Origin of the sequence: Bacteroides mucinivorans (genome assembly GCF_034654355.2) — a bacterium.
GTDB classification, from domain to species: domain Bacteria; phylum Bacteroidota; class Bacteroidia; order Bacteroidales; family Bacteroidaceae; genus Bacteroides; species Bacteroides nordii.
Map to the genome: position 1 here is coordinate 57,672 of NZ_CP178179.1, position 461,373 is coordinate 519,044.

The 461,373-nt window shown below is 39.9% G+C and carries 285 protein-coding genes, 4 tRNA genes and 5 pseudogenes (2 of these 294 running past the window's edge); 185 read left to right on the forward strand and 109 right to left on the reverse strand.

Annotated features, from left to right (window positions below):
* The 3 genes in view from VCM39_RS00215 to VCM39_RS00225 are tightly spaced (at most 39 nt apart) and all read left to right on the forward strand, a layout consistent with a single transcriptional unit that may run on beyond the window.
* Positions 1-1,473, forward strand: partial view of a glycoside hydrolase family 2 protein gene (locus VCM39_RS00215; RefSeq protein ID WP_322932321.1) — the 3' portion only. Its footprint begins 519 nt before the window's first position; only the last 1,473 of its 1,992 coding nucleotides appear in the window; the start codon falls outside the window, past its left edge; it ends in the stop codon at positions 1,471-1,473.
* 39 nt (positions 1,474-1,512) lie between these two features.
* On the forward strand, positions 1,513-2,715 hold the full coding sequence (locus VCM39_RS00220) for a hypothetical protein (RefSeq protein ID WP_322932322.1): 1,203 nt from the start codon (positions 1,513-1,515) through the stop codon (positions 2,713-2,715).
* A gap of 12 nt (positions 2,716-2,727) precedes the next feature.
* Positions 2,728-4,974, forward strand: a complete 2,247-nt coding sequence (locus tag VCM39_RS00225; protein WP_322932323.1) for a glycoside hydrolase family 3 C-terminal domain-containing protein — start codon at positions 2,728-2,730, stop codon at positions 4,972-4,974.
* Positions 4,975-5,065: 91 nt separating this feature from the next.
* On the opposite strand, the gene VCM39_RS00230 is transcribed toward VCM39_RS00225, so the two are convergent.
* Positions 5,066-5,929, reverse strand: a complete 864-nt coding sequence (locus VCM39_RS00230) for an AraC family transcriptional regulator (protein WP_221649680.1) — start codon at positions 5,927-5,929, stop codon at positions 5,066-5,068.
* Positions 5,930-6,183: 254 nt separating this feature from the next.
* Here VCM39_RS00230 and VCM39_RS00235 point away from each other — a divergent pair, with 254 nt between their 5' ends.
* The 12 genes from VCM39_RS00235 to cysK all read left to right on the forward strand — a co-directional run bounded on the left by VCM39_RS00235 (position 6,184) and on the right by cysK (position 29,808).
* Entirely contained in the window at positions 6,184-7,995 is a 1,812-nt protein-coding gene (locus VCM39_RS00235; RefSeq protein WP_322932324.1) for a hypothetical protein, read from the forward strand.
* A 12-nt stretch (positions 7,996-8,007) separates the two neighbouring features.
* Positions 8,008-9,939: a sialate O-acetylesterase gene (locus VCM39_RS00240; RefSeq protein WP_322932325.1), complete on the forward strand. Its 1,932-nt coding sequence runs from the start codon at positions 8,008-8,010 to the stop codon at positions 9,937-9,939.
* Between the two features lie 369 nt (positions 9,940-10,308).
* Positions 10,309-11,589, forward strand: a complete 1,281-nt coding sequence (locus VCM39_RS00245) for a hypothetical protein (protein ID WP_322932326.1) — start codon at positions 10,309-10,311, stop codon at positions 11,587-11,589.
* 132 nt (positions 11,590-11,721) lie between these two features.
* On the forward strand, positions 11,722-13,146 hold the full coding sequence (locus VCM39_RS00250; protein WP_221649684.1) for a choice-of-anchor Q domain-containing protein: 1,425 nt from the start codon (positions 11,722-11,724) through the stop codon (positions 13,144-13,146).
* Positions 13,147-13,216: 70 nt separating this feature from the next.
* Positions 13,217-15,520 (forward strand): DUF4962 domain-containing protein, encoded by a 2,304-nt coding sequence (locus VCM39_RS00255; RefSeq protein WP_322932327.1) that lies wholly within the window; start codon positions 13,217-13,219, stop codon positions 15,518-15,520.
* A 44-nt stretch (positions 15,521-15,564) separates the two neighbouring features.
* Complete coding sequence (locus tag VCM39_RS00260; protein WP_122201456.1) at positions 15,565-18,705, forward strand: SusC/RagA family TonB-linked outer membrane protein; 3,141 nt, start codon at positions 15,565-15,567, stop codon at positions 18,703-18,705.
* 23 nt (positions 18,706-18,728) lie between these two features.
* Positions 18,729-20,684 (forward strand): RagB/SusD family nutrient uptake outer membrane protein, encoded by a 1,956-nt coding sequence (locus tag VCM39_RS00265; protein ID WP_195348920.1) that lies wholly within the window; start codon positions 18,729-18,731, stop codon positions 20,682-20,684.
* A gap of 168 nt (positions 20,685-20,852) precedes the next feature.
* Positions 20,853-23,588 (forward strand): SusC/RagA family TonB-linked outer membrane protein, encoded by a 2,736-nt coding sequence (locus VCM39_RS00270; RefSeq protein WP_221649687.1) that lies wholly within the window; start codon positions 20,853-20,855, stop codon positions 23,586-23,588.
* A gap of 18 nt (positions 23,589-23,606) precedes the next feature.
* Entirely contained in the window at positions 23,607-25,391 is a 1,785-nt protein-coding gene (locus tag VCM39_RS00275; RefSeq protein ID WP_122201453.1) for a RagB/SusD family nutrient uptake outer membrane protein, read from the forward strand.
* A gap of 87 nt (positions 25,392-25,478) precedes the next feature.
* Positions 25,479-27,413, forward strand: a complete 1,935-nt coding sequence (locus VCM39_RS00280) for a hypothetical protein (protein ID WP_322932328.1) — start codon at positions 25,479-25,481, stop codon at positions 27,411-27,413.
* A 122-nt stretch (positions 27,414-27,535) separates the two neighbouring features.
* Positions 27,536-28,732: a sugar MFS transporter gene (locus tag VCM39_RS00285; protein WP_025866836.1), complete on the forward strand. Its 1,197-nt coding sequence runs from the start codon at positions 27,536-27,538 to the stop codon at positions 28,730-28,732.
* A gap of 128 nt (positions 28,733-28,860) precedes the next feature.
* Positions 28,861-29,808 carry a cysteine synthase A gene (cysK, locus tag VCM39_RS00290; protein ID WP_025866837.1) on the forward strand — a complete coding sequence of 316 codons (948 nt, stop codon included), beginning with the start codon at positions 28,861-28,863 and terminating at the stop codon, positions 29,806-29,808.
* 57 nt (positions 29,809-29,865) lie between these two features.
* On the opposite strand, the gene VCM39_RS00295 is transcribed toward cysK, so the two are convergent.
* The 13 genes from VCM39_RS00295 to rnr all read right to left on the reverse strand — a co-directional run bounded on the left by VCM39_RS00295 (position 29,866) and on the right by rnr (position 54,227).
* On the reverse strand, positions 29,866-32,178 hold the full coding sequence (locus VCM39_RS00295; protein ID WP_195348921.1) for an alpha-L-rhamnosidase C-terminal domain-containing protein: 2,313 nt from the start codon (positions 32,176-32,178) through the stop codon (positions 29,866-29,868).
* A gap of 12 nt (positions 32,179-32,190) precedes the next feature.
* A complete protein-coding gene (locus tag VCM39_RS00300) occupies positions 32,191-34,356 on the reverse strand; it encodes an alpha-galactosidase (protein WP_322932329.1) in 2,166 nt (721 codons plus the stop codon).
* Positions 34,357-34,521: 165 nt separating this feature from the next.
* The gene (locus VCM39_RS00305) at positions 34,522-37,722 is read right to left on the reverse strand and encodes a phosphodiester glycosidase family protein (RefSeq protein WP_195348922.1); all 3,201 of its coding nucleotides are present in this window, start codon (positions 37,720-37,722) and stop codon (positions 34,522-34,524) included.
* 25 nt (positions 37,723-37,747) lie between these two features.
* A complete protein-coding gene (locus VCM39_RS00310; protein ID WP_195348923.1) occupies positions 37,748-40,396 on the reverse strand; it encodes a glycoside hydrolase family 2 TIM barrel-domain containing protein in 2,649 nt (882 codons plus the stop codon).
* A 55-nt stretch (positions 40,397-40,451) separates the two neighbouring features.
* Positions 40,452-41,327 (reverse strand): T9SS type A sorting domain-containing protein, encoded by an 876-nt coding sequence (locus tag VCM39_RS00315; RefSeq protein ID WP_025866841.1) that lies wholly within the window; start codon positions 41,325-41,327, stop codon positions 40,452-40,454.
* A gap of 34 nt (positions 41,328-41,361) precedes the next feature.
* Entirely contained in the window at positions 41,362-42,966 is a 1,605-nt protein-coding gene (locus tag VCM39_RS00320; protein ID WP_289291242.1) for a beta-N-acetylhexosaminidase, read from the reverse strand.
* A gap of 4 nt (positions 42,967-42,970) precedes the next feature.
* Positions 42,971-44,470, reverse strand: coding sequence for a LamG-like jellyroll fold domain-containing protein (locus VCM39_RS00325; protein WP_025866843.1), 1,500 nt, complete (start codon positions 44,468-44,470; stop codon positions 42,971-42,973).
* A gap of 83 nt (positions 44,471-44,553) precedes the next feature.
* Positions 44,554-46,332 (reverse strand): RagB/SusD family nutrient uptake outer membrane protein, encoded by a 1,779-nt coding sequence (locus VCM39_RS00330; protein WP_195348924.1) that lies wholly within the window; start codon positions 46,330-46,332, stop codon positions 44,554-44,556.
* 13 nt (positions 46,333-46,345) lie between these two features.
* Positions 46,346-49,804, reverse strand: coding sequence for a TonB-dependent receptor (locus VCM39_RS00335; protein ID WP_223381608.1), 3,459 nt, complete (start codon positions 49,802-49,804; stop codon positions 46,346-46,348).
* A 137-nt stretch (positions 49,805-49,941) separates the two neighbouring features.
* A complete protein-coding gene (locus tag VCM39_RS00340) occupies positions 49,942-50,865 on the reverse strand; it encodes a FecR family protein (RefSeq protein ID WP_025866845.1) in 924 nt (307 codons plus the stop codon).
* A gap of 62 nt (positions 50,866-50,927) precedes the next feature.
* A complete protein-coding gene (locus VCM39_RS00345; RefSeq protein WP_025866846.1) occupies positions 50,928-51,491 on the reverse strand; it encodes an RNA polymerase sigma-70 factor in 564 nt (187 codons plus the stop codon).
* A gap of 55 nt (positions 51,492-51,546) precedes the next feature.
* Complete coding sequence (locus tag VCM39_RS00350; RefSeq protein WP_025866847.1) at positions 51,547-52,020, reverse strand: pyridoxamine 5'-phosphate oxidase family protein; 474 nt, start codon at positions 52,018-52,020, stop codon at positions 51,547-51,549.
* Positions 52,021-52,085: 65 nt separating this feature from the next.
* Positions 52,086-54,227: a ribonuclease R gene (gene rnr, locus VCM39_RS00355; RefSeq protein WP_025866848.1), complete on the reverse strand. Its 2,142-nt coding sequence runs from the start codon at positions 54,225-54,227 to the stop codon at positions 52,086-52,088.
* A 185-nt stretch (positions 54,228-54,412) separates the two neighbouring features.
* Between rnr and VCM39_RS00360 the strand changes: the two genes are divergently transcribed.
* The 3 genes from VCM39_RS00360 (at position 54,413) to VCM39_RS00370 (ending at position 57,422) form a co-directional block, all read left to right on the forward strand.
* A complete protein-coding gene (locus tag VCM39_RS00360; RefSeq protein ID WP_122201447.1) occupies positions 54,413-55,312 on the forward strand; it encodes a cation diffusion facilitator family transporter in 900 nt (299 codons plus the stop codon).
* Positions 55,313-55,458: 146 nt separating this feature from the next.
* The gene (locus VCM39_RS00365; protein WP_002558410.1) at positions 55,459-56,466 is read left to right on the forward strand and encodes an NAD-dependent epimerase/dehydratase family protein; all 1,008 of its coding nucleotides are present in this window, start codon (positions 55,459-55,461) and stop codon (positions 56,464-56,466) included.
* Complete coding sequence (locus tag VCM39_RS00370; RefSeq protein WP_221649693.1) at positions 56,457-57,422, forward strand: phosphatase PAP2 family protein; 966 nt, start codon at positions 56,457-56,459, stop codon at positions 57,420-57,422. The genes VCM39_RS00365 and VCM39_RS00370 overlap by 10 nt, the downstream gene beginning before the upstream one ends.
* A gap of 205 nt (positions 57,423-57,627) precedes the next feature.
* Here VCM39_RS00370 and VCM39_RS00375 read toward each other — a convergent pair whose 3' ends face one another.
* From VCM39_RS00375 to VCM39_RS00385, 3 genes are read right to left on the reverse strand one after another with little or no spacing between them, the layout of a single operon-like run.
* Positions 57,628-58,782 (reverse strand): MFS transporter, encoded by a 1,155-nt coding sequence (locus VCM39_RS00375; protein ID WP_221649694.1) that lies wholly within the window; start codon positions 58,780-58,782, stop codon positions 57,628-57,630.
* Between the two features lie 7 nt (positions 58,783-58,789).
* The gene (locus VCM39_RS00380) at positions 58,790-59,890 is read right to left on the reverse strand and encodes an ROK family protein (RefSeq protein ID WP_221649695.1); all 1,101 of its coding nucleotides are present in this window, start codon (positions 59,888-59,890) and stop codon (positions 58,790-58,792) included.
* 6 nt (positions 59,891-59,896) lie between these two features.
* Complete coding sequence (locus VCM39_RS00385) at positions 59,897-61,642, reverse strand: class I mannose-6-phosphate isomerase (RefSeq protein ID WP_289291232.1); 1,746 nt, start codon at positions 61,640-61,642, stop codon at positions 59,897-59,899.
* Between the two features lie 96 nt (positions 61,643-61,738).
* Here VCM39_RS00385 and VCM39_RS00390 point away from each other — a divergent pair, with 96 nt between their 5' ends.
* Positions 61,739-62,629 (forward strand): AraC family transcriptional regulator, encoded by an 891-nt coding sequence (locus VCM39_RS00390; protein ID WP_002558405.1) that lies wholly within the window; start codon positions 61,739-61,741, stop codon positions 62,627-62,629.
* 112 nt (positions 62,630-62,741) lie between these two features.
* Here VCM39_RS00390 and VCM39_RS00395 read toward each other — a convergent pair whose 3' ends face one another.
* The 7 genes from VCM39_RS00395 to dusB all read right to left on the reverse strand — a co-directional run bounded on the left by VCM39_RS00395 (position 62,742) and on the right by dusB (position 78,660).
* Positions 62,742-65,519 (reverse strand): GH92 family glycosyl hydrolase, encoded by a 2,778-nt coding sequence (locus VCM39_RS00395; protein WP_289291230.1) that lies wholly within the window; start codon positions 65,517-65,519, stop codon positions 62,742-62,744.
* Positions 65,520-65,783: 264 nt separating this feature from the next.
* The gene (locus tag VCM39_RS00400) at positions 65,784-68,120 is read right to left on the reverse strand and encodes a hypothetical protein (protein WP_322932330.1); all 2,337 of its coding nucleotides are present in this window, start codon (positions 68,118-68,120) and stop codon (positions 65,784-65,786) included.
* 12 nt (positions 68,121-68,132) lie between these two features.
* The gene (locus VCM39_RS00405) at positions 68,133-71,387 is read right to left on the reverse strand and encodes a leucine-rich repeat domain-containing protein (RefSeq protein ID WP_322932331.1); all 3,255 of its coding nucleotides are present in this window, start codon (positions 71,385-71,387) and stop codon (positions 68,133-68,135) included.
* Between the two features lie 12 nt (positions 71,388-71,399).
* On the reverse strand, positions 71,400-74,069 hold the full coding sequence (locus VCM39_RS00410; RefSeq protein WP_322932332.1) for a hypothetical protein: 2,670 nt from the start codon (positions 74,067-74,069) through the stop codon (positions 71,400-71,402).
* Between the two features lie 19 nt (positions 74,070-74,088).
* Positions 74,089-75,471 carry a PEGA domain-containing protein gene (locus tag VCM39_RS00415; RefSeq protein ID WP_322932333.1) on the reverse strand — a complete coding sequence of 461 codons (1,383 nt, stop codon included), beginning with the start codon at positions 75,469-75,471 and terminating at the stop codon, positions 74,089-74,091.
* A gap of 303 nt (positions 75,472-75,774) precedes the next feature.
* On the reverse strand, positions 75,775-77,595 hold the full coding sequence (locus VCM39_RS00420) for an LPP20 family lipoprotein (protein ID WP_322932334.1): 1,821 nt from the start codon (positions 77,593-77,595) through the stop codon (positions 75,775-75,777).
* 84 nt (positions 77,596-77,679) lie between these two features.
* Positions 77,680-78,660 (reverse strand): tRNA dihydrouridine synthase DusB, encoded by a 981-nt coding sequence (dusB, locus tag VCM39_RS00425; protein WP_289291224.1) that lies wholly within the window; start codon positions 78,658-78,660, stop codon positions 77,680-77,682.
* Positions 78,661-78,829: 169 nt separating this feature from the next.
* On the opposite strand from dusB, the gene VCM39_RS00430 reads away from it, so the two are divergent.
* The 7 genes from VCM39_RS00430 (at position 78,830) to VCM39_RS00460 (ending at position 86,693) form a co-directional block, all read left to right on the forward strand.
* Positions 78,830-80,101 (forward strand): peptidase U32 family protein, encoded by a 1,272-nt coding sequence (locus tag VCM39_RS00430; protein WP_221649704.1) that lies wholly within the window; start codon positions 78,830-78,832, stop codon positions 80,099-80,101.
* Positions 80,102-80,147: 46 nt separating this feature from the next.
* Positions 80,148-80,549, forward strand: coding sequence for an acyl-CoA thioesterase (locus tag VCM39_RS00435; RefSeq protein ID WP_221649705.1), 402 nt, complete (start codon positions 80,148-80,150; stop codon positions 80,547-80,549).
* The gene (gene dprA, locus VCM39_RS00440; protein WP_289291222.1) at positions 80,546-81,667 is read left to right on the forward strand and encodes a DNA-processing protein DprA; all 1,122 of its coding nucleotides are present in this window, start codon (positions 80,546-80,548) and stop codon (positions 81,665-81,667) included. Before VCM39_RS00435 ends, dprA begins: the two co-directional genes overlap by 4 nt.
* Positions 81,668-82,470: 803 nt before the next feature.
* Complete coding sequence (locus tag VCM39_RS00445) at positions 82,471-83,718, forward strand: DUF3575 domain-containing protein (protein ID WP_322932335.1); 1,248 nt, start codon at positions 82,471-82,473, stop codon at positions 83,716-83,718.
* Between the two features lie 143 nt (positions 83,719-83,861).
* Positions 83,862-84,770, forward strand: coding sequence for a DUF5119 domain-containing protein (locus VCM39_RS00450; protein WP_221649708.1), 909 nt, complete (start codon positions 83,862-83,864; stop codon positions 84,768-84,770).
* Positions 84,771-84,813: 43 nt separating this feature from the next.
* Entirely contained in the window at positions 84,814-85,740 is a 927-nt protein-coding gene (locus VCM39_RS00455) for a fimbrillin family protein (protein WP_322932336.1), read from the forward strand.
* An 11-nt stretch (positions 85,741-85,751) separates the two neighbouring features.
* Complete coding sequence (locus VCM39_RS00460; protein WP_322932337.1) at positions 85,752-86,693, forward strand: fimbrillin family protein; 942 nt, start codon at positions 85,752-85,754, stop codon at positions 86,691-86,693.
* 23 nt (positions 86,694-86,716) lie between these two features.
* Here VCM39_RS00460 and VCM39_RS00465 read toward each other — a convergent pair whose 3' ends face one another.
* Positions 86,717-87,151, reverse strand: a complete 435-nt coding sequence (locus VCM39_RS00465) for a helix-turn-helix transcriptional regulator (RefSeq protein WP_255585590.1) — start codon at positions 87,149-87,151, stop codon at positions 86,717-86,719.
* Between the two features lie 136 nt (positions 87,152-87,287).
* Here VCM39_RS00465 and VCM39_RS00470 point away from each other — a divergent pair, with 136 nt between their 5' ends.
* Both VCM39_RS00470 and VCM39_RS00475 read left to right on the forward strand, forming a co-directional pair.
* Positions 87,288-87,764, forward strand: a complete 477-nt coding sequence (locus VCM39_RS00470) for a hypothetical protein (RefSeq protein ID WP_322932338.1) — start codon at positions 87,288-87,290, stop codon at positions 87,762-87,764.
* Positions 87,765-87,973: 209 nt separating this feature from the next.
* The gene (locus VCM39_RS00475) at positions 87,974-88,816 is read left to right on the forward strand and encodes a helix-turn-helix transcriptional regulator (protein WP_221649711.1); all 843 of its coding nucleotides are present in this window, start codon (positions 87,974-87,976) and stop codon (positions 88,814-88,816) included.
* A 954-nt stretch (positions 88,817-89,770) separates the two neighbouring features.
* On the opposite strand, the gene VCM39_RS00480 is transcribed toward VCM39_RS00475, so the two are convergent.
* From VCM39_RS00480 to VCM39_RS00495, 4 genes are all read right to left on the reverse strand, one after another.
* Positions 89,771-90,526 (reverse strand): succinate dehydrogenase/fumarate reductase iron-sulfur subunit, encoded by a 756-nt coding sequence (locus VCM39_RS00480; protein WP_025866861.1) that lies wholly within the window; start codon positions 90,524-90,526, stop codon positions 89,771-89,773.
* Between the two features lie 30 nt (positions 90,527-90,556).
* Positions 90,557-92,500, reverse strand: coding sequence for a fumarate reductase/succinate dehydrogenase flavoprotein subunit (locus VCM39_RS00485; RefSeq protein ID WP_007482946.1), 1,944 nt, complete (start codon positions 92,498-92,500; stop codon positions 90,557-90,559).
* 38 nt (positions 92,501-92,538) lie between these two features.
* Positions 92,539-93,231, reverse strand: a complete 693-nt coding sequence (locus tag VCM39_RS00490) for a succinate dehydrogenase/fumarate reductase cytochrome b subunit (RefSeq protein WP_002558382.1) — start codon at positions 93,229-93,231, stop codon at positions 92,539-92,541.
* A gap of 193 nt (positions 93,232-93,424) precedes the next feature.
* On the reverse strand, positions 93,425-94,291 hold the full coding sequence (locus VCM39_RS00495) for a helix-turn-helix transcriptional regulator (protein WP_221649712.1): 867 nt from the start codon (positions 94,289-94,291) through the stop codon (positions 93,425-93,427).
* Positions 94,292-94,399: 108 nt separating this feature from the next.
* On the opposite strand from VCM39_RS00495, the gene VCM39_RS00500 reads away from it, so the two are divergent.
* Positions 94,400-95,026 (forward strand): phosphatase PAP2 family protein, encoded by a 627-nt coding sequence (locus VCM39_RS00500; protein WP_221649713.1) that lies wholly within the window; start codon positions 94,400-94,402, stop codon positions 95,024-95,026.
* Positions 95,027-95,173: 147 nt separating this feature from the next.
* Here VCM39_RS00500 and VCM39_RS00505 read toward each other — a convergent pair whose 3' ends face one another.
* The 4 genes from VCM39_RS00505 to VCM39_RS00520 form a co-directional block, all read right to left on the reverse strand.
* Positions 95,174-96,796: a S41 family peptidase gene (locus VCM39_RS00505; protein WP_289293025.1), complete on the reverse strand. Its 1,623-nt coding sequence runs from the start codon at positions 96,794-96,796 to the stop codon at positions 95,174-95,176.
* A gap of 27 nt (positions 96,797-96,823) precedes the next feature.
* Positions 96,824-97,279: a pantetheine-phosphate adenylyltransferase gene (coaD, locus tag VCM39_RS00510; protein WP_322932341.1), complete on the reverse strand. Its 456-nt coding sequence runs from the start codon at positions 97,277-97,279 to the stop codon at positions 96,824-96,826.
* Between the two features lie 8 nt (positions 97,280-97,287).
* Positions 97,288-99,159, reverse strand: a complete 1,872-nt coding sequence (locus VCM39_RS00515; protein ID WP_322932342.1) for a DNA topoisomerase IV subunit B — start codon at positions 99,157-99,159, stop codon at positions 97,288-97,290.
* 64 nt (positions 99,160-99,223) lie between these two features.
* The gene (locus VCM39_RS00520) at positions 99,224-100,360 is read right to left on the reverse strand and encodes a hypothetical protein (protein WP_322932343.1); all 1,137 of its coding nucleotides are present in this window, start codon (positions 100,358-100,360) and stop codon (positions 99,224-99,226) included.
* Between the two features lie 444 nt (positions 100,361-100,804).
* Here VCM39_RS00520 and VCM39_RS00525 point away from each other — a divergent pair, with 444 nt between their 5' ends.
* The 7 genes from VCM39_RS00525 (at position 100,805) to VCM39_RS00555 (ending at position 119,885) form a co-directional block, all read left to right on the forward strand.
* The gene (locus VCM39_RS00525; RefSeq protein ID WP_322932344.1) at positions 100,805-103,873 is read left to right on the forward strand and encodes a TonB-dependent receptor; all 3,069 of its coding nucleotides are present in this window, start codon (positions 100,805-100,807) and stop codon (positions 103,871-103,873) included.
* Positions 103,874-103,893: 20 nt separating this feature from the next.
* Complete coding sequence (locus tag VCM39_RS00530; protein WP_226812492.1) at positions 103,894-105,705, forward strand: RagB/SusD family nutrient uptake outer membrane protein; 1,812 nt, start codon at positions 103,894-103,896, stop codon at positions 105,703-105,705.
* Between the two features lie 21 nt (positions 105,706-105,726).
* Positions 105,727-106,878, forward strand: coding sequence for a SusE domain-containing protein (locus tag VCM39_RS00535; protein ID WP_322932345.1), 1,152 nt, complete (start codon positions 105,727-105,729; stop codon positions 106,876-106,878).
* A 72-nt stretch (positions 106,879-106,950) separates the two neighbouring features.
* Positions 106,951-108,693: a hypothetical protein gene (locus VCM39_RS00540; protein ID WP_322932346.1), complete on the forward strand. Its 1,743-nt coding sequence runs from the start codon at positions 106,951-106,953 to the stop codon at positions 108,691-108,693.
* 208 nt (positions 108,694-108,901) lie between these two features.
* A complete protein-coding gene (locus tag VCM39_RS00545; protein ID WP_322932347.1) occupies positions 108,902-111,205 on the forward strand; it encodes a glycoside hydrolase family 76 protein in 2,304 nt (767 codons plus the stop codon).
* Between the two features lie 813 nt (positions 111,206-112,018).
* Positions 112,019-116,080 carry a response regulator gene (locus tag VCM39_RS00550; RefSeq protein WP_322932348.1) on the forward strand — a complete coding sequence of 1,354 codons (4,062 nt, stop codon included), beginning with the start codon at positions 112,019-112,021 and terminating at the stop codon, positions 116,078-116,080.
* A 211-nt stretch (positions 116,081-116,291) separates the two neighbouring features.
* Positions 116,292-119,885 carry a glycoside hydrolase family 2 TIM barrel-domain containing protein gene (locus tag VCM39_RS00555; protein ID WP_322932349.1) on the forward strand — a complete coding sequence of 1,198 codons (3,594 nt, stop codon included), beginning with the start codon at positions 116,292-116,294 and terminating at the stop codon, positions 119,883-119,885.
* Positions 119,886-120,026: 141 nt separating this feature from the next.
* Here VCM39_RS00555 and VCM39_RS00560 read toward each other — a convergent pair whose 3' ends face one another.
* The 4 genes from VCM39_RS00560 to VCM39_RS00575 are packed head-to-tail and all read right to left on the reverse strand — an operon-like array spanning position 120,027 to position 123,790.
* A complete protein-coding gene (locus VCM39_RS00560; protein WP_322932350.1) occupies positions 120,027-121,007 on the reverse strand; it encodes a hypothetical protein in 981 nt (326 codons plus the stop codon).
* 30 nt (positions 121,008-121,037) lie between these two features.
* Complete coding sequence (locus VCM39_RS00565) at positions 121,038-121,502, reverse strand: hypothetical protein (protein ID WP_322932351.1); 465 nt, start codon at positions 121,500-121,502, stop codon at positions 121,038-121,040.
* A gap of 5 nt (positions 121,503-121,507) precedes the next feature.
* A complete protein-coding gene (locus tag VCM39_RS00570; protein ID WP_322932352.1) occupies positions 121,508-122,497 on the reverse strand; it encodes an RHS repeat-associated core domain-containing protein in 990 nt (329 codons plus the stop codon).
* 6 nt (positions 122,498-122,503) lie between these two features.
* Positions 122,504-123,790, reverse strand: a complete 1,287-nt coding sequence (locus VCM39_RS00575; RefSeq protein ID WP_413544818.1) for a hypothetical protein — start codon at positions 123,788-123,790, stop codon at positions 122,504-122,506.
* 1,015 nt (positions 123,791-124,805) lie between these two features.
* Between VCM39_RS00575 and VCM39_RS00580 the strand changes: the two genes are divergently transcribed.
* Positions 124,806-125,912 (forward strand): 6-bladed beta-propeller, encoded by a 1,107-nt coding sequence (locus tag VCM39_RS00580; protein ID WP_303071738.1) that lies wholly within the window; start codon positions 124,806-124,808, stop codon positions 125,910-125,912.
* A 1,076-nt stretch (positions 125,913-126,988) separates the two neighbouring features.
* On the opposite strand, the pseudogene VCM39_RS00585 reads toward VCM39_RS00580, so the two are convergent.
* A pseudogene (locus VCM39_RS00585) lies at positions 126,989-127,087 on the reverse strand (hypothetical protein); the annotation flags it as partial.
* Positions 127,088-127,249: 162 nt separating this feature from the next.
* On the opposite strand from VCM39_RS00585, the gene VCM39_RS00590 reads away from it, so the two are divergent.
* From VCM39_RS00590 to VCM39_RS00635, 10 genes are all read left to right on the forward strand, one after another.
* On the forward strand, positions 127,250-127,825 hold the full coding sequence (locus tag VCM39_RS00590; RefSeq protein ID WP_322932353.1) for a hypothetical protein: 576 nt from the start codon (positions 127,250-127,252) through the stop codon (positions 127,823-127,825).
* Positions 127,822-128,151: a hypothetical protein gene (locus VCM39_RS00595; RefSeq protein WP_322932354.1), complete on the forward strand. Its 330-nt coding sequence runs from the start codon at positions 127,822-127,824 to the stop codon at positions 128,149-128,151. Before VCM39_RS00590 ends, VCM39_RS00595 begins: the two co-directional genes overlap by 4 nt.
* A 69-nt stretch (positions 128,152-128,220) precedes the next feature.
* A complete protein-coding gene (locus VCM39_RS00600) occupies positions 128,221-129,321 on the forward strand; it encodes a 6-bladed beta-propeller (RefSeq protein WP_322932355.1) in 1,101 nt (366 codons plus the stop codon).
* A 28-nt stretch (positions 129,322-129,349) separates the two neighbouring features.
* A complete protein-coding gene (locus tag VCM39_RS00605) occupies positions 129,350-131,002 on the forward strand; it encodes an O-antigen ligase family protein (RefSeq protein WP_322932356.1) in 1,653 nt (550 codons plus the stop codon).
* Between the two features lie 344 nt (positions 131,003-131,346).
* On the forward strand, positions 131,347-133,182 hold the full coding sequence (locus VCM39_RS00610) for an O-antigen ligase family protein (RefSeq protein WP_322932357.1): 1,836 nt from the start codon (positions 131,347-131,349) through the stop codon (positions 133,180-133,182).
* A gap of 12 nt (positions 133,183-133,194) precedes the next feature.
* Complete coding sequence (locus VCM39_RS00615; protein ID WP_322932358.1) at positions 133,195-133,623, forward strand: hypothetical protein; 429 nt, start codon at positions 133,195-133,197, stop codon at positions 133,621-133,623.
* Position 133,624: 1 nt separating this feature from the next.
* Positions 133,625-134,797, forward strand: a complete 1,173-nt coding sequence (locus VCM39_RS00620) for a 6-bladed beta-propeller (RefSeq protein ID WP_322932359.1) — start codon at positions 133,625-133,627, stop codon at positions 134,795-134,797.
* Positions 134,794-135,402, forward strand: a complete 609-nt coding sequence (locus VCM39_RS00625; protein ID WP_322932360.1) for a hypothetical protein — start codon at positions 134,794-134,796, stop codon at positions 135,400-135,402. Before VCM39_RS00620 ends, VCM39_RS00625 begins: the two co-directional genes overlap by 4 nt.
* 419 nt (positions 135,403-135,821) lie before the next feature.
* Positions 135,822-136,535, forward strand: a complete 714-nt coding sequence (lepB, locus tag VCM39_RS00630; protein ID WP_322932361.1) for a signal peptidase I — start codon at positions 135,822-135,824, stop codon at positions 136,533-136,535.
* Between the two features lie 14 nt (positions 136,536-136,549).
* The gene (locus tag VCM39_RS00635) at positions 136,550-138,463 is read left to right on the forward strand and encodes a transglutaminase domain-containing protein (RefSeq protein WP_322932362.1); all 1,914 of its coding nucleotides are present in this window, start codon (positions 136,550-136,552) and stop codon (positions 138,461-138,463) included.
* Positions 138,464-138,742: 279 nt separating this feature from the next.
* Here VCM39_RS00635 and VCM39_RS00640 read toward each other — a convergent pair whose 3' ends face one another.
* The 8 genes from VCM39_RS00640 to VCM39_RS00675 all read right to left on the reverse strand — a co-directional run bounded on the left by VCM39_RS00640 (position 138,743) and on the right by VCM39_RS00675 (position 152,334).
* Positions 138,743-140,620, reverse strand: a complete 1,878-nt coding sequence (locus VCM39_RS00640; protein WP_322932363.1) for an FAD-dependent oxidoreductase — start codon at positions 140,618-140,620, stop codon at positions 138,743-138,745.
* Positions 140,621-140,637: 17 nt separating this feature from the next.
* Positions 140,638-142,452, reverse strand: a complete 1,815-nt coding sequence (locus VCM39_RS00645) for a glycoside hydrolase family 2 protein (RefSeq protein ID WP_322932364.1) — start codon at positions 142,450-142,452, stop codon at positions 140,638-140,640.
* A gap of 12 nt (positions 142,453-142,464) precedes the next feature.
* Positions 142,465-144,390 (reverse strand): hypothetical protein, encoded by a 1,926-nt coding sequence (locus VCM39_RS00650; protein WP_322932365.1) that lies wholly within the window; start codon positions 144,388-144,390, stop codon positions 142,465-142,467.
* A 16-nt stretch (positions 144,391-144,406) separates the two neighbouring features.
* Positions 144,407-146,560, reverse strand: coding sequence for an alpha-glucuronidase family glycosyl hydrolase (locus tag VCM39_RS00655; RefSeq protein ID WP_322932366.1), 2,154 nt, complete (start codon positions 146,558-146,560; stop codon positions 144,407-144,409).
* An 11-nt stretch (positions 146,561-146,571) separates the two neighbouring features.
* Complete coding sequence (locus VCM39_RS00660) at positions 146,572-148,518, reverse strand: glycoside hydrolase family 97 protein (protein WP_007482918.1); 1,947 nt, start codon at positions 148,516-148,518, stop codon at positions 146,572-146,574.
* An 18-nt stretch (positions 148,519-148,536) separates the two neighbouring features.
* Positions 148,537-149,679 (reverse strand): glycoside hydrolase family 105 protein, encoded by a 1,143-nt coding sequence (locus tag VCM39_RS00665; protein ID WP_002558358.1) that lies wholly within the window; start codon positions 149,677-149,679, stop codon positions 148,537-148,539.
* A gap of 14 nt (positions 149,680-149,693) precedes the next feature.
* On the reverse strand, positions 149,694-150,887 hold the full coding sequence (locus VCM39_RS00670) for a glycoside hydrolase family 76 protein (RefSeq protein ID WP_322932367.1): 1,194 nt from the start codon (positions 150,885-150,887) through the stop codon (positions 149,694-149,696).
* Positions 150,888-151,377: 490 nt separating this feature from the next.
* Positions 151,378-152,334, reverse strand: coding sequence for a calcium/sodium antiporter (locus tag VCM39_RS00675; RefSeq protein ID WP_321028914.1), 957 nt, complete (start codon positions 152,332-152,334; stop codon positions 151,378-151,380).
* 174 nt (positions 152,335-152,508) lie between these two features.
* Here VCM39_RS00675 and VCM39_RS00680 point away from each other — a divergent pair, with 174 nt between their 5' ends.
* Positions 152,509-154,323, forward strand: coding sequence for a mechanosensitive ion channel family protein (locus VCM39_RS00680; protein ID WP_321028913.1), 1,815 nt, complete (start codon positions 152,509-152,511; stop codon positions 154,321-154,323).
* Positions 154,324-154,687: 364 nt separating this feature from the next.
* Here the strand turns inward: VCM39_RS00680 and VCM39_RS00685 are convergent, their stop codons facing one another.
* The 10 genes from VCM39_RS00685 to VCM39_RS00730 form a co-directional block, all read right to left on the reverse strand.
* On the reverse strand, positions 154,688-155,869 hold the full coding sequence (locus VCM39_RS00685; protein ID WP_321028912.1) for a THUMP-like domain-containing protein: 1,182 nt from the start codon (positions 155,867-155,869) through the stop codon (positions 154,688-154,690).
* A gap of 3 nt (positions 155,870-155,872) precedes the next feature.
* A complete protein-coding gene (locus tag VCM39_RS00690) occupies positions 155,873-156,361 on the reverse strand; it encodes a hypothetical protein (protein ID WP_321028911.1) in 489 nt (162 codons plus the stop codon).
* A gap of 17 nt (positions 156,362-156,378) precedes the next feature.
* On the reverse strand, positions 156,379-157,023 hold the full coding sequence (locus VCM39_RS00695) for an outer membrane beta-barrel protein (protein ID WP_321028910.1): 645 nt from the start codon (positions 157,021-157,023) through the stop codon (positions 156,379-156,381).
* A gap of 11 nt (positions 157,024-157,034) precedes the next feature.
* Complete coding sequence (locus tag VCM39_RS00700) at positions 157,035-157,781, reverse strand: M15 family metallopeptidase (RefSeq protein ID WP_321028909.1); 747 nt, start codon at positions 157,779-157,781, stop codon at positions 157,035-157,037.
* Positions 157,778-158,908, reverse strand: a complete 1,131-nt coding sequence (locus VCM39_RS00705) for a M50 family metallopeptidase (protein ID WP_322932368.1) — start codon at positions 158,906-158,908, stop codon at positions 157,778-157,780. The genes VCM39_RS00700 and VCM39_RS00705 overlap by 4 nt, the downstream gene beginning before the upstream one ends.
* An 81-nt stretch (positions 158,909-158,989) precedes the next feature.
* Positions 158,990-159,063: transfer RNA gene (locus VCM39_RS00710), tRNA-Ile, on the reverse strand.
* Positions 159,064-159,158: 95 nt separating this feature from the next.
* Positions 159,159-159,470 (reverse strand): DUF4491 family protein, encoded by a 312-nt coding sequence (locus VCM39_RS00715; RefSeq protein WP_221650973.1) that lies wholly within the window; start codon positions 159,468-159,470, stop codon positions 159,159-159,161.
* A gap of 4 nt (positions 159,471-159,474) precedes the next feature.
* Positions 159,475-159,939: an Lrp/AsnC family transcriptional regulator gene (locus VCM39_RS00720; protein WP_221650974.1), complete on the reverse strand. Its 465-nt coding sequence runs from the start codon at positions 159,937-159,939 to the stop codon at positions 159,475-159,477.
* A gap of 153 nt (positions 159,940-160,092) precedes the next feature.
* On the reverse strand, positions 160,093-160,959 hold the full coding sequence (locus tag VCM39_RS00725; protein ID WP_002558347.1) for an FKBP-type peptidyl-prolyl cis-trans isomerase: 867 nt from the start codon (positions 160,957-160,959) through the stop codon (positions 160,093-160,095).
* 15 nt (positions 160,960-160,974) lie between these two features.
* Positions 160,975-161,565, reverse strand: coding sequence for an FKBP-type peptidyl-prolyl cis-trans isomerase (locus VCM39_RS00730; protein WP_221650975.1), 591 nt, complete (start codon positions 161,563-161,565; stop codon positions 160,975-160,977).
* A gap of 219 nt (positions 161,566-161,784) precedes the next feature.
* Here VCM39_RS00730 and VCM39_RS00735 point away from each other — a divergent pair, with 219 nt between their 5' ends.
* Entirely contained in the window at positions 161,785-162,483 is a 699-nt protein-coding gene (locus VCM39_RS00735) for an NAD-dependent deacylase (RefSeq protein ID WP_322932369.1), read from the forward strand.
* Positions 162,480-163,541, forward strand: coding sequence for a winged helix DNA-binding domain-containing protein (locus tag VCM39_RS00740; RefSeq protein WP_322932370.1), 1,062 nt, complete (start codon positions 162,480-162,482; stop codon positions 163,539-163,541). The genes VCM39_RS00735 and VCM39_RS00740 overlap by 4 nt, the downstream gene beginning before the upstream one ends.
* Before the next feature lie 38 nt (positions 163,542-163,579).
* On the opposite strand, the gene VCM39_RS00745 is transcribed toward VCM39_RS00740, so the two are convergent.
* Both VCM39_RS00745 and VCM39_RS00750 read right to left on the reverse strand, forming a co-directional pair.
* Positions 163,580-164,326, reverse strand: a complete 747-nt coding sequence (locus VCM39_RS00745) for a glycosyltransferase family 2 protein (RefSeq protein WP_322932371.1) — start codon at positions 164,324-164,326, stop codon at positions 163,580-163,582.
* On the reverse strand, positions 164,319-165,584 hold the full coding sequence (locus VCM39_RS00750) for a glycosyltransferase family 4 protein (RefSeq protein WP_221650979.1): 1,266 nt from the start codon (positions 165,582-165,584) through the stop codon (positions 164,319-164,321). The genes VCM39_RS00745 and VCM39_RS00750 overlap by 8 nt, the downstream gene beginning before the upstream one ends.
* Before the next feature lie 103 nt (positions 165,585-165,687).
* Here VCM39_RS00750 and wecC point away from each other — a divergent pair, with 103 nt between their 5' ends.
* Together wecC and wecB are read left to right on the forward strand one after the other, a co-directional pair.
* Entirely contained in the window at positions 165,688-166,890 is a 1,203-nt protein-coding gene (gene wecC, locus VCM39_RS00755) for a UDP-N-acetyl-D-mannosamine dehydrogenase (protein WP_221650980.1), read from the forward strand.
* Positions 166,890-168,017, forward strand: a complete 1,128-nt coding sequence (wecB, locus tag VCM39_RS00760) for a non-hydrolyzing UDP-N-acetylglucosamine 2-epimerase (protein ID WP_322932372.1) — start codon at positions 166,890-166,892, stop codon at positions 168,015-168,017. Before wecC ends, wecB begins: the two co-directional genes overlap by 1 nt.
* 18 nt (positions 168,018-168,035) lie before the next feature.
* Here wecB and VCM39_RS00765 read toward each other — a convergent pair whose 3' ends face one another.
* Genes VCM39_RS00765 through metG form a run of 6 tightly spaced genes read right to left on the reverse strand, consistent with a single transcriptional unit; the run spans position 168,036 to position 175,585 of the window.
* Positions 168,036-169,235: a glycosyltransferase family 4 protein gene (locus tag VCM39_RS00765; protein WP_322932373.1), complete on the reverse strand. Its 1,200-nt coding sequence runs from the start codon at positions 169,233-169,235 to the stop codon at positions 168,036-168,038.
* Positions 169,232-170,128: a glycosyltransferase family 2 protein gene (locus VCM39_RS00770; RefSeq protein ID WP_322932374.1), complete on the reverse strand. Its 897-nt coding sequence runs from the start codon at positions 170,126-170,128 to the stop codon at positions 169,232-169,234. The genes VCM39_RS00765 and VCM39_RS00770 overlap by 4 nt, the downstream gene beginning before the upstream one ends.
* Positions 170,129-170,158: 30 nt before the next feature.
* Complete coding sequence (locus VCM39_RS00775) at positions 170,159-171,139, reverse strand: glycosyltransferase (protein WP_322932375.1); 981 nt, start codon at positions 171,137-171,139, stop codon at positions 170,159-170,161.
* Entirely contained in the window at positions 171,136-172,074 is a 939-nt protein-coding gene (locus VCM39_RS00780; RefSeq protein WP_322932376.1) for a glycosyltransferase family 2 protein, read from the reverse strand. Before VCM39_RS00780 ends, VCM39_RS00775 begins: the two co-directional genes overlap by 4 nt.
* 12 nt (positions 172,075-172,086) lie before the next feature.
* Positions 172,087-173,523 carry a lipopolysaccharide biosynthesis protein gene (locus VCM39_RS00785; protein ID WP_322932377.1) on the reverse strand — a complete coding sequence of 479 codons (1,437 nt, stop codon included), beginning with the start codon at positions 173,521-173,523 and terminating at the stop codon, positions 172,087-172,089.
* Positions 173,524-173,545: 22 nt separating this feature from the next.
* Positions 173,546-175,585, reverse strand: coding sequence for a methionine--tRNA ligase (metG, locus tag VCM39_RS00790; protein WP_025866873.1), 2,040 nt, complete (start codon positions 175,583-175,585; stop codon positions 173,546-173,548).
* 495 nt (positions 175,586-176,080) lie between these two features.
* Here metG and VCM39_RS00795 point away from each other — a divergent pair, with 495 nt between their 5' ends.
* From VCM39_RS00795 to VCM39_RS00900, 22 genes and pseudogenes are all read left to right on the forward strand, one after another.
* Complete coding sequence (locus tag VCM39_RS00795; RefSeq protein ID WP_322932378.1) at positions 176,081-178,147, forward strand: acetate--CoA ligase family protein; 2,067 nt, start codon at positions 176,081-176,083, stop codon at positions 178,145-178,147.
* A gap of 359 nt (positions 178,148-178,506) precedes the next feature.
* Positions 178,507-179,457, forward strand: coding sequence for a pyocin knob domain-containing protein (locus tag VCM39_RS00800; protein WP_322932379.1), 951 nt, complete (start codon positions 178,507-178,509; stop codon positions 179,455-179,457).
* 42 nt (positions 179,458-179,499) lie between these two features.
* Positions 179,500-179,931, forward strand: a complete 432-nt coding sequence (locus tag VCM39_RS00805) for a T9SS type A sorting domain-containing protein (protein ID WP_195349131.1) — start codon at positions 179,500-179,502, stop codon at positions 179,929-179,931.
* A gap of 12 nt (positions 179,932-179,943) precedes the next feature.
* Positions 179,944-186,108 carry an RHS repeat-associated core domain-containing protein gene (locus VCM39_RS00810; protein WP_322932380.1) on the forward strand — a complete coding sequence of 2,055 codons (6,165 nt, stop codon included), beginning with the start codon at positions 179,944-179,946 and terminating at the stop codon, positions 186,106-186,108.
* Between the two features lie 296 nt (positions 186,109-186,404).
* Positions 186,405-186,987, forward strand: a pseudogene (locus tag VCM39_RS00815) (IS982 family transposase); the annotation flags it as partial.
* A complete protein-coding gene (locus VCM39_RS00820; protein ID WP_322932473.1) occupies positions 186,985-187,161 on the forward strand; it encodes a transposase in 177 nt (58 codons plus the stop codon). The pseudogene VCM39_RS00815 and the gene VCM39_RS00820, both read left to right, overlap by 3 nt.
* Before the next feature lie 655 nt (positions 187,162-187,816).
* A complete protein-coding gene (locus VCM39_RS00825; protein ID WP_322932381.1) occupies positions 187,817-188,188 on the forward strand; it encodes a hypothetical protein in 372 nt (123 codons plus the stop codon).
* Between the two features lie 41 nt (positions 188,189-188,229).
* On the forward strand, positions 188,230-188,532 hold the full coding sequence (locus VCM39_RS00830; protein WP_322932382.1) for a hypothetical protein: 303 nt from the start codon (positions 188,230-188,232) through the stop codon (positions 188,530-188,532).
* A complete protein-coding gene (locus VCM39_RS00835; RefSeq protein WP_322932383.1) occupies positions 188,529-188,750 on the forward strand; it encodes a hypothetical protein in 222 nt (73 codons plus the stop codon). Before VCM39_RS00830 ends, VCM39_RS00835 begins: the two co-directional genes overlap by 4 nt.
* Positions 188,751-188,784: 34 nt before the next feature.
* Positions 188,785-188,988 carry a hypothetical protein gene (locus VCM39_RS00840; protein WP_322932384.1) on the forward strand — a complete coding sequence of 68 codons (204 nt, stop codon included), beginning with the start codon at positions 188,785-188,787 and terminating at the stop codon, positions 188,986-188,988.
* Positions 188,989-188,990: 2 nt separating this feature from the next.
* On the forward strand, positions 188,991-189,416 hold the full coding sequence (locus tag VCM39_RS00845) for a hypothetical protein (protein ID WP_322932385.1): 426 nt from the start codon (positions 188,991-188,993) through the stop codon (positions 189,414-189,416).
* A gap of 36 nt (positions 189,417-189,452) precedes the next feature.
* Entirely contained in the window at positions 189,453-190,274 is an 822-nt protein-coding gene (locus VCM39_RS00850) for a hypothetical protein (protein WP_322932386.1), read from the forward strand.
* A gap of 41 nt (positions 190,275-190,315) precedes the next feature.
* Positions 190,316-190,867 carry a hypothetical protein gene (locus VCM39_RS00855; RefSeq protein ID WP_322932387.1) on the forward strand — a complete coding sequence of 184 codons (552 nt, stop codon included), beginning with the start codon at positions 190,316-190,318 and terminating at the stop codon, positions 190,865-190,867.
* 72 nt (positions 190,868-190,939) lie between these two features.
* Entirely contained in the window at positions 190,940-191,410 is a 471-nt protein-coding gene (locus VCM39_RS00860) for a hypothetical protein (RefSeq protein WP_322932388.1), read from the forward strand.
* Positions 191,411-191,953: 543 nt separating this feature from the next.
* Complete coding sequence (locus VCM39_RS00865) at positions 191,954-192,373, forward strand: hypothetical protein (protein ID WP_223381592.1); 420 nt, start codon at positions 191,954-191,956, stop codon at positions 192,371-192,373.
* 123 nt (positions 192,374-192,496) lie between these two features.
* Positions 192,497-193,033 (forward strand): hypothetical protein, encoded by a 537-nt coding sequence (locus VCM39_RS00870; protein ID WP_322932389.1) that lies wholly within the window; start codon positions 192,497-192,499, stop codon positions 193,031-193,033.
* Between the two features lie 231 nt (positions 193,034-193,264).
* Complete coding sequence (locus tag VCM39_RS00875; protein WP_322932390.1) at positions 193,265-194,002, forward strand: hypothetical protein; 738 nt, start codon at positions 193,265-193,267, stop codon at positions 194,000-194,002.
* 116 nt (positions 194,003-194,118) lie between these two features.
* A complete protein-coding gene (locus VCM39_RS00880) occupies positions 194,119-196,332 on the forward strand; it encodes an RHS repeat-associated core domain-containing protein (RefSeq protein ID WP_322932391.1) in 2,214 nt (737 codons plus the stop codon).
* Positions 196,333-196,334: 2 nt separating this feature from the next.
* Entirely contained in the window at positions 196,335-196,913 is a 579-nt protein-coding gene (locus VCM39_RS00885; RefSeq protein WP_155921499.1) for a hypothetical protein, read from the forward strand.
* A 334-nt stretch (positions 196,914-197,247) separates the two neighbouring features.
* A complete protein-coding gene (locus VCM39_RS00890) occupies positions 197,248-197,799 on the forward strand; it encodes a hypothetical protein (RefSeq protein ID WP_322932392.1) in 552 nt (183 codons plus the stop codon).
* 20 nt (positions 197,800-197,819) lie between these two features.
* On the forward strand, positions 197,820-198,347 hold the full coding sequence (locus VCM39_RS00895; RefSeq protein WP_322932393.1) for a hypothetical protein: 528 nt from the start codon (positions 197,820-197,822) through the stop codon (positions 198,345-198,347).
* Positions 198,348-198,431: 84 nt separating this feature from the next.
* On the forward strand, positions 198,432-199,355 hold the full coding sequence (locus VCM39_RS00900) for a hypothetical protein (protein WP_322932394.1): 924 nt from the start codon (positions 198,432-198,434) through the stop codon (positions 199,353-199,355).
* 128 nt (positions 199,356-199,483) lie between these two features.
* Here VCM39_RS00900 and VCM39_RS00905 read toward each other — a convergent pair whose 3' ends face one another.
* Entirely contained in the window at positions 199,484-201,022 is a 1,539-nt protein-coding gene (locus VCM39_RS00905; RefSeq protein ID WP_322932395.1) for a YifB family Mg chelatase-like AAA ATPase, read from the reverse strand.
* Between the two features lie 117 nt (positions 201,023-201,139).
* Positions 201,140-205,090: a two-component regulator propeller domain-containing protein gene (locus tag VCM39_RS00910; protein WP_322932396.1), complete on the reverse strand. Its 3,951-nt coding sequence runs from the start codon at positions 205,088-205,090 to the stop codon at positions 201,140-201,142.
* A gap of 611 nt (positions 205,091-205,701) precedes the next feature.
* Here VCM39_RS00910 and VCM39_RS00915 point away from each other — a divergent pair.
* The 15 genes and pseudogenes from VCM39_RS00915 to VCM39_RS00985 all read left to right on the forward strand — a co-directional run bounded on the left by VCM39_RS00915 (position 205,702) and on the right by VCM39_RS00985 (position 229,620).
* Complete coding sequence (locus tag VCM39_RS00915; RefSeq protein ID WP_322932397.1) at positions 205,702-208,584, forward strand: cellulase family glycosylhydrolase; 2,883 nt, start codon at positions 205,702-205,704, stop codon at positions 208,582-208,584.
* A 3-nt stretch (positions 208,585-208,587) separates the two neighbouring features.
* Positions 208,588-209,598: a glycoside hydrolase family 5 protein gene (locus VCM39_RS00920; protein ID WP_007482869.1), complete on the forward strand. Its 1,011-nt coding sequence runs from the start codon at positions 208,588-208,590 to the stop codon at positions 209,596-209,598.
* A gap of 30 nt (positions 209,599-209,628) precedes the next feature.
* The gene (locus VCM39_RS00925) at positions 209,629-210,627 is read left to right on the forward strand and encodes a sugar-binding protein (RefSeq protein ID WP_147351260.1); all 999 of its coding nucleotides are present in this window, start codon (positions 209,629-209,631) and stop codon (positions 210,625-210,627) included.
* Positions 210,628-210,643: 16 nt separating this feature from the next.
* Positions 210,644-213,802, forward strand: a complete 3,159-nt coding sequence (locus tag VCM39_RS00930; protein WP_263662589.1) for a SusC/RagA family TonB-linked outer membrane protein — start codon at positions 210,644-210,646, stop codon at positions 213,800-213,802.
* A 10-nt stretch (positions 213,803-213,812) separates the two neighbouring features.
* Positions 213,813-215,684 carry a RagB/SusD family nutrient uptake outer membrane protein gene (locus VCM39_RS00935; RefSeq protein ID WP_322932398.1) on the forward strand — a complete coding sequence of 624 codons (1,872 nt, stop codon included), beginning with the start codon at positions 213,813-213,815 and terminating at the stop codon, positions 215,682-215,684.
* A gap of 50 nt (positions 215,685-215,734) precedes the next feature.
* Positions 215,735-216,127 (forward strand): hypothetical protein, encoded by a 393-nt coding sequence (locus tag VCM39_RS00940; protein WP_195660434.1) that lies wholly within the window; start codon positions 215,735-215,737, stop codon positions 216,125-216,127.
* Position 216,128: 1 nt separating this feature from the next.
* Positions 216,129-217,118, forward strand: a complete 990-nt coding sequence (locus VCM39_RS00945; protein ID WP_223381581.1) for a DUF4466 family protein — start codon at positions 216,129-216,131, stop codon at positions 217,116-217,118.
* A 126-nt stretch (positions 217,119-217,244) separates the two neighbouring features.
* Complete coding sequence (locus VCM39_RS00950; protein WP_322932399.1) at positions 217,245-220,697, forward strand: cellulase family glycosylhydrolase; 3,453 nt, start codon at positions 217,245-217,247, stop codon at positions 220,695-220,697.
* A 13-nt stretch (positions 220,698-220,710) separates the two neighbouring features.
* The gene (locus tag VCM39_RS00955) at positions 220,711-222,357 is read left to right on the forward strand and encodes a heparinase II/III family protein (RefSeq protein WP_322932400.1); all 1,647 of its coding nucleotides are present in this window, start codon (positions 220,711-220,713) and stop codon (positions 222,355-222,357) included.
* Positions 222,354-222,533 (forward strand): hypothetical protein, encoded by a 180-nt coding sequence (locus VCM39_RS00960; RefSeq protein ID WP_322932401.1) that lies wholly within the window; start codon positions 222,354-222,356, stop codon positions 222,531-222,533. The genes VCM39_RS00955 and VCM39_RS00960 overlap by 4 nt, the downstream gene beginning before the upstream one ends.
* A gap of 116 nt (positions 222,534-222,649) precedes the next feature.
* On the forward strand, positions 222,650-223,999 hold the full coding sequence (locus tag VCM39_RS00965; RefSeq protein WP_321028891.1) for a sialate O-acetylesterase: 1,350 nt from the start codon (positions 222,650-222,652) through the stop codon (positions 223,997-223,999).
* A 29-nt stretch (positions 224,000-224,028) separates the two neighbouring features.
* Complete coding sequence (locus VCM39_RS00970) at positions 224,029-224,178, forward strand: hypothetical protein (protein WP_221650129.1); 150 nt, start codon at positions 224,029-224,031, stop codon at positions 224,176-224,178.
* A gap of 54 nt (positions 224,179-224,232) precedes the next feature.
* Positions 224,233-226,089: a sodium:solute symporter family protein gene (locus tag VCM39_RS00975; protein ID WP_221650128.1), complete on the forward strand. Its 1,857-nt coding sequence runs from the start codon at positions 224,233-224,235 to the stop codon at positions 226,087-226,089.
* 24 nt (positions 226,090-226,113) lie between these two features.
* On the forward strand, positions 226,114-228,549 hold the full coding sequence (locus VCM39_RS00980; protein WP_321028890.1) for a GH36-type glycosyl hydrolase domain-containing protein: 2,436 nt from the start codon (positions 226,114-226,116) through the stop codon (positions 228,547-228,549).
* Between the two features lie 237 nt (positions 228,550-228,786).
* Positions 228,787-229,620 (forward strand): annotated as a pseudogene (locus tag VCM39_RS00985) (DUF4886 domain-containing protein).
* Positions 229,621-229,657: 37 nt separating this feature from the next.
* Here VCM39_RS00985 and VCM39_RS00990 read toward each other — a convergent pair.
* From VCM39_RS00990 to xerD, 3 genes are all read right to left on the reverse strand, one after another.
* Positions 229,658-230,689 (reverse strand): TlpA disulfide reductase family protein, encoded by a 1,032-nt coding sequence (locus VCM39_RS00990; RefSeq protein ID WP_322932402.1) that lies wholly within the window; start codon positions 230,687-230,689, stop codon positions 229,658-229,660.
* Positions 230,690-230,797: 108 nt separating this feature from the next.
* Positions 230,798-232,486, reverse strand: a complete 1,689-nt coding sequence (locus VCM39_RS00995; protein ID WP_221650125.1) for a tetratricopeptide repeat protein — start codon at positions 232,484-232,486, stop codon at positions 230,798-230,800.
* Between the two features lie 144 nt (positions 232,487-232,630).
* On the reverse strand, positions 232,631-233,578 hold the full coding sequence (gene xerD, locus VCM39_RS01000; protein WP_221650124.1) for a site-specific tyrosine recombinase XerD: 948 nt from the start codon (positions 233,576-233,578) through the stop codon (positions 232,631-232,633).
* Positions 233,579-233,723: 145 nt separating this feature from the next.
* Here xerD and aroQ point away from each other — a divergent pair, with 145 nt between their 5' ends.
* The 5 genes from aroQ to VCM39_RS01025 all read left to right on the forward strand — a co-directional run bounded on the left by aroQ (position 233,724) and on the right by VCM39_RS01025 (position 238,168).
* Positions 233,724-234,137, forward strand: coding sequence for a type II 3-dehydroquinate dehydratase (gene aroQ / locus VCM39_RS01005; protein ID WP_221650123.1), 414 nt, complete (start codon positions 233,724-233,726; stop codon positions 234,135-234,137).
* Positions 234,138-234,235: 98 nt separating this feature from the next.
* Positions 234,236-235,693 (forward strand): pyruvate kinase, encoded by a 1,458-nt coding sequence (gene pyk, locus VCM39_RS01010; protein WP_221650122.1) that lies wholly within the window; start codon positions 234,236-234,238, stop codon positions 235,691-235,693.
* A 109-nt stretch (positions 235,694-235,802) separates the two neighbouring features.
* Entirely contained in the window at positions 235,803-236,435 is a 633-nt protein-coding gene (locus tag VCM39_RS01015; protein WP_321028886.1) for an O-methyltransferase, read from the forward strand.
* Positions 236,436-236,597: 162 nt separating this feature from the next.
* Positions 236,598-236,930 carry a 30S ribosome-binding factor RbfA gene (gene rbfA / locus VCM39_RS01020; protein WP_002558310.1) on the forward strand — a complete coding sequence of 111 codons (333 nt, stop codon included), beginning with the start codon at positions 236,598-236,600 and terminating at the stop codon, positions 236,928-236,930.
* Positions 236,927-238,168, forward strand: coding sequence for an FtsX-like permease family protein (locus VCM39_RS01025; protein WP_221650120.1), 1,242 nt, complete (start codon positions 236,927-236,929; stop codon positions 238,166-238,168). The genes rbfA and VCM39_RS01025 overlap by 4 nt, the downstream gene beginning before the upstream one ends.
* A 103-nt stretch (positions 238,169-238,271) precedes the next feature.
* Here VCM39_RS01025 and VCM39_RS01030 read toward each other — a convergent pair whose 3' ends face one another.
* The 10 genes from VCM39_RS01030 to VCM39_RS01075 form a co-directional block, all read right to left on the reverse strand.
* Positions 238,272-242,231, reverse strand: a complete 3,960-nt coding sequence (locus tag VCM39_RS01030; protein WP_322932403.1) for a leucine-rich repeat protein — start codon at positions 242,229-242,231, stop codon at positions 238,272-238,274.
* A 99-nt stretch (positions 242,232-242,330) separates the two neighbouring features.
* The gene (locus VCM39_RS01035) at positions 242,331-244,184 is read right to left on the reverse strand and encodes a T9SS-dependent choice-of-anchor J family protein (RefSeq protein ID WP_322932404.1); all 1,854 of its coding nucleotides are present in this window, start codon (positions 244,182-244,184) and stop codon (positions 242,331-242,333) included.
* A gap of 19 nt (positions 244,185-244,203) precedes the next feature.
* Positions 244,204-245,487 carry a DUF4302 domain-containing protein gene (locus tag VCM39_RS01040; protein WP_221650118.1) on the reverse strand — a complete coding sequence of 428 codons (1,284 nt, stop codon included), beginning with the start codon at positions 245,485-245,487 and terminating at the stop codon, positions 244,204-244,206.
* The gene (locus VCM39_RS01045) at positions 245,480-246,379 is read right to left on the reverse strand and encodes a putative zinc-binding metallopeptidase (protein WP_221650117.1); all 900 of its coding nucleotides are present in this window, start codon (positions 246,377-246,379) and stop codon (positions 245,480-245,482) included. The genes VCM39_RS01040 and VCM39_RS01045 overlap by 8 nt, the downstream gene beginning before the upstream one ends.
* 24 nt (positions 246,380-246,403) lie before the next feature.
* Complete coding sequence (locus VCM39_RS01050) at positions 246,404-247,933, reverse strand: RagB/SusD family nutrient uptake outer membrane protein (protein ID WP_255585828.1); 1,530 nt, start codon at positions 247,931-247,933, stop codon at positions 246,404-246,406.
* Positions 247,934-247,949: 16 nt separating this feature from the next.
* Positions 247,950-251,561: a SusC/RagA family TonB-linked outer membrane protein gene (locus VCM39_RS01055; RefSeq protein ID WP_221650115.1), complete on the reverse strand. Its 3,612-nt coding sequence runs from the start codon at positions 251,559-251,561 to the stop codon at positions 247,950-247,952.
* A 23-nt stretch (positions 251,562-251,584) separates the two neighbouring features.
* Entirely contained in the window at positions 251,585-252,691 is a 1,107-nt protein-coding gene (locus VCM39_RS01060; protein WP_221650114.1) for a FecR family protein, read from the reverse strand.
* Between the two features lie 124 nt (positions 252,692-252,815).
* Positions 252,816-253,427: an RNA polymerase sigma-70 factor gene (locus VCM39_RS01065; protein WP_223381569.1), complete on the reverse strand. Its 612-nt coding sequence runs from the start codon at positions 253,425-253,427 to the stop codon at positions 252,816-252,818.
* Between the two features lie 170 nt (positions 253,428-253,597).
* Positions 253,598-254,323, reverse strand: coding sequence for a response regulator transcription factor (locus tag VCM39_RS01070; RefSeq protein ID WP_322932405.1), 726 nt, complete (start codon positions 254,321-254,323; stop codon positions 253,598-253,600).
* Positions 254,320-255,678, reverse strand: coding sequence for a HAMP domain-containing sensor histidine kinase (locus tag VCM39_RS01075; RefSeq protein ID WP_322932406.1), 1,359 nt, complete (start codon positions 255,676-255,678; stop codon positions 254,320-254,322). Before VCM39_RS01075 ends, VCM39_RS01070 begins: the two co-directional genes overlap by 4 nt.
* Before the next feature lie 245 nt (positions 255,679-255,923).
* Between VCM39_RS01075 and VCM39_RS01080 the strand changes: the two genes are divergently transcribed.
* Positions 255,924-256,373, forward strand: a complete 450-nt coding sequence (locus VCM39_RS01080) for a DUF3267 domain-containing protein (RefSeq protein ID WP_289292977.1) — start codon at positions 255,924-255,926, stop codon at positions 256,371-256,373.
* On the opposite strand, the gene VCM39_RS01085 is transcribed toward VCM39_RS01080, so the two are convergent.
* The 3 genes from VCM39_RS01085 to VCM39_RS01095 all read right to left on the reverse strand — a co-directional run bounded on the left by VCM39_RS01085 (position 256,370) and on the right by VCM39_RS01095 (position 263,375).
* Positions 256,370-258,595 carry a HAMP domain-containing sensor histidine kinase gene (locus tag VCM39_RS01085; RefSeq protein ID WP_322932407.1) on the reverse strand — a complete coding sequence of 742 codons (2,226 nt, stop codon included), beginning with the start codon at positions 258,593-258,595 and terminating at the stop codon, positions 256,370-256,372. The two genes, VCM39_RS01080 and VCM39_RS01085, sit on opposite strands and share 4 nt — an antisense overlap.
* A gap of 472 nt (positions 258,596-259,067) precedes the next feature.
* Positions 259,068-261,041 carry a VCBS repeat-containing protein gene (locus VCM39_RS01090; RefSeq protein ID WP_322932408.1) on the reverse strand — a complete coding sequence of 658 codons (1,974 nt, stop codon included), beginning with the start codon at positions 261,039-261,041 and terminating at the stop codon, positions 259,068-259,070.
* A 66-nt stretch (positions 261,042-261,107) separates the two neighbouring features.
* Positions 261,108-263,375 carry a glycoside hydrolase family 97 protein gene (locus tag VCM39_RS01095; RefSeq protein WP_322932409.1) on the reverse strand — a complete coding sequence of 756 codons (2,268 nt, stop codon included), beginning with the start codon at positions 263,373-263,375 and terminating at the stop codon, positions 261,108-261,110.
* A 321-nt stretch (positions 263,376-263,696) separates the two neighbouring features.
* Between VCM39_RS01095 and VCM39_RS01100 the strand changes: the two genes are divergently transcribed.
* The 20 genes from VCM39_RS01100 to VCM39_RS01195 all read left to right on the forward strand — a co-directional run bounded on the left by VCM39_RS01100 (position 263,697) and on the right by VCM39_RS01195 (position 298,460).
* The gene (locus tag VCM39_RS01100; RefSeq protein ID WP_323673957.1) at positions 263,697-266,636 is read left to right on the forward strand and encodes a glycosyl hydrolase 2 galactose-binding domain-containing protein; all 2,940 of its coding nucleotides are present in this window, start codon (positions 263,697-263,699) and stop codon (positions 266,634-266,636) included.
* A gap of 259 nt (positions 266,637-266,895) precedes the next feature.
* Positions 266,896-267,123: a hypothetical protein gene (locus VCM39_RS01105; protein WP_322932411.1), complete on the forward strand. Its 228-nt coding sequence runs from the start codon at positions 266,896-266,898 to the stop codon at positions 267,121-267,123.
* A gap of 121 nt (positions 267,124-267,244) precedes the next feature.
* A complete protein-coding gene (locus VCM39_RS01110; protein WP_322932412.1) occupies positions 267,245-270,637 on the forward strand; it encodes a hypothetical protein in 3,393 nt (1,130 codons plus the stop codon).
* 19 nt (positions 270,638-270,656) lie between these two features.
* A complete protein-coding gene (locus VCM39_RS01115; RefSeq protein WP_322932413.1) occupies positions 270,657-271,841 on the forward strand; it encodes a T9SS type A sorting domain-containing protein in 1,185 nt (394 codons plus the stop codon).
* Position 271,842: 1 nt separating this feature from the next.
* Positions 271,843-275,112 (forward strand): DUF6443 domain-containing protein, encoded by a 3,270-nt coding sequence (locus VCM39_RS01120; RefSeq protein ID WP_322932414.1) that lies wholly within the window; start codon positions 271,843-271,845, stop codon positions 275,110-275,112.
* An 8-nt stretch (positions 275,113-275,120) separates the two neighbouring features.
* Positions 275,121-275,855, forward strand: a complete 735-nt coding sequence (locus VCM39_RS01125) for a hypothetical protein (RefSeq protein WP_321029058.1) — start codon at positions 275,121-275,123, stop codon at positions 275,853-275,855.
* 82 nt (positions 275,856-275,937) lie between these two features.
* Entirely contained in the window at positions 275,938-276,672 is a 735-nt protein-coding gene (locus VCM39_RS01130) for a hypothetical protein (RefSeq protein ID WP_322932415.1), read from the forward strand.
* Between the two features lie 104 nt (positions 276,673-276,776).
* A complete protein-coding gene (locus VCM39_RS01135; RefSeq protein ID WP_221650104.1) occupies positions 276,777-277,211 on the forward strand; it encodes a hypothetical protein in 435 nt (144 codons plus the stop codon).
* A 1-nt stretch (position 277,212) separates the two neighbouring features.
* Entirely contained in the window at positions 277,213-277,893 is a 681-nt protein-coding gene (locus tag VCM39_RS01140; RefSeq protein WP_322932416.1) for a hypothetical protein, read from the forward strand.
* Positions 277,894-278,340: 447 nt separating this feature from the next.
* Positions 278,341-278,748 (forward strand): hypothetical protein, encoded by a 408-nt coding sequence (locus VCM39_RS01145; RefSeq protein ID WP_289293644.1) that lies wholly within the window; start codon positions 278,341-278,343, stop codon positions 278,746-278,748.
* A gap of 218 nt (positions 278,749-278,966) precedes the next feature.
* Positions 278,967-280,742 (forward strand): glycoside hydrolase 43 family protein, encoded by a 1,776-nt coding sequence (locus VCM39_RS01150; RefSeq protein WP_322932417.1) that lies wholly within the window; start codon positions 278,967-278,969, stop codon positions 280,740-280,742.
* A 12-nt stretch (positions 280,743-280,754) separates the two neighbouring features.
* Positions 280,755-282,476, forward strand: a complete 1,722-nt coding sequence (locus tag VCM39_RS01155) for a VCBS repeat-containing protein (protein ID WP_322932418.1) — start codon at positions 280,755-280,757, stop codon at positions 282,474-282,476.
* 49 nt (positions 282,477-282,525) lie between these two features.
* Complete coding sequence (locus VCM39_RS01160) at positions 282,526-285,087, forward strand: glycoside hydrolase family 3 protein (RefSeq protein WP_322932419.1); 2,562 nt, start codon at positions 282,526-282,528, stop codon at positions 285,085-285,087.
* Positions 285,088-285,839: 752 nt separating this feature from the next.
* Entirely contained in the window at positions 285,840-287,084 is a 1,245-nt protein-coding gene (locus VCM39_RS01165) for a GDSL-type esterase/lipase family protein (protein ID WP_321029054.1), read from the forward strand.
* 558 nt (positions 287,085-287,642) lie between these two features.
* The gene (locus tag VCM39_RS01170) at positions 287,643-288,818 is read left to right on the forward strand and encodes a T9SS type A sorting domain-containing protein (RefSeq protein ID WP_322932420.1); all 1,176 of its coding nucleotides are present in this window, start codon (positions 287,643-287,645) and stop codon (positions 288,816-288,818) included.
* 31 nt (positions 288,819-288,849) lie between these two features.
* Positions 288,850-292,248: a DUF6443 domain-containing protein gene (locus VCM39_RS01175; protein WP_322932421.1), complete on the forward strand. Its 3,399-nt coding sequence runs from the start codon at positions 288,850-288,852 to the stop codon at positions 292,246-292,248.
* Position 292,249: 1 nt separating this feature from the next.
* Positions 292,250-292,723 carry a hypothetical protein gene (locus VCM39_RS01180; protein ID WP_221650089.1) on the forward strand — a complete coding sequence of 158 codons (474 nt, stop codon included), beginning with the start codon at positions 292,250-292,252 and terminating at the stop codon, positions 292,721-292,723.
* A gap of 236 nt (positions 292,724-292,959) precedes the next feature.
* Positions 292,960-293,415: a hypothetical protein gene (locus VCM39_RS01185; RefSeq protein WP_322932422.1), complete on the forward strand. Its 456-nt coding sequence runs from the start codon at positions 292,960-292,962 to the stop codon at positions 293,413-293,415.
* 972 nt (positions 293,416-294,387) lie between these two features.
* The gene (locus tag VCM39_RS01190; protein WP_322932424.1) at positions 294,388-294,948 is read left to right on the forward strand and encodes a hypothetical protein; all 561 of its coding nucleotides are present in this window, start codon (positions 294,388-294,390) and stop codon (positions 294,946-294,948) included.
* 89 nt (positions 294,949-295,037) lie between these two features.
* On the forward strand, positions 295,038-298,460 hold the full coding sequence (locus VCM39_RS01195; RefSeq protein ID WP_322932425.1) for a hypothetical protein: 3,423 nt from the start codon (positions 295,038-295,040) through the stop codon (positions 298,458-298,460).
* Between the two features lie 141 nt (positions 298,461-298,601).
* On the opposite strand, the gene VCM39_RS01200 is transcribed toward VCM39_RS01195, so the two are convergent.
* Positions 298,602-299,066, reverse strand: coding sequence for a cupin domain-containing protein (locus VCM39_RS01200; RefSeq protein WP_002558281.1), 465 nt, complete (start codon positions 299,064-299,066; stop codon positions 298,602-298,604).
* A 216-nt stretch (positions 299,067-299,282) separates the two neighbouring features.
* Positions 299,283-300,221, reverse strand: a complete 939-nt coding sequence (locus tag VCM39_RS01205; protein ID WP_322932426.1) for an AraC family transcriptional regulator — start codon at positions 300,219-300,221, stop codon at positions 299,283-299,285.
* Positions 300,222-300,458: 237 nt separating this feature from the next.
* Between VCM39_RS01205 and VCM39_RS01210 the strand changes: the two genes are divergently transcribed.
* From VCM39_RS01210 to VCM39_RS01225, 4 genes are all read left to right on the forward strand, one after another.
* On the forward strand, positions 300,459-304,409 hold the full coding sequence (locus tag VCM39_RS01210) for a two-component regulator propeller domain-containing protein (RefSeq protein WP_322932427.1): 3,951 nt from the start codon (positions 300,459-300,461) through the stop codon (positions 304,407-304,409).
* 90 nt (positions 304,410-304,499) lie between these two features.
* A complete protein-coding gene (locus VCM39_RS01215; RefSeq protein WP_322932428.1) occupies positions 304,500-305,894 on the forward strand; it encodes a sugar porter family MFS transporter in 1,395 nt (464 codons plus the stop codon).
* A gap of 12 nt (positions 305,895-305,906) precedes the next feature.
* Positions 305,907-309,242: a DUF5107 domain-containing protein gene (locus tag VCM39_RS01220; protein WP_221650083.1), complete on the forward strand. Its 3,336-nt coding sequence runs from the start codon at positions 305,907-305,909 to the stop codon at positions 309,240-309,242.
* Between the two features lie 94 nt (positions 309,243-309,336).
* On the forward strand, positions 309,337-310,368 hold the full coding sequence (locus VCM39_RS01225; RefSeq protein WP_221650082.1) for an aldose epimerase family protein: 1,032 nt from the start codon (positions 309,337-309,339) through the stop codon (positions 310,366-310,368).
* On the opposite strand, the gene VCM39_RS01230 is transcribed toward VCM39_RS01225, so the two are convergent.
* Together VCM39_RS01230 and rhuM are read right to left on the reverse strand one after the other, a co-directional pair.
* A complete protein-coding gene (locus tag VCM39_RS01230) occupies positions 310,369-311,259 on the reverse strand; it encodes an AraC family transcriptional regulator (RefSeq protein ID WP_221650081.1) in 891 nt (296 codons plus the stop codon).
* 238 nt (positions 311,260-311,497) lie between these two features.
* Positions 311,498-312,475, reverse strand: a complete 978-nt coding sequence (gene rhuM, locus VCM39_RS01235; protein ID WP_289293629.1) for a virulence protein RhuM/Fic/DOC family protein — start codon at positions 312,473-312,475, stop codon at positions 311,498-311,500.
* An 899-nt stretch (positions 312,476-313,374) separates the two neighbouring features.
* On the opposite strand from rhuM, the gene VCM39_RS01240 reads away from it, so the two are divergent.
* Genes VCM39_RS01240 through VCM39_RS01260 form a run of 5 tightly spaced genes read left to right on the forward strand, consistent with a single transcriptional unit; the run spans position 313,375 to position 323,356 of the window.
* Positions 313,375-316,569 (forward strand): SusC/RagA family TonB-linked outer membrane protein, encoded by a 3,195-nt coding sequence (locus VCM39_RS01240; RefSeq protein WP_221650079.1) that lies wholly within the window; start codon positions 313,375-313,377, stop codon positions 316,567-316,569.
* Positions 316,570-316,588: 19 nt separating this feature from the next.
* A complete protein-coding gene (locus tag VCM39_RS01245; protein WP_289293628.1) occupies positions 316,589-318,565 on the forward strand; it encodes a RagB/SusD family nutrient uptake outer membrane protein in 1,977 nt (658 codons plus the stop codon).
* 31 nt (positions 318,566-318,596) lie between these two features.
* Positions 318,597-319,805: a DUF5000 domain-containing lipoprotein gene (locus VCM39_RS01250; RefSeq protein ID WP_221650077.1), complete on the forward strand. Its 1,209-nt coding sequence runs from the start codon at positions 318,597-318,599 to the stop codon at positions 319,803-319,805.
* Positions 319,806-319,819: 14 nt separating this feature from the next.
* Positions 319,820-321,046 (forward strand): DUF4998 domain-containing protein, encoded by a 1,227-nt coding sequence (locus VCM39_RS01255; protein ID WP_322932429.1) that lies wholly within the window; start codon positions 319,820-319,822, stop codon positions 321,044-321,046.
* A 36-nt stretch (positions 321,047-321,082) separates the two neighbouring features.
* Positions 321,083-323,356, forward strand: a complete 2,274-nt coding sequence (locus VCM39_RS01260) for a glycoside hydrolase family 3 N-terminal domain-containing protein (protein WP_322932430.1) — start codon at positions 321,083-321,085, stop codon at positions 323,354-323,356.
* Positions 323,357-323,505: 149 nt separating this feature from the next.
* Here the strand turns inward: VCM39_RS01260 and VCM39_RS01265 are convergent, their stop codons facing one another.
* Together VCM39_RS01265 and ahcY are read right to left on the reverse strand one after the other, a co-directional pair.
* Positions 323,506-325,995, reverse strand: a complete 2,490-nt coding sequence (locus tag VCM39_RS01265; protein WP_322932431.1) for a YfhO family protein — start codon at positions 325,993-325,995, stop codon at positions 323,506-323,508.
* Between the two features lie 127 nt (positions 325,996-326,122).
* On the reverse strand, positions 326,123-327,541 hold the full coding sequence (gene ahcY / locus VCM39_RS01270) for an adenosylhomocysteinase (protein ID WP_002558259.1): 1,419 nt from the start codon (positions 327,539-327,541) through the stop codon (positions 326,123-326,125).
* 185 nt (positions 327,542-327,726) lie between these two features.
* Here ahcY and VCM39_RS01275 point away from each other — a divergent pair, with 185 nt between their 5' ends.
* From VCM39_RS01275 to VCM39_RS01330, 12 genes are all read left to right on the forward strand, one after another.
* The gene (locus tag VCM39_RS01275; RefSeq protein ID WP_322932432.1) at positions 327,727-329,304 is read left to right on the forward strand and encodes a PAS domain-containing protein; all 1,578 of its coding nucleotides are present in this window, start codon (positions 327,727-327,729) and stop codon (positions 329,302-329,304) included.
* 262 nt (positions 329,305-329,566) lie between these two features.
* The gene (locus VCM39_RS01280) at positions 329,567-331,186 is read left to right on the forward strand and encodes a tetratricopeptide repeat protein (RefSeq protein WP_221649097.1); all 1,620 of its coding nucleotides are present in this window, start codon (positions 329,567-329,569) and stop codon (positions 331,184-331,186) included.
* 204 nt (positions 331,187-331,390) lie between these two features.
* Positions 331,391-334,543: a TonB-dependent receptor gene (locus VCM39_RS01285; RefSeq protein WP_322932433.1), complete on the forward strand. Its 3,153-nt coding sequence runs from the start codon at positions 331,391-331,393 to the stop codon at positions 334,541-334,543.
* A gap of 21 nt (positions 334,544-334,564) precedes the next feature.
* The gene (locus VCM39_RS01290; RefSeq protein WP_322932434.1) at positions 334,565-336,085 is read left to right on the forward strand and encodes a RagB/SusD family nutrient uptake outer membrane protein; all 1,521 of its coding nucleotides are present in this window, start codon (positions 334,565-334,567) and stop codon (positions 336,083-336,085) included.
* Between the two features lie 77 nt (positions 336,086-336,162).
* A complete protein-coding gene (locus VCM39_RS01295) occupies positions 336,163-338,772 on the forward strand; it encodes a zinc-dependent metalloprotease (protein WP_322932435.1) in 2,610 nt (869 codons plus the stop codon).
* Positions 338,773-338,850: 78 nt separating this feature from the next.
* Positions 338,851-339,687, forward strand: coding sequence for a T9SS type A sorting domain-containing protein (locus tag VCM39_RS01300; protein WP_322932436.1), 837 nt, complete (start codon positions 338,851-338,853; stop codon positions 339,685-339,687).
* Positions 339,688-339,842: 155 nt separating this feature from the next.
* On the forward strand, positions 339,843-342,530 hold the full coding sequence (locus tag VCM39_RS01305) for an MGH1-like glycoside hydrolase domain-containing protein (RefSeq protein WP_322932437.1): 2,688 nt from the start codon (positions 339,843-339,845) through the stop codon (positions 342,528-342,530).
* A gap of 22 nt (positions 342,531-342,552) precedes the next feature.
* Positions 342,553-342,837: a LysO family transporter gene (locus VCM39_RS01310; RefSeq protein ID WP_221649223.1), complete on the forward strand. Its 285-nt coding sequence runs from the start codon at positions 342,553-342,555 to the stop codon at positions 342,835-342,837.
* Complete coding sequence (locus VCM39_RS01315; protein WP_289293616.1) at positions 342,834-343,436, forward strand: lysine exporter LysO family protein; 603 nt, start codon at positions 342,834-342,836, stop codon at positions 343,434-343,436. Before VCM39_RS01310 ends, VCM39_RS01315 begins: the two co-directional genes overlap by 4 nt.
* Positions 343,437-343,454: 18 nt before the next feature.
* Positions 343,455-346,595, forward strand: coding sequence for a glycoside hydrolase family 2 TIM barrel-domain containing protein (locus VCM39_RS01320; protein ID WP_322932438.1), 3,141 nt, complete (start codon positions 343,455-343,457; stop codon positions 346,593-346,595).
* A gap of 17 nt (positions 346,596-346,612) precedes the next feature.
* Positions 346,613-348,547, forward strand: a complete 1,935-nt coding sequence (locus VCM39_RS01325; protein WP_322932439.1) for an MGH1-like glycoside hydrolase domain-containing protein — start codon at positions 346,613-346,615, stop codon at positions 348,545-348,547.
* A gap of 47 nt (positions 348,548-348,594) precedes the next feature.
* Complete coding sequence (locus VCM39_RS01330) at positions 348,595-351,486, forward strand: M43 family zinc metalloprotease (RefSeq protein ID WP_322932440.1); 2,892 nt, start codon at positions 348,595-348,597, stop codon at positions 351,484-351,486.
* A 78-nt stretch (positions 351,487-351,564) separates the two neighbouring features.
* Here the strand turns inward: VCM39_RS01330 and VCM39_RS01335 are convergent, their stop codons facing one another.
* From VCM39_RS01335 to rpsO, 3 genes are all read right to left on the reverse strand, one after another.
* Complete coding sequence (locus tag VCM39_RS01335) at positions 351,565-353,214, reverse strand: AMP-binding protein (RefSeq protein WP_221649107.1); 1,650 nt, start codon at positions 353,212-353,214, stop codon at positions 351,565-351,567.
* Between the two features lie 104 nt (positions 353,215-353,318).
* Positions 353,319-353,894: a helix-turn-helix domain-containing protein gene (locus VCM39_RS01340; RefSeq protein ID WP_002558243.1), complete on the reverse strand. Its 576-nt coding sequence runs from the start codon at positions 353,892-353,894 to the stop codon at positions 353,319-353,321.
* A 437-nt stretch (positions 353,895-354,331) separates the two neighbouring features.
* Complete coding sequence (gene rpsO, locus VCM39_RS01345; RefSeq protein ID WP_002558242.1) at positions 354,332-354,601, reverse strand: 30S ribosomal protein S15; 270 nt, start codon at positions 354,599-354,601, stop codon at positions 354,332-354,334.
* 156 nt (positions 354,602-354,757) lie between these two features.
* Between rpsO and typA the strand changes: the two genes are divergently transcribed.
* Both typA and VCM39_RS01355 read left to right on the forward strand, forming a co-directional pair.
* The gene (typA, locus tag VCM39_RS01350; protein ID WP_221649108.1) at positions 354,758-356,557 is read left to right on the forward strand and encodes a translational GTPase TypA; all 1,800 of its coding nucleotides are present in this window, start codon (positions 354,758-354,760) and stop codon (positions 356,555-356,557) included.
* Positions 356,558-356,735: 178 nt separating this feature from the next.
* Positions 356,736-358,208: a chitobiase/beta-hexosaminidase C-terminal domain-containing protein gene (locus tag VCM39_RS01355; RefSeq protein ID WP_322932441.1), complete on the forward strand. Its 1,473-nt coding sequence runs from the start codon at positions 356,736-356,738 to the stop codon at positions 358,206-358,208.
* 404 nt (positions 358,209-358,612) lie between these two features.
* Here the strand turns inward: VCM39_RS01355 and pckA are convergent, their stop codons facing one another.
* Positions 358,613-360,220 carry a phosphoenolpyruvate carboxykinase (ATP) gene (gene pckA / locus VCM39_RS01360; RefSeq protein ID WP_221649110.1) on the reverse strand — a complete coding sequence of 536 codons (1,608 nt, stop codon included), beginning with the start codon at positions 360,218-360,220 and terminating at the stop codon, positions 358,613-358,615.
* Positions 360,221-360,484: 264 nt separating this feature from the next.
* Here pckA and upp point away from each other — a divergent pair, with 264 nt between their 5' ends.
* A complete protein-coding gene (upp, locus tag VCM39_RS01365) occupies positions 360,485-361,138 on the forward strand; it encodes a uracil phosphoribosyltransferase (protein WP_025867053.1) in 654 nt (217 codons plus the stop codon).
* Positions 361,139-361,407: 269 nt separating this feature from the next.
* Here the strand turns inward: upp and VCM39_RS01370 are convergent, their stop codons facing one another.
* Entirely contained in the window at positions 361,408-362,418 is a 1,011-nt protein-coding gene (locus VCM39_RS01370) for a 2-oxoacid:ferredoxin oxidoreductase subunit beta (protein ID WP_025867052.1), read from the reverse strand.
* A 3-nt stretch (positions 362,419-362,421) separates the two neighbouring features.
* Entirely contained in the window at positions 362,422-364,272 is a 1,851-nt protein-coding gene (locus VCM39_RS01375) for a 2-oxoacid:acceptor oxidoreductase subunit alpha (RefSeq protein WP_195350561.1), read from the reverse strand.
* Positions 364,273-364,775: 503 nt separating this feature from the next.
* Here VCM39_RS01375 and VCM39_RS01380 point away from each other — a divergent pair.
* The 18 genes from VCM39_RS01380 (at position 364,776) to VCM39_RS01465 (ending at position 397,795) form a co-directional block, all read left to right on the forward strand.
* A tRNA-Arg gene (locus VCM39_RS01380) sits at positions 364,776-364,847 on the forward strand.
* 223 nt (positions 364,848-365,070) lie between these two features.
* Complete coding sequence (locus tag VCM39_RS01385; RefSeq protein ID WP_221649112.1) at positions 365,071-369,165, forward strand: hybrid sensor histidine kinase/response regulator transcription factor; 4,095 nt, start codon at positions 365,071-365,073, stop codon at positions 369,163-369,165.
* A 130-nt stretch (positions 369,166-369,295) separates the two neighbouring features.
* Entirely contained in the window at positions 369,296-370,183 is an 888-nt protein-coding gene (locus VCM39_RS01390; RefSeq protein ID WP_221649113.1) for an ROK family protein, read from the forward strand.
* Between the two features lie 26 nt (positions 370,184-370,209).
* Positions 370,210-371,979, forward strand: a complete 1,770-nt coding sequence (locus tag VCM39_RS01395; RefSeq protein WP_221649114.1) for a class I mannose-6-phosphate isomerase — start codon at positions 370,210-370,212, stop codon at positions 371,977-371,979.
* A 19-nt stretch (positions 371,980-371,998) separates the two neighbouring features.
* Positions 371,999-373,162 carry an MFS transporter gene (locus tag VCM39_RS01400; protein ID WP_221649115.1) on the forward strand — a complete coding sequence of 388 codons (1,164 nt, stop codon included), beginning with the start codon at positions 371,999-372,001 and terminating at the stop codon, positions 373,160-373,162.
* A 101-nt stretch (positions 373,163-373,263) separates the two neighbouring features.
* The gene (locus tag VCM39_RS01405) at positions 373,264-373,704 is read left to right on the forward strand and encodes a lipocalin family protein (protein ID WP_221649116.1); all 441 of its coding nucleotides are present in this window, start codon (positions 373,264-373,266) and stop codon (positions 373,702-373,704) included.
* A gap of 17 nt (positions 373,705-373,721) precedes the next feature.
* Positions 373,722-374,246: a hypothetical protein gene (locus VCM39_RS01410; RefSeq protein WP_221649117.1), complete on the forward strand. Its 525-nt coding sequence runs from the start codon at positions 373,722-373,724 to the stop codon at positions 374,244-374,246.
* A gap of 11 nt (positions 374,247-374,257) precedes the next feature.
* The gene (locus tag VCM39_RS01415) at positions 374,258-377,302 is read left to right on the forward strand and encodes a TonB-dependent receptor (protein ID WP_322932442.1); all 3,045 of its coding nucleotides are present in this window, start codon (positions 374,258-374,260) and stop codon (positions 377,300-377,302) included.
* 6 nt (positions 377,303-377,308) lie between these two features.
* Positions 377,309-378,967, forward strand: a complete 1,659-nt coding sequence (locus VCM39_RS01420; protein WP_221649119.1) for a RagB/SusD family nutrient uptake outer membrane protein — start codon at positions 377,309-377,311, stop codon at positions 378,965-378,967.
* 49 nt (positions 378,968-379,016) lie between these two features.
* Positions 379,017-381,836, forward strand: a complete 2,820-nt coding sequence (locus VCM39_RS01425; RefSeq protein WP_322932443.1) for a TonB-dependent receptor — start codon at positions 379,017-379,019, stop codon at positions 381,834-381,836.
* Positions 381,837-381,848: 12 nt separating this feature from the next.
* A complete protein-coding gene (locus VCM39_RS01430) occupies positions 381,849-383,486 on the forward strand; it encodes a RagB/SusD family nutrient uptake outer membrane protein (RefSeq protein ID WP_221649121.1) in 1,638 nt (545 codons plus the stop codon).
* 34 nt (positions 383,487-383,520) lie between these two features.
* Positions 383,521-383,970, forward strand: a complete 450-nt coding sequence (locus tag VCM39_RS01435; RefSeq protein WP_221649122.1) for a hypothetical protein — start codon at positions 383,521-383,523, stop codon at positions 383,968-383,970.
* 1 nt (position 383,971) lies between these two features.
* Entirely contained in the window at positions 383,972-386,257 is a 2,286-nt protein-coding gene (locus VCM39_RS01440) for a GH92 family glycosyl hydrolase (RefSeq protein WP_322932444.1), read from the forward strand.
* A 16-nt stretch (positions 386,258-386,273) separates the two neighbouring features.
* Complete coding sequence (locus tag VCM39_RS01445; protein ID WP_322932445.1) at positions 386,274-387,761, forward strand: hypothetical protein; 1,488 nt, start codon at positions 386,274-386,276, stop codon at positions 387,759-387,761.
* A 130-nt stretch (positions 387,762-387,891) separates the two neighbouring features.
* Positions 387,892-391,017 (forward strand): GH92 family glycosyl hydrolase, encoded by a 3,126-nt coding sequence (locus VCM39_RS01450; RefSeq protein ID WP_322932446.1) that lies wholly within the window; start codon positions 387,892-387,894, stop codon positions 391,015-391,017.
* A gap of 84 nt (positions 391,018-391,101) precedes the next feature.
* Positions 391,102-393,075 (forward strand): discoidin domain-containing protein, encoded by a 1,974-nt coding sequence (locus VCM39_RS01455; protein ID WP_255585436.1) that lies wholly within the window; start codon positions 391,102-391,104, stop codon positions 393,073-393,075.
* 115 nt (positions 393,076-393,190) lie between these two features.
* Positions 393,191-394,534 carry a T9SS C-terminal target domain-containing protein gene (locus VCM39_RS01460; RefSeq protein WP_289293588.1) on the forward strand — a complete coding sequence of 448 codons (1,344 nt, stop codon included), beginning with the start codon at positions 393,191-393,193 and terminating at the stop codon, positions 394,532-394,534.
* A 96-nt stretch (positions 394,535-394,630) separates the two neighbouring features.
* Complete coding sequence (locus tag VCM39_RS01465) at positions 394,631-397,795, forward strand: glycoside hydrolase family 2 TIM barrel-domain containing protein (RefSeq protein WP_221649127.1); 3,165 nt, start codon at positions 394,631-394,633, stop codon at positions 397,793-397,795.
* 158 nt (positions 397,796-397,953) lie between these two features.
* On the opposite strand, the gene secDF is transcribed toward VCM39_RS01465, so the two are convergent.
* From secDF to VCM39_RS01490, 5 genes are all read right to left on the reverse strand, one after another.
* Positions 397,954-400,974 (reverse strand): protein translocase subunit SecDF, encoded by a 3,021-nt coding sequence (secDF, locus tag VCM39_RS01470; RefSeq protein ID WP_321029097.1) that lies wholly within the window; start codon positions 400,972-400,974, stop codon positions 397,954-397,956.
* A gap of 266 nt (positions 400,975-401,240) precedes the next feature.
* Positions 401,241-403,328 carry a M3 family metallopeptidase gene (locus VCM39_RS01475; RefSeq protein WP_322932447.1) on the reverse strand — a complete coding sequence of 696 codons (2,088 nt, stop codon included), beginning with the start codon at positions 403,326-403,328 and terminating at the stop codon, positions 401,241-401,243.
* Positions 403,329-403,373: 45 nt separating this feature from the next.
* A complete protein-coding gene (locus tag VCM39_RS01480; RefSeq protein ID WP_122202061.1) occupies positions 403,374-404,468 on the reverse strand; it encodes an endonuclease/exonuclease/phosphatase family protein in 1,095 nt (364 codons plus the stop codon).
* 3 nt (positions 404,469-404,471) lie between these two features.
* Positions 404,472-405,371 (reverse strand): rhomboid family protein, encoded by a 900-nt coding sequence (locus VCM39_RS01485; RefSeq protein WP_122202060.1) that lies wholly within the window; start codon positions 405,369-405,371, stop codon positions 404,472-404,474.
* Positions 405,352-406,026 carry a rhomboid family intramembrane serine protease gene (locus VCM39_RS01490; protein WP_323673958.1) on the reverse strand — a complete coding sequence of 225 codons (675 nt, stop codon included), beginning with the start codon at positions 406,024-406,026 and terminating at the stop codon, positions 405,352-405,354. The genes VCM39_RS01485 and VCM39_RS01490 overlap by 20 nt, the downstream gene beginning before the upstream one ends.
* Positions 406,027-406,252: 226 nt before the next feature.
* Between VCM39_RS01490 and VCM39_RS01495 the strand changes: the two genes are divergently transcribed.
* Positions 406,253-406,525, forward strand: coding sequence for an HU family DNA-binding protein (locus VCM39_RS01495; RefSeq protein ID WP_221649131.1), 273 nt, complete (start codon positions 406,253-406,255; stop codon positions 406,523-406,525).
* Positions 406,526-406,611: 86 nt separating this feature from the next.
* Positions 406,612-408,405: an arginine--tRNA ligase gene (argS, locus tag VCM39_RS01500; RefSeq protein WP_221649132.1), complete on the forward strand. Its 1,794-nt coding sequence runs from the start codon at positions 406,612-406,614 to the stop codon at positions 408,403-408,405.
* Positions 408,406-408,609: 204 nt separating this feature from the next.
* Here the strand turns inward: argS and VCM39_RS01505 are convergent, their stop codons facing one another.
* Both VCM39_RS01505 and topA read right to left on the reverse strand, forming a co-directional pair.
* Positions 408,610-410,568, reverse strand: coding sequence for an LruC domain-containing protein (locus VCM39_RS01505; RefSeq protein WP_289293579.1), 1,959 nt, complete (start codon positions 410,566-410,568; stop codon positions 408,610-408,612).
* A gap of 139 nt (positions 410,569-410,707) precedes the next feature.
* A complete protein-coding gene (gene topA / locus VCM39_RS01510; protein ID WP_221649134.1) occupies positions 410,708-413,053 on the reverse strand; it encodes a type I DNA topoisomerase in 2,346 nt (781 codons plus the stop codon).
* A gap of 422 nt (positions 413,054-413,475) precedes the next feature.
* Here topA and VCM39_RS01515 point away from each other — a divergent pair, with 422 nt between their 5' ends.
* The 12 genes and pseudogenes from VCM39_RS01515 to VCM39_RS01570 all read left to right on the forward strand — a co-directional run bounded on the left by VCM39_RS01515 (position 413,476) and on the right by VCM39_RS01570 (position 436,034).
* Entirely contained in the window at positions 413,476-413,961 is a 486-nt protein-coding gene (locus tag VCM39_RS01515; RefSeq protein WP_221649135.1) for an HU family DNA-binding protein, read from the forward strand.
* 234 nt (positions 413,962-414,195) lie between these two features.
* Positions 414,196-414,891, forward strand: a complete 696-nt coding sequence (locus VCM39_RS01520; protein ID WP_322932449.1) for a hypothetical protein — start codon at positions 414,196-414,198, stop codon at positions 414,889-414,891.
* Positions 414,892-414,914: 23 nt separating this feature from the next.
* The gene (locus VCM39_RS01525; RefSeq protein WP_289293574.1) at positions 414,915-417,980 is read left to right on the forward strand and encodes a SusC/RagA family TonB-linked outer membrane protein; all 3,066 of its coding nucleotides are present in this window, start codon (positions 414,915-414,917) and stop codon (positions 417,978-417,980) included.
* An 11-nt stretch (positions 417,981-417,991) separates the two neighbouring features.
* Positions 417,992-419,452, forward strand: a complete 1,461-nt coding sequence (locus VCM39_RS01530; protein WP_289293572.1) for a RagB/SusD family nutrient uptake outer membrane protein — start codon at positions 417,992-417,994, stop codon at positions 419,450-419,452.
* A gap of 12 nt (positions 419,453-419,464) precedes the next feature.
* A complete protein-coding gene (locus tag VCM39_RS01535) occupies positions 419,465-420,064 on the forward strand; it encodes a fasciclin domain-containing protein (protein ID WP_289293570.1) in 600 nt (199 codons plus the stop codon).
* A 13-nt stretch (positions 420,065-420,077) separates the two neighbouring features.
* The gene (locus tag VCM39_RS01540) at positions 420,078-422,525 is read left to right on the forward strand and encodes a polysaccharide lyase 8 family protein (RefSeq protein WP_322932450.1); all 2,448 of its coding nucleotides are present in this window, start codon (positions 420,078-420,080) and stop codon (positions 422,523-422,525) included.
* Positions 422,526-422,658: 133 nt separating this feature from the next.
* Entirely contained in the window at positions 422,659-423,636 is a 978-nt protein-coding gene (locus VCM39_RS01545) for a DNRLRE domain-containing protein (protein WP_322932451.1), read from the forward strand.
* A gap of 79 nt (positions 423,637-423,715) precedes the next feature.
* Entirely contained in the window at positions 423,716-427,018 is a 3,303-nt protein-coding gene (locus VCM39_RS01550) for a glycoside hydrolase family 2 TIM barrel-domain containing protein (RefSeq protein ID WP_322932452.1), read from the forward strand.
* A 52-nt stretch (positions 427,019-427,070) separates the two neighbouring features.
* Positions 427,071-431,156 carry a two-component regulator propeller domain-containing protein gene (locus tag VCM39_RS01555; protein ID WP_322932453.1) on the forward strand — a complete coding sequence of 1,362 codons (4,086 nt, stop codon included), beginning with the start codon at positions 427,071-427,073 and terminating at the stop codon, positions 431,154-431,156.
* Between the two features lie 131 nt (positions 431,157-431,287).
* Positions 431,288-432,394 (forward strand): annotated as a pseudogene (locus VCM39_RS01560) (glycoside hydrolase family 88/105 protein); the annotation flags it as partial.
* The gene (locus VCM39_RS01565; protein WP_413544848.1) at positions 432,392-434,563 is read left to right on the forward strand and encodes a glycoside hydrolase family 2 protein; all 2,172 of its coding nucleotides are present in this window, start codon (positions 432,392-432,394) and stop codon (positions 434,561-434,563) included. The pseudogene VCM39_RS01560 and the gene VCM39_RS01565, both read left to right, overlap by 3 nt.
* 88 nt (positions 434,564-434,651) lie before the next feature.
* Complete coding sequence (locus VCM39_RS01570; RefSeq protein WP_322932455.1) at positions 434,652-436,034, forward strand: Gfo/Idh/MocA family oxidoreductase; 1,383 nt, start codon at positions 434,652-434,654, stop codon at positions 436,032-436,034.
* Between the two features lie 154 nt (positions 436,035-436,188).
* Here the strand turns inward: VCM39_RS01570 and VCM39_RS01575 are convergent, their stop codons facing one another.
* Both VCM39_RS01575 and VCM39_RS01580 read right to left on the reverse strand, forming a co-directional pair.
* The gene (locus tag VCM39_RS01575) at positions 436,189-437,901 is read right to left on the reverse strand and encodes a TonB-dependent receptor (RefSeq protein WP_322932456.1); all 1,713 of its coding nucleotides are present in this window, start codon (positions 437,899-437,901) and stop codon (positions 436,189-436,191) included.
* 6 nt (positions 437,902-437,907) lie between these two features.
* On the reverse strand, positions 437,908-440,916 hold the full coding sequence (locus tag VCM39_RS01580) for a tetratricopeptide repeat protein (protein WP_322932457.1): 3,009 nt from the start codon (positions 440,914-440,916) through the stop codon (positions 437,908-437,910).
* A 255-nt stretch (positions 440,917-441,171) separates the two neighbouring features.
* Between VCM39_RS01580 and VCM39_RS01585 the strand changes: the two genes are divergently transcribed.
* Positions 441,172-441,540: a thioredoxin family protein gene (locus VCM39_RS01585; protein ID WP_196039921.1), complete on the forward strand. Its 369-nt coding sequence runs from the start codon at positions 441,172-441,174 to the stop codon at positions 441,538-441,540.
* On the opposite strand, the gene VCM39_RS01590 is transcribed toward VCM39_RS01585, so the two are convergent.
* Entirely contained in the window at positions 441,530-442,051 is a 522-nt protein-coding gene (locus VCM39_RS01590) for an NUDIX domain-containing protein (protein WP_322932458.1), read from the reverse strand. The genes VCM39_RS01585 and VCM39_RS01590 overlap by 11 nt on opposite strands.
* A 176-nt stretch (positions 442,052-442,227) precedes the next feature.
* Between VCM39_RS01590 and ahpC the strand changes: the two genes are divergently transcribed.
* The 8 genes from ahpC (at position 442,228) to VCM39_RS01630 (ending at position 454,494) form a co-directional block, all read left to right on the forward strand.
* Positions 442,228-442,794, forward strand: a complete 567-nt coding sequence (gene ahpC, locus VCM39_RS01595) for an alkyl hydroperoxide reductase subunit C (RefSeq protein ID WP_025867048.1) — start codon at positions 442,228-442,230, stop codon at positions 442,792-442,794.
* Between the two features lie 156 nt (positions 442,795-442,950).
* Entirely contained in the window at positions 442,951-444,501 is a 1,551-nt protein-coding gene (gene ahpF / locus VCM39_RS01600) for an alkyl hydroperoxide reductase subunit F (protein ID WP_322932459.1), read from the forward strand.
* A 149-nt stretch (positions 444,502-444,650) separates the two neighbouring features.
* Positions 444,651-447,521: a TonB-dependent receptor gene (locus tag VCM39_RS01605; protein WP_322932460.1), complete on the forward strand. Its 2,871-nt coding sequence runs from the start codon at positions 444,651-444,653 to the stop codon at positions 447,519-447,521.
* A 29-nt stretch (positions 447,522-447,550) separates the two neighbouring features.
* On the forward strand, positions 447,551-448,795 hold the full coding sequence (locus VCM39_RS01610; protein ID WP_221649141.1) for a DUF4876 domain-containing protein: 1,245 nt from the start codon (positions 447,551-447,553) through the stop codon (positions 448,793-448,795).
* A 14-nt stretch (positions 448,796-448,809) separates the two neighbouring features.
* Positions 448,810-450,357: a DUF6850 family outer membrane beta-barrel protein gene (locus VCM39_RS01615; protein ID WP_322932461.1), complete on the forward strand. Its 1,548-nt coding sequence runs from the start codon at positions 448,810-448,812 to the stop codon at positions 450,355-450,357.
* Positions 450,358-450,380: 23 nt separating this feature from the next.
* Complete coding sequence (locus VCM39_RS01620) at positions 450,381-452,567, forward strand: HEAT repeat domain-containing protein (RefSeq protein ID WP_221649143.1); 2,187 nt, start codon at positions 450,381-450,383, stop codon at positions 452,565-452,567.
* Complete coding sequence (locus VCM39_RS01625) at positions 452,564-454,105, forward strand: hypothetical protein (RefSeq protein ID WP_322932462.1); 1,542 nt, start codon at positions 452,564-452,566, stop codon at positions 454,103-454,105. The genes VCM39_RS01620 and VCM39_RS01625 overlap by 4 nt, the downstream gene beginning before the upstream one ends.
* A gap of 23 nt (positions 454,106-454,128) precedes the next feature.
* Positions 454,129-454,494, forward strand: a complete 366-nt coding sequence (locus tag VCM39_RS01630) for an HmuY family protein (protein ID WP_195350595.1) — start codon at positions 454,129-454,131, stop codon at positions 454,492-454,494.
* Positions 454,495-454,637: 143 nt separating this feature from the next.
* Here the strand turns inward: VCM39_RS01630 and VCM39_RS01635 are convergent, their stop codons facing one another.
* Complete coding sequence (locus VCM39_RS01635) at positions 454,638-454,844, reverse strand: hypothetical protein (RefSeq protein WP_221649145.1); 207 nt, start codon at positions 454,842-454,844, stop codon at positions 454,638-454,640.
* Between the two features lie 228 nt (positions 454,845-455,072).
* On the opposite strand from VCM39_RS01635, the gene VCM39_RS01640 reads away from it, so the two are divergent.
* The 3 genes from VCM39_RS01640 to VCM39_RS01650 are packed head-to-tail and all read left to right on the forward strand — an operon-like array spanning position 455,073 to position 458,766.
* Positions 455,073-457,247, forward strand: a complete 2,175-nt coding sequence (locus VCM39_RS01640) for a polysaccharide lyase 8 family protein (RefSeq protein WP_322932463.1) — start codon at positions 455,073-455,075, stop codon at positions 457,245-457,247.
* 11 nt (positions 457,248-457,258) lie between these two features.
* Positions 457,259-458,071 (forward strand): inositol monophosphatase family protein, encoded by an 813-nt coding sequence (locus tag VCM39_RS01645; RefSeq protein WP_221649147.1) that lies wholly within the window; start codon positions 457,259-457,261, stop codon positions 458,069-458,071.
* 5 nt (positions 458,072-458,076) lie between these two features.
* Entirely contained in the window at positions 458,077-458,766 is a 690-nt protein-coding gene (locus tag VCM39_RS01650; protein ID WP_221649148.1) for a ComF family protein, read from the forward strand.
* Positions 458,767-458,771: 5 nt separating this feature from the next.
* On the opposite strand, the gene VCM39_RS01655 is transcribed toward VCM39_RS01650, so the two are convergent.
* The 4 genes and pseudogenes from VCM39_RS01655 to VCM39_RS01670 form a co-directional block, all read right to left on the reverse strand.
* Complete coding sequence (locus tag VCM39_RS01655) at positions 458,772-459,053, reverse strand: putative quinol monooxygenase (RefSeq protein WP_221649149.1); 282 nt, start codon at positions 459,051-459,053, stop codon at positions 458,772-458,774.
* A 74-nt stretch (positions 459,054-459,127) separates the two neighbouring features.
* Positions 459,128-459,226: pseudogene (locus VCM39_RS01660) on the reverse strand (RNA polymerase subunit sigma-24); the annotation flags it as partial.
* A 417-nt stretch (positions 459,227-459,643) separates the two neighbouring features.
* Positions 459,644-459,717: transfer RNA gene (locus tag VCM39_RS01665), tRNA-Asn, on the reverse strand.
* Between the two features lie 29 nt (positions 459,718-459,746).
* Positions 459,747-459,820, reverse strand: a tRNA-Asn gene (locus tag VCM39_RS01670).
* 76 nt (positions 459,821-459,896) lie between these two features.
* Between VCM39_RS01670 and VCM39_RS01675 the strand changes: the two genes are divergently transcribed.
* Positions 459,897-460,883 carry an adenosine kinase gene (locus VCM39_RS01675; RefSeq protein WP_221649150.1) on the forward strand — a complete coding sequence of 329 codons (987 nt, stop codon included), beginning with the start codon at positions 459,897-459,899 and terminating at the stop codon, positions 460,881-460,883.
* Positions 460,884-460,927: 44 nt separating this feature from the next.
* Positions 460,928-461,373, forward strand: the 5' end (the start) of a protein-coding gene (locus VCM39_RS01680; protein ID WP_221649151.1) for a S41 family peptidase. The gene runs 1,231 nt beyond the window's last position; only the first 446 of its 1,677 coding nucleotides appear in the window; the start codon lies at positions 460,928-460,930; its stop codon lies off the right edge, out of view.

The following is a 461,373-nucleotide window of genomic DNA, read 5'->3' on the forward strand; positions in this document are numbered from 1 at the left end:
TGGGATTGGTGTCCCCGCATTGTCCAAACAGGTATCTGGGATGACCTTTTCATTGAAATAACCGATGACTACCTATTACCGGACATTTATACGTATACAGAATTATTACCCGACCTCACAACAGGAGTAATTCACATTAGGATAAGTGGGAAGAATGAACAAAAAGGAGATATCAATATTTGCCTGTCCGAAACAGATGGGCGAATAATTACGGAACTTCGCATCTGTAGCAACGAACTTGTGCCCAATAAAATGAATTGTTTTACCGTTAATATTCCCAATATCAATCGTTGGAATATTAACAACCAAGGTTCCCAAACTTTATATAATCTTCGTTGTACATCCTTCGACCCGGAAAACAATCCACATGACCAATGGCAACGGCCTGTCGGGTTCCGGCGTATAGAATGGAAATCATGTGCCAATGCTTCTCCCGAAGCTACCCCATGGCTTTGTTGTATAAATGGTATTGACACATTTCTACAGGGGGTCAATTGGACTCCTCTTCGTGTACTTTTTGCGGATGTCGACGAATCACTCTACCGGGAACGACTCTTACAATATAAAGAACTGGGGTTTAACATACTACGTGTATGGGGAGGTGCTATCCTCGAAAAAGAGTGTTTTTATAGGCTATGTGATGAATTCGGTTTGCTGGTTTGGCAAGAATTTCCTTTGTCGTCATCGGGTATTAATAATACTCCTCCGGACGACTCCGAGCGAATCGGACGAATGAAAGATATTGTTGACGAATACATACTTCGACGCCACTATCATCCTTCACTTGTCATATGGAGTGGAGGTAACGAATTGTATGACGAAGCCAATGAACATCCACTGAATTTCGAGCATGCCATGCTAAAAGCCATTGCGCGGACAGTAGAAGAAAAAGATCCGTTCCATCGCTTACTACCAGCTTCGCCGTCAGGTCCGGTGATATACAACGATCCAAAGCATTATGGGCGCGGTATTCAATGGGATGTACATGGGCCTTGGACACTACCTGAAGAGCCTATAGATAAATTTATGAGTAACATACGGAGTTATTGGCAAAATTCTGACGCTTTGCTCCATTCTGAGGCCGGAGTGAACGGAGCTTCACCGGTAAGCCTTATAAAGCGTTATTGCGGTAGTTATCAACCTCTGCCGATATCTGTCGATAATCCCATTTGGGCACAGTTTTCATGGTGGATGGAAGAAGATGCTTTTCGAAAAGCACATCAAGGCAATGCTCCTGTCAGTATTGAAGAATATGTGGAGTGGAGTCAGGAAAGGCAATGTTGCGGTTTATCCATTGCATTGACTGAGGCAAAACGCCGTTTCCCTGCATGTGGAGGGTTTTTAATCTGGATGGGACACGACTGCTTTCCCTGTCCTTCCAACACTTCTATTATCGATTACGAGGGAAATTTAAAACCTGCAGCTCAATCTTTTTATGAAATAATGAAATTAAAAACTCAAAACTCCAATTAACTTATGAATCTTATCCTAAAAACTGTAATATACTTGGCGATGAGTAGCTGTATTTGCCTGTCTTGTACTAACGGGAAGAATTTTGATAAAGAAATTAATTCCTACAATTATATTATCGGAACGCAAACCGTCGGAGCAAAATATAAATTTACCGAAGAGACGAATTTGGTAGAAACAGCCGTGGAAATCCGTAAAATGGGTTCCAATTTACTAAAAATGAGTCTGAGTCCACGATATTACTGGGAAAATTATGATATCCCTTACCAACCGGAAATAAAAAGCCTCAAGGATTTAGCCCAAGAAAAGTCAGTAGCCCAAGTGTTCAATATGGATTTTACATATTACCAGATATGGATATATGAATTTTCACAATATACACAAGAACCCAAAGGCGAAAAACGAGATGAATACCAAATTAAATTTATTGATGGACTGAGTGACGAATATGCTGATAAATCATATAGAGAAATCTATGACTTAGCCTGCTATCTATTAAGAAAGTATTCGGGAACGGGAAAAGTTTTCTATCTTGGTAATTGGGAAGGAGACTGGCATCTGCGTTGGGATTACAATCGGGACAAACCTGCAAATCCGCGTACAGTCGAAGGAATGACACGTTGGCTCAATGTCCGCCAAAAAGCCATTGATGATGCCAAACGGGATACTCCACATAGTAATATAGAAATGTATCATTATGTAGAGGTAAACCTTTCGGACCTTGCTGTAAAAGGAGACACTTGCGTCGTTAATACCATTTTGCCACAAATCAATCCCGATTATGTCTCTTTTTCTTCTTATACAGCAACCAATCCTCCTGCAACAGAAGCAGCTATGGATTCAACTCTTACAATACACCTTAACCACATAGCTTCGAAAATGAAGCCAAAGACTGGGATACAAGGAAAGCGTCTTTTCATTGGTGAGTATGGTTGGAGCGAAGCTGCTTATTCGCAGGAAGAAATAGACCAACGTGCCAAATGGGTAATAAAAACAGCAATGAAATGGGGATGTCCTTTTATCCTTTTCTGGGAAATGTACAACAATGAATTAAATGATGACGGTTCCAACCGCGGTTTTTGGCTAATCGACCAAAAAGGAAGTAAAACTCCTCTTTATTATACATATCAGAAATTCTATATTGAAAGCCGTGAGTGGATAATAAACTTCACACAAAAGCAGAATCGGATGCCTTCTCAAGAAGAATTTCTTAAGGCCGCTATCAGTTTTGAAGCACTAAAATAGAACCGGATATTTATGGAAAAACTATTTAAGCAGACATTGGGAATTATTATATTCTGCAGCATCTCCTTCATGGTATCCGCGCAGGGGTTACTGCCTTATCAAAATAAGAGTATCCCTTTGGAAGAACGTCTGCATGACCTCGTATCACGTATGACACTGGAAGAGAAATGTGCTCAATTACTACATGATTCACCTGCAATTCCACGATTGGGAATTGCCGAATATAATTGGTGGAGCGAAGGACTTCATGGGGTAGCCCGATTCGGACGTACCACTGTATTTCCCCAGCCTATTGCACTTGCCGCCACATTCGATACTAAATTGATTTACCGTCTGGCTGTAGCAATATCCGATGAGGCACGTGCTAAATTCAATGCTGCACAAGCAATGGAAAACCGTACCCAATACACCGGGCTGACATTCTGGTCACCTAATATAAATATTTTCCGGGACCCACGCTGGGGAAGAGGAATGGAGACATGGGGTGAAGATCCCTGGCTTACCTCGCAAATGGGAATTGCTTTTGTTAAAGGTATGCAAGGAGACAATCCACACTACCTAAAAACAGCGGCTTGCATGAAACATTTTGCGGTTCATAGTGGACCGGAAGGCGAACGACATAACTTTAATGCCGAACCTCCAATGAAGGATTTATATGAGACCTATCTTCCGGCATTCGAAGCATTGGTCAAAGAAGCCCATGTTGAAGCAACTATGGGGGCTTATTCGGCACTTTACGGACAACCAACCTGTGCCAACGACCTGCTTAATCATTTATTACGCGAAGATTGGGGATTTAAAGGGCATGTCGTATCGGATTGCTGGGCCATACAAGACTTTCATTTAGGGCATAAGGTGACGAAAACTCCCGAAGAATCTGCCGCCCTTGCCATACATAGGGGAATCGATTTGAATTGTGGAGATACTTACCGGGCCTTGCCAAATGCAGTAAAGCAAGGATTGGTAGATGAAAAAGATATTGATCGCGCTGTAACCAATATATATCGTACCCGTTTTAAACTGGGCTTTTTCGATGCGAAAGAAGATTGTCCTTATAATGCGATTCCGTTATCCGCTGTGGGAAACCGGGAACATAAGATGCTGGCACTCGAAGCTGCGCAGAAGTCTATCGTATTATTAAAAAATTCTCTTTCTTCAAAAAACAACATGCCAACCCTTCCACTTTCTCCCCAAATAAAACGTCTCTATCTACTCGGTCCTCATGCTTCAGATGTCGATGTGCTGTTAGGCAATTACAACGGGCAAACAGGAGAAGCACGTACTATTCTGGAAGGAATTACTGCCAAAGTGGACTTAGGAACCCGACTGGAATATCGTAAAGGATTTACATATAATCAGGAAAATAAGAATAGTGAGAACTGGGCATTTACTGACTCGCGTGGCTCGGATGCAGTAATAGCCGTTATCGGGTTAAGTACATTATCTGAAGGGGAAGAGGGGGAAGCCATTGCCTCAGACTTTCATAGTGACCGTAAAGATATCACCCTGCCGGCTACACAACTAAAATATTTACGCGAGTTGCGCGAAACGATCAAAGATACCCCACTGATCGTTGTCGTTACGGGAGGAAGTCCTGTCGATTTACGAGAGGTTTACCAATTATCCGACGCATTATTATTTGTTTGGTATCCGGGTGAGCAAGGAGGCGATGCTCTGGCAAACATATTATTCGGAGAAGTATCTCCTTCAGGTAAGTTGCCCATTACTTTTCCAATGGATGAGAATCAACTTCCGGATTATAAAAGCTATTCTATGGAAGGAAGGACCTATAAATATTCTACCGTTACCCCTATGTTCCCGTTTGGTTTCGGATTGGGTTACAGCACCATTGAATTAAGCAATTTAAAGATCAAAGTACTCCCGGCATACTCTCAGAAACAGAAGTCGGCTTTATACCTTACTCTGACCGATACTCTGGTGGTGTCCTTTTCCGTCCGCAATCCCGGAAGTGTTCTTGCGGAAGAAGTCATACAACTATATCAACAGACTAAAAACGCTAAATTCCGGACTCCGCAATTCGATTTGAAAGATTTTATGCGTATCCGAATTAATCCTGGTAAAGAAAATCAGTACTCTTTCCGTATTCCTGCTGCCCGCTTTTCGGATTTCAATATGGAAGGACATCGCATGCTGGTACCGGGAACACATAAACTTTTTGTTTCCACTTCTTTACCCATTGCCCGGAGTCTAGAATTAGGTACGACTCCTTGGTTGGAAGGAGAAATAACAGTAAAATAGGCCAAGCATAGCAATATTCGCTCACTGAATCGTAAGTATGTTGAAAGATATAATCGTCTCCTTGCCAATCCTAAAAATGAAAAGCTATAATTTAGTAGATGGTCATCTTATTCATATTTCTTTCCCTATAATCCGTCGGTGTTGAACCTTTTTTCTTCTTAAAAATGCGATTAAAATTGGAAATATTATTGAAGCCACAATTATATGAAATCTCTGATATGGTATTTGTCGTTTCCAATAACATACGGGCGGCTTCACCAACACGCAAGTCATTCAGAAAATCAATAAAGCTCTTTTGAGTCCGCTTTTTAAAGAAATGACAAAATCCTGATTCTGTCATATTAATAAGTTTGGCAACTTCTCCGACAGTGATTCTTTTACTATAGTTCTTTTGTAGATACTGATGTATGATTTTAATGCGTCTACTTTTTACCTCATAATGATTCTGAGTAAAATTCGGACTACACAATACCCGTTTATCAGGCGAAATAGCAAGCTCATTCAAAATAATCAGAAAATCGATTACCGAATCAAAGCCCCTTTTGTCCGCCAAAGCAAGCAGACGAGGCAAAATACGTTTTTGTTCCGCTTCTGAAAAGACGATACCACGTGCAGAGAGATCGAGTAACTCCTTTACCGGACGAAAAAGATTTTTGTTGATAAAAGAAGAACCAAACAATTCAGAACTAAACTGTATTGTAATAACATGAGTACGAAACTCTGTATCAGCCTCCCAGGCATGAAAAGTATTTGGACCAATCAGTACCAGATCCGAACCATTGATATTTTCCACTGAGTCGCCTACAATACGTTTTCCTTCAAAATGTTCCACCATATTAAGTTCGAACTCATAATGATAATGAGTAGGAAAATCAAATCCTGCGGTCGGGTGGTTTAATAAGACGAAAAAATCATCGTTATTAATGGGGGTTATTTCCCGAATAATGCGTTTCATTATATCAGTATTTTATAGATTAATATGGTTACAATATTACGTCTTTTTATTTAAATCCCAAATAAAAAGCAAAATAGTATCATGCTTATGCCGTAAAGTATTCATATAGATATAGCTAAAGCCCTAACTTTGCGACTATAATACCATTCATGAAAAAACATACTATATATTATGAGACAGGATACTCTATTAAGAGCAGAAGAAAGCTGCTTGTTTATAGTGGCATTTTCACTTTGTCAAAATCTTATTGAAATATGAATAAAACATTAGGTTGGAAGATTGTTTTTGGAATCACCTTTGGATGGTGGCTCTGTGTCGGAATGATGGCACAGACCACTGATTCCATTGCTTATTGGAACACGCACACACAACTCACCCCTTGGCGTATGCCTATGATAAATGCTCCGGTAGAATATATTGATCTTGATCAGGACGGCGACCCGGACATACTTATTACCCGCATATTTGGTGATATCCCGGTTATGTGGATAGACGATAATGACAATATGGAATATGGAGATACCGAAGGAGATATGATAGATGACTGTCTGCTGATAGATCTCAATCGCGATGGAGTATTCGGTGGCCCTATGGATTTATGTATTGACTGGGTTGATGAGAACAACGATGGGATTGCCGATCTTCAAGTGGTGGTATCTAATGGAAAAGGAGAGAAATTCGGTTATTTCGATTGGGGTGCCGATTTCATGTATATCATAGATTTTAACGAGAAAGATGGAATTCATAATTATATTGATTGGAACCAGATCCGATTAATGTGTTGGGCACACAGTGGGCATTGCAATTTCTTTACCGACTATCACGGTAATACGCTCTTTCTAAAGATGCATGCTTCAACTTTCAATATTGCTGATTTGAGGTATAATTGGGAAAATCCTTTTATCTTTTTCGATCAGGATGGCGATGGATTATCAGAATTCTCGATTCGAATGGTGGATACTCCTTATTTTCGTCCTAAAGAAGGAAATTCGCCACATTTTAAAGATATAGACGAACGTTATGAAATTCAATTTACTCAGAAAATAGATTGGGCTGCCCTGTCATGGGATCTGGACAATGACAACTGTCCCGGTAATGAGTTCGATTTTGATATGAGCCTCCATTTTAGAGGAGAAGGATTCGATTATTCAGATCAGGTACATACTTTCAAAAAACTCCGTGGATTACCCGAAGCGGATAAACTTATTTACGACCCACGCTGGCGACAGCAAACTGAACTAATTTATCCTGACCCGAAAAAAGCACTGGAATTACTTTTTAAACGTGGAAAAGGAAAATACGACCAATGTTGGTTTGTGTTCGATGAAGATGACGATTGTAATCGTTGGGAAAGGGTAGAATTTTATGAGCCCAAAGATTTATATGCCATTGGTCTGCACAAGGGAGGACTGGACAACAATGCCCAATCGGATGCAATAGGTGACCGCGGAGAATGGGATTTGGATAATTCAGGTGAAGGAAGTCTTTATGTGGGAACTTTCGATGGGCGTATACATCTTTATGGGGCAGAATGGGGATGTTGGCGAATTGACCAGACAGCCTACAATTTTCAAGGTTTCGGAGGGTTATACGACAAATGGAATTATTTTCGCATGAATCCCGATCCGGAGAAATTTGGTTTGGTAAAATATACCGATACCGATAATAATGGATTCATTGATCTTATAGAATATGACTTGGATGGTGACCGGCATTTTGAAGAACGCATTTCTTTACTGGAACTGGGTATTGACGACCGGAATACAATTATCGATACTTCCAGACAGTCGTATGATGATATGCATAGACTTTTTAAAACCGTATCAGATAATATGTGGAAACAGGCGGAAGAAGTAGTTGAGATTGCTAAAAAGCAACGCCTTAATGTAGAATGGTATAATTTTTACCGTCATCCACGTTCAGTAAAAGAACGTTATCAATATGGCTATTGGCTTGCATTCTACCTCTATCATGATATGAAACAGGTGGCCTTACAGAAAGGGGATAAAGAACTGGCCCAGAAAATAGATAAAGCATACTATTCAAAAAACTGGAATTCATTTTAAACAGGTACGATCATGAAAAAAGTCAAATTAATATTGTTAGTATTCAAAATTATCATAGTTATACCCAGTTTGGCTTCAAACAATTTATATTTAGCTTTTCCTTTTTCAGACCATGGCGTACTACAACAAGAAAAACCAATCCCTATTTGGGGAAAAGCACTCCCAAATGCTACTGTAGTGGCCGAAATAGGAGATAATCGGGGATATGGTCGTGCAGACAGTAGCGGAAAATGGCTTCTTTATCTACCTGCCTGTTCCGCAGGAGGACCTTATGAACTAATTGTAAAAAGTAATAATGAACAAATAAAAAGAAAAGACATTTATATTGGCGAAGTATGGCTCGCATCAGGACAATCCAATATGGCTTGGAAAATGCAAAACGGAGTAGGTCCGAATACAGATCAAGATATATCCGATGCAAATTATCCACAGATACGTTTTCTTAACGTACCAAACGAAACCCACTCCACTCCCATAGAAAAACTTGCACCCGTTGATTGGGAAGTTTGTACACCGGAACATGTCAAAGGTTTTTCTGCTATCGCGTATTATTTTGCACGGGAACTTTATCAACATCACAACGTACCGATAGGTATTATCTCCGCATCCTGGGGAGCTACTGATATTGAGGCCTGGATGAGTGCTGACGTACTCCGGACCCATAATGCATATACCAAATGGGTTGAAGAATTCGACACGGATAGCCTAAAATGGCAGAATTATGTATGCCAAAGCCAGAAGAATGACCGTATACGTGACAGTATCGCTACACATGCAAATCATGGTATTCGTAAGAAAGTATTCAGCCCCAATTATAAAGATGATGATTGGTTGACGGTGGATACTCCTGTAAATACGAATAAGATGAAACTCAATAATTATTGGGGGGTGACATGGTTACGTACGGACTTTGAAGTTCCAGCCAATCTCTCCAAACAATCTTTATTGCTTGACGGAAGTATCAATGTACAAAACATTGAACTTTGGTTGAATGGAACCAAACTAACTCCACTACCTAGCAAAAAGTTCGAATTTCCCGCACGCCTGTTAAAACGCAAAAACCAGCTTACAGCACGCGTAGTAATCCATTGGGGCAGTGCCTGGCTTGGTACTGACGAGCAGCCTCTCATTCTTACCACGCAAAACGGTATGCAATCATTCAGGTTGGATAATCCATGGAAATTTAATGCTACACTTGAACCAGAATTACCAGGCTGGCAAAACTATTATAATACTCATACCGTAATTTACAATGCAATGATTCACCCGTTAATGCCTTATAGTATGCGCGGAATTTTTTGGTATCAGGGAGAAAATAATGTAGGAAAGGCCAAGCAATATCAAAGTCTGTTACCTAAACTGATAGAAAGTTGGCGGATTGGTTTCAAGCAGGGTAATTTACCATTTATTACTATTCAATTGGCAAATTATATGAAACGAGCATCCGAGCCTTTAGAGTCTAAATGGGCAGAATTGCGTGAGGCCCAAGCCATGTCATTACGCTATCCTAATACGGGATTAGTTACTACAATTGATATTGGTGAAACAAACGATATTCATCCACGTAATAAACTTGATGTAGGGCGGAGACTTTATCAGCAGGCACAGTCACTTGTCTATGATGCTTCGATCATTGGAAGGGGACCCACCTTCCGTAAAATGGAAATTGAAGGAGATAAAATCCGTATTTATTTCGATAATGTTTCCGGCGGATTAAAAACAAAAGATGGAAATCAACCCAAATCGTTTGCAATAGCTGGAAGTGATCAGCAGTTTTATTGGACTGATACGGCATACATAGAAGGAGAAACGATTGTTGTATATTCTGACAAAGTACCCAATCCGGTATCGTTACGTTACGGTTGGGCTGATAATCCCGAAGTAAACTTATATAATTCCGACGATTTACCGGCTGTACCATTTCGTACAGACAATTGGAACTAAAAAAGTATAACTTAAAGGATTTGTATTACTAATATTTCGGACAGATACGTATTCCATATCTTTTATATAATTTACCCCGGATAGGAACATGAATTCTTGATAATAATACTTATCGGTATTCGTCAGTCCATTTTTTATAGTGTATATTTCACTTTTATAGTCTAAAATCACATATACGATTCTTCCATTATGTTTTTATATATGAATGAAAATTTCTGCACTCTTAAATCATAATATTATTCTGCAAAAGTAAATTGGCAAAATAGTATATTGTTTGAGCAAAATATGTCCATATTGACTTTAACTTTTACCGTAATTTTGTATTGTACAAGTTAGTATGCAATACAAAAATTCCTCAAAACTAATATTATGAAAAGAAAAATTGAATCAATCTTATTCCTTTTCTCAATGTTGCTGAATGTATGTTCATGCAATTCGGTTAAAAATGAAATGAAATGCCTGACGGATAAAGAAATTTTATCCATTATCAATGAACACAAACCTACCAATAAATATCCGGTTCCAACAGATATGTATAAACGTCTTGGAGCTACTCACGTCGGTGGCAAATATTACTTCACTAAAGAACCTTATATTATAGAGGGATGCCAAAAAATGCAAGAAATGGGATATGGAGTGGTAAAGCTATGGTTTAATAAAGGAGGAGGGGGATATCCGTATAACTCAAACTGGAGTTTACCCAAAGAATTTACTTTAAAACAATTGGCAGAACACCCATATTACAAGACGTGTTTTGATATGTCTTTTAGTACAATTGCATTGAGTATCCCTGGAGCCGGAGTCAATACGACTGATAAAACAGCTATTCAGGAAGAGGATGAAATTTATGAACTTTCTAAATATCTACTTGAGCAATATAAAAATAAGGAAATTGAATTTATACTACATAATTGGGAGGGTGATTGGATTATGCGCGGAGGAACAGGAGATGAGGCTCGTTGGTCACGTAAAGCCGGTGAACTTATTAAAGCTGTAGATGGAGATCGTTACACAGTTCTTGTTCCTTCGGATTCGATTCAACGTATCAATAGTATGATAAAATGGTTCAATGCCCGCCAAAGAGGCGTAGAAAGGGCACGTTCGGAAATACGGTACTCTAAATGCAAAATATACCATGCGATTGAAGCCAATAAAGTGATGGATAGCATGAATGGTATTCCTGGCATTATCAATTCGGTACTTTCACAAGTTCGGGTAGATATGGTATCGTGGTCATGTTATGATGCTCTTTCTACAACGGGATTGGATGAGGGGATAAACCTTTATAAAGGTATTGAATTTATAAAACAAAATTTTACTCCAAGTGCATATATGAATAAAGAGAAGAAAGTATTTCTTGGAGAAATCGGTATACCTGAACAACGGTATGAAGGTCTGACTACTAAGGAGGTTATAGTAGCTAACTGGGATACTTATATAGCTGTATGCCTATCACTCAACGTACCTTATATAATTCAGTGGGAACTTTACTGTAATGAGCCTAAAAACGAAGAATTAAGAAAACTGAATGATACACGAAAGACCGATGAAATGAGGGGATTCTGGCTTATCCGTCCGGATGGATCTAAAAGTTTTGCGGCTAATTATTTTGATTGCTTGATGCATAATCCAACTTTATTATATAGATAAAAGAACTTGGAGAATAATCAAAGCAAAATAATACAATAGTTGAACTGAATAGTGGAATGTGTCAATATTCTAATCCACTATCTTTGTCATAAAGTAATTTATATTTGTTTAATTTTTAAACTTTTACATTTCATGAAAAAAATTACAAAAGTATTGCTGGTTGCAATTTGTATCTTAACAGTAAATTCTTTTACTGTCGATGCAGAACAAATTATCCGTTATGTGAAGCAAGATGCTACAGGCAACGGAACGTCTTGGGAAAATGCTTCGGGTGACTTACAAGCCATGGTAGATGAAGTAGAGGCTAATGCAGATAAAGGAGAAGTACGGGTAGCTGCCGGTACTTATTACGGAGGTTTCCTTATGAAAGACGGAGTTAATGTATATGGGGCATATTCCGCAGTTGACAATGGAATAAGAGATTTGAAAAATAATAAAACTTATTTGGATGGAGAGAAAAAATCACGTGTCCTTTTTCAAAATCAGGATATATTATTCCAATATACAACAACTTGGGACGGTTTTTATATTCAAAATGGAAATGACTTAGGAGCGGGAGCGTTTATATCTTATCGTTCAGTCCTTTCAAATTGTGTCATTCGTAATAACACTACCGAAGGAAAAGCCTGGCAAAAAGGCGGAGGTGTAGCCATGAAAAAATGTCAGGCAGCAGGTGCTCCTGGTATAGCGGGTTGTCTTTACAACTGTGTTATTATTAATAATCATGCTGGTGACGAAGGTGGAGGTATATTTATTGAAAACGGTTCGGTAGGCGACGTTATAAATTGTGTTATTGCCAATAATACTTCGGATAGTAGTTGTGGAGGTTTATTCTTGGGTGATTGGAATGGCTGGAGCTGTATTCAAAATAATATTATTATTGGTAATGAAGGCGGAGTTTCACAACTTTATCAAAAACAAGGTCCATTACTGGCAACGTTTAATAATCTCATACAAGAAGAAGGTGCAGAAGCTATTAAAGGTTATGACCCAACAGCTAAAGATGACTATCTAACAAATTATTTCAAAGACAATCTGATTTCTGCTAATTATTCTTTAGATGATATTTTCGTGAAACCCACTTCTTTTAGTGGTGTAGAATTACTGGAAGGTGATTGGGATGAAATTTCAAATTCAGACTGGAGCTTGAAAGAAGGTTCAGTTTGCATAAATACCGGAACAGACAGAAACATTCCTATTCGAATTAATGGAGCCAATCCTAATACTCAATCTTATTCCGATGTATTCATTACCGACATATGTGGAAATAAGAGAATAAGTGGAATAGCCCCCGATATGGGAGCTTATGAATACGGTTCTGTTCTAAGTGGATTAAAAGATGTAGTAACGTTGGATATTCAAATATCTTTAGTAAATGATATATTACATCTCGAAGGTATACAGAATACTGATAAAGTGACTATTGTTAATAGCCTTGGGATGATGATTTATAACAAGACAAATGCAGAATACAATATACCCCTTTTAAATGCAGGGCTCTATATAATAAAAGTCGAACGTGGAAACGAATCTGTTGTATGTAAAATTTTAAAATAAATTTATTGTAAAGCAAAGGAGGGTGATCTCCGTGTGAACCACTCTTTTGCTTTTTCTTAAATCTACTGATATGAGAATATTTTATCCCTTCATATTTCTATTTTTTCTTCTTGCATGTAAAGATAACGTTACAGATAATGGGAATGATACTCAAATTCCAACAATAGAGAAGATCTCACCTCTTTCTGGAAGATCAGGCACGCAAGTTACGATTACCGGAAATAATTTTGCTGAAAATTTTGCGTATGAATTAGTTCTACTGGGTGAAAACGAAATCATTCCATCTGGAGGCGATGAAAATACAATCACTTTCGTGATCCCTACCCATATTACATCAGGTAATTATCCTATTAAAATAAAGTTAGGTGGGAAAGAGTTCGAAAGTAATTACTCATTCAATGTAGAGAAAGAGTCGGACGAACCGATTTCCGATAAAATTCCCATCGATAAAAACAGTGTTACAAAAGGTTTCTTAAAAGCAGGAGTAGAAGGTATCCATCCCAGATTATTCTATAACGAAGCACGAATTGCTGAAATTATGAGTGTGGTGAATGGCGACCGAAAATTTGCGGCAAGAACTTATGCAGATATCATAAATCAAGCCAAAAATTTACTCTCAGCACCACTCAAAGTTTGGAAATTGGATGATGCTAATTTAAGAATAAGTACAATCCATGAAATAGGTAATACCGATTTACCGGTTTTATCTTTAGCCTATCTATTCACAAAAGATGTGAAGTATGCAGAACGTTGTTATAGACAAATGCAGTCTATGTGCAGTTGGAAAGATTGGAGGGCCTCACGCCATTTTCTCGATACCGGAATTGGAGCACGCGGATTTGCAATGGCCTATGACGCAATTTATGACTATTTAAATGATAAACAAAGAAGTGAGCTAATTGACGGACTTCGTCGTCTGGCACTGGAACCGGGTAAAATACAAATAGAAACCGGACAAGGACAAGCATGGGCTTGGTATAATAGTAATAACAACTGGAACGGAATATGCAATGGAGGACTTATCTGTGCGGCATTAGCTGTCTATGAATCAGATCCCGACTTCATGAGCCAGCTGATTGCCTTAGCTGCAAATAAAATGATGATATATATGCAATCTTTCGAACCGGATGGGGCCAGTGAAGAAGGACTGATGTATTGGTCCTACGGATTAACCAACGCATTCCTGGCATTGGAAGCTATGCAGCGAAACCTGACAACAACTTATGGATTAACAGATTTAAACGGTATTTCAAAAACAGGTTGGTTTCCATATAATGTATCCGGACCAGTAGGAACAGCAACCTTTGGGGATGATTATTTATACTACGGTAAAACAAATAAATTCCTATCCTATTTTTGGTTTGCTCACTTTTTTAACGATCCCAATCTGGCTAAGAAACATTACGACGAATGTATAAGTCGCCAAGGAATGATGAATGGATACCATGACCTTTTGTTCTATTATCCGGAATTAGTTAACCAGGGAATAGTCAGCGAAATCCCATTACAAGGGTATGTTAAAGGGGCGGATTATATGTATATCAACCAGAATAATTCAGATATTAATTCGTTTTATGTGGGTATGCATGGGGGAGATAACAGTGCCAGTCACGGGCATTTAGATGCCGGTTCATTCTATGTTCAGGCTAATGGAGAATGCATTTTTATCGGTAGTCTGGGTACAACAAATCCTTATCCTGCTGATTACTTTGATGAAACTGCACCTTATTATGAAAGTAATTCCACTACTACAGCCAGTTCTCCCGGGCGATTCTATTATTACAGAGTCCGTACTGAAGGAAAAAGTTGTTTGGTTGTCAATCCAGATGCCCGTCCGGAACAAAATCCGAAGGGGATAGCTCGTCTGACCAATCAAAATTCCGGAAATAATAGTGGTTTCTATATATTAGATATGAGTGATATATACAAACGTGATATGAACAAATATATACGGGGAATTAAGCTAAACAGGGTAACTCAAACTATTACTATTCAAGATGAATTTACTCCTAAAAAAAATGGTTCAACCGTATATTGGCTTGGGCATACTCCACAAACGGGAAGTATGACTCTTTCAAATGATAAAAAAGTGGCAACTTGTCTCAAGAGTGGTAAGAGTACTATTATAAGAATAGTTTCACCCGCAGATGCAGCATTCGAAATTGTAAATAACACAGAAACAGATATCAACTATTTGGACGAAACACGTCCCATTTTTTCATCAATTATGAAACAAAAAAATCAAATAAATAAATGGTATGGCAAATTACAGATTAAACTACAAAATGTAAGTGGTCCAACTACTATTACTGTGGAAATTACAAATAATAGTGCAAGCAATAATCCCTCTGTTCCGATCAATGAATGGAATTGATAAAATTATAGATTAAAAGTATTTTACCATTATAACTTAATAATATGAATCTGAAACATGTATTAAAACGCAAGTATCTTATATTATTTTGTTTAGTTGCACCTTTAATAGACATAAACGCAGAAGGTTCGGCCAAAGACAATAATATGATTGTACAGCAAAAAGAGACAATGACAGTTACAGGTACCGTAAAAGATGCCACAGGTGAGCCTATAATCGGTGTATCTGTACTGATTAAAGGTACTTCTACAGGAGGTATTACAGACTTGGATGGTAATTTTTCAATTGTTACACCTAAAAAAAGAACTATATTAGTATTTACCTATTTAGGATATAAAACTCAAGAAATAATTGTTGAAAAAAATACTCCTATATTTATAGTTATGGAGGAGGACTCCCAACAGCTTGATGAGGTTGTAGTGGTCGGCTATGGTTCTCAAGCTAAAATATCAGTGACAGGAGCATTAGGATCGGTTAAAAACGAAGAAATATTAAAAGCCCCTGTCGCTAATGCGGGAAATGCTTTAGCGGGGCGCACCACAGGTATTACAACAGTTCAACGTTCGGGTGAGCCAGGACGTGACGATGCGGAAATTTATGTCCGGGGTATAGCAACATTTGCTGATGGTAATGCCAAACCATTAATCTTAGTGGATGGTGTAGAACGTTCTTTATCAGGATTAGACCCCAATGAAATTGAGTCTATAAACGTGATGAAAGACGCATCGTCTACTGCAGTGTTTGGTGTTCGCGGAGCTAATGGTGTTATCATTGTCACTACTAAAACAGGACAGGAAGGGCGTCCAAAGATATCATTGACCAGCAATGTTGCCTTACAAAATCCAATACGGATGCCTAAACTATTAAATGCATATGAATGGGCAAGTTTACGCAATGAAGCTGCATACCAGGACAGTACGGATCCTGAACAGGTAAATTATCCATTTTCTGATTACGATCTCGAACGATATAAAAATGGTGATGATCCTATTTTTCATCCAGATATCAACTGGATGGATTATATGCTGAAAAATGTATCAATACAACATCAGCATAATCTTTCGGTACAAGGAGGGAACAAACGGACTAAATATTATGTATCATTGGGATATTATAATCAGCAGGGTATTTATGAAATGGGAAGTTTCTTCAAAGATTTCAGTGCTAATCCCAAATACAATCGCTACAACGTACGTGCTAATTTGGATTTTAACATTACCAATGATTTTACGATTTCCGTTAAGTCCGGGGTACAAATGACAGAATCTAACTACGCTGGCTCAGATGCAAAAACTATTATGGGAACTATTTTTTCAGCAAATCCTGTTATGTCTCCAGTCACTTTTGATGGTAAAATGATACGAAATGTCCAGGGGCTTGAAAAATGGCAAATATCAAATCCTCCTCTTTATGAAATGCTCAGTAAGGGATTTAATGAAAATTTTACAGCCAGAGCAAACATTGATATAGCAGCTCGATATAAGCTTGACAAGCTCATTAAGGGATTAGCTGTACGAGGGAAAGTTGCTTATGACAACTATTACTATCAAAAAGTTTCCCGTAGCAAACAGATTCCAATGTATGATATTAAGTTAGACCCAAATTCCTCTGTAGAAGAACCTGTGGCTATTATTATACCTAATCAATACGAGGGTCCGGTAAAAACTTCATCAGACTATTATGATAAAAATCGTCGCATTTATGGTGAAGTGGCTTTGGAATACAATAACAATTTTGATGGGCATAACGTGAGTGCCCTGTTCCTCGGTACTGCTGAAAGAACTTATAATGGTAAGAATGAATTACCCTACAATTATCTGGGTTTAGTAGCACGTGCAACTTATAACTATAAATATCGGTATATGGCCGAAATTAATGCCGGTTATAACGGTTCCGAAAATTTTGCCAAAGGAAAACAATTTGGTTTTTTCCCATCTTTTTCCGTTGGCTACGCATTTACAGAAGATGTTTACTTTCCAAAAAACGATATTTTAAGTTTCGGTAAGATACGTGCTTCATATGGATTAGTTGGTAATGATCGTATTGGTGGAGAGCGTTTTTTATTTTTGCCTGATGCTTATATACGAGTATCCAGTCCTGGCTACTATTTCGGAACAGGTCAAACAAAATATAGCGGATATAAAGAATCCAAATTAGGTAACCCTTATGTAACATGGGAAAAAGCCAAAAAAACGAATTTGGGATTGGATTTAAGATTTTTCAAAGACCGTTTAAATTTCAGTGCCGACTATTTCATAGAAAAGCGCTCTAATATTCTTTATTCTCTTAATTTACCTCTCTGGTTTGGTGACCCTTCAATTGTACCTCCCTACAATGTAGGAAGAACAGAGAATAAAGGTTACGAATTTGAATTTGGTTATAAAGATGAAATAAATAGTATAGGACTTACTTATTGGGTAAACGGAAATTATTCTTTTGCAAGAAATAAAATCATTTATAAAGACGAAGCTCCTAAAAAATACCCCGGATTGTATGAAACCGGATCCCGTATAGGACAGCCCAAAGGCTTGATTGCCGAAGGCTTTTATAATACGTGGGAAGAAGTCAATGATCCAGACAGGCCCAGATCAAAATGGGAAGGTAACGGATTACGTCCGGGTGATATAAAGTATAAAGATATTACAGGCGACAATTTCATTGATGAAAATGATAAAGTCAATATTGGTTATCCAAATGTCCCGGAAATTGTATATGGTATTTCTCTTGGATTTCAATGGAAAAACTTTTCTATATCCGCACTATTTCAGGGAGCAGGCCATGTATCAACATATTTGTCGGGAACTGCAGCATGGCCCTTCGTAGCAGGAACAAAAGCGGCTTTCGAAACAGCAAAAGAAAGCTGGACACAAGAAAGATATGAACAAGGATTACCAATTTCTCTTCCCAGATTGAGTGAATCACCGGAAGGAACAAAACACAATTACCAATACTCTACCATGTGGCAGGAGGATGCTTCTTATCTGCGTCTGAAAAATGTGGAAGTTGCTTATCTTTTTAAATTTAGAGAAAAATCACCGGTTCAAAATCTGAGATTATATGTCAATGGGCAGAACCTGTGTACTTGGACAAAGATGTCTTATTTTGATCCTGAAATAGCTGATAGTAACGGAAATGCTTATCCGATGATGCGGGTTTTCAATATGGGAATTAATATTCAGTTTTGATGATATATAATTTAAAGATTGGTATGAATAAATCAAAATATAAAGTGATTACGGCTTTTTTAATAGTCGGTTCACTATCATTCAGTTCATGTTCGGATTTTTTGGAACAACCGGAAGGTAGCGTAATCAATAAAGAATACGTCTTTTCTGATCCGGACAGGGCTATGGAAGCCTTATTCAATGTGTATGCCACTTGCATAGTAGATGGATTTATTACAGGAGAAGGGGGTAGCGGATTTTCCGATGCAGGATGTGTAGATGGCTTATTAATAGGAGCCTGTGATGAAGGAGACCAATATGGAGACTCACATCGTTCTCATCAATTCAACGTAGGTACATGGGGACCTCAGAACCAAGAAGAGTTTAACCTTACACGTGCTATTCAGGGTATGCGAAATGCATCTATTTTCATAGATAATGTCGATAATGTGCCATTAGGTGCGAGTGGTTCTTATAATTGGACAATAGAGCTACGTGAGCAAGTCAGAGCAGAGGCCAAAGTGCTACGGGCATTGATGCATTTTGAAGCTTTCAAACGTTTTGGAGGAATTCCTATTATGGACCAAGCCCCAACTGTGAAGATAGAAAGTGTAAACGGAGTTAACAAGGCCATAGTAGTTCCCTCCGGAACCCGTCAAAGTGTGGAGAGAGTAGTCAATTTTATTGTGCGAAGCTGTGAAGAAGCATACCCGTTTTTAAAAGATGATTTCTGGGGAACATCAGAATACGGACGCGTTCATAAAGGAGTGGCATTAGCACTGAAGTCAAAAACCTTATTATATGCTGCCAGTCCATTGTTCAACACGGATAAACCGTACCTATCATACGGTGACGAAAGAGATTCGTTAATCTGTTATAGAAAGAAAGATCCTACATTGTGGGATAAAGCCGCTACAGCCGGCCGACAAGTCTTAGACTGGGCAAAAGCAAACAATTATGAATTACTGGATGATGGAGGACTGGGTAAAATAGAAAGCTATAATTATGCATCATGCAAACCACTTGATCCAAGAAACAAAGAAACTATCTATTTCGATCGCTCTCATTCATATTATTCGCCATATTTCAACGAAAAGTGGTGGAATTTGGTACGTTTTTGTTGTCCAATTTATTACACATGGGGGAATACCTCACATGCCATGCCTATGAATTTTCTTAAACAGTTCAGAGATCTGGAGGGGAATGATGTAGAACTTCCGCAAGAAGGTAGTTTTATCGAATTTAAAGAAATAATGAAAAAAATGGAACCTCGTCTGCAGGCTTCCATTTGGTGGCCCGGATCAAAATATACGGAAACCGGATTGATGGATGCCAGCCGGGGTGCAGATACTGCTTATTTTGTCTATCAAAAAATGGATAGAGCAGGCAACCTTACACCGGGAGTTTCCGGTTCGGGGCCAATCTTAGGTCCTGGTGTACCCAATGGTCTACATTTTAAAAAATTTATAAATCAAGTAAATGGTACCAATGCCACACTTGATATAAACTGGCCCATTTTCCGATTGAGTGAAATGTATCTAAACTATGCCGAAGCATTGAACGAAAGTACCACTGACCGAAATATCACCGAAATGCTAAATGCACTCAATGAAGTAAGAGTACGCGGCGGGCTTCCTAAAATAAAAAATGACTTAGGTTATGAAGATATGAAAAAAGAAATTCGCCGTGAAAGAGCAGTCGAGCTATATGCAGAAGAGCATCGCTTCTTTGACGTTCGACGCTGGTTAATTGCCGGAGAAGAGGGGATTATGAAAGGTGAATTTTATACATTCAGCTTAAAGGAAAAAGCATATAATAAATACAAAGTTCCGCAAGAAAGCTGGACGGCTCAGCAAAAGAAAGATAATGACAGCTGGCTGTACTACGCCATTGAACCTTTTGAAAATAGAATTTGGGAAGATAAAATGTATCTATATCCTTTCCCTCAAGATGAAGTTAACAAAGGAATTATTGTGCAAAATCCCGGTTGGGAGTTATAAATGGATGTTAAATACTAAATTCAAGAATGCTCAATGAAAACTATATGTAACTATATAAATTTTTTATTTGTTCTATGTTTGCCTGTGACTCTATTAGCTCAGAAGGCGGAAAACGTAGATACGATTAAAACACAGTTCGCAGAAAAGAACTTCTTAGAACATAAAGTCATGGAACCCTACCGAGGGGAAATCTCAAGACAACACTCAACACATTCTGCCACATCTGTCAGTGGAGAGGAACTGAAACCAATGTATAGCTCTAATCTAGGATATGCTTTATCAGGAAAATTAGCAGGTCTACATGTCGTTCAGAAAGGAGGTTCACAAGGAAATACCGATGCCCCTGATTTAATGATACGTGGCAGACAAACATTTCAGGATAATGGAATCCTGATACTGGTAGATGGAGTAGAAACAAAGTGGTCGAACTTGCTCGTTGACGAAATAGAATCTGTAACTCTTTTAAAAGATGCAGCATCTCTTGTTTTATATGGTCAAAGAGGTGCTAATGGGGTATTGTTGATCACAACAAAACGAGGAATAAACAATGAAAAAGTAAAAATCAGTTTATCAACCCGTTTCGGATGGCAACAAGCTACTCAACTACCGGAATTATTAGGAAATGGCGATTATGCAGAACTTTATAATGAAGCAATGAAAAGTGATGGAAAAGATATCTCGAACGGATATTTTAAAAACCAACAAATTGTAGATTATTTCAAAAGCCAAAAATATCCTTATTTATATCCGGATGTCAATTGGTATGACGAAGTATTAAAAAAGTCTGCTTTTGTTCATAATTACGCTTTAACGTTTTCGGGAGGAAACAATTTTGCTAAATATTATGCTGCATTAGGTTTCATGGATACACAAGGATTATACGCGCATACAAATGGGACTACAAATTCTAATTATGATTTAAAGCGATATAATATACGGACGAATATCGATTTACAACTAACAAAGTGGCTAAGTTCGGAAGTAAAATTCAGAGGAGTAATTGAAGATAAAATCTTCCCGAATGCTGATGAAAATACAATCTGGAAGACAATGGGGGTATTTCTACCATATGCAGTACATACTCCATCCGGGGCATGGGGCGGTGTTGAAAAATATGCAGAAAATCCAGTAGCTGCCATACAGCAAAAAGGATATAAATCAATCAATGAAAGAACAATTGATACCAGTGTTAAAATGATAGCCAATTTAGAATCTCTTACACCGGGATTATCTATTTATGGACAAATAGGCTTTAGCAATAACTATTATATGACTTTCGATAAAGTACGCGGATTAGCATATGAAGAGTTAACTCCTCGCCCTGATAAAATTATTCCGGGTATAACACCTGAAAATGAGATGCCATATGATGTTACAGCCCGGGGAAGTGAAGGAAGCTTCTCACATTCACAAAATTCAGGAACACAATGGAATCGGACAACAATTATGGCAGGAGCCGACTATAGCCATTATTTTAATAAACATCAAATAGATATTTCGTTAAACTACTTTCAGGAATTATACAAAGCCGCCGGGAATCAAATGCCTTATGCTAAACAGAATATTTTAGGAAGAGCGAACTATAGTTACAATAATCGTTATTTCGGAGGTTTTGCCATATCTTATTCCGGTTCTGAAAACTTCCCTGTCAATCATCGTTTTGGAGTATTCCCCGCTTTTTCCGCTGGTTGGATAATCTCAAATGAAGAATTTATGAGACATAATACCATTTTGACATTCTTTAAATTAAAATCTTCCATAGGACTTGTAGGAAATGACCGTACAGGTTCCGTAGGACGATTTATCTATCAACAGAATTATGTAAGTGGAGGGAATTATCTATTCGGAGAGAATCTGGATCAAAGTCCCGGATTATATAAAGAAGGTATACTTGCCAATCCTTTCGTGACATGGGAAAAAGCACTAAAATATGATGTTGGTACAGAAATGACATTATTTAATCGTTTAAGTCTGTCTGCTGAATATTTTTTCGAAAAAAGAAATGACATTTATGTACAACCTAATAACTATATCTCGGCATTATTAGGGGCTGACATTAATAATATGAATGAAGGGAAAACGCAAAATCAAGGTATAGAAATTGAAGCATTCTGGAATGATAGGGTAGGAGACTTCTCTTATTATCTGGGTGGACGTTTTTCTTATGCAAAAAATAAAATAATAGATATCAAAGAAAATCACCGCCCTGCCAATGAAGAATATTTATATGCCAAAGGAAGGCCTATCAATCAACCATATATTTTAGAAGCTATCGGCTTCTTTAAAGATGAGCAAGATATTGTAGACAGTCCAAAACAAATGTTCGGTAATGTTCAACCAGGTGATATCAAGTACAAAGATCAAAACAATGATGGTTTTATTGATGATAATGACCGTATTCCTGTTGGGCATACATCCTACCCTGAAATATATTATGGATTTGATGCAGGTATTGGTTTCAAAGGTTTCGATTTGGCTATATCTTTTCAAGGAGCAGGTAATCGTTCTGTATCTCTGTTGGATAACAATTTAATAATTCCTTTCCTTAATGGTGGTGTAAAACCAACTCAATGGGTAAAAGACAATTATTGGATTCCCGAAAAAGGAGATGCTGCTCTATTCCCAAGATTAACAACCGAAGAGAATAATAACAATTACCGTCCTTCTACTCTATGGCAAAGATCAGGTTCCTATTTGCGTCTGAAAAATATTGAACTGGGATATACCATACCAGTAAATGCCACCCGACAAATAAAAATAGAGAAAATCAGAGTATTTGTCAGCGTAATAAATCCATTCACTTGGGACAAAATATCCGAACTAAATGTAGATCCGGAAGTACTGGATATGTTTAAATATCCAGTAATGAAAAGTTATAATATGGGATTTTCAGTCCAATTCTAATTTCTAATATTACAAATTATGAAAAGAATAACAAATATATTTTTAGGGATCGTTGCTACTCTCACATTCATGAGTTGTAATGACTTCCTTGACCAAAAAATTAATGATAACTACGATGAAGAAATGTTCCTTCATTCCGGTTTCAATAATTTGAAAGCTTGGGGATTAGGAGCATATAATTATTTACGACCATATAATGGGTTAGATGGAGGTGCCTCCTTAGCCGCAGCCTGTGATGAAGCAGATTTTGCCAAACAATCAAACGTACAAAAATTTAATACCGGTGCCTGGAACCAATTTTCCAATCCTGATGATGTATTTGCACATTACTACAAAGGTATCCGTCACGCTAATTTATTTCTCGAAAAGACAGAGGAATACAAACACATTTTATATGAAGATACTTTAATTGCAAGCAATAAGGATATTTATTTAAAGAACTGTGATGATTTTAAAAAATTGAGAGCGGAAGTCAGATTATTAAGAGCTTATTTTTATTTTGAACTCATCAAACGTTATGGTGGAGTCCCATTGGTAAAGCATTCTCTTACACTTGAAGATGATTTGGATTTACCACGTAACTCTTTTGATGAATGCGTCAATTTTATTGCAGATGAATGTGATGTAGTTTATAAAGACTTAACAAACTATTGGGCAAATTATCAGTGGCAGGATGGTGAAGGAGGCAAAGGTAAAGACAATACCAATTTAGGTCGCCTGGAGAAACCTGTAGCAAAATTCTTAAAACTAAAAGCGTTGCTTTATGCGGCCAGTCCGTTGCATAACCCAACTGAAGATATCGGTAAATGGGAAAAGGCTGCATTAGCAGGTTATGATTTTCTTACGGATAAAAATTGTCAGCATGTCCGTTATTTATATTCTAATTATAACGGACTTTTCCAAGCTCAGGCCAATAATGATGCAATTGTTCCTTTTGCTGGGAAAAATACTGGAATCATAATGACCCGTCCTTTCGAAAAGGCAGGAAGCACGTTCGAAAAGGCTAATTATCCTGTAGGGATGGTCAATGGAGGAGGTGCTTGTATATGTCCTTCACAAAATCTATTAGATGCTTTTGAGTACAGTAACGGTACTGTATTTGATCCTTCCAAATTAAAGAATACAGATAATCCATATGAAGAAAGAGATCCTCGCCTTAATATGATTATTGCTATTAATGGTTCGACTTTAGGAAAAAATATTGATGGCAGTGCACGTCAAGTACAGTCTTATATGGGGGGAGCTGATGGCATTGGAGTAAAGTATGGAGCTACCACTACAGGTTACTATTTGAGAAAACTATTGGTTGAAAATTTCGATTTATCCAAATCAGAATCAAGAGCTAAATCATGGGTATTGATGCGCTATGCAGAAGTACTATTAAATTATGCTGAAGCAGTAAATGAATCGGTCGGACCCGATGTTAAAGTAATCGGTACAACTAACCTAACTTTATCTGCCCGGGAAGCGATTAATTTGGTTCGTGATAGAGTCGGAATGCCACCTATTCAATCTGGTCTTGACAAAGAAAATATGCGTATTAATATTCAACGTGAACGTCAAGTAGAAATGGCTTTTGAAGATCAGCGCTTCTTTGATGTACGCCGTTGGAAAATCGCGAATGTCACAGAAAATAAACCATTAATGGGAATACTGATCTCAACTAACGGAGGTACAACAACATACGAACGTTTTAAAGTAGAAAATAGAATATTCCAAGAGAAAATGTATCTTTATCCTATACCCTATAATGAGATAGCCAAAAGCAAGGGAATACTGATTCAGAATTCTGGATGGGAATAGCTTAGCGTAATATAAAAGAGACTAATTATTTATCGTTGGCCTCTTTTATACTACTATTATTTATGGTTAATAAAAATAAAAAATATTATGAGATATTACTTTCTTATTTTACTTCTCCTAATACCCTATTTACTTCAGGCACAATTAAAATTTTCCACCCAATATGGGAACAAAGAATTGACATTCAAACAAAATACAGCCAATGAAGTGCAAAATAAATTCCGTAAAGAATTACAAGGTGTACATCCAAGACTTTTTTATAATCAACAGACTATTGATCGGATCAAACAATTATATGCACAAAATGATCCATTTGTAGTAATGTATGCGGAAAATGCACATAAAGAAGCTGATCAGATTTTAAAAGAGCCATTATTAGATTATTATTTGGATGATGCAGGACTTCGCATACCTTCTATACATAAATTTGCAACTCAAGCCCCTCATCTAATTTTTATGTATCAAATGACGGGTGAAACCAAATATGCCGATCGATGCTATCAACAACTTGCTATATTCTGTAAATATCCTGACTGGGGAGCCGATCGTCATTTTCTTGATACGGGAATTGGAGCTTTTAATTTTGCATTCGTTTATGACGGACTTTATAATTATATGACTCCTGATCAAAGAAAAATACTAGAAGAAGGGGTACTAAAACACGCATTGAACATTGGGAAATATCAAATTGACGGAGGAAAAAGTGTATGGAAATGGTATTTAGCAAATAATAACTGGAATGGAATTTGTAATAGTGGGCTTATAGTAGCAGCACTGGCTATGTACGAAGAAAATCCTGATTTTTTATCACAGGTCATAGCAGCAGCAATGAACTGTTTGCCCCATTACCTCGTGGAATTTGAGCCCGACGGACAAAGTGAAGAAGGATTGATGTACTGGTCATACGGTTTAATGTATACAAATTTAGGTCTTGAAGCAATGACTAATACATTGGGTACGACAAATGGGTTGGCTGATATTGCGGGATTACGCAAAACCGGTTGGTTCCCATTTTTAATGTCAGGACCTGTAACAAGTCTAAATATTGGAGATGATCCTCTACGCTATTCACGTGATACTTCTTTTTTATGGTTTGCCCGATATTATAACGATCCGGCATTAGCAAAACAACATTTAGAATTATGCATGAAAAATGGCCGTTGTCAATGGCAAGATATTTATTTTTATGATCCTGAACTTGTTACAAAAGCAAAAACTACAACTATTCCGCTTGATAACGCTATTCGGGGCATAGAATTATACTCTATCCGCGAAAATTGGGATTCGTCAGATGCTATGTATATTGCTATACATGGTGGTGCAAATAATGCCAATCACGGACATCTTGATGCGGGTTCTTTTTACATTCAAGCATTAGGAGAAGTGTTTGCTTATGGTAATCTCGGAAGTGATAATTATACTTATCCCGGGTATTTTAGTCAGAAAACTTCTCCAGATTATCTAGATTCTATAAATGAACAAACGGAACCGGGACGTTGGCATTTTTATCGACTACGAACGGAAGGTAAAAATTGTATAGTTGTAAATCCTACTATACGACCGGAACAAAAGGAGAATGGTATTGCGATTATGAAATCGTCAGAAAACAAAAAGGAAAAAAGCTGTTATACATTTGACTTAACCGATTGTTATGAACGGGATTTGATTTCATATAACCGGACAATAGGCATGGACAGGAAGCGAAAATACATGGTTGTAAAAGATTTATTGGAATGTCGTGATCCTAATTCTTCTGTGTGGTGGTTTATGCATACGAAAGCTGATATAGAGTTACAGGAAAGAGGACATATTGCTATTCTTACCATGGCAGATAAAAAGATGAAGGTTGAGATCGTTTCTCCCTTGGATGCTTCTTTCCAAACTCTCCCTGCAACTTATTTACTGAAAGACAGTTTCCCTTTGACAAAGAACTCCGAGAATAAAGGCTTTGGAAAATTGGCTATTGAATTAGAAGGTAAAAGAAGTTTGGCTATTGAAGTGATGTTTACTCCATTAAATTAAGTAATGTATTATCGAGCAAGGTTTGATTTATAAATAATACTAAGTATCCCAAGACAGAGACAAGTGAATAAGATTGATTTTTATTTTTTGTTTATCTTTGCATGTCTATTTAGATTGAAGTTATGCAAAAGCAAAGATATGCATTGGTAAAGAGGGAATATCGTGTTCCCTTCATTCTGGTTACTTCTTTATTCTTCTTATGGGGATTTGCCCATGCCATTCTTGATGTGCTGAACAAACATTTTCAGGATGTACTGGTCATCAGCCGTACCCATTCTGCATGGGTGCAGGTTATGTTCTATTTGGGATATTTTGTTATGGCTATTCCTGCCGGATTATTTATCAATAAGTACGGTTATCGTCGTGGAGTAGTATTAGGGTTACTACTTTATGGATTGGGATCTTTGCTTTTTATTCCCGGAGAGTACTGGATGTCGTTCAATTTCTTTCTGTTCTCATTGTTTGTCATAGCCTGTGGACTGGTGTTTTTGGAAACTGCTGCCAATCCTTATATGACGGAGTTGGGGGATAAAGAGACTGCTGCCAGCCGCTTGAACTTGGCTCAGTCATTCAATGGATTGGGATGTATTTGTGGACCATTGATAGGTGGATTATTGCTTTTCTCTGAAGAAGGGGAGGTTGCAATTTCTTTGCCTTATACGTTAATGGGGATTGTAGTGTTGGCAGTTGCTATGGTTTTTTCAAAGATCAGACTGCCGGAGATTGTTCATGAAGAAGAGGGTGACAGAGAAGGGAAAACGAAAAGCCTGTGGTCGCACAAACTTTTCATTTTTGGTATTGCTGCCCTGTTTTGTTATGAGATAGCGGAGATTTCTATTAATAGCTTCTTTATAAACTACGTGGTTGACGATGGCTGGATGAATGCCCGTGATGCTTCTATAGTACTTTCTTTTGGAGGTTTAGGATTATTCATGTGTGGACGTTTTGCCGGTAGCTGGATTATGCAACGTATCCGTGCAGAGAAAGTGCTGTTATTTTGTGCTGTGTGTACGGTGATTACCTCGTTGCTGATTGTACTGAATGTGGGGATTGTGTCTCTCGTAGCACTTTTTTTAGGATATGCATTTGAGGCTATCATGTTCCCCACTATTTTTGCTCTTTCTTTACGGGGGCTGGGTAAGCATACCAAGCGTGCTTCTTCTTATCTGATGATGTCACCTGTTGGCGGGGCGGTAGGGCCATTGATGATGGGGTATGTGGCAGATCAGACTACCATGTCTCTTTCCTTTATCGTACCTTTGCTTTCCTTTATAGTAGTGATGCTGTACGCCTGGAAGGTGAGTGCGGCAAAGTTGTAACGGGCATTTAGGATATTTATCCCTCATTTATAGTACGAATTTACCACAAGTGTGGTATTTCCGGCGAACCAAAACTCCTCTATCTTTGTCGTATAATAAAAAAACAGATAATTAATACATTAACAGATATGGGAAAGATAGCAAAAAGACTGACCGACCTCGTAGGCAACACCCCGTTGTTGGAGCTGAGTAATTATAATGCAAGTAAAGGACTAAAAGCTCGTGTGGTGGTAAAGTTGGAGTATTTTAATCCGGTAGGCAGTGTGAAAGACCGTATCGCTTTGGCGATGGTGGAAGATGCTGAATCAAAAGGAATCTTGAAATCGGGTACTACGATTATTGAACCGACGAGTGGAAATACAGGGGTAGGACTGGCTTTTGTTTCTGCTTCTAAGGGATATAAGTTGATTTTGACGATGCCGGATACGATGAGCGTAGAGCGGAGGAACTTACTGAAGGCTTTGGGGGCCGAACTGGTACTGACTCCCGGTGCAGACGGAATGAAAGGAGCTATTGCCAAAGCAGAAGAGTTGAAAGTAAATACTCCCGGTGCAGTGATCCTACAGCAATTTGAGAATCCTGCTAATCCTGCTGTCCATGTGCGGACTACCGGACAGGAGATATGGCATGATACAGACGGACGTGTAGAAATATTTGTGGCAGGTGTTGGTACAGGTGGTACAATAAGCGGTGTGGGGAGAGCATTAAAGGATTACAATCCTCAAATAAAGGTAGTAGCTGTAGAGCCTGCTGATTCTCCGGTTCTGTCCGGTGGTAAGCCCGGACCTCATAAGATACAGGGCATCGGAGCCGGATTTATTCCTAGGATCTATGATGCTTCGGTAGTGGATGAGATTGTGCAGGTGCAGAATGATGATGCCATCCGTACCAGCCGTGAGTTGGCAACGAAAGAAGGCTTACTGGTTGGAATCTCTTCAGGAGCTGCCGTATATGCGGCTACAAAGCTGGCAGAACTTCCGGAAAATAAGGGTAAGACAATAGTAGCGTTGCTGCCCGATACGGGAGAGCGCTACCTGTCCACTATCTTGTATGCTTTTGAGGAATATCCTTTATAAGTCAAGAGTCTGTTTTAAATTAAAACAAGCTCTGAAAGCTGAAAGTTATTATATGGTTTACTGTGACATAGTAACTTTCCATACACCAGAAGATACCTTTATTGCTATCTGATTGGTTGATGAATATTCCGGTCTGCAATATTTGTTGGACCGGAATTTTCCGTTTTTATACACACTGCGACCGTTTACTTCGATTCTCTTAATTTCCGGTTTGATGGGAAGCAGCGCTTGCGTATTCTCTGGTACGGTGAGATGCATCTGTATCCGGCCGTCTGTTCTCTCTAATGAGATTGATATCCTACCGTTGACAGTCAGCAGGCTGGTTTCTGCATGAATAAGATTGCCCATTTGGGGAAATACGCTGAACTCTTTGAATCCGGGCTTTACAGGAGAGACGCCACATACATACTGGGATAATAGTGTCAACCCTCCTCCGCTCCAGGCATGGTTATATGTTCCGCCTCCGAACCCCTGAGGTCCGAGTCCCCATCCCTCAAACAGGGTCGTGAGAGTGGGATGATTGACCATAGACTCAAACCGTTTCTTCATTCGTGCGAGTGCCTCTTCGGGCTGGTTCATTACAAATAGTGCTTCCAAGACGTATTTTTCCATATAAGGACTTGCATACTCGTACTTTCGGAACAGATTGCGAATGGCTTCATATTTCGATTCATCTGCCAAACCTGATATTACCGCCAATGCCTGCAAGCGGTCGTCCGGATGGGGAATGGTGCTATTGGCTTTGTAGGCCGCTCCGTTCCAGTAAGCCTGGTTAAAAGCATCTTTGAGCAGACGCATCTCTTCTTTTAGGTTGGTGGCATCTTCTTTTTTATCAAGTACTTCTGCCATTTGTGCTGTACCTTCCAGAGCGAGATAATACCAGGCGTTGAACAGCCCTTCGATATCGATATTCGTTCCCCAGTCTCCCCATGTCCAGTCTCCGCTACGGAACTTTATAGTACCGTCCGGATTATATTGCCATACGTGCAGATACCGTTTTACGGCATCATACAAATCTTCTACGGGAATCCTGTCTCCGGTATTCAGATAATAGTTCCAGAAACCATAACGCCCTATGCTTGCCAACATTTGTCCGGGGAGTTCCGTATGATAATTGGAAGAAGGTATGGGAGAAAAGATAATGCCATTATCCTGCTGCCAGCCCATTAGTTCGTACATCCCTTTTTTCATCAGTAGATGTGATTTGGGACAAAGTGCATAGAAGGATTCTCCCGATTCAATGACTTCGTCTCCCCACCATTGTGCGCGTTCGCGGTCGGGGCAATCCATGTAGGTGTCGCGCATGGTGACTAATAATGTACGCTGTGCCTTTTGCCAAAGTCGGTTGAAGAAGTCGTCGTTACAATTGAAAGTTCCTGCAAATGAGGTATCATAGCTTGTTTCGCGATATTCTGTTTTAAGCACCTCCACGCCTTTAGGTATCAGATAATACACCGAATGTCCGTTTATCCACCCCAGGCTTTCATAAGACTGTTGCCCGCCTTTGGTGATATATTCGCCCCGTAGATTGTATACTCCGCCGCCTTTGTAATCATCCGTATACATGGTTATGACTTTCCCTTCGGGGGCTTCCAGCTCGATGCAAGGGGTGAGTTGCATGTTGTAGGGCAGCCGGCAGATTAGGGTATCGACCTCATTCCCTCGGTGCCATTGGCTGTCCGGATATTCTTTTTTTCCGTAATCTTTCCATAAGGGAATAATTCTTGGGTGGAGTTTATTCCAGGGTGCCGAACCCTCGGTTCCCACCTCTATGGCAGGGGCCCACGGATAGGTGAGATTACCGGTAGGTTGGATAATCCAGTCTTCCGGGAATATACGGGCGTCATAGCCGATATTGGATTCCGATAGTCTGAAGTTGGGCTGTGCTCCTGCCGGTGTATAGTATCCCGGATGCAGGGTAGATAACCATTGCTTGTCTGTGTTTAGGTTGAGGCTGCCGGACAGGCTTTTGACGTACAGCCCCGCTTTGCCGCTGGGTTGGTAGGAGAATCCCTCCTTTCCGAAGTACCACAGCAGAATGGCAATGGAATTATTTCCTTCTTTCAGGAATGAGGATATATCTACTTCGTCATAGTATGTATCCGAAGGATTGGGTCCTCTTTTGACGGAGCCTTCAAAAACAGCGAGACGGCCATTGATCCACATCCAGTATTTACTGTCGGCTGCAATCTTTAAATGGATATCTTCTTGCGGAAGGGAATCTATAAGCATATCCTTACGAAAACAAATCCAGGTATTGGATGCGCTTTGATTTTCGAAGGCTGTAATCCAGTGTGCCTGTTCGTTACTCGCATATGTAAGGACAGTCAGCATTAATCCGGTTATTGCTGCTAAACTTTTTTTTATCATAATCCGAAAGTGTTATTTGGTTTTCTTTAAATGGAAAATCTTACTGTCGTATTCTTTATCGAGCCATACCTCCATTCCCTGGTCTATAAGGAATCCGCCGGTTATTGTTTTTTTAGCCTGTTCTTTCAGGTCTGCCGTGTTGATCTCACAGATTTCGTAAGAGGCCTCCGGAGATAGTCCTTGAAGGGTTAATCTGGGAAATGAGGGGTTGAAGCGGTGTTTTAATTGATAAACAAAGAGTACCGCTTCTTCCTTGTCGGGGGTGACGTACATCAGTGAAGATATATTTTTCTGTGCATAGGGTGAAATCAGCCTGTACAGATCGCCAAACTGAACAACCGGGCGAATCTGCTTATAAGTGGATATGGCCTGTGCGGCAAATTTATATTCATCCGGTGTGAAATCTTTGGGCTGCATCTCCATACCGAGGCGTCCAGACATAGCTACGTCGAACCGGAACTTCAGGGGGATAAGTTTATTGGTCTGATGATTGCGTGCAGCAGATACGTGTGACCCCATGGCTATGGCAGGATAGAATTGCGATACTCCCCATTGCATGTATATCCTCTCTATGGCATCTGTATCGTCACTGGTCCAGAATTCATCGAAATAAGGAAGAATGCCATAACTGATTCTTCCTCCGCCATTGGCACAAGCCTGCATAAGTAAGTCCGGATATTTGGCGCGTATTCTCTGAAGAACTTTCCGAAGTCCTCTGTGATATTCTATGTATAGGTGTGATTGTTTGTTGGCCGGAAGGTAATTGGAGCCGTAGTTGGCAAGGCTCATATTAGCATCCCATTTAATGTAAGCAATCTCCGGATACTGTGTCATTAACTTGTCTACTACTCCGAAAATGAAGTCCTGTACTTTGGGATTGGACAGATCCAGTACAAGCTGATTGCCGCCCCGTCCTTTCTTTAAAGGCCGATTGGGTTGTGAAATAACCCAGTCCGGATGTTGTTCATAGAGTTCGCTGATAGTATTGGTCATTTCAGGTTCTATCCATATACCAAACCTGATAGAGGCGCATTTACAGGAATCAATAAGTGCCTGGAGCCCGTCGGGTAGTTTGCCGGGACTGACTTCCCAGTCTCCCAGTGAAGAACGGTCGGAGTCTCTGGAGTATTTCTTGCCAAACCATCCATCGTCCAGTACGAACATCTCTCCGCCTAAACCGGAAAAGTCGTTTATCATTCTACAAACGTCTTTCATGTTTACGTTGAAATACAGTCCTTCCCAACTGTTAAGAAGTATATCACGCTTTTGTTCTCCATGGGCCAATGCATATTTCCGTGCCCAACGGTGGAATGTCCGGCTGATTTCTCCTTTGCCTTTGTTGCTATAAGACATCACCCAGGCTGGTGTGACAAAGGTTTCTCCTTTGGATAGTTTATATTCGGACTGGAAATTGTCGATACCGGCAATCAGGTGCAGGCGGTGCGAATTATCGAGTGTGCAGTTTATTTTGTAATTACCACTCCATGCCAGTATTCCGGCATATACATCACCTGTGTTCTCTTCCAGACCATCACGGCCCAGCATTACCGAGGGATGATCTGTCAGTGCATTACGTACTCCGTCTCTGTTTACGAGTATTTTGCTGCCATGAGTCAATATTTCTTCTTCCATCTGGTGCTCCGAGGCCCATGAACCATGCAGGTGTTGCATGGTATATTGTCCCGGAGGCAAGGGCATGTAGGCAGAGGCAAACTGCCGTAGTTCTACGAAACCTTTTCCCGAATATTGATAACCAGCCCAACTTTCAATGATATCTTCATCGTGGTATATTCTGTAGTGCAGCGTTACTTCCAAAGGATATACCGTATCTTTCAGGTAGAATTTCCATTCATCGGAATGATTACCTTTGATGTTTTCTGCTTTCTGAAAGCGCAGATCTAATGACAGGTTTCCGTCCGGATACATAACTGCCATTGCAGGTTCCAGGGTACAGTCCAGTCCGAACTGTGGATAGGCTTCGCGGTAAAGCATACCGTTGCCGGAGTTCCAGATGTCGGAGGGATCAAGTACTCTTCTTCCGAAGTAATGCAGGTAGAGCTGTCCGTCCTTTTCTCCCGTCAATAAGAGGGAAGTGCGGGGAGTACTCAGGAGAAACTCTTCGGCATAAACAGAGGATGTAAATAACAGTAATGTTAAAATGATAAATAGATTCTTCATTGATATAATAATGTGTTTTGGTTACGAATATATTTTACCACAGAGCACACGGAGTACATAGAGTTTTAATTATTTCAGAATCAATTACAGAATTACTCTGTACTCTGTGGTGGACTGATTTATTTTTTAATCCGGTACGGGGATTTGTGTAGTTCTGTCTGGTCATCATATAATGAGTTTGAATGAATGATTTTCGCTTGCCATATTCACCCGTAGTATATATATACCGGATGATATGTCGGTGAAGTCCAGGCGGATATTATCTGTAAATTCAGTGACTTCCTGCTTCAGGCAGATGCCGTTAATTGTATATAATGAATAAGCTATCTTACAAAGATCAGTATTTTTCTTGGTGAGGTAAAATACATTTGAATCAGGTGCCCGATAGAATTCGATAGGGGTTGCTGTTTTTATGGTCTGATTTATGCCGGTAGATATACTTAAATTCAGATACCGGGTGACACTTATTCCGTTAAAAGTAGCAGTGACGGTTCCTTTCTTTTCTGGTCCGTTCAGTATTAAAGTACGGTCTTTAATATATCCCAGTCCCGGAGAACAACTGAGTACCGCACCGGTAATGTCCGTGTCTGTGAGAACGCTGTATTGATTGTACCCCATTACTTTCAGAGGAATGGAGCCGGAGGTGATCTGCTCTTTGTTCCAGTAATTAAAATCCATACGAACAATGTTTTTATCTACCGGAGCAGATGTTTGTAGCAACCATCCGTTTGTAACGGCTCTTTCATTACCGTCACTCGGCTTGTTGACCACTGCGTGATTAACCACCATGCCGGTAGATCCTCCGCCATCAAAACCCACTACATTGGCTGCACCCAGGCTGCGAAATAAATCGCACATTTCGTCGGTGTACACTCCTCTGGAATGTTCCTGTCGTCCGTCAATAGCCATCATATACAGCCATTTACCATCTGCAGAGCATCCCACTCCTGTTCTTGGATACAGCACGTTGTTGTAACTGTCGTTGAAGTTGCAATCGGTTAATATTCCGTTTTTCATCAAGAGCGAATTGCCTCCGATCATCTCTTTGATAAAGGGAGTTTCGTTTTGTGGTGTCTTAATTGTCATTTTAATGTTCAGCTTTTGTCCGATAGTGAGTTTGTCGAGAAACGTTTTTGCCTGAGCGATGCCCGATAAAGCCGATTCGCCGGCTTCCAATGCGTTATGTCCTTCCGTATCTTTAATGATTCTCGTAATAATACAAGCTACCGGAGCATTTACTTTCCACTTGTATCCCTCGGCGGGTTTGAAGAAAACTTCTGTTTTAAGTTTATCGCCTATATCTGCATTTTCATCCATTCGCGTGTAGCCACCTGCAAATTCATTATAGAAAGTCAGATCGCAGGAATAGCAATCCGTTCTGGGAAGGTTGACGTCGTAAAACCGGTAGGAAGATATAGGAGCTTTCATACTGGTTACAGAACCTTCAAAGCTCATATTGTCGAGCGTTGGTTTGTTCGTATAGTCAATAGTAGCAAAAGCCCAGTCCATGTTTCTGGGCTCGCGTTGCACTACTCCGTCGGCAATGCACCCTCCCCGCGGGGCTCCGATGGGTAATTCATTGTGCGCTTTTATATTAAAGAAATCCCCGTTAATACCTGCGTAGGCATCGGCTGTTTCAGAAGAGTATCTGTCACATGCGGCAGATACTCTTTCTAATCCTTCTATTGTGTTTTTACCCAGAAAAGTGCGGATCTGCGTATGGGGGTTCTGCAGGTCTATCTTCAGAATATGCGCTTCTATCGGCATATCTTCGATACGAATATGGACATAATCACAGCCGGGGCCGGGTATATAAGTATTCAGGGTATCTACCTGATGCTGTTCTCCCCGTATGATAACCTGATTGGAGGGATTATACGTTTCAATGATTTCTATTAGTTTTTTTCGGAAGCTACTGATCTCTGCCGAACTTCTTGTGTAGTCGGATGGTGATTTGTATACTTGTTCAAGAATCTTTTCTGCAACGTGTCTTCCGGCTTTATCTTCCACCATTTTTAATAACTCATAGTCTTCCTGTCCTTCTTTCCATCGTTCCAGCCGGGCTGAGGCTACGGGTTCTTTGATATTGAATAAATCTCCGGGAAAGACCAATCCTCCATCACCTACGGCATTGAGACTTGTATCGAATGCGAACGGATTGAGACGGTACCTGTTTACCCCCCAATACAGGAATCCTGTTTCCTGTTCCTTCCATACCCTCCACATGATGGCTCTGTTGTGAAAAGGGGTCTGGGCAAACAAGAAGTTAGGCTGAACGCCGGTTGGTCCGCAACAGACATATGTCCACCATTCGGCTCGTGGTTCGACCAGTTTTCTGAATTTCTCCGCGCCGGAATTCTCGCAGTTGTATTGTTCGGCTGCAATCGGGAATATTTTTACATATTTTGTGAGGAAATCGAACGTATAGTCATAGTCCCATTTATGTTCTCCTTCGACAAGAAAGCTGGAGATCGGTACGAGCATTTTAGCGTTTGGCTTGAGAGATAGTATATGGGCAGATTCTTTGGCGATCTGCTCATAGTGTTCGGGCGTTTTGGGCTCATCCCAGATGTAGAAGTAACATCGGTCGAAATATCCTTTTTCCTCCATATCATTACACATTCGCAGGAGTTCGTCATCTTCCAGCATGCAGGGAAGGGCAAACCGGCAGAAACGTTTGTCCTGAAGTAACTTCCGGCTTCTCGGATCGTCCCATGGCCATGGTGAGAAACAGTTGTCCCAACGCCATGTATTCCGGTCTATGAGCTTGCCATAATAGGGGTCAATGCGTCGTGAAAGAAGAAACTCATTCCAGAGTTCTTTCTGCTCATCCGAACCGTTGTCCGGTAGATTATCTATGTCAATACAGAACTCCGAAGGAATAGAGGGAGTCAGGGGGATTTCATAATCGGCTACACGTACTTTGAATTTAAGATTGATGGAGTTTCTCAGTGTCTTAATAGATACCGTGTATTCATATGTACCCGGTTGGCTGTTCCGCGGAGTTTCGAAAGTCAGCCATACAACCGAGGTTGATCCTGTTGCCTGTATGGTGGATACAAACGGTACTAAGGCATCTTTGTATCCATCTATATCCGTAAGCATTCTGTAGTGTACATTGAATGCTTCTGGGATAGATGATGAAATGGTAATCTTTTCTTTAGGTATTGTATTCAGAACCACCTGTAGATGCTCCGTTTCTCCTTTTCCCAGTACAACCTCATTCCATTCTTTTGCCGGAAAATCTTGGTAATTCTCTAATAATTCCGTACAGGGTAATACCCATACATTATCAGAAGCCTCTTTTACTAATTGGCCGGAACCTAACAAGAGCCAGCTGACGACTAAAATAAGATACTTTTTCATGGTGTTTATTGTATTTATTGATTAATTATTTTAAACCTCCTTCACCGAATTCGCTTTGTTGGCGTTCTACATTTTTTAGTTCCCGGTTCAGTCTGTTCCGTTCTTCTGTGTTATCTTTCCGGTTATTATCAGAAATTGAGCCTAGCTGATATACTCCCGTTCGCTCCTCCATATTGTAAATAGCAGGAACAGATGCCGGTAAAACAGTAAATTCCAACTCCCCTTGTATGGGCATTTGTATACCCGGAAAATCAACTTCGGCTCTTACTTTTACTTTACCGGGGCGGAGTGTTGTCCGAAGAAGGATAGGAGCAGTTCCCCACTCAACCGGGCGGGGGTTGGTATGTGTTTCTTCGTTGGCAACCAGTCTCGCTTCTCCTTCAACTGAGAATTTTATATGATAATTATTCAACCGTTTGATATTTCCGTTTTCGTCTGTAACAGAAGCAATCACTGTGATCAGATCGGAACCGTCGGCAATGGGCTGAATATTTTCGTCATCTAAGTGCAGTGTGATTTTACCTGGACGCCGGGCAGGCATTCGTTTATGTTCGGCTACCTTTTTACCGTTTCGGAAACCTTCTGCCAACAGATAGACCTCATCCCAACGCTCCTGTCGTGAGAGCGCTTTATCTTCCATAAAATGATAGGCATCTTTGAAAATGATAATGGGAGAAGGCATCCCCGGCCTGTCCTTTTTTTTGTAGGTATATGTTTTTCCGTGTTTAAAGACAGTAAGCCTTACTTCCTCACAATTGGAATAGACCGTTACATCCGCCGGAGAGAATGGAGTCATTTCATGGGCTATATATATCATAGGTCCGCTTTCTACCTGTATGGCGAGTGAATCGACAGGCCGTTGGGCCATGAACATATAATAAGCGTATTTGGGTTGCCTGAATACATCTGTCAGACCACCATAAAAAGGATCGGGATGATAACCTCTCTGATGATCAAATGAATGCCAGAGGCAACCGCCGATATGCTGTCTGGATGTTTTCCAGAGTCCGTCATAACTTGTGCAAGCATAAGGAGGAGATGCATAATGGTTAGCTTGTGTTAACATAGGGTATTCTCCCCAGGCGCGGTTGGCCCTGCTTGTGGAGTTGTGCGAGTTCCAGTCGTCCACGTTGTCTCCCCACTCCCGGGTGAAGTAAGTTACATTCGGGCTCAGTTCTTTGATCGCTATACCTGTATCTCCGTTGGAAGGATGTGTATAGAGTATTGAGAATTTGGATGAACCGCGTGCTTCAGCGTCCCCCACCACATGGGAGTAGGGATACGGATATTCTTCTGCCACGATTTGCTTAACACTGTCAATAAATGATTCGGGATACCATGTCTCATTGAGTACGGGTTCCCAAAGGAATACGGAAGGGCGGTTCCGGTCTCTGCGTATAATATTTCTGATATCATCGAATACCCGGTTCCGGAATATCGGGTCTTCGTTCCAGTATTGCCAGCCCGGTGTGTTCTCAATGACAAAAAGTCCTAAGGCATCGCAGGCATCCATAAAAGCCGGGTCCTGCGGATAGTGCGCATTGCGGATGATATCGAGCCCCAGACTTTTTAGTTTCTTTGCATCGCGCCAATGCAGATTGTTGGTCATAGCATTGCCGATTACAGCAAAATCCTGGTGACGGTTTACCCCCATTATGGGGTGAGGATAAGGTTTTCCATTGATCCATAAACCATCTTTTCCTTTAAATTCGATGCTTCGAATTCCTATCTTTTTTCTATAGCCGTCTATTACTTTTCCGGTATGATCTTTTATCTCGATTTGCATTTGGTATAAGGAAGGAGAAGAAGGATACCATAGCTGGGGCTTTTTAATGATAACATGTTCTGAATGGCTGACGGCTTTTCCCGAAGGGATAGAAAACGAATATGTGGTTTGTCCTGTTATTTTTCCTGCAGGGTCTCTCAATGTGATGTAGGTTTTACCTTTAAAGTTCTTGGGCATTTCGTTTTTTAATTGCAGTTTAATATGAATGTCGGCCGATTTTGCAGATACGTTGTCGTACGAAACGAATGTCCCGCCACCGGCTACTTCGGATGCATAATTATCGTCAGTGATAAATACTTTATTATGTGCTATAAGCCAGCAGTCACGATAGATACCGCCACAATAGGTAAAGTCGAGAAACTCTTGCGGTTTTCCCGGTGGATAAAGCGGATTGTTTGAATTATCGGTACAGATAGATATTACATTGTTTTGACCGGATTTTACTTTGTCTGTCATATCTATAATAATGGGGAGATATCCTCCGTAATGAGTGGTGCATAATTCATTGTTGATCCAGACTTGTGTTTTACCCATTATAGCCTCAAAATAAAGAAAGAGTTTTTTATTGCTGAGTCTTGAGTCGGGAGTGAAATGTTTTCTATACCAGCAGATACCCTGATAGTTTATACATCCGCTGGCCTCGGTTGGTAAAAGGTCGATGCTGTGCGGAATGGAGACTTGCTCCCAATTGGAATCATCAAAAATGATCTTTTCGGCTCCGGGCACATCCCCTTTATGAAATCTCCATGAGGGATTCATGGAATAGACCTCCCTGCCCGAGCCTTTGACAGGAAAGAATCCGGCAACGGAAAATTCGGGCTGAAAAGGTTGTGTAAAACCTTTCAGACAAAAACAGATAAATAGTAGTAGAATGAGGTTCTTTTTCATATTCGTTTTTAAATGAGGTTGTACTAAAAGGCTTAGTACAACCTCGTTGGGGACACTATCGTCCGATTACAATCTTTATTACCTTATTGATGTTTTTACTACAAACTTTAGCAAAATAGATACCTGCATTCAAGTGATTCAGGTCATATTGATTATTGCCTGCAATGACCTGATAGGATTCTATTGTAACTCCGGCCAGAGAAATGATAGAAACCGATTGGATTAGAGCATCGTCATTGATTACCTGTAAGCAGTTGTTGCTGAAACATACATTCTGTGCTATGCTTTCATTTTGGATGGAACTTGGGTCAAGTTGAATGCTTGCATCCGGATGATCCCAGGCTGTTATTTTGATGGACTTGGCAGTAGTTAAGTCTTTTAGAATGTAAAGAGCACCTGCTTCCAGACTATAGTCATCCGTGCTTAAAGCGGTTCCGTCAACGTTGATTTCTTTTATCAGCATTCTCCAGAGTTCGCTATCCGTAAAGGTAATAGTGGTATACTCGGCCGTACGTTCTTCCAGAGCAAGTACCGGAGATTCGTTTTGAGGAGGGGTATCACCATAGTAACATGGAATATATTCCGAACCCTGCTCGTAGCCATCGTCTATCAGATATACAATCCAATAGTAACCGTCAGCAGCATTACCCATATTACCTCCGGGGATAGTAGCTGTACCCTCCTTGGCTCCCGGATTATCAAAATAGCACCATGTCGTGGAGTAATGACCGGGAATACCGGTAATAGTTTGTCCTAAGGGTGCAATGTTCATATTATCCTTTGGGAATCCGAATCCACCGGTGTAGTGAGTAACAATATCTTCTCCTCTAGTGAAATGAAACTTGTCTAACCAAACTTTTGCATAGTTTTGAGACCATAGCTGTGCGAATGATGCCAGCACACAAATTAATAATACCGTAAACTTTTTCATAATGATTAATTTTTTAGTAAAACAATAGGGATATTTATTTAATGTATCCGGCAGATTTCCATCTTTCCCGGAATGGTTTCAGAGATTTCAGGAACCTATCGAAATTTTTATTTTCTTTTTGAGTCCATCCTGTTTCTGCATACGTTGCTATTTGCGGATAAACCATTTTGTACATGATATCCGGGCGATTTGTCCATTCTCCCCACATGGCACATGATAATCCCAGAATTTGTTCTTTCCATGCTGATACGGATTCGGGAACGGGATTGAAACGGTATGCTTTTTCTAAAGGAATAGGGGTATGCGCATACTCTAATCCGGGCACAATCTTGTCATAGTTGTAGTTCAGATACGTATATTCACAAGAGTTGTTTACTACCTTTAAACCGCGCTCTAGAGCTTTTTCCAGTAAGCTCTGATTGCCTGTCCAGAATTGGACAATTGTATTCTCCGGATTCAATTGGCTTTTTACTTCATTTCCGGTTTGGAAAGCATGAAGTTTATCACCTGTTATGTCATTCCAGCCCATCAGTTTTTTGCCTTTGCTACCCAGATAAGCAGAGAGATGATTGGTGAACCACACTTGTAATTCTGCCGGTGAAGTAATCTGTTCTTTTTTCATGAATAGCAATACTTCTTCAGAATCCAGCCATTCATCGTATTTCACCTCGTCTCCTCCGATATGGATAATATCCGAGGGGAACAGTTCGATAACTTCATCTAAAACATTGTGAATAAACTCCTGCACCTGTGGATTGACAACATTGAAAGCGGTTGTTAATACTCCGTAGCCACAGGGAACGGAGATTTGCTTTTTACTGCAACTCAACCAGGGATATGCTGCAATAGCAGCGGAGGCATGACCCGGAAATTCTATCTCGGGTATGATTTTTATATGCCTGTCTGCTGCATAGGCTATGATTTCACGAATGTCTTTCTGAGAGTAATATCCGCTCACAGGCTTACCATCATAGACTGTACTTTCATACCAGTTCAGTTGAGTGGAATCTCTTCGCCCTCCGATTTCTGTGAGAAGAGGATATTCCTTTATTTCAATTCTCCAACCCTGATCATCTGTTAGATGCCAATGAAATACATTCATTTTGAGCAAGGCCATTTCGTCAAGCAGTTTTTTTACTTCATTCTTTCCCTGAAAGTTACGGGCTTCATCCAGTAGAAAACCTCTCCAGCCAAAGGCTGGTGAATCGGTTATTTCAACATAAGGACACTGCAGGTTTTTCCCGTCTTTTTTAATGAGTTGCCTCAATGTCTGAATAGCATAAAATACTCCTGTAGTAGTTGCTGCCTCAATGTGGATGCCCTGAGCATTTATCAGAATTGAATATCCTTCTCGGGGCAGGTCTTCTTTTATATCTATTTTCAGATTGGCTTTTTCCTTATTAGTGAATTTACAAAGCAGGTCTGATTCCTTTTTCAGAACCGGTATAATTCTCTTTATTTCACTACTAAACAGGTCATTCGAATAGATGTATAACTGTTTTCCGATGTCGAATGTACCCTTTTTCCAACAGATATGATTGGGATAAGGCAGTATGGCAGTTACTTCATTAGCTAATGCAGGTACACCTGTCAGTAATGACATAAAGATAATCAGGTATATTTTATATAATCTCTTCATGGAATTACTTTTTAAATTTGAATGTTGAAATCATAGCTGCATGATCTGACGGAAAGCGTACCGGGTGTTGATCGATCATCTTTGATTCAGTGACCTTCACGTTCTTACCCATATAGTAAATGAAGTCTATCCGATACTGAATATCCAGTTTTGACATGGGTGACCAGGTTAAGCAAGGGTATTTTACCGGATCGGGATATAACTCTCTATAAGAATCTTTAAATCCTTTTTCAAGCATAAGAATGCTGGTCGGCCATTTCACAGCATATCCCTCAAAGAGATGTTTGGCTTTTTCTGTCCAGTCAAGATGAGACCCACTGTTGAAGTCACCTGAAACGAATAAGGGAACATCTTTCTGGTCAAAGAAAGGTTGCATGTCTTTCAAAATTGTTGTCAGTTCTTTATATCGTGTAGGTAATTCTTCTGCTTCGACCTCAGAGGCAGGAATCCGGGCCTTTACTTGATCATCGGTAATAGGGCGATAATCCAGCCATAGATTAACGTAATTGATGGTTTGTGTTTTACTGATTCGTATTGTAGCTGCACATGTGTTGAATGGCTGAAACATGTCCCAGGTTTGTTCGATGGGATATTTGCTCATAATGGATAGATTAGAGCTTCTCAGATAAAAGTGATACCCCAGTGCATCGGCAATTTCCGGTCCTGCACCATATGTCTCGATCATGCCTATGATGTCTGCTCCGGATGCTTTGATAACATCTACGACCCGGTTTACTCCTACCTGTTCGCCAAGTTCATGACCTCCGTGAAAGATATTGAATCCCATAAGATTAATATTCGGAGTAAATTCCGGTAATATCTCTTCTTGCCGGATACCTGTATACCTGAAATATTCCTCTGCTATCTCTGCATCACTTTTTATACGGTCTGCGAATGAAAAATTATCCAGCATTCCATTAAAACTGTGCCATTGTTCGTCTGCTTTATTGCCTAAAAGTAACGGATTGGAAGTGGCCAGATTTACATTACCGTTCGTGCAATAAGTAGCTACATTTTTACCGTCATAGTACATTTTCATTTCCTGTTTTTCTGCAAAGTGGGTAATAGCCAGGAAATGCCATTTCGCATCGTTGATCGGTTGACGTTTTACGGTCGGTTTATAATCCCATTGCCAGTTTTTGCCATCGGTGAAATATGCTGCCCATGAGCCATTTTCTTGAGTAGCAATCATAAATCCCGGATCTTTCATTTCAAGGGATTTTTTGTTGGTGACCAGTGGTTTCAATCCATTGTATGTATCGGCTGATTTCACCCATATCCCAATAGAGAATGAACCTGACATGTCGATAGAATCTATCTGATTTATAGGTAGAGGTGCACGATAATAGGCAGCTGTACTAATGTCCAATGCTTTGCCTTCTATCCCGTTGGAAAATAGATATCCTTCGTAGAAATTTGCCGGATCATTGAAGTCAATGATGACTTCTTTGGCACTTAGTTTTAAGGTAATAATTACGGATAAAACAATTAAAAGATATTTCATTTTAAGCGGCTTTTAGGGGTAATACTCCCCCTTTGCATGCTATTTAATGGCATGCAAAAAGAGAATGTTTACCTGATTATTAGTTATTTATCCCAGAAAATAGTTTGGCGTAAATTGGGGTTATATGTAAATTGGGTCTTTGGAATCGGATAATAGTAATATTTGGGTTCAATGAATTTCTTCGGGTTCGTAATATCATTGGTCAATATGATATAACCATGATCTCCTTCCGAAAGTGAAATACTGGTTTTCTCCCCCTGTTCTTCCAGGTAATAAAGAACTTTCTTTTTATAGATTGGTTTTACAGATTCTTTATTCAGGAAGACACCTACATCGGTTACTCCATCCCCTGTTACATCAAATACGGTATTCAATTCGGCAATGTATACTCCCTGTGGCATTTCGAGCAATTTCCCGACTTTCCAACGGAGTATGTCATCTTTACGGAAACCTTCGCAAGCCAGCTCTACGCGCCTTTCTCTCCTGATTTCGAGGATGGCGTTCTTGAGGTTGCCGTTTACATTCGGATACTGTTGTTCCAGAGTCGGGTCAATGGTTAACTCGGACAATACCATATGTGGCATACCTACACGGTCACGAAGCTGATTGATACTTTTATCTAAGTCTGCTTGTGTCAGTGTGCCTAATTCGGCCTTTGCTTCTGCATAGATAAGTAGTATTTCGCCTAGTCTCATTAATGGCAGGTCGTTGTAAGAACATCCCCATTGGTTTTGCTGAGGGTCTTGCGGTACAAATTTGATTTGCGTATATCCCCCCAGATTCAGGTTTGGTATAAATGGTTTTGCATCACCCGGACGGATATATCCCGGATACATAAATGTCTGGCGGTAACGAGGATCTCTGTCTTCAAATGTCTCCATGAATGTTTTGGTTTTATAGTTGTCTATCGATGAGAATGGTACTGCTTTTCCATCTTTCTTGATCAGATAACTTTCCATTAGAGAACGGCTCAAATCGGTGTTGTAGGAAAATACATTCATGGCTACATCATGCTTAATATTGAGGTCATAACTGAAATCTTTAAATAAAAGTATCTCTTTGCATTTGCTCAGATTATTGCTGATGAACATATTGCCATATGCATCAATGCCTCCATCGGTATAAATCCCGAAATCGGTGGTATTTGCCATAATCTTTTCACAGGCATTTACTGCTTTTTCGAGGAATTGATCGGCAGAACTCTGTAGTTCCAGTTCATCATGATATTTTCTGAATGTACCTTCGTGTAAGGCAATTCGGGCAAGTAGACCATATGCATACCATTTGTTATAGACTGTTCTGTCTTTTATATCTGGCAGTATGTTTTGAACACCGAATTCCAAATCTTCCATTATTTTGTCTACTATGAATGTCCGGGGATCCTGTGTTTTCATCAACAACTCTGTATCGGTATCCTTTAGTACATGCTCATACCAGGGGCCATCGCTATAGCGCTTTACTATTCTCTCATAATACTCCAATCCGCGTAGCATGCGTACGATACCGATATAGTGGTTAATCAGTTCCTGGCTCCCTTGGGCTTTGTCGGCATTATCAAGGAAATAATTTAGTTCACGTATTTGTCCCCAATACCATCCTCCGACTGTTTCTGGTGTGATGTTACCTCGAATAAGGTCTAATATTTCATCTTTCTCGGATGCAACTACATTATCTGTTCCCGGGTCCCAGTATTTAGGAGATTCACTTAGGTAGAGCTTATTGACGAATAATGCCAGATCTGAAGGGGATCTGAAGAAATTTTCTGTAACTAGTGACGTTTCAGGCAATCTGTCCAGAAAAGAATCATTGCAACTACTCAGACTTATCAATGCTAAAGCTATATATAATATTTTCTTTTTCATACTTATTCGATTTTTAGAAATTCAGGTTTAAACCAAATGAGAATACCCGTTGCATAGGATGTACAAGGTTTTCTCCTCCGTTTCCAAGAGCTTCCGGGTCAACATTCTTTGTCAGTTTGGTGAATTCGGCAATATTTTCTCCGCTGAAATAGAATCGTACCTGATCAATTTTTAATTTGCGGGTGAGGCTTTGAGGAAGTGTATATCCAAATGTAATATTCTTAATTCGCATATAAGCTGCATTCTGCAGGTATTTGGTTTGCGGAGTACTAAGATCTCCGGCTCCTTCTGCCGTATACGATTTCAGGCGTGGGAAATATCCGTTCGGGTTTTCCGGTGTCCAGTGGTCAAGGTTATTGACATATACATCCGACCAGGGAGCACGGTAAATTCCGAAGAAGGTGAATACATTGGGATACCAGTCTTGTTTGCCTACTCCTTGCAATAATATGCGTAAATCAAATCCGTTCCAGGCTGCATTAATGTCAGCACCGTAGCAGTATCTGGGTGTTGAGTTACCGATTACGGAAAAGTCTCCGGGATTATCTTTTGTCCAATCGCCTTTGTTAACATAGCCATCCTCGTTTAAGTCTTTGAATTTCAAATCACCGGGTGCTAAAGGACGATCGCCTGGATAGGACGTTACCGCCCATTGATCAGCGTGATTTTTAATATCTTCTTCACTTAAGAAGAATCCTTCTGTGGTTAATCCCCAGATCTCACCAAGGCGTTGTCCGACATAGTAGTCATCTAATTGTTTCTTTTTATTGTCGAATTTTGTGATTTCGGCGCGTGAGTCAGATAAATTGAATTTTACCGAATAGCGGAAAGGCTTCGAAGCCAGACTGAAATTATCCTGCCATCCGATAGAGAACTCCCAGCCTTCTGTTTTCAGGTCGGCAGCGTTCTGACGCGGAGGATCAACTCCGAAGACGCCTGGTAATGTTTTGCCTTTTGTCAACATGTCTTTGGTGTTTCGGCGATAAATATCTCCGGAAATTGTTAAACGGTTTTTAAAGAATGCAAGGTCAAGACCCAGATTCATTGTATTTACTTTCTCCCAGGTAAGGTCATCTGAAATCGGACTGGGAGAACCTACACCTGTAGTTTTTTTACCTTCCAACAAGTAAGTACACTCATAGAATGACATGTTGGAAATATACTCGTAATAACCCACATTTTGATTACCGAGCCATCCGTACGAAGCACGAAATTTGGCTATGTTCATGACCTCTTTGACGGGTTGATAAAATTTCTCATTTGATATCACCCATGCACCGGAGAAAGACGGAAAGAAGCCGAATCGATGCTTCTTGGTAAAACGGGAGGTCCCGTCATAACGTCCGTTGGCCTCAAAAATATATTTATCATCGAACATGTAATTTACCCGGTAGAATCCGCTTCGGGTGGCCCAGGTATGACGTCCGTCGTATAAACTCTTTTCACCGGTGGCTATTTGGATGCTTGGAGCAGAATCGCTGAGCATTCCGTTTCTTTCGCCTATAAAGTATTGGGCAGATTCCACTTGTTGTTCGAAACCAATGGTAGTACCTACTTCGTGCTTGCCAAATTTCTTATTGAAATTGGTATAGATATTGAATAATGAGTATCTTGAGTTATCATGTTCACTTTTTGCAAAGTCTTGCCATCCTAATTCTTTAGGGGTACTGTCAGGGCCATCCTTGTATTCAAATGACTGATCGGATTCCCAATAGTTTTTATGTTTATTCCAGAATTTGACAGCAAAGTCTCCTTTTACCGACCATATGTTTTTGATAAGTTGCAGATCGAAAGAGATTTGAGTTTGTGCCAATAATTCAGTATAATCGCTATTGCCACCTTGCTCGGTTCCGGCAATATATTTGGCTCCGGCTTCTGTCCAGCTCCCATCGGGATTTTTGGGAATTTCCAAGGCATTAGCATTATGAATTCGTTTATAAAGCCAGCCGTTATCCAGAGATGCGGGTGCTGTATACGTATAATACGTCATGGAAGTATTATTTGAGATATTCAACCAATCGGTAACCTGATAGCTGACATTACTTCTCAGATTATATCGGTTGTACATATCCGTATTATACTTGACCATACCTTTTTCACTGAAATATTCGCCGCCCAGATAGTATGAAGTCTTTTTCGTTGCTCCGGACATACTGATACTATGTGAATGTGCAGTACCTGTGTTGTTATAGATTTCATGGAACCAGTCTGTTGCCCCCAGATAAGTGTAGCGGTTCGGGTCTCTCGGATTGATCATAGCAGCCGGAAGTGACGGATCGAGTGAGCGTTGTTTAGCATATTCCAGTTCCTCTTCTGAGTAAAGGTCATACCAGGGGGCTCCCATGATTTTTTTATATGAGGCCTGTATATAAGGGTCTTTTACTATCTCAGGTATGCGCCCCAGAGTCCGGATGCTCATTGTATTGTTGAATGTAAAATTGATCTTTTCACTTTTTCCTTTCTTAGTTGTTACCAGAATCACTCCAAATGCAGCACGAGCTCCGTAGATGGCTGCTGAAGAGGCATCTTTCAAGATAGATATATTTTCTATGTCGTTGCTGTTCATACGTGAAAATTCGGCTTCTTCCATCGGAACTCCATCCACGAGAATTAGAGGTGCCCCCCCTCCGTTAATGGAAGTTGCACCACGAATATTGAAACCTGGTGTTTGACTGATCTGACCACCGTTGGTACTGATGTTCAGGTTAGGTACAAGTCCTTGAAGCATAGTTCCTACATTGTTGGCTGTACGGTTTTTCAATGTTTCGCCGGCAAGAGCTTCTACTGCGCCACTCAGGTTTATCTTTTTTTGTGTACCGTAACCCACTACTACCACTTCATCCAGTTGTTCGGAGTCATCATACAGCGTAATATCAAATTTATTTTTATTTCCGATTGTGATTTCCTGGCCCTGCATGCCGATATAGGTGATTGAGAGTATGGTTTTGTCGGTATAGTCGCCCTGGAGACGAAAATAACCATTGACATCGGTTACTGTCCCTTGTGAAGCTCCTTTTACGAGGATACTGGCACCTATCAATGGCTCCCCATTGTTATCTCTGACATAACCGGTCAGTACCCGTTTGGTTTCCTGTTCTGTTTTTTGTGTTTCCTGGGAAAGTACAATATGGTTTCCACGCATTTTATACCGGATATTTTCCCCTTTGAACATATTGTCCAATACAGTAAATACAGGTTCGGATTTGGCATTTATAGAATACTTTTTCTTCGTATCGACTTTAGAATTAATGACAATGAATAGATAGTCAGTTTGTGACTCTATATCATTTAGAATGATCTGTAAAGGTTCGTTGGAATAACGTATGCTTACACGTGCATTTTGAGAATGCGTATTGATTGCGTAAACATTTAATATTCCCACAATGAGCAGGAAGAGTGTGATTTTCATAAATCTAAATAATATTGTTGAATTAGAAGCGTAATTATCCTCTAACATCAATTTCTTTTTCATATATTTGCTATGTTTTAAGATTAATACAAAATACTGTGTTAATTTTTCCAAGGGGATATCGATATGTTTGGCGACGGCTCGATATTCCCTTTCCTTTTAATAATTACTATGCCTTTCTCATACGCTGATTTTCTTTTTTAGTTAATATAAATGATATGTTTCTCAAAATCTCTTTGATAAGTGAACGGTATATCCACTTGCAATACTTTTAATGCATATTCCAGTCCGTCAATTCTACGGAATTTACCCAGACATAAGTTGTTCTTGATAGCACTATTATTAATCACAATCTCAATTCCATATACCTTCTCGAACTCTTTCATCAGAGCTTCAAAAGTGATATTGTTGAAATTAATAATTCCACTGGTCCAGCTATAATAACTATCATCTTCTATTTTGCTTCTTATAAGTTTGCCGTCCGACAATGTGGCTCTTTCGTTTGGTTTCAGTATTATTTGCTGGTTGTTTGCACTTACTTTTACAGTTCCTTCCAATAGAGAAGTTATGAATTTATTTCTGTTCTTATAAGCTTCCACATTAAACTTTGTACCTAAGACTTCTACTGTTCCTTTAAATGTACGGACAATAAATGGTGCATCATTTTTTTTATGAGTTATCTGAAAGAATGCTTCTCCATCTATTTCTACCGTACGATAATCATCGGTAAATTTGGTAGGATACTTTAGTGTGGTACCTGAATTGAGGTACACATTACTGCCATCTGCTAATGTCATACTCATATATTGTCCCAGTGGTACGGTGATTTGTTGTATAGGTAGCGTTTCGTCTTTCAGGTTTGCTATAAACCACGATAACAGTATGGCTCCGATAAAAACGGCTGCATAACGATAAAACTGGGTGATTTTTATTTTCTTGTATCTTGTTTTCTGATTTATGAAGGATTCCTTTTTTCCGACTAAAACGATAGCTGTATAAAGTTTTCTCTCCCTAAGTAATTCTTTCATATTCTCCGGGGAAGCATCTGCCCAATTCCGTATCTGAATTCTTTCCGCTTCGGAAGCAGTGCCGTTAAAAAAACGATATAGTGATTCTTTATCCATAAATTTTATCCTTTACGTCTATATAACTAATAAGGGTAAAGATACCCTAACAAAAAATTGAATTAATTTAGAAAAAGATAGAAAAAAGCAGGTAAATAGTCTTTTAGAGCAATACGCATTACTTTTAATGCTTTGGTGATGTGAAATTCGACGGCTTTAATTGATACTCCCAGACGTTCTGAGATCTCACGGTTTGTCAGGTATTCCATCCGGCTTAACAGAAAAACTTCTTTTGTCTTTGTCGGCAAAGACTCGATCGCTTTATTCACAAGTTGCTGTACTTCTTCAGAGAAAATTTCTTGTGGATTACAGGCCTCCAGCGAGCTAATCTGGAAATCCAGTTCCCATTCTTGTTGACTTCTTAGATGATCAACAATTTCTTGCTCCTTGCGAAGTCGGTTCAGGTAAGTTAAGCATTCATTTTTAAGAGAAACAAGAATATAAGCGGGTATATTAGCTCCTTCTGGAAGTTTGTGCCGGTTCTCCCAATATGAGACAAAAGAATCAGTTACAAAATCTTCTGCGATACTTTCCTCTTTCACATAAGAAATTGCTAATCTTAAAAAGCGTTCTTTGTAAGTTTGATAAAGTTCGCCAAAGGTTAATAGATTCTGATTGTTTTCCATAGTGTGTGTATATTAGATATAATTAATGATCGGATATGGAAAAAACGAATGTAACTTATCTCTTATGCGGTGCCGCATATTCTTTTGCCGTTACACTACTGATAGGGATCTCCCATATTTTTACATTTCTTACAGCCGGGTCTGAATAAACAAATTCTCGGCTGCTATAATGTTTCATGATGATATTCAGTGCTTCGCGTTTGCTGTCCATATCTTCAATGAAGCCTACTTTTCCACGGCAGATCACACTTTTGGCTTTCATCCGGTAACTGCAGGCTACTTTGGGATGCTGAAATACCAGCTCATGGTCTGTGCTGAAAGTGATGCATACGTTATTGTTACGTTCCAGCATATCAATGCTGCTTCCTGTTGGTCCGGAATGCAGATAAATCACCCCTTCCTGATAACCAAAGTTCATGGGTATTACATATGGATTTCCCTCCTGATCGGTGATACCGACAAAGCAGATATCACAGCGGGAGATAATTTCTTCTACCCGCTGTTGGTCTTCTATGATGACTGTTTTCATACGTATAAAGTTATAATGTGATAGGGCTATAAGGTGGTAAAGTTATCACTTTACCGCCTCCTTTATTACATTAATGCAAAGTCAAGTTGTTTTTTCTCCAGATTGGCACGGGCTACTTTAATGGTGATTGCATCACCCAAGCTGAATGTCTTATTCTTACGTCGTCCGCGCAGACAGTAGTTCTTTTCGTCGAACTCATAGTAGTCATCGTCCAAATCACGCATAGGTATCATACCTTCACACTTATTTTCGTTAAGCTCCACATAAAGTCCCCATTCTGTGACACCGGAAATTACTCCATCATATGTTTGTCCCAACCGTTCGCTCATAAATTCTACTTGCTTGTACTTGACAGAAGCACGTTCGGCATTTGCTGCAATCTGCTCCATGTTAGAACTATGATCGCAGAGATCTTCATATTTGCTTTCCGAAACACTTCTTCCTCCGTCCAGATATTTGGTCACGAGGCGATGTACCATCATATCCGGGAAACGACGAATGGGGGATGTGAAGTGCGTATAGTAATCGAACGCCAATCCATAATGTCCGATGTTGTGTGTTGAATAACGCGCTTTTTGCATGGCACGGATAGAAACTGTTTCAATCAGATTTTCTTCTTTCTTTCCCTGAATATCGTCCAACAGGTGGTTGATGGACTTTGATATGTCTGTCTTTGTGCCACTGGTACGCAACTTATATCCGAAACGGGCAATGAATTGTGAAAGATTATCCAGCTTCTCCGGATCGGGTAGATCATGGATACGATAAGGCAATACTTTGGCTTTCTTTCCTTTGGGTACGCGTCCTATCTTCTCGGCTACGGTTCTGTTGGCAAGTAGCATAAACTCTTCTACGAGTTTGTTGGCATCTTTGGATTCTTTGAAATAAACACTGACCGGTTTTCCTTTCTCGTCTATCTCGAATTTCACTTCGTAACGGTCAAAGTTAATAGCTCCGGCAGCAAAACGTCTTTCGCGTAACGCTTTGGCAATTGTATCCATCATCAAAACCTCCTCTTTGAAATCTCCCTCCCGGGTTTCGATAATTTGCTGTGCTTCTTCGTAAGTGAAGCGGCGGTCGGAATAGATGATTGTATGTACGATACGTGAATTCTTTACTTCTCCTTTCTCTGTGATATCAAAAATAACGGAGAAAGCGAGCTTTTCTTCGTGGGGGCGTAGTGAACAAAGGAAATTACACAGACGCTCGGGCAGCATCGGGATAGTACGGTCTACCAGATAGACAGAGGTAGCACGTTTCTCGGCTTCTTTATCAATGATACTTCCTTCTTTTACATAGTGCGTTACGTCTGCTATATGTACTCCTACTTCCCATAAATTGTCTTTTAGTTTACGGATAGAGAGTGCATCGTCAAAGTCTTTGGCATCCTTTGGGTCGATGGTGAAAGTAGTGACCTTACGGAAATCTTCCCGTTTGGCTATCTCTTCTTCAGAGATTTCAGCCGGAATCTTATCAGCAGCCTTTTCTACTGCCTGAGGATAGACATAGGGTAAACCAAATTCTGCCAGAATAGCGTGCATCTCAGTGGTATTGTCTCCGGCTTTACCCAGAATATCAAGTACCTGTCCGATTGGATTTTTAGCTTTGTCCGGCCATTCGATTACTTTCACAACAGCCTTGTCTCCGGTTTTTCCACCTTTCAGTTTATCTCTTGGGATGAAGATATCATTTGCCAGCGTCCGGTTTTCTGTTACCAGGAAAGCATAAGATTTTTCTACTTGTAGCGTACCCACAAATGTGTCGTTGGCACGTTCCAGTATTTCAATAACTTCCCCTTCAGCGTCATGGTTCTTGCGTTTGGCAAAGAATGCTATTTTTACTTTGTCATTGTTCATTGCATGGGCAGAGTTACGTTCGGCCACGAATATCGGGTCGCCTCCACCTTCGGGGATGAATGAGTTCTTTCCGTTGCTTTTACGCTGGAAGGTTCCTGTCATCTCGATGCCGTGGTTGTTGAGTTTGTATTTATTCTTATCAACTTCCGTTATGTAGTCGTCAGTCAGCATATCCGCGAGAATATCCATGCACAGCATTTTCAGGGGATGTGTGGTGAGGTGTAGTTCCGCGAAAAGATATTTAAGGCTGATAACTTCTTCCTGTCTGGTGTGGAAGAAATCCATTAATGTGGTTGCCAGTTCTTTTTTCTTCATTCGTTTACCGGCTTTTTTTTCTTTCTTTTTCGCCATGATGTTTTTATTATTATAAGTTACGAGCTAATAAGTTACGGATTTTGAAGCGAATACAGGTGAGACCTGTTACTTAGAGACGTAACTTATTTCTATTGTTATTAACTACAAAGTAAATGATTAAATATCAATAATTCAAGAATTTCATGTACATTTGCCCAATAGTTGATTTATATTATAACAAAATGGAATCCAAAACTCCTTCCCGGGAAAAAGAAATTTATAAAGTGACTGTTGTGGGAAGTGTGGTAAACTTCTTACTTCTTGTCTTTAAGTTCTTCGCCGGAATAGCAGGACATAGTGCTGCTATGCTGGCTGATGCGGTTCATTCTTTATCCGATTTTGTTACTGATATTATTGTGATTATCTTTGTGCGTATCTCTAACAAGCCAGAAGATAAAGATCATGACTACGGACATGGAAAATATGAAACGCTGGCTACAGCTATTATCGGGATATTACTTTTGTGTGTCGGCTTTGGTATCCTTTGGAACGGTGCTTCCTCTATCTATGATTTTTTTCATGGAGAACAGCTTGGGGAGCCGGGAATGCTGGCATTGATAGCAGCGTTGGTTTCGATTGTACTGAAGGAAATATTGTATCAATATACCGTTATAAAAGGACGAAAACTGAATTCACAGGCGGTGATAGCTAATGCATGGCATCATCGGAGTGATGCTCTTTCTTCTATCGGAACGGCTGTTGGTATTGGCGGGGCCATTTTACTTGGTGACAAATGGAGAGTACTTGACCCGATAGCTGCTGTAGTAGTCAGTATTTTTATAATGAAAGTAGCTATTCAGTTGTTGATACCTTGTGTAGATGAGCTTTTGGAAAAGTCATTGCCTGATGAGGTAGAACGTGAAATAGAGCAGGCTGCGCTTTCATTTCCCGGAGTAAGTCAGCCACATCATTTAAGAACCCGTAGAATAGGGAATCAGTACGCCATTGAGTTGCATGTACGTATGGATGGAAAAATCTCATTGGAAGAAGCTCATCGTACTGCTACGGGAATTGAGCGAAAATTGAAGGAAATGTTTGGAGAAGGAACGCATGTGGGTATACATGTAGAACCAATTAAATAATGTGCTAATGTGTTAATATGCCAATGTGCCAATTAAAAGAATGTACTAATATACCAATTGGTTTTCGGCATGTTTTTATAGCGCAGCACATTGGCATATTAACACATTAGCACATTATTTATTGGTACATTGAATAATTATTAATTATGGCAAGTATTTTAGTTACAGGAGCGAGTGGGTTTATTGGCAGTTTCATCGTCGAGGAGGCTTTGAAACGCAAATTTGCTGTGTGGGCAGGAATTCGTTCTACCAGTAGCAGGAAGTATTTATCTGACCGGAAAATTCATTTTCTGGAACTTGATTTTGCCCATCCCAATGAGTTGAAAGCGCAGTTATCCGGTCATAAAGGTACATATAATAAGTTTGACTATATTGTTCATTGTGCCGGATTGACTAAATGTGTAGATAAAAAGGAGTTCGACCGTGTCAATTATTTGCAAACCAAATATTTTGTTGATACATTGATACAACTTAATATGGTGCCCAAGCAATTTATTTATATCAGTACGCTGAGTGTTTTTGGCCCGATACACGAAGAGGATTACAATCCGATACACGAAAATGATCTGCCGGCTCCGAACACTGCTTATGGACTGAGTAAACTTAAAGCGGAGTTGTATATACAAAGTATTCCTGGGTTTCCTTATGTGTTTTATCGTCCTACAGGGGTATATGGCCCTCGTGAGATGGACTATTTTCTTATGGCTAAGTCGATACTCAATCATATGGACTTTTCTGTTGGTTTCAAACGTCAGGATCTTACATTTGTATATGTAAAAGATATTGTTCAGGCTGTTTTCCTTGGAATTGAGAAGCAGGTATCCCGGAGAGCCTATTTTCTGGCTGATGGGAAGGTCTATAAAAGTCGTACTTTTTCGGATCTGATACAAAAAGAATTGGGAAATCCATTCGTTATTCGATTGAAATGCCCGTTAATTCTCCTTAAAGTCGTATCTTTGCTCGCTGAATTCATTGCTACCCGCTCAGGAAAGAGTAGTACGCTGAATTCAGATAAATATAAGATAATGAAACAAAGAAACTGGCAATGTGATATTACTCCAGCCATGAAAGAACTGGGATATGTTCCTGAATATGACTTGGAAAAAGGAGTGAAAGAGGCCATTGCCTGGTATAAGAATGAAGGATGGCTCTAGATTTATTTAAACGTGTAGAGACCCGCAAGGGACTGTTCGCTGTTGAGAAGGTAACACTGATATACAACTTGTTGACTTCTATATTGATTCTGTTCCTTTTTCAGCGGATGGATCATCCCTGGCACATGTTGCTGGACAGGGCTATGATTGCCGGAATGACATTCTTATTAATGTATCTCTACAGGTTGGCACCTTGTAAGTTTTCTGCTTTTGTGCGGATTGCCATTCAAATGAGTCTGCTTTCTTATTGGTATCCGGATACGTATGAGTTCAACCGTTTTTTCCCCAACCTGGATCATATCTTTGCTTCTGCCGAACAGTGGATGTTTGGTTGCCAGCCTGCATTGCACTTTTGCTATTTGTTGCCGCACCAATGGATAAGTGAGGCTTTTAATATGGGCTATTTTGCCTATTATCCGATGATTCTGGTGGTGACTTTGTATTATTTTATCTATAGATTTGAGTTGTTTGAGAAACTCTCCTTTGTACTGGTTACTTCCTTTTTTATTTATTATCTGATCTATATATTTATCCCGGTTGCCGGTCCGCAATATTATTTCCCGGCCATCGGATTAGAGAATGCAGAGCATGGTACATTTTATGCTATCGGTGATTATTTCAATCATCATCAGGAATTGCTGCCCGGTCCGGGATATGAACATGGCTTTTTTTATAATCTTGTGGAGGGCTCACAGCAAGTTGGAGAACGTCCTACGGCAGCCTTTCCCAGTTCGCATGTAGGTATTTCTACGATTCTTATGATTATGGCATGGCGTGGGAGCAAATGGCTGTTTGCTGTTTTGATGCCATTCTATATCTTACTCTGTTGTGCCACTGTTTACATTCAAGCTCATTATCTTATTGATGCCATTGTAGGATTTTTCTCTGCATTTGTGATGTATGTATTTGTAACGAAGATGTTTAAGAAGTGGTTTGCGGTACCAATGTTTAAATGAGTTCGTATTATTGGCCCGAAAAGAATTAAACTCACCACAGAGTTGCACGGAGTTTCACAGAGTTTTAAATCTTTGATGAAACGCAGGACGCAGATTAAAAGACTGTAGCTCTTTATCATACATTTGTTTTCTTTTGCGAAAATCTGCGTTCATCTGCGTTTCAATGAACCATCGCCTGGCGTACCTCCCCGTGCGGGAAGCACTTTTAGCGGGAGGGCTTATTTATTATAGTAGATAGTATTCCTAAATAGAGTAAACAGGGACATAATAAAGCCAATCCGGCAGTTACTCCCCAATAATCGGATGTTATTCCGATAAGAGGAGTAATTAAGGCGCCACCCGATACTCCTATTATCATTAATGCCGAAACTTCGTTACTCTGGTCCGGTTTATGTTGCAAAGCGTAGGAGAACAGAATCGAAAAAATGCAGGAGCAACCTAAGCCTACGATGCAGATTAATGCAAACATTTCCCAAGGTACACGAACCAATAATAAAGAGATAAATGCTATAATGGCAATCAATATACAGCTTTGCAAATAAATATGAGGTTTTATACGCGCTAATAATAAAGTACCTAAAAATGTACCCGCCATACGAGATATGAAATACAGGCTATTTCCCAAGCCGCTTACACTTAACGGCATATTGGCTTGTGTCGTTAAGAAATTGGGAATGGTTGTATTTAAACCGACGTCGATTCCGACAATGAATAATATTCCTAAGAAAATCAGAAAGATCTTCCTATCTTTAAGTAGCAACAGAGTAGACAATAAATTAGAACGTGTATCCTCTTCTTGCTGGTTATCGGGGATGCTGCGATACATCCAAATAGTGGAAAACAATGAAATTACCGCATATAGACCAAATGTTATTTTCCAGTCTCCCCATAATATGGCAGTACCTCCTGCGACAATAGGTCCTAAAAATGAAGATATTGCTTTGACGAATTGGCCGAGAGTTAACGTACTGGCTATTTTATCAGTAGAAACAACATTGGCAATCATCGGGTTTAATGATACTTGCAGTATAGTATTGCTGATACCTAATATTGTAAAAGCGAGTAACATACTTGCGAAAGTATAGGAAATAAAGGGGACTATCATTGCTACTGTTGTAGTAGCTAAAGCCATTATGACAGTCAGTTTTTTCCCTATTTTTCCCATTAGAATGCCGGTAGGAATGGAAAAGATTGCAAACCAGGCAAATACCATCATTGGGAGCAGGTTTGCGTATGTATCGGAGAGTTCAAAATCTTTTTTCACATAGTTTGTTGCAATACCTACGATATCTACGAATCCCATTACGAAGAAACCGAATAGAATCGGATAGAATGTTTTGGCTTTAAATTGTGTATTCATGGTGCGATTATTGGTTGTCTAATTGATTAAGGGCATAAGTATAGGCACCTAATGAAATGGAACGGCTGGTGCCTTGATGGGTAACGGCTATTCCTGTCCGTTTATATAAATCGTAAGATATAAATCGGGTGGTATCGGGAACCTTTATCTGTTTGGGCTGATAACCGGCAAATGATGCAAATTCTGTCTCATCTTCCAGATTGAATACTTTCATTTGTAAGCGGTTGAAGATACTTCCATCCATCATACGTATAGTACCGTTTAGCTCTTTTATCATTGCAGGTAGTATGTATTTGGAAGCCCCAGCTAATCCGCCACCTATAACTACTAATCCGTCTACTAATGTTAAGGCGCAAGATAATGCTTCTGCAGCCACTTCACCCAGTTCGGCAAAGGAAGCCCTGGCTGCCTCCTGTTCTCCTTGAAGGTTACCTTCCGCAATCTCATAGATATCTTTAGGGGTTAAATCTTCTTTGCAACCGGAACGTTCTGCGTACATACGTTTTATAGCCCGGATGCTGACACTTTCTTCTACAATAAATTGCGGATGATTTTTGTTACGTAGACACCATAAATCACCACCGGCAGCATTGTCTCCCAACAAGAGTTGACCATTTGTTACTACTCCGGCTCCAAAACCTGTACCCAGCGTTATACCAATGATATTTTGGTAACGTTTGGTACTACCGGCTTTTTTTAACCGGTTGTTTATTTCCGGCAAAATGCCGGTCATTGCTTCTCCGTATGCGAACAGATTACCATCGTTGTTAATAAAAACAGGTAATCCGAATTGATCTTGTAAATAGGGGCCTAAAGCAACTCCGCCTCGAAAGGCCGGAAAGTTGGGTAAATCGCCAATAATTCCTGCCTCATAATCGGCCGGCCCCGGAAATGCAAAACTTATTGCTACCGGAGTTTCCGGTAATAATTTTAGTATATGGTGGAACCCGGTCACTATATTTTTCAGACAATGGTCGATATGAGTTGGAACAGAAGGTAAAACAAAAGGTTCTACAATCTCTTTTCCTCCGGCTATTGCCGAAAATACAAAATTGGTTCCACCCGCATCCAAAGTCATTACGATGCGTTGTTCTTCTTTATAATTCATAATTTATTATTGTTTAAATCGAACATAAGCTTTGATTGTACCACATCGCTTCTCTTTTGATGCTGCACCTGGAGATATGGTATATTGGTTGATTGAAGCCGGGATAATAAATGTCTCTGCATAATGAACAGTAAACGGTTCGAATGCTCCGTCAGGGCTTTCCACTATTAATTCGTCTCCTTCAATTACATTTAAAACATTAACGCTATTCCCGGTATGGTGCAAAACCTTACCGGTGAACCAGTGGCGGCGTGTCTCTATAAATTCATTTTCGTGTAATCCGGTACGTTCTTCATACCAACCTTCTCCTTCTGCAATCTTTTCCACGTGATTAACCAGATACCGGCGTGTATAATCAGTTTGTCGTTCCCATTGAATCACATTAGCACCATGTCGGATGTTTATGGGACGAGGACGGCCGTCTAACCCCAGACGCCCCCAATCCCAAAGCTTAAATGTAAAGATACTTGGCGTTGCACTAATCTCGAGCACCATTGCACCCGCTCCGGAACAATGGATTGTTCCGGCCGGAATCAGGAAATGGTCATGTTTTTTTGCCGGCCATTGGTTTACATACTTTTCTGTATCGAACTTCTTCCCTGTCTTTTGCGATTCGTGCAGGGCTGCAATCATTTCTTCGGGATCTATGCCTGTCTTTATTCCTAAAAAGACAGTTGCACCCTTTTGTGCATCCAGCAGATAATAGCTTTCATCCTGTGTATAGGCCATGCCGAATGTATCCCGGATATATTGGGTTGTAGGATGTACCTGCAGGCTGAGATTGCCTCCTCCCATCGTATCCAGAAAATCAAAACGAATAGGAAAGTTTTCTCCGAAACGGGCTTCTACCGGTTCTCCCAAAACTTCACGAGGTTGATAGAAAATGAGATTATTGGATGGCATTTCAAAGAGTGTTCCGGAAATATTTAAATATAAGCTGTTTTCTTCGGGAACACAGTCAAAGCACCAACCGAAATTGGCTTGTGTCTTGTCTAAATCGCAGACTTCTTTCATCCATTGGCCACCCCATGGAGCCGGGTCGAAAAACGGGACTACACGAAAAGGAGAAGAAGCTGTTTTTTTAAGACCGGCTTTCCAGGTCTCTCCTTCGATCATTTTAGGGAGATCACTGATATGGGTATCCAGCCAATAATCAACTTTATTTAATAGCCTCTTTTTAAGGTTATCACATACTATCCAATCTATAAAATAACCTCGTTTGTAGTGAAGGGAGGGGGCAACCTCTTTGTCTCTAACTCCTAATCCGTTCACTTCTTTTCTCCGGAAGCGTTGCTGTATTTCCCAACGTGCCATATCAACGTACATAAGTAGGTCCGGATGAGGATAAACTTCTGCTGCTCCATGTCCGCATAAAACAATGAGTCCGTTCGTCTGTGTTATTTGTTCACGGCAGGCTGCCACCTTTTCCGTATCCAGGAAGTTTTTGTAAGAAAAGTGTGAAGTATACCCGAATAAGCTGTCTTCCGTCATATAGGGTGCTGTCATACGCTCAATATCTTCCGGTGACTTAAACAAGCTTTCCGTATCAATCAATAGTGTCGGAGATAGTTCTTTAAAATAAGAAAGAAGTTCTTGTTTATTTACTCCCTGATAACACTCTACTACAAAAACCTTTCGGAAATCACCAGTTACTCCTGTTTTCTTTAATTTATTCAGGATTTCACTCCATCCTATCCATATCTTTCCTTCTATACGAGTTGAAGGGGTCTTGTCATAATTACTTTTTCTCATTTTGCCGAATTGTTTTTCTGCAAATATACTTTACTTATTGCTTTTTTTGAGGTATATTTGTTCTGATCTTCTTATACAATCTTATGATTTTGTACTATGGTAAGAATAAAGGAAGGGTTTAAAGGAGAGCGATTTGTATCCCTGCCCGAAAATTTGTTAAGAGAATATAGTAAAGATCCTCTGATAGAGAATCTCTATGTACGTAAAATCGGTTTTTTCCCGAAGGTGAAATATCATTATGTGCAAAAAGAATCGGGTACAGATTATGCAATGCTGATATATTGTGTCGACGGAAAAGGTAAGTATCATATTAATGGGAAGACGTATCAGATACGGCAGAAGCAGTATATATTTATCCCTCCCCATGTCCCTTATTCGTTTGAGGCTGATATAGATGAGCCGTGGACCATCTATTGGCTTCATTTTAGCGGTAAATTAGTGCATTCGATTTTTACTGTTCATATATCTCCGGGGATTATTCTTTCGGATGAACACTCGCGTCAGCAAGTTCGTATTGAGCTGTTTGAAGAAATCTATAATAGCTTTTCCATGGGATATATCAAAGAATATTTTGCTTATTCAGCGATGTACCTGTACTCTTTCTTATCTACGTTCATTTTTCAAGAGCAATTTCGGGATATCGGTGTTCCCAGACATAAGCCGCTTTCATTTTCTATGCGGGTGATTTACTATCTGCAGGAAAACATAGATCGTAATTTGACATTACAGGACTTGGCCGGATATTTTAAATATTCGGAGTCTCATTTTTCGGCACTGTTTTTGAAAGAGACCGGTACTTCTCCTATCAATTATTTTATTCGACTGAAAATTCAGAAGGCTTGTCAATATATTGAGCTTACCGATATGAAATTGAATGAGATAGCTTTACGGCTTGGATTTGAGGAACAGGCTTATTTCTCCCGGGTCTTTACCAAAGTTATGGGAGTGTCGCCTACTGCTTACCGAAAAAAAGAGATCAGTGAATAAACAAAGTACCCCGCGAAAGTTGGACAAAGAACTTTCGCGGGGCATTTTATTACTTTTTACACACTCTCGACAGGCAGATTTTTTCTGACCCTTTGAACAGAATGTTATGTCATTATTTTACAGGTGCGGAATTGCTTAGCCAGAGTTCTAAGATTCCTCCTTTTGCGTATTCTTTGTGCGGAAGCAGGTATTCTGGCAGTTCTTTACCATTGAGGGCTATTCTCTCAATGTAGCAATTCTCTTTGCTGTTGTTATGGCATTTAATGATAAACTTATCTCCATTGGGGTAATACTTTTTATCCAACCGGATGGTGATTTCATCAAATACGGGAGACGTAATATCATAAACGGGTTGGATGGAACAAGTTCCGTCTACACTGAACATTCCTATTGACATGAGGGCGCTTACTCCTCCCATTTGTCCCTGATCTTCGTCGTGTCCACCGTAACCTTTATCAGGGGTAGTTGCTCCGTATGCTTGTTCGTTGACACGCCTTACCCAGTATTGTGCCAAGTCTGGTCGGCCTGTTCTGTTGAATACATGGGCATTCGAACACCCTGGTTGATTGGCGTAACTCACATATCCATCGCGATACCCATATACGAAATCATCTTCTTTAGATTGCTCGAAAGCCTCATTCAGTTTGGTACACAGAGCATCTTTTCCTCCCATTAATTCTGCCAGTCTGCTTAATCCGTGAGATATTCCCCAAGTAGCCTGCCAGGCATTGGCTTCTATCCATCCCTCTCCGCTTAAAGGATCTTGATGTAACCATTCTCCTTTATTATTTTTGGGCATCAACAGGTTGACTTTATCGCAGAAAAGGTTTTCCCAGCCTTGGGACCGTTTCAGGTAGAATGCCGCATCCTTCTTTTTCCGAAGTTTTCCAGCCATTTGAGATAGTGCCCAATCCTGAAAGGCAGCCTCTATCGTCCATCCGGCATTATCCGGAAAATAACCGTTCTGTTCATAGATGTCAATTTGCTCTTTAGAGCCTAACATTCCTCCGCCTTTATGATTGTTGACCATTGCTTTATAAGCAGCTGTCGGAGTTGTTTTGGTTAGCATGTCTTTTTGATAAGCAGCGGTCAGTAAGTTGGTAGCCGGGCAAGATGACATGATGTACGAATATCCACCAAGGTTGGGTCCCCGGGGCAACAGTCCGCCATTTTCGGCATATTGCACCAGACAGGCGGAAAAGTCATCTAAAACTTCTGGCCATGCCAATCCCCAGAGTACATTCAAATTCCATTGTGAGAGCCAAAATGCATCTGAATTATACATATGGAATTTTACTTTTCCATTTGCGTCTTTCGGTAAGGTCCTTTTTTTGAACACGGCATTTACTGTATGTTTGCCTTGTCGTTCTCCCTGTGTATAATCCGGATAGTCACCGGAGTAATCGTCTATTTTATGACGTCCCAGCAACACATGCCAAAGATCCGTATAAAATTTGATTTGTTGGTCTCTTGTACCACCTTTCACTGCTATTTTTCCCAGATAATCATTCCATTCTTTTTGTGATTGCTGATGCACTGCATCAAAGTCCCAATGATTACAATCCATTTCCATATTGAGCCGTGCATTGGCTATACTGGTATAGGAAATAGCCACCTTTACACAGATTTGTTCACCTGTTTTAGCTGTAAAGCGTGCTTTGATACCCGAAGAAGGTGCATCCCAATACGTCATGCCGGTGGCATTGCGCCGTGTCGGTTTTTCATGGCTTGTCAGAGATTCTATGTTCCGGTATTCTGTTTGGTTATCCCAACCATCTATGGCTTTCATTGGTTTGCTAAATTGCATAACGTAATACACTTTTACATTGTCGGGACCTCCCCATAGTCTTCCCATGGTGTTGACGGAGCCTTCTATTTCCTGATCGCTGACCTTTTGGATATTTGCTTCGGTCATGGTTATTGTACCTACATATCCTCCCAGATTGAGCAGTATATCTGCAAGAGGAGCATCGTTGCAATAGGTAAAGCGATAAAAACTTACCCTGTCTGTGGCGGTTTGCTCTACCCATAGGTTATATCTGTCTAAAAATAGTTTGTGATAACCCGGGCGTACTGTTTCTCCTTCATGCGAGAAGGATGATTTCCATCCCTCTTCTCCCTGCTTGGTGGGCACTTCACCTGTGGTAGGCATCAGTACAATGCCGCCATTCATCCAATCGTGCAGTTGCGGGAACCCTAATATTTCTTTAGAATTATAATTGTATCCGCCGCCGTACTGGTTTTTGTTTCGTGTCATAGGAGCTGCGCTAATCATGCCAAAGGGCAGGCTTCCTGTAACAAAGAAGAAATATCTTCCTCGTGCAGTCTCGATATAAGGGTCTACCTTTTCTACAAAATCATGATATCCCTCGATGGATGGGTAGACTTCCACTTCGGAGAGACCTACATTGGTGCCCATTGCGTCCGTGCTTTCGATACGAATAAAAGAGCTGAGTTTCGTAGGGAAATCAATCACCTTTGGAGCACCGTCGTTGGGAATTGAATTTACGTAGATTTTAGAATGATCGCTGAAGTGGATAGTAACTCCTGCCATCTGACTCTGGGGATTGGGGCGGTCGTACAAGATAATTCTTTCTATCGGCTGTGCCTCGTCCCATTTTAATTCTATCCATGGGTAATCAATATATCCCCAAAACGTCTCTTTGCTCTGAGAACGCCATTCTCCCTGATCGTATAGGCGGATTGCTCCGTCGATAATCTTTTCCGGTTCGAATCCGGGCATGAAAGAAGAGGCTTTTACCTGTGCGCGAGTTGCAATATTATAAGGGGTAGCATATGCGCTGACAAGTGGGAGTAACCATACAAAAACAAGTAGAGTTATCCGGCAGGATTTGTAATGGATAAATAGTGGCTTTTCTTTTTTTTTCATTTTTAGATTCTGTTAGTTATTAATAGGCAAAGCTGTTTTCAGCAACTGCTTGCAAAAATAGTGTGTATTCAGTCTATTTCAAAGTCTATTTGTTCTGAATCTCTTATACTATCTTATGATTTCCGGTTGTTTTGAGGGTATCTTTACAATGTGGACGGGAGTGATAGGATGGGTATTAGACCATTATAATACAACTCCCCCGACATTTATAAAGAAATACCGGGGGAGCCTCACCTTATGTTAGAGAGAATATAAAAAGGAGTTTTACTTTCTTACCGTTCGTGCTTTTTGGGCAGATTGGGGTTCGGGTAATGGATTATCATCCGGACCGGGAGTAGTAGTCAGCGTTGTAAAGCTACTGTAACCGCTACTGTATGAGATACCATTCTTGTTTTTTGCATAAGCTCTTACATAATAATAGGTTGCTGCTTTTAATCCGGAAATCTTAGTAGAGAAGTTAGTAGCCACCTGTGCTTTTGCATAGTTCTTTTTCGCTTCATCTATTACCGGTTCCGAACTGTTTTCACTCCAGCAGAAACCTACTTCAGTGACACTGGCTCCTCCGTCATTTGAAATGTTAGCTGACATATCAGCTGTATTTGCGGTGATATTCTCTGCCGAAGGATATCCTACGGCAGGGGTATAGGTCGCAATTGTAACGAAACGGACGGGAATACTGTAAGTGATCCCTTTTTCATTCTCTGCATATGCGCAAATATAATAAGGAGTAGCCATAGTAAGATTTACTATTTGAGCCTCAAAACGCCCGCCAGCATCAGAACCGGTACCCAATTCTTTCTTATCAAGACAGTTTTCCAGAGTTGGAGTAGCATTACTGGAATCCGACCATACAAAACCTTTTTTAAGGATACTCAATCCTCCGGTATTGGTGATGGTAGCCTCCACAGTAACATTATCATCATTAATAATACTCATTGTCAGGTCTTCCACTTCCGGTGCACTGTTTAGTTGAGTGGTAAACTCTGTCACGGGACTATATGCCACTCCGTTTACGTTTTTGGCATAAGCTCGTACGTAGTACTTGATACCTTTATTCAGATTAGAGATCTGCTTGGTGTAGGTGGTTAGTTTGCCAACTTCAGTGATGTGATCGTTATCGTTTATGTTAGGTGCAGATACTTCGCTGCTCCAACAAAAGCCGATTTCCTCTATATCTCTGCCTCCGTCGGTAGTAACTTCTACTTTTACGGTGGCTACTGTTTCACCAATATTATTTATAACCGGTACAGCGAGTGCAGGAACATGGGTTTGTACGGTATGGAATGATGTTGGATTACTGTAAAAATAGCCGTCGACTGTTCGGGCATAGGCAGTTACATAATAATTGGTACCTTCTTGTAATCCGTTTATGGCTATGTGGATGTTATTTCCGCTACTCGTATCTTTTTTAGGCCCACCTTCCATATCTACACCCGGCTTGGTAGAGAAGATGTCATAACAAATCCCTTTTTCCAGAATCTCCGTACCTTCGGGCACGGTAATAACGGCGGTTACTTCAGCTGATGATACAGTGATATTACTGATCTGTGGTACTGTTTCAAAACCCACTACCTGCAGATTTTGTGTGGTAAACTCTACCACCGGACTGTATCCTATGCCTTTATCATTTTCTGCATAAGCCCGAAGATAATATTTCGTACCAGTATTCAAACCTTCCAGTAGTTTAGAAAAGTCGGCTGCTCCTAAAGCAACTTCTTCTTTCAGGTTGTCTATGGTAGGAACCTGGTTCTCGGCACTCCAGCAGAAACCACGTTTCAGTATCGGATAGGCTGCATCCGGTGTTACAGCGCGGGCAGTAGCCAGTGCTGTATAGGCTGAAATATCACCAACCGGATTGCAGGTAACTGTTGGTACTTTCAATGCATCTGTAGTAATTTCGATGCTTTCGGCACTGTATCCGGTTTTACCCGTTTTGTTTTTAGCATAAGACCGTATCAGATAAGTGGTATTTGCCTTTAGATTGGTTAGTTCTACAGTGAAGGCTTCGGATGTAAAGTCTGATGACGCGTTCTTTACGATATCATATTCAGTGGGATCCGCATTATCCTCTTCTGTTTTTACTTTGTAAACTACTCCAAAATCTGTCAGGTCGCTACCACCATCATCGGTTACACCACTGGTCAGGATAGCTCCCGTTTCACTTTTGCTTTCGGCTACAGGTACATTGAGAGTAGGTGCTTCACTGGCGAGTGTACTAAAGCTTATCACATTTCCTTTCACTTTGCTGTATCCGGTACTGGCATAAATGCAATAGTAATAAGTTTTTCCGATAGATAGGCCTTCCAGTGTTCCAGTGTACTGGTTTTTGTCTCCGGCCTGGGCTTCTACCTCCTTTGCATTGTTCATCGAACTCGATTCGGCATAGAGAAATCCTATCTTGCATTTTCCCACGCTCTTTGGGTTTTCAATGGCCGAACCTGTCAGTACCGCATCATATCGCGTCAGTCCGGTAGCATTGTTTGTCACCAGTGTAGGCGCATATATCATCGGTTCCTCGTCCTTATCACATCCTGCCGGTAAAAGCAGGATGAGGGTAAGGAGCAGGTACCTGATTATTTGTATCTGATGTTTTTGAATCATGTTGATACTTCGTTATTTTTTTACCATTACTTTTTGTCCTTCAAGGAAGTAGATGCCCTCTGCCAGTCCGTTTACTTCGTTGCGGCCTTCCTGAGCTTCGATCACTCGTATGGTACGTCCGCTGGCATCATAAATAGGAATGGTGCGGACAGCATTACTTTCGATATAGAGAATACCGTTCTCACTGTATGCTCTGGTGGCCTGGTCAGGAGTCAGGATCATGCTTCCGATACCGGTGATACTGCCTCCATCGCCACCAATGCTGTATAGCCGTGGAGCAGATGCAGGAGCGGCTTTGGTCTGTACATAGGCCTGGAAGGGGGCTACGTCGGCATAATTACGGATAAATACACTACCGGCGGGATAGTCTTTGTTACCATCAAAGTATGAGCTTGTTTCATTTAAAGAATATACCTGTTCGCTTTTTTCAACTGTAGCATAAGTTGGTACAAGACTGTAGTTGGCACCTTCTGACGATTGTAGGGCACCTTCGGTAGGAGCAAGTAGAACACCTGCGCCATTTTCTGCAGAGAAACGAACATTACCGGTAATATTATTGGCTTCCGGATAAGCCCGGTTGTTAGGCATACAAATGAGGTAAGGTTTATTGGCCTGTATTGAAGTGGCTGAGACATATCCGGTTGGAGTAAGTTCGTATAACCAGAATGGCAGGGCTGTGTCATCCGTTTCTAAAAGGGTATTGCCGAAAGGTGCCAGTGGGGTTCCGGTAGCGTCGGGTTCGGTAGAGTACCGCGTATACGTAAATTGATCAACATCAAACGGTAATACGATGGTTTTCCAACCAGCTGGTGAGTTGTATCCACTCTCTGTATTGAAGTTTTTGTAGTAATACACTTTTTTAGCTTTTAATTCTTTGGGAATACTGAACTGATTCCCATTTGTTTTGATCTCCATTTGGTCAGTGACACCTCCCCGGAAAATGTAGGTGAAATTGTATTCTGCATCGGATGCTACGCTTCCATTCTCTGGGAGGTAAAGATAGGTAGCTAGAGAGAATACATTGTTAGGAACTTCCCAATCAGGGTTCCACACTACGGTATTTAGGTGATCTCCATACGTTCCGTTGCCTCCTTGATTACGGCACCAAAAAGCGCTTTGGCCAATATTTTTTACGGAAGCCGGTATTTCAATATTATTGATAGAGGTACGGTTAAAGGCATTTTGCCCTATTTCTTCAAGGTGAGGAGGAAGAATAATGCTTTTCAATTGGATACATCCATCAAAGGCGGAATATTCTATCGTTTTCAAACTTTCCGGTAGCTGAATCGTACTAATTGAACTATTAGAAAATGATTGATTGCCGATTGTTTCCAATTTGCTCGGCAATTGAATCGTTTCTAATTTGGTACATTCTCCAAAGATATAAAAGGGTAATTGGATCATATTATCAGGGAGAGTTATTTTGACAAGATCTTTACAGTTGCTAAAGCAACGATCTCCTATAGTGGTTACAGCTTCAGGTATCGTAATTTTTTGGATGTTGCTATACTGGAATGCTCCAGTCCCTATTTTGGTAACGCTTGCAGGGATATTGAAAGTTGTAATTTTACATTTACTAAATGCATTCTCTGCTATTTCTGTAGGTTCTGCACCTTCTGCAAAATGAATGTTAGTGATATTACTGTTTCCAAGTCCACTGATGCGTGTGATGGTTTTAGGAAATGTAATACTGGTGAGGGGGGTATTTTCAAAAGCATTTTCCCCAATTTCTCGTATACCGTTGTTTATCGTTACCTCCGTGAGCCCAGAATTGGCGAATACGGAACTGTTAAATGAAGTAATGGTTCCGGGAATTGTTATTTTTGTGAGTTGGGTACATCCCTTAAAAGCTTGATGTCCAAGTTCTGTAAGTGCTCCCGGAAGAACGACTTCTTTTAATGATATGCAATTACTAAAGGCGTCTTGAGGGATGGATGTTAAAGAAGTAGGCAGATTGATGTTTTCCAGAGCAGAACAACCTGTAAATACAAAATTTTCCATTTGGAAAGCAGTGTTATTTTTAGGGAGAGTTACGTTTACCAGTTGTGTACAGTATGCGAAAGCATAACGTCCTAACTTTTTAACTGATTCCGGTAAATAAATTTCAGCAATAGAGGACCTTTGAAAAGCTTCCTCTTTAATTTCTTCAAGTTTTGATGAGGCAGAGATATTGATTGTTTTTAATGAGTTACAACCCTCGAAATTTCGTCTATCAATTACAATTACATTATCCGGTATAGTAATACTTTTTAGATTACTACAGTCATTGAAGTTGGGCAACCATCCTGCTAATCCAGAGGGGAGTGTAATTGATTCCAATTGTGTGCACCTCCCAAAAGAACCTACTTCAGTTACACTTTCGGGGATAACTAATGATTTCAATGAACTACAACCGTACATGCTTCCTAATTGAGTTAATCCACTTGGAAGTTCTAATTCTAAAAGACCACTACATCCATTGAAAGCGCTGTTTATTACTTTTAGTGTGGAGGGCAATGTAATATGCTTAATAGAAGTTGCACCGGAAAACATGTATGAATACAATAAGGTAAGACCTTCCGGCAAGATGACTTCCTCCAGATTAGTACAGTCAGCAAAGTTGCTACCACTATTATATTGACTGGTGAAAGTACATCCATCATAGGTGAAACTATCTGTTAGTGTACTTGGTAAGGAGGCTTTTTTTAATGATTGACAGCCATTGAAAGTATATTGCCCCATTATTTTGACTCCTTCTGGAATAATGATTTCTTTCAAACGACTGCATGCATCGAATGAGTATTCTCCGATCCATAGTAATGTACTTGGAAGTGTAACGGTTTCCAATGACGGACAGTTGGATACGCTATATCCGCTCCATGTAGAATAAGATCCGTTTTTAGTATAACTTCCTAACCCTACAACGTTCTTAGGAAATTTCAAATCTATCAGATTGACCATTCCCCGAAACATATAGCTGCCAACTATATTATTCTGAGTCATATAATCCTGTCCATTATATGAGGTATATGGAGTACCTCCTTCTACAATGGTTGCATTGGTCAGATCGAGTCTTTCCAGATTTCCTGCGGTAGTACGTATTAATGCAATGTCTGTACCGTTCAGTGGGCCGCTGATAATAAGTTCTGTAACGGTTTGTGTCTCTTCAGAAGACAGATACGATGAGAGCGTTCCTGCTGTTGTTACTGTTATTGTTTTGGCTTGTACGCCTATGCTGAGGCTGAATGCAGCTACAAGCATGATAAAATAGATACTGATTCGTTTCATATCTGGATATTTTTATTTGTTATCAATTGGTTCCGGTGTGGGATTATCTCCTTCTCCGGGTTCTACTTTGTCTCCCGGTTCGGTAGTCAGCCAGGCTGTGTTACTATATCCTGTACCTACATCGTTGGTGGCATAGGAGCGTATATAGTAAGTAGTGCCCGGTGTCAGTCCGGTGAGAACAGTTTTCAGTTCTCCTCCTGGAGTGATGGATACATTGGTACATCCTGCTTTCCCTATTTCAGGATTTTGTTCGGTAGCACTCCAAATAAAGCCTTGGGCTGTAACTGCTGCACTCCCTTTGTCACTAATACCGGAAGTAATAACTAATTTTGTAGGGAATGTTCCCGAATTATACACACCGTTCATTGATGGTTTTTTACCAAGAATTGGATCATCTGGTGTAGGGTTATCGCCCGGTTGGGGAGGTAATGCAGCAGTCGTTATATCACCAAAGGGAATATAACTAACTCCATTCCGGTCTTTATTCTTGGCATACGCAGCTACGCTGTAAGAGGTACTATGTGTAAGTCCTGTAGCTGTTGCGGTGAAGGTATTTCCTGTCATTATCCCTTTAACATGATTCCCTTTAATGTTCGGAGTTTCACCGGCAGGTGCCCAGCAGATACCATAATCGGTAACGGTAGCTCCTCCGTCATTGGCAATAACAGCACTAATGGTGATCCGATCGAATTTGACTAATTCTCTTTTTCCTTCTGTCAAAGTAGGTGCATAGGTTTGTCCTGTCATAAAGTTGATGGGCTGACTATATCCGGCTTCCTGCACTTTATTGTTTTTGGCATATGCACGTACTATATAGGAGGTGCTGGGATTCAGTTCGTTTAATAATGCTTCAAAACTATCTGCACTTCCTGATGCGACGGCTTTACCTGTATTGTTTTCCAGGGTAGGTGTTATTCCATTATTACTCCATACAAACCCTCGCTCGGTAATGGTTAAACCGCTTCCTCCCGCATCGGAAACGAATGCTTTGGCCTTGGCATTATCGTCCTGAATGTTCATTACTGTCAAACTACTCACTTTGGGTGCCGTATTTGCTGCAGTCAGTAGAGTGGCAGGTGCGCTGCAATATCCGATTCCTTTACTGTTACGCGCAAAGGCTTTCACATAATATCTCTGCCCGCCGGTCAGTCCGGTAAGATTAACCGTTATTTTACCAAGATCTGCACTCTCGGATAAAGCCGTTTGTACATTTGCCCCTCCTTGTTCCGGGTTTTGATTGGTCAGACTATAGTAGATTCCCCGTTCCTGCACTTCACTTCCCCCATTAGAAATGATAACGGCAGTGATGGTTGCCGAAGTTTCCGTGACATTCTTGAAGACAGGATTACCAATCTCGGGCACAAGTAATGCACTGGTAGTGAATTCTACTTCATTACTGTAGAATGTGTCATCGCGTGTAGTGGCATAAGCACGGGCATAGTAAGTGACGCCTTCTTCCAATGCGGTAAGTCTGGTTTGCATTTGGTTACTTTCTCCGTTGAAAGGTTGCGGATTATCTGCCTTGGTAGGGTTATGTTCCTTACTATAGCAGAATCCTTTTTCTCTGATTTCTGCACCTATTCCCGTTGCTACGAGAGCCGAGAGTACCGCCGATTCGGAAGTAATATCCGATACAATCATTTTCGTCAGTGAAGCAGTCTGCTCTTCGACAGTGGTAAATTCTATCGGAGAACTGTAACCGGTTCCTTTTTCATTGGTAGCATAGGCGCGGAGGTAGTATTTCGTTTTGGAATTCAATCCGGTCACTACCTTGGTAAAGGTACTGGTTGCATCAGCTGTTACCTGATTTTGCCCGTTTTCAATCACTACAGGCAGACGATTTTCCGCACTCCAGCAAAAGCCGCGTTCTTGAACCGGATACCCCCGTTCGTCAGTGACGGTTCCTGTTACCTCCAGTGTATAGGAAGTCAGTTTATCCGGATTGGGTGGAGTGATTGTAACAATAGGGGTCATTAGTTCATCCGTTTTCAATGTAATGACCTGACTATATCCGGTTCCGGTTTTATTGGTGGCATATGCCCGTATGGCATAGGTTGTATTGGATTGCAGATTGATAGCAGTACCAGTGAAAGGATCCTCTTTTCCACGTGTTGCTGTGAGGGAACCCAATACTACGTTATCGCTCTTGGTCGGGTCGGGGTCGCCTTCAATATATATTTTATAAGCAAACCCACGAATGGTCGGAGTATCGTCACCGTCATCGGTCACCTGGCTACTAAGTGTCAGGGTAGTTTCATCTTTACTGATAACGGTTGGTACGCTTACAATAGGAGCAATGCTTTCTTCTGTAGTGAATGACTGTACCGGGCCTTTTACCAGTGTATTGCCGCTTTTAGCATAGATACAAAAGTAATACTGGGTACCTGGTTTTAATCCTGTAGCTGTTGCCCGGTATTGATTATTGCCGTCAGACTCTTCCGTGCCAACAAAAGATTCCGCATCGGCCATGTTGTCTGAGGTGGCAACCATAAAGCCGATATCACATTTCACGATGCTGGATGGATGGGGGATGGCTGCTCCTGAAAGAACGGCTTGCACCCTTGTCATTTCCGTCACGCTACCACTGGCAAGCGTAGGCGGATATGCCAACGGCTCGTTGTCTTCTTCGCAGCCTGACAAGAGTAGCACCCCACACATTATTATATATAGGAATTTCTTCATCTCATTTTACGTTTTGGGGTTAGAATATCATACCGATACCGGTACTTATTTCGTGGTATTTGGCATTTACTGTGTGGTACCCCGCAGAGATCAGGAACTTATTGAAGCGCAGAATACCACCTAACTCGAAGGCTACTCCGGTGGGAGATTTACTTGTATCCTTTACCTGTATCCCCTCAAGGCTTTTTCCACTTTCATCCTCAGCCCGTTCATCCAGTTCATAAGATAGAGTACGGCTGCCGTATCCGGCTCCTGCATAAAGGTAGATCGTCTTGTTGAGGCGACGGAAATATCCGGCGGTAACTGACATACGTGATTGGTGGGTGACTCCTTCTTTATAGAACGGAGGTATACTTCCGTCACCTATTGTGCCATTTTCGTTGCATTCGAAGTCGCTCCCTGCCGAACTAAAGTCGCTACGGAAACCGATGTAGAAGCCGTTCTTGTTTTTACCAAATCCTAACATAGCGCCAAAGGTAGTAGAGTTCGGGTTGTATCCGGCCTGCAGCAAGACAAGTGTATTCATTGGGATTTTTGGCTTGATAGTAGATATCATCCGGAAAGTGGGACGTACCGTTTCGCCCGCAGCTACAGTCAGTACAGTGTCTATGGGGAAATAAGTTTCCTTTTCGATGCGTACTTTATACTCTTTGATAGCCATGCGGTCACTGCGGTAAGGGGTTGTACCTACGAGAACTGTGTCAATGTAAACTTTGGCATCCTGTTCGGGCAGGGAGAATATTTCCATATAGCCGAACTTGGGTTTCAGCACTACACTTTTGGTCACCGGACTGCTTCCCAGGGAGATAACACCTGCTTCGGGTTGGTACATCGGAGCTTCTACACGATAGGTATGATCGCCTTTGGGCATGGTAGCGTTGAACAGACCATTCTCAACCGGCACCTGTTCATCGTCAATATAAATATTGGAGGTAGCTGGTTCGGGGCGTACTACGATGAGCTGCATGTTGTTTTCAACTACAGGTTTATCCTGCTGATCACCGGTGTTGAGTACCATTTCGTATACGGTAGCTTTTTCGATGATGTCCGGATAGAAGTAGTTTCGCATAATACCGAGTTGGTCATGTAAAATAGAGATACGGCGGGCACCTCGCGGGACGTACAGCCAGATTTCTCCTGTTTTGTTTTCACGTGCCGTGATTCCCAGGGCGTCCGGTTCAAACATAAGGTCTTTTACATTGGTCACGATACGGATAAGTGCACAGACTTCACCGTTTTGGTCTCGTTTGGGAGCTGTGACACGGGCAGTGATGTCGCTTTCCATACGTTGGAAAGATGCTACGTTGATTTTTCCTTGTTGCGCAAGCACAGGGATGGCAGGGCAAATAAATAGAAGAACGATAAATAGTAGCAACAGACGTTTAGTAGTGCTATTTGACATGTTTGTTTCTGTAATTTAGGATTAATGTATTTTTCGAACAAATATAATTAATGTTTGTAAATGAATCCCTTTTTATCAAATAAAATGATCGGATAAGTTTGATTTTTAACTTATGTGTAGTCGTTTTGTAACGGTTTTCCGTGACAAAACTTTTCTGATGCGATGGTTGTCGGTAAAATTGATTTCTTGCTGTATGGTTTTGAATGTATTTCACCACAGAGGACACAGAGGGCACAGAGTTTTAAATCTTTTAAAATCAATTAGACAATTACTCTGTGCCCTCTGTGTCCTCTGTGGTGAAAATCAGAAGTGACTTAAATCTATCAGGCCGAAATCCGGGTCTTTCTCCGGCTGCCAGGTACGTACATGAATAATGGGTTCTTTGGGGTTATTGAGGTCCACCATTAAAAAGAGGTAGCCTGTATCGCCATAGCTGGACGAGAAGTAGTCCTGTTTGATCTGGATACCATAGATTTCGCCTCCTACTCCCGACTTGCGTACCTGATTGTCAGCAAAGCGAAGATTGATATATTCATTTCCGGCAAAGATGTGTTTCAGTCTTTTCATGAATTCACTCTTTGTCTGACGGGTATACTTCACAGCCTCTTTGCTCATAGGTTGCCCCTCGTTTACTACTTTGTGTTTCAGCACCGAACCGGTGATAATCAGAGCATCATCCGAGAATATACTGTTGATGTAATCATAGCGTTTTAATGCATAGGCTGTTTTATAACTTTCAAGGAAGTTAATCAATACTTTACGTACATCGTCTCCCCAGGAAGTCTGATTCATAATATCGTCAACAGCCGGCTTGTTCAGTCCGAAGGCAATGGCGTCTATCTTACCTTCTTTGGTCATGGTAAATACGATGTCTTCAACGAATGTGCGGGCATTGCCATTGAAACTGAAGCTCATGGGAAGGCTGCGACAGGTTACCTCACCATTGCATTCCAGATATTTTAGCTCCGGTTCCTTCACTATTTTGGCATTACCGTATTTAATCAGTTGGTTGAACATGGTGAATCCTTCCGGTGTACAAAGAGACTGTATATTGGCGTAATTTTTGGAGCGGATGGCGTTTTCTACCTCTTTCATAGTGCTCTGATAGACAGTAACTTCTTCGTTAGCCAGATAATGCATGGCGGATTCTGTTTGTTTGGCGTTATCACCGGAAGCTGTCAGCAATGTTGCTGCCGGGGTTTCTCCTGGTTTAGGCTCCTCACCTGTTAGTTTCAGATAGCAGTTGCGCATAGGGATCGGATTGACTGACTGCATGACTTCGGCCAGTTCATTGTCGATATTAGACTCGCCTTCAAACATATACTCCGTTTTTATCTGCATCCCTTTGGCATTGGCAACAGCAGGCATTTCGATAATTCCCAGTCCGTCTTTTGCCGAGAAGATGTTTGACCAGTCACGCCCGTCAAAATAGGTATAATCGTAGTTGCGGGCAGGCTGACCTTTGTAGAGCACTTTCAGATCGATTGTTTTCAGATCACCGTCGATGTGGACGTCGTTTATGGAAACCTCCAGATGAGAGAAGATAGCATTCATCTGTTTGGGAATCCAATTACATAATAGCTGATCTTTCCCTTCTTCGTCTTTCATTGTGAGAAAATTCCCGTCAGGATAGCTTTGCAGTAGGGTCAGTGCCCAGTAATAATAGCGTAAGGCATCAGCTACCTGTGCTTTTTTCTCAGCTTTTATCGCTTCTTGAGTAAAGTCGAGCAATTTTGTTTTACGCCCCTCGAAGATACGTTGTATCTCGCTGACTTTGATGTAGCGCATTACCGCAGCTTCCGGTTCGTTCTGTATTACGATACGTCGGGTATTGTTCAGTGTTGCACGTGAATAGGTGTTGATGACCGATTTGAATGTTTCGTCTACGGTTACTTTGTCTCCGTCTGTACCTCCTTCCGTCAGTTGGCTGAACTGGCTGGATACATTGGTAGATATCTGGCTTATTAATGCCGCCAACGCTTCGTTATCGGCTTTTTTGAGCGTAGAGGCATTGCCGGTTCCCCAAATATATTCCTTGCTATTCTGTATTTCTTCTACAGATTGCGCACGAAGTAACGGAGAGGTGAACAGTGATAAAATAAAAAAGAGTAGCAGTTGTCTCATATTGTTTGTTACTTTATAAAAGAATCTATTTTCTGCAAAAGTAATAACTTTTTTATGATAAATCCACTAAAGCCAATCTCTTTTTTATTCACCATCCGGTTTTATTTTGTCGAATATTCGGAATAATTCTTCTACCGACTCTGTTCTTAGCATGGCGATACGGGTTTCCCGGAAATTAGGAATACCTTTGAACAGAGGAGTTGCAGCCAGATGGCGGCGTATGTGAATGATTCCCCGGCGTTCGTCCAGGCGGGCTACGCTGTTGAGCACTTCTTCGCGAAGCACATTCAGATACCATTCAAAGGTTTCGGGAGGAAGTTCGGTTCCTGTTTCCAGATAGTGTTTCACCTCGCGGAAGATCCAGGGGCGTCCGATACTGCCCCGGCCAATCATGATGGCGTCTACTCCGTAACGGTCGAAACACGCTTTGGCGGTTGCTGCCGAGGTGACGTCTCCGTTGCCGATGATCGGAATATGCATGCGGGGATTGTTTTTCACTTCACCAATAAGTGTCCAGTCTGCCTCTCCGGTATACATTTGTGCCCGGGTACGTCCGTGAATGGCGAGTGCGGCAATACCGCAGTCCTGTAGTTGTTCTGCCAGATCTACAATGATTTTGTGGTCGGCATCCCAACCCAGGCGGGTTTTTACTGTAACAGGTATCTTTACGGCATCTACTACGGCACGGGTGATTTCCAGCATCTTTGGGATATTCTGTAACATCCCAGCTCCGGCACCTTTACCGGCCACCTTTTTTACGGGACATCCGAAGTTGATATCCAGTATATCAGGCTGCGCCTCTTCTACAATCCGTGCTGCTCCTACCATAGCTTCGGTATCTTTTCCGTATATCTGTATGGCAACAGGACGCTCTTCGTCGCAGATAGAAAGTTTCTGTGTGGTCTTGTTGACAGAGCGTATCAGTGCATCGCTCGAAACAAACTCCGTATACACCATATCGGCTCCGAACTTTTTACACATCAAACGGAAGGCAGGATCTGTCACATCCTCCATCGGAGCAAGGAATACAGGGCGTTCGCCCAAATCTATAGGACCTATTTTCATTTTCGGTTTACTTAATTTTACGATTTACGGTTGAAGTAACTTTCGTTATCGCTACAAAAATACGGAAAAAAGCCTACCTTTGTACTTCTTGATTTATTTAACTGATTGAATTATGAGAAAAACCTCCCGGAAGACCGGGGGGATAATAAGCTTTCTATTAATAAAGTATATGAGTTTTAGTTTGAATGATTTTGAAATAATGGCTCCTGTTGGTTCCCGTGAATCACTTGCAGCAGCCATTCAGGGAGGTGCCGACTCTATTTATTTTGGCATTGCAAATTTGAATATGCGTGCCCGTTCGGCCAATACGTTTACCATTGACGATCTGCGCGAAATAGCCCGGACCTGTGATGAACATGGGATGAAGAGTTATCTGACGGTGAATACAATCATATATGATAATGATCTGGAACTGATGCGCACTATCGTTGACGCGGCGAAAGAAGCCGGTATTTCGGCTGTGATTGCTGCCGATGTGGCGGTGATGAGTTACGCCCGCCGGATCGGGCAGGAGGTGCATCTTTCTACCCAACTGAATATATCCAACATAGAGGCTTTGAGATTCTATGCTCAGTTTGCCGATGTGGTAGTGCTTGCCCGCGAATTGAACTTAGAGCAGGTAGCGGAGATTTATCGTCATATCGTAGAAGAAAATATATGTGGCCCTTCGGGCGAACAGATTCGTATTGAAATGTTCTGTCACGGTGCTTTGTGTATGGCTGTCTCCGGTAAGTGTTATCTTTCGTTGCATGAGATGAACAGTTCTGCCAATCGTGGTGCCTGTATGCAGGTGTGCCGCCGTTCTTATACAGTGCGGGATAAAGAGACGGATGTGGAGCTGGACGTTGACAATCAGTATATAATGTCACCCAAAGACCTGAAGACGATTCATTTTATGAATAAGATGATGGATGCCGGTGTACGGGTGTTCAAGATAGAAGGCCGTGCCCGCGGTCCTGAGTATGTGCGTACCGTGGTGGAGTGTTATAAAGAGGCTATCAAGGCTTATCTGGACGATACTTTCACTGACGAGAAAGTGGCTGCCTGGGATGAACGCCTGAAGTGTGTATTCAATCGTGGCTTCTGGGACGGATACTATTTGGGACAGCGTTTGGGAGAGTGGACTAAGAACTATGGTTCGGCAGCTACAGAACGTAAGATCTACGTGGGTAAAGGAATCCGTTATTTTAGTAATATCGGTGTTGCCGAGTTTCTTGTAGAAGCAGCCGAATTGAATGTAGGCGATAAGCTATTGGTAACCGGACCGACTACCGGAGCTTTGTTTGCTACCCTCGAAGAGGCACGTGTTGATCTTGAACCGGTACAAAACGTAAAGAAGGGAGAACGTTTTTCCATGAAACTCGATAAGATACGTCCGAGTGATAAGCTCTACAAACTGGTTTCTGTGGATGAGCTGAAAAAGTTTAAAGGCGGGTTGTAAGGAGAGTTATAACTTTACTACCCTATAACTTTATAACATTACAACCATGAATTATATTTACGAGCTGGAGATGAAGGTACGCGATTATGAATGCGACCTGCAAGGCATTGTCAACAATGCCAATTATCAACACTATCTGGAACATACGCGTCATGAATTCCTTTCTTCTGTGGGTGTCAGCTTTGCTGCATTGCATGAGCAGGGAGTTGATCCGGTTGTTGCCCGTATCAATATGGCCTTTAAAACTCCATTGAAGAGTGGAGACGAATTTGTCTCCAAACTCTATATGAAAAAAGAAGGTATCAAGTACGTGTTCTATCAGGATATCTTCCGGAAGAGTGATAGCAAAGTAGTAGTAAAGGCAACCGTTGAAACTGTATGTGTCGTTAATGGGCGTTTGAGTGATAGTGAACTGTTCGACAGCGTATTTGCGCCCTACTTGCAATGAGTAGCCGCGAAGAGTGTATTTGTAGCATTGCCTTGACACAGGTTCCGGGCATTGGGCATATTTGGGCAAAGAAGCTGGTGGATGGTATTGGAAGTGCTGCTGACGTTTTTCGTTTCCGGCAGGAACTTCCTGAACGTTTGCCGGGAGTAAACAACCGCGTGGTGGAAGCATTGGATTGTTCACAGGTATTGGTACGTGCCGGCGAAGAGTATGAATTTGCAGAGAAGAACCATATTCAATGTCTTACTTTGGCCGATGAACATTATCCGTCCCGTCTTCGCGAATGTGATGATGCCCCTATTGCTCTTTTTTTCAAAGGAAATGCCGATTTGAATGCGCTTCGCGTTATTAATATGGTAGGTACCCGTAACGCTACTGATTATGGCAAGCAGCTTTGTGCTTCTTTTCTTCGCGATTTGAAAATCCTCTGTCCGGATGTACTTGTTGTAAGTGGTCTGGCTTATGGCATTGATATTCATGCACACCGTGCGGCCCTTGCCAACAGCCTTCCTACCATTGGCGTATTGGCGCATGGGCTTGATCGTATTTATCCTTCCGTCCATCGGAAAACTGCTATTGACATGTTGCAGCAAGGTGGTTTACTGACCGAGTTTCTCACCGGGACCAATCCCGATAAACATAACTTTATAAGCCGTAACCGTATTGTAGCAGGTATGGCAGATGCTACGATTGTCGTGGAGTCTGCTGCTAAAGGCGGTTCACTGATCACGGCCGATATTGCCGAAAGTTATCATCGCGACTGTTTTGCTTTTCCCGGACGTACGATGGATGCCTCTTCTATCGGTTGTAATCAACTCATTCGTGACAATAAAGCAGCTCTTCTTTTGTCTGCCGAAGATTTTGTGAAAGCCATGTGCTGGGATGCTTCTTCACAGTCTCGGAAAGTGGAGAATGTTCAGCGGAATCTCTTCCCGGAATTATCAGAAGAAGAACAGCGGATTATCTCTCTTTTGCAAGCACAGGGGGCTTTACAGATCAATACATTGGTAGTTGAAGCCGATATTGCTGTACATAAAATGAATGCTATTTTGTTTGAACTTGAAATGAAGGGGGTGATACGGGTACTGGCAGGCGGAATGTATCAGTTACTTCAATGATAGGCATAAAAAAAGGAGCAACGCCTTGCTCCAACCTTTGTTAACCTTAAATCTAATACTATGAAAAAAATCACAGTACAAATGTAAGGCTTCCACTCTATTCCTCCAAATATTTCTTTCAATATTGGTTCTCTTTTAAATTCTTTCACGGTTTTTCACTGTTATCGTACACAACCCTATTTAAAAGGGGGTGTCAGAGATCGTCCGGTATATAAAACTGCACGATTCTGATATAAGATCCGGTATGCTTTTTCGCGCTGGAAGTACTTAGGAGTAGCCTCGTTACTATTCCCCGGTATGGCTCGTTGTTTGAGTCAGGAAGCAACAAGCCGTTGGTCAGTATGCAACTGTGTTTTACATGTATATGTAAAGCAGTACGACATGCACATGTGGAGCAGTACGACATGTACATGTCGAGCAGTGAAACATGTACATGTAAAACAACGTTGCATACCGGAGAACCATACGTTACTCTACGAGATAAGGTTTTATCCATACGGGGGAAGGCAGAGGCAGTAATGACAAATGCTGTTATCATCAGATGAAACACGGGCTTATGCGGATTTTCGCAGAATGGATGACGATTGTTGCTGTCATCCCTCTGCCTGCTGTGAAAATTAGTGCTAACCTGCATTGCAATAATCAGCATCGCCTGTCATATCTCCCCGTGTGGGAAGTACTCCGGAGTTGCAAATATCTGTCAATCATTTCACTGTATGAGACATTCTTTCTCAGATTTAGTATTGATTCTGCTTTATTCTGGAATCTCTTTTCTATATTTGCTACCTGTTTAATGTGTTGTTATGAAAAGCCGTATCTGCATCATATCTATTTTAGGATTACTTCTTATGATACCCGGGGCAAACTATGCTCAGGGCACTCGTCCTATTGTAAAGAAGGATACGGTAAGAAGTCGTTATATTTATTTCCCTTTCAATCAGGATGAGATAGATCCGGATTATCTGGATAATAGTGAAACGATTGCTGCCCTTGATGCTCTTTTTGCCGATTCTTTGGAAACGGCACATCCCGATTCTTTGATAATAACTTCATTGATAGTGCCGGAAGGCAGTCTGAAATTCAATGCCTGGTTGGCTGCACGGCGTGCCGAGGCAGTGAGAGATTATATAAACGAACGTTATCCCCGCCTGCATGCTAAGTTTGTGCTCTGTCGTAAAGAGACAGATTGGATGGATTGGCGTACTTTGATAGCGTCCGATCCGGGAGTTCCTGATCAGGAAGATGTGTTGCGTGTGATAGATTATCATCATTATGATCCGGCAAAGTGTGAAAAACTTTTGCAATATCTTAACGGCAAGAAACCCTATACGTATATTCAGGAATCGCTTTTACCTCGCTTACACCGGACGGAGATACAGGTGAGCTGGAATTATGCCGATTTGGTAGCTCCGTTGAACGGGGTAGAACCTGTATCCGGCTTTGCATCGACTGTCGGACAACAGTCTCCGGCTCTTCTGACAGAATCTATAGAACCGGAGGACGCCGGATCGGTTTTGATTACTCCGAAACGGCGAAAGACGATTCTCGCATTAAAAAACAATCTGCTTTATGACATTGCTTTAGCTCCGAATCTTGAGTTGGAGATACCCTTGGGACGTCGTTGGTCAGTGAATGCCGAATACAAATGCCCCTGGTGGTTGAATAATGAGCGTAATTTCTGCTATCAGTTAGTATCCGGTGGCATTGAAGGACGTTGCTGGTTGGGCAATCGCCGCACGCGTGATCCCTTGATCGGCCATTTCTTCGGATTATATGCCGAAGGCGGTAATTATGACTTTCAGTTTGGCGAAATAACAGGTTATCGGGGAAAGTATTATGCTGCCGGCGGTCTTAGTTATGGATATACCCGGCGCATAGGCCGCCATTTTTCGTTGGAGTTCAGCTTGGGGGTAGGCTGTCTGACTACTGACTTTCACACCTACCTTTCGGACCAGGGAGAACTAACCTGGAAAGACACACGCCGTATTGTTTACATCGGACCTACAAAAGTTAAATGCTCTTTAGTGTGGCTTATTAGTGTAAAACGATAGAAGTTTCGCGAATAGAAAAGTCCCAAACTTGCAAAAAACTTCCAATCGTTTCACGAACCCTTCCAGTGCCCTAAAATAGTTATCTAAGTATTGTTTTAGTTTATTTTCATCTTCTATATTTGTTGTATCAAAAGAAACAGAAGATGGAAAAAGTAAGAAAATCTTCTTCATGGAAAGTGCTGTGTCTTGTACTGTGTGAAGGAATAATCCTGTTGCTTTCATCTTGTTCTTTTCGTCCTATTGAGGATGACGTTGAGAGTGTACCCGATGGTACGGTTCATGTTAAAGTCAATTGGGGGAAATATAGTAAGCCGGAAGGAGAATGGTTGGTGTTTTATCCGGAAAGTCGTTCTTTGAAACCTTTTTCAAGAGAAGTTGGCGATGATGTTTATATCAATGATTTGTTGCCTGGTAAATATAAGCTGCTGTTGCTTAGTATGAACAAAGCAGAGACCAATGTGAAGTTCAGTAATATGGATGTGGCGGAGGATGCAGCGATAGAGTTATTAGAGCCGGGAGTGAGCGGTGATGTAATGCATCCGGAAATGATGTTTTCTTCTGTGGCAGAATTCAATGTCACCGAGACGAACGGGCCGTTAGTAGTACTCTCACCTCACCCTTTGGTATTGAAAGCTTGTTTTGAGATGCCAACAAGTAAGAAAGTGAAACAGGCTGAGGCGCATCTTATCGGGATGATCAATTCGCTGAAATTGTTCACTATGGAAATTGCTGCTTACTCTACTTCCGAGTGTTATCTTGATTTGATATCGGTATATAAGGAAGACAGAGTCTGTTTTGAAGGAAAAATGTTATTGCCTCTCCTGCATGAAATCAGTACTACAAGAGCAGATGTAGAGGGAAAGACTATCTTGGAAATGAGTTTTACATATGAGGATGAAGCAAAAGAAACAATAACGACAGATATCACTCAGGTTATAAAAGAGGTACAAGCCGAAGCACCTGTAGAGGTGACATTCAATTTATTGAAAATAGGTACGACTGCTACAGTAGTTAGTTGGGTGATAGAAACAGGGAATAGTAGTGTGATATAAGAAACAAATAAAACAATAATATAAACTTTTAAAGACAAGAAGTATGAAGACATTTATCTTTTCAGCATTGGCATTGGGAATGATGGCAAGTTGTTCAAACACAGAAGTAGAGGGTATAGATGCAGTTGATAATGGGGAACCGGTAGCGATTCAATTGAGTGCAGGGGTACAGACTGCAGCAACGGTTAGTCGAGCACTTATAGAGAATGGAAGTAAGTTTACTGCTACAGTTTTAGGTTGTGAGGCTACAGATGAAACTCAACCGACATTTGGAACAATTGATTGGAATATCAATACAGAGGAAATAACAGCATCTTCTACAGCGGTTAGCTTTTCTTTAAAAACGCCCCAATATTATCAATCCAATGGTAATAAAACTTGGATGAAAGCTATTTCACCGGTAGGAACGGTTAGTGGTTCTACATATACATTTTCCAGTGTATTGAATACAGTGGGAGATACTGATGTATTGGTTTCTAAAACTGTATCTGGGGATAAAGCAAATCCTTCTGTCTCTTTAATATTTGCACATGCTTTGGCACAATTTAATTTTATACTTGTAAAAGGGGATGGTTTAGAGGATAATGTAAAGGTAACAAAGATAACAATGAAAGGTGTACAGTTACCTACTGCAGTTAATTTGAGTGATAATTCATTAGTATTAGCTGGAGCGAATCCGATTGATGCTTTGGACGTTGATGCAGAAAATGGAACTGTGATCACGGCAGGTGGAGCTGAAATTAAATCTTCAATAATGGTTGCTCCTATTATTGCTACAGCATTAAAATTGGATATTGAAACGACAGCTGGAAATTTCACAGATGTAGCTGTTAAACCTGCAGCTGAAGCCACTAACTTTGAAGCAGGAACATCCTACAAAATTAGTCTAACTTTCCGGAAAAAGGCTGTAGAAACAGAAGCTTCTGTTACTCCTTGGAAAGAGGGTACAGGTTCTGGTACTGTAGAATAAATAATTATCGAATGATTAAGACCCCCTTCTTAATATCCATCATAGCACTATTAGCAAGCTGTACAATCATAGATACAGAGACTGATAGTGCTATGTCTCCCTCTGGCCCGAAGGAAATTCGTCTCAGTGCAGAAGTGCAAAGAACGATAGCCCAGTCACGTGCAGCAATCGGCGAGAACGAACCTTTTTATGCAACTATTTTAGGTTGGGAAACTACTTCAGATGCTACCACCTATAACGATGCCTCTCCTTCCTGGTCTACCGATACCAAGGAATCCATCATTGCTTCCCCCACAAAAGGTTCCGCTGTTGTTTTCAAAAACGAACAGTATTACCTTACCGATGGTGGTAAAACCTTTATGAAGGCATTCTCTCCCATTGGAAAAGTAACCGGACAGCTTTATACCTTTGGTAAGATTGAGGCAGACGGAAGTACAGACGTACTGGTTTCTAACGAAATTTTCGGTACCAAAAGTAGTGCTGCTCCTTCGCTGGCATTCAGCCATGCACTTACGCAGCTTACTTTTTACATACAAAAAGGCGAAAGCATACCCGAAGATGATATGGACGATGTCCGTATGATTCAATTGAACGGTATTCAGCTACCTGTAGGATTCGATTTGACGAGTAAAACATTAACAGTAAGCGAAACTCAGAATCTTTATGCTTTAAATGTAACTGCCGGGAATGGAGTACCCATCCCTAAAGACAAAGCAGTAAGGGCAGGAGGGGCTGTAATGATTGCTCCTATTACGGGTGATGCAGAATTAAACCTCACAGTTGTCACTAATCATGGAGAGTTGAATGTATCTAAAGTAACTTCAACTACCGGTAATGAATTTCGGGCAGGCATATCTTATGATATTACATTAACTTTCATGCGGAAAGAAATTTCTTCCAGTGCCACAGTCACCAATTGGATAAAAGGTGAAGGTGGTGCTACCGTAGAATAGTCAGATTCCAATAAGTGTATAGCTTAAAAACTCATCAAAAACTTCTGCAAGTCTTCCGTTTGGGAGATTTGCAGTTTTTTACGTAGGCGGTTGCGTGCAGACTCCACACTCCGTACCTCTTTGAAAGTAATATCAGCAATCTCCTTGGTAGACAATCCTAATCGTAACAAGGCACACAAGCGCATTTCTTTCATTGTAATAGTAGGATATTCTTCATTCAAGTTCTCATAGAAATGATGATGAATACTTTCAAATGAATCCCGGAAATCTTGCAATATATTGTTACTGTCAATCTGGTTCAGTTGCGAAATAATCTCACGTATCTGTTTTTTTACTTGTATTTCTTTAGGATTCATGTCCAATAGCAGTTGTTTCAGGCGATCGGTTAGTTGTGCGATAAACTCTTTGTTCTTAGTGTCATACGGTAAATGACAAGGTTGAAACAAAGTTGATGTCATTTATTCTCACAGCGGAAGGAGCGAAATGTGCCAATCCCGTAACTATTGGAGGTGCAACAATAGAAAGTCTCAAATGGGATGATGCAGAAAAAAACTTGTTTTCAAGGATGATAAAAATACAATTGAGATAGGAACCTTGCCTATCAATCGCATTTTTAATCAGACAACGGATACGTGGTATTTTGCAAATAAGCGTAGTAGTACCCGCTTCCGTCAGTTGTGGAATAGTATGGTTTATATCATGAACAATGATTTCGGAACTACCTTTAATGACTTTTATCTCGGTTTATATACCAATCCATTTGAGCCGGAAACAAGCCTTCAGGCGATTTTGGCTATTTGTAAGGAGAACATAGGAAGCGTATATACTACTCAATATGAAGTAGTAGAAGGGACTGATGATCAAATTCGTATTCTTTGGAAAGGTTATGGCATGAGTGCGCAGTATTATTATAAATCATATGAACCGATAATTAGTTTCTTAACGAAAGAGGGTGAAAATGAGTTCATTATTGAGGCTGATAATAATATATATCCTCAGGAAATAAAATTTACGAAGGTGTCTAATCCCAACCATTGGTTTATTATTTCAACAAAACGAGAAGCACATTAGCAATTATTCCGGTCATAAGCATGTGAAAGGATAGCAGAAAGGTGTTCAAAACAGATAAACCAGCCTACCCCGATGGCATATAAATGATTAATTGATTCCTCAAGGAGAGTTATTATAGCTTTTCTTGAGGATTTTTTTAGTAGGATGCTTTGTCTATTAAAATATTCTTGTACATTTGCTGGAAACATAAACAAATAATATATACTACTATGCCCGGTACCCCCACTTGCGGAGTAACGATGAACTGTCCGGAATGTCCTAAGGCAGTGAACAATGCCATCATCCACGCTTCTCATCCGAGAGGGTTCCATAAACCTGCTCAGAAGTGTGAGGAAAATCTTATCATTTTTCTACTCAAAGGTGAAATACTTATCAATAGCCAGGAGTATGCCGGTACGATGATGCATGCTGGTGAATTTATTCTTCAGGCCATTGGTTCAAAACTGGAAATACTTGTCATGGCAGATGCTGAATGTGTGTGTTATAGCTTTAACAAACCTGAACTTTTTTGTGAAGAGCGTTACAATTACATCATGCACGATGTAACTCCGCCTCTGATTTTTTCTCCACTAAAAATAGTACCTGAGTTATTGCATTTTCTCGAAGGATCTGCAATTTATTTGTCTAAGGAAAAAATTTGTCGTGAATTGCTGTCATTGAAGCGAAAAGAACTGGCTTTTATTCTTAGTTCTTATTATTCCGATTACGAGTTATCTACGTTGATACATCCGCTTTCTAAATATACTACCAGCTTTCAATATTTCGTTCTCGAAAATCATGCTAAAGTGAAAACAGTAGAAGACTTTGCTCAGTTAGGAGGATATACTGTAACCACTTTTCGTCGTATTTTTAACTCTGTATTTCATGAACCCGTCTATGAATGGATGATGAAGCGACGTAAAGAGGGAATCATCTATGATCTTCGCTATACGCAGGCTACTATATCTGAAATTTGTTATCAATATGGCTTCGAATCTTTGCCTCATTTCTCTAATTTTTGCAAGAAGAATTTTGGTGCATCTCCCCGTAACATACGTTCCGGGAAAGCATAGCAGTATTTCCTTCATAATGTGTTGAAAAAAGGGCATCGCTTCACAGCGACGCCCTGCCTAAATAGATGCCTGACAGTTCGCACACACGCTCGTGTGCTTTTCATAAAGATTTATCAGCTGCCGGCATCCTCTCTTACATAAGGGATGATAAAATTCTATTAACTATTAAATCAGAGTTATTTTTCGTGGCAATGGACTAATATATTAATAACCTCCATGCCTGTATTTTGTTTTCTTGTAACTGTTCACTGTTTTTTCTCTTTTCTTGTGTACATAAATTCTTTTTAATACTCTTTATAATAAAAATAGATGCAAATGTTTCGGAGGCGCTTGTTTTGTAAAACGAGAGCGTGTGACCGAAACATTATTCTAGACTGTGGTCCGACCAAGAACCTCCCTTCGAATAATGAGTCAGCCCACGCTCCCTTTATTTGTATATATACGAAATAATCTATTTGTACATAAAAAGCACAAATATAACATATATATGCAATAAAGGTTGCGGGACTTTCTCTGTGCCGAAGTTTGAGATGAAAATTGGTCGGTTTCAGTCTGGCACAAATATTTGTTCACGCAACTAAAAAGATGCACTGTAAGTTATGCTATTTATACATTGAATACGTGATACATCTTCTTTTCTTTTTGCAAATATAATGTATTAATAATTATTAAGCTTGTGATAATCTATTTATTTTCTTAATTCCTAAGAAAATTGGTTAAGCTTTTGTCTGAAATCGCCTTTAATACGCAGGATGAGACGTTTCTTTGTTTTCTATTTCTTTGTAGAAAAAGCTCTAATTTATGGTTGTATATTGCAGAAAATCTTCTATTATGTGATAAATGAAAGTACATTACTTCTATCCTCTGTTCACCCAGTTCGGATTAAGAGAAAAAAATCCCCCACCTATATTGGGTGAGGGATTCTTCTGCTATTAATCAAATACTAAATTATATTTAGTCTTTCAGTTTTGCAAGGATGAAGTCACGGTTCAGACGAGCAATATTGCTGATAGAAATATTTTTCGGACATTCAGCTTCACAAGCACGAGTGTTTGTACAGTTACCGAATCCGAGTTCGTCCATCTTAGACAACATAGCCTTCGCGCGGCGTGCAGCTTCTACTTTTCCTTGTGGAAGCAGATTTAACTGACTAACCTTTGCTGAAACGAACAACATAGCCGAACCATTTTTACAAGCAGCTACACAAGCACCGCAACCGATACATGCAGCAGCGTCCATAGCTTCGTCAGCGATGTCCTTAGAGATAAGGATAGCGTTGGCATCCTGAGGAGCGCCTGTATTTATGCTTACGTAACCACCAGCCTGCATGATCTTGTCATAAGCAGAACGGTCTACCATTAAGTCGCGGATTACCGGGAAACCGGCAGAACGCCATGGTTCAACAGTGATTGTGTCACCGTCTTTGAAACGACGCATGTACATCTGGCAGGTAGTAGCACCTGTTGCAGGTCCGTGTGGGTGTCCGTTGATGTACAGAGAGCACATTCCACAGATACCTTCGCGGCAATCATGGTCGAATACGATTGGTTCGCCACCGTCATTAATAATTTGTTCGTTCAGAATATCCAGCATTTCGAGGAACGATGTGTCACCCGGGATATCTTTCATTTGGTATGTTTCAAAAGCACCTTTAGCTTTAGGGCTTTTCTGACGCCATACTTTCAGCGTGAATGATATATTTTTATCCATTTTTTGTTTTCCTTTAATTGATTAACCGAATTATGACTTGTAATTACGAGTCTGAACTTTCACAAACTGATAGTTCAAATCTTCTTTGATCAATTCCGGTTCTGAATCTTCACCGGTGTATTTCCAGCAGGATACGTAAGAGAAGTTCTTGTCGTCACGCAGCGCTTCACCTTCCGGAGTCTGGTATTCTGTACGGAAGTGGCCACCACAAGATTCTTCACGGTTCAAAGCGTCACGGGCCATTAGCATACCTACTTCGATAAAGTCAATCAGACGGAGTGCTTTTTCAAGTTCTACGTTCAGTTCGTTTACATCACCCGGAATACGTACATTTGTCCAAAAGTCTTTCTTCACTTCCTGAATACCATTCAATGCTTTTTGCAGTGACTCTTTGGTACGAGCCATACCTACAAAATCCCACATAATGTGACCCAGCTTTTTATGGATAGAATCAACGGAGTGTTTACCGTTAACGGCTTTGATCTTCTGGATCTTCTCCTTGATAGCTTTCTCTGCTGCTGCAAACTCAGGCAGATCTGTAGAGAAACGTGGAACCTGAATCTGATCGGCCAGGTAATTCTGGATTGTGTAAGGCAGTACGAAGTATCCGTCGGCCAGACCCTGCATCAAAGCGGATGCTCCCAGACGGTTGGCTCCGTGATCAGAGAAGTTAGCTTCGCCGATAGCGAACAGACCCGGGATGGAGGTCATCAATTCATAGTCAACCCAGATACCACCCATTGTGTAGTGAATAGCGGGGAATATCATCATCGGAGTTTTGTATGGATTCTCGTCGGTGATTTCTTCGTACATGTCGAAGAGGTTACCATAACGGGCGCGAACCACATCTTCACCCAAACGGTCGATTGCATATTTGAAATCAAGGAATACAGCCAGACCGGTATTGTTTACACCGAAGCCGGCATCGCAACGTTCTTTGGCAGCACGTGATGCTACGTCACGAGGTACGAGGTTACCAAATGCAGGGTAACGGCGTTCCAGGTAGAAGTCACGGTCTTCGTCAGGAATATCAGTTGGTTTCTTTGTTCCGGCTTGCAGTGCTTTGGCATCTTCGATTTTCTTCGGAACCCAGATACGTCCGTCGTTACGGAGAGACTCAGACATCAGCGTCAGTTTAGACTGCTTGTCACCGTGTACAGGGATACAAGTCGGGTGAATCTGTGCGAAACATGGGTTAGCAAAATAAGCACCTTTCTTGTAACACTGGATAGCTACAGAGCCGTTGGAACCCATAGCGTTGGTAGAAAGGAAGAAAGCGTTTCCATAACCACCAGTACCGATTACTACAGCATGAGCTGCGAAACGTTCGATTTCACCGGTTACGAGGTTGCGGGCAATGATACCACGTGCACGTCCATCGATGATAACGAGGTCAAGCATTTCATAGCGAGTAAACAACTTGACAGTACCTTTCTGTACCTGGCGGCTCAATGCTGAATAAGCACCCAGCAACAGCTGCTGTCCGGTCTGACCGCGGGCATAGAATGTACGTGATACCTGTGCACCACCGAATGAGCGGTTGTCAAGTGTGCCACCGTAATCGCGGGCGAAAGGAACACCCTGGGCTACACACTGGTCGATGATGGCGTTGGATACTTCTGCCAGACGATAAACGTTGGCTTCACGTGCACGGTAGTCACCACCTTTGATTGTATCGTAGAAAAGACGGTATACGGAGTCACCGTCATTTTGATAGTTCTTAGCTGCATTGATACCACCCTGTGCTGCAATAGAGTGAGCACGACGGGGAGAATCCTGGATACAGAAGTTGAATACTCTGAATCCCATTTCACCCAGAGAAGCGGCAGCAGATGCGCCGGCAAGTCCGGTACCTACAACGATAATGTCGAGACGACGTTTATTGGCAGGATTTACAAGTTTTTGGTGAGCTTTATAGTTACTCCATTTTTCGGCTAACTGGCCTTCAGGAATTTTAGAATCTATTTGAGTCATAATGCTATTTACGATTTAATCAGTTACAATTATAAAATTTAGCAAGCGCCGCATGCCAACGATTTAACGAAGAATACGACTACTACCAGGGCGAAGCAGATGACAACGATAGTTGAATAGATATTGGAGATACATTTCCAACGGTTGATCCATACTTTGTTGTTCCAGCCCAGTGACTGCATAGAGCTCCAGAATCCGTGAGTAAGGTGGAACCAGAGAGCGGCAAGCCAAATGAGGTAAAGCACTACGTATACAGGATTAGAGAAGGTGTTGATAATGTGATAAACACCGTCGGCAGCGTAAGTAGTGTCTACTACTGACCCCATGTTGTGCATCAATTCGGGGAGCTGCATCTTAGCCCAGAAGTTAAACAAATGAAGACCCAATCCAAGGATTACGATAAGGCCCAGCACAAGCATGTTTTGTGAAGCCCATTCTACAGTTTTGGGTTTGTCTACTACGGCATAACGTTCGTTACCGCGTGCTGCACGATTCTGCATTGTCAGCCAGAAAGCATAGATAATGTGAATCACGAAGAGGGCAGCCAGTCCTAAAGTCGCCACTAACGCGTACCAGTTTGCTCCCAGGAACTCACAAACCATGTTGTAACCCTCAGCCGAGATGATCGCAACAAGGTTCATCGCCATGTGAAACGTTAGAAACAGGACAAGGGCGATACCTGTAACGCTCATCACCACTTTCCTTCCTACAGATGAATTACTTAACCACATAAATGATTGATTTTAAATTATTTAATTGTTAGAACTATGAATTTTATTTTACGTGCATACGTCTCTTCGTGCAAAAGTACAGGAAATACATTGATTAACCAAAGAATTAAAGAAATAATTCTTTAATGTATCCGTGTGTCAATGTACTGGTTAGCTTGTGTTGTTATGGTGGAATTGACAGATATGTCAACTATTATTTCTTACTTATCTTTTCGCCTTGGGCAGCACGTGATCGCAGGGCACGGGGAGAATCACCAAAAGAGGCTTTACAGAAGTGGGCAAAATGTGATAAAGAATCGAAGCCATAGCGGGCGCTGATATCAGTAATTCGTTCTTTGGTGTGTTGCAGATCGTCAAGAATTCCTTCGCGTTTTTTATCGAGTATCCATTCATATACCGGTACACCATACAGGTTTCTGAAAAGGCGGCGAAATGTTGTGACAGTATATCCACCCAAGTGGGCAAATTCTTCTACATTTTTGACTTTTCCATAATTTTGCATAACGAAATATTGGAAACTTTCAGTATAGGTACTGATAGGATAGAAGAAACTGGCGAGTTGTGGCTGAGGATAATAACAAATGAGGAGGAATACGAGTTCCTGACATTTTAATTCAATAAAAGGGCCGCAGGAAATACCTTCCGCCAGATATTCGCTGAGGCCAACTATGAGATTGTTAAGGCGGGAATTCATCATCAAGGGGGTATAAGTCAATGGAGCTTCGGCACCGTTCAGAATTTCGCGATAGCGATCTTCGCATATTTGTGGAAGTTGGTTGAACCAATATACAATATATTCCACCTCTGTCAATGCCAGTATTTCAATTTTAGAACCAATGGCCTGAAGGATAAATTGTCCGGAATGCAAACTGGTACCAGGATATTCCTGGCTATTTACAAGTAGTTCGCCTTTTATTATGAATATCATACAGTTCTGTGTGCATTTATCAGCAGGGAAGTGTTGTCCTCTGGGAAAACTCCTGTAGATCAGTGTACTTTCAGCTGTTTTGGAGCACTGTGCACAGTTAGTGAATCTTTTACAAGAACTGTTTTTTATCATGGATTAAATAAGGACATGTTAATGGTTAAGGGAACAAAGATATTATTTTTTTTATGAATACTCAATGTTTTTGCTATATCTTTGTCCAATCTAATAAGTAAGAATACGATGAGAAAATTTGTGGTTATCTGTGTTTCGATGTTCTGTATAATAGGCGCTCAGGCACAAAATTGGGATATAAACACGTTGCATAAAATAAACAGTATGGATGGGAAGTTTGTGCGGAATTATAGCAAAGTATTTTCTCGTTCGGCACCTTATATTTCGGTAGGTGTACCTGTGGCCATGGCTATTTATGCGGGTATAGGAAAGGATAAAGAACTATTGAAAGATGCTGTATATATTGGGACAAGTGTTGCTGAAGCAGTAGTATTAACCTATGGTATAAAACATCTGGTGGGACGTGAACGCCCTTATGACCGCTATCCGGGGCGGGTGCATCCGTACAGTACGGAGAGTAGCCCTTCTTTTCCGTCCAGTCACACGTCGGCTGCTTTTTCATTGGCTACATCGTTGAGTATTAAGTATCCTAAATGGTATGTGATTGCTCCATCGGCCCTTTGGGCTTGTTCGGTGGGATTTTCACGAATGAATGAGGGTGTGCATTATCCTTCGGATGTAATAGCAGGTGCGGTGATCGGTACTGGTTGTGCGGTGGTCAATGTATATGTAAATCGTTGGCTGAACACCTGGTTGTTTGGTGAGAAGAAGAAAACTCCCGGATTGGTATATTAAAAAAAAGTATTGCTAATTTATTGATAATCAGTGTTTATAAAGGTGTACACTTTTGATGTGCAAGAGTGTACGCCTTTGTATAATAAGAATGTACATTTTTGTCCTATAAAAGTGTACATTCTTGCAAACGTCTCTTCACGTTCTTATTTATTTCAGCATTTGCTCGTATTCCTTCGATTTCAATATTTCCAGTGCCCGTTCTACACTTTTGTTTGTTTTATTCATCACTTGGAAATATTCATTCATATCCCATAGATCACGGGCTATCAATGCTTTTAATTGTGTTTTGATTAATGGCAGAGCTTTGTTATATTGTTCTTCATTGAACTCAATCTTCTCCTGATCTGCCATGTCACGCATCATTTTCAATAATTCATCATCTACCTCAAACTTTTCATTGAAGGTTTCAAATTTCTTGTATTGGTTTGCGAGCTCTTTGCGATACTTCTCGATATACTTCATGGTTAATTTAATGATAACTCCTTTGGCTACAAGGTTACGATGGTAATCTGTATAAAGAGTGGTATCAATCGGAACAAAGTAATCGGGCATAATGCCACCACCGCCGTAAACGGTACGTCCCAGTTTCTTGGTCTGGCATTTTAGTGAATCGGGGAAGTGGATGCTGTCTGCATTCATCAATTCACCGCGGTTGAAGCGATCTATCAAATCCTGATTATATCTCTTCTGATTACTTTCATCGCTGTTATTTCTACCTGCGAGTTTAGTATCTGCTGTACTCTCATAGGGCTTTTGAATGCAACGACCTGCGGGAGTATAATATCGGGCGATGGTCAGACGAATCATAGAACCGTCCGGCAGATCGATCGGGCGTTGCACCAGTCCTTTACCGAAAGAACGACGGCCTACAACTACTCCTCTGTCCCAGTCCTGAATAGCCCCGGTTACAATTTCACTGGCTGATGCAGAATATTCATCTACTAATACCACCAGACGCCCTTTGCGGAAATTTCCTGTACCTTTAGCAAAGAATTCACTACGTTGTGCAGTACGTCCCTCTGTATATACGATTAATTCTTTCTCTCCCAGGAATTCATTTGCCAGGTCAATGGCTGCATTCAGATAACCACCTCCGTTGCCTTGCAGGTCAAGGATAAGGTCTTTCATTCCTTTCTTTTGCAGTTCCTTCATTGCCGTAAGGAACTCCTCAGCTGTGGTAGCTCCAAAACGGTTGATGCGGATGTAACCTGTTTTGGGTTCAATCATATAAGCAGCATCCAGGCTGAGAATGGGGATCTTATCCCGCTTTACGGTAAAAAGTAATGGGTCTTTCACACCCCGGCGGATGATGGTCAGGTTTACTTCTGAGTCTTTCGGTCCACGGAGACGGGCCATGATATCTTCTGTACTCATTTTTACACCTGCGATGGCTGTGTCGTTCACAGCTACAATGCGGTCACCGGCAAGAATGCCTACTTTCTCAGAAGGGCCATTACTGACAGGTTGTACTACCAGCAATGTGTCTTCAATCATCTGGAATTGAACACCGATACCTTCAAAATTGCCTTGTAGAGGTTCGTTCATCTTCTTCACTTCTTCGGCATCCGAGTAGGTGGAGTGAGGATCGAGTTGTGCCAGCATCTTAACGATGGCTTCTTCTACGAGTTTATTTTCGTCTACTTTGTCTACATAAAGGTTGGCGATAGCAAATTCGGCCATTTGAAGCTTGCGCATGGCAGGCGTACCGAAGTTCTGTGCCTGTGCTGTAATAGCCCACAGGCAGACCAAAAGGGTATATATCTTCTTCATCATCTTAATTTACTTAATCACGCATCATTAATCAATTTCCATTCCTTCGGGAATGAACATGCTGATGTCCTTATTATAGCTAAGAAGTTCACGTACAATCGTAGAGCTGATACAGGTAAGTTCCGGCTCAGTAAAAAGCAGAATTGTTTCTATGCCTGCTAACTTTCGGTTGATGTCCGCGATGGTCTCTTCGTATTCAAAGTCTTTTACCGTACGTATACCACGAACTATAAACTGAGCGCCTACTTGTTTTGCAAAATCAATGGTCAGGCAATCATAAGACATCACTTTAATTCGCGGCTCGTTCTTATAAAGCTTCTGAATCATCTCTACACGTTTCTCTATCGGGAAATAAGTGTTTTTATTTTCATTGATACCTATTCCTATAGTTACTTCGTCCATAAAAGTCAATGCACGTGTAACTATCGAATAATGTCCGATAGTAAACGGGTCGAACGTGCCCGGAAAAATAGCTCTTCTCATGTGTTGTTTTATGCTATATCTTCTTCTATAACCAGATTATCTATAATAAAGTTTTGTCGTTCCATTGTATTTTTACCCATGTAGAACTCAAGCAGTTCTTTTACCAGGTCAGTCTTACGCAGTGAAACCTGTTCCAGGCGCATGTCTTTGCCAATGAAGTGTTTGAACTCATCCGGAGAGATTTCTCCCAAACCTTTGAATCGGGTGATTTCCGGATTAGGACTCAACTCTTTGATTGCTCTTTGGCGTTCCTCATCACTGTAACAATACAACGTTTTTTTCTTGTTGCGTACACGGAACAGAGGTGTTTGTAGGATGTAAACATGTCCTTTCTTTATCAGATCCGGGAAAAACTGAAGAAAGAAAGTGATAAGCAATAAGCGGATGTGCATCCCGTCTACATCGGCATCTGTAGCTACAATTACTTTGTTGTAGCGTAATCCCTCTATGCCATCCTCAATGTTAAGGGCAGCTTGCAAAAGATTGAATTCTTCGTTTTCGTATACTACTTTTTTGGTTAACCCAAATGAGTTGAGGGGTTTACCACGGAGGCTAAACACGGCTTGCGTATTCACATCACGACTTTTAGTGATGGAACCACTTGCCGAATCTCCCTCGGTAATAAAGATGCAGGAGTCTTCTTCCAGACCTTTACCTTTCGGATCATTTAGGTGGATACGACAGTCACGTAATTTACGATTATGAAGGTTTGCTTTTTTGGCGCGCTCGCGGGCCAATTTGGTTACACCGGCTATGGCTTTACGTTCTTTTTCAGAATCCTGTATTTTTTGTAGCATGATCTCTGCTACATCTCCGTGCTTATGCAGAAAGTTGTCTACTTCTTGTTTAACGAAGTCACCAACAAACTTATTTACTGTTATGCCACCAGGTGACATATTGGTAGAACCCAGTTTGATTTTAGTCTGACTCTCGAACATCGGTTCTTCAACGTTGACTGCGATAGCAGCTACCAATCCGTTGCGGATATCCGTATAATCCTGGTTCTTATTGTAGAATTCCTTAATGGTACGTGCGATATGTTCCTTAAAGGCACTTTGGTGCGTACCGCCTTGTGTGGTATGCTGGCCGTTGACGAATGAATAATACTCTTCGCCGTACTGGCCTGTATGTGTAAAGGCTATTTCAATGTCTTCTCCTTTGAGATGTATAATAGGATAAAGCCCGGTGGCAGTCATATTATCGTTCAGAAGATCTACAAGGCCATTTCGTGATAAAATGCGCTGTCCGTTATAGATAATTGCAAGTCCGGTGTTAAGGTAGGTATAGTTACGCAACATCGTTTCGATGAATTCGGGACGGAAGCTATAACCCAGGAATAGGGTAGCATCCGGTTCGAAGAAAATATAAGTTCCGTTTTCTTCTTCCGTATCCCGTGTTTCGTCTGTTAACAGATCACCTTTGGAGAAAGTGGCAATACGTACTTTTCCGTCACGGTAACTGCGTACTTCGAAACGTGAGCTTAGTGCATTAACAGCTTTTACACCGACACCGTTCAGTCCGACACTCTTTTTGAAAGCCTTACTGTCGTATTTTCCACCGGTATTCAGCATGCTGACTGCTTCAATCAGTTTTCCTTGTGGAATACCCCGTCCATAGTCACGTACACTAACGCGGAGATTCTCTTCGACAATAATTTCTATCTTTTTGCCGGCTTGCATCTTGAACTCGTCGATACTGTTGTCTAACACTTCTTTCAAAAGGACATAGATTCCGTCCTCGGCATGTGCACCGTCACCCAACTTCCCGATGTACATACCGGGACGCGTACGGACATGCTCCATGTCGCTCAGATGACGGATGTTGTCGTCTGTGTATTCTACTGGATTGTTGTCTACAGGTATCAGCTCGTTCTCTTCCATAAATAATAATTTTTTAATATGCTATTATATCAATGTACCATTGACATAGTAGTACATTGACACATTATTCTATCTTTTTTGTAAACGCCCGGCGACGTTTATGTTGTTCCGTTTTGAAGTATTCCCATTGAGCCTGAACCTTTCCATTCAGTTCCAGCTCAGGGTTGCTTTCTGCAAAGATAAAACCTAATTTTTGATAAACCGGGATTAAATCAGAAAATAACAATGCGTTAACACCTTTATTTTGATACTCCGGTTTCACAGCTACAAGCAATAAATCGAGCATTTTAGCCCGGCGTTTCATAAACAAAGCCTTTAATAAATAGTACCAGCCGAAGGGTAACAAACGCCCATGGGATTTTTGTAAAGCCTCTGAAAGTGAGGGCATTGAAATGCCTACTGCAATTAACTTATCGTCAGCATCTGTGATAAGCGTTACCATACGTAAGTCAACAATCGGGAGATACATCTTCACATATTGATCTATCTGACGTTGTGACAGAGGTGAGTAACCATATAATGGGCTATAGGCTTCGTTCATTAATTCAAAGATAGCTTGTCCATACTCGGCAGCAATCTTTTTGGATGAACTGTATTTCTTTATTTTAAGATTATATTTTCTTTGGATAAGTTCAGAGATACGTTTGTGTTTATCCGGTATGGCATCCGGAATATAGATTTTATATTCTACCCAATCGGCATCTTTTTCATATCCCAGTTTTTCCATGTGTTGCGGATAATAGGGATAGTTGTAGATCGTTGCCATTGTGCTGAGCTGGTCATATCCTTCTATGAGCATCCCTTCTGCGTCGAAGTCTGTAAATCCTAAAGGTCCCTGGATATGCGTCATACCTTTGGCTTTTCCCCACTCTTCTACCGTTTTCAATAAAGCAGAAGATACCTCGAGATCATCAATAAAGTCAATCCAGCCAAAACGTACGTCTTTCTTATTCCATTTCTCATTGGCTTTGTGGTTGATAATAGCAGCAACACGTCCTACCAGTTTATTATCCTTGTAGGCCAGAAAATATTCAGCTTCACAAAATTCAAATGCCGCATTTTTCTTTTTATTGAATGTGTTGAGCATATCGTCGAAAAGATCGGGAACAGAGTAAGGATTACCCTTGTACATTTCATAATTGAAACGAATAAACTTTTTTAGCTCTTTCTTTCCGGATACTCTTTTAATTGTAATAGCCATAATTTGTATTTATTTGAGTTGCAAAGATACGTGATAATCTTTAAATTACAACGTGTGAGCTGTAAACTCTTTCTCTGTCAGTATTACTTTTTCGAGTACTTCTCCCACGGGGAGGTACACCGGGTGATAGGGTATATCGAACTGACGTTGTATTTAGTGGTATTGTATTGATTTGTAGACATGGTGTTCTGGTTTGTGACTTGTCTCCAATAGTGCAAAAAATGTCTCCAATAATGCGTCTGTTATCAGAGGACATTTTTGGCATAGGATGGAGCTTTGGTGTCTGCAACTTGCTTTATATTTGCGACAGTTAAAACTAAAAAAATGTGCTATGAAAGACAATTCCAGTTAACTTCCGGATACTATCATATTATTATTTTGAGCTCTTTGTATAAGACAACTCGTGTGAATAATATTAATACCTTACAATATAACTTTAAATTTATGGATATCAAATTAAAATTGAAGCATCTGCTTCTTATGTTGTTTCTACTGAACATAGGAATATTGAATGCACAGCAGAAAATCAAGGTGACAGGCCAGATTGTCGACAATAATCAAGAGGCGATTATTGGTGCAAATGTTCTTATTAAAGGTACTACTATTGGTACTATTACTGACTTTAATGGTAATTTCACACTGGATGCCAATATCGGTTCCGTATTAAATGTAACTTATCTGGGATATGTTCCGCAAGAGATCACTGTCACTGCACAACAACCTATGGTTATCACTCTGAAAGAGAATGCCCAGGAGTTGAATGAAGTTGTTGTGGTAGGTTATGGTACACAGAAAAAGATCTCTACAATCGGGGCACAATCGGGTATTAAAGTAGTGTCCGAATTGAAGCAACCCGTAGCCAACCTTTCTACCGTTTTGGCTGGCCGTGTTTCGGGTATTGTAGGATTGCAACAAACCGGTGAACCGGGAAATGACGCTGCTAATATCTGGGTACGTGGTATTGCCACTTTAGGAGGTACGTCTCCTCTGATTCTGGTAGATGGTGTGGAACGTTCTATGGACGACTTGAATCCCGAAGATATCGAATCTTTCTCTATTCTGAAAGATGCTTCTGCTACAGCTGTATATGGGGTACGTGGTGCAAACGGTGTTATTATTATTACTACAAAAAATGGTGAAATCGGTAAACCTCGTATTCGTGCGGAATATACTTATGGCTTCACCCGTTTTACTAAGTTACCGGAGCTGGCTGATGGTATTACTTATATGCAATGTGCCAATGAAGCTGCTACAACCCGTGGTAAAGATCCTCTGTTTTCTGCAGAAAAGATCGGAATGACTGCTTCTGGCCTGGATCCTTATTTATATCCGAATGTAGATTGGTATGACCAGATTTTTAATGATTGGGGGCATAACCAACGTGTTTCTGTTAATGTAAATGGTGGTTCTGAAAATGTTCAGTACTATGTATCTCTGTCTTATTATGACGAAGCAGGTTTGTTTAAAGTAGATAATATGCAGGATTATAAGTCGGAGATAAAATACTCCCGTTATAACTTTAACTCCAGTTTGAATATGAAGGTGACCCCTACTACAAACCTCAAACTGAACATCAAAGGAAATATGGCCGATAAGAACTCACCTTATGTGAAGTCTGACGATATCTTTTCTGCTGTATTCCGGATTCCGGCTATTCAGATGCCTGTGATTTATCCGGGTGATAAAGTTCCGTTTCTTTCTACCGGTGGTGGTTTGATGAATCCACTTGCTGAATTGACTAAGAAAGGATATAGAAGTACAACTCACAGTAAAGTAATGGCTGATTTGAGTCTGGAACAAAAACTGGATTTCATCACAAAAGGATTATCTTTCAAGGGTATGTTTGCTTATGATATTGAGAATAAAACATACCTGAACAGAACGCGTAGTTATAATACATATTGGGCTGATTCTCGTGATGAGAATGGGGAATTAATTATTGTACAGCAAGGTAACTCTGTTGATGAGTATTTAAAGCTGGAACGGGGTACGGATAAAAACCAGCGTAAATATTATATGGAAGCGGCTCTGAATTATAATAGAACTTTTGCTGATGCCCACACTGTTACCGGTATGCTTCTTTTCAATAGAAGTGACCGTTCGGATTTGAATTCGAATTCTTTGACTTACTCACTGCCTTATCGTTCACAGGGTTTGGCAGGGCGTGCTACTTATTCGTTCAAAGATCGCTATATGGCAGAAGTGAACTTTGGTTATAATGGTTCTGAGAACTTTACTCCTGGTAAACGTTATGGTTTCTTTCCTTCATTTGGTGCCGGTTGGGTTGCTTCCAATGAACCTTGGTTTGAACCGGTTTCAGATGTTATCAGTTTGTTGAAAGTACGTGCTTCTTATGGTCAGGTAGGTAGTGACCAGATTAAAATAGGTGATACCACTTATCGTTTTGGCTTTTTGTCCGAAATGAGTTCTTCCAGTAATGTATATCAGTTTGGACTTCCTAATAATACGTATGGTGTGACGGGTGGAAAAGATGTTTCCAAGTATGCCGTAAATGTGGGATGGGAAGTTTCTACAAAAGCCAATCTCGGATTGGACCTGGAGTTGTTCCGGGGTGATCTTACTTTAAACTTTGATGTATTTAAAGAAAGACGTGAAGATATCTTTATACAGCGTCAGTCTATACCTGCAACAGCCGGAATTAATGTGGTTGTTACCGGTAACCTGGGTATTGTAGAGAATAAAGGTTTTGAGGTGAATGCCGATTTTAATAAGAGATTCGGCGACTTTATCTGGGGCGTGAAAGGAAATCTGAGTTATAACAAGAATAAGATCATTGAAGATGATACCCCCTCCAAACCTTATCCATGGATGGAGAGTCGTGGAACTTCTGTTGGCCAGCGTTTAGGATATATCTGTGACGGCTTCTATACAGACGATGATATCAATAATCCGGATGTAGCGAAAACGGTAGAACCTGTAATGGCTGGTGACTTGAAATATCGTGACCTGAATGGCGATAATGTTATTGATGACTATGACAAAACTTATATTGGCAAAGGTACCGTTCCGAATATCGTATATGGTTTTGGTACTACTGCCGAGTGGAAAGGGTTCTCTTTAGGTGCGTTCTTCCAGGGTGTAGGTAGCTGTGATATTTTTATGAATGGGACAGACTTTGTTCCTTTTGAGAATGCTACCGCCAGAGGTAACCTTTTCTCTAACATCACTGACCGTTGGACGGAAAATAATCCAAGACAAGATGCTCTTTATCCCCGTTTGGCGATAAGCGGAACAAATCAGAACTACGCAACAAGTGATCACTGGATTAAAAATGGTGCATTCCTTCGTTTGAAAACATTAGACTTCGGTTATACGATTCCTAAAACAATAACCAGTAAGTGGCATATTTCTAATTTACGTTTTTATGTACTCGCTACCAATGTTTTCACTATCTCTGGCTTTGATATGTGGGATCCGGAACTTGGTAACGGTACCGGTACTAAATATCCTAATATCAGTACCTATAGTTTAGGTCTGTCATTCCAATTTTAAATAAAACAAAAGATATGAAGATGAAAAGATATATTATAGCTTGCTTATTAGCAGGTTCAGGGGCATTGATGACTTCTTGTGGCGATTACCTGGATATTGTGCCCGATAATGTGATATCTCTGGAAGAAATATTCAAAACACGTAAAGGAGCAGAAGAGTTTCTAAATACAGCCTATGCCACTCTTCCACGGGAGTGGGACCCAACCGACGGTTGTGCTGCTATTTGTGATGAGATGGATTTTCCCTGGGCTGAATATGAGGAGAACTCTATCAATGAGGGAGGTATGAGTCCTTCAAAAGGATGGAGACAGAAATGGGGTGGTTATTATAAGGCCATTCGTACGGCTGCCACTTTTATCTCTCATATAGATATGTGTCAGGATGTTAACATTACCGACAAACTGAAAGCACAATATAAGGCAGAAGCCCGTTTCTTGCGTGCTTACTATTACTTTTGCATTTTCCGTTGGTATGGCCCGTTTGTAATTATGCCTGAAGTAGAGGTAGACGTAGATGGTTCTATTGATGAAATGAGTATTCCGCGTAGTAGTGTGGATGAGTGTGTACAGTATATTTATAATGAACTGGAGAAAGCATGTAATGAAGGTTTGCCTGATTGGTATGAAGAATCTACGGACTATGGTCGTGCTACTATAACTGCGGCACGAGCTATTCAATCCCGTTTGTTGCTTTATGCTGCCAGCCCCCTGTATAATGGTAACACTGATTATGCTAATTTTAAAGATCAGGATGGCAACCAGTTGGTAAATCAGACGTATAGTGATAAAAAATGGCAAGATGCAGCTAAAGCGTCGAAAGCCTTTATTGACCGTTATACAGATCGTTTTGCGCTGTATACGGAAAATAAAGAAGACGGTAGTATTGACCCATATGCCTCGTATCAACAGCTTTTCCTGACAGGATGGAATAATGAGATAATCTGGGCACGTAACAACTGTTCTTTTTGGTCTTTTGAGGCAAATGCTCCCCGGTTCTGTAACGGATGGTCTGGCTGGGATCCTACCCAGAATATTGTGGATGACTATTTTACGTCTAAAGGCTTACCTATCGCAGATGAACCTTATGCAGACAAGGATCCTGACTACACTACTGAAGGAACTTGTGCCACAACAATAGGTTATGCTCCTAAAGGAACTTCCAATATGTATGTGAATCGTGAATCGCGCTTTTATGTATCTATCTGTTTTGACAACAGTAAATGGGTAGCTACAAAGAATGCAGCAACCTGCGAACTTTATTTTGGAGGAAATACAGGACATACAGGTAAAACTCGTAACTATTCTACAACCGGATATATTCTTCGAAAATACAGTAATCCTTCGGTAGACTGGAAAAATAGTCAGAATGTGTCCAATCGGCAACAGGCTCTTTTCCGTTTGGCAGAGATTTATCTGAATTATGCCGAAGCTCTCAATGAATGTGAAGCGAGAGATGTGGATGAGGTTTTGAAGTATGTGAATAAAGTTCGTGAACGTGCGGGCCTTCCGGGGTATGGTGATGGTCCTGAATTTATCATGCTGAAATCAAAAGAGAAAGAAGCTATCAGAGAGTTGATTCGCCGGGAACGCCGCATCGAACTGGCTTTTGAAAATCATCGCTTCTATGATGTACGTCGTTGGAAGATAATGGAAGAAACGGATAAATGTATTTATGGGCTGAATATTTCCGCCACCCGTCCTTTGTTCTATCAGGTGATAAAGACAGAAGATCGTCCTCATGATTTCAAATACTATTTATGGCCTATTCCACAGAGCGAGATTTATAAGAATAAGCGTCTGGTACAAAATCCGGGATGGCAGGCTATTGACTAATAAATACCAAAGAGTACAGTTATGAAAAATATATTTAGTTTTAAAAATTTAGGATTGTTCTTGTGCAGCTGTCTGGCTGTGAGTTGTTCGGAGGATGAAACAACACCTGTTACTATTGGCAATTTTCAGGTATTAACTCCTGATTTGGAAGTTACTATTTCTTACACGGATACTGATCCGGGAGAGTATGTAGATTTGTCTTGGGATCGCGCAAAGGCTTCGGATGGTACAACGGTCTTTTATGAAGTACAATTTGCCGGTAAGGATAAGAACTTTGATACTCCTTCAATGACTATAACACCGGACAAACTGGGCTATGCTAATGTTGTTCAGCTGTCGCAACAACAAATGAATGTAATCGCAGAGCGGACAGGGATACGTCCTTTACAAACAGGCGAGATCTATTGGCGTATACGTGCCGTCACCGGATTAGTGGAACATGTTAATTCTACAGTACGTACAATAAAAGTAACCCGTCAGGGGGGATTTGCCGAAACTCCCAAAGCGATATTTGTATATGGTGAAGCTACAGGACAGAGAGATATTGCCAATGCAATTCCTCTGAAACAGACTACAGATAGTGAGTACGAAGGTTTTATGAAACTGGGCAATGGTACGTATTCTTTTGTAAATGCCAAAGAGGGAGATATACGTAGTTTCAGGGCTGATGGCACTAATTTGGTAGAAGAGAGTAATGGAATGATCGAAGGTAACAATAAGATTTACCATATTGTACTGAATTTCACAAAAGCAACCTGTACTATAAACGAGGTTAAGTCTTTCAATCTTTGGTGGGTAGACAATACTTTGGTACCACTTACATTTATTGGTAATTCTACCTGGGAATTGACAAACTACGAACTACAATGGGTAAAATTCGGTAGAGGGAAAAGCCAGATGTACAAATTCCGGATGATAGAAACAGATAAAGACGGAAACGAGATAGTCGTACCATTCGGTAGTTATAATAAAACTCCGCCTGCAGAAAACCCTACGGAAACTACGGCTTTGGATTACTGGACGATGGACATGGTAGATCCAACAGCTACTATCGGAGAATATACCTTTAAGTTCAATCTCTCTTATGAGGCTCAGTTGGTTGATATCCGGGTAATGCTTCAGCCGGAACCAGAGTCTTATTTCCACTCTGTAAAATTGAGTGTAACTGAATAAATAAAGAAGTAACGGAGCCTCTTTCCTGTGAGGAGGAGGCTCTTCATATATTGACTTATAAAATTTACTATTATGAAGAAAAACTATCTTGATTTTTGGAAAAAAGGATTAACATTAGGCGGTATGCTGATGTTTACAGCTTTCAGTGCATTTGCTTACGAAGTGAAAGTAGAGGCAGAAGATGCATTTGATTTTTATCATTCGGGAACGGCTGTTAAAGTTGATACTCCTACGGAAGAGACAACGGCTTCAGGTGGCTCTGTTGTGGCTAATATGGCAAGTAATAACGCTATTGCTTTTGAATTGACAGACGTACCGGCTGATGGTACTTATGACCTGTCAATTATTTATTTTGGTACGGATACAAATAGAAAATGCTATATTAAAGTAAACAAACAGAAAAAGAGTATTGCTCAGTTCTCTGAGAAATCAGAAGATACAAGTTGGAACGGAACCAAAGGGAATCCGGCAACTATTATTACCCAGGTTTATCTGAAGGCAGGTACCAACCGTATCGAAGTCGGAGCTTATGGTGGTTATACAGCTAATTTGGATTATTTTACAGTAACTGAGTCTGAGTTGTCTATTCCCGAACCTAAAGATGAAACGTTCTGTTTGGAGTGGGACTATACCGATGAGGCTGCAGTAACAATCGATGGTGTTTCTAAAGAAGAAGTTTATAAAGCAATTGACAATAATGAAAATACTTCATTAAAGGTAAATGCTGATGATTTGGAGATGATTATAAAGATTGTTGATACTGCTTCTCCCAATATTGCTGTAACGGGTGCTTTAGTGACTCCCGGTGATGAAAATACAGGTGATGTGACAAGCTGGAGTGTACAGGCTTCTTATGATGACGGAGCTACCTGGGAGTCTACAGGTATTGGTTTTGTCGCTGCAGAGGGTGGAAGTGTTTATCGTGCAACTTTAAATGCCTTAGCTGCTACCGGAACTAATCTTTTTAAATTAGTAGCCAGTGGAGAAGGGGTTATTGACATTAAGGAGTTCCAACTTTTTGGTGTACCTACCGGTAAAGATACTGATACGGCAAAAAGCTCGGGATATCCCCAAGATTATACGGCAGTTGTTCCGGAAGACGGTGCATTGATGTGGACAAGTTCGGTAAGTGGTATTAAAAATGAGGAAGTTAAGAATTTGTTTGATAATAATTGGGGAACCAAGTTTTGCCAGACAGGTACGAAAACGATGTCTTTGGAGTTTACTACTGCAGAATCATATTCCGAACCTTTGGATATTAAGTCATTTACAATGACTACCGGTTATGGAAACTTTGAACGTATCCCGACAGAGTTTACATTATATGGACGTCAATATGATGACAATGGTAATCCGCTGGCTTGGGAATCAATCAATAAATATTCATTTACTCCGCTACTAAATGCCCGCTATACTTGTTATCGTTTTTATGTTGATATTCCTGAAGGCAAGCAATATTGGGATTTTAAATTAGATATTACCGCTATTAACGGTGGAAATGATATCCAGTTTGTACAGTTACAGTTCTTGAATTCAGAACAAACTCCTAAGAAATTCCCGAATTCTGGTCCTGGCGTCGGAATCACAACTCCTGTTGCCAATGAAAATAATACAGTAGTGTCTGCTCAGGATGGAGTTATTGCTATCTCTGCTCAGGAAACTACGGTGTATAAAGTCTATACAACTACCGGTACAATGGTAGCTCAGGGCACTGTTGCCACTTCTGCCAATGTTCCTGTACAAGCAGGCCTATATGTTGTTGTAACGACTAATGCCAGTGGAAGTCAAACAAATAAAGTCTTGATCAGAAAATAATGCGGAAAGCTTAGAGCTTGTCTAAATTTTACTTAGCATTCTTTTGAGAGGAAAATTTAAACAAGCTCTTATTTTCTCAGACTCTAAAAAGTAAAGTACCGTTCCACAGCCATTAAGTGAGGACTTTTCTGTGATTAGAACCGCAGAAACCATTCTTTGGTTGTGGAACGATACTTTACTTTTTAAATCTATTTATAACAATATCTATATGTATATAAAATCGATTATTACACATCTTAAAACGGTATGCGGTCTTGCCTGCTGTGTGTTTCCTTGCTTGAATTTACAGGCACAGGAAGTAGTTGCCTATAATGACCTGACAGATTTGAATCTGACTATAACGGTCAATTATGGAGATCAGAATCTGATAAACAATCTGATTGATAATTCACTGACTACGGTTTATACACTTGATAAGTTTGACGGAGCCTGGTCTATTGATTTTTATTCTCCGGTTCCTTTGGTTGTTACGGGAGTTAATCTTGTAAATGGTAATACAGGGAGAGAAAATGACCCGAAGTCCTGGAACTTAAAATGTTCGGAGGACGGACAAAATTGGGGGAGGGCGATACAAGGAGTGAATGCTGAGACTTTTGCAGATGCTTATACCGCTAAATACTTTTCTGTTGGAAGAGAACTTGCCCGCCAGTGGTGGCGTATCAGTATAACTGAGGTGAATGGTGGAGAGTCTTTAGCACTATCGGAACTACAGCTTTTGGGTTATCAGGTTAGTAATGATCGGTTGGTAGATCTTAGCGAAGCTACTATTCGTTCTTCATATTCGCTGTCAGAAGGAAAACTGGAAAATCTGGTCTCGGATGATATGAATCAGGGAGTTGTTTTTCGTTCTGTCAATGGTGGGTATATTCAGTACGAATTGCCTTCTGCTATCCAGCTAAAGAGTTATCGCATCTGTACGGGAACCAATGGGAATGCTCCGCGTAGCTGGGTCTTGAAAGCCTCTAATGATGGTGAGCAGTGGGATGTTTTAGACAGGCAGACTAACCGGAACTTCTTTAATATTTCGCATGCCTCAATGGAATTTTCCTTGACCGATCTTAATCGAAAAGTACTTGACTGGTATGAACTTGCTAAATTATCTCATGAGGCTTTGAATATTCGTTACTGGGATAATACCAAACAATACTATTTGCAAAAGAATAGTATTCCTCCTCATACCGGATTTAATTACTGGTGGATGGCACATGCCCTGGATGCCTTGGTAGATGGTTATCAACGTAGGGTGGAAGTTGGCGGTTCACGTGGTGAATTACAAGCTTATCAGCTGAAGATGAATCAACTCTATATGGGTGTTCCTCGAAACAATACTTCAAAAAAAGATGCCTGGTGGAACAGTTTCTACGATGATATGGAATGGATGGCCATTGCTGCATTAAGAGCTTATCAGACTACGAAGGAACAGAAGTGGATGGATGTGGCAACCGAACTTTATGACTACATAAAAGGGGGATGGACCGATGTGCATGGTGGAGGTGTGATGTGGGAGAAAAATAGTCCGAATTCTAAGAATGCCTGTTCCAATGGCCCTGCTATGATTCTGGCTGCTCGTCTTTACAGAGAAACCGGTAAACAGGAATATCTGGACTTCGCTACAAAGATTTATGATTGGATGTCAGTGTCGCTGGTCAACGAATATGGTGGTGTCTGGGATGGTTATGGTAACTATAACGAAGGAATGCTCCTGACTTACAATCAAGGCACCTGGTTGGGAGGCTGTTTGGAATTGTATAACATTACTCAGGATAAAAAGTACTATTATTCTGCACTGACTACCGCTAAATATGTAGTAAACGACCGGAAGCGTTTCTCTCCTTTTGGCATTTTGAAAGGAGAAAACTCTGGTGACGGAGGGCTATTCAAAGGTATCTTTATGCGTTATCTGGCTCAGATGATCACAGACAATGTACTGGATGAAGAGACAGAAGAAGAGTTTACCAGCTTCTTTCTTGAAAATGGTCTGTCTTGTTACCATACTGCCATGCTGAAAGGAGATAATTTAACTTTCGGACATAATTGGGCCGAATTTCCGGAAAATACTGTAACCGACTCATCTATCCATCTTAGTGGCATTATGCTTTATGAAATGATAAGCAATCTGGAACGTAGCGGGAAGCTGGCAAAGCTTTTTGATAAGTATGTCGCAAACCGGATGAAATCCTACAAATACTTCCGTTTGGAAGAATTGGGACGCCGGGATAATTATAATCTGGAGCTATCTAAATTCCAGTTACTTTCGGATACTTCGGTTGGCCTGGGAAATGTGCTTTCCGATCTGAAGCCATATTCTGTAACCATAGAAGATAAAAGATTAAAAGTTGTAGTGAAAAATGGGAGTGGCGGGAGTATTTGTATCTATGATTCCGTAGGAAGATCAGTATGGAAAGATCAATACTTTAATGGAGTTTATGAGAAACAACTTTCTTTGTCGGGATTGCATGTGATACATATACAGACAGATACTAATTTTTATTCAGCGAAATTGCTTTTTTGATCGGACATGAGCAAAACTCACCACAGAGTAGCACAGAGTTCCACAGAGTACTATTTATCTGATAAAACGCGAATTAACACAGAACGCAGATTAAAAGACTGTAGTTCTTTATCATCTATTTGTTTCTCTTTGCGAAAATCTGCGATCATCTGCGTTTCAATAAAGATTTAAACTCTGTGGAACTCCGTGTTACTCTGTGGTGAAATACACTCAAAACCGATCAGTGACGAAGCTTATGGCCCAATCTTTTCGGTAGCGGAAGTATCCATAGACGGTATCGATCCCCTTGTTCGGTGTTGTACTTTGTCTTTCTTAGAAAGGAACGTCCCTTTCCCCGGTGAGTAGTCTTGTTTTAGATGTACATGTAAAGCAGCATGAGATGCACATGTCGTGCTGTCCCACATGCACATGTCGTACTGCTTTACATGTACATCTAAAACAATGTTACCCACCGAGGCTTCCTACGTTACTCTACGGGATAGAGCTTTATCAATACCGGAGAAAGAGACTGATGGCAATGACAAACACCATTAAGCTCAAAACCGTACAGATATGAGCGAAACTCACCACAGAGTAACACAAAGTTTCACAGAGTACTATTTATCTGATCAGCTACTGATTCGCATGAGTAATAGCTCTCTAAAGATATCATTTCATACTCTTTTCTTTTTGTCAATCCCTGCTTTTTTGTTTTCTTTGTAATGTAAAAGAGCCTTTTGTACAGGTGATAAAGTATTAATGTATATTAGATGATTACTGCTTGAAGAAAATCGTGTTTTACCATGAATTGAATTTAACCTTATGTAGAATAATATGAAAACAAGAATCAAGAGCTTTTTGATAGGAATATTTTCTTTAGTTACACTCTTTGCCTATTCTCATAACCTTAAGCAGATAACCAATCGGGATGGTCTTTCAAATAGTTCAGTTATCTGTCTGTTTCAAGATAGCGAACGCTTTCTGTGGGTGGGTACTTATGACGGACTGAATATGTATGATGGCCGGGATATTTATGTCTATAAACCACATGTCAATAGCCAAAAGAGTCTTTCGAGCAATGTAATAAGAGAAATAGTTGAAACAAAAGACCAGAGCTTATGGGTAAATACAAAGTGGGGACTGAATAAACTCTCCCGTAAAAAAAACAGTATAGAAGAATCCTATGATGAGTTTCGTGATAATTATTTTATAGCAAAGGACAGCAAAGATCATCTTTTTGTATTAGGTAAACAGGGATTCATTTCGTTTTACGATGAGGTGAATAAAAGGTTCATAGATATCTCTGTTGGTGAGGATATAACGAACTTATATGCACATAATTTTACCATTGATGATAATGATACTATCTGGATTACACTGCAAGGTAAAGTCCGGAAGTTCACTGTCGACTTCAAAAATGAAAAGATACCCCGAATAGTGAGGCATCCCGGTCTCACCCATTCGGTAGAAATAACAAACTTCTGTTATAATAGGGGGCGTTTCGCTTTTGTTGATCTCAAGCGTGATTTATATACAGTAAATAAGGGGAGGGCGGAGTATATCACGAATATCTCTGAACTTGTCAACCAGAACGGTATTATCTCTACCGTCATTTTTGATGATGACGATATTCTGATTGGTTTTAAGACCAATGGCTTGTTCCGGCTTATTGCAAAGGAAGGCTATAGAAGTGAAAAGATTGATATAAATTGTGGCGTTTTTTCGTTGTGGAAAGACGAATTACAGAATATAATCTGGATTGGTACTGATGGGCAAGGTGTGTTTGCTTATACAAAAGATGCTTATACTTTCTGTAACATAACTTTGAATCAGCTTCCTATCAAGAAAAAACGCCCGGTTCGTGCTATTCAGACAGATAAAAACGAAAACCTCTGGCTTGGAACAAAAGATAATGGTGTAATCTGCATCAAGAACTATCGCACGGCAAAGGAATATTCTTCTTCCAATGTCATTCAATATACGATGCGGGATGGATTGGCCAATAATTCTGTTTTCGCTTTTTCACTGAGCCGGAAAAATATTCTTTGGATTTGTTCCGATGGACCTGGAATCAGTTATTATTCTTATGATGATCAGAAGATACATCGTATTTCCGATGCCCGGTATGTACATACCATTCATGAAGCCAGTGATTCTGTTTTATGGGTAGGAGCAGACAAAGGATTGTTAAAACTGTCGGTGGAGTGGAAGGGCAATAAACCTATTGTCAAGGAGAGCAAGGCTTTTCTCTCAGAGGTGAGAGGTAAGCGTTTTGATATACAGATTTATTCGATGTATGCCGAGAATGATTCTATTCTTTGGCTCGGTACACGTGGTTCTGGAGCGTTTCGTTTCAATATGTATACAGGTAGTTATCAGAATATCCGGTTTAACAAAGTGGGTATTCCGCCTATTGATGATATTCTTTGTATTCTGAAGGATAGTAAACAACGTTTGTGGTTCGGCTCCAGCTATGGTCTGACCCGTTTGGACAGCTATCAGGAAGACAGTGTGTCTTTTACCAGTTACAGTGAAAATAAAGGTTTGCCTAATAATACGATACATGGGATGAAAGAAGATAGCCGTGGTAATTTGTGGCTCAGTAGCAATACCGGTATTATTCAGTTCAACCCCGATAGTGAAGTCTTTCGTCAATACAATTACAAAACAGGTTTGGATGTTTTTGAGTTTAGTGATAATGCCTATTATCAGAGTCCGTTCACCGGTTCTATCTTTTTTGGTGGGATCAATGGAGTGGTATGGCTTCAAGAGGATTCCATAACAGAAAATAAGATGGTGCCCGAGATTTATTTTACCCGTTTACGTATTTTCAATGAAGACTACAATATCAACGATTTGATGAAAGGAGAAGGCGAGAATCGATATCTGGAATTGAAACACAACCAAAATTTCTTCTCCATATCTTTTGTTGCTATGGACTTTATCAATGGGGCAAATAGCAGTTACTCATACTTGTTGGAAAACTTCAGTAATGTCTGGATGAATACTGAACAGACAAACGAGGCACATTTCACAAGCATTCCTCCGGGGAAATATGTGTTAAAAGTACGTTATAACAGTGGTATCGATGGTTCTAAAGATCAAGATGAAAGTATTACTATTGTTATTCTCCCTCCCTGGTATTTTAGTATCTATGCCAAAATCTGTTATTTGTTGCTGATTATTGGTATTGGTTTCTATGTTTTCCGCTGGATAGGGCAACGAAATGAGCGGAAAAGAAAAGCCATTGCCGAAAAGCTTGAAGAACGTCATAAAGAAGAAGTATATGAAGAAAAATTGCGGTTCTTCACCAACATTACGCATGAGTTCTGTACACCATTGACTTTGATTTACGGACCGTGTGAACGAATTCTGACACATCCGAATACAGATTCATTTACCCGGAAATATGTCCAGCTAATCAAATCGAATACAGAACGTTTGAATGCACTGATACAGGAAGTTATCGAATTCCGAAGGATGGAGACCGGGCATAAAACATGTAATATCCAGCAGGTGAATATTAACGAAGTGCTGAATGATCTTTCAGTTTCCTTCTCCGAATTGGCGGAGCAAAACAAAGTGACGTTTGAGGTGGAAGTCGATAAATCCATTTACTGGAATACGGATTTCAGATGTTTGTCTAAGATACTGAATAACTTGATTTCCAATGCTTTTAAATATACCCCGGAGGGAGGTATTATTCGTATCAGAGTATTGACTGAAAATAACCACCTCTTGTTGCGGGTGTACAATACCGGGAAAGGTATTCGCGAAGAAAACAGGGAACTTATTTTCAACCGGTATAGCATATTGGATAATATAGAAGAGAATGCAGTCAAAGGGCTTTCTTCCCGTAACGGTTTGGGAATGGCTATTTGCCACAGTATGGTTGAGTTATTAAAAGGGGAAATTCATATCGAAAGTGAGGTTGATAAATATGCAGAATTCATTGTGAGTCTGCCCGAACTGGAGTTAACTCCGTTGACAGATGGAAAACAGATTTCCTCTGTTTCTTCCCATCAGCCGGATAAGGCAGAAATGTCTGAAACAACTGAGAATGAAACGATACCTGTACCGCTTGTTTCGTCAGAGCAACTTCCAAATGACATGAAAGCGAAGATATTGGTTATTGATGACAATAAAGAGATATTGGGATTAGTTCAGGAGATTCTTTCTGACAAATATCGGATAGTAACAGCTGATGACGGCGAGAAGGGAATGGCTATCCTGAAAGCTGAGGTGCCCGATCTGGTTATTACCGATGTCATGATGCCGGGAACGGATGGCTTTGAACTCACTCGCCAGATCAAAGAGAATAAGCATACGATGTACATTCCATTGATCATTCTTTCGGCAAAGAATACGAATGAAGAAAAAATAGAGGGTATCGAAGCGGGAGCAGATGCTTATATACCGAAACCGTTCAATGCAAGCTATCTGTGTGCAGTGGTAGACCGGTTACTCGATAATCGTAATAAACTGAAGGAGTACTATAACTCTTCTGCCAGTGCATATGAGTTTACAAACGGGCAACTTATGCAGAAAGAGGATAAAGACTTCATGCAAAATGTGATTGCCTTTATTAATGAGAATATGGATAATGCCGAACTTTCTCCCGAAGATATGGCGAGTTATCTGCAGCTCAGTATTCGTAATTTGTATCGCAAGTTTAAAGAACTTGATCAGCTACCACCAAAAGACTTTATCAAAGATTACAGGGTTCATCATGCGGCCAAATTATTGAAGACTACAAAGCTCACGATTCAGGAGATTATCTATAAGTCGGGATTTAATAATCGTTCTCATTTTTATAAAGAGTTTGATAAAAGATTCAATACCACTCCAAGAGAGTTCCGCGAGGCTCATAATCATAAAGATGAGACTCTATCGTAGGAATCGCATCTATAAGTGTCTATTTTCGTGACAAAAGTGACTTCAATAGTGTAAAGACATTATTGAAGACATTTTTGTCACAAAAAAGAAGTTCGATTCGTGTTTCGGCACATATCTTTGTAAGGTCAGGCACTTTGGATACAATGGATATTCATTCTACTCAAGGTGATAGAGCGGTTGCGAGAATGATTATTTATATAAATGATAACCTATGAAGTCTTTTATTGTTGTTTTATCCCTTATTTGGGGAGTAATTGGTGGTTTTACGGCCCATGCACAGGAAATAGATCCTAATTTATATTATGAGATCATCAGTGACCACGGTCTGGTACTCGACAATCAGAATAGCCGGGAGAACGGGACGAATATTTTTCTTGCCTCTCCGGGTAAGAACGAAAAGTCTCAGGCATGGTGTTTTATCCCTGTAGAAGATGATTGGTATATTATTGTCAGTCCTGCTGTTAATAAAGGTATTGATAATGGCGGAACCCGTTCCGGTAGTGGAAGTACGTTGGCGCAATGGCCAGCCAATCCCGGAAATACCAACCAGGTATGGAAGCTTACAAAAGTAGGAAAAGACACTTATACTTTCACCAGTAAAACCAGCGGTATGAATATCGGTTACCGTGATGCCGGACTGGTGGGCGAACCTGCCTATCAGATGCCCGCGGATGTTTCGTTGAAAAGCCAGACGTGGACCCTCCGGAGAACACAGGTCGATATTGATGAAGAACGTTGGAAAACATCCAGTACCGAGGATTGGGAGAATGAGAAGATTTTTGCCATTAATAAGGAGCCGGGACATAACACTTTTATATCCTATCCTTCGCATCAGCAGATGGTGGCAGATTCTGCCTATCGTAAACCCTGGTTGCGTCCATCTTCTCCCTGGTATCAATTACTTAATGGTGGCTGGAAGTTCCATTGGGTGAAGCAGCCTTCCGAGCGTCCGGTTCATTTCTATAAGCCTTCTTATGATGTATCTGCCTGGAAGGAAATTCCGGTTCCTTCCTGTTGGGAAATGCACGGATATGGTACGCCGATTTATACGAATATCAATTATACGTTCCGCAATAATGCCCCGTTTATTCAGCCGCAGCATGGCTACACAACGGAGAAAGAACCCAATGCTGTAGGCTCTTACCGCAGAGACTTTGTTCTGCCCGAAGAATGGAAAGATACGCCTGTTTTTATTCACTTTGATGGTGTTTATAGTGCCATGTATTTGTGGGTCAATGGCAAGAAGGTAGGATATAGCCAGGGAGCTACCGAAGATGCTGAGTTCAATATTACTTCTTATGTAAAGACAGGTAATAATACACTTGCAGTGGAGGTTTATCGTTGGAGTGACGGCAGTTATCTGGAAGATCAGGATATGTTTCGGCTGAGTGGTATTTTCAGAGATGTCTATCTGGTGGCTAAGCCCAGGGTGAACTTACGGGATTATCATCTCACCACCGGGTGGGAGGAAGATGATTTCAGTAAAGTGACATTGAATGCTAAAGCTGTTGTTCGCAACCTGGACAAGAAGAAAGCAGCAGGTATGCAACTGGAGATGTCTTTACTTGATGCGGATGGGACAGAACTGAACAGAGTAAGCCGTTCCCTTTCTGTTCTACCTGCCGGGAAGGAGGAGCGTATTACGCTCGCTTTTGAAGTTCGTAATCCCCGGTTGTGGTCTGCCGAGATTCCAAATCTTTATACCGTAGTAATGGAGTTAAAAGATAAAAACCATCAGACCGTTGAAATAACACATACCCAATATGGTTTCCGCAAGATTGAGATTAAAAACAAACGGGTGTATGTCAACAATGAACCTGTGTTCTTTAAAGGGACCAACCGTCATGATATTCATCCTCAATTCGGAAAATCCGTTCCGTTGGAGTCAATGTTACAGGATGTGCTGATGTTCAAGCGTTATAATATCAACATGCTTCGTACCAGCCATTATCCCAACGATGCACGTATGTATGCATTGTGTGATTATTACGGTGTCTATGTAATGGATGAGGCTGACATTGAATGCCATGGTAACATGGGTATCAGCAGAAGAGCTTCCTGGATTCCGGCTTATGTAGATCGTATGGAACGTATGATACAGCGGGATAAGAATCACCCATCGGTTATTTTCTGGTCAATGGGAAATGAATCGGGAGATGGTGATAACTTTGTCAGTGTACTTGAAGCTGCCCGCAAACTGGATAATCGTCCGATACATTACGAAGGAAAGAATGACATTACCGATATTGACTCCAATATGTATCCTTCCATAGAAGGCATCAAGTCCATGGATGCCCGTACAACTGATAAGCCTTATTTCATGTGCGAATATGCTCATGCTATGGGAAACGCTATCGGCAACCTGGATCAGTATTGGGATTTCATAGAGAACCACTCACAACGCATGATTGGCGGGTGTATCTGGGATTGGGTAGACCAGGGAATTAATAAATCGGATGAACTTCCCAATCGCTATTACTATGGAGGTGATTTTGGAGATCAGCCCAATGACAATAGTTTCTGTTGTAACGGTATTGTTACTCCTGACCGGGCAGTGACTCCCAAACTGTTGGAAGTAAAGAAGGTATATCAATATATCAAATTCCGTCCGTATGATTTGTCACAAGGTAAAGTAGAAATTGACAACTGCTATGATTTTCTGAATCTGAATGTTTTCTCTATTCGCTGGACTTTGTTGAAGGACGGTAGGGAGGTGCAATCCGGTGTGCTTGATCCGGGGAATGTGGCTCCTAATAAGAAAGTAGTATTAACTATACCCGCTTTGAAAGATGGGGTAGATACTTCTGCCGAATATTTCCTCAATCTTGAAGCTTGCCTGAAAGCACCTGCCACCTGGGCCAAAGCAGGTTATGTGGTTGCAAACGAACAGCTTCGTGTGACGGAACGTCCTGCTACTGTGGCAAGCCCTGTAGATACAAAGGCTGCTACATTGCAGGTAGAAGACACGAAACATTCTTTGCGTTTCTGTTCCTATGGTTTCTCTGTTGCTTTCGATAAGCATAGCGGCGAATTGAATTCTCTGATATATGCGGGTACTGAGATGATCTATCAGAGAGAGGGATTCGCATTCAATTGGTATCGTACGGTTAGTAATGATAAACGTTCTTTCCCGTACAATGAAGAGAAGATTGAGTTGAAAGATTTCTCCTGGGAGTTATCGGAGGATAAACAGACCGCTACGGTTACCACTTCACTTGTTGCTACTGTTCTTCAGAAGTCGGAAGTAGTGGTTCCTTATGAACTTACCTATACTGTATTTGCTTACGGAGTAGTTGATGTGAAAGCCAGTTTCCATACCGGAAAAGATTTTGCTTTGCCTCGTTTGGGACTCCGGGCTTTTCTGAATCCGTCATTAGAGCAGGTAGAATGGTACGGTAGAGGTCCTCACGAGAATTATACCGACCGTCAGACTTCCGCTTTCTTTGGTATCTACCGGAATACAGTGACGGGTATGAAAGAGGATTATGTACGTTCGGAATCCATGGGCAATCGGGGCGATATTCGTTGGGTTACTCTGACCGATAAAGCCAATCGGGGTATTCGCATTGTATCCGAAGGACCTTTAGCTTTTTCTGCTCTTCATGCTACGGAAAAAGATCTTTGCAATACCATTTCACATACACATGATTTTGATTTGATTCGCCGGGCAGAGACAATACTTTCACTTGATTGTATCCAGCGTGGATTAGGTAATGCAAGTTGCGGTCCGCAACCCCGTCCTGAATTCCTGATTGAAAAGAACAAGACTTATTCATATGCATTCAGAATAGAACCGCAGGAGTAAAATCTGAGATCTGGCTTTATAGAGAATAGGCTTTGGGTAGATTTTTTTATCTACCGGAAGTCTATTCTTTTTATTATGTGATGATTGGTGCTTTATATTAGGACGAAATCGGTGAAGTATAACACAAATATAGTTTTCTTATTATTTATATTTCTTTAATGATTGCAGCCATTCCAGATACATCTTTTCCGGCATTTTACGGTAACCTAACTGATGGATATATGAGTAGAGCACCTCTGCATCTTGATAGTATTCTTCCCTTTTAGTTCTCGTATAGATATCAAACAATGTTTCAGCTTTAAGCAGTAATGCATTCATGTAATTGGGAAATACCTCCAGTGTGCGATTACAACATTTCAGTATAAATTCTGGATCGTAGTCAGGGGCGAACTTGTGTTTATAGCCTTCTGCTAAGTCGGTCATACAAACAGCGATTGTCGATTTTAAAGAGAGTGTATCCATATAAATACCATTTCGGATAGCGTCAGTATGGATATATCCGGAGGCTTTTATCCATACATCTGTAGGAAACTGGCCGGAAGTCAGTTCTACATTATACCATCCGTTAGCTTGGTTCTGTAATTTAATATAAGCATGATTAGGAGCTAATGCTAACCAGGATTTTTCACCTATTTCTTCAGTTAGTAGTTTATAAAACAGAGGTAATGAGTGGCAATTGCCTTTATGGGTAGTCATTAACGTAGAAACAAACATATTACTCCATTCTCTTTTCCCTGCATAATCATCAAAATTATATTGAAAAGGTAAATGATATAATACTGTGGTGTCAGAAATATATATAGGAATTGTATCTGTCATCATCCGAAAGATAGCAGCATGGATGTTGACTGAAGGAAAATCTGTATGATTATAACTGATTAAATTATTAGTGGAAAGTGACTTAGCGAAAGAGACAAACTGTTGTAATTCATGTTCGAAATCTTCACGATTTAATCTCCCTTCGAAATAAGCATTTTCAACAGCGAAAATGGCTTCTTTCAAACTATATTCTTTTTTACCAGACAAGATTGAGTCGATGTTATTATAACTGGTATAATAAAAACGATCTACTTGTGTAAACAGATTACTTGTTATAAGCAAAAAGCATATAAATAACTTCATTTTTAGCATTAAAATATATTTAAATCTTTATTATAAGCTCACTTGGTATATACACCCCTCCATTGATAGAGAAATCCCAGCTCTTTCATCATTAGTAAGATTAGTAATCGTAGTTTTTAATTCTTTTTTTCGTTGAACAATAGTAAAATCAATACTTTTGAAAGTAAAACTACCTTCCATAAAGTTAATCCTATAAGTATACTCTTTAGTATCTTTTGACAGAACTGATATATTTCGGGGTTTCTGTTCCGAAATTATTTCCATGCTATCAATAATCAGATCCATATTCATTACAATATCTATGTCTATATCCCAAACATTGGAAAAGACAAAAGTAGATGGAGAGATATGAAAATGAAAGTTTTCATATTGTAATTCTGTTGAAATTATCCAATCTACATCCATTAATAATTTATTGCTTTCGGGAAGAATTCCCCAGGCATAAACTTTACAATCATGTAGATCCAATTCTCTAAAATCTATTTTTTTGTGCATAATATTTATTTTCTAGGTAATTCTTCAGGTGTCGCAGGACGTACATTTTTTCCTTCATGAACATGGGGAGTTGGTACTTCTACTCCTGTTCTAGTTCGATGACTACCTCCCTCTACATCCACTCTTTTAACCTCATCAAAACCTGTTGGATTCTTATCATTCACTTTATAAGTGGCAGTATTGGATATTTTTCCATCAGAACCACGTCTAAAGCTAGAATGATCTCCTGTAGCTTCTGAACTAGGTTTCAAATGGTTACTTCCTCGTCCCCTATTATATCCAGCATCCTGATTTTGCGTTCCATTGGACATTAGAATAACACCAGTAGTTACCGTTGTCGCACCAGCTTGAATCAAAGTTGCTCCTACTCCTGCTACCGGTAGTCCACCAATAGCTAGAGTACCACCGCTACCAGCACTGACTGCAACACCAACTGTTACAGCCGCTCCTCCTAAAACCATCCCGCCGCCTCCTGTCTTTATCATTCCTTCTCCTACTAATATAGATGCATTATCTACTCCTTGTAATGCATTATTATAATCAGAAGGATCATTAGGGGTATAACGATCTCTTAATCCACCACTACCAGGTATAATGTTTGTAACGAGACCGATTCCATAGCCTACAACAACATCCCAACCATCTTGTCCATTAGGATCAATTATTCGTATAGGATTATTATTACAGTATGCATATGGACTTATTGAATAGTACCTTTCTGCATGAGGATCTATTGAAATAAACCGACTAACCGTTTGAACTTCCATTGTGGAATTTAAAGCGTCCGGTTCAATCATTCCAACTATTTTATTCGTCTTTGTATTGAATCTGACAGAACCAATTTCTACAATTTGATCCTTGTCATGAAATTCGTCAAAACGCCCATTACTTAAGGTAGCCATCTTAGGTTCGTAGCCGTAAGTAGCAAAAGGATTTTGCGCATATCCTGTCAGAGATATAAACAGAAGTAACAATAAAGTGGTAATTCGTCTCATACGCATCTATTTTTTGATTTGAATGACTGGTGAAGCTTGATTTTCAGGTAATGTCTTAGCTTTATCCAATTGTTTTAACCAATTATGATACATTTCGGCCGGCATATCCTCATAGCCCAAACTGTCTATTTTTTCATAAGACTGGAGCATACGTTTAAATAAACGATATGCTTGTGGATATTCTGGTAGCCGTTCCTTAGGTGGTCTGCCACAAGCATTGATTACGTAGATTGCCTGTGCAGTACAGATATTTGCCTGTAATTGATAAGCTGTTAAGTCGGAAGGAGCATAGTGTAATACTAAATCACTATTTTCATCTACAAAATGATCATAGTCATAACGTGAAATATAATAGAAAGACAAATCATTGAGCATATGAGCAATCGTTTGTTTGGATGTCAAAGGCTTCAGATAAATACCGGTTTGAATAGCTTTGGATTTGATAAAACCACTGTTCATGTAGAAATCATCCGTAACTACGGCGCCTTGCGTGAGTTCTATGTTATACCATCGGCCTTGTTTATCTTTGAATTTAATAAAAGAGTGACTCGGTGAAAAACACCAGAAAGCTTCCGTACCCATCTCTTCTGCAAGGATCAGAAACAACAAAGGCATCGAGTGACATTGACCGGTATTTTGACTCAGTAATTTCGATATCATATAGTTACCTGCATTATTTTTAGCATTGTAATCATCAAAATCATATTTTATCGGATGATGGACAATTGTCTTCTCAGTACCAGGCTCTTTTATTTCAACAACCTCTGACAGGATGCGAAATACCATCATCAGCTTTGCTAGTTCGTCATTCATATCAAGTTTTTCCTCTTGCATTTTTAATAAACAGATATGTTTCAAATTTTGAATAGCTGTATCAAATTCTTCATATTTCATTTTATTCTGGAAGAAGGCATTTTCTGTGATGAATACGGCGCGCTTTAAGCTCATTGCCTTTTTCCCTTCCAGCATTTCGAGAATTTCTTTACGGGCACTGTGAAAGTATTCCGTACCAGGCGTTTCCGAAAAATTAGGTAGGGGAATTGAATTTGATTTCAGATATTCCCGAAGGATATATTGTTTATTTATTGCAACTCGTTTGCGTTCATTCTCTTCCACTTCACGTATTATAGATTCTTTTTGCTTTTGAATGAAAGTAGAATGGGAAGACGATATTATATTAAGGATATTCGAATGAGGGTTTTGGTATAAATTATCATATCGATTCATCTCAACATGCTGAGGAACTGGTATCACAGGAATTTGACCGGATACTAAATTTACCTGAAATACCATAATTAACACAATACTCCAGCGAATGATTTTATAGAAAGGTACCCTAATCATAGTATCTTTTTAAAAGGATTTCTCAAAGGTAATATTTTTTATTGGATTGTTTATGCTGCTTAGTTTCTTTTTGTTTTATAAATAAAAAACTGTTTAACCATACCTGCAAAATGAATTCCGAAGTTTTTGCGATAGGTATTAATTTTAGGTATTCGTATTGCTATAAACATTGAAAATGCAAGTGTTTTGATAGAATATCTATTTCTTCTAAACATATACTTTCTTATACGTAATCATAACGTACTTTCTCTCTATAGATCGTTTGCTTTCTTCATCTATTATCTACAAAGATGAGAGTTGAAAACATCCCCATGTTGTGCTCTGAAACATGGGGATGTTCTTGAGTGGAACACCCGGATGTTTTTATTGATAACATCCGGATGTTTTATAATCAGAAATCAAGTGGTAATCACACAATATATTATGTTTCAATTATTTAATTCTAATATACTTTATTGTTGCAAATATATACATTTCAACAGTGTTCTTTTTCTATTTACAAAGGACAAGAATCCTTCATTTTTATTATAGAAGTTTTAGATGAGAATCTTTTGAAAAGCGTTAGTCGATCTCTTTCACGGATTACGGTGTAGATCGTTTAAAAGCTATATCAGTATATATATTATAACAAGACAGCATTTCAATTAGATAATCATTAAATCAGATTAAGAGGTTGGAGTTATCATTTTATTGTGAGAAAAATATTGGATAATTTAATAGAAGGTGTGAACTGTTTGAATTAATTCGGATAAAACTGTTGTAGTTTATGCTTTCTTACAGAAACAGACAGTTTTGGCACTGTTGTATACATCTTTTGAATATACTTTATGTTTCTTTGTAGCATCAACTCTTTTGGGAGAGAGTAGACTTATTAATATTGGTTGTGCGAATTATTTTGCTCTATATTGTGATTAAGAGGGTGCTTTAAAAAGTATTTTCTTAATCATTAAAAAATAAATAAAATATGAGAATTCTGATCAAGGTTGTTATAGTAATACTGGGTGTGATGGTATCTGTATCCTGTAAGGATAGAAATAATGAGAAAGATATTTTTCCTGTTGTTGAGGTGGATTTATTTAATCCAGTTGAAGAAGTGCCGGTATCGTCATTTATTGACACTTTAATTTCGGTTAGATTAGAGTTGCCAAAACCTTTGTTTTTTGGTGTTACTGCAGATGTTTTGTTTGCCGATACAAATATCTATGTTCATGATAGTAAACAAGAAATAATATTCCGTTTTAATAGTCAAGGAAATTTTCTAAATATGATAGGAAAACTTGGAAATGGGCCGGGAGAATTTTCTTCGTGTAGTTCTTGTTTCTTGAATGGAGATACTGTGTTTGTAAGTGATCTTGATACTCGGAGGATATTTAGTTATACTCAGGAGGGAAATTTTATAAATGTGATTTCATTTCCGTTTAGCTTTGTATATGAGGATATTGTATATTTGCCGAATGGGGAGTTTTTATGTCATCGGTTAGCGCCTGCAAAAAATAACCGTGGAATTTGGATTATGAATAAAAAAGGTGAAAAGTCAGAGGTAGTGTATGCAAATGAAGATGTTTATCCTTATATTCATAGTAGTTGGAACACCTTATCTATACTTGGAGGCGGACTAATTGGTATCTACGAACCTCCTACCGGAAACTATTACTCTTTTAATACGAAAGATCATTCATTAAAAAAAGTGATACAGTTGAGAGCAAATGCGAAAATGCTGGGTGATTTTAAAGGTATTGATAGTACGATTGGTCTCAAAGAAGAGTATTCAAACTGTTCTATAATACTTAATACTGACAATTATATTTTCTCGTTGTGGGTTTTGCCCGGTTACACTTCCGGAGTATTTTCTCTATATTCTAAAGAGGCAAAAAAGATGACAATCTTTAAGAAACCTTTAGTGGATTTTCCCGGTTATTTTTCTTTAGGAACGATGAAGTCTTCTAATCTACCTAATACATTAGTAACCATATTGACGGATGAATATCAATTTGATGATTGTCCGAAGCAATACAAGAATCTGGAGTTTAATGAGCGGGTTATGATTGTCAACAAATGGGTGTTTAAGTAATTCTATTCTATTTTTATCACTTATTGTGAAAATTCGCGATATTATGTTACCCAGTTTTGCTTAAAAAATAAGATATATAAACTTTTTTATCAATATCCTGTCGTTTGTAACCGATTTAAAGAAGTTGATATTGCAGCTCCCAAAATATTAGATGAGTCGTTTGCATATTCTATTGTTTCTTCGGAGGCTTTAGATCGATTTATAAATCCGGATTTATTAGATGAAGACAACAAGAAAAGATATGATTCTGTAAATCAGGATAGTAATCCGATTATCATTCGATATACATTCAAAAAGTAGAGCCTGATTTAGGCTTTATTCAATTATCCATTACTGATGATCTAAACTATATTTATTGAAAGATTATTTTAAGGGTGTTTATATCTCTATCCGGTTTCCTTTTTCGTTACAACAAGGCGAGGCTGTTTTCTTCACCCTTTATACCTGTTGTTAAATATGCAAACTTTCATTTCGTTTCTCTACGAAGATCGCCTCGATGCTCTACGAGAAACGACCCGATCTCCGTAGAGAAACGACTCGATCTTCGTAGAGAAAAAATAGATTTTGTAATACATTGATTATTAGCGTGCTGGTTAAGGGCGCGTATGTAGCATATTTTCAATCTATAAGACTCTCCTTTACCTCTCCTTTCGCCCTATTTGTATTTCTGAAATAACTACAATTTCTGGATTCTGCTAAATGCAATCCCTATCATATCGTTATTGCTGAGCTACCGAACTGTAAATAGCATACAATGGTTTGTTAGCGATATTATTTAGTACTACAAAAAATGTAGCTTTTGTATCTCGTATTTTTTCGATAAAATATTAGATAACATCATGGAAAGTGATATTTATTGAAATTTATTCAGACAAAACTGTATTCATTTATGTTTTCTTGTATAAACAGACAGTTTTGGCGCTATTGCGTACATATTTTAAATACTTTTCACCTACGTTTGTAACGTAAAAATTCCTTTGTGCGTACAATTCTAATTAAATATCTAAGTTATGAGGGATGCTTTTTATTATAGGTTTATTACTGTTTTTAATCATAAAAATGGAATTTCATAAAATCTATTGTTTTGATTTGTCGAAAAAAAATGTAACTAAAGTTTGTCTGCTAAGTAAAGGATATGAGAGAATATATTGGTATTGTGAATTTGGCTGTACGTAGAGTTGATATAGTTATATTTAACTGTATGAGTGTGAAATGAATGAGTATTAATTTTTCTTTAGTCAGGGGAGGGGCTTCAATTATGCAAACTTAAACGATGTGTTAAATGAGAGAAATGAAAGTTCTTATATATGGCGTTTTTCTGTTTTTTATGGGACAATATGAATATAATTAGTTTAAAGAAAAGATTGGGTGTGATCGTTTTTACACTCGGATTATTGGTCTGCTTTTTGTTTTTTAGTCTTGGTGGAGAGACTAAAGCTGATAAATATGTGAAACGATGGTATGGAAAAACATTTGTTTTTCCGGATAGTATGATTTTTCGTAAATATGGAAAAGATATTGTGAATTATAAATTTCAGAATTCTCAATATAAAATATTAGCTCTTGTTGATTCTTCAGCATGTATTGGTTGTCAACTTAGAATTGATGATTGGCAACGTTTTATAGCGGATGTTGATTCTTCTACTTGCGAAACCATATCTTTATTGTTTATTATGAGTCCAATATCTGTTAGAGAAGTATATACGGTCCTTAGAAGTTCTAATTTCGTGACTCCTGTGTGTATCGATAATAGTTTAGAAATAAGGAGTTTGAATGATGTTCCTCCAAAAACATCCCATGTGTTTTTACTTGATAAAAAGAATAAAATTATATGTGTTGGCGATCCGATTTCTAATAGAAAAGTGCGTGATATATATAGGAGGATTATTAATTGTAAAAAAGTAAAAAAATGAAAATTGCATTTTATTCCTTAATAGTATTATTTATTGCTGGATATACATATCAGAAAGATCAAAAGATGTCAGAGTTGTTGTTGGAAAATATAGAAGCGTTCTCTGATCCGGAACATACGGATGGACCTACTGATCCGGAGAATGTAGATAAACCTACTAATCCGGAAATGGGGCATGATCATATGGATGAAACTTTAGTTCCATATCGTAGATTGAGTTCTAAAAAAGTGTATATAGGCGGTTACATGTATCCAACGGAAGTTCCTTGTTGTATAGATGATGAAAGTAAATATAGTGGATGCGCTAAAGGGTTATCTGATTGTTAATATCATTTATTGACGTTAGGAGAATATTTTAGTTATATTCTCCTAACTATTGTAAAAACATAAAAGAATATGATGCGTTTGATTGGACTTTTTATAATGTTTTCTATCTTAATTTTTTTTTCATGTGATAAAAAATGTAAGTATGAAAAAGATGTATCTATTATTGAAATAGATTTTTCTAATCCTAAAGAAGATGTTCCTATGTCATCATTTATTGATACAGTAATTTCTATTAGATTAGAGTTGCCAAAAACATTCTTCTTCGGTGTTACTTCTCAGGTATTATTTGCCGATACAAACATTTATGTTGTTGATAGAAAACAAGAGAAAATTTTTCGTTTTAATAATAGCGGACGATTTTTAAATATAGTGGGAAATATGGGAAACGGCCCAGGGGAATTTATTTCTATTAAATCTTGCTTTTTAGGAGGTGATACTATTTTTGTTAGCGATCTTGGTACACGTAGAATTTTGAGTTATACTTCGGAAGGAAACTTTATAAATGTCATTCCCTTTTCATTTAGTTTAGTATACGATAATATTGCGTACTTGCCAAGCGGTGGCTTTTTGTGTCACCGAATAGAGACTTCAAAAAATAATCGGGGAATATGGATTATGAATGAGAAAGGGGAAAAGGCCGAGGTGCTATATGCAAATGAGGAGATATATCCATATTGTAATTCTGATTGGAACACTTTGTCTGTGATGGAAGATGGTTCAATTGGAATTTATGAGCCACCTACTGGTTCTTATTATTCTTTTGATGTACATAAGCATACGCTTGATAAAGTATTTCAGCAAAGATCTACAATGAAGATGTTGGGTGATTTTAAAGGTATTGATCAGATTTTTAATGTAAAAGAAGAGTATGATTATTCTATAGTAACACTTAATGCAAGTAATTATATATTTTCATTGTGGGCGCTCTCTAATCATACTGGAGTTTTTTCTTTGTATCTAAAAAAGACAAAGGAAATAAGTGTATTTAAGAAACCTCTGATAGATTTTCCCGGTTATATTTCTTTAGGAACTCCAATGTCTTCCAATCTACCTAACACATTGGTAACAATACTCACAGATGAATATCAATTTGATGATTGTCCAATGCAATACAAAAATATGGACTTTAATGAGCAAGTTATGATTGTCAATAAATGGGTGTTTAAGTGATCATAATCTATTTTTCCTAATAGTAAACATGGTCTACAAAGATAAATTTATGCAATGGAATAATTTAGTTAGTGTTGCCTTACTGTCAATTTCGACGTTTTCTTTATTAATGGTCGGATGTTTGTCATTTTCAGGAATCCCTGTGGGTGAGATGTCTGGTCAGTGGATGTGGTTGGGAGGAGCGGGGATTCTATTTATGATAGGTGCATTGTTTGCGAAATTATTTTTTAGTGGAAATAATTTGGGAATGGTTTTCTATTGTATAATAAAATGGGAACTCATTCTGTTGGGAGGAATCGAAGCTGTTTGGGGAATATGTCAAATATTGGGGGTCACTTTTTCAAATCATTATTTATACTCTATTACAGGTACTTTTTATAATCCGGGTCCCTATTCTGGTTATTTAGCCATGGTATTTCCTGTTTGTTTGAACGAATATTTATACTTCAGATCAGTAAAAGAAAAAAAATGGGTAGATAATGCTTGCTTCTATTTCTCATTGGTTGTTTTGTTGCTGATCCTTTGTGTTCTTCCTGCAGGAATGAGCCGTTCTGCATGGATGGCAGTGATTGTTGCCGGAGGGTGGATATTGTCTATTCATTATTTATGGGTGGATAGATGTAAGCAAGTATGGTTGTTGAATAAAAGAAAGTTTTATAAAATGGCATTTCTTGCAGCAATCTGCTTTTGTATTATTATAGTTGCTTGTTTTCTCTTGAAGAAAAATTCTGCAAATGGGAGGTTTTTCATGTGGAAAATAAGCAGCCTTGCTATTTTAGAGCAACCCTTAACGGGCTATGGGTATAATAGTTTTGCCAGAACTTATGGTATTACGCAAGAAAAATATTTTGCCCAAGGAATGTATGCTGATTGGGAAGAATTAGTGGCTGGAAATCCTAAATATGCTTTTAATGAATATATACAGGTTGCGTTGGAAGGTGGTATACCTTTTTTGATAGGTATATTGTCGCTATTGGCTTATTGTTTTTATAGTGGTTGGACGAAAAAAAGAATAGGTATTTGTGGAAGTCTTATTTCATTAATGGTTTTCGCTTTTTCCTCATATCCGATGCAATTTCCTGTTTTTGTAATAACTTTAATTATCTTATTGGTCTCCTGCGTTTTAGATAATTCTTGGAAAGGTTGGAGTCTTTTTGCTGTGTTTATAGGACTTTTAGGAGGATATTGGTTGAACACAAATACATATAAAGAATCTATAAGGTGGGAAGATGCTAAAGCTCGATATGATGTTGGAGCATACTCTGCAGCAAAAGAGGATTATGAGAAGTTATATCCGGTTTTGAGAAAGAAAGCTCTCTTCTTGTTTGAGTATGGACTTTGTTTACATAAATTGGAAGAATATAAATACTCAAATGAAATATTGCAGGAGGCTTCTTTGTATAGTTGTGATCCTGCCATTTTGAATGTAATAGGAAAGAACTACCGGCAAATGAGAGATTACGAAAATGCTGAGAAATATTTTATGCGTTCTATTAATTTGTTACCGGGACGTATATATCCCTATTATTTGTTAGCGAAACTTTATTTGTCTCCGTCTTTCTTTAAAAAGGAAGAGGCTATGAAAATGGTTGATATCGTTTTGAATAAATCTCCTAAAGTACCCTCTAAGGCTGTTGAGGAAATGCGCACAGACATAAAAACGATAATAGGAAATAAATGAAAATGTTATTGAAACGTATATTTAGAAAAGGATTTCTAATTCGCGAAAATCTGCATTCATTTGTGTTTCAATAAATTCGTATTTATATAGTATACTAATTTAGAATCAGTACTTATAACAAAAAAGTGTTTCCTTTCTATATCACATTTTTAGACAAAATGTTGAATAATATCACGAAAAGCAATATTTACTGAAATTGATTTGGACAAAACTGTCTCCGTCTATGTTTTCTTGTATATTCAGACAGTTTTGGCACTGTTGTATACATGTTTTCAATACTTTTCATCTTTCTTTGTAACGTTAGAACTCCTTTGTGAGTATAGTTTTATTAAAAAATCGAAGCTATGAAAACTATTTTTGATTATAAGGTTAGTGAAGTGCTTTCTCATAATAATTTACATTTAAAATATGTTGCATTCATGTTTTTGATTGTCTTGGTTTTTTGTGCTACATTGTGTAGTACATTCTTCCCATTTAAAATGAATGACAACTATTTTCAGCTCTTACCTTTGTCGCTAAGTATTGGTTTAGTTTCTGCCATTTCGCTATTTTTATCTATTATAGGTAAAAGTTATTTTCGGTTTTCTAAAATTGATGCTCTACTTGTTATAATAGTTGCTTATTATGCTGCCCGTTATGATTATCAACTTCAACTGGCTAACTGGAAGATAATTTATGCTTTCTTATTATTACTATTATGGTTTGCTACACGAATCATATTCTCGAGTTCTTTAAATCTAAAGTCTTGCTTTATTTTTAGCCTTATTGGAGTAGGAGCTTTGTTTGCTATTTGGGGATTACTCCAACTTTATGGTTGTCAGAAATCTAATCACGCTCTGTTTTCTATAACAGGTCCTTTTTATAACCCGGGACCTTATTCCGGTTATATTGCTATGATTATTCCTTTATGCCTTGATCGTTTATTGCTGTCTAAAGGTTTTCCTCGTTATTTTTGCTATTTAGCTCTCTTTTTGATGTTGAGTATTATTCCGGCTGGAATGAGTCGCTCGGCATGGTTGGCAGTATTTGTAAGTTGTTTGTGGCTATTGGCGGTACGTTTAAATTGGATCAATGCGCTAAAGCAATATGCAAGAAAGCATCCTTATATGCTGGCATTATATTCTTTGTTAGCTTTGGGAATTCTATTATTTAGCTTTTTTCTGTTATTTCAGATAAAATCAGCTTCGGCTTCAGGGCGTATCTTTATTTGGAAGACTACTATTACTGCTATTCTGGAACGGCCGATATTAGGGTATGGACCTGGTAGTTTTCCTTCCGTATATGGTCGGGCACAATCCACTTACTTTGCTTCCGGTAATTATACAGAATTAGAAGAGTATGTAGCGGGCTCTCCTGAGTATGCTTTTAATGAGTGTTTGCAAATGGGTATAGAAGGGGGAGTACTATTGTTGATACTTTTTCTTATATTTTTTATTTTGATTTTGAGGAAAGGGATATGTGTAAAAGAGTGTGGCATTTGTGGCGCTTTATTATCTTTATTTGTGTTTTCGCTATCATCTTATCCTTTTCAGATCTTATCTTTTGGCGTAGTTGACATTTTTTTTTATGCTATTTGTACTTCCGTTTATATGACGAAGCGAGTACCATATGAGATGGCTTGGCCTAAGTTATTTTTTCTTTCGTTTAGTATTTTGTTAGGTAGTGTTAGTATATCCTATTCGCTACGTGATTTGAAGAATTTGAATGAACGATGGTATTATACTGGTATTTTACGTGCAAACGGGACCTTAGATGCAGCAAGAATAGGATATAGTAGACTTTATGGAGAATTGAATCATAATTCAAAGTTTCTTTTGGATTATGCTAAATGTCTTACTTCTCAACAGAAAAAGAGCGATGCTAATAAGATATTGGATCGGGCATTATTGATTTGTAATGATCCAATGTTACATAATATTCGAGGTTGTAACTTTCAAGATATGGGCGATTTTTTAGAGGCAGAGAATAGTTTTAATTTGTCTGTTAATGTGTTACCTGGACGTATTTATCCTTATTATTTGTTGGCTAAGCTCTATATGAAGTTGGATTTTCTTGATAAAGAAAAAGCTGGCAATATGGCTTCTATAGTATTGACAAAGACTCCTAAAGTATATTCTAAATCAATAGATGAGATGCGTTTAGAAATGAAAGCATTATTGGATACACTTATTATTAACTAAATATTAAATTTTATGAAACGGAAAGTGAAAAGTTGTATTTTATTGGCTACACTATTTACTGTAGCAATTGTGAATGTGAAAATAGTATTGGATACAAATCATTCTTATGATTTGTCAATGGCTTCTATTAGAACTCTTAGTAATGATGAAGGCGGGGATGGTAATGCTGGAGATAATAACCCGGAGAATAGTAATCCGGAAGATAATAATCCAGAAAGTAATAATGAAGGTTCAGGAAGATTCTTTTATAAGCATCTATTGGGGCAACCTAAAAAATGTACCTTGTATCGTAATGAACATGTAAATGGAACTGTAACGATTTCAGAGAATTCACTTGGGGGCGTTGCAGGCTGGGAGTCAACTCGAATTACTGGTTTAGTTGAAATTTGTCCTAATAAAGGTGGTGGATGTACTGCGTATAGTTGTCAACAAACGAATTAGTATGAAACATATATTTCTTTTTTTTGTGCTTTTTCTTATGGGTTGTACGGAAAGTCGTAATAAATATGATGAAAACAGCTTAACGGCAATTAAGGTAGATTGGGATAAGGTAATTGATGAATTTGATTATTCCTCAATGGTGGAAGATAGTGTTCTGATGATACCTTTGGAAACTCATGCGAATTGTTTGATTGGTGAAGTAACTAAATTAATTTATCAAGATAGCATAATTTATATTGCTGATAATCTGAGTAAAAGTGTTTTTGTTTTTGACATAACTGGTAAGTTGGCGACAAAAATTAACTCTCCAGGTAATGGTCCTGGAGAGTATGTAAATATAACTAGTTTTGCTGTACATGATCAAGATATTGTGATATTTGATCACATGATGAATCGTCTTTTCTTCTACAATGCTACTTCGGGAGAGTTTGTACGTGATAAAGACATATCACCTATTTGGGGAGTAGATATGTTTGAAATGGGAAATAAACTTTATTTGGTAAATAACGACAGTTCTTCTGAAAGTGGTTATTTTCATTTATTTTCAATTGACCTGGCAAACTCAGATGAATATGATATGTATCTTCCTTTTGAAAAAGTACAAGATAATCAAGGATGGGCTGTTGATGCCTACTATACTCAACTGGAAGATGAGGCTCTTATTTACTATTGGCCTTATAATACTCTTTATACTGTAAAAAATGAAGATGCATATCCTTCATATTGGATTGATTTTGGTAAAAAAAATCTTCCTGAAGGATTGATTGGTAGAGATGGAAGAAAAGCTTTGCAAGCGGCTATTCGAGAGAATTATGTAACGGGAATTGAAAGAGTATATCAGTCAAAAGCTTATCTCTTTTTATTATATGCAGATTCAGAAAATGATTATACTACTATTTACGATAAAAAATTAGGTAATATACGAACTGCTAAGAAGGTCGTTAATAAAAAAATGGGAAATCTTCTTTTACAGTCGTCAAGAAATGGCTACATCATTCAAGACGAAAAAATTATTCAGTGTTATTCGGCTGACTATGCTTCATATTTTAAGGAGGAGCAATTTAATGATGTTAGTTTTTATTCGGAAGATCTTCGACAACGTTTTAAAAATTGGTGTAATTGGAAAACAGAAGAAATGAATCCAATTATCTTTATTCAAAATTTGAAACAATGAGAGAAAAAATAATAGGTTTATTAATATTGATATGTCTTTTGGGGACATATCAATATTATAGACAAATGCGAAAGCAATGTGAACTTCAAAAAATGATCAAGGAACTTCAGCAGTATTATGATTCAGAAAAAAGTGCTAAGGATTTTGCTCTTTCTGTTCTGAAAGAGGATATGAAATTGTGCTTTCAAAATGAAGGGCTTATTTTAGATTCTGAGATTTTACTTGTTGAGAATGAAAGTAAAGAGTATATTTTGAGCGATATTGTGAAAGAGAAGACATTGGTTATAAGATTTTCTCAATTGAATTGTCAAGCTTGCATTGAGGCTATAAAACCTTTACTAAAAAAAGTAAATATTAAACAAGTTGTTTTTTTAGTCACCTATACGAACAAAAAATTCTTGAAGGAATTTAAAAAAGAAATAGATCAGGAGGATTGGAGATTCTTTCAGGTCAATTCGTTGTATGTTCCTGTGGAAGATTTGAATAGTCCTTATTTCTTTGTTTTAGATGAAAAAATGAGTTTGAATTATGTATTTATTCCACATAAAGAAATGTTGGATCAGATAGAGAGGTATTTTGAAATTGTAGAACAGCATTTGTGTTGAACTATTTTTTTGTGTTGTAATATCGGGAATATTCTTTGAGGTATGATAATTATATAGACTTATTATCTTACATCAGCTGTAAATTGAACTTATTGCAGTGGGATAAATTTATGAAACAGATAGAAAAAGAAACAAACAAGTCGATGGGGTATGTTTTATATTGTAATGTAGCTAATATTAACCCTATATTAGGGTGTAACGAATTTCATTATCCAGTTTGCATTGATGAAAATGATTCTTTAAATATTCTGAATGATTTTTCTTCTAAACATTTTAAGTGTATTAATAAGTCCATACTGCTACATTATAATGTAAAAGATACACCGTAAAACTAGGGATAAAAGGAGAGGCTATCTAAATAAATTTACCGTTTGCTATTTTAATATGTAATAGAGAAAGTATAGGAGTGATTAAAGAATATGAAACTAATGCTAAAAAAATGTATGTATGTATCCGGAATACTTTTTTTGCTTTTTCAGGGATATGTATGGGTACGGCTCTATTGGTTCGCCTCCTGTGTCATTCCTACTTATTCTATGTCTCCAACACTGATTGAGGGAGATTACATTGTTGCTAATCTTCAGATTCCCGGGCGTAGAGTTTTGAAAGAAAATGCCAACGGCAATTTAACAGTCTGTCGTAAGGAAGGGGTTCGGGCGGTGGCAAAGGGAGATGTCGTTGTTTTCAACTTTCCTTATTCTGAAGATAAGAAGAAAATGATACTAAGTATGAAGCTTTTTTATTGTAAGCGTTGTGTGGGTATACCCGGAGAGACTTATCGTTGGCAATGGGATAAGAAAGAAAATAGTGTATATATACCCGGAAAAGGCGATTGTATAAAAATTGATTCTACAAATTATCATCAATATTATAAGTGTATCGAATATGAAACGACCCGACAAATGAAGTTGGAGAAAGGGAAGGTGTATCTTTCTGATTCATTATTAACAAGTTACTCTTTTCAACACGATTACTATTTTATGCAAGGAGATCATACGGGAGATTCGTATGATTCCCGTTTCTGGGGAATACTGCCCGATGATTTTATTTTGGGAGTCGGACAGTTTATCTGGTTCTCGAAAGATAGGAAAGCCGACACGGTGCGTTGGGAGAGGATTTTTACAAAGTTATAACAAGATATCTTGCTATGAGAAAATTTCTTATTTATTGGGTGTTTATATGGGGCGTTTCGTCTTGTTCGCAGAATGACCGTTTAGAGTACGCACTTCAGTTTGCCGGTGATAATCGGATAGAGTTGGAAAAAGTGCTAAAGCATTATGAAGATAGTGGGTTGAAGTATAGTGCGGCCTGTTTTTTAATTGAGAATATGCCACACTATTTTAGTTATGACGGGTGGCAGTTGGATAGCGTAAAAAAGGCTATGGCAACGATTGACAGTATTGGACTTATACAACCGGATTTGATAAAGAAATGGGGTAATGTGGGTTATCGTAAATTGCATAAAGTGTATGATGCTCATGTGATAACAGCTGAATATTTACAGAAGAATATTGATACTGCTTTTGAGGCCTGGCGTTCACGATCATGGAACAAAGAATTGTCATTTCAAGATTTTTGTGAACTTCTATTGCCTTATCGGATAGACAATGAACCGTTGGGAGAATGGAGAAATGCTTATTGTCAGAAATATGCGTACATACTTGATTCAATCAATACGAGAGATATAATTGAAGCGGCAGATATAGTGGGACTCCGGATGAAAGAACACTTCCGGTATAGTTGGGATTTTAGTATTCCTCATCAGGGAGGGGCTACTTTACTGGAACATCCGATGGGGAATTGCAGAGATGCATGTGACTTTTTTGTATATACAATGAGGGCGTTGGGCATTCCTGTTACGGTAGATTATTATGCTTATTCTCCGGAATCAAGAAAATCGCATACCTGGAATGTTGTGAGGGATACTACCGGTAAGTATGTACCCTGTTTGTTTGCCGATGGGAGGATTAAGCGGGATACTTTTGAAACAGATCATCGTAAAATGGGGAAAGTATTTAGAAGGATGTACGCCCAACAGCCTGAAATATATAGCGGTGTTTATAAAGATACACATATCCCTGCTTTTTTTAAAGACAGGTATCGGAAAGATGTGTCGTGCAATTACTTTGAGAATGCGCTGGATGTTGATTTTGGCAATTCTTTGTCCGGCCAATATGGATATTTGGGAACATTTCATCCGGATAGATGGGTAGGGATAGCCATGTCTAAAATAGAAAAGGGAAAAGCTACTTTTCGCTGTATGGAACCGGAATGTGTATATGTGCCTTTGGTTTATGAAGGGAATAGGTATCGGTCGGTGAATTATCCTTTTCTGTTTGATGGTAAAGAAAAAAAGGAATTTGTGCCTGACATGGATAAATGCGGGAAGGTAGAGTTACTGCGCAAAGCGGTATTATATAAATGGAGTAAGGTGAGGATGGGAGATATGGTTGGAAGTGGATTCTATTTTTCGAATACGAAGGATTTTCAAAGCTATACTTATCATTATGTGGTGACTGATACATTGAAATCAAATTATAATATGATTTTACCTCCGGCACCGGTTACCTGTCGCTATATGTGTATGAAACCTGCTATGGGTAGATTTATTGAATTGGCGGAGTTACAATTTTATAGTGACCGGGATAGTCTGATAATACCTGTTAAGATTGATGCTGCACCGGAATCGTACGTCATGCGTGTATTAGATTACGCGTTTGATGGTGATCCGCTAACGTATTATAAAACGGATAGTATTGATATACCTGTTATCATTGACTTCGGTAAACAGGTGCAGATAAACCGTTTTTTGTTCATGCCCCGCAATGATGATAATTTTATTCGTATAGGTGATGTATATGAATTATTTTATCATGGAGGGAGTAAAGGGTGGATTTCATTAGGGCAGAAAATGGCTACTGATACGTACCTTGAATATGATAATGTACCTGCGAATGCTTTGTTGCATCTACGCAACAGGACACGAGGCGAAGAAGAACACATTTTTTATATGAAAGATGGTAAACAGGAATTTATTTCGGATTTAGGAGAAACGGTATAATTTAATAAGTAGTTTTTCAAATTTAGTTCATACTATGACAGCGTTTTATTGAAATGCAAATGATTGTAGATTAAATAGCTGCGCTATACTTGAGTGATGATATGCTTTGCGTGAATCTGCGAGTTTCTGCGTTTTAATAATAGTATCCTATAATTTTGAACAGTTACTTATGCATTTGTTTATCGATACATTGAATTATATTTGTGATATGATTTTGCCTCCAGAACTGATTACTGGAGGCATATCTTATTTTGCGTATTTTATTTATTTCCGGAGGAGTCAGAATAATCCGGCTCTTCCCGATTGTAACTTGTATATGTCTGTCAGTACTTTCAGTCGGGTTGTTTGCCCGGGAGTAGCTTTTAGCTGTGTACCGCACAAGTTACTCCAGTTGCGTAAGGTACTTTCATCTATCGGCTGTTGTAATGAAGCATTCCAGTCCGGAAGATATCCGCGCAGGCCCAGATATTGTACCAGTGGGAAAGCATCATCCGTTGGTTTTACATCTCGAAAATAGATGAGAGTGGCTTTTTGTTTTATCAGAATATCCTGTAGTGAAGGTATATCCACATTTCGTACTTTCACTCCTTTGTCTATGGCAAGTGCTGCTGTGATACCGGCAGCTTGTCCCAGAGCCATCCAACAAGGTTCCATGCGTAAGGTGGAGAAACCGATGTGAGAACCGGATACAGGTACCGGCAATAGCAGGTTGTCTACGTCTTTAGGTAGAATTACTCCTAAAGGTACGGTGTAAACGGCTGTGGGATAACTGATGAATCCATCCAGATGTACTCTTCCTGTTTCTCTTTTGCGGGCAGCATGAGAGTCGAGGGCATAATGACTGGCGGTCACACTGCTTGAATGTAAAGGAGGACGTTTACCCGGACTGACCGGAAGTGCATCGGCTGCTGTGAAGAAGTAAACTCCCTCAAAACGACGGCCTTCGCGTACGTATACTTGCCGGGGAAAGGATTCATTATCGGGATATTCGTCTTTTGCCAGTCCCCATTTCAGCATTTCCTTGCGGAAGTGGGACGGGAGTTCTTTATCATGCTGGGCAAACCAGAAAAGCCCTAAAGTATAGTCTTTTAAGCGTTTGGCAAATTTATCCCGCCATTCCCACGAGGAGGTGGGCCATGGCCAGTTTTCTTCGGGCAGATCGGTAGAAAGGAAAGCAGCGTGCTGATTGTTACCGTCAGTCTTTTGGTTCGGCAGGTTGACGAGACTACTTAGTTTCCAGATCCCCCAGCTGTCTCCGGGAAGTTTGGTTCTGTTGCCTTTTGCGATATGCCGGCGATTTTCTTCCAACATCTCATTTGTCACTTTCAGCATGGCCCGTTGTGTGTTACGTCCGGTCCATACATCCTCTATGAGAGAGACGTATTCGTCTCGGTTGTAGTTATCCGGTCGGGTGAAAGGAACCATGTTCTTTGGATCGTTTGTGAGACACAAACGATAGTTATAAGCTTGCACAGCGTTATCTGCCTGCCCGGTACTTCCATCGGCAGGGAGGCTTTTCCAGTATTCATAGGTCCTTCCGGCTCCCGGTTCATTAAATTCTTCCCGGCTTTCACGACCGACACGGAACGGCACACCTGCTGCGGCTCCTAAATCGCCCTCATAAGTGGCATCTATAAAGATTTTCCCCTGATAGGTTTCTTTTTGTCCGTTTTCCCTGTTCAGGATACAGATACTCTCGATACGGTCGTTTCTGATGCAGATGTTTTTGTTCTCTGCATCAAACTGACGCATCAGGCGCACGGTGATCTTCTCTTTCTGCTCATTCAGCATCTCTTCAAAAATACGGGCGGCTACGGATGGTTCGAAGTGAAAACCGTTACTGCAAGTTTTCACTTGGGGTGAATCGGCTCTGTAATGACTGATGTAATACTGTCTGATACGAGAGGTGAATTCAGAGAATAGTCCCGTAGTAGCTTCGCGGGTTGCAATGTCGGTAGCTCCAAGTCCATTGGCCGGAAGTCCGCCAATGTGGTTGGTTCGTTCCAGTATGACGGAAGTTTTGCCTTGCCGTGCTGCAGCGATGGCTGCCATGATACCTCCCGGATTTCCTCCGACAATGACGAGGTCGAAGGAATTCTGTGCGGTTAGGTTACTGCTTAGAAACAACAATAGAATGAGTAGGCCGTTTCGTTTCATGATATATGTTTTTGTTCTTATTTCTTCTCCGGTAGTTTGTTGAATATGGATTTGATAATCTCCATATCAAACTTCGGGGTACGGTCGTAATTATAAATACCGTTCTGTTCCTGTTCTACATCCGTTAGCTGGGTATAGCAATATCCGGCCACAAAATCAAATTCGAGAACAGTGAATGTAATGTCCTTCAGTCGGGCATAAAACTCGTCAAGTGTTTTGGGGCCTTGTCCGTAGCCCCAGGTATTTTCGGCAAATTGCTTACCGTGTACCCATTTGATACCACCATATTCGTCAACGAAGTAAGGCTGTCCTTCATAGGGAACTTCTTTCTTCACATCTTTCTGGGGGAGCTTACCGTCCTTTATTTCCAACCGTTTTTTCATCTCTTCACCGCTCTGTGCATAATGATGTACACTCCAGATGTCTGTCATCACATGGTAATTTCCACTGGCATCATTTACCGGACGATAATCCAGATTGTGTGAGAGTTTATAAACGTCTGAAATGAAACGGTCGTGTTGGCGTGCCTGTTCGTTGTCATTCGGGCGGTCCCAGGTTTCATTGAATGGGGTCCATACAATGATTGAAGGGTGATTGCGGTCGCGAACTACTACTTCCTCCCATTCGGTGAGGAAGTTCCGGGCGGCTTCCGGGCTACTGGTATTAAGACCCCAGCTTGCCGACTCTCCCCAGGTAAGGTATCCCAACTTATCGGCCCAGTAATGGAAACGCTCTTCAAATACTTTCTGGTGGAGGCGTGCTCCGTTAAAACCTGCGGCCAGACTAAGTTCGATATCACGTTTCAGATCTGCATCTGTGGGAGCAGTCCATACACCTGTGGGATAGAATCCCTGATCGAGTACAAAGCGCAGATAACAGGGCTCATTATTGAGAAAGAATTTATTTCCTTCGATATGTACCTTGCGCATACCGGCATAAGAATTGACATGATCAATCACTTTTCCTTTGGCATCCAATACTTCCAGTTCGATGTCGTATAAGAAGGGCGAACCGGGTGACCAGGTTTTTACAGTTTTCAATGGTAACATCAGTGTCAGAGGAGTGGCAGCAGTTTGTGTCTGTTTGCTGACTACACGATCACCATCCTTTACACTGACGCGGAGCTTTTGTCCGGCTTGTAATCCATAGAATTCCGGTTGAACGGTGAAACATTTCTGATCCAGTTCCGGTGTGATACGAACAGATTTTAGTCCACAGGCGTCTACTGCTTCCATCCATACGGTCTGCCAGATGCCGGTAGTACGGGTATAGTCGCATCCCTGTGAATAGAAGTTGCCCGATTGTTTTCCTCTTCCCTGGCTTCCACTACGCTGGTCGTCTTCTACGTATACCACAAGTTGCTGTTCTTCTCCGTATTTAACAAACCGTGTAATGTCTATTCCGAATGAGGAACTACCTCCCCAATGTCTGCCTGCCACTTGCCCGTTGATATAGATTACTGAGTAATAGTCTACTCCGCCAAAGTGAAGGATAACCTTTTTATCTTGCCAGTCTGCCGGAACTTGTAACTTACGGTGATACCACATGGCAGGGATGAAGTCCTTGTATTCTACTCCTGATAATTTACTTTCCGGACAGAATGGGACGATGATAAACTCGTTAAATCCTGTACTGTTGTATAACTTACGGTCTCTGCCCGATTTGCCAAAGTCGAATGTATAGCTCCATTGGCCGTTCAGGTTTCTCCATTCGGCACGTTCAAACTGTGGACGTGGATATTCCGGACGTGGTATCGAATTATTTTGTGCGTTGGCAGTCCAACCGGTCAATAATAGGAAGGAAGATAAAATGTAAATAATAAGGTGTTTCATATTGTGTCAGAATTAGAGTTTGGTTGAATCGAGAATCAGTTTCTCCGATCCTTTTTTAATTTCAATTTTACGTGAATTGAACAAGGCTTTGCAGTAAGGATTGTCGTAACGGTATTTCCATCTGAGTTCCTGTTCTTTTCCTTTTATAGTAAACGGAGATTGCCAGCCAAATGTTACATTTCCGATAGACGGAGAAGTATAATTAACATTTAGTTCTTGGCAAGACACTTTAGCCGATGAGATCGCATTTACAAATTTAGTAAAGTCACCCCATTCTGTTTTTGTTCCGGTCTCGCAGATCCAGATGTTTTGTCGGCCCGATGCAAGTAAATCGCATATATCTCCTCTTTCACCCGCCTGATATGTAGTGGCATTTTGTGAATAGAGCGCTACATAGCCGTCTTTTTTGCGTCCGAAAGTCCAGTTACCTTTTGTCAGCACTTCATCAAAATCATTTTTGGGGAAGTAAGCATGTGTATAATCGTTTTTCTGGTTTTCGGGGATGTTGTAGATACATACTACTACATTTTTGTGCTGTGCCGCCCGTGGTAGGATTTCATTACCTGCCCAGTAGTTTGGCGAATATTTCAGGTTTTTGCCTCCGGGGTGATTGGTGTAGACGATAGCACGGTTGCCCAAAGTGGCCTGCCAGATGTGTTGTTGATAACCCGGAGCTCCCGGACGGTAATCCTGTACACTACTGAGCATATATTCCGGGGTACGATAAGTTTCCACGTTGGCTTCGGATAAAGCAAAACGGTCGAGGTGTGAATTTACCAGTTTGCCGTAGGTTTTAATCTGTTCTTCGTACTTACGGATATATTGGTCGTAGTTACGATAGGGCCAGGTGTCGTACTTTTCTGAGATCTGTTTGGACATTTTGATTGCCAATGGGTGAATAAATTCCTGCATACCCCAAAAGAGGTGACAGTCCAGTTCATTGTCATAAGAGAGTCCGTAAGAGGGTGCATCTTCCACATTGATACTTATACGCTGACGGTTGAGCATGGGGCGCTGATAATCGATAGCGATCTCCTGTATGACTTTGGGACATTGATATTTACTGGTGGACAGGGCAATGGGAGCCATTACTTCATCACGGTCGAAAGTGCCGACTCCGAACATCAGCTTTGTCAGCGGAGAGGTATTGTGTGAGCCATTGATAAGAGAATGAGCATACATACGTCCGCTGGTAGACCCCATCATGCCTTCGAAATTATTCAGAGCCATGTCGAACATCAACAGATCCAGCACCATACCTGCTTTTTTGCGTATAGCTTCGTCTTCGGCATAATCATACAGATTAGCGAGTAGCATTGCTTCTACCTCGTAATAGGTAGACAGCCATTCGCTGAATCCGAATCGGAACCGGAAGTCCAGCCAGCGTTCCAGGCGTTCTTTGGCATGTTGCACGTGCTGTACACCATTCATGCCATTGGTAAATATCCTGTCTTTGTAGAGCTGTCCGGCAAGCAGTTCGGCTGTGTGGTAGAGTGCCTGATGGTTTTCCGTATGATAACACCGGTAGGTCGTATCACGGCGTCCGTCGTCCCACCAGTATTTAAAGTCGAGTACGCAAGCCTCTATCTCTTTTTTAAGATGTGCAGGAATCACTGTTTTTTCCCGGTCCATATAGAGGAGCCGTAGCATACCGTTGATTGAGAAGTCATTACAGTCGCGGTTAGAACGTACCAAAGCAACTGCTTTATAGGTTGGTTCATCTTCCATTGGCTGGCCAATGGCAACACGGGCTATCTGGTTGAAGATGCCCGTTAGGAAATCTTTTCGCCCGTGTTCGGCATAATATTTCAGGAAGCTTTCTTTCCGTTCTTCCGGACTTGCTTTAGGTGTATACCAGTATTCATCTTTTCCCTTGGCTTGTATGGTTTGTAAAAGGGAGAGTATAAAAAGGATACTTACTGTGATTATGTGTTTCATGATTCTGTCTGATTATTTATTCATACTTTCCTTCCCAGTTGTAGGGGAAAGGGATTCTTTTGTAATATTCAAGTGTGTGTTGTGGGTGTTCGTATTGTGACGGTATCGGTCTTTTAGAAAATGTCTGGAAATAAAGAACGCAGCCGTCTCTCCACCAGATAGCTTCGTCCTCCTGTACTTTTAGTAGTTGTTTGACGTGATTAAATCGTTCGGCATCGATTTTACCTTCCATAGAGTCCCAGAGTTTACGCATCCCGCGTACCTCATCTACTCCTTTATAATAGTATGCTACCAATTCGTCCCATAAGATTTTTCCGGACGGCATCTTGTAATCCCAGGGCAGGTGATGGAACCATAACAGATCTTTTTGCGGGCAGGTATTCAGGTTTTCAAGTATCTCTGCCAAAGGTTTGGCATATTGATTGACAACATTGCTGCCTTTGGAAGTACGATCTACGCCAATACCGGTTTCGTCCGCTTTATGATAATCTTTAGCATCCCAGTGAGGGTCTTTGTACCAGGGGCCGGGACCATAGTGAGTTGCAAAATTCATGATATGATTCAATCCCAGCGGATTGCGATAGTTTACTACCGTTTCGCGTGATTGCTGCATCATTTCTTTGATCGGATTCACAAAGCTTGTATTGTTATTGAACGTCATACGCAGCCATTCATCTGCCACTTTTTCTGACGAAAGTTCCGGATTCCACGCCATGCGCCCGAAAGCATACCAGTTGGACTGTCCGAACAGATGTCCGCACCAGTTGATATCCGTACCGATATTGGCAACTCCCGCAATGCCGGAGATGCCGTGTGAACGGTTGTAATCTTCCAATACATTGGCAACGGTTGTCCCTTTTCCTTTGGTGTATGTATCGGCATCCAGACACTCTTCGAATAACGGACCCAGATAGGCGAGGTTGGTAGCATACCCAAGGTACTCTTGCGTTATTTGGAATTCGAGCATCAGTGGTGTCTGAGGCATTGCTCCGAAGAGCGGATGGAAAGGTTCGCGTGGCTGGAAGTCAATCGGACCGTTTTTGGGTTGTACGAATACGTTCTTATTGAATTTTCCGTCCAATGGCTTGAACTCTTCATAGCCATTGCCCGCACGGTCTACGTTCCGGGAGTTTTCGTATACGAAGGCACGCCACATCACGATACCGCCATAGGGTTCCAGTGCTTCCGCCATCATGTTTGCTCCGTCGGCATGCGTGCGTTTATAGTCCTGAGGACCCGGTTGCCCTTCGGAATTGGCTTTTACGAGGAATCCTCCGAAATCAGGGATATACTTATAGATCTCTTTCACTTTATCTTTCCACCATTGGCGTACTTCCGGGTCCAGCGGATCGGCTGTATTCAAAGCTCGCAGTTCTTTCGGGGCACTGAAACGGGCTGTCAGATATACCCGGATGCCGTAAGGACGAAAAACATCTGCAAGGGCGGCTGCCTTTATCAGATATTCGGTGGTCAGGCTGCGTGCGTTGGCATTTACATTGTTCAGAACGGTGCCATTGATACCGATAGAAGCGTTGGCACGGGCATAATCGCGATAACGCGGATCGATGTATCCCGGTAAGCGCTGCCAGTCCCAAAGTGTGTAGCCTGCATAACCGCGTTCGATCGTTCCATTCAGGTTGTCCCAGTGGTTCAGCATACGCCTTTGCAGTTTGGGCATCTGCGTGATGTTTAACTCTTTGATATCCGATTGGGTCTGCAAAAGCCGGAGGAAATGAAAAACACCATACATTACGCCCATGTCCTTCCGGGCTGCAATAACGGTACAGGGCGTTCCGTTTACCTTCAGGGTTTTGATGAGGAATCCTTCATCGCCCAAGCCGGATATTTCGTTGGTTATCGCATGGATACCGGATAGTACTTTTGAGGAAGCCGGAGTACCTACCAGCAGTGTACCTTTGGAGATACCGTCTGTTTCCGGCAAATTAGTATCCAACAGGCCATCCAGTCCTTGTTGCAGTTCCTTTTTTGCTTCTGTCAGTGTGGCGGAGTTTACAGGGAAGTTCAGTTTAGCTAACGTTTTTGAATAACTGTTCAATAGTTGGCTGTTGTCTACTTTCTGATAACGGAGCCACAAGTCGTAGCCATTCTCTGCATGCAACATTGGCATACAGAGAATCAGGGCGGCTATATAGACGAGTTTTAGTTTCATATTCCGGGATGTTATTTGATGACACCGGCCCATCCGCCGTTGCGTACCATTTTGATGGTAAGCTGTGTCGCATTGTTTACTTTACTCTCCCTTTGCTTATAGTCCATGGCCTGGCGGTCGGCATTGATACCATCTTCAAACGAGGTGAGGGTGAATGATTGACCGGCAGGCAGGAAACTCAAGTCGAGATTGATTGTACGCCCTTCGTTGTTGGTAATACCACCAATGAACCATTTGTCACCTTTTCGTCTGGCTACCACTACGGCTTCACCTACTTTGGCATAAAGTACTTTTGTTTCGTCCCAGGTGACGGGAACGCTGGATATGAACTCTGTACACGGGCGTTCACGGTAGTAGTAAACCGGATTGTCTGCCAACATCTGCAAACCGCTTTCGAAGACTACGAACAATGCCATCTGGTAGGCACGTGTACCCGAACCCATGGCGTTGGCACGTGTGGAACGATTGTCTTCCGGTTGAGCGGAAAGCATTGAACCGGGCGTAAAGTCCATCGGGCCTACTGCATTGCGCATGAATGGCAGATAGATACTGTTGGCCGGGCGGCAGTTGCCTCCTTGTTCCATGCCCAATACCCCTTCGTATGAAAGTACATTTGGATATTTACGTTCCAGTCCGGCAGGTTTGAACGAGCCGTGAAAGTCAACGAATAATTTATGCTTGGCTGCTTCTTTGGCTACGCGTTCGTAGTAATTTACCATCCACTGGTCACTACGATCCATGAAGTCAATCTTTACTCCGGCTACTCCCCAGTCGGCAAATGTCTTGAAGAGGTCGAAGTTGTTCTCTACGGCCAGCCATGTCAGCCAAAGCACGATTTTCACATTGCGTTCTTTGCCGTATTGAATGAGTTCGGCTAAGTTGATGGTCGGGTTGGGAGTATACGGATCACGGGTACTTTTGGCCCATCCTTCATCCATAATGATATAAGGTATGCCGAATTTAGAGGCGAAGTCAATGTAATATTTGTAAGAGTCCATGTTATACCCCGAACGGAAATCTACTCCATACAGGCGGGCATCGTGCCACCATTCCCAACTTACCTGTCCGGGCTTGATCCAGCTGTAATCTTCGAGTACACAAGGAGTAGACAAGTTGTAAACCATTTCGTTCTCCAACAGTTGTTTGTCTTCTTTGGTAATCACCATGAATCTCCAGGGGAAACTACGTTTACCGGCTGTTTTGGCTATATAATCCGCTTCTTTCAGAATCTTGAGACTGCGGTCACCATCTTCTCCGAATTCCAATGGTACTTTTGGGAAAAGAGATTGCATTCCATTCCGTCCGGTGCTCTTCAGAAACATACAAGGATAGTCGTGCAGGTCTGCTTCAGAAATCAGAATCTTGTAAGGCTTGTCCGTTTCTAACAATATCGGCAGGTAGCTCATACGGTCGGTAGCTTTGTATTCTTCCGAATTTACGTGCGTATAAGGATATTCGTAGGAAGTTTTGAATCCGTTGGGTTGTGACAAATGGGCCTTATAGTTAGCCGGAAAGTTTAGTACGAAATCTTCTCCCATGACAATGTTGTCACCTTTCTTATCGGTGATGAAACGGTAGGCCACTCCATTATCGAATACGCGGAACTCTACAGCGTAGTTGCCGGCAAAGTTCATTCGTAGTGTGTTGCAATGGTTCTTTACAACAGCGTTCTTGAGTGGAATTTCACGTTTTACACTTTCGTCAATGACTCCTTTTTTGGTACTGCGGAGCTTGGGATTATTACCGAGTGTTTCATTCTCCAGTTGGAGGTTGAGATAACAGTCTTTCAATAAAAGATCATTCCCGTAAGATACGGAATAGTAGATTTTGTCTTTTACATCGACAGAGATGTTCAGTTCTCCATTGGGCGATTTTACGTCTATCACCTTGGCAGAGAGGTGGCTGCCCCACGCAGTGGCGAAGGTTAGCAGCAGTGCAAAGAGTTTGTATACTTTCATGGCTATTGAGTTTTTGTTTTATTTTTCAAGGAAGGCATTTACGCACCACAGTACAGGTGCTTGTCCGTGCATATTGCCCGGAAGGGTTTTCCGGTTCAGGTAGAATTGGCGGTCGTTGGTTTTATTGGTACCTTCACATACGCCATCGATGTCTCCGTTTTCATCAATGTGCCCGATCAGAGCAATCCATGCTTTGCGTACCAGTGGAGCATAGGTTGCTTCGTCCAGCCAGCCCTTCTTTACGCCTTTTACCATAGCATATACGAACATGGCCGAACCGGAGGTTTCCGTCCAGGTAGTTTTGTCGTCTACCAATTGTCCCCATAAGCCATCCTCCTTCTGATAATCGCGCAGGCTGTTCATCATCCTCCGATAAGATTCCAGTATTCTTTCCCGGTTCGGATTGTCTTCCGGAAGCATGCCTAAAAGTTCCGTCATTCCGGCAGCCATCCAGCCATTGCCACGTCCCCAGAAGAAGGGAACATCTTCAGCGTGGTAGAATAAACCATTCGGACGTTGTATCTTGTCGAGGTACTTCACCATTTCGGCAGCAGCACGGTCTATGTATTTACGGTCTTTGGTAACGAAATAGGCTTGCGACTGAATGGCCGAAATCATAAACATATCGTCAATCCAGTAGCGGGTTTGCCAGGACAACCCCTGATCCAGCAAAGCCTGGTACGCTTCACGGTGTTTGGTGTTACGCGGCATTTTCCATTGTTCGTCTGCATACCACATTCCCATGTGGTAGTAAATCTCCTTACCGGTTTGTGCATATAGCTGGAGCGGGATAGTACCGAATACGGTATGATCTACATGATCCGGTAGGGGTTGTAGTCTGCGTTCCGGACCAAAGATCGGCAGGAAACGTTCTTCCAGTTGGCGGAGGAGTTTCTTGTTTTTGGTGATATGCGCGTAACGCAAAGCACCAAACCATGCACATGTTTCCGGATAGGTGATTTCATTAGGAGGTGCCGGATTACCGTTGAAATTGGGATGTGGGACGGCTACAAACCGTTGGCTTACTAACTCACCTACTTCTTGCGGCGAACAACCCTTGGGCCATTTCCTAAACTCTTTTTGTGCCATCAGTAGTGAAGGCAGACAGGCAACCATTAGCGCGAGCATCCCTGCCTTAACGAATTTTTTACGTGTTTCCATGTTCTATATTTGTTTTATTTCAGATTCATGTTTCCCAGATTTGCGTACATTTCCACCATTGCCGCCTGATTAAGCAGCCATTGCTGTTTTTCTTTCTTTTCTCCGCTCCAGTCACTGTTGATGAGTCCATTGTCATAGCGGGCACTTTCCCATGCCAGTTCCAGATTGTCGGCAAAGATTTGCAGATATTCCGGATTGTTATCTTGCAGATAGAGTTCTATATATCCTCTCATCATGATAGCCACGAACCATGTTCCCCGGTTGCGGAAGAACCTGATATCTGTACCGTCCTGTGTCTTGAATGGTACTGTGAAGTAGTTTATTCCTGCACGGGCCACGTTTTGTGCTTCTGTCAGAAATTGACGGTTGCCGGTTAGTTTGTATAGCAGACTGGCTGCTTGCAGCATTTGTCCCGTATTATATGCATATTTCTCTGTGCCGGTGCGTCCGTCTGTTTTGAGGTTGTCGAAGTAAATGTAATCCGAATCCTGCAGGTTTACTTTAGTCCAGGTATATAGCTCCAGTCCTTTCTGATAATAGGCACTGTCCCGTGTGGTCTCAAAAAGCTGAAGTGCCAGTACGGATGCGGGTGCATTGGAACAGGTATTCTTTGATTCCTTTTTTTGCTCACACCAATAGATACCTCCGTTTAGTACATCGTCATTGCCGCTTAAAAGGAATTTCCAGATTTCTTCCGATTGTTTCAGGTATTTCTTATTTCCTGTCAGACGGTAAGTTTCGAGGAAGTCAATGCCTAACCAGATGTTATCATCATAGAAGCGGTCGGCATGCCCGGCTTCACTGATGTAGGATTGAAAACAGGCAGGAGTACGGGTTGTGTCATAATAACATTCTAATCCGGGAATGATTTTCTCCTGTAGAAGTGCCTGATATTTGTTGTCTCTGGTTGTTTTGAGTAATGCATTTACTCCTGAAAACAACCCGGAGGTAGGCCATAAATAGGCTACTTTGTCTTTGGTAACCGTATCTGTAGAAGCCAGGTAAGTCACTTTATCATTGGAACTTTTAGGATAATTCTCATTAAATAAATTGCTCCCTTCTGCCTGATAGTATTTGAAGATACTGTCGAGCAACATTTCAGAGCGGGCAATGGAAGTGTTGTTTTCCTGGGGTATGGACGTTTGGCATGCCAGCAAAGAGATTGCCAGAAAAAGTGCACTGATTGCTTTGGGTAAGAATGATTTCATACGTCTGCTATTCTATTGAAATTTACCTGGAGGGAGATTTGGTTTTTAGAAAAGAAGAGAGTCTGTGGCTCCCTCCTTTTTTCCTGAACTAAATCCTACCTTCTTTTTACTTTAAAAAAACTATATTCGTTCTCTAAAATCACTTCACAAATATAGGCAGTTGTTTCTCAGTAAATATTCACAGTTTTGACAATAGTGTATAGGGAACAACTTTAGCAGAAATGGAGACAAAGGCGATATGGGGGCAACTGTACGCATTTATGCCATATTTGTATTCATATAGGCACAAATAAGGGTTTTCCGTACAGGGAAGTACGGTAGACGATGGATTATCATTAAAATGCAGGCGAATACAGGTTTGTGCAGACAAATAGATAGATGAGAAAGAATGTCCGTCTTTTCATCTGTGCTAATTCGCGATCATTTGCGTTTCGTCAGGTAACGAAACTCTGCGAAACTCTTGTGGAATTCTGTGGTGAGTTTGCTTTGTTTAAATATTATAGATAAGAATTGTAGTATATGCTATGTAGCAAAGTATCAGGATACTTCCTTCTATCCGTGTAATAGTACGTTTGGCAAAAAAGAGCCCGAATAACCATAGCAGTACTCCTGAACCTACCAGTACCAGCAAATCGAAATTTGTAATACCGCTTAGATTGAGCGGAGTGATGGATGCGCTGCACCCAAGCACAAAGAAAATATTGAATAGGTTGCTGCCGATAACATTTCCAATGGCTATTTCCGGATTCTTTTTTAATGCGGCAACTACCGAAGTGGCCAGTTCGGGTAGCGAAGTACCTCCTGCCACCAATGTCAGTCCGATAACTGATTCACTAACCCCCATGTTACGGGCAATATTACCGGCTCCTTCTACAAACCATTGTCCTCCGAAAATGAGTCCCGCAAGTCCACCTATAATGTAGAGTACCGAACGCCACATCGGTAACTGGCGTATCTCCTCATCTACTCCTTCACTCTTACCGTTGGATGCGATGGCAAAGGTATATCCTAAAAAAATAGCGAAGAAACACAAAAGCAGTAACCCGTCGGTGATGCTGAGTACGTTTTGGGTAGTATGGTCCAATAGAACATCATTGGCGCATATCAGTAATACGATGGAAGAGAGAATACAGAGAGGGATCTCTTTCTTTAATGTGTTCTGAGTGATGACAATAGGAGCAAACAATGCAGTACAGCCTACTATCATCAATGTATTGAAAATATTGCTTCCCACTACATTGCCGATAGCGATATCTGCACTTCCTTTTAATGCGGAAGATACACTGACTGTCAGTTCCGGGGCTGAAGTACCGAATGCAACGATTGTTAATCCGATGACAATGGATGGGATGCGAAATCGTTTGGCAACAGATGCAGCTCCGTCTGTCAGAGCATTAGCGCCTATCAGAATGAGGAGAAGTCCTCCGATGAGAAGTAGTATGTCCATATGGCTCCTGATTTTGGGTACAAAGATAACGGAATTAATTAAAACTTGAATTGTGATAAGGATTATCGGATGTATCTTTTCAAATAATACTTTCATTCCCACTGAAATATCAAAAACATTCCGTATGTTTGGCACGTTTATTTGTCTATAGCAGGGTTAATAAGTGTTTTTTGTATGAGAAAGAATCGTTTTTTTTGTCTTTTCATCTCTTTGGTCTTTACCATCGGAGCATCTGCTCAGCTGGTCGAGAAAGTTCGTGAATTTCTTGGTGATGATACGTTGAAAACTCATTCTGTCATAAGGAGTGATTCTGATTCGGCAAACATTGCCGATATGAAAAGAGAGCTTGAAGCTGCCAGGCTGAACGAAGCCAATATGCGCATGGAGATGGAACAACTGAAATTGCAGGCATATGCTGCTGATTCTGTAAAATTGGCTCAGCAAAGGTTACGTATAGACTCATTGCGTAAGTTTACTAAAGGTGTTCCTGTGGTTGTAGAAGGGGATACACTTTTCTATATATATGCCAAACGGGGTGGACATACCCCCCAACAACGGGCGGTGATGAATGCTACTGCTATCACAGAGTTGGGTAAGCGATTCAATCTTCAGCCGGATTCCCTGTATTTGGAGAGTAGCGACATTGTGACCGATTTAATGTATGGCGATAAAGTATTGGCCTCATTTACCGATCAGGACGGGTTATGGGAAGGTCGCACCCGTGATCAGCTTGCTGCCGATAAACGCCACATAGTGGTAGACAAGCTGAAGGATATGAAAAAAGAGCACAGCTTGTGGCAGCTGGGCAAAAGGATTTTATTTTTTGTATTGGTATTGGTCGGGCAGTATTTACTGTTTTGGGCTACTACCTGGTTATTTAAGAAACTAAAGATACGTATCCAGCGATTGAAAGATACAAAGCTGAAGCCGATTTCGATTCAGGACTATGAATTGCTGGATACTCAGAAGCAGGTTAATCTGCTTGTATTCCTAGCCAATATGTTGCGCTATGCCTTTATGTTACTTCAGTTGCTTCTCACTGTCCCGCTGTTATTTTCTATTTTTCCGCAAACCGAGAAGCTGGCCTATCAGATATTTTCGTATATCTGGAATCCGGTGAAAAGTATATTTGGTGGGGTGATAGATTATATTCCGAACCTGTTCACTATCTTTGTGATATGCCTTGCTGTGAAATACCTGGTACGGCTGGTTCATTACCTGGCTACAGAAGTACAGTCCGATAGGTTGAAACTGAATGGTTTTTATCCGGACTGGGCGATGCCTACTTTCCATATTATACGTTTCCTGTTATACGCTTTCATGATTGCGATGATCTACCCTTATCTGCCGGGTTCCGATTCGGGAGTCTTTCAGGGAATTTCAGTCTTTGTCGGATTGATTGTTTCATTGGGGTCAAGTACGGTGATCGGGAACATTATTGCCGGGCTGGTTATTACCTATATGCGTCCGTTTAAGTTGGGAGATCGCATCAAGCTGAATGATACAACGGGGAATGTCATAGAGAAAACCCCGCTTGTGACACGTATCCGTACGCCAAAGAATGAGCTGGTAACTATTCCCAACTCCTTCATCATGTCTTCTCATACGGTGAATTATAGTGCATCGGCACGAACCTACGGATTGATTATTCATGTAGAAGTGAGCATCGGGTATGATGTACCCTGGCGTAAAGTTCATTCGCTGCTCCTGAAAGCAGCACAGGCAACGCAGGGAGTCGCGGCTGATCCCGAACCGTTTGTACTTGAAACGGAATTGCAGGACTGGTATCCGGTATATCAGATTAATGCGTATATAACAGAGGCAGACCAGTTAGCACAGATTTATTCTAATCTGTATCAGAGTATTCAGGATGTATTTGCTGAGGCGGATATTGAGATTATGTCTCCGCATTATATGGCAGTACGTGATGGAAATGAGACGACTATTCCCAAAAGCGGATTGAAACCGGAGGAGACTAAAGAAGGGTAAAATCGAGCTCATATCGTTTCTCTTTTAGAAAGTTGACAGCTTCCTGTATGTAGGCTTCATCAGGCAATGGTTGAAGCTGTGTAAGATAATATTGTCATTCATGCATATTTCGAAATGATAAAATGCCCTTTCGTAACATATTGATTGTCAATGACTGTTTGATCCCTTTTTCTCCCCGGAGCCGAGTACCCTCCTCCCCGGAGCCGAACGACCTCTTCCCCGGAGCCGGGGAACTTCCTCCCCGGAGCCGAGTGGGACATGCAGTTTCGGCGAAACATTCTATGTAAAATAATATAATCTTGTTTGACGATAATTCATCGTTGATCAGGAATCAGTCAGTCCTGTATCGGATCTCTTATTCATTTTATGCTTTACTGCATTTTATAAACACCTTCTGCTCATTGAATAGAGTTGTTGCAAAAAGATAAACCTCCCCTCCATCCGATAATTTGGTTCGTTTCCGTATTTCTGCTACTGTAGCCGGGAAATTACGAACGGTGATATTGGCTTTTTTTAGCTCTCCGATGGTTTCTTTTATTTCTTTCTTATTAAAAGAACATTGTCCTGTTATCTGGAAAGATCTTCCCGGAAAGTTCTCTATCCACAGATCCGAAGTGTAGAGATGGCTGTTTGGGTGCAGTTTCTTTACTTTATACCGGGAGGCAATACTGCGAAATGCACCCGCTTTAAGGATGGAAGCATTAGGCTCATACAGATACTTACCAGGTTCTTTGGTATAAAGGCATTCGGCTTCAAGTTCCTCTTCCCGGGTGAAGGTGAAAGTTTGTTTCTCCTTGGAAGTGAGGTTGATGCAATGGATAGGGATCAACTGGGAGGGTTCGTTTCCTATTATCAGCAATAGCTCTTTGCATTCATTGTTTACAGAGATGATATGTACCTCTCTGGTACGTTTCATACTTTTTAGTGCAAGGGTAAGGTCCAGCATGGGCGATAACTTGATTATTATCTGTTTGCCTTTGCTTAACAATAACTCTTCCAACTCTGCTACATCAGGTTCGCAATCTGATATGGCGATTGTTTTTCCTCCATGTTCATTCCGGCGTGCCGGATCAATAAAAATACAATCTACCGGTTCCATCTTTTGTAAATGAACTACTCCGTCTTCATTATATACCGTAATATGTTTCAGCCCGAGTAGAGGGAAGTTATGCTTTGCGATTTCGCAGAGCTCTTCTTGCCGTTCCACATAGGATACTTTACGAAACCTGCTTGCCATAAAAGCACAGTCTATTCCGAAACCTCCGGTCAGGTCGGCTAATGTCTCTCCGTCTGCCAGCGTCGATTTGTATTGTGCTGTTATTTCCGAGGAGCATTGTTCCAATGATAGATGACGGGGATACCATAGCTCCTCAATAGATTGCCACGAAGGTATTTTATTTGCAGCAGCCTGTCTTCCGGCTATTTGTACAATAGCGGCAGGCATATCCACGTCCGGATATCTGGGAGCCTGTAATGCCAGTAGCCGGACATCATCCTGACTATGGGCACGAATAAACTCTATAGTAGATTGTGATAGTTGTTCCATAAATTACATGGGATCTTCTTCCTGATCTTTATAATGAACATCAAAGCGACCGTTTGTGATCCGGCCTCCACTGAATGTTCCGCTGATGATATTTCGTTCCGTATCAAAACGGGTGATGCTAACTGTTCCGTTTTTTAATTTCTCTTCTCCAAAGCGTGCGTTAGTAAACTCCGATTCCTGTCCTTCCTGAGGAGATATTATGGTAAACCGGATGTATCTGTCTTGCTTTACCATGACAGATACGTCTACTTCCGCCAGTTTCTCATTGTATAAGAAATTGATTGACGGGCTATTTACGGAAGGTCCGAACCAATAACCGTAATCCCGGTATCTGCCTCCAACATATAACCAGCCGTCTATCAGACAGCCAAATGTCTCTGCACCAATAGTAGTGGCAGGAGGCATTACTGTAATGTCTACTGTTTCATCTTCTCTGTCACAACCGATACAGCAAAGAACGGAAAGAAGAATGAGGATATATTTCTTCATCATATTGTATATATTTCAGGTTAAAAATTGAAAGAGACTCCTGCTGAAAGATTAAGCCGGCTTACCGATAACGGGTCGTTGCGGAATTTAACGGTAGTCGTTTCATTATGATAACGCGGGTATATCGTGTGAATGCTGGAAGCCACATATTGTATATCGGCTTCTATATTCCACTGCTGGGTTATTTTCAAGGTGGCGTTGAGCCCTGCATTAGTGGCAAAGGAAGTTGCAGTTACGCGTCTGCTTTTATCAAATACTTTACTGTAGTTCCTATATGACAATATACCTATACCTGCATCCAAACGAATGAAAAAGCGTTTTGTCCGAAGGCAATAAATCCCTGCCTGGGGAGCAAAATAGTGTGTGTATAGATGATCGCTTCCTTCTTCGTGGCTTCCCTGAGAAGAGAATCCTGAATACAGGAATCCTACTCCGACTATATTTGCCGGGCGGTAATAATATTGCGCATCCCAGCTAACCCCTTCCGAAAGGCTACGCTCGTAGCTTTTTGAACTGTTGGTTAGTCCGGCAGTTCCTCTCAGCATATTCCCGTATCCGGCATGGAAGGAGAATGTGTGCCTCTGCTTTGTGGTTTCTTGTGCCGGTAAGGCAATACACCACATTGTTAGAAATAACAACAACAGGCTTTGTTTTCTTTTAAACATAATAGGTTGTATTATTCGATTCGTTTATATTTTTGTTTTGCCACTTCTCTGCTACACAGGTTGAAGTGCCACCACTCACTGTTGAGTGCACGAAAACCTGCTTCTCTCATAATGAGTCGGAGTAGTTGCCGGTTTCTTACAGCTTCTTCGCTGATTTTTCCGCTTTTTACTAATTCAGTTTCGCGGGTGATATGAGCTTCGACACCCAAATGGTCTACTTCCGTTCCCATAGGAAGAGGAATTCCGTTATTATCAAGAATACTGATGTCTACTGCCAGTCCGTAATTATGGAGTCCCCCGCCGCGGGAAGGATTGGATACATAGATACTTTTTGAAGTACCTTTCACTACATTCCACATTTTTTTTTGTACGGACATAGGGCGGGCAGCATCGTAAACAATCAAGCTGTATTCGGGGTGTTTCTCTTTCAATAACTGTTGGGCGCGAAGCAGTGATTTTAAAGCATCCGGATGCAGATAGGCTTCCTTTAAATCTTCGTAGAGTAATTCTCCTGTGAAGTTCTCCGGGGTTGCATACAGTAACTTTACAGCAATACTGCTGTCCGCGCTTTGGATATTTATAAGTCCGAGCGAGTCAAGATAGAGTGCTGTACGGCTCTTCTCTATAACAGGCGATTGGACCTTTACTGTATCAACAGGCTCTGCAGGAGAAATTACTGTTGTATTTTCTCCTGTCGGTTTTCTTCCGGTATGACATGCTGTGGATAACAGACAGAATACCAGGAATATATATTTCATCGTTGAAGCATCCATTTCATCAGTTCAATATCCATTTCTGTTTCTGCTTTCATGAGATAATGATTCCGTCTTCGGCATACCTTCTTGTATATTTCCTCCGCTGCTTTCCGGTCCTTCTCCCAAAAGAGTGCGAGTGCACATTGTAATCTTTGTTTGCCGGTTGACGTTTCTCCGAACCGGCTGATATATTGTTGCAAGGAAGTACTGTATAATTCCTCTATTACTTCTGAACGACATTGCCCAATCAATTCCAGGAAAAGTAGTTCACACTCGGCTTCCAATACGAAGATAGGAATAACCTCTTCCCGGTGTGCAAGTATCTCTTGTGATAGTTTTTCAGCTTGTGCAAACTCTTTTTGATCTATAAACCGGGATATACAGAACCCCTTAACACCGGTCAGCAACGGATTACTATACTCTGTGTTTTCTCCTGTAAACCATTTGGCAGGCATATCCCTCAACCGGATACCTTCCTGAAACAAAGCATTTACCTTAAGCTGAAGTATTAGGGCCTGGCGGCTGGCCAATGACTTTTGCATTAGTCTGAGGTTATAACCGTCATTGACAATACCGCTTCTTTTCATTGGAATTCCGTTGAGTAGTGCGAATAGAATTCCGATAAGGGCAGTAAATAGAAGGAATAGTTTGAGAGGAGTAAAAATATAGGGAATTGTGGTTAATAGCAAGATTGCTATTATTGCCGAGAACAGGTTCATTAGTACGCCTCCCAGATTGTAGAGAATGAACGGGAGTTGTTGCGGACTTACATCCGGTGGGAGAAGCAAGCATTGGCCAGCTGTTCCGGGTATCTTAAAGTACTTTATCCTGAATCTTCCTTTTTCTTTGATTAATGTTAGTTTCCCGATACGGAAAGAGATAAACTTGTAACCGGTGGCTAATCCAGAAAGCAAATGTCCTGCTTCATGAAGGATAATTTGTAGGTAACCGGCAATAAAAAGACTTATGAGCGATATGAACATACTACTTAGTAGTGTCTCGATTTTCAGATGTTCGAGAAATGCAGTCAGTGTAGTTCCGGTAAACCAGGTGATTCCCAGTATTACACCGGCAGCACCCATACACATACCAATAATCAGGCTACCTGCGAATTTGAAGAGTTTTTTCATAATAGTCTGTTTCTGAGAAGTTTTTGTATCTGTCCTTATAAAAAAAAGACTATAAATCATAGATCTATAGTCTTTTTTAGGTGGGCCATCTTGGGCTTGAACCAAGGACCTCCAGATTATGAGTCTGTTGCTCTAACCAACTGAGCTAAAAGCCCGTGTATCCTTTATCCTGGATGCGGGGACAAAATTAGTACTTTCTCCCGAAATATGCAAACTTTTGAGAGCAAAAAACTAATATTCTTTCAATGTTTCAGAACTTGTAAGTACGCTTGGGGTTTTTCGGGAACCACCCTTTTTTAACCCGGTCTTCTTGCTCAAAGACTTCTTTGATTGTCCAGAACGAAGAAAAAGCAAAAACGCCTAACAAAGAAGAGACAAGAATATTGTCTACACTTAATGAGGCTATTACACCAGCTATTCCCAGTACCAGAAAAATCCACCAACATTTAGTACCCCAGTAATATTCGGCTTTTACCACGACAGGGTGAAAGAGCCCGATAATTAAAAAGGTACAGATGCCTATTAAAAGTCCTGCCAGATGATATTCGTTCAAGAACTCCATTGGATTACTTGTCTACGCGAATGGGAATTTCTTTCTTGATACTTTGTTCCAATGAGATAAGAGTCTCAGTGGCTACAACGCCTGGTATTTCCTGCATCTTATTATTCAGCAAATCCATCAGGTGTTCGTTGTCGCATGCATAGAGTTTAGTCAGCATGGTGTACGGGCCGGTAGTGAAGTGGCATTCTACAATTTCCGGTATTTTCTGTAACTCGGCTACCACTGATTTGTACATAGAACCTTTTTCAAGCTTGATACCAACGTATGTACAAGTTCTGTACCCAAGTGACTTGGGGTTGACATGATAACCTGATCCTACAATAACTCCCAGATCTATAAGTCGTTGCACGCGTTGATGGATGGCTGCACGTGAGACTCCACATTCTGCTGCTACATCTTTAAAAGGTATGCGGGCGTTCTGAGAAATAATCTCTAGAATCTGCCTGTCGAGGTTGTCTATTTTTTCCATAATTAATGAGTATAATTTCCAATTGTTATCAAATAGTAAGCAAATATAGAGATTTATTTTAATTTCTCTCTATAAAATGGATAAAAAATAGGAAATAGCAAAAAAGAGGCGCAAATTTCTTTGCACCTCTTTTTATTTATAGGGATAATCTGCTTACTTTTCGATGCTAAGCAATTCAACTTCGAATACCAAAGTTGAGAACGGTTTGATCTGACCCTGATCTCTTGAACCGTAAGCCAAGTCTTGTGGGATGTAAAGTTCCCATTTAGAACCAACAGGCATCATAGTCAATGCTTCTGTCCAACCTTTGATAACTTGGTTAGCGCGGAAAGTAGTCGGTTCGTTACGTTTGTATGAGCTATCGAATTCAGTACCGTCAATCAAAGTACCTTTATAGTTTACTTTCACCTTACAAGTATCAGCAGGAATCTCACCCTTACCTTCAGTGATTACTTTGTACTGCAATCCGCTCGGAGTTGTTTTTACACCTTCTTTAGTCTTATTTTCAGCAAGGAATTTTTCACCGGCAGCTTTGTTGTCAGCGTATTTTTCTTCCATTGCTTTTGCTTTGATAGCTTCCATAGCTGTCTGAGTATATGACTGAGCTTTCTCCATAGTCATCAAGCCGCCTTTTTCCAGTGTACCTGCGATGAAACCTGCAAGGAAGTTTTCTTTGCTGATAGTTTTTACTGAATCTTCACCAAACAGTTCGTGGTTAATACCCTTCATCATCTGGTTGCTGATCTGCTGGCCAATCTGAAGACCTGCCATGTAAGCAGCTTCTTTCTTTCCGGTTTTGTTGGCACCTTCGGTTACACCTTTAATGAACTCAGCCATATAAGCTGTATCAACGTCCATACGTCCTACTAAATAGCCTTTCAGACCTTGAGTCTGAGCCATACCGATTGAATAAGACAATGAGTCGAGTTCTGTTTTCAGATTTGCTTTAGGAGCCTGGGCTGTACATGATGCAAGGCCAGTTACGGCAGCGATTGCTGCCAGGATTGTAATCTTTTTCATTTTGCTTTTAAAAAATTATTTGTTTAAAACTTCAAGTAATTCTACTTCGAATACCAGTGTGCTGTGCGGTGGAATCATCTCTCCGGCACCTTGTGCGCCATAAGCGAGATCTGACGGAATGTATAGTTTCCATTTAGAACCTTCCGGCATCAATTGCAATGCTTCTACCCAACCCGGGATCACCTGGTTTACACCGAATACAGCAGGTTGTCCTCGCTTGATAGAGCTGTCAAATAGCGTTCCGTCAAGAAGTGTACCTTCATAGTGGCATTTTACCTGATCGGTAGCTTTGGCCAGTTTGCCTTTACCTTCAGTGATTATTTCGTACTGCAGTCCGCTCGGAAGAGTGACAACACCAGCTTTTTTCTTGTTTTCTTCCAGGAATGCTTTTCCTTGTTCAATGCTGGCAGCACTCATCTTCTGCTCCAGTTCCTCGAAATATTTATTTACTATTTCGCGGGCTTCCTGATGGCTGATAGCTGTCTGATTACCTTCCAGCACATCTTTGATTGCCTGAGCAAAGTCTTCTACCGAGATGCTTCTGGCACCCATACCTAACAAGTTCTGGCCGATTCCGAGGCCGATTGCATAACTAAATTTATCCATATATATTTTTGTTGAAGATTGGAGAAAGAAGGTTGAATCTTTCACTCTCAATCAATTGCAAATTAACAATTGGCAAAAATACATGTTTTATTTGAATGATCGGGCTTTTTGGATTTAAAATTTCTTATCGCTGTATAAGTTATCTGTTTTTATTCGCTTTATTATTCAAATATTCTGTTTACTTTTGCTATATATCTGAATCAATGTAAAGAAGGAAGTATGAAGAATTTAGTCATTTTGTCAGGTGCGGGGATGAGTGCGGAGAGTGGGATCAGTACATTTCGTGATGCTGGTGGGTTATGGGATAAGTATCCGGTGGAGCAGGTAGCAACTCCGGAGGGGTATGCACGTGATCCGGAACTGGTGATTCATTTTTATAATGAGCGCCGCAAACAACTGTTGGATGTGAGGCCTAATCGCGGACATGAATTGTTGGCAGAGTTGGAGAAACATTTTAATGTGACCGTAATTACACAGAATGTTGATAATCTGCACGAACGGGCGGGGAGTACACGTGTGATTCATCTACACGGCGAATTGACAAAAGTATGTTCCAGCCGTGATCCGAATAATCCTCATTATATAAAGGAATTGAAACCGGAAGAATATGAAGTACGTATGGGGGATTGTGCCGGAGACGGTTCTCAGCTGCGCCCTTTTATTGTTTGGTTTGGTGAAGCTGTGCCGGCAATAGAGACAGCCATTGATATTGTGGAGAAGGCGGATATATTTGTTATTATCGGGACTTCCATGAATGTCTATCCGGCTGCCGGATTGCTGAATTACGTGCCACGTACAGCAGAAGTTTATCTGATCGACCCTAAACCGGTGGATACTCATACTTCCCGTCCCATACATATTATTCAAAAAGGAGCTTCGGAAGGCGTTGCCGAATTTAAACACCTTCTTGGCCTATGATTGCAAATATTCGTCAGATAAGTCAGCAATTGTTGAATCCGTGTTTTGATACTCCCAAAGAGGTTGTATCATGGATGGGAGCTATTCAAGGACAGGATTATGCTATGGCTAAGTGGGCTGTAGGTATTCGCTTAAAATCACCCACTCTTAGAGTTGTGGAAGACGCCCTTGCACGGGGAGAGATAGTACGTACACATGTAATGCGTCCTACCTGGCATTTGGTGGCGGCAGAAGATATACGCTGGATGCTGAAACTGTCTGCACAGCGTATAAAGTCGGCCAATGACTCCTTCGCGAAGGGACATGGAGTGGATATCTCAGAAGCACTTTTTTCTCGTTGTAACCGCTTAATAGAGAAACTGCTGGAAGGAAATAAAAGTCTGACTAAGCAAGAGATAGAAGCCGGACTGGCAAATGAAGGGATGACTGTTGATAATCGATTGATGACACGGTTTATGGCACGTGCTGAGGTGGAAGGTATTGTTTGCAGCGGTGTTGATAAAGGGAAGAAAGCAACGTATGCTTTGCTTGAGGAACGTATTCCTCCCGCAAAAGAGCTGACAAAAGATGAAGCTTTGGCTACATTGGCATTGCGCTATTTTCGTAGTCACTCTCCGGCAAGTCTGGCAGATTTTGTGTGGTGGTCGGGCTTACCAGTTACCGAAGCAAGAACTGCTATGGGGCTGATTGATTCACAATTGGTGAAGGAACGTTTTGACTCTTATGAATTGTTCGTGCACGAATCTTATCAGGGAGAGATTAACTCTGCTGATATACTTCACTTTCTGCCATCTTATGATGAATATCTTATTAGTTATAAAGAACGTAAAGCTGTGCTTGCCGAGGAACATCATCCTAAAGCGTTCAATACGTACGGGATATTTTATCCGGTAATCCTATATAATGGTAAGGTAGTGGGTAACTGGAAAAAAACTGTTGGTAAAAACAAGAAAATTGAAATAGTAACTTCTTTTTTCGAAGGCTGTCCCTGTATTCATAGAAAAATGATAGAACAGGCAGAAGACAGATTGCGGGTATTTTATTCAGAGTCCGACTGAACTGATAAGGAAAATGCTTCCTTCCTCCGGGTAGCTTTTTATTTTTTGGAGATGGCCCGTATGATAAACCAGGCGTGATGTGCTACGGTGCTCATCACTCCATAATACCGGCACATAATACGAAAACGCTCTTTGAGAGATGCTTTCTGATTCCGGGTAGTCATTCCTTCGTCCAGATAATCAATGACGGTGAGATGGGTATTGTGTAGGGTACGTGCCTTTTTCATAATCCGGATACACCAGTCAAAATCAGCAGAAAAACGATAATTCAGATCATATGGTTCTATTAGGGTATGTTTGGCAAAAAAAGCCTGATGACATACCAGCATTCCTTGTTTGAAGCTTTTCCAGGTTAATACGTTAGGAGCCGAAAGGCGGCGCATACGTAAAAAGTGTCCGTTTTTATCTACAATTGCTGTCTCACCGTACAGCACATCGGGAAGTTCGTTTCCACTGATCGAGTGTACCATTTGTTGCAGCGTATCATCTTCATGAAAACTGTCGCCGGCATTGAGAAAGCAGAGATAATCACCTGTCGCTAATGATATTCCCTTATTCATAGCATCATACAAACCTTTATCCGGTTCGCTGACCACTTTATGAATCCTTTCGCGGTATTTGTTTATAATCGTTTGTGTATTATCTTTTGAGGCTCCATCTACAATAATGTACTCTACATGTCGGTAGGTTTGTGAAATGACGCTTTGTATCGTGTCTTCCAGTACCTGTCCGGCATTGTAAGTTACGGTGATAATTGAGAATTTAGGGGTAGGATGGTTATGCATGCTTTCCCGTGATTTTGTTATAAACTTCGATGTATTTCTTGGCAATGATACTTTCCGAATAGTTAGCTATGGCCTTTCGTGAGGCCTGTTCCGCCAATATAGGGCTTTCCGATTCTGTCAATGCCCAGTAAATTCCGTTGGCAAAGTCCTCAGACGATTTGTATTGTGCCACATAGCCATTATGTAGGTGGTCTATCATCTCCGGGATACCTCCGACATTAAATCCTACACAAGGTACTCCGCATGCCATTGCCTCCATGATAGTATTAGGGAGGTTTTCTTCCAGTGAGGGAGTTACAAACAGATTGACAGCATTGTATATATTCACTAATTCATGCTCATTGCTGACGTAATCGAGTGCGTAGACCGGGAAAGGCAACAAATTAGTCAGTTGTTGTGACTGGTTGCCAAATACCACAACTCCGAGTGAGGATTTCAGCTCAGGATGTTTCTCTGCCAATAACTTACATGATTCTATCAGATAGTCGATTCCTTTACGTTTGTCTGTGATTTTGACAGAGCCAAACAGTAACAATTTTCCTTCCTGGGGTAATCGGAAATGTGCACGGGCCTCTTGCTTATTACGGGGTCTGAACAGATTTGTATTGATAGGATTTGGAATGCTTGTTACGGTGTGTCCGGTGAGCAATGCACTGCTTTTGGCTTTTTCTTCAAGCCAATGGCTACAGGTTACAAATGTGATAGGAGCAGCTTTATAAAGTTCTTTTTTCTTTCTGAATATGCGGGCGGACAAGTCTTTTTTATTACCTCCGCCATAAAGGAAAGGGCAATGGTGGCACTCATGCTGGTAATTGGTACATTCGCGTGCATGGTGACAAATACCGGTAGAAGGCCACATATCATGCATAGTCCATACAATAGGTTTTCCCGATTCCAGTATTTTGCTGAGGTTTTTGAGTGATAGCATTCCCTGATTGATCCAGTGCAGGTGGATAATGTCTGCTTGCCGGAATTCCGGGAGGGAGGTAACGTCTGTGCCTGTATTGGCTATGTCCACTGCAAAAAGATTGTTTTTCTTAAAATGATTTGCTTTCCAAATGACAATGCGTTCCCAAACGAATTTCCATAAAGTCAGCCAGCTACGGTCGAGTCCGACAACACTTATCTGGTCGGTTTGTTTGTCACGTACCAGCATTTTGGCTTTGATTCCATTGTTTTTCAGTGCTTCCATCAGACGGCTGGCAGCTACGGCTGCACCACCTATTCGTTCGGATGTATTTATGATCAGTACTCTCATGTGCCAGAATGTTTTGGCAAAAATAGCGGTTTTCTGTGAGAATCCGTACAAAGTCATGGATTATTTGTACTTTTGCAGCACTATATATAAATAGGTTTAACATATGAAAAAGGTTCTGTTTTTGGGCTTGGGATATATTGGCCTTCCTACGGCGGCAGTTGCTGCAACTCATGGTTATCAGGTGATTGGAGTAGATGTGAACCCAGTGGTAGTGGACACTATCAATCAAGGGAAAATACATATTGTAGAGCCGGATCTGGATAAGATAGTAAAGGAAGCTGTTCAAAAAGGAAATCTTCGGGCTGTGTCGAAACCCGAAACTGCGGATGCTTTCTTTGTAGTGGTACCTACCCCGTTCAAACAGAACCATAGGGCAGACATTATGTATGTAGAATCTGCTACACGTTCGGTAATTCCTTATCTGAAGGCGGGAGATTTATTTGTTATTGAATCTACATCTCCTGTTTTTACAACCGAGCGGATGTCAGAGATTATATATAAAGAACGACCGGAGCTGAAAGATAAATTGTACATTGCTTACTGTCCGGAACGTGTATTACCGGGAAATACACTTTATGAACTGGTTCATAATGACCGTGTGATTGGTGGTATCAATCCGGAATCTACGGAGAAAGCGATTGAATTTTATTCTGCTTTTGTGAAAGGTACTTTGCACCGTACCAATGCCCGTACGGCTGAAATGTGTAAACTTACTGAAAATTCGTCACGTGATTCTCAAATTGCTTTTGCCAATGAACTTTCGATGATTTGTGATAAGGCAGGAGTAAATGTATGGGAGTTGATAGAGTTGGCCAATAAACATCCGCGTGTTAACATTCTCCAACCGGGATGTGGTGTAGGAGGACATTGTATTGCTGTAGATCCCTGGTTTATTGTCTCTGATTATCCGGAACAGGCACAGCTTATCAAGCGTGCCCGTGAGACGAATGATTATAAAGCCGACTGGTGTGCTAACAAAGTGATGGAAACTTGCCAGCGGTTTGTAGAGAAGAATGACCGGGAGCCGGTTGTTGCCTGTATGGGATTGGCCTTCAAACCCAATATTGATGATTTGCGGGAGTCTCCTGCCAAATATATTGCTTCCCGTATTATTTCCGAGTCAAGAGCGGATGTATTGATTGTGGAACCGAATATAAGTTCACATCCCAGTTTCCATTTGACGGATTATAAAGAGGCTTATGCGAAGGCAGATATCGTAGTGTGGCTGGTGCGTCATACCCCTTTTGTAGAGATGGTGCGTGAGGAAGGCAAACTGGAACTGGATTTTTGCGGAGTTAGAAAGTAATGAAGAAGATATTACTGGTATTCGGAACACGACCGGAAGCCATCAAGATGGCTCCTTTGGTAAAGGCTTTGCAACGGGATACAGAACACTTTGAAACGAAGGTTTGTGTCACGGCACAGCATCGCCAGATGCTGGATCAGGTATTGGAAGTATTTGGTATCGTACCTGAGTATGATCTGAATATCATGGCCCCCGGGCAGGATTTATATGATATAACCTCTAGGGTATTGCTGGGTTTGCGTGATGTATTTAAAGAGTTTGCTCCCGATGTGGTACTTGTACACGGTGATACAACCACCTCAATGGCTGCCGGTCTGGCTGCTTTTTATCAGCAGATCAAGGTAGGGCATGTAGAAGCCGGTTTACGCACCTATGATATGCTTTCTCCCTGGCCCGAAGAGATGAATCGCCAGGTAACAGATCGTCTTTGTCATTACTATTTTGCTCCTACCCATCAGTCTGAAGAGAATCTGCTTCGTGAGAATATTGATGGTAATCGTATTTTTGTAACGGGAAATACCGTGATTGATGCCCTGTTGATGGCGGTGGATATTATATCTGACAGTCAGGAGAAACAACAGGAGCTACATGAGATTCTGAAAGCCAAAGGTTATATATTAACAGACCGTGAATATATTCTTGTCACCGGACATCGCCGTGAAAACTTTGGCGAAGGCTTTTTGCATATTTGCAAAGCCATTAAAGAGATAGCAGCAGAACATCCTGATATAGATATTGTCTATCCGGTGCATTTGAATCCGAATGTGCAGAAACCTGTTTACGAATTGCTTTCGGGTTTGAGTAATGTCTATCTGATTGATCCGTTGGATTATCTGCCATTTATTTATGCCATGCAGCACAGTCTTTTGTTGCTGACGGATAGTGGCGGTGTGCAGGAAGAGGCTCCGTCATTAGGGAAACCTGTTCTTGTGATGCGCGATACAACGGAACGTCCGGAAGCTGTAGCTGCCGGGACGGTAAAGCTTGTTGGTACGGATTACAATGCGATTGTCAGCAATGTAAACACATTATTGCGTGATAAAGCACTTTATCAGAAGATGTCAGAGACACACAATCCTTATGGAGACGGACATGCCTGTGAACGTATCATAGCAGCTTTGCGATAGAGTATAAATCTCGGAAGTCTACCTCATGAATGCTTTGAAAGCGTCCAGATATCGTTGACTGACTGTATCGATATTGATCTCTTCAAGAATAATTCTTTGCGACTCTTTTCGCATCTTCTCACAAAGTTCGGGAGATGAGAAAAGAGTTGTAATTTTTTCGGCCAGGCTGTTGGCATCCCCTGCTTTAAAGAAAAAACCGTTCTTCCCATCGGTTACCAGATCCCGTTCGGTACTGTCACATACAGAGCAGATGACCGGCATACCATAAGTCATAGCATCATTGATAGAAAGCCCTCCCATACCGGCAAGTACATATACAGCAGATTCATTCATATAAGCTCCCAGTACTTCTGGCTTATAAACACTACCAGCAAAACGGATGTAGCCGCTCAGGTTCAGTTGCTCTGCCTGTTGCTTTAGGTTCTCCAGTTCGGGGCCATCACCTACTACCACCAATTCTGTGTCCGGGAACCGTGCTATTACTTTGGGTAAAGCCTCTATCAGCAGGTCCACCCGTTTCCATTTCACCAGTCGTCCGATGTGGAGAATACGCCTTGGATTGGGAGGAAGGATAGAAGGGGCTGTCTGTACGTTTTCCTTTTCACGAAGCAACGCTTCCGTGTCGGTAGAATTATAAGTAACATGTATTTTCTCTTTTTCTACTCCATAGGAAGGGAGGATGTCGTATGCAGCCGTTGAATAATTGAGTGTTCCTGCTACTTTTGAATAACAATATTTGCGGATACGTGCTGTAAGCCATTGTTTGATGTAAAATGACATTCCGGTACTCTGCAACCGCATGTTTTCGTCATACATAGGCTGAGCCTTGAAAAACGCTCTTATCTTTCCATAGGGTGGAGTCTGGAATGGTATCTCACGGATGACGATTTTTGTTCCACAGCTCTTTACCGCTTTTCTTAGTTCCGGCTGAAAGAACAGTTGCAGGAAGTAAGGCCATCCCATTACAAGAATATCCGGTTGTTCCTTCCGGATAATTTCCGGCAGTTGCGGATAAGCTGTTTTCCCGTAAAACATCTTTTTTTCCGGGCTGGTGAGATGCTTATAAGAGCCACTTTCTACCATTTTTACTCCTTTGCCGATGTTGGCATTTCCTTTTTGTGGAGTAACAACTATGATATCAACACCTTTCGCCTGTAGCTTATTGAGCATGGCATTCAGATAATGAGGCATTCCGCCAAAGGTATAGAGTACTTTCATAAATGTAAATAATTAGCTTTTCTTTGACAACTTTGTTTTCGGAACCGGTTCACTTTGGAACTCTGTTTCAACAACCGGCAGGAGATAGCCAGGTAGGACAGTGCATCTTTGGGTTTTCCTTGTACGAGCATTTGCAATGCTTTTTGAATGCCTGCCAATATGCCGTATCCGAAGGCTTGTACAGACGAGTAGTTGATGTTGGCATATTCAGTAAGCAGGTATATTTGTTCCGAACGCATCCATACTCCGTGGCTGACTTTCCGGTTTTCCCGGTCATGACAACCGAATACTATGGGAGAGTATCCTACGAGATATCCGTGGTGTTTGAGGCGGTTGACGTAATCTTTGTCTTCTCCGTAGTGATAAAAAAGAGGTGAGAATCCTCCCACTGTATGGAGTACGGCAACAGGGATCATCCAGAAAGCGGCGTTGATGAAACTTGTTTGCACTATGGGAACTTCCTTGTTCAGATCACTCAGTTGCCGGATGCCGGTGTAAGCACTGAATCCTTGTTCGGGCTTATCTCCGTTACCGGTCAGATGTACCGGAGAGAGGATGCCATAAGCCGGATATTCCTGGCAAAGGTTTGCAAGTGTACCAATGGTTTGTGGGTCTATCCATGCATCCTGATTGAGTAGAAATACAGCGTCATATCCTTCGCTGATGGCTATTTCCATTCCAATATTGTTGGCACGCCCAAAGCCGAGATTCTCTTTATTTTTGATGAGGCGTACTTCGGGATAACGCTGTTCAATGAGTTGGGTAGTAGAATCAGACGAGCAGTTATCTATCACTACTGTGTCAACCGGATGTACCGATTTGCGCAGGCTGCCAAGACAGCGATCTATCCAGTGCTCAAAGTTGTAACTCACAATGATAACAAGTATTCTCATGGCTTTTTCTTTAATAGTTCATACTCAGAGTTAATCATGAAACGCTCTGTCATTAAAGCATTTATTCTTGTATGCATAGAAGCAGGGATAGAAGAATGCTCTCAGGTGATTGATCTTTTTTCTCGCTGCAATTTTGTCTTTATGTATCGTGCAGAACAGGCATAGTTTCAGGAAAGAAAAGAAACTCCTCCCCAACATGGCGTCCACAATGCGGTGTGCAGTATTTAGTTCTTTCTGCCCATTGCTCTCTCTATGGATATGGCGGTAGAATTTCTGCCAACTCTCTTTTTTTCTTAATGCCCGGTACGATTGATAACCTTTCAGATAGGGAAGGTAAGGTTTCGCTTTTTTATAGTTCTTCTGGTAAAAAAGGCTCATGGCTGATTCTTGATGTACTCGGTGGTTTGTCAGTATCTTATTACACCGGACTACTCCTCCATAGAGCTGGGCATTGACAGCCAGCCACCAGTCATAGAGTACATTGTTGTCCCAGAAAGGAATCTGTTCTATCATACTGCGGCGTAGCAGCATGCTATGTCCCGGTACGCAGTTGGAAAACAGCAGTCGTTCCAGGCTTTCGTTATTGTTGAGGCGGCGTTCTATATCATCTATAGAGTGATCTTGGGGTGTAGCGGAAAAAGAAAAACACATGGCTTTGTTTCCGATACATGCCATCATCTCTTTAAGTTTGTCGGGATGCCACACATCGTCCTGATCGGAGATAGAGATGAAATCACCCGTTGCGCTACAGAGTGCAGTATGGAAATTAGCATTGAATCCCAGGTTCTTCTCATTAATATGCAGTCGGATGAAAGGATAGCGGGCTTGATACTCCTTTATGATTTCTGTTGTCCGGTCTGTGCTCTGGTCATCCTGAATCAGCAACTCGTGGATAGGATAGGACTGTTGTACAATAGAGTCCAGTTGTTCGCGCAGGAATTTCTCTCCGTTATAAGTACACATTACAACGGACACAAGAGGGAAAGAGGGACTGGTAGGAGAGGCTGTCATGTTCTTTTCTTTTTGTTTAAAATCCGGTTGATGGAGTATAAATCTTTTCCCGTACACCGGGAGAAGAAACTGAGTAGCAGAGAGGTGTATAATTTCTTTTGCAAAGGGTAAAGGTGAAAAGCGATGAAGAATTCTCTGCACATCAACAGGTAATTACCTGCATAGATAGCACTTACCATTCTTCGCTTGTGCCATGATGAAACGAAACGGCGTACACCTTTGCGGTGTGATGCCTCTTTAAACAGTCTGTCGAACGCTTCGTCCAACGGATTATTCATGAGTACCGGACGGACGTTTTTGCCTTCGTATATCAGATAGTAGATTGAAGTCGGTAGTTTGGAATAGGCAATGTCACAAACGGCATGGAGTCTGGCAAGCGTGATAACATCTTCGCCCGATGGAATGCCCACAGGGAATCCGCCTATTTTTTGTATTTCTCTTTTACGGACTGCATATGAACTCATATGGATAGGGAAGTCGGTCCCCGAAGCCATTTCGTAGTAGTTGTCTATGATTCCTTCTTCTCCGCTGAAGGTAAATGGTACGGGTAGAATCGGAGTGGCGGGAGAGGTGTTTTCCCGGGTATAATAATAGGAAGTGCCGAATACACCGCATTCCGGAAATTTTCTTATCAGTCCTGCTATTACTTCCAGATGATTTTCTTTCCATTCATCATCGGCATCCAGAAATGCAATATACTCAAAACGTGCTTCTTCAATCCCCCGGTTTCTTGCAGCAGATACACCTCCGTTCTTTTGGTGGATAAGGCGGATGAGTGGATTGTTCATTCGTTCGATGACAGAAACACTCCCGTCGGTAGAACCATCGTTGACAATAACTATCTCAAACTGCTGAAACGTTTGGGAGAGAACCGAATAGACCGCTCTTTCTATGTATCGTTCTTTATTATATAAAGGTATCACTACGCTTATCATCTTTCCTTCTCCCTACTTCTTCTTTTTCAAAAACTGTATGCTTTCTTTGAAAACAACAGAATTGCTTCCCCACATCAGTAAGGTATACAGTATAGCGGCTACCACTACCTTAGCGGTGAACAGCAGATATATATTGCCGATACTGCGCGTAGCGTAATAAGTGACAACCATTGTGATTCCTGCCAGGGTGGCAAAGGGGATAACGTCTTTCAGTGCATTCCAGAGACTGAGGCGGATTTGTTGCCATACAAAATAGTGCCATACCAGCATCCAGACAATATTGACAGTCACAAAGGCAACGATCATGGTGTGTATGCCGTAAGGATAAGCCAGTAACATAACTATAACCTGAAGAATCCCCAGGGCGATTGTATTCCACATATAAATGTTGGACTTTCCTTTGCTGATGATAAGATTGGAGTAAAGAGACAATATCGGCAGGAAGGCTCCCCAGATGCACAATAATTGCAGGATAGGCACACTGTCCAGCCATTTATCCGTTACCGAAATGACAATAAGTTCATGAGCGATAAGTGCCAGTCCGAACATAGCCGGGAAAGAGATAAAGGCAGTGAAACGCAACATTTTCCGGAATACATTTCGTTGGCGTCCCGCGTCATTGGCTACTTCAGTAAGCACAGGCTGTGCTACTCCGCTAACCATGCCTGTGATGAGCGAGTGTCCCATTGTGTTCCATTTGTTGGCTTGCGTGTAATAGCCCACTTCTGCTTCTGAGAAGAATTTACCTAACAGAACTGAGAATATATTATTATTGATTTGCGTGAAGATATTCGTAACCAGTATCTTGCTGCTGAATCCGAACATACCCTTCAATGGACTGAAATCTATATTGAGTGTGGGACGCCAGGGAGAAAAATGCCAGAAGCAGATGGTTACCACCAGAATATAAACTATACTTTGTGTAGCTATTCCCCAGTATGTCATTCCGTTGAACGCCATAATTACGCCTATGATCCCGGAGAGGGTTAAAGCTATAATTTGTGACATAGCCTTTTGCTTTACCATCAGATTCTTGAATAAGACGGCATTGTGTGCGGTAGCAGAACTCGAGATCAGAAATCCGATGAACAGATACCGTGCCAGTGGAACAAGTTCCGGCTTTTCGTAGAAATCGGCAATCAGCGGAGCACTTAAGAAAAGTAAAATGTACATGGTTATCCCTGTCAGGGTACTAAACCAAAATACTGCGTTGTAATCCTTATGGGTTACTTCCCGTTTGTTGGTCAGCGCATTGGTGAAACCACTTTCCTGCAAGGTACCGGCTACGGCTATAAAAATGGTAAGCATTCCTACCATACCATAGTCATCGGCATTGAGCAACCGGGCCAGAAATATCCCAAAGAACAGATTCAACAATTGCTGTATGCCATTGCTGAATCCGCCCCAGAATAATCCTTTAGCTGTCTTTTCTTTAAGTGATTCGCTCATGAATTATTTGGAATTATGAGAGCTATTTCACCTCACTGCCCGGCTTCACTTCGCGGCCCGGCATTACTACAGCCAGACTGCCGTCATTATTTTCGGCAGAGAGAATCATACCTTCGCTAACGATACCTTTCAGCTTGCGTGGAGCGAGGTTGGCAATGAAGCAAACCTGTTTGCCTACGAGTTCTTCCGGTTTGTAGTGTTGGGCAATGCCACTGACAATGGTACGTGTTTCCAGTCCGTCGTCTATTTTGAATTGCAGTAACTTGTCTGCCTTGGGCACCTTCTGGCATTCAAGAACAGTACCTACGCGAATATCCAGTTTCATAAAATCGTCGAACTCGATGTTTTCGCGGATCGGTTTGGCTTTATAGTTGGCTTCTTCGTTGGCTTTCTTGGTGTCGAGCAGTCTCTGTACCTGAGCTTCAATGACGCTGTCTTCAATCTTCTCAAACAACAATTCCGGTTTGTTGAGTTGGTGTCCGGCGGCGAGGAGGTCGTCACGTCCCAGTTCTGACCAGTCGAAACTGTTCATGTTCAGCATCTGGCGAAGACGTTCGGAACTGAAAGGCAGGAACGGCTCAAAAGCAATAGCCAGGTTGGCTACCAGTTGCAATGAGATGTTGAGGATAGTGGCTACACGTTCCATGTCTGTTTTAGCCAGCTTCCACGGTTCGGTGTCTGCCAGATATTTGTTTCCGATACGTGCCAGGTTCATAGCCTCTTTCTGCGCATCACGGAATTTGAATACGTTGAGCAGCTTTTCTACTTCAGCCTTTACGTCGGCGAATTCTTTCAGCGTCTCTTTATCATAATCGGTCAAATTGCCCTGTGCGGGAACGCATCCATCAAAGTATTTCTGAGTGAGCACCATTGCGCGGTTTACGAAATTACCATAAACAGCTACCAACTCATTGTTATTGCGTGCCTGAAAATCTTTCCAGGTGAAGTCATTATCTTTGGTTTCCGGTGCATTGGCGGTCAGCACATAGCGCAGTACGTCTTGCTTGCCCGGGAAGTCTTCCAGATATTCGTGCAACCATACTGCCCAGTTGCGTGAAGTTGAAATTTTATCACCTTCCAGGTTCAGGAACTCATTGCTCGGTACATTATCCGGCAGGATATAGCTACCTTCGGCTTTCAGCATGGCCGGGAATACGATACAATGGAATACGATATTATCTTTTCCGATAAAGTGGATCAGGCGTGTTTCTGGATCTTTCCACCAGGTTTCCCAAGAGTCCGGAAGCAGCTCTTTAGTATTGGAAATATAGCCGATGGGGGCATCGAACCACACATAGAGCACCTTTCCTTCGGCTCCTTCTACCGGAACGGGAATTCCCCAGTCAAGGTCACGGCTCACTGCACGAGGCTGCAAGCCCATGTCGAGCCAGCTTTTACATTGGCCGTATACATTGGGGCGCCATTCTTTGTGATCTTCCAGAATCCATTGACGCAGCCATGCTTCGTGTTTGTCCAGTGGGAGATACCAGTGTTTGGTTTCTTTCATCACCGGTTTGCTTCCGCTGATAGCACTCTTGGGGTTGATAAGATCTGTTGGAGAAAGAGAAGTACCACACTTCTCGCACTGGTCGCCATAAGCACCTTCGGAGTGACAGTGAGGACATTCGCCTGTGATATAACGGTCGGCAAGAAACTGATGTGCCTCCTCGTCGTAGTATTGTTCGGATGTTTTTTCAATGAACTCACCTTTGTTATATAACTCCTTGAAGAAGTCTGAGGCCAACTCATGATGTGTTTTCGATGACGTGCGGCTATATACATCAAATGAGATACCGAACTCCTCGAAGGATTTCTTAATAAGGAAATGATAACGGTCTACCACATCCTGCGGAGTGATTCCTTCTTTCTTGGCACGAATCGTGATGGGCACACCGTGTTCGTCTGACCCGCCGATAAAGAGTACATCTTCTTTTTTCAGTCTCAGGTAGCGGACGTAGATGTCTGCCGGTACGTATACGCCGGCCAGATGCCCGATGTGAACAGGGCCGTTGGCATAAGGCAAAGCCGAGGTCACTGTGGTTCTTTTGAAGTTCTTTTCCATATTGTTATAGTGTCTTTTTGTTATAATCGGTTCAGTGAGTGTGCAAAGATAGTGACTTTTCTGCTCAATCTGCATAAAATCCTCTTTCAACTTTATTTCATAACACTGTAGGGGAGTGAAATAGATTTCCTGCCTGAACTTATATCTATTTAAGTATATGCTTTAAGCGTTACTCAATGTACCTTTTAAGTAAATAACCAGATACGTTTAAAGCAAACATTATCCATGTTTAAAGAATAGAAAACATCCGGGTGTTTTGCTCTAAAACATCCCCATGTTGTTATAGATAACATCCGGATGTTTTGATCAACAACATCCGGGTGTTGTTTGTCCTTACTCCGTGTTTGCTATCACTAATATATTGATATACTGTATTCCTATAAGTATATATCTTACCTGTCTTAAAAGGTATAATGAAAAGAATCTCTTTTATGTACCTTTTGTTCTGAAGAAACATTATATTTGTGCATTAATAACCGAATAATATACAGCCGTATGATTACAACTCAGTTGCTCCGCCCAGAGAGTATTGTCGTAGTGGGCGCATCAAATAATGTACATAAGCCCGGAGGCGCTATTCTGAAAAATCTTATCAGCGGAGGATACCGTGGTGAACTTCGTGCTATAAATCCCAAAGAAGCAGAAGTGCAGGGAATTCCTTCTTTTGCCGATGCAAAAGATATACCCGATACCGATCTTGCCATTCTTGCCATTCCGGCCGCCCTGTGTCCGGATATGGTAGAGACTTTGGCACGTGAAAAACAGACCCGTGCATTTGTTATTCTTTCTGCAGGTTTTGGCGAAGAAACGCATGAAGGTGCCTTGCTTGAGGAGCGAATTCTTGAAACGGTAAATAAATATGGCGCATCGCTTATCGGTCCCAACTGTATCGGAGTGATGAATACCTGGCATCACAGTGTGTTCAGTCAGCCTATACCACAACTCAGTCCGAAGGGAGTGGATTTGATTTCCAGCTCCGGTGCTACGGCGGTATTTATTCTCGAGAGTGCGGTGACGAAAGGGTTGCAGTTCAATTCCGTATGGTCTGTAGGAAATGCCAAACAGATTGGCGTGGAAGATGTGCTGGGATATATGGACGAAACATTTGATCCGGAGAAAGATTCCGGAATTAAACTGCTCTATATAGAGAGTATCAGTGATCCCGACCGACTGTTGTTCCATGCTTCATCGCTGATAAAAAAGGGATGTAAAATTGCAGCGATCAAGGCTGGAAGTTCCGAAAGTGGCAGTCGTGCAGCTTCCTCACATACAGGGGCTATTGCAAGTCCCGATTCTGCCGTAGAGGCATTGTTCCGTAAGGCAGGTATCGTGCGTTGCTATTCACGCGAGGAGCTTACTACGGTTGGTTGTGTCTTTACTTTGCCGGAGTTGAGAGGTAAGAACTTTGCTATTATCACCCATGCCGGTGGTCCGGGAGTGATGCTGACCGATGCACTAAGCAAAGGCGGGTTGAACGTCCCCCGCCTGGAAGGTGAGGCGGCAGATGAGCTGAAAGCCAGATTATTTCCCGGTGCTGCTGTAGGAAATCCGATTGATATCCTTGCTACCGGTACACCGGAGCACCTCCGTCTCTGCATTGATTATTGTGAAGAGAAGTTTGAAAATATAGATGCCATGATGGCCATTTTCGGTACACCGGGATTAGTGACCATGTTTGAAATGTACGATGTATTGCACGAAAAGATGCAGACTTGCCGTAAGCCTATTTTCCCTATTCTTCCGTCCATCAATACGGCAGGGGCAGAAGTAGCAGCTTTTCTTGCCAAAGGGCATGTGAACTTTGCAGATGAAGTGACGCTTGGTACGGCTTTGTCGCGCATTGTAAATGCACCGCGGCCGGCAACGAATGAGATCGAACTTTTTGGTGTGGATGTTCCCCGTATTCGTCGCATCATTGACTCTATTCCGGCAAATGGATATATTGAGCCGCATTATGTGCAGGCATTGCTCCACTCGGCAGGTATTCCGATTGTTGACGAGTTTGTTTCGGGAAATAAAGAAGAGGTGATTGCTTTTGCCCGTCGTTGTGGATTTCCTGTGGTGGCGAAGGTCGTAGGACCTGTGCATAAATCGGACGTAGGTGGTGTAGTGCTGAATATAAAAGGAGAGCAGCATCTGGCGTTAGAATTCGATAGGATGATGCAGATACCGGAAGCGCATGCTATCATGGTACAGCCTATGCTGAAAGGTACAGAGTTGTTCATTGGTGCCAAATACGAAGAGAAATTCGGGCATGTGGTGTTGTGCGGATTAGGAGGAATTTTTGTGGAGGTATTGAAAGATGTTTCTTCCGGTCTTGCCCCGTTGTCTTATGAGGAAGCCTATTCTATGATTCACTCGCTCCGGGCTTATAAAATAATTCAGGGTACCCGTGGACAAAAAGGAGTGAATGAAGATAAATTTGCCGAAATAATAGTTCGTCTCTCTACTTTGTTACGGTTTGCGACTGAGATAAAGGAGATGGATATCAATCCACTATTGGCCACAGAAAAAGAGGTGATAGCAGTGGATGCACGTATAAGAATTGAGAAGGGAGAATGATATAGAAGGGAGAGGGGAGAATTGAGAAGGGAGAAGTACTATGCAGCGTGATAGCGTAGCTTACTTCTCCCTTCTCAATTCTCCCCTCTCCCTTCTATTTATAGCTATATGGTGTGGATTTAAATATTACAGATGAAAATATTTTTTCAATTGTCCGGGTCTTTTTTTGCTTTTATATTGTATTGTTCTGAAAATTAGGTGTTTATTCTGCTTGTTTAGTGTCTGATTTGTCCGGGTGCTTTTTTAGGTTTTTATGACATATTTCTTTATTTTTGTACAAAACATTTTTTGTTCGAGACATAGGCTGGCCATGTTTTACTGAGATAATTCTTCCAGGTGTTAACATTTAAATTTTTAGTATGAAAAAGATTATTTATTCATTAGTTGTATTTGCCATTCCTTTATTATCTATGAGTACCCATGCACAAACAGCAATGTCATTAGGCGTTAATGATACAAGGAACATAAGTGAGCCACCTCGTGATTATGGAGAGAGAGAAGTTAAGGCTGATTTGAAATTTTTAACGACTTCAGGTATTAGTACTGCATATGGATTTACTACGAATCTTACGATTTCTCCTGGGTTTAATGGAACCGCAGGTTATATAAGTCAGTTGAGTTTTAACAATAATGGTGTTTTTTATAGAAATGGTGATTATTTCTCCTCTTCTTGGAATGGGTGGAATAAGATATTAATGAGTGATTTATCTGGGAATGTGAATTTGGAGAATTTAAAAGTCAATGGTTCATCTGAATTTGGCAACGAACTGGATAATACATATTCTACATTTATAATTCAAGGACCTAATTCTCCTACCGGTGAAGCAGGGAAGCGAGATATTATTTTTAATTTTAAGTATGCAGGTCAAAGTGGTATAAGAGCATTTAGAGGGGATGAATGGGGGACGTTTTTACAATTAATGACTAGCCAGCCAGGAGATGTTACAGGAACTGCAAGAGTGAGAATGCATATTGATCAATATGGGAAAATAGGTATTGGTACAGTTAACCCATCTAATGAGCTGGATGTTAATGGTACGATACGCGCCAAAGAGATTAAAGTCGTTTCTGACTGGGCTGATTTTGTATTTAAAAAAGGATATAATCTTCCTTCTCTAAAAGAAGTAAAACGACATATTGATGAGAATGGAACCTTGCCTGGTGTTCCTTCGGAAAAAGAAGTCAAAGCTAATGGAGTCAATTTGGCAGAGACGGATGTTTTGTTACTTCAGAAGATAGAAGAACTGACTTTATACATAATAGATTTGAAGCAGGAAATAGAGGACTTGAAATCACAAATAAAAAAATGATAATATGAGAAGGCTATTATGAACTATAAAATGTAAAATGATATGAAACGAGTATATTTATCTTTCTTAGTATTGTTGTTTGCCATATTTCAACTTTCTGCCCAAACTTATAAAGTTGTTTATGAATATGATCATGCAGGTAACCGCGTAAGCAGAGTTGTAATTTCTATAAATACACGTGCTAAATCTGTTGATGATGAAATCTCTCCTTTGGAACAAGAATTGATGCAATGTAAAATAAGGGTATTTCCGAATCCAACAAAAGGTTTTTTAAATATGGAAATCTCTTCAGGTGAAGAAAATTGTTGTTATGATTTTACACTTTACTCTTCTTCCGGGCAAAAACTATTAAATAAAAAGCAGATTGGAAATGGGAATGTCTCTTTAGATTTATCCACATACAGTACCGGTATTTATATTCTTATTTTGAAATATGGAGAGGAAGTTGTGCAATATAAGATAGTCAAACAATAAAACTCTACTACTATGAAAAAGATATATTTTGTTTTTATTTTAATGATATGTTTTATCACCAATAGTAAGGCGCAAAATACACAGCCTAATTGGGAACTTCAGACGCCTCAATCGGGTAATAATTCTTATGTAGCTCGTGATTATATACTGTTAAAACCAGGTTTTTCCTATACCTCCGCTCAGGGAGAGAGTTTTCATGCTTATACAAATCCTTGCCTTTTATTCCCTTCAACAGACAATACTTATGCCAGGCCCGACGGAACGATAGTGGGAGATGCCACCCAGGGAGCTGTTGTTGGGAAAATACCAGGAGAATTAAATGTCGGTGCCAGTGGGAATGCAGCATATACAATTCCTATATCTTGTCCTCCGGGAGTTAATGGCGTGCAGCCCAACATATCTTTGGTGTATAATAGTCAGTCCGGTAATGGTATTGCGGGTTGGGGATGGAACTTAGGTGGATTGTCCATGATTTCCCGTGTTCCTAAGAATTATTATTATGATAATGAAAAGAGTGGAATCATTTGGGACAAATATTCGCCTTTGGCATTGGATGGACAGCGTCTGGTTGTAAATGGTCCGTTAGTATCTTCTTCTGATACGATTGAATACCGGACAGAGAATGACGAATCTAATAAAATAGTCGGTTACAATATCACTGCCTGGGGACCTAAATATTTCAAAATATTCCAGAAAGATGGAAATGTTTTGGAATATGGAAACCGATCTTCTTTAGCTTCTTATTTTCCTGTTAAATCATCTTCATTGAATTTACCGGATACAGAATTTTACAATTTGGGTTGGGCTCTTCATAAAATAACCGATCCGAACCACAATTTTGTAGAATATGTTTATGCTACAAATAATTCTTTGTCCGGCTCTTATAGCTTTAGTGATACCCGTCTGTCGTCAATAATATACGGACACGAAGAAAATGGCAGCAAACAAATTGTAGCAACTATCTACTTTGAATATGATGTTATAGCTAATATGGGGCCTATGTACATTGACGGAATGGAGACAAGAAACCGTAATTGTTTAAAAAAAATAGTTGTCAAAGGACTCAATTCTCAAACACTTGAAACGTATGATTTGAAATATGAGCCAGAGAGAGATATTTATCATTTAGTAAGTATAAAAAAGACAAATGCCAGTGGTGAATCATTTTTACCGATAGAATTTACATGGGGAGCCCATAGTTATAGTCAAGAATATTCCTCTGAGATGACACTCCAACAAACTCCCCGACTTAAAGCGTTGAATTCTGAAGGGTATGAAATCTCATCTACGATAAAATTTTGGGGAGATATTAATGGAGATGGAATTTCGGACCCAGTGGTGAAATTCCAAATGAAAAATGCTGCCGGTAATATGAAATACCTTTGGGTAATGTATCGCAACGGTGGCAATGGTTGGTTTTATTATGTAATGGAAGCTGATGAGTTTGATTGGAATACTCATCGCACATTTGCTTTTGCTGACAATGATAATGATGGTAAAGATGAACTTTATATAGGAGAAGCGGCTACCAGTCCTTATTATTCTTTATATTGCTTTAAATATCAGAATGGTGTATTTGGTGCTTATTCCAGTGGCGATGTGAATATAAGGTTGTCTGAATATGATTTTGGTAGAAAGGATGAGTTGTATGCTATTCCTGGTGACTTTTTGGGAGACGGTAGTACTCAATTTATGGTGATAGTGGGTAATAATTATATATGTAAATTTTCTGTTGATGGCGTTTCTTCTGATATAGGCTATTGTAAAAGGATATATCTTACCGATATAAATGGAAATGGGAAGCAGGAATTGATGTGTATGACGGACAATACTACCAATTTTTATGAATATAGTAAATTGTCTAATTCTTTTGTTAATATCTATTCAACGGATAAGTTTCATCATAAAGATAAGATACATATTGGTGATTTTAATGGGGATGGTAATACTGATATATTAAGACAGGAATATGTACGTTCAGACTATAGATATTGGAGTATTTGGAACTCAACTGGTAAATCATTATTCGATACTGGTTTAGATAAAAAAGTAATTCCAGCGGATAATACTGTGAAAATAATGTTGTTGGATATAAATCAAGATGGGAAGACGGATATATTAGTAAAATACCCTAATTATGATCATAGCGGGTATTTTCCTCAGATAAAAGATTACAGCATGAAGTTATTATTGAATGTCGGGAATACATTTGTTAATGTTATGGGATTAAACAATAAGAATTCACAGGATTTTGACTTTTCTGTTTATGGTAAGTTTGATTCCGGACTGAATAAAAATGTTTTTGTTGAAAATACTTATCTTGTAAATTCTACGATAAAACCTCATTATTACACCTTCTGCCGGGGAGTAAAGTTTAATAAGATACTCAAAATAAAGAACGCTTATGAGGATGAATATGTTATCAACTATAAGAGCGTAAAAAGTCCTTTTAACGGTGGTACAAATATTACTGTTGATGCCAATATCCTGACATCTTTACCTCCTGAGTTTGAAGTTGCCAGCCAGATCACCGGAAAATTGTTTAATCAGCAATATACCTTCGGTACTCCGTTGATTCACAAGCAAGGTAAAGGGTTCTTTGGATTTAAGAATATACAAATTCGTGACAATATTAATGGCCGGATAACCGTTAATGAGAATGATATGAATACTGAGTATTATGTTACTTACCCTAAAAGTACACTGACGAAGACTACAACTGGGAGTCTCATTAGTGAGAGTAAGAATGTGTACAGTTTTGTGAAACAGCAGAAAGCTTTTCATCTTCAGCTTCAATCTCAAACACAGAAAGATTATTTGAGCAATGTTACTGTGACTAAAGAATATAGTCGCTATGATGACAGTAATAATCCTCAAAGTATTGTAACGAAATATGGCACTTCCTTTACTGAGACTCAGGAATTAAAATATATAAAGAAAGGTTCCTGGTGTGCCAATAAGATAGAAAAAATAACAACTACAAAATCCAGGGCAGGTGTTCCCGATGATATTCGTACACAAGAATACACTTATGATGGCAAAGGTAATCTGCTGACTAAAACAGAGGACCCGAATACCTCTTTTGCTGTCTCTACAGTTTATAGCAATTATGATAAATATGGGAATCCGGGATTAATAACCCTCAAGGCCGGTAATGAATCGCGTTCTACTTCTTTGGCTTATTCGTCTACCGGACGTTTCATTACCAGGAAAACGAATAACCTGTTGAATGAAACCGTCACTTATAACTATGACGAAGGCCGGAGTCTGCTTTTGAGCGAGACATCCAGGCTGGGTACTACAATTTATGAATATGATGGATTCGGTCGTCAGATTAAAACAGTTTCACCGGATAAGGTGGAATCCGTAAAACTCCTGAAATGGGCCAGTACCGGTAGTATGGCTGGAAGCAGATTTTACGAATATACAGAAACTTCCGGTCAGTCTCCTGTTACCGTCTGGTATGATAATATGGAGCGTGAACTTGGTCAGAAGTACTATGGCCTGGGCGGAAAGGAAATTATTTCAAGTAAGGAATATAACTCCAAAGGACAGTTGTATCGTATTTCCGAACCTTACTTTTCAGGAGAATCTGCCACTTGGGCTTCCACTAATTATTATGATAGCTATGGACGTTTGCAGAGTTCTGTTACGCCTTTGGGCACTACTTCTTATTCCTATAGCGGACTGACTACTCAAGTGACCTCGCCTAACACCACTACTACCACTGTGAAGAATGCTTTGGGTGAAACCGTTTCACAAACGACTAATGGCAAAACGGTTTCTTACTCTTATTATGCTTCGGGAGCAGTGAAGACTGCTACTCCCGAAGGCGGGACACCTATTAGCATGGAATATGACTTGGTAGGAAACCGTACAAAACTGACAGATCCGGATGCTGGTGTCATTACGACTGTTTATGATGCTTGGGGACAACTGAAAAGTGAGACACAAAGCATACATATAGGAAAATCTCCTGTGGTCACAAGTTATACTTATTCAAAAGGTTTATTATCGAAAGTGAATCGTCAGGGTGAGGTTACGAATTATGATTATGACAGTAATAACAGGCTAAGCGAAATCCGTATTGACGGTAAGCATACCCAGCAGTTTACCTATGATCATCTGGACAGGATTGTGAAGCTCGTCGAAAACATAAAAAATGAAAAGTCATATACTGCTGAAACTTCTTACGATGTCTTTGGCAGAATAAAGAAGGAGACTTATCCGGACGGATATGTCATCAACAATTCGTATGATTCTTATGGCAATCTGATATCCGTAACCGATTCTTATGACAATAGGATCTGGCAAGGCTTGTCGGCTAATGCCCGTGGACAGCTTACTAAGACTAAGCAGGGAAATGTAGAGAAAACTCAGTTTTATGACAGTCGTGGACTGCCCTCATCCATTTCGGCCGCCGCCATAATGAATATGGCTTATACTTTTAATAATAAGGGCAATCTAATCTCCCGAAGCGATTTACTCACCGGTCACAAGGAAGACTTTACGTATGATGGCATGAACCGTCTGACAGCCTGGAATATAAGTAAAGATAATATTTCACAAGCGAGTAACAGTATAGATTATAACCCGACCACCGGAACAATCACTACTAAAAGTGATGTCGGTTTTACTTTCGGCTATGGAGAAGAAAATGGTAAGCCTCATGCCTTGACTTCATTAAGTGGTAAGCCCGATAGAATACCTAATTCGACTCAGACTGTCACCTATACTGATTTCAAGAAAGTAAAGAATATCAGTTTGGGAAGTAAATCTCTGGTTTTGGATTACGGGGTAGATGAGCAGCGGCGTAAAGGTATCTTTAAAGATGGTAGTGCCACTTTTACCCGTTATTATTCCGGTAATTATGAAGAAGAGGTCGATTCATCGGGTAAAGTTAAAAAGATTCATTATATTAGTGGTGGAGATGGTTTGGCCGGAATTTACATAAACGATGACGGCAATAATCGTTTCTATTCTACTTATTGTGATTATCAAGGTTCACTGTTGGCTTTAACAGATATGAATGGCGTAGTAAAAGAGAGGTACGCCTATGACCCGTGGGGGAATCGTCGTAACCCTGCTTTATGGAAAGATACTGAAACACGCACTAAGTTTATTGTTGATAGAGGGTATACCCTGCATGAACATTTGGATGGTTTTGGGTTGATAAACATGAATGGTCGTGTATACGATCCTTTGCTGGGTATGTTTTTAAGTCCTGATCCTTATGTGCAGGCACCGGGTAATTGGTTGAATTACAATCGGTATGGGTATTGCTATGGAAACCCGTTGTTGTATACAGATCCCGATGGAGAATGGTTCTGGTTGATTCCTATTGCTGCCGGTGCTATTATAAACTGGATAACAAATGGAGCTGACTTCACTTGGGAGGGACTTGGTTATTTTGGTACTGGCGCTTTGGCTGGTGCTTCAACTTTACTGACACTAACAGGTGTAGGGGCGTCCGTCGTACCTGCTTTAACAGGAGGAATTACAGGAGCAGGAAATAATCTTATCTCACAAGGTTTTGCAGGTGGGAATGGAAATACTTGGAATGGCAGTAATATTAATTGGGGACAAGTAGGAATAAGTGGAGCTTCAGGAGCCATTACAGGCTATGTCGGGGGGAAACTGGCTGATAAGTTAACTCCTTATGTGAGTAAGTACATTTCTAATATGTTCGATGGTCCTGTATTGCAAGACATGGTTACTAATGGTGTTGTTAGTGGAGCTACCGGATTTACTGTTGGTGCGGGATGGACAGCGCTAAATGGAGGCAGTTTTGAAGAATCCATGCAAGGAGGTTGGAATTCTGCTAAAGTAGGTTTTGCTGTTGGAGGAGCTACCGGCTCTTTTGCAGGATGGCAAAGGGCAAGAGTAGAAGATGTAAGTCCTTGGACAGGGAAACCAAATGAACCATCATATGTTGTTACACCTAGTGGGGTCGTTTTACCGAAAGGGGCAGAAATACCAAATAATCTAATAGATAATCCAAACTTTCCGGGAAAAGGTTCATATGGAATACTTAATCAAAATGGAATTTTTCAAGAAAGAGTGAGAATTGATCAAGGAACACTTCCTGGCTTTAAAGGACCAAATGAAAGCCATTTTCATTTGAATGGAGGCAAACATATTTTTGATGCAAAAAGATGGCCTTGGTGGAAAAAGTAAGAAACGGGGACTATCCATTCGATTGTGTAAATAACGTGATTTCGATATAAGACAATATTTAATTTATTGCTAATTTGGTGATTAGCGATAAAAGTAGTAAATTCATAGTGTTCAAATACAATATTTACCAAACTTTTACCGCTATGTTCACCGAAAGCAAAATTACAGAAATTTATTGTTTGGCAGATGATTTCTGCAAAGAATTTACCAAGCAACAAGAGAAATATATGTTGGAAGACAAAGTTGAAGGTCATAAGCACCGAAATAAGCCTAATCGTATGAGCGATTCAGAGCTCATGGTTATTCTGATTCTTTTTCATTCGGGTGGTTTCCGCTGCTTCAAACACTATTATCTGGAATATGTATGCAAGCATTTATCCCACTTGTTCCCGGTTCACGTCTCTTATAACCGTTTTGTTGAATTAGAAAAAGAGATTCTTCTCCCATTGACAATATTCATCAAACAGGTGCTCTTAGGACAATGCACAGGAATTAGTTTTGCAGATTCCACTCCCTTACGGGTTTGCCGCAACCAACGTATCCATATCCACAAAACATTTGAAGGACTGGCTGCACGTGGAAAATGTTCAATGGGGTGGTTCTTCGGTTTCAAGCTGCACTTGATTATCAATGATAAGGGAGAAATACTAAACTTCGTGTTTACTCCCGGTGGAGTAGATGACAGGGAACCACTTAAGCAGGAGGCTTTCTTTAAGAATATCAAAGGAAAACTATATGCGGATAAGGTATATAGGGAAAACACTCTTTGAGGCCCTATTCGTCAATGGGGTACAGCTAGTTACCAAGGTAAAGAACAATATGAAGAATATGCTAATGAGCATAGCAGATAAGATTCTATTAAGGAAAAGAGCATTAATTGAAACCGTAAATGATGAACTCAAAAATATTGCGCAGATAGAACATTCAAGGCATAGATCATTCAATAATTTTATTGCAAATGCATTGTCTGCTATTGCAGCATATTGTTTCTTTGAGAAGAAACCCGCCATTGAGCTCTATTTTATCAATGACGGGCAATTAAGATTATTCTAAAATTATATCGAACTCACGTTAAATTAATTGTGGATATTTTATCATGAGGTAAACTCTTTTTTTATCTCATATAACATTCCTACAAAATTAAGATTACTTATCTCCATTGTATCTTTGCAGCTATGAATGTCGACAGTATGGACTACTGCAATTAGTCTAAGTGTATCAGTAATGATATGTTGTTTCTGTCCTTTTGTTTTTCCACTGTCAATGCCGCGAGATTCACCTCCACTACAAGAGGATTTCATACTTTGACTATCTATTAAGATTTTGTCTTTTCTTCACTAAGAACGGAATGTACTATGTCCGATTTCATTATTTTTTTCTATTGAATCATTGTTACACCATCTACGATAATAATGGTAAACAGTATTCTAAGGAGTAAAATTTTAGGTAATATATGGCACTGACAATCTGTTTCTACCAGATAAAAAAATCCCATTAAAAATAAAACGTAAAGAATATTTGTGCTTACAATTTTTGTTGTCTAATATTTTTTCTATAACTTGCCACTGTTTATTAGTTAGGTTGGTGATATATTGCATATTATGACTTTTGGGGTAATTTGGTCATAGTATTTAAAGATAGGAAAAAGGAAAACACACCAACTGATGAACGCTTTATTAAACTAAAATAGTTTCTAAAATTAAAACATATGAATTTTAGTAGAGATTTTTATTGGCATGACGCTGTAATAAAGAGCGTAATTATTGACAGAAACGATCCCGGAGTAGTAGACGAAATATGGATTGATGTCGTATTCCCAGCAGAAAACGAAAATGAAAAAGGAATAATTCAACGGGTTGTTTTTGAAAGTGTTTTTTGGGCAAATCTATATCTTAATTTTGGCCATTTTGGAGATAATGTATGTAATGTCGATATGTTGGATAGTAACGATAAGGACCTTGTCGATTTTTATTCTAAATGGAAAGGTTATAGAGATAATATAAAGTTAAATGCTTATGTTATTAACTTAACATCTGGTGGGAAAATAAAAATTATAGCAAAAGATTTTCGAATAGAGTAATAACAAATGGAGCTGACTTCACTTGGGAGGGACTTGGTTATTTGGGTACTGGCGCTTTGGCTGGTGCTTCAACTTTGCTGACACTAACAGGTGTAGGGGCATCCGTCGCACCTACTTTAATAGGAGGAATTACGGGAGCAGGAAATAATCTTATCTCACAAGGTTTTGTAGGTGGGAATGGAAATACTTGGAATAGTAGTAATATTAATTGGGGACAAGTAGGAATAAGTGGAGTTTCAGGAGCCATTACGGGCTATGTTGGGGGTAAATTAGCGGATAAGTTTACTCCTTATGTGAGTAAGTACATTTCTAATATGTTCATGGTCCTATGTTGCAAGACATGATTACTAATAGTGTGGTCAGCGGAGTTACCGGATTTACTGTTGGTGCAGGATGGACAGCGCTAAATGGAGGAAGTTTTGAGGAATCCATGCAAGCGGGTTGGAATTCAGCAAAAGTTGGTTTTGCTGTTGGAGGAGCTATCGGTTCCTTTTCGGGTTGGCAAAGCACGTGTAAGCCCTTGGACTGGAAAATTCAATGTAAGGCAAGAATTACAATATGATACTAAACAGCTTGGACGGAAATATGGAGAACACATGAAGGATTATCCTGATATGAGCCATGATGATTATTTGAATATGGCTAAAGAAATATATTCAAACCCACTATCAACAAAGACTACATATCCTACTAATGCTCCAATGTATCCTGGAGAAACACATTATCAAAATAATGGTAATTTATTGCGTATTGCTCCCAATGGTAAATTTAGAAGTTTGTATCCTTATAAAAGAAAATAGTCATGTATGTAAATTTAAAAAAATGTATTGGAAAAAGTGTTGAGAGAGTGTTTTTAGAATGGTATTATTTTAATGATCAACCATACTCTATAATCAGATTGTATATTAAAGTAGATTTGTACTTTGGCATAACCTGTTGTGAAGAAAATATTTCTATTAGAGAACAAAAGGAAACTCCGATGACTATAAATTCTAGTGAATTTACTTATAAAATTATACATCAGGATATTAAGTGGCTATCTCAATATAAAATCGTTTCCATAAAATATTTAGTGGATTCACTTGGTATAAAAAGGGGATTATTATTCGTTTTTGAGCATAATCATAATTTCATGTTCTATAATAAAGGATACGAATTTGATGATGAAGAAAAATTTGAAATAGATGTAGATATAAATTTATTACCATATGGTGTAATTGATATCTAAAGTAGATATTCACAATTAGCTCACATATAATAAATATTGTATTTTGTAGGTGCTTTGGCTGGTGCTTCAACTTTGCTGACACTAACAGGTGTAGGGGCATCCGTCGCACCTACTTTGACAGGAGGAATTACGGGAGCAGGAAATAGTCTTATCTCACAAGGTTTTGTAGGTGGGAATGGAAATACTTGGAATGGCAGTAATATTAATTGGGGACAAGTAGGAATAAGTGGAGCTTCAGGAGCCATTACAGGCTATGTCGGGGGGAAACTGGCTGATAAGTTAACTCCTTATGTGAGTAAGTACATTTCTAATATGTTCGATGGTCCTATGTTGCAAGACATGGCTACTAATAGTGTGGTCAGCGGAGCTACCGGATTTGCTGTAGGTGCCGGATGGGCAGCACTTGATGGAGGAAGTTTTGAGGAATCTATGCAAGCGGGTTGGAATTCAGCAAAAGTTGGTTTTGCTGTTGGAGGAGCTACCGGTTCCCTTTCGGGCTGGCAAAGGGCAAAAGAGGCACGTGTAAGCCCTTGGACTGGAGAACCAATTCAACGACATCATTCCGATCCGAAGTTTATGGGCGGAGATCCCAATCAAAGGTTGACCCCAATGTCAAAATCCCGTCATAAAGATTTACATCAAGATATGTATGACTATTTGAGACAACATACAGATGCAAATGGAAATCATATGCGACCCCAATCGAATAACTCGGGTTATGATATTCGACGAAATTTTAATAGTTCACAAAGGTTTAATGCGCTAAAAGGATTTTATGATAGTTATCCACATAAATATTGGGATGCAAGGCTTGACTTTTATCGTAATAGTCGTATCATGAGGCAGTGGAGACCTTAGTAATAAGAAGTAAGCAATAAATTTATTAAATTATAGATAATATGGAGAAAATAGTAGCAAGAATTGTAATGGGACATGATATTGCATACATGTACAGTAACGAAAATAGACCCGGTACATGCCCTATCTGTCACAATACAATAGAGAAAGTACCTGATCCTTTGTATCGAGTTCCTAAAAAAAAAGGAGATTTGTTTTATACTTATGATGGCTTTTGTATTGTTTCTGAAAATTTTAAAAGATTTTGTGATGAAAGAGGATATCCTAATTTGATTTTTGTTACATTAATAAATTCTATTGGATATTATTTTTTCATGCCACAAGATATTTATAAGTTAGATTATATTCGTCGGAATGTACAATTTATTGATAAACGAAACTGTTGTGGTTGTTATGATGAAGTTATTGGGGCATCACCCAGTTATAAAAAAATGGATTTTTTAATGTCTTCAGATGACTTTATATGTCGTTCGGAGTATTATTTTGCATCATATGGGTGTAAATCCCCACTTATAATCGTCGGTTTGGATACAGCGGTGGCAATGAGAGACTATGGCTTAAAGGGGATATATTATAATAAAGTCCTTTTATAGCATCTTAAAGAACGAAATAAACAGATGTAAAATACTATTTACTCAAATTATGAAATATAGGAGAAAAAAAATATGTTTTTAAGTAATTTCTTTTCGAAACTATTCCAACATGAAGAAAAGGTGGAGTATATAACAGGAAAGGCTGCACCTTTTGAAGATGTTTACCTATCCGATTTAGAGAAATATCCAATATGGGTATTTGCGATAGACCATGAAGAAGATTATGAAGAAGGTCAGGATGAGTCTTGGATAGCGCCAATCACGAACTCAACAGATGTCGGCGAAGAGCTTTGCGATGCTTATATCCTTCTCAGAGTGAAAGAGAACGATTGTCCGGTTCTCGCTCATTTTGACGATATGTTGCTTGATGATCTTTCGTACTGGGATTTTGCAGATGAAAGTTGGAAAGAATTTCAATCGCTTGACATTCCATCACCCATTTATCTTATTTCGGTTCCCTCTATTCTGGGGCAGGCAGCAGTTGAGTTTGTAGTCAATGAAAATAAGGAAAGTGCCAGAATATATAAACATACTATTCCTTAATTTCGGAATAATTAGCGATGTGATAAATTGCATTCGATTGCCGTTGAGTTGCTAAGTATAAATATGCTGTGAGATTTTTTAGATTTGAAATTGTTAGTGTCCGGAATCGTTTAGAAAGTGGATTATCTTATTAGTATGAGAAGTCGTGTAGAGAAAACTCAGTTTTATAATAGCTGTAGATTGCTTTTATTCATTACGGCGAGTGTTGTCTAAATATGGCTTATACTTTTAATATAAGGCCAACTTGATTTCCCGAAGTGACTTGCTTACGAGGTACAAGGAGGACTTTATGTATGGTACTATGAACCGTCTGACAGCTCGGAATATAAGTAAAGATAATATAGATTTGGTTATAGAATATTCATAGTTAAGTAGTTGTGTTACTCGTACATCAATGGCTCTTAATATGTCTGCAATTTTTAATATTGGTATTCATCTTTTTTGCTACATGCAAGTATGTAGCTACCATACTGATACAGATCTTTATAATATAATGGTGAGATTAATGATGCATAATTATGAATATTGAATTTATCAAATAGTATGAGATTTTTATTATTCTTTTTATTTCACGTTATTATCATGAATAATACTGTGATGTCAGTTCTTAGAATATCAGATAATGGGGTTTTAATAGCGTCTGTCTATAAAGAAATCGAGAATGGATATATTATTTTCTTGATACCTATTGGTAATGAAACAAAAGAAATAACATATAGCTATTCGATAGATACTTTGAATAGAAAAGTTACTTGTTCAAGATTAGGAGAAAAAGTGTACAGTAGTTCAGAACGGAAAAAGTATTTGAATAGTTTTCGATTTAAAACAGCTGATGAATTTAATAAAAAGCAGAAAAAAAGTTGGAGAGAGAAATACTATAAATATTTTGCGGATGATTTTTTGGATATGACTAACGATAAAAAGATAAATTTATTAGATGAAATGTGTGCAATAAAAATATAAGATTCTTATGCTGCTACTTTGGGAATGCTTTTTAAATGCTTTAATTATTTATAAAGTATAATTTGGAAAAGAAAACGGAGTTGTATAAAATAGGAGTTGATAATTCACCACTACTAAACGATTATGAAACAATTTATTTTTGTATTTTATTTACTATTCCCATTGTCTGGTTATGCCCAAATAATGTTCTATTCAGATATGTTCACGAATAGTCAACTGTGTTTGACACTCAACTCTGACAACGAATTTGACCTTAAGATGTATTTTGATTATCCGGTAGATTATGATAGTCAAACGATCTGTTGGGCTGAAGGAAGTGTGGCATATAAAAACGATACAATTATTTGTTTGGATTCGAAAACAGACAAAAAAATCATTTTTATTAGAAAATTGCATAATGATATTATTAAAGCGATATACTGGAATGATTATAAGGCTGATAGTTATAGATGTCCGAATAATGAGAAGAAGATTCATTTTTCTGATTTAATAACTACAAATCCAGAGTTCCTTATAAGGATTAAGAAAAGTCGATTGAATATAGATACTGATTCTATATTTGTTAGTCTCTATTCATGGGAAAAGGGAAAGAAGAAAATACTTTTTGAAGGTGTTCAAAAGGAATCTTTGAAAGAGAACAAAAAAAGTTGGTTTGAGTGATATTTTAATTGATAGTTGGAATGGAAAAGTTTTATATTATATGTTTTTTGTACAGGCGGATATTTAAGTCTTGCGCGTTTTTATGTAGTGTAGGAGAAGGTTTAGCGTCCGGTTATTGGGGAGTAGCCCCTTTACGGTATCAGTTACCTCCATTTATGAAATCTGTATTGTATTAAATTTGAATAAAACGTTATTATGTAAATACTGTATTAATGCTTAATGTTAGACATTATGAAATTAGAAGTAAATAAGAAGATAATCTTTTTTAGTTTTATTATATGGGCTGTATCTATCCATTCGCAGAAACAAGAGTCGTACTGTTACATTCCTTCAGATAAAGATGTGGATAAAGAAACAACTTTTAATGTTGATGAGATTTTTTATTATGGTATTGATGTTGATTTGAAAAAACAGAGGTATCTCCTTTCCATAGGATTGTATCCCGATTCAGATTCGCACTTTATTAAATTGATATCATATGGTAAATGTTCTATAAAAGACAGTATATTAACAATGTATGATCATGTTCACGATATACAGATGAGTGCTCGATTAGAAAAGAAGGGGCTGTCTTTTATACATTGTTTCCCTTTTTTGAAAAATAAGTTTTTTATGTCTGTATATTTTGAAGACGATTTTGATTATCATATTGAAACGACGTGGAACTTATCTTCGGCAGAAGGAAGACGGATAAACTTTTCTTATCCATTGGATAAGTTGTTTCTTGATGGATATTATAAAATGACAGATGACGACTACTCGATGTATATAAAAGAAAATAATTATGTGTTATTTTATAAAGGGTTACTTTTATCTAAAGGTAAGTTGGCGAAAGGAGGGATAAATGAAATTATATTAGTTGATATGTCGTTAAGTTCGACTTTTTCGGTCTGGTTGGATGGTAATTCATTGAAAAGTATATGTTTACTTGGGATTTATAAGAATGTAACTTTTAGAAAGGTGGAATAATCTATCATATGAAATGAACATGACTGCTTTCCTTTTGCCAAAAGATACGAAGAGGTGTCTCCCTGTTTTAGGTTTGCAGAAATTTAATAATTACAATCCTTTTGAAACGAACAATTATGAGCCACAAGAAGATAGTAGAGTTTGAGCCTTATTCAAAAGGTTTATTATCGAAAGTGAATTGTCAGGGTGAGGTTACGAACTATGATTATGACAGTAATAACAGGCTAAGCGAAATCCGTATTGACGGTAAGCATACCCAGCAGTTTACCTATGATCATCTGGATAGGATTGTGAAGACCGTCGAAAACATAAAAAATGAAAAGTCATATACTGCTGAAACTTCTTACGATGTCTTTGGCAGAATAAAGAAGGAGACTTATCCGGACGGATATGTCATCAACAATTCGTATGATTCTTATGGCAATCTGATATCCGTAACCGATTCTTATGACAATAGGATCTGGCAAGGCTTGTCGGCTAATGCCCGTGGACAGCTTACTAAGACTAAGCAGGGAAATGTAGAGAAAACTCAGTTTTATGACAGTCGTGGACTGCCCTCATCCATTTCGGCCGCCGCCATAATGAATATGGCTTATACTTTTAATAATAAGGGCAATCTAATCTCCCGAAGCGATTTACTCACCGGTCACAAGGAAGACTTTACGTATGATGGCATGAACCGTCTGACAGCCTGGAATATAAGTAAAGATAATGTTTCACAAGCGAGTAACAGTATAGATTATAATCCTACCACCGGAACAATCACTACTAAAAGTGATGTCGGTTTTACTTTCGGCTATGGAGAGGAAAATGGTAAGCCTCATGCCTTGACCTCATTAAGTGGTAAGCCCGATAAAATACCTAATTCAGCTCAGACTGTCACCTATACTGATTTCAAGAAAGTAAAGAATATCAGTTTGGGAAGTAAATCTTTGGCTTTGGATTACGGGGTAGATGAGCAGCGGCGCAAGGGTGTTTTTAAAGATGGTAGTGCCACTTTCACCCGTTATTATTCCGGTAATTATGAAGAAGAGGTCGATTCATCGGGTAAAGTTAAAAAGATTCATTATATTAGTGGTGGAGATGGTTTGGCCGGAATTTACATAAACGATGACGGCAATAATAGTTTCTATTCTACTTATTGTGATTATCAAGGTTCTCTGTTGGCTTTAACAGATATGAATGGCGTAGTAAAAGAGAGGTACGCCTATGACCCGTGGGGGAATCGTCGTAACCCCGTTTTATGGAAAGACCCGGACGTGCGTACTAAGTTTATTGTTGATAGAGGGTATACCCTGCATGAACATTTGGATGGTTTTGGGCTGATAAACATGAATGGTCGTGTATACGATCCTTTGCTGGGTATGTTTTTAAGTCCTGATCCTTATGTGCAGGCACCGGGTAATTGGTTGAATTACAATCGGTATGGGTATTGCTATGGAAATCCGTTGCTGTATACGGATCCGAGTGGGGAACTCCTTTTAGAGTTAATAGCAGGTGCTATTATCGGCACTTATATTGGAGGAAGTATTGCAAATCATAGTTATAATCCAGGTAAATGGGATTATAGTTCTGGTAGGACATGGGGGTATATGGTTGGTGGTGCCATTATTGGTGCGGCATCTGGAGTTTTGGGCTCTTATGTAGCTGCTTCGGGAATGCCTATGGCTAATACTGCATCCATGTTAACCGGTTCATATGTTAATTCTATTGGAATGCATATGATGACAGGAGGTAAAGTTCCTGTTTCTTTAAATTTAGGAGGAGTATCTTATGATATGACTAATAATATATTTGGCTATCTTGGAAAAAAAGGAAATAAAAAAATAGATAATTGGATGTATGGATTAGGAGGATTAGGAAATTTGCAAGATATTTTGGCAGGAATGAAACCTGGAAGCGCTGTTCTTAGGACAGAAAATGATCCAGAACTGAAAATGGATTTAATTGGACATACTCAATTATCTGATAATGATAATAAAATTTTAATAGATTGGGGGCCTGTAGAAACTACGAAGTTCAAATGGGTAAAAGCTACAAATTTTTATGAGGGCGGAATCCCTATTTCCACAGAAAAAATGAAATGGAAACCGTTAAGTGTTAAAAATGTAAATATAGGTAGGCTGACTAAGATTTCAGAGCATTTGAATAAAGGAGGGAGATATAATTTGTTTTTTAATAGTTGTGTTTCTAAGGTTTCCCGAGCTTTAAATAGGAGTGGCGCTTTTAACATTGGTATTCATCCCTATTTGTTACATGCTCAAATGTATATGCGTTCCATAGGATTTAGACCATTCATCAATTCGTATTATTTTGAATACTTTAATTAATTATGAAAACAATGTTATTAGTATTATTGACGTGTTTGCCTATCATCTCTTTAGATAGTCAAACTATTCATACTCAAAAAATGTATCTTTATGAGTTTTTTCCAAATCGAGGATATACGACTATGGGAGCTGTTGGTCAGTTTCTTGACTTGGAGAAATCTAATGTAAAAAAGATTGAATTATCTCAGAATGAGGTAGTACAGTTTGAAGTTATATTAAGTAGAATTGAGGCAAAACGGCATTACCAAACGAAACTAAACGGATGTTTTTTTTCAACCTACATTAAAGACGGCTTGAAAAATAATATTTTGCTTAGTAAAAATTATATTATTAATTTGAGTAACCGAAAACAATATAAAATTGAAAATACTAAATATCAAAAATGGATTAATGATTTATTGATAAAGTATAATTTGAGAGAGAAAACGGGAGTTGATAATTCACTATTGCTGAACAATTATGAAAGTACATACTTAAATGCAATTTTCAAGGACAGTTTAAATGGTTTTGATTTTCATGGAAAGAAAATAGGATTTATCAGAAATGGGGGAAACAGTAAAGTTCATTATTTTAATATGTAGAAAAGGCATATTATTGATAAAAATCATGCTTGTGATAATGGTACTTTATACATCTTCAATACTATGCAAAAAGAGGGAAGCGGGGGCTATGATGCTGCAATTGTGTATTGGAGTAAATTTTTAGTACCGATAGAAAAAATAGTTAAAAGATTGGAAGAGTAAAATTAGGAAATATTGCTGAATAGGAACGTGTTCTCATCTTTTTTTACTATATATGGGTATGTATTTTGAAACAGTTATGAATTGGTATGTAGTCGGTCATTTAATAAAGGAACTTTGTAGGGATATTCCTTTAAATAGTCTTTCGGCTTGAAATTTATTAAATCAATATAGTATGGAAAAATTAGTAGCGAAAATCGTAATTGGATATGATATTGCATACATGTACAATAACGAAAACAGACCCGGTACATGCCCGATTTGTCATAACATAATAGAGCAGATACCAGATCCTTTGTATAAAGTCCCTAAAAAGAAAGGAGATCTGTTCTATACTTATGATCACTTTTGTATTGTTTCTGAGAAATTTAAAAGGTTTTGTGACGAAAGAGCATACCCGCATTTAACCTTTGTTGCGTTAACTAAATCTGTAGGATATTATTTTTTCATGCCACAAGATATTTATAAGTTAGATTATATTCGTCGGAATGTACAATTTATTGATAAACGAGCTTGTTGTGGTTGTTATGATGAAGTTATTGGGATGTCACCTAGCTATAAAAAAATGAATTTTTCAATGTCTACAAATGATTTTATTTGTCGTTCTGAGTATAACTTTGGATCATACGGATGCAAATCTCCATTAATAATCGTCGGGTTGGATACAGCGACAGCAATGAAATCCTATGGTTTAATGGGCATTTATTATGATAAAGTCTTTTTATAGCATTAAAAAAGCAAACAAATGTGAAATACTATCCCCATGTAAAATATAGGAGAAAAAATATGTTTTTAAGTAATTTCTTTTCTAAGCTATTCCAACATGAAGAAAAGATGGAATACATAACAGGAAAGGCTGCATCTTTTGAAGATGTTTGCCTGTCCGATTTAGAGAAATATCCAATATGGGTATTTGCGATAGACCATGAAGAAGATTATGAAGAAGGTCAGGATGAGTCTTGGATAGAGCCAATCACGAACTCAACAGATGTAACTGAAGAGCTTCGTGTGGCTTATATTTTTCTCAAAGTGAAAGAGAACGATTGTCCTGTTTTCGGTTGTTTGGACATTCGAAACATGTTGCTTGATGGTCTTTCGTACTGGGACTTTGCAGATGAAAATTGGAAAGAATTTCGGTTGCTTAGTATTCCATCTCCCATTCATCTTGTTTCAATTCCTTCTATCATGGGTCAGGTGGCAGTCGAATTTTTAGTCAGTGAAGGTAAAAATAGTGCTAGAATGATTGAGCCGAATAATACACATAGTATTCCTTAATTCAGGGATAATTAGCAATATGATAAACTACATTCGGTCGTTTTTAAGTTGTTAATTTGTTACTAACTTCTAAAATTATGATTTATGAAAAAGATTCTACTGTTTTTCGTATCCCTATTTAGTGTAGGATTGGTGTCTGCTCAACAAATAGGAAATGGTTATGCACAAACGATTAATAGTTTTAATAGTATATTGAATACGGGTATTTATGATTCAGATAAAGTCCAGATTAATTATCCTTATGAAGTGCCTCATTGGCCTTGGAAATATTTATTTGTAATGCGACATAACAATTTAGGACTTAATTATCAATTTCAAATATCAAGTACTTTTGAACATAATGATCGTGTTTTCTTTAGAAAATTATGTCATTTAAATACTGATACGATTTATAATAATGAATGGTATGAGTTTGCAACTCGTTGGATGAACACATTCACAGGACAACAAAATTTTCAAGAAAATTTATATATTTCTAGAGGGAAAGCTATAACATTTGGGCATGAAACAGATGCCGATAGAGGTTTACGAATCTCATATATTGGAGATGATCAAAGAGGTGATTCTTATATCAATTATTCTCAGCATCTTTTTTTTGTTAATGGAAATAAGAACAATGGTTATCCTGCAATTATATTTAAGGATAGTGGAAATGTTGGTATAGGTACTCTTGATCCTCAGAACAAACTGGATGTTAATGGTATTATTAGAGCCAAAGAAATCAAGGTAGAGTCCAATTGGGCAGACTTTGTATTTAGAAAGGACTATAAGCTCCCAGCATTAGAGGAGGTAAAAAAGCATATTGAAGAAAAGGGCACTTTACCAGGTGTTCCCAGTGAATCTGATGTTAAGGTTAATGGAGTTAATTTGGGCGAAGTGAATGTTTTATTGCTTCAGAAGATTGAGGAACTAACTTTATATACTATTAAACAGCAAGATATAATTGAAAATATGAAAAATGAAATAGATGAATTGAAACATCAATTTAATAGTTTGAAATATAGATAAGTAGATATGTTAGAGTTTAAATAAATTAATTTTCATATTTCCAGGTTTGATTTTAATTCTCAGATTATGCTGAACTATTAAAAAGTTAAACCAAGAAAATTTAGAATTAAAAGATAAGTTCCCTTCTTTTACCCCGCCCAATTCTCCCTATCCAGATTGCGGTAGCTGATAGCTTCCGCCAGATGGGCTGGGAGTATTTGTTCGCTTCCTTCCAGGTCGGCAATGGTTCGTGATACTTTCAATATACGGTCATAGGCACGGGCGGACAAGTTGAAGCGTTCCATGGCGTTTTTTAGTAAAGTAAGTCCTTTGTTGTCGGGTTGTGCATAGGTAGAGATTAGTTTGCTTGTCATTTGAGCATTACAGTAGATACCGGGATGATTGGAAAAGCGTTGTTCCTGTATCTGTCGGGCTTTTATTACACGTTTGCGAATTTCGCTACTTGGTTCTGCCGGTCGTTTACTAGCCATTTCTTCAAAAGGAACGGGGACTATCTCTATCTGTATGTCAATTCGGTCAAGTAGGGGACCGGATATTTTATTCAGGTACTTCTGTACCTGTCCGGGAGAACAAACACAAGTTTTTGTAGGGTGATTGTAATATCCGCAGGGACAGGGATTCATAGAGGCGATCAGGGTAAAGCTGGCAGGATAATCAATGCTGCATTTTACCCGCGAAATGGTGATGCGGCGATCTTCCAATGGTTGGCGTAGTACTTCTAATACCCCTCTTTGAAACTCAGGTAACTCATCCAGAAAGAGTACACCATTGTGTGCCAGGCTAATTTCGCCCGGCTGAGGGAAACTACCTCCTCCTACCATTGCTACTTGTGAGATGGTATGATGTGGATCGCGGAAGGGGCGTTTGGATATGAGTGAGGCATTACGCCCCAATTTTCCGGCAACAGAGTGTATCTTGGTGGTTTCCAGACTTTCGCCCAGGGAAAGAGGGGGAAGTATAGAAGGTAAGCGCTTAGCCATCATTGATTTACCGCAACCAGGAGCGCCGACGAGAATCAGATTGTGTCCGCCGGCTGCTGCTACTTCAAGAGCGCGTTTTACATTTTCCTGCCCTTTTACATCAGAGAAGTCGCATTCAAAGTTTTCCTGTTGGGCATAGAATTCTTCCCGGGTATTGACTATGGTAGGTTGTAGTTCCTGCTTCGCATTGAAGAATTCAATTACTTCCCGGATATTGGTTACACCATACACGTTCAGGTTATTAACAACTGCTGCTTCGCGTGCATTTTGCTGCGGTACGATCAGCCCTTCAAATCCTTCTTCACGTGCTTTAATAGCGATGGGCAATGCACCGGTGATGGGTTGTATACTTCCATCAAGGCTTAGCTCACCCATCATCAGATAGTGAGGGAGTTTCTCGCAGGAAATGGTTTCATTGGCAGCAAGAATACCTATTGCGAGGGGAAGGTCGTAGGCTGATCCTTCCTTGCGAATGTCTGCCGGAGCCATATTGATAACAATATTGCTGGTAGGCATCTTGTATCCGGTCACTTGTAAGGCAGAAATGATGCGTTGATGACTTTCTTTCACAGCAGAGTCGGGCAAACCAACCAGGTAGAACATACAGCCTCTTGAGCTGTTTACTTCGATGGTAATGATCGTTGCGTCAATACCTTGTATGGCAGCGCCACAAACCTTTATTAACATATTCTTTGTTTATGTTTGTTGTACGAATTTGATAATATTCCGGTAAAGGTAATTAAATAAACCGGAAATAATAATGATATGTTGTTGAATAATTTCTTTTGTTTGAAAAATAACACTTTATTGTGTGATATCTTGTGTGAAATCTTTTGGAAATTTACCAAATTGTTCATAAAAGCATTTAGCGAAATAAGATGCTGAATTAAATCCAACCAAAAAGCGAACTTCATTTATTCTATATTTGCCTGTGGCCAACAACTCTGCACTTTTATTTAAACGAATAAGTTTAATATAATTATTAGGAGTTACTCCAGTAATACTTTTAATTTTGTTATGTAAGCTAGTACGACTAATGGCAAAATCAGAAGCTATATTATCTATAGAAAATTCCTCTGATGACATATTTTCCAGGATGAGCTCATTTAACTTCTTGATAAATAGTGCATTCTCGCTATCTGTTTCATTGTTTAGTTTATAATACTCTAAAGGTGATTCGATGAACTTCTTATGTATATTATGTCTGTTTTCAAGAACACTATTGATTTGTGCCTTTAATTGTTCTATAGAAAATGGTTTCTCCATATATACATCTGCGCCTTTTTTTAAGCCGTTAATTTTGGTTCCTGTATCAGTCTTTGCCGACAGCAAAATAAGAGGAAGATGGGAGAATGAAATATTACTTTTTATTTGATTGCATAATTCCAATCCATCCATTTCAGGCATTAGTATGTCCGAAACTATGATATCGATCATATTGCCACTATTCAGAATACTCATTGCTTCTACTCCGTTTTTTGCTTCTAAAACAGTATAGTTATCGGATAAACAGTCGTTTATAAAGGTCCGAAGTTCTGCATTGTCTTCTACAATCAAAATGACCTGTTTTGATTTCTGGTGGACTGATTTGGGGGATTCTGTAGGAGGTATCTCTGTTTCGATAATCTCATGTTTCATTATTAGTTTTTCTTTTAACGGGTTGGCCGGCAGTACTAATGTGAAGATACTTCCTTTACCATATTCGGACTGAACTTGAATATCTCCTCCTAACTTACGTGCCAGTGCTTTTGAGAAAGAAAGACCAATTCCTGTCCCTCCAAGATTTTGAAAATGCTGTTTTGTTTCTTGTATTTGATAAAAAGGAAGAAATATTTTCTGTTGTTCGCTACTTCTGATACCATTTCCGTCATCAATGATGGAAATAAGAATTTTAGAATCATTCTCTTTTTGTAGTTTTATGTTGATTTGTGTTTTAGTGAATTTTACAGCATTAGAAACAAGGTTACTCACTATTTTATAGAGAGCCTCAGGGTCTACATCTTCAATAATTGGTTCATTTTCTGCTTCGAATGATATTTTTATTTGTTGCTGGTAAGAACTTTGCTTATACTGATTGTAAACTTGTTGTACGATTTGGGTTATATTTTGTTGACTGATGTTCAGAATAAACATATCGTTTTCTATTTTTCTGAAGTCAAGTAATTGATTAATAAGTATTAGTAGACGGTCCGTATTTCGTTTAATAACTGACAAATATTTTTGTGTTTGCATATTACCATCTTTGGTGGCAATAATCATTTCTAGTGGTCCGGTAATAAGCGAGAGTGGGGTTTTTATTTCGTGAGCTATATTAGTAAAGAAATTAATTTTTGCTTCATATGTCTCTTTCTCTTTAGCTACCTGATATCTGTATTGTTTCTTTTCGTTTTCAATTATTAAATGCTTTTTGTATCGATTGATAACATAGCTTACGATGATGGTACATAGGATGATATAGAGTATAATCATGTAATACTCTTGCCAAAAAGGAGGTCTGATTCGGAGCGCTATACTATAACCATTATTATTCCAGATTCCATTATTATTACTTCCTTTTACAGTAAATGTATATTTTCCTGGAGGTATATTCATGTAATATGCTGTATTATTTGATGTGTAATTCCAGTTTTTATCAAATCCTTTTAGCATGTATGCATATTTGTTAGTTTCCGGAAAAATATAACTTAATGCAATAAAATCAAAACTGAAGGTTGATTGTTTGGAAGAGAGCACAATTTCTTTTGTATTGCTTATCGATTTTTTTAAAGGGGAACTTTGACCTATAGGTAATTCTTCATTGAAAACTTTGAAACTGGTGATATGTATAGGAGGAGTGATGTTATTTTCTGTAAATTCTGATGGGTTAATTGAAATAAATCCATTCGTGCCTCCGAAATAGAGCAGGCCGGCAGATCCACGTAGGGCGCATCTAAAGTTGTATTGTATCTCTTGTCCAATATAGCCAAATGTTTTGATATACTCAGTTGTACTGTTTTGAACAATCTGTGCTAATCCTTTTGGAGTACTAATCCATATATTCCCATATTTGTCATCTATGATTGAGTAAATGATGTCTGAAGGCATTCCATTCTCAAGATTGAATATGTTTTTGATTTTCTTCTGAGCTATATTAAAAACAATTACTCCTTTTTCTTTAGTTCCTATCCATAAATCATTTTTTTCTCTGTTATATAATAAACAGCTGAGGTTATTTATATCAATTTTATTGGAAATGTCGGAGAAATGTTGCCATTCTCCATTGGGATATAAGCAGTAAAGCCCATAAGCATGTGTAGCAAACCAAATTGTTCCTGATGCACTTTCTGTCATATCTGCAATAGGACGACCAGATAAAGCTTCTGGCCTTTTTAATTTTTGTCTGGGGCACATGATGGCACATCCGCCTTCTTCCAGGGCAAATATTAGAGTACCGTTTTGGGTTTTAAATATTGATTTTCCTTCAATCGTATTGAGTGGGATTGTTGCAATTACCTTACCATTTGTAGCAGAAATGATTCTCACTCCTCTTCCGTAAATACTTACGTACAATGTGTCATTGGATAAATAAAGGTTTTGTATATTGTGATAATCCAACATAAAGGTATTACCTAATTGTTTAGTTTGGGGATTGTAACGGTATACAATGTTATTATTATGGGTAGATAACAATATATTCTGTTTGTTATCTTCCACCATACTGCTGGTGATGGAATGTTTTTGAGCAGTTGCTTCTTCTATATCGTAGAAGGATATAAATTTATTGACGTTTGGAGCGAAATAAGTGACTCCGTTGAAATAGGTTCCAACCCAGAATGCCCCTTCTTTGTCACGAGAAATACAGAATGTAGAGTTATCGACTATGCTCCTATCGGAATATTCTTCTTTTACTATTTGAAAGCTTTCTGTCGATTTATTCAGGAGTATGAGGCCTTTATCTGATCCCATGATGAGTTCCTTGTCTGAGTAGGGGGTTATCGATTTTATATTACCAATATTGGAAAGATAATGGCTACATTCATTTTTTGTAGGATTATATTTAAAAAGACCGTTTGTGAAAGTACCTATCCACAAATTATTATCTTCATCACAATAGATGGAATATATTGATTGTTTGTTTACGTCGAGTTTAGGATGTTTTATTGGAGTAAATGTGTCATTTGATGAACTGAAAAGCACAAGACCATACCCTGCTGTTCCTAGCCAAATATTATTTTGTTGATCGTTTACTATTGTCCAAATAAAATTTGATGGAATACTTTGGGGCGTTTTTGAGGCTACAAAGTGTTTTTGAACACGAAGATTATTGTCTAATTGGAATAATCCTTCACCATGAGTTGCGATCAAAATGTTGCCATGGGAATCTTCCATTATGTCATTCACAGTGATATCATTTTGTTTTTCTTTCTTTAAAGCAATATGATGAAAGTGATCGTATTCCCGGTCATAATAATATAGTCCTCTGCGTGTTCCTATTAACATTCGATGCTTTGAGTCTTCTTTTATACAATGTATAAAATTGTGCCCAATTGATAAGGAGTCTTGAAGACGATTTTTGTATACTTTGAAATTTTTCCCGTCAAAACGATTAAGCCCGTCATTCGTTCCAACCCAGATAAACCCTTGGCTATCTTGCATGATTGCCCACACACAGTTGTTAGATAAGCCGTTTTCTTTTTGATAGTTTCGAAAGCAGGAACCTTGCACGTCGAATTGTATTAGACAACAAAGTATTGCCAGGACAAGCGTATGTTTCATAGTTTTATTTTGATTGAAAAACGTAAGCAAAATTAAACATTTTATTTAGAACCTGTTTAATTTTAAAAGTTTGAGATAAAAATAGTGTTTCTTTTTACCTTGAATTTAGTTACCGATTTGAAATAGCATTTATTCAATGGATTAAAAAAACACAGTGGCAAGTTATTAAGAAAATCCTGAATTTGCAAGAAGAAAACAAAAATATGATTTACGTATGAAATGGAATACCATATTTTATTAAAAAAATGGAATGTGAAAGGCGCATATTTCTTTCACTGGTGTAGAATCTATTTTTTTATGGGGCTACCTTCTATTGGGTAGAGAAAATGATAAGATTGATTTATTTCTTTGTTACATTACTTTATTAGTTGTAATATATTTGTCTTTTCTTGTTATATTTTGTTCTTTTTGGTTACTCTTTAATTCCTTTTGTGGATGCTATCTCATTGATATATAGATTATTATATTGATATTGTACTTATGCAGTATATCTTGGGGAATATAAATCGTGAGTTTGTTATCAATTGTTTTTTTTCTGTCGGATATTGTCCTCTGATGAATAAAAAGCCTAATATATTTGTTGCCGGTATTAATCATTAAAAAGTAATATTATGAAAAAAGGAATATTTACTAAAATTCTTTATTTGGTAGCTATCTTATTGCTAGCTACGCAAGATATTTTCGCAGATGTTAGTAATCCACCCCAAACAATCCCTGTTCCCCCAACTCAGGAAGCAGCTTCTGTCAAATCGATTTTTTGTGATGAATATACTGATATTACATCTATTAAAGGCTTTAGTGGGCGAGGAAGCGCTACTGCAACTGTAAAGTCTGTGATGGGGAATGATATGATTTATTTTGATCAGGGTCTTGGCGGATGGTCTTTTGTCGAATTAGGCACTACGATAAATCTTGATGATTGCGAAGCACTTTGCTTTGACATTTATGTAGTTAAAACCGGATTTACTTTAAAAGTTTATTTTGGACAGGGTGCTTCTGTCACAATACCAACACCTTTAGTAGAAGGATGGAATAAAATCGAGATTAAACTGGATGATTACCGAAATTTGCCTGCTGGAAAAATACCTGATCTTACCCAGATAAGTAAAATAGGTTTTATAAATGGCGGTGGATATGATAGGACTGTCTATATTGATAACATTTACGCTTATGGGGATTTAGGCGGCGATAATCCCTCAGTGGATCCGAATGCACCTACGGTGGCTGCTCCTACACCTAAGCATAAAGATACGGATGTAAAATCGATTTTTAGTGATGCCTATGACAACATTACTAATTTAATTTTAAACAATCCCGGCAGCCCGGCAGCGGAAATGGCAGTAGTAACACCTTTTGAAGGCGATAATATGCTTAGGTTCAATTCATTAAACTGGGCCTTGGTTAAATTTGACCCGACTCTAAATCTTGATGGCATGGATTATCTCCATTTTGATGTTTGGGCAGAAAGTACACGTACTATTAAACTCGGTCTTGGTAATTGGTCGTCACAAGCAAACACAGATGCTCTAACCTTAAATGCCGGATGGACAAGTTTTGACATACCGATGAGTGTGTTTAAGAGTGCTGACTTAACTAACATTATTGTTTCTAAAATATTCAGCGGCAATGGCTTTGCTATTACAAGGTTGTATTTTGATAATATATATACGTATAAAGGTGATCCGGTTGGGACACCCATAATATATATAGAACCTGCGCCGGAGCCGATATTAGCCCCTAAAACTGTTAAGTCTGTTTTTACGGACAAATACAACAATATAGCCAATCTTGAAGAAGGTGGTACTGTTGGCCTCACGGATTTTGATCTTGTATACCGTCTTACGGAGGCTGATAAAGTCTTGAGAATATGCTCTCTTGAAGAGATGACACTCCATACAACTGCTACACTTGACTTTAGTGATATGGAGAATATACATTTCAGTATGTATTGTGATGGCGAAGGAGGGAGTGGTACACTTGAAATTGGATTCCAGGCCCAAGGATCGGAAACGGCTTATTATTCCTCGTTATTTCCTGTTCTCAAAACAGACGAATGGAATTATGTGAATATCCCGGTTCACGAGTTGAAAGAAGCCGGACTGGATTGTTCTAAGATAGATAAAATACTTTTCCGTGGCTCGGGTAATATCTATATTGATAATATTTTTGCTTTTAAAGGTGACTATGCTATGGGATTAGGAGAAGAAGGGACTATTTCTGTTGACTGGAATTTGGCATCGGCAGATGATGTTCTTCCTGATAAGGAGAAGGCTTATTTAGGTGTAAATCTGGCGCAAGGTTCAGGGGGAACAGTTCATGGTGTATTTAATACAAACTATTCTTATCCAACATTTAAGGATCTTCACTATTTTAAATCAAAAGGTGTACGGCTTATTCGTTTTCCTTTTCGTTGGGAACGTGTACAACATGAAGTAAATGGACCGTTGGATATGGAACTTGATATGAAAAAGATCAAGGAGGTAATTGCTGAGGCCGAACGTATCGGTATGTATGTGATGCTTGATATGCATGATTATTGTCGTAGGAATGTTGATGGTGTAACTTGTAAGATCAGTGATTCTGGAAAATTGACAAAAGAACATTTAGCTGATGTGTGGAAGAAAATAGCTGTTGAGTGTCAGATGTACAAGAATATTTGGGGATATGATATAATGAATGAACCTTATGGTTTAGATAAGGGCGTATGGTATTCGACAGCACAAGCTGTTATTGATGCTATTAGAACTGTAGATATGCAAACGCCTATAGTAATAGAGGGTGAAAGTTATGCGTCTTCATCTACGTGGCCTTCAACCGGTGGAGGATTAATTGGATTGAATGATCCGGCTAATAATTTGATTTTTCAGGCACATTGTTATTTTGATAAAGATAAAAGTGGGCATTATAATTTGGGAGATTTTGATAAGGAAGTTTCTGATCCACAACAACATATTAAACGTTTGCAACCATTTGTAGAATGGCTGAAAGAACATAATCAACGTGGAATTTTAGGTGAATTTGGGGTACCAGGAAATGATGTTCGCTGGTTGAATTTGCTGGATGAAGTTATTGCTTATCTCAAAGAAAATCGTGTTGCTGCTACATATTGGGTAGCAGGTGGATGGTCATCTAATGATAAGGTAAGTATTCATCCGCTGAAAAACTATACTGTGGAAAGAGCTCAAATGAGAATTTTTGAGAAATACACAAAAGATTATGATAACACTTCGTCAGGAACAGGATGCATTTTACATAATGAATCTGGAGATTTGGAAATTTATTCTGATGTAACAGCTGATCATGTGTACGTTAAAGCGGATAAGGCTATGAAAAGTATTGCCCTGTTTACTATGTCCGGGCAGTGTATAAAGAAGGAAAGTATTGGCTCATCTGAAGCAAGAATTGTAACTGACGGATTAGTTCCGGGTGTATATCTGATCCGGATTCTTATAGAAAACGGAAGTGTTAGGAATTTTAAATTTGTAAAATATTAAAAGATGAAAGTTTCTCATATAATAGGTATTGTTTTATTTTTTTTTATGGCAGGAATGGTTTCTTGTAAGGAAACAGTTAAGCAATCCTTTAAAGAACCATCTGCCTTAAAAGTAAAAAAGAATGTTTTTATTAATGATTCAGGAAAGATTGTTAGATTGTGTGGCGTGAGTTTCTCAGATCCGGATAAGTTGAAAAAAGAGAATCAATGGAATTTACGTTATTTTGAAGAAGCGCGGCGTTGGGGATGTAATGTGATACGTTTACCAATACATCCTTACACATGGCGCTATCGCGGAGTAGAAGATTATCTAAAAATACTGGATCAGGGAGTGGAATGGGCCAGGCAAACCAATATGTATGTTATTATTGATTGGCATGCTATCGGTAATCTGCCGGAAAATGTTTATCCTCATTTTAATTATGCTACCAATTGGGCAGAAACTATAAACTTTTGGAAAATTATAGCTGAACATTATAAGGGTAATTCTACTGTGGCTTTTTATGAGTTGTTTAATGAACCATGTGATCAAGGAAAACCATTGAGTTGGGATGCGTGGCAGCCCCTGATGGAACAGTTGATAGATAGTATCAATATGATTGATGATCAGAAAGTATATTTGGTGGCTGGAATGAATTGGGCTTATTTACTTGATGAAGTCGTGCAAAAACCGGTAGATCGTAATAATGTTGCTTATGTGACACATCCTTATCCTCAAAAGGTAGATGCACCTTGGGAGGATAAATGGGAAAGAAACTGGGGGCATGTCGCTGACCATTATCCGGTGGTGGCTACCGAAATGGGATATGTGGTGAAAGGACAACGTGGTGAACACATTCCATGTATAGGTGATGAAAAATATGGTGAAGCTATTATTAATTATCTTGATAAAAAGGGAATTTCATACACAGTGTGGTGTTTTGATCCTTCTTGGGCACCTGCGCTTTTGGACGATTTTGACTTCAATCTCACACGACAAGGAGAATTCTTTAAAAGAAAGTTACAAATGAAATAGTTGTTTTTACTTACATTAAAATTTATTATTATGAAAAAGTTTTTATTCGTGTTGTTGGCCGTATGGGTTGCTACCACTAATCTTACGGCGCAAGTGGCTTCAGATGTCGTGATTTATAAAGGAACAGATATTGATCCGAATGGAAAGGCGGATGATAATATTTGGAAGGATATTACACCGGTTGATATAACCAACGTTTTTAATTATGAGGAGCCTACGGTAACCTCTTTCTTTAAGATGTTTTACACCGATGAATATATTTATGTCTTGGTTGATGTCACTGATGATGTTCATTATCCGGCTTGGTTGGCCAACGATGTAAAAAATCAATGGAAATATGATAAAGTAGAAATTTATTTTGATATTAACGATAATCTGAAAGATGGGCAAGGGCCTGCTTACATTGATGGTGTAATGGCACCTGGACATTACCAAATAGCACCTGCATTGACAGAAGAAGGTTATGGAGAACCATTTGTAACAGAGGGAGTATTATATGGGACTATGAGTGATATGGCTACAGTTTGTTATGATATGAAGCCCGACGGAAAAGGATATGTTGTAGAGTGCCAGATCCCTATTTATGCATTTGTTAATGATAAAGGCGAAGAGCTGGATGTAGATAAACTTACTTCTTTACCTCAAGGTATGGGCTTCGATGTAATAATTGTTGATAATGACAATGATGGCAAAGGACGTAAAAGAGCTGTTTGGAAGAATATCGGACCTACTGAACCTTATAATAATATGGATGCCTGCGGTGTAATAACTTTTAGTACAGCTACTCCTTCCGGGTTATCTCAAACAGATACATCCTCTGTTTATGTTCACTATGATAAACGAGCGGAAACAGTTGCTGTTAAAGGTGATTGTAGTAGAGTTGTATTTATCGCTGCCTCTGGTTCAGAAGTGAAAACTGCTGAAACAAATATTTCGGAAATAGATGTGACTGATTTACAATCTGGTTTGTACCTTCTTAAATTATATTATGGTGACCATTTGCTGAAAGTGGTTAAGATCGTTAAATAATCTAATACTAAAGTTTATGAGAGAAAGTAGTTTAATACAGAAAGTTTGTTATAGTGCTTCTCGTAAAACATTTTTTTATTGTAAAATTACATTGTTGATATTATTGGGTGGGTTAATTCAATTGAATAGTACATATGTGTATGCGCAAAAAAATGTAAGTGAGGAGAAGGATAAAGGCGGGACAATTACAGGTAATGTAAGGGATGTAAACGGTGAACCGATTATTGGTGCTTCAATATTAGTAAAGGGCACAACGGCAGGTACTACAACTAACTTAGATGGATATTATACATTAAGTAATGTTGCTTCAAATGCAGTATTGATTATAAGCTATATTGGCATGAATACTCAGGAGGTGCATATTAAAGGAAAAGATCTGATAAATGTGACATTGGAAGATGCCTCCATTGGTATAGATGAAGTAGTTGTTGTAGGATATGGTACGCAAAAGAAGGTAAATCTAACAGGCGCTGTGTCAGCTGTAAAAGTGGATGAACAATTGGCAAGTCGTTCATTAACAAGTACATCATTGGCTTTGCAAGGGAAAGTGCCAGGATTATCAATAACGCAGAATTCTGGTATGGCTGGTCGTAATGATGTTAAAATGCTTGTTCGAGGAATGGGAACGGTGAATAATGCTGATCCGTTAGTTGTCGTTGACGGTATGCCTGATGTTGATATCGATCGTATTAATATAGATGATATTGAAAGTGTTTCTGTACTGAAAGATGCTTCATCCTCTGCTATTTATGGTTCGCGTGCGGCCAATGGTGTTATTTTGATTACTACTAAATCCGGGCATGAATCAGCCCCCAAAATAAATGCTTCGGCTTCTTATACTATAGGTACTCCTACCCATGCATGGGAGTTTATGGCAGATTATCCACGGTCACTGACTTTGTTGCAACGTGATGCTGCTGTTTCTACTTTACCTGGTAATATAAGGTTCAAGGATGGTACTATCGATCAGTGGATGGCATTAGGAATGATCGATCCAGTTCGTTATCCGAATACTGATTGGTATGATGTTATTTTAAGAAATTCACAAGTTCAGAAATATAATCTTTCTGCGTCAGGGGGAAATAAAGTTTCTAACTTTTATATTTCTCTCGGAGTTATTGACGAGAAAGGTCTTCTTATTAATAATGATTATACTCGTTATAATTTGCGTGTGAATTATGATGCTAAAATTCGTTCGAATATGCATGTAGGAGTAAAAATTGCAGGTAATTGGTCGGATCTGCAGTATGCATTAACCAGTAATTTTGATGGTACTATCGATGCCAATGAAATGAGATATGCTATTGCGGGAGTAACACCTTATGATCCTATTACAGGATATTACGGAGGAGTGATGGCTTATGGTGAAGACCCTCAGATTTTTAATCCTTATAGTGCTTATAATACGCAGCTTACACAGAAAGAGAGACAGGAATTGAATGGTAATGTCTATTGGGATTGGAGTCCGGTAAAAGGATTGACTGCACGTTTGGACTATTCTTTGAATTATGGTAATGATTTTAGGTATCAGGCAGATACTCCTAATCGTGCTTATAACTTTCAAACGAATGATTTTGGTGCTCGCTATTTCGTAGAAGATAATGCTCCGATTTATAATTATACCAATAATAGCTATAAAACTCAGTTTAGTGCACGGTTAAATTATGATATTACCTTTTGTAAACATCATACGCTGAATGCTATGTTTGCTTTTAGTGAAGAGTATTGGCATACTCGTTATCAGATGTCAGGACGCAATGATCGTTTGCATTCATCTCTTCATGAAATTGATGCAGCTCTTACAGAGAAACAGTACACGGGAGGGAATTCAAGTGCTGAAGGATTGGTTTCTTATATCGGGCGTATCAATTATGCGGCGTATCAACGCTATTTATTTGAATTCAACTTGCGTTGTGACGGTTCATCTAAATTTCTTGACGGTTCTAAATATGGATATTTCCCATCAGCTTCAGTGGGATGGATTTTTTCAGAAGAGCCATTCATTAATAAATATGTGAAAGGATGGCTAAATCATGCTAAGTTGCGTGTATCTTATGGTGTGTTAGGAAATAATAGTGGTGTGGGACGCTACGAACAACAGGAGACTTTGACTACCAATAATTATATGATTGATGGCAAGATATTGAAAGGGTATGTCAATAAGAAAATGGTAAATCGTGATTTGAGTTGGGAAGAAACATCAGTTACCAATATCGGGTTGGATATGAAGTTTTTTAATAATCGTTTATCGGTTGAACTTGATTACTATGACCGGCTAACTAGTGGTATGATTCGGCCTTCAGATATGTCTGTTCATCTGACAGGTGCGTATTCTGCTCCTCGTAAAAATATTGGTGAGCTGCGAAATAAAGGAGTAGAGGCCAACATTGTCTGGCGTGGAAGGGTTAATGAGTTTAATTATACTGTGAATGCTAATGCTTCTTATAATGCTACAGTACTGGAAAAGTGGAATGAGTATTTAGGGCGTAATCAGAAAAACAGCAATGATTATGTATTTATCAACATGCCATATAACTATGTATATGCCTATGAAGCTATTGGTATTGCACAAAGTTGGAATGATGTGTATAATGCTACTCCACAAGGTGCTCAACCGGGAGATTTATTATATAAAGACTTGAATGGTGATGGGAAGATTGATGATAATGATATGAAGGCTTTTCCACGCATTCAACGTGATCGTCCCACTACAAACTTTGCATTAAGTGGTAATTTTGAGTGGAAGGGATTTGATCTTTCTATAATGTTCCAGGGAGCTGCTGGCCGTAAAACATTTTGGTTAACTGCCAATAATAATCCCGATTTGCAAGAAGCGCGGCAAGCTACTACTTGGGATCATTGGACTAAACCTTGGTCGTTGGAGAACAGAGGAGGGGAATGGACTCGTTTAGGGGGAGCAAATAATCGAAAAGAATCTACCTTTTGGTTGGATAATCTGGCTTATTTGCGTCTGAAAAATCTGCAATTAGGATATACTATTCCTCAAAACCGGTTAAAAAAAATCGGACTTAGTTCTATCAGAATGTATGTATCTGCAGATAATCTGGCTACAATTACTAAATTTCGTGGATTAGATCCTGAAAAAGAAGGTAATATAAATGATGGTTATCCTCTGGTGAAATCGTTCACTTTTGGTATTAATGTAGGTATTTAAATTTAATATCATGAAAAATAGAAGAAATTATATATTGGGTATATTACTGGGTGGAGCATCAATACTTTTAATGGGGTGTGTAAATAGTCTTTTGGACCAAATTCCTACAACTGAATTAGGTAATACGGAATTTTGGCAAACAGAAGAGGATGCAACGAATGGCTTAATGGGGGCGTATGCTGATGTACGTGGTCTTTTTAGTAGAGATTATTATTTTGATGGGCAAGGTGAGTATGTCCGCGTCAGAGATGGTAGCGGTAGTTTGAGTAATACTACTACCAATATAACACAGGGGGCTGCTTATAAAGGAGGATGTTATTTTCCTGATCCGTCTTACCGTTTTGGAGCAAAGTTCGATACGTATTATAAGTTCTGTTATGGTGGCATACATCGGGTCAATTATGTGATAGAGAATACACTGAAAATGATTCCGAATGCCAAAACAGAAGAATCGAAGAAGAAGCTTGAAACCGTTATTGGTGAAGCCAGGTTGTTAAGAGGAATGATTTATTTTCGATTGATTTCTATGTGGGGTGATGTACCGTATATAGATCATGTGGTGTACAATCAAATGGAGATGGATAAAATAGTACGTACTTCCATTGCGAAAATCAAAGATTATATTATTGAAGATTTTAATTATGCTTTTGAGAAACTTCCAGTAAAATCAGAGCAGATAGGGCGGGCATCTAAGCCTGCAGCTTTAGCGTTTAAAGGTAAACTCGAACTTTATTGGGCTTGTTGGAATCATTTCGGATGGCCGGAACTTGATACTTTTACTCCAAGCGAAGAGGAGGCGAGAAAGGCGTATAAGGCTGCTGCTGATGATTTCCATGCAGTAATTAATGACTATGGATTAAATTTGTTTAGGAATGGTGAACCTGGTGAATGGGGAGAACTGGGTGATGCAAATGTACTACCTAATTACTTCTATTTGTTTCTTCCTACTACAGGTAACGTCAATACTGATGGTGAAATTATTTTTGCATTCACTCATGGAGGACCAGGAACTGGACAAGGGGAATCATTGATGCGTGATTTCGCAGGGCGTAACATTCAGAATTCTCAGTGTTGGGTGACACCTACATTTCGTTTAGCAGATCGTTATCAATCTACTGTAACAGGTGATTTCACAGATCCGTTGATTCCAATGAACCCGAATGCGCCAAATGCAAGAACTACTAAAAATTCAGCAGTGAATCCGGAAAGTTATTTGAATCGTGATTATCGTATGAAAGCATCAATGTTGTGGGATTATGAAATGATCCAAGGATTAGCATCTTTAAAGAAAACAGATTGGGTACCATTTATATATAAATCATGGAATGCAAAAGTTACAATTGACAGGAAACAGTATACATCGTATAATACCGATGGTACAAACTCTGGATACGTTTTCCGTAAATTTGTTCGTAACTACGAAGGTGCAGATCGTGGTGAAGGTGACTATAACTGGCCGGTAGTTCGTTTGGCTGATGTCTATCTGATGTATGCGGAAGCGACAAATGAATTGTACGGACCACAGCAGGATGCTATTGCTTTGGTTAACAGAATCCGGCATAGGGGGAATTTACCTCCTTTGGCCTCTGACAAGATTTCTGACAAAAAAGCCTTCTTCGACGCTATCGAGCAGGAACGTATTATAGAACTGATAGCTGAAGGACATCGCGCTTTTGACTTGCGTAGATGGAGAGCTATTGAAAGAGTGTGGGGGGAACCGGGATCAGAAGAGGTTTGGATGGGTGATACACACAGTGATAAAGTATATAGCTGGTATAAGAATTTGAATGAGAGATTGTATCAACAAGCTTATATTTTTCAGATTCCACCTAAAGAACGTGATCGTAATCCGAACTTAACTCAAAATACTCCTTGGCTATAATAGCCAGAAGGCCTATAAAGAATGTTGAATTCAAATTAATATTGAAAGTAATGAAAAAATATATAGTTATTTTTTTTATAGTATTAACCTGGATCGGATGTACAAATTTTCCGATTGATGAAGATGGATTGTTAATTACCGAACGTTCAGAATGTTATGTAAGTAGTTTCGAACTTTTGGGCGTTGATTATCAGACTGTGAGACATGGAGCAGCCGTTATTGATACGATGAAGCAAACCATTCATGTGGAAGTACTGTATGGTACTGATCTGAAGAATCTTTATCCTCAGTTTTCTTTGGTAACAGATGCTAAATTGGAACCTAAGATAGAAGGGAAAGTTGACTTTTCGGATTTGGCAAATCCTAAGCAATATACGGTTATTTCGGGTAATAGAAAAGTTCGGAAAATATATACAGTTTATGTTAGTGTACAACAGAAATAAAATGAATACGATGAAGTCTATTGAATATTATTTTTTAATGGTTATCGTTGGTTTATGTTTCGTTTTTACATCTTGTGAGAATGAATACGAGGTACCTGCGGCTGGAACAACTTTACAAAATGATTGTATAAAGCGTTCATTGGGACCTAATCTGGTGGGGGCGAAAATAGAATTTGCTTATGCTATGGCACTTCCTCCTTCTCAAGGAAAGCTGATTTCTGCAAAGGTCAAGGCTTCTATTGCCGGAGCAGACGGTACTTATCTGGAACACAGATCGTTTTATACGGATCAGGGAGGAGATGATAAAGGAGTTGAGATTGGTAGCCCGTCAGTAACAGAAGGAATGATGACGGAAGTTACATTTACGAAAGATACATGTGCAGCAACGTTACGTTACTATTATGTGATTCCTGAAGAAGCTCGTGGTAAGAATATCTCTTTTAGTTTTTATGCGACAGACAGTAATGGTAGAAGTGTCTCATACGACATGGGGACATATTTTATATCTAATATGGATATAAAACTTGATATGATAATTCCTACGGATAGTTATCTTTCTATCTCGGATATGGCAGTGTATACCAATGAGAATATGCCAACTAAAGCGGACAAGATTGATTTGGTATATCTATATCGTAGGATTTCCGGGATTGATTTTTTGCATGCATTAGTTTCACCAGGAGTCGGCTCGGATTATTTACCAGAGATTGTTTTGCCGGAAGGAGTGAATCGGATGACATCATTACAAAGAACTTTTGGAGCTATTGACCAACAACTTGCTCGTGATCAATATGGAACATTTATTGATGATTTGGATTTCTATCAGATGAATTTTAGTAATGCTTCCAATTTTATTGTTAACATAAAGAAAGATGCAGGAACATGGGTTGAAACTGCTGATGGAATATATCGTGCTTTTATTTATGTCAATAAAGTGGATAATGCAAAAAAAACAATGACAATTAGCGTTAAACGATTGCGAGTGAAATAATCGTTTTTTCAAAATTTATATGTGAGACACTAAGGTGAAGTATACTTGTTATGGAACCTTAGTTGTCTCATGTAACCCCTTTTTCTATTCTCATTTTTAATAGGTTTGTAATTTAATATAAATAATATGGCATTGAAAAGTGTTCGTTTATTCTCTCTGTTTATTCTATTGGGTATTACTTTATACTCTAAAGCTCAGAATCTCCGGATCGATGGATATAAGGGGATTTGGTATACAATTGGCCAAAAGTCGGAGTATGGAGACAAATATTCTGGTGGATTGGCTACTTATACAGCTAATCATACTCCTGTGGCTATCTATGCCTCAAAAGTTGATAAAACCTTTTTTGTTTATGGAGGGACCACCAGTGAAAAAGATAAGCATTTACTGATTATGATTTCTTGTTATGATCATAAAAGTGGAACATTGGCCCGCCCAGTTGTTGTGTGTGATAAGATGGGAGTGGATGATCCTCATGATAATGCTTCTCTTACTATAGATAGCGATGGATTTATTTGGGTATTTGTAAGTGGGAGGAATGTTAGTCGTCTGGGACAAGTATACAAAAGTACAATGCCATATTGTATTGATCATTTTGAGAAAAAGTATCAATCGGTAATAACTTATCCTCAGCCTTGGTATATAGAAGGTAAGGGATTTATTCATCTTTTTACGAAGTATACTGCTGAACGTACGTTTGGTAGAGAACTTTATTGGTCGACGAGTCCTGATGGAATAAACTGGGCTCCGGATAAGAAATTAGCTGGTATGGGAGGACATTATCAGCTTAGTAATGTATGGAAGAACAAAGTTGTTACTGTTTTTAATTATCATCCTGACGGAGGAGCAGATTCTCGGACTAATGTTTATTTGGTTCAGACAGAAGATATGGGACAAACCTGGCAAACAGTGGATGGTGTGACATTAACTACTCCATTGACTTCTCCGCAAAGTGCAGCTTTGGTATATGATTATCAAAAAGAGAATAAATTAGTGTACTTGAATGATTTGAATTTTGATAAAGATGGTAATCCTATTATTCTGGCAGTTATAAGTAAACATTATCAACCGGGCCCCAAAGGAGATCCCCGAGAATGGGTTGTACTTCACAGAAAAAACGGACAGTGGTACTCACATGTGTTATGCTCTTCTTCTCATAATTATGATATGGGGTCTATTTATGTAGATAATGATGTCTGGACAGTGATTGGACCGACAGAGGATGGACCGCAAAAATTTGGTACCGGAGGAGAAATTGCTTTGTGGAAAAGTTGGGATGAAGGCCAACACTGGACTAAAGTAGCAAATGTTACTAAGAATAGCCCACGAAACCATTCGTATGTTCGTCGTCCTTTATATGCTCATAATGATTTTTATGCATTTTGGGCAGACGGGAATGCTGATAGTATGTCTGTGTCAAAACTTTATTTTACAGACAAAAATGGGAGTCAGGTATACGAAATGCCCTATCGGATGAAAACTGATTATGAAAAACCAATTGCAGTATATAATCAGAATTCGTATCAACCATTTGGTGTGAATTTGGCATGTGCAGAATTTGATGAAGCAAATTTACCAGGTAAATATGATAAGCATTATACTTATCCGAAAGTAGAAGAATTGGATTATTTTAAAGATAAAGGGTTGAAACTGATTCGTTTTCCTTTTAAGTGGGAAAGGATACAGCATGAGTTGAATGGTGAACTTAATTCTGTAGAGCTGAAACGGATTAAAGATTTTGTAGGTGAGGCAGAGAAAAGAAGTATAAGCGTGATTCTTGATTTACATAATTATGCACGACGTTATCACCAAGGAGTGAAATGTATTATTGGTACTAATGGGGTAACCTTAGATCACTTTGCAGATTTTTGGCGGCGTTTTGCCATGGAAATGAGTTCATTCTCCAATATCTATGGCTACGGATTAATGAATGAGCCTCATGATTTAGGGAGTTCGGTTTCCTGGTTTCAAATGGCACAGAAAGGTATTGAGGCAATAAGAAAAAGTGATCAAGAACGACCAATAATTATTGGGGGGGACGATTGGAGTTCTGCGGAGAGATGGGTAGAGAAGAGTGATACATTGAAATATTTAAAGGATCCTGTGAATAATTTGATTTATGAGGCGCATGTTTATTTTGATGCGGATGCTTCGGGAAGTTATAAAGGATCATATGATGCGGAGAAAGGATCTCCTACACGAGGGATAGAAAGGGTTCGGCCGTTTGTTAATTGGCTTAAAAATAATCAGTTAAAAGGGCTTGTTGGTGAATATGGTGTTCCGGATGACGATGAGCGTTGGTTGGTCACTATGGATAACTTTTTAAATTATCTACAGAGCGAAGGTGTGAATGCTACCTATTGGGCAGCAGGTCCATGGTGGGGTAAATATCCTCTTAGCCTTACACCAAAAGGTGGGAAAGATGCTCCGCAAATGAAGATAGTAGAAAAATATCTTACTACCAGTTATCGGCATTGGGTAGATGGAGCACTTGCTAAAGCCGAAAAACAGGCTTTATTGATGGCCAGACATCTGAAAGATAAAGAAGGTAAATTACCGCGCTCTTTGAACTCTAATGGAGAGCTAGTGACCTCTTCTTCTGATTGGTGGTGTAGTGGCTTTTTCCCTGGTGTATTGTGGTATTTGTATGAAAATAATAAGGGTAGTGAAGAACTGTTTGATTATGCTAATTTATATACTAAACGTATTGAAAAGGAACAGTTTAACACGAGTACCCATGATTTGGGGTTTATGCTGTATTGTAGTTATGGGAATGGATTTAGATTGAATCCGACATCTGAATCAGAGGGAGTTCTTATTAACGGTGCACACGCTTTATCTGCAAGGTATAATCCGGTTGTGAAGTGTATCCGTTCCTGGAATAAATGGCGTGATTATTCTTATCCTGTAATTATAGATAATATGATGAATCTGGAGATGTTAATGTGGGCTTATAAGAGAACGGGAGACGATACTTTTAAGAATATAGCCATTTCTCATGCGAATACGACGAAATTGCATCATTTTCGAGAGGATTATAGCTCCTATCATGTGGTTGCTTATGATTTGAAAAGTGGTAAAGTGTTGCAGCGAGGGACTGATCAGGGATATGGTGACGATAGTTCTTGGGCACGTGGACAAGCATGGGCACTTTATGGGTATACGATGATGTATCGTGAGACAGGAAATGAAGATTATTTGAATTTAGCATGGCATATCGCAGATTTTATACTGAATCACCCACATCTGCCGAAAGATAAAATTCCATATTGGGATTTTGATTCTCCTGGTATACCTGATGATTATAGAGATTCTTCGTCTGCTGCTATTATCGCTTCCGCTTTGTTGGAATTGAGTAAATATTCGGAGGGTCATCGCCGTGAAAGGTACTACACAGTAGCGGAACAGCAACTTCGTATGCTTGCTTCGGATGAGTATATGGCTGAAGTAGGAACAAATGGTTTTTTTATATTAAAACATGGAGTAGGAAATATTCCTCAGAATTCAGAATTGGATGCTCCTTTGAGTTATGGTGATTATTATTTCATAGAGGCTCTTTTGCGGTATCGAAATTATTAAAAACAGAGAACATATGAGAACTGTTTTTCTTTTGATATTCTTTTTACTTTTTCAGGGGGAATTAAATATGTATGCACAAGTATTACCTTCACATCCCCGTATATTAATGTCTGGTGAGGAGGAGATAGAGATAAAAGAAGCTTTATTTAAGGATACTCTTTGGACTGGTTTACATCGAAATTTCCTCAAAGAATGTAATAATCTGCTTAATCGACCATTGTTGGAAAGGAAAAAGGTAGGTATGCGGTTATTAGCTACTTCTCGGGAAGCTCTTCGAAGAATATTATTTTTGTCTTATGCGTATCGTATTACTGGAAATGAAACATATTTTCAACGTGCAGAGGAAGAATTACTTACTGTTTGTCGTTTTTCTGATTGGAATCCATCTCATTTTCTGGATGTAGCTGAAATGGTCTTAGGAGTTGCCATTGGTTTTGATTGGTTGTATACCAGATTATCGGCTGATTCACGCAGAATCATTAGTGAAGCTATCATGACGAAAGGACTCTTACCTGCACAGGATGAGAGATATAATTGGTATTTGAAAGCAAATCATAATTGGAATCAAGTATGTAATGCAGGTATAGCAATTGCTGCTTTGGCGGTTTATGAACAAAATCCGGAAATGTGTAGATCTCTTATTCGGCAGGCAGTAGAATCTGTAAAGCTACCTATGGCTGAATATGCACCTGACGGGGCATATCCTGAAGGGTATTCATATTGGAGGTATGGAACAATTTTTAATGTTCTTTTATTGGGAACCCTGGAGAAAGTTGGTGATTGGGATTTGCTGCCAGCTTTGTCGTCAGGTTTTATGAATACCCCTTATTATTATGAGCAGATGGTTGGTCCAACCGGGTATAGTTTTAATTATGCAGATTGTGGTGATGAGCATGGGTTAGCACCTGTTATGTTTTGGTTTGCAAAGAAAACTGGGGATCTTTCTTTATTATGGACAGAAAAAAGCTTCATACAAAAAGATAAATGTTCTGGCTATTGGGCAAATAGACTGTTTCCGCTAATATTTTTATGGGGTAGAAATATAGAAATAGACAAAATTGTTCCTCCTGAAAAGATGATGTGGATAGGAGAGGGCATTACACCAGTTGCATTGATGCGTACTTCTTGGACTGATAAAAATACTTTGTATGTGGGCATTAAAGGAGGAACTTCCAGTAGTAATCGTAATCATTCACATATGGATGTTGGATCCTTTGTGATGGATGCTATGGGGATACGATGGGCTATGGATTTGGGAATGCAAGACTATGAATCTTTGGAATCGAAAAAAATGCAAATCTGGAGTAATGAACAACATTCGGAGCGTTGGAAGGTTTTCCGTTATAATAATTATGCTCATAATACCCTTACCATTAATAATAAACTACATGATGTAAAAGGGTATGCGCATTGGAAATCGTTTGTTGATAGTGAGGGTTTGAAGTCTGCAACGATTGACTTGACTACTATTTTTAAGGATGAACTGCTCTTTTGTCAAAGAGAAATTGCGATGGTAAACGGCGCTTATGTAGTGGTGAGAGATAGTGTGGAAACAGATGCTACAAAGCAAGCTCTTTTACGTTGGACAATGTTGACAAGAACTCAGGTAAGAGAGATACAGAAGGATGGCTTTATACTGGAGCAAGATGGGAAAGGATGAATGTGAAAATTAAAAGTCAGAATCAGGTTCAAATAAAAAAATGGTCTGCACAATCTGGTAATAGTTATGACGCTCCAAACCCTAATGTTGTTTTGATAGGATTTGAAGCTATTATTCCGGCTGAGGAGGAAGTGGCCTTTGAAACAGTTCTATGCCCGGAACAATTGGTTAATTAGTATAGGTTTAAAAAATATCATAGAATAATATGAAAATACGATTTTTTTTCTTGTTAATATGTTTTCTATCCGCTGGCTATTCTTGGCGCCTGCATGCAAAAATTGTATTACCCGCTATGTTTACGGACAATATGGTATTACAACGACAAACTGAAGTAGCTTTTTGGGGAACGGCTACTCCGAGGTGTACTGTAACAATTAAAACTTCTTGGAACAATAAAGAGTATTTGGTTAATTCATCAGATAAAGGTGAGTGGCGGACAAGAATATCTACTCCTCAGGCAGGTGGTCCATATTATATTATTGTCTCAGATGAAACGAGCATTCGTTTGGATAATGTATTAATTGGTGAAGTTTGGCTTTGTGCCGGACAGTCTAATATGGAGATGCCTATCGGAAGTTGGGGGAAAATAAATAATTATGAAGCAGAAATTCGTTTGGCTCAATGTCCCGAAATACGTGTTTTGCATGTTGAACGTGCTGCTAGTTTGTCACCACTCAGTGATTTGAAGAAGGTACGTAAGGGTACTTGGCAGGTTTGTTTGCCAGAGTTTGCAGCAAACTTTTCTGCCGTTGCGTATTTTTTCGCTAAGAATCTTCATCGCCATTTAAATGTTCCTATTGGAGTAATTACGGCTTCGTGGGGAGGGACTATTGCAGAATCGTGGATTAGTAAAGAAGCAATAACCCGGATAACTGATTTAGATAGTTGTGAAAAGGATACTCTCAAAGAATATTCCGTTGATAGAGATGGTCCTAATATCCATTCTGTACTTTTTAATGCAATGATTCATCCTATCATTCCTTATGCTGTAAAGGGAATCATTTGGTATCAAGGTGAATATAATTGTGCCCGTGCAGAGCAGTATAAAGATATATTTCCGCTCTTGATTACTGATTGGCGTAAACAATGGAAACAAACGTTGCCCTTTTATTTTGTACAGTTACCTAATTTTGGAGAAAGAAATGAGGAGCCGACTGGTGCACAATGGGCTGAATTAAGAGAAGCTCAATTTGAAACGTTGTGTATGGCTAATACTGGGATGGCAGTAACTATAGAATTGGGAGAAGCCAAGAACGTACATCCCAAAAGAAAGAAAGAGGTTGGTGACAGGTTGGCATTAATAGCAAGGGCTAAGACTTATGGAGAGGATATTGTTTATTCCGGGCCTCTGTATAATTCATATATCATTGAAAATAATCAGGTGAGGATTAAGTTTGATCACGTTGATGGCGGGCTAAAGATTAAAGGAGGGGATTCGATAAAAGGTTTCTCAATAGCTGGTCCGGATCACAAGTTTTATTGGGCAGAGGCTGAAATAGATGGAGAAGAAGTAGTGGTTAGTTCTCCTAATGTTCCTTATCCACTTGCAGTGAGGTATGCTTGGGCTGCTAATCCAGAATGTAATTTGTATAACGGAGCTGATTTACCAGCCTCACCGTTTAGGACAGATCATTGGAAATAAAGTATGGTGCTGTTTTAAATTTTGATAGTATGAAAAATGTATTGTTAGGTTCTGATAATAAGGAAATTAGTTGTCAGTGTAATGATTCGTCTGTACGTCTTGAATTACCGTCGCTGAATATAAATGAGCTTCCGTGTTTAAATGCCTGGGTGTTGAGACTGGACAATGCTTTGAAATAAATGATAGAGGGTTTTGTACAACTATTATAAATATTGAAAGTAAAAATAAATTTGATGGATTATCATTCTTTTCTTTCTTGTATTGATTTTACTATTGTTGCCGTTTACTTGGGAGTATTGGTCTTTATAGGATTTCATTTGAAGCGTCGCGCATCTCAGAATCTGGAATCATATTTGTTGGGAGGTAAACATATCCCATGGTATTTGTTGGGATTATCTAATGCCTCTGGTATGTTTGATATTTCTGGTACTGTATGGCTGGTTGGTATAACTATTGTATATGGACTTAAGAGTATCTATATACCTTGGCTTTGGCCTGTTTTTAACCAAATATTTCTGATGGTTTATTTATCGGCTTGGTTACGTCGTTCCAATTGTACGACAGGAGCAGAGTGGATTCGCTTTCGTTTCGGAACGGATAATGGTGCTGTGACCTCTCATTGGATTATTGTTGTGTTTGCTATTTTGGTTGGACTGGGCATGTTGGCTTACGGTTTTATTGGTATGGGTAAATTTGTGGAGATATTTATGCCATTAAAAAGCGTCTTCCCTTTTTTGTCTTTTCTTCCTGATGCATATATTCCTCATGTCTGGGGTGTTATTTTTACTCTGTTTGCAGTATTCTATGCTTTGATGGGTGGAATGATGAGTATTGTTTGGGCAGATGTGGCACAATACATCATTATGGGTTTAGCTTCCGTGGCTGTAGCTATTATTGCGATATTACATTTAGATATCATTGAGTTTTCTTCGTGGTTACCAAATAGTTGGTTTTCTCCGTGGTTTGGGCAAGAGTTAAATATGACTTGGACAGGTAAGTTTGTTGAGTTTAACAATAAAATAGGTAGTGATGGTTACCAGCTTTTCAGCCTTTTCTTTGGATTAGTTCTTTTGAAAGGTGTATTAGCTAGCGTTGCTGGCCCGGCTCCTACTTATGATATGCAAAAAATACTGTCAACTCGTTCTCCTCGTGAAGCAGCTTTGATGAGTGGCTCGGTCACATTGGTATTGATGCCGGTTCGTTATATAATGATTACAGGCTTTGCCATATTAGGGCTTATTTTGTTTAATCAAATACAGGGGCAAATTACTACTCCTGCCGGTGTGATTGATTTTGAGTTAGTTCTTCCGGCAGTAATTAATCACCCTTGGATTCCAGCTGGAATAACTGGGTTGATTCTTGCTGGATTACTGGCTGCATTTATGTCTACTTTTGCAGGAACTCTAAATGCAGTTCAGGCATATATTGTTAATGATATTTATATAAAGTATTTTAAGAAAGATGCGACACCCGTACAAGCCAATCGTGCAAATATTGTTGTGGGTTTAATTGTTGTCGTTGTCAGTATTTGTTTTGGAGTATTAGCACAAGATGTGAATAGTGTGTTGCAATGGATTACTAGTGCATTGTATGGTAGCTATATTGCGGCGAATATCTTAAAATGGCATTGGTGGAGATTTAATGGACGTGGTTTTGCCTTAGGTATGGCTGCAGGCATGATTCCGGCATTGATTCTTCCGGTAGTTCCTTACTTTGATGGAGTGTTACCTTTATACTATTTTCCGATTATTTTTATTTGCTCCATTGTTGGATGTGTATGGGGAACTTATTCAGTACCTCCTACCGATTTAGAGGTTTTGAAAGAGTTTTATAAAACAACTCGTCCATGGGGGATTTGGAAGCCTATTGATGTACTTGTTAAAGCTGAAACTCCTGATTTTAAGGAAAATTCTGATTGCTGTAGAGATCTTATTAATGTTGGAGTTGGGATTATCTGGCAGACAGCTCTGGTGGCGTCGTCGATTTATCTCGTTTTACAGCAATTCATTTATTTTATTGTAGCAGTTATTATTGTTATAATTACTTCAGTAATATTAAAAAGGAATTGGTTTAATAAACTGGAAAATTGAATTTAATAAATAATATTATAGATTATGAAATTTGGATTTTTTGATGACGATAAGCGTGAATATGTGATTACAACCCCACGAACTCCATGGCCATGGATTAACTATTTAGGAACAGAAGATTTCTTTAGCTTGATTTCTAATACAGGAGGCGGATATACGTTTTGTAAGGATGCAAGATATAGGCGTATTACACGATATCGTTATAATAATGTACCAATAGACGACGGAGGGAAATATTTTTATATCAATGATGGGGAAAATATATGGAGTCCGGGCTGGAAACCTTGTAAAACAGAGCTGGATAAATATATTTGCAGGCATGGATTGAACTATACGGTTATTACTGGGGCTAAAAATGGTCTCGAGGTAGAGGTCTTGTATATGGTACCATTGCATACATGGGCAGAAGTTCAGAAGGTTACGTTGAAGAATACAACAAATCAAATAAAACGATTTAAAGTATTTTCGTTTGTTGAATGGTGTCTGTGGAATGCTCAAAGTGATATGGAAAATTTCCAGCGTAATCTTTCCTTAGGTGAGGTGGAGGTAGAAAACTCAATTCTATTTCATAAAACAGAGTATAGGGAACGACGGAATCATTATTCTTATTATTCGGTGAATGTACCCATAAATGGTTTTGAAACGGATCGTGAATCATTTTTAGGAATGTACAATGGTTTTGATCAGCCTCAGGCGGTAACTCAAGGAAGGGCAAGTAACAGCATAGCACATGGTTGGTCGCCAATAGCGTCTCATTATATTGAAATTGAATTGAATCCGGGAGAGTTAAAAGATTTGATCTTTGTTTTAGGTTACGTTGAGAATGGTGAAAGTGAGAAGTGGGATGAGGAACAAAAACTAAATAAAAAGTGTGCATATGAAATAATTGATAGATTTAATACTGTTGATTCTGTAGACCGGGCTCTTAATGAATTAAAAGAGTATTGGGACTATTTACTGAGTGCATATGTACTGGAATCACCGGATCCGAAACTCAACCGAATGGTGAATATCTGGAATCAGTACCAGTGCATGATAACTTTCTGCTTTTCTCGTTCTGCCTCGTACTTTGAGAGTGGTATAGGGCGTGGCATGGGGTTTAGAGATTCTAACCAAGACTTAATTGGCTTTGTTCATCAGATCCCAGAACGAGCTCGTCAGCGTATTATTGATATTGCATCAACACAATTTTCTGATGGTGGTTGTTATCACCAGTATCAACCTCTGACGAAAAAAGGAAATAATGAGATAGGACAAGGGTTTAATGATGATTCTATGTGGCTGATTTTTGGCACTGTACATTACTTAAAGGAAACGGGCGATTTTTCCATCTTACATGAACAGGTTCCTTTTGATAATCAGAAAGGATCGGAAGCTTCACTCTTCTTCCATCTTCAAGTTTCTTTTGAGCATATTGTGAATAATTTAGGGCCTCATGGTTTGCCTTTAATAGGGCGGGCAGACTGGAATGATTGTTTAAATTTAAATTGTTTCTCAAGTAATCCGGATGAGAGTTTTCAAACTACGGAAAATAAATCGGAGGGTACAAAAGCTGAGAGTTTAATGATAGCTGGATTGTTTGTAATGTATGGACGAGAATATGCAAGACTGTGTAAGATATTAAATAAGAATATTGAGGCAGAAAAGGCATACAAGCATGTGGATGAGATGGTTGAGGCGGTGATGAAATATGGATGGGATGGCAATTGGTTCTTACGGGCCTATGATTATTGGGGGCGGAAAATCGGTTCGGAGGAGAATGAAGAAGGGAAAATCTTTATAGAATCGAATGGTTGGTGTACAATGGCTCAGATCGGATTAGAAGAGGGAATGGTGGAAAAGGCTTTGGATGCGGTGAAAGAAAGATTGGATTGCCAGTATGGTATAGTATTGAACAACCCGGCTTTTTCAAAGTACTATAAAGAGTATGGGGAGATATCGACTTATCCTGAAGGATACAAGGAAAATGCTGGAATATTTTGCCATAACAATCCATGGATTATGATAGGTGAAACCATTCGTGGACGCGGAGATAACGCTTGGGAATATTATAAAAAAATATGTCCAGCTTATCTTGAGGGTATCAGTGAACTTCATAAAATGGAACCTTATGTTTACTCTCAAATGATAGCTGGAAAAGATGCTTATAAACCTGGTGAGGCGAAAAACTCATGGTTAACAGGAACAGCTTCTTGGAATTATTTTGCCATAACGCAATATATTTTAGGTATCCGGCCAGAGTATGACGGTCTGTTGATTGATCCGTGCATACCTTCTTCATGGCGTAAATTTAGGGTGAAGCGCAGATTTAGGGGAGCTATTTATGATATCGTAATAAATAATCCGGAAGGAAAAATGAAAGGAGTTAAGCAAATTATTGTGGACGGTGAAAAACTTGAAGGTTCTTTCATTCCAGCGATGTTAGCCGGTAATACTTATAAAGTTGAGGTAATAATGTAGTATTTATAAAACGAATAAGCATGAGAAAGAAAATGGATGTTTGGAGAAGAGGGGATGAATTCGGGAGGAAAGGGAGGCAGTCGTAGTTATTGTTAATAGTATTGTGTCTGCTAGAATCTATGTTAGCGATGTAAAAAGAAGGGGATTTTTATTGCTATATGTATAGGTGTAGTGTTCCCCTTTTTTATAAGTTGTTGATGTTACTAATTTGATGTTGAATTAAAAAAAGTGAATCTGATGAGAATCTTGAAACTGCTATTTTGGGTTTCTCTGTTGCCCTTTCTATCTGTACAAGGTAGAATAATAAAGGTCTTGGCTATTGGGAATAACTTTTCTGAGGATGCTGTTGAGCAGAATCTGTATGAATTGGCTGTTGGTGGTGGGGATACATTGATTATTGGAAATGTTTATCGTCCTGGACAAAGTCTACAGTCACATTGGAAAATGGCTATTGCAGAAGAAGTTTTCGAGTATAGAAAAATTGTGAATGGAAAGAAAACAAATGTTCATAAGAAAATACATGAGTGTATTACAGATGAAAACTGGAATTATATTACATTCCAGCAAGCCAGTTATGATTCAGGATTACTGGAGTCTTATGAACCTTGGTTATCTAATTTGTTGGAATATGTGAAGAGATATGTTACTAATTCTACTGTAAAAATAGGGTTACATCAAACTTGGGCTTACGCTCAGAACTCGATTCATTCAGGATTCTCTGTACATGGTAACAGTCAAATAGACATGTACCAAGCTATTGTAACGGCTGTTTCCATAATAGCTCAACGCCATGCTAATGAGATAGCGTTTGTGGTACCTTCAGGAACTACTATTTCAGAATTTGCGTAACACTTCTGTCGGAGATACTCTTTGTCGTGATGGTTATCATTTGAGTTTGGGTTAGGACGTTATACTGCGGCATGCACTTGGCTTGAGATAATAACCGGACAGAATCCCGAAACGAACTCTTATAAACCTTTTGCATTGACAGAACAAGAGGCTTTGTTAGCAAAAAAGGCAGCGCATACAGCTGTCCTTTATCCCTATGTTTTTTTTAGGATGGATGAATAGGGACTTTCCATAATATGGCACTATCCCTTGGAAAACGTTATTTCTTTTCCTTCTTTAGTACCTTCTCTATTTCATGGCTTAGGCTGTCAGTTGGGATATCTCTTGCAAGTATCCTGCCGCCCGGAGATACGAGTATATTGGTTGGTAATTTCAATATGGCATATTGTTTGGCAGCCTCCAGATTCCATCCAGCAAAGGTACATACCTGTTCCCAGGTTAGTGTATCCTGCTTTATCTTATTTTTCCAGTCTTCTTTATTTAGGTCGAGCGAAATACCTAATATACCAAATTCTTTGTTCTTTTTATACTTGTTGTTTATCTTACGAAGTTCCACATTTGTAGAATCACACTCTTCGCACCAGGATGCCCAGAAATTGATGAGCATATATTTGTCTTTGAACTTATCTAAGCGTGTTACTTTTTCTCCTTTTTGATTGGGAAGGCTGAAGAAAGGAGCTGTCTTACCTTCATTCGCCTTTTCTATTTGGGTGATATTTTCGGTCAACTGCCCAATGGAAGGTTTATCTTGAAGTACTCCTGCCATCACATCAATCAGCTCTTTTATCTTTTTAAAGTCAGGAGTTTCCTTTTGTACAAAATACTTGTCCAGCAGATAAATGCTGACGAAAGAATTGTTGTGCTGGCGGATAAATTCTTCTGCTTTTGCTTCGAGCATTTTTTCGGAGGGTATGGCTGGGCCTTGCAGCGTTGCCTGGAAGGCAGAGAACTCTTCATTATAAATATTTCCCTCAATATTCAGGTGGTCCAGGTTGTTTGCATTCCCTTGTACCTTGATTTTCTCTTTTTTATCAAGAAAAATCGGATACTCTGTTTCTCCTTTCAAGAGTAGCATGGCTGTGGTGATGGTGTCTACTTTTAATGAATGAGAGAACTTGTCTCCCTTCACATATATAGTATCTATATGCTGGTAGAGTCCGTCGATGCCGTATAAATAGATTGTATCGTCTCCCAGTCCTTTAATTTCTCCGGTTATGCTTGTTGTATCTGCACTTTTCTTGCAGCCTGTCAGGCAGATTATCAGGATGAGCAGGATATTTATTTTCTTCATTTTTACATCTTTTCTGCGAAAGTACGGGTTTTATGGATAAAAAAAAAGAATTGCTCACCATTTATGGTGAGCAACTCCTTTTTTTCAAATAAAATACGAAGGATTCGTTTATTTGATAATATTCATAAAGTCTGAGTTAACGAAGTATTTTGCGAACTCAAGATCAGTTGCAGCTTTCTTAGCTAATGAAGAGTCTTTTGCAACTGCGCTTTTCAGACTGCTTGTTAACATAGAAAGATTGTTAGTTCTTGCACCTAATACAGCCATCAGATAGTCTGTGTAAGCATCCGGTTTTTCTACACCAGCCAATGTGTTTTTAGCTTTGTTGTAGTCCTTAGCCAGGATCTGAGCAAGAGCAGCACTATTTGTTTTAGCGTCACCGAATGAGTTTACAGCTCTTTCATACTGACCCTGTGCAATATACAGGTTACCCATTGTTTCGCCCAGTTCTTTAGCACCAGAAGCCTTACCTAAGTAAGATTCAGCAGCGCTCTTATCACCTTTAGCCAAAGCTACAAGACCTAAGTTCATGTTAACTTCAGGAGCAGCCTGAATGTTAGCAGCTTTCTTCAGGTATGATTCAGCTTTGTCAATGTTACCAGCCTGATAAGCCAATTTACCAAGGTTGTTGAATGCACGGTAGTCATTCGGGAACAACTCAGTAGCTTTTGTATAGATTACTTCTTTCTTACCGTTGTCATTAGTCAGCGTTGCAGCATACAGCAATTCTTCCAAAGTCAGTTCTTTAGGATTAGAAGCAGCCAAAGAAGCGATTTCGTCGTCAGACTTACCAATGATTTCATAGTTCAAAGTCAAACGAGAACGACGCAATTGCGGCAGGATTTCGTCAGCCAAAGTTTTGTAAACAGAAGAGATGTTTTTGATTTCTTGTTCTCTTTGTTCAGGATCCTGATACATAGAGAGTACGCGAAGGATCAATTCTTTGTCCTGGATGTTTGATTTAGAAACCAGTTCCTGGAAACCTTCCCAGTCCTGAGCTGTGTATTTAGCATCGATAGCTGCATCGATCTTAGCTTTCTTAAGGTCTTTGCTCAACATCTTAGTCGTGTTGTCTTCACGATTTTCGGCCAGCTTAGTGTTCAAACCTACACCACCATCAGGAGATGCATAAGCAGAAACTTCAATGTTGCTGATTTTTTTGTTAGCAGCATCGTTTACGTTAGCTACTTCCTTGTTGAATTCTTTAGCAGTCTTCAATTCGCTTGCACGAATGTTAGCCTGTTGGATAAGGAACATAATGTTAGCATTGTGTTTCTCTTTGATGATACGTTGGAAAGCGTCGTCACCGTTAGCAGGGTTAGCACTTTGCAGCGTGTTTTCAATCAATTCTGAAGTAGAGATCACACCATCAGCAATTTTCACAGCAGGAATAGCTACTGTCTTGTTGCCGATTTTAGCATTGAATTCAAGGTACAATTCAGACTTAGCCATTGCAGGAACATAGTCAAATGAAGTTTTCATCGTGTAGTTACCACCCATCTTGTAAGAGATAGTCTGGTCGTTACCTTCAACTTTTTCACCTTGGAATACTGCAGGTTGGCCTTTAACTTCGCCACCATTCCATCTTAAAACCGGAGTTACTTCTACAACGGCTTTCTTTTTGAAATACTTTTCAGGAAACTTTCCGTTGATAGTTACAGGAACTTTACCACCCACTGCTTCCAACACCTGCGGAGTTGTAGTAAAGTAGTCAGATGATAATTCACCCATTTTGCTGCAAGACGAAAATGCAACAATCAATGCCATAAGGAAAGGCAAATAAAGCTTCTTAATCATTTTAGGTATAAATTAAATGTTTGTAATTGAAATATTCGTCCATTCATGCCTTTTCCATATTAACCCGGAAAAAGTAACGCAAAGATATTAAATATTAAGATATATATATAGCTAAAGTGTTGTTTTTATTATAATTTAATGAAATCAGCCTTTTTTTTCTTGACGATATTTAATATTACGCGGGTGATGCTCTATTATTTCACTCCGTAACATGTTCCGATCGATGTGGGTATATATCTCCGTAGTGGCAATGGATTCATGGCCAAGCATACATTGAATTGCTCGTAAATTGGCTCCTCCTTCCAACAAATGAGTGGCAAATGAATGACGAAATGTATGCGGACTGATGTTCTTGGTGATACCGCTTATCTGTGCCAGTTCCTTGATGAGGTGGAAGACCATAATACGGGATATGTTTTTACCCCATCGGGCCAGAAAAACAAAATCTTCATACTCTTTTTTTATTTTTCCCCGGTTCCGGTCAATAAAGTATAGTTGTATCTCTTTAATAGCTCGTGGAGAAATCGGTACCAGACGTTGTTTGCTGCCTTTACCTTCTACTTTGATAAAACCTTCATCAAAATAAAGATCGGAAAGCTTTAAATTGGTCAGCTCGGATACGCGTAAACCGCAGCTATACAAGGTTTCCAGCATGGCACGATTGCGCTGACCTTCGTTTTTGCTAAGGTCTATGGCTGAGATGATGGTATCAATTTCTTCAACTGTCAGTACCTCTGGTATTTTAAAGCCTATTTTGGGGCCTTCAAGCAGTTCGCTGGGATCGGCTTCTATATAGTCGGCCATAATGAGAAAGTGGAAGAAAGATTTGATACCTGAAATAATTCGTGCCTGCGAACGTGGGTGAATACCAATATCATGCAGTCCGGCAGAGAAGCGTTCCAGATCATTCAGGCAAACATCCAGAACTCCGGTATTTTCTGCTTGCAGGAAGTTGAGTAACTTACTCAGATCGGTCATGTAAGCATCCTGCGTATTTTTAGACAGAGACTTCTCTAACTTCAGATATTGTTGATACTTTTTGATTATCTGCTCTTGTGTATCCTTCTTCTCGGTTTTTTCGTTTACTTTCATTTCTTTTTTCTACCTTTGCTCCGCGAAGACAGGCTGCACCTCAGCAAAATACAAATAAATTTGCTTCTACATTCGGTTTGCGCTATCTTTGCACCCTGAAATAATGTTCCCGAGACAAAGGTATTAAAATTAGTAGGATTGTGTTATGAGGATACAAATTATTAATGGCCCCAATATTAATCTGTTGGGCAAGCGTGAACCTTCCATATATGGAAGCGTTACATTTGAAGACTATCTGGCTGAACTCCGCAAAGTGTATAAGGATATAGAAATTAACTATTTTCAATCGAATATTGAGGGAGAACTGATTGACTGCATTCAGCAGGTGGGTTTTGAAGCAGATGGTATTATTTTGAATGCAGGGGCTTATACACATACGTCTATTGCTTTACAAGATGCTATTCGTGCGGTGACTGCCCCGGTAATTGAAGTACATATCTCTAATGTGCACAGTCGTGAAGATTTTCGTCATGTGTCTATGATTGCTTGTGCCTGTAAAGGAGTTATTTGTGGTTTTGGCCTCAATTCATACCGTCTGGCTCTTGAAGCTTTAAAATAATAATGTGAGAATAAAATAGATTCATATAATTAATGTGTAAATAAGCCGGAGGATAATTGGCATATGGGCACATTATCAAAATTAAATAATTATTTAAGATGTTGCTGAAACAGACTAAAATCGTAGCTTCCATCTCAGACAGACGCTGCGACGTAGACTTTATAAAACAGTTGTTTGATGCCGGGATGAACGTTGTTCGTATGAATACCGCGCATGCCAGCCGTGAAGGTTTTGAAGCTTTGATAGCTAATGTACGTGCCGTTTCCAATCGTATTGCCATCTTGATGGATACCAAAGGACCGGAAGTACGAACTACTGCTAATGCCGAACCCATTCCTTTTCAGATTGGGGAGAAAGTGAAGATTGTTGGTAACCCTGATTTGGAAACAACCCGCGAATGTATTGCTGTTTCATATCCCAATTTTGTACATGATCTGAATATCGGTGGAACGATTCTTATTGATGATGGTGATCTTGAACTTCGTGTGATTGATAAAACAAGTGACTATTTGCTTTGTGAAGTGCAGAATGAAGCTGTCTTGGGTAGTCGTAAAAGTGTGAATGTTCCGGGGGTACGAATCAATTTGCCTTCGTTGACAGAAAAAGACCGCAATAATATATTGTATGCTATTGAGAAGGATATCGATTTTATAGCACATTCGTTCGTACGCAACAGACAAGATGTGCTTGATATTCGTACCATTCTTGATGAGCATAATAGTGATATTAAAATTATAGCCAAGATTGAGAATCAGGAAGGTGTTGATAATATCGATGAAATCCTTGAGGTGGCTGATGGGGTGATGGTAGCGCGTGGTGATCTGGGTATTGAAGTACCGCAAGAACGCATTCCGGGTATCCAGCGTACACTGATTCGTAAATGTGTGTTGGCAAAGAAGCCGGTTATTGTAGCTACACAGATGCTTCACACTATGATTAATAACCCGCGTCCAACTCGTGCGGAGGTAACTGATATTGCTAATGCTATCTATTATCGTACTGATGCTTTGATGCTGAGCGGTGAAACGGCTTATGGTAAATATCCGGTAGAAGCTGTGAAAACGATGACCGCTATTGCCGCACAAGCTGAAAAAGATAAACTGGAAGAGAACGATATCCGCATTCCGTTGGATGAAAATAGCAATGATGTGACTGCATTCCTTGCCAAGCAAGCTGTGAAAGCTACAGCCAAGTTAAAGATGCGTGCTATTATTACTGATAGTTATAGTGGACGTACTGCCCGTAACCTTGCTGCTTTCCGTGGTAAATATCCTGTGCTGGCCATTTGTTACAAGGAGAAAACCATGCGTCATTTAGCTCTTTCTTATGGGGTGGAAGCGATCTATATGCCCGAATTGGCAAACGGACAGGAGTATTACTTTGCTGCACTACGCCGTCTGTTGAAAGAAGGACGTTTGTGTCCTTCGGATATGGTAGGTTATTTGAGTAGTGGTAAAGCGGGAACCCAAACTTCTTTCCTTGAAATCAACGTTGTGGAAGATGCGTTGAAACACGCTGAAGAGACCGTATTGCCTAATAAGAACAGATATTTATAATTTATAATTGGACGATTTACAATTTACGATTGAAATTACTTCTGATAAACAAGAGTGATTTCAATCGTAAATTGTAAATCGTCCAATCGTAAATCCTTTTTCTCTTTCCATGGATACTATAGACGATTACATCCTGAGCCATATAGATGATGAAGGCGATTATCTGAAAGCCTTGTATCGTGACACACATGTTAAATTGCTCCGTCCTCGTATGGCTTCGGGTCATTTGCAGGGAAGAATGTTGAAGATGTTTGTCGAGATGATTCGCCCCCGGCAGATACTTGAAATAGGTACGTATAGCGGATATTCTGCTCTTTGCCTGGCCGAGGGACTTCCGGAAGGAGGAATGCTTCATACATTTGAGATAAATGATGAACAAGAGGATTTTACACGTCCCTGGCTGGAAGGATCGGCTTATGCTGATAAAATAAAGTTCTATATCGGTGATGCCCTTGAACTTGTTCCCGGATTGGGTATTGTGTTTGATCTTGCCTTTATAGATGGGGATAAGCGTAAATATATCGAATATTACGAAATGACGCTTGCGCATCTTTCTACCGGAGGTTATATTATAGCCGATAATACTTTGTGGGACGGTCATGTCCTGGAAGAACATCCGCATAGTAACGATTATCAAACAATTGGTATTAAAGCATTCAATGATCTTGTGGCAAAAGATACAAGGGTAGAGAAGGTGATACTTCCTTTGCGGGATGGGCTGACGATTATCCGCAAGAAATAGTGCTAACTTAGTGGGTATGCTATTTCGATAATGAAAACTAAAAATATCATATAAATAGCCTGTCAAGCGATATATTTCTGTAACTTTGTGTTTTATATGAGTAGGTGAAGGTCGCCTGCTCAATATGAATAATTACATTTAATAAACCTGATAAATAACTTTATGGAAACAACCAGACAGAATAAGATATCCCGTTTGTTGCAAAAAGAATTGAGTGAAATCTTCTTGTTACAAACTAAGGCGATGCCCGGTATACTGGTGTCGGTAAGTGCAGTTCGTATCAGTCCTGATATGAGTATAGCGCGTGTATACCTTAGTATTTTTCCTTCTGAAAAGGGAGAAGAGATGGTGAAAAATATCAATAACAACATGAAATCTATCCGGTATGAGCTCGGAACGCGGGTTCGTCACCAGTTGCGTATCATTCCCGAACTGAAATTCTTTGTGGATGATTCATTGGATTATATAGAAAAGATAGATTCTCTTTTGAAGTGAACCTGCCCTTTTATATAGCCCGGCGCTATCTCTTTTCAAAGAAGAAGCACAATGCCATCAATATTATTTCCGGCATATCAGTATGTGGGGTAGCACTTGCTACACTGGCGTTGGTCTGTACACTTTCTGTATTTAACGGTTTCCAGGATATGGTGGCCAGCTTTTTTACAGCGTTCGATCCCGAACTGAAGATCAGTATTCGGGAAGGTAAGGTTTTCGATGGACAAGACGAACGCATACAAGCGATTCGTGCCTTGCCGGAAGTCGCTGTATTCACCGAAACGCTGGAAGAAAATGCGATGGTACAGTACAAAGACCGTCAGACAATGGCTGTAATAAAAGGAGTGGAAGATAACTTTGAGGATCTTACGTCTATTGACAGCATTCTTTATGGGGCAGGGGATTTTCTACTTCATGATTCCATAGTAGATTATGCTGTGATGGGTATCGAACTGGTTTCGACACTGGGTACAGGTATACAGTTTGTTGATCCGTTGCAGATTTATACCCCTAAGCGGAATGCTAAGGTGAATATGGCAAATCCTTCTGCTTCTTTTAATATGGAGTATCTTTTTTCTCCGGGTACTGTCTTTGTGGTCAATCAGCAAAAGTATGATAGCCGTTATATTCTTACTTCCCTTGATTTTGTGCGTCGGATGCTTGATTATACAACCGAAGTTTCTGCTATTGAATTGAAATTAAATCCTGGTGTGAGCACCTCTTCCGCTAAATCAAAGATTGCATCGATATTGGGTGATGACTTTGTTGTGCAGGATCGCTATGAGCAACAAGAAGACGTATTTCGGATTATGGAGATAGAGAAATTGATTTCATATCTTTTTCTCACGTTTATTTTGATGATTGCCTGTTTTAATGTAATAGGTTCTCTTTCTATGTTGATTCTTGATAAGAAAGAGGATGTTGTGACTTTACGCAATTTGGGAGCGGATGATCGTTTGATTTCCAGAATATTTCTTTTTGAAGGGCGTTTGATTTCTCTCTTTGGTGCTATATCCGGTATTGTATTGGGATTGATTCTCTGTTTGATACAACAAAAATTTGGTATTATCTCTTTAGGTGGAGGAGGTGGAAACTTTCTGGTGGATGCCTATCCGGTCAGCGTACATTTTGGGGATGTAGTGTTGGTGTTTGTAACGGTACTTGCCGTTGGTTTTCTTTCGGTGTGGTACCCGGTGCGTTATCTTAGCAAACGGTTGCTCTCTTCAGGAGGGAAATAATAAATAATGATGTCTGTCAAACGACTTCTATATTAAAAAAACAACACCCCATATAATTTAGTACTAAATTATATGGGGTGCCCAAAAAGAACTCTTTTTTCTGTTACTGAATAGCTATCTTATAAGTACTAGTTGTGTTGTCTTTAGTTCGGATACATACAATGTATATACCTGTTGAGCCTACAGGTACTTCAATGCTCTGACTGGCTTCACCATTCGCTATTATTTGTCCCGTAGAAGTGAGTACGGAGTAAGTACAATCTTCTGTAGGGATAATTGTAATATTGGTACCGGTAGCATAAATTCGGGCTATATTCTCATTTGTTTTTTCCAGTCCTGTTCCTTGTGTTATTACACAGGAAGTTGTCTGATAGGGCTCATTGTAATCTGTATAATCAGGATATGCTTTGGAAGAGATAACACAGTAGATTGCACCATCTGGTATGGTATTGAAACGGAATTTACATCCTTCTGTTACCGTGTAGTCTTTTCCTGCACTAAGTTTTTCACCCGTACTGGCAAGATACCATTCAAAAGTAGGATAGACACCATTAGGGAAGTATGAACCGGCCAATCCTTTCTTTTTCACATACCAGTCCGAAAAATCAATTGTCTCATCAGTCTTATAACTGCTTGCCAGTTCATATTTCATCACTTTATCTTTCTGATATATGTATGACATTTTTATCTTCTCACCTTCGGGAAAGTTTGGCATGATCATATAATTGTATGAGCAGTCGATTTCCAGAATCTGATTCAGACTTTCGGGAACCAGTATCTTTGTCAACTCGTTATATGAACAATCCAGATACGTCAGGTTGATATAAGAACTTATATCCAGTGTCTTTAAACCATTCTCTTTACATGTCAGAGAAGTCATGGCAGCTGCATTTTCCGGAAGAGTCACTTCTTTTATTCCACTACAGTTCAAAATATGCAAATTGGTATATTCTTTCAGATTAATGCTGGTCAATGCTGTGTATTCACAATTTAATTCTGTTAAAGCTGTTTTTACAGTCGGAAGAGCAAGAGTTGCAAGTTTAGTATTGCTCTTGCAGATTAATTTACTCAGTTTACTGCATGTATTAACATCCAATCCTTCTAATGAAGAATTACTGGTGGCTTCTAATGAAGTTAAATTGGTATACTTACTCAAATCTATTGTCTTTGAGGATAGTTTTTTCAGGATGACAGTTTCTAAATTCTCTGTTTCGTCCGGCAGAACAATTGTGGCGGCACCGGATGGGGCATAATTCAGATTTTTCAGTCCTGACCAATCATGTATATCCAGATTTCTTATATTACTGTTTTCAATAGTCAGACTGGTTATAGTCGTTACATTTTCGGGGTATGTAATTGTTGTGATTTTAGAGCTTTCTTTAATGGAAAGTATTTCCAGTGCTGCACATTTACTTAAATCAACTCCTGTGAGATAATCGCAGTAAGCTAAAGAAATTTCCTTTATTTTGGCTGCATCTGTATAAATTTTAATAACCTTTGTATCTGTAGGTGTACCTTGTATAGATGTTTTTGTTGAATTTATAACTTTATCAACCAGATTTCCATCTCCCCAGTCTATTTGAATGGTTGTATTATCTTCTGTTGCCCCAATAGAGAAGCCAATACTCCTTTCATTGGATGTAGTGAGGCTGATAACCGGATCGGCTGCTTTTTCGATAATTACATCCGTAGTACGATAAGGAGAGTTATAATCCTGATAATCAGGATATGCTTTGGAGGCAATGACACAATAGATACTACCGTCAGGGACTGCATTGAACCGGAATTTTGCAGATTCTGTCACAGAGTAATCTTTTCCTTCTTCCAGTGGCTCTTTGCTTCCATCTACATACCAAGTGAAGGTAGGATAAACTCCTTCCGGGAAATAAGAACCTTTGATACCTTTTTTAAGAATATAAAGTTCGGACAGGTCTATTATATCATTTGTGGTATATCTTTCACTTAGAGTGTATTGTGAGACTTTCTCTCTTTGGTCCATATAGGTCAAATCGATCTTCTCACCTTCCGGGAAATTGGGTAAAAACAGATAGTTGTAAGAACAGTCGATATTGATATCCTGGTTCGGATTCCCGGGAATTTTTATCTCTGTCAGTTCGTTATATGAACAATCCAGATACGTCAGGTTGGTACATGAACTTATATCCAGTACTTTCAGGCCATTTTCTTTGCAAGTCAATGAAGTCAAAGTAGACGGATCTTCGGGGAGGATTGTCTCTTTGATCCCGCTACAATTTAATACCTGCAATTTGCTATATTCTTTTAAGTCTATGGCTGTTAGTGCAGTATATTCACAATCCAGTTCTGTTAAAGTTGTTTTGATTTCCGGTAGAGTAAGAGTCGTTAGTTTGGTATCTCTTTTACAAATTAGTTTTGTTAACTTGCTGCATTTACTCACATCCAGTGTTTCCAATGCAGAGTGAGAGGTTACTTCAAGAGAAGCCAGATTGACATATTTGTTTAAATCTATAGCTTTTAATGATAATTTACTGAGAACGATACTTTCCAGGTTTCCGGCTTCGTCGGGTAATACAATAGTACTGATACCGTAAGGACTATATTTTAGGTTTTTGAGGCCAGACCAATTATGTAAGTCTATATTTTTTATACTGCTATTGTCAATGGTGAGATTCTCCAGTGTGGTTATATCTTCCGGATAGACAATGGAAGTAATTTTAGAGCTTTCCTTTATTGATAAGGTTTGCAAAGCTGTACATTTACTTAAATCGACGCCTGTGAGGTAATCACAATAAGCTAAAGAAACTTCCTTTATCTTAGCTGCATCTGCATAAATTTTAATATTTTTTGTTCCTGCAGGAGTACCCTGTATAGAAGTCTTTGCGGAGTTTATAACTTTATCAACGAGGTTTCCATCTCCCCAGTCTATCTGTATAGAAGTATTATTTTCAGTAGCTCCTAAGGAGAAACCAATAACTCTTTCATTGGATGTAGTTAAAATGATAGTCGGCTCAGCTGCTTTTTCAATAGTAGTATCGGTAGTCCGGTACGGAGAATTGTAATCCTGATAAGCTGGATAGGCTTTGGAGGCAATGACACAATAAACACTGTTTTCGGGAACTATATTGAATTTGAATTTTCCAGGCTCAGTTGTTATGTAGTCCTTTCCTTCTTCCAAGGGATCGCTGTTTCCGTTTGTATACCAGTTGAAGGTAGGATAAACTCCATCTGTAAAGTAGGAACCTCTAATTCCTTTTTTAGAAACGTAAAATTCAGACAGGTCAATGATGTCATTTGTTGTATAACTTTCATTCAAAGTGTATTGTGAGACTTTTTCCCGCTGGTCCATATAGTATAAAGTGATGTTTTCACCTTCGGGAAAATGAGGCATGATCATGTAATTGTATGAACAGTCTACAGACAGATTTTTATCCGAACTGGGAGTTTGGATAGAGGTAAGAAAGTTATAAGTACAATCCAGATTTGTCAGATTGGTATATTTACTGATATCCAATGTCGTCAGACCACATTGTTGTAACGTTAAGTCATTCAGAATATCTGTATTTTCCGGAAGTATCAATGTTTCTAATGTTGCATCTGCATTGGATAAGGCAAGTGTCTTAAGCTTTGTACATTTACTTGCGTCAAAAGAAGCCAGATTGAGATATCTACAGTTGATCTTTGTCAATTGATTCTCTGTAGAGGAAGGGAGAATAATTTCAGTTACACCTTGGCAACTTGAACAGGACAGTTCTGTTAATGCCAGACATTTACTGAAATCAAGTACTTTTAGAAGTTTATTGGAAGAGATTTCAATCTTTTTCAGCTTATTGGCATCTCCGTATACGTTGACTGAAGTACCCGAAGCGGAACCATTGACTGCTGTTCCGGTTGTTTTAACCGTTTGTTCTATTGCTCCCTCACCAAAGTCTACCTGGAAAACAGTTTCTTCGGTTGCATACAATTTAAAACTGATTTTACCGGCAGTACAAGTCATGTTGATAATAGGTTCATCTTCATTTTTCTCTGCCCATACGCCAATGACTATCAGTGACATAAGACAGGTAATAAGTAGTCGTTTTTTCATATCTTCCGATGTGTATTAGTGAATAAATATTGTCCGGAACGTCAAATACGGGATTTTACGCCCGGACAATTGTTAAGAATAAAGTAAAGAGAGAGAGTTTTATTTTTTGATGACTTTTATAGAAGCATTGATAGAGCCGCCTCCAACTCTTATCAGGTAAATGCCTTCGGCCCAGTTTGACCCTGTAACAGTTATATTAGCTTCATTTGTAGTCTTCTCATAAACGGTTTGTCCGTTAGCATTGAATACACGAATTAATTTCGATGTATTATCTCCGGTTTTTATGTTGAAGTCAGAGTGGAATACCGTTGGATAAACGCTGATCTTATTGTCTTCTACCTTGTTGATAGAAGTTCCTTTTACCTGATGGAAAGTCATTTCCGGTGATAAATAGAAAGAGAATCCGGTTTTATCAATCTCGTTAAACGGCCAGGGAAGATCAGGTACACAATACCATCCTCCGTTAAGATTTAACTCTGCGGCTCCTGCTGCATGAATCCGGACATAAGCAGAAGCAACTTTATCTGCTCTGTACACATCACAAACCAAAGCTAATTTGGTAGTTGCATCCGGTACGATAGATTCGTCCAGTTCTATAGATAAATAGAATGTTCCTTTGACTTTTATAGGAGTTGCAAATTTAATTTTTCTGATGACATCTTCGTAGTCTACAGAAGTGGTACCGAAAGCACCGCTCATTGTTGTAACATATTCTCCAAATACATTATCCGGATCCGGTGCTCCCCATTTCTCTCCATATAATCTGACTTTTACAGGTTTACCTTTGTTAGTGGTAGCTGCTTTGTATACATACAATCTGAAATGAACGGCACTGACGGTTGCTTCAGCGTCAGCAGGCAGTTCAAATCTTTCAGCAAAGGTGGTATAATATCTATTTATACCACTAACGTAGTCATTTGAACCAGGAACATCTGTTTCCGGCATGAACAGTCCATCGTACATATCAGAACTGTTAGCAACAATGTCTGTAACATCCTCTTTTCCTAAAATACCTACATTTACAATGTCTGAGAATGAATCAGTGGATTTAGAGTTTGTTACAGTCAACAGAGGTTTGTAATCTCCACTCTCCGAATAGGTTACAACCGGACTTTCTTCGGTAGTAGTAGCCGGATTCCCGAATGTGTTCCATTGGTAATCAGTTGCATATTTAGACTGATTAATAAATGAGATAGATTGTTCCGGATATACATAACGCAAGCGTTCTTTTATATGATTGGCATGAGTTGACCAAAGACCACCGTACGCAACGTATTTAGCTACAGCCGGAAAAGGATTTTCATTATCATAGACTTCAAAATTGTCTATTCCTACACCGTTTGCAGCAGTCGTGGTGAAACCAATTCCGAAGTAATAGATGCCATCGGTTTCAGGTATGAAATCAGCTTCTACTTTCTTCCATTCCTTGTACTTGATATTTTTTAAATCTACCAATGTGATACAATCAGCTTCCTTTGATTGTCCTTTACCAACAGTAAAACGTAAGCTTTCGCTCTTATTGGCAGACTCGGAGAGTCCCGGAGCCAATAACCAGAAACTGGCATGGTAAATTTTTCCGGCTTTCATCTCAAATCCGGGAGTATATGCCCAGTTATTTTCTGTTGCAGAAGAATAGGTACCGAGGCAATTAGGTTCGGAATATATATTTTTCCAACCATTGAATGTAGTGATGGCAAAAGCATCTTTGTCACCTGTACAAACCCATCCTTCGGGAACAGTCCGAATCTCATAACTATCAAAATCATTAGAATAGGGTAAAGTACCTAATGTAGTGGCCCGCGTTGTTACTGTCCGGGAGTTTGTTACTTCCGGTGTACCTACTTTCTCCGTTTTATTTCTTTGTGGCTTGATTTGTTGGGCATTCACCTGTGAACAAGCTAAAAAGACGAATAAAACCATCTGAATAAAAATGTAAAAACTCTTTCTTTTCATATTCGTAATTTTTATGTGGTTATTTAATGTATCTGATTGTTTTGAACCAAACGACGTCCGGGTTATCGTTTCTTCTGAATGTGATTTCACTCGGACTTTTCAGGTTGTTATAAGTCATGTTGTATGGTTCGTCATCACTCATGTATCCCAGAATCATTTTGAAATATTCCATATAGAAGTATCTGGCAAAATCATCTCCTCCTCCGGCGAAAATTATTTTCACCTGGTCGGCATCTTTTATCGGAACGAAGTCCATATAAAAATTAGCACTATACAATTTTCTGTCATTAATCGAATAACTGTATATAGTAAATACTTGATAAGGACTTTGTAAAGAGGCCTGTTGTAACTCTTCCGGACCTTGTCCATAAAGGTCTTTTTTCATGTTTTCGGCAGCAGTATTCCACATGGTAGTAAATCGGGGACCCATCTGTTTCGTGTCAAAGAACCAGTTACCTTTTTTTGTTACAAATGCTTCTCCTAAAGGCATTTGTGTGATTTGTACATTCTCTGCCCCTTCATCTGTACAAGTCAGGTGAGTTCTATCTTCCGAAGCAGTGAAATTCTGTATTGTTTTTCCTGCAATGGTTACGGGCTCTTTGAATTTGATGCCATCTGTAGTATAGATATAGGCCATTCCTTCGGCTGATGAACTGACTCCTTCCGGCAGATTGAAAGTCTGGTAACGTCCTATTTCCTCGGATTCTTCCATTTCTATAGTAGTACCATTTACATTCAAACGCATGGTGAATCCCGGAAAAGCTTCTATCATCTTATCCAACTTATTGCTGTAACTTTCCCATGTCATGTCATTGGGCAGAGGGATCATTTGCATTTTAGTCCCATTCTTTTTCCCCTTTAATTCGATTTTGTCTTTGGCTACATTAAGAATGATGAATTCATAGTCGCCCTCGTAACCAAGTCCATCCGGATTGGGATCGGAGAATTGGTGCAGTATGTGATTGTATGTATCAAAACTTAATATAGGGCCCATATCTCCCTTTATCTGATACATACTTGTAACCTGGTCGCCCGGTGATTCCAGTATGGGCGATTCTGCGGTAATACTTACTTCTCCCTGTTCGGAGAAGACCATGTAGAAACGGAAGCCTCCGTATTTGTTATCTTCGGGATAGTATTCAAAAATCCATCCGTTTTCCGAATCAGTCAGTATTTCCTTACACTGTTGCAACATTGCATTCATCCTGTTGGCAGAAGAACTGTCGAATATGTTTTTTTCATCTGAGCATGAAGTAATGCACAATGTAAACAAAGCAATGATAGTATAAGCTAATTTATTCATTGTATGTTGTTTTTTCATTTAAAATTGAATCAATATCTCCGGAACGTCTGATGATAATGGTTCTTAACTCATCAATGTCAATATTCCATGCAGTCATTAGCCATTCTTTTGCCATATCGAACTTGGTCTGTATTTTGGCAGCTCCCTCCGTTCCTGCATTTGCCAGCATGTTTTCCCAGAAACCATCCGGTTTAACAAGATAGTTGGCTATTATTTCTACAAAGTCTTCTTGTGGTTCCATACCTGCATAAGGAGTAACGAAACCAAGTTTCCAGGCTTGTTGCTCGGTTCTGTTTTGCCAGCCGGTAGACGAATAATCGGCTGCGGATATCTGATTATATTCGGTAGGATAGTTCTTTTTCTGATGCAGGATATGAGCAAATTCATGATGCATTGTTTCAAAATAGTATTCATTCAGCATCTCTACATCTGTAGGATCTATGGCATTCACCTTATATAATATGACTTTGATACCAGCTTCTGCCGAACCTAATACTTCTGTAGAAGAAGAGGCATTGATGGCTGATGAACCAACCAGCAGAATGACTTTGGGCGCATAGGTTCTCATGAAGTCTTTATTTTTTCCGGTTTTGTCGAATATTTCATCATAAGATTCAAGCCACAGATACTTGATAATTTTTGCCAGCTTTTTTGACTTCTCCACTTCGGCCGGAATAAGATTGTATGACATGTCTGCTTCTATGTCTTCCATCCGGTATTTGAAATCAATATTATATTCTTTCACATAGTTTTGAAGCAACCAATTGTCAAATTCTGTGCGCTCACGAGGAGTTGTATCAAAAATACTTTCTCCGAACTTATCATCAGAGCAGGAAGATATCATCACTCCGGTTAAAAAGATTACTAATGTGTATAATAAAACCTTCTTCATATGTTTCTGTACATTTATTTATTATTATCTGGGATTAGGTTGCATACCGGCTCCGATTGCATCTGCAGGTAATTGTAACACTCTTCTGGGGTCGTTTTTAGTCAGGATATCATCGGCTTGTCCGGATATATTGTGTTTGATTTCGATACCGAACCGTTTAATATCAAACCACCTAAGACCTTCGTGTACAGTTTCTATACGTCGGAAGTGCAAAAGACAGTACATAAAGTTTAGTTGCTTGTCACCGTCAATCTCAAACATTGGGTTTAATTCCGGACGCAATGCTTTATCTGCTGTTTTATAATAAGCATTGATGTAATCTTCAGTCAGCGGTTTTACCCCTTTCATCGTGTGTGAATCATACCAGGAAATCAAATCCTTTGCTGCATTGGAATAATCTTTCATATGAATATATGCTTCTGCGCGGCAAAGTAGTGTTTCATCAGTAGTGAAAACCGTATTTACGATATTCAGATACCCTATACCTGATATGACATCCGTATACTCAATAAATCCATAGAGTTTAGGATAGTAGGATGCCTGATCACCTCCATATATTTTATTTGCATGATAAAGATATTCCGGAGTTACCCAGGGTCCTAAGCTCCAGTAGGTTTCCTGCAGTTTGGCTGTATTCATTGCATATCTGCAATATTTAGAGCTCCAGTGGTTGTAGTTCCACATAGATGTAGCGGGCATTAACAGGAGATTACATGGTAATTCAGCTTTTACATAGGCAATACCACAATCTTTTGCAGCGGCAATGCTCTGGTATTGCGTAAGGTTACGGAGCACTTTTGCCGGATTGTCTCCAATGGCCTTTGTGGCGTATTTAGCAGCTTTATCATAATTACCGTAATATAGGTTGAATCGTGCGGCAAAAGCATAAGCTGCTTTCTGATTAAAATGGTATTTGATAACAGTACTTTTGTACTTTGTGTCGTCAATAAGTGGCAGACCTTCTTCTATATCACGATTTATCTTTTCATATACTTCCGCAACAGTACCTCTTTCATATTTTCCGGATACTATTTTTTCCGGTTTTTCTACATAAGGTATTCCCAGGTCTGCACTGCTTGTTTGTGGATTATATGCTTTACAAAAGACATTGGCCAGAATGAAGTGCGAGTAAGCGCGACAGATGAGAGCTTCTCCTTTGGCAGCCACTTCTGTTTCATCGTCTCCTTCGGAGGTGCTGAGGTATTCCATTGCATGATTGGCGGCGGCTATTGCCTTATAGTACTCATTCCAGATAAATTGTGGAGTATCCTGCTGGTTATCTGTAAAATCCTGCCATTTGTAGCTTTCTTCCACACTTTTATTAAAAGAGATATAGAGTGGTCCGTTGTCTGCAACATTGTCAGACATTAATTCTGTAACTTGTACGTAAGTTCCGGTAGGATAGGCCGAGACGAGTAGTTGCAGTACTTTCTCGTTATTGTCGAGCTCGGTTCTGTTATCCGGCATTTTGTCCAGAAAACCGTCACAAGAGGATATCATCAGGAGCATTGCTGTGACTCCAAACCAGGTTGAGTATTTATTTCTATGTTTCATATTCATTGCAGTCTTTTTATAATCCAAGTCTTAAAGTTAAAGTGAACTGTTTGGGTACAGGAGAAGCAACTCCTCCCGAGCGGAAGAATTCCGGATCCTGTCCGTTTAATTTGGAATCCGAATAAATCAGAAATAGGTTTGTAGCTTGTAATTTAAGTTGTAGATTGTTCAGCTTGAACTGTTTGATCCAGGCTGGATTGAAGTCATATGACAAAGAGATTTCTTTCATTCGGATAAAATCACCTTTTGCTACACGAACATCCGAATAGTTGTATGCATTATAGGCATATTTCAGGTTTGGAATATCTTTCACCTGGCGGGTATGAGCTATAACCGGTATGTTGGTATAGGCTTCATCTCCCGGTACGGTCCATCTGTTCCTGAATTCTTTGGGCATGGCGTCCAGATCGGAGTACTCGCTTTTGAATACAGGGTCAAGACGAACTACATTTCCAAAAGAATAAGTCATGAAAACATTCAATTTAAAACTCTTATACGAAAAGATATTGCCGAAACTTCCTGTAATAGTCGGGTCGGTGGGACCTTCATATTTCAGAAAATCTTTCTTTAGGGCTTCCTGGAAGTTGATATCTGTAATTGTGACCTCTCCGTCTTCGTTGATAAAAGTAGGGAGTCCATCTTCATTCAGACCCTGGAAAGGAATGGAAAATAATGCACGTACAGGATACCCTTTTTCTGCAAATCCCATACCGGAGATAAGGCTCATTACACGTGCTTTTGAATCCAGTTCGGTTATTTCATTCTTTGATTTTGAGAAGATGAAATCCGTGGTCCACTGAAAATCTTTAGTACGTATATTTTTTGTTGATAAGGTAAATTCCACTCCGCTTGATTTCATGGAAGCTACATTGGCATACTTAGTACCCTGTCCGCCACCGCCTTGAGTGTTGATAAGCCCTATTAAGTCGTAGTTATTACGGGTATAATAATCCAGGCTCAGATTAATTCTGTTGTCAATGAAGCCAAAGTCGGCACCCACATTAAACTCATGTTTCTTCTCGTAAGTCAATTCACTGTTTTCCAGATCTTCTATTTGCAAACCTGATTCTTTCACACCTGCAAAAGGACGAAAGGGGGAGTAGTTACGATATACAACACGGGAATTGGTGACAAAAGCGGGTCCTCTGTCGGCTGTAAGACTATAGGATGCTTTCAATGTAAAATGAGACAGAGCCGGAGTTAGCTTCTCAAAGAATTCTTCTTCGTGCATATTCCACGCAGCAGCTACATTCCATGTGGGTAGCCAGCGGGCTGAACGGGCTTTACCCAGTCTGTTGGAACCCTCATAGCGGATTGTTCCGGTAGCTGTATATTTTCCCATATATGAATAGGTACCCATCCCGAAAAAAGCGAGGTTACGTGAATAGGTCAAATCGTTGTAGTAATACTGGTTATTCTGTTCTATTCCTTGTTTAAATATAAGATAATCATAAAAGGGTATACCTCCCTTTTCGTATTGATATCCCCATCCTCTTGACCAGTATTGGGTCCGGTCGGCTGAATTGGCCTCTGTTCCGGCAAACAGATTCATGATATGTTTGTCTTTGAAACTTGTGTTGTAGCTTAAACTGGCTCTGAAATCATAGCCCAATAATTTATATTCGTTTTTATCAAATATACCTCCTTCCGGCAAAACGACAACTGGCAAAGAATTGGGGACATCCGGATTTTTATATAATAGGGGATTCCTGTCGCGTATAGTAGCGTCCCCTGCTGCTCGGTATGCTTCCGGTTGGTTTGAATTCTCTTTTATCAGATGGTCTTGTGAAGTCATCTGATATTTTACGGCTCCTACTACATTGGCCTCGAGTCCTTTGATGATTTTCCAGTTTAGTTCACCCTGAAATTTAAGGTCTACTACATCCAGGTCAATATAGTTTTTATCTAATTCATTCAGGATGTTGAAAGGGGCATAATTTCTTGTATAATATACAAGTCCTTCGGCATCTTTCAATGCCAATGTTCTTGAAGTGTTCAATGCGTAGCTATACGGGTTGATGTCAAAATCCCGTCTGACTTCTCCGCTTACCACGTCTATCTCCTGGCTTAAAGTTCCGGGAGCTTTCTGTTTTCTGTATGAACCATTGGATAATAATGTTAGTGTCAAGTTATTAGAAAGATTGAAAGAAGCATTTGCGTTGGCTGTATATCTCTTGACCGAGCTGGCTTTTGTCCATCCCGGGTCATTGTAGATACTGATTGAACCATAGTATTTAGCTTTCTCCGTACCAGAGCTGATACTTATTGAGTGGTTCATGGTAATGTTATTGTTGAACAATTCATCAAACCAGTTTGTATTTCTCATTTCGGCCATTTGAAGGTAGGCGGCCTGTGCTTCCGGAGTATTCACTAATCCCCATGACTGATCCTTTGGGTTGTAGGAATTAATGAGCTGGTACATTTTTCCGTATACTCCACTGTTGGAAGCTCTGTAGGTATCAGAAAAAATCAACCAGCCTTTTTCTGCCATTTCATTATAAACACCCATTTGTTCTTGGGACCCCATTATGTTGAAATTGTCATAATTGGGCTTTAATCGGGAGGTAAATTCTCCCGTATAATTAATGCGGCTGACACCGGCTTGCCCTCTTTTGGTAGTAATAACCACAACACCAGCCATCGCTCTGGCACCATATATTGAAGTAGCCGATCCGTCTTTCAAAATTTGAAAGCTTTCAATATCATCGGCACTTAGTCCGGCTATTGCCGAACTTATAAGGGTTACAGCATCACCGGAAGATAAGTCGTCGGCATCAATTTCTACCGCATCTTCCATAACCACTCCGTCAACGACCCATAAAGGTTTCGAACTACCATAAATAGAAGTGGCACCACGGACACGTATTTTCGGGGCTGTACCAAATGTTCCGGATACATTTTGTACAGATACTCCGGCGGAACGTCCTTCCAAAGCACGGCTTACGTCCGGTATACCATCCAAACGTGCATCTTCTGCCTTAAGTCTGTCGGTTGCACCGGTAAACAAACGTTTATCCACCTTAGTCATACCTGTTACAACAACCTCTTCCAGCATTTGGGAATCTGAACTAAGCGTAATTTTTATGTTGCCCTCTTTTATAGGTAACTCTTTGGTTTCCATTCCAATGTAAGAAACAATCAGAGTCTTTGCTTTTTCGGGAATACTTATCTGAAAATGTCCGTCGAGGTCGGTTACCGTACCTACTGTCGCATCTTCTTTGAACCTGACACTTACCCCCGGCAGACTCTCTCCCATATCATCTACTACTGTACCTGATATTTGTTTGTTTTTTCCCTTTTCTGAATTTTGGCGGGGCTTGAATATCTGAATGTATTTATCTTTTATTTCATAATTCAAAGCTTGCCCTTTCAGGATAATGTCTAACGCTTCGTTAATGGACTTGTCTTGGAAGTTGATCGTTATTTTTCGTCCCAGATCCACTTCACTCACATTAAACCATAACGAATAAGTAGTTTTTGCTTTTAGCTGTTCTAAAGCTTCTTTGACTGTTACATTTTTCAATTCAAGAGATATATTTTTCTCTTGAGCAGAAACGATTTGTGCACAGACCAGAAAACAGGTGATTAAAGCCATCTTCATGAGGGCTTTCCATTCTTTTACATACATCGGCGCTATTGTTAAAGTTGTAATTAATTATTTCTTGATATGATTATTTCATCTCCATTGATTGTGTAGTGCAGGTTATTGTTAGCTGCCATAATATCGAGTATCTTCGTTATTGTTTCATCGTTCCGGAAATCACCATAGAAGCGCTCCGTACATAGTTGTTTGTCTTTTATTTCTATTTTGACATTGAATGCACGTTCAAGGTCGCGTACAATCTGGCTTAAAGGTTCTTCATTAAAGAATAGTGTGTTTCTTAATGTCACACTGGGAACCCGGATTGCCGCAGTAGGTTGTCCGGTTACATTGCTCGAAATGGCATCCAGTATTTCCTGTTTGGGCTGTGTCCACATTGCGTAACTTTGAGCATCTACGCTTTTTACAGTTACACGATTTTCTTTTTTATTAATAACAGCCTGTTGGTTGGGGATAAGTAATATGTTTTTTGCTTGTCCTTCTATACTGCCTACATTCAAGCTTCCTTCAACCAAAGTAACCCGGGCACTTTCATCTTCGGCATATGATTTGAAGTTGAATTTGGTGCCAAGTACTTTTATTTTCACTTTCCCGGAAAGAACACTGAATGGGAGAAGTTTATTTTTAGTAACTTCAAAATAGGCTTCGCCATCCAAAGAAACATTTCTATCAGATTGTCCAAAGCTCTCCTGATATGAGAGGCGGCTACCCGAATTTAACCAGACAGAAGTCCCGTCCGGCAAAGTTACTTTAGACTTGGAACCATAAGGTATTTCGATGGTTTGTGCCAGATGGGAAGAAGAGGGTGATGTAGAAAGTGCATAATAAGAGCCGACTCCTAATCCGAATGCGATAACAAATACAGCGGCATATTTCATCCATGGATGAAGAGTGATAGAGTGTAGTTTGCTTTTCCGGGGCTTTTTCAATCCGGTCTTCTTTACAAAATGCGTATATGCAGATTCTATATCCGATTTGAAGAAAAATCTGTTTCTGGATATACGCATGCTTTTTATTAAGAAATAGTATTCTTTGTATAGCTGCCTGTTTTCGGCACTACTTTCGTACCATGCTCTCAAAACTGCTTCTTCTTCTTTTGAAATCCGTTTGGAGAACTGTTTGTCTATAAGATTAAAAACATCAATATTACTATTCATACTTGTCGTCTTTTATAAGTAGGACGACCGAAGAATTCAATAGGGTAGTGAGAAACTATATATTTTCGATAAAAAGTTTATTTTTTATCGAAAAAGATATCACGAAGTCTGCCCGAATCGGATTTTATTGATTAAAGAGATAGAAATATAGAGCTGTAATAGCAAGAATGTAATCTTTCAATTCTTCTCTAAGCAAGCTGAGTGCTTTTTTTATGTGGTATTTTACGGTATTGACAGAAATATTTAGTTCGTCGGCAATCTCAGCATAACTTTTGTCACCGTACCGGCTGAGTAAAAACACTTTTCTACATTCTTCCGGCATTTCCCGGATAATGTCTTCTATTTTATCTTCCAGCTCTGATAAAATAATTTGTTCAAACATCTCTTGATCCGGAATATAGCAACTCGATGAACCAATTTCGCTTTCAAAGCTGACTACTTCTGCTTCCCGGGAGTAACTGCGTAAATAGTCAATACTCTTATTGTGTACAGAAGTTAGCAGATATGACTTTACAGATGTTGAAATGTTCAGTAGTTCTCTTTTTTCCCAAATAGAGAGCATGACATCTTCCGCTATATTTTGGCTTAGGTGATAATCTTCCACATATTCATATGCAATAGAACACATCAAGGCATAGTAATGGTCAAAGATGAATCTGAATGTATCATGATCTCCTTTTCTGATTCCATTAATGAGCTGTGCATCGTGCATGAAAATGTCTTTTTTATTATTCATCCGATCCGATATTCGTGTTATTCTATGAAATGTACGATTACTTTACTGATGCTATGTCAGTTGTGTATTCTAATTTTTGTTTTTTTTAAAGTATTTATTATAGCAAATCAATAAGTATGAGTAGTTAATACAAGAAATAAAGAATGAAAATAATGACAAATGTATTGTTCCTACTCTTCCAACAGGGTCAAACCCACTCCCTTTACTGTTTTGATACTCACTGTTTCATCCTCTGCGAATAGTTTTCTTAATTTAGTGACAAATACGTCCAGGCTGCGTGAAGCAAAGTAATCACCTTCTGTACCCCATAGTTTTTCAAGAATAGTTTCCCGTTTTACCACTTCACCTTTCTTTTCACAAAGCATCTGTAAGAGTGCAGCTTCGCGTACTGTCAGCGTTCTGCTACTTCCTGATGCGTACTTTAGCGTAGCATGTTCCGCATCCAGTGTATAATTCTTACCTATCCGGTAGATAGCTTCATCTACTGTTGCTGTATTTGTGGGTGCTATAGGCTTTTCCGGTGCTTTTTGGCTCATCTTCATCAATGCCTGTACATGTGCATTCAGTTCTTCCGGGAGAAATGGTTTTTTCAGATAGTTGTTTACTCCCAACTCATAGCCTTTTACTACGTCTTTGGGCGATACCCGTCCCGAACTGAATAGAATAGGGGTGTCTGTATCCGTTTCACGAATGCGCTTCACCATTTCATATCCATCCATTACAGGCATTTCAATGTCCGAAACGATCACGTCCGGTTTCCATTCCTGCCATATTTTTAATCCTTCCACACCGTTCGCGGCATCTTTTATTTCATATCCGCCAATCATGTCTTCAAGCCCGCCCTGAATAATATACCTTAAGTTGGCATCATCTTCAACTAACAATAACCTTATCATACTATCTCTTTATTTTGTTGTGGAATATTTATAGTAAATTCGCTATATTCTCCTTCTATACTTTCAAGCTTTACGCTTCCGTGATGTGCCCGTACAACATGGAATACATAGTTTAATCCAAGTCCAAAACCCGGAGCTCCTCCTTTTCGATTTCGTTGTACGGCTGAGGCACGTTCAAATTTCTCGAATATCTTTCCTTGCTCTTTCAGTGGGATTCCCATACCGTTATCTTTCACACTGATGTGTGTATATCCATTGGATGAGGCCGAAGAGGATATTTTTATTTGTACACTCTCTTCCGAGTATTTGATGGCATTATCAATCAGATTGCTGATAGCTTCTTTCAGAAACTCTTCATCTGCATATACTTTTTCTTCCTGTAGATCAAGAATGAATTCAACAGGTTTTTCTGCTTTGGCAGTAAACTTTTCGGTGAGATCTTCTATAATGGGACGCAGGCTTACCTCCTTTTTCTCAAGCAGCAGTTTGCCCTCTTCCAGTTTTGACAAAGTCAGTACTTTATTGACCAATGCCAGCAAATGTTCTTCTTCGTCCTCCATGATATCAAAATACTTTTCCTTCCGTTCCGGTTTATCATCCAGTTTTCCGCTACGCAGGATACGTGTACCCATGAGGATAGAACTGAGTGGGGTTTTCATATCATGTATCATGGCATAAGAAAAGTCTTCGCGTATTTTGGCTATTTTATTTTGTTTCACAATCACTTTGATTTGTTGTACAAGGCAATAGATAACGATGAACAGAAGTAATACCGTTCCGATGAGGAACATTCGCATCTGGAGGATAATCAATTTATAAGGATTGTCGATGGTGGCCTGTATACCTTTGGAGAAATCTTCCCGAATGGGGAATATCTGTGTTTGCATTTCATTGTGAAGCCGGACAATACTACTGTCTTCTGCAAAGTCCTCTACATATTTATAGCGTGTAGAATCAATGTCAACGGAATCTATACGGAAATGGAGTTTTCCGAGATTTACTTTGTCCAGCTCTTCCCTGTAACAAGAGTCAAGAGATTGATAGTTGAGAGGGATGTTATATTCGTGATGAATGCTGTGCAGGGCAGTTATCAAAATCAATCTGTCGGCCATATCATTTTTCGCACGTATTTTGGTAGAATCCAGTTGGAGTACGGTACCATTGGGAATATTCCCTTTAAATTGCTTACTTGATTTTGAGGACTCCTGTAATTGTGCTTCCAGAAAAGCATTATTGATTTTTTCGTACAATTCATTCTCCAACAAATGATAGGAGTTGGAAAACCACATTCCTTGCAGTGCTACTACCGCCAGGATAGCAATGACAGTAATATATCGAAATAGCGGTTTATTCATGCTTTTTTCTTTTAATTCGTTGGCAAAGATAGAAAAATAGTTTGTGATTATTCACTTTTTTAAGTATTTGGTAACGTCGAATGTTTTGTACGTATGGAAATCTCCCCGCACAGGAAGTGCTTAACGTAGCGTTAACGTAATGATAACATTGTAATAACATACTTTTAATTTACTCCGTTTTATCTTTGCAATGCCGGGAGTAGAGAAAAATAGAAATCCTTCTTCCTTTATTTATATGGAATGAGATGACGACTGATACAGAAAATAAAAAGCCTCTGTTGGCCATTAGCTGTGGAGCAGGTGGGACGCAGATTATCTTGAGGACGGTTCCGTGTGCTTATTCGTTTATTGCATACGAACTTATTCGTGCATTTTTCTTTCTGTTTTTTGTGAAGCGGGGGTTCCGGTCTGTTTCCTTGACAATGAAGGGGAGGTTATTGTTTGCCAATTGTTCGTGTAGTGAACCTTTATATGTATGGCAATTTGTCATAGTATCTTTGATGCCTACTCTTCTTTTGGGAGTTCTTCCTCTGTGTTACACTCTGTTTTCCGGACGGTTCGTTTTTCTTTTAATCAGCATTCCGTTTCTGCTGATGGGTATCAATGATTATAAAACAATTTGGCTACTCAGATATTTCGAGGAGAATAATCTGGTAATTAATTATTTAGAACGAAAGGAGAGGAGGATACATTAAACCGGAAAAGATAATGTGAACTCGCTGAACTTATTTTCTACACTTTCTACCCTGACCCTGCCATTATGGGCAACCATTACCTGCTGAACATAATTTAGTCCAAGTCCGAAGCCATTGGCTTCGCTTCGTCTGTTGGCTGAAACACGCTCGAACTTATTGAATATTTTACTTTGTTCTTTCAGTGGGATGCCCAACCCGTTGTCGTGTACTTTAATTTTAATGAAGCCATTTTCTTCTTCACACACAATACTGATTTTTACTTCTTCGTGAGAGTATTTGATAGCATTGTCTATCAGGTTGCTGAGAATCTCACGCAGACAGAATGCATCGGCATAAACAGAATGACAACGGTGGAATACTTTCGAAAATTCTACCGGCTTATGAGCTTTTAAACGGAATTTTTCTATAAGATCATCTATCAAAGGTTCTAAATTCACATTCTCTTTATGTAACTGTAACTTGTCTTTTTCTATTTGTGTGAGTAGTATTACCCGGTTTGACAAGGTAAGCAGATGCTCGCATTCGTCGGACATAGTACGAAGATATCTTTCTTTTTTTACCGGATTGTCATTAATTCTCCCTGTCCCTAATATATGTGCTCCCATAAGAATAGAGTTCAGAGGTGATTTCATATCATGAATCATAGCATAAGTAAGATCTTTCTGGAACTGTGCAAGGCGGCGTTGCAGGAAGGTAATTTTCACCTGGTAGAATACGCAACCAACAATAAGGATAAACATTAATCCCAGTGAAAGCAGTAATGGCCACAACGGTTTTAGTATTAATAGTTGTGGAGAAGATATTGCTGCCTGTACTACTTTGCTGCTATCATTGTTCAGAGGGATGAACCGGGTTATGAGATCCGGTGCCCCGGTTGTATATCCGGAGCGTGTGCTTTCTTCTGTTTCTAAGGTGGGATATTTCAGTATATTGATACAGACCGGGTTTGTGATTCCTGCTTCCTGTAGATAGGTGATAAATACAGAATCCATGTGGTGCAAAGAAAATGGAGCAGGGGTGGAACAGGAGTTTATTGCTTCAAGCATTTTAAGAGCCGAGCGTAGCGTATAATTTGCATCAATTGAGTTGTAGACGTGATAAACATATACTCTTGTTACAGGCGTTTTCGTTCGTATGGCCTCCTCTTTTTGCTTTTGTGCAAAAGGGGTAAGGCCGGTTTCCGGGAAGTTGAGTATTACTTTTTTTTCTTTACTGGCCAGATAATGAGGAAACTGATGATAACTTACTTCATTGAAGAATGCTTCTTCAAAGTATGTATTTATTTTGTGTGCAAATGCTTCTTGTCCGGTATTGTATAAAAAAACAATCCAGATTATTAGTAATAGAAATGTACCTGCCAGACTGAGTATAGAAAGTGCTTTGGAAGAACGTTGTTTTTTTCCCTGATTCTGTTGTGTTGCCTCCCGGGCGGCTGTCAGAGTTTCTTCGGTCATCGTAAGCAGTGTATTGCTTTCATTCTCAATTTCCTGCCATTGTTCTTGTGCTATTTTAGCAGGAATATCAGAAACCGGAGCAGCCATGTTTCCGGCTAATACATAAAAAGAGTTTTCCTGTACCTTTATGGTTTGCTGTTGGCGAATGATGAGTTTTATCTGTGAAATGATACTGCATATTACTACGGTCATCAGGCCGAAAGTGAACAGATAGAGTAATGATACTTTCTTTAAAATCAAGACGTAGGGAGAAACAATAACGGCTTGTACGGCTATATCGTTTTCACGGTCTATAAAGAAAGGTTCGGAGGCTAATACACCTACGCTTCGGTTGAATGCCGGGTTTGTGCTGGCCAATGTCCGGTGAGTTTTCGTATCTATTTTGTTGATTACAACTTCGCTGTCAATATGATCTTGTTTCAGCTTCTTTTTCAGTACGGCTGCCAATTCATCAATAGGAAATTCTACACCGTATTCAGTTTTTAATATCCGGGCCAGATACTCATTACCTCGCAGATTTTGCTCGTCTGTCGGGAGGTCTGCATATGGTTCAATAGGTATATAGGTGACGGTTGTTCCGTCAGGATAGGGAAGCTGGTTGACCAGATTGTCGATGGTTTCGTAAAAGGCAATGGAAAAACTTTTTTTTACTGTGAGTTTCATCATTTCCATATTACTGCGATAGGCATAAAATAGCCCTCCGACTTGGAGTATCAGAGTTAATGTAAGTCCTATAAGGGTGATAATCGTTACTTTACGCGTACGCATCTCTTACAATTTTGTCGTAAAGATAGTACATTTTGGGAGAAGCGTTGTGCGGCTTATCGGTTTTTAGGTAGTTATTAGCTGCTATGGAAGTATTACTTTGAGAAGATTGTAAGGTAACTGAAGATAAAAACAAATGTATAAGATCTGCTTTGTATATAATTATAAACTATATATAGTCAACGTTGGCAAATAAAAGATGAATTTTGAAAGTAAATTGATATAACAATTTTGGGTTTTTGCAAACTGCTGTTTACCAATGTGTTATATAGTCTTCTTTTTTCTCTACGAGGAACGCATCGAAACTCTACGAGAAACGACTCGTTAGTCGTAGAGAAACAGGGCTTTTCTCTACGACCAACGAATTGAATATTTATAAGATTTGACAGAAACAACTGGAAAAGAAAAGACCACTTTTTATCAATGTAATAAAATATGATTTCTTTTTCGGGCTATTTCCATACATGGCTAATTTTTATTGTAGTACACAAACTTTGTGAGTGGTATTGGCTACTTTTACCAGATAGATACCCTGGTTTACTTTTTCGGTTGCTTTATTGTCACATATACCGTTAACGATCTGTTTGCCATCAATCGTGTTAATGACATAAGCCGTACTGCTGTCGCTTTCAATAATAATAGTACCATTGTTTACATATACGTTGGCAGTAACGACTTGAGTATTTCCGATACCACTGCCACCCGCTACATTCGCTACGATAAATTTACCACCGAGGTTACCATTATCCACAGGTTGTACGGCGAATTCATAATCAGTCGTATTGAACCCTTTCATACGAATCTGATGGCTATTAATCAGACGAGCTGCAACTTTAGAATCATAAGTTGTAGTCCCGAATATTTTATTCGCCTGGAGGCTTGCCGGGGCATAGGTATAGGTGTAAGTTACTCCGAAGTCATCTGCTTTTTTAGCTTTAATGTATATATTGTAACGGATGGCTTCTGCCGGAGTTGTATCGTCTGTTGCGTTTCCCCAAAAAATAATTACATCTGAACCGTCTTGTTTAACCTGTACATCTGAATTGCTTACAAATTCGGGAGCTTCATTCATAGCAAGATCACTGGTTAAATTATTGGGTACTGCCCGGTTGAACCAGTTAGGCTCCTTAGGTCCCCATCCACTGATAGAATAGTCGAGCGCACCGTCATGGTTGAAATCAATAAAGTTCACATCAGACTCGTGAGAGTTGGTGTTATCATTCAGGAATTCACGGGTGAAGCTGTTGTCTCCATTGTTGTAATATAAGTTAGTGAGGGAGTAGTCAGTTTCCGTCTGCCCGTCTGTTGATGACCATCCACATTGAATCATAATATCAATCTTACCATCATTGTTGATGTCACCTATGGCGGGCATTGCTCTGGCTGTAAGTAGATTGGTTACTTCTGTTTTCAAAGGATCGGCAAAAGTTCCGTCGCCATTATTGATGTATAAGTTTCCTACGGTATTATTGGTTTCTGTGTCACTATTCTTAAAGTCTCCAAACTCCAGAATATCGGGATAACCGTCATTGTTCACATCTGCAGTAAAGGTCGTACCGCTCTTTTGACCTTCGAAAAAGCCCTGCTGGGTTGTTTCGCGGAAAGTGCCGTCACCATTGTTAAAGTAAATAGTGGTAGTGGCAACCCAGCCGTTAGTCTGGTCATTACCGGATACGATGAGATCCAGATATCCGTCTTTATTTAAATCACTCAGATAAACGGAACCGGTTGTGATTGTTTTGAAGGGGTCAATTCCTTCTCCGTCTTCTCCCACGGGATTTTGTACTTCTTCGAAAACACCTTGGTTATTTCTGTATAGAATCACGTGCCAACTCTCATCTTTACGTGCCCAGCCTGTCATAAACAGATCGGTCCATCCGTCATTATCATAATCGCCGGCTGCACAGAAGTAACCCCGGTGTTGTCCTTCGGATTCTCCGATGCCCAGTTCGTCTATCTCTTGCTGAACAGCATGCTCAAAAGGGTTATCGGGATCTCCTGTCCCTCTCCAGATAGCAGTATAATTTTCTCTGTTTTGTCCGCCTTCTCCGTTGTCAATCACTTTTTTCCCCTGTACATAAAGATCCATGATACCGTCGTTGTCGAAATCCAATACAACTGCACCGGCAATCTCGAGCTTAGGAATATTAACGGGTATGTTGGTAAATTCGCTTCCTTCTTCATTTCTGAACAGATATGCATGACCCAGATCCTGGTGTTTACCACCAATAAGGAAACGGTCCGGATAACCATCGTTGTTGTAGTCGAACCATAAGTCCTGTCCCCATTGAAACCAGGAACAGACATTGGCACCTTCAGGATCGCTGGGATCTCCCCACGGTTGTCTGATCACATCTCCCCATTCTACTTTTACAGGTTCGGTAGCGAATGCATTCGAAGCTACTAAAGCACTTAATGCCATTGTTGAAAGTAATTTTCTAATTTTCATAATGTAACTATTTAATGGTTAATACTAAAGTCGTTTATCGGAGCTGAAATTCATTCTCTCAATAATTTAGTTTTTGTAAATGAGTTTGCTCTGACTGAGGCCTGGAGTAGTACACTTCACACAGTAATAGCCGCTCGACAGTTGCGCTATTGATATGCAAAGCGGATTATCTTTCTTTGTATAATCCGGATAGAACGGACGTCCTGCAATATCGTAGAGATGAATGTCGGCTGTAAGTTCGCGTTCCGGGAGTTGTACATAGATACTTTCATTATTTTGTTCGTACCATATCTGCACCTTTTCCCGGAGTGCTGTGTTTTTGACGCTTGTATAATTGGGATCGGGATAAATGCGCATAACAAAACCACCTCCTTCTGCCAGTTTGAAGCTCATCCGGGTTTGGCTGGTAACATCAATCGTATGGCATTTGCAAGCTGTTGCATCTCCTGTTGTACTTGATGTATCATTATTTTTTTCCGGTACGTCTTCTATAATGTAAGCCTTATAAGGCATTCCGCGAGTAAGAAATGAAAAATCGACATCCAGTGTCCGTTCTGTCCAGTTGCTTAGTCCGCCTACATACCATTCCTTATCTGATCTGCGGGCCATGACAGCAAACTCACCTATTTTACCTTGCAGCGGTTTGGTTTCGTTCCAGATAGTAGGCACATGTTTTAGAAATTCCATTATTTCGGGGAACTTACGGTATTCTGTTGGCGCATCGCTTACGAATCCTAATGTCTGATGATATACTACATACTGGGCCATTTGATGTGCACGTGTACCCAGACTCCAGGGAGCACCTGTTCCTTTCCAGGTCCATCCTTTCCGGGTCTTGTTACGCAAAGATCCCGGAGTCATATCCATTGCTCCTCCAAGCATGCGTAAGAAAGGAACGACGGTGTGATACAATGGATTACAGTTGTCGTTCCATTTGTTACTTTCTTCGCCTGTCACAGCTTCGTAACTGATGATATTCGGATAAGTACGGTGCCAGGCTACCGGTTTCGGGCAACCGTGAAGTAATAACATCAACTGGTATTTGGCGCAGCGTTCCGCCATTGTAGGTATCCAGCCTGACGCCACCTGGTCATCTCTTGACATAAAATCGGCTTTCACCCCCGATATACCCCATTCTTTGAAACGGGCAAGCATCGGTTCATCAACCAGCAGGAAGTTAAAATAGCTCCATACCATGATTTTGATACTCTTTGATTTGGCATATACACACAGCTCTTTGATGTATTCTTCTCCCCAGCCGGCGTCACAAGTCATCCATTCAAATCCCATTTCCGCAGCAAAGTCTACATAATACTTATAAAATTCAAGTGTATGCGGACGTCCGTCTCCAAAAGGACCGTAGATAAAGCCAAGATCTCCTTCAAGTTCTCCGTCGTGCAACCATTCAAAAGCTGTCCGGCCGGCCGATATCCAGGAGAAATCCCCTTCTGCCTGAGGCTTTGCCAGTTTGTAAACCAGGTCATTGTTCATTAATTCCGAATCATCGCGGCTGATAATGAATCCACGCCAGGGATAAGTGCGTACGCCCGGTGTCAGGGCAATGTAATCATAACGCTCCAATACTGCCTGTGAATCATATTTACTGTCGTTCTTTATTTTTTTAGGATATTCGGCCCATTTGCCTACCAATTTATTACCGGCTTCTTTTTTGAGCAGATACATGCCCGGGTAATTTTCTAAATCGGACTCAATAACGGTGATGCCTATATTTTTCTTATTATTTCGGAAGAAACAGGGGTTGATGCCATAATCTCCTGTTTTAACAGATTTGACACTCAACTCACGTTTGTAAGGAAGTTCCCATTGACTCATCGTACGCTTGTCTTCATCGTAAGCAATCCATACTTGCGGGTTATCCTTAAAGTTGAATTCTGCTATTTCATTCCGGATGGTGATACTTCCGTTTATTTTACTTTCTATCCGGTATGCCACCCCTTCATCATAGGCACGGCAGTGCAAGGAATAGAGAGAACCCAGATCAAGGATCATTTCATTATAGGTATCATCAATCTGGTCATTTTCGCCTAAATGCATGGGAATTTTCTGACTGATGGAATTCCGGGAACACTTTTCTACTGCCGGATTCTCTCCCAGTGTGATCCGACGTCCGTTTCTCTCTACTACCATTGCTATCGGAGAGATTTCCGAAAGGGCTTCGCCGTCAGCGAATATCTGATAAGAGAGGGTGTCCCGCATGCTGATTTTGAGTTCCAGACTTCTGTTTGGGGAACTGACTGTATATTCTTCTTGCGCTTTTATTGGCAAGGTCGCGGTGAGGCATAAAGCGATGGTTAAAATAAGGTGTTTTTTCATATTCAGTATTGTTATTACAAATTCTATTAGCCTCTTTTATTGGCTGCTACAAAGAAACGGCACATTTGGCACATTTGAAATGGAGAATTCTATTCTGGATATGGATAATTTTACCTTTGCAGAAATAACGATATTGGAAAGTAAGATTATCCATATCGATGGTAAGATTATCTATTTCTTTTTTGCTATCTATCTGCTTATTTTGCACTCAGCTAATAGAATGCAAAAAGGGATAGCTTTTATATATGAAGGTAATTTTGTTTTCAGGATTTTTTGGAGGATATTATTTATAAATACGATAAAATGGAAATGAAAAGAAAGATGAGTAACACATTGGGAGCCGGACTTTTGCTGCTGGCATCCGCTTTTAGTTTTTCTGTTCAGGCACAACAGGTTTTTCTGCATAGTGGCGAGCCCGTTGTTGACTGGAAACTGAAGCCGCAGGCTGAAGTAAAAGGGGATGCAAACACTTTGTGCAATGCAGGCTATAATGTATCTTCATGGGTAGATGCAGTAGTTCCCGGTACGGCTTTTACGGCTTATGTAAATGCAGGGCTGGAAAAAGACCCTAATTTTGGTGATAATATTCATAAGGTGGACCGGGTTAAGTATGATCGTAGCTTTTGGTATCGTACCGAATTTAAAGTCCCTGCTGATTTTGACAAGGAACTGATCTGGCTTAACTTTAATGGCGTGAACCGTAAAGCCGAAGTTTATCTGAATGGACACAACTTGGGCATTTTGGATGGTTTTATGCATCGGGGACGTTTTAATGTAACCGACATTGTAAATAAAACCGGTGAGAATGTACTGGCTGTACTGGTACACATGCCTCAAACTCCGTTGGCCAACTGTGGTAGTCCTACTTATCTGTCGAGTGGAGGTTGGGACTGGATGCCATATGTTCCGGGATTGAATATGGGTATTACCGATAAAGTCTTTCTGAGTAATACCGGCGGCGTAACCCTGATTGATCCGTGGATACGTACAGATCTTCCAACTCGTGCCCGTGCAGATTTATCTGTTCAGCTGGAAGTGAAAAACAATGAAAGCAAACCGGTTAAAGCTGTTGTTACAGGAACCATCAATCCGGGTAACGTTACCTTTACGAAAGAGGTAGATCTGTCTGCAAATACTACTTCTACTGTTAGCTTCGATAAGCGTTATTATCCGCAGTTGATGATTAATAGTCCGAAATTGTGGTGGCCTAACGGATACGGAGAGCCTAATTTGTATACTTGTACTTTTGAAGTGAAAGTAGACGGAGAAGTATCTGAAGTAAAAGATGTCACTTTCGGTATTAAAAAATATACATATGATAAGGAGAATAACACTTTTCATGTTTATATAAATGACGTTCCTGTATTTGTAAAAGGGGCCAACTGGGGTATGTCGGAGTATATGCTTCGCTGTCGTGGTGCAGAGTATGATACAAAGATTCGTTTGCACAAAGAGATGAACTTTAATATGATTCGCAACTGGCTCGGTTCTGTAACCGATGATGAATTCTATGAAGCCTGTGACAAATATGGAATTATGTTGTGGGATGATTTTTGGATTAATTCGAATCCGAACCTGCCTTATGATCTCAATGTGTTCAATAATAATATGATGGAGAAGATTAAGCGTGTACGCAATCACCCGAGCATTGCCGTATGGTGTGGTGACAACGAATCTAATCCGCAACCGCCGTTAGAAGGTTGGATGGCCGAGAATATTAAGACTTTCGATGGTGGTGACCGTTATTTCCAGGCAAATTCTCATGCACAGGGCTTGACGGGTAGTGGTCCGTGGGGAGCTTTTGAACCACGTTTCTACTTTACCAAGTATCCCGATGGTCTGGAAGGTGATCCGGCACGTGGCTGGGGATTCCGTACAGAGATCGGTACTGCTGCCATGACTACTTTTGAGAGCTTTAAGAAGTTTATGCCGGAAGAAAACTGGTGGCCACGTGATGAGATGTGGAACAAGCACTATTTTGGTCAGAATGCTTTCAATGCAGCTCCCGAACGTTATGATGCTTCTATCGAGAAAGGTTTTGGTAAACCCGATGGCATTGAGGATTACTGCCGTAAAGCACAGCTTATAAATCTTGAATCCAATAAAGCTATGTATGAGGGCTGGCTGGATCGTATGTGGGAAGATGCATCAGGTATCATGACCTGGATGGGACAGTCGGCTTATCCTTCGATGGTGTGGCAGACGTATGATTACTATTATGATCCGACAGGTGTTTATTGGGGTACAAAATCTGCTTGCGAACCGATACATATTCTTTGGAATCCTGTAACGGATGGTGTAAAGGTTGCCAATACTACGGCCCGTGATCTGGAAGGACTGACTGCCGAAGTGAAAGTATACAATCTGGACGGTAAACCTGTGGCAGCATATACAAAGTCGGCTACGGTGAATTCGCCAAGCAATACCACTGTACAGTGCTTTACGATTGATTTCAATAAAGAACGGAAGAATCTTTCTTTAGGTAAACCGACCTATGCATCAAGCGTGACTCACGGACAGCCTTCGGATGCTACGGATGGTAAGAAAGATACCCGTTGGGCAGCAGCTAAAGCCGATAATGAATGGATTTATGTGGATCTGGGCAGTATACAACCCGTAGGCGGTGTACGTCTGGATTGGGAAGCTTCCTTTGGAAAAGCTTATAAGATACAGGTTTCCAGTGACGCGCAAAATTGGAAAGAAGTGTATAAAACGGATGAAGGCCGTGGTGGTGTAGATGAAATTACATTCCCTGAGGTAGATGCCCGCTATGTACGTATGTTTGGTATCGAATTGGGCTGGTGGTTCGGTTATTCGTTATGGAGCTTTGATGTATTGAGTGGTACACAGCCAAGTGAAGGTCTGAGTGATGTTCATTTTATCCGCTTGACCTTGAAAGATAAATCCGGGAATGTACTCTCCGAAAATAATTATTGGCGTGGCAATGACCGTTTAGATTTCACCGCTGTGAATTCTTTGCCCAAAGCCGACCTGAAAGTTTCTTCCAAAATGGTGAAAAAAGACGGAGTTGCCGAGATACAGGCTACAATTACAAATCCGGCTTCAGCCAAGGGTGTGGCTTTTGCCGTACATGTACAGGCATATCGCACTTCGGATGGTGAACGTATTTTGCCCGCTATTATGAATGATAACTATTTTACATTAATGGCAGGTGAGAAAAAGAATGTAACAATCTCATTTGATGAGAAACTATTGCAAGGTGGTTCTTATAAATTGGCGGTAACTCCTTATAATAAATAAGGATAAGGTAATTCACCACAGAGTATACACAGGGCACAGAGTTCTAATTATTTGAAATCAATTATATAATAACTCTGTGCCCTAAGTGTACTCTGTGGTGAAATTTATTCTCTATCAACGAATTCTATATTATATTTAAACACTGAAAATATCTACATTAGTTATAATTATTGATATATTTAGGGTCCTGTTCAGTCATCAATAATACGACATTTCTCCGCAAATCATTTTATCGGAGTCTAATTAACGATAATGAGTTATGAAAAAGAGAAAAAATAAAACGTGGACTACTAAAAATACTCATGTAAAAAGAGAAAATAAAAGTAGTGATATAAAACCTGAGAAATGGTATTTTAAATGGGGAACATGGATTATTATAGCATTGGCCATTTTAATTATAATATTACGTGCTTTAAATAACCATATTGTAGGCTATGATCGTTTTATTGGTATGCCAACGGAGTGGATGCAGTCACTGTTTGAGTAGTAGTAATTATACATTTAAATTACCGATACAAATAAGTCCTTTTGCATATTATCTGTGATATCATGAGTTGTATAATGAGGATAATAGTAGTTAACTTATTTTTCAAATTGTATAAAAAACAATGAAATACAAAATTTTTATCTTATTACTCACCTTATCGACTGCTTTATATAGTCAAGATATAAATATCCCGGTTTCTCCCAATGTTGCCTCCATGGGCGAATTTGGTAACTTTCCTATAGGATATCATACCGGGACTCCTGTAATCGAATTTCCTTTCTATGAAATAGATTTGGATGGTTTAATCATACCCATAAAATTGAAATACAATTCATCCGGTATTCGGGTTGATCAGGAATCCGGATGGGTAGGGTTAGGTTGGTCTTTAGAAACGGGAGGGTGTATAACTAAAGAAGTGAGAGGCTTTAATGATTTTAGTTATGACGATTCTACTACTTCTGGAGGAGTGTCTTTCGGGTATTATTATACATGGCAGTCTAACTATGAACAATATCTCTATAAAATTAATTATAATCCGTTGACTGAAGTGATTGAGCAAATAGCGGGAAATGAATTATTGACTACTGAAGCATCCTACTTGACAGGTCAGGACAACGAACCGGATTTATATCATTTTAATTTCTGTGGTTATTCCGGCACCTTTTATTTTGAACCGTGGAAGAATGGCGATCCTATCTCTGATTATATAAAACCTGTAATTAAATCTTCAAATCAATACCTGAACATTACATACAATACGAGGGAGAATAAATGGCTTGTTGTTGATCAACAAGGTTTTAAGTTTATTTTTAAAGAGAATGAATATACCCATGTCTATGCTGAACAAACGGAGCACGAAACTCCAGCTCTCAGTACAGATAAGAGTAGATTGTATCTCAGAAAAAAAGGTTCCTGTACGGATACGAACTGTCAGTTGGAATCTATCGAATCCCCCAAAGGCCGAAAGGTTAATTTTACATATAATCATGAGAATTCGAGTACACCTATAAGTACTTCTTATCAATCTGATATCCCGATATTTGATAAGAGTTTTGGCGATATAATTATTGGAGGCGGAGCAAATAAGTATTATAGCTATACCTACTCCGGCATAGAGCAGTTACTACCCTCTACTATCAGCTTTGATGGAGGTAGTATCTCTTTTATAACTTCGGCAAGGAAAGATATGGAGCGTTACGCTGATTTATATCGTGTCCGGCCGGGGATTTCATCTTTGCCTCCTCAGAAACTGGATAAGGTTATAATTAAAAATCGATCAGATAATCATGTCAAAAACATAAAATTTTCCTATAGTTATATGAGTGATACGACGGATGTTAAGTTGAGTCGTTTAATGCTCAATTCGTTTGAAATAACTGATGCACAGGAACAGATACATCAGCAATACAAATTTACGTACAAAGAGGGAGTATTACCTGCCAAAAACTCTTATAATTCAGATTTGTGGGGATATTACAACGGGGCTGTGAATCAAGTCCAGCTTCCTACTTATACAGAATTAAAAACTCAGGGAAATATAGAGAATACTTGTAACTATCCTGAATCTTACATAAAAATAGGTGCTGATAAACTTACGAATGAAAAGTATATGCAGTATGGAACTTTGGATATGATTGAATATCCTACCGGAGGTAAAACACGATTTATATATGAATCACATGATTTCCGAAATGGGAGTAATGGTGGATTTATTAGAAGGTTTCCCTTAAGTTCAGGTGTTTCATACAGCCCGGATGCCAGTTTCCAACAAGGCAGTGAATACACTTATGGAAAAGATTTTGTTTTAGAAGATGATTCGTATCTAAGATTGTCTTTTCACTATCACGTACACGATTCATACAAACCGGCTTTGTCAAGAGCAAGTCGTATCTTCCTTCAGGAAAAGCATGGTAACGGCTATATAGATGTTTATAGTAAATTGATTAATCTGGAAAAAGAAGCTGAAACAATTAATTTAGATGCGGATGCCGTTTATCTCAAAAAAGGAACATATAGAATTTATTTATGGAGAGAGGCAAAGGATCAAAATGGACAAAATAAATCTTTCAATTATCATCTATCAGCAAGTACCATGGCTCTTTCCTGGCAGAATGAGAGTAAAGGAGGTGGACTTAGAATTAAAGAAATACAGAATATAGATAAGGGTGGCATAGTAAGTACAAAGCGATATTCCTATTCGGAAAATGGACAATCATCGGGTTGCTTATTATCAATACCCGACTATGCTTTTTTGCAGATTTTAGACCGGACAATAACGAACAGCACTTATTATGAAAGTATACGAATGAGGATGCTGAAATTTATGGCTTACAATAAACAATTTAGTCCCAACTTTGGCACCCCTTTTATTCCCAACAATGGTGCTGCTGCTCAGGTTGTTTGTAAATACGTTGAAGAGAGCTGTGTGGATGCGAACAACCAAACGACAGGAAAAACTACCTACAGATACATGGCAGAACCCTTCAAAACAAAGGTCCCATTTCCAATACCTAAAGAGTATCATATAGGTAATGGTTCATTGCTGGAGGAGGCTCATTATGACAGTGATGGAATTCTACAGAAGAAAAAGATATTTAATTATTCTTTTAAACAGATACCGGGAGCTTTTACACAATATATACCTAAATTTTATGAACCTTTTGATGCCAGTAGGATAGGAATACAGTTCTATGAAGTCAAACCTGAATATTGGAGTTTGGATTCTATTTCGGAGAGTGATTATTTTGACTTTGGCAAGAAAGCTGTTCATAAGCAGACAAGGTATAAATATGATATGGGCAACCGGCTCGTTTCAGAGCAAATGGAGTCTTTAGGGGAAAATGACTTTGTAACCTTAACAAAGTATGCAAAAGATTTTTCAGACCAAATAGCTCTAAAAATGAAAGATAAAAGTATGATTGGAGTTCCTCTTGAAACTGTTACACTCAAAGATGGTAAAATCATATCCGGAAATAAATCTCAATATATTTTTGATGCAAGTTTGGATGCTGTATTAAAGAAAAGTTCTTACTCATTGAAAAAAGTACCTTCTCTGTCTCTGACAGATAATTATTCGCGATACTATGAAGCCGATTATACGGTTGTTAGTTATGATAATTACGGTAATCCTGTTGAGATAGAAAAAAAGGATGGTATTCGTGTTGTATATCTTTGGTCGTATAATGGGCAATATCTGGTTGCTGAGATAAAAAATGCTACTTCCTCCACTGTAAATACTGCTTTGGTATCTGTTGGTCTGATATCTATTGATTCTTTGTCAACAAATGTCAATCCTGATAAATCGAAACTGGATAAGTTAAGAACCTTATCTGCCTTAAGTGACGTTCATATTACGACCTTTCAATATAAGCCATTGATTGGTGTAACTCAAATAACTGATCCCTCAGGTGTGACGGCCTATTATGAATATGATTCATTAGGTCGTCTGATACATGTAATGGATATGAATCACAGTACTGTTGAAGAGTACGATTACCATTATAGGAATCAATAAAAAATAATACTTTGAACTTATGATTACGGACAATAAAAAGAGAGTCGCTCTGCTACTTCTACTTCTTGTAAGTACGAGCTTATGTTACTCACAATATACCTTACAAAAGGATTATATCCATATACGTGCTAACGACACAGTAGTGAAGCAAGAAGTGAATTATAAGGATCCGGGGCGTAGTGGAACTAATGTTTTCTGGAATTACAGTAATCTCCAACCGGTGAAGTTCCCTTATTGCGTTTGCTATGGTGGCAACGATACGGTGGTTTTTGTGAAAGAGCACCTGACAGAGTATAAATACCGGTTGAACTGTGGTGATTCTTTGATGTTGGAGGGATACCGTAATCGTACCACCTATTTCAATGCTCTTGTACCCGGCCTTGAATTTCGATATCCGTTTCATTATATGGACTCTCTGGAAAGTAATTTTTATGGAGAGGGGAAATATAGTGATAAGTTGGCATTCATTTCACAAGGTCGTGAAAAAGTGAAGGTAGATGCCTGGGGAACCATGTTGCTTCCGGGCAACGATACCTTGAAGAATGTGGTTCGGATGTGTCTGCAAAAAGATATTTGTGAACATATCTCTTGGACGGACTCCATCTTACTTAGAGTACACGGTGATTCTACTGTCCTTCGTAAAGTCCGTATTGAAGAGCATCTGAGAAGCGATACTGTATTACTGCGTCAGACAAATTATCGTTGGTATGCCGAAGGATACCGTTATCCGGTATTTGAAACCATCCGTTGTGAAACTTTTAAGTCCGGTAGCCCGATGGCATATTATGCGACTGCGTTTTATTATCCTCCGGAAGAGCATATCTATCTTGAAAATGATTCGCTCAACAAGCAATTACAAGAGTTACTGAAGGAGAATAGTCTCTTAGCTGGCCAGCATACTTCCAGGCCAGGAGAAGATGAATCTCTCCCTCCGTTGCAATCAGAATTGTTGGTCTTTTACAATATTTACCCCAATCCGGTAAAAACAGATGTTACTTTGGAGTATTACTTATCGGATGACGCACAGGTATGTATCAGTCTTTTTGATCTTAGCGGACGGTTACTGAAGCAAACAGACAGTGGGAGGAAGCCTGGAGGAACCTATAATGAAACCATCTCAATGGATGGTTGTCCAAGAGGAAGCTACGTATTACGGTTAACGGTGGCTGATAAAACATTTGTTGAAAAACTAATAAAGGAATAGAATGATGAGACGTACATTACTATCCATGTTTATAAGTGGCTTATGTTTTTCTCTGCTGAACGGACAATCTGCTGATCAAAACTATATTCGCATTATTACTCCCAGCATTACTACTTCGGATGCTTCTTCATTGGTACCTTCTCAGTGTATCACTCGTATTCAGTATTATGATGGGCTTGGACGTCCTGCAGAGACTGTGATGAAGGGTATTACTCCACAAATGAATGATCTTGTTTCAATGGTGGAATACGATACTTTTGGGCGTATGTCACACGAATGGCAACCTGTTGCAATGGGTGGTACTTCGGGTGAATACCGTCCTACATCGGATGTGAAAGCACGGTCTTCTTCTCTTTATGGAGATGAATATGCCTATACGAGTACTTATTATGACTCTTCTCCTTTGAACCGTGTCGTGAAGCAAATTGGTCCCGGAGCGGATTGGCATGTCAATGATAAAGCCCAACGGACCGAGTATCAGGTGAATACGGCAACCGGAGAGTTATCCGTTCCTTGTTTCGTTGTTGAAAACAATCGCCTGAAGCGAAGTGGCTTTTATCCGGCTTCGAGCTTGATCATCACATTGACAAAAGACGAAGATGATGTTGCCTGCTATGATTTTGTTGACTTGGAAGGTAAGCGCATTAAGTATAAGGGTGTTATTTATGTGTACGATAATCTGGGGCAACTTCGTTATGTTTTACCTCCTTTCTTTTTTAATACTTATGGATCTTCTGTATCGGCTGATGGCTTCTATGATGTCACTCAGGAAACGGGCTTGTATAAAATGTGTTATGTCTATAATTACGATGACAGGGGTAATTGTATCAGCAAGAAACTGCCTGGCATAGAACCTATTTATTACGTTTATGATAAAGCTGATCGACCGGTTCTTTCCCAATCTCCCAACCAACGTGCTCATGATGAATGGAGTTTTACAAAATACGATGCTTTGTCCCGTCCTATTTTGTCCGGTACAACAAAAATAAGTGGGAAAAGTCATGGACAGCTATGTGAAGAATATCGCAATCAACTCTCGAAAGAGACCTTTACAGGTAGTATCGTATCTGATTGTTATGGCTACAGTAATGTGAGCTTACCTATCCGGAATCTGACTATTCTAAAAGTGGACTTTTATGATAACTATACGTTTATAGGCAACCTTGGATTGCCTTCTCCGTTTAATTATCAGATGCAAAGTGGTTTTTCCACCTCTTATCTTACTACTCCTAAGGGGATACATACCGGTAGTATAGTCAAAGTCTTTGATTCTACTGTGGCGAACAAGTTTTATTCGGTTTTTTATTACGATACTAAGGGGCGTGTTATTCAAAGCTGCAATAATAATTCCTTGGCAGGTTTTGATACTTATTTCACCTCTTATAATTTCTCCGGTTCTCCGGTTGATGTGCTGCATATCCATTCCAGTAGTACGATTTCCTCTTTGAATGAACGCTATCATTATACGTATGATCATGGCGGTCGATTGACGCAAACTACCCACTCTTTGAATAGTGGGGCAGAGCGAATTCTTGCACAAAATGAATATGATGAACTGGGACATCTTCGGAAGAAGAGTTATCCGGGAAATCTTGATTCCGCTACGTATGGTTATAACGTCCGTGGATGGATAGATCAAATCAATTCTACTCATTACAGGCAGGCTATTTATTACGGTTTTTGGCAGAATAAATCGAAAAGTTGTTATAATGGCAATCCAGCCGGTGCGTCCTATTCTACTACTTATCGTGATCCGGTTACAGGGGCATTGGCACAAACCGGCGAACTGTTGGTTGAATATGAATATGATGGTGAAATATTGAAAATGATGTCGTCCGGAAGTATAGAAGATGGCCAGTTCGAATATGATAGTGATATGGGGGAGAGCTGTCCTTCTATTTATGACGCTATCCTTCGTTTTTACAAAGGACAATCTGAAGATTTAATGTTACTAAGTTCGCAGGGATACGGAATTGATAATATTTGTGAATATGGTGCAAACAATGTTGCATCTCTTCCTATACAATTTATGTCGAAATACCCTGATGCTACTCCTACCTTTTTCTATGATGCTAACGGAAACTTATATAAAGATTTAAACCGTGGTATTACAGGTATTGATTACAACTTGCTGAACCTGCCCGAAAAGATAACTTTTGAAAATAGCAGTAATATCCGTTACCGTTACGATGCCGACGGTACTAAGCTCCGGGCTGATTATAAAACCGTTTTTAATGAGCTGTATACTCCCATCGGCTTACCCGTGCAAACAAGTTCCGGTACTTTAACGGTCGAGCACCATATCGATTATTGCGACAACCTAATCTATGAAGACAATGTATTGAAAAAGATCCGAGTTGATGGTGGCTATATCAACTATAATCCCTCTACAAATAATGGTGAATACTGTTATTACATCACAGATCAAATCGGTAGTAATCGCGTTATATTAAGTGAGACCCGCGGTGTGATTCAGTATGCCGATTATTATCCTTATGGCATTCCTTTTTCAGAGATACCTATGGAAGAAGATAATTTCCTCCATGCAGGTAAAGAACTTGAAAAGATGCACGGGCTTTATTGGTATGATAACGGCAAGCGTTGGTACGATCCGATCCTTGCCCGTTTTACTACGATGGATCCTTTGTGTGAGAAGTATTATGATAAGAATCCGTATGCTTATTGTGGGGATAATCCAATGAGGTATGGGGATGTAAGAGGGGATAGTATTACTGTGCTTAATCTGGGTAGTGGAACCGATCAACACATGGGGCTTCTGATTCAGGATAAATCTGGTAAATGGAATTATTTTTCATTCAATGGTGTTCCTGCGTATAATAAAACATTGGGCGTTTTGGGAGGAAGACCTTTTGATGATATAGAGGTTGGCTCTTTTGATTCGCCTGAAAAATTTATGAATAGTCCTTACAATAAAAAATATGAAAAGATAGAAGAGAAGGCAGATCCCTCGATTAATTCATACGGATATCCGGAAGGATATGTAATACCTGCAACTCAGGATCAGGATGAAACAATTAAAAAAACATATATTGATGCAGTTAATGAAGGTTATACTTTAAGTGATAATCAATGTGCAAAAGTTGTTCAGAGGGCTTTGTCAAAAGCAGGTATAAGTGTATATGAATCTACAGTTACCCATTATCCGTATGCGAGTAGTGTGACAAGAACTCTTCCATATTTACCCAGTAATGCTTATTCTGTTATCAAATCAAATAATCCGCAAGGATATTCAGTGTATAAACGCAAATAATATAGTCTATGAAGAAGTTTACTAAAAAAAGATTTTTCAAATGGCTGTTTGTTACGATATTGATACTACTTGGATTGTATAAATGTACGATACCTGTGTTTCTTTTACGGCCGTACGATATCCATTGTGATTCAATCTCTCAGATAATTAGTACCGAAAGAGATATTTGGTATTACAAGCCTTTGTGTGATACCTTAATATTGAAAGACAGCTTGCGTGATATCCGTTTCCATGTACGTCAGGCTTGCGCATATGAACTTCGCGGTGTAGATCAAATATATTTTCGTTATTATTTGCCTTGGATTCGCTTTTATGAAACTGATAATATAAAGATATTCGGAGTTTGGTTTGACTACATGGCTTTGCGTGACAAGTATGATAAATATATGGGTATTTACTATGATTTGGGTAAAGAGAATGTAGATAATATTTTTGCCGGGCCATGTGGTTGGGATGATTCAGAGCGAGGTGTTTCGTATTATGGAAGACGATTGGGAACTCCTTTACCCGATACTATCTATTTTTCAGTTTATGGGAATCCTTATATTTATGTAGATAAGTCTACTTATCATACTCTTTCCCGTGATAAACAATGGGAGGTTATCGATAGGGGGGTAGATTTGGAAGGTGAACGCCGTATTTTAGGTCAGCTTATATTTGTAAAGTCAGATAGCCTTATCTTTGAGAATAAGCGTTGTTATGATAATGACAAGTTATTAATAAAACGTCCGGTAGATTATTGAATTATAGTGTACCACTGGCTTTAAATGCAAGATATAAGATGAAGTAGGGATATTTAGTGTATAAACGCAAATAATATAGTTTATGAAGAAGTTCACTAAAAAAAGATTTTTCAAATGGCTGTTTGTTACGATATTGATACTACTTGGATTGTATAAATGCACGCTTCCTGTACTTCTTTTACCACCGTATGATATCCATTGTGATTCAATTCCTCAAATAATCAATACTGAAAGAGATATCTGGTATTACAAGCCTTTGTGTGATACTTTGATTTTGAAAGATAGCTTGCGTGATATCCGTTTCCATGTACGTCAGGCTTGTGCATATGAACTTCGCGGTGTAGATCAAATCTATTTTCGTTATTATCTGCCTTGGATTCGCTTTTATGAAACTGATAATATAAAGATATTCGGAGTTTGGTTTGATTATATGGCTTTACGTAACAAGTATGATAGAATTACTGGGATTTACTATGATTTGGGTAGAGAGGATGTAGATAATATTTTTGCCGGTCCATGTGGCTGGGATGATGCAGAACGAGGTATTTCATATTATGGGAAACGACTGGGAACGCCCTTGCCCGATACTATTTATTTTTCGGTTTATGGGAATCCTTATCTCTATGTAGAAAAGTCTACCCGTCGAACTCTCCCCGAAGATAAGCGATGGGAGGTTTATAAAAAAAGTCGAGAACTGAAAAATGAACGCCGTATTTTAGGTCAGCTTGTATTTGTAAAGTCGGACAGCCTTATTTTTGAGAATAAGCGTTGTTATGATAATGACAAGTTATTGATAAAGCGTCCGGTAGATTATTGAATTATAGTGTACCACTGGCTTTAAATGCAAGATATAAAATGAAGTAGGGATATTCAGTAAATGTCTTTCTTTCGTAGAAATGAATTAAAAAAAATGACAAATTTGTGAATGAAAGTGTAGTAACAAATATTGTATATGGAGGAAATGCTCAAATCATGGATATTGCAGAGAATACGATAACATTAGATGCTTCTAAAGGTGGTGGAGCAATTGCTGTATTGGCAAGCGAAAACTCTACATTGAAACAGAATACAATTCTTATCAACCCCTCTATTAAAACACAGGCTACTGTATATGCTGTTACTCCAGCGTATTATGTAACACCTATAATCCCTGATAATGGACCACGATTTATAAAAGAAACAATATCTCAAGGTGTAAATGATGTCACATTTCATGAGATAGGTCATGTTATTTACCAAGGTAAAGCTCAAAACAATGTGATAAATTATCACAATAGGGTTAGGAGGATACTGAATTTAGCTCCACGACCATATGATGAAACTCACAATAGAAATGTAAAACAGGGGGTATATTAATATGAATAAGATTTGTATTGCTGCACTATTTTTGTTTGTTTTTGGGGTTCATTTGAGTGCACAAATGAAAGAACTAAAACCCAATAATTATGAGTCTGTATCCACGGATCGTTTGTGCTTACGTTTAGTTAATAAATCAAATGATTGTATGATCTTTGAATTCATTAATAAATCTGATGATAGTTTGTATCTCTTTGATAGTTATCTGAACGAAATTTCAATTTTGTCGAAAGAAAATTTGTATGATACTAAATATTTGCATAGATATGATGAAAAAACAAAACAGTGTAAAATTTCTTTTTTACCGCTTTTGCCATACTTATCAGTAGAGTATGTTGATCTTACCGTAATAGGAGAAAAAAGGTTCGTAAGGAAAGGACAGATAATATATCATTTTAGTCCTATTCCTCCAAAAGGAAAACTTTATATTTCAATTCCTGGAACGTTTTTTTATTCAAAGAAATACGTTAAAGATATCTCCCTTAAAAGTTTCTCTATTTTTGATAAAAGAATAAAGTTTGATGATATATTAAAAAAAGAATGTGATCAAATAATAGTTGAATTTGCCATCTATAAGAATGTTGACTTATTGACTTCGATGGATGCTTATTATTTGGATGAGATTAGATTTAATGAACAGGCGCTTTCGTATGAAATCTTTTCTATCCTTATTGATTTGTAATGGTAAGTGTTGGTACGATTCGATCTTATGTCGTTTTACGACGATGGATTCTTTGCGTGAGAAGTATTATGATAAGAATCTGTATACTTATTGTTGGGTTAATACGATGAAGTAATAGTTTTGGAAGGAAAGTTGTATTTCTTGAAGTGAATTTATTCACGATACCTTATGATAGAATGATTACAAACCGAAACTATGATACTTTTACAGCGACTCATGAATTTGGGCATTTAAGTGGCCTTGAACATAATAAGCGTAATCCTTTTAACTTAATGAGGTCAAATGGTTCCTTTTACAATTTAAATAGTACACAATTTAAAACAGTTTATTCAAAATGGAAGAATAAAGAGCTAAATAAAAGATATAATTATGAAATTAACCCCTTAGGGAGGAAAAGGCCCAATAGAGGGAAGGCATCAATTTATGTTAGACCATAATTTACATCATATGAAAAAGAGAAAAATTCTATTATTATTAGCAATGTCGTATTTTTTGATATTTGTTTCTAAAAACATTTATTGGTATGTTAGAAAGGATTGTACCAATTTGTCTTTTGTTTTATCAAATCATATTACATGTTGGAATGGAGAGAATACAGAGATATCTATTGAGGTTTATATTGATAACAAGCTGTATTTCAGGAATAATAGATTCTCTGAGCTTTATTTGTTTATTGATAATATGAATGTATCTATGGGTTATCATCATCTTAAAGTTGTTGTAGATTTTCATTTTGTTGAAACGGAGGGCTTTTTTGTTTTTCCTATAAAATGGATTACTATTGAATGTTGGGGAGAAGGAGATATTGAGAATATTACGTTAGGGTTTTCCTCATCACCTCCAGGGCTAATGTAAGAGAGGATATATGGTAAGTATTTGGGAAGAGTCGGTTATAGTAAATTTTCGTGGTTTACTAACAGAAATGTAGAAAGTAGCCTGCATTCTATTCTTCAAATATCAAAAATATCTACATTGGTTATATTTATTGATACATTTATCACTATATGCGATAACCAATAACACTACATTTGCACACAAACCTTCGAGTTATTAACCAAATTAAAATAAAAATTATGAAGAACATTTTCTCTTTAAAGAAAAGCAGGTCTGCTCTGTCACTTGTTCTTTGCTGCTTACCTTTTATCACTATTACTGCGCAGCAAATGACGGCATTTGAAAGAGTAGGAACAGATGATGAATCTATTCAGGAGTTTTTTCCGGGTGAACACCGGGCTCGCCCGGTATTAGGGGCATATACCAATAGCGGTTATATGGGATTGTTTTGTGGCGGGCAGGATCTGGGAGGCTCCAGTGGCTGGTATATAGATCCGCGTTGGGGAGATTTGGGAGACGGAACGTTTGCCAATCCTATTCTGAATGGTGACTATTCCGATCCGGACGTTATCCGGGTAGGGAGTAAATACTATATGATTTGTTCCGAGTTCCACTTTATGGGTATACCGGTTCTGGAATCGGATGATATGGTAAACTGGACCATTGTTGGTCAGATATACAATCATATCGATCTTCCTGGTTTTTCGGAAATGAAGCGTTATGGCGATGGCAGTTGGGCACCTGCTCTACGCTATCATGACGGAAAGTTCTGGATGTTTGTATGTATGCCAAACGATGGATTGTTTATGTCTACAGCTACAAACGCTGCCGGCCCCTGGACACCTTTACATTGTGTGAAGAGTGCCGGTGGTTGGGAAGATCCTTGTCCGCTTTGGGATGATGACGGACAGGCTTATGTGGGGCGCAGCCAATTGGGTGGTGGCCCGATTTATATTCATAAGATGAGTGCAGACGGTAGTCGGCTTCTTGACGATGGAAAGAAAGTATACGAAGGTCCTGTTGCCGAAGGGACGAAACTCTTTAAGAAGGATGGCTATTATTACATAAGTATTCCCGAAGGCGGTGTAGGTTCGGGTTGGCAAACGGTGATGCGTTCTAAAAATATTTATGGACCTTATGACTCAAAACGTGTATTGGAAATGGGAGTGACGAAGGTCAATGGTCCTCATCAGGGAGCTTTGGTAGATACACCCGAGGGAGAATGGTGGTTTTATCATTTCCAGTCGGCCGATCCGCAAGGGCGTGTTGTACATTTGCAACCGGTGGTATGGGAAGACGGTTTCCCGGTTATCGGCACGGACTATGACAAGAATGGAATTGGTGAACCGATGAAAGTCTGCAAAAAGCCTGCTGTTAAATGTGATGTAACTCCGCATGCACCGCAGGCCAGTGATGATTTTTCTTCTGATAAGCTGGCTGTACAATGGCAATTCAATCATAATCCGGCAAATGAAAACTGGTCGCTTACTTCCCGTCCGGGATGGTTGGAGATCAAAGCATTGAAAGCAGAAAGTGTGCGTGATTCCCGCAATCAGTTTACTCAAAAGACGATGGGGTATAAGGGCGAAGTCGTTATCCGGATGGATTATTCTGCTATGACCGAAGGACAACGTGCGGGTTTAGAGTGCATTGGTAATAAATTTTGTGGAGCAGGTGTTCTGATGCAGAAGGATGACGGAACATTAACCCCGGTTGTTTATTACGAGAACGAAGGACAGATAAAGCTGATTAAAACAATAGAAAAAGCCGGTGATCCGGTGATTTATGTAAAATTAGTGATCGATGCCTTGAATAATAAGCATCAATTCTCTTATAGTCTGGATGGTCAAAACTATCTGGAGTGTGGTGATTCCTTTCAGGAAGGCTCTCGTGACTGGAAAGGTTCTCGTGTAGGGCTTTATTCATATAATACAAAGGAAGAGGGTGGAAGCGCCTGGTTCGACTCGTTCGAATATAAATTTGACGGCCCTGGCGGTCTGGTAACAGAAGAATAAAAGGAGTGGTTTATGAAAAAGAGATTAATTGCTTGTTTGCTTGCAACGTTACCGTGCATCGGAGCTGTTGCTCATGTCTGGGATGAATTAGCTATCCTCGCCCGGCGTAATAGTGATGGTACTTTTACCCTTGAGAAAGACTCTTATCTGGCTGTAAGTACCTATACGAATGCTGTCTTTTTTGATTATAACAATGACGGAAATCTTGATTTGCTGATCATGGGGCAGGGAGGAGACTGGAATGTCAGTAGTGATATTAAAATAGTTGCTTTGTACCGGAATCTGGGAGAAGAGAATGGATATCGTTTTGAGAAAGTTGCTGCTCCGGGTTTTCTGCCATACAAGGATGAAGGATTTTTCAATCCTGTATCCGTAGGCGATTATAACCATGACGGATATACGGATGTAGTTGTGATGAGTTATCACAACGGACGCCGCATTGATCTGTATCTCAATGATCGTGGAAGTGGTGCCTTTATTCGTCAGGAACAACAGGTGTTTGAGGCAGCTACCAATGGATCGGTCCTGTTTGGTGACCTGAATAATGACGGTTGGCTCGATATTGAGTTCACCGGATATAGTGACAAAACTTCTACTGCGCTTAAAACGTATATTAATAAACGTGACGGTTCGTTTGTGGATGAAACGCCTTCAAATATTCGCGGAGCTTTTCAGGGACAGTCTACACTTGCAGATATTAATGGCGACGGTACATTGGATATCATCAGTACCGGAAACGGAGACGGTTGGGTCTGTCTCTCTTCTTTGTATTACAACACTGTAGATAAAGATGGTAAATGCATCTATCGGTATGTATCCGAAAAAGAAAGTAATATTCTGGGAGTGAGCCGTGCCAATCCGTTGGTTGCCGATTTTAATGGCGATGGGCTGATGGATATGGTGATCAATGGAGAGCCCAGTGATGGCTCCGGTTTTAGAAACCGTATTTATTATCAGACGCGGGAGGGTAAGTTTGTTATGGATAAATCCTATCCGGTGGTTCCTGTCAATCAGGATGGTGGTATTAACATGGGTGACGTCAATGGAGATGGTAATATGGACTTGATTGTTGGCGGCTATGTGGGTACTTACGAGAAGGCTCCTGCCTCCTATTATACGGCTCCGTTACGCGTTTATGAGAATAATCCGCAAAAGGTAGGACTTTCCGGAAATACTTTTCCCGAACCGCCATCCAAAGTTACGGCTGTGATGGAAGGTGATGAACTTGTTATCTCCTGGTTACCCGGTTCTGATAAGGAAACGTCGGAAGCTGCTTTGCGTTACAATATTTATGTCCGTAACGAAACGACCGGAGAATTATATACAATGATCCCGGTAGATATTGAAACCGGTAGGCTGAAAGTAGGTACCGACTTACAAACTTCTCTCTCTTCCGCCCTCAACTCCTATCGGATGCGTGTGTTCGGCAATGGTAGATATACCGTAGGTGTTCAGTCGTTGGATCAGTCGTACGCCGGTAGTAAGTTTGCAACCACCGGTTTATCTGTTGCAACCGGCATTCAGTCAATCGCATCATCCGATCATTTCAGGGTTGTTCCGGTAGATACCGGAGTAATGGTTCGTGGTATGGATAATCACAAAGTAGTTGTGTATACTATGGACGGCAGAACCGTGAATACCGGCTTTTCTAATACGGTTATTCCTTTGTCGGAAAGAGGGGTATATCTTGTTTCTGTGAGTGGAGAAAGAACACCGCTGAAGTGTATGTATTAGTAATGATTAGGTGTATTTGTGCTATCGTAAAACCAAAAGAATAATAAAAATGAATAGAAGATTATTACTGATTGTAGTAAGTGTGATTTGTGTTTTTTCAACTCAGGCACAAAATAACAGAGACATTTATCTGAATATGGATGTCTCTCAGCATGAACGTATCCTTGATTTATTGTCAAAACTGACCGTTGAAGAAAAAATTTCATTATTGCGTGCCACTTCACCGGGTATCCCCCGGCTTAACATAGATAAATATTATCATGGGAATGAGGCCCTTCATGGAGTTCTGCGTCCGGGAAACTTTACTGTATTTCCGCAAGCCATCGGATTGGCTGCTATGTGGAATCCACAATTATTGCATGAAATATCAACGGTAATCTCTGATGAGGCTCGTGCAAGGTGGAATGAGTTGGAACGTGGCAAGAAACAATCGGCACAATTTAGTGATTTGCTTACATTCTGGTCTCCTACCGTAAATATGGCAAGAGATCCACGTTGGGGACGTACTCCGGAGACTTATGGTGAAGACCCTTTTCTGTCGGGCAGGTTGGGCGTTTCATTCGTCAGAGGATTGCAGGGAGATGATCCCCGTTATCTGAAAACGGTGTCGACTCCTAAACATTTTGTAGCCAATAATGAGGAACATAATCGTTTTGAGTGTAATGCCATTATCAGTGAAAAGAATCTGCGGGAATATTATTTGCCCGCATTTGAAAAGTGTATTACGGAGGGGAAAGCCGCTTCTATAATGACTGCTTATAATGCTATTAATGATGTTCCCTGTACACTGAATAATTGGTTGTTGAAGAAGGTGCTTCGTCATGATTGGGGATTCGATGGATATGTGGTTTCTGACTGCGGAGGCCCGAGTCTCTTGTTCACAGATCATAAATATGTAAAAACGTTGGAGACTGCCGCTACTTTGTCCATACAAGCCGGGCTGGATCTTGAATGCGGGGATAATGTCTATATAGGACCTTTACTCAACGCTTATAAACAGTATATGGTTACTGAAGCAGAAATAGATTCTGCAGCTTATCGTGTATTAAGAGGACGTATGCGCCTGGGATTGTTCGATGATCCGGATTTGAATCCTTACAATAAGATATCGCCTTCGGTAATCGGTTGCGAGAAACACAGTAAATTGGCTCTTGAGGCAGCTCGTCAGAGCATTGTTCTGTTGAAGAATGAAAAGAATTTTCTTCCTTTAAATCCTAAAAAGATAAAATCGATAGCCGTAGTGGGGATAAATGCAGGAAATTGCGAATTTGGTGATTATAGCGGAACTCCGGTTAATCATCCTGTATCGGTGCTTGAAGGTCTTAGAAACAGATTGGGCGATCAGGTTGAGGTTGTGTATACTCCTTGGGTCTCTTCAGTTTCAGGATATGATATGATAACGAAATCGTATTTTCCGAATGGTCTGAAGGCAGAATACTATGATAATAAGGATTTGACAGGTACTCCTAAAGTACGTATAGACGATAATATCAACTTTGAACCGATCAATCAAGCTCCGGATCCTTTTTTACCGAAATCTCCATTGTCTATCCGTTGGAGCGGCGACCTCGTGCCTACTGCTTCGGGGAAGTATACATTGGCTTTTACTTCAGACGATGGTTGCCGGTTGTATATTGACGGAAAGAAAATTATAGATTCATGGCATAACCGAAGTGTAGGGACGGATAGTATATCTTTGTCTTTAGAGAAGGGGAAAAAGTATAAACTCGTTGCTGAATATTTTGATGGTGGAGGCAGTGCATCTGCAAAATTGTATTGGCGTGCACCCGATACCGATCAAAGAGCGGTGATTGACTTGTACGGAGAAGCCGGAAATATTATGAGAAAATGTGATTTGACGGTTGCCGTATTGGGAATAAATCAATCCATTGAACGGGAAGGACAAGACCGTTCTTCAATAGAACTTCCGAAAGAGCAACAAGCATTTATCGAAGAGGCTTATAAAATAAATCCGAATACGGTGGTCGTTTTGGTTGCTGGTAGTTCATTGGCCATAAACTGGATGGATGAACATATTCCTGCTATTGTCAATGCCTGGTATCCCGGAGAGGCGGGAGGTACTGCTATAACCGAGGTTCTGTTTGGAGATTATAATCCTGGCGGAAGATTACCATTAACCTATTACAACAGTTTGGACGAACTGCCTGCATTCAATGATTATGATATTCGTAAAGGGCGTACTTATCAGTTCTTTGAAGGCAAGCCGTTGTATGCGTTTGGTTACGGACTAAGTTATACCACTTTTTCTTATAAAAAACTGAATATTGATTCTTCCGGTGATACTGTGAAAGTAAGCTTCACACTGAAAAATACCGGAAAGTATGAAGGCGATGAAGTTGCTCAGTTATACGTAAAATACCAGGGAACAGATTCGTCTGTAAAGATGCCTTTAAAACAGTTGAAAGGTTTTGAGCGGGTACATTTGAAGAAAGGAGAAAGCAGACAGGTGATTTTGACTGTTCCGAAATCTGAATTGAGATTCTGGGATGAAGCAAAAGGAGAATTCTTTACTCCTTCGGGTGATTATCTGTTTATGGTTGGTAGTGCCTCCGATGCTATACAGCTTCAGCAAATTCTGAAAGACCTCTAGTTAAGGTAATTCAGATAAGATAATTTGTTGAAGAGGGGAGTATATCTTGTTCCTGTAAGTGGAGAAATAGCTCCGCTAAAGTGTATATATTAGCAATGATTAAGTGTATAGTATTCAAATGTTTATTACATAGTGTGTTGTGCGCTTGTTATATGATTTCTTATTATAAAACATCCGGGTGTTATTGTTGAAAACATCCGGGTGTTTTACTCAAGAACATCCCCATGTTTTATTGTAGAACATGGGGATGTTCTTGATTCTTACCTTTGGAGATGATGGATAGAGAAAGCATATTATTTGTAAGAAGAAAGTGTACTATGTTAAGTACAAGACAGTATATGTTTATTGCTTAGTTATAATGTCTGTTTCCAGCAAATATGATAGAGTCTATTGCAGTGGGTAAGGAACTCTTCAATACGGTTATTACATTGAAGTATATCCGAGATTTATTTAGTGTATCTGATGCGTATATGTTAAACTACGATATATATTGGGATACTTAGAGTGGGAAGTAATTCTTTTATTAATATAATACTTTTGTTCCATTTCTTTTTTGGACTGTCTCATGTTGTTTTTTGATATGATTCTGTTAGTATTTGATATATTATTTTTATGCGACATTGTATGGGCAGTCTATCTTTGTGATATAATCGAGCTCGTAAAACTGTTATGAAACAATTAATTTAGAAAATCTATTAAACTATTTTTGTGTGATTTTCTGAAGTTTAATGTTGATTTTAAAATTGTATATTATGGAAATATTCAGAAGATTTTTTTTAGCCTGTATGGCACTTTTGTTACTCACATTTACAGCATGTAAAGATACAGAAGACGAACTGTTACCGGAAACTACACTTTCAATTAGTTCTACACCTATAACTGTTGTAGAGGGGAAACAACTTTATCATTATATAATTACTACGGAAGTAGTCAATCCTAACGGAGCTACTGTTATCACGGCTACAGGAGTGCCTTCATGGGCTGTTTTTAGTGATGCAGGTGATGGCACGGCAGAGATTAAAGGAGTTGCTCCGGAAGAGGCTTCTTCTTCAGATATTATTATCCATGCAATAAATAATGGGAAAGAAGTTACTCAATCGTTTAAGTTGACTGTCTCTTATATTCCTAAAGAAACACTTATAAATATTGTACCTATAACTACTCCCGTATTATTGCCCGGTGGATATGATTTTAGTTATACAATAAAGACTTCGGTTATTGACCCCGATGGAGATACTAAAATTATTGCTGATGATGTGCCGGATTGGTTAACTTTAAAAGACAATGGAAATGGAACGGCTGTTTTATCAGGAACTGCTCCTAAAGTGGCTTCTGCGCATATAGAAAATATAGAAATCTCAGCAACTAATAATAATGCCGTTGCAAAACTGAATTTTACCATCACCATTAAAGATGTTATAAAAGTTGCTTGTGTTGGTAATAGTATTACTTTTGGCTCTATGTTGACGGATCGGGTAAATGATTGCTATCCTACACAGCTATCTCACTTATTGGGGAATGGATATAATGTAGGTAATTTTGGAAAAAGTGGTGCGACGTTGTTAAGGAAGGGGGATAGGCCTTATGTGAATCAAGCAGAATATACAAAAGCTATAGAATTTGCTCCGGATATTGTTATAATAAAGTTGGGTACTAATGATACGAAACCTATGAACTGGACTTATAAAAGCGAATTTAAAAGTGATGCTAATTATTTGATTGATAAATTTAATGAACTCCCTTCTGTTTCTGCTATTTATGTATGTACTCCCTGTAAAGTTTATAAAAGTAATTATGGTATTACTGATGATGTGGTATTTAATGGGGTAATTCCTATACTAAAAGAGGTAGTGAAAGATAGGGAGTTAGTGTTGATTGATATTTATACTGCTGTTTCGGGACATGATGAGTGTTTCCAAAAAGATGGTGTACATCCGGATGCTGCGGGAGCAAAATTGATTGCAAATGAAATTTTTAGAATGCTTTCAGTTAAATAAAAGCAGAATAAAGCTTTGTTTTTAGGGTGTAATTTCATAAAGTAACTGGTTTATTTATGAATTCAGGCATTCGGATCAAGAGTTATAATATAGTTGAATTACAATATTATTCTAATATGTATGGAAGGTGAAGAGTATATTAACTCTGTATTTATATCTGCCAGATATTAGTGAGATCGAATGTCTGTGCTATATTTTTGAATGAAGATTTAGATTATGTGATTGTTAAACCGGATTATACCTTTTATTATTATGGTGTAATCCGGTGATTTTATGCATTTATTCCATGTCATAATGTGATGAGACCTAGTATCTGTAAATAAATTATTGAAATGCAGGAGGAGAAAAGAATGGTTATTTTAAATATATTCGTATTTTAATAGAGAAGGCTGAATGTATGCTTATGTGTCTGTTGTAAAACATGTTTGATTATGATGTAGTGTATGGTTTATATGTGTATATTTGTAAACACATGCAAAAAAACGAAAAGACGTAATTTTATTTATATGAAGTTCTATTTTCTTTTTTGTGTATGTTAATAGCTAAACATACATAATTATGAAATCACTACTGTTCTTTTTATTGTCTGTTATTATTCCAATTCAGCTGTTTTCACAGCATTCTCTCGGGATTGCAACAAATCTTCCCCGTTCCGGTGATCATCTTCAGAAACAGGAAGTGTCCTATAAATCTCCCGGATCAAAAGGCCCTGGAATCGTTTGGGATTTCAGTGAGTTAGAGAATAAAAATGCGAACTATAAGCTCAGATATACCTCTCTCCATTCTGATTCGGATACCATTATCGGTATCGAGCACCGTACGATGTATTATTACCAATTGTGCGGTGATACTCTTTTTACTCCCGGGTATGAGAACCCTACTACCCGCATCATGTATCGTGAGCCCGAAGCTTTACTTGTATTTCCCTTTCCTTATGGGCGTACCTTTACCAATTCTTTCGGTGGAAAGGGCAATTATTGCAATCGTATGAAGATTGATATTTGTGGTAATTCTACGGTTACGGCAGATGCTACCGGTATGATGGTCCTTCCTGGCGGGGATACTTTGCAGCATGTCCTGAGAATCCATACCCGCAAGTTAATCTTTGAGCAGATGAGTCCGGGATTCGTAAGTATTACTGCCGGTTTGGATACTTTACCTTCTGCGGTTTGTTATCGCGACAGTGTTAATTTGCATCTGGCTAATGATTCTTCTTATTTCCAAATTGACACCTGGCGCTGGTATGCGGAAGGTTATCGCTATCCTGTTTTTGAAAGCATAAACAGTGCCATTTGTACATCCGGCCAGAAATCGACTCATTTCTCAACCTCCTTTTATTATCCTCCTGAGGAACAATACTATGGCTTAAACGAAGATTCTGATAATCAGGAGAAACGGGATCGGATAGAGGCGGATAAACAGCCGGAATCTTTTATCCAGGGAGCTCCTGAAAATGAGAATAACGGTCACGGATATGAGGATGAATTTATTCATTACACCTTCACTTTAAGTGATCATGTGGTATCCTTGAATTATACCCTGAAAGTTGGTTCGGATGTGACTCTCGGTTTGTATGACATTCAGGGCCGTCAACAATCCTCCATACAGAAAGCCTGTCAGGCTGAAGGCAGTTATCAAAAACAGTTTCCGTTGGATGGTCTACCGGGCGGAGAATACCTGTTGCGTATCGTTGTAGGTGATAAAGCATACGGCGAGAAGATTCTGAAACGATAATCATTATTCTTTCCTTAAAAACAACACACTTATGAAACGTACCGGTATATTGGCAATTCTGTTTGTATTTGTTTTTGCCTGTGGCTTTTCTCAGGATATTAATCAAAACTATATCCGTACCCGCGTCATGCTACACGAAAGTGACCCTTCCAAATGTCTTGAAACGATACAGTATTATGATGGTCTGGGGCGTCCGTTCCTGAATGTACAAAAAAATGTGACCCCTTCGGGTACCAATCTTGCCACCCTTCAGGAATATGACGGAGTGGGGCGTGAATCCATATCCTGGTTGCCATATGTAACCTCTTCAGATTATTTATCGCCTCAAGACATAAAGAATGATATTTCTGCTACCTATGGTGGTGATTCCCGCCCTTTTAGTGAATCTGTTTATGAAGCTTCTCCTTTGAATCGTATTGTCAAGCAATACGGCCCCGGCGCTGCCTGGACTGATCATCCTGTATCAACAGCCTATCTGACAAATACTGCTACCGATACACTTTGCTGCAAATTATACAAAGTGGACACTTCCGGTTCATTGGTGCAGAATGGCAATTATGCCGCCGGTTCATTATACGTTAATCAAGCGGCAGACGAGGACGGGCGTCTATCCTACTCCTTCACGGATATGCTTGGACAAGTCGTTTTAACCAGGCAATTGGTTAGTGGTGAGCCTTATGATACCTATTATGTATATGATGACTTTGGGAATCGACGTTTTGTACTTCCTCCTGCCTATCAGGATACTCCCGATCTTTCTCTATATGGTTATCAATATAAATATGATTCCCGCAACCGGTGTGTTGAGAAGACTCTACCGGGTTGTGAGCCTATATGGTATGTGTACGACAAGGCAGATCATCCGATTCTTTCTCAAAGTGGCGTTCAACGTGCAAAACAGGAGTGGAGTTTTATGCTATATGACGCTCTCAATCGGGTTGTTGTAACGGGAACTATTCAAACACAACGTTCGAGGGAGCAACTGGCAAATGACTATAAGGATGTCTTATTTAAAGGAACACTCAGCACGAATTGTTCTTCCGATCTCAGCAAAGCAGATAACTTGTTGGGATACGAAGCCCCTGTTTTGTCGGGTTATAAAGTCAGGGTGCTGCTTGCCAACTATTACGACCGGTATGATTTCCTTTCTTTGGATTGTTTCAATATCTATGTGATGGATTATGTGGAAGATGCTTCGTTTGGTATCAGGCATGAAAGTGCTCAGGGGTTATTGACGGGAACGTATGTCCGTCAATTGGATGATTTGAGTAAAGGAGAGTTTGTTGCGCATTATTATGATGTGAGAGGGCGGGAAATACAGACAGTGAGTAAACTGACTCCGTACGGGCATTATAATCTTGGCTGGACCAAATATAATTTCACCGGTCAGCCATTGCTCACGAAATATCTGCATTCTTCCTCCTATTATATTTATCCCTATCCTCCCGGTGATCCCAGGGGTAATAATAGTCAGCAGGAACTTTACGAATATGACTATGATAATGCCTCGAAATTAATAAAAACCTATCACACTCATAATGGCGGACAGAGAGTCTTGCTTTCCGAGTTGATCTACGATAATTATGGCAGGCTACAGGAGAAGAAACGCCATGACGGGCAAGATACCGTGCGGTATACATATAATATAAGAAACTGGACCTTATCCATAAAAAGTCGGGGATTTGAAGAGGAGCTGTTTTACAATACCGGTTCATTTACCGATGCGGACCCTTGTTATAATGGCAATATATCCGCTATAAAATATAATCAAAACGGGAATAAATATACTTATCAGTTTCTCTATGATGGATTAAGTCGTCTGTCGGCTGCCAATGCTTATGACAGTCAGGGAATCAGGGTGCCGCATCATGAGTTTTATATGTATGACAAGATGGGTAATATAACTTATCTGGAACGCAGACTGAATAGTAGTAAGATAGATGCGTTGGAAATCCGGTACACACGCAACCAGATAAAAAATGTATCTTTAAGAAATCCTATATCCGGTTATAGTTATGATTTTGGCAGTATGTCTTATCCTGATTTGTCAGATGCAGCTATTGAATACTATTATGACGCTAATGGCAATTTAATTAAGAATTTAGATAAGGGAGTAGTTTCAACGCGGTATAATTTCTTAAATTTGCCGGATACCGTTCAATTCCAGAATGGGAATCAGATTATAAATAGTTATTTGGCCGACGGTAGAAAGGTGAAAACAGTTTATAAAACATATAGTACGGGAATAGTTGTTCCCCAGGATTCTGTCTATCATGGTAATGCTTCTTATAGCAAAGCTACGGATGAATGGAACGGTCATTATATGTATCGTACTTGGCAAAACAGTACCCCTGAGATGTTTATGGTTCAAACTCCCGAAGGTTATATCGGTGCAGATCATGTAGGCATTGACTCTCGTCGTAACTATGCTTATTATTACTATGTCCATGATCATTTGGGTAATGTTCGTATCACCCGTAATTCTCAGGGCTATTACCAGGATCAGTCTTTGGAATATTATCCCTCCGGTGTTCTGTTTGACCGTAGTTCTGAGCAGAGTCGTCAACCTTATATGTTTGGTGGGAAAGAACTGGTGAGCATGCATGGGCTGAATGAATATGACTTCACAGGACGTTGGCAGGATCCGCTTATATCGCGGTTTACTTCGATAGATCCGTTGTGTGAAAAGTACTATTCGATAAGTCCGTATGTGTATTGTGCGAATAATCCAATTAAATATGTAGATCCTGACGGTACAAGTACTTGGGTCATACAGGATAATAATGGCAATTATCGTGTTGTTGGGGGAAATTTGGATGATGATGATCGTAATATTTATTTGTGGGGTAGGCAACCTGATGGAGGGGTTGGAATAGATGGTACAATCGGGGTATCATCAACTATGACTTCATTTTATAATAGCGATGAGGAAAAATGGATGGGTACTATCGATACTAATGATCACAGTGGTATGGATTTTTTATCTGATTTGGTGGAAAGTGATCCTGAATTAACTGATTATATGGAAAACGCTGTAGGAGGAGAGAAATATGATTTTAAAAGGCAAGGAAGCAATAAAGATGATGACAAATATGGTAACTCTATATATTATTATCGTGGTACATCTTTGGGTAAAGATTCAAAAGGTAACACTATTTATGCTTCTGCAAGAGATGTAGGTAATATTGGAGCCGGCTTTATTGCAGGGCGTAACAATATGTCTTGGAAAGCATCAAGAGCTGCTTTTGATGCGTTGCAGACAAAACAAGATGGACACTTATCAACAGAAGGTATTTCTACAAAAAATGCAGAGTATTGTGGATGGGTATATGGAAGAATAGATGCAATAAATCATCCGATAAAAACAATGAAGAGGAATTCGAGTTCAATTTTACCAGGGTTAAGATACATAATAAAAAAATTGAAGTAGTATGAAACAGAATATTTCTATAATATGGTTGATATTAACGCTTTGTATTATGTCGTCTTGTTTTACAGAGACAAAAAGAGAGTTTAAGTTCTATATTTCTGAAGTAAATATGTATGTGACTACTTTCAAACGTCCTGGTAAATTCTATGTTCTTATAAGTCCGACAAGATATGAGACATCACTTTCTGATAGCGTCGATTATATTGAATTAAGAATAGGTGCTTATGCCAATATTATTCTTGATTCATTGGATAATAGGAATGTATTTATCGAAGATTATTATGGAGACAAAAAGCCGAAAATTCATAAAGTTAACTATAATATCAATCTTGTGGAGAGTAATATCTTTTCAAAACAATATTTTGATAATCATCTCGCTAAGAAAGGATATATTCTTATGAACCTATCTACAGATGTATATGGAATAAATGTGGGCGGGAAGGTGATAAAGAAGGAAAATATATGGGGAGATTAGAAATCTATTGTATTGAATTTCTTGGAGTGCAGTGGATTATTCATATGTATGTTGCATGAATGATCTATTTGTGGCAGTATGAGTGAATGGAGAAGCTTCTCAAAATCGTAAAGGGTGAAAAAATATAGCAGTTCAATAAGGATTATAGTGAAAATAGTACTTCAATAGAAAAAGTGAGTAAGCAAAGAATATAGAATAAGAGTGAAAAATGATGCATTAGAAAGGAGGAATAGGGGATGGACTTCAGAACCATAATGATGTTTATAATAACTGTACTGAATGTATTTAATGGCTTAGGACAGGAGAATATAAAAGGTATAAAGTTTGTATTCACAAATGAAGGTGTAGAAATGGCAGTTGCTGTAGGTTGTACTCCTCAGGAATTTGATTGGTTTCATAATCTTGATTTCAAGATTACAAAAGATTCTGTTTTTATTAAGGAATTCACTTCTTATCTTAATGAACTGAGACCTGATACTTCAGTATCTCATATTGATCCAAGAATTATGGCGATTGTAACCTATAAACATGTGGAGAAAAAGGAAACACTCTGTTTTGGCGAATATCATGGTGTCGATTTGAATGGTACGTTTATGAAAGATATTCCGGATGCAGTCCGGTCTATACCTTATTATTGGGAATTGAGTCCGGAGCAGTTGGAAGAACATTTAGATAAGATAAAGAAACATTAGGATCAGTTTTTGGAGTATTATCCTTCTGGCATTGGAGTTATTAGTACTACCCAAAAATGATAGACAGTGAATATAATTAAGTTAGTGATAAGGACATTAATTTTTATGGATATTCCAAGAGATGCGTATTTCTAAGCACAGCAGAGCAGGATAATATGGTGAAAGAGACATTTGTTGCTATAAGTGAAAATGAGGAATATAGCTTTAATCCTTTAAATCCTAATCAATGTGCTACAGTTACTCAAAGAGCATTGAATGCAGCGGGAATCAAAACTGCAAGAAATAATATACGTATTGTGTAGCGGCAGTTTAGACAAAATGAATATGTGGTTGACATGAAGCCTTATTTGCTTAGTCGCACTTTTAAGTCAATAATAAGATACAATCCTAATGGTCAATTAATAAATAGAAGAAAGTAAGATGCAGCTAAAACATGGAATATTTTGGAATTTAAAATTGGGCTATTGGATAGTACAGGCTATATTACTTTTTGGAACAAAAGGTTACGGTTTACTTCCAGTCATAACAGCCATTGCAATCATATTATTATGTATATATGTTTTCTTTTGCTCCAATAGTCGGAATTGTATGATTTTATCGTTACTGTTTATTGTGTATTCTGTATTTTTTGCATTTATTGCTATTATTAGTTCCGTTTTTATACATGAGATTTTTTTTAAAACAATGTTTTTTATGATAACTATTGTGAATCTTATTATTTCAATATCAATGTTTGTAGATGTAAAAAGAAATACTTGAACCACTAATTCGATAAATCCATATGTGTACTGTGCGAGTAATCCGGTAAAGCTTTTGGCTTTTTAGGGATAATATCAGAGGTCGGTGCAGGTATGAACCAATTAACCAAACCATCAACTCATGGTCTACCGTATGGAGATGATCCTAAAGATCTTTATATGATACGGCAAGGTTTTCTTTATTATAATACTTATTTTAAAAAATGATTTTGCTATGCGTCAGATTATAATTTATTTATTGCTTTGTGTGTTTTGCATCTCATGTAGAGGTCCAAAAATTGAGTATAAAAATGTAGATGAGTTGATCTCTTCGATAAAACAGGCGGAAATGTATATAAAGAAAATACCTGCTATTTCAGGAAGAACAGGTGAATATGTAACTTTTACTTTTACAGAGGATAACCATTTTAGTATAGTGGGTTCCACATATAATTATAATCCGATTGATACTGGTACGTGGGAAGGTTATAATAATCTACAAGAGATGGCTGATACGTGTCGTACGTTTCCGGGATTGACATTGGATGAATGGAAGGATTTGAAAACACAATTACTTGTCTTGCGAGAAATGAGAGTAAAAGATAGCAATATAGCTTATTATAATGATGGAGTGTTCCAATTTTTCTATTATTTTTGTACAGTTCCTGGCCAGTTTTCATTTGATCCATTTTGTTGGGCGGTACTTAGTGATGATATTGTAAAGACGGAAGATTTTAAAAGTCGTTTTTTTATTATGGATAAAAAAAAGGAATTGTATTTATTATATTTAAACTAATCATACTGAAACTATTTTGTTTTATTCGGTATGTGTGCTGCTTGAATAATTTATATGTCTAATAGTGTATGCTTGTAAAAAATAATGTTATGAATAAGTTTTTAAAACGTTTTATAGCTACAGTTTTATTAGTAGCAGGAACAGTTAACCTGTGTTTGTTAAAGGCTCAAAGTGAAAATAATGCTCCGTTAGGCGCAGATGCCTTTCCAAAAGGGCGTTTGTTGCTTTCATCACAAGATAGTGTTCCAATGCTTAGAGCAACAGGAAGTCAGCTCAATCCATTTGAAATAGCTACAAATGAAACACCTAAAATGTATCAACCGGCACTTCCTTCACCGAATGCCGCTGCTTTAGGACGATTCGGATCGGTTCCGGTGGGACATTATACCGGAGTTCCGGAAATATCAATACCTATTTACGAGTTGAACTTAAATGGTAAAAGAATTCCCGTAAATATTAGTTATCATGCTTCGGGTATCACCGTTGCTCTGGAAGCCAGTGTAGTGGGGTTAGGTTGGGCTTTAAATGCAGGAGGATGCATAACAAGAGAAGTTAAGGGATGGGATGATTTTGGTAGTTCTCCCACAGGATATTATTATAATTTCAATAATCCTCTTCCATCAACTGATAACTTTAGAAATATTACCCCTGATATCTTTGCGAGAGAATCGGATACCTATGAAAAACATACACAAAATCTATGGGAGAGGGAACCGGATCTGTTTCATTTCAATTTTGCAGGGTTTTCAGGAACAATGTTTTTCGACCTATGTGGAAGAGGAGAAAATACATATTATGTAGCTAAAGCTATGATAATGAATGAAAAAGAATACTTAGATGCTCGTTATCATATCAATAGCAAAGCTTGGGTGATAACCGATGCTTTAGGATTTACATATTACTTCAATACAAAAGAAAATACTGTGACATATCAAACAAGAGAAAACTTTACTCAATATATCCCTCCGTATCGTCCGCAATTTCGTAGGGATATTCAGCCGGAAACGATTACGGCTTGGCTTCTTGATTCTATTGTCTCTCCTCAAAAAAATGTTATTCGTTTCAATTATACAATGGAATCTGTATATTCAATTCCAGTTTCTTCGGAAAGTGTATATTTCTGTAACATGAATCACAAACTACCAGATTTGGATTTCTACTATAAGTATTATAGTTGTTCTTCGCAAGTTCAACAGCAAGCTTTATTGAAGAATATACAACTGGATAATGAGAATTTGACGTTTACCTATTCGGACAGGCTGGATATTGAATCATCACAAGCTGGAGTAAAGGCAAAGAAACTACAGGGAATAAATATAAAAGATAAAGATGAATCAATAAAAAATATTATTCTTAAACACTCCTATTTGGGGAATGTGAATGATTATTCAAAGTGTCGCCTGATGTTGGATTCGCTACTTTTTGTGGGTAATAGCAACCAATCGATTAAATATTCATTTGCATACAATCGAGAAGAGCTTCCTGCAAAGAACTCACTATCTCAGGATTATTGGGGATATTATAACGGAGGTAGAGGTCCATCATATTCAGATATTAGCAACTTAAATACACATGGTTTCTATTGGAGTGTGGCTCCTCCTTATCTTTCAGATACCGGATATTATATCCCCGGATTTGATAAGACTCCTGATGAAAAACTGATGCTTCGGGGCACGTTGACCGGCATTACTTATCCAACAGGAGGAAAAACGGTCTTTGAATACGAACCGCATACCTTTTTCTTCTCTGGAGTTGAATTACCTCTTTGTGTAGCGCAAGCAATTGATTTAACCGCATGGAGTTATGCTACGCTATATGATGGAAATCCTGAAGGGGAGATTATGTGTGGTGAGTTACCTACCGATACATTTACAATGCAAGAAAATGGTTGGGCTACGCTTCGTTATCAATATTCAAAAAAGAATGACGATGAAGCAGAATATATGAATCCGATGGTTGTTATAATTGAAAAGCAATCCGGAGATCAATTTACTCCATTCGAAACAAATGCATTTTCGTTTGATAAAAAAAATGATAGTGGTAGTATTCGCTTTTATTTCCCCAAAGGAACTTATCGTATGGATATTACTATACCTCAGGATCATTTTCCTGAAAATGTTTATCTTGCATTAATTGGTCTTTACAATAAAAAATTGAATAAAGGAGGTGGGTTAAGAATCAAGCAAATAGCCGATTGGTCAGATGGAAACTTGATAAACAGACGAATATTCAATTATGATGAAAGTGGTAGTTTAATACTTCTTCCCGAGTATCACAAGAAATTAGCATTATATACTTCATCTGATGATTTATTTTTAGGTAATGGAAGTATTTCTCATTATTATTACGGAAGCAGCTCTCCGGCATCACCCTTAAAAAGTTGTTCGTTGAGTGGATATGTCGGCTATTCGTTTGTAGAAGAGAAAATAGTAGGTACCAACAATGAAAATAATGGAACTACTGAGTATTACTTTAATAATATGATGGACGAAACAACAGAATATCCGGACTTGTTTATCCTAAATTATCCAACTATACCGTATCTTAATAATGGAAGTCCGTCACAGATTGTTTATTATGACCGGGAAGGTAATCTGAAAAAGGAAAAAATATTTCAATATGTACGTACAAATCAAAGGAGTGTAAAGGGACTGAAAGTACAAAACCTACCTAACTCAATGGCGTATATACGGTTTTATGATGTGTATTCGGAAAGGTGGCACTTGAAACAGGAAATTGATAAAGAATATTTTGGAAATTTAGCTACCCCTAAAGTGACTGTTACAGAATATCAGTATAACGCAAACAATTGGTTGTGTAATTATACGAAATCATCAATGCATGATCAGATTATGGAGAAATTCATTAAATATCCGAACGATTTTAATAATGCTGTTAGTATAGGTATGTGTGGCCGTTCCATGATTGGACTGCCATTAGAGCAACTTGTTACAAAAGACGGAAAGATTATTGCCGGACAAAGAACAATATACAAAGATACTTTAGGCATGTATCTTCCCGATGCTGTAGATGTTTTAAATTTGCCTGTACCAGGAACGTTGGAAAACTATACTCAATTTTATACGGAGAAGCTAAAAATGGGAGCCTACAATAAGAATGGTAATGCGCAATACCAGCAATCTACAACAGAGAAAGTTACCTTTTTGTGGTCGTATAATAATAAAGAGATAGTTGCAATGATCAATAATGCAACCTATCAGGAAGTAGAAAATGCATTGACAGCAAACTATATAAAATCGTTGACTGATAGTTCGAATCCTGATATCAAACACCTTGATACTATGTTGCGTACTTTGCTTGCTAATAAAACAGTATTAATCACCACTTATTCTTATAAACCGTTGGTGGGTATGGTGGCAAAAACAGACCCCAAAGGTTCTACCACCTATTACAGTTATGATGGTTTTAATCGCTTATGCGAGGTTTACCGGATGAACAATAACATCAAAGAAGTCATTGAAAGTTATACATATAAATATGCCACTGAATAATTGAAGCCACTTGAAAAAGTGACATTTTTAGCTCAATAGTCATCTTGATAGGAAAAAACTCCCATCCTTTGTAACATGGGGAATATCCTGCGTAAAGCGATGGGATCTGGTTGTTGAGCTATTTATGAAAGTGTTGTATTACTATTGACACAATCGCCTTAGTACCTCTTCGTGCTCCGGAAAAAGCTTAGATAATTCATCAAATGTACCTAACTCGAAATTATCGAAAGTAAAGGCAGGAGCAACCGCACAACTAACCAGCGCATATCCGAAGTGTGAAGGCAGCTCGGCAGCAAACCAACATCCGGGCTCGATGGCTACTTGCTGTTCACCTGAAATATCGGTATTCATCAAATGAGTGACTAATCTTCCGTCAGGATGGATTACATATAACATTAATGGGTAACCGGCATGATAGTACCATACTTCCGGCGAAGAAAGTCTATGAAATGCTGATATTTCATTATTCTCTAATAAATAATATATGGAAGTCATAGCGGGTTTGTTACCATCTACCATTTTTCCGGTTCGGAAAATTTCTCTGTAATACCCTCCCTCCGGGTGACGACGTAAATTTAGATGTTCTATCCAATCTGCTGCTTTCATAAGGTTACTGATTTATTAATATAGTCCGGGATGAGGACTATTATATTGTCTGAATTACAAATGTATATGAATGTATGAACAGTAACAAGTAAAGTAACTAATATATTAGTTATATTAACTCTTCATTTATTCCGGCAGATACCAGTGAGATTGAATGGTTATATACATTGGGTTACGTATCCTGTAAGGATTTGTGTAACCCAATGCTTAAAGTGTTTATACCGCCATAATATGATGGGATGTTTGTACTGTAGTTCTGAAATATATGGTTCTATTCTTATTTTCTCTATACTGCGTGGGAGATAATTTCAGATAATTAGTAAATAGTCTTGAAAAATAAAGCGGGTCATCAAATCCTACCAATGGGCTGATTTGATTTACTTTCATTTCTGTCTCTTCCAGGTAATGGCAGGCTTTCTCCATACGGAGCTGTGCCAGATACTTGGAAGGAGAAGTTCCGGTCTGGGCTATAAATATTCTGGAGAAATAGGATACGGAGAGATTTACATGTTCTGCCATATTTTTTAGGGAGAGATGCTTGTGCAGATTTTCCCGCATAAATTTTAAGGAAGTATCAATGATATTACTTTCTCTAATGGTTTCTGATTCCTTTTTATTCTGATTGGAACATCTGATGATGCCCAGAAAATGGAAAAACACACTGGCTGCATATGACATCTGTTCGGTGCTGCTTTCTTGTTGTAATGTATCGAATATCTCTTCGAACATGTCTATCTTATTTTTAAATCTCGACTGTGAATTATAAGGCATGTCCTGAGGTATATCGAATCCTTTGCTGAAATATCCTGCTTTTTTACCGTTGAAGTGAATCCAGTAAATGGACCATGGTTTCCCTTTACTGCTTCCATAGGCGTGCGGGGTTCCCTGAGGGATAATAAAGAATTGATCTTCTGTTACTTTTGACTTCTTACCATTGTATTCGAGCCATCCTTCGCCTTTTACACAATATATAAGAATGTAATTGGTGGAGCTTTCCGACTTTCTACGGCAGTAATGATATTCGGCATTTGGAAAATAACCCATATTGGAGAAATACAACTCTTTGCCTAATTCGTCGTTTTTGAATTTTTCAATTGCGAATGAGGGAAGACTTATCAGTCGTTCACCTTTGAATCCTTCTTTGATCTTCAGCATAGTATTAAAATAATTAAAGGTTATTGCTCATGGTGCAAATATAAAGGAGCGGTTTTGCAATGGATATTCGATAAAAATGAAAAAGTATCAGATTTTGATTTTGTGGGGTGTAAGTACTTTTTTTAGTGAATATATTATATTTTAGTATCGAAATTTTATATTTTTCGGTGTTTGTATCGGGAAAAAGATATTTTATAATACTTAATAGTTATTTTTGTATCCATATATTGTATTACTATGAAAGCAACTTTGTGTCTGATCCTTTTTCTTAATCTATCAGTTTGGCCATTATTGGGACAGGTTCATTTTACCCGTTTGAATAATGAAGACGGATTGTCACATAGTGAAGTAAAGGCTATATTGCAGGATAGCTACGGATATATGTGGATCAGTACGCGTAATAAACTGAACCGCTATGACGGGTGTGAGTTTAAGGTATTGGATTGTTATGACCCGATAGCGAATAAGCGCAATAACAATACGGCTGCTCTGTGTGAGGATATGAACCGGCTATTGTGGGTAGGCACGGATGAAGGTGTTTTTATCTATGATCCGGTAGTGGAGACTTTTACTTATCTGGAACGTTGGCTGAATCTTCGGGACGCAGGTTTTCTATATAACTGGGTTTCAAATATCGTAGCTGACAAGGAGGGGAATATGTGGATTGTTCTACCTTCTTGTGGCATACTGAAAGTGAATGTACAGACAAAAGCATACAAACTTTATTCAAATTTTGGGCACACTGTGTTTGAAAAAGGAGGACCATTGTCATTGACAGTGGACGGACAGGGTGCTGTCTGGGTTGGATGTATTGACCAGGGAATTTGCCGGTATGACAAAGCGAAAGATGATTTTGTACAAGTACTGGAAGAAACCGGGGTATTCCGGGGGAAAGGAGTGTATGCAATGCTGTCCTGCAAAGAATCTTTATTTGTTGCTTTACACGAGGGGCGATTACTGAGGTATAATAAGGAGACAGGAACGCTGGCTCTGCATGACTTTCCGGAAGTAGACAATGTGATGATCCGCTGTTTGATGATGCCAAAGGATGAAGAACTATGGGTCGGTACAAATAATGGGGTGTATATCTATAATTTGTTGACTAAAAATTGTACTGTATTCAGGAACGATTCTTTTGATTCACACTCGCTTAGCTGTAATACAGTTACTGATATGTATATTGATAAAGAGAAAGGCATCTGGGTTGGTACTCTCTACGGAGGGCTGAATTATCAGAGTCGTAGTGCCGGGAACTTTACGGTTTATATACCGAATGATCATCCGCGGAGCGTACAAAGCCAGTGGATTCATGGCTTGTATTGGGATGCCGATATGCAGAAGCTTTGGGTGGGAACAGAAGATGAAGGCTGTTCGGTTTTTGATAAGAAGACATCGGAGTTTAGCAGGATTAGTGCACGTCATACAGCTCCCATCACTTATATACGGAAAATCAACGGGAATATCTGGATTGGTTATTTTAAGAATGGGTTGGATATTATATCTCCTTCCATGAAGATAACACACTATTCAAGTTTTGAACTGGGCTTGAGAGAAGAAAGTATCTATGCCTTTTGTGAAGATCACACGGGTACCATTTGGATCAGTGATGGTGGAGGAGTATACAGGGCGCAGAAAGGGACGATGCGTTTTGAGAGAGTAACAGAATTCGGAAACGGATACATACAGGATATTATGGAGGATAGCCAAGGGAATATCTGGATTGCGGCGATGGGTAGTGGATTATACAAATACAATATTCATTCCCGTAAATCGAGGCAATATCTTGCTGACGGTAAACCTGGGTCTATCAGTTCGAATTCGGTCAGTAGTATTTTAGAAGATAGTAAGGGACGCATCTGGGTCAGTACGGATCGTGGTGGCATTTGCTGTTTTCAGAACGGGGCTTTTCAAGCCTATTCGCTTGCTGAGGGACTTCCGGATGATATTGTTTACAGAGCAGTGGAAGATGCCCATGGAAATATCTGGTTTGGAACAAATCACGGACTTGTGCGGTTGGAACCGGATACTAAAGAGGTACAGGTCTTTGATAAGAAAGACGGTTTGAGTGTCTCCAGATTCAACTATAACTCAGTGGCGATGACAGATAAAGGCACCATTTTTATGGGGACGATGCATGGATTGGTTTCGTTTAATCCGGGGCAATTTGTGAGAAATGATTTAATCCCTTCTGTCTATTTCACCGATTTTCTGGTAAATGGTAAGAATCTTCTTCCCAATGTTATTAACCAGTATGAAAAGGACTATAAGATCACGCTTAATTATGATGAACGAAATATCAGTATCCGTTTTGTTGCATTGAGTTTTGCTTCGCCTGGGGCAAATCGCTATGCTTATCGTATGAGCAATGTAGACAATGATTGGATTTATACGGATAAGAATGTGATTTCTTATGCCGGACTTACTACCGGAAAATATGTGCTTCATGTGAAGGGAGCCAATAACATGGGAGTATGGGATGAAACTGAAAAGGTGTTGGTCATTGATGTATTGCCACCGTGGTGGGCATCTCCTATGGCTTATGTAATCTATGTGCTGGTAGTACTTTCATTACTTTTTTATTGGATTCGTACATATCTGAAAAGGATAGCCCGTAGAAATGAGGAAAAGAATCTCATCTATACAATCGAAAAAGAGAAGGAGCTTTACGAGTCGAAAGTAGCGTTCTTTACGAATATTACGCATGAGATACGTACTCCGTTGACACTGATTAACGGCCCGTTGGATCTGGTAATACAGGAATCTGCACTTTTCCCGAAGAATGTACAACGTTATCTGGGATTGATAAAGCAGAATGTGGAACAACTGTTGAATCTGGTCAGTCAGTTACTGGATTTTAAGGCTGCCGAAAATATGAATAAACCGTTGATTTTCTCAGAAATTAAGGCTTTGCATCTGATTGAATCTCTGAAAGAACGATTCTCTGTGTTACTTTTGGAACGGAATAAAACCTTTGAAGTTATAGCGGACCGCGTAGACCCGGATATTTGTGTCATTGCAGATAAGGATGCGGTTGATAAGATAATGAATAACCTCATCTTTAATGCGATCAAATATAGTGATACGTGTATTACCGTGCGGGTGAGTCGTGATGATGAGTTTTTGATACTTGAGATCATAAATGATGGTTTGCTGGTATCAAAAGATATGCACGAGGCAATCTTTGAACCTTTTGTCAGGGCAGAAAACAGTAAGGAAAATATAGGGGTAGGCATTGGATTATCGCTTTGCCGGAGCCTGGTGGAACAACATCGGGGTACTTTAACTTATCAGGAAATGGAAGGTTTGAATTGTTTTGTACTGAAACTTCCCGTTCGTCAGAAAATAACGGAGAACGTACAGGCTGTTGAAATGAGCAACGGGCAGATTCAGCTGAACCGAAACAGTATAAGAGTGACTTTACTGATCGTGGACGATCATCCGGATGTGGTGGATTTCTTATCAGAGCAGCTATATGAGGAGTATACCATCCTGACAGCTTCGGACGGAGTACAGGCCCTCAATATAATAGAGCATAATAAAGTGGATATTGTATTGAGTGATATTATCATGCCTAATCTGGATGGTTTGTCTTTGTGCCGTAAACTGAAGTCGGAGGTAAACACCAGCCATATATTGGTGGTGTTGTTAACATCGAAGAATGATGTCAGTACAAAGATTCAAGGACTGGAAGCCGGGGCGGATGCATACATTGAAAAACCATTTAATCTGAATTATTTGTCGGCTTTACTAAAGAGCCTGATAATAAATAAAAACCGCGATATCAGCTTGCAGAACTCTAAACCATTGGTACCTATCGGCCAGGTAGAGATTAATAAGGCTGATGAGAATTTTGTGAATCAGGTAGTAGATATCGTGAATGCGAATATATCCGATCCTGCTTTTAATGTAGAAGTGCTGACTAATAAGATGTGTATGAGCCATTCTAACTTCAGCAAAAAACTGAAGGGAATTGTGAATATGAGTCCTGTAGAATTTATCCGCTTTGTTCGTTTGAATCGTGCGGCAACTATTCTTTCACAGGAGGATTGCCAGGTGAATGAGGTGAGTGTACTGGTAGGTATAAACTCTACAAGCAATTTTATTCAGCAGTTTCAGAAGCAGTTTGGTAAAACTCCCAATGAATTCCGAAAAGAATGTAAGCGGAAGGGGATTGAACCGGAAAAGTAAAATTGTCCATACTTTAAGTAATTCTCTCTATTTCTTTATAGGCTAAATCCCGGTTACTTTGCGGTCATCAAATTAATGATTAATATTTGTATGATCCTAATGAAAACACAATCAAATCTTTATCTGTTCCTGATAGCTTTAATATCGGCTATGGGAGGTTTCCTTTTCGGCTATGACTGGGTAGTGATAGGGGGAGCCAAACCTTTCTACGAACAATATTTTCAAATTGCGGATAGCCCGGTCTTACAGGGCTGGGCAATGAGTAGTGCACTGATAGGCTGTCTGGTGGGTGCACTGAGTGCCGGAAAGATGAGTGACCGTTTCGGGCGGAAGCCTATTCTCACATTGGCGGCAGGGCTTTTTATCTGTACGGCTATTGGTACAGGTGCCGCTCACTCCTTTACTTTTTTCAATATTTTCAGATTGATAGGTGGATTTGCTATTGGTATAGCTTCCAGTCTATCTCCTATGTATATTGCTGAAATTGCTCCGGCTCATTTGCGTGGACGTTTTGTCTCTATTAATCAGTTGACGGTTGTATTAGGTATTCTTGCTTCCCAGATTGTGAATTGGCAGATTGCAGAGCCGGTGGCTGTAGGAGCGACTTACGAGATGATACGTGAGTCATGGAACGGACAAATGGGTTGGCGTTGGATGTTCTGGGCCATGACAGTTCCTGCGGCATTGTTTTTTATTTTTAGTTTTATACTTCCTGAGAGTCCCCGTTGGCTCGCATCTTCCGGCCACAAAGAGGCTGCTTTTAAAGTTTTCAGCCGTATGGGTGGGCGTGATTACGCTCGTCAGGAACTGGATGCAATTGCTATGGCTTCTTCGAATGGCGAACAACAAGGAGGCTTTAAACAATTGTTGCGTCCTGCAATGCGCAAAGTGCTGATTATTGGTATTGTGATGGCTGTTTTGCAGCAGTGGTGCGGCATTAATGTGATATTCAACTATGCACAGGAGATATTCATGGCTGCCGGATATGGCGTCTCGGATGTGTTGATGAATATTGTGGTGACCGGAATCACTAATGTGATATTTACAATTCTGGCTATGTTTGTGGTGGATCGTTGGGGGCGTAAGGCGCTTACCCTGATAGGCTCATTCGGGTTGACTGTGATTTATGCTTTTATGGGGGCGGCCTATTATTTTCATATTACCGGTATTGTACTGCTTATTATTGTAGTGATGGCTATTGCATGTTATGCGATGACACTGGCAACAACGATGTGGGTGATTATTTCTGAAATTTTCCCCAACCGGGTTCGGGGGGTAGCTATGTCAGTCTGCACATTTGCTCTGTGGGGGGCTTGTTTCATTCTTACATATACTTTCCCGGTACTGAATAGCGGATTGGGAGCTGCCGGAACTTTCTGGCTTTATGGCATCATCTGTCTTGCCGGGGGGATTTTTGTGGTGTTCTGTCTGCCCGAAACCAAAGGTAAGAGTCTGGAAGAATTAGAAAAAGAATTAATAAAATAGTTGTTATATAATATGGAAAAAATAACCCAATATTTAATTCAAAGTACGGTACATACCAGTGAGGTACGTGCCTGGGAAGAAGATATTTTGCTCCCTACCTATGAAATAGGAAAGGAAGAGAAGAATCCCATTTTCTTGGAGAAGCGAGTATATCAAGGTAGTAGTGGCTCTGTATACCCTTATCCTGTAGTAGAAAAAATATCCGATAATAAAGTTGATAAGAAGTATCATGCTCTTTTTATAGAGAATGAGTATATCAAGGTTATGATATTGCCGGAACTGGGTGGACGTATACACATGGCTTATGATAAAGTGAAACAACGCCATTTTGTGTATTACAATCAGGTGGTGAAGCCTGCTTTGGTAGGGCTTACCGGTCCATGGATTTCGGGTGGGATTGAATTTAACTGGCCTCAGCACCATCGTCCCTCCACTTTTCTTCCTACTGATTTTTCTATAGAAGAGAATGCGGACGGTAGTAAGACAATCTGGTGTAACGAAGTGGAACGCATGTTCCGTACCAAAGGGATGCAGGGCTTTACCCTCTATCCGGGTAAGGCGTATATTGAAATCAATGTGAAGATTTACAATCGTACAGCTTTCCCTCAGACATTTTTGTGGTGGGCTAACCCGGCTGTGGTGGTGAATGATCACTATCATTCGGTATTCCCACCCGATGTAAATGCGGTGTTTGATCATGGCAAGCGCGATGTGTCGTCCTTTCCTATAGCTACCGGAGTTTATTATAAGCAAGACTACTCAGCGGGAGTGGATATTTCAAAATACAAGAATATTCCCGTTCCTACTTCTTATATGGCCATTCAGTCGAAATATGATTTTGTGGGTGGTTATGAGGCCGATGTTCAGGGTGGTTTGTTGCATGTAGCCGATCATCATGTGTCTCCGGGTAAGAAACAATGGACCTGGGGAAATGGGGATTTTGGCAAGGCTTGGGACAGGAACCTGACTGATGAGGACGGCCCTTATATTGAACTGATGACAGGAATGTATACGGATAATCAGCCGGACTTCTCATGGTTGCAACCTTATGAAGAAAAATCGTGGGTACAGTATTTCATGCCTTACAGTGAAGTGGGCTATGTGAAGAATGCTACCAAAGATGTTCTGTTGAATGTAGAGCTAAAAGAGGATAATGCTCATCTGGTACTTTATACCACAGGAGTGAATAAAGATGTACATCTGTTGGCAAAGGATATTCAAGGTAAGATATTATTGGATAAGATAATTCAGATTTCTCCGGCAGATCCGTTTACTGTTACTTTCCCGGCAATAGGATTAAAGGAAGAAGATATCCGGATAGAAATCAGAGACTGCGAGGGAAAAGTAATGCTTACTTATCAGGCTGATAAACCGGAAATAAAACCGGTACCCGACCCTGCCAAAGCAGCGAAAGATCCTAAAGATATTGCTTCTATCGAACAGTTGTTCCTGACCGGACTTCATTTGGAACAATATCGCCATGCCACTTATAATCCAATGGATTACTATCAGGAAGCTCTGCGTCGTGAACCGGGTAATGTGCGTTGCAATAACGCTATTGGTTTGCTGTTAATGCGTAAAGGGCAGTTTGCCGCAGCTGAAGCGTATTTCCGTACGGCTGTAGCTACTTTGACAGAACGTAATCCGAATCCGTATGATGGAGAACCATCCTATAACCTGGGCTGGAGTTGTAAGATGCAGGGTAAAGCAGACGAAGCTTATGATGCATTCTTCAAATCGGCATGGAATGCCGCCTGGCAGGATGCTGCCTATTATGGACTTGCACAAATAGATACGGCAAAGGGTAAATATGAGAGTGCTTTGGATAAAGTAGACCGTTCTCTTATCCGTAACTGGCATAATCATAAAGCACGTCAGCTGAAAGCTTCGATTCTGCGTAAGCTGAACCGTAAGGAGGAGGCTTTAAGCCTGATAGAGGAGTCTTTGAAGATAGACCGTTTCAATATGGGATGCCGTTTTGAGTATTATCTGTTGACTAAAGACGAGAACTCACTGGTGGAAATGAAGGAACTGATGCGACAGTGGGAGCATGCTTATATTGAATATGCGCTTGATTTTGCAGGGGCAGGCTTGTATGAAGAAGCCATCTTGTTTTTGCAAAGTTATGTTGCTGGATCCGGCAAGGTATATCCTATGATTCACTATGCTCTTGGCTATTTCTATGCTTGTCAGGGAGATAACAACAAAGCATTGGATTGCTATCGGAAAGCAGAACAAGCTGATCATTCTTATTGCTTCCCGAACCGTATCGAGGAAGTGGTGATTTTGCAAAATGCATTGGCTTTGAATACTCAGGGAGCTAAGGCAGCCTATAGCTTAGGAAACTTCTGGTATGCTGCCCGGCAGTATGAGAACGCCATTAGTTGCTGGGAGACTTCTGTCGCTATTGCTCCGGACTTTCCTACAGTGTGGCGTAATCTGTCATTGGCCTATTATAATAAACAGAATGATAAAGCAAAAGCACTGGACGCTTTGGAAAAAGCATTTCAGTTGGATGAACACGATTCGCGCATTCTGATGGAACTGGACCAGTTATATAAACGTTTGGGATACTCGCACGAACAGCGTCTTGCATTTCTGGAGGCTCATTTGCCTGAAACAGAAGAAAGGGATGATTTATCTATTGAACGCATCACTCTTTACAATCAACTGGGACGTTATGCTGAGGCTAAAGCATTGATAGAAAGTCGTAAATTCCATCCTTGGGAAGGGGGAGAAGGAAAAATTACGGGACAATATGTACTTTGCCGGGTAGAACTTGCCAGAATAGCTTTGCGTGAACAGCGTTATGCAGATGCATTGGCTCTGCTGAAAGAGACTGAAAACTATCCTTATAATCTGGGAGAAGGTAAGCTGGCAAATGCTGAAGAAAATGATATCTGGTATTATAAAGGTGAAGCCTATCGGGGACTGGGTGATGAGGAGAACGCCAAAGCTTGTTTTGAGAAAGCAACGATTGGTTCCCCGGAACCACAACAGGCATTTTATTATAATGACCAGCAACCGGATAAAATATTCTATCAGGGATTGGCATGGAGAGCATTAGGTGATGAAGATAAAGCACGTAGTTGTTTTAATAAGTTGATTAAGCATGGTGAAAAACACCTCTTTGATACGTGTCGCATAGATTACTTTGCTGTTTCGTTGCCGGATCTGGCTATCTGGGAAGATGATTTGAACAAGCGCAATCGTATTCATTGTAATTATGTGATGGGATTGGGTTATTTAGGATTGAATGAAACATCCAAAGCAATTAAATTTCTGGATAAAGTCATAGAACTGGATATTAACCACCAGGGAGGGCAGAGTCATAGAGGCCTTATTTAGAAGGGAGAAGGGAGAATTGAGAAGGGAGAAGTGGGCTGCGCTATCACGCTGCATAATACTTCTCTTCTCTCCATTCTTTTTTAATATTTTGTTTATGAAAGTAACGCATGAAATAGCAGCTTATACGGCGACAGGTGAACCTGTTTTTTTATTTAAAGTGGTCAATGGGGCCGGAGCTTATGTTGAGTTTACGAATTGGGGGGCCAGATGGATAACAGCAGCAGTACCTGATATTAACGGACATCTGACCAATGTGATAGTAGGTTATGATACTCTGGAAGAGTATTTGTCTGATACTTATTATATGGGGGCTACGATAGGACGTTTTGCCAACCGGATAGCAAATGCTTCATTTGTTATAGATGATATTACTTATCAGCTGGAAACAAATGATGGGTGTAATACCAATCACGGAGGGACCACCGGATTCGATCAGAAACTGTGGCAGTGGGAGGAATTACCCAATGGAGTTCGTTTTATGCTCACGTCACCCGATGGTGAAGGCGGTTATCCCGGAAACCTTGATGTGGTGGTAGATTATTGCTGGAATGAGTGCAATGAACTGACAGTTAGCTATTTCGGGAAATCAGATAAGACTACTTATCTGAATATGACAAATCATGCTTATTTTAATCTTAGTGGTACAAGGGAGAAGGTTACTTCGCATCTTTTGACTATTCCTGCCGGGAGAATACTGGATACAACACCCGCGTTTATTCCTACAGGTAAAATAATACCAGTGACAAATACTCCTTTTGATTTTACACATTGTAAACAGATAGGGCAGGAACTTTATGCCGATAACCGGCAATTACACAATAATAGAGGATATAATCATTGTTATGTATTAAAGGAACATCCTTCTTGCGATATGCTGCAAGCTGCCTGTCTCTGCGAACCCGTATCTAAACGGCGTTTGACTGTAACAACTGATTTACCCGGAGTACTGCTCTACACGGCAGGTTATTATAAACTTCCCGATACAGCGGTATGCCTGGAAACTCAGTTTTTTCCCGATACACCTTCACACTCTCATTTTCCCTCTTGTTTGTTGCCCTCGGGACGAGCGTATAATCAGCGAACTATATATAAATTTGATATAGATGACCGGGAAGTGTATTCATAACTATCCCTTTTTCTTAGCTTTATACTCCGAAGGTGGAATCCCCATTGTTTTGGTAAACAACCGGGAAAAATAAAGAGAATCTTCGTAACCTACTAACGGACTTATCTGACTGATTTTCATATCAGTGAAGTCCAGATAATGGCATGCCTCCTGTATTCTAAGGTAATTCAGGTATCGCAGAGGTGAAGATCCGGTTTTTTCTTCAAACAGGTTCGAAAAGTAAGAGGCAGACAGCTTCACTTCGCGGGCAATATCCGTAAGACGGATTTTCTTATTCAGGTTTTCTTTCATATAATGGATGGCAAGCTGTACTACGTCTTTACGTGAGTTGTTCATAGAACCGCAGTCGCGATATTCTCCGATAAATTTCATGGAACCCAGAAAATGAAACAGGCTGGTGGTGGCGTACAGCATATAATTCTTGTTGTATCCGGAACTGATGGAAGAATAAATTTCTTCAAAAAGTGTCAGTCGTTCTTTGATCCGGGAGTGTGCTTCGGGAGTAATATTACGTGGACGGTCAAAGCCTGCACTAAAAAATGCTGCTTTATCCCCGTCAAAATGTATCCAATAGATTGTCCATGGATTAGTAGCATTACTGCCATAAGCATGAGCCTGGTGTTTGGGAAGAATAAAAAATTGATTAGAGATAATTTTGTATCGTTGATGGTCCAACTCAAACCAGCCTTCTCCTTCTACACAGTAAATAAGAACAAACTCATTCACTTCTTCGGCACTTCGCTCACGATAATGAAAACTGGCATGCGGATAATAACCAATATCAGTGATATGGAGTTCCCGGCCCAAAGGGTCCCGTTTTAGCTCTTCGATCAGGAAATCCGGCAATACAATAGCACGTTCTCCTTTGAATCCTTCTTTAATTCGTGGCATGTTTTGTCAGGTATTGGATTTTATAAATCTGAATGAAGCGGCTTATGCTCTCAGCACCCAAAGTTACAAAAAAATCTCTGGAATAAACGAATAAAAAGGGGAAAATGGCATTGAATGACCAACGGGCAGATTGCTTATATCGTTGGGTAGCAAAGTTCTTTACTAAGAGTCGGAAATTCAGAGAATGCAGAGAAAAGCAAGCTGAAAATTGTAACATCGAACTGGATACTCTAATTTATTAATTGTTTTTATTAATCAGATTTACAATTACTTTTACCATCGTTTCCATCTCTTCTGTACGGCTTTCGGCAATCATCAGTGTAAGAGCAACAAGGGTGTTGTTTCCAATTCGTTTACTTCCGTCGGTATTGTACAGAATACCATTTCGTTCCATAAACCAAAGAAATAGAAATGCGGCAATCCGTTTGTTGCCATCACTGAATGAGTGGTTCTTGGTAACCAGATAGAGCAATATGGCTGCCTTCTCTTCGATGCTTGGATAGAGATCCTGCTGGCCAAAAGTTTGATATATCGCACCAATGGAACCTTTGAACGATTGATCCTTTTCGTTGCCAAAGAGTGAACTTCCGCCAAATTTTTCTCGCAATTCATCAATCGCAGCCATCGCGTTATCGTAGGTGGCTCTGAATTGTTCCGTGTTAGTAGTCTTTTCAATTTCCAGCTGTTGATAATCGTATCTATCAAGCGTATCAAGTGCGTATGCATAATCCGTAACCACTCTCAATAAGCCCGTTGCTTCGGAATATTCCAATGTTTTGTGGTCGAGTACATTTGCAAGCACTTTGATGGTTTGCTTTAAATCTTCGTACTGATCCAACTTAATATTCTCTTTGACGGCATATCCTTTTATTAAATACTCTTTGAGTACCTTATTTGCCCAGATACGGAACCGGGTTGCATTTTTAGAGTTTACACGATAACCTATTGATAAAATAGCGTCGAGGTTATAATAAGTTGTTCGATAGTGTTGTTTCCCGTCATTACCCATATGTTCCAAAATGGAACATGTGCTATTTTCGTCAAGCTCGCCTGACGAGAATATGTTTTTGAGGTGTTTGGTTATTGCTGGACGCTTTGTACCAAATAGCTCCGCTATCTGCTTTTGAGTTAACCAAATAGTTTCTTGTTCAAGTCTAACATCCAGAGCAGTTGTCCCGTCCGAGGTTGTATATAATATGATTTCTCCTGTGTTCATAACATATAAATTGCTGAGATGCAAACTTACAGAAAAATAGTTATAATAGTGACTGACTCCTTCTAAGATTTTAGTTAGCCGACATGGATTTGATTCATCACAGATGTGCCAATGAATTAACGTAATATAAGTGTGGTGTATGTATCAAAAAGTCAGACTGTCAAAGTGATATTCCTGAGCTTCGAGAATTCGCTTGTTTGTGGAGAGCGGTGGCAAAGGTGTCCGGAATTGTCTTTATTTGGGAGTTGGATTTTTCAGATTGCTAGGGTTTGATGCTGATTGGATTTATTTTGTACCCTTGTTTTGTATTTACTATGCAGTTTGTTCCCAAACATTATCTATTTTGCTCTTTATTCTTTTTTTGGATAGCTCTGTTTCGGGGAGCAACTAGCGAAAAAACAGGTCTTCCGGTAGAGATTCAGATGTTTCTCTACGACACTCTTATCGTTTCTCTACGACATTCGCATCGTTCCTCGTAGAGTCTCGGAGTGTTTGAAGTAATGAAATTGTAATTAACGTGCCGGAATAAATGCATTTATATCCGGATAAAGCGATAATATGCAGTTTCTGTTGCATGTTATTGTGGCTTTTTATGCAGTTTTTCTTCTGGTTGTAGCAGAATTCTAAAAGTTCTTGTTATTAAAACAAACGATATTCGTGTAAAATGTTTGTTTATTCCTTGTTTTAATGACTTTTGTACAAAATCTCCGGAGGATAAATTCATGCTGCAAGGGGGAGAGGCTGACTGGCTTTTCCTTTGGGTAAGATTCTCCATATCCATGATGTTTTTGTCTATTGATTACTGTCCTTTTTTAAGCTTCCTTTGCATATGATAAACATTATTCTTATGAGTGTATAATCTTGTAATGAAATTAAGTGATGATTTAAAATAATTATGTATGGAAAAACACATGTTTGAGAAGCTTTCTTTCCGGAAAGTATTTAAGTTCATTTTGGCCTTGTTGCTGTTTTCCTGTAGTGTATCGGGCTATGCTGAAGTACTCGATAACAGAGTGGTGAAGGGAGTAGTTAAAGATGAATTGGGTGAACCGCTACCTGCTGTAACCGTAGTAGTAAAAGGTACGACCAACGGGGTAACTACTGACCTGGATGGTGAATATACACTGTCTAATGTGCCTGCCGGATCTACATTGGTGTTTTCTTTCTTAGGAATGCAGACACAGGAAATTGTAGTAAGAAATCAGAAACGTATTGATGTGGAAATGAAAGAAGATGCTGTCAGTATTGATGAAGTAGTAGTGGTAGCATTTGGTACGCAGAAAAAAGAGAGTATGGTTAGCTCTATCCAGACGGTAAAACCTGCGGCTTTAAAGGTACCTTCCAGTAACCTTACTACTGCACTGGCGGGGCGTATGTCCGGTTTGATTGCTTATCAGCGCAGTGGTGAACCGGGGCAGGACAATGCTGACTTTTTTATCCGTGGTGTGACAACTTTCGGCTATAAGAAAGATCCGTTGATTTTGATTGATGGTATTGAAACGACCTCTACTGAACTGGCACGTTTGCAGCCGGATGATATAGCTGCCTTTTCTATCCTGAAAGATGCTACTGCTACGGCTTTATATGGTGCACGTGGTGCCAATGGCGTTATTCAGGTACAGACAAAAGAAGGTAAGGAAGGTCCGGCTAAGGTCAGTCTGCGTGTAGAGAATTCCTTCTCTTCCAATACATCGAATATAGAGCTGGCAGATCCTATTACTTATATGCAAATGGCGAATGAGGCGGTAACAACACGCAATCCGTTGGCTCCTTTGGCCTATTCACGTGAGAAAATAGCCAATACAATTGCCGGTAAGAATCCGTATCTGTATCCGGCTAATGACTGGCGTAAGCTGATGACCAATCCGTTGGTAGCAAACCAGCGCGCTAACCTGAGTGTGAGCGGTGGTGGTAAAGTGGCTCGTTATTATATTGCTGCCACTTTTTCGAAAGATAATGGTAATCTGAAAAATGATAAGTATGCCGGTTATAAAAATAACATTGATCTGAGCACTTACCAGCTGAGATCGAATGTAAATATTAATCTGACGAAAACGACCGAAGCAATTGTCCGGTTGGCAGGTACATTTGATGATTATACCGGACCGCTTGATGGAGGAGATACGATGTATAAGAAGATTATGGTTTCCAATCCGGTATTGTTCCCGGCTTATTACCCTGCTTCCGATCTTCCTTCTGCTAAACATGTGCTGTATGGTAACGCATTGTATAATAATAATGTGGAATATACGAATCCTTATGCGGAATTGACCAGAGGATATAAGGATTATTCTAAATCGACAATGGATGCACAATTTGAACTGAAGCAGGATTTGTCATTTATCACCAAGGGACTGAATGTACGTGGCTTATTCAATACGTCCCGTTATGCTTATTTTGAAGTAGGTCGTGCATCGAGTCCTTACTTTTATAATGTAAGCTCTTATGACAAAGGGGGCTCGTATTCTATCATGCAATTGAATGAGGATTCAAATCCGACGGAATACCTGGAGTCTACCGGTTCCTGGACGGATGTACAGTCTACTGTATATATGGAGGCTGCGATGTCTTATAACCGTTCTTTTGGGGAACATGATGTAAGCGGTTTGCTGGTATATCAGCGTCGTGAAAAAAGAGTATCGAATATTAAAGATGACTCACAAAAAGATAATCTGCAAAAATCTTTGCCCTATCGTAATCAGGGATTGTCCGGTCGTTTTACCTATGCTTTTAATAATCGGTATATGGCTGAATTTAACTTCGGTTATAATGGTTCCGAACGTTTTTATCGTTCTGAACGCTATGGCTTCTTTCCTGCCATCGGTATAGGTTATGATATTTCCAATGAGAAGTTTTGGGAACCGTTGAAGAAGGTGCTTCCGAAGTTTAAATTGAAATACACCTACGGTCTGGTAGGAAATGATGCTATTGGTGACGAAAATGACCGTTTCTTCTATCTGTCTGAGGTAGATGCAAATGATAGTGGTAAGAGTTATGGTTTTGGTACGGACTTTAATTATACTAAGAACGGAGTAACAGTAAGGCGTTATGATAACCGGGATATTACCTGGGAAAAGGCTTATAAGTCTAACTATGGTCTTGAACTGTCGTTGTTTGACGGTCTGAATGTGCAGGTGGATTATTTTACCGAACATCGTACCAATATCCTGATGGACCGCGAATCTATTCCTTCTACTATGGGACTTTCGGCAAAGGTACGTGCCAATGTGGGTGAGGCGAAAGCGAAAGGATTAGATTTGTCTGTGGATTATAACAAGGTGTTCCGAAAGGGGATGTGGTTGCAATTACATGGTAACTTTACGTATGCTCATAGTGAGTTCCTGAAATATGAAGAACCGGAATACAACGAAAAGTATAAACTCCACGTAGGACAGTCTCTGAAACAGGAATATGGTTATATTGCAGAACGCCTGTTTATCGATGAGGCCGATGTGGCTAACTCTCCGAAGCAGACATTTGGCGAATATGGAGCCGGTGATATTAAATATCGTGATGTAAATGGTGATGGACAGATTACTGAACTTGACCAGGTACCTATTGGCTTCCCGACAGTTCCGGAAATTATTTATGGCTTTGGCTTCTCTTTTGGCAGTGCACGTTTTGATGTTTCGGCTTTCTTCCAGGGATCTGCCCGTTCTACTTTCTGGTTGGATGCTAAAAACACTTCTCCGTTTGTACATGTATATGAAGACACTAACTGGGATAATGTATCAATGTGGAAAGACATTCCTTTGTTAAAGGCCTATGCTGATAATCACTGGACAGAAACCAATCGTAATATCTACGCTTTGTGGCCACGTCTGAGCAGTACTCGTATGGAGAATAATATTCAAAAGAGTACCTGGTTTATGCGTAACGGAGCTTTTCTGCGTATGAAGACACTGGAAGTTGGATATACCTTCCCGGAAACATTGACAAAGAAGGCTTATATAAATTCTGCGCGTATTTATTGTAGTGGTAATAACCTGTTTGTGCTCAGTGGATTCCATATGTGGGATATTGAGATGGGAGGTAACGGATTAGGTTATCCTATTCAGCGGGTTATTAACCTGGGTGTCCAATTAACTTTTTAAATAGAGGAGACGAAAAGCTATGAAATATAATTTGAAAAATAAACTAAGAAACCTGGCTTGTATCTCTTTGTGTGCCAGTGGAATGTGGATGTTGAGTGCTTGTGGTGATTATCTGGATGTTGTGCCCGATAATGTAGGTACTATTGAACACTCTTTCAGTAACCGTAATGAAGCCGAGAAGTATCTGTTTACTTGTTACTCTTATATTCCGGAGTATCATAGTGAACGGGCAAATGTTGGTTTGATGGGTGGTGATGAGCTGGCTACTTTCTATCCTATTCAGAGTGGCGATGATTACGCTACCTGGCGTATCGGGTTGGGATATCAGAATGTGAATGATCCTTATCTTAATTATTGGGACGGAGGTAATGGTGCGGCTCATAGTCTGTATGAAGGGCTTCGTGATTGTAATACATTTCTGACTTATGTGTCTGATACGGATTATGTAGGCGATCTTGCTCCTTCGATGAGGAAGAGGTGGTTGGCAGAAGTGAAGTTCCTGAAAGCCTATTACCATTATTTACTGTTGCGTATGTATGGTCCGATTGTGATAGCAGATGAAAATCTGCCAATCTCTGCTACTCCGGAAGAAGTACGGTTGAAACGTGCCCCAGTTGATAAAGTAGTCTCTTATATTTCTGATTTGCTTGATGAGGCAAAGATAGATTTACCTGTGAAGATAGATGATCAGGCAACAGAACTGGGACGCATAACTCGCCCGGCAGCCTTGATGCTGAAAGCTAAATTGCTGGTAATGGCTGCCAGCCCGTTGTTTAATGGTAACCCGGATTATGCTGATTTTGTGGATAAAGACGGTGAGCATTTATTTAATAGCGACTATAGTGTACAGAAATGGGTCGATGCCCAGGAAGCTTGCGAACAGGCCATTGAAATGTGTGAGCAGGGTGAAGGTGGAATAAGTCCGGACATTGTATTGCATGAAACACATACGAATCTGGTATTCAGTGCTAAACTGAAACGTGAGTTAAGTTTACGTGAGTGTGTGACAGAAAAGTGGAATGATGAGTTAATCTGGGGACTGTCCGGTCGCCTGACAGGTGGTTTACAGCAGTCTTGTATGTCACGTGTGGGTAAGTATCCGTCGAATATGCACGGTGCATCTGAAAAAATAAATCCGACAATGTACATTACCGAATTGTACTATACAAAAAATGGTGTACCTATTGATGAAGATAAAGAATGGGAATATGCTAACCGTCTGAAGGTAAAGAAGAATACCAATAATACAGCGAATGAGTTTTATTTGATTCCGGATTATGAAACAGTAAGTGCCAATTTTGACCGGGAACCCCGTTACTATGCAAATGTTGGTTTTGACGGATGCTTGTGGTATCAAAACAACTGTGTTTCCGGGAATTCATCTGATATCTGGCAACTGAAGGGACGTGCCGGACAAGCACAAGGTATTTTGGGAGCTTACGGCTATTCTAAAACAGGGTATTGGGCTAAGAAATTAGTGAGCTTGGGATTCGTGAATACCGAAAGCGGATGGAATACAGAACAATATCCGTGGCCGGAGTTCCGCCTGGCCGATCTTTATCTGCTTTATGCAGAAGCTGTTAATGAAGCTTCGGATTCTGAAGCTGCCCGTACATTGGCAATTAGCTATGTGGATAAAATCAGAGCACGTGCAGGTCTTTCCGGAGTCAAAGAGTCCTGGGAACAACATTCACGTAAGTCGAATAAGTTCAGAACTCAGTTGGGATTGCGTGAGATTATTCAGCGTGAACGTGCCATTGAGCTGATGTTTGAAGGACAACGCTTTTGGGATGTGCGCCGCTGGAAAATAGCTGATAAGGAATATAATAAAACACTGATGGCATGGAATCCTCGTGGCAAAACGGTGGATACTTATTATCAGTTGACCGCCATGTATACTCAGCAATTTGTGGCACCACGTGATTACTTCTGGCCCATTAAAGAAAAGTCATTGGTGATCAATCCCAATCTGGTACAAAATCCGGGATGGCAATAAATCGTTTATTTGATTAAAAACAGAAAGAGATATGAAATCAATAAGAATATATATACTTATGTTGGGGATGTTGATGGCCCTTGCCGGCTGTCAGACCGACTTTGTGAAGCCTTTGGAAAATGATAGCGAAGCACCAGCACCGGTGCGTGATGTAACTTATATCAAGATGCCGGGTTCTGTACTTCTTACATATACATTGCCTTCAGATCCCGATTTACTTTATGTAGCGGCCAGTTATACAAATAAAGAAGGCAAGAAATATGAATTTAAGGCTTCTTACTTCACGAATACATTGCTGGTCGAAGGTTTTGGAGATATGGATACCTATTCATTGGATGTATATGCCGTGGACCGTAGTGAGAATTATTCTGTACCGGTGAATATACAGGTTTCTGCAGATACCCCTCCTGTACAGGCGGCTTATGAAACGCTGGAAGTACAACCCGACTTTGGGGGTATGACCTTTTCGTTTGCGAATACATCAAGAGCAGACTTAACAGTTTATGTTTCTACTCCGAATGAGGATAATGAAATGGTCAATGCAGAAACTTTCTATACAGGGCTGCCCAAAGCTACATTCTCCGTGCGTGGTTATCTGGATATATCCCGTGATTTTGAAATTTATTTCCAGGATAAATGGGGCAATAAGTCACAGGTAAAGAAAGAAACCCTTACTCCTATATACGAGGCGGAACTTGATAAGAAAAAATTCAAAGAGGTGATTCTGCCAGGTGATTTTCCATGTACTTTCTATGAAAGTAAGATGGAGTATATTTGGGATGGACGGGCGGCTGCCGATGGTGACGGACAGACAGGAGCCCATACAGGTATTGAAGAGCATAACGGCCCTACCTGGTTTACCTTTGATCTTGGAGTCCTGGCGAAGTTGAGTCGTTTTAACTTGAAGTTTGTACAGGATGACAAGCACTTTTATAACGACGTTTCTCCGAAAGTGTATGAGGTCTGGGGATGTGCAGAACTGGATAAATCCGGTAGCTGGGATAGTTGGATAAAATTACTTCATATTGAAAATGAGAAGCCTTCCGGTTTGCCGGGAAGTGAACTGACTGAGGATGACCGTCTGGCTGCACGGGAAGGTGATAATGCTGATTTTCCGTTGGATGCGCCACGTGTGCGTTATATCCGTATCAAATGTATTGATAACTGGACCGGTAACTCTAATATGGTATTTACTGAGGTTACTTTCTGGGGAGATGATAAATCAGAAACGAATAATTGATAAATGCTTGAATTATGAAATTGATGTTTAAATATATAGTGGCAATAGCGGCTTTGTTCTTATTTCTTGGCAATTTTTCTTCTTGTACACAGATGGATGAGTATCTGAAGTATACGGATGGAAAGGAGATACTGTATATTGGTAAGCCGGAGGGGATGCAAATGCGTTCGGGAAAAGGGCGTGTACAATTCTACGGTATTCTTATTGACCCTAAAATTACCCGGTTACGTATTACCTATAATATGGGAAAAGAAGTAATTGACCTGCCTGTTCAGCGCGGAGAAGGAGCGGAGGTATTTACTTACGATATCCCATTGAAGGAGGGGATTTATAATTTTGTTGTTCAGACTTTTGATGACAACGGACATGCTTCTGTGCCGGAATCACTCATTGGCTCTTCTTATGGTACTATTTATGAAAGTACATTATATAGCAGAGGTATTTCGTCTGTGAAATGTGAAAATAATGCTACTACGATAAAATGGGCTACCGCTGATACTCATTCACCTTATGTCCGTATCTGGTATACGGATGTTAATGCTCAGGAACGTATGGTAGAAGTAGAACAAGCTGAGCAGGAAACGATTCTGGAAGACTACAAGTCGATGAGTGGTTTTAAGATGAAAACTTACTATCTGCCGGATGTTACAGCCGTGGATATCTTTGAGATTGAGGCAAATGTAGAAGCGGATGAAACGTTGACGGCCAGCGTATTGAAAAATGCCACTGACCCTGTGATGCGGAGTGACGATAGTACAGAGAAAAGTGGAATTCTGAAAGACTGGAAGTATACCTCTAATCTGTTGACACAGAATAATGGTACTACCGGTACTTTTTATGAGGCTTCTGCCGGTAAGACATTTATAAATATATCTACGATGAATTATGCCGCTGCCATCGAAAATGGTAAAATATGGCAGGAAGTAACTCTGCCTGCCGGGACATACGAGTTCTCATTCAATGTGAATACTTCGAAAGGCAATAATCTGAATCCATATGGGGTAGTGGTTGCCGGCAGTGAAATACCAGACGTAGATCAGGTTGAAGCACTGTCTTTGGCTTACCTTAATTGGGGGCGTACCACGGGAGTAAAAACATTGAGTTTTACATTGGATGAAGAGACAACCGTTCAATTGGGATGGGTTGCAAGTATGGGTGAAAAGAGTGCCGATATTCGTATAAATAGTGTTGCTCTGAATAAGATACATAAAATAAATACGATAGAAAGAGGCATTGAATGATGCTATTTGCTTATCTAAATGAACATTAGTAATAATATGAAGAAAAAGAGCTTTTTGATAGTTTTAGGGGTATGTATCGGGACTACCGGTTTTGTATGGGGAACCAATGATAAACCATTGTATAAGAATCCGGATGCCCCCATTGAAAACCGTGTGGAAGACCTACTGCAGCGTATGACTTTGCAGGAGAAGGTATTACAACTACAGAACAAACCCGTTGGCAGGATTGATGAGATAGAACGTGTTTTTGGCGGACAGAGTTATGGATGTACTCATGAAATGGGGCAGACAGCAGAAGAATGTGCTCGAATCTATAACGAGTTACAGAATTATATGCTGACTAAAACCCGGTTGGGGATCCCAATTTTAACAGCTGTAGAAGGAATCCAGGGCATTTTACAAAATAATTCTACCTTGTTTCCGCATGCTATTGCACAAGGGAGCACGTTTAACCCCGGATTGATAGAGCGCATGACGGAGGCGGCAGGTGCCGAAGCGGCAACGATGGGTATTCATCAGGTTTTATCTCCTGTGTTTGATATTGCCCGAGAACTGCGCTGGGGCAGGGTGGAGGAGACTTATGGCGAGGATCCTTATCTGATTGCTGAAATGGGGATTGGTTTTGTGAAGGGATATCAGAAACATCGTATTACATGTACTCCGAAACATTTTGTAGCACATGGTACACCAACAGGAGGGCTGAATTGTGCCTTTGTGAGCGGAGGTGAACGTGAATTCCGAAGTATGCATCTTTATCCTTTTGCACGCGTTATTAAAGAAGCCGATCCGCTTTGTATTATGAGCTGCTATAGTGCCTATGATGGTATTCCTGTTTCAGCATCTCCTTATTATATGACTGATGTCTTGCGCGATGAACTCGGATTTAAAGGATATGTATATTCTGACTGGGGATCCGTTGATCGGGTGATGACTTTTCATTATGCTGCCTCTACCCGTGAAGAAGCTGCCCGTCTATCGTTGATAGCAGGTGTTGATCTGGACGTGGATTCTGATTATGAAACACTGGAACAACAGGTGAAAGAGAACATTATAGATGAAAGCTATATCGATAAGGCTGTACGGCGTGTTTTGTATGTGAAGTTTGCTTTAGGTTTATTTGACCGTCCTTATTTCGGTGATCCGAAACAGGTGAAAAAGGTCGTTCGTTCTGCCGAACACATCGCTTTGGCAAAAGAGATCGCGGATGAGAGTGCTATCTTGCTTGAAAACAAGAATAACATCTTACCACTTGATTTATCGAAATATAAATCGATTGCTGTAATAGGGCCTAATAGTAATCAGACTATCTTCGGAGATTATGCATGGACTACTCCGGATACGAAAGAGGGAGTAACTTTATACCAGGGTTTAAAAGAGGTAATGAAGAATAAGGTAAAACTGCAACAGGCAGATGGCTGTGACTGGTGGAGCCAGAAGGAGGAGAATATTGCGGATGCAGTAAGAGTTGTAGAACAAAGTGATTTGGCTATTGTGGCGGTAGGTACCCGTAGTACTTTCCTGGGACGTGGCCCACGTTATTCTACGGCAGGTGAAGGATTCGATTTGTCTTCTTTAGAATTACCTGGTAAGCAAATGGAACTATTGAAAGCAGTAAAAGCAACAGGCAAACCGATGGTGGTTGTTTTTATATCGGGTAAACCACTGGTGATGACCTGGGCGAAAGAAAATGCGGATGCTGTATTGACACAGTGGTATGCTGGTGAGCAGCAAGGGCGTTCTATGGCCGATATTCTGGTTGGCAATGTTAATCCTTCAGGACGTGTAAATGTATCGTTTCCGCGCAGTACGGGAAATACACCTTGCTTTTATAATTATTTTCCTACGGACCGTGTACAGCGATTTGACCGTCCGGGTACTTACGAAGAACCGGCAGGGCATTATATTTTTGAGCATCCTTATGCGCTATGGGAATTTGGTTATGGTTTGAGTTATACTGAATTTAAGTATACCGATTGTAATTTAAGTGATTCAATTTTCTCAGACAGAGGTAAGTTGACTGCTACTATTGAGATTGAGAATACCGGAAAACGGGATGGGAAAGAGGTTGTTCAGTTGTATGTTCGAGATAAGATTAGTTCGGTTGCTACCCCTATCAAACAACTGAAAGCTTTCAAAAAGGTATCGGTCAAAGCGGGTAAAAAGGAAACGGTAACGTTGGAGCTGCCGATTTCGGAATTAGCTCTTTATGATGCCCGTATGAAGCATATAGTAGAACCTGGTGAATTTGAGATACAGATTGGTAGCTCTTCCGATCGTATCCATTTCAATAAGACTATTGTGGTGAAATAAAAGGGATTACAGAGTGTACATTTATGTATCATAAGAATGTACATTCTTATGATACATAAATGTACACTCTTGACATACAAGAATGTACACTTTTATATTCGTTGATTATCAGTGCGTTAGCGCTTGGGCTTTTATGGAAAACTTTTACTTTATTGCTTCTTTCTGCAATAGATCCATAATCCTGCTATTGCTCCGATAATTAGTAATGCCAATCCACTGTAAGCAATGCCCTCTGTAACATGCAGACTCTTCGGATCGAAACGCATTTCGATGGTGTGTTTGCCTGCAGGAACGTTTACAGCACGCAGAATATAGTTGGCCCGGGCAATATCTACCGGCTGACCGTCAATGGTAGCTTGCCATCCCGGATAGAATATCTCTGAGAATACTACAACTCCCTCTTTCGGAGAGGACGTTTCATAAATCAGGTGATTGGGTTCATAATTGGTCAACTTGACTGTGCTTAGGGAATCTACTTTGAGATCTTCAGTTTTTCCTTTCAAAGCCTCTTTGAATTTAACATCTACAACAGCTGTATTCTTCAGATCCACTTCACCAACAGCAGCAATTTCTTCGTTGGCGTTATTGACATACTTCACATTGTTTACAAACCATGCATTGCCATATGCATAGGGGTTGAGGATAGGAGCTGTCTGGCCCTGTTGGCTGACAGGGAATATAAAGTATTTCGTATTCAGCATATTCAGAATACGGAACTTATTGGCATCTACACTGTCCATTTCTCCACCGGCTGCTGCTATCTCTTTGAACGTGGCTTGCATTTCCGGGGCAATATGGTGATCTATCATTTCCTGATAACGGCGTAACTTGGCAGCATGATAACCTCCTACGCTCTTGTGCCAGTACGAAGTATTATTTTCGTTGAATGTATTAGATGCAAAGTTCAGCACGCGATAATCCAATGATTTATCTTGCAGGATTTGTTCATCGGTAGGAGTCTTTTGGAAGGTTTCTATACGTGCGGATTGTGGGACAAACATATCGTCATACAGGTAACGCTTATTGATGTGCCACATTTCTCCTATACAAAGTACGGCAATGGCGCTTACTGTCCATACAGTACTCAACTTACCTCGCTGATAGAGGAAAAGAAGAACGAAACCACCACAGATAAACAGGAAACTTGCCCACGCATCTGAGGTTACCATATTCATGCGCATCTCTTTCAGATTGTCAAGAATTGGCAAGAGCTGATCTCCGGGGATAGCTTGTTGCAGGGCTGCCAGTTCACGTGCAGGAATAAAACTGGGTACAAGTATGCCTGGAGCTACTGCCAGAATCAATGCCACACCTGCAGTTAATGCAAAGCTGATAATTACTCCGCGACGGTTTTGTTTTAATACCTCGGGCTTATCAATGATTGCTTTTAAAGCAAATATGGCTAACAATGGTATTGTAAACTCTGCAATAACCAGTATGGAAGATACTGCGCGGAATTTATTGTACATCGGTATGTAATCGATGAAGAAATCAGTGAGTGGCATGAAATTCTTGCCCCACGACAGTAGAATGGAGAAAAGAGTGGCTCCAAGCAGTGCCCACTTCATAGGACCTTTTACGATAAAGCATCCCAATATAAAGAGTGCCATGACAAAAGCGCCTACATAGACCGGACCGGAGGTCATTGGCTGGTCACCAAAGTATTGGGTGATCTGTGAATACAACCCGTTGTACATTGGGTTGGCTTTTTCCATAGCAGCCTTGTTTTCCGATAGCGGAACAGAAGCTCCACCTCTTACATTGGGAACGAAAAGGCTGAGCGTTTCGCCAATGCCATAACTCCATTGGGTAATATAGTCACGGTCGAGTCCGCTACTGGTTTGTTCGGCTTTAGGGCCTTCGTGCACCAATTCGCTCTTTCCACGCATCGTTTCTTTACTGTATTCGTAAGTATGATAGAGGTTTGACAGATTGGTGGATACTCCGATAAGGGCGGCTACTACCAATATGGCGCTGGCTTTAAAAAAATGAGGCAGCTCTTTTTTACGCCATGCTTCTTCAAAAAAAGCACCTACCATAAATAAGATGACAAATAAGAAGTAATATGACATCTGTACATGGTTGGATTGTATTTGTAAAGCTATGAACAGAGCGGTGACAATGGCTCCTAATAAATATTTCTTTCGATATGCGAGCACAATGCCGGCTATCGTGGGTGGTATGTAAGCTAAAGTGATAAACTTCCAGATGTGTCCGGCAGCTATCAGTATGAAAAAATAGGAAGAGAAGGCCCAGATGGCACCTCCTAACCCAGCCAGCCATACTGGTAATCCGAAAGCTCGCAGCAGGATATAAAATCCTAACATCATAATGAATGTAAGCCATACATAGGGTGGAAGATAGAGGCGGTAGATATTTTCTATCCATTTCAGTGGCTTGACAGAATCGTAACTGGGAGAAATCTGATAGGTGGGCATACCACCAAAGAGACTGTTTGTCCAACGGGTTGTTTCGCCGGTACGTTCGTGAAATTCTTTAGCCTCTTGTCCTGCTCCCACTCCGGCAACACTGTCATGTTGAAAAAGTGCCCGGTCTTCAATGACTGCCGGAAAGAAATAAGCGAAGGAGAGAATAATAAATGCCAGAATGGCAATGAGGTCGGGGAGAAACTTTTTCATTTACAATTTGACGATTTATGATTTACAATTGAGTTTTGTATCATTTCTGATTTGACGATTTACGGGTTCGGATGTTGATAACCAAAGGGGTTTTCAATCGTAAATCGTAAATCGTCAAATTGAAAAATTAATAGCGATAGTGCTCTGCTTTGTACGGTCCGTCTACTGATACACCAATATATGCAGCTTGCTCGGGAGTTAGCTTAGTTAGTTTTACCCCGATCTTCTCTAGATGCAGACGAGCTACTTCTTCATCAAGATGCTTAGGCAGGCGATATACATTGATATCATATTTCTTGCTGAATAGCTCAATTTGTGCCAGCGTCTGATTTGTGAAAGAGTTACTCATTACGAAAGATGGATGTCCGGTAGCACATCCCAGATTTACCAGACGACCGTCAGCCAACAGGATGATACTGTGCCCGTCAGGGAAATAATAACGGTCTACCTGCGGTTTGATGTTTACACATTTGATACCCGGATAATGTTTCAGAGCTTCTACCTGAATTTCGTTGTCAAAGTGACCGATATTGCAAACAATAGCCTGATCTTTCATCTGTTCCATGTGGTCAATGCGGATAATATCGATATTACCGGTGGTAGTTACGAATATATTACCCTCTTTGCATGCATCTTCCATGGTTACTACTTCGAAGCCTTCCATTGCAGCTTGTAATGCGCAGATCGGGTCTACCTCCGTTACCAGTACGCGGGCTCCGTAAGAACGCATTGAATGGGAACAACCTTTGCCTACATCACCATAACCACACACTACTACTACTTTACCGGCGATCATTACATCTGTGGCACGTTTGATACCGTCGGCCAGTGATTCGCGGCAACCATAGAGGTTGTCAAACTTTGATTTGGTTACTGAATCGTTTACGTTAAATGCCGGGAAAAGTAGTTTTCCTTCTTCCTGCATTTGATACAGACGATGTACACCAGTGGTTGTTTCTTCCGATACACCACGTATTTCAGCTGCTACGCGATGCCAGCGATCTTTATCTTCTGCCAGCACTTTTTTCAAGATAGCGTTCAGTTCTATTTCATCTTCTGCATGTACTTCTTTGTCAAGTACGGCTGCATTATTTTCGGCGTCGTATCCTACGTGAATCATCATAGTGGCATCACCACCGTCATCTACGATAACCGTAGGTCCTTTGCCACCGGGGAAGTTCAATGCCTGAAGCGTACACCACCAGTAATCTTCCAGTGTTTCACCTTTCCATGCATATACGGCAACACCTGAAGCAGCAATGGCAGCTGCGGCATGATCCTGAGTTGAATATATGTTGCAAGAGCACCAGCGCACTTCGGCACCCAAAGCAACAAGTGTTTCAATCAGTACGGCAGTCTGAATAGTCATGTGCAATGAACCCATGATGCGGGCACCTTTCAACGGTTTGGATTCTCCATACTTTTCGCGAAGAGCCATAAGGCCGGGCATTTCTTTTTCTGCCAGATCGATTTCCTTGCGACCGAAGTCTGCAAGTGTGATGTCTGCCACTTTATAAGGCAGGGTAGAGAATAATTCTGTAGACATATGTAATTTGTTTATAAATAAAAGTGATGCAAAGATAGAACTTTCTGAGTAGTAGGACAAAAGCTATGACTTTTTTTATCAATAATAATTTGGAGATATGCCTCTATTTTTATGTAAAAAAACATATATTTGCATGTAAATGATCAACATATACAACAATATACCTTTGAGGAAGATGCTTTTTTATGGGACTATATGGACAAAAAACGAAAGAAGAACTACTGATAATTGTAGAGAATTTAGAGAAAAAAGTAGAAAGGCTTTCTTCAGAACTTTCCTCACTGAAAACTGGGCGATTTCGAGATAAATATAGTACCCGTATTTTAGATGCATTGCCTGATATGCTCACTGTTTTTGATCATGATGCAAACATTGTAGAACTTGCATCTTCTCCGGCAACTAATCATGTAGAAGGTACTGACTCAAATAGTATTGTTGGTTCAAATGTAAGAGAAATTGTTCCGGAAGAAGCGTATGATAGCGTTCGGAAAAATATGGATAAAGTGATTGCTACAGGTAGGGGATCTATAGCGAAACATTCACTTGTGCTTGATGGCATTTTGCATCATTATGAGAATCGTATTTTTCCTTTGGACGAAAAATATCTGCTTTGTATGTGTAGGGATGTTTCTGAAAAGGTTAAAGCGGAAACGTTGAATGCTTCTCAGCGAAACGAGATAATTCGCCTGAATTCGTTGATGCATGCAATTTTGAATAATGTTCCCGTATATTTATTCGTAAAAGATACGGGAGATGATTTTCGTTATCTTTATTGGAACAGAGCTTTTGCAGAGCAAACAGGCATTGCTGTAGAATCAGCTGTTGGGAAGACTGATATTGAGATTTTCCCAAATAGTGAAGAAGCCAGACGATTCCGTACAGGTGATTTGGCTGTGATGCAATCCGGAAGAATGGAATATCTGGAAGAATATACTACGCTTTCAGGAGATGTGCGTGTGGTGACAATGATAAAAACGTTGGTCCCTTCAGGTAATGAACATCCGTATATCATTGGTGTAGGTTGGGATGTGACTGATGTAAAGAAAGTAGAAAAAGAATTGATCATAGCACGTATAAAGGCAGAAGAAGCTGATAAGTTAAAATCTTCTTTCCTTGCTAATATGAGCCATGAGATTCGTACACCGTTGAATGCAATTGTTGGTTTCTCTAAACTTATTATAGAATCGGCTAACAAAGAAGAACAACTTCAGTATGCCGAACTTGTAGAGAAGAATTCAGGTTTACTTTTGAATTTATTTAATGATATACTCGATTTATCCGCTCTTGAGGCCGGTTCATTGAAACTCTCAATACGTCCGGTAAGGTTGATGGATGTGTGTGCTCAATTGCATTACCTGCATCGTAATTCTGTTCAACCGGATGTGAAACTTATTCTGGATGATGTTGATTCCGAATTGTTCATTCGAGGTGACTGGGATCGTATTTCTCAGATATGGCTGAATCTGCTTAGTAATGCTATTAAATTCACTTCAAGTGGAGAGATTCATTTCGGCTTTGAACAGAAAGATCAGATTGTACAGGGATATGTCTCTGACACAGGTATTGGCATACCGGCAGAGCGTGTAACTACTATTTTCAGCCGTTTTGGTAAAGTAAATGATTTTGTACAGGGTACCGGGCTTGGATTGACTATATGCAGAATGCTGACCGAAAAGATGGGGGGCCGTATATGGGTGCGTTCCAAAGTAGGAGTAGGAACCACGTTTTATTTTACTTTACCGGTAGAGTTTAAAGAAATATGAGTGAGAAATGTCATACTATAGTGATGGCTTGTGTTTGTTTTTATTCTTGTTTTGAAGCTCTATTGTTCTGATAGTATTTTGTTTATTAGAGTTTTATTGATGATGTTTTGTTTGGAATAGCCTTGAGGTGAAATAATATTTTCACATTCTTATCTATATTAATTTATACATGTGAAGAATTAATTATATCTTTGATTCTCTATACTATTAGAGAATTAAAGATATTTATTTGTATACCTAATGTTAGACTAACTTTATTATTATGAAAAATTTGTTACCATTTCTGTTGTTTATTTTCTTTTTTAATACAACTAATGCTAACTCTTATCAAAGAGATGTTTGGAAATTTTTGGATAAATCTTATAAATCGCTTCTGACTGATCCAAAGCAGGCTGTTGACTACACATTACAAGCGTTTGATATACTAAAACAAACTACCGATTCAAATCTGATTGTTTCTACATTAATTGTATCTGGGCATGCTTACATGCTTTATGGTAATTTCGATATGAGTGTAAATACATATTATAAGGCTTTATCTTATTGTCCGGCAAAAGATCTCAAAACTAAAGCTAAGATAAATGTAAATCTGGGAGCTTTATATGGTTCGTTGAAAGATTTCTCAAAAGCAATAAATCTGATAGATAATGCCACTTCAACCTATAAAGTACTAAAAGATTCTTCGGGAATGGCAAACGCCTACAATGCACGCGGTCTGATTCATGTTTATATGAAAGAATATGAAATTGCTGATAAATTCTTTAAGGATGCTTTACGTATAAATAAAACATTGGGTGATAAGAAAAACATAGCAGCGAATATAAATAACCTTTGTCTTTATGAAGGTGACACGGAAGAAAAAATAAAATTAATACAAGAAGCCATTGTCATTAATAAAAATTTGAATGCTTTATGGTCATTAGCAGAGAATTATAATAATCTGGGAATGCAGTTGCTTTATGCTAAAAAGAATAATGAAGCTTTGAGTGCTTTAAAAAAAGCAGCTGTATATGCATTTGATGTTAATGCACATGAATTAATTTGTGATAATTATGAGTATCTCTCCAAAGTCTATGCAGCACAAAAGTGTTATAAAGAGGCCTATGATAATTTATTAAATTTCGAAAAGAAACGGGAACAGCTACTTCAAAAAAGAGAATTGGTAAATATTGAAAGAAATCTCATAAAACAAAAATTACAGGATCAGAAAAAAGAATCCGAGCTTCAGAAACATATGCATCAAATTGAACTATTGAAAAGAAATATAAGCCTTGCGGTTGTGCTGTTTTTGTGCATTACTCTTCTTGCTTTCTTTCTGATAAAACAATATAAGCGAAAAAAGGATTTACAGATAGCAAAAGGACAAACTGAGTTATTATTAAAAGATAAGATAATAACAGAACTAAAGTTACAACAGCAAGCTGTGGAATTAAGTGCAAAATCGGAAAAATTGGAGAATACACAAAGTGAATTAACGAATTTTGTTCTTTTCTTAAATAGTCGAAATGAACTTTTGGAGAAAATTAGAGAGATGATTAAAAGTGCTTATAAAATGAATAACAATGAAATCTTAACTCACTTAAAAAAAATCAATACCTATATTCTCCAATTTAAAAAGTTGGAAGATGATAATAATTCTTTGACCAGAGAAGTTGATGAACAAAACCATGAATTTTTAAACCGTTTGGAACAAAAACATCCGGGATTGACTCATGGTGAAAAGAAGTTAGCGACTTTCTTACGGATTAATTTGTCTACAAAAGAAATATCTCTGTTAACCGGAATATCTATTAAAGCCATTAGTATGGCAAGGTATCGTTTGAGAAAAACACTCTGTTTGCATTCCCAGGATGATATTTCCGCTTATTTACGTGATATTTGATTTTTTTTTATTTTGTAGGCTCTTATATAGATATAAATTATCTATTATCAACGTTTTAAGAAATGTTTTGTAGGGTGTAAAGTCTTTTGTTTTACTGTTTTGTAGGGGTTATGTAGATCAATATTTTTAGGTGGTAGTTAGATTTTGAAGTTTATTTGTCGCATGTTTGAAAAGCGCATTTATTAACTTTAAAATTTAATTGCTATGAAGCAAAGTAATTACTTAGGGGACACATTATTATATGCAATAATGTCATTACTCTTTCTTATTCCACTCTCTGCTTATGCACAAAATTATCAATTAAAAGGGTATGTGTTGGATAGTAATGGCGAGCCATTGATAGGTGCAAATGTCGTTGTTACTGGGACAACTAATGGTATGATTACCGATTTGAATGGAGGTTTTGTATTAGTAGTTTCTCCAAATGATCAGATTGATGTCTCTTATATGGGGTATATCAAGCAGACTATTTCTTTAAATGGAAAGAAAACGCTTAAAGTTATTTTGAAAGAAGATAGTCAGATGTTAGATGAAACGATTGTCATTGGTTATGGTACAATGAAGAAAAGTGATATGACCGGAGCTATCTCTTCTGTGGATGTTGAAGCACTGGCTAGTCGTGCAACAACAAATCCGGCAGAGGCTTTACAGGGGAAAGTAGCTGGTGTTAATATTCTGAAGTCAGGAGGTAATGCAGGGGCAGGCGTTTCTGTTAAAATCCGTGGTATTAAAACGATGGGAAGTAATGAACCACTTTATATTGTAGATGGTTTTCCGGGGGATATAACCACTGTTAATCCGCAGGATATTGAGTCGATGGAGATATTAAAAGACGGTGCAGCAGCTGCTATATATGGTTCTGTTGCTGCAAATGGCGTAGTGATAGTTACTACCAAAAACGGTAAGAAGGGTGAGACTAAGATTGACTTCAATGCATTCTGTCAATTTACAAGTGCTTCTAATAAGTTTGAAATGCTGAATTCTGATGAGTATCTATATGTACATAATATGATGTACGAAAATGCTGTTGCCAAGAAACCGGGATATTTATCATTTAAAGATCCAGATGGGAAGTTGAAGAATCCGACTGGATTTGATACGAATTGGCAAGATGAGATGCTTCGTAATGGTTTATCTCAGAATTATAATGTTAATATCAGGGGAGGTTCTGATATTGCAAAATATTCAATATCTTATAATCATTCGGATGATAAGGGGATTTTCAGGGGTAATAAATACACTCAGGATAATGCTCGTGTCAAGTTGAATCTGCAAAAAAGGATTTTTAATTTTGATGCTTCTTTGGCTTTTAAAGTAACACAAAGCCAACAACCACAATATTCCTTGAAGGAGATGTATGCAATGGCCCCAATGGTACCTGTTTATGATGAAAATCAGCCTTCTGGTTATGGTTTAAATGATATGACTGTCGATGGAGTTCGTTTGGAAATGCCTAATAATCGTAATGTGATGGCAGATGATCATTTTAAACATAAAAAAACGAATGGGTATGATATTATTGCAAATATAGGTTTGACCGTAGATATTACTCCATGGCTAAAGTTTAAGACAGCGTATGCTTATAGAGGATATTATGCGAATACTAAATACCATTCGGAGAAGTATACTGCAGACATTCAGGGACAGAGCTTATATCCATATAATTATGATAGTAATTCTTACTGGTATGAGCAGACATTCGATAATGTACTGACTTTTGATAAAACGTTTGGTAAACACTCTCTGAGTGTGATGGCTGGTAGCTCTTTATCTGCAGCTCGTAAAGACTGGAGTCAAATCAATGTTGAAGGAAAAAAGATGAACTATGATGTGGTAAATGGAAAGTTAGTAATAACAGAAGTTCCAGCGGGATTCTTTGATCCTACATCGCCTACGATAGATGCTGGTACAGGCGGAACATTTACTGGAAGCGGATCTTTCTGGAATTATAACCGTGCTTCATTTTTTGGTCGTATTAATTATTCATATTCAGGTAAATATTTATTTCAGGCAACGATTCGATCCGACGGTTCCTCTAAATTTGGAAAGAATAATCGGTGGGGCGTATTCCCTTCTATGGCTTTAGGATGGCGTATTAGCGAGGAAGAATTTTTCTCAGGGGATGTTGTGAGCAACTTGAAATTGAGAGTGAGCTGGGGACGGTTGGGTAATGAAAATGCATTAGGATATTATTATGCTCCAACGATGACCAGTGACAATACCCAGTGGATGAGCTATGTGCAAGGTGCTAATCCTTGGCCGGGTATGGTTAACTTGTATCTTGTAAATGATGCTTTGCGTTGGGAGACTACTGATACGAAGAATATTGGGGTTGATTTTGGCTTCTTTGATAATAAACTTTCGGGCTCTTTGAATTATTATTATAATACAACGGAAGATTTATTGATTGAAAAGGTTATGTCTCCATCCGCTGGTATTTATAATCCGACAGTGAATGTAGGAAAGATGAGAAATAAGGGATTTGAGCTAGAGCTAAATTATGCGGATAATAGTAATGGTTTTGAATATAATATCGGATTCAATCTCTTTACTACTAAAAACGAGATGTTAAAAGCCGATCCTAATCAGATTCTGTATGGATCAGCTTTAAAGGGTGCCGGTCATTTTGTTACTCAAACTTTAGAGGGGTATCCCGTAGCAAGTTTCTTTTTATACAAAATGGATGGAATTTTTCAATCTCCGGAAGACGTAGCAAATCACTATACGGAGGTTGTGCAACCTGATGGTTCTATAAAAAATACGGTTCTTCAACCCGATGCGAAAGCTGGTGATATCCGATTTAAAGACTTGAATAATGATGGCATTATTGATGAAAATGATAAAGAGTATTGTGGTTCAGGTATACCAAAGTTAGAGGCTAACTTATCGTTTAGTGGTTCTTATAAGGGCGTTGATCTTTCTTTCTTATTAGGAAGTGCCTGGGGACATAAATTGTATAATGCTAATCGCCTGTATTATGAATCAATGGACGCAGGAATCAATCTGTTTAAGTCGACGTTGGGAGCATGGACTGAAGATAACAGGAGTAATGTAATGCCACGTGCCGTACTAAAAGATCCTAATATGAATTCTCGCGAATCTGACCGTTTTCTGGAAAAAGGTAATTTCATTCGTTTACGTCAGTTGCAAGTGGGATATACCTTACCTAAAAATCTGACTAAGAAGGTTTATATAGACAAGTGTCGTTTTTATGTTAGCGGTGAAAATCTGTTGACATGGACCAATTACTCGGGTATTGATCCAGAGTTTTCTTCCAGTATTCTGGATACAGGAGTAGATGTCTTTATTTATCCTTTTACTCGCTCTTATGTTGTTGGTTTGCAGGTGACATTTTAATCAATTCTAATACTATCAGCCATGAAAAAATATATTTATATAACATCTCTTTTTTGTGCAACATTTTTGGGTGGATGCGATAACTTTCTAACGGTAGAATCTCCGGATTTTTCTACTGATAAATTTTGGAGGGATTCTATCGATGTGGAATCCGGACTATCTGCTGCATATGCCCAGTTGGATAACAGATGTGGTACTTATAATTTCTCTGAAATTAAATTTGTGATAGAAACTTTTCGTGAAGATATCATGGAGAAGGGTTCGGATGTAAATAACTATCCGGAATGGGGGCAAATTTATGATTTTACATATAATAATGAGAATTCCCGAATCAAAGAGTATTGGATGAATTGCTATAATGGCATTAATTACACAAACAATGTCTTATTGGGTATTAATAAAGTTCAGACAGGTGATCATCCGATGGATCAGGAAAAGTATAATAGTGTGGAAGGTGAAGCAGTGTTCTTACGTGCCTACTATCACATGAAGTTACTGTTGAACTGGGAGAAGATTATTATTCGTGATGAATATTTGACAAGTGAAGAACAAACGCATAAGGCTCTTTCTACCAGGGAAGCAGGCTGGGAGTTCGTTTGTTCGGAATTATCAGCGGCTGGTAAAATATTACCCTTAACCCGTCCTTCTCTACAAGCCGGCCGCGTGACAAGTGGTGCTGCTTATGCCTATCTCGGTTGGGCCTACTTGACGCGGGCTTACGAACAACCGGAGAAGAAAACGGAGTATCTCACTAAAGCAGAAGAAGCGTTAGAGCAAGTGAAAGGTTATGCTTTGGAGAAAGATTTTCTGAGTATGTTTAATGGGACAAATAAGAATTGTAAAGAATCTATCTTTGAAATTCAGTTTACAGGAAATACCTCTGATGGTGCTTATCATCAGCATGTGATGCACTATTGGGTAGCGGCTCCTGTATTGAGGGGATGGGATGAGATTCGTCCGAGCGAAATGATTCTGAATGAATATAGAAAAGAAGGACGTATTGCTACTACAGGTAATCTGGATTCTCGGGCATATGCAAGTATGTTCTTTGACGATCCTTATTTTAATGATGGCAATGAGAGAATATATGGATTTGAGTATACAGATTTATTTGATGCGAGTGATGAGATTAATCGTTGTTTCCGCAAATACATGCCCGATGATATGCAAAAACTAAAACAATCCACAACTTCGACGAATGTACCTATTATGCGTTATGCCAATGTTCTGCTGATGCAGGCTGAGATTTACAATGAACAAGGACATCCAGAAAAGGCCGTACCACTGATTAACGAAGTAAGAAGGGTGCATGGAGATATGCCGGGTATGTCAGGGGAGTCTTACGAGGCTGTAAAGGCTCAAATAGAGCATGAGCGTTTGATGGAATTTGCTGTAGAAAACTTCCGTTTCTATGATCTTCGTCGCTGGGGTAAGCTGGATGAAGCTTTACATTTGGCAGGGCGCAAAAACTTTAGTACCGAGAAGCATGCCTTCCTTCCGGTTCCTTTGATGGAGATTCAGAGCAATAACAAAATCGATTAGAAATAACTTTTATTAATTGTTTAACAGGGATTTGAGGGGTCTGTGAAGACCTTTCAAGCCCACTTAATATCTGAAAAATGAAAAAAAATACACTGTTTTTACTGGGTGTACTTCTTGGAATGGGAAGTATAAACGGGGTATCGGCACAGCAAAATGTGTGTGGGTTCGAACATCAGCAAGAAATGTATAGGAAATCGCATCCTGCTGCAATAGCTGAAAATGTAGGTGTTCTGGTAGCGACGAGATCTAATGCCTCTTATCATCAGGGACAGTATGTGATTCCGGTTGTTTTCCATGTATTTGGAGACGCTACGAATGATTCTCGTCTGAAAGTGACTTATAGCTTAATAGAAAAGGCCTTAAAACAAACCAATGAAGATTTTCAAGGATTGACTGCCGATTATAACCAGGCAGGGGCGAGTAACCGTTTTGAGGAGATAAAAAAGCCGTTGAATATCGCTTTTCGCTTGGCTAAGATAGATCCGGACGGAAATCCGACGAAAGGTGTTGTATTCTATGACGAAGCCGAGAAAGGTTTTGGTAATGGAGGAGGATATGATGAAGCGATCCAGAAATATGCATGGGATAATAGCCGATATATGAATATATATATAATGAAAGATCTTTATGCAGATGGGGATTACTATAATTCCGGTGTTTCCTGGTTACCGGACAATTCAATGACAATGGAGAATTTGGCTCGTGTAGTTTACAACGGTAGTTATATTGGCAATAATACAAACGAAAATTTTCGTCGGGTTTTGACTCATGAATTTGGGCATTTTATGGGGTTGCATCACACCTTTGAAGGTGGATGTACTTATCCGAATGATGGGATTGAAGATACCCCTCCTGTAGCTACTTCCAAATGGCCGGCTGATCAGGTAAACTGTGAAGGAAATTATACAGATTGGGAAAACTTTATGAATTACACAGATGCTTACCGACATTTTACTGTAGGACAGGTGGCTCGAATGGAATATTATTTAAATGAGTCTTTATCTCGGAGTGAATTGTGGCAAGAAGAAAACCTGGTTGCAACCGGAGTAAATGATGGCTATGTAGCTGCCCCTGCGGTCCTGATTGTAAAGGGGAGGAATTTTTCCGAAACTTTAGATAATCAAGGAAATGTAAGTGGTTCTCTACAGTTAGAAGCAAGTGCCGGGATGACATTTGCCAAACTAGGTGTACTGGTAGAAGGTACTGATTATACAATTTCGAATTTGCCGGCAGGTTTGCAGGCAACAGTAACTCTTTCAAGTGATGTTACTGCTATGATTACGATGAGTGGAAAAGCCCTCAGTCACCAGGCTTCCGATAGCCGTAAGGATGTCTCTATAACTTTGAATACTTCTGTTTTAAAGGTGGAAAATGGAACGCCAACTGCACAGAAAATTAATTTTGGAGTATTGTTTAATGATCCGTATACTTCTTACTGTTTATTTAATCCTCGTTTTGCTCCTTATGCGCACATCTCTAAAGTCAAGTTTGCTCAGATAGAAAGAAATACGGACTTTGATGGACAACAGTATAAAGATTTCCGGGCTGACTATGTAGCCGGACTGGAGAAAGGTAAAACATATAAATTGGAGGTTACTGTGCAAAACTGGAAATCCGGTGAAAATGACCCTTACACAGTTCGCGCCTGGTTTGACTGGAATGGTGATTATGTATTCCAACAAGATGAAATGATTGCTCCCCAGAAAATAAATAAGATTGGTAAAGCAGGTACAGAGCATGTACTTATTTTTGATATTACTGTGCCAGATGATATGGTAGTGGATAAAGAATTTGGTTTCCGTGTAATGTTACACTATACATTAGGCAAAGACGGTGAAGATCCCTGTGGAGAAATTGATAGTGGAGATGTTGAAGATTATGGTATCATATATGGTGAAGAGAATGCTCATGTACTCCCTCCCGATGGTCCTGACGAGCCGGTTGATGAGGTATGTGTCCCGGAATTCTCTTATCGTCCTTATGCTTATATTAAAAAAGTGGAATTTGCAAATATATCTAATGAAACTACCGGTGAGGTGAATAACACGGAGATTATTGAGGATTTCAGAGACAATCAGGAGTTGAATGCGCATATAGAGAAAGGAAAAGAATATGTTATGAAAGTGACCTATTCGAATCTGAATTCTAACTCGAAGGATGCTTATGTGATACGTGCCTATATTGATTGGAATCATGATAATATACTTGAAAAAGAGGAATCTCAGAAGATAGCAATTCCTGCCATTGGTTCAGCTGATAATCCGGGAACTGTTGAATTCAGATGGACTGCACCGGATAATGCAGTACTGAATGAAAAATTACATATGCGTGTTTTTATGCATTATGGTGATGCTGATAGTATGGTAGGAGAACAGCCTTGTGGAACTGTGGAAAATGGACAGTTAGAAGAGTATTATGTGATTGTTTCTTCTGATCCCAGTATGATAATTGATCATACGATTGGAGCTATTAATGTTTACCCTAATCCTACAGATGGTATTTTACATATTGGTGGTGAAAATATGGATATGGCAAAATATAGCTTATACAGTATTGATGGGCGTCTGGTACAACAAAACAATATTACTACCTCTCAAATAGATATCAGCAAGCAACCGAAAGGTGCTTATCTTTTAAAAATCGAGACAAAAGAATCTGTATTACAGCAAGTTGTAATTCTAAAGTAAATAATTGGACCGGTAGGCGATCACTGGTTTCCTACCGGTTGTATGTCTATTTATTAATTATCAAAACAAATTAAAATTATGAAGAAAAAATTACTTTGTTGCTTTATGCTATTTAGTATGGTAGCTGGGCAAGCGATGTCGCAATCTCAATTGTGTAGACCTGAATTAACATGGGGTGCTTATGCTTGTATCTCTAAAGTTGAGATTAATGGTATGGTGAGTGAATCATCTACAGCTCCTGAAGGATGGGATGGGAAGATAGGCTCTAATACTTATGATGAAGGTGTTCTTTTTGCTGATTTCACGATGGATAAAGAGCGTGTTGTTACATTGGAGGCAGGTAAAGAGTACGAGCTGAAAATTACTGTTTGCAACTTCTCTTCCGGCGCCGGAGATGAGTATTATGTAACTGCCTTTTTTGACTGGAATGGTGATAGTAGACTGACTGCTGCCGAGACGGTTTTTCAAAAATCGATTGCTGTAGGAAAACCGGGGCAGAGTTCTTTTAAAGTAGTTTCCGGAAAGGTAACTGTTCCTGCCGATGCCAGCAAGACTTTTACAATGCGTACTTATCTGCATTATAAAACTCCAGATGTTCCTTATACAGATCCTTGCAGCACACAAGATGGCGGTGTATTGCAGGACTATACCGTTCAGCTTGGTGGTGGAACCTCTATTGAGAATACGTCACTTGATGCATTTGCTGTGTATCCGAATCCAACAGACGGAGAAGTCTTTCTAAAATTAGAGAATGCCAAAGAATATATGCTTTATAGCATTGATGGCAAATTGGTACAAAAGGGAATGATAACAGGAAGCTCTATCAATATTTCAGGTAATGCTTCCGGCATGTATATTCTGCAGGTGAAGACAGACGATGGATTAGTAAAACGGGCCAATATTATCATTAAATAATATTTTTCACATTCATAGAGTATTTAGAAGCTGGTTCGACTGATCGTGACTGAATACAATTGTATATGGTCTATGAACCTTAATACAGGATTCTTGTAGAGGGGGCCGAACCAGCTTTTATTTTTCAATATTAACTGATAAAATCTAATACTGATATGTTTAGAGAGAAATTTAAAGTACAAATGTGGCGATTACTGTTTGTGGTGGTGTATATCATTTGCTTCTCCATATCAGTTTCTGCAACCAAACAAACAACTATTTATAATGTAGATTCTTATAGTGATATTTTAGATATCCAGTGTACTCCATACAGTAATGATTATTTTGCAGGAGGCTTTTCTGATTTAGGTTCATGGATGTGCTTTACATTACCTTCGGAGAATAACTGGATAAATGGTTTCTGCGGTCCTTTTGAACTCGATCACCGGCAATGGATATCGGATGCTATTCTCCAAGTCGGATTTACTGCAGACATCACAGCTGAAACCTTTATTCCTGATAGTGTGACATACGTTCCGGGAGAACTATACATGAACTCTTCTTCTAAACAGGGGAGGATACAACAACGCTTATTTTTTGTAGATAAGTATACGGCTTTATGGAGTTGTGAAACCAGTGAGAAGCGGGAACTTTACATTACAAATGGTTCGTTACAAGGAATACAATCATCCGGATTGGAGAATAATATTCTATCTTTGAAACTATCAACCGGGGAGATGTGTGTAGTTACATTCTCGTCGGATATTCAGCTTTCCTATGAGAATTCCAAGCTCTTGGCCAAACTTCCTGAAGGACATAAAGGATATGCCACTATATCTTATTTCTACGAATCGAAACGACCGGATAACTATGCTCAGCTGATACAGAGTATATTATTACATCCTGATAATTATACTACCGAACATATGAATCGTTGGATAAAATATCTGAAATCTGTTTTACGTCCGGAAATGCCAGTAGAATATCATCGTATCGCAGTAAAAGCTATGGTGACATTGTTGACAAACTGGCGTACATCCAGAGGAGATTTACTTCATGATGGAGTTATTCCTTCTCATGCAATGTCTTACTTCGTCGGTTTTTGGGGATGGGATTCATGGAAGCATGCGGTAGCATTGAGTCTGTTTGAACCCGATCTTGCTAAAGATCAGGTTCGTGCAATGTTCGATTATCAGACCTCAGAAGGGATGATCATCGATTGCATCTATACCGATAAAAAAGAAAATAATGAACGAAACAGTAAACCCCCATTGGCAGCATGGGCAGTGAACGAAATCTATAAAGCTACTTTAGATGCTGATTTTGTGAAAGAGATATATCCTAAATTACTGAAATATCACCGTTGGTGGTACGAATATAGAGATCACGATAAAAATGGTTTTTGTGAATTTGGCTCAGTGGATGGTACACTTGAGGCTTCTGCCTGGGAAAGTGGCATGGATAATGCAATTCGTTTTGATCATTCTTCTATGCTGAAGAATGACAACAGAGCCTGGAGTTTAAATCAGGAATCTGTTGATTTGAATGCTTATCTGGCCCATGAATATCTATTGTTAAAGGAATTGAGTATAATAGCCAATTGTGAGTTTAATGAACCGGATCGGACAGCAACGACATCCGATTATTTCTTTGATAGAGAAAAAGGATTTTTTTATGATAAAAGGCTGAGTAATCACAGTTTTGTACAGGTAGAAGGTTGTGAGGCTTATATTCCACTTTGGGCAGGAGTTGCCACACTTGATCAGGCTGAGTCTGTTTTGAAATACTTGACTGATCCTTTGAAGTTTGCAACGTATATTCCTTTTCCTACTGTTACGGCTGATCATCCGGATTTTTCGCCGAATGGTTATTGGAGAGGTCCGATATGGCTGGATCAGGTGTATTTTGCAATTCATGGATTAAGAAACTATGGTTATACTGAATTGGCCGATGGTTATACAAAACAAGTGTTCGATCGCCTTAATGGTTTGCGTGCAGATGCTCCAATTCATGAAAACTATGAAACAAGTACCGGGAAAAGGCTGAAATCTCCACATTTCAGCTGGTCTGCTGCTCATTTACTGATGCTTTATCGTGAATCGGGGGTATTGGATAGTAAACAGACTGATTTATGTCTGTTTCAATCAGATTACCGTAACTATGCTTATATAAAAGAGGTTGAATTTGCCGGGATTAATAATAATGTTTCTTACTCGGAGACAGGATGGATGGATTATTTCAAAGAAAATGTAGCCGAGTTGGAATGTGGGAAGATATATGTGATGAATGTAAAAATAGAAAATTGGGATTCGGGTTCTTCGGATATCTATAAACTGAGACTCTGGATGGATTGGAATGGTAATTATGAGTTAGAAGAGAATGAACTGGTTGATACAAAACTTATTAGTCCGATTGGGCAGCGGCATAAAGAGCATGATTGTCAATTCCAGATTACTATTCCGGAAAATGCAGTAAAAAACGAGAAACTCAAATTTAGGCTATTCTTACATTTTGTTACGGACGAATCGGACGGAGTAACCCCTTGTGGCTGGGTGGATAGCGGCATTGCACACGACTATGGCTTCGTTGTAAAGTCGGGTGGATCTTCTGTTCAGCAGAAGACTAATACTCTGAAAGCAAAAGTTTTTCCGAATCCGGTAACAGATTATCTATATATACAGGTAGATTCTCCAATCAGACAATATTCAATTTTAGGTTTAGAAGGTACCGAATTATTCAAATACTCCGGAGATATAGATAAAATAGATATGAGATCTTTTGCTTCAGGCAATTATATTCTTCAAGTTAAATATGAAGAGAAAGGGAAAGAGCGGACAGAGGTTTTTAAAATAGTTGTTCAATAGGATTTATATAATTTGTATGTTTATATTTACTATTATTGGATTGATGGGCAGTGGTGTATTATTTGGTTATCTATTAAGAAAACGAAACCTGAATATTGTACATCGGATTATTACGTGGCTAATATGGATTCTTCTATTTCTTCTTGGAACGGAGGTTGGTGGTAATAAAATGATTATAGAAGGATTGCATACGATCGGGCTTGAAGCACTGGTAATTACATTGACAGCTGTTGTAGGCAGTATTTTGGGGGCCTGGGGATTGTGGCTTTTTATATCATACCGGGACGTGAAAGGAGGAAGGGGATGAAAAGTAGCATTGTTATTGTACTGTTCTTTATATTGGGTATCTTACTTAATTTGTACGGTTTGTATCCTTCGTACTTAGAACAACTGGATTTGAGTTTTTATGCATTATGTGCCTTGATGTTTTGTGTTGGTATTACTGTTGGCAATAATCCTCAAATACTATTGAATTTTAAGACAGTAAATCCAAGATTCTTTTTACTTCCTGTATTGACTATTCTAGGTACTCTTGTTGGCTGTTGTATGAGTAGTGTTTTTTTCAACAAGCATTCTCCGGTTGATTGTATGGCTGTGGGAGCGGGTTTTGGATATTATTCGTTATCAAGCATTATTATTACTGAATATAAAGGAGCCGAATTGGGAACTATAGCCCTGCTATCCAATATAATGAGAGAGATTATAGCTTTGCTGGCAGCACCTTTTCTGGTTCGTTTCTTTGGAAAATTGGCACCTATCTCAGTAGGAGGGGCTACGACGATGGATACTACTCTTCCCATTATAACTCGCTATTCCGGAGAAAAATATATAGTTGTGTCTATTGTCCATGGGTGTTTACTGGATTTTTCCGTACCATTCATTGTAACGTTATTGTGTACCATTTAACTATAATACATTGAGAATATGAAAAAGCATATTTTATACTTGATCATTAATGGTTTGTTTTGTTCTGCATCTTTGTTGGCAGGGGAGCAAGTTCCCTGGCAGGATCCACAAATCAGCGGTATTAACAGAGAGCCGGCGTGTGCCTATTTTGTTTCCTTTCCTTCCGAAGCAAAAGCGTTGTCCAACGATGTACAGGCTAATGAACGGAAAGTCTCTTTAGACGGGATGTGGAAATTTCTTTACTCCCGGAATGTGGATGCATGTCCAAAGAATTTCTTTAAACCGGATTTTAATACAAAGAAATGGAGTGATATTGAGGTACCTGGAAGTTGGGAACTCCAGGGCTTCGACTGTCCTATCTATACAGATGTCAAATATCCTTTTCCCGCTAATCCCCCTTTTGTACCTTCAGATTATAATCCGGTAGGTATTTATGCCAGAGATTTCATTGTACCGAAATCCTTCAGTGGAATGGATGTATTTTTGGACTTTGAAGGAGTTGAATCTGCTTATTATTGCTGGGTAAACGGACAGTTTGTAGGGTATGCCGAAGACAGTCGTCTTCCTTCACACTTTAATGTGACCTCTTTGCTGAAAAAGGGCAACAATAAAATAGTGGTTCAGGTTTTCAGATATAGTGACGGCTCTTATTTAGAAGGGCAAGATTACTGGAAATACAGTGGCATTGAACGAAGTGTCTACCTGATCGCCAGACCAAAGTGCCGGGTAAAGGACTTTAAGACGTCAGCTCAGTTGGTGAATGACTATAAAGATGGAGATCTGCAATTGGATTTGGCGATGACTTTACCTGCTGATGCAGTGGGAAACCGCGTACAGCTGAAGTTAATGGATGGTAAGGATACTCTATTTTCTGATGAAAAGATTATTACTTCTTTGTCCGACACTCTTTTAGGCCTCAATCATTTTATTAAAAATGTGAAAGCATGGAATGCGGAAACGCCTAATCTTTATACTATGGTAGTAAGTGTGAAGGATAAGGAAGGGAACGCTTTAGAGGCATTTCGGCATCGTGTGGGCTTCCGTACGGTTGAGATGCGTAACGGACAGCTTTTGATAAATAATGTTCCTATTTTAATTAGAGGGGTAAACAGGCAGGAGCATGATCCACATCGGGGACGTACACTTTCTTTGGAAACTATGCTCACAGATATTAAGATGATGAAGCAGTTCAATATCAATGCTGTCCGCTGCAGTCATTATCCCAACAGGCCGGAGTGGTATGAGTTGTGTGACGAATACGGACTTTATATGATTGATGAGGCCAATATTGAATCACACGGAATGGAATATCATGAGGATGGTACTTTAGCCAATTATCCTGACTGGGAACGTCCTTTTATGGAACGTATGAAACGTATGGTAATGCGTGACCGTAATTTTACAGCTATTATTACATGGTCATTAGGTAATGAATCAGGCTATGGAAAGAATTTTGAAACACTGTATAATTGGACAAAAAGCTTTGATACGACTCGGCCGGTTCAGTATGAAGCAGCTCGTCGTGAAGGTTTGTCGGATATCTACTGTCCCATGTATGCCCGGATTTGGTGGTTGCGTGAATTTGTCAATGAACGGAAGTTGCGTCCGATGATTATGTGTGAATATGCGCACTCTATGGGGAACAGTACAGGTAACCTGCAAGACTATTGGGATTTGATTTATAAGTATGATAATTTGCAGGGTGGATTTATTTGGGATTGGGTTGATCAGACATTTGCTAAAAAGGATGAGAAGGGTCATGATATCTGGGCATATGGCGGTGATATGGGATATGTTGGTGTACCTAATGATTCTAACTTTTGTGCGAATGGTCTGGTAGCAGCAGACCGTTCACTTCATCCACACATCTGGGAGGTAAAGAAGGTTTATCAATATGTACATTGTGAACCGGTTGCTTTCACAAAAAACAAGATACTTGTTACCAATCGCCATGATTTTATAGATCTGTCAGGTTATTATCTGAGATGGGTTGTTGAAGCAGACGGCGAAGAAATTCAATCGGGTGTTTTAGATTTTCCTGTTATTCCGGCGAGTTCCTCCCGGAAAATAACAATTCCTTACCGTGAACTTCTTCCTGCATCAAAAGAATATTTCCTGAAGGTTGAAACGCTGACCAGGCGGGAAGAATCTTATGCTCCGAAGGATTTTATTGTAGCGATGGATCAATGGCAGCTACCGGTTGAGAAGAGTGGGCAACATGTAAATAAAACCAATGAACCCATTAAGGTATTGCGTACAGAAAAAGAATTGATACTCGAAAGTAAATCGTTCAGAACAGAGTTTTCAACTGTTTCAGGAGAAATGACTTCTCTGAAATATGGCAGTAAAGAAATGCTTCTGGCGGGGTTAAGACCTAATTTTTGGAGACCCTCTACAGATAATGATGTGCCCAGTGGTTTGCTCTCACGTAGTGTGGAATGGAAGAGAACAATGGAAGTTGCCCGGCTTCTTAAGTTGGACATGGAAACTAACCCCGATAGTACATGCATTAAAGTACTTACCAAATATCGTTTGGAAGAGCAGGACTCTTTTGTGCAAATAGCCTATCAGATTCTTGGAAACGGAATAATTAAAGTGGAAATGTCGTTTATACCGGGACAAAAAACATTACCGGAAATGCCTCGTTTTGGAATGCGTATGATTATTCCAAAAGAGTATGACCGGATGACCTGGTTTGGAAGAGGGCCCCACGAAAATTATGCTGATCGTAAAACGTCTGCTGCCATAGGATTTTACCAGGCAAGCGTATGGGAACAATTTCATCCTTATGTGCGTGCACAGGAGACCGGTAATAAGTGTGATACCCGCTGGCTTGCCCTTTGTGATAAAGAGCAAAAGGGATTATTGATTACAGGCACAGAACCTTTGTCTGTAAGTGCGTGGAATTTTATACAGGATGATATTGACTACGTCCCTTTCAGTGTAGAACGCAGGCATGGTGGAAGTGTAGAGAAGAAAGATTTGGTGTGGATTAATGTAGACCAGATGCAAATGGGAGTAGGTGGAGATAATAGCTGGGGGGCTCAGGTACATCCGGAATACACTATTACTCCGTCAATGAGGAAATATAGTTTTGTCATACAACCCATCCGGACTTTAGAGAAAATAGCTGAGCAGGCTCGTCAGATATGGTTTTAATTAAATTCGTAAAGATTATGAGAAAATATATTATAAGATTTTGTGTACTGATTGGCGTGAGTATACTTTTTAGTAATTGTTCTGAGCAAAAAAAAGAGTTTCATCCTTTGTTAGTACATAAGTATGACAATATTCTGGATATATCTTATACTCCTAATGACTCTCTTTATTGTAGCGGGTGGTTTTCTGATCAAGGAGCGTGGATGGGGTTTACTGTACCACAAAAGGAACGATGGATTAATGGCTTTTGCGGTCCCTTCGATCTGGAAACACGCCGATGGATTTCTCAATCATTGGTAACGGTAGGATTTGCTGAAGCTCCTGATGAAGTTTTCTCTCCGGATTCTGTTGTCTATTTTCCGGGAGAGCTATATATGCGTTCTTCCTCCGGGCATGGGACTATAAGTCAGCGTCTTTTCTTTATTGATAAATCCAACGTACTGCTGGAATGTGTTTCGGATAGTAATAAACCGTTGTGTTTTTATGGTCAGGCATTAGATGATAATTCTTCTTATAGTGTAGTAAATAATTCATGCATGCTTTCTTCACCCTCCGGAGATCAATATCTGATTACCTTTCCGGAAAATGTAAAGATCCATTTCTCCGGTAATAGATATGAGGCGAATGTTTCGTCTGCATCTCCAATTTATGTGGTAATCTCTTCCCTGGAGAATATCAAGGGGCAGATGTTTGATTTTGGTGCTATTGCCAAGATACAATCGAATCCTTCCGGTTTCATCAATAAGCATTATCAGTGTTGGAACGGTTATTTAGAGAAAGTGTTGCGACCTGATATGCCGGAGGAGTACGATCGGATTGCAGTCAAAGCAGTGGTTACCCTCATTGCCAACTGGCGTAGTAGCCGTGCCGGATTATTACATGATGGAGTAGTCCCATCACATGCTGTAGGCTATTTTATGGGATTCTGGGCTTGGGATTCATGGAAGCATGCTGCAGCATTGGCCGACTTTGCTCCGGAACTGGCAAAAAATCAAGTACGTGCCATGTTCGATTATCAACTGGATAACGGAATGATAATAGATTGTATTTATACGGATATCCGTGAAAACAATGCAAGAGATAGTAAACCACCTTTGGCTGTATGGGCCGTGAGTAAGATATTTGAAGCAACAGCCGATACTGCTTTTGTGGAAGAGATGTACCCTCAGTTACTTAACTATTATCATTGGTGGTATCTGGATCGTGATCATGATTCAAATGGTATCTGTGAGTTCGGTTCGGTAGATGGAACGCTTGAGGCGGCAGCCTGGGAGAGTGGAATGGACAATGCTATTAGATTTGATCATGCAAAAATGGTAAAGAATAGCGATACAGCCTGGAGTTTTGATCAGGAATCGGTTGATCTGAATGCTTTTCTGGCTTATGAATATTCTCTGCTGAAAAAACTTGCGGTAGTGGCGAAACAGCCATTCAGTGAAAAGGAATATGCAGATATTATTAGTACTTATTTTTATGATAAAGAGTCCGGATTCTTTTTTGATAAAAGGCTGGATGGAACATTTGTGAAAGAACCAGGCAGTGAGGCTTATATACCTTTTTGGGCAGGTATCGCAACTAAGGAGCAGATGAAGGAGGCTATGAAGCTATTTACGGATTCTACAAAGTTCTCTACTTATATCCCTTTTCCTACTGTTGCGGCCGATAATCCGAAGTTTATGCCCCGCGGATACTGGAGAGGGCCTATATGGTTGGATCAGACTTATTTTGCTATTTCCGGATTACGAAGATATGGCTATGTGGAGGAGGCAGATGCATATACCCGTCAGGTATTCGACAGGCTTCATGGACTGAAGGGAGATGGTGCAATACATGAAAACTACGAAACGTATACAGGTAAACAGTTGAAAGCTCCCCACTTTAGTTGGTCGGCTGCACATCTTCTGATGTTGTATGAGGAGTACAACAGGCAAGCTTCTGTTACCGGATTATAAGTTACTACAATTTATTATTGTATATAAACCATTTAAATTTTTTTGCAATGAAAAACAGAACAAGTTATTGGACTACATTACTGTGTCTATTAGTAGCTTTGGGAGGTACTGCGCAAAACGTGCCGGGTTATGTACCGGGAGCGCCTTTGCCATGTCGTGCCCATGAACAGATTCAGCGTTATTTTGAGGAAAACCCGACTGCTTTAAAGAGACACAATCAACTACCGCAAACAAGAGTATCAACAGAGCGTCCCGACTCTTATGTGATCCCGGTAGTGTTTCACGTCTTTGGAGAGACTTTTAATGGGGCAAAGCTCAATGATGAGATAATAAAGGATGCTCTGAGAAAAACGAATGAAGATTTTCAGGGTATAACAGCAAATTCCGGTGATGATAATCCTGACTTTAACAAACTTCAGGCTAATATGAATATTACTTTCAAATTGGCCGAAAAGGGACCCGACGGAGAAGCGACTACCGGTATTCTGTATCATCGTCTTGAAAGTGGGTTCGGGAACTATTATGCACCCCGAATGGCACTGTATGCCTGGGACAACCATAAATATATGAATGTGTATGTGATGAATGATCTTTATGGTGATGGAGTGACCAATAATTCGGGCGTATCCTGGTATCCGGATGTAGAAATGATGGAAGAAAATCTGGCCCGTGTAGTATATAATGGTGCTTATATCGGAATGAATACGGATGAAAATTTCCGTCGGGTATTAACCCATGAATTCGGGCATTTCCTGAACTTGGCTCATACTTTCGATGACAATGGCGGACGTTGGCCCGACGGTTGTAAAGCAAATAAGGCAGGACAACCTAATCCGGGTGACTGGGTAGATGACACGCCTAAAGCAGATGTGGCTCTGATGGGAGCAGCTGACCGGAATTGTGAGAATGAATTGACCAACTGGACGAATTATATGAATTATTCCTATGTGCGTACGTCTATGTTCACAAAGGGTCAGATAGACCGGATGCTCGATGCGCTGGATCATCCGGCTCGTATAGAATTGTGGCAAAAAGAAACTGCCGACCAAGTCTTTTTTATAGAGGAAGCTACCAAACGCATCGCTTTGACCAGTCGTGGAGACATCCTGGAGGCACCTGCCAATGATGGAACTTTTGAGGGTACATTTGAGTTCACATTAATCAATGGAGTACTGGCTGATAAAGACTTTGTGTACGGTACTGATTTTGTTATTGATGGATTGCCGGAAGGATTGACTCCTAAGTTGCAGAAGAAAAGTAACACGGTACTTATTTTATCTTTCCAGGGTAAGGCAGTAGTAAACGACCGGAACATAGAATTAGCTGTAATTTTCAAGAATGGAATGTTAGAGAGTGGTGAGTTATATGATTGTAAATTGCCGTTGACGTTGGAATGTCGTCCCGATTATGGTATTAAGTATGTAGATTGTGAGGATATCAATATTTCATCTGCTCATGGTTGGGAGATTATTAAGTTAGATACAAAATATGAGAATTCTGAATTTGGGTTAATGTGGAACTCTAACCAGGGTAGTTATTACGGTAACCTGTATATCGAATCGTATGAGAAGAAGATGATGGGAGCCAGAACCAATCTGACTGTAGTTAATTATGGAGAAAAGATTGGTGATTCTTCTGATTGGACAACAGGTATTGGAGCTTATCCGAATCTGGGAACTTTAGTCTCTAAAGGCTATGCAAACTGGAAAGGAAAAATTGCATTTGTGGGTATTCAGTTTGAAGGAACTCTGGCTGGTGAGATATTATATGGCTGGCTGAGAATATCTGTAGCCGATGATGGTAATTCGTTCACCTTATTGGATTATGCCTTTAATGAAGCTCCGGGAAGTGCTATCATAGCGGGACAAAAGAGTGGGGACATGGGTAAATCGGAATTGATATTCGGTACTACTTCTGTGATGGAAAATGCAGAGTTGAATGACGGGACAATTACGCAAACTATAAATCTGGTTGTTATGGGAGATAATGCATTCAACCGGACAGGTATCTTGACCGAGGGAACGGATTATACATTGAATGTACCCCAGGGCCTGATTTCTCAATTGGAGGTTGTATCAGAGAAGCAAGCTGTTTTATCTTTCAAAGGAAAGTCCGAAAGCCATGAAGCAAAGGATATGGATGTAACCGAATTAACATTGAAGCCAACTGTATTCAACCATTCGGATATTGAAAATTTATCAGCGCAATTGAGCTTTGATTTTCTGAATCCATATCAGATTATAGTTGGAGATCTCGGGATAGGTGCCGGAGAAGAATATGGAAACTGGACTTATTTTTATGCTCCCGAAGATTTGGATAACGGCTATGGTGCCTGGGAATTTGGTGTAAAACATTTGAAACTGGAAACCTACCTTAAACCAATGGTTTGCCTGGAAAATACGAGGAATATTGCACCTTTGGCCGAAGGAACAGAGATTGGGGTTAAATCCAACTGGGTTACTCCCGGAGATTATCCCAATCAGCTGGATATTGCCACCAGCCAGTTTACCAGCTGGTATGGCCGTACTGCATATGCTGGTTTTGCTTTTGAGTATTTAGGTAATATGTTGTATGGCTGGTTTGAAATAACAGTAAGTGCTGATGGAGGCTATTACGTAGTCAACCGGTTTGCTTACAATGAAAAGCCGGGTGAACCTATTTTTGCCGGTAAGATTGATACAGGTGGAGGAAGTGCTATTCATAATCCGGGTCTTCAGGCTGTCTCTTTGTCTCCCAATCCTGTAAGTGATCTGTTACATATAACTGCTCCGGAGCGTACTCACATATCTGTTTATGGTATTAATGGAACAAAAGTATGGAGTGGCGTAATGACTACCGGACAAACAGATGTCTCAGTGTCGTATTGGGAAAAAGGTTTCTACTTTGTTCATTTGTCTAAGGACGGAGTGAATGTGGTACAAAAGATTATGGTAAAATAGAAAAGAAAGATAAAGAAAAGGCCAGCCGATAATTAATCAGCTGGCTTTTTTTTATTTTGAAGTATATTGCTGCAAGAGTTATATTATCTCGATTCCCTGTTCTTTACAGAGTTGCAGTCCCAGATCTTTTAATTTGAACTTCTGTATCTTTCCGCTACCTGTCATTGGAAATTCGTCGATAAAGAAGATGTATTTGGGTATCTTATAACGGGATATCTTGTTTTTGCAGAAGTCTCTTACATCTGATTCGTGCATCTTTACTCCTTCGCGGAGAATGATAAAGGCTCCTACAGCTTCTCCGTATTTCTTAGAGGGAATTCCTGCCACCTGTACATCTTTTATACCGTCTAACTTATAGAGGAATTCTTCTATTTCGCGTGGATAGATGTTCTCTCCTCCACGAATAATCATATCTTTAATACGGCCGGTAATACGGTAATTACCGTCTTCGTCTTTGATACCAAGATCACCCGAGTGCAGGAAGTTATTCTTATCAATCACTTCGGCCGTGGCCTGAGGATTTTTATAATATCCTTTCATTGTGTTATAACCCCGGTTACACATTTCACCTTGTACTCCTACCGGACATTCTTCTCCTGTTTCCGGATCGATTACTTTTACTTCGGTGAATTCAAAATCATGTCCCACTGTGTTACAACGAACGTCAAACGAGTCATCAATTCGTGTAGCCGTCATGCCGGGGGCTGCTTCTGTAAGTCCGTATACACTGGTTACTTTCATGTACATTTTCTCTTCCACCTGTTTCATTAATTCTACCGGACAGAGAGAACCTGCCATAATTCCGGTACGGAGGCTGGACATATCGAACATGTCGAACATCGGGTGGTTCAGTTCGGCAATGAACATAGTGGGAACTCCGTAAAGTGCCGTACAGCGTTCTTTATGAATAGATGCTAATACTACCAGTGGGTCGAAACGTTCTACCATTACTTGTGTACAGCCATGGGTGAGGCAGTTCATTGTGGCCAGCACCACACCGAAACAGTGGAATAACGGCACACAGCAACATAATTTGTCATCTGCTGTGAATTTCATATGCTCACCGGTGAGGTAACCATTGTTGGCAATATTATAATGGGTAAGCATTACTCCTTTAGGAAATCCGGTGGTTCCTGATGTATACTGCATGTTTACTACATCATGGCAGTCTACCTGGCTTTTCAACTGATTCAGCTTTTCGTCTTCCACATTATTTCCCAGTAACAGAATTTCGGCAGTGTTATACATGCCCCTGTGTTTTTCCTGGCCTACATATATCACATTTTTCATGTAGGGGAAACGTTCGCTCTTCAGATGTCCCCGTTCACAGGTTTTTAATTCAGGAAGCATGGTATAAGTCATCTGTACAAAATCGCTGTCTTTCTCTCCGTTGACAATACACAGTGTGTGCATATCGGAATTCTGGCAGAGATATTCCAATTCAGCCTGCTTATAATTGGTATTTACAGTTACGTAGACGGCACCTATCTTGGCGCAAGCGTATAGTAGCGTAAGCCAGTCGGGTACATTGGCAGCCCAGATTCCTACGTGTGTACCTCTTTCTACTCCGATGGCGATAAGACCTTTAGCCATATCGTCTACGCGACGGTCGAGTTGTTTCCATGTGAAACGCAGATTACGGTCGGAGTATACAATGTATTCTTTGTCGGGAGTTTCCTCAGCCCAATGTTCAAGCCATTGGCCGAGAGTTCGGTTGTATAATTGCATGATAAATGGTGATAAGTGTTGAGTGATAAGCGATTAGTGATTAGTGAGAAGAGATAAGTACGATGGATATGCGATACTTATCACTTCTCACTAATCGCTAATCACTAAATAGGTGTATAGATTACGGCCAGAATTTTTGCTGCCTTTCCTTCATAAGCATGTACGTGGTGCGGGACAATGGAGTCATAGTAAATGCTGTCACCTTCTTCAAGCAAATAACTGGCTTTACCATAACTGATTTCCATGATGCCTTCCATAACCATGATAAATTCTTCGCCTTCGTGAGAAGAGAGTACAAAGTCATTATCAGCGGTAGGAGCTACATCAATAATGAACGGCTCCATGTGGCGGTCGGCTTTAGACTTAGATAAAGAGTGATACTCCATGTGCTTGCGCGAATGAATGGCATTGTTGGAGAAGCTGATGGAATCTTTGGCTTCTTCCTTACGGCATACCACAGGACCTGTTTCGTCCTGATCGTCAAGGAATGTTCCCAAGCGTACTCCCAATACACGTGCTATCTTGATCAGTGGTGCAAGTGACGGAAGGTCGATATTCCCCTCGATGCGTTCTACTTGTTCTACTGCCAGGCCGGAGCGCTGTGCTAATTCTTCTATTGTAATCGATTTGTTTTCGCGGAGGGCTTTTATTTTTTCTCCGACAATCTTACTTGTATCCATATTGATAGTATTTATTGTCTATAAGGTTATAATTTAGAGCTATTAAGTTGCAAAAATAGCAAATTCTTTATAGCATCGCAATTATAAGTGTAGAAAATGTCAATTTACTGTTTCCTCTTGCGGGGACAAACTTCAATCAATCGTTTGGTTACTGGCATATACTTTCTGCCTCGGTGAAGGGTATTGTACGACATGTACATCTCGTGCAGTCCCAGATGTACATGTCGTACAGTCCCAGATGCACATGTCGTACTGTACGAGATGTACATGTCGTACAATGTTCTGTTACGACTTCTTTAAAGGCTGTCTACGGTATAGCGTACGAAGGGTTTAATGAAAGTTCGGGTAGGACAATAACTGAGGGAGGGCTAAAAAAAAGAAGTCGCTTCTTCTTCTCAGAGAAACGACTTCTTTTAATCTTGTTTGTAACAAGCGGATTACTTACGCAATCCAAGAGTTTTGATAATGGCACGATATCTTTCGATATCTTTTGCTTTCAAATAGTCGAGTAAGCGACGACGCTTACCTACCAACATTGTCAAAGCTCTTTCAGTACTATAATCTTTTCTGTTGAGCTTCATATGCTCAGTCAGATGGGAGATACGGTATGAAAACAAAGCTATCTGAGCCTCAGCTGAGCCAGTATCAGAGTTAGACTTTCCGTATTTTCCGAAGATTTCTTGCTTTTTAGCAGCATCTAAATACATAATTCTTAGTTTTTTGTAATATATAAACTTTACTTTTGAGCGTGCAAAGATAGCCATTATCTTTATATCCCACAACGTTTTGCAGGAAAAAAAATCTCTATAGGTCTTTTTTCTAATCCAATTTTCGTACCTTTGCCGGCAAATATTAGGTATTATATGCAAAACATTAGGAACATTGCAATTATTGCCCATGTTGACCATGGGAAAACGACGTTAGTCGATAAGATGCTTCTGGCCGGAAATTTGTTCCGCGACAATCAGACAAACGGTGAACTAATTCTGGATAACAATGACCTGGAACGTGAACGAGGTATAACGATTCTCTCTAAAAACGTTTCTATCACTTATAACGGAACTAAGATTAACATTATTGATACTCCGGGGCACAGTGACTTCGGTGGCGAAGTAGAACGTGTGCTCAATATGGCCGACGGATGTATTCTGTTGGTAGATGCTTTTGAAGGCCCGATGCCTCAAACTCGCTTCGTATTGCAAAAAGCATTGGAGATCGGTTTGAAGCCTATTGTGGTTATTAATAAAGTAGACAAACCCAACTGTCGTCCGGACGAGGTACATGAAATGGTATTTGACCTGATGTTCAGTCTTGATGCTACAGAAGAACAGCTTGATTTTCCAACTATCTATGGTTCGGCAAAGAATGGATGGATGAGTACCGATTGGCAGAAGCCTACAGATACTATTCTTCCGTTGTTGGATTGTATTATTGAGAATATTCCGGCTCCTACGCAATTGGACGGTACACCTCAGATGTTGATTACTTCATTGGACTATTCTTCTTATACAGGTCGTATCGCCGTAGGACGTGTACATCGTGGCGTGTTGAAGGAAGGCATGAATGTGTCATTGGCAAAAAGAGATGGCAGCTTTGTGAAATCGAAGATTAAAGAGGTACACGTATTTGAAGGACTGGGTCGTGTGAAAACGACGGAAGTAGAGTCCGGAGATATTTGTGCTTTGGTAGGTATTGATGGTTTTGAGATCGGTGATACGATCTGTGATTATGAAAATCCGGAAGCATTGCCGCCAATCGCTATTGACGAACCTACTATGAGTATGTTGTTTACTATCAACGATTCTCCCTTCTATGGTAAAGACGGTAAGTTTGTAACTTCACGTCATATACATGATCGGTTGATGAAGGAACTCGATAAAAACCTTGCCCTTCGCATTCGTAAGAGTGAAGAGGATGGTAAGTGGGTTGTTTCCGGTCGTGGTGTTCTTCACTTGTCTGTACTTATCGAAACGATGCGTCGTGAAGGATACGAGTTACAGGTAGGACAGCCGCAGGTTATCTATAAAGAGATAGATGGTGTAAAGTGCGAACCGATAGAGGAGTTGACCGTAAATGTCCCCGAAGAATATTCAAGTAAGATTATCGACATGGTAACCCGCCGTAAGGGGGAGATGACGATGATGGAAAGCAACGGTGAACGTGTAAATCTTGAATTTGATATGCCGTCACGTGGTATCATCGGTCTTCGTACCAATGTGTTGACTGCTTCTGCTGGTGAAGCTATTATGGCTCATCGCTTCAAAGAATATCAACCGTTCAAGGGTGAGATTGAACGTCGTACCAATGGTTCTATTATAGCCATGGAGGCCGGAACGGCATTTGCTTATGCAATTGACAAGTTACAAGATCGTGGAAAGTTCTTTATTTTCCCACAGGAAGAGGTGTATGCCGGACAGGTGGTAGGTGAACATTCTCACGAAAAAGATCTGGTGGTGAATGTAACTAAATCGAAAAAACTGACTAATACCCGTGCTTCCGGTACGGATGATAAAGCGAGGCTGATCCCTCCTGTACAATTCTCACTTGAGGAAGCTTTGGAGTATATCAAGGAAGATGAATATGTTGAAGTTACTCCGAAAGCAATGCGTATGCGTAAAGTCATTTTAGATGAAAACGAACGTAAACGTGCGAATAAAAATTAACGCTTTTGTAATATAGTAAGGAAAAGCCCGGCTGGAGTCATCTTGCCGGGCTTTATTTTGCTTGTAATTGCTCTTGGTATTACAATGCGGTAACATTGTGAAATTTTAAATATTGAGCGCTTGCTTAATTTTAAATATTGTATAACTTTGTGGAATAATAACTTAAAAACATTATGATATGAAAAAACTATTACTTTCGTTATTTATGGTGGTTGCAGCTGTGGCTACAAGTTTTGCAACGGAGACTGTATTTGATTTAACCAAACCGGAATTATTTGGTTATGCAGTACCTGCATCAGGCCAAGGTACTAATCTTGCAGATGGTAATTTGGCTGCAGGTAATATTGTAATTGCCTCAAAAAAAGTGGCTAATAGTGATACTCGTTTTTGGGGAGTTGCTGCAGGAGTTGAAGGAATTCGCGGATATGCAACATCTACTTTGACTTTTTCTACTACAAATGGTGAAGTGATTACCGAGATTAAATTTGCAGGTGGTGCTATCTCTGCTACTATGTTGACTTTTGATACAGGTACTTATGATAGTCCATTATGGACAGGTTCTGCTAATGAAGTAGTATTGACTTTTGGAGGTACTGCTAAAATTAACTCAATTACTGTTACGACAGCTTCTGCATCGGCAGTTCAGGCCCCTAAGTTCTCTCCGGCTGGTGGAACTTATTACACAACTCAAGAAGTAACTCTTTCTTGTGGAACCGATGGTGCTATTATTCATTACACTACTAACGGTGATGAACCAACAATGGCTTCTGCGACTCATGCTGATCCTATTAAAGTTGAAACTACTACAACAATTAAAGCAATAGCGATTAAGGGTGGTGACAAGAGCGATATTGTTTCGGCTGTTTATACAATTTCGGAACCCATTGCTGTTGCTAATATAGGGGAGTTTGCCGGGCAATCTAAGGATGCTGTTGTTAAGTTTACGAATCCGGTGAATGTTATCTATCAGAATGGTTTGTATCTGTTCGTTCAGGATGCTACTGGAGCAATGCAGGTTTATGGTAATGTTGGCCAAACATATAAGAGTGGTGATGTGATTCCGGCAGGATTTATGGGTACAGTTGGTGAATATGGTGGTCTTAAACAATTAGCTCCTATGGCAGATACTTTTGTTGCAGGTACTTCTGGTGCAGCTATAACCCTGGATATTATTGCAACTGACGGAGTTGTTGAAGCTTTGGTTAACAAGTTGGTAAAAGTAGGAGGTGTGACCATTACTCTTGATGATGGTAAGACAAAGAATTATACTATTACTGATGCTAAAGGTACTGCAGCAGTTTATGATCGTTTTACCGGTGTTGTAATACCAAAAGATGAAAAGAAATATGATGTTACTGCTATTGTAAACATATATAATGGAACTGTCCAGCTTTTCCCGACGGAAATTACTGAATCCCAAAACGTAGGTATTGCCGATACAGAAGGTGATAACACTGTTGCAACCGTCTTTGCCGGTGATAAAGCTATCAAGATTGATGCAGCCGAAAGTGCTCAGGTTCTTGTTGTTAATACTGTCGGTCAGGTGGTGGCAAGCAAAATAATTGCTGCTGGTGCTAATACAGTTGAGGTACCTGCTGGTCTTTATCTTGTTAAAGTAAATAATGCTGTAACTAAGGTGATCATTAAGTAACTTTGATTATTAAGATATGAAAAAAGGAAAGTGTATGTACGACAATGAGTCGGTATACACTTTCCTTTTTAGTTTTATCAGTAAATACTTTGTGCTATTAATTTCCTGCCTGCCAGGGAAGGTCGGTTATCGGATAATTTTTCAGTTCACCTTCATCAGCCATTTTTATACTTAGGTCGGTGTCAATACCCATTTAGGAGAATCATCCAGTTGAACTTTCAGTTTGTAGTTCTTGCATAGACCATTTGCTACGAATTTTGTAGCAAAGTAACGTCGGTATAGTTCTAATTTATTATTCGTATATGCGTTAAGAGTAAGAAACAAAAAAAGCGATTCCCAAAAGGGGATCGCTTTTATAATTATAATCAGTTTTTGAACTTTCGTTCGAAACGATTTGCTTTATCTTACAATTTCGGACCAGCAGCAACCAATGCTTTACCAGCTTCGTTACCTTCGAATTTAGCGAAGTTCTTGATGAAGCGAGCAGACAGGTCTTTTGCTTTTTCTTCCCATTTGCAAGCACATTCGTAAGTGTCGCGTGGGTCAAGAATTTTAGGATCAACTCCCGGAAGTTCTGTAGGAACAACAAAGTCGAAGAAAGGAATAACCTTAGTAGGAGCTTTGTCGATAGAACCGTCAAGGATAGCATCGATGATACCACGAGTATCTTTGATAGAAATACGTTTGCCAGAACCGTTCCAACCTGTGTTAACCAAGTAAGCCTTAGCGCCAGATTTTTCCATCTTCTTCACCAGTTCTTCAGCATATTTTGTTGGGTGCAATGACAAGAAAGCAGCACCGAAACAAGCAGAGAATGTAGGAGTCGGTTCAGTGATACCACGTTCTGTACCTGCCAATTTAGCTGTAAATCCAGACAAGAAGTAATATTTAGTTTGCTCAGCGTTCAGGATAGATACCGGAGGCAATACACCGAATGCGTCAGCTGACAAGAAGATAACTTGTTTTGCAGCCGGGCCTTTAGATACCGGTTTAACGATGTTTTCGATGTGATAGATCGGGTAAGAAACACGAGTGTTTTCTGTAACTGACTTATCAGCGAAATCGATTTTACCGTTAGCATCAACAGTAACGTTTTCAAGAAGAGCATCACGTTTGATGGCATTGTAGATATCCGGTTCGCTGTCTTTATCCAAGTTGATAACCTTAGCGTAGCAACCACCTTCGAAGTTGAATACACCTTCGTCGTCCCATCCGTGTTCGTCGTCACCAATCAACAGACGTTTCGGGTCAGTAGACAAAGTTGTTTTACCTGTACCGGACAGACCGAAGAAAATAGCTGTGCTTTTGCCTTCTTTGTCTGTGTTAGCAGAGCAGTGCATAGAAGCCATACCGTTCAATGGGAGCAAGTAGTTCATGTAAGAGAACATACCTTTCTTCATTTCACCACCGTACCAGGTGTTCAGGATAACCTGAATCTTTTCTGTAAGGTTGAATACAACTGCAGTTTCTGAGTTCAGACCCAGTTCTTTGTAGTTTTCAACTTTAGCCTTAGAAGCGTTCATGATAACGAAATCAGGTTCACCGAAGTTAGCCAGTTCTTCAGCTGTCGGACGGATGAACATGTTTGTTACGAAATGAGCCTGCCAAGCAACTTCCATGATGAAACGCAGTTTCAGACGAGAGTTAGGGTTAGCACCGCAGAATGCATCAACAACAAACAATCTTTTGTTAGAAAGTTCTTTAGTTGCCAATTCTTTAACGGCTTTCCAGCATTTTTCATCTACTGGTTTGTTATCGTTTTTGTATTCGTCAGAAGTCCACCATACTGTGTTTTCGCTGGTAGCATCTTTAACGAAGAATTTATCTTTAGGAGAACGACCTGTGTATACACCTGTCATTACGTTTACAGCACCCAGTTCTGTTTTCTGGCCTTTTTCAAAACCTTCCAAACCCGGTTTGGTTTCTTCAGCGAACAATACATCGTAAGACGGGTTGTGTAAAATCTCTGTTACACCTGTAATACCGTACTTGCTTAAATCTAAATTTGCCATTTTCTTTTGAATTAATTTAAATTGGTATTTTGTTTTATTATCTCATTCTGGCATTTAAGGGAAAGGATGTTTTTAAACATCTCCTTGTAAATCGGCTACAAAAGTAGTATTTTCTTTGGAAAGAAATAACGTATTAGAGAAATTTTTCCCTAATCGAATCTCTTTTATATATTACTAACAATATCTGCTAACTGAATGTTGCAATTTGAAAGATTATCATTTACTTTGCATCGTATAAATTCTGAATAAATAAAGGCTAATAAAATGAAGATAATTGATTTTAGTGAAACAAATTCTATTCTGAATCAGTATGTATCAGAAATAAGGAATATAGAAGTTCAAAATGACCGTCTGCGTTTTCGTCGTAACATTGAGCGGATAGGTGAGATTATGGCTTATGAAATGAGTAAGACGTTTGCTTATTCTGTAAAGGAGATTCAGACTCCTTTGGGGATTTCACCGGTCAGTACACCGGATAGTCAGTTGGTAATCAGTACTATTCTTCGTGCCGGGTTGCCATTTCACCAGGGCTTTCTGAGCTATTTTGACTATGCAGAAAATGCCTTCGTTTCGGCATATCGTAAGTATAAGGATACATTGAAATTTGATATACATATTGAGTATATTGCTTCACCACGTATCGATGGAAAAACTTTGATAATTACTGATCCGATGCTTGCGACGGGAAGCAGTATGGAGCTTAGTTATCAGGCTATGCTTACTAAAGGGCATCCGGCAGAAATTCATGTAGCTTCTATTATTGCCAGCAGGCAGGCGGTGGAACATATTGCTTCGATATTTCCGGAAGATAAAACGACTATTTGGTGTGCAGCTATTGATCCGGAGATTAACGAGCATTCGTATATTGTTCCGGGATTAGGTGATGCCGGTGATCTGGCTTACGGAGAAAAAGAATAGGAGAGCTGTGAATCATTATTCTTCTCAATATATATGAAACAACTTTCTCAATGCATATGAAACAGTGTTCTCAATGTATTGAGAATTTTTTCTCAAAGCTTTGAGAAAAGACTCTCAAAGGGTTGAAACAGATAGACCCTCTAAAGCCAATAAGAAGTATATAAAGCAGAGGATGTTTATATAGAATGCTGAAGGGGTGATAAGAAAAAAGAGGTCGCACTGTAACCGTCTTAGGTAAGTGCAACCTCTTTTCTGTTTGTATATAGTAATTATTTTACTTCCCAGGTATCGTTGGTCATAAGTAGTTCGTTGAAATTGTGATATTTCTTCTTACCTTTTACTTCCTCGATCTGCTCTACTACGGCATCATTGTAAGTAGGAGCTTCCACATCGCGAATTACACCTAAAGCAATCGGGAACTCGGGACCTTCCATCAGTGCAAGTTTCAGTTGCAGTGTGTTGTCTGCGCAGTGGGCATCGTGTATCAGAATATCTTTCTCTGTGATACCATTTTCTCCCAGCTTTACTACTTTCAATCCGAAACCTTGCTGCATTAACCCAAACTCTTTGTTTTCACCAAAGATCATCGGTTTGCCGTGCTCCAGATAGATTGCATTTTTAGCGCGTCCTTCTTTGGTAGCAACGCTCTCGTGGGTACCGTCGTTGAAGATAACGCAGTTTTGCAGTACTTCTACGACAGAAGCGCCTTTATGGTTGGCTGCTGCTTTCAGTACCTCTACAGAAGCGGCACCATCAACAGCTATACAACGGGCAAAGAAGCGTCCACGTGCTCCAAAACAAAGCTCTGCAGGGTGGAAAGGATCTTCTACTGTTCCGTAAGGAGATGATTTACTGACAAATCCACGTTCCGAAGTCGGAGAATATTGCCCTTTAGTCAGTCCATAAATACGATTGTTTAGCAGAATCATATTCAGGTCTATATTACGACGAACGGCGTGGATAAAATGATTACCACCGATAGCCAGTCCGTCACCATCACCGGATATCTGCCAGATAGTCAAGTCGGGATTAGCAACTTTGGCACCTGTAGCTACGGCAGCAGCACGTCCATGGATGGTGTGGAAGCCGTAGGTGTTTACGTAATAAGGCAGACGGGAGGAGCAGCCGATACCGGAGATTACTGCGATATTGTGCGGAGCAACTCCCAGGTCGGCCATTGCTTTATGCAGAGAGTTCAGGAAAGCATGGTCACCACATCCCGGGCACCAACGGGGCTGACCTGATTTATAATCTTTTGCTGTATATACTGTTTCGCTCATCTCTTATTCCTCCAATAATTTAGTGAATGCATCTACAAGTTCTCTCGTAACGAAAGGTTGCCCCTTCACCTGGTTGAATTGGCTGACATTCAGTCCGGGCACTTTCATTCGCAGGTATCCGGCAAATTGCCCCAGGTTCTGTTCGGCTACTATAATCTTTTTGTATTTCTTCAGTACGTCGGCTGTGTTCTTGGGTAACGGATTGATGTACTGGAAATGAGCAAGGGCTACTTTCTTACCGTTCTTACGCATATGTTCTACAGCCGAATAGAGATGTCCGTATGTTCCACCCCATCCTACTACCAGTAGGTCAGCATCTGCATCACCTTGTACTTCGAGTTCAGGAATACTATCGGCAATCTTATCTACTTTGGCTTGGCGTAACAACGTCATCTTATGGTGATTCTCAGGTTCAGTAGAGATCACTCCTGTTTCGTTGCTTTTTTCCAGTCCGCCGATACGGTGCATAAATCCTTCTGTTCCCGGAACAGCCCAGTAACGTGTACCGGTCTTCTCGTTGCGTTGGAACGGAGTCCATGTTTCCGCCATGTCCGGAGTGACGTATGGAGGATTAATAGCCGGGTATTCTTCCAGATTAGGTAACTTCCAGGCAGCAGAACCATTGGCGATGAAAGCATCAGTCAGCAATACTACCGGAGTCATGTGTTCCAGGGCTATCTTGGCTGCCATATAAGCAGCATCAAAGCAATTGGTAGGTGAAATAGCGGCAATAACAGGCATCGGGCTTTCGCCATTACGGCCGTAAAGCGCTTGTAACAGGTCGGTTTGTTCCGATTTAGTAGGAAGCCCAGTCGAAGGGCCGCCACGTTGTACATTGACTATTACCAACGGAAGTTCGGCAATGACAGCGAGGTTCATCGCTTCGCTTTTTAAGCATACACCCGGTCCGGAAGTAGTAGTAACAGCGAGGTCGCCTGCAAAAGCAGCTCCTACGGCTGAAGCACATCCGGCAATTTCGTCTTCACACTGTACTGTTTTTACACCCAGTGATTTATGTTTTGAAAGCTCGTGTAGAATGTCTGTAGCCGGAGTAATAGGATAAGAACCCAGGTAGAGTTCCAGTCCTGCTTTCTCAGCAGCGGCAATCAGACCATATGAAGTGGCTTTGTTACCATTAATATCGGTATAGAGTCCTTTTGCTTTCGGACTTTTACTTTCTATTTTATAAGTAGAGGTAGAAGCATGGGTATTGGCGCCGTAATTATAACCGTCGTTCAATACTTTTATATTTGCTGTGGCAATCTCGGGCTTTTTAGCAAACTTCTGGCGAAGCATGTTTTCTGCAGCTTCGAGGTTACGGTTGAAGAGCCAGCAAACCAGTCCCAGTGCAAACATGTTTTTGCAACGGAGTATAGCTTTGTTATCCAGTCCGGAATCTTTCAGACTCTCTTTGCACATAGATGAAATAGGTACTTCAAGTACTTCTTGCTTAACACCTAATTCTTCAAACGGGTTATCTGTTGTGAATTTTGCTTTTTCCAGATCTTTTGCTCCAAAAGAATCGGAATCAGTGATGATCAATCCTTGCGGTTTACAGAACTTAATCTGTGTTTTCAGTGCTGCGGGGTTCATTGCAACCAATACGTTGCAGCGGTCGCCCGGAGTAAATATCTTACTTGCTCCAATATGTACCTGGAAGCCGGATACACCCGTTAATGACCCTTGCGGGGCACGGATATCTGCCGGATAGTCAGGGAATGTACAGATGTCATTTCCTACTGTTGCCGACACGTTCGAGAAGATGTTGCCGGCCAATTGCATACCGTCGCCGGAATCGCCGGAGAAGCGCACTACCACTTGCTCCAATTCTTTAACCATCATTTCGTCTGCCATAATTTTACTTACTATATTTAATTTTAGGATCGACTTTCTTCGTTTTGCATAAATATAACCCCTTTTTAAGTGGTTTGTGTATATTCATTTATTGTGCAGAAGGTTTCGCAAAGGTCGTAAAGTTAAACGACTTAGCAAAATCTTTTTCTGTTTATCTGTAGCCTCCTGTCAAAAGAATTATGTTATGGGGCTATTTTGGTATTTAGAGTAAGCAAAATGCACTGTTCTGTGTCTTGTTTGTGTTTTAAATGATTGCATATTGTTATTGCTCTTTTATGCTGAAAATGACGAAATGTTGCAGTTTTTATGCAAAATACAATCTATCTGTTAGTTTTTAGGGTGTATTATCTTGCAATGATAAGAATATTCTTCTTCTTTATTGACTCTATTTTATTGTATATTTTATGACTGCCTTATTATTGTTCGGATACTCTATAAATCTGTATGTTCTGTCTTGTTAAATCAAGAGAATACGTTATCTTTGCAACCGAAATCTAAAAGGAGGTCCTGTAGTTCAACGGATAGAATAGAAGTTTCCTAAACTTTAGATAGGGGTTCGATTCCCCTCGGGACTACTTTCAGAGAAGCAATTATCTTACAATGGATAATTGCTTTTTTATTTTTAAATACAGTGTGAATAGAGTATTATGATAGAATGAACAAATTTTAGATAATATGCAGTAATTTGTATGAAACGTGATTGATTGTTTGACAATTGATTGCGTTTTGTTTTTTTGTATTATTTTTGTGCCTGCCATGAAATGTGTTTTATATCTATACTTTAAGAAAACCAGGAACATGATGTACCGACTTATATTTTATTTGTTCTTTTTGTGCAGTTCATTAGCTGTGAATGCAAATTCCACTTATTTTGCTCATGAGCGTTTTGAAAAATTCGGGATACAGGATGGACTTTCCAGTAGTAAGGTCTTTGATATAAAACAAGATAAGGATGGGTATATCTGGTGTGCTACGGATGAAGGATTTTGCCGTTTTGACGGGATTGACTTTAAAAGTTACAAATGGTCATTGGGTAATTCTTTAGATTTTACCAATCAGCAGTCTCTTAAAATATGCTGTGATAAAAGCTGTATCTATGTCGGCACAAACTTTGGTCTGTTAATGTATGATGTAGAGACAGACACCTATAAAATTCTAAAAAATAATACGCTTCAGCCGGGGAGGGATCTATATTCTGTCCGTTCGATAATAAAGAGAAAAGAAGGAGGTTTGTGGATAGGTACCTATGGAGACGGAGTCTACTCCTTTGATCCTGAAACCGGTTCTTTCAATCGTTTTTATTATCAAGCTTCGGATGACCGTGTCTTGAGTTTATATGAATCGAATGATGGACTACTATATGTAGGTACACATTTCGGTGGGCTGGATGTTATTCATTTGAATACACGTTCAGTAACCAATTATAGCGTACAAAATCATAATTTTCCGGATAGCCAGGTGGAAGCTATTTCTCAGGATTCTTATGGAAATATCTGGATTGGAACCTGGAAAGGACTGCTACGCTTTGTAAAAGGGAAGAAAGAGCCGGAATTGATAGAATTGGATGAATTGAAAGATGCGAAAGTAAATTGTATAGAAGAGAATAGATTAGGGCAGCTATGGATTGGCACAGAATATTTTCTATGCTCCATTAAATTGAAAACGGGTGGAGAGGAAATAAAGAAAACAGATATCAAATTCTATTATGAATCGGAGACGGAAACAGGGTTGTCTTATAAAACAATCAGGTGTGTGTTGAGTGATAAGAATGATAATTTATGGATTGGTACCTATGGTGGTGGAGTGAATTTTGTGAATCAGCATAAACAGAAGTTCAATTATATCACAAGTGATATTCTTCTGACAAACAGCCTGTCCTATAAACATGTTTCTTCTTTTAGTGAAGACAGGTATGGTAACCTTTGGATCACTACTGATGGTGGGGGCATTAATTATTGGGATATCGGAAATAATACATTCAAGGAGATCACTGCTAAGACGGACGGATATAATTTAAGTGATGATGCAACTCTATGTTCATTGATTGATTCGGACAATGATCTTTGGGTCGGAACTTATAATTGTGTTTTGAATAGGATGAAAGATGGAACAAAGAGGTTCATTCATTATACATATCAGAAAGATAATTCTAGTTCACTTTTACATAGTGACTTGAGTTGTTTGTACGAAGATTCCAAAAAGAATATCTGGGTAGGACAGCGTGCCGGACTGTCTTATTTTGATAAGAAAAATAGCTCTTTCCATATCGTAGAACCATTGAGATGGAGTCCTGTAACTGCACTTCAGGAATATAAAAATGAATTGATCGTCGGAACTTTTGGCGGTTTGTATAAGTATGATTATGAGACTGGAAATGTCGAACCGTTTAGTTCTAAATTAAAGAATGTACAGGTTAATTCTTTTCTGTTTGATAAACATGGAAACATGTGGATTGGTACAGAAGGACAGGGCTTATGGGAGTATACCGTAAAGACCGATTCTCTGACGATATACGGACAAGCAAATGGGCTGAACAGTTCTATTGTGCGGGAGTTAATCTTGGTGGGTGATGAACTGTGGATGGGAACAAATAAAGACATTGTGAAGATATCTACGGAAACAAAAGAGATCGATTCTTATAGTGCATCTGATGGAGTTCAGCCAGGAAGTTTTTTAAAGAATTCGGGATTAATGATGAAATCGGGAATGATTGCTTTGGGTGGTACGGAAGGGATGAATATTTTTGATCCTTCTGTTATTATGAAAGATAAAACTCCGGTTTCGGTTGTTTTTACTGATTTTTTGTTATTCAATCAGCATGTTGCAATCAGGAGTGAACAGAATCCGGATTCACCTTTGGTCAAAAATATAAATTCTACTGATAGAATAGAGCTGAACTATGATGAGTCAGTTTTTACTATAGAGTATTTGGGGATTAATTATTCCTCTCCGGAACGTATTCAGTATGCCTATTTTTTGAAAGGTGCAGATACGGAGTGGAATAAAGTTGGTACTATGCGTTCTGTTACCTATCGGAATTTGAAGCCTGGTAATTACTGTTTTATGGTAATGGCATCTTCGCCTTCTGGAAATTTTAATGAAGATAATGTACGTACTTTGTATATTCTGGTAAAACCACCTTTCTGGCAAACATGGTGGGCTTATATCATTTATTTTGTTTTATTATTGGGTCTTTTATATCTGTGCTGGAATATTGCTATGATGAAAATCAGAGTCCGAGATAAGATAAATTATGAACGATTGGAGAAACAGAAACAAAAAGAGTTATATCAGGCCAAATTACAGTTCTTTACAAATGCTTCGCATGAGTTGAAGAATCCACTCACTTTGATTCTGGCACCACTGGAGAAATTATTATTAGGAGAGACAGATAGTAAGAAGAGGTATTTACTGTCTCTTATAAAAAGAAACACGATGCGGGTGATCAAGAACGTGAATGAAGTAATTGATATCCGTAAGATAGATTATGGGCAACTAAAACTTAAGGTAAAGGAGATAGATGTAGTCTCTTTTTTTAAAGAAATAACTGATACATTTGAAGGAGTAGTGGAAGACAAAAACATCAATTTTGTTTTTAATACAAGTGCAGATCGGTTGATTGGCTGGGTTTCTCCTAAATTTATGGACAAGATTGTGTATAACATTCTGTCTAACGCTTTTAAATATGTGAAAGATTATGATGAGATTGTGATGAATGTCTTTGTAGAACGGACTGATATAGGTAATTTGTTGCATATTGAAATATCGGATACAGGTATTGGCATTGATAAAAAGGACTTGAAAAAGATATTCGATTGCTTCTATCAGGTGGAATTGAATGATAAAAATATTGTGTATCCGGGTTCGGGTATTGGACTGTATCTGGTAAAATCTTTGGTAGATTTACATAAAGGGCATATTTCTGTTGAGAGTGAATTGAATGTTGGTTCCAGGTTTGCAATTGTTATTCCATTTGATAAAGCAAGTTATTCCAAAGAGGAGATAGCTGATACTGATAAGAAAGACGAGTCTTATGTTACGTTCGTTAAAGAACCATTGCAGGAAAATACAGAGATAATTGAGGAAAAAACAGAAGAGAAGAATGTTAAAAAATATAAGATTCTTGTTGTAGATGATGAGGCTGAGATTCGTGATTTTCTTGCTCTGGAATTGCGTGAAGAATACGAAGTATATACAGCAGCAGATGGGGTGGAAGGATGTGAAAGTGCATTGAGTTTTATTCCGGATTTGATTATCAGTGACATTATCATGCCGAATATGGATGGTATAGAACTTTGTGGGAAAATAAAATCAAATATAAACACGTCTCATATTCCAATTATTCTGTTGACGGCTAAAGAAACCCATGAGGATAGGCTGGTTGGGTTGGAAGTGGGAGCGAATTCTTATATACCCAAGCCGTTTGATATCCGGCATCTTCGGATTCGCATCGAACAACTGATCAAATATCAGGAGGTTGTTAAAGAGAAATTTATGAAAAAAGTGTCTCTTGTATCCGGTGAGGAGCCGGATGCAGGAACAGCACCTGCGGCATCCAATGATGATATTCTGATACAAAAGATTATAAATTATATCAATGAAAATATTTCTGATCCTGATATAAAAGGAGAGAGTATTGCCAATCATGTGGGGATGAGCCGGATGAATCTTCACCGGAAACTGAAAGCGTTAGTTGGGCTTTCTTCCGGAGATTTTATCAGAACGGTTCGGTTGGAGAATGCGAAGAAGGAGTTACTGAATACAAATAAAACAATTACGGAGATTACTTATGATCTGGGTTTTTCTTCCCCTTCTTATTTTTATATTTGTTTTGTGAAGAAATTTGGTGTATCTCCTACTGAATTTAGGGGGCAGCATGAATCTCCGGTATAAGAGTAAGATCTTCAACATCCTGTTGCAGGCTATTCTGAGCGGGATGTTACAGCATATATACAGTATGTTACAGTAGCTAATCTTTTATAGTTGGATATGTTCTATGTTTGCAGAAAATAAATCTGAAAACATGGGAAATTACACTATTGGAGTAGATATTGGAGGGAGTCATATCTCCTCTTGCCTAGTTAACTTGCAGGATAAATCGATCTTGGAAGAGTCTATAAAATCTCAAAAAATCAATAGTCAGGATTCTGCTCAAAGGATTCTGGAACAATGGGTATGCTGTCTGAAGTCCACCATCTCTTCAATAAATGAAACTCCTGTAGGAATTGGATTTTCTTTCCCAGGACCTTTTGACTATGAAAAAGGAGTGTCGTTGGTTGAAGGAGTCAATAAGTTTGATAAACTGTTTGGATTGGACTTAACCTCTTCACTTATCTCCCGGTTCCGGAGGATGAAAATAAGCAATTTCAGGTATGTGAATGATGCCGGAGCATTTGCTATAGGTGAAGCTTTTGCCGGAGTGGTGAAGAATCATAAGCGAGTGATGGCTCTCACATTGGGTACCGGACTGGGTTCCGGGTTTGTGGTAAACGGACAATTAATAACGACGGGAGAGTCTGTTCCGCCCAATGGATGGGTCTATAATCTAACGTTTGAAGATACTATAGCTGATAATTCTTTTTCTACACGTTGGTTTTGTAACCGATATGAAGCATTGACAGGGATGCGGATTGAAGGAGTACGTGAAATTGCAGAAAAGATTGGTACTGATATTTACAGTAAGCAGGTGTTTGAGGAGTATGGCTATCGTTTGGGGAGTTTTATTATTCCTGTTTACACTAGATTTAAAGGGGATATCATTGTTTTGGGAGGTAATATCTCAAAAGCTTATCCTCTTTTCAAAGAATCTTTATTGCAAAGAATTCGGGAAGAAGGGCTGGATATGCCCATATCAGTCTCTTCGTTACAAGATAATGCGGCAATGCTTGGTGCTGGTCTTCTTTTTATTTGAAAAATAACTTTTAAAATATGACAAATATGAAATCATTGAGAAAAACATCTCAGATTCTGCTTCCTATGCAGAAAGAGAAAAACCTGACGGCGGGTAGTTATGATATATATCCTGTTCATTCAATAGCAGAAAATCAAATTTTTGTAGGTTACCGGAAACTTGCCGAAGCAATTCGTAACGAACGGAATGTGATTATAGACGGATACGCAGGAATCTTTTTTGATGAAATAAAAACTCGTCTGAATGAGGTTTTAGCTGAGTTGGATGTAGAAGTAACCTGGTGGAATATAGATGCCGCCCTAAAAACGGAAGAAGAGATTAATGATTTGGTTACACCCTATTTGGGAGGTGACGATCCTATTTTCGGAAAACGTTGTGACCTGGAGCTAAAAGATCTTTTCTGTATTGGAAAATTGTCTAAAATTCACCCCGATTCATCTGCTTCCCTGAATATACTTATAGGTTGTGGGGCAGCTTTAGCCGGTTGGAAAGGGAAATTGATTTATATTGATATACCTAAGAATGAAATTCAATTTAGGGCACGTGCCGGGAAAGTGACAAATTTAGGGGTAACAAAGGTCGTGGCTCCCAAAGTAATGTATAAACGTTTCTATTTCGTAGACTGGGTACTTCTTAATAAACATAAAAAAAATATTTTCCCGGATATTGATGTGATGGTTGACGGACAACATTTGGATACTATCACCTGGATGCAAGGAAATACTTTAAGAGAAGGATTGAAAGTGATGGGACAGGCTGGTTTTCGTGTTCGTCCCTGGTTTGAACCGGGTGCCTGGGGAGGGCAGTGGATAAAGGAACATATAGAAGGGCTGGAAAAGGAAGTACCTAATTATGCCTGGTCTTTTGAGCTGATTGTGCCGGAGAATGGTTTGTTGTTTGAGAGTTCCGGGAATATGTTGGAGGTATCGTTTGATTCTTTAATGTATGTAGCCGGAGAGAATGTGGTTGGTACAGACTGCTACAATGAATATGGCGATGAGTTTCCGATACGGATGGACTATCTGGATAATTTTGATGGTGGGAATCTCTCTATACAATGTCATCCCAGAAAAGAGTACATACAAAAAAACTTCGGGGAGGTACTAACTCAGGAAGAAACTTATTATATTACAGACTGTAAAGATAATGCCGTGGTTTATCTGGGTTTTCAGGATAATATTGAGCCGGCCGAGTTTGAGAAGGCACTTACAAAAAGCTTTGTTGAAAATACTCCATTGGAAGTTGATCGTTATGTGCAATCATTACCTGCAAAGAAACACGAACTGTTTTTGATACCTCCCGGCACTTTACATAGTTCCGGCCGCAACAATCTAGTTCTTGAAATAAGTACTACTCCCTATATTTTTACATTTAAAATGTATGATTGGCTGGCGCTTGACTTAGATGGTACTCCTCGTCCTTTAAATATAAAAAGGGGGATGGAGAATTTATATTTCGACCGTTGTGGAGAGAAAGTACGGAATGAATACGTTTCTAAGCCTGCCTTATTGGAGAAAGGAAAAGACTGGGAATTATATCATCTTCCTACACATCCAAATCACTCTTATGATGTACATCGTGTACATTTCAAATCGGAAGTAACATTGAATACAGCGGGTAAGTGCCATGTATTAAATCTGGTGGAAGGCGACTTTATCTATATTGAGATCTCCGGACAAAAGAGAGTACGGTTGAACTATGCTGAAACATATGTGATTTCTGCTGCTGCCGGAGATTATAAACTGAGCTGCGGTTCTCAGCGTGAGGCAATGGTGGTAAAAGCATTTATGAAGTAATAGGGCAGGGGGAAATAGTATGAAACGTACGCAGGTAATAGCATTACTACCAGTTTTGACCAGTTTTTTTGTGATGGGGTTTTGTGATCTTGTGGGGATAGCATCCAACTATATGCAATCTGATTTTTCTTTGTCTGAAACCCAAAAGAACTTTTTACCTTCAATGGTTTTTATCTGGTTTTTTGTGTTTTCGGTTCCGTTTGGTGCCTTTATGAATCGGGTGGGTAGAAAAAACACAGTTCTGATTAGTCTGGGTTTTACAGCTTTAGCCATGCTATTGCCATTGTTGGATTATTCGTATGTATCTTGCCTGACTGCGTTTGCATTGCTGGGTATTGGGAATACAATTTTGCAAGTTTCATTGAATCCGTTATTAATGAATATTGTGGATGAAAATAAATTGGCCAGCAGTTTAACTGCAGGTCAATTTATTAAAGCCATATCCTCTTTTGCCGGACCTATTGTTGCCGTTTGGGCGGCTGGCTTTTGGGGAAACTGGATTTATATGTTTTCCGTTTTTGCTCTGATAACACTTATTGTTGGTTGTTGGTTGCTATGTACACCTGTCCCTAAAGAGGTCACGAAGAATACGATTTGGTCATTAAAACCCTATCTGACCTTATTGAAAGATAAAACGATCCTTTTGTTGTTTCTTGGAATCGTTTTCATTGTGGGAGTAGATGTCGGCCTGAATGTAATGATACCTGGTTTCTTAATGGAGCGCTGTGGTATGGAGTTAAGTGAAGCCGGTTATGGTATTAGCCTATATTTCGTATTTCGTACCATTGGTGCCTTTCTTGGAACATTTATATTGGCACGCTTTTCCGCTATAAAGTTTCTTCGGCTTAGTATGATTATCACGCTATGCGTATTTGTTTTTATGCTTTTTGTGTCCGAAAGTCAGATGCTTCTGGCCATTATAGCTATTGTTGGCTTCTTTTGTGCAAATGTGTTTAGTATCATTTTCTCAAAGGCGTTACAACTCTATCCCGGTAGTGCCAATGAACTTTCCGGATTGATGATTATGGGAATATCGGGTGGGGCGGTTGTACCACCATTGATGGCGGTCTTTTCTCAATGGACTGGTAGTTTTAACGGTTCATTGGCGATAATCGGACTTTGTATTGCTTATTTGCTTTACTGTTCTTTTGTACTGAGAACCGAAAATAGAAGTATTGACTGATTTTCAGACAAATGTTACAACGAATAGAAGAGTTGTTACCAGAGTGATTTATAGAAAAACACATTCTGCATACTTTTGTGACATGTAAAAATCTTATTATTATGAAAATAAAAAAAATCCCACTGTTGTGTGTCTTATTCATTTCTTTTTTGGGAATTGCCTGTGATAAGGATGATAACATTGATTTATCCGGCTCCTGGCAATTGATTTCGCAAACCTGGAACGGCGAAGAGCAGGAACTTGATGAATGTGCGAAAGGCAAATTATTGTATTTTGCAGAAAAAAATGTTTGCTATCTCTATCTACCCTGTGAACAGAAGGATTTAAGAACCGCCTGGAATTATGACGGTGACAATCGAATTCTGAATATTTCGGACTTATTACCGATAACTTTTTATGTAGAAGAACGGTCTGATAACAGATTAGTTTTAAAACATTACACCTATTCTGCAACCGGACAACTGGATACTTATATAGAGACTTATAAAGCAGTCGAAACTGTATTGGAAGATGGTAAACTGAGGCTGAAAGAATCATATTAATAAAATATTAAGATACTATGAATAAATATCTGTTAGGTTTAGTATTTCTACTGTTCATCTTTTCTTCTTGTTCGAAAGATGAGGATTTTGCAAATGAACTGCCGGGATATTGGAAACAAGTTGCGGCTTATGACGACGGAGAACTATGCAGTACTGATAAAGAAAATAACCTTTCTATCCTGTTTGAGGCAAATGGAGTGTATCGAATGTTTGATCCTTGTGCTGAAAAAGAACATGCCGGGACATGGCTTGTGACCGATGAGGATTGGTTAACAATGTCCATGGATAAAATTGCAGGTAAAAATACGTCTGATGGTTCGTACCGTTATACTCTGGTCACGGTCCGTTTTACAATTATCCGATTGGACGGAGATGAAATGGAACTTCGTATAAAGACTTTCCTGGGAGAACGAAAGAAGACAGTTATGTTCTCACAAATGGAACAGGATTCTCAACCGGCTACCCCCGAAGAAGCCTTGGAACTGGATACCAAAAATAAAGAACTGCATACCTATACTTATCAGTTTAGAAGAATTCATTAAAATATAATATTATGAAAGGATATGCTATAACGCTTTTATTATTCTTTTTTTCGTGTGCAATATCGGCACAGGACCTGGTAGTGAAAGGAATAGTATTAGATAAGAATACTGGAGAACCACTGATCGGTGCTACCATTTTGGTGAAAGATACTTCTATTGGTGTTGTTACTGATCTGGATGGTAACTTCACTTTGAAGTTACCTAAAAAAAATGTACAATTAGTAATTAGTTATATAGGTTATGAGGCTCAAACTATTACCCCACAATTCGGAAAGAAGATTAAAATTGAAATGGGAGGGGATTCGGCTGTGGCTTTAGATGAAGTAGTGGTGGTGGCTTTTGGTACTCAGAAGAAAGAATCGATGGTAGGTTCCATTTCTACGGTAAAAAGTAAAACGCTTACCACAGTTCCTGCTTCCAACCTAACACAATCGCTTGCCGGTAAAGCTTCCGGTGTGACGATTGTACAGAGTTCCGGCGAGATTGGTCGTGATGAAGCGGATATATATATACGTGGAAAAGCGACATTTGCCAATGAAAATACAAAGCCGCTTATCGTAGTGGACGGTATTATACGTGAAAGTTTTGCACAGATTGACCCAAACGAAATTGAAAGTATAAATATCCTGAAGGATGCCTCGGCTACTGCCGTTTACGGTGTGAAAGGAGCGAATGGTGTTATTATTGTTACTACTAAAAGAGGAGTAGCCGGTAAACCGGAAGTTTCGATTACATCGCAGGTTGCTGTGAATGTTCCTATACGTTTGTATAAGCCTTTGGATGCTTACCGTTCGGTATTATTGCGTAATGAGATGCTGAATAATGGTGGGCAGCAGGCTGAATACAGCTCAACCGATCTTATGAAGTACCGGACAAAGGTATCTCCATATACTCATCCCGATGTAGATTGGATGGATGAGATTATGAAGTCCGGTTCTGTTCAGCAGCAGTACAATGTGAATGTACGTGGCGGAACAAAATCAATGCGTTATTTCGTTTCTGGTGGATTCTTTAATCAGAACTCTCCGTTTAAGGGAGATGATATAACCAATTACAATCGTTATAATTTTCGTTCGAATCTGGACTTTGATATTACAAAGGATTTAAGTGCATCCATTAATATTGGTGCTCGTATCGAAGACAGGCATTACCCCACTTCCATGCAATATAGTAGCTGGGATATCTATCATGCCGCTATTGCTAATTCCGGGCGTAAATATCCTGCTTTCAATATGGATGGTTCTTACGGAGGCGATAAAGATTACTCAAATATACACGCTTTGATCCGTGATTCCGGAGAATTTAAAGAAAATCGGAATGTGCTGGAAGCCGGTCTGAACGTCACTTATAAATTGAACTGGCTTCTCCCGGGACTTGCCGTCAGAGGACAAGTGGCTTATGATGACGACAGTAAACATGGTAAAATCTATCGGAAGAATGTAGCTCTTTATCAATATCTTTATGCTACGGACAGCTACATTATGCATGGAGAAAATCGGCCGTTACGCTGGGACTGGCAGTATGTGGATAACTTTCGGAAGATTTATCTGGAGGGAGGGTTGACCTACGATCGTGAATTTGGAAAACATAATGTAAGTGCATTGTTTCTTTTCAACAGGCTTTCTCATGGAAATAATGTCGATTTACCTTATGCCAGTCAAGGTATGGTCGGACGGTTTGTATATGGGTACGATACACGCTATCTTGCCGAGGTTAACTTTGGCTATAATGGGTCTGAAAATTTTGCCAAAGGAAAAAGATATGGTTTGTTCCCTTCGTTTGCCCTGGGTTGGGTTATCTCAAACGAGCCTTTCTATAAAGAGTCGGGCATGAGCAAGATTGTCAATAGTTTAAAAATCAGAGGCTCTCTCGGATGGGTTGGCAATGATCGGGTTTGGGCGTACGACCCGGTAGCCAATTCCAGTGCGGAAGCACGTTTCATTTATCTTCAGCAGTATGAGTATGTAAACGTTAGCAACACAGACAATACATATATTTTTGGTATCGGTGATAACCGTATAGAAGGCGTACGTCAAGGGCGTGTTGCCAACAAAGATGTTTCCTGGGAAAAATCCAGAAAACTTAATATCGGTTTGGAAGCCGGACTGTTCAACAACGCATTGACGTTTAATATCGATTATTTTCATGAAAGAAGATCGGATATTCTGACTCAGGTACAGACTATGCCGGCATTTGTAGGAACTACTTTCTCTCCGGCTAATCTCGGTATTGTGCAGAATCAGGGCGTAGAGTTGGAGGTAAATCACAGTAAGTTTATTGGTGAGGATTTCTCGTATTCTATCAAGGGAAACATGAGTTTTGCACGGAATAAAGTCATCAATATGGGGACTCCTCTTGGAGTTTTACCTTATCAACGGGCAGAAGGATATCCCATTGATACACCTCTTAAGCTGATTACTCTGGGTTATTTTCAGGATTACAACGATATTGAAAGAAGTCCTTCCCAGTTAGCTCTGGAAGGAAATACGGAGGTACATCCGGGCGATTTGAAGTATAAGGATATCAATGGAGACGGTGTGATTGATCGTGCTGATTTCGTAAGAACCGGTTATCCTTTGGTTCCCGAAATTCAATATGGTATCAATCTTTCATTGTCTTACAAAGGGTTCGATGTCGGAGTTCTGTTTCAGGGTTCTACCCATGTCTCTTTTGATAAAAATTGGGAAGCTATGTGGGCATTCTCTAACGGAGATAATGTGTATGACAAACATTGGTCCTATTGGACGCCCGAAATGGGAGATGGTAATGCCAAGTATACTCAGTTGTACGGTAAATACCAGAATAATGAAGCCGGAGCCGATTATACATTATCCGACGGAAGTTACATTCGTTTGAAAAATCTGGATGTCGGTTATACTATTCCCAAGAAGCTGACCGAGAAAATTTTTATTAAGAATGTCCGGATTTATTTTTCCGCACTTAACCTGGTTACTTGGGCTAAAGAACCTTATCTCGATCCGGATAATCGAAATAACAGAGCTGGTAATATGCCACCGATGAAAGCTTACAATTTTGGTTTAAATATTAATTTCTAGGGTATTATGAGAACATATAAAATATTCTTCTGTCTGCTGGCCATTTTCTTTTACGGATGTGATGATTATTTGGACAGAGCACCAGACCTTAATCTGGATGAAAACAAAATATTTAGTAATTACGAAACTGCCTATAAGTTCCAAGCTGATATTTATACCAACCTTCAGAAAGGATTTAATGTACTTGGAAGCTTCGATCCCGCTCCCATAGCCTGCGCTACGGATGAAGCCGAATCTCGTTTTGGTTGGAATACCAGTAATTCGTTTAATGTCGGTTCCTACGATGACGTGGATAATTGCATTTCCCGCAATTATGAGGGAATACGTAAAGCCAATATTTTCTTGTCCAAACAAGATATCATCCCTTTCCCAAATCAGGAAATGAAAAATAGGTTGATTGGAGAAACTTTGTTCCTGCGAGCTTTCTTTTTCCATGAAATCATAAAAAGATATGGTGGAATGCCTATTTTGAACGATAAGATATTATATCCGAACGATAAGCTTGAACTCCCCAGAAATAGTTATATGGAATGTGTAAATGCCATATTGAACGATTTGAAGAATGCTATCGGACTATTGCCTGTGACAGTAAATGAAAATGAACAAGGTCGGGTAACCCGAGGGGTAGCAATGGCACTTAAGTCACGGGTATTATTATATGCGGCCAGCCCGTTGTGGGATAAAGAGAATACAAATCCTGACAAGTGGAAATTGGCTTACGAAGCGGCAGGAGACGTAATAAACCTGAAAGATGAAAATGGAGTTCCGGCATATCAGTTGTTTAACCGGGGCAATGGGGCTTCTGACTATGAGAAAGTCTTTTTGCTACGTCCGGATGAGGGAAATACGGAGGTGATATTTTGGTACAACAATGTTCCGGTCGGATTCAGTAGTAGTGAAATAAAGGTATGGGCACCTTCCGGTGAAGGATTTGGCGGAGTAGGTGCTGTTGCTCCGACACAGAATTTTGTCGATTTGTATGAAATGAGTAATGGCAAACCGATAACCGATGGTACTTCCGGTTATGATTCCCAGGACCCTTATAAGAATAGAGACCCTCGTTTTTATAAGACAATTATTTATAATGGCTGTGTGTGGCAGGGAGTTACAGCGGAGTTGTATATGGGTGGTAAACACCGCCTCTCTAAAGAGAAATGCCGTACGGGTTATTATGTACGAAAATATTTGCCGGAGAGCTTAACTGAAAAATCATCGAATAAGGCTTATCATAACTGGATCTATTTCCGTTTGGCGGAGATCTATCTGAACTATGCGGAGGCTTTGAACGAAAGTATGCAAAAACCGTCTTCAGATGTATATGATGCTGTGGAAGCAGTGCGTACACGAAGCGGTATGCCACTTTTACCTCGTAATTTATCTCAAGCAGAAATGCGGCAACGGATTAAAAATGAAAGAGCAGTGGAACTTGCCTTCGAAGAGCATCGTTGGTGGGATGTACGTCGGTGGAAAGACGGAGAAGAATGTTTCAACGGCTCCATGTACGAAATGGAGATAACGAAGAATAGTGACAATAGCTATACCTATAATAAAGTGGTTTTCGAAGAACGGATTTTTACGGATAAAATGAATCTATATCCTATTCCGAAGAGTGAAATGGATAAGAATGCTCTATATCAACAAAATCCCGGATGGAATAATTATTGATTATACATATAAGATATGTAAATAGTATTAATTGAAAATGAGTAAGAATATGAAATATAATATCGGGCATTTATCTTTCAAGCTTTTAAGTCTGCTTTTTATGACAATGGCTTGTTATTCTTTTCCGGCTTTTTCACAAGAGAGCAAGAATGCAGCTCGACAGGATACGGTCAGAAGTAAATCGGATGATAGAAAGTATCTGCAAACCTCGGCTGTGTCGACCATTAATTATTCGGATTTGGATAAAGCATCCGTTTCTAATCTGGAAAATGCATTGACTGGAAAAGCTTCCGGATTGACTGTGCTGCGAAAATCGGGAGATGAACCGGGGAATAGTCTTTCGGATATTTATATACGTGGTATCGGAACTTACGGACAATTCCGCTCTCCTCTATTTCTGGTTGATGATGTCGAACGGGATATTAGCCAAATGGATATTGAAGAAATCGAATCTGTTTCTATATTGAAAGACGGAGCAGCCAATGCCCGGTATGGTCAAAGAGGAGCTAACGGAACCGTCTTTGTCACCACCAAGAGAGGAATCGTAGGCAAACCGGAAATTTCCTTAACGGCTCAGTATGGATTTCAGCAGCCTGCACGTTTACCGGATTTTTTGTCTTCCCGCGAGTACGTTTCCTTATACAATAAGGCGTTGCAGAATGATGGGATGTCTGTTCCTTCCGATGATAGATACAATCCGGAAATGTACAACGGAACCCAGAATCCTTATTTGTTTCCGGATGTAGACTGGTATTCTTCCTTTCTGAAAGATAATACTCCGCAACAACAATATAAAGTATCTGTCCGTGGTGGTACGGAACAGGTCAAATACTTTGTATTATTTAGTTTTTTATGGAAAAACGGACTCTATAAATATTCGGATGTAAATTCCGGATTTAATACGAATGTGAACTATAACCGTTATAACATTCGCTCTAATATTGATGCGGCCGTGACGAAATCACTTGATATCTCTTTAGACCTCGCCGGTAGGATAGAGGATAAGAACATGCCTAACAGCAGCTCTTCTGATATATTCAATGTTTTGTCAACCATTGCACCTAATGCAATGCCGATTGTGTATGAAGACGGAAAAATTGCGGGAACCTCACAGTACAGGCAGAATCCTTACGGTATGATATCCCATACAGGATATCGTAAAGACCGGAATAAAGTTTTGCAGGTAAAGGCTCAGGCACGGCAGAGATTGGATATTGTAACGAAAGGATTGGATGTCCGGGCAATGGTTGCTTTTGATGGAGTTTCCGGTTATGGTACGGGTAAGACAAGCAACTATGCTACTTATGAATTGCAGAGAGATAACACTTATTCTGTATACGGAGAAGACAAGCAATTGTCGTTAGCTCAGGAAAAATTATATGATTATTATCAGTATCAACTCGCTTTCGATGCAGGTTTTTCGTACGGACGTACGTTCGGAAAGCATGAAGTGCTTGCAGATATGCGTTATTATCAGTCTCAACTGTTTGTGCAGGGTGATAATCCGGCTTATGCCCGTCAGGGAATGAGTGGGAAGGCGACTTACTGTTTTGATAAAAGATACATCGGGGAGTTCAGTTTTGCTTACGACGGTAGCGATGAGTATGCACCGGGACATCGGTTTGGTTTCTTTCCCAGCGTATCCGGAGCGTGGATTATTTCTAATGAATCATTCTTTAATAAGAATGTTGTCAACTATCTTAAGTTGAGAGCTTCTTATGGAGAAGCCGGAAACTGTAAAACCGGTTTTGAGCGCTATGCTTATCAATCGCATTGGTCGGGATTCGATCAATCCTACGGGGGATATATTTTCGGTAGTGGTTTTGCATGGAGCGATGGTGCGTGGGAAGGACGGTTGGCAAATCCGGATTTGACCTGGGAAACGACACGTAATGTGAATGTAGGTATCGATTTCGAACTGTTCTCTAAGTTGTCCGTATCGGTAGACGCTTTCTGGCATAAACGTACGGATATTGTTTCAGAGAAACAAAATACTTCTTCCTGGATTATCGGTGCTCCGTTTCCATATGTAAATATAGGTACGGTAGTCAATCGGGGTATGGAAGTCTCATTGACGCATAATAACCGGATTAATAAGTTCGGATATTTCGTTCAGGCGAACATTTCGTTGGCAAAGAATAAAATTCTGGCTATGGACGAAGTGGAAGGATTGAAAGAATATCAGAAAAGAACAGGAAAGTCTGTTTCTCAACTTTGGGGATTAGAAGCACTCGGATTTTACATGAACGAAGAAGATATCAGGAACAGTCCTATTTCTACATTTTATAAAATTCGTCCCGGAGACTTGAAATACAAGAATCAGAATTCCGGTGAAGATAATCATATAAACTTGTATGATGAAGTGCCCATTGGCAAACCGACTGTTCCGGAGATAACTATGGGTTTATCATTAGGTATTGATTATGCCGGATTCGATTTTTCGGCTATGTTGTCCGGAGTTGCCAATCGTTCGGTATACCTGAATAATGCTGCTGTTTGGGCTTTACAGAATAATAATAAGGTAACGGCTTTGGCCTATGGAGCCTGGGAAAAAGGAGTACGTGAGGCCGATGCAACCTTTCCGCGTCTGACTACCGAGAACAACCTGAATAACTATCGTTCTTCTTCTTTCTGGATTAAGAATGGTAATTTCTTAAGGTTGAGTAATGTAGAAATCGGATATCAATTACCTAAATCACTTTTGAAAAAGGTAAATATCAAACAACTTCGTCTCTATGTGAACGGACAGAATTTACTTACTGTGGATAAACTAGGCAAGTATGATGTCGATCCGGAGGTGGTTGATGCCGGTGTAACAGGATACCCGGTGATGCGTTCATTTAATATTGGTGTAAATCTGAAATTTTAAATCTTGGACTATATGAAATACATATCTAAATTATTTTTGTTGCTGACTTTGTTTTTGAGCTCGTGCAGCATATTGGATAAAGACATAGATACAAATCTGGACAAAGATGATATTTTTACAGACGAGCGTTTTGCCCAGGGTTTTCTGAACAGTACTTATCGGGAATTGATGAATGGTTTTAACAGACTTGACAATGCTATGTTCGCGTGTGCTTCGGACGAAGCAATATGTTCTTATTCGGGATCGGCTGTTCATGGATACAACAATGGGGCTATCACTCCTTTCTATAATCCGGAAGAAGAAGTTTGGAAAACAATGTACGCAGGTATCCGTAAGGCAAATGTGTTTTTGCGGGAGTTGGATACAACTATTAAAGATGCCGGCCTGATTGATAAAAACGAGCAATCGAAAGCTACTTATACACGTATGAGGGGGGAAGCTTTATTTCTGAGAGCTTTTTATCATTTTGAATTGGCTAAACGTTTTTCAAATATTCAGTTAATTGACAAAGTATTAACTGAAGAGGAAGCAATGTTTGTGAAACAATCTACATTTGCGGAAGCAATTGAATTTATAGTTAAGGACTGTGTGAATGCTGCAACTTATTTAGATAACTTTAATAAGGATGCAGCTGAATACGGACGGGCTACTTGTCTGTCTGCTTTAGCATTGAAATCCAGAGCCTTACTTTATCTTGCCAGTAAATTGAATAATCCTGCTGGAGATAAACAATTGTGGAAAGATGCAGCTGATGCCGCTAAAGAAATTATGGATATCCAAGTAAAAAATCCTTCTCGGGTTGGCTTGCTAAGTGCTTACTATTCTGTATTCACTACGCCTTATAATAATGAGATATTATTTGCTACCAGTTCGGAAAGTTCGAATGAAATAGAATTGTATAATAATCCGATCAGTTACGGTGGTAAAGGATATACTAATCCTACGCAGGAATTAGTAGATGCTTATGAAACGACAAAGGGATATCCTATTGATGACCCCCGTTCCGGATACAATCCAGAAAATCCCTATAAGAGCCGTGACCCACGTATGGAGTATACTATATCTTATAACGGATTGAAGTTTAGTGGTACTCCGATTGAAACTTTCGTTGGTGGTAAAGACGGATTGAACAAAACTCCTACAGCTACAAGAACGGGATATTATATGCGCAAGTTTATCGATCAGAACCTTGATCTCTCGAAAGACCAAAAGCGTCGTCGTCCATGGATATTATTTCGGTATGCAGAAATTTTACTGAATTATGCCGAAGCAATGAATGAATATTTGGAAGCTCCTGACCAATCGGTATACGATGCAGTAAATCAGATAAGAAAAAGGGCTAAAATTCCTCAGTTGAATATACGTATGGAATTGTCCAAAGAAGAGATGCGCGAACGTATCCGGAATGAACGGAGGGTGGAACTGGCTTTTGAAGAGCATCGTTTTTGGGATGTCCGGCGTTGGAATGAAGGGAATACTTATTTTAACCGGCCGATTCATGGCATGCGAATCACGGTGAATGGTGAAGAAATAGAATATGAACAGTTTGTGGTCGAAGAGCGGATGTTTGAAACAAAAATGAATTACTATCCTATTCCTCAGTCAGAACTACAGAAAAATGGAGGGTTGGTTCAGAATCCGGGATGGTAATAATGTATGTTGAATGAAATTTAATAAATAAAATATGAATCTGCAAAAAAGAATATGGATTATAAGCATGTCGATAGCCGCAGTGTTTATGTCTTCCTGTGAACGGGATTTGAATAAGGGTGTCGATTATTACTCTCCGCAGGCAGATATCGCTGTAGATACTTTTGAGGTGGACAGGGGAGAAACTATAGAGATAAAAGCATTGGTGAGGGACGATAGCGGCATTGCTTATCTGGCATTGGAATATGCGAACTGGAATCTGAAAGATGAACAATCTTTCGATGAAGGCAACAGGGCATCCGAATATGGATATGCATATAATGTAAAAGTTCCTTTGGATGCTTTATACGAATGGGAAGAAATATACACAAAGCACGATGGTACCCAATTTACCATTAAGCAACGTTATCATAAACTCTCTTTGACTTGTTATGACGGAGTTAAGAATAAGAATATTTTTTATTTCTATGTAAAAGTGAAGTAATATGCGAATAAAGTATAGATTGACAATACTGTTGTGTTATTTGTTTGCGGCGTTTCAGGTAAATGCCGATGAAAAAGAACCGGTGGATTACGTAAATTGTTTTATCGGAACATCCAACTCCCGATGGATGTTGGGGCCGTATGCACAGATGCCTTTCGGTATGGTACAAATAGGTCCGGATAATCAGGGAAACCGATGGATGGGAGGATATGAATATGCAATAAACAGCGTGTCGGCATTCAGTCATATACACGCCTGGACCATGGGCGGACTTTCTATGATGCCCGCTACTGCTGATTTCACAATTGAGAATCCCGGACCTGATTCTCCTTACAAGGGAGCTAATGCGGGATATCATTCCCGTATTCTGAAAGATACGGAAAAAGCATCTCCGGGATATTACGAAGTGGAGTTGTACGATCATCAGGTAAAGGCTGCAATGACGGCAACTACTCGTTGTAGTTTCCAAAAATACATTTTTCCGGATTGTGAAGATTCCCGAGTCTTAATAGATCTTTTGTTTCCTACCGAATGGGATTACGGATTCTCTGTGAAAGATGCAGTTATCGAGAAGATCAGTAATACCCGGATTGAAGGATATGCGAAATGCGTATCTGGAACTTGGAGTAGCTGGAATGATTGGACACTCTATTTCTCTATCCGTTTCAGTAAGCCGTTCGACTCTTTTAATGGTTGGAAAGATACGGAAATAATAGAGAATGTAGGCGAGATTTCCGGTTCAGGTGAGATGGGTGCTTACGTTACTTATAAAACAGCGGATAAAGAAGAGATTTTGGTACAGACCGGTTTATCGTTGGTTAGCATGGAAGGAGCCCGGTTGAATTTACAAGAGGAGGTGGCGGAACCCTTCGGATGGGATTTTGATGCCTGTGTAAATAATGCACGTCAAACCTGGAATAACCTGTTGGGAAAGGTCAAAGTAGAGGGCGGTACTGAACAGGACAAATGCAAGTTTTATACAAATCTGTATCGTGCGTATGCAGGTAAGCAAACCTGGAATGACATAGACGGAAAGTATAGGGATGCTTGTGAAAATATACGGCAGCTAAAACCGGGAGAGGCTGTCTATGGCGGTGATGCATTCTGGAATTCATATTGGAATCTGAACGGATTATGGTCTATTCTTTCTCCTGAGATTATAGATAATTGGGTTACGACCCAGCTAGAGATGTATAAGCATACGGGTTGGACCGGTAAAGGGCCGGCAGGTATCGAGTATTCCGGTATTATGGAAGGTTCGCATGAAGTAGCTTTGATGGTAGCTGCATATCAGAAAAAAATACGTAAGGACGGTGAAGATATTTATAAGGCTATTTATAAAATGGTTACCAACCCCGGTGGAGAACATCCTTGTGGAGGAACATACGGACAGATTGATCTGGATGCTTACATTAAGTATGGTTATATGCCGAGTGAGATCAATGTTGTGTCTAAAACACTGGATTATGCTTATGATGATTTTTGTGTAGCCCAACTGGCAAAAGCACTTGGGAAAAAGAAGGAAGCTGCTTTCTTGGAGACCCGCTCCATGAATTATAAAAATGTCTATCATCCGGAGTATAAATATGTATGTTGCAAAGATTCGTCCGGTAATTGGGACAATCAGTTTGATGTATTTTCGAATGTGGGATTTATTGAAGGTAATTCCTGGCAATATTCCTGGTATGTACCTCATGACATTGAAGGATTGATTGAGTTAATCGGTAAGGATAAAGCGTTGGAACGGTTGTCCGAAGGATTTGAAAAGTCACGGAAGCACAACTTTGCAGCGCATGTATTTGACCGTACGATGGGACAATCTGCCGAATTTTACATCAATCAGGGAAATGAAGTGAATATGAACTCCGCCTTTATATTCAATTATTTGGGTAAACCGGCTTTATGCCAGCAATATACGAGAGAGATACTTGATAGCTTTTACGGTGATTCTCTTTATAAAGGTTGGGAAGGTGATGAAGATGAAGGACAGATGGGGGGATGGTTTGTAATGTCCGCTATGGGGCTGTTCGAGATGGATGGGGGAGTAACTTCTGCTTCAGAACTTGATATTACTTCTCCTTTGTTCAATAAGATTACAATTACTCTTGATCCCCGATATTATACGGGCAAAGAGTTTGTTATTGAGGCTTTGAATAATTCACCTGAAAACCGTTACATCCGTAGTGCCCGGTTGAATGGTAAACTGCTGAAGAACTTTCGTATTCCATTCAGTGCGATTGCGAATGGTGGAAAGTTGGTTCTTGAAATGGGAAACAAACCTTTATAATTGGGAGAATTGATTTATGAAAGATTGGAGATTTATTGTTTGTTGTTTACTGTTTGCCACGATTACCGGTGGGTTATCTGCTGAGGCCGATAACAGATGGATGGGCGAAAGAAACCGGATTGTTGTGTTGGCTCGTTTTCTTGATGATCCGGATTTTGATGAATCCGGTAGTTATTATGAAGAGTTTTTCAATGGTGCCGGAGAGATGTCGGTCCAGTCTTATATACGTACTGTATCGAATGGTAAATTGAAGGTGAACACATCTGTTTTTCCTGTACCCGGTCAAGATACTTCGGAACGTTCTTATGAATTGAAATACTGTTTTTACTGTTACGACAGTACTTGGGCAAAGAGTTTCCCTGAATGCAGGGGAAAGGATATCAGCGCAGGGCTTGCAGATGTTTCTATCGGTTTTATTATAAAAGAACTGGCTGAAAAAATAGCGGCGAAGATTGATGGAGATGTTTATGATAAAGACGGTGACGGATATATCGATGATTTTGTAATCGTTTTCCGGGGAGGTGGCCGGGGAATGGATAAAGGAGTGCATTCTCCTCAGACTGGAGAGCTTTCCGACCGTTACATTCAGGCAAACGGAGATATTGAACTGGGTGGAAAGAAAATCAGAGACTATACGATTCTTTATGAGCGGAATTCTCTGGCTACCCATTGCCGCTATCTGTTGAATAAGCTGGGATTCCCTTATTTATACCGTTCCCGTTCAGAGTATCCCCGTCCGGTTGGCATGTGGGATGTAATGGATGGGCCTGGATTAACTCTCCCTTTGGTATACAATCGTTGGAAATATTCGGGTGGTATGTGGGCGGAAGAGATTCCGGCAGTCAGAAGTAACGTTACTTATACATTAAATTCTGCCAATAAACCGACAAATAATGCCTATAAAATTCTTACTGACGATCCGAATGAATTCTTTGTTCTGGAATACCGCAATAATCAGAATGTTTATGAACGCAATTTACCGGAATCCGGATTATTGATTTACCGGGTAAATACTACACAAAGCGGTTCTGTTGATCGGATTCCGGAATTTTATGTATTTCGCAAAGATGGCGGACTTAATGAGACAGGGGATTTGAATGCTGCCTTGTTCTCGGATGTAAATGGTCGAAATTTGTTTGATACAACTTCTAATCCGTATCCATTCATCAGTAACGGTGAATTGGCCGAAATTGTGATCTCAAATATTAAGGTAGAGGGAGAAACTCTGACTTTTACTACAGGGGATTTGCCCAGTTCAATAGAGGAAGTGAATTCTTCGGCCCAATTCAAGCTCTATTATAATCGTGATACCAAATTGTTGTCCGTGGTTGGTGATTGGGAAAATGTCTGTGTAAAAGGATTATCAGGGGTGGAATTAATATCTGAACAAATACCATTGGGCGGTGACTGCCATTCTGTTAGTTTATGCGGTTTACCAAAAGGGTTTTATTTGGTGGTTGTTAGCAAGGACGGCCATTCTGAAACTCGAAAGATACTGCTTTGAATTTATAAGCTATATTCAATCAGTAAATTATAAAAAATGTATGCTTTATGCTTCTGAAGTATTTTTTTAACAGTGCATACGAATTCATATTAAATTGATAATATCCAAATTGAAAAAATAAAGAGTTATTATGAGAAAGGTAATTTCCTTTTGTTTGTTGATCTGCTTTGTCGCTTCTTTGGCTTCTGCCAAAGTGGTATGGACGATTGGTCGTGGAGATAATTCCGGAGCCGATTTGGCGATGGGACCCTCTGAATATAAAAAATTCCTGGCAAATGATTTCGGGTATGAAGATCGTTATTATATCATCGGTACTTCAGTGGCTAAAAAGGATTTTCCTTATGTATTACCCGGCCCCGACGATACGTGGGGAGGAACATGGCATACTTCCGGTTGGAGAACGCATGAAACGAATATTTTATTTAATGTTGCAAAATTGCCGAAGAAAGGTGAATTTAAATTGATTGTCGACTTGGTAGATGCTAATCCGACCCGTTCACTAGTGAAAGTAACAGTAAATTCAGTAGAGAGAAAATTTGAGATAAAAGGCCACTCTAAAGAAGTACTTGAAGGCGATATGAAAGAAGCGAAAGAACAAATATTGGAGTTTCCCGTTAAAGCCACCGACTTGAAGGAAGGAGGGAATACTGTTAAGATTTCGATACTTGAGGGCGGCTGGATTGTATTCGATCAGATTCGCCTGGAAGGGAACAGTGATATATTGGGTGAAAATAATGAATTTGCTTTCCTGCGTAATGTATCATCTGCTACTTATGAAATAGAACAGAATGGAGTAAAATTTCAGCCTTTGTTAGTAGATGTAGAACATCTGAAAGGGCAACCGGAATTAATGGTAAAACTTGATGGAGTAGAAATCTTTACAGCCTTGTTGGATACTGCACGTTATATTTTTGAAGTTCCGATGCCTGCTGTCAAAAAGAATAAAAAGAGTGAGTATCAGGTTTTTGCGAATAATCAGTTGCTGGAGAAAGGTTCTGTAATTCGCTCTCCTCAAACTTTACAAACTTTTGCTGACTATGTAGATACGAAAATAGGTACGGCACATTCGCGTTGGATGATTGCTCCCGGTCCTTGGATGCCGTTTAGTATGGTAAAATTGAGTCCTGATAATCAAAATGGAGGTTGGCAAGCTGGTTATCAGCCTACATTCGAAACATTAGGTTGTTTCAGTCATATTCATGAATGGACAATGGGCGGGCTTGGAATAATGCCTACGAATGGTAAACTGTTTACGCAAGTAGGTGATCAGTTCCGGCCGGATGAGGGATATCGTTCGCGTATTGATAAAAAAAGTGAAGAAGCTCCTTTGGGCTATTATAAAGTATTTCTTACTGATACGGAAATTCTAGCAGAAGTAACCGCTACGGAAAGAGCTAGTTTTCAGAAGTATACTTTTCCGAAAGACCGGGATGGACGTGTTATGATAGATTTGCATATTCAGGCGGAATATGATTATAAACTTTCGGACGTTGAAGTAGAACAAGTAAGCGATTACAGAATTGAAGGATATTGCCATCAATATTCTCCTGGTGTATGGAGTAATGATGCTGATCAGGATTATGTGGTGAATTTTGTGATAGAGTTCGACGCTCCTATCAAGAAAATAGGCGGATGGAAAAATACACAACTCGTAGATTCGAATTGTATTTCTGGAAAAGATTTGAAAGATGCCGGTTTATATGTAGAGTTTGATACACGGACACATCCGGTAGTTCAGCTTCGTACTGGTATTTCGTTTGTCAGTATAGCTAATGCGTCAGAAAATCTGCAAAAAGAGATTACCGACCGCTTTGATTGGGATTTTAATGCTGTTGTGCAGAATCAGAAGAAAGTATGGAATGACATTCTGGACCGTTTAACTATAACAACGAATGATCGTATTGAAAAAGTACGTTTCTATACAAATATGTACAGGGCACTTTGTCGTAATCTTTTTAGTGATATAAACGGTGAATGGATGTCTCCTGATGAAAAAGTGCGTAAGTTTACTAATCCGGAACATGCTGCTTTAGGATGTGATGCTTTTTGGAATTCGTTTTGGAACTTGAATCCATTCTGGAATCTTGTAACTCCGGAATGGAGTTCTAAGTGGGTGAACTCGCAACTGGCGATGTATGATTCAAACGGTTGGCTGGCCAAAGGTCCTGCCGGAATGGAGTATATCCCGGTGATGGTGGCTGAACATGAGATTCCTCTGATTGTAGCGGCATATCAGATGGGAATCCGTGATTTTGATTCGGAGAAAGCTTTCGAGGCTATGAAGAAGATGCAGACCACTCCTGCCACGCATGTTGCAGGTGGGTTTGCCGGGAATCGTGATTTGATTCCTTATCTCCAGTATAAATATGTACCTATTGAAAAAGGACGTTTCTCAAATACCTTAGAATACTCATATGATGATTGGACGGTTGGACAAATGGCTAAAGCATTGGGTAAATATACGGAGTATGATACTTTTAACGAACGTGGTTACTGGTGGAAAAATGCCATTAATCCCGAGAATGGGTTTGCGCATATGCGTGATACTGCCGGTAACTTTATATCTGACTTTGATCCGTTTCAATCGGGGCGTGATCATCATTATGTGGAAGGTAATTCTTGGCAGTTGAGTTTCTTTGTTCCTCAAGATGTTCCAGCTCTGATTAATATGTTAGGTGAGAAAAAATTTGTTGATCGTCTGAACTGGGGATTTGAAGCAAGTGAACCTTGGAGATACAATGCTCCGAATGATCAGTATTGGGATTATCCGGTAGTGCAAGGTAACCAGCAATCTATGCACTTTGCTTTCTTGTTTAATTGGGCAAATAAACCTTGGTTAACTCAGAAATGGTCTCGTTCTATCATCGATAACTATTATGGTTCCGGTATTGCCAATGCATATTTGGGCGATGAAGACCAGGGGCAAATGAGTTCATGGTTTGTGATGGCTACATTAGGGCTCTTCCAAACTGATGGAGGATGCCGTGTTGATCCCATTTACGAGATAACCAGTCCTCTTTATGAAAAAGTAGTAATCGACTTGGGCGAGCGCTATAATCGTGGCAAAACTTTTACAATTGAAGCCCGTAATGTATCCAGGAGTAATAAATATATTCAAAGTGCTACTTTGAACGGAAAAGAATTGGAACAATTTTATTTTCCGGCCTCAGAACTACTCAAGGGGGGAGAGTTAATTCTGGAAATGGGAGACAAACCAAATACTTCCTGGGGAGTAATTGAACCCTGTAAAAAATAAATGATATGATTATCCGCTTGTAGATTATTATTTGGCCTTCTAATAATGAGTTAAATTTTAATGAATCTATCAATTAATAAATAAATGATGAAGAAATTGATTTATATGCTGCTTGCTTTTTTCTGTTCGTTGTCGTTAAGTGCGGCTGGAACTGAAAATATTATTCCATTTGTCAGCGTGTCTGCTAGTAACTCGGATGGTATCATGCTGTCTGGCAATTTGGTGAACTTTTCGGGTATGTCGGAGAAATCTTTGGATGCTACGCATGACGATGCTGCCGATGGCTCTACCATGTGGTGTAGTCGGTCGGGAGTGTTGGGAGATGTGAAGCTGACATTCGATTTAAAGAAATCCTATCGTTTGCAGGGATTGTATATCTGGAATTTCAACCGACCCGGCAATTTGAACAAGGGGGTGAAGAATATGCGAATAGAATATTCCGATGACTATACCAATTGGACAGAATTGGCTGCTCCCGAAAATCCCGGTTACGTGGTTGATGCAAACTATCCGTTCCAGTTAGCACAGGCCTCCGGAATTGACGGACTGAATGCTACCAATCTGAATGATGGAAAGAATACTCCGATCCGTCTATCGGGTATTCAGGCTCGTTATGTACGTCTTCAGATTGCTAAAACTATTGGTAATGGTAATTGGGGAGGTAATGCTTTCGGATTGAGTGAGGTTTTGTTTACAACTGATGAGGAGGTCAGTGATGCTTTGAATGTTACAGTCGATTTCGGGAAAATAAATAATACTTGCGGTAATATGTTATTTGGTGGATGCCAGAACCCTTCTTTACCCCATTCGCGTAAGATATTGCCTCAGTTGACAGAGGCCGGGTTCAATTGTATTCGTTGTGATATGTGGCTTGAGAAAATTTTGCCTTCCAATATAACTTATCAAGACTATATTAATAATGTAAATGATGTGCAGAATCCGGATACCTGGGACTTCTCGGACCTGGAACTGGCTGTTCGTGCCAAGAAGAGCGGGATGAAAGTAATGATGATTATTGCTTATTGTCCGGGATGGTTAGCATACAACGGAACCAGTAAAGGGGTACCGATGGATTTGGATGTTTATGCAGATATTGTTCGTAAAGTATATAGCCGTTACTACAAATATATAGACTGGGTAGAGGTCTATAATGAGCCGGGTTATTTCATGACGATTGATAAGAGCCCGTATGCATCGGCAGGAGCAGCTTTGGCGGATATTTATATGACTTGTGTAAAAGTAGTAAGGGAGATTACTCCCGATATGCCGATGGGAGGAACTTCTGTTGTGACTCATTCGGATGGTGGAGTCGGTGGCAGTACGAATCGTGATTTTTTTGCCGACATACGTATTAATAAGGATAACTTCAATTTCTATTCTCATCATGTATATGGCGATTATGGCATTCCTACAGAGCAAGAGACTGTAACAAGGGTAAAGGGACAGTTGGCAAAATTCGGCTATGGTGATTTACCGGTTTATTTCACAGAATGGAGTACATCTATTAGCAATGCTGCGGATTCGGTAACTTATATCGGAACAAAATCACATCTGTTTGTCGGGAATTGTTTGGTAAACTGGATGCGCGACGGTCTGGCGGGAGCTATGCATTGGAACTATTTACAGGCAATTGCAGAAAACGGAACGACTGAACAAGGCATTTCAGCAGATGCACACGGGCTTTATGCATGGGATGTACGCAATAAAAAAGGAAGATTACTGCCTAAAGCGTATGTATTCAGATTATTGTCGAAAACACTTGGACTCGGTATAGGTGAAAATCGGGTTGTGGAGACTGATTATACAGAAGCTGAGGAGTACTTGAATGTGGTTTCATTAATTAATAATAATGGTGAGGCCTGTACGGTTATAGTCAATAAATATCAGTATCCTGTTAAGATTGCTCTTTTTTCGGAAGCGGACTATTCAAAGATTGAAAAATATACGGTGACTTATACGGAAAGAGGAATGAATGGTGCAGAAACCGCTTTTTCTAATAAAAAAAGCCTCATAATACTGGCGCCAAACTCGGTGACAGGTATAAAATATATAAAATAAGCCGGTTGTTACCAATTAGCGAGTGAATGTTACTAGCGTGAATCCCGCTTTTTAGACTCCTCGCTAACTTGCGGTCGTTTTCAAAACAGATTGTATAACTTTAAATAACTTTATCATGAAAAGGAAAATTATTACTTTATGTACGGCAGTGTTTGCATTGGGGGTTAATGCACAAATTTCTACTCCTCTGTGGGAGGACTTTGAAGGTAGTTCTTTAGTATTAGAGAATATTTCTTATGAAGGAACGGGAGAAGAGAGGATAGGTGTTGAAGATAATCCTCAGAAGAACAGTATTAATAAATCGGAAAAGTGTTATGCGATTACTGCTACCAACCAGCATGATTGGTGGCATAAAGTAAATATGTTACCGGCCGAAGGCGTGTATTTCAAACCTGCGTCGGATAAGCACGTTTATCTTCATTTTAAAATGTATCGCACAAGAATCGGGGGGGCAAGTGAAATACATATATATGACGAAAGCGGTGTTAATCAGTTACATCAATTGATGTTCAACAATACAAAGGCAAACTCCTGGGAGGATATTGTAATTGATTTGTCGGAGTATTTGAAGAATGCTAAAGGTATTGGGAAGATAATGATACAGCCGGAGTTACAATGGGGTGGTCCGGGAGCTGTACCCGAAACAAAGTATTTATTTGATGATTTCCAATTGTTGGATACCTTCTATCCGGATGGAGCAAATAAACTTGAAATTACTGACATTGTGAACTTCGATGACCCTGATATGACAGCTACGAATTTGTTGGATTGGACTCTGTTTGATCCGAATGCTTCTTGTTCGATAGTAGATAATCCGGCTTCAGAATCTGTAAATCTGACTAAGAAAGCGTTGTGCTATAATAAACCTGCTTCTGCTACATGGTGGCATGCTTTGCAATTGCCGATTAATGGTTATGTTAAGGCATCTTATCCGAATACAAATCTTCACATTATGATGTATACGGGTGGACAAACAGTCAGAGTTATTGTTAAGGATCATATGGGTAATCAGGCTAGATCTGAATATATGCCTTATGATGCAAATGCTTGGGAAGATTTTGTTATGGATATATCCGAACTGAAAGGTGAATCGATTGCTGCTATCGAATTTCTATTCGGATTCAATGGCGAAGATAATTGGGATAATCCTGCCGGTAAGTTCTATATCGATGAAATCGTGTTGAATGATGAATTTGATGGACGTGAAGAGGTCTCAACCGGCTTGCAGAATGTGAATGATACTGAAACAGCGGTAAGGATTTATTCGGTAGATGGAACTATTTATGCAAAAGGTAACGGTTTAAACAAGGTAAATGTATATTCGGTGGATGGAATAGCGGTTGGTGAGAAAATCGGAGATATAAATGAAGCTTCTGTTATATTGCCCCGTGGCATGTATGTAGTGAAAGCACAGACTGTAAATGGTGATGTAGTGACACGAAAGATTGTAAATGAATAATATAGGTTAATCAATAGGTATTATACTCCCTGATGCATTAATGTGGAAATATTTATGTATCGGGGAGTTATTGTTTGTTTTAAAATATAGGAGAGAATGAAGATTATATATATTGTATTATGTATGCTTGGTATATCTGCATCTGCACAGCAGAAAGAGTATGAAAATCCTCGTATAACCGGGATAAACAGAGAAGACGGACGTGCTACGTTTTGGTATTATTCGGATAGAAATGAAGCATTGAGAGGGGGATATGAGAATGCTCCGGATAATATATTGCTGAATGGTAAATGGAAATTCCATTTTTGCGACAAACCTACCGAACGTTTGGCTGACTTTTATCAGATGGACTTTGATGTGTCTCAGTGGGATGATATTGATGTACCAGGTAGTTGGCCTTTACAAGGGTATGATAAACCTTTGTATATGAATCATCCTTACGAATTTAATTATGTGAATCCTTATCCGTATCGTGTTCCTACGGAATGGAATCCTGTAGGAGCATTCCGGCGTACAATTCATGTACCTTTGGCATGGAAGAACAAACGTGTGGTACTTCATTTGGGAGCTGTCAAGTCTGCTTTTTATATTTGGGTGAATGGGCAAAAGGTTGGGTATTCTCAGGATTCTAAGATGCAGGCGGAGTTTGATGTAACTTCTTACATACAATATGGGAAAGAGAATGTGATAGCTCTTGAAGTCTATCGCTTTTCCATTGGTTCTTATTTGGAATGCCAGGACTTTTGGCGATTGGCGGGTATAAAAAGAGATGTATGGTTATATGCTACATCTCCGGTGTTTCTAAAAGATTTCTTTGTTATAGGAGATTTGGATAAACAATACAAGAACGGTCTGTTGGAATTGAACTATACGCTAAAAAATACTCAGGCACGGAAAACCTCGGTTAATGTCTCTTTCTCTTTAGTTAATAAAGAGAATAAAGAAGTCTGGGGAGAAAAACAAACCATTACCTTGTCCGGATTGAAAGAACAAAATATGAATTTGGAAAAGGTAATTGAGAACTGTACACACTGGACTGCTGAAACACCGTATTTATATACATTATTAATTGGGATAGAGGAGATAGATGGTAAAACCACGTATAGCTCATGTAAAGTAGGATTTCGTAAAGTCGAAATAAAGAATGCACAGCTTTTGGTAAATGGGGTTCCTATCTATATAAAAGGAGCTAACCGACATGAACATCATCCTAAATATGGACATTATATTCCTCGTGAAACAATGGAGAAGGATATTGAGTTGATGAAACAATTTAATATCAATGCGATTCGTACCTGTCATTATCCGTGCGATCCCTATTTCTATGAGCTGTGTGATAAATATGGGATATATGTAGTTGATGAGGCTAATATTGAATCGCATGGCTTGGGAGCGGCTTTACAGAATGTAATAGATCCTCAAAAACACATAGCCTGTGATCCCGAATGGACAGATATTCATTTGGATCGTATGAATCGTATGTTTCAGAGAGATAAAAACCATCCTTCAGTTATTATCTGGTCTATGGGTAATGAATGTGGTGACGGCCTCAATTTTATCGAAGGTTATAAAATGCTGAAAACACTTGATAAGAGTCGGTTGGTACAGTTTGAGCAGGCAGGGACTTTACCGCATACGGATATTTATTGTCCCATGTATATGAAAGGAGAGATTATGAAGAACTATGCCTTGTCGCCCGATACTCGTATGCCTCTCATTCAATGTGAGTATGCACATTCTATGGGTAATAGTCTTGGGAATTTTCAGGATTACTGGGATCTGATAGAGACTTATCCGGTGTTACAAGGTGGTTTTGTATGGGATTTTGTAGATCAGGGAATGGATGCGTATCGTAATGGGGTACATTACTATGAGTACGGAGGTGGATTTGGTCAGGAAAAGATTCGTAATGATGGGGCATTTTGTATTAATGGATTGTTTTCTCCGGATAGAAAACCTAATCCCCATGCGTATGAGGCTAGGAAAGTTTTACAAAGCTTGCGCGTACGGCGTAGTAAATTGGGAGAGAAGATGTTTGAAGTGACAAATACGTTTTCATTTACCAATGCTGATAAATATCAGTTGGTGTGGAATGTTTTGCAGGATGGGAACGTAGTAGAAAGTGGTAGTATACCGTTTGCATTAACGCCTCGCGCAACTGGCTTGTTGACTATACCCTATCAAACGATTCTTTCTGATCAATATGAATACTTTTTGAATGTCGAATTCAAGCAAAAGGAAGCAGACGGTTTGTTGCCTAAGGGTTGGACAGTCGCTTATGATCAGATTCCATTGAACCGTTCGGCTAAAAAAATGACCGTTGATACGCTAAGCCAAACATTGACTTATTGGGAGAATGATACTGTGATCGGTATAAAAGGAGAACGTGGGCTGAATTTGCTTTTTGATAAACAAAAAGGTGGATTGAAATCTTTGCAATATGAGAATTTTGACTATCTGAAATCTTCCCTTCTACCCGATTTTTGGCGTGTTAATACAGATAATGATGACTGGGATAGTGAGAACAATGTCTGGAAAGATGCAGCTTCTAAAATGAAAGTATTACAGGTTACAGCAGAACCTGTTGCTGCTGTGTCTAAGAGAATAAAGCAATATGGTCAGATAAAGGTACATATTAAAACTCAATTTACTGTTTCGGATAAACCCCAGCACACTATTTTCTTTGATACGGATTACACAGTGTATGCTGATGGTACGATACGAGTAGATAACTATTTTACACCGAATTATTATAATGGAGAATCCAATATGTCCATTCCCCGGATAGGACAGGTTGCCAATATAAATTCAGAACTTTCATTGGCACAATGGTATGGACGTGGTCCTTGGGAGAACTATTCGGATCGTAAAACTGCTGCATTAGTAGGAAGATATGAGATACCGGTTTATGAACTTCCTTATAACTATATCCGTCCGCAAGAGAATGGGTATCGTACAGATGTTCGTTGGTTGCAATTAAAGAGTCCCAATGGACATGTTTTGAAAGTAACAGGTGAACCAATATTCTGTTTTAATATTCAGTTTACGGGACAGAACGGATATTTTACTAAAGAAGGTACACGGATGCGTTCGTCAGTAGATATGGTAGAAGAGAAAGATTATTATCTGAATATTGATTATGCACAAAAAGGAGTAGGCGGTGATAATTCTTGGGGAAAGCCTGTACATTCCGAATATTTGGTTCTGTTGAGATATCATGCTTATAGCTTTTGGCTACAACCGGAGTTGTTATCTTTTTAAGGTTATCACCCTTTCAGCGCATAAGAAGTCTTTTATTGGATAGCTATTTTCTGTAAGTTTCTATTCCAGTATTATAAAGTCTCAGCCTTATTATAAAAAAGAAGAGGAGAAAGCTATCATAACTTTCTCCTCTTCTTTTTTATATAAGTTGTCTGTTATTATTCTACAGCAACAGTCGCAGTTTCTGCCGTTTCTTTCTTTTTACTCATCATTGTATAGGCAATAGGAGAAGCAATGAACAGAGAAGACAGTGTACCGATAACAACACCCAGAATCATTGCGAATGCGAAGCTGCGGATAGAGTCACCGCCCAGGATGAAGATACACAGCAACACGATCAATGTACTCAATGAAGTATTAATAGTACGGGCCAATGTTGTATTCAGTGAGTCATTGAACAGCAAACGTTTGTTACGTTTCGGATACAAATTGAAGAACTCACGCACACGGTCAAAGATTACCACCTTATCATTGATAGAGTAACCGATAGCTGTCAGGATAGCACCAATAAATGTCTGGTCAATTTCCAGTGAGAACGGAACCAATCCCCACAACAGCGAATAAGCACCGATAATCATCACAGTATCGCATGTCAATGCTACCACAGAACCCACACTATAAGCAATATTGCGGAAGCGAAGCAGGATATACAGACCGATAGCAATCAGAGCCAGAACAACAGACCAGATAGCAGATGTTTTGATATCGTCTGCAATACTCGGACCTACCTTTTGTGAACTGACAATACTACCACCTGTATGGTTGTCACGGTCAATGAAAGTTGCTAATGAAATGTTTTGAGTTAACAATGGTTTCAGTGTTTCGTACAGATATGCCTCAATCTCAGAATCTACATTATTACCTTCTTCTTCGATGCGGTAGTTAGTACTGATACGAACGGTTTTCTTGTCAGTACCGATAGAGATTACACTTACATTGGCATCACCGAATTTACTTGCAATCAATTCACGTACCTGTTCCGGTTCTACTTGTTGTTCAAACTGCACCTTGAAGTTACGTCCACCGGTGAAGTCGATACTCTGACTCAAACCACGGATTGCGAATGAAGCAATACATACCAGAATGATAACACCTGTGATTATGAAGTAACGTTTATTGTTCTTCATGAAGTCGAAATGAGTATTTACCAGCAGATTCTTAGAGATTGCAGAGGTAAATGTCAGATTCAACAACTTGTCTTTATTCATGAAGTGTTCGTAAACGATACGAGTCATGAATACTGCTGTAAAGAATGAGCAGAGGATACCGATAATCAAGGTAGTGGCAAAACCACGGATAGGACCTGTACCAAAGTTAAACAGGATAATACCGGTGATGATTGAAGTTAAGTTGGAGTCGAAAATTGCAGAGAATGCATTTGAGTAACCATCGGCTAATGCTTTCTTTACACCTTTACCACTACGCAACTCTTCTTTCGTACGTTCATAGATAAGTACGTTTGCATCTACTGCCATACCGAGTGAAAGCACCATACCGGCAATACCCGACATTGTCAGTGCTGCCTGGAAGGATGAAAGAATACCCAGCGTGAAGAAGAAATTGAGGAACAATGCACCATTAGCAATCATGCCCGGGATAAATCCGTACATAGCACACATGTAAATCATTAGCAGGATAAGTGCCACAACGAATGAGAATACACCTGCGTTGATAGATTCCTGACCTAATGACGGACCTACGATATCTTCCTGTACAATGTGTGCAGGAGCAGGCATCTTACCTGACTTCAAAACGTTTGCTAAGTCTTTTGATTGTTCCGGAGTAAAGTTACCTGTGATGATTGAGTTACCACCTGTGATTTCTGTACTTACGTTCGGAGCAGAGTATACATAATTATCAAGTACGATAGCAATGGAACGTCCAATATTTTGCTTGGTCAATTGTGCCCAACGGCGTGCACCGTCAGAGTTCATAGACATGCTTACAGACGGTTTACCGTGTTGATCGTAATCGTCTTTTGCATCTGTTACTACATCACCTTCAAGTGGAGCTTTGCCATTACGTTCTGTAGATTTGATAGCATACAATTCGAAAATTTGTCCTTTCGGAGCGAAGTCAGCTGCAGCAACACCCCATTTTAAGCGCAAGTCTTTGGGAAGTTCAGCCATTACTTCTTTCATGGAGAGGTATCTGTTTATCTCAGCAGTGTCTTTATGATTGGCGTAACCAATGATAGGACCCTGACCGCTTGTATTCAACTGCAAAATAGCCAACAATGGATGCTCTTTCTTGATTTGCTCCATGTTGCTGGAAGCTTCTTGCTTGTCACCTTTCAGTGTGGCCTTAATACTGTCAGTAACGCTAATGGCTTTTGCAGGAGCTGCTTCTGCTACAACTTCTTCTGTAACGGTTGTGGTAGTATCGGTTACTACAGAGCTTGCCAAAACATTACGTATTCTGCTGTCTACAGCTTCCATAACAGGCAATACTTCTTTGGCTGTATATGTTTCCCAAAATTCCAGGTTGGCAGAACCTTGAAGAAGTTTTCTCACACGTTCCGGCTCTTTGATACCCGGAAGTTCTACCATGATGCGTCCCATTTTATCTTCGAGGCTTTGGATATTGGGTTGAACCACACCAAAACGGTCGATACGGGTACGGAGTACGTTATAAGAGTTCTCTACGGCTGCTTTTACCTCAGAACGTAATACTTTCTCTACTTCAGCATCAGATGATTTCTGGTTAACTTTGTCTTTCAACTGTTGTGTCGCGAAAAGTTCAGAAAGTTTGGCGTCCGGTGCTATTCTGCGATATTCCTTAACGAATAGGGTGATCACATCGTCCTGGCTGTTGACAGCTTGTTTGGCAGCAGTTGCCAATGCCTGATTGAAGTTTTCATCAGGTTTGTTGTCAGCCAGTGCTTTAATAACATCAGGTACCGATACTTCAAGGATGACGTTCATACCACCTTTAAGGTCCAGACCTAAACTAATCTCCATTTCACGACATTGTTTCAGCGTGTAATTCCACTTCCATATTTTCCAGACTGGCTCATTAGCGAGAGAGTCCAGGTATTCTTGTTCTACTTTAGCATTGCCATTCGCTACTTCTTTTGCCTTATTAGTATAGTGGCGGGTAACGAAGGAAAAAGAGAGGTAGAACACGCATACCAGCGTGAGAAGTACCGCAAAAACTTTTACAAATCCTTTGTTTTGCATTTTACTTTTAATTTATTATGATTACTTTTTAATTTAATTCTGTCGCATATAAGGCTGCAAATATAGTTTTTTTTTCACATTCAGTGGTAATTAGGAGTCAAATATTTGAGGTTTAGGGCACATTTTGCTCCTAATGTAGAAATTTATCCGGGAGAAACAAAATATCCCCGGAGGATTCTGAATTACCTCAGGGGATATTAAAGTTTACTTGAAGTTAAAAAAGCTCAGTATTCAGCTTGTTATTTTTAACCTTAGATTATTTTTCATTACTTCATACCTCTGTTTTTCAACATCGGTTCCAGTTGTGGCTCTGTTCCGCGGAAGTTTTTATAGAGTACCATCGGATCTTCACTGTTTCCTTTTTCAAGTACGTTGTGGCGGAACAAATTAGCTGTTGTTTTATCAAAGATACCATTCTCTTTGAAGGCTTCAAAGGCATCATTGTCCAAAACGTTGGCCCAGAGGTAACTATAGTAACCAGCGGCATATCCGCCAATGATGTGGTTGAAATACGTTGTGCGATAACGTGGTGCTATTTCAGGAATAAGTCCGAGCTTATCCATTGCTTCTTTTTCATAGGAAATTACATCCAGATTCTTTACATCAGTAAGGTTGTGAAGATTCATGTCTAAGATAGCAGCTGCGAGTAATTCTGTTGTCATGAATCCCTGGTTGAAGGTCTTTTGTTTCAGAATCTTGTCGATGATTGAATCAGGAATGATTTCGCCGGTTTGGTAATGTTTTGCATACATCTTCAGTACTTCTGGTTCGGTAGCCCAGTGTTCATTGATTTGTGAAGGAAGTTCTACAAAATCGCGTACAACATTGGTTCCTGAGATACCTTGGTAATTACATTTGGTCAGTAGGCCATGAAGCCCGTGTCCGAATTCATGAAAGAGTGTTTCTACTTCGTCCATGGTAAGCAATGATGGGGTATTACCTACAGGTTTAGTGAAGCTGGCAACATTACAAACCAGTGGACGGATGTCCCCTTTTTGTTCGCGATAATTACTCATCCATGCACCACCGCTCTTTCCGGGACGGGGATAATAGTCTACATAGAAGATACCCAGTTGGGAGCCATCTGCGTCTTTTACTTCAAATACTTCCACATCGGGATGATATACAGGAATATTTGATAATTTGGTCAGAGTGATGCCATATAGCTTATTAGCTACTGCGAAAGCACCTTCACGTACATTTTCCAGTTTGAAATAAGGTTTGGTTTCTTCTTCATCCAGGTTGTATTTTTCTTTGCGGAGTTTTTCGGTATAATACCACCAGTCCCAAGGCGCTAACTTTTCACCTTTACCTTCTTTATCCATTAGCTTTTGCAATTCAGCAGCTTCTGCTTTAGCTTTAGGGAGCGAATAGCTCCATAAGTTATTGAGGAAGTCCATAACAGTGGCTGAATTTTTAGCCATTGTATTATCCAGAACGAAGTTTGAATAACAGTCAAAACCGAGTAAATTGGCTTTTTCAAGACGGAGGCTAACTATTTTGGTAATTATCTCTTTGTTGTCGTTTTTGTCATTGTTATTGCCACGGTTTATATAGGCTTGGTATATTTTCTCACGAAGTGGGCGATTTTCTGAATATTGGAGAAAAGGCAGGCGGCTGGCATTGTGTAATGTAAACAACCATTTTCCTTCTTGTCCGGCAGTTTTTGCCTCTTCGGCTGCACTTTGGCGGAACCATTCGGGTAAGCCGGCAAGATCTTCTTCCTTATCTACGAATAACTGGAAGGTATTATTCTCATTCAGGATATTGTTGCTGAATGTGATGCCAAGAGTAGAAAGTTCCTTATTGACTTCGCGTAAGCGCGCTTGTTTCTCAGCAGAAAGATTAGCTCCTGACCGTACAAAGCTTTTATAGGTTTTGTCCAGCAGGCGTTCTTGCTCTGTAGTGAGATGCAGGTCGTTCTTTTGTTGATATACGTTATTTACTTTTGCGAATAGCTCTTGGTTGAGGGAAATGTTATCACTATGTTCAGAGAGTACCGGAGCCATTTTTATAGATAATTCGGTCAGTTCATCTGTTGTTTCTGCATCGGTCATATTGAAAAAGATAGCACTGACACGATCCAGAATAGGCGAACTGTTATCCAGCGCTACAATTGTGTTTTCAAATGTAGGCGCTTCCGGATTTTCGATAATGGCTTTGATATTTTGATTTTGCTCTTCTATTCCTTTCAGAAAAGCGGGTTCGTAATGTTCCAGTTTGATTTTATCGAAAGCCGGAACACCATACTCGGTTTGAAACTCGGTAAAGAACGGATTATTATCCGTTTTTGTAGCACAGGAGTACATCATACAACTTGCAGCTAAAATGATTACTGTTTTCTTTATTTCCATAGGTATTGCTATTGGGTATTGTCATTCGTTTCATTGGTTATGGATTTATCGTTTGGTGATGTAACACCAGATGGGATAATGATCAGAATCTTTGATAGAACGGTCTACTGTGCAGTTATAGGCTTTTAGATTCTTACTGATAAGAATATTGTCTATCCTGAAATAGAATTTATTCTGATTATAAGAGATGCCCAATCCTTGTCCGGATTCGGTGAAGGCATCGTCCAGATTTTCTGCGATAACCCGGTGAGTATAAGAGATAGCAGTGTCATTAAAGTCGCCACATACGATGATATACGGATGGCGAGATTTGGCTATTTCGGCTGCAATGACGTCCGCCTGTTTAGAACGGATAGCAGATGCTTCTGCCAGTTTACCAACCAGATGGCGGGTGCCGCTTTTCACTTTATGGGCGTTTGGGTCTTTCAGCATTTCTTCATATACAACTTTGTCTTCCTTGGTCAGTTTGTTCGATTCCAGATGGTTGTTAATGAGGGTGATTGTATCTCCGTTAACTTTCAATTCATAAATTGCAGAACCATTATAACTACTTTCATATTGCAGTTCTCGTGCTGAAAGGATAGGATATTTTGAATAGATGGCTATCCGGTTATTGCTGATTTCTTTACCTACACGTTGAATATGCCGGTAAGGATAAGCTTTCATACCCTTTTCTACTTCTTTTGCATTCAGGTGTATCTTGGCTGTTGAAGAAACATTGTGCTCTTGCAGGCAAACGATATCGGCATTATTGGCGCGGATATATTCGAGTACAGGGTTTTTGCCATTCTCTTTTTCCATGTTTCCAAAAGACATGATATTGTAGGAAAGTATTTTAATACTCCCTTCGGGAATATCTGATGTATGGATATTAATAGGGAAATACGTCCGGATCTGAGGATAGCAGAAGGCAAAGCCGAGAATGGGCAGAAGTGCAAACTTGTAACGCACCATCAGCCAAAAGATGAGAAAACAGAGGTTGATGACCAGAAATATGGGAAAAGTGAGTCCCATACACGACTCAACCGGATGCACCACAGGGTGAATATACGGACTATAAGCTGTTAATAAAAGAATCCCGACAAAGAATGCGTTGACAGCTAAAATCAGATAAGTGAAGACTTTTCCGATGTGTTTCATGCTTTATTTTTTGCTTGCATCAAAAAGACTTTTTTTCTCTGCGGTAGTGAGACTCTCGTATCCTGATTTCTTTAATTTATCGAGTATACGGTCTACTTCGTCCGACTGAGCTTTTTTGCGGGCATTGTAGTCGTAGTCTTGTTCACGGCTGTAATTGCCATAGTGAACCTTCATCTTGGGCTTACGCTTCCAGGTCTTTTTATCGAACAAAGAAGAAATGCCATCCAATATTTTATTAATCCAGGCTGTAATATCTGTACCTTTGCTAAGGCTGGCAGCAAACCAAAGTCCGGCCAATGCTCCGCCCAGGTGAGCGATATGTCCGCCTGCATTACTGGAAGTGATAAACAGCAAGTCTGTGAGTACTACGATCAGAGCTAAATATTTTAAGCGGATAGTACCGAAGAGAAAAAGGCGTACCGGGTAGTTAGGTTCCCGATAAGCAGTTGCCACTACGATCGCAAGTACGGAGGCAGAAGCTCCCACTAAAGTTGATATTTCTACCATTGGGTAGAAGTAGGGGAAAATATTGTAGGAAATCATGTATAACAATCCACCGCAGATTCCTCCCAGAATATACAGTCCGCGCAAATGCTTTCCCGAGAAAAAGTAGAGGAACAATTGTCCGAACCAGTAGAGCCAAAGCATATTGAACAGGATATGCATGAAACCTGCATGCATAAACATATACGTAAACAAGGACCAGGGCTGGAAGATAAACCGGGTGAAGGAAGCCGGAAGTGCCAGCAGTTCAAATATACCGTCTGCACTCCTATTAAAAAGTAACAGAAAGATATTAATCAATGTAGTTGCTACAAAAACTCCTACGTTGATGTATATCAGTTGGATAAAGACGTTTCCTCTTCGGAAAGCTTCTTTTAAATCAGCTATAATATGTGCCATGATCGTTATTCTTTTTTCTCCAGTACATAATCAGAATAAATCCGAATATCATTCCTCCCAAATGGGCAAAATGTGCTACGTTATCATTGGGGTTATTGGCGAATCCCGAGTACAGCTCAATTAGAGCATATCCGATGACAAAGTATTTGGCTTTGATGGGGAACGGAAGTGGGAAGATAAACAATTGCTGATTTGGAAATAGCATTCCGAATGCAAGCAGAATTGCATATACGGCTCCCGAAGCTCCTACGGTATTCATCATGTTCAGATACTCACTCATCGGTATGGTCCCGCTAATGGTTTGAACCATAGTATATCCGGATAATACGGTTTTATATTCAACAAATTGTATAATCTCCTGTATAAGTCCTGCCCCGATACCACAAGCAATATAGTAAAAGAGAAAACGTTTGGGACCCCACACTTGTTCGAGGATACGACCGAACATCCACACGGCAAACATGTTAAAAAAGAGATGTGTGAATCCTCCGTGCATGAACATATAGGTGATTAACTGTGCAGGGTTAAAACTGTCGGCCATGAAGAAATGCAAACCCAGATAATCCGCGAGATCTATACCATAACTTTGAGCTACGATGGTTCCTAAATAAAGCAGTACATTGATAATTATCAGGTTTTTAGTAATTGTAGGCATCATATGTTTGAATTTCTTTTTATGCTAAATAATTAAGTAATGGTCGCAAAAGTACGAATAAATTCTGTTTTAAAACAGAAAAAGTGGTCGCTATTAGTTCTTTTTCAGCAAATTGCTGTGTTTTTTGGATGTTTTTATTTGATATATTGTTTTGTTACTCTATATTTGTGAGGAATTTACGTCTATCTTTTGTGTAACATATATATTAATTAATCATTTACGAATTATGAATAAGGCTGAACTTATTAATGCTATCGCAGCAGAGTCGGGCTTGAGCAAAGCAGATTCTAAAAAAGCACTTGAGGCTTTTGTGTCTTCAGTAACGAATGCTCTGAAGGGTGGTGACAAAGTTTCTTTGGTTGGTTTTGGAACTTTTGCAGTGACTGAAAGAGCTGAAAGAACCGGTATTAATCCATCTACGAAACAGGCTATCACTATCCCGGCAAAGAAAGTTGCTAAGTTTAAAGCAGGTGCAGAATTGTCTGAAGCTGTTGAATAAGCTATATAGTTGAAAGATTTACAAAAAAGGAGGCGTGCTAACGCCTCCTTTTTTGTATCTTTGCGCGCAGAAAAAAAATGTAACCTATGAATATAGAGAATAAACTTGTGGATTCCGTAATAAACGGACTGAAAGCCCTTTACGGTCAGGAGATATCTGCCGCACAGGTGCAGTTGCAGAAAACTAAAAAAGAATTTGAAGGACATCTGACCCTGGTTGTGTTCCCTTTTCTGCGTATGTCGAAGAAAGGACCGGAGCAGACTGCACAGGAAATCGGTGAGTATTTGCAGGCCAATGAGCCGGCAGTAGCTGCTTTTAATGTGATTAAAGGTTTCCTGAACTTGACTATTGCCTCTTCTGCATGGATTGAACTGTTGAATGTGATTCATGCCGATGAACAATACGGAATCACTGCCGCAGATGATAATTCTCCGTTAGTAATGATTGAGTACTCTTCTCCTAACACCAATAAACCGCTTCACTTGGGTCATGTACGTAATAACCTGTTGGGTAATGCACTTGCCAATATTGTGATGGCGAACGGCAACAAGGTGGTAAAAACCAATATTGTGAATGATCGCGGTATTCATATCTGTAAGTCTATGCTGGCATGGAAACTTTATGGCAACGGTGAGACTCCTGAGTCGTCCGGGAAGAAAGGAGACCATCTGGTAGGTGACTATTACGTCTCTTTTGATAAGCATTATAAGGCTGAAGTGGCTGAGCTCATGAAAGGTGGTATGACAAAGGAAGAGGCCGAAGCTGCTTCTCCGTTGATGAATGAAGCCCGTGAAATGCTGGTGAAGTGGGAAGCCGGTGATCCGGAGGTACGCGCCTTGTGGACAATGATGAATAACTGGGTATATGCCGGGTTTGATGAAACTTATCGTAAGATGGGAGTTAGCTTTGACAAGATATACTATGAGTCTAATACATATCTCGAGGGAAAAGAAAAAGTCATGGAAGGACTGGAGAAAGGCTTTTTCTACAAGAAGGAAGACGGTTCGGTGTGGGCCGACCTGACGGGTGAAGGACTTGACCATAAACTCTTGCTTCGTGCGGATGGTACTTCTGTTTATATGACTCAGGATATCGGTACAGCCAAGCTTCGTTTTGCCGACTATCCTATTGATAAGATGATTTATGTGGTAGGTAACGAACAGAATTATCATTTCCAGGTACTTTCTATTCTACTTGATAAGTTGGGATTTGAATGGGGTAAGAGCCTTGTGCATTTCTCTTATGGTATGGTTGAACTACCTGAGGGTAAAATGAAATCCCGTGAAGGAACCGTTGTCGATGCGGATGATCTGATGGAGGAGATGATTGCTACAGCAAAAGAGACCTCGCAGGAACTTGGGAAACTGGACGGACTGACAAAAGAAGAAGCAGATGATATCGCCCGTATTGTAGGTTTAGGTGCATTGAAGTACTTTATTCTTAAAGTAGATGCACGTAAAAATATGACTTTCAACCCGAAAGAGTCTATTGACTTTAATGGGAATACAGGTCCGTTCATTCAGTATACATATGCACGTATTCAGTCGGTACTCCGCAAGGCTGCCGAGAGTGGTATTGTTATACCTGCGCAACTTCCTTCAGGCATCGAATTAAGTGAAAAAGAAGAAGGACTTATTCAGATGGTAGCCGACTTTGCTGCTGTTGTAGCACAGGCCGGAACGGATTATAGCCCATCTGTTATTGCCAACTATACATATGATTTGGTGAAAGAATATAACCAGTTCTATCACGACTTTAGTATCTTGCGTGAAGAGAACGAGGCGGTAAAAGTATTCCGTGTCGCTTTATCTGCCAATGTGGCTAAGGTTGTTCGTCTTGGCATGGGATTGCTGGGAATTGAGGTTCCTGCAAGAATGTAAGGATTTCAGTGAACAAAACAGAGCGTGCGGGAGTTCTTTAGTTGAATCATATACTAAAGAACTCCCGCACGCTCTGTTTTGTCTGCTCCACCCGTTATTCCGGAAAAGAGTTGCAGAGATTGCATTCGTTGCTTATTCTGAATTGCTGTTCGGTCTGATTTATTCTATCCGGATAAAAGGATATAAAATCTCTGTCCGCTGATCTTACTTTTTCTTATGTAAATACCAGTCTGCATTTTCTGTTCCCTTGCTTTGAACCCAATGTGAAAATTCCGGATAGAGCATGTCTATACGTGTTCCCTCTTCCTCTTTCTTATAGTCAAAGTTTTTAATATTGGGGATATTTATGGCATATGGCATGTTCTCTTTTCCTATGTAATACATCTGTTGTGTCGGATCGGAGATGTCGTTCTTAGTGCCAAAATAGCTTGTATCCATTCGTTTGGTGGGTGCATAATTGGGCAGATGTAATTCTTTACCTCTTTCTTCGTGTGCATCGATAATAATGAATGGATTATAAGGAGGCAGTAAGAAGGTTGATTCGGACTGCGGACTTGCAAATGTAGTTTTTACAATAAACTTACTATGCTGTTTGGTTGCCTTTTTCATGTCATCAGCAACTATAATTATTGCATTGTCGTTGTCAACTCTTTCCTCAAGTCCTTTACTGTCAAACTGGAACAAAGGGCTCGAAGTAAATTCGTAGTTCTCAGATGTTATCTGTACCGAGCTTACTTTGTCAGGCGTAACGGATAGTTGGTATCCGAATCCATTAAACTTATCATATCCTGCACCATCCCAATAAGGAAGTATCTGATCTTCTGTTGCAATGATTTGATTCTTATCGTTTTTGTATACTTTTGATTCATAGTAAATCACTACGTCGTTCATGTCATAATCTCCTTCTTTGGGCCATAGGTCTTCAAAGGAAAGCATTCCAAAATATGTTGTGTAGTTATCCGCTTCTGAAGGACCGGGATTTTCCGGTTTTTCCAGATCCGGTATATTATTCCCGCCAATAGCTCCCGATACGTCTGTATGAAGATACAATACAACATCCGTATAGTTAGAGATATTTGCTATGGGTCTGTCTTCCATACCAATAATCACCGAACTATAATCTTTATTGAAAATAGCGATAGTATGCTGTGCATTTTCATCCCCACTTCTTGTGTTCAGCTTGTCGGTTGAATAGTAATTATGATTTCCGCCGGAGCTTCCTACATTACCGTCTTTAAATGAACTGGAAGAAACTCCCCAACCGATAGTAACCCCTTCCGGGAATTCATCTTCAAACTTTCCGTCTTTTTCATTCCAATACCGCAATTGTACTGTACTGCCACAGGAGATCCCGGCTGATACCGGATAGGCTATTATTTTTTGAATATCGTTAACAGAAGCAGGTTCTTGTCCTGTAGGATAAGTATAATAAATAATTGTATTACTTACTGCCGGTGCATACTTACCTATCATTACTAAATCCACTTTTGTTTTTTTGATGATAGGTATTCCTCTTTCATTACCCGGATCGAAGTATTCGGGGTGAGCGCCTCGCATACCTTTTGGATAGTCTTTGATTTTTGTAGCTTCGGTGATGTAGTATAGCTCATTCTCGGGGAAATTAAAGCGGCTGGGTGTCAGGTAAGCCGGATAGCCGAATACGTCCCAATCGCCTATTACTTTCATGTCCGCAGGGTAAGTATACGGCATACTTCTGGTTACGGCGGCTCTTGTTTGCGACTTTGCTGTATGGACGTTAGCAAAGATGCCATTTGCTGTAATCTCTGTTTCAATAAAAGGAACACCTACATAAGGAGAGTAGACATATGCTTTCTTCAGGTAAGACGGGAGTACGGTTTGTCCTTTCAGCTTTCCTTGTTCATCTGTGATACCGCGATAAAGGGGTTCAATGTCTTTTTTAGTAATGACTCCATCGTTATCTTCAAAAGGATTTTCACCATAGACTTCTACCAGAACCGGATAGTCTTCCAATCCTAAATCTATATTTATCGGACAATCGAGAGTCGTTTGAAAGTCGAAATAATCACTTTTTACCGGGTTAGGAACAGGCTGTGATAAATCAACATCTTTTACGCAGGAAGATAAACTGATTAGCAGTGATATACTGGCAATCTGTAATGTTTGTGTGAGACTTTTTTTCATATACTAAAATGTTCGTATGTTTGCGTTGCAAATATACGAACAAAAAGAATATAAACAACTGGATATTAGGAAAAAAGTATATATAAGCCAAAAAGGCATTCCAGAATCCCGGAATGCCTTTTTGGCTTATATGTACTTTTTATTTTTTCTTTGTCGCCCGTCCTTTTTTCGGAGTAGTGGCGGCCTTCTCACTCTGTAGTTTTATAATATCAAGACAAGTTTGAAGATTCAAATCCTGTGGGACTACATCTTTCGGGATCTTATAATTACTGCCCTTGTAAGCAATGTAAGGACCATATCTTCCGTTCAGAATTTGTAATTCCGGTTCTTCTGCAAATTCTTTGATATGCTTTTTGGCTTCTGTTGCACGTTTCTCCTGGATCAGTTCGATTGCTTCTTCAAGCGTTATAGCCATCGGATCAAGTGTTTTCGGCAGAGATATATACTTATTGTCATGACGAACATAAGGACCGAAACGACCTGTACCTATACTTACCTCTTTGTCTTCATATTCTCCTACTACCCGTGGAAGTTTGAATAATTCCAGCGCTTCTTTCAGAGTAATCGTTTCCATTGACAACCCTTTCTCCAAACGGGCAAAACGCGGTTTTTCTTCAGAGTCTGTACTTCCAATCTGTATAACCGGTCCGAATCGTCCTATCTTTACGGATACAACTTTACCTGTTCCCGGTTCTTCACCCAGGATACGTTCGCCTACTTTATGTTCACTTTTCGTAGCTAAAGTTGATTCAACAGATGGATGGAATCCCTTGTAGAAGTGTTTCATGATAGCAGTCCACTTCTTTTCTCCGTCTGCCACTTCATCAAACTCTTTCTCGATATTGGCTGTGAAGTTATAATCCAGAATATTGGAGAAGTATTCGGTCAAAAAGTCGTTTACTACAGTTCCGATATCGGTAGGGATCAGTTTCGATTTTTCTGCTCCTACGATTTCAGTATGTATGGCATCAGTTATCTTTTTGTCTTTGAGTGTCAGTGTATTAAATGACCGTTCTTCTCCCGGTTTGTCGCCTTTTTCCACATATTCACGTTGCTGGATGGTGGAGATAGTAGGTGCATACGTTGAAGGACGACCGATTCCAAGCTCTTCCAGTTTGCGCACCAGGCTGGCTTCGGTGTAACGTGACGGACGTTGAGTGAAACGTTCTGTTGCTACAATGTCTTTACGGTTAAGTATCTGTCCTTTCTTCAATGGAGGAAGCAGATGGCTTTCATCTTCCTGCTCGGTATCATCATCATAAGACTCTTTATATACACGCAGGAAACCATCAAAGGTTATTACTTCTCCGATTGCTGTGAAAGTATCATTGTTAGTACTGATGCCAATAGTCGCTGTTGTTTTTTCCAGTTCGGCTTCGGCCATCTGCGAGGCAATCGTACGCTTCCAGATCAGGTCATACAGCCTTTTCTCTTGTGAAGAAGCTTCCACAGTAGCATTTTCCATATAGGTAGGACGGATCGCTTCGTGTGCTTCCTGTGCTCCTTTGGTTTTTGTAGTGAAGTGGCGCGGGTGCACATATCTTTCGCCCATCATGTTGATGATGGCTTGTTTGCTTCCTTCAGTTGCATATTCCGAAAGGTTTACCGAGTCGGTACGCATATAAGTAATAAATCCGGCTTCGTATAGCTTTTGTGCCAGCATCATGGTTTGTGCTACTGTATAGCCTAATTTACGTGCTGCTTCCTGTTGCAGGGTAGAGGTGGTAAATGGTGCCGCCGGACTCTTCTTTATCGGGCGTTTGGTAATGTCTTCAATGGTGAAAGTAGCTTCTTTACAGGTTTCAAGAAATGCCTTCGCTTCTTCTTTGGTTTTGAGACGATGGGCCAATTCGGCTTTCATTTCTACCAGTTTGCCGTCAATGTCCGGCACAAGGAATATGGCTGTAACCCGATAAGAAGCTTCGCTTTTGAATGCTTGTATTTCACGTTCGCGTTCTACGATCAGGCGGACAGCTACCGACTGTACACGTCCGGCAGAAAGAGCAGGTTTAACTTTTTTCCACAATACGGGAGAAAGTTCAAAACCTACGATTCGGTCAAGGATGCGTCGGGCCTGTTGTGCATTTACCAGGTTAATATCGATTTCACGCGGATTCTCGATTGCTTTTAATATGGCAGTCTTGGTGATTTCATGAAAGACAATTCGTTTTGTTTGTTCCGGCTTTAGCTTTAGCACTTCATAAAGATGCCAGGCGATAGCTTCTCCCTCGCGGTCCTCATCGGATGCGAGCCATACGACATCTGCCTTTTGGGCTTCTGCTTGCAGCTTCGCTACCAGCTCTTTTTTATCTGCAGGTATTTCATAATTCGGCTTGAAATCTTTTTGGATATCAATACTAAATTCTTTCTTCTTCAAGTCCCGGATATGTCCGTAACTGGAAAGTACTTTAAAATCTTTCCCAAGAAACTTTTCAATCGTTTTTGCTTTGGCTGGAGACTCGACAATTACAAGGTTTTTCTGCATAGTTTTTACTTTAATAAGGATGCCGGGGGGATGTCTTTCTAAGTTACAACCTCTTTACATCATAAAATTCGGAGGCAAAAGTAGAAAAAAACATTTTCCTTACCTTATAATATAGAGAGAATCTGTTTCTTTTTTGCAAAAAAAGACTTTTTTTAGGACTCGGAAGAGGTGGGGTGTGTGAAGATATGTTTTAACCAAATCTGCTTTTCTTACCAGGATTGTTTGCTTTCCCCGTAAAGAAAGGTTATCTTTGTCGTAATCGCTCGTTGTTTTACATGTACATGTAAAGCTGCTCCACATGCACATGTCGTATTGCCTGAGATGTACATGTCGTACTGCTTTAGATGTACATGTAAAACAATAAAGGACTACGGGAAAAGTATCGGATGTTTAAACCCTAATCAATAAACACTTATAAGAAAATGTCAATACCCTATTTAGTAAGAAAGAAAGTGAGCGTCATAGGCGGTAATAAGAAAGTGCGGTGGTATGCTGTACAGAAAAAGCTGCAGGAGCGCGGTGGTAAAACGGAGGAAGATGTGGCCCGTATCGTAGCAGAGCGGGGCGGATTCCGGGAAGGTGAAGTACAAGGCATCCTGACGGATGTCTCTTTGGTACTGGGAGAACTTCTGGCAGAAGGATATTCGGTGAGTCTGAAAGGAATCGGTACATTTCAGGTAGCTCTTACCAGTCCGGGAGCAGAACGCCCGGAAGATGTAACTCCGGCGACAGTGGAAGTGTCGCGTGTTTATTTTATAGCGGATCGTTGGTTAACGAGGCAAATCAGGAAAATGAAGTTTATTCGTATACCGTTGTCGAGCTATTTCCCGAAATCGATGTTGAGCAAAGAGGTGATAAAGGAAGAGAAAGCACAGGGCGATTTGCCGGGAGAGAGATTGGAGGATTAGCTGATTGCTTGTTCTATTCGACAGAAGGAGAATACTTTTCGGAGTGTTCTCCTTCTGTTTTTACAGAAAACTTATTCAGACAAAACAAAAAGCAAATAAAGCAAAGCGGGAATAAGGCTCTCCACTACTTTTGCAGCAGATAATCTGAGTTGCAGGGGATATGTTTTAGTTTTCAATATTCATCCCGATGACACAGAATAATGAGCTAAGTTTAACTTTTTAATGAATAGTAGTATGAAAAAACATGTTTTTCATCTGAGCATTTTACTCTTTGTGACGACTTTAGTCTTTTCCGGTTGTGGAGAGAACAGCATGGACGATGAACCGAAGTCTAATATCCGTAGTATTGTATCTTTTATTATCAAACCTGCTCCGAATGCAGGAAATGTACAGATACAACATCAGGGTATCATTGATGAGGCTAATAAAACCATTACAATTAAATTGCCGCAGCATCTGGATCTGACGGCCATTCGCCCTTCTATTATTGTCGGTCCCTGGGCTACTGTGTATCCTCAGAACCTGGAGGCGGTAGATCTAACAGCGGATGGATTTGAATATACCGTGACTGCACAGAGTGGAAAGCAAGCAGTTTATACGGTTATTAAAGATATGAGTTATCTATATTCAAAAGCCCAGATTTATGCTCTTTCATTCCCGGAAATAATTGATCCGGAAACCGGAGAACCTGTACGGGCGCTTGCGGTGGAATCGGCCAAAACAATTCGTGTGGAGGTTCCGAAAGGCACCAATGTAACTCATCTGACTCCTGTACTGGAACTTTCACCCGATTCGTATAATGCAGTGTTTACTCAACCCTGGGATACCCCGCAGGATTTTACTAATCCTGTATCCTATACTCTCACCTCTGAGGATAAGAGTAAGACTGTTACATATACAGTAACTGTGGTAGAAAGACAAGAAGATTAATTTATTAAAATACGAATAGATATATGAAAACACACGTGATGTTGTTTTGTCTCTTCTTCAGTCTGCTGACGGGAGGGACATTGATGGCCCAGAATATACAGGTGTCAGGAACTGTTTCCGACTATATGGGGCCTATGGTAAGTGTGACTGTCCGGCTTCAGGGAACCGGAACCGGGACAGTGACCGATATGGACGGAAAGTATTCGCTCCAGGCACCCGCCAACGGGACGTTAGAATTCTCCTTCATGGGATATGAAACTCAGGTAGTGAAGATAAACAAACGCAATGTAATCAACATAACTCTGAAAGAATCGTCGGAGACATTGGATGAAGTGGTAGTAGTAGGCTACGGTACGGTGAAAAAACGTGATATTACCGGTTCTATCTCTTCTATAAATGAGAAAGATCTCCAATCCAACGAACCGATAAACTTAGGCTCGGCTTTGCAAGGTAAGATTTCGGGCCTGGACATTATGGGAACTTCCGAACCGGGGACTGCCTCTACTTTCCGTATCCGTGGTGCTTCTTCTTTAGGAGAGGGAGGTTCCAATCCGCTGTTTATTGTAGATGGTATGGAGGTGGCGAGCATCGAATCCATCAACCCGAGAGATATCGCTTCGGTGGAGGTGCTGAAAGATGCGGCATCGGCAGCTATCTATGGTTCGCGTTCGGCTAATGGTGTTATTTTGATTACTACTAAACAGGGGACAGAAGGAAAAGCGAAAGTATCGCTTAACTACTCCCTCAAACAATCACAAATTGCAAAGACACTTCCACAGATGAGCCGTGAAGATGGTATCGAATATGAAAAACTGCGTAACTATTACGATGGGCTTTACAATAATATCGCCAACCGCGACTCATTGAATCCTTCGTATACAGCCGACAATTACTACCAGGAATTGCTTTTCCGCAAGGCATATACTCATCAGTTGGACGCCAGTGTTTCGGGAGCCACTGAGAAAATCAAGTACTTTATGAGCGCCGGATACCTGGACGAACAGGGAATTCAGCTGAATACCTACAACAAACGCCTTACTACCCGTATGAATGTTGACTTCAAGGCTTCTTCCCGTCTGAACATCGGCAATCGTCTTGCTCTTTCCATCTCCGATCAGCGGCGTGCCACTTCCGAATCGCGTTATCGTATTCTGCAACGCCCTGCCAACTATAATGTGATAGAGCCGGACGGTAGCTATACGCCTATTCTTGCAAGCAGAAGTAATCCGCTTGCCGAGACGATGGTAGGAAAGAATAATTATAAGATCTATGAGCTGAATCTATATGACTTCGCGGAGTATGAGATTCTCAAAGATCTGAAGTTCAAAGCAAGTATTGCCGGAAACTTTTACCTGCAAAAGTATCAGAGCTTCCGTCCTGCCATTCTTGACGTAAATGGCAGACGCACTTCTGCTAACGAAGACTATCTCACTACCAACTGGACACACGAAGATGTATTGACCTATAATAAATCATTCAATGATCACGCATTAAGTGCTCTTGCGGGATTTAGTATTCAGAGTTATACAGCCGAGACTACCCGACTGGCCGTACTCGACAATATCAGCGATGCCATCGAAATATCGTATGCGTATGGTGGAGTCGATATGTCTAAAACCTATGCTATCAGTACTTCCAACCGGATGGCTTCTTTCTTTGGCCGTTTGTCATACAATTATAAGGGGCGTTATCTGGTGAACGCCAACGTTCGTTACGATGGCTCTTCCCGTTTCGGTGTAGACAAGCGCTGGGGTGTTTTTCCTTCCGTATCTTTGGGGTGGCGTTTCTCTGACGAAGAGTTCATGAATTGGATGAAACCCTTTGTAAATGATGCTAAGCTGCGTGTAAGTTATGGTGTGACCGGTAATCAGGTGGCAGGTAATTTTGCCTCATATGGTCTTTATTCGATTAATTATTATGCTGATATGTCCGGCATTTATCCTTCACAGTTGGAAAATAAAAACTTGGGTTGGGAGGAGACAACGCAATATAACTTTGGTCTGGACCTTAACTTCCTCGACGGACGTATTAATCTGATTGCTGATTATTATATTAAGACTACTTCGGACATTCTTTATCGTGTGAAGATTCCGCAGACAACCGGGTTTAACAGCGTTTTTCGTAATGTAGGCGATGTACGTAATCACGGTTGGGAGTTCACAATCAATACAACCAATATTCGTACCCGCGATTTTGAATGGAACACAAACCTTAATCTTTCATTCAATAAGAATAAGATAATCTCCGTTCCCGAAGGCGGACAGCAGATTCTTGACTGGGTATACCTGCTCGACAAGGGATATCCCGTAGGAACGATGTATGGCTGGAAAGCACAGGCCATTTTCCCCTATGATGAGTCCAATGCCTTTACTCCGGACTGGCGGCAGCTGACTCCCGTATTCGATGAAAAAGACCGCTTTACAGGCTATCAGCTGGACGGTGCTCCTTACAACGGAGATATTCAGCAACTCCGTTTCAGTACTGAGAGCGGACAAGTGTTCAAAGGAGGAGATGTGATGTGGGAAGACGTGAACAAAGATGGCGTGATTGATGCTAAAGACCGCCAGGTCATTGGTAAGGGTCAACCGGTTGTGATCGGTGGATTTGGCAATGACTTCAAGTACAAAGGTTTCGGTCTTTCTTTCTTCTTCTCGTTTGCCTTGGGAGGCGATGCGTTTAACTTCTTCGATCAGCAACGTTCCGAACACCGTTATTCGCCGATAACACGTGCCAATCCTATTAACCTTGCTAACTCCTGGAAAGCTCCCGGTGATATAGCCAGATACCCGAAACCGGCCCCATCGGCAGTGAATAATACGCGTATCGAGAGTAGTTTGTGGATAGAAGATGCTTCTTATATCCGTTTGAAAAACATTCGTCTGTCCTACGACCTGCCGAAGCAGATAGCAAAAAAAATCAACCTGGAATCCGTCAGCTTCTCACTGATGATGCAGAACTTCTTTACCTGGTCCAATTATTCCGGTTTTGATCCGGAACTTCCCGGTAAGAGTGCCTTCACCGTTGGATATGACGATGTGTCTTATCCGCGTGCAAAAGATATATTATTTGGTATAAACGTTAACTTTTAGATGATACAGATATGAAAAAGATAGGATTCATTTCTCTTCTGGTCTTGATGCTGACCTCCTGCCTGAACGACTTTCTGGATGTACAGCCTGTAAGCGATATCTCCACCAATAAGTTTTGGAAGACGGACAACGATGTCCGTGCCGGACTGAACTCTGCGTATGCTGCGTTACAACAGACCTATAACAAAAATACCGGGGCCAATTATATGACTTGGTTTGAGGTACGTTCGGACAACTTTATCGGCTCTACTGCATCGAGCAACAATCAGCCCAATGCACCGATTAATACAAACAATCTGAATTCATCGTATCTTTCTTCCGATTGGAATGAGTGGTATAAAGTGATTTCTATTGCCAATTATGGCCTGCACTTTATACCTGGGGTACAGGATGTGACTGATAAAGTGCGTAATAATTATCTGGCAGAAGCTTATTTCCTGCGTGCTTTCTCTTATTTTAATCTGGCACGTATCTGGTGTAATGTTCCTCTGGTGACAAAACCGGTACTCTCTCTTTACGATGTGGATAAACCAAAACAGGCTTCCCAGGCTGACGTCTTGAAGCTGGTGGGCGAAGACTTGAAAGAAGCAGTCCGCCTGGTAGATACGGGTGCAGGAGATGTCTTTCGTTTCAACGCAGGAGCTTTGTATATGCTTTATACGGATTACGCTATGTGGATGCATGATTATGAGGCTGCCGAATTATATTCGCGTCTGCTAATGGAATTGAAAAAGTATAAGTTGGTGGAAGGGGTGAACTTTGCTACTGTATGCTCCAATGCAGAAACTACGGAGAATATCTGGACTATGAAGTGGAGTTATGAAAACAACTCTTACGTGCAGTTTATCTATCAGATGCATGTTGTTTCCGGCACACAGATGATTCCTTCATTGCGTGTGAAAGAGTTATGGGAAACGCCGGAATACCGGAAAGACTACCGCCGGTATCAGACTATTGACTCTACGGTAGTTTATTCAAGCAATCATGTTGAACGTTTCAATGGTCGTGCTGCCATCTGGAAATGGTGTCCGGGCGAACGGATGAAACAGTCGGATGTGAAATACTTCCCGCTCTATCGCTATGCTGATGTACTATTGCTTCGTGCCGAAGCACTGAATCAGTTGAACGATTATGAAGGTGCTGTCGCTCTGTTGAATCAGATTCGTAAACGTGCCGGCATTACAGAAAAAGAGATGAGTGAATTTGATATTACTGCCGATAAGAAGACGGCTATTGAAGATGCCATACTTCAGGAACGTCAACTGGAATTATTGGGTGAAGGCAAACGCTGGTTCGACCTCATTCGTACGGGACGGGCAATGACAGTGATGAATGATTTCTTCGAAAATTATATCCGGCAGTATTCCAATTTCAACTGCCAGACATTCGCAGAAGAGTGGCAACTTTACTGGCCGGTCTACCATAATAACCTGATGGAAAACGAGAACCTTACGCAATTCGGAAAATATTAAAGATGAATCAAAATGAAAAAGCTATATTCTATACTAATGATGGGGATACTGGTTGTTCTATTGTCCTCCTGTAACCTGTTCGGACTTGAACTGCAAAGAGATGCCGAATACAATTACAGCCCTGTACAGCTGACGATGGACATCACTGCTTACGAGTTTATTGAAACCCGGCGAAATATGGATATGTTTCTGCTTTATAAAGCGATCGAAAAAGCCGGCTATCGGGAGGCTTTTGAAACAAACGACCGTACGTATATCGTACTGAACGACGATGCATTGAGCGCTTATCTTTCCAGCAAACGTTTTACCGGACTGGATGCGATGTCGGTAACACAGATTCGTGAGATGCTTGATACATACATAATCAAGGGATGTTACCACGCTCTCGATCTTTCTACTACTCCGTTGGAAGTAGAGATTTTGAATCCAAAAACGCGGATGTTTCTCAGCTTGCGTCCGCAAGCCAGTGATGTGTCCGACCAATATCAGGTGATTATTAATAATGTCACCGGGTCGGGTAAAGTGACCAATGTGGTTACCTCCAATCTTCGGCCAACTAATGGAGTGATACATGTAGTGGGTGATTTCCCCGAATATATAGTACCAGAATGAAATATATAATTGTATGAAAACAGCCTTTCGTTTATTAACTGTATTCGTATTTGCAATGTCCGGCTTCCTGCCGGGCGTTGCAAATACGCGTTTTATTTTGCCCCTCTCTGTAGAGGCTAATGAGTTTGAAACTATGATGGAGAAGGTCCGGGCAGAGTTTGCCAAGAGTCCTTCCATTGACGACGCATTGAGTAAGTACAACGCAACCAATGGTTCGTTTACCGATATTGATTATAGCAAAGAAGACCGTACCGACTGGGAACCACTGACCCATATTGACCGTGTGTACGACTTTGTCTTTGCCTATACTAATCCAGGTAATAAATATTACGAGAGTGAGGCTTTGTATGAGAAGATTGTGGCTGCGCTAAACTATTGGTATCAGCGTAATCCGTATTGTGATAATTGGTGGTATAACCAGATTGCCGAACCGCAGCGTATCGGTGTGCTACTTATCCAGATGCGTATCGGTAAACAACAGATTCCCGCTGATTTGGAGAATCGTACTTTACAGCGTATGAAAACCGATGGTGGTAATCCGGCAGACTGGACAGGGGCCAACCGGACAGATATTGCTTTGCATTGGATTTACAGGGCCTGCCTCACGGCAGATGTAACATTACTCCGTAATGCTATTAATTATGTCTATAATCCTGTACAGTATACCACGGGTGAAGGTTTCCAGCATGATAACTGCTACTTCCAGCATGGGGCTCAACTTTATATCGGTGGATACGGCGATGAAATATTGAAAGGGGTTACTCAGGTAGCTATGTATACGCGAGGTACACAGTATGCCTTGTCCGAAGCCCGGTTGCAGCTATTGAGCAAATTCATGCGCGAAACGTATTATCAGACAATTCGTGGTGCTTATATGCTGTTTGATGTTTTAGGTCGTGGTGTAAGTCGTCCCAGCGGAACAAGTAAAGGAAGTACTTCTCTTTATGCTGAACGTATGATGATACTTGACTCGGAACATGCCGAAGAATATGCTGCGATTATCGAACGTCTTGGAGGCCGTAAATCAGCGGATTATGGAGTGAAACCGTTGCATACCCATTATTTTCGTGGAGATTATACTTTACACGTTCGTCCCGGATATACATTTGATGTCCGTACGGTTTCTACCCGTACCATGCGTTGCGAATATGGTAACGGTGAAAACTTAAAGACTTATTTCATGTCCGATGGCTGTACGAATATGGTGATTAAAGGTAATGAGTATGCCGGTATTTTTGCTATGTGGGATTGGGCACGGATTCCCGGAGTTACTGCTCCTCAGATGAAGACCATCCCTCAAGCAGTCAGTGACTGGCAAACAAGAGGGACCTCCAAGTTTGCCGGAGGAGTGTCGGATAGTATCTATGGCGCAACGGCCTATTCTTATGAGGATAAATACAAAAACATTAATACTGCTGCCCGTAAGGCATGGTTCTTTTTTGATGACGAAGTGGTTTGTCTTGGTGCAGGAATAACTTCTACAGCAACGGTTCCCGTGAATACGACTATCAACCAATGTACTTTGGTAGGAGGTAAGGCAACTGTCTCTGCCAACGGACAGGTGGCCGAAGTTGCCATGGGAGAATATGCCTACGACAATAATTTGAATTGGGTATGGCATAACAATATAGGCTATGTCTTCCCTGATGGAGGAAATGTTTTCTTGTTGAATCAGAACCGTTCTGGTAGCTGGTATGATATCAATACAACTGCTTCGAAGACGGTGATGAAGAAAAACGTGTTTACACTTGGGTTCAATCACGGGCAGTCGCCGAAAGATGATACGTATGCTTATATTGTTGTTCCGAACAAGTCATCTGCTGCAGAAATGGCCGCTTATCCGATGGATAATATCGAGATTCTGGCAAACACCGATTCAATGCAAGTAGTTAGAAATAAGAAGTTAGGTGTTTGGGAGTTTATATTCTATCAAGGTGCAACTTTCACTCACGGTGAACTTAGTGTCAAAGTAAATAAGGGATGCGCCCTGTTATTTAAAGACATTGAAAAACCTTCCGTGCAGTTTCATATTGCCGATCCGGCACAGACACAATCAAAGATAAATGTAGAGGTACATATTCCCTCCGTGTCTCTGCAGACAAAGAGTATAGAATGTGATTTTACCGGTACGGGTATCTATGCCGGGCAGTCGAAAGTATATACTGTAGATACAAACTCTCCTACCGGATTACAACCGGTAGGTACGGTTTCTGCCGTCGGACTTTCGGTATACCCCAACCCGGCAGCAGTAAACGAACCGGTATCTGTTGTTTGGGAAGAGGGTAAATTGTCATCAGAAGATATTGGCAGGATTGACTTTTATACATTGGCAGGAACCTGCGTTACAAGTTGTGAAATGAATGGTGGAAAAGCCTCCGTTTCGTTCGATAAATCAGGATTGTATATTGGTCGGGCACAAGGGAAAAATCCGGTCAATAGTATTAAGGTGCTCGTGAAGTAGTTAAAAAGCGAATCAGGCAAAATAAAAGACGAATCAGACAAGCTTCAGAGGGGTGTAGGACCTACTTTTGCACTGTGAACGTTCAAATAAACCTTTTTATTAACGCTTTAAATTTTATTCGATTATGAATCTTATGAGTACAAAAAAAATCACAGTGAAGTCTTCTTTAAGTAAGGTAGTATGTATCCTCGGTTTGGGAATGATGTCGTTGACAGGAACAGCTTATGCCGAAGAGGGGGGGACCCAGATTAAGAAACTGATTCCTATCGCTGACGGCTTTGTCCGTGGTAAAGATTACATGGATGTAGTGCAATCGAACCAGTCCATTTCCATGCACGTGATGAACGGTGGAGGTGAAGGTGATAATGCCGACCGTATGGTCTATATGAAGTTTGATATTACAGATATTATAAATCTGCCGGCAGATGCTGTTATCAGCAAAGCACAATTGCGTTTGTATATTCATGATGCTCAGGAAGCGGCAAGCGAAGTAAACCTGATACTCTCCGATGTGCCCGATAATAACTGGGAGGAAGGGACTTTGTGTTACTCTAACCGTCCTTATGAAGGGGATTATATAGCCGAATGTCCGGGCGAATATATGAAGTGGAACGGAAATGATAATTTTGACGAAACGAGATGTTTATATCTGGATATGACTGATTATATTAAGAAACAGCATACTGCCGGACGTTCTGTTATTTCACTTCATTTGTATCAGGATATTGTGTCTGCTACCTGGAAGAACCTGATGGAAATTTCGACCCGTGAAGCTGGCACTCAAAATGAAGAAAGGTGCCCGACACTTACAATAGAGTATACTTCTAATGCAACAGGTATTCAGAATATCGATGGCGGAAAAGCCGGAAAGATCACTGCCATTCCCTCTTTGGCAGGTGTAAATGAAGTTATTACTTTACAGACTGCTTTGCCGGAAGAAAATACTGGTAATGTAACTGTAGAGGCTTATGATGTAGTAGGCAAATGTGTGAAGTCTGTGGCATTGACCGGTACTGAAGCAACTATTGCTTTTGAACAGGCCGGTATGTATATCCTGCGCGTAAACGCCAATGGCAAACAAATCAATAGTACAAAGGTAATAGTAAAATAAGGTAAATCAGGAAAGAAGCCATAGTAACCTCGTAACATCGGGGGCTATGGCTTTTTTGCAAATAGAATCAAAGCTTTTTATGATAAAGAAAATCTTATCCGTAACTGTCTTGCTGGCTTTTGCTGTTTCTGTAGAAGTAGTTGGTGAATCACTTCCTTATTGGAGGGATATGAATGTGATGGCGGTCAACAGGGAAGAACCGAGAACGACTTTTATGTCTTATGGCAATCGTACAGATGCATTGACCGGAGTATATGAATGTAGTCCTTATTATTATTTGCTGAATGGAACCTGGAAGTTCCGCTATGCTGATGATGAAACAGAACTTCCTGCCGATGCCACCAGCCAGTTTGTTGATTTAAGCGGATGGGATGATATACATGTACCCGGAAACTGGGAAGCGCAAGGGTTTGGTACTGCTATTTATGTCAATCAATGCTACGAGTTTGCACCTCAAAATCCCCATCCACCACAATTGCCCGAACGGGTACCGGTAGGAGTATATTGCCGTGAAATTACTGTTCCTGATGCCTGGCAGGGAAGAAACATCTATCTACACATAGCCGGAGCAAAGTCCGGTGTATATGTTTATCTGAATGGAAAAGAGGTAGGCTATAATGAAGATTCTAAAAATCCTGCGGAGTTTCTGATTAATTCTTACCTGAAACCAGGAAAGAACCTGTTGACTCTGAAGATGTACCGTTGGAGTACCGGTTCTTATCTGGAGTGCCAGGATTTTTTCCGGATCAGTGGCATCGAACGGGACATATTCCTGTGGTCGCAGCCACAAACAGCGGTTCAGGATTTCCGGGTAATATCGACGCTGGACGATACGTATAAAAACGGTATTTTTCGTTTGTCGGTAGATGTGAAGAATACCGGACTGATAGCTGTTGATACTCGAGTTGGCTTTGAGTTACTTGCCGCTGATGGTAGAAAAGTGGCGACCGGAGCAAGTGTTTTAAAGGTAGGAGCAGCCGGGCAGGAAACCGTGGCTTTTGAACGGGAACTATCTCATGTGTTGACATGGACATCTGAAGCCCCCCATTTGTACAAATTGCTGATTACAGTGGAAAAGAATGGGAAATTAGAAGAAATCATTCCTTTCCGGGTTGGCTTTCGCCGTTTTGAAATAAAGGAGAGCGATTATGTAATCGGGGGTAAACGGCAACCATTATTTTTTGTAAACGGGCAACCGATTAAACTCAAGGGAGTGAACATCCACGAAACAGATCCTGTATATGGACATTACGTGACTCCTGAAAAGATGCGGAATAATTTCCGGTTAATGAAAGAGAATAATATTAATTCCGTTCGCCTTAGTCACTACCCTCAGGACCGGCGTTTTTATGAAATGTGCGATGAGTATGGGCTTTATGTATATGATGAGGCGAACATCGAGTCACATGGGATGCGTTATGATTTAAAAAAAGGGGCCAGTCTGGGAAATAATCCTGCGTGGCTGGAGAATCATCTGTACCGTACAAAAAACATGTATGAGCGTAATAAGAATTATCCTTCTGTCACTATTATCTCTTTGGGTAATGAAGCCGGAAACGGATATAATTTTTATCAGACTTATCTGTGGGTGAAAGAGAGGGAACAAAGGTTAATGAATCGTCCGGTGTGTTACGAACGTGCTTTGTGGGAGTGGAATACCGATATGTATGTTCCTCAATATCCTTCTGCAGCCTGGTTGGAAGAGATAGGAGAGTCTGGTGCTGACCGTCCGGTGATTCCCTCCGAATATGCTCATGCAATGGGAAACTCTACCGGTGATTTGTACGGACAGTGGCAGGCTATTTATAAATACCCCCATTTACAAGGCGGGTATATCTGGGATTGGATAGATCAGGCGCTGTTGGCTACAGGTAAAGACGGGAAAACTTTTTATGCTTATGGGGGTGATTTTGGGGTTAATCGGCCTTCGGATGGAAATTTTGTAATTAATGGTTTGGTAGGACCTGATCAACAACCGCATCCATGTATGGCAGAGGTAAAATATACCCATCAGGATGTGGGCTTTAAAGCGATTGATCTTGCGAAGGGAGAGATTGAGATAACCAACCGCTTTTATTTTACAGATTTATCCGGTTATCGGATAGCATATCGTATTTTCGATGGTGAAGGGGTTGTAAAAAGAGGAACACTGCCACTATCTCTTCAACCACAGGAGTCTGCCATTGTTACTTTGCCAGTGAAAGAATTGGTGTTAAAACCGGGACATACCTATTTTGCTTGTCTGGAAGTTACTTCTTTGAAGGATACTCCTTTGGTTGCTGCCGGTCATCTGGTGGCTTATGATCAGTTCGAACTTCCGTTGAAAGTTGATAAATTACCATACTGTCCGGTGGCGGCTCCGAAACTGGATATTGTAAGACAGGGAGATGAAGTGTCTGTGGTATCCGGTAAAGTGAATTTCACTTTGAATACGAAAGAAGGGAGGGTGACTTCTTATCGCGTAAACGGACGGGAATATTTCAAAGATAACTTTGGATTACAGCCTAACTTCTGGAGAGCACCCAATGACAATGATTATGGAAACGGAGCTCCGGAACGTCTACAAGTATGGAAACAGGCCAGCCGGGAATTTAATATGGTGAACTGCACGACAGAGGAAAAAGAGAACGGAAATATCCTTCTGACAGCAGATTACTTGCTACCTGTTGGTAATCATTTTATTCTTTGTTACGAAGTATGTCCGACGGGAATTGTGAAAGTCTCTGTTCGGTTTACTCCTGTGGAAGTGGAAGAAGGAGTTATTGTTAAATCAGAGGCAGAACTGATGGCTACTTATACACCGCAGGCAAAGTTGGACAAGATACGGAAAAATGTGCTTGAAGTACCTCGTATCGGAGTGCGTTTCCGTATACCGGTACAATATAATATGGTTAATTATCTGGGACGTGGCCCCGAAGAGAATTACATAGATCGTAAGATGGGAACTCCGGTCGGGTTATATAAAAGTACTGTAGATGATATGTATGTTCCTTATGTTCGTCCTCAGGAGAATGGGCACCGAACGGATACCCGTTGGATTTCTTTGACAGGCAAGAACCGGAAAGGGCTGATGGTAGTTGCCCATGACCTGCTGGAATTTAATGCCTTGAGAAATTGTATAGAGGATTTTGATGCAGGAATAGCAGATACCCCCTATCAGCTTCGGCAGGGTCACAGTGCGGATATTTTCCCCCGCGATTATGTAGAAGTTTGTTTGGATGTTTGTCACCAAGGAGTGGGTGGATATGACAGTTGGGGGGCAAGACCGACACAGGCAGCCACGATTTATGCGAATGAGGAATATCGGTCGGAATTCTGTCTGATTCCTGTGGCAAATGAACAAGAAATAAAATCCTGTTCTGTGCTCGATTTCTGGCAATAGTTGTATTTTTGTCGGTGAAGTTGTTACAGAACAGTTAAAAAACGGGTTACTTATGCGATACTATAAAAAACTTTTTTGGGTATGTCTTTTTCTGCTTTCCCTGCTTTCTGTTCCGGGAGCCGGAAAGGAAGGGTATCTATTCAGAAATGTTTCTCCCGAAGGCGGTTTCTATTATGATGGTGTGCGGCAGATATTGCAGGACCGATATGGTTTCATCTGGATACTGATGGATAATGGGCTTTATCGTTTTGACGGATACGAGTATAAGCATTATTATTCGGACTTTCTGAAGATAGATTCCTCGGTGGGCTGGCAGTTCAATGCTATCGGGCTGGATGGAGAAGGACGTTTACTCATTGCAACGAATAAGGGGTTGTACGGTTACGTTAAAGTATCCGATTCATTTGATAATTTATTGGATACGTTTGTCCGTTTTCTGGCACTCGATAACCGGGATAGGGTATGGGTTGGTTTAAACGATGAATTTGCCCTGCTCGATGAAGAACATCACACAACTGTACGGGCCTTGTATGAAGGACAGGGAATTGGAGGAACGACTGCTTATGCCAGAGACGAAAACAGTTTTTTTGTGGCTGCCGATGGTAAAGTCTTTCGCTATGATGCTGATACGAATAAATTCTCACTCTTTTTTAGCTTTGCGGCTGGAAGTTACATTCAGAGCCTTTGTAAGTACCAGAACAAACTGTGGGTACTGATTGAGAATGAAGGGCTCTTTAAAGTTGATATTCCTACAGCAACGATAGATGAAACGTTCGATTTCTTTCACGTTGAGAATGGGGGGAATGTATTGACGAAGATGCTCTGTATGGACAAATATGGTGAGCTGTGGATTGCTACTCAAAGGGGATTGTATATATTGAATCCTGATACCCGGAGATATACCCGCTACTTGCATTCGGCATTAAACCCATTCAGCCTGCCCAACAATTCCGTTTGTTCTATTTCCGAAGACAGGCAACGGAATATCTGGATTGGAACTTATTCGGGTTATATTTGCCATACGAATCTGAATGAATCAGAATGGGTGAAAACTTATACGCCACGGGAAGAGTCTCTCAATCATAATCTGGTAAGTGGTTTTGCTGAAGAGGGTGATCGCTTGTGGATTGCCACTGAAGGGGCGGGCCTAAATTGTCTGAACAAACGTACCGGGGCTTTTACTTATTACAGCCAGAGTACTACCGGAAACGGCTTGTCTTCGGATAATGTGAAGTCGCTTGTGATGGATTCGCATCATAATCTTTGGATAGCCACTTTCCGTGGAGGACTGGATTGTTTCAATTCTGTCACAAATAGATTCCGGCATTTTCATTATGATCGTACGGATGTAAATACACTTCGTTCGAATAACCTTAGAAAGATTGTTGCAGAAGCGGATTCCGGCCTTTGGGTAGCTTACCAACTGGACAAATTAGTCGTTTCATTTTATTCATATGCCAATGAACGCTTCACGCATTGCCATTTTACGGATAAGAGTGATAGCGATACATTCATTTTCGATATGTGTCGAGGTAGTGGTCATCGGCTTTGGATTATTTCGCATAGTAAACTGTATGCACTGAATACAAAAGATTACACCGTTGTTCCTGTTGCACTTGATGGTATTGCCCATCTTAATGCTCAATCCATTTGTGTAGATGGGAGTGATAATCTTTGGATCGGGACTATTGGGTACGGATTGATACGTTACAATCCTCGCTCCGGACAGACAGAGCGCTTTAATGAAATCCTTACATTGGGCGCTTTCTCTATTTTCAGTATCTGTACCGATGATGAGAATAATCTTTGGATGGGGACAGATAACGGTCTGTTCCGTTTTAATACTGCAGAGCTACACTTTGCCCGTTTCGATCAGAAAGACGGGATGCAGGGAAATGTTTATTATCCTCTCTCTTCTTTCCGGAGTAAGACGGGAGAATTATGTTTTGGCGGGACTAATGGTTTCAGTCTTGTCAATCCGAAAGAAACGAATCATAATGATATAAAACCGCAGGCCATTATCTCCGGATTCTATCTTGATAATGCTTTGGCTACCCCTCCTGCTCGCAATGATCGTTTGGATAAGTATTCAGGACTACCTGAGGAGATTGTACTGGAGTATGACCAGGCGAACTTTGGTTTTGCTTTTTCATCGGACAATTATTATATTCCGCGTAAGAACCGCTATCGCTATCGTTTGGTGGGTTACGATGATAAATGGATAGAAGTGGATGCAGATGCCCGTAAAGCATCTTATTCCAAAGTTCCTGCCGGAAATTATGTTTTTGAGGTATTGGCTTCCAATAATGACGGGGTGTGGAGTGAATCGCCTACACGTGTGCATGTTCTTCGCCTGCCTGCTCCCTGGCTGAGTGTATGGGCTTATCTGCTATATGTTATACTGTTAGCAGTGGTTACATTCTTTATTCTACGTTATTATACCGAACGTAAGAATCTGAAACTACAACTCTATCTGGAGAATATGGATAAAGAAAAGAAAGAGGAGATTCATCAGTCGCAGTTGCGCTTCTTTACTAATATCTCCCATGATTTCCGAACTCCGTTGTCTCTTATTATCGGAGCTGTGGATCGTCTGCGTGAAGAGGGGTTACCGGAATATTACTATGGCATACTTAGCAGCAATGCCAAGCGTTTGTTGAATCTGGTAAATGAATTAATGGATTTTCGGACAATTGAAAACGGGAAATTACCGCTGCAGGTGGAACCGACGGATGTAAACGATCAGGTACGGCGTATTACTGCTGACTTCCGTAACCATGCGCAGCAACACAATATTCAGTTTGATATCCGTTTAGATGCAGATTTACCAAAAGAACTTTGTATTGATCGGAGTATATTCGAAAAGATATTGATGAACTTGCTTCATAACGCTTTTAAATATACAAAGGATGGAGGGCGTATTTCTGTTGAGACTTATGCGCGTGCAGAGGCTTTCGTACCGGCACGTTCCCATTCATTTACGGTGAATGGAGAAGGAGGGGCTAAAAACTGTTTTGCTATTGCCGTGCGTGATACGGGTATTGGTATTTCACAGGAGTCCATCAGTAGTGTCTTCGAACGGTTTTATAAGGTGAATACGGTTAACTTTGACAAGCACCTGGGTACAGGCATTGGCCTGGCATTGGTACGTAGCCTCGTATTATTGCATCGAGGTACAGTGAGTATTCACAGTGAACCGGAACAAGGTACTGACATGGTGGTTTGCCTGCCATTGGACGGAGGGGTTTACACGGTGGATGAACGGCTTAATGTAACGGAAACAGTTATATCGGATGAAATTACTGTTTCTGAAGAGCCTAAGGTAACATTTGAAAACGAGCTATTGTTGGAAGAGCCGGAGGTTCCTGTAACGGAGGAGAGGAAACGGTTGTTACTGGTGGAAGATAATGATGACTTACGGCGTATGATTGCCGATTTTCTCTCTGTGAAATTTGAGACCATAGAGGTGGAGAATGGAAAACTGGCTTCCGATTATCTGGCAACACACAGTGTAGACCTTATTATTTCGGATATCATGATGCCTGAGAAAGATGGTATTACCCTCTGTCAGGAAGTGAAAACGGATGTGGCTACATCACATATCCCGTTTGTCTTGCTGACGGCAAAGACCAGTCTTGAGAGTAAACTCGAGGGAGCTTCAGCGGAAGCAGATCTCTATTTTGAAAAACCGGTAGATTTCAATTTGCTGTTACTCTCCATTCAGAATATCTTTAAGCGTCAGGAACAGCTTAAAGAGTATTATGCACGCAACTATTTTGCTGATGCTTCGGAGTTATCCACCAATCAGGAGGATAGTCGTTTTATGAAAGAGTTTGTCGATATTCTGGAACGTAATCTGGAGCAGGCAGATATGGATGTGAATTCCATTGCTGCCGAGTTGTCAATGAGTCGTAGCAAGCTATACGCCAAGATTAAAAGTATAAGTGGCAAGTCTATTGTAGAATTTATTCTGGGATATAAGCTTCGCAAGGCAGCACGATTGCTGGTAAAGGAGAATTTGACAATCCGGGAGGCCATGGATCAGATTGGTATCGAAAGCCAGTCATACTTTACCCGTGCATTTAAGAAAGAATTTGGTGATACACCGACGGCGTTTGTGGCAAAGTATCGGAAATAAAGAGGAGTAAAATTGAAATAATTCCTTTTGTAAGTGCAATAAAGCAAAACGAACAAAAGGTATAACGAATAAGGCAATCCGAATAAATGGGTTGGTTCTACTTTTGCGTCAGATAACGAAAGCAAAAAAGTATGAACTACAAAATTATCGGATTCTTGTTATTCCTCTCTGTAGGCCTGTCTGCAGAGGTGCTGTCTGAAAATAAAAACAATCTAAAAAGGGGGTATGTGGACCTTCCTTTTGACCATAGTGATGTATTGTGTACTTTACAAAACGTTGCCGACTGGCAATTGGAACATTTCACTTACTCCCGGACAGGAACTCCCGGACATTTGCATGATGCTGGCATCGATGCCTGGACAAATGCTACGTTTTATCTGGGGCTTTCTCAGTTGGTGCGTCTGTCAGATACCAGTCGATATAATGATTGGCTTTGCCGGATTATAGCTGATACACATGGACGGCTACCGGCCAATTTTGCAGGTCACTCTCAGTATTCTCTTTATCATGCCGATGAACTTTGTATGGCTCGTTTCTATCTTGATCAATATGAGCTATCGCGGGCTTCTCATTTAATGGCTTCTGTCAGTGAACGTATTGATTGGATTCTGGCTCATCCCGCTGACACGATGATGGATTATCGTAATAAACAGACATGGACGTGGAGTGATGCTCTTTTTATGGCACCGCCTGTGTATGCCCGCTTGGCTCAAATTACCGGTAATACTGAGTATCTCTGGCAGATGGATCGTAATTTCCGGCGAACATATGCCCATCTCTATGATACTGACGAACATTTATTTTATCGGGATGATAGTTATCTGGGACGTACAGAAGCTAATGGACGAAAAATATTCTGGGGGCGTGGTAATGGTTGGGTAGCTGCCGGATTGGTTGGTCTGCTGGAGGAATTACCTTCCGATTCTCCTTATCGCTCTTTTTATGAGCAGCTTTTTAATCAACTTGTTGCCCGGCTTATCAGTCTGCAAGGGGCGGATGGCAGCTGGCACGCCAGTTTACTCGATCCCGATAGTTATCCTGCACCCGAAACCAGTGCAACTGCCTTGATAACTTATGCGTTGGCTTATGGTTTGCGTACCGGATTATTTTCCGGAACAGATTATGCTCTTGCACTGACTCGTGCCTGGCATTCTCTTTGCGCAGCTATTGATGCTGACGGGAAGTTGGGGTGGACGCAGCCTATTGGTGCCGATCCAAAGAAGGTGACACGTGAAATGACTGCTACTTATGGAGTAGGTGCATTTCTTCTTGCCGGAAGTGAACTCTATCGTTTACTGATAACTCAATCATCGAGACAGATTCACTCTTTCAATGACGGATGGAGTTTCTGTAAGGGGCCTTCTATGGCAGAATCAGTACTGGTTGGTACTCCATTTGTTACGGAATGGGAACCCGTTAAAATACCTCACACATGGAATAATGTCGATATGCAGACCCAACGGAATGATTACTATGCGGGGCCGGCCTGTTATCAGAAAACGTTTGTTCCGGATCATAGTTTACGTGGAAAGCGTCTTTTCCTTCGTTTCGAGGGGGTAGGGGCGGTGGCTCGTGTCTACGTCAATCAGGGACTTGCTATTGAGCATCGGGGAGCTTATTCTGCTTTTGCGGTAGAGATTACCTCTTTACTTGATTTCGGACGGGAGAATACGATTACTGTTTTTGCTGATAACACTCCCCGGCCTGATATTATTCCGGTCAATAATAATCTGTTCGGGGTTTATGGTGGTATCTATCGTCCTGTGCAGTTGATTGTGACGGATCGTGTAAATATTGCCGTTACTGATTATGCCTCTCCGGGTGTTTATATAGATCAGCACAAGGTAACTTCCCATGTTGCAGAGATTACGGTCCGCACAAAATTAGAGAATCGCTACAAAGAACCCCGTTCCGTGGTGATGGATTATTTGTTGTTTGAGGCAGACGGTACTCTGAAAGAAAAGAAATCACATGAAATCACTCTTTCCCCTCAAGGGAGACAGACCGATATACAGCCATTTACCATTCGTCGGCCCCATCTCTGGCAAGGATTAGATGATCCGTACCTGTATCGTATGGTTGTCCGGGTTAAGTCCGGTGGGCATATTGTTGATGAAATAACTCAACCTCTTGGTTTGCGTCATTTCGAACTACGGGCAGGAGGCGGCATGTATCTCAATGGTCGGCGTATTCCAATGTATGGGGTTTGCCGGCATCAGGACTGGTGGCAATCGGGAAGTGCCCTCACTCCTCAGCAACATGATACAGACCTCTCTATTATCCGTGAATTGGGAGCTACCACTATTCGCCTGGCACACTATCAGCAATCGGAATATGTTTATTCGCGTTGTGATAGCATTGGTTTTCTGGTTTGGGCAGAAATACCTTTTGTGAACCGTGTCAGTACGCACGAGGCGGAGAATGCAAAAGAGCAATTACGCGAACTGATCCGGCAGAATTACAATCATCCCTCCATTTATGTCTGGGGAGTACACAACGAAGTCTACGGTTATGGTGAAGATGATGGACTTTATACAGACAGCACTCGTTTCTCTCCGGTGGTTGCTTTGACTTCCGATTTGCATGATTTGGCAAAGACAGAAGATCCTGTCCGTCTGACAGTCTCCGTAAACGGTCATGCTGCTCCCGGACACGGAGTCAATATGAATACCGATATTCAAGGAATCAATCGTTACTTCGGCTGGTATGAACGCCGTATTCAGGATCTGGAACCTTGGTTAGAGTCGATGGAACGGGATTATCCCGGTTATCGTATCATGCTCACCGAGTATGGTGCTGAGGCTAATCCGAAACACCAGGAAGAATTGGCCGGTGATGTCGGTGATTGTTGTGGTTTTGACCGTCGCTATACGGAAGCTTTCGCTACCCGTTTTCATGAAATTCAGTGGGGAATTATCTCACGCCATCCTTACTTATTGGCCTCTTATGTGTGGAATACGTTTGATTTTGCTACGCCTGCTTCTTCACAGGGTGGAGTTGAAGCCCGGAATATGAAGGGACTGGTGACTTTTGACCGGCAATGCCGGAAAGACCCTTTTTATTGGTACAAAGCCAATTGGAGTAAAGATCCCGTACTTTATATCACTCAGCGACGCGTAGTGGAACGGAGGCAAAAACATACACCTGTGACGGTTTATTCCAATGTGGGTATTCCCCGCTTATTTGTCAACGAACAGGAAGTAACGGGAGTTATCAAGGGTACTACCTCTGTTCATTACATCTTTCCGGATGTTGAACTAAAGGAGGGTGATAATCAACTGAATGTTCGGGCAGGTGAAGGAGAGAAAGCGATAGAAGATACTATCTACTGGCATTATTCAGGTATCCTTTCGCCGGATGCTCCTGTGCATCCCCAGGAGAAAGAAGGAGAACACGTCGGACTATAATGTTACTATTACCTGTCAGCAAGTGTATATTTTGATAGGAGAAGTAACAGGTAGACCTTTGTATTAGAAACTTAAATAGATTATAGTTATGAAAAGAAACTTTGTTTTGTTTATGCTGATAGGTTTTTGCCTGTTAGGTTGTCAGGAAATTCCCCGACAACAGTTGCCCATTTCTGCTTCTGTGCCGGAGCGTCCGGCCGGGCAGACAGATGTATTAAATCTGGCGTGTGAACCGGTTCCTGAAGTTCGCGTTGCTTTTATCGGTTTAGGAATGCGTGGGCCGGGAGCAGTCCGCCGGATGACTTACATTCCCGGTGTGAAGATTGTGGCTCTTTGTGATGTAGAAGAAAGTCGTACCAAAGCTGCGAATGAGATTCTTACGGAACGTGGTCTGCCCAAGGCACGGGAGTTTTACGGAGATACTGCTGTTTGGCGTAAAGTCACTGCATTGCCGGATGTCGATTTAGTATATGTGGCCACTGACTGGCGAACTCATGCTATGATGGGGGTACAAGCCATGAAAGATGGCAAGCATGTTGCGATTGAAGTACCTGCGGCTATGTCAATGGATGAAATCTGGGCTTTGGTTAATACTTCCGAACAGACCCGGAAGCATTGTATGCAACTGGAAAACTGTGTCTATGACTTCTTTGAACTGACAACATTGAATATGGTACAACATGGATTACTGGGTGAGGTACTTCATGGTGAAGGTGCTTATATACATGGGCTTCAACCTTACTGGAATCAGTACTGGAATAACTGGCGTATGGATTTTAACCGGCAACACCGGGGAGATGTATATCCTACTCATGGTTTAGGACCTGTCTGTCTGGCTATGAATATTCATCGTGGTGATAAGATGAACTACCTGGTTTCTGTAGATACCAAAGCGGTGGGTAATCCTGCTTTTATCAAAGAATCTACCGGTGAAGAAGTGAAAGATTTCCGGAATGGTGAACATACTTGTACAATGATTCGTACTGAGAAGGGACACTCTATTCTGATAGAGCATAATGTTACTTCTCCCCGACCTTACAATCGTATGTTCCAACTGACCGGAACAAAAGGGTTTGCTAATAAATATCCTGTCGAGGGTTATCTCATTGCCCACGATAAGAATACCGGAGACGGTAGCGACTATGAAAATCTGGAAGAACATGTTTGTATGTCGGAAGAGGAAAAAACGGCTTTAATGGAAGAGTATAAACATCCTATTATAAAAGATATTGAGGCACTTGCTAAAGAAGTTGGTGGGCATGGCGGTATGGATTTTATCATGGATTACCGCTTGATTTACTGTCTGCAAAGAGGGCTTCCTCTTGATATGGATGTTTACGATCTGGCAGAATGGTGCTCTCTGATTCCTTTGACAGAAATCTCGCTGGATAATAATTCTGCTCCGGTTGAAGTACCGGATTTTACTCGCGGGGCCTGGAATAAGTTGAGCGGTGTGCGGTTTGCGCAATAAGAAACAGTTGATAAAATTTATATATCCCCCATATAGAATGCCCTCTTCTCCTGATCGAGACAGAGGGCATCTTTTTTACTTATTATGTTAGTCTGAAATACCTGTTGTATTTGGGTAAAGTGTCGGTTGCATTTATAGACAATGCCATTGGCATTCAGAATCGGAAACTCAGACCACCCAGGAAATTAATGCCTTCAGTGGGATAGAGCAGATAACGCTGGAATTTCTTGTTTAACAGGTTATCCGCCTTTGCATAGACAGAGACTCCTTTAAACAAGTGGTAAGTGGCTCCTATACTAAGATCGCTGACGGCAGGGAAGAATGTTTTGCTAAATCCGTAATATCTTTCAGCCCGCCAGATGTATTGATAACCTACATTTAACCACAGAGCCGGAATGGGATGTACTTCTACTTTAAAATCAAGTTCCGTCTCCGGTTTCATCCATAGAGCGGGATTGTAATTTGGGGAGGATACATTATCTGTATAGGCATCGCTGGCTTGCCAATGGCGGTAGATACCTTTACCTGAGAGTGTAAACAAGTCCTTATAGGCATAACTGGCACTGAGCCCGGCATAAATATTATTCGTTGAAGTTTGTCTCAGGTCAATGAAATCGCCGGCTGTTCCGCCTATCCAGCTATTTTCTATCTGATACAGATCATCTTTGAGATTCTGATATCCGGCAAAGAGGTTAAACCATAAACCTGTTACGGGGCTTGCTTTGAACCCTAAAGTGGCATTGAGCTGCTCATAGGTATCTCTCACCTCGTTAGAAGGGTCGCTGTATGGGTTATAAGTCTCCAATCGGCGCAGGTCATTGAGTTGTCTGCCACCTGTAGCATTGGCGTAGACCACATAACTGTCTGAGAATACATATTGTATGGTTACATCCGGAGAGACACGAAATGATTTGCCATTGCCGAAAGAGAAATCAACATTGGCTCCCAGATGCAGTCGCCAATCATCGTTGTTGAGTTCGTAGTACGGGTTTAAGTCTACGACGGTACGGCTTTTAAAAATGCTCTTTATCTCCTCATTATAAAAGTCTCTTTTATTATTGTAGATGAGGTTGTTCATTTTGAAAGCAATACTTATTTGTTGCTCATCGCTGATGTTTCCACTGACAATGGCTTTGGTACGTATTTGCATCTCATTTACACCACCGAAGAATTGGTTGTGTTGCCGGTCATAAAGCATCAGGTTGGTTTCTGCATTAAACTGTAACGGCATTGTTTCGTCTGTAGATTTCACTCCGAAATGCAGATCGCCCGAAGTGAACTTCTGTTTTTTGAAAGAAAAGCCATAAGGCTCGTAATTGAAATTACTTAGTCCGAAGTGCCCCGCCACATTCAGGTCTATCTTGCCAAATTGATGCAGATAATCTATGGCAGCACGCGTACGGTAGTAATGTGCATCCCATTTCCGGGCATCACCGTAGGGCATGTCCAACGTACCGTTCATGCCGTCCATACTGAAGTTTACATTCAGCTTATCCCGACTGGAAAGGTGAAAAAGATAATTACCTAATAAGTCCAGGTTACCATAGTTACCATATCCGGCGCGTACATATCCTGGTTTACTTGTCGGTTGTACCTCTTTTCCGGTATAAGCCTGCATTGTTCCCGCAGGGATATTGGAGGCAGGAGTAGAACTTATAGCATATTCAACCTCTTTCTTGTTTACTACAGGCTCTTCTACTTTGGGCAAAACATTTACTTTAGAGGCATCCAGAATAATAGGATTGTATTCCTGCTCAACCACAACAGTACGGTTCATGGTCGTATCTTTGGATTGGGTTTGCACCTGAGCCAGTGAAGGGAGTGCGACGAGCGCCATTCCCAGGAAGATATAATGATTACGTTTCATACTTCGTTACTTATTAAGTTTTTCAAGTCTGCTTTCAATCATGCCTTCAATGTCATCGTTGGCGTGATAGTTCTGTTGCAAGCTCAACAGATATTGCCGTGCATCCAGCTTTTTGTCCATAGCCATGTATACATCCGACAGGAGGACGAAGCTACGCGCCAACCAATAAGCGTGGGGGGTACTCCGTTCGATGTAGTCGAGTAACTCTTTCTCGGCTGCGGCATACTCTCCGGCAGTGTAATATTGTTGAGCCACCAGATACTTCGCTTCTGCTCCGTAAAGGTTACGGGTATCTTTGGCAAGTGTCTGAAGATCGGCCAATGCTTTCTTGTCAGCTTTTTGGTTCATATAAGATTTAGCACGATAATAAAGTGCTTCATTCGCCAATTCGGGAGTCAATTTGGCTTCTGCCAGCAAGGCTGTTGCGGCATGAATAGTTTCTGCATCGTCTTTGATGAGATGTGCACAACGTAACATTCCTGTCTCTGCCAACAGACGGCGGTCCGCTGTGGTTGCTTTCTCTTTCAGCATTTTGTAGGATGCTAATGCATCTGCAAACTGTTGCAGGTTGAACTGAACTTCCGCACGCATTATTAATGCTTCTTCAGAGAATGGATTATCCGGATATTCCAGTAATTTGCCTGAGTGAAGCAGAATCATATCATAGTTCTTTTGCTCTTTTCCGATGAGGCAAAGGTAATAATGAGCATTCAGGCTAAAGGAACCTTCGGGGAAAGTTTGCAGGTATTTGTTGAAACTGCTTTTCGCTTCTTCTATACGTCCGCGTCCATAAATTTTCTCAGCAGCGATGTAAGTTAAAGAATCCTGTTCGCTGGCGTCAAAACGTATATTGCCCGGCATGGAAGCTGCCAGTGCGGCAAACTCATCAATGCGGTTCATATCAACGTAAAGAGACTTTAGATCGAGCATTGCCAAACGAGCTTCGTCACTTCCCGGATATTTGTTGATTACCAGTTTGTAAGCATCGATTGCCTGATCGTAGTTTCCGTCCTGATAATACAGCAGACCGATTTCGGCAGCAGCTTTACGGCTGATAGGACTTTCGGGGTATCTGCTCAACAATTCTTTAAAAGAGGCAATGGCCTGGTTGTTGTTATTCATCAGTACGTATGAACGTCCTTTTTCATAAAGGGCATTTATAACATAAGGTGATGTGGGGTATTTGCCTGCCAGACGGTTCAGCAGAGTGATTTTGCCGGAATAATCTTTTTGCAATCCTGATACTAAGGCAAGTTGGTAGAATGAATAGTCTCCGGAAGAGGCATTCATACTTTCGGCTTGTGCATAATAATGTTTGGCTTCGTCGAAATTACGTTCGTTGAGGAAGCAGTCACCGATACGATTGTAAGCATCGGCCAGTGCTGTTCTGTTTTCACCCTTTTCCAGTTGTATGTATTTGAGGAACCAGTTGCGTGCCTGTGTATAATCTTTCTGGTGGAAAGCGGTATATCCCAAATTATAGTTTGCCAGTGCATACATTTCGTTATTAGTCTGTTCCGTCAGTTGCAGGTATTCTCTGAAATTACGGGCAGCCTCCGCCATGCGGTTCAGGCGGTAGTAAGATTCTCCACGCCAGTAGAGGGCATCGGCCTTGGTCTGGCGGTTGTATTGGCCAATGGCAACAGACTGGTTAAAGTAGCCGATTGCCTGCTCAAAAGAAGCATTGGCAAATGCTTGTGTACCGAGTTGGAACAGTATTTTTTGTTTCGCTTCCATGATGCGGGTACCGGGATGGGCAATGCGTTCAATGGATTTCAGTGCCGCTTCGTAGCTGCGGGTGTTCAAATATACCTCAACAAGATAATTGCTTACCATTTCGGTATATTGGGAATTGGGGAATTCGTTCAGGAATTTCTCGAAAACGGTTACCGACTCTCCGAATGCAGAGTAGGACGTTTCGTGAATGCACAAGGCATAGTTATAGGCAGCCTGTTCTTTTATTTTCATATCGGCATTGGAGGCGGCAGCCTGTTCAAAAGCCATACGGGCTTTGTTCTTTTCGGCCAGTTGCAGGTAGGAAAGTCCCATATGCAGATACGCATTTTGTGTCAATGCGTCGTTGGTACCTGTTACTTCTCCCAACGTCTCGGCAGCTTTTGAATATACTCCTGTCTGGAAATAAGAGAGTCCTAACATGTAGAGGGCATCCCGGCGGGGCGAAGCATCTCTTTCAAGATAACTCTCAAATGCGTTGATTGCTTCGTGGTATTTGCGGAAATGATAAGATGCATCTCCCAGGATACGGTACATTTCGGCAGCATGTTCATTCTGCGGATATGCCGATAAGTAGTTTTGTGCTACAATCTCAGCTTTATCATAGTTTTTTCTGATTGCATAAATCTCTGCAATGTAATAGGGCACCAATGCTTTATATTTGGGATTGTCCTGCAGAGGGAGGAAACCTTTCAATGCTTCGTCATAGCGCTTCTGTGTGTAGCGTATATAAGAGATATAGTAAGCGCAGTCATTGTCGTATTTCTTACTGCTGGCTTTCAGGGTTTCAAACCAGATGGCAGCTTCTTTTACATTCCCCGTTTTCAGATAACAGGTAGCCAGCAAATAGGTCATGTCATCCCGCTCTTCATTACCCAGCAAATCCAGTTGGGCGGAGTTGAACAGTGCCAGTGCTTCGTCATATTTTTCTTCATAAAAATAGCCGGCAGCAAGTAAAGCGTAAATACGGTTGGCATAAGGAGTGTCGGGATATTTTTCCAGATAATTGCGCAACAGGGTGATACTGTTCTTATCTTTCAGTTCATATGCTGAACATACCAGCATATATTCTGCTTCTTCACGCAATGAGGCATTAGGTTCCTGTCTGATAAAAGCTTTTAATGGCGGAGTAGCTGCTGCATAATTTTTTTGCAGAAACAGGTTTCTTCCTTCCTTATATAGATTGACAGGCGAGGTGATTTTTTCGCTTGTTTGTGCCGACGTGATGATAGGCGTACAGCATATCAGGGCACATATAAATCGTGAAATTCTTCTTTTCATAATTTAGTGTTTTGGCAAAAGTACTTGTTTTTGGGGACTTTACAGCAAACAGCTCTTTAGTTTTACAGGTTTTAACGTCCATCGAAGGAAAAATGTTCTGATAATAGGATGAACTTCTGCCTGATATGTAGATTTGATCTTTGTGTGATAGCGGGAAAAATTGCTATATGAATCAGTTAAATTGCTATTTCCTGCCTGGATGGAATACCGTAATTTTGCATCATAGAAAACAATGAAAATTAAACCCTAAAGAATATGAAAGTAATTGATTTGACAAAAGAGAGTTTTAATGAGAGAATATCTGATTTCCGGCAATATCCTGATGGCTGGGAGTTCAAAGGAGATAAGCCTTGTATCGTTGATTTCCATGCTCCTTGGTGTATTTATTGCAAGAGGTTATCGCCGGTTCTTGATGAATTGGCTGTTGAATATGCCGGTAAGATTGACTTCTATAAGATAGATGTTGATAACGAGCCTCTTTTAGAGTCTGCTTTTTCCATCCGTACTATCCCGAATTTATTATTTTGCCCGATGGAAGGGAAACCCTGGATGAAGCTGGGGACAGTTGGAAAACCCCAGCTAAAGAAAATGCTTGATGACCTGTTGGCAGGTGTTACAGAGTAGATAGGAAAATTCCAAGACCTTTGCGGATAGAGCTGAGTCCGAAGTCTTCGGGACGGATCTCTGCAACAGGAATAAAGAAGGCATCAGCAGCATCGTCCATTGCGGCAATGTGACTGGTGTCTTCTACTTTACAGAGGAAAAACATATCCAGTGTATGTACCGGGAATCCTGAATATACATAAATATTGGGAAGAGTAAACCGATAGGTTGCCTCTTTCACTTTTAATCCGGTTTCTTCTAACACCTCACGTGCTACACCTTCTTCTGCTGTTTCGTTCATATCAATGAATCCTCCCGGCAGGTCGAGCGTACCTTTTGCCGGGTCTTTGGCGCGGCGGCATACCAGCAATTCATTCTCCTTATTCAGAATCAGGGCAACTGTTGCCGCTGATGGATTAAAGTAGTATACGAACCCGCAATTGGTGCATTGTTTAGATTTCTCATTGTGTATGTTGAAATGCTCCGAACCGCACTTCGGACAGTATTTGAACTGAGACAGAGGATGTTCCATGTTTCTTCTTCTTTATAGTTTCCTGCAAAAGTACAAAAAAGACAGATAGTATAATGGATTTTGTCTATCAGAGTATAGAATTATTCGATTGGACTTTTTTTGTATCTCCGGTAGGTATCCCCCTATCTTTGCATCAGAAACAAAAACAAGTTTAATCAATAAATAATAAGTTTAGTATGGAATCAATTCTTAATTCTCAGCTTCCTGAATTCAGTGTTCAGGCTTTTCATAACGGTAGTTTCAAAACAGTGACCAATAATGACGTTAAAGGTAAATGGGCGATTTTCTTCTTTTATCCTGCCGACTTTACTTTTGTATGTCCTACAGAACTCGTAGACGTAGCCGAAAAATACGACCAGCTTCAGTCAATGGGTGTAGAGGTATATTCTGTAAGTTGTGACTCACATTTCGTTCATAAAGCATGGCATGATGCTTCAGACAGTATCCGTAAAATCAAGTATCCGATGTTGGCAGATCCGACAGGTGCTTTGGCCCGTGCTTTCGGCGTATATATTGAATCAGAAGGTATGGCTTATCGTGGTACTTTCCTGGTAAATCCGGAAGGTTTGATTAAAGTAGCCGAATTGCATGACAATAACATCGGTCGTGATGCAAGTGAACTACTTCGCAAGGTAGAGGCTGCTCAGTTTGTAGCTACTCACGACGGAGAGGTTTGTCCGGCAAAATGGAAGAAAGGAGAAGCTACGCTGAAACCAAGTATCGACCTGGTAGGAAAAATCTAAATTGGAATTTAGAAGTTAGGAGTCAGGAGTTAGAATCTGTTCAGGTGTTTTCTGATTCATGTATTCCAGCTCCTGACTCTCATATTCTATAATTCCGACTCCTGACTTCTGACTTCCAATTCTATATTCTAACTCCTATTATTCTATCTCCTAATTATGTTAGACCCTACATTAAAAGAACAACTGAAAAGTATATTTGCCGGATTAGAGGTTGATTTTACTTTTGATATATACGTATCGTCCGGACACGAAAGCCGTGGCGAGTTACTCGATCTGCTGGCTGATGTAGCCGATTGCTCTCCCCATATCTCTTGTCGGGTGAATGAGGGAGAAAGGTTGGAGTTTACTCTGTTGAAGAATGGAAATGAGACCGGTATTACCTTCCGGGGTATTCCTAACGGGCATGAGTTTACTTCTCTGCTACTTGCCATTCTTAATCTTGACGGTAAGGGAAAGAATTTTCCCGATGAACAGGTTTGTAACCGTGTGAAAGCCTTGAAAGGCCCGATACACCTTACTACTTACGTTTCGCTTACTTGTACCAACTGTCCCGATGTGGTGCAGGCTCTCAATGCTATGACTACGCTGAACAATTCTATCTCACATGAGATGGTGGACGGTGGTCTTTATCAGGACGAAGTAGAAGCTCTTAAGATTCAGGGGGTACCTTCTGTATTTGCCGATGGAAAACTACTGCATGTAGGGCGTGGTGATTTTGGTGAGTTACTTACCAAACTGGAGGTTCAATATGGTATCAATGAAAGCGAAATAGACACTACCGTAAAGAACTACGATGTTATTGTTGCCGGTGGAGGTCCTGCCGGAGTTTCTGCTGCTATCTATTCGGCACGTAAAGGATTGCGGGTGGCAATTATCGCCGAACGTATTGGCGGACAAGTAAAGGAGACGGTAGGAATTGAAAACCTGATATCTGTTTCACATACGACTGGAAGTGAACTGGCAGATAATTTGAAAACGCATCTGTTACAATATCCGGTAGATTTATTGGAACATCGTCGCATTGAAACTGTAGAAGTCAACGGAAAAGAGAAACTTGTGACGACTTCTGTTGGTGAGAAATTTGTAGCTCCTGCCTTGATTATTGCTACTGGTGCTAGTTGGCGGAAGCTGAATGTGCCCGGTGAAACAGACTATATCGGAAGAGGCGTAGCTTTCTGCCCTCATTGTGACGGTCCGTTTTATAAAGGTAAGCACGTAGCTGTTGTCGGTGGTGGAAATTCAGGAATAGAAGCGGCTATTGATTTGGCCGGTATCTGTTCGACGGTTACAGTCTTTGAATTTATGGACGAGCTCAAAGCCGATCTTGTTCTGCAGGAGAAAGCAAAAAGCTTGCCTAATGTGGAAATATTTGTTAGTTCACAGACGACGGAGGTAATAGGTAATGGTGATAAATTAACTTCTCTCCGTATCAAAGACCGTAAAACAGACGAAGAGCGTATAATGGAACTGGATGGTGTTTTTGTTCAGATTGGTCTGGCTGCCAACAGTGCTGCTTTCCGTGGAGTTGTGGAGATGAACCGTCCCGGTGAGATTGGTATTGATTCACACTGCCGTACAAACGTTCCGGGCATCTATGCTGCCGGAGATGTATCGACTGTACCTTATAAACAAATTATTATCGCCATGGGTGAAGGTGCCAAGGCTGCTTTGTCTGCTTTCGAAGACAGGGTAAGAGGAATCATTTGAGACATTCTTTTTTCTTGTGTTACCTCATTTTAAACAATACCTATTGATAGGGTATTCCGATGTGAATATCCCTATTGATAGGTATTTTTTTGCCTTCTTTACTGAAGTATCTTTGCAGCTCAACATCAGGCGTAAAGATAAGAACGAATATGAGACAACAATATGCTGTAACAAGAGCATCTTTTCTAATACTATTTTTGATATCCTCCCTTTGTATATTTTCGCAGAATACTCCAGTCAAACGTATTGATTTTAATGGAACCCTCATTGATGCGGAAACAGGAGCTCCCATTGAATTTGCTACTATACAGATACCGGATCATGCGCTTTGGGCAATTAGCGATATGGATGGTAAATTTAAAATTCCGGGAATGAAGCCGGGAGTTTATACGTGTGAGATATCCGTGTTGGGTTATCAAAAGACAATTAAGAAAATAGAGATAAAGCCGGAGATGAAGCTAACTGTTATTAAACTCTCTCCCATGACTCTGGCTTTAAATGAAGTAGTCGTTACCGCTCAGGAGCAGCGGATGGGATCGGCTTCCAGAATAGATCAGAGTGCCATTCAGCATATCCAACCCAAGAGTGTGGAAGATATGTTGCAACTCCTTCCTGGCAATCTGACTAAGAATCCGGATCTGAATAACGTGGGGCAGGCTTATATTCGTGAAGTATCTTCCAATGATAATAATGCTTTGGGTACATCGGTGATGGTGGATGGTGCTCCACTTTCGAATGATGCAAATATGCAGGTGCTTTCCACCAGTAAGTCCGGTACGAGTCTGAATGCTCAGTCGGTGAGTGGAAAAGGACTTGACCTGCGTACCATTTCTCCGGATAACATTGAATCTATGGAAGTAATCCGGGGCATTCCCTCTGTAGAGTATGGAAATCTTACGTCAGGTGCGGTCATTATCAAAACTCGTTCGGGGGTTACTCCGCTCGAAGTAAAACTGAAAGCAGATCCTTTCTCTAAAATGGCCTATGCCGGAAAAGGTTTCCTTATCAGTGAGAAAATGGGAGCAATGAATATTTCCGCCGATTACTCACAGTCGTATGCAGATATACGTAAACGCTATAACGGATTTGACCGGATTACGGCCAATCTGGGATATTCCAATACTTTTATGAAAAGTTCCCGGCCTCTGACTTTCAACATGAGGCTGGCCTATTATCAGAACATAAATAGTGAAAAATCAGATCCTCAACTGAAGCAGGATGAGAAGATAAAAAATGAAAATATGGGAGTGCGCTTCAACCTTGAAGGTAACTGGCGCCTGAATACTTCCTGGATTTCTTCTTTAGGATATAGTTTCATGGTAAATTATAGCCATCAGCAGGATTATCGTCGTGAACAGATCATCTTGCAATCGGGTATTACTCCGGTGGCTAATTCGTATGTGAGTGGCGAATACCAAACCTATTTCCTTAACTCATCTTATTATTCCGACTATACGGTGGACGGTAAACCTTTGGATGTGTTCGGACAGTTGAAAGCCAATAAACTTTTCCAGTTCTCATCCGATTGTTTTATGACCCTGAAAGCAGGCATCGAATGGAAATATAATGTGAACCGGGGTGATGGGATGATGTTTGATCCTAAGCTTCCTCCGGTGGTAAACGATATTCAGTCTATTCGTCCCCGGTCGTTCAAATCAGTTCCGGCTATCAATACACTTTCTTTCTTCATAGAAGACAAAGCCCAGTTACCCATTCGGAAAACAACATTGACCTTACAGGGAGGTGTACGCCTCAGTAATCTGTTTATAGATAAGAGTGCCGGAAGAAAGGATATGTTTATGGTAGAACCTCGTATTAATATGGAATATAATATCCTGAACGGTGACAATAATAAAGTGTTTGATGACTTGAGTATTGTAGGTGGGTTTGGTATTGCTGCCAAAGCACCTACTCTTCTCTACCTGTATCCTGATAAGGCTTATTTTGACGAATCAAGTTTCAATCTAATGTTTGCCGATGATATGAGCAAGTCCACTTCTATTATGACTACCAAAGTCATAGATAATACCTCTAACCCTGATCTGAAACCAGCTTATAGCCAGAAGATGGAAATAGGTTTGGCAGGACGTATCAGAAAGGTAACTGGAAATGTTACTTTCTTCTATGAAAAACATACCAATGAGTATTCTTTCAAAGGAGTACCTGTGACGATGCCTTTTCGGCGTTATTCGGTTCCGGGATATGTGGATAATGTGAATTATACCAATGGTATGCTTTATTATGAAAAAGACGGAATAAGAAACCCGGCTACAATTGTAAATGATACTACCTTGTATTCTTACAATATGCCAGTGAACAATACCCGTACCATCAAGCGGGGAGTAGAGTATAGCATCAACTTCGGACAGATTCCTCTTCTGAAAACATCTGTAGTGGTAGACGGTGCGTGGCTCTATGTAAAGCGTCATTCTACATTGCCTACCTATTCGAAGATAGGATCCTCGTATGAGGGAAAACTTTATCCTTATATGGCTGTGATGCCCGAAGGAGGTGGTTCTATAGAACAACGTTTCAATACGAACGTCCGCTTTATCACGCATATTCCTAAATTGAAAATGATTTTCTCCACTACGGCACAGATTGTATGGAAAGAGAGCTATCAGCGTATTTACGAAGATGAAAGTGGAAATAATCTGTTCTACAAGGCTGTTGATCCGTTGAGTGGTAACAATGAAGAGAAATACTTTGTCAACCCTATAGGCTTCATCGACAAGCAGGGAAACTTCAATGAGTGGAAAGCCGAATATCAGGATATATACAAATATCGCCTGATGATGACTCAGTATGGACACAGTAATTACTTTGGGGTAGAGAATTACCCGACTACTATATTACTGAATTTTCGTTTGACAAAAGAATTGGGAAAGATGCTGGAACTCTCGTTTACAGCAAATAATTTCCTCAAAATATCAAAGAGCTATAAGTACCGGACCGTTGCAGGTTACAAAGACCTGACTATTCCGATCTACTTTGGAGCAGAAGTAAAAATCAAAATCTAAGATGTAATAACTAAAAAAGAAAACTAAAGATGAAAAAGTTGTTTTGTTTATTGCCTTTGTTGGCAATGTTGTTTTTGGTATCGTGTTCAGATGATGAGAATGATAACATCGCAAAGAAATACACAGTGGATGTAACTGTGACTCTTCCCACGGATATCAGTATGGCGGATGTAACAGAATTGGTAATAACAGCCGTTAATACTCAAACATCTGAAGAATCGGTAGCTAATCCGGTAGATGGTAAAGCTTCGTTTACCTTGAATGCCGGTGAATATGATTTCCGCGCATCAGGTAGTGCTAAAGATTACAATCTGAACGGGTTGGTAAGCAAAGTTTCTGTTTATAGCGATCAATCTGTAAGTTTACCTTTGGCAATTGCCTCTGGTAGTGGATTGATTTTTAAAGAAGTCTATTTTACAGGAGTGAAAGACTGGTATTTCAAAGATGCCTTCTATGAAATCTATAATAATTCGGATGAAGTGCAGTATCTTGATGGAGTTATCTTAGGTATTGTAGACAACGGTCTTCCGGTAAATGTATATGTTCCTTCTCCTTCTATCTGGGTAGATGAAAACGGAGAATTATTAGATCGTTATCCGATGGCAAGCTTTACCGTTGCTTTCCCGGGAACAGGTAAGGAACATCCTCTTCAACCCGGTGAAAGTGTGGTGGTTGCAACGAATCCTATCAAACACAATGAACGTCAATTGACAGGTGATGATGTAGCTTCTCCGGTAGATTTGAGCACAGCTGACTGGGATATTTATTGTGGTCCGTTCTCAAGTACCGACACCGATATTAATGGAATTCCTAATATGGATTGCCTCTATCTGAATGCTTCCTTTGGTATGGATTTCATGCCTTCTGTAGATGGGCAGGCACTGATTCTTGCTAAACTCCCGGAAGGAATGACGAATGTAACATTTGTAGCTGATCCGGAGAATATGATGGTGGCTCCCGGTAAGAGTGATAAGGCACAGCTGATGATTCCACGTGAATATGTAATTGATGGTATCGATATTGTACCAGCTGTAACAAGCGAACGATACAAACACCTGAAATCTACAGAGGATGTGGGTATGGCATGGGTAGACGGTTCTTCTGACGGTTCTCTGAAGAATGGCGGATACTCCGGTAAGAGCCTCCGTCGTAAAGTAATTGCTATTAATAACGGTCGGGTGGTGTATAAAGACACAAACAACTCCAGCGAAGATTTCATCCTGGGTGGACAAACTCCTACTCCGGGAACACATCCGACAGGAGTAGATAAATAAAGAAAAAACGAGTCATGTTTGTAAAGCTGAAATTCTCTTTAATAATAGGTTTGTTTCTTTCCTGCCTTTGCCATGCGCAAGGCGGGAAAGATTCGCTACGCTTGTATCAGGATGTGCTCTATCTGGGTAATATACAATACGGCAGTAATAATCCGACGATAATTTCCGATTCACCTCTGCGTAGTGTGACGGATATCAACATTAACTTCCTTCGTTCTTCGGGTGACTTCCGGTTGGTAGATCAGTCCTCGCGTGAACACTGGTGGAGCGGAAGCTTGTTTGGTATACAGCGGATTGGCAAAATAACTTTTGAAGGAGATGTCAGCTATGAGAATGGTAAACAGACGGACCGGAAATGGAACAGTACGCTGTTTATAGCTGATGATAACCCGTTTATTGTAGCCGACTCACTTACGGGTGATTACAATGTGGAGAAGTTCAGACTTAATGGAGGTTTCTCTTATGAGATTAATGCACATTGGAGAGCCGGGCTGAGAGCGATATATGAGGTTGGAAGCAGTGCGGATCAGACAGATCCTCGCCCCGATATCAAAGGAATGCGCTTTTTGCTCAATCCGGGTGTGGATTATCAATGGGGTAACTTCAGAATTGGTGCTTCTGCCGGTGTACGCTGGCTGGGTGAATCGGTGAATTATACTTTGGTAAAAACTTACGAGACCTATCAATTATTTTTGTTCCGGGGTATGGGAAATTATGAAAGTCAGCAGGCGATTGGCTTCCAACGGAGATACACCGGAACTGCTTATCAGGGTAATTTGCAGTTGGGTTGGAATAATGCGGCTCATCTGGCTGATTTTCTTGAGTTAGGTTACGAGAAATCTACAGAAGAAGCAATAGATGGTAGCAGCAGTAATAAATATAAAGGAGGAAAGTATGCACGTACAAGATTCTCTTTAACGAACCGTTTTCGGATTTCCGGAGAAAGAACAATGCATAATGTCACTCTTGAGGCTTCGCATAATAAAGTAGAAGGAACGTGGTATATCCAGACACAGTCCAGTGATGCAGATGGCAATACCGTATGGGAAGTAAAAGATGCTTCCGTATGCCATATCGAGAAACGGACGGATGCTTCACTTTCCTACCGTATGGACCGGATGCGGCAAATGCTACCACATTTCACCTGGGAGGTGAAGGCCGGAGTCCGTCAGTCTGATATAAAAAATTATCCGGAGGTTTATTTGCAGAAATATACGGCTGCTTATGCTGTACTGAATGCCTGTAAGAACCTTCCTATTAAGAAAAGTCTGCTTAGCATCTATCTTAACGGGATGTATAATCACAGGCTTTCTTCCAGCTTTTCAGCTGATGGACTGAAGCTGAAAACTGTTTATAGCCTTCCTGCTTTTGAAACCTCTGCAGCTGCCTACTGTCAAGGGAATATAGGTGCAAAGGCACAGGTTCCTCTTGCTATTTCCGGTTTTCACTCGTGGCTGGGAGTATATGCGGAGTATACATTGAAACATTACACGGGAGATTATGTACCTCTGGACGGTACAAACCGTAATCAATTAAATGTGGGTGTGAATTTGACTTTTTAATGAATTAAAGTAATAGACGAAAAATGATAAAAAGAATAGTTAGCTTACTGATTCTTGCCGGAACAATAACCTCTGTTGCATTGGCTGCAAAACTTCAACGGGGTTTCGCTATTGTAGTTGATCCGGTGAGCTATAAGGAAGCTCGTACGGATATAGATAATTATGCTAAGGCTGTAGAGAATGACGGACTAAAGACCTACATCATTGTAGACCGTTGGGGAGTCCCTGATTCGATTCGCTTTCAGCTTCAACAGTTGTATCTTGAAAAGGAATGCCCTATTGAAGGAGCTGTTTTTGTAGGGGATATTCCGGTACCTATGATACGTGATGCACAACACCTGACTTCTGCTTTTAAAATGAATCAGGAAACCTTTCCCCGTACCGAATCATCGGTGCCTTCTGATCGCTTCTATGACGACTTCGATCTGAAGTTCAATTTTCTGGATAAAGATGAACAGTATCCATTGTATTACTACTACTCTCTGTCTCCGGATTCTCCGCAATTTCTGTCTCCTGAAATCTATTCGGGACGTATAAAAATGTCGGCTGATGATGCTTCTAAATATGATAAGTTACGTGCTTATCTGCAAAAGGTAGTGGCTTTAAAGCAAAATACTAACCCTGCCGATCAGTTACTTTACTTCAGTGGGCAGGGGTATGTATCCGAATCTATGATGGCCCGGATTGATGAGAAGTTAGCCTTAGTTGAAAACTTTCCCTGGACACGGATACAGCAAAATGGCATTGAGTATATTGATCACAAACGGGATGCTGCTGTGAAGTATCGCCTGATGTCCGAACTTCAGCGCAATGATCTTGATATCGCTATTCTCCATCATCACGGAGATGTGGAAATAGAATATATGAATGATCTGCCCGAACCGCAGACTACTAAAGATCAGGTGGAGGGCATCAAGCTTTATTTGCGTGAAACAATGCGTCATGCCCGTGAGAAGGGAAAGAATACTGATTCGATACAGTTGGTATTAAGTAAGCGTTTCGATGATCTGCCGGCTTCCTGGTTTGAAGGTAGTTTTGATCCGGAAATCACCCAAAAAGATTCTCTTTTCCTGCGTAGTCTCGATTTGTATATTGAAGACTTTGACAACTATACTCCCAATGCCCGTTTTATCGTGCTGGATGCTTGTTTCAACGGTTCTTTCCATAAAGATAAATATATAGCCGGTGCCTATATTTCGGGTAAAGGCAATACAATGGCTGTACTTGCAAACAGTGTAAACGTGCTGCAGGAGAAGTGGACAGATCGTTATTTGGGACTTGTTGGTCTGGGTATGAGAGTTGGGCGTATGGCGATGGAAAATCCTTATCTGGAAGGGCATTTGATTGGTGATCCTACTTTTCATTTTGCTGTTCCCGTTTCTCTGGGATTTGATATCAATGAGGTGCTTTCAACTAAAAATGCTGCCTGGTGGAAGAAACAACTGAATAGTTCTTATCCTGCTTTGCAGGCTATGGCATTGAGGCAGCTTTCGGATGGCGGACAGATGAACTCCAAACAACTGTTGGATAAGTTTATGAGTAGCCCGTCTGATATCGTGCGTATGGAATGTCTGGTATTACTTTCTGAATATGACGATGATAACTTTATCCGTTGTCTTGATTTAGCTGTATCCGATAGTTATGAAATGATCCAGCGTTTTGCTATCAATATGATTGCTCGTAATGGAGATGATCGTCTGGTTCCTGCGTTGATTCGTGCTGCCATTCGTAATAATACAGCGGAGCGTATTGAATTTAATGTAAAACAGGCACTTGCACTTCTCCCGGAAAAAGCATTGACGGCTGAGTTTCAGAAACAGTTTAATCCGTCATTGTATGTAGAGAGCGAAAAGGCAGAGCAAGGCATTAAACGTGCTATTGAAGTAAATTCTAACCGTTGGCTGAAAGATATTAGTTCTATTTATGCAGATGATAGTCTGACGGTGAATCAACGGTTGGGGCGTATCCGCTATTTACGCAATTATAATGTGCACAGCCAGATTCCTCAGTTATTGGAGTATCTCCAGAAAACGGATAATGAACCGGTTCAGGTTTCATTGCTTGAAGCGCTGGGATGGTTCAGGATGTCATGTCGCCACAATGAAATAAGCCAGGTGGCACAGGCTATGAGTCAGGATAGCCGTTATTCACAAGCTGTGCGTGATGAGGCACTTAAAACTTATAATCGGATAATGAATCATCGTAAATGAATAATTCACGAAAGTATATAATTTTAATAGCTTGCCTGCTTGCTATCGGTCTGTCATCGGTAGCACAGCAGGTACGCCCTGTTTATCCGGTGAAACCTTTGACGCAGGAGGATATCTCCCGCAGGCAAAGAATACCGGAGTGGGGGACGAATACACGTTCTGCCTCCTCTGCTGTACTCCCGGAGGGTGTAGATAATTCAACCTTGAAATATTTCCCTCCTGTATTTTCTCAGTTGGGTAATTCCTGCTCACAAGCCTCTGGTGTGCGCTATGTTTATACTTATGAGTTGAACCGTTTGCTTGATCGTGCTGCTGATAGTCCTGAACACATATTCAATTATCATTTTACCTGGAATTATCTGAATGAAGGAAATGACCAGGGCTCTCATCCTGAACTGGGTTATAACATGATGAAGGTAGCTGGTGCTGTAACATTGAGTGATATGAATGATGAGAGTACTGCCACCTCTTCTACTACCTGGATGACTGGTTATGATAAATATCTTCGCGCTATGAATTATCGGGTGAAGAGTTACTCAAAGTTTACTCTAAAGACGCGGGAAGGTATAGATCGTCTTCGCCAGTATCTTTATAATCGTGGCGAAGAGGGAGAACCGGGTGGTGTGGTTACTTTTTCGTGCAAGAGCTCTGACTGGAAAGAGGTTACCTATAAGGGGACATCTGTCACTGGATTGACACATATGATCACCCGTCCCGGTACGGACGGAGCACATGCTCTTACCATTGCCGGGTATGATGATACGGTAGCCTATGATTTAAATGGTGATGGAGAGATTACTGAAGACGAGCGTGGAGCTTTCATTGTAGTAAATTCCTGGGGAACCTGGTGGGGAAGTGAAGGTAAGTGCTATTATCCTTATAAATATTTTCTACTCCCTGCCGCTGAGGGTGGTCTTGCCGATTTGGATGCAGAGGCACTTATGGTAGAACCGGAGATTCATACTCCGCTTGTTGTTTTTCGGGTGAAGTTGACTTATACATCTCGTAATGATCTCTATTTTCGTTTGGGTGTAGCCGAAGGAGATGCCGCTTCTCCTTCCGTCATATTAGATTATCCGTTAATGTTGACACAGGGTGGTGACTATTATATGCAGGGAAACGGTACACTTGAATCTTTCAAGACTATTGAAGTAGGGCTTAACTTTACAGATAAATTGGCTGATTTTCAGTCTTCCCGCTCTCCCAAATATTTTCTGATTGTCAGGCAAATTGGCAATGGGAAATTAGGGGAAGGGAAAATAAACAGTTTTTCTGTGAATGACTATCGCACTGGAACAGAATATGCGTGTACAGAGAAAGATCTGCCTATCAAAGGAGAGTTAAAGCTTTCTACCTCTTCTACTATAGAAAGCGGACTTTCAGCCAGTCCTGTGGAGTGGCTGGTTCCTGATACTAATACTCCTCAGTCTCACCCGTTTGTGGTTCGTAAAGCAAACGGACAAACCGTTAAATTACAGTTCCAGGGATACGACCGGAAGAATGGAAAACTGACCATTCGTTATGCTCCTCTACCTTGATAACTGTAAATGAAAAATTAGTTATGAAACCGATTATTTTTATTTTAATATGTATAGGTCTGTTCACTTCTTGTGCTTCGGAGAAATCTGTTATACAAGAGGAAGACCGTTTGGTTACCTTATCCGGACTGAATGATATGCAGTGGACTTATATCTCTTTGTCTACCGGTGAGGTAGTAGGTACTTCGCCGCTGAATTCTGCAGAAGATGATGCTCACTGGCGCCTCCGTACGGATTGGGATATGGCTGTTTGCGGAAAGTATATTCGTACGAATAGTGGTACTTCGGGGGTCGGACAGGGAGGGATTCAGTCAGTTCTTACTCCTTATGGAGAACTTACCACTCTTCCTTCCGAAGAGTTCAAGGTGGATGTGTACACCAATAAATAGATTCTTTATATAAAGAAAGTACGTATTTCACTACTACTTAAATACGTATTTAACGCTGTGTTAAATACGTTAGTTTGTAGTAAAAAAGTACGTACTTTTTTAATGCTTGATAATCAGCATTCTCTGAGAGAAGAAGCACTGTTTCATTTCAAATCTTCTTTGATGACTTTATCCATTTCCTTGATCCGTTCTTTCTTACTTTTAGTAATGTTTTCTTTGGTATCATGAAACGCATTTTCGGTTTCTGATACTTCATTACTCCAATCTTCAAACTTATCAATTGCCGGACGTCCGTCAGGATCAATGTTCTCTTCGGCAATAGGATTGTTTCTGTTAATAATACCACTCATAATCGTTCTATTTTAATTGTTTATAGGAATAAAACAGCCACAGGCAGGGAATGTTCCGATTTTTATACTTTTTGTAAAATATAGTATTTAATTATCATTGAAGCAGAATCATATTAGGTTCTTCCGGATCTTAAAAAGAGGAAAAATATACTGTATAATAGCTTGTATCTCATAGAAAATTGCCAACTTTACTGACAATTTATAGAAGTAATTTATAAAAAACAGACTATGAGAACAGTGTTTCGTTGTATGGTAGTATTGGTTGTACTTGCAGTGCCTTTTCTACCGAGCATGGCAAATACCCGCCTTTTATCTCCTTCACCGGGAGAAGTAAATGAGTTTGAAATGTTGATGGATAAGATACGGATGGATTTTGCCGGCAATCCTTCTATTGATGAATATCTGGCAAAATACAATGCTGCCGATGGTTCATTTACAGATATAGATTATAGTCGTACAGACCGTACAAACTGGGAACCGTTGATTCACGTTGACCGTGTCTATGATTTTGTTTTTGCCTATACAAATCCGGAGAATAAATACTACCGGCAGGAAGCATTGTATAATAAGATTGTGGCTGCACTTGAATATTGGTATCAGCGTAATCCGAATTGTAGTAATTGGTGGTATAATCAGATAGCCGAACCACAACGGATGGGTGTTCTTTTAATTCAGATGCGCACGGGAAAAAAGCATACTCCTGCCGATCTTGAGCATAAAACTTTGGAACGGATGAAAGCTGAAGGTGGTGATCCGGCCAAATGGACCGGAGCCAATATGACTGATATTGCCTTGCATTGGATTTACCGGGCTTGCCTGACAGCTGATGAAGAGATGTTGAAAAAGGCCATTGCTTATTCATATAGTACTGTTGTGTATACTACTAAGGAGGGATTTCAATATGATAACTGTTATTTTCAGCATGGAGTACAGTTGTATATAGGTGGCTATGGTGACGAAATACTGAAAGGAGTGACCCAGGTGGCTATGTATACAAGAGGTACCCAGTATGCTTTGCCAGCAGATAAACTGGCACTTCTGAGTAAGTTCATGCGGGGTACTTATTACCAGACGATTCGTGGTAAATATATGTCATATGATGTGTTGGGGCGTGGAGTAAGCCGTCCCGGTATTCTGGATAAAAGCGCAATGGCTGAGTTTGCTAAACGAATGATCATTCTGGATCCGGAATATGCAGATGAATATGAGGCGATTGTTGATCGCCTTGCCGGAAAGAAACCAGCGGATTATGCTGTGAAACCGTGCCATACACACTATTTTATCGGAGATTATACGTTGCATGTACGTCCGGGGTATGCATTTGATGTTCGTATGGCTTCTTCTCGTACTATGCGGTGTGAGTATGGGAATGGCGAGAATCTGAAAACTTATTTCCTTTCGGATGGTTGTACTAATATAGTAATAAAGGGAGATGAGTATTATAATATCTTCCCGGTGTGGGACTGGGCAAAAATACCCGGAGTGACAGCACCGCAAATGACAACTATTCCTAAAGCTGCCAGTGATTGGCAAACGAGAGGAACATCCACCTTTGCCGGTGGTGTGTCAGACAGTATCTATGGGGTAACTGCTTATGCCTATCAGGATGATTATGCCGGAATAAATACTACTGCAAAAAAGGCATGGTTCTTTTTTGATGATGAGGTTGTATGTCTGGGCGCAGGGATTACATCTACTGCCATGGAGAGTATCAGTACAACGGTGAATCAATGTCTGCTCAATAACGAGTTACCGGTTACCATAGCCGATAATAACCGGATTTCCACAGTAGGAGCTGGAAATTACTTCTATAAAGATAAACTGAGTTGGGTACTACACAATGAGGTTGGCTATGTATTCCCTATGGGTGGTAATGTTTTTCTAAGTAATAAAACACAGTCCGGCAACTGGTATGATATCAATACGGCTGCCCCAAGGATGGAGCAGGATACAGATGTATTTACGCTGGGTTTTGATCATGGGCTGTCACCCCGGGATGCAACCTATGCTTATATTGTGGTTCCCAATAAAAAGACGGTGAAAGACATGACTGCTTATCCGGTAGACAATATAGAGATTCTTGCTAATAGCGATTCGATTCAGGTAGTCAGAAATAAGAAACTGGATGTTTGGGAGATGGTGTTTTATCGGGCTGCAACGTTCAATCATGGTAAGATTACGGTAAAGGTGGATAAAGGTTGTGCGCTACTTTTTAAAAATCTGGAGAATTCCGCTTTATATTTTCATATTGCAGATCCAGCACAGACACAATCTGTTATTAATGTGGATATTTGTATTCCTTCTGTAGATAAGCATGTAAAGGCAATCGTATGTGATTTTTCTGATACCGGCATTTATGCGGGAATGTCGAAGGTGTATTCTTTGGGAAAATCGAAGGATTAAATTAAAATGAGATGTTAGATTTAAAACAATTGACTGCCGATGTATGCTGTATAGCAAATGCTATCGGTGGTTTTCTGAGAGAAGAGCGGAAGAATTTTCGCTCTGAATATGTTGTCGAGAAGTGTGCGCACGATTATGTTTCTTATGTAGATAAGGAATCAGAGAAAAAGTTAGTAGCAGCACTTTCTGCATTACTTCCCGAGGCGGGATTTATTGCCGAAGAAGGGTCGGCTACTTATAATGACGAACCCTATTGTTGGGTAATTGATCCGCTGGACGGAACTACTAACTATATCCATGATAATGCCCCCTATTGTGTTAGTATTGCGCTGCGTAACCGCGATGAATTATTACTTGGTGTTGTTTATGAGGTTTGCCGTGACGAGTGTTTTTATGCCTGGAAAGGAGGGAAGGCTTGGTTGAATGGTGTACAGTTGCAAGTTTCGGAAGTTCGGGATATAACTAATTCTTTTCTTATAGTAGAACTGCCTTACAATGACGGGGCATATAAACAGACAGCACTGCACCTGTTAGATAACCTTTATGGCAGAGTGGGTGGTATTCGTATGAATGGCTCTGCCGCTGCTGCTATCTGCTATGTAGCTGCCGGACGCTTTGAAGGTTGGTTGGAAGCATTTATTGGTAAATGGGACTATGCTGCGGCTGCATTGATTGTATTGGAAGCCGGTGGAGAGGTGACCGATTTTTGTGGGAATAAACATTTTATAGAAGGGCATCATATTATTGCTACGAATGGGGGGATTCATTCGCTTTTGCAGAATTTGGTAAACGAACTCCTGCCAGAAGGATTGCTTAATCATTAAGTATTATGAAAGACTGGTTTAGCTCTTTCTTTTCTCTCTTTTTTCCGCGCTGTTGTCTGATATGTGGTGGTCCATTGGCAAAAGGAGAAAAGTGTTTGTGTGCCCGTTGTAATATGGAGTTGCCTCGTACGGGATACCATCAGATTAAAGATAATTTGGCGGAGCAATTATTCTGGGGGAAAATACCTCTGGAAAGAGCTACGGCTTATTTCTTTTATCGACGGGGAAGTGATTTTCGTCATATCCTTCATCAATTGAAGTATGGTGGTCAAAAGGAAATTGGAGAAGTAATGGGACGTTGTGTGGCAGCAGAATTACTTTCTTCCGGCTTTTTTGAAGGGGTGGATGTAATTGTTCCTGTACCGCTTCATAAGAAAAAACAGAAACTACGCGGCTATAATCAGAGCGAATGGATAGCTCGCGGAGTTTCTGCTATTACTTCCATACCAGTAGAAACTTCCGGTGTGGTACGTGAAAAGAATACCGAAACGCAAACTCGTAAATCTGTGTTTGAACGTTGGGAAAACGTGGATGGTACCTTTCATCTTGTTACTCCGGAGTGTTTCGTGGGAAAGCATGTACTTATTATTGATGATGTGCTTACCACCGGAGCTACTACCGTGGCCTGTGCTTCTGCCCTTGAAAAAGCTGGTGAAGTGCGTTTTAGCATACTTGCATTGGCTATAGCCGAATAACTTGTTTAGAACGATTCGATGATTAGCTCTGACGCCAATAACCCTTTAATAGCCTTCCCGAACGTTCGGAAATGTGTGGATGTAGCATGTATATCTATTGCATGCTGATCTTTGTACTCTTCGTAAAAGATGAATGCTACCGGGTTCGTTGGATTCTGATAAAGATTGTAACTGATATTGCCTTCTTCAGCTCTTGTTTCTTGTATCAGAGGTTCTGCTTTACTGATAAACTCCTGTTCTTTGCCAGGAAGCACCTCGACGCGTGCTACAATTGTTTTCTTTTCCATATTACCTTACTGTTATTGGTATTGCACAAAAGTAACTAATAGAATTGGAAAATGGCTTGGCTTATGTCAAAGAATTATTCACTGTCCAGAAGTTCTTCATATAACCGGGTTAACCGTTTTCTCAGATGAAGCACTGCGTAACGTTTTCTCGACAACAGTGTATTAACTGGGATTTTGTTATTAAAGTACATTATTCCACTATCTTTTTTGTCATCAGCCTGATGGCATCTGTCTATACACGTACCGCAACCAGTGCACTTTGCGTCTATTATGAGTAAAGATATTATCTTTCTTCTTTTTAATCCAAACATACTTGTGAAAAGTTTAGGGTTATTAAATTTGTTGTCGAGGTATACCATCTATTCTGGTAGACGAATGTGAAAAAGGAATATTTTAAAGGGAAGCATTTTTTTTAATGAGTTGTGATATTCGGCGTGTTCGGGAATGGTGGCTATAGTTATACGGATGGGACAGGGTAGACGGTTGCTATAAGCATATAGCGTAGTTTTGCGGCTATGATAAAGGTGACATTGTCGTTTTGTTGAGGGGAATAAATACAAAAAAGTCCGCCATAGTGACGGACTTTCTTGCTCTTCCTCTTGGACTTGAACCAAGGACCCTCTGATTAACAGTCAGATGCTCTAACCGACTGAGCTAAGGAAGAATAATTTGCAGTCAAGATTTTAAACTTTGCTCTTCCTCTTGGACTTGAACCAAGGACCCTCTGATTAACAGTCAGATGCTCTAACCGACTGAGCTAAGGAAGAATGTTTTTCTCAATTGCGATGCAAAAGTAATAGGATATTTTGAAATATGCAATATCTTTGCAAAAAAAATATCAAAATGGACAAAATAATTGGTTTGGGCAACGCCCTTGTAGACGTACTTGCAACTCTGAAAGATGACACTATTCTTGATGAAATGGGTTTACCAAAGGGGAGCATGCAACTCATCGATGACGCTAAGTTACAACAGATTAACGAGAAATTTAGTAACATGAAGACCCTTCTTGCAACCGGAGGATCGGCTGGAAATACTATTCTTGGACTCTCTTGCCTTGGAGCTGCTACCGGTTTTATAGGAAAAGTGGGAAATGATAATTATGGAAACTTTTTCCGTGAAAATCTCCAGAAAAACAATATTGAAGACAATTTGCTCCTTTCTGAATTACCTTCGGGAGTAGCATCTACTTTTATTTCTTCGGATGGCGAACGTACTTTCGGGACATATTTGGGAGCTGCTTCTACGTTGAGAGCCGAAGATTTATCATTGGATATGTTTAAGGGATATGCTTATCTATATATTGAAGGATACCTGGTGCAAGACCATGATATGATTCTCCGTGCCATTAAATTGGCAAAGGAAGCCGGATTACAAATTTGTCTCGATATGGCCAGTTATAATATCGTGGAGGGTGATAAGGAATTCTTTTCTTTATTGATAAGTAAATATGTAGACATTGTATTTGCTAATGAGGAAGAGGCCAAGGCATTTACAGGTAAAGAACCTGAAGAGGCTTTGGAAATCATCGGTAAGCTATGCAGTATTGCTATTGTGAAAATAGGATGTAAAGGTTCGCTAATTCGTAAAGGTACGGAAGAAGTCAGAGTATCGGCTATTCCGGTAAATAAAGTGATAGACACCACAGGCGCCGGTGATTATTTTGCAGCAGGATTCTTATATGGGCTTACTTGCGGTTATTCATTGGAAAAGTGTGCTAAGATAGGTTCCATTCTTTCTGGAAATGTTATACAGGTTATCGGAACCACTATCTCAAAAGAACGTTGGGATGAAATAAAGTTAAATATTAACGAAGTTCTGTCTGAATAAGCAGGTAATGAGTTACATTTACGACTCATTTTAACTAAAAGTGTATGAAAAAGTTTCTAAATAGGCAGAATGGTATCATTGCAGTGATTGTGCTGATTGCTGTAGCATTCTTTGGTTTCAAAAAAGGAGACGACCGCAATTTCCAGATCGCTAAGAATCTCGACATATTCAATGCGATTGTAAAAGAGCTGGATATGTTTTATGTGGATACCATTGATCCGAATAAAACGATTCGTGAGGGGATTGACAATATGCTGTATTCACTTGATCCTTATACAGTATATTATCCGGAAAACGATCAGGACGAACTGGAGATGATGGTCAAGGGCTCTTATGGAGGTATTGGTTCTTTGATCAGATATAATCCGAAACTTCAGTATACTGTCATTGCTGAACCTTACGAAGGAATGCCGGCAGCAGAAAGCGGTTTGAAAGCCGGTGATATATTGTTGGAAATTGATGGAAAAGATTTGAAGAACAATTCGGATGT

What these genes read in the sequence shown, in the direction of transcription:
- VCM39_RS00220 (WP_322932322.1), top strand. Translation starts at nt 1,513, where the DNA reads ATGAGTAGCTGTATTTGCCTGTCTTGTACTAACGGGAAGAATTTTGAT.
- VCM39_RS00225 (WP_322932323.1), top strand. Translation starts at nt 2,728, where the DNA reads ATGGAAAAACTATTTAAGCAGACATTGGGAATTATTATATTCTGCAGC.
- VCM39_RS00230 (WP_221649680.1), bottom strand. Translation starts at nt 5,929, where the DNA reads ATGAAACGCATTATTCGGGAAATAACCCCCATTAATAACGATGATTTT.
- VCM39_RS00235 (WP_322932324.1), top strand. Translation starts at nt 6,184, where the DNA reads ATGAATAAAACATTAGGTTGGAAGATTGTTTTTGGAATCACCTTTGGA.
- VCM39_RS00240 (WP_322932325.1), top strand. Translation starts at nt 8,008, where the DNA reads ATGAAAAAAGTCAAATTAATATTGTTAGTATTCAAAATTATCATAGTT.
- VCM39_RS00245 (WP_322932326.1), top strand. Translation starts at nt 10,309, where the DNA reads ATGAAAAGAAAAATTGAATCAATCTTATTCCTTTTCTCAATGTTGCTG.
- VCM39_RS00250 (WP_221649684.1), top strand. Translation starts at nt 11,722, where the DNA reads ATGAAAAAAATTACAAAAGTATTGCTGGTTGCAATTTGTATCTTAACA.
- VCM39_RS00255 (WP_322932327.1), top strand. Translation starts at nt 13,217, where the DNA reads ATGAGAATATTTTATCCCTTCATATTTCTATTTTTTCTTCTTGCATGT.
- VCM39_RS00260 (WP_122201456.1), top strand. Translation starts at nt 15,565, where the DNA reads ATGAATCTGAAACATGTATTAAAACGCAAGTATCTTATATTATTTTGT.
- VCM39_RS00265 (WP_195348920.1), top strand. Translation starts at nt 18,729, where the DNA reads ATGAATAAATCAAAATATAAAGTGATTACGGCTTTTTTAATAGTCGGT.
- VCM39_RS00270 (WP_221649687.1), top strand. Translation starts at nt 20,853, where the DNA reads ATGGAACCCTACCGAGGGGAAATCTCAAGACAACACTCAACACATTCT.
- VCM39_RS00275 (WP_122201453.1), top strand. Translation starts at nt 23,607, where the DNA reads ATGAAAAGAATAACAAATATATTTTTAGGGATCGTTGCTACTCTCACA.
- VCM39_RS00280 (WP_322932328.1), top strand. Translation starts at nt 25,479, where the DNA reads ATGAGATATTACTTTCTTATTTTACTTCTCCTAATACCCTATTTACTT.
- VCM39_RS00285 (WP_025866836.1), top strand. Translation starts at nt 27,536, where the DNA reads ATGCAAAAGCAAAGATATGCATTGGTAAAGAGGGAATATCGTGTTCCC.
- cysK (WP_025866837.1), top strand. Translation starts at nt 28,861, where the DNA reads ATGGGAAAGATAGCAAAAAGACTGACCGACCTCGTAGGCAACACCCCG.
- VCM39_RS00295 (WP_195348921.1), bottom strand. Translation starts at nt 32,178, where the DNA reads ATGATAAAAAAAAGTTTAGCAGCAATAACCGGATTAATGCTGACTGTC.
- VCM39_RS00300 (WP_322932329.1), bottom strand. Translation starts at nt 34,356, where the DNA reads ATGAAGAATCTATTTATCATTTTAACATTACTGTTATTTACATCCTCT.
- VCM39_RS00305 (WP_195348922.1), bottom strand. Translation starts at nt 37,722, where the DNA reads ATGAAAAAGTATCTTATTTTAGTCGTCAGCTGGCTCTTGTTAGGTTCC.
- VCM39_RS00310 (WP_195348923.1), bottom strand. Translation starts at nt 40,396, where the DNA reads ATGAAAAAGAACCTCATTCTACTACTATTTATCTGTTTTTGTCTGAAA.
- VCM39_RS00315 (WP_025866841.1), bottom strand. Translation starts at nt 41,327, where the DNA reads ATGAAAAAGTTTACGGTATTATTAATTTGTGTGCTGGCATCATTCGCA.
- VCM39_RS00320 (WP_289291242.1), bottom strand. Translation starts at nt 42,966, where the DNA reads ATGAAGAGATTATATAAAATATACCTGATTATCTTTATGTCATTACTG.
- VCM39_RS00325 (WP_025866843.1), bottom strand. Translation starts at nt 44,470, where the DNA reads ATGAAATATCTTTTAATTGTTTTATCCGTAATTATTACCTTAAAACTA.
- VCM39_RS00330 (WP_195348924.1), bottom strand. Translation starts at nt 46,332, where the DNA reads ATGAAAAAGAAAATATTATATATAGCTTTAGCATTGATAAGTCTGAGT.
- VCM39_RS00335 (WP_223381608.1), bottom strand. Translation starts at nt 49,804, where the DNA reads ATGAAAAAGAAATTGATGTTAGAGGATAATTACGCTTCTAATTCAACA.
- VCM39_RS00340 (WP_025866845.1), bottom strand. Translation starts at nt 50,865, where the DNA reads ATGGATAAAGAATCACTATATCGTTTTTTTAACGGCACTGCTTCCGAA.
- VCM39_RS00345 (WP_025866846.1), bottom strand. Translation starts at nt 51,491, where the DNA reads ATGGAAAACAATCAGAATCTATTAACCTTTGGCGAACTTTATCAAACT.
- VCM39_RS00350 (WP_025866847.1), bottom strand. Translation starts at nt 52,020, where the DNA reads ATGAAAACAGTCATCATAGAAGACCAACAGCGGGTAGAAGAAATTATC.
- rnr (WP_025866848.1), bottom strand. Translation starts at nt 54,227, where the DNA reads ATGGCGAAAAAGAAAGAAAAAAAAGCCGGTAAACGAATGAAGAAAAAA.
- VCM39_RS00360 (WP_122201447.1), top strand. Translation starts at nt 54,413, where the DNA reads ATGGAATCCAAAACTCCTTCCCGGGAAAAAGAAATTTATAAAGTGACT.
- VCM39_RS00365 (WP_002558410.1), top strand. Translation starts at nt 55,459, where the DNA reads ATGGCAAGTATTTTAGTTACAGGAGCGAGTGGGTTTATTGGCAGTTTC.
- VCM39_RS00370 (WP_221649693.1), top strand. Translation starts at nt 56,457, where the DNA reads ATGGCTCTAGATTTATTTAAACGTGTAGAGACCCGCAAGGGACTGTTC.
- VCM39_RS00375 (WP_221649694.1), bottom strand. Translation starts at nt 58,782, where the DNA reads ATGAATACACAATTTAAAGCCAAAACATTCTATCCGATTCTATTCGGT.
- VCM39_RS00380 (WP_221649695.1), bottom strand. Translation starts at nt 59,890, where the DNA reads ATGAATTATAAAGAAGAACAACGCATCGTAATGACTTTGGATGCGGGT.
- VCM39_RS00385 (WP_289291232.1), bottom strand. Translation starts at nt 61,642, where the DNA reads ATGAGAAAAAGTAATTATGACAAGACCCCTTCAACTCGTATAGAAGGA.
- VCM39_RS00390 (WP_002558405.1), top strand. Translation starts at nt 61,739, where the DNA reads ATGGTAAGAATAAAGGAAGGGTTTAAAGGAGAGCGATTTGTATCCCTG.
- VCM39_RS00395 (WP_289291230.1), bottom strand. Translation starts at nt 65,519, where the DNA reads ATGAAAAAAAAAGAAAAGCCACTATTTATCCATTACAAATCCTGCCGG.
- VCM39_RS00400 (WP_322932330.1), bottom strand. Translation starts at nt 68,120, where the DNA reads ATGATTCAAAAACATCAGATACAAATAATCAGGTACCTGCTCCTTACC.
- VCM39_RS00405 (WP_322932331.1), bottom strand. Translation starts at nt 71,387, where the DNA reads ATGAAACGAATCAGTATCTATTTTATCATGCTTGTAGCTGCATTCAGC.
- VCM39_RS00410 (WP_322932332.1), bottom strand. Translation starts at nt 74,069, where the DNA reads ATGAAGAAATTCCTATATATAATAATGTGTGGGGTGCTACTCTTGTCA.
- VCM39_RS00415 (WP_322932333.1), bottom strand. Translation starts at nt 75,471, where the DNA reads ATGTCAAATAGCACTACTAAACGTCTGTTGCTACTATTTATCGTTCTT.
- VCM39_RS00420 (WP_322932334.1), bottom strand. Translation starts at nt 77,595, where the DNA reads ATGAGACAACTGCTACTCTTTTTTATTTTATCACTGTTCACCTCTCCG.
- dusB (WP_289291224.1), bottom strand. Translation starts at nt 78,660, where the DNA reads ATGAAAATAGGTCCTATAGATTTGGGCGAACGCCCTGTATTCCTTGCT.
- VCM39_RS00430 (WP_221649704.1), top strand. Translation starts at nt 78,830, where the DNA reads ATGAGTTTTAGTTTGAATGATTTTGAAATAATGGCTCCTGTTGGTTCC.
- VCM39_RS00435 (WP_221649705.1), top strand. Translation starts at nt 80,148, where the DNA reads ATGAATTATATTTACGAGCTGGAGATGAAGGTACGCGATTATGAATGC.
- dprA (WP_289291222.1), top strand. Translation starts at nt 80,546, where the DNA reads ATGAGTAGCCGCGAAGAGTGTATTTGTAGCATTGCCTTGACACAGGTT.
- VCM39_RS00445 (WP_322932335.1), top strand. Translation starts at nt 82,471, where the DNA reads ATGAAAAGCCGTATCTGCATCATATCTATTTTAGGATTACTTCTTATG.
- VCM39_RS00450 (WP_221649708.1), top strand. Translation starts at nt 83,862, where the DNA reads ATGGAAAAAGTAAGAAAATCTTCTTCATGGAAAGTGCTGTGTCTTGTA.
- VCM39_RS00455 (WP_322932336.1), top strand. Translation starts at nt 84,814, where the DNA reads ATGAAGACATTTATCTTTTCAGCATTGGCATTGGGAATGATGGCAAGT.
- VCM39_RS00460 (WP_322932337.1), top strand. Translation starts at nt 85,752, where the DNA reads ATGATTAAGACCCCCTTCTTAATATCCATCATAGCACTATTAGCAAGC.
- VCM39_RS00465 (WP_255585590.1), bottom strand. Translation starts at nt 87,151, where the DNA reads ATGACATCAACTTTGTTTCAACCTTGTCATTTACCGTATGACACTAAG.
- VCM39_RS00475 (WP_221649711.1), top strand. Translation starts at nt 87,974, where the DNA reads ATGCCCGGTACCCCCACTTGCGGAGTAACGATGAACTGTCCGGAATGT.
- VCM39_RS00480 (WP_025866861.1), bottom strand. Translation starts at nt 90,526, where the DNA reads ATGGATAAAAATATATCATTCACGCTGAAAGTATGGCGTCAGAAAAGC.
- VCM39_RS00485 (WP_007482946.1), bottom strand. Translation starts at nt 92,500, where the DNA reads ATGACTCAAATAGATTCTAAAATTCCTGAAGGCCAGTTAGCCGAAAAA.
- VCM39_RS00490 (WP_002558382.1), bottom strand. Translation starts at nt 93,231, where the DNA reads ATGTGGTTAAGTAATTCATCTGTAGGAAGGAAAGTGGTGATGAGCGTT.
- VCM39_RS00495 (WP_221649712.1), bottom strand. Translation starts at nt 94,291, where the DNA reads ATGATAAAAAACAGTTCTTGTAAAAGATTCACTAACTGTGCACAGTGC.
- VCM39_RS00500 (WP_221649713.1), top strand. Translation starts at nt 94,400, where the DNA reads ATGAGAAAATTTGTGGTTATCTGTGTTTCGATGTTCTGTATAATAGGC.
- VCM39_RS00505 (WP_289293025.1), bottom strand. Translation starts at nt 96,796, where the DNA reads ATGAAGAAGATATATACCCTTTTGGTCTGCCTGTGGGCTATTACAGCA.
- coaD (WP_322932341.1), bottom strand. Translation starts at nt 97,279, where the DNA reads ATGAGAAGAGCTATTTTTCCGGGCACGTTCGACCCGTTTACTATCGGA.
- VCM39_RS00515 (WP_322932342.1), bottom strand. Translation starts at nt 99,159, where the DNA reads ATGGAAGAGAACGAGCTGATACCTGTAGACAACAATCCAGTAGAATAC.
- VCM39_RS00520 (WP_322932343.1), bottom strand. Translation starts at nt 100,360, where the DNA reads ATGGCTATTACAATTAAAAGAGTATCCGGAAAGAAAGAGCTAAAAAAG.
- VCM39_RS00525 (WP_322932344.1), top strand. Translation starts at nt 100,805, where the DNA reads ATGGATATCAAATTAAAATTGAAGCATCTGCTTCTTATGTTGTTTCTA.
- VCM39_RS00530 (WP_226812492.1), top strand. Translation starts at nt 103,894, where the DNA reads ATGAAAAGATATATTATAGCTTGCTTATTAGCAGGTTCAGGGGCATTG.
- VCM39_RS00535 (WP_322932345.1), top strand. Translation starts at nt 105,727, where the DNA reads ATGAAAAATATATTTAGTTTTAAAAATTTAGGATTGTTCTTGTGCAGC.
- VCM39_RS00540 (WP_322932346.1), top strand. Translation starts at nt 106,951, where the DNA reads ATGAAGAAAAACTATCTTGATTTTTGGAAAAAAGGATTAACATTAGGC.
- VCM39_RS00545 (WP_322932347.1), top strand. Translation starts at nt 108,902, where the DNA reads ATGTATATAAAATCGATTATTACACATCTTAAAACGGTATGCGGTCTT.
- VCM39_RS00550 (WP_322932348.1), top strand. Translation starts at nt 112,019, where the DNA reads ATGAAAACAAGAATCAAGAGCTTTTTGATAGGAATATTTTCTTTAGTT.
- VCM39_RS00555 (WP_322932349.1), top strand. Translation starts at nt 116,292, where the DNA reads ATGAAGTCTTTTATTGTTGTTTTATCCCTTATTTGGGGAGTAATTGGT.
- VCM39_RS00560 (WP_322932350.1), bottom strand. Translation starts at nt 121,007, where the DNA reads ATGAAGTTATTTATATGCTTTTTGCTTATAACAAGTAATCTGTTTACA.
- VCM39_RS00565 (WP_322932351.1), bottom strand. Translation starts at nt 121,502, where the DNA reads ATGCACAAAAAAATAGATTTTAGAGAATTGGATCTACATGATTGTAAA.
- VCM39_RS00570 (WP_322932352.1), bottom strand. Translation starts at nt 122,497, where the DNA reads ATGAGACGAATTACCACTTTATTGTTACTTCTGTTTATATCTCTGACA.
- VCM39_RS00575 (WP_413544818.1), bottom strand. Translation starts at nt 123,790, where the DNA reads ATGGTATTTCAGGTAAATTTAGTATCCGGTCAAATTCCTGTGATACCA.
- VCM39_RS00580 (WP_303071738.1), top strand. Translation starts at nt 124,806, where the DNA reads ATGAGAATTCTGATCAAGGTTGTTATAGTAATACTGGGTGTGATGGTA.
- VCM39_RS00590 (WP_322932353.1), top strand. Translation starts at nt 127,250, where the DNA reads ATGAATATAATTAGTTTAAAGAAAAGATTGGGTGTGATCGTTTTTACA.
- VCM39_RS00595 (WP_322932354.1), top strand. Translation starts at nt 127,822, where the DNA reads ATGAAAATTGCATTTTATTCCTTAATAGTATTATTTATTGCTGGATAT.
- VCM39_RS00600 (WP_322932355.1), top strand. Translation starts at nt 128,221, where the DNA reads ATGATGCGTTTGATTGGACTTTTTATAATGTTTTCTATCTTAATTTTT.
- VCM39_RS00605 (WP_322932356.1), top strand. Translation starts at nt 129,350, where the DNA reads ATGGTCTACAAAGATAAATTTATGCAATGGAATAATTTAGTTAGTGTT.
- VCM39_RS00610 (WP_322932357.1), top strand. Translation starts at nt 131,347, where the DNA reads ATGAAAACTATTTTTGATTATAAGGTTAGTGAAGTGCTTTCTCATAAT.
- VCM39_RS00615 (WP_322932358.1), top strand. Translation starts at nt 133,195, where the DNA reads ATGAAACGGAAAGTGAAAAGTTGTATTTTATTGGCTACACTATTTACT.
- VCM39_RS00620 (WP_322932359.1), top strand. Translation starts at nt 133,625, where the DNA reads ATGAAACATATATTTCTTTTTTTTGTGCTTTTTCTTATGGGTTGTACG.
- VCM39_RS00625 (WP_322932360.1), top strand. Translation starts at nt 134,794, where the DNA reads ATGAGAGAAAAAATAATAGGTTTATTAATATTGATATGTCTTTTGGGG.
- lepB (WP_322932361.1), top strand. Translation starts at nt 135,822, where the DNA reads ATGAAACTAATGCTAAAAAAATGTATGTATGTATCCGGAATACTTTTT.
- VCM39_RS00635 (WP_322932362.1), top strand. Translation starts at nt 136,550, where the DNA reads ATGAGAAAATTTCTTATTTATTGGGTGTTTATATGGGGCGTTTCGTCT.
- VCM39_RS00640 (WP_322932363.1), bottom strand. Translation starts at nt 140,620, where the DNA reads ATGAAACGAAACGGCCTACTCATTCTATTGTTGTTTCTAAGCAGTAAC.
- VCM39_RS00645 (WP_322932364.1), bottom strand. Translation starts at nt 142,452, where the DNA reads ATGAAACACCTTATTATTTACATTTTATCTTCCTTCCTATTATTGACC.
- VCM39_RS00650 (WP_322932365.1), bottom strand. Translation starts at nt 144,390, where the DNA reads ATGAAACACATAATCACAGTAAGTATCCTTTTTATACTCTCCCTTTTA.
- VCM39_RS00655 (WP_322932366.1), bottom strand. Translation starts at nt 146,560, where the DNA reads ATGAAACTAAAACTCGTCTATATAGCCGCCCTGATTCTCTGTATGCCA.
- VCM39_RS00660 (WP_007482918.1), bottom strand. Translation starts at nt 148,518, where the DNA reads ATGAAAGTATACAAACTCTTTGCACTGCTGCTAACCTTCGCCACTGCG.
- VCM39_RS00665 (WP_002558358.1), bottom strand. Translation starts at nt 149,679, where the DNA reads ATGGAAACACGTAAAAAATTCGTTAAGGCAGGGATGCTCGCGCTAATG.
- VCM39_RS00670 (WP_322932367.1), bottom strand. Translation starts at nt 150,887, where the DNA reads ATGAAATCATTCTTACCCAAAGCAATCAGTGCACTTTTTCTGGCAATC.
- VCM39_RS00675 (WP_321028914.1), bottom strand. Translation starts at nt 152,334, where the DNA reads ATGGACATACTACTTCTCATCGGAGGACTTCTCCTCATTCTGATAGGC.
- VCM39_RS00680 (WP_321028913.1), top strand. Translation starts at nt 152,509, where the DNA reads ATGAGAAAGAATCGTTTTTTTTGTCTTTTCATCTCTTTGGTCTTTACC.
- VCM39_RS00685 (WP_321028912.1), bottom strand. Translation starts at nt 155,869, where the DNA reads ATGGAACAACTATCACAATCTACTATAGAGTTTATTCGTGCCCATAGT.
- VCM39_RS00690 (WP_321028911.1), bottom strand. Translation starts at nt 156,361, where the DNA reads ATGATGAAGAAATATATCCTCATTCTTCTTTCCGTTCTTTGCTGTATC.
- VCM39_RS00695 (WP_321028910.1), bottom strand. Translation starts at nt 157,023, where the DNA reads ATGTTTAAAAGAAAACAAAGCCTGTTGTTGTTATTTCTAACAATGTGG.
- VCM39_RS00700 (WP_321028909.1), bottom strand. Translation starts at nt 157,781, where the DNA reads ATGAAATATATATTCCTGGTATTCTGTCTGTTATCCACAGCATGTCAT.
- VCM39_RS00705 (WP_322932368.1), bottom strand. Translation starts at nt 158,908, where the DNA reads ATGAAAAAACTCTTCAAATTCGCAGGTAGCCTGATTATTGGTATGTGT.
- VCM39_RS00715 (WP_221650973.1), bottom strand. Translation starts at nt 159,470, where the DNA reads ATGGAGTTCTTGAACGAATATCATCTGGCAGGACTTTTAATAGGCATC.
- VCM39_RS00720 (WP_221650974.1), bottom strand. Translation starts at nt 159,939, where the DNA reads ATGGAAAAAATAGACAACCTCGACAGGCAGATTCTAGAGATTATTTCT.
- VCM39_RS00725 (WP_002558347.1), bottom strand. Translation starts at nt 160,959, where the DNA reads ATGAAAAAGATTACAATCCTGGCAGCAATCGCTGCCGTAACTGGCCTT.
- VCM39_RS00730 (WP_221650975.1), bottom strand. Translation starts at nt 161,565, where the DNA reads ATGGATAAATTTAGTTATGCAATCGGCCTCGGAATCGGCCAGAACTTG.
- VCM39_RS00735 (WP_322932369.1), top strand. Translation starts at nt 161,785, where the DNA reads ATGAAGAATTTAGTCATTTTGTCAGGTGCGGGGATGAGTGCGGAGAGT.
- VCM39_RS00740 (WP_322932370.1), top strand. Translation starts at nt 162,480, where the DNA reads ATGATTGCAAATATTCGTCAGATAAGTCAGCAATTGTTGAATCCGTGT.
- VCM39_RS00745 (WP_322932371.1), bottom strand. Translation starts at nt 164,326, where the DNA reads ATGCATAACCATCCTACCCCTAAATTCTCAATTATCACCGTAACTTAC.
- VCM39_RS00750 (WP_221650979.1), bottom strand. Translation starts at nt 165,584, where the DNA reads ATGAGAGTACTGATCATAAATACATCCGAACGAATAGGTGGTGCAGCC.
- wecC (WP_221650980.1), top strand. Translation starts at nt 165,688, where the DNA reads ATGAAAAAGGTTCTGTTTTTGGGCTTGGGATATATTGGCCTTCCTACG.
- wecB (WP_322932372.1), top strand. Translation starts at nt 166,890, where the DNA reads ATGAAGAAGATATTACTGGTATTCGGAACACGACCGGAAGCCATCAAG.
- VCM39_RS00765 (WP_322932373.1), bottom strand. Translation starts at nt 169,235, where the DNA reads ATGAAAGTACTCTATACCTTTGGCGGAATGCCTCATTATCTGAATGCC.
- VCM39_RS00770 (WP_322932374.1), bottom strand. Translation starts at nt 170,128, where the DNA reads ATGAGAATACTTGTTATCATTGTGAGTTACAACTTTGAGCACTGGATA.
- VCM39_RS00775 (WP_322932375.1), bottom strand. Translation starts at nt 171,139, where the DNA reads ATGACAGCCTCTCCTACCAGTCCCTCTTTCCCTCTTGTGTCCGTTGTA.
- VCM39_RS00780 (WP_322932376.1), bottom strand. Translation starts at nt 172,074, where the DNA reads ATGATAAGCGTAGTGATACCTTTATATAATAAAGAACGATACATAGAA.
- VCM39_RS00785 (WP_322932377.1), bottom strand. Translation starts at nt 173,523, where the DNA reads ATGAGCGAATCACTTAAAGAAAAGACAGCTAAAGGATTATTCTGGGGC.
- metG (WP_025866873.1), bottom strand. Translation starts at nt 175,585, where the DNA reads ATGGAAAAGAACTTCAAAAGAACCACAGTGACCTCGGCTTTGCCTTAT.
- VCM39_RS00795 (WP_322932378.1), top strand. Translation starts at nt 176,081, where the DNA reads ATGATTACAACTCAGTTGCTCCGCCCAGAGAGTATTGTCGTAGTGGGC.
- VCM39_RS00800 (WP_322932379.1), top strand. Translation starts at nt 178,507, where the DNA reads ATGAAAAAGATTATTTATTCATTAGTTGTATTTGCCATTCCTTTATTA.
- VCM39_RS00805 (WP_195349131.1), top strand. Translation starts at nt 179,500, where the DNA reads ATGAAACGAGTATATTTATCTTTCTTAGTATTGTTGTTTGCCATATTT.
- VCM39_RS00810 (WP_322932380.1), top strand. Translation starts at nt 179,944, where the DNA reads ATGAAAAAGATATATTTTGTTTTTATTTTAATGATATGTTTTATCACC.
- VCM39_RS00825 (WP_322932381.1), top strand. Translation starts at nt 187,817, where the DNA reads ATGAATTTTAGTAGAGATTTTTATTGGCATGACGCTGTAATAAAGAGC.
- VCM39_RS00835 (WP_322932383.1), top strand. Translation starts at nt 188,529, where the DNA reads ATGATTACTAATAGTGTGGTCAGCGGAGTTACCGGATTTACTGTTGGT.
- VCM39_RS00840 (WP_322932384.1), top strand. Translation starts at nt 188,785, where the DNA reads ATGAAGGATTATCCTGATATGAGCCATGATGATTATTTGAATATGGCT.
- VCM39_RS00845 (WP_322932385.1), top strand. Translation starts at nt 188,991, where the DNA reads ATGTATGTAAATTTAAAAAAATGTATTGGAAAAAGTGTTGAGAGAGTG.
- VCM39_RS00855 (WP_322932387.1), top strand. Translation starts at nt 190,316, where the DNA reads ATGGAGAAAATAGTAGCAAGAATTGTAATGGGACATGATATTGCATAC.
- VCM39_RS00860 (WP_322932388.1), top strand. Translation starts at nt 190,940, where the DNA reads ATGTTTTTAAGTAATTTCTTTTCGAAACTATTCCAACATGAAGAAAAG.
- VCM39_RS00865 (WP_223381592.1), top strand. Translation starts at nt 191,954, where the DNA reads ATGAGATTTTTATTATTCTTTTTATTTCACGTTATTATCATGAATAAT.
- VCM39_RS00870 (WP_322932389.1), top strand. Translation starts at nt 192,497, where the DNA reads ATGAAACAATTTATTTTTGTATTTTATTTACTATTCCCATTGTCTGGT.
- VCM39_RS00875 (WP_322932390.1), top strand. Translation starts at nt 193,265, where the DNA reads ATGAAATTAGAAGTAAATAAGAAGATAATCTTTTTTAGTTTTATTATA.
- VCM39_RS00880 (WP_322932391.1), top strand. Translation starts at nt 194,119, where the DNA reads ATGAGCCACAAGAAGATAGTAGAGTTTGAGCCTTATTCAAAAGGTTTA.
- VCM39_RS00885 (WP_155921499.1), top strand. Translation starts at nt 196,335, where the DNA reads ATGAAAACAATGTTATTAGTATTATTGACGTGTTTGCCTATCATCTCT.
- VCM39_RS00890 (WP_322932392.1), top strand. Translation starts at nt 197,248, where the DNA reads ATGGAAAAATTAGTAGCGAAAATCGTAATTGGATATGATATTGCATAC.
- VCM39_RS00900 (WP_322932394.1), top strand. Translation starts at nt 198,432, where the DNA reads ATGAAAAAGATTCTACTGTTTTTCGTATCCCTATTTAGTGTAGGATTG.
- VCM39_RS00905 (WP_322932395.1), bottom strand. Translation starts at nt 201,022, where the DNA reads ATGTTAATAAAGGTTTGTGGCGCTGCCATACAAGGTATTGACGCAACG.
- VCM39_RS00910 (WP_322932396.1), bottom strand. Translation starts at nt 205,090, where the DNA reads ATGAAACATACGCTTGTCCTGGCAATACTTTGTTGTCTAATACAATTC.
- VCM39_RS00915 (WP_322932397.1), top strand. Translation starts at nt 205,702, where the DNA reads ATGAAAAAAGGAATATTTACTAAAATTCTTTATTTGGTAGCTATCTTA.
- VCM39_RS00920 (WP_007482869.1), top strand. Translation starts at nt 208,588, where the DNA reads ATGAAAGTTTCTCATATAATAGGTATTGTTTTATTTTTTTTTATGGCA.
- VCM39_RS00925 (WP_147351260.1), top strand. Translation starts at nt 209,629, where the DNA reads ATGAAAAAGTTTTTATTCGTGTTGTTGGCCGTATGGGTTGCTACCACT.
- VCM39_RS00930 (WP_263662589.1), top strand. Translation starts at nt 210,644, where the DNA reads ATGAGAGAAAGTAGTTTAATACAGAAAGTTTGTTATAGTGCTTCTCGT.
- VCM39_RS00935 (WP_322932398.1), top strand. Translation starts at nt 213,813, where the DNA reads ATGAAAAATAGAAGAAATTATATATTGGGTATATTACTGGGTGGAGCA.
- VCM39_RS00940 (WP_195660434.1), top strand. Translation starts at nt 215,735, where the DNA reads ATGAAAAAATATATAGTTATTTTTTTTATAGTATTAACCTGGATCGGA.
- VCM39_RS00945 (WP_223381581.1), top strand. Translation starts at nt 216,129, where the DNA reads ATGAATACGATGAAGTCTATTGAATATTATTTTTTAATGGTTATCGTT.
- VCM39_RS00950 (WP_322932399.1), top strand. Translation starts at nt 217,245, where the DNA reads ATGGCATTGAAAAGTGTTCGTTTATTCTCTCTGTTTATTCTATTGGGT.
- VCM39_RS00955 (WP_322932400.1), top strand. Translation starts at nt 220,711, where the DNA reads ATGAGAACTGTTTTTCTTTTGATATTCTTTTTACTTTTTCAGGGGGAA.
- VCM39_RS00960 (WP_322932401.1), top strand. Translation starts at nt 222,354, where the DNA reads ATGAATGTGAAAATTAAAAGTCAGAATCAGGTTCAAATAAAAAAATGG.
- VCM39_RS00965 (WP_321028891.1), top strand. Translation starts at nt 222,650, where the DNA reads ATGTTTACGGACAATATGGTATTACAACGACAAACTGAAGTAGCTTTT.
- VCM39_RS00970 (WP_221650129.1), top strand. Translation starts at nt 224,029, where the DNA reads ATGAAAAATGTATTGTTAGGTTCTGATAATAAGGAAATTAGTTGTCAG.
- VCM39_RS00975 (WP_221650128.1), top strand. Translation starts at nt 224,233, where the DNA reads ATGGATTATCATTCTTTTCTTTCTTGTATTGATTTTACTATTGTTGCC.
- VCM39_RS00980 (WP_321028890.1), top strand. Translation starts at nt 226,114, where the DNA reads ATGAAATTTGGATTTTTTGATGACGATAAGCGTGAATATGTGATTACA.
- VCM39_RS00990 (WP_322932402.1), bottom strand. Translation starts at nt 230,689, where the DNA reads ATGAAGAAAATAAATATCCTGCTCATCCTGATAATCTGCCTGACAGGC.
- VCM39_RS00995 (WP_221650125.1), bottom strand. Translation starts at nt 232,486, where the DNA reads ATGATTAAGAAGCTTTATTTGCCTTTCCTTATGGCATTGATTGTTGCA.
- xerD (WP_221650124.1), bottom strand. Translation starts at nt 233,578, where the DNA reads ATGAAAGTAAACGAAAAAACCGAGAAGAAGGATACACAAGAGCAGATA.
- aroQ (WP_221650123.1), top strand. Translation starts at nt 233,724, where the DNA reads ATGAGGATACAAATTATTAATGGCCCCAATATTAATCTGTTGGGCAAG.
- pyk (WP_221650122.1), top strand. Translation starts at nt 234,236, where the DNA reads ATGTTGCTGAAACAGACTAAAATCGTAGCTTCCATCTCAGACAGACGC.
- VCM39_RS01015 (WP_321028886.1), top strand. Translation starts at nt 235,803, where the DNA reads ATGGATACTATAGACGATTACATCCTGAGCCATATAGATGATGAAGGC.
- rbfA (WP_002558310.1), top strand. Translation starts at nt 236,598, where the DNA reads ATGGAAACAACCAGACAGAATAAGATATCCCGTTTGTTGCAAAAAGAA.
- VCM39_RS01030 (WP_322932403.1), bottom strand. Translation starts at nt 242,231, where the DNA reads ATGAAAAAACGACTACTTATTACCTGTCTTATGTCACTGATAGTCATT.
- VCM39_RS01035 (WP_322932404.1), bottom strand. Translation starts at nt 244,184, where the DNA reads ATGAAAAGAAAGAGTTTTTACATTTTTATTCAGATGGTTTTATTCGTC.
- VCM39_RS01040 (WP_221650118.1), bottom strand. Translation starts at nt 245,487, where the DNA reads ATGAATAAATTAGCTTATACTATCATTGCTTTGTTTACATTGTGCATT.
- VCM39_RS01045 (WP_221650117.1), bottom strand. Translation starts at nt 246,379, where the DNA reads ATGAAGAAGGTTTTATTATACACATTAGTAATCTTTTTAACCGGAGTG.
- VCM39_RS01050 (WP_255585828.1), bottom strand. Translation starts at nt 247,933, where the DNA reads ATGAAACATAGAAATAAATACTCAACCTGGTTTGGAGTCACAGCAATG.
- VCM39_RS01055 (WP_221650115.1), bottom strand. Translation starts at nt 251,561, where the DNA reads ATGTATGTAAAAGAATGGAAAGCCCTCATGAAGATGGCTTTAATCACC.
- VCM39_RS01060 (WP_221650114.1), bottom strand. Translation starts at nt 252,691, where the DNA reads ATGAATAGTAATATTGATGTTTTTAATCTTATAGACAAACAGTTCTCC.
- VCM39_RS01065 (WP_223381569.1), bottom strand. Translation starts at nt 253,427, where the DNA reads ATGAATAATAAAAAAGACATTTTCATGCACGATGCACAGCTCATTAAT.
- VCM39_RS01070 (WP_322932405.1), bottom strand. Translation starts at nt 254,323, where the DNA reads ATGATAAGGTTATTGTTAGTTGAAGATGATGCCAACTTAAGGTATATT.
- VCM39_RS01075 (WP_322932406.1), bottom strand. Translation starts at nt 255,678, where the DNA reads ATGAATAAACCGCTATTTCGATATATTACTGTCATTGCTATCCTGGCG.
- VCM39_RS01080 (WP_289292977.1), top strand. Translation starts at nt 255,924, where the DNA reads ATGACGACTGATACAGAAAATAAAAAGCCTCTGTTGGCCATTAGCTGT.
- VCM39_RS01085 (WP_322932407.1), bottom strand. Translation starts at nt 258,595, where the DNA reads ATGCGTACGCGTAAAGTAACGATTATCACCCTTATAGGACTTACATTA.
- VCM39_RS01090 (WP_322932408.1), bottom strand. Translation starts at nt 261,041, where the DNA reads ATGAAAATTAGAAAATTACTTTCAACAATGGCATTAAGTGCTTTAGTA.
- VCM39_RS01095 (WP_322932409.1), bottom strand. Translation starts at nt 263,375, where the DNA reads ATGAAAAAACACCTTATTTTAACCATCGCTTTATGCCTCACCGCGACC.
- VCM39_RS01100 (WP_323673957.1), top strand. Translation starts at nt 263,697, where the DNA reads ATGAGTAACACATTGGGAGCCGGACTTTTGCTGCTGGCATCCGCTTTT.
- VCM39_RS01105 (WP_322932411.1), top strand. Translation starts at nt 266,896, where the DNA reads ATGAAAAAGAGAAAAAATAAAACGTGGACTACTAAAAATACTCATGTA.
- VCM39_RS01110 (WP_322932412.1), top strand. Translation starts at nt 267,245, where the DNA reads ATGAAATACAAAATTTTTATCTTATTACTCACCTTATCGACTGCTTTA.
- VCM39_RS01115 (WP_322932413.1), top strand. Translation starts at nt 270,657, where the DNA reads ATGATTACGGACAATAAAAAGAGAGTCGCTCTGCTACTTCTACTTCTT.
- VCM39_RS01120 (WP_322932414.1), top strand. Translation starts at nt 271,843, where the DNA reads ATGATGAGACGTACATTACTATCCATGTTTATAAGTGGCTTATGTTTT.
- VCM39_RS01125 (WP_321029058.1), top strand. Translation starts at nt 275,121, where the DNA reads ATGAAGAAGTTTACTAAAAAAAGATTTTTCAAATGGCTGTTTGTTACG.
- VCM39_RS01130 (WP_322932415.1), top strand. Translation starts at nt 275,938, where the DNA reads ATGAAGAAGTTCACTAAAAAAAGATTTTTCAAATGGCTGTTTGTTACG.
- VCM39_RS01140 (WP_322932416.1), top strand. Translation starts at nt 277,213, where the DNA reads ATGAATAAGATTTGTATTGCTGCACTATTTTTGTTTGTTTTTGGGGTT.
- VCM39_RS01145 (WP_289293644.1), top strand. Translation starts at nt 278,341, where the DNA reads ATGAAAAAGAGAAAAATTCTATTATTATTAGCAATGTCGTATTTTTTG.
- VCM39_RS01150 (WP_322932417.1), top strand. Translation starts at nt 278,967, where the DNA reads ATGAAGAACATTTTCTCTTTAAAGAAAAGCAGGTCTGCTCTGTCACTT.
- VCM39_RS01155 (WP_322932418.1), top strand. Translation starts at nt 280,755, where the DNA reads ATGAAAAAGAGATTAATTGCTTGTTTGCTTGCAACGTTACCGTGCATC.
- VCM39_RS01160 (WP_322932419.1), top strand. Translation starts at nt 282,526, where the DNA reads ATGAATAGAAGATTATTACTGATTGTAGTAAGTGTGATTTGTGTTTTT.
- VCM39_RS01165 (WP_321029054.1), top strand. Translation starts at nt 285,840, where the DNA reads ATGGAAATATTCAGAAGATTTTTTTTAGCCTGTATGGCACTTTTGTTA.
- VCM39_RS01170 (WP_322932420.1), top strand. Translation starts at nt 287,643, where the DNA reads ATGAAATCACTACTGTTCTTTTTATTGTCTGTTATTATTCCAATTCAG.
- VCM39_RS01175 (WP_322932421.1), top strand. Translation starts at nt 288,850, where the DNA reads ATGAAACGTACCGGTATATTGGCAATTCTGTTTGTATTTGTTTTTGCC.
- VCM39_RS01180 (WP_221650089.1), top strand. Translation starts at nt 292,250, where the DNA reads ATGAAACAGAATATTTCTATAATATGGTTGATATTAACGCTTTGTATT.
- VCM39_RS01185 (WP_322932422.1), top strand. Translation starts at nt 292,960, where the DNA reads ATGGACTTCAGAACCATAATGATGTTTATAATAACTGTACTGAATGTA.
- VCM39_RS01190 (WP_322932424.1), top strand. Translation starts at nt 294,388, where the DNA reads ATGCGTCAGATTATAATTTATTTATTGCTTTGTGTGTTTTGCATCTCA.
- VCM39_RS01195 (WP_322932425.1), top strand. Translation starts at nt 295,038, where the DNA reads ATGAATAAGTTTTTAAAACGTTTTATAGCTACAGTTTTATTAGTAGCA.
- VCM39_RS01200 (WP_002558281.1), bottom strand. Translation starts at nt 299,066, where the DNA reads ATGAAAGCAGCAGATTGGATAGAACATCTAAATTTACGTCGTCACCCG.
- VCM39_RS01205 (WP_322932426.1), bottom strand. Translation starts at nt 300,221, where the DNA reads ATGCTGAAGATCAAAGAAGGATTCAAAGGTGAACGACTGATAAGTCTT.
- VCM39_RS01210 (WP_322932427.1), top strand. Translation starts at nt 300,459, where the DNA reads ATGAAAGCAACTTTGTGTCTGATCCTTTTTCTTAATCTATCAGTTTGG.
- VCM39_RS01215 (WP_322932428.1), top strand. Translation starts at nt 304,500, where the DNA reads ATGATCCTAATGAAAACACAATCAAATCTTTATCTGTTCCTGATAGCT.
- VCM39_RS01220 (WP_221650083.1), top strand. Translation starts at nt 305,907, where the DNA reads ATGGAAAAAATAACCCAATATTTAATTCAAAGTACGGTACATACCAGT.
- VCM39_RS01225 (WP_221650082.1), top strand. Translation starts at nt 309,337, where the DNA reads ATGAAAGTAACGCATGAAATAGCAGCTTATACGGCGACAGGTGAACCT.
- VCM39_RS01230 (WP_221650081.1), bottom strand. Translation starts at nt 311,259, where the DNA reads ATGCCACGAATTAAAGAAGGATTCAAAGGAGAACGTGCTATTGTATTG.
- rhuM (WP_289293629.1), bottom strand. Translation starts at nt 312,475, where the DNA reads ATGAACACAGGAGAAATCATATTATATACAACCTCGGACGGGACAACT.
- VCM39_RS01240 (WP_221650079.1), top strand. Translation starts at nt 313,375, where the DNA reads ATGGAAAAACACATGTTTGAGAAGCTTTCTTTCCGGAAAGTATTTAAG.
- VCM39_RS01245 (WP_289293628.1), top strand. Translation starts at nt 316,589, where the DNA reads ATGAAATATAATTTGAAAAATAAACTAAGAAACCTGGCTTGTATCTCT.
- VCM39_RS01250 (WP_221650077.1), top strand. Translation starts at nt 318,597, where the DNA reads ATGAAATCAATAAGAATATATATACTTATGTTGGGGATGTTGATGGCC.
- VCM39_RS01255 (WP_322932429.1), top strand. Translation starts at nt 319,820, where the DNA reads ATGAAATTGATGTTTAAATATATAGTGGCAATAGCGGCTTTGTTCTTA.
- VCM39_RS01260 (WP_322932430.1), top strand. Translation starts at nt 321,083, where the DNA reads ATGAAGAAAAAGAGCTTTTTGATAGTTTTAGGGGTATGTATCGGGACT.
- VCM39_RS01265 (WP_322932431.1), bottom strand. Translation starts at nt 325,995, where the DNA reads ATGAAAAAGTTTCTCCCCGACCTCATTGCCATTCTGGCATTTATTATT.
- ahcY (WP_002558259.1), bottom strand. Translation starts at nt 327,541, where the DNA reads ATGTCTACAGAATTATTCTCTACCCTGCCTTATAAAGTGGCAGACATC.
- VCM39_RS01275 (WP_322932432.1), top strand. Translation starts at nt 327,727, where the DNA reads ATGGGACTATATGGACAAAAAACGAAAGAAGAACTACTGATAATTGTA.
- VCM39_RS01280 (WP_221649097.1), top strand. Translation starts at nt 329,567, where the DNA reads ATGAAAAATTTGTTACCATTTCTGTTGTTTATTTTCTTTTTTAATACA.
- VCM39_RS01285 (WP_322932433.1), top strand. Translation starts at nt 331,391, where the DNA reads ATGAAGCAAAGTAATTACTTAGGGGACACATTATTATATGCAATAATG.
- VCM39_RS01290 (WP_322932434.1), top strand. Translation starts at nt 334,565, where the DNA reads ATGAAAAAATATATTTATATAACATCTCTTTTTTGTGCAACATTTTTG.
- VCM39_RS01295 (WP_322932435.1), top strand. Translation starts at nt 336,163, where the DNA reads ATGAAAAAAAATACACTGTTTTTACTGGGTGTACTTCTTGGAATGGGA.
- VCM39_RS01300 (WP_322932436.1), top strand. Translation starts at nt 338,851, where the DNA reads ATGAAGAAAAAATTACTTTGTTGCTTTATGCTATTTAGTATGGTAGCT.
- VCM39_RS01305 (WP_322932437.1), top strand. Translation starts at nt 339,843, where the DNA reads ATGTTTAGAGAGAAATTTAAAGTACAAATGTGGCGATTACTGTTTGTG.
- VCM39_RS01315 (WP_289293616.1), top strand. Translation starts at nt 342,834, where the DNA reads ATGAAAAGTAGCATTGTTATTGTACTGTTCTTTATATTGGGTATCTTA.
- VCM39_RS01320 (WP_322932438.1), top strand. Translation starts at nt 343,455, where the DNA reads ATGAAAAAGCATATTTTATACTTGATCATTAATGGTTTGTTTTGTTCT.
- VCM39_RS01325 (WP_322932439.1), top strand. Translation starts at nt 346,613, where the DNA reads ATGAGAAAATATATTATAAGATTTTGTGTACTGATTGGCGTGAGTATA.
- VCM39_RS01330 (WP_322932440.1), top strand. Translation starts at nt 348,595, where the DNA reads ATGAAAAACAGAACAAGTTATTGGACTACATTACTGTGTCTATTAGTA.
- VCM39_RS01335 (WP_221649107.1), bottom strand. Translation starts at nt 353,214, where the DNA reads ATGCAATTATACAACCGAACTCTCGGCCAATGGCTTGAACATTGGGCT.
- VCM39_RS01340 (WP_002558243.1), bottom strand. Translation starts at nt 353,894, where the DNA reads ATGGATACAAGTAAGATTGTCGGAGAAAAAATAAAAGCCCTCCGCGAA.
- rpsO (WP_002558242.1), bottom strand. Translation starts at nt 354,601, where the DNA reads ATGTATTTAGATGCTGCTAAAAAGCAAGAAATCTTCGGAAAATACGGA.
- typA (WP_221649108.1), top strand. Translation starts at nt 354,758, where the DNA reads ATGCAAAACATTAGGAACATTGCAATTATTGCCCATGTTGACCATGGG.
- VCM39_RS01355 (WP_322932441.1), top strand. Translation starts at nt 356,736, where the DNA reads ATGAAAAAACTATTACTTTCGTTATTTATGGTGGTTGCAGCTGTGGCT.
- pckA (WP_221649110.1), bottom strand. Translation starts at nt 360,220, where the DNA reads ATGGCAAATTTAGATTTAAGCAAGTACGGTATTACAGGTGTAACAGAG.
- upp (WP_025867053.1), top strand. Translation starts at nt 360,485, where the DNA reads ATGAAGATAATTGATTTTAGTGAAACAAATTCTATTCTGAATCAGTAT.
- VCM39_RS01370 (WP_025867052.1), bottom strand. Translation starts at nt 362,418, where the DNA reads ATGAGCGAAACAGTATATACAGCAAAAGATTATAAATCAGGTCAGCCC.
- VCM39_RS01375 (WP_195350561.1), bottom strand. Translation starts at nt 364,272, where the DNA reads ATGGCAGACGAAATGATGGTTAAAGAATTGGAGCAAGTGGTAGTGCGC.
- VCM39_RS01385 (WP_221649112.1), top strand. Translation starts at nt 365,071, where the DNA reads ATGATGTACCGACTTATATTTTATTTGTTCTTTTTGTGCAGTTCATTA.
- VCM39_RS01390 (WP_221649113.1), top strand. Translation starts at nt 369,296, where the DNA reads ATGGGAAATTACACTATTGGAGTAGATATTGGAGGGAGTCATATCTCC.
- VCM39_RS01395 (WP_221649114.1), top strand. Translation starts at nt 370,210, where the DNA reads ATGAAATCATTGAGAAAAACATCTCAGATTCTGCTTCCTATGCAGAAA.
- VCM39_RS01400 (WP_221649115.1), top strand. Translation starts at nt 371,999, where the DNA reads ATGAAACGTACGCAGGTAATAGCATTACTACCAGTTTTGACCAGTTTT.
- VCM39_RS01405 (WP_221649116.1), top strand. Translation starts at nt 373,264, where the DNA reads ATGAAAATAAAAAAAATCCCACTGTTGTGTGTCTTATTCATTTCTTTT.
- VCM39_RS01410 (WP_221649117.1), top strand. Translation starts at nt 373,722, where the DNA reads ATGAATAAATATCTGTTAGGTTTAGTATTTCTACTGTTCATCTTTTCT.
- VCM39_RS01415 (WP_322932442.1), top strand. Translation starts at nt 374,258, where the DNA reads ATGAAAGGATATGCTATAACGCTTTTATTATTCTTTTTTTCGTGTGCA.
- VCM39_RS01420 (WP_221649119.1), top strand. Translation starts at nt 377,309, where the DNA reads ATGAGAACATATAAAATATTCTTCTGTCTGCTGGCCATTTTCTTTTAC.
- VCM39_RS01425 (WP_322932443.1), top strand. Translation starts at nt 379,017, where the DNA reads ATGAAATATAATATCGGGCATTTATCTTTCAAGCTTTTAAGTCTGCTT.
- VCM39_RS01430 (WP_221649121.1), top strand. Translation starts at nt 381,849, where the DNA reads ATGAAATACATATCTAAATTATTTTTGTTGCTGACTTTGTTTTTGAGC.
- VCM39_RS01435 (WP_221649122.1), top strand. Translation starts at nt 383,521, where the DNA reads ATGAATCTGCAAAAAAGAATATGGATTATAAGCATGTCGATAGCCGCA.
- VCM39_RS01440 (WP_322932444.1), top strand. Translation starts at nt 383,972, where the DNA reads ATGCGAATAAAGTATAGATTGACAATACTGTTGTGTTATTTGTTTGCG.
- VCM39_RS01445 (WP_322932445.1), top strand. Translation starts at nt 386,274, where the DNA reads ATGAAAGATTGGAGATTTATTGTTTGTTGTTTACTGTTTGCCACGATT.
- VCM39_RS01450 (WP_322932446.1), top strand. Translation starts at nt 387,892, where the DNA reads ATGAGAAAGGTAATTTCCTTTTGTTTGTTGATCTGCTTTGTCGCTTCT.
- VCM39_RS01455 (WP_255585436.1), top strand. Translation starts at nt 391,102, where the DNA reads ATGATGAAGAAATTGATTTATATGCTGCTTGCTTTTTTCTGTTCGTTG.
- VCM39_RS01460 (WP_289293588.1), top strand. Translation starts at nt 393,191, where the DNA reads ATGAAAAGGAAAATTATTACTTTATGTACGGCAGTGTTTGCATTGGGG.
- VCM39_RS01465 (WP_221649127.1), top strand. Translation starts at nt 394,631, where the DNA reads ATGAAGATTATATATATTGTATTATGTATGCTTGGTATATCTGCATCT.
- secDF (WP_321029097.1), bottom strand. Translation starts at nt 400,974, where the DNA reads ATGCAAAACAAAGGATTTGTAAAAGTTTTTGCGGTACTTCTCACGCTG.
- VCM39_RS01475 (WP_322932447.1), bottom strand. Translation starts at nt 403,328, where the DNA reads ATGGAAATAAAGAAAACAGTAATCATTTTAGCTGCAAGTTGTATGATG.
- VCM39_RS01480 (WP_122202061.1), bottom strand. Translation starts at nt 404,468, where the DNA reads ATGAAACACATCGGAAAAGTCTTCACTTATCTGATTTTAGCTGTCAAC.
- VCM39_RS01485 (WP_122202060.1), bottom strand. Translation starts at nt 405,371, where the DNA reads ATGGCACATATTATAGCTGATTTAAAAGAAGCTTTCCGAAGAGGAAAC.
- VCM39_RS01490 (WP_323673958.1), bottom strand. Translation starts at nt 406,026, where the DNA reads ATGCCTACAATTACTAAAAACCTGATAATTATCAATGTACTGCTTTAT.
- VCM39_RS01495 (WP_221649131.1), top strand. Translation starts at nt 406,253, where the DNA reads ATGAATAAGGCTGAACTTATTAATGCTATCGCAGCAGAGTCGGGCTTG.
- argS (WP_221649132.1), top strand. Translation starts at nt 406,612, where the DNA reads ATGAATATAGAGAATAAACTTGTGGATTCCGTAATAAACGGACTGAAA.
- VCM39_RS01505 (WP_289293579.1), bottom strand. Translation starts at nt 410,568, where the DNA reads ATGAAAAAAAGTCTCACACAAACATTACAGATTGCCAGTATATCACTG.
- topA (WP_221649134.1), bottom strand. Translation starts at nt 413,053, where the DNA reads ATGCAGAAAAACCTTGTAATTGTCGAGTCTCCAGCCAAAGCAAAAACG.
- VCM39_RS01515 (WP_221649135.1), top strand. Translation starts at nt 413,476, where the DNA reads ATGTCAATACCCTATTTAGTAAGAAAGAAAGTGAGCGTCATAGGCGGT.
- VCM39_RS01520 (WP_322932449.1), top strand. Translation starts at nt 414,196, where the DNA reads ATGAAAAAACATGTTTTTCATCTGAGCATTTTACTCTTTGTGACGACT.
- VCM39_RS01525 (WP_289293574.1), top strand. Translation starts at nt 414,915, where the DNA reads ATGAAAACACACGTGATGTTGTTTTGTCTCTTCTTCAGTCTGCTGACG.
- VCM39_RS01530 (WP_289293572.1), top strand. Translation starts at nt 417,992, where the DNA reads ATGAAAAAGATAGGATTCATTTCTCTTCTGGTCTTGATGCTGACCTCC.
- VCM39_RS01535 (WP_289293570.1), top strand. Translation starts at nt 419,465, where the DNA reads ATGAAAAAGCTATATTCTATACTAATGATGGGGATACTGGTTGTTCTA.
- VCM39_RS01540 (WP_322932450.1), top strand. Translation starts at nt 420,078, where the DNA reads ATGAAAACAGCCTTTCGTTTATTAACTGTATTCGTATTTGCAATGTCC.
- VCM39_RS01545 (WP_322932451.1), top strand. Translation starts at nt 422,659, where the DNA reads ATGAGTACAAAAAAAATCACAGTGAAGTCTTCTTTAAGTAAGGTAGTA.
- VCM39_RS01550 (WP_322932452.1), top strand. Translation starts at nt 423,716, where the DNA reads ATGATAAAGAAAATCTTATCCGTAACTGTCTTGCTGGCTTTTGCTGTT.
- VCM39_RS01555 (WP_322932453.1), top strand. Translation starts at nt 427,071, where the DNA reads ATGCGATACTATAAAAAACTTTTTTGGGTATGTCTTTTTCTGCTTTCC.
- VCM39_RS01565 (WP_413544848.1), top strand. Translation starts at nt 432,392, where the DNA reads ATGACTGCTACTTATGGAGTAGGTGCATTTCTTCTTGCCGGAAGTGAA.
- VCM39_RS01570 (WP_322932455.1), top strand. Translation starts at nt 434,652, where the DNA reads ATGAAAAGAAACTTTGTTTTGTTTATGCTGATAGGTTTTTGCCTGTTA.
- VCM39_RS01575 (WP_322932456.1), bottom strand. Translation starts at nt 437,901, where the DNA reads ATGAAACGTAATCATTATATCTTCCTGGGAATGGCGCTCGTCGCACTC.
- VCM39_RS01580 (WP_322932457.1), bottom strand. Translation starts at nt 440,916, where the DNA reads ATGAAAAGAAGAATTTCACGATTTATATGTGCCCTGATATGCTGTACG.
- VCM39_RS01585 (WP_196039921.1), top strand. Translation starts at nt 441,172, where the DNA reads ATGAAAGTAATTGATTTGACAAAAGAGAGTTTTAATGAGAGAATATCT.
- VCM39_RS01590 (WP_322932458.1), bottom strand. Translation starts at nt 442,051, where the DNA reads ATGGAACATCCTCTGTCTCAGTTCAAATACTGTCCGAAGTGCGGTTCG.
- ahpC (WP_025867048.1), top strand. Translation starts at nt 442,228, where the DNA reads ATGGAATCAATTCTTAATTCTCAGCTTCCTGAATTCAGTGTTCAGGCT.
- ahpF (WP_322932459.1), top strand. Translation starts at nt 442,951, where the DNA reads ATGTTAGACCCTACATTAAAAGAACAACTGAAAAGTATATTTGCCGGA.
- VCM39_RS01605 (WP_322932460.1), top strand. Translation starts at nt 444,651, where the DNA reads ATGAGACAACAATATGCTGTAACAAGAGCATCTTTTCTAATACTATTT.
- VCM39_RS01610 (WP_221649141.1), top strand. Translation starts at nt 447,551, where the DNA reads ATGAAAAAGTTGTTTTGTTTATTGCCTTTGTTGGCAATGTTGTTTTTG.
- VCM39_RS01615 (WP_322932461.1), top strand. Translation starts at nt 448,810, where the DNA reads ATGTTTGTAAAGCTGAAATTCTCTTTAATAATAGGTTTGTTTCTTTCC.
- VCM39_RS01620 (WP_221649143.1), top strand. Translation starts at nt 450,381, where the DNA reads ATGATAAAAAGAATAGTTAGCTTACTGATTCTTGCCGGAACAATAACC.
- VCM39_RS01625 (WP_322932462.1), top strand. Translation starts at nt 452,564, where the DNA reads ATGAATAATTCACGAAAGTATATAATTTTAATAGCTTGCCTGCTTGCT.
- VCM39_RS01630 (WP_195350595.1), top strand. Translation starts at nt 454,129, where the DNA reads ATGAAACCGATTATTTTTATTTTAATATGTATAGGTCTGTTCACTTCT.
- VCM39_RS01635 (WP_221649145.1), bottom strand. Translation starts at nt 454,844, where the DNA reads ATGAGTGGTATTATTAACAGAAACAATCCTATTGCCGAAGAGAACATT.
- VCM39_RS01640 (WP_322932463.1), top strand. Translation starts at nt 455,073, where the DNA reads ATGAGAACAGTGTTTCGTTGTATGGTAGTATTGGTTGTACTTGCAGTG.
- VCM39_RS01645 (WP_221649147.1), top strand. Translation starts at nt 457,259, where the DNA reads ATGTTAGATTTAAAACAATTGACTGCCGATGTATGCTGTATAGCAAAT.
- VCM39_RS01650 (WP_221649148.1), top strand. Translation starts at nt 458,077, where the DNA reads ATGAAAGACTGGTTTAGCTCTTTCTTTTCTCTCTTTTTTCCGCGCTGT.
- VCM39_RS01655 (WP_221649149.1), bottom strand. Translation starts at nt 459,053, where the DNA reads ATGGAAAAGAAAACAATTGTAGCACGCGTCGAGGTGCTTCCTGGCAAA.
- VCM39_RS01675 (WP_221649150.1), top strand. Translation starts at nt 459,897, where the DNA reads ATGGACAAAATAATTGGTTTGGGCAACGCCCTTGTAGACGTACTTGCA.